Here is a 457,509-nt window from a genome sequence, read left to right as displayed (position 1 = left end):
TTCATTGATACCTATTACCGCAGCGGCCTCTATCCGCCGCCGTCCCTGCCATCGGGCGTTGGTTCCGAAGGGGCGGGGGTGGTCGAGGCGGTGGGCAGTGAAGTGAGCCGTTTCAAGGTCGGTGATCGCGTGGCCTATGGCAGTGGCCCGCTGGGCGCGTACAGCGAGGTTCACGTGTTGCCCGAAGCCAATCTGGTGCACCTGCCGGACGCCATCAGCTTCGAACAGGCGGCTGGCGTGATGCTCAAGGGCCTGACCGTGCAGTACCTGCTGCGTCAGACCTATGAACTCAAGGGTGGCGAAACCATTCTGTTCCACGCCGCGGCCGGTGGCGTCGGTTCGCTGGCGTGCCAATGGGCCAAGGCCCTGGGTGTGAAGCTGATCGGCACGGTGAGCTCGGCGGAGAAAGCCGCACTGGCGAAAGCCAATGGCGCCTGGGCAACCATCGACTACAGCCATGAAAACGTCGCACAACGCGTGCTGGAGTTGACTGACGGCCAAAAGGTCCCGGTAGTTTACGACGGCGTCGGCAAAGACACCTGGCTGACCTCCCTGGACAGCGTTGCGCCGCGTGGTCTGGTGGTGAGCTTCGGTAATGCATCCGGGGCGGTAGACGGGGTCAACCTGGGAATTCTGGCGGGGAAGGGTTCGCTGTACGTGACACGGCCGACCCTGGCGACCTATGCCAACAACGCCGAGAACCTGCAGCGGATGGCCGACGAACTGTTCGAGATGATTATCAGCGGCAAGCTGCACGTGGACATCAGCCAGCGTTATCCACTGGCTGATGCGGCAAAGGCGCAGACCGAGTTGTCCGCGCGGCGTACTACTGGTTCGGTGGTGTTGTTGCCTTAACCTGTGGCGAGGGGCTCGCCCCCGTTCGGGTGCGCAGCACCCGCCCTCAACTGGGGCCTGCTCCGTAGTCCAACGGGGGCAAGCCCCCTCGCCACATCAATCCGGGCGCACAACCTGCCCTGTCGCCAGATCGCGGATCACGCTGGGATTCTTGCGCCCGCCCAGATTGCCGCCGAGTACCAGATCAACCTGGCCACGGAAATACTGCTCCACGCGAATCCGCGTGCGTGCTGCCGGACGGCCCTGTGGGTTGGCCGACGTTGACACCAGCGGCCCAACCAGCGCACACAACTCCCGCACTTGCGGGTGATCACTGACTCGCAACGCCACCGTTTCGTGCACCCCGGTAATCCATTCCGGCAGCATATTCTGATGCGGCACCAGCCAGGTATTGGGACCGGGCCAGGTACTGGCCATGCGGTCCATCCACAATTCGGGGAAATCCTCGAACAGGAAGTCGAACTGGCGGATGTTGTCGGCAACCAGAATCAGCCCTTTATCCACAGACCGGCCCTTGATCAGCAGCAGACGATCCACTGCTTCTTCGTCCCACGGGTCGCAACCCAGCCCCCAGACTGCTTCGGTTGGGTAGGCAATCACCGCTCCGGCACGAATTGCTTGCGCGGCTTGTTGCACACGCCAACTGTTGACCATGAAAAACTCTCCAGAATAAGGCTCTGTGCAGTTTACCGATCTTGTTTATAAAACCTAGCTCACCCGTGCAAACCAGCGTCCACTTTCACACACCGCACGGCCGTCCATTTCCAGCTCAGTCAATGCCACCAGCACTTTGGGCAGGGTCCAGCCGCTCGCTCCGGCCAACGCTTCACTGGTGTGCGGTGCGGCAAGCAGCAACTGCAAAAGTGGATGAGTGGTCGCTACCACGCTCGATTCCGTGGGGAAGGGCAGTTGTTGCCAGCCGCGCAAGGCTTCAAGGATATGTTCGATGGTTTCCACCAGGGCTGCGCCATCGCGGATCAATTGATGACAACCGCGCGCTCCGGGATGATGGATCGATCCGGGAATCGCGAATACCTCGCGGCCTTGCTCCGCCGCCAGCCTCGCGGTGATCAACGATCCGCTGGCAACACTGGCCTCGACCACCAGCACGCCGAGGGACATGCCGCTGATGATCCGGTTGCGTCGGGGAAAGTTTGCGGCGCTGGGAGCTGCATCCAGCGGAAACTCCGAAACTACCGCGCTGCCGGACGCGATCATGGCGTCCGCCAACCTTCGATTGCGCTGTGGATAAAACTTTTCAAGACCGGTACCAAGTACCCCGACCGTTTGCCCGCCAACATCCAGAGCGGCCTGGTGGGCGGCAGCATCAATGCCCAGGGCCAGACCGCTGGTAATGACAAAACCGGCACCGGCCAGACTGCGGGAAAACGCAGCAGCGGTGTCCATGCCGGGTCGAGAGGCCCGACGGCTGCCGACCATCGCCAGTTGCGGTTTTTCCAGAATTTCCGGATTGCCCGCAACGAACAATAACGGCGGTGCATCGCTGATTTGAGCGAGCAACGCCGGGTAATCAGGTTGGTCCCACATCAGTAAATGCTGGTTCGGACGCTCCAGCCAGGCCAATGCGTAGTTGGCACCGTCACGTACTTCAGCTGTGCGTCTGGCCTGCGCACAGGCCAGTGGCAACCCCAGCGCTCGCCAGGCACTGGCCGGTGCGCTGATGGCTTTGGACGCAGAGCCGAAGGCCTCGAGCAATTTCCTGAAACGTGCCGGACCTAGCTCCGGCAAACGATGCAAGCGCAAACGAGCTTCAAGTTCCGCAGGCGAAACGGGTATGGCAGCAGACGGCGGCATGGATCATCCTTGATCGTTATGAGGGCTCAGTCAGAGCGGAACAAGCTGTGGATAACTCTGTTGGTAACTTGTGAAGCCCGCTAAGGATTTCGCACCTTGTCCATCACTGCCAGCGACCGTGATGCGTTCAGTACCAGCCCGTAGCTGAGCTTGTCGTAGGTGCGAAAAACCATCAGCAGTCCCGCACGTTCATCAGGAATTTTCAGGGGTTGGCCGCTGATCCGGTCGCGTACGGTTTCACCGGTTTTCATTACCGCCAACACATTCCCGGCAACCAGACCGTCACGTTGCCCCTTGTTCAGCGTGACCACGTCCAGCGCACCAACCTGCGTAACACCCCGCGGCACGTCGATGATCAGGCCATTGACCTCGGTACCGGGCGCGCTGGGTATGAACGTCGAGTTGATCGAGCGCTCTTCGCTGCGAAACAAACGGTCGCCCAGGCGCACTTCCTGTGTCGTGCGTTGCAACAGCAGCGTGGCGACTTCGCCTTCAGTGGCCACCACTTCGCCGCCGCCAATGTCATCGGCGTTGATCCCCAAAAATTCCTTGCTCTGCGGATCGGTGTAGACCTTGCCCTGGCGAAAGACGTCATATCGATGATTGGCCGGATCGAATTGGCCCCGGGCGAAAACCCGGTCACCGGTGCCGGCCAGCACACGCTCGGCATCGCCGGCAACGATATAAGGTGCCTTGTCGAAATCCTCGGCCTTGTCGACGATATGGTTGTTCAGTAAAAAACTGTTGATCGATTTCAGCGCAATACCGGGAATGGCCTCGGTCATCGGGCTGCTGCGCACCTGTGGCGACAGCTTGATGGTGCCTTGGGGCGCAGGAGAACTTCCCCCGATTTGCACCTGCCCGAACGCCAAACCGGCCGGGACCAGAAGCAGCAGGGCGAGTAGTGATTTCCTCATGCGGTGAATCCCTTTATTATGTGCGTTCGCGTGAAACGCCAGAGCCCTCGGTGGCTCGCTCCCGGCTTGCTAATGGAAAGAAGGGAGCTACGTTTTACATAGGTAGCCTGCATCTTCGGACCGCCAGGCCATCGACCCGACCTACTTCACACGTGCATCAATCAAGCTTATGGCCATTTTAGACATCCTCGAATTCCCCGACTCGCGCCTGCGCACTATCGCCAAACCTGTGGCCGTAGTGGACGACGAAGTGCGTCAGTTGGTCGACGATATGTTTGAAACAATGTATGAAGCGCCAGGCATCGGCCTCGCCGCTACCCAGGTCAACGTGCACAAACGTATCGTCGTGATGGACCTCTCCGAAGACCGCACCGAACCGCGAGTGTTCATCAACCCCGAGTTCGAACCCCTGACTGACGAAATGGAGCAATACCAGGAAGGCTGCCTTTCGGTACCGGGCTTCTATGAAAACGTCGATCGCCCGCAAAGGGTCAAGGTCAAGGCTCTGGACCGTGACGGCAAGCCTTACGAGCTGATCGCCGATGGCCTGCTCGCAGTGTGCATCCAGCATGAATGCGACCACCTCAACGGCAAATTGTTCGTCGATTACCTGTCAACGCTCAAACGCGACCGCATCAAGAAGAAGCTGGAAAAACAGCATCGCCAAAACGCTTGATGCCCTCCTTCAAAGGCTTGCTGCGGCAAGCCTTTTTCTTTTCAAGATGCTTTGCAATCGAGAGTTTCCATGACTGAGCCACTGCGCATCGTCTTTGCCGGCACCCCGGAATTCGCCGCCGAACACCTCAAGGCCCTGCTCGCCAGCCCTTACGAGATCGTCGCGGTCTACACCCAACCGGATCGTCCGGCCGGTCGTGGGCAAAAAATGATGCCGAGCCCGGTCAAGCAACTGGCGCTGGAAAACAACATCCCCGTGCTGCAACCGCCAACGTTGCGCAACGAAGAGGCGCAGGCCGAACTGGCCGCCTTGAAGCCGGATTTGATGGTAGTGGTCGCCTACGGCCTGATCCTGCCGCAAGTGGTGCTGGATATTCCGCGTCTGGGTTGCATCAACAGCCATGCTTCGTTGCTGCCACGCTGGCGCGGTGCCGCGCCGATCCAGCGCGCCGTGCAAGCGGGTGACGCCGAAAGTGGCGTGACCGTGATGCGCATGGAAGCCGGTCTCGACACCGGGCCGATGCTGCTCAAAGTCACCACGCCGATCGGCGCCGACGACACTGGCGGCAGCTTGCACGATCGGTTGGCCGAAATGGGCCCACCGGCCGTGGTTCAGGCAATTGCCGGACTCGCCGCCGGTACCCTGGAAGGCGAAGTGCAGGACGATAGCCTGGCCACCTACGCGCACAAACTGAACAAAGACGAAGCGCGCATCGACTGGACCCGTCCGGCAGTTGAACTTGAGCGCCTGGTTCGCGCCTTCAATCCATGGCCGATCACCCACAGCACGCTGAACGGCGAAGCGCTGAAAGTGCTGGCGGCGAATCTCGCTGAAGGCAAAGGCGCGCCGGGTGAAGTCCTCGGCGCCAGCAAGGAGGGCCTAATTGTCGCTTGCGGCGAGCACGCCCTGTGCCTGACCCGCCTGCAATTGCCGGGCGGCAAGGCGCTGAATTTCAGCGACCTGTTCAACAGCCGTCGTGAGAAATTCGCCATCGGCACTGTCCTCGGTCAAGCGGCGGAGGCTCAATGAACCCGCGTCTGGCCGCCGCCAAGGCACTCGCCGCCGTCCTGAGCGGTAAAGCCTCGCTCAACAGTTCGCTGCCGACGCAACTGGACAAGGTCGAAGACCGTGATCGCGGCTTCACCCAGGACCTGGCGTTCGGAACCGCACGCTGGCAGCCGCGCTTGTCGGCGCTGGCGGCCAAACTGCTGCAGAAGCCATTCAAGGCCGCTGACGCCGATGTCGAAGCGTTGTTGCTGGTCGGCCTCTATCAATTGCTCTACACCCGCGTGCCGGCCCATGCCGCCATTGGCGAAACGGTCGGCTGTGCCGACAAGCTGAAAAAGCCTTGGGCCAAGGCCTTGCTCAACGCCGTACTGCGCCGCGCCCAACGGGAAAGCGAGACGCTGCTCGCCGAGCTGGAACACGACCCGGTGGTGCGCACTGCTCATCCGCGCTGGCTGCAAAAATCCCTCAAGGCGTTCTGGCCTCAGCAGTGGGAAGCCATTTGCGCGGCAAACAACGCGCACCCGCCAATGATTCTGCGGGTCAACCGAAGACATCACACCCGCGATGCTTATCTTGGGTTGCTCAGTGCAGCGGGCATTGCCGCGACAGCGTGCGTTTACAGTCGAGACGGCATCATCCTCGAAGCAGCTACCGACGTGCGTAGCCTCCCGGGTTTCGCCGAAGGCTGGATCAGCGTGCAGGACGAAGCCGCGCAACTGGCCGCCGATCTGCTGGATCTGGCGCCGGGTCAACGGGTGCTGGACGCCTGCTGCGCGCCGGGCGGCAAAACCTGCCACATCCTTGAAGCACAACCGGCGCTGGCCGGTGTGGTGGCGGTCGACCTGGAAGCCAAGCGCCTGGTGCGGGTGCGGGAAAACCTCGAACGCCTCAAACTCAGCGCTGAACTGATCGCTGCCGACGGTCGCGACACTCAGGCCTGGTGGGACGGCAAGCCGTTCCAGCGCATACTGCTGGACGCTCCGTGTTCCGCTACCGGGGTGATTCGTCGTCATCCGGACATCAAGCTGACCCGTCAACCTGACGACATCGCTGCGCTGGCTGTGCTGCAGGGCGAACTGCTCGACGCCATGTGGATAACTCTGGAAGTGGGCGGCATTCTGCTTTACGCCACCTGCTCCACGCTGCCGACCGAGAACACCGAAGTCATCGAAGCCTTTCTCGACCGCACACCAGGCGCCCGTGAGCTGGACCTCGCGACAGCGGCCGGAATCAAGCAGCCCCATGGACGTCAGTTGCTGGCTCAGGAAGGCGGGCATGACGGGTTCTACTACGCCAAGCTGATCAAGATCGCCGCCGCGCGCGGTTAAATGGATTCAATGGAGTGACTGGATGAAAATCATCATCCTTGGAGCGGGACAGGTCGGCGGTTCGCTGGCGGAACACCTTGCAAGCGAAGCCAATGACATCACCGTGGTCGACACCGACGGCGAACGCCTGCGCGACCTCGGTGACCGCCTGGACATCCGCACGGTGCAGGGTCGCGGTTCGTTTCCGACCGTGTTGCGCCAGGCCGGGGCCGACGACGCCGACATGCTGGTGGCCGTGACCAACAGTGATGAAACCAATATGGTCGCCTGCCAGGTCGCCCACACCTTGTTCCACACGCCAACCAAGATCGCCCGGGTTCGCGAAGCCGCGTACCTGACCCGCGAAGAGCAGCTGTTCCAGAACGAAGCGATTCCGGTGGACGTGCTGATCAGCCCGGAGCAAGTGGTCACCAACTACATCAAGCGCCTGATCCAGCATCCCGGCGCCTTGCAGGTGATCGACTTTGCCGAAGGCAAGGCGCAACTGGTGGCAGTGCGGGCCTACTACGGCGGTCCGCTGGTGGGCCAGCAACTGCGACAGTTGCGTGAGCACATGCCGAATGTCGAAACCCGCGTCGCTGCGATTTTCCGTCGCGACCGGCCGATCCTGCCCCAGGGCGATACGGTGATCGAAGCGGACGATGAAGTGTTTTTCATTGCCGCCAAAGCCAACATTCGCGCGGTGATGAGCGAAATGCGCCGTCTCGACGAAACCTACAAGCGCATCGTCATTGCCGGTGGTGGGCAGATCGGCGAACGCTTGGCCGAGGCGATCGAAAGTCGTTACCAGGTGAAGATCATCGAGATGAACCCGGCCCGCTGCCGCCATCTCTCCGATACCCTGGACAGCACCGTGGTGTTGCAGGGCAGTGCCTCCGACCGCGATCTGTTGATGGAGGAAAACATCGCCGATGCAGACCTCTTCCTGGCCCTGACCAACGATGACGAAGCCAACATCATGTCATCGCTGCTGGCCAAGCGCCTGGGCGCGAAGAAGGTGATGACCATCATCAACAACCCGGCCTACGTGGATCTGATTCAGGGCGGCGACATCGACATCGCCATCAGCCCGCAGCTGGCGACCATCGGCACCTTGCTGGCCCACGTGCGTCGTGGCGATATCGTCAGCGTGCACTCACTGCGCCGGGGCGCGGCGGAAGCCATCGAGGCTATTGCCCATGGTGATGCGAAATCGAGCAAGGTGATCGGCAAGGCCATCGAGAACATCGGCCTGCCACCAGGGACCACCATTGGCGCGATCATCCGCGACGAAGAAGTGCTCATCGCCCACGACGACACAGTGATCGAGGCGGGGGACCATGTGATTCTGTTCCTTGTGGATAAAAAGCATATTCGCGATGTGGAGAAGCTGTTCCACGTAGGGCTGAGCTTCTTCTGATCCGAGTTTTTTGCTGCCAGCAAGGGCCTCTTCGCGAGCAAGCCCGCTCCCACATTTGATCTTTGGTGAACAAAAAACCAATGTGGGAGCGGGCTTGCTCGCGAAGGCGGCCTCACTAATCCGGATGAACGCCTGACACCCCTAAGATAAGGAATCCCCCATGCTCGAATCCCTGGAAAAAATGCTCGCCAAGGGTGTGGATAACTCGCTGCTGCGCTTCGGCCTGGGCAAGGGTTATCTGGATCTGGGGGAGAACGCCAAGGCGGTGGAGCATTTCCAGCGCTGCGTCGAATTCGATCCAAAATATTCGGCGGCCTGGAAATTACTGGGCAAGGCCCATCTGGCCCTGACCGACTTTGCAGCCGCACGGCAGGCTTGGGAGCAAGGCATCGAGGCCGCCATCGCCCATGGCGACAAGCAAGCCGAGAAGGAAATGACGGTGTTTCTGAAAAAGCTCGACCGTCAGGCGCACTGATCAGAGGTAGCGTAAGCCAATGCCTTCGGCATCCACCCGCACCACTTCCATACGCACCCGCGGCGCGCCTGTGGGCAAGTCCTGGACCTGCCCGTAGACCACCGCACCCCGGGGCAAGGCGGCCAGGGCCGGATGCTTGACGTAGACCCCAGTGGCCGACAGGTTGCGCGTCTGGCCCAGACAGTCGCCGACGCTGTCATGGCTGATCTTGATGCGGAATGACTTGCGGTGTTCGGACATCTTCTGCGCCCTTTAGAACAGGTTGAGGATACGTGTAGGAGCGAGCATGCTCGCGATGCATGCAAGGGCGCCGCGTTCAACCTGGCAGCCCACATCATCGTTAACGTCCAACTCGAGCAAGCTCGCTCCTACAAGTTATCCACAGAACGTGCCAAAGCTTTAGTACCAGCGCGCTTCGCCGGGCGGACGCTTTTTGAAACGCTTCATGCTCCACATGTACTGGCTCGGGTAGGCACCGACATAACGCTCGATCACTTTAGACATGGCCGCACATGACTCCGCCGTATCGGTGCTGTACATGGCCTCTGGTGCGGCTTCAAGAATCACTTTGTAGCCCGAACCGTCCGGCAGGCGCAGAGCGTGCAGGAACACGCCAACGGCTTTGCCGCCGGCCAGCATGTTCGGCACGAACTTGCTGGTCAGTGCCTGAGTGGCGAAGAACGGTACGAAGATCCCGGCGGATTCGGACGGTTCCGGGTCAGCTGGAATGCCCACTGCACCACCTTTACGCACTTCCTTGATGACGCTGAGGATGCCTTCCTTGGTGGACGCCGCGACCTTGTTGCCCAACTGTACCCGCTGCTTTTGCAGCAATTCATCCACCGCCTTCAATTTTGGCGGACGGTAGAAAATGATCGGTTTGCATTGGCTGCAATAGAAGTGATTGAGCACCTCCCAATTGCCCAGGTGGCTGGTGATGCCAACCACGCCTTTACCGGAGGCGAGGGCGTCTTTCAAGATGTCGAGGCCTTCGACCTCGCGCACCAGATCGATGGAGCGCTGGGCCGGCCAGATCCAGGCACAGGCACTTTCGGTCAGGGACTTGCCGATGTCTTTCAGGCTTTGCCCGACCAGGCGCTCACGCTCGGCAGGGTCCATGTCCGGAAAGCATTTGGACAGATTGATCCGCACCACGTCGCGGGAGCGGTTCGGGGTTTTCCACATGACCCAGCCAATCGCCGAGCCCGCGGCCTGCACGGCCCACCACGGAAGCAGGGCAAACAGCCGCAGAGCGCCTACCAGCAAGGCGCCTTTAAACTTATCCACAGGTCACTCCTGATCTTGTGCTGTGTGCGAGGCGGTCATTCTACCCGGCGTTCACCAGCAGCGAGTAGCGGTCGCAATCCTGAGTGTGGTCCATGACCATGCCCGAGGCCTGCATAAAGGCGTAGCAAATGGTCGGCCCGACGAAGGTAAAACCGGCCTTTTTCAGACCTTTGCTCATCTCCACCGCTTTTGGCGTAATGGCCGGCACTTCGCTGCGATCCTTGAAATGATTGATCACAGGCGTGCCGCCGACGAATGACCAGAGAAACGCCACCGGATCTTCCAGCGCCAGCCAGGCCTGGGCATTGCGCCGGGCCGCGTTGAGCTTGAGGCGGTTACGAATAATCCCCGGATCAAGCATCAATTCGTCGATTTCGGCATCGCTCATCTGTGCCACGCGCTGGACATCAAAGCCAAACATCACCTGGCGATAATGCTCGCGTTTGCGCAGCACAGTGATCCAGGAAAGCCCGGCCTGGAACCCTTCGAGCAAAAGCAACTCGAACAAACCCTGCGCATCGCGTAGCGGCGTGCCCCACTCCTTATCGTGATAAGCCATGTACAGCGGATCTTCGGAACACCAAAAGCAGCGTGGCATAAGGCTCCAGGGGGCGTGCGCAGCAATGAATCGGGTATACTCCCGCTCTTTAAATCGCAGCCCAAGAAACAGGTGAATTTCGTGAGCCAGCCTACGCCAGCCGTGCGTACCTTCCAAGACTTGATCCTCGCCCTCCAGCAATACTGGGCCGAGCAAGGTTGTGTGGTACTTCAGCCCTACGATATGGAAGTAGGCGCCGGCACTTTCCACACCGCTACATTCCTGCGCGCCATTGGCCCGGAAACCTGGAACGCCGCCTACGTGCAGCCAAGCCGTCGTCCGACTGACGGCCGCTACGGTGAAAACCCGAACCGTCTGCAGCACTACTACCAGTTCCAGGTAGTCCTGAAGCCGAACCCGGACAACTTCCAGGAACTGTACCTGGGCTCGCTCAAGCACGTCGGCCTGGACCCATTGGTGCATGACATCCGTTTCGTCGAAGACAACTGGGAATCGCCGACCCTCGGCGCCTGGGGTCTGGGCTGGGAAGTCTGGCTCAACGGCATGGAAGTGACCCAATTCACTTACTTCCAGCAAGCGGGCGGCATCGAATGCTACCCGGTGACCGGCGAGATCACCTACGGTCTCGAGCGCCTGGCCATGTACCTGCAAGGCGTGGACTCGGTCTACGACCTGGTCTGGGCTGACGGTCCGATGGGCAAAGTGACCTACGGCGACGTGTTCCACCAGAACGAAGTGGAACAGTCGACCTACAACTTCGAGCACGCCAACGTCGAGAAGCTGTTCGAACTGTTCGATTTCTACGAAAGCGAAGCCAAGCGCCTGATCGAACTCGACCAGCCGCTGCCGTTGCCGAGCTACGAAATGGTGTTGAAGGCTTCCCATACCTTCAACCTGCTGGATGCGCGCCGGGCGATTTCCGTGACCGCGCGTCAGCAATACATCCTGCGTGTACGCACTCTGGCGCGTTCCGTTGCGCAAGCCTACCTGCTGGCTCGCGCCAAGCTGGGCTTCCCGATGGCGACCCCGGACCTGCGTGACGAAGTACTGGCCAAGCTGGAGGCTGCACAATGAGTGCTCTGGATTTTCTGGTTGAACTGGGCACTGAAGAACTGCCACCCAAGGCCCTGAACACCCTGGCCGAGGCGTTCCTTGCCGGTATCGACAAGGGCCTGCAAGCTGCCGGCCTGAACTACGAGACCAAAACCGTTTATGCCGCCCCGCGCCGTCTGGCGGTGCTGATCACCTCGCTGGCCACCCAGCAGCCTGATCGCAGCATCAACCTCGATGGCCCGCCACGTCAGGCCGCTTTCGATGCCGAAGGCAACCCGACTCAAGCGGCACTGGGCTTTGCCAAGAAGTGTGGCGTCGACCTGAGCGAAATCGATCAGAGCGGCCCGAAACTGCGCTACAGCCAGAGCATCGCCGGCAAGCCGACCACGAGCCTGCTGCCGACCATCGTCGAAGATTCCCTGAACGACTTGCCCATCCCCAAGCGCATGCGCTGGGGGGCTCGCAAGGAAGAATTCGTTCGCCCGACCCAATGGCTGGTGATGCTGTTTGGTGACCAGGTCATCGACTGCACCATCCTCGCCCAGAAGTCTGGTCGCGATTCCCGTGGTCACCGCTTCCATCACCCGGAAAACGTGCGCATCGGCTCGCCGTCCAGCTACCTGGCCGACCTGCGCGCCGCTTATGTATTGGCCGATGCCAACGAGCGTCGCGACATCATCAGCAAGCGCACCGAAGAACTGGCGACCCGCCAGGAAGGCACCGCAATCGTGCCGCCTGACCTGCTCGACGAAGTGACTGCACTGGTCGAATGGCCTGTGCCGCTGGTGTGCTCGTTCGAAGAACGCTTCCTCGACGTGCCGCAAGAAGCACTGATCACCACCATGCAGGACAACCAGAAGTACTTCTGCCTGCTGGATGCCGAAGGCAAGTTGCTGCCACGTTTCATTACCGTGGCCAACATCGAAAGCAAAGACCCGCAGCAGATCATCGCTGGTAACGAGAAAGTGGTTCGCCCACGCCTGACGGACGCCGAGTTCTTCTTCAAGCAAGACAAGAAGCAGAAACTCGAAGACTTCAACCTGCGCCTGCAAAACGTAGTGTTCCAGGAAAAACTCGGCAGCGTCTACGACAAGGCCGAGCGCGTTTCCAAACTCGCTGCGTTCATCGCGCAACGCATTGGCGGCAACGCTGCTTGGGCTTCCCGTGCCGGCCTGCTGTCCAAGTGCGACCTGTCGACCGAGATGGTCGGTGAGTTCCCGGAGATGCAAGGTGTCGCCGGTTACTACTACGCCCTCAACGACGGCGAGCCGCAAGAAGTCGCCCTGGCGCTGAACGAGCAGTACATGCCGCGCGGCGCCGGTGCTGAGCTGCCAACCACCCTGACCGGTGCGGCCGTGGCCATCGCGGACAAGCTCGACACCCTGGTCGGCATCTTCGGTATCGGCATGCTGCCAACCGGCAGCAAAGACCCGTATGCCCTGCGCCGCGCCGCACTGGGCGTGCTGCGCATCCTGATCGAGAAGCAACTGGATCTGGACCTGAACGACGCCGTGGCCTTCGCCGTGGAGGCATTCGGTACCAAGGTCAAGGCTGCCGGCCTCAATGACCTGGTGCTGGAGTTCATCTTCGACCGTCTGCGTGCCCGTTACGAAGACGAAGGTGTCGACGTTGCAACCTACCTGTCGGTACGTGCCCTGAAGCCGGGTTCCGCCCTGGACTTCGACCAGCGCGTACAGGCTGTGCAGGCGTTCCGCCAACTGCCGGAAGCGGCGGCCCTGGCTGCGGTGAACAAGCGCGTATCGAACTTGCTGAGCAAGGTTGAAGGTTCGGTGCCGACCGTGGTGGAAGCCAAATACTTCGACAACGCCAACGAGTTCTCCCTGTATTCGGCGATCCAGCAGGCTGACCAGGCTGTCCAGCCAATGGCTGCTGCTCGTCAATACAGCGAATCGCTGGCACGCCTGGCGGCGTTGCGCGAGCCGGTGGATGGGTTCTTCGAAGCTGTGATGGTCAACGCTGAAGATGCCAATGTCCGCGCCAACCGTTATGCGTTGCTGGCGCGCCTGCGTGGTCTGTTCCTCGGCGTCGCCGACATTTCGCTGCTGGGCTAAGGGGCTGCTGTTGAAACTGCTGATTCTCGATCGCGACGGGGTGATCAATTACGACTCCGACGCTTATATAAAGTCGGTGGAGGAGTGGATACCGCTCCCCGGTTCGATCGAAGCGATCGCGCAGTTGAGCAAAGCCGGCTGGACGGTAGCGGTCGCTACCAACCAGTCGGGCATCGCTCGCGGCTACTACGACCTCGCCACCCTGGACGCCATGCATGAGCGCTTGCGCTCAATGGTGGCGGAGCAGGGCGGTGAAGTCGGGCTTATCGTCTACTGCCCGCACGGGCCGGACGAAGGCTGCGAATGCCGCAAGCCAAAACCCGGGATGTTGAAAACCATCGCCGAACATTACAACGTGTCGCTGACCAATCTTTGGTTCGTTGGCGACAGCCTTGGTGACCTGGAAGCCGCCAAAGCCGTCGATTCTCAGCCAGTTTTGGTAAAGACCGGGAAAGGCGAAAAGACTCAGGGCAAGACCCTGCCGGTGGGCACCTTGATTTTTGACGATCTGGCGGCGATTGCCGCAGAACTTATCCACAATTAGAGCGTTTTCGAGATTCCTGACCAGGATTGATCGGGAGTGCGCTTTATATAGACGGGCATAGCCCGCACGGTAAACGTCACCATGTTGATATTGCAGGCCATCAGAACCTTCCTCTTTTACCTGCTGCTGGGCACCAGCTCTTTGCTTTGGTGCAGCCTGAGCTTTTTTATCGCGCCATTTCTGCCGTTCAAGGCGCGCTATCGTTTCATCAACGTCTACTGGTGCCGATGCGCCTTGTGGCTGAGCAAAGTGTTTCTGGGCATCAGCTATGAAGTGAAAGGTGCCGAAAACGTACCTGAGCGGCCCTGCGTGATTCAATCGAACCACCAGAGCACCTGGGAAACGTTCTTTCTCTCTGCCTATTTCGAACCGCTGAGCCAGGTGCTGAAACGCGAACTGTTGTTCGTGCCGTTTTTCGGCTGGGCCATGGCCATGTTGCGACCGATCGCCATCGACCGCGATAACCCGAAAGCCGCACTCAAGCACGTCGCCAAGAAAGGCGATGAGTTGCTTAAGGACAACGTCTGGGTGCTGATCTTCCCCGAAGGCACCCGCGTTCCCTACGGCACCGTCGGCAAATTCTCCCGCGGCGGCACGGCACTGGCCGTGAATGCCGAGCTGCCGGTACTGCCGATTGCGCACAACGCTGGCAAGTTCTGGCCAAAAACAGGCTGGAAGAAGAAGCAGGGTGTCATCACCGTGATCATTGGCGCACCGATGTATGCCGAAGGCAGCGGCCCACGTGCCATTGCTGAATTGAACGACCGCGTCCAGGCCTGGAACGAGCAAATGCAGCGGGATATGGGGTCTCTGCCTCCCGCTCCACAAGCCCCGACAGCCAATGATCAGATGGCTGTCTGAGATTCTGTGGATAACCTGTGTACGGTTTCACCAAAAAATGTTGTTATCTAACTATAAGATAATGATTTATATACATATTTTATAAAACGATAAAAAACCGAAAAACGTGCATAAGTTTTTTTCGGGCGCAAAAGACCGGCTGATATAGCCGGTTTTTTTATGCCCGTTTCACCGCCTGTAGACACAAAAAAAGGCCAACGTATAACGTTGGCCTTTTTTCGTGCAGCGGGTTAACCGGGATCAGAAGTCCAGGTTGGAAACCGCCAGGGCGTTGCTTTCAATGAAGTCACGGCGAGGTTCGACCGCATCACCCATCAGGGTGTTGAAGATCTGGTCTGCGCCAATGGCGTCTTCGATGGTCACTTTCAGCATCCGGCGCGAGCTCGGATCCATCGTGGTTTCCCACAGTTGATCCGGGTTCATTTCACCCAGCCCTTTGTATCGCTGAATGGTGTGACGCTTGGTGCTTTCCGCCATCAGCCATTCGAGGGCTTCCTTGAACTCGGTCACGGCTTTCTTGCGCTCACCACGCTGGATGTACGCGCCATCGTCAAGCAGGGTGCTCAGTTGAGCGCCCAGGGAGACCACGGTCTTGTAGTCGTTGCTGCCGAAGAAGTCGCGGTTGAACGTAACGTAGTTCGACAGGCCGTGGGAGATCAGTTCGACCTCTGGCAGCCAGACGGCACGTTCACGGTCTTCACGCAGGCTGGCCTTGTAAACCAGGCCCGACTTCTCGACGGTGCGCAGGCGCACTTCGTACTGGGCCAGCCAATCCTGCATTGCTGCGTGATCGGACAACTGCTCCAGGCTCACGGCCGGCAGGTAGATGAAGTGCTCGGTCAGTTCCTGTGGATACAGGCGCGACAGACGCTTGAGGGTCTTCATCACCAGGCGGAAGTCATTCACCAGGCGCTCGAGGGCTTCGCCGGAAATACCTGGTGCTTCCTCGTTCAAGTGCAGGCTCGCATCTTCCAGGGCCGACTGCGTCATGTACTCTTCCATGGCGTCGTCGTCTTTGATGTATTGCTCTTGCTTGCCTTTCTTCACTTTGTACAGCGGTGGCTGAGCGATGTAGATGTAGCCACGCTCGATCAGTTCCGGCAACTGACGGAAGAAGAACGTCAGCAGCAGGGTACGGATGTGCGAACCGTCGACGTCAGCATCGGTCATGATGATGATGTTGTGATAACGCAACTTGTCGATGTTGTACTCTTCGCGGCCGATGCCACAGCCCAGGGCGGTGATCAAGGTGCCCACTTCCTGGGAAGAGATCATCTTGTCGAAACGCGCCTTCTCGACGTTCAGGATTTTACCCTTAAGGGGCAGAATCGCCTGGGTCTTGCGGTTGCGTCCCTGCTTGGCGGAGCCGCCAGCAGAGTCACCTTCCACGAGGTACAGTTCGGACAGGGCAGGGTCCTTTTCCTGGCAGTCAGCCAGTTTGCCCGGCAGGCCGGCGATGTCCAGCGCGCCTTTACGGCGGGTCATCTCACGGGCCTTGCGTGCCGCTTCACGGGCACGGGCCGCGTCGATCATCTTGCCGACGACCAACTTGGCTTCGTTCGGGTTCTCCAGCAGGAAGTCGGAGAAGTACTTGCCCATTTCCTGTTCAACAGCGGTCTTCACTTCGGAAGACACCAGCTTGTCTTTGGTCTGGGAGCTGAACTTCGGATCCGGTACTTTTACCGAGATGATCGCTGTCAGGCCTTCACGCGCGTCGTCACCGGTGGTGGCGACTTTGTGCTTCTTCGCCAGGCCTTCAGCTTCGATGTAGGTGTTGAGGTTACGCGTCAGTGCAGAACGGAAACCCACTAGGTGAGTACCGCCATCGCGCTGCGGAATGTTGTTGGTGAAGCACAACAGGTTCTCGTTGAAGCTGTCGTTCCACTGCAGGGCGATTTCCACGCCGATGCCGTCTTCACGCTGGATGTTGAAATGGAACACCTGGTTGACCGGGGTCTTGTTGGTGTTCAGGTATTCAACGAACGCACGCAGGCCGCCTTCGTATTTGAACAGTTCTTCCTTGCCGCTGCGCTCATCCTTGAGGACGATGCCGACACCGGAGTTCAGGAAGGACAGTTCACGAATCCGCTTGGCCAGGATGTCCCAGCTGAAGTGGATGTTCTTGAAGGTTTCGCTGGAAGCCTTGAAGTGGATCTGAGTACCGGTGGTTTCACTGTCGCCAACGATCTTCATCGGTTCTTGTGGAACACCGTGAACGTAAGTCTGTTCCCAGATCTTGCCGCTACGGCGAACCGTCAGTACCAGCTCTTCGGACAGCGCGTTCACTACCGACACGCCTACACCGTGCAGGCCGCCGGATACTTTGTAGGAGTTGTCATCGAATTTACCGCCGGCGTGCAGCACGGTCATGATGACCTCGGCTGCCGAAACGCCTTCTTCTTTGTGCACGTCTACCGGGATGCCACGGCCGTTGTCTTTAACGGTGATGGATTCATCCGGGTGAATGATGATGCTGATGTCGTCACAGTGGCCGGCGAGCGCTTCGTCGATCGAGTTATCGACCACTTCGAACACCATGTGGTGCAGACCGCTGCCATCGTCGGTGTCGCCAATATACATACCGGGACGTTTGCGTACGGCATCCAGGCCTTTCAGCACTTTAATGCTCGTTGAGTCGTACGTATTTTCTTCGCTCAATGCCTTCACTCCCGATGGTCGTGGGTCTGGGTGATACGGCCCTGTTCCACGTGGAACAGTGCGACTGGCGTTTCCGTCTGCCAGCCTTCCCTCAATAATTCGTGATCTACACAGGTGATAAACACCTGGCAGCGTAAGTCTTCCAGCAAGCGGCAAAGCGCGCGACGGTGGTGCTCGTCCAGTTCGGACGGCAAGTCATCCACCAGATAAATACACTGTCCGCGTCGGGCCTGGCTAACCAGATGCCCCTGGGCAATTCGCAACGCACAGACCACCAACTTCTGCTGGCCGCGGGACAAGATGTCCGCCGCATTGTGCGCACCTAACCGGAGACGCAAATCAGCACGTTGTGGACCGGCCTGGGTATGACCCATCTGCTGGTCCCGCTGCAGGGAACCGGCGAGCACTGCACTCAGTTCGCGGTCTTTGTCCCACCCGCGGTAATAACTGAGCGTCAAGCCTTCCAGCTCAACCAGTTCGCTCAGGGTTTGTTCAAAGACTGGTTTCAAGGCTTTGATATAAGCGCGGCGGTATTCATCGATTTCAGCGCTGGCCTGGCACAGTTCCCTGTCCCAAACCGCTTGCGAAACGGCGTCAAGTGTACCATGCCGCAGCCAAGAGTTTCTCTGACGCAGGGCCTTCTGCAAGCGCTGCCAGGTTGACATGAAGCGTGGTTCCACGTGGAACACACCCCAGTCCAGAAACTGCCGGCGAATCTTCGGTGCACCTTCCAGCAGCCGGAAGCTGTCCGGGTTGATCAGTTGCAGGGGTAGTATCTCGGCCAGTTGCGCCGCACTGCGGGCATTCTGTCCGTCGATACGGATCTGAAATTCGCCCTGACGATCGCGGGAAATACCCAGAGCGTTGTGGCCACCCTCGGCCAGTTCAACCTGGCCAAACACCGTACACGCCAATTGATCGTACTGGATCACCGGCAACAAGCGGGTGCTGCGAAACGAACGGGCAAGCCCCAGCAGGTGAATGGCTTCCAGAACACTGGTTTTGCCGCTGCCGTTGGCGCCGTAAAGGATGTTGATGCGAGGGGAAGGGGAGAAGGTCACCGGGTGCAGATTGCGCACCGCGGTGACCGAGACGCGACTTAAGGACATCTAGCTTCTGCTGAGCATGATTACAGCCGCATCGGCATGACAACGTAAGCCGAGTCGTCGTTGTCAGACTCTTGCACCAGCGCACTGCTGTTGGAGTCGGACAGGATCAGGCGAACCTGCTCAGTGGTCATCACCCCCAGTACGTCGAGCAGATAACTCACGTTGAAACCGATTTCCAGCGAGCCACCGTTGTATTCAACGCCAACTTCTTCTTCCGCTTCTTCCTGCTCCGGGTTATTGGCCTGAATCTTCAGTTGACCCGTTGCCAGTTGCAGCCGGATGCCGCGGTACTTCTCGTTGGACAGAATCGCGGTACGGCTAAAGGCTTCGCGCAATGCCTGACGGTCGCCGAGTACCAGTTTGTCGCCACCTTTTGGCAGTACACGCTCGTAGTCCGGGAATTTACCGTCGACCAGTTTCGAGGTGAAGGTGAACTCACCGGTGGTTGCGCGGATGTGATGCTGACCCAGCACGATGCTGACGTTACCGTCCGGCTCAGTGAGCAGGCGCGCCAGTTCAAGAATGCCTTTGCGCGGTACGATGACCTGGTGACGATCCGGCTGACCGATATCGGCCTGCATCGAACACATCGCCAGGCGGTGACCGTCGGTGGCCACGGCGCGGATCACGCCAGCGGAGACTTCCAGCAACATACCGTTGAGGTAGTAGCGAACGTCTTGCTGGGCCATGGCGAAACTGGTGCGCTCGATCAGGCGACGCAGTTTGCTCTGCTCGAGGCTGCAGGTCAGAGAACCCGGGCCTTCTTCCACAGTCGGGAAATCGTTGGCAGGCAGTGTCGACAGGGTGAAGCGGCTACGGCCGGCTTTGACCACAAGCTTCTGCTCATCCACCTTGATGTCGATCAGGGCATCGTTCGGCAGGCTTTTGCAGATATCCATCAGCTTGCGCGCAGGCACAGTGATAGAACCCGGATCAGCCGGCTCTTCAAGTTGAACACGACCAACCAGCTCGACTTCCAGGTCGGTACCGGTCAGCGACAGTTGCTGGCCTTCGACAACCAGCAGCACGTTGGAAAGCACCGGCAAGGTCTGTCGGCGTTCAACGACACCTGCGACCAGTTGCAGGGGTTTCAACAAGGCTTCGCGTTGAATGGTGAAATGCATGGTCTAGTCCCTTGCCTTAATAAGCTGCGCTGGTGTTCATCAAGTGGTCAGCGTCCGCAGCAGGTTCTTGTAGTCCTCGCGGATGTCCGCGTCGGATTCCTTAAGTTCATTGATCTTGCGGCATGCGTGCAAAACGGTCGTGTGGTCGCGACCACCAAACACATCGCCGATTTCCGGCAGGCTGTGGTTGGTCAACTCCTTGGACAAAGCCATGGCGACCTGACGTGGTCGGGCAACCGACCGCGAACGACGTTTGGACAGCAAGTCGGAAATCTTGATCTTGTAGTACTCGGCGACGGTGCGCTGAATGTTATCCACAGAGACCAGTTTATCCTGTAATGCCAACAGGTCCTTCAGGGATTCGCGAATCAACTCGATGGTGATATCGCGGCCCATGAAGTGCGAGTGAGCGATGACGCGTTTGAGCGCGCCTTCCAGCTCACGGACGTTGGAGCGAATGCGCTGGGCAATGAAGAACGCCGCATCGTGAGGCAGGTCGACTTTGGCCTGGTCGGCCTTCTTCATCAAGATCGCCACACGGGTTTCCAGCTCCGGCGGCTCGACGGCAACCGTCAGGCCCCAGCCGAAGCGGGATTTCAAGCGTTCTTCAAGGCCTTCAATTTCTTTCGGGTAGCGGTCACTGGTGAGAATGACCTGCTGACCACCTTCAAGCAGGGCGTTGAAGGTGTGGAAAAACTCTTCCTGGGAACGCTCTTTGCGGGCGAAGAACTGAATGTCATCGATGAGCAAAGCATCTACCGAACGGTAGAAACGCTTGAACTCATTGATCGCGTTCAGTTGCAGGGCCTTGACCATGTCCGCCACGAAGCGCTCGGAATGCAGGTACACAACCTTGGCATTCGGGTTCTTCTTTAGAAGGTGGTTACCCACAGCATGCATCAAGTGGGTTTTACCCAGACCAACGCCGCCATATAGGAAGAGCGGGTTGTAACCGTGCTTGGGATTGTCTGCTACCTGCCAGGCGGCAGCGCGCGCCAGCTGGTTGGATTTACCTTCCACGAAATTCTCGAAGGTAAAGGTGCGGTTCAGGTAGCTGGTGTGCTTGAGCGCACCTTCAACCTGCACGGTACGTTGTTCGGAACGGACCGGGGCCTGTTGCGAACTGGCGCCGGCCATCGGATCGAAGCTGTCACGGGAAGGTTCTTCCTCGGTGACTTCGGCAACTTTCTGCGCGGCACGTTTGGTCGTTGCTGCCGGAGCTGGCGCTGTCGGGCTGGCAGGAGCCTGAGCAGCCTGGGCCTGTGAGGCCGCAGCGGCCAACGGCGCATTTGGCGCTGCACGCGGAGCCGAGCTACGTTTGCTGCCTATTAATAAGGAAAGCGCCGGCGCCAAGCCATTGCCATGCTCATCGAGCAGCTCGAGCACACGCCCCAGGTACTTTTCGTTGACCCAGTCCAGAACGAAACGATTGGGTGCATAGACACGCAACTCGTCGCCTTCGGCTTCGACCTGTAGTGGACGGATCCAAGTGTTGAATTGTTGGGCAGGCAGCTCTTCGCGCAAAAGCTCCACGCACTGCTGCCAAAGTTCCACTGACACGGATATCCCCTAAGTTGAAAGCCGGTGAGGCAAAAACAAGCAGCCATTGTAGCGACCAGACGCCGACTTATCCACACGTAGGTGGGTCATCAACCAAGAACAAGCAAGGTTGCATACCCTAAAAAGTCGACCAGCGGTCTGTGTATAAGCTCTGTGGATAACCACGCCTAAGGTCGTTGCACAACTGGGGGCGAAACTCGGTGGATAACCGGGCTGTGGATAACCATGCATTCCACACACAGGTTATCCGACACTGCAGCACAGGCTGAACACTGTTTTCCACTGTAGTTGTCATTCTCTGTACATCACGTGATACAAGGGCTCAATAGAGTTATCCACAGAGGATGGCGTGCCTAGCTTTTATAAGCTTTACAGAAAAGCTTTAAATACTTTCCTTTCTTATTTTTATATTTGGCCAAGGTCTTCGTACCAGAAAACCGCTGGAGATCTATTTATAAGGAAACGCTGGTTGGAAATTGACCTAGAGGCTTGCTTTCTCTAGAATCCCCGGTCTCTTAAAACGGGGGCCATTCCGGCCCGTTGTGGACGAACCAGGTAACACGACAATGAAACGTACTTTCCAACCAAGCACTATCAAACGCGCTCGTACCCACGGTTTCCGTGCTCGCATGGCTACCAAGAACGGTCGTGCCGTCCTGTCGCGTCGTCGCGCCAAAGGTCGTGCGCGTCTGGCAGTTTGATAATCCGGCACTGGAGGTGAGTCAGGACTTCAGTCGGGAAAAGCGTCTGCTTACCCCCCGGCATTTCAAGGCAGTCTTTGACTCCCCTACCGGCAAGGTTCCGGGGAAAAATCTCCTGCTCCTTGCGCGCAACAACGATCTTGATCACCCCCGTCTCGGGCTGGTTATCGGGAAAAAGAGCGTAAAGCTCTCCGTCGAGCGCAATCGCCTCAAACGTCTGATGCGCGAATCGTTTCGCCTGCACCAGGATTCACTGGTCGGCTGGGACATTGTTATCGTCGCGCGCAAAGGTTTGGGGGACGTAGAAAACCCCGAATTGATTCAGCATTTCGGCAAGCTCTGGAAGCGTCTGGCTCGCAGCACGCCAGTACCAGCAGTCAAAACCGAAACTGTAGGGGTAGACAGTCCAGATGCGTAAACTGGCACTCGTTCCGATCCAGTTTTACCGCTATGCCATTAGTCCCCTGATGGCCAGTCACTGTCGTTTCTACCCCAGTTGTTCCTGCTACGCGTTAGAAGCCATCGAAAATCATGGCCTTCTTCGCGGTGGCTGGCTGACCTTTCGTCGTTTAGGTCGCTGTCATCCGTGGAATCCCGGTGGTTATGACCCGGTTCCACCTATCCCTACCTCCCGCTCTTCTTCGATGGCCGAGTAATCATGGATATCAAACGCACGATCCTGATCGTCGCCCTGGCAATCGTGTCCTACGTTATGGTTCTTAAATGGAACCAGGACTATGGCCAGGCTGCCCTGCCGACTCAGAATGTTGCTTCCAGTACGACCGCACCGGGCCTCCCGGATACGGCAACTGGCAATAAAGCGTCCGTCAGTGACGACATTCCACACGCCGCTAACGATACCAGTGCACCTGCCGAAACTCCGGTAGCGGTAAGCACCGACCTCATCCAGATCAAAACGGATGTGCTCGATCTGGCTATCGATCCACAAGGTGGTGATGTCGCCCAGCTGAAATTGCCGCTGTATCCACGTCGCCAGGACCATCCGGAAATTCCGTTCCAGTTGTTCGATAACGGCAACGAACGCACTTATCTGGCTCAAAGTGGCCTGATCGGCAGCAACGGTCCGGACGCAAGTCCTGCCGGTCGTCCGGTTTACTCCTCGGAAAAGAAGGTTTATCAACTGGCTGACGGTCAGGACCAATTGGTCGTAGACCTGAAGTTCAGCAAGGACGGCGTCAACTACATCAAGCGTTTCACCTTGAAACGCGGCCTGTACGACGTAACCGTTTCCTTCCTGATCGACAACCAGAGCGCTCAGCCATGGTCCGGCGCGATGTTCGCGCAACTGAAGCGTGACGCCAGCTCCGATCCATCTTCCAGCACCGCCACCGGTACCGCGACTTACCTGGGCGCTGCCCTGTGGACAAGTTCCGAGCCGTACAAGAAAGTGTCCATGAAGGACATGGACAAGGCACCGCTGAAAGAAACCGTTACCGGTGGTTGGGTTGCCTGGTTGCAGCACTACTTCGTAACTGCGTGGATTCCGGCCAAGGGCGAAAACAACGTCGTCCAGACCCGTAAAGACAGCAAAGGCAACTACATCATTGGTTACACCGGCCCGTCAGTGACTGTCGCGCCAGGTGCCAAGGCTGAAACCAGCGCAGTTCTTTATGCCGGTCCGAAAAGCCAGGCTGTGCTCAAAGAGTTGTCCCCAGGTCTGGAACTGACTGTCGACTACGGCATTCTGTGGTTCATCGCTCAACCGATCTTCTGGTTGTTGCAACATATCCACGCCCTTGTGGGTAACTGGGGTTGGTCGATCATCTTCCTGACCATGCTGATCAAAGGGATCTTCTTCCCATTGTCGGCTGCCAGTTACAAATCCATGGCGCGCATGCGTGCAGTGGCGCCAAAACTGGCTGCACTGAAAGAGCAACATGGCGATGACCGGCAGAAAATGTCGCAGGCCATGATGGAGCTGTACAAGAAAGAGAAGATCAATCCGCTGGGTGGTTGCTTGCCAATCCTCGTGCAGATGCCGGTTTTCCTCTCGCTGTACTGGGTTCTGCTGGAAAGCGTTGAAATGCGCCAGGCGCCATTCATGCTGTGGATTACTGACCTGTCGATCAAGGATCCGTTCTTCATCCTGCCTATCATCATGGGTGCAACCATGTTCATCCAGCAGCAGCTGAACCCGACTCCACCGGATCCGATGCAGGCCAAGGTGATGAAGCTGATGCCAATCATCTTCACCTTCTTCTTCCTGTGGTTCCCGGCTGGTCTGGTGCTGTACTGGGTAGTGAACAACTGCCTGTCGATCGCCCAACAGTGGTACATCACACGTAAGATCGAAGCGGCTACCAAAGCAGCTGCCTGATTTACACTGTGGATAACCACTCAAGACGCCCCCTAGTGGGGCGTTTTGCTATCTGTCACTTTTGTCTGGATACCGGTTTATGAGCGCTCCGCGTGAAACCATCGCCGCCGTTGCCACAGCCCAAGGGCGCGGCGGGGTAGGCATCGTGCGTATTTCCGGGCCGTTGGCCAGCGTTGCGGCCAAGGCTTTCAGTGGTCGAGAACTCAAGCCGCGATTCGCCCACTACGGTGAATTTCTCGGTAACAACGACGAGGTACTGGATCAGGGTATCGCGCTGTATTTCCCCGGACCGAACTCGTTCACCGGCGAAGACGTACTGGAACTGCAAGGCCACGGAGGTCCGATTATTCTGGATATGCTGCTCAAGCGTTGCCTGGAACTGGGTTGCCGTCTCGCCCGTCCAGGAGAATTCAGCGAGCGCGCATTCCTCAACGATAAGCTCGACCTGGCCCAGGCCGAAGCCATTGCCGACTTGATCGAAGCCAGTTCTGCACAGGCCGCTCGAAATGCCCTGCGGTCCCTGCAGGGGGCATTCTCGATACGTGTGCATAACCTGACCGAGCAATTGATCGGCCTGCGTATTTATGTCGAGGCAGCCATCGATTTCCCCGAAGAGGAAATCGACTTTCTGGCCGATGGGCATGTGTTGAGCATGCTCGACAAAGTACGCGACGAGTTATCCACCGTTTTGCGCGAAGCCGGGCAGGGCGCCTTGTTGCGTGATGGCATGACCGTGGTTATCGCCGGCCGTCCGAATGCCGGCAAATCCAGTCTGCTCAATGCACTGGCAGGGCGCGAAGCGGCAATCGTGACGGAAATTGCCGGCACGACCCGGGACGTTCTTCGCGAACATATCCACATTGATGGTATGCCGCTGCACGTAGTCGATACTGCGGGACTGCGAGACACCGATGATCATGTGGAAAAGATCGGTGTCGAGCGCGCCTTGAAAGCCATTGGCGAGGCTGATCGTGTGTTGTTGGTCGTTGATGCCACTGCCCCCGAAGCCCTCGATCCATTCGCCCTGTGGCCGGAATTCCTCGAAACCCGCCCGGATCCCGCGAAAGTAACGTTGATCCGCAACAAAGCTGACCTGACGGGTGAAGCCATTGCCCTGGAAGTCAGCGAGGATGGCCACGTAACCATTAGTCTGAGTGCAAAGTCCGGGGGTGTCGGCCTGGAATTGCTGCGTGATCATCTCAAGGCCTGCATGGGTTATGAACAGACGTCGGAAAGCAGCTTCAGTGCCCGTCGTCGCCACCTTGAGGCGCTTCGTCATGCCAGCGCAGCCCTTGAGCATGGCCGGGCACAATTGACCCTGGCCGGTGCCGGGGAGTTGTTGGCCGAAGATTTGCGCCAGGCGCAGCACTCCCTCGGAGAAATCACCGGGGCATTCAGCTCGGATGATCTGTTGGGAAGAATTTTTTCCAGCTTCTGCATCGGCAAGTAACAGCCTCGCTCCCTCAGACAGGCCGTTCGTGCCTGTCTGCATCTTCTTTTTTCTGAACCTGACGCCAGTGCTGAGCGGATTTTTTCCGCTTGAGCGGCGTTTTCACGTGTGGATTTTGTTCCTGCAGTCGCTTTTCTGTGGATTAAGCCCTGTGAATAACCGCGGCTAAGGCCAGTTGATAACAGGGCCTGAAAACTGAACATAACTGCCTCTGTGGATAACCACCCCTTTCATCCACAGGCTTACACCGGTTATCCAAGGGCCTCATTGGCACATGATCACAGGGTTTTGAATCTCTGTACACAACGTAAATAAAGGCCTACAGGATTCTATCCACAGAAATGTAGGTGCATAGAAATAAACATAAAAACAAAGATTTAATAAATTTCTTTCTTTTTAATTTCTATAACTCCGACTTTTCCACAGCTGGTTAAATTTTGTGCAAAGGGTTCTTTAGGAACGGCGAAGTCCCTATACTTGTCGACCAGGTTCAAAAACCTGAGCTCAAACTATTCCTGAATTACCTACTTAAGCAGGCACGAGGTGCGTGGTGGATTTCCCTTCCCGTTTTGAAGTGATCGTCATCGGCGGCGGTCATGCCGGTACCGAGGCAGCACTGGCCTCAGCACGTATGGGGGTGAAAACCCTGTTGCTGACGCATAACGTGGAAACCCTCGGTGCCATGAGTTGCAATCCGGCCATTGGTGGTATCGGCAAAAGCCATCTGGTCAAGGAAATCGATGCCCTCGGCGGCGCGATGGCCATGGCTACCGATAAGGGTGGTATCCAGTTTCGCGTATTGAACAGCCGCAAAGGCCCGGCCGTGCGCGCTACCCGCGCCCAGGCAGACCGGGTGCTGTACAAGGCAGCTGTGCGCGAAACTCTGGAAAACCAGCCGAACCTGTGGATATTTCAACAGGCTGCTGACGATCTGATTGTCGAGCAGGAGCAAGTGCGTGGTGTCGTTACCCAAATGGGTCTGCGTTTCTTCGCCGATTCCGTGGTGTTGACCACCGGTACGTTCCTCGGTGGACTTATCCACATCGGCTTGCAGAATTTTTCCGGCGGTCGCGCCGGTGATCCACCATCGATCGCATTGGCTCACCGCCTGCGTGAGCTGCCATTGCGTGTGGGTCGTTTGAAAACAGGTACGCCGCCGCGTATTGACGGCCGGTCTGTGGATTTCTCTGTTATGACCGAACAACCGGGTGATACGCCGATCCCGGTGATGTCGTTCATGGGCAACAAGGAACAGCATCCACAGCAAGTCAGTTGCTGGATTACCCACACGAATGCCCGCACCCACGAAATCATTGCTGCGAACCTCGACCGTTCGCCGATGTATTCCGCTGCCGGTGAGATCGAAGGTATCGGTCCGCGTTATTGCCCGTCGATCGAGGACAAGATCCATCGCTTTGCCGACAAGGAAAGCCATCAGGTGTTCATCGAACCGGAAGGTTTGACCACCCATGAGCTGTATCCGAACGGGATATCCACAAGCTTGCCGTTCGATGTGCAATTGCAGATCGTGCAATCGATCCGCGGCATGGAAAACGCGCACATCGTGCGTCCGGGTTATGCCATCGAGTACGACTACTTCGACCCGCGCGACCTGAAGTACAGCCTGGAAACCAAAGTCATTGGCGGCTTGTTCTTCGCCGGGCAAATCAACGGCACCACCGGTTACGAAGAAGCCGGCGCCCAGGGTTTGCTGGCCGGAACCAACGCAGCACTGCGCGCACAGGGCAAAGAAGCCTGGTGCCCGCGTCGCGACGAAGCCTACATCGGCGTGTTGGTCGACGACCTGATTACCCTCGGTACCCAAGAGCCGTATCGGATGTTCACGTCCCGTGCCGAATATCGCCTGATCCTGCGCGAAGACAACGCCGACCTGCGCTTGACCGAAAAAGGTCGCGAATTAGGTCTGGTGGATGACGCGCGCTGGGCGGCTTTCTGCAAAAAACGCGAAAGCATCGAACTGGAAGAGCAGCGACTGAAAAGCACCTGGGTTCGCCCCGGCACTGAACAGGGGGATGCGATTGCCGAAAAATTCGGCACGCCGCTGACCCACGAATACAACTTGTTGAATCTCTTGAGCCGTCCGGAAATCGACTACGCTGGTCTGATCTCCGTGACGGGCGGCGGCGCAGAAGATCCACAGGTTGCCGAGCAGGTCGAAATCAAGACCAAGTACGCCGGCTACATCGATCGCCAACAGGATGAAATCGCTCGTCTGCGGGCCAGCGAAGATACAAAACTGCCTGTGGATATCGATTACACGAACATTTCCGGTCTTTCCAAAGAGATCCAGAGCAAGCTCGGCGCGACACGTCCTGAGACCTTGGGCCAGGCATCGCGTATCCCGGGCGTCACCCCGGCAGCCATTTCGCTGTTGATGATTCATCTGAAAAAACGCGGCGCGGGCCGTCAGTTGGAGCAAAGCGCTTGAGTTCGTTGGTCACTTCGCAACACGCAGAAGAGTTATCCACAGGCGCTCGCCAGCTGGGCGTATCCCTGACTGAAACCCAGCACGCACAGCTGCTGGGTTATCTGGCCCTGTTGATCAAATGGAACAAGGCTTACAACCTCACCGCGGTGCGCGATCCGGACGAAATGGTTTCCCGCCATTTGCTCGATAGCCTGAGCGTCATGTCGTTCATCGAAAACGGTCGCTGGCTTGATGTCGGCAGCGGTGGCGGCATGCCGGGAATACCTCTGGCCATTCTGTTTCCGGACTCCCAGGTGACTTGCCTGGACAGCAACGGCAAGAAAACCCGCTTCCTGACCCAGGTCAAACTCGAACTCAAACTGGATAACCTGCAAGTTATCCACAGTCGCGTCGAAGCCTTCCAGCCTGCTCAAGCCTTCAACGGGATCATTTCCCGGGCATTCAGCAGCATGGAGAACTTCAGCAACTGGACTCGCCACCTTGGCGATACCGAAACACGTTGGCTGGCAATGAAGGGCGTTCATCCCGCCGATGAGCTGGTAGCATTGCCGGCAGACTTCCACCTCGATAGCGAACACGCCCTGGCCGTACCCGGTTGCCAAGGCCAACGCCATCTGCTGATACTGCGCCGCAGGGCATGATTGGGAACACAAGCAAGAATGGCTAAGGTATTCGCGATAGCGAACCAGAAAGGTGGTGTGGGCAAGACCACCACCTGCATCAACCTCGCAGCATCCCTGGTCGCTACCAAGCGCCGGGTGTTGTTGATCGACCTCGATCCACAAGGCAACGCCACCATGGGTAGCGGTGTGGATAAACATGGCCTGGAAAACTCGGTCTACGACCTGTTGATCGGCGAATGTGATCTGGCCCAGGCCATGCACTTCTCCGAACACGGCGGTTACCAGTTGTTGCCAGCCAACCGCGACCTGACCGCGGCCGAAGTGGTTCTGCTGGAAATGCAGATGAAGGAAAGCCGCCTGCGCAGTGCGTTGGCGCCGATCCGGGAAAACTACGATTACATTCTGATCGACTGCCCGCCGTCGCTGTCGATGCTCACGCTGAACGCACTGGTCGCCGCCGACGGGGTGATTATCCCCATGCAGTGCGAATACTTTGCGCTCGAAGGCTTGAGCGACCTTGTGGATAACATCAAGCGTATCGCCGAGCTGCTCAATCCAAACCTCAAGGTCGAAGGCCTGCTGCGCACGATGTACGACCCGCGCCTGAGCCTGATGAACGATGTTTCCGCGCAGCTCAAGGAACACTTCGGCGATCAGCTCTACGACACCGTCATTCCGCGCAACATCCGTCTGGCCGAAGCGCCAAGCTACGGCATGCCGGCGCTGGCATACGACAAAGCGTCCCGCGGCGCCGTTGCCTACCTGGCCTTGGCGGGCGAGATGGTTCGTCGTCAACGCAAAAACTCACGCATCGCCGCAGCTCAGGCAACTTAAGGAATCCCCATGGCCGTCAAGAAACGAGGTCTCGGACGTGGACTGGATGCACTGCTGAGTGGTCCGACTGTCAGCGCGCTGGAAGAACAAGCGATACAAGCCGATCAGCGCGAGTTGCAACACCTGCCGCTGGATCTGCTGCAGCGCGGCAAGTACCAGCCACGCCGCGACATGGACGCTCAGGCGCTCGAAGAGCTCGCTCAGTCGATCAAGGCCCAGGGCGTGATGCAGCCGATCGTGGTTCGCCCGATCGGTGGCGGTCGCTTCGAAATCATTGCCGGTGAGCGCCGCTGGCGCGCCAGTCAGCAGGCGGGTCAGGAAACGATCCCCGCAATGGTTCGCGATGTGCCGGATGAAACCGCCATCGCCATTGCGCTGATCGAGAACATCCAGCGCGAAGACCTCAATCCGATCGAAGAAGCGGTAGCCTTGCAGCGTTTGCAGCAGGAATTCCAGCTGACCCAGCAGCAAGTCGCCGAAGCTGTGGGCAAGTCGCGGGTGACCGTGGCGAATTTGTTGCGCCTGATTTCGTTACCGGAAGTCATCAAGACCATGTTGTCCCACGGTGACCTGGAAATGGGTCATGCCCGTGCTTTGCTCGGTTTGCCGGAAAATCAGCAGGTGGAAGGGGCGCGACACGTTGTCGCACGTGGGCTGACCGTACGCCAGACTGAAGCACTGGTTCGCCAGTGGTTGAGTGGTAAACCGGAGCCTGTGGAACCTGCAAAAGCGGACCCGGATATCGCCCGCCTGGAACAGCGCCTGGCCGAGCGCCTAGGCTCTGCGGTGCAGATCCGCCACGGAAAGAAGGGAAAGGGACAGCTGGTGATTGGCTACAACTCCCTGGATGAGCTTCAGGGTGTGCTCGCACACATCCGCTGAAACAATTCCCCATGTAGCGTGCAGTCGGAAATCACTACCTGACAGTTGAATAGGGGCTGAACCGCCCCTATACTCTGCGCGCATTTTGTCGGCACAAATTATGCCAAGTTATTGAATTTCGGCAGCCGGCCATGGGAGAGAAAAAGTGATGGAGACCCGCACGCCAAACCGCTTGCCGTTCCATCGCCTGGCAGTTTTCCCGGTGTTGATGGCTCAATTTGTCGTTCTGCTCATTGCCGCTTTGGCGCTCTGGCAACGGTATGGAGTTGTTGCCGGGTACTCGGGACTCTGCGGAGGCCTGATCGCCTTGCTACCCAATGTTTATTTTGCCCACAGGGCGTTCCGGTTTTCCGGTGCCCGGGCAGCTCAAGCCATCGTCCGGTCTTTTTATGCCGGCGAGGCGGGCAAACTGATTTTGACGGCGGTGCTTTTTGCATTGACGTTTGCAGGTGTGAAGCCACTGGCGCCGCTAGCTGTATTCGGCGTCTTCGTGCTGACCCAACTGGTCAGCTGGTTCGCTCCCCTGCTGATGAGAACAAGACTTTCGAGACCTTAGGGCGTTTGAGGCAACCATGGCAGAGACAACCGCTTCGGGCTATATCCAGCACCACTTGCAGAACCTGACCTTCGGTCAGCTACCCAACGGCGGCTGGGGCTTTGCTCACACCGCAGCAGAAGCCAAAGAAATGGGCTTCTGGGCTTTCCACGTCGATACCCTCGGCTGGTCGGTCGCTCTGGGTCTGATCTTCGTACTTCTTTTCCGCATGGCGGCAAAGAAAGCGACTTCGGGTCAGCCGGGTGCTTTGCAGAACTTCGTTGAAGTATTGGTCGAATTCGTCGATGGCAGCGTGAAAGACAGCTTCCATGGCCGTAGCCCGGTGATTGCACCGCTGGCACTGACCATCTTCGTCTGGGTGTTCCTGATGAACGCCGTCGACCTGGTACCGGTCGACTGGATTCCTCAACTGGCCATCCTGATTTCCGGCGACCACCACATCCCGTTCCGCGCCGTGTCGACTACCGACCCGAACGCGACCCTGGGCATGGCGATCTCGGTTTTCGCACTGATCATTTTCTACAGCATCAAGGTCAAGGGCATCGGCGGCTTCATCGGCGAACTGACCCTGCACCCGTTCGGCAGCAAGAACATTTTCGTTCAAGCCCTGCTGATCCCGGTGAACTTCCTGCTGGAATTCGTGACACTGATCGCCAAGCCGATCTCCCTGGCTCTGCGTCTGTTCGGCAACATGTACGCCGGCGAGCTGGTCTTCATTCTGATTGCTGTGATGTTCGGCAGCGGTCTGCTCTGGCTTAGTGGCCTGGGCGTAGTTCTGCAGTGGGCGTGGGCTGTGTTCCACATCCTGATCATCACCCTGCAGGCGTTCATCTTCATGATGCTGACCATCGTCTACCTGTCGATGGCACACGAAGAAAACCATTAAGACCAGTTTCGACTAGTCTGATGTCCCTCCCCGTCAAAAGGGAGGGGGCTCCTCACGGGGCATCTGAAACGATTTGTTTTACCGCTTTAATCTAAAAAACCTAAACCATACGACGTAAAAGTCGGGAGGAAAGATGGAAACTGTAGTTGGTCTAACCGCTATCGCTGTTGCACTGTTGATCGGCCTGGGCGCACTGGGTACCGCAATTGGTTTCGGCCTGCTGGGCGGCAAGTTCCTGGAAGGCGCAGCGCGTCAGCCAGAAATGGTTCCAATGCTGCAAGTTAAAATGTTCATCGTTGCCGGTCTGCTCGACGCCGTAACCATGATCGGTGTTGGTATCGCTCTGTTCTTCACCTTTGCGAACCCGTTCGTTGGTCAGATCGCTGGCTGATTACTCGGATCTTCCGGGTAATTTGGTGTGATGGACAACGTAACTGCGAGGTGTTGGCGTGAACATTAATGCGACCCTGATTGGCCAGTCCGTTGCGTTCCTGATTTTTGTACTGTTCTGCATGAAGTTCGTATGGCCTCCGGTCATCGCGGCTCTGCACGAACGTCAAAAGAAGATCGCTGATGGTCTGGACGCTGCCAGCCGAGCAGCTCGCGACCTGGAGTTGGCCCAAGAGAAAGCGGGTCAGCAACTGCGCGAAGCGAAAGCTCAGGCAGCTGAAATCATCGAGCAAGCCAAGAAACGCGGTAATCAGATTGTTGAAGAGGCTGTTGAAAAAGCCCGTATCGACGCTGACCGTGTGAAGGTTCAGGCTCAGGCCGAGATCGAACAGGAACTGAACAGCGTCAAAGACGCGCTGCGCGCCCAAGTGGGTAGCCTGGCCGTTGGCGGTGCTGCGAAGATCCTGGGTGCCACAATCGATCAAAACGCGCACGCAGAGCTGGTTAACCAACTGGCTGCTGAAATCTAAGCGAGGGCGATCATGGCAGAACTGACCACGTTGGCCCGACCTTACGCTAAGGCGGCCTTCGAGCACGCTCAGGCCCACCAGCAACTGGCCAATTGGTCAGCCATGCTCGGCCTGGCAGCAGCGGTGTCGCAAGACGACACCATGCAGCGCGTGCTCAAGGCCCCGCGACTGACGAGCGCAGAAAAGGCCGCCACGTTCATTGACGTGTGCGGCGACAAGTTTGATGCCAAGGCACAGAACTTCATCAACGTCGTTGCCGAAAACGAACGTCTCCTGCTGTTGCCGGAGATCGCCGCTCTGTTTGACCTGTACAAGGCCGAACAAGAGAAATCGGTAGACGTAGAAGTGACCAGTGCTTTTGCATTGAACCAAGAACAGCAAGACAAACTCGCCAAGGTTCTCAGTGCACGACTCAACCGGGAAGTGCGCCTGCAAGTCGAGGAAGACAAATCCCTTATTGGGGGCGTTGTCATCCGCGCCGGCGACCTGGTTATCGATGGCTCGATTCGCGGCAAAATCGCGAAACTTGCCGAAGCATTGAAATCTTGAGTTTGAAGGGGCAGCAGAGCAATGCAGCAACTCAATCCTTCCGAAATAAGTGAAATTATCAAGGGCCGCATCGACAAGCTCGATGTGACCTCCCAAGCCCGTAACGAAGGCACTGTCGTCAGCGTATCTGACGGTATCGTGCGGATTCACGGTCTGGCCGACGTAATGTACGGCGAGATGATCGAGTTTCCGGGCGGCGTCTTCGGTATGGCCCTCAACCTGGAGCAAGACTCCGTAGGTGCCGTTGTATTGGGCGCATACCAGTCTCTGGCTGAAGGCATGAGCGCCAAGTGCACTGGCCGCATCCTGGAAGTTCCGGTTGGTAAGGAACTGCTGGGTCGCGTTGTCGACGCACTGGGTAACCCAGTTGATGGCAAAGGTCCACTGGGCAACACCGAGACCGACGCGGTCGAGAAAGTTGCTCCAGGCGTGATCTGGCGTAAGTCGGTAGACCAGCCTGTACAGACTGGCTACAAGGCTGTCGATGCCATGATCCCTGTCGGCCGTGGCCAGCGTGAGCTGATCATCGGTGACCGTCAGATCGGTAAAACCGCTCTGGCGATCGACGCGATCATCAACCAGAAGAACAGCGGCATTTTCTGCGTATACGTAGCGATCGGTCAGAAACAATCGACCATCGCCAACGTGGTTCGCAAGCTGGAAGAAAACGGCGCCCTGGCCAACACGATCATCGTGGCTGCCAGTGCTTCGGAATCTCCTGCGCTGCAATTCCTGGCACCGTACTCCGGTTGCACCATGGGCGAATTCTTCCGCGACCGCGGTGAAGACGCGCTGATCGTTTATGACGATCTGTCCAAGCAAGCAGTGGCTTACCGCCAGATTTCCCTGCTGCTGCGCCGTCCACCAGGCCGTGAAGCTTACCCAGGCGACGTGTTCTATCTCCACTCCCGTCTGCTGGAACGCGCATCCCGCGTTTCGGAAGAGTACGTAGAGAAGTTCACCAACGGCGCAGTGACCGGCAAAACCGGCTCCCTGACCGCATTGCCGATCATCGAAACCCAGGCTGGCGACGTTTCCGCGTTCGTTCCGACCAACGTGATTTCCATCACCGACGGTCAGATCTTCCTGGAATCGGCCATGTTCAACTCGGGCATCCGTCCTGCAGTGAACGCCGGTGTTTCGGTATCCCGTGTGGGTGGTGCCGCTCAGACCAAGATCATCAAGAAGCTCTCCGGTGGTATCCGTACCGCTCTGGCTCAGTACCGTGAACTGGCGGCATTCGCCCAGTTCGCTTCTGACCTGGACGAAGCGACCCGTAAGCAACTTGAGCATGGTCAGCGCGTTACCGAGCTGATGAAGCAGAAGCAATACGCACCAATGTCGATCGCTGACATGGCGCTGTCGCTGTATGCCGCTGAGCGTGGGTTCCTGACTGACGTTGAAATCGCCAAGATCGGCAGCTTCGAGCAAGCGCTGATTGCTTTCTTCAACCGCGATCACGCCGATTTGATGGCGAAGATCAACGTGAAAGGTGACTTCAATGACGAAATCGACGCTGGCATGAAAGCCGGTATCGAGAAGTTCAAGGCCACCCAAACCTGGTAAGCCGCAGCGGGAGCCGCAAGGCTCCCGCTTGCTAACCTGATAGGTGTTACATGGCAGGCGCAAAAGAGATTCGCAGTAAGATTGCGAGCATCAAAAGCACGCAAAAGATTACCAGCGCCATGGAAAAAGTGGCGGTCAGCAAAATGCGCAAGGCACAAATGCGCATGGCTGCTAGCCGTCCTTATGCGGAGCGCATCCGCCAGGTTATTGGGCATCTGGCCAACGCCAACCCGGAATACCGCCACCCGTTCATGATCGACCGCGAAATCAAGCGTGTTGGTTATGTCGTAGTGAGCAGTGACCGTGGTCTGTGCGGTGGCTTGAACACCAACCTGTTCAAGGCCCTGGTCAAGGACATGGCGGTAAACCGCGAAAACGGCGTCGAGATTGATCTGTGTGTCGTTGGTAGCAAGGGTGCGGCCTTTTTCCGCAACTTCGGCGGTAACGTCGTTGCAGCTATCAGCCACCTGGGTGAAGAGCCGTCGATCAATGATCTGATCGGCAGCGTCAAGGTGATGCTGGATGCCTATCTGGACGGCCGTATTGACCGCCTGTCCGTGGTGTCCAACAAGTTCATCAACACCATGACGCAACAGCCTACCGTGGAGCAATTGATTCCACTGGTGGCAACCCCGGATCAAGACCTCAAGCACCACTGGGACTATCTCTACGAACCGGATGCCAAAGAGCTGCTTGACGGCTTGATGGTCCGCTACGTTGAGTCGCAGGTCTACCAGGCGGTGGTCGAGAACAACGCGGCTGAACAAGCTGCGCGGATGATCGCGATGAAGAACGCTACCGACAACGCCGGTGATTTGATCAGCGATTTGCAGCTGGTCTACAACAAGGCGCGTCAGGCTGCGATCACCCAAGAGATCTCGGAAATCGTCGGCGGCGCTGCCGCGGTTTAACGGTTCAAATATTCAGAGGATCCAGCTATGAGTAGCGGACGTATCGTTCAAATCATCGGCGCCGTTATCGACGTGGAATTTCCACGCGACAGCGTACCGAGCATCTACAACGCGCTGACTGTACAGAGCGCGGCCGGGACCACCCTGGAAGTTCAGCAGCAGCTGGGCGACGGCGTGGTTCGTACCATTGCGATGGGTTCCACCGAAGGCTTGAAGCGCGGTCTGGACGTTATCGACTCTGGCGCAGCCATCTCCGTACCGGTCGGTAAAGCGACTCTGGGCCGGATCATGGACGTTCTGGGCAACCCGATCGACGAAGCCGGTCCAATCGACACCGAAGAGCGTTGGGGCATTCACCGTCCAGCACCTTCGTTCGCTGAACAGGCAGGCGGCAACGACCTGCTGGAAACCGGCATCAAGGTTATCGACCTGGTTTGCCCGTTCGCCAAAGGCGGTAAAGTCGGTCTGTTCGGTGGTGCCGGTGTAGGCAAAACCGTAAACATGATGGAACTGATCCGTAACATCGCCATCGAGCACAGCGGTTATTCCGTGTTCGCCGGTGTGGGTGAGCGTACTCGTGAGGGTAACGACTTCTACCACGAGATGAAGGATTCCAACGTTCTGGACAAAGTGGCACTGGTTTACGGTCAGATGAACGAGCCGCCGGGTAACCGTCTGCGCGTAGCACTGACCGGCCTGACCATGGCCGAGAAGTTCCGTGACGAAGGTAACGACGTTCTGCTGTTCGTCGACAACATCTATCGTTACACCCTGGCCGGTACTGAAGTATCCGCACTGCTGGGCCGTATGCCTTCGGCAGTAGGTTACCAGCCGACCCTGGCTGAAGAGATGGGCGTTCTGCAAGAACGTATCACTTCGACCAAGGAAGGTTCGATCACTTCGATCCAAGCGGTATACGTACCTGCGGATGACTTGACCGACCCGTCGCCAGCGACCACCTTCGCCCACTTGGACGCCACCGTCGTTCTGTCCCGTGACATCGCTTCCCTGGGTATCTACCCAGCGGTCGATCCACTTGACTCGACTTCGCGCCAGCTGGACCCGAACGTAATCGGCCAGGACCACTACGACACCGCTCGCGGCGTTCAGTACGTTCTGCAGCGTTACAAAGAACTGAAGGACATCATTGCGATCCTGGGTATGGACGAGCTGTCGGAAGCCGACAAGCAGTTGGTAAACCGTGCTCGTAAGATCCAGCGCTTCTTGTCGCAGCCGTTCTTCGTGGCTGAAGTCTTCACCGGTGCATCGGGTAAATACGTTTCCCTGAAAGACACCATTGCTGGCTTCAAAGGCATCCTCAACGGTGACTACGACCACCTGCCAGAACAAGCGTTCTACATGGTTGGCGGCATCGAAGAAGCGATCGAGAAAGCCAAGAAACTGTAATCCCGGCGCCCGGCAACGGGCGCTAATTTAGGTTGAGGCAATCAGATGGCTATGACAGTCCATTGCGATATCGTCAGCGCGGAAGGAGAAATCTTTTCCGGTCTGGTCGAGATGGTGATTGCGCACGGTGCACTGGGTGATCTTGGTATCGCTCTGGGTCACGCGCCGCTGATCACTAATCTGAAGCCAGGGCCGATCCGCCTGGTCAAGCAGGGCGGGGAAGAGGAGGTGTATTACATCTCCGGTGGTTTCCTCGAGGTTCAGCCGAACATGGTCAAGGTTCTTGCCGACACCGTGCAACGTGCTGCCGACCTGGATGAAGCCTCCGCTCAGGAAGCCGTTAAGGCTGCCGAGAAGGCCTTGCATGAACGTGGCGCGGAATTCGATTACGGTTCTGCTGCCGCACGTCTGGCCGAGGCGACAGCTCAGCTGCGCACCGTCCAGCAGATCCGCAAGAAGTTCGGCCATTAAGGCAGCGCTTGTTGTGTGATTGATTAAAAAGGGTAGCCTCGGCTACCCTTTTTTCTTTTCCGTTTTTTAAACCCGGTCGCAGCCGCTGACCACCCAGGATTGGTAGCCAGTCATGTCTCTTGAAATCGTTATCCTCGCTGCTGGCCAAGGCACGCGTATGCGCTCGGCGTTGCCGAAAGTCCTGCATCCGATTGCCGGCAACTCGATGCTTGGCCATGTTATCCACAGCGCCCGTCAACTTGATCCACAACGCATTCATGTGGTGATTGGCCATGGCGCCGATGCCGTGCGTGAACGCCTGGCGGCAGATGACCTGAATTTCGTCCTGCAGGACAAACAACTGGGTACTGGCCACGCGGTTGCCCAGGCAGTGCCGTTCATCAAGTCCGATACGGTGCTGGTCCTGTACGGCGACGTGCCGTTGATTGAAGTCGAAACCCTGCAACGTCTGCTCAAGCAGGTCGGTCCGCAGCAATTGGGTCTACTGACTGTCGAACTGGATGACCCGACCGGGTACGGTCGCATCGTTCGTGATGGCGCCGGCAAGGTAACCGCCATCGTCGAGCAGAAAGACGCCGATGAAGCCCAACGCCAGATCACCGAAGGCAATACCGGCATCCTGGCATTGCCTTTCGCTCGTCTCGGCGACTGGATGAGCCGACTGTCCAATAACAATGCTCAAGGCGAGTACTACCTCACCGACGTGATCGCCATGGCGGTCAGTGATGGTCTGGTCGTTGCCACTGAGCAACCTCACGACGCCATGGAAGTGCAGGGCGCCAACGACCGCAAGCAGCTTTCCGAACTGGAGCGGCACTACCAACTGCGTGCCGGTCGCCGCTTGATGGCCCAGGGTGTGACGCTGCGCGACCCGGCACGTTTCGACGTTCGCGGCGAAGTGACCGTAGGCCGCGATGTGCTGATCGATATCAACGTGATCCTCGAAGGCAAAGTCGTCATCGAAGACGATGTGGTGATTGGTCCGAACTGCGTGATCAAGGACAGTACCCTGCGCAAAGGCGTACAGATCAAGGCCAACAGCCATATCGAAGGCGCGATTATGGGCGAAGGTAGCGATGCCGGTCCTTTTGCACGCTTGCGTCCAGGCTCCGTGCTGGAAGCGCGTGCCCATGTGGGTAACTTCGTTGAATTGAAGAATGCTCATCTGGGTGAAGGCGCCAAGGCTGGTCACCTGACTTACTTGGGCGACGCCGAGGTCGGCGCGCGGACCAACATCGGCGCCGGTACCATCACCTGCAATTACGACGGTGCCAACAAGTGGAAAACCGTGCTGGGCGAAGACGTGTTCATCGGTTCCAATAACTCGTTGGTGGCACCTGTGGATATCCTCGACGGTGCAACCACGGCGGCGGGTTCGACCATCACTTCGACTGTGGATAAATCCCAGTTGGCCATCGGGCGTGGCCGTCAGAAGAACATCGATGGCTGGAAGCGTCCGGTTAAGATCAAGAAAGTCTGAGTTATCCACAGAATCTGTAGGAACTGGCTTGCCGGCGATTTCGGTGCATCAGATACACCGTGTCGCCAGAATCGCCAGCAAGCCGGCTCCTACAGTTATCCACAGCGCCTTTTTATCGGCTCACGCTTGACGAAGTTTCGCCGATAGGTTTTGATTGCTTCCGTTATCTTTCGAATCGAAACTTAATCGAACATGTCGAAGCGCAACACGCCACAACGCCGTCACAACATTCTCGCCTTGCTCAATGAGCAGGGCGAAGTCAGTGTGGATGCGCTGGCCAAGCGTTTCGAAACCTCGGAAGTTACGATTCGCAAGGATCTGGCGGCACTCGAAAGCCACGGTTTGCTGCTACGTCGTTACGGCGGCGCTGTCACCATGCCTCAAGAGCTGGTGGCCGAAGTCGGTCAGCCGGTTTCCAGGTACAAACAAGCCATTGCCCGCGCCGCCGTTACACGGATTCGCGAGCATGCCCGGATCATTATCGACAGTGGCAGCACGACAGCGGCGATGATTCCGCAACTCGGCCAGCAGCCGGGTCTGGTGGTGATGACCAACTCCCTGCATGTCGCCAATGCCTTGAGCGAACTCGAGCATGAACCGGTGCTATTGATGACCGGCGGCACATGGGACCCGCATTCCGAGTCCTTTCAGGGGCAGGTAGCTGAGCAGGTCCTGCGTTCCTACGACTTCGATCAGTTGTTCATCGGAGCCGATGGCATCGATCTGGTTCGCGGTACGACCACCTTCAATGAATTGTTGGGCTTGAGCCGGGTCATGGCCGAAGTCGCCCGCGAAGTCGTTGTAATGGTGGAGGCCGACAAAATCGGCCGCAAGATTCCTAACCTGGAGCTGCCCTGGAGCAGTGTCCATACCCTTATTACCGATGATCGCCTGCCGCTGGAGGCACGGGATCAGATTCAGGCCCGCGGTATCACTTTGATTTGCGCGGCAGTCAGTCAGGAGAAATAGCATGTGCGGAATTGTCGGTGCAGTTGCGGAACGTAATATCACTGCCATCCTGGTCGAAGGCTTGAAGCGTCTGGAATACCGTGGGTATGACAGCGCGGGCGTGGCGGTCTACACCAATGACGAAAAACTCGAACGCCTGCGTCGTCCGGGCAAGGTCAGCGAACTGGAACAGGCACTGGCCGAAGAGCCGCTGGTTGGCCGCCTGGGTATCGCCCACACCCGCTGGGCTACCCACGGCGCGCCGTGCGAGCGCAACGCGCACCCGCATTTCTCCGGTGATCTGGCGGTGGTGCACAACGGCATCATCGAAAACCACGAAGCCCTGCGTGAGCAGCTCAAGGCTTTGGGCTATGTGTTCACCTCTGACACCGACACCGAAGTCATCGCTCACCTGCTGAACCACAAACTCAAGGACCTGCACGACCTGACCGTTGCCCTCAAGGCAACAGTGAAGGAGCTGCACGGTGCTTACGGTCTGTCCGTTATCAGCGCCAAGCAACCAGACCGCCTCGTCGCTGCCCGTAGCGGCAGCCCACTGGTAATCGGCCTGGGCCTGGGTGAAAACTTCCTGGCATCCGACCAGTTGGCCCTGCGTCAGGTTACCGACCGCTTCATGTACCTGGAAGAAGGCGACATCGCCGAAATCCGTCGTGACAGCGTGCAGATCTGGGATGTGAACGGCCAAGCGGTCGAGCGCCAGACGGTGCAATACAGCGACGGTGCCGAAGCCGCCGACAAAGGCGAATTCCGCCACTACATGCTCAAGGAAATCCACGAGCAACCGGCCGTGGTGCAACGCACCCTGGAAGGTCGTTTGAGCCAGAACCAGGTTTTGGTGCAGGCGTTCGGTCCGCAGGCTGCCGAGCTGTTCGCGAAAGTGCGCAACGTACAGATCGTGGCGTGCGGTACCAGCTATCACGCCGGCATGGTCGCCCGTTACTGGCTCGAAGAGCTGGCCGGCATTCCTTGCCAGGTCGAAGTCGCCAGTGAGTTCCGCTACCGCAAAGTCGTGGTCCAGCCTGATACGCTGTTCGTCACCATCTCTCAGTCGGGCGAAACCGCCGACACCCTGGCCGCCCTGCGCAATGCCAAGGAACTGGGTTTCCTCGCCAGCCTGGCGATCTGCAACGTCGGCATCAGCTCGCTGGTGCGCGAGTCCGACCTGACCCTGTTGACCCAGGCTGGTCGTGAAATTGGCGTGGCCTCGACCAAGGCCTTTACTACCCAGTTGGTCGGCTTGCTGCTGCTGACGCTGTCCCTGGGCCAGGTTCGTGGCACTTTGGGCAAAGACGTCGAGGCTACTCTGGTCGAAGAGCTGCGTCGCTTGCCGACTCGCCTGGGCGAAGCGCTGGCCATGGACAGCACTGTGGAAAAAATCGCCGAGCTGTTCGCCGAGAAAAACCACACCCTGTTCCTCGGTCGTGGCGCGCAGTTCCCGGTGGCGATGGAAGGGGCACTCAAGCTCAAGGAAATCTCCTACATCCACGCCGAAGCGTACCCGGCGGGTGAGCTGAAACACGGCCCGCTGGCGCTTGTGGATAACGACATGCCGGTGGTTACCGTAGCGCCGAACAACGAGTTGCTGGAGAAACTGAAGTCCAACCTTCAGGAAGTCCGCGCCCGCGGTGGTGAGCTGATCGTCTTCGCTGACGAACAGGCTGGCATGACCAACGGCGAAGGCACGCATGTTATCCACATGCCGCACATCCACGACATCCTGTCGCCGATCCTCTACACCATCCCGTTGCAGCTGCTTTCGTATTATGTCGCTGTGCTGAAGGGCACCGACGTAGACCAGCCGCGCAACCTGGCGAAGTCGGTCACTGTGGAATAAGTTATCCACAGGTGGTTGAGCTGCATGGTCCTTGAAAGTTATTCAAGACCGTTAGCTCAACGCAACATGACGGGGCGACAACATCGCCTCGTCATGCTTTTCCCATATCATTCCTGTACAGCCATCCCCTCCGCGACCCGTTCAACCATCATCTGGCTCGAACGGCCTGCAGCTGAGCATCAATTGGTGACCAGCAGTTCCGGGCCGAGGTAGTTGTTGATCTGGTCGATATCGTCGTCACCCAGGCTGCCCACCGAAGACGCCAGGCGCAGGCGCGACATCAAATAACGCAACTTGGCATCGAACAGATCGTGGCGCGCAACGAAGAGCAGCTCTTCGGCATTGAGCACGTCCGAGTTGGTGCTGGTGCCGCCTTCCTTGAAGCCCTTGCGTGTCGAAAGCAGTGAGCGCTCGTTGGACGCTACGGCCTTCTCCAATGCGCGAATACGTTTGGCTCCGCTCTGTATGCCTTGATACTCACGGGTGGTTCCGGTGATGACTTCCTGTCGTGCGGCGTCGAGTTCGTTCAGGGCCTTATCGCTATTGGCGCTGGCCTGACGTGTCAACGCGCTGACGCCGCCCCCGGCGAACAGTGGGACATTGACCTCCAGCCCGATTGAGCCGTAGTGGTTGCGTTGATTCAATTCGGAGAGTGATTGACTCTCACCGGCGGTGTAGCCGGCGATGAAATCCAGTGTTGGCCAGTGGCCGGCCCTGGCACGATTCACTTCTTCTTCGGCGAGGTCGCGGCTGTAACGGCGCGCATGGATCAGCGGGCTATCGACCTGGGCTTTGACCAACCAGTCTTGCAGGTTGCTCGGTATCAGCGGTGGTGTCTCGAAGTCCGGGCGCAAGGTGGTCAGCGATTCCGGGGTTTCACCGATATATTCCTCAAGTTTGCGGCGGGCGTTGACCAGGTTGTCTTGTGCTTCGATCAGCTCGGCTTCGGCGAGGTCGCGGCGAGCGGCGGACTCGTCAATGTCGGTTACGGTGCCGGCCCCCAGCTCCATGCGCCGTTTCGCCGAGGCGAGTTGCTCATCGAAAGCACTCAATTTGGACTTGGCCAGGACGATGGTTTCGCTGGCCAGGAGCACGTCGAAATAGCTTTCGGCCAGGCGCACTGCGGAATCCTGGCTCTTGGCATCGAATACCGCGCTGCTGTAGTCGGCACGTTGCTGACCCTGACGGTACTCGGCCATCTTCTGCTTGTTGAACAGTGGCTGGCGCAGGCGCAGGTTGGCGCCCTTGGAGTCGTAGTCGAGATCTCTCTCGATGCCGCTCTGGCGTTGGGAGCCATTGACCTTGTTGTCGTAGGCCGAGGCATTGATCTGCGGTAGCAGGCCGGCCTTGCCAATGGCGCGGTTTTCCTGGCCGGCTTCTTTTTCATGCACGGCGGCCTGGTAGATCGGGCCTTGGTACTGCAACAGATCCCAGGCTTGTTTGAGGTCCATGGCGCTGGCCGGCAGGGCCAGCCCTAGCAGGCAGTAGAGCAGGCAATGACGGTCCATTTCATTGTTCCTTGAATGAGCTGTCCACACGTTCGAGCATTGGTTTAAGAAGATAGCTCATCATGTTGCGTTCGCCGGTCTTGATGGTGACGCTGGCGGGCATGCCGGGGCGAATGTGGTTGCTGCCAAGCAGGCTCATCCCTTCGGGCGTTACTTCCACCTGGGCCAGATAGAACGGTTGCTTGCTTTCCTCGTCCATCAGACGGTCGGCGGAGATGGTCTTCACGCGGCCGGGGATGTTTGGCGTCTTGGCATGGTTGAAGGCCGGGAAGGAAATGTCCACGGGCAGGCCGGGGAACATTTTGTCGATGGCCTGCACGGGAATCATCGCGTCGACCTGCAAAGGTTCGTTGACCGGAACGATTTCCATGATCTTGAAGCCGGGCTGAATGACCCCGCCGACGGTGGCAATGCTCAGGCCTTGGACCATGCCATCGATTGGCGACCGAATAACGGTGTGGGTCACTTCATAATCCAGTGCGCGCAAGCGATCCGCCAGGGTGGTGTTTTCCTTGGCGGTCTCGGTCAGTTGCGATTCGACCTCCTTCAGGTAATCGTGCTGGCGCTGCAAGATGCGCAGTTTGATTTCAGTGGTCTGGCTACGCACGCGGGCGATGTTGTTGAGGTTCTCGGCCTGGCCGGCGGAGAGGTCGGCGTTACTGCGTTCCAGCTCAAGCAGACGGTTTCGCGGCACGTAGCCTTCGGCTGACAGCACGCGGGTGCCTTGCAGTTCCTGGTTGAGGAAACTGATCTGCGAGGAGCGGGCACTATAGACCTGCTGCAAGCCCTTGAGCTGTATCGCCGACGCTGCCAGGGTTTCCTCCAGGATGCTGATTTCGCCAGCGAGCCCGGCGCGCCGGGTGTCCAGCAGACGCTGCTGCAGGTCCATGGCGGCCACAAGGCGGTAGTCATCCTTGTAGCGCTTGAGCAACTCGGGATCGAAGTTCACTACGGCGCGGCCGTCACGTTCCGCTTCCAGGCGGTTTTCCACCGTCTTGCTGACGATGTACTGGGCGCTGAGCGCACCCTGTTCGGAAACGGCACGCAACGAGTCGAGGCGCACCACCTCCTGGCCTTTTTTCACTATATCGCCTTCGCGAACGAGTATGGCTTCCACGGTGCCGCCGCTCAGATGCTGCACGGCTTTGCGATTGCTGGTGACTTTGACCGTGCCTGTCGCTACCACGCCGGCATCCAGCGGCGCGAGCCAGGACCACAGGAGGAAGCCGCCAAAGCCAGCGATCACCAGCCATATGCCCCACCGCGCAGGTTTACCGACGTCCAGATCGACGACGCTGCGGGGATCGGCTGGAATCATTTCGGTGTGTTGGCTCAGTTGCATGATCGGTCACTCCCGTGCTTTGACGGAGGTCAGCGGGGTCGATGCGCCTGCCGGCATGACACTGGCCTTGCGCAGCGCTGCGAATACTTCATCGCGAGTACCGAGCATCTGCACACCACCGTCGCGCAGCATCAGTACCTTATCGACGGCGCAGAGTACGTTGGGACGGTGGGAAATCAGAATGACGGTGGCGCCACGGCCCTTGAGTTCGGCCAGTGCATCGACCAAGGCCTTTTCGCCGACGTCGTCGAGGTTGGCGTTTGGCTCATCCAGCACGATCAGGTTGGGTTCGCCATACAAGGCGCGAGCCAAGGCAATGCGTTGCTTCTGGCCACCGGAAAGCGGGCTGCCATCGGTGCCAAGACGGGTGTCATAACCCTGCGGGAAACGCAGGATCATCTCGTGCACTCCAGTGATCTTGGCGGCGCGAATAACAGCTTCGCTGTCCACCTCGCCAAAGCGCGCAATATTGTCGGCAATGTTGCCTTCGAATAGCTCCACATCCTGTGGCAGGTAGCCGAGCCAAGGTCCAAGTTCACCCTTGTTCCAGGTGAATATATCCGCGCCGTCCAGGCGCACTTTGCCGGCCTGTGCCGGCCAGACGCCAACCAGCAGGCGGGCGAGGGTGGATTTTCCCGAAGCGGACGGACCGATGATGCCAAGGCTTTCGCCGGGGACAAGGCTGAAGCCCACGCCGCGTAGAATCGTGTTGTTGGTACCTGGGGCTCCGGCATACACATTCTCCACCGCCAGCATCCCCTGTGGCCGCTGCAGCGACATGCTCGGTGGCCGGCGCGGAAAGTCGTGGAGCATCTCGTTGAGCCGGCCCCAGGCCGAACGGCAGCCGAGCAGTTGCTTCCACGAGGCGATGACCTGTTCCACCGGGCCCAGTGCGCGCCCGGTGAGGATCGAGCAGGCAATCATCATCCCGGGGGTGATCTTGCCTTCGATCGCCAGCAGCGCGCCGGCGCCGAGGATAAGCGACTGCAAGGTGATGCGTACGAAGCGTCCAGTGCTGCTGATCAAGGCCGCGCGGTCGGAGGCCAGGGTCTGCATTTCCAGAATGCGCAAATGGCTTTGGAACCAGCGCTTGCTGATCGATGGCAGCATGCCCATGGCCTCAATGACCTCGGCATTGCGCAGATTGTTGTTGGCATATTGGGCAGAGGACATGGCGGCCTGATTGGCTTCGGCCAAGGGCTTTTGCGTCGCCTTTTCAGTCAGATAAGCCAGGCCCATCAGAATCAGCGAGCCGATCAGCGTGAGCAATCCAAGTATTGGGTGGATCAGGTAGGCGACCAGCAGGTAGATCGGCGTCCACGGTGCATCGAAGAAAGCGAACAGGGAATTGCCGGTGACGAACTGACGAACCTGGGAGAGATCTTGCAGGGCCTGAGCCGGATTACCCCCGGCGCGGCTCAAATTGCGCTCGAACGCAGCATTGAAAATGCGTCGGTTGAGGTCCATATCGAGGCAGTTGCCAACCCTGATCAGCACGCGGGTGCGGATCATTTCCAGGGTGGACATCAGCAAGAACAGACCTACCACCAGCACGGTCAACATCGTCAGCGTCGTGACGTTGCGACTGACCAAGGCTCGATCATAGACCTGCAGCATATAAATGGCTGGCGTCAACATCATGACGTTTATCACGCCGCTGAACCCTGCCAACAAGTAAAAACTGCGGCGCATGCGAAAGAGAGCGTCGGACAGTTCGGAACGGATGCTCGACTGCTTGGGCATTTTGATCCTCCCACTTCGAAAAGCGGTTGCCCTGGTGGCGCAACAGCTAATAGCAAATGTAGTCCCTGGAACCGCTTTTGGACACGCAGGCTGGTCGCTCTATGGATGGCGAGTCTTTCCGAAATCTCTGCGTTGCTCCCTTATGGAGCAGCGTAGGTGGCTGCGTAACACTCTGAAATAACATTTCGCTCTATAGCTGCGCTCAACTGCCTATATGTCCTTTAAAAACAGGTAGTTGTAATTGCAAATCACCAGTCGTCTGTTTTCATGACGTAATATTGACAAAGGATTGCTATGGAACTTTAGTCTTAGTTATCGGGAGGGCTGCCTGTCTGAAGCCTGCCAGCGATTTGGCAGCGCAAGACGCGGTGATTTTCCTGAGAGGAGCAGAGCTATGTCGATCATTGCGTGCTTTATCAGAGGGAATGGGCTGTCCAGGACATTCGCCTTCACTTCCAGATTCCATGGCCCGCCCCGGGCCCGAATTCGCTCCGCCTGATCGCCCGGCGAGCCATTCATATCGCGAATTTCAGGCGGATATCCCGGGTCTCGGGTAGCGCCAGCTCTCGCTAAAAAACAAAACCAACAAACTGCACAAGCCAGCACTTGACTTGGCGCGGGAGGACTTTCTCGTCCCGTGCTTTTCCCAGACAGATCGAGGGCAATCCAAAATGGCCAATTTCAACAAGTCGGACCTGGAGTTCATCCTCAAGCAAATCTTTATCGCAGAAGCGCATGCCGACGGCGCCGCTCTCACTGATTTGCTTCCTAACAGTCAGGTGCCATTCGGTTTGCGCACCGTCGATGGCAGCTTCAACAACCTGGTAGCCGGGCAAAGCGAGTTCGGCGCCGCGGACAATTCCTTCGTGCGGCTGCTTGATCCTGCCTATCAAGCGGCGTATGCCGGGACAGGAAGTGTGACCGACGCGCAGCCACGGATCATCAGTAACCTCGTCGTCGACCAGACCGCCAACAACCCGGCGGCCTATGCTGCGGCTTTCGACCCGGGACTGGACGGTGTGCTCAACTTCGGCGTGGTGGGTGCGGGTAATGACGACGTACTCAAAGATGGCGTACAGATAGTCGCCAGCCCCGGTCTGGATGGGGTCTTCGGCACGGCCGATGACAAGGACGTGTTCTTCATGCCCAACGAGTCAGCAGACGCCGGCCTGACCGCCGGCTTCAACTCGTGGATGACCTTCTTCGGCCAGTTCTTCGACCACGGTCTCGACCTGGTGACCAAGAGCAGTAACGACTTCGTATTTATTCCGCTGCAGCCAGACGATCCGTTGTTCAATCCGAACAGCCCGACCAACTTCATGGTGCTGTCACGTGCCGTGCGTACTGCCGGCGCGGACGGTTTAGTCGGCACTGCCGATGATGGCCAGACCAACACCACGTCGCCCTTCGTAGACCAGAGCCAAACCTACAGCTCGCACCCGTCGCACCAGGTGTTCCTGCGCGAGTACGTCCTCAACGCGGCAGGTGACCCTATTGCAACCGGGCGTTTGATTACCAATCGTGATCTGGGTGGCGATGGCATATTTGGCACTGCCGATGATGGCGCTGGTGATGGTATGGCGACCTGGGCAGTGGTCAAGGCTCAGGCGCGTGACATTCTGGGCATCAACCTGACCGACGCCGATGTACACAACGTGCCAATGCTGGCAACCGATGCGTATGGCAACTTCATCCGCGGGCCGAACGGCATGCCGCAGGTGGTGATGAAGGGGGCTGACGGTATTGCAGGCACAGATGATGACTTCCTTGTCGAAGGCAACCGGGCTGCTCCCATCAGTCTGACCAACGCCGTGAGCACCGGGCATGCGTTCCTCGACGACATCGCCCACAATGCCGAACCAGTCGTCATCGGCGGGGTTCTGCAGGCCGATGGTGACGCCCTGACAGGCAATGGGCAGTTAACTGGCCCTAGCGGCAACAACCTGACCTATGACAACGAGCTGCTCGACGCTCACTACATTGCCGGTGACGGACGGGTCAACGAGAACATCGGCCTGACCACCGTGCACCATGTGTTCCACTCTGAGCACAACCGGCTGGTCCAGCAATCCAAGGACACCATCCTCGCTTCCGGCGATCTGGCCTTCCTCAATGAGTGGCTGGTCGACGACGTGGCCGTCATTCCGACTACACCTGCCGGTATCGCGGCGTTGGTGTGGGACGGCGAACGCCTGTTCCAGGCCGCCAAGTTCGGCACCGAGATGCAGTACCAGCACCTGGTGTTCGAGGAGTTCGGGCGGACCGTTCAACCACAGATCGACGAATTCCTTGCACCCAACGGCTATGACACCTCGATCAACCCTGCAATCCTGGCCGAGTTCGCCCACGTGGTGTACCGCTTCGGTCACTCGATGTTGACCGAGACCGTCGATCGCTTCGATCCGGCGTTCAATCCGCTCCTCACTAATCCGGCCAACCCGGACTCGCAAATGGGTCTTATCGCGGCCTTCCTCAACCCGCTGGCGTTCGCCGGCAGCGGCGTGACTGCGGACCAGGCGGCAGGGGCAATCATTCGCGGTGTGACCCGCCAGCTCGGCAACGAAATTGATGAGTTTGTCACCGAAGCGTTGCGTAACAACCTGCTCGGTCTGCCGCTCGATTTACCGGCGCTGAACCTGGCACGTGGTCGCGATACCGGCATCCCCACTTTGAATGAGGCGCGCCGGGAATTCTACGCATCGACCGGCGACAGCCAACTCAAGCCGTACATCAGCTGGGCTGACCTGGCAGACAGCCTCAAACACCCCGAGTCGCTGGTCAACTTCATCGCTGCTTATGGCACGCATGACTCGATTACCGGGGCAGACACACTGGCAGAAAAACGCGCTGCAGCCTTCGCGCTGGTATTCGGTGGTACCGGTTCGCCGGCTGACCGCCTGGACTTCCTTAACAGCACCGGTGCCTGGGCCAACGTAGCGCAATCGGGCGTGACGATCACGGGTCTGGACGACATCGACTTCTGGGTAGGTGGCCTTGCGGAGGAAAAGATGCCGTTCGGCGGCATGCTCGGCTCGACCTTCAACTTCGTGTTTGAAACCCAGATGGAGGCATTGCAGAACGGCGATCGCTTCTATTACCTGTCACGTACCGCTGGTCTGAACTTCGGCACTGAGCTTGAGAACAACTCTTTTGCCAAACTGATGATGCTCAACAGCGATATCACCCACCTGTCGAACACCGTGTTCCTGACGCCGACGTTCACCCTCGAAGTGAATCAGGCCAATCAGTTCACCGGTCTTGGCGTCGGCGGTAGAGCCGATCCAACGGGCGGCATCATGATCAACGGCGTGGAAGTCGTGCCGCTGGTCATTCGCGACAACCCCGAAACCGCGGGGCCAGACACCAATTACCTGCAGTACACCGGTGAAGACCATGTCGTCCTGGGCGGTACCGCCGGCAATGACGTCATCATTTCCGGTGAAGGCGATGACACCCTTTACGGCGACGCCGGCAATGACCGCCTGGAAGGCGGAGCAGGGAACGATGCGGTCCTGGGTGGCGCGGGCGATGACATCATTACCGACTCGTTCGGCGATAACCGTCTGGAGGGCAATGACGGTAACGACGTGATCGTGGCCGGCAGCATGCTTGGTCTAGGCAACCTGATCCTGGGTGGCAATGGCCAGGATTTCATCATTACCACCGAAGACATCACGACGACCTTCGGCGGCCAGGGTGACGACTTCATCCTCGGTGCCAAGACCAACCTGCCACCTACCGGCAACGAAGGTGATGACTGGATCGAGAAGGGCACCCAGGACGGTGCGCCTGGCGACAACGCTGCGCCATTGCTCACTGACGATACGATCGGCAACGACATCTTTGTCGGCGGTGGGGGCTTCGACGAAATGATCGGCGAGGGTGGCGATGACATCTTTGTCGGCAGCGATGCCCAGGACAAGATGGACGGCATGTCCGGTTTCGACTGGGTGACCTACAAAAATGACAAATTCGGCATCACGGCTGACCTGAGCCTGGCCGCGCTGGCGCAGCCACACGGTAATGCGCCAAACCAGAACACCGGAGTGTTCAACCCGGTCGGCGCTTCGCCGGCCTCGATTCTCGACCGTTTTGCCGAGGTCGAAGGTTTGTCCGGTTCGAGCTTTGGCGATGTGCTCAGGGGCGATGACGTTGATGCGGACACTATCATCAACCACGGCGGTGCCACGGGCAGTGCGTTGACCAACGTGGCGTTGATCCGCGGACTGGCTCAGTTTCTCGCCGATGCAGGATTGCCGACCACTGGCTTTGCTACGGGCAACATTATCCTCGGCGGCAATGGCAGCGACCTGATCGAGGGTCGTGGTGGCGATGACCTGATCGATGGCGACAAATGGATCAACGTCAGGATTGCCGTTTATGCCCCTGGCGACGTCAACCATACCGGTCCAGAGGTTGCCAGCTTCGACAGCATGGTCGATATGATCCCGTTCATGCTGAACGGCACCTATAACCCTGGTCAGCTCAAGGCCGTGCGGGAGATCCTGCCCGGCACCTCGACGGGCGGGGAGGCCTTCGACACCGCCATTTTCTCCGGGGTCGAGGACGAGTACACGGTTAATCGTGACACCCGCGGCACGCTCGATGTGACAGACGATGTCTGGACGGTGACCGATTCCGTAGCGGGTCGCGACGGCACCGATACGCTGCTGCATATCGAACGCCTGCAGTTTGCCGATAACCAGCAAGTGCTGGTGCCGGGGCTCAATGCCGAACCGGTTGGCAGGCCGGCCATCACCGATGGAAACGGCGGGCCGATCAGGGTGGGCGACACGCTGACCGTCAACGTGGCCGCATTGCGCGATGCCGACAACATCGCGGCGGGTAATCCGCTGGGCACGCTAAATAACTCATCGGTGTCCTACTATTGGCAGTTCGAGGCAACTCCAGGCACCGGCGTATTCGAGGACATCATCCTGTTACCAGCCGGCGACCTGGCGTTCCAGAGCGCCGACGGCACTTCGTTCAAGGTCTCTCCTGACCTCGCCGGGCTGTCGTTGCGGGTCAAGGCGATCTACCAGGATGGTCATGGCACGACTGAAATCGTGTTCTCGCAACCGACTGGCATAGTGGCTGACGGCGCACCGGTTGTGCCGACAGTGCAGACACCGGTCGTCGATGCCACCGAGGGTGGCGCGGGCCTGCACATGGTCCGCTCCGACCTCAACTTCATCCTTGACCAGATCAGGATTGCCGAGGCTGATGCAGCTGGCCAGAGCATCCTCTCGCTGATCCCGAATATCCGCGCACCGTTGGGCCTGCGTGCGGTCGATGGGTCTAACAACAACCTGCTGAACCTCAACGGCACCAACAACACCGGTTTCGGTGCTGCCGATCACACCTTCCCGCGCTTGACCGATCCGGTCTTCAATACAGCGCAAGGGGTTCCTGCCGGATTCTTCGGCCCCGGCTCGCCAGCCATCCCGGGATCGTCGTATCAGCAGACCAGCGGCTCTGTGTTTGACTCGCAGCCGCGCGCCATCAGTAACCTGCTCGTCGACCAGACGTCGAACAACCCGGCGGCTTATGCCGCCGCTCACAACGCGGGTGCGGACGGTGTGCTCAACTTCGGCGCGGTGGGTAACGACGACGTGCTCAAGGATGGCGTACAAGTTGTCGCCAGCCCCGGCCTGGATGGTCGGTTCGGCACTGCCGACGACCGCGACGTGTACCTGTTCGAGAACACCGCGGCGGATGCGGGGTTATCCGCGCCGTTCAACGGCTGGATGACCTTCTTCGGGCAGTTCTTCGATCATGGTCTGGACCTGGTCAGCAAAGGCGGTTCGGGGACCATATTCATCCCGCTGCAACCGGATGATCCGTTGTTCGTGCCAGGCGGCAACGCCAATTTCATGGTGCTGACCCGCGCGACCAACCAGCCAGGGCCGGATGGCATTCTCGGCAATGCCGATGACATCCATGAGCATACCAACACCACCACGCCGTTCGTGGACCAAAACCAGACCTATAGCTCGCACCCGTCGCACCAGGTGTTCCTGCGCGGTTATGTACTTACCGCCAACGGCCCCGTAGCGACCGGCAATCTGATCACTAACCGTGACCTGGGGGCGGATGGCATTTTTGGTACGGGAGACGACAGCGAAATCGGTGGCATGGCGACCTGGAAAGTGGTCAAGGCTCAGGCCCGTGACATTCTTGGCATCAATCTCACCGATGCCGACATCGACAGCGGTCCGCTGCTGGCGACTGACGCCTATGGCAACTTCATCAAGGGGCCAAACGGCTTCCCGCAGGTTGTCATTCGGCTCAATAACGGGGCGGACGGTCTTCCCGGCACCGCCGACGACGTCACTACCCTTGTCGAAGGCGACCCGGCCAATCCGGTAAACCTCACGAATGCGGTGCGCACCAGCCATGCGTTCCTCAACGACATCGCCCACAACGCCGTGCCGGTAGTCGTCGGCGGGGTTCTGCAGGCCGATAGTGATGCTCTGGTAGGCAATGGGCAGCCAGTTGGCCCTGGCGGCAACAACCTGACCTATGACAACGAACTGCTCGACGCTCACTACATCGCTGGCGACGGCAGGGTCAACGAGAACATCGGCCTGACCGCGGTGCATGCGATCTTCCACTCCGAGCACAATCGACTGGTCGCACAGACCAAGGACACTGTGCTCGATTCGGGTGACGTGGCCTTCCTCAATGAGTGGCTGCTCAATCCGGTGACCGCGTTGCCAGTTAGCCAGGCTGAGATCAATGCGCTGGTGTGGAATGGCGAGCGCTTGTTTCAGGCTGCCAAGTTCGGTACGGAGATGCAGTATCAGCACCTGGTGTTCGAGGAATTTGCGCGGACTATCCAGCCCAACGTCGACCTGTTCTTCGCACCGACCCAGGTCTATGACGTCGACCTGGATCCTTCGATCGTCGCCGAGTTCGCCCACGTGGTGTATCGCTTCGGCCACTCAATGCTGACCGAGACCGTCGATCGTTTTGACGCCAATTACAATGTGGTTGGCGATCCGAACAGCGCGAATCCTGATCAGCAACTGGGCTTGATCGCGGCGTTCCTCAATCCGCTGGCGTATGCCGCCAGTGGCCTGACGCCAGAGGATGCGACCAGTGCAATCATCCGTGGGGTGACTCGCCAGGCCGGTAACGAAATCGACGAGTTCGTCACCGAGGCGGTGCGTAACAACCTGCTTGGCCTGCCGCTCGACCTGGCGGCGATCAACATCGCCCGCGGCCGCGACGTCGGGATACCGTCGCTCAATGCTTTCCGCCGCGACGTTTACAGCCAAACCGGCGATACCCAACTCAAGCCCTACAACAGCTGGGTCGACTTGGTGCAGCACCTCAAACATCCGGAGTCGTTGATCAACTTCATCGCGGCCTATGGCACGCATAGCACGATCGCGCTGGCGACCACGCTGGAAGACAAGCGCGATGCAGCCTTGGCCCTGGTACTCGGTGGTGCTGGTTCACCAGCTGACCGCCTGGCCTTCCTCAACAGCACCGGGATCTATGCCAACGTGACGCTGCCCGGCAGGGATGGGGTGGTTGGCACTGCCGACGACCTGAGAAATGTCACCACCACGGGCGTCGATGCCATCGACCTCTGGATCGGCGGCCTGGCCGAACAGAAAACCCCGTTCGGTGGCATGCTCGGCTCGACGTTCAACTTCGTGTTCGAGAACCAGATGGAGAAACTGCAGGACGCGGATCGCTTCTACTATCTGGAGCGTACCTCTGGCCTGTCGATGAATGCGGAACTTGAAAGCAACTCGTTCGCCAAGCTGATCATGGCCAACTCCTCGGCCACGCACTTGCCGGGCCTGGTGTTCTCGGACCCCGGGTACTATCTGGAAGTGGACCGGACCAAGCAATTCAACGATGACCTGGGCACCGCCGATCCGCTAGGCCCGAACAATGCGCAGGTGGTGTTTCGCGACAACCCGCTGACTGCGGGGGCGGATACCAACTACATCCGGTACACCGGTGACCAGCACATCGTGTTGGGTGGCACCAACAACGCAGACATCCTCATCGCCAGTGAAGGCGATGACACGGTCTGGGGTGATGGGGGCAATGATCGCATCGAAGGCGGTGACGGCAACGACCAACTGCGCGGTGGTGCCGGCGACGACATCATCACCGACAAAGGCGGTGACGATAACGTCCAGGGTGGCGACGGCAACGACGTGCTGCATGGTGGTAACGGCGTCAACCTGATCATTGGCGGCTTCGGCAATGACTTCATCGTGACCGGTGAGGACGCCTCCGAGGCTATTGGTGGTCAGGGCAACGACTTCATCCTGGGCAGCAAAGCCAACGAACAGGACATGGGTAACGAAGGCAATGACTGGATCGAGAAGGGCACTTCGGACGGTGCACCTGGCGACAACTTCGATCCGCTCGGCAACGACCCGATCATCGGTCACGATGTATTCGTCGGCGGCAACGAGAACGATAAGTTCAACGGCGAAGGCGGCGACGACATCATGGTCGGCAGTCTCGGCTTTGGTGACCGCTATATCGGCGGTTCGGGCTATGACTGGGCGACCTTCAAGGGGCTCGCCCAAGGCGTGACTGTCGATTTCAGCGATCGCTTTTTCGATGTACCGCCGGTACCGGGTTCGGGGGCTTCGGCGCTGGTGCGTTTCGACATCATGGAAGGTCTGTCGGGCTCGGCGCACGGTGACTTCCTGCGCGGGGATAGCGTAGATGCCGCTGCGTTGGCTACCGCAGGCGCAACCGGCAGTGTGCTGACCAACATCAGCCTGATCAACGGTCTGGCGGATCTGCTCCCAGTCGGAGCGACGTCCTTCGACGGCGGCAACATCATCCTCGGTGGTAGCGGCAGCGACCTTATCGAAGGTCGCGGCGGTGACGACATCATTGATGGTGACAAGTGGCTGAACGTACGCATCAGCGTGCGGACCAACGCTGATGGCACTGGCGCGGAAATCGCCACGTTCAACAGCATGGAGCCGTTGGTGCCGCTTATGCTGAACGGTACCTACAACCCCGGCCAGTTGGTCATCGTGCGGGAGATTCTGACCGGCACTGACAACTTCGATACTGCGGTGTATTCCGGTAATGCCTCGGAGTACAGCGTCACTGTCGAAGGCAACGCCGTCATCGTCACCGATCTGGTGGCGGGGCGTGATGGCGTCGATCGACTGACGAGCATCGAGCGTGTGCAATTCGCTGACCAGTCACAGGTCACCGGATCTGGCGGCGGCGTGAACAACGACCTGTCGGGTCGTCTGGCGATTCTTGATGCCGCCACCGGTTTGCGTGATGACACGTTTGTCACCGGTCAGTTGCTGCGCGTCAGCAATCGGTCGATACACGATTTCGACAACGCAGGCGGGGCCAATCCAACCGGCGCAGTTACCGGTGCGATGGCTTACTACTGGCAGGTCGAAACCGTTGCCGGTTCGGGTGTCTATGAAGACATCACCGTTGTCGCCGCAGGCGAGGCATCGCGGGCGCTCGGCACCACCTTCCGGGTGACCGACGATGTCGCGGGTCAGAACATCCGCGTGCGGGCGGTGTATCAGGATGGCGCAGGTACGCTGGAGATCGTCGACTCGTCGGCGAACAACGCACCGACCGCAGGGCCGACCGTCACCGGGCTTCTGATACAGAACCAGGTATTGACCGCTGATACATCGACCATCGTCGACATCGATGGCCTGAGCAATCCGCAGTTCACCTACCAATGGCAGGCGACCAACGGGGTAAACTTCGTCAACATCGCTGGTGCCACAGCCAGCACGTTCACCCTTACACAGGCTCAGGTTGGCGACCAGGTACGGGTGGTGGTCAGTTACGTGGATGACTTCGGCGTGGCCGAAAGCATTGCGTCTGACCCTTCGGACCCGGTGGCCAATGTCAACGATGCACCGACAGGTGCGTTGCTGGTCAGCGATACGACACCGACTCAAGGCCAAGTGCTGACCGCGCTGACGGCCGGGATTGCCGATCCGGACGGGCTGGGCACGTTCAGCTACCAATGGCAGCAAGGTAGCGGCACGACTTTCACCAATATCGCCGGCGCGACTGCTGCGACCTTCACCCCTGGTGCGGCGCAGATCAATCAGCAATTGCGGGTGATCGCGCGCTATACCGATGGCTTCGGCACACTGGAGTCGGTCACCTCTGCGGCGACGGCGGTGGTATTGCTCTTGGGTGCGGTGCAACAGGGCGATGCTGTGGCCAACATCCTCGTTGGCACCGCAGGTAGCGATGTGCTGCTTGGCCTGGGCGGGAACGATACGCTTATTGGCCTGGGCGGAGTCGACCAGTTGTTTGGCGGCATCGGTGACGACAATCTCAGCGGCGGGGACGGCAACGACTTCATCAACGGTGAGGCCGGCAACGATTTCCTCAATGGCGGTGCGGGTAATGACCAGATGCTGGGGGGAGTCGGCAACGATACCTTCCGCGTCGACTCAGCCGGGGACGTGTTGATCGAGTTGGCGGGTGAGGGTGAGGATTCCGTACAGACCTCGCTGGCCAGCTTCACACTGGGCGCCAATATCGAGCATCTGCTCTCCCTCGGACTCGGCAACTTCGTGGGCAACGGCAACGCGTTGAATAACGTCATGACCGGTGGGCTGGGCAATGACACCCTCAACGGCGGTGACGGCAACGACACCCTGATGGGTGGACTCGGTAACGACGTCCTCACTGGCGGCGCGGGTAATGACGCGATGGTCGGTGGCTTGGGCAACGATACCTTCCGCGTCGATTCAGCCGGTGACCTGGTGGTCGAGGTGGCGGGTGAAGGCTCGGATTCGGTGCAGACAACGCTGGCCAGCTACACACTGGCTGCCAATGTCGAGAACCTGCTCTTCACCGGCGTCGGCAACTTCGTCGGCAACGGCAACGTGTTGAACAACGTCATGACCGGTGGGGTGGGTAACGACACCCTCAACGGCGGCGACGGCAACGACACATTGCTCGGTGGTGGCGGCAACGATGCCCTCTTTGGCGGTGCGGGTAATGACCGGATGGTCGGTGGACTTGGCAACGATACCTTCCGCGTCGATACGCTCGGGGACCTGGTGGTAGAGGTGACGGGTGAGGGTGCGGATTCTGTACAGACGTCTACGGCCATTTACACTCTGGGCGCAAATGTCGAGCATCTGCTCTCCCTCGGACTCGGCAACTTCGTCGGCAACGGCAATGCGTTGAATAACACCATGACCGGTGGGGTGGGTAATGACACTCTCAACGGCGGTGGCGGCAACGACACATTGCTGGGTGGCATCGGCAACGACGTCATCGACGGTGGTACGGGTGCTGACCGGCTCGAAGGTGGAGTCGGTAGCGATACCTACATTGTCGATTCAGCTGCAGACGCATTGATCGAACTGGCGGGTAACGGTGAGGATTCCGTGCAGACCTTGCTGAACAGTTACACATTGGGCGCTAATGCCGAGCATCTGCTTTTCACCGGAGTCGGTAACTTCGTCGGCAGTGGCAACGCAGCGAACAACGTCATCACTGGCGGGGTGGGCAGTGACACTCTCAATGGCAATGGCGGTAACGACACATTGTTGGGTGGTCTCGGCAACGACATCATCGATGGCGGTATTGGCAACGATAGCGTTGCGGGCGGTGCCGGTAACGACACGATGGTTGCCAGCAGTGGCGACGATATCTTCGTGTTCGCAGCGGGCTTCGGCAACGATCGGATCACCGGTTTCGATGCCAATCCACTGGGAGGCCAGGACCTGCTCAATTTCGTCGGGTTCAACATCACGGCTGCGACCTTTAACACCAGCGTCACCATCACCGATCTCGGTGCGGATACATTGCTCGGCTTCGGAGGAGCCAATTCCATCCGCTTGGTAGGTGTGGACGACGCAAACTCCATCAATGCCACAGACTTCATCCTGGCCTCTTGAGGGTTTGAACAACACTGTTACACAAACGTGGACAACAAAAGGGAGGGCAATGGATGCCCTCCCTTTTGTTTTGGTGGTGTACACGGGGCGGGACCCCAGCTTGCTGGCGATGGTCGTCAACGATAATGCGTGTGAGCGGGTTAAGCGCGTTGTACTTGAGTCCATCGTCAGCAGGTTGGCTCCCACACATTTTTGCGCTTATCGCGGTTGCGCCACACGACGTGGAATTTGCAGGAACCGGTAATCACCCTGCTTGTGCCTTTTTTCTTAGTGGCACTAAAGGGAGTGACCTTCTTCAGGAGATGGCTTGAGGGCTTGGCGACGTTCCCGTCGCGTGTCGAGCAGATAGACCATGGCGCAGGCATACAACGTCACCAGGATGAACAGGCCCATGCGGATGGCGAAGGCGGTGTAGACATCCTTGCCTGCTGCGCTGTCCTGTACCGATTGGCCGAGCAGAATGATCAGCGTCGCCAGGCTGTTGATCCAGAACCCCGGCTTTTGCAGGGTCGGGCTAAGGCCGTAGAGTCTTCTGGCTACCAGCAGGCCGAACAGCAGCATCCACAGGAAAAACATCCACAGGTTGACGAACAGGCTCAGCGCGCACCAGAAAAGAATCGCCATCAGGCCGCCGAGCAAGGTCGACCCGAGCAACTCCTGGCCGGCGCTACGGGCGCTGGTTGCGCAAGTTTGCTGGCCCAGGCCCACGGCTTTCATGACGATCGGCAGGTAGCTGGCCGGGTCGATCATTGCCAGCAGAAAGGCCGGCAGCACCACCAGTGTGGCCCTCAGGGCCAGCCAGCCGGTTTCGATATTCGATAAGGACGGCGGGGGTTTGGCCGCGGGGGCACTGGCAGGCTCGGGAAACAACCAGTGGCTGATGGTCAATGAGGTGACTGCCAGGAACAGCCCCTTGACCAGGGCCACTATGACCTCCAGCGCCAGGCTGAATTCAGCGGTCCCGGACGAACTGATCAAGGTCAGGCCTACCACCAGGAAAGTGGCCACAAGCGAGTTGCCGCCGCGCAGCCCATAACTGAAGGCCAGGAACAGACACAGTCCGACCATCATCACGCCACTGAACGCGTAGTGGCGCAGCAGCGGAATCAACAGCAACCCGGTGCCGGTGGTCAACATCACGATCAAGGCCAGACCCAGGCTGGCCTTGAACGGCAGCGGTCGGTTCATCGCTGCCAGCATCATCAGCGCCAGCATCGGCGAGAGAAACGGGATGGGCAAGGCCAGGCCAAAACTCGCCGCCAGGCACAGCGCTGTGCCGAAGCTCAGGCGCAGGGCCCGCTGTACGCGGGCCGAGCGCTCAATAGACATAGGACAGCCAGCTCATCAGACGCAGGAAAATGCGCCCGAGCAAATTCAGCGGGTTGGTTTCGTTGGGGAACGCCATGACCTCGGCCTGGCCGCCGGAACGGATGCCCTCGGGGCCGGTCAACTCACCGGGCTCGAATTCGATGATGACCGGAAAGCGCTGGGCCGGACGTAGCCAGTCGCGGCTGTTCTCAACCGTCGGCAAGCCGCCAGGCTGGGTTTTCTGGCCGATATCGACGCCATAGCCGACGCTGCGCACATGGCCCTTGAAAATGCGTCCGGGCAGGGAGTCTAGAACGATAGACACCGGTGTACCGGGGCCGACCTGGCCAAGGTTATTTTCGGTCATGTCGGCGCTGACCCAGACATCGTGGATGGCGATCAAGGTCATCACCGGCGCGCCGGCAGCGACGAACTGACCGACATCGGTGCGCAGGTCGGTAATCAGGCCGGCCGAACGGGCACGGATCTGCGTATTGCTCAGGTCCAGTTCGGCTTTTTGCAGGTTACTGGCGGCGCTCAGCAACTGGGCGTTTTCCTCTTCGCCACCGCCCTGTGTCTCCTTCGCGCGTTGCACTTCAGCCTTGGCGGCGGCGACCTGGCTGGTGGATTCGGCCAACGTGGCGCGGGATATTTCCAGACGCCGCAGAGAGATGGTGCCCGGGTCTTCGCGGTAGAGGCGTTCGAGCCGAGAGATGTCCTGGCGAGCCTTGACTTCATTGGCCTGGGCCGCTCGCAGGGACGCTTGCTTGGAATCGATACCGGCGGTGTTAGCGCCCACCTGGCGACGGGTTGTTTCAAGATCGGAGCGGGCGCGATCCACGGCAATCTGGTACTGCTGCGGGTTGACTTCAAACAGCAATTCGCCAGCTTTGACGTCCTGGTTATTGTGTACGTGTACCTTGATCACCCGGCCAGCCACTTCAGCCGCCACCGGCACTATGAAGGCCTGCACTCTGGCTTGCTGCGTGTAGGGCGTGTAGCGGTCAGCGAACAAGTACCAGACCAGGCTCAGGATGATCAGCAACAATACCCAGCGGGTCGCTTTTTTGGCCGGGTCGGCCGCGGGTGTCGAGGCATTTTCGTCGACTGCTTGCGGGCTGTCAGTCATTGGGTACCTTCCTTCGGTTCGTCGAGCAGATCGCCCCAATCGGTACGTTGCTGCATTTGTTGGCGGGTTGCCTTATCGATCATTGGTTGGTCGCTGTACCAGCCACCGCCCAGAGCCTTGTACAGGGCGATCAGGTTATTCACGGCGTTGCCGCGGTTGATCAGGTAGGAGTCCTGCTGGGCAAACAGGGCACGCTGGGCATCAAGTACGCGCTGGAAATCCGAATAGCCTTCGAGGTATTGGGCATTGGCCAAGGTTACCGAGCGGTCGGCGGCCACTGAGGCATCGCTGAGGATACGGTCGCGTTCCAACGACTTGATCAGGCCGGTCGCGGCATCGTCGGCCTCGCGTGCGGCCTGGCGCACGCTGTCCTGGTAGATGACGATCAATTGCTGCAGGCGTGCGTCCTGTACGCGCACATTGTTGGTGATCCGGCCGTGATCGAAGATATCCCAGCGTAGGCTCGGGCCGCCCACCAGATCGAGGGTATTGGACGCCCCGCTGAGGGAGGTGGTAGACCAGACAATGCTGCCCAAGAGGCTGATAGAGGGGTAAAGGTCGGCCTCGGCCACCCCGATCAGCGCCGACTGCGCTGCCACTTGCAGCTCGGCGGCGCGAACATCCGGGCGCCGTACCAGCAGATTGGCCGGCACGTCCTGCAAGACCGCAGTATTGAGCAGTGGCACCAGCCCCGAGTTGCGATCCAGTTCGGCAAGTGCGCCGGGTGGTCGGCCGATCAGGGTGGACAGGGCATTGCGAAAGCTTGCTACCTGGTTTTCGAAGTCGGGGATGGTGCTCAAGGTGCTCAGGTACTGGGTCTTGGCCTGCTGCAGGTCAAGTTCGGCTTCGGCCCCGCTGTTGAACAAGCGCTCGGTGATCTCGAAGCTGCGCTTTTGCAGCTTGGCGTTACTGCGCGCGATTTCCAGGCGTGCTTCGGCGGTGCGCAAGGCGTAATAGGTTTGCGCCAATTGCGCATGCAACAGCACCAGGACGTTTTCATAGTTGGCCTGGGCGGCAAACCAGGAGGCGTCGGCCGACTCGATGGCGCGGCTGAAGCGGCCCCAGAAATCCAGTTCCCAACCAATATCGAAACCGGCGCTGTGTTGCCAGAAATGCGAGTCTTGCGGGCTGGCGCCGCCGGATTGGTTACGGTCCACGTACAGGCTGTCGGTACTGGCCTGTTGAAATTGCGGGTAGCGCCCACTCAGGGCGATACCCAATTGTGCGCGCGATTCCATCACCCGCAGGCCAGCGACCTGCAGGTCAGCGTTGTGGACGTCGGCTTCGGCGATCAATTTATCCAGCACCGGGTCGCCAAACACATGCCACCACTGGCGGCTATCCGGCTGCGGACGCTTTTGGCCGGCGAGCGCCAGGGACGGGGTGTCCCAGTGCTCGACCCAGGGCTGGGCCGGCGACTGGAAATCCGGACCCAGTCGCACGCAACCACTTAGCAATAGGGTGCCACACAGCAACAGCCGGCTGATGCGAACAGGGCAAGGCATCAAACGCTCACTCCTCAGACAGGATGTTGATCGTTCAGTACCTCGAGTTGCGCGGGCTCGGTCACTACATCGACCTCGACTTCGGCAGGCGGCTGGTCATCGACCCATTGCCAGAACAATTGATAGCCCACAGCCAGCGCTACCGGACCGATGAACAATCCGATGAAACCGCCGCTGACCATGCCGCCCAAGGCGCCAATCAGAATCACTGGCATGGGTACGTCGACGCCGCGGCCCAGCATCAAGGGCTTGAGAACGTTATCGGCCATCCCGGTGATAAGGCTGTAGATGCAAAACACCACAGAGGCCAGGGTGGTACCTTCGGTGGCGAATACATAGGCGATTACCGGAATGGTCAGAACCACTACCGGCAATTGCATGATCCCCATCAACAGCGCAACCATGGCCAGCAGGCCGGCACCGGGAACGCCCATGAGCACGAAGCCCACCCCGACCAGCATCATCTGGATAAAAGCGATACCGACCACGCCTTGGGCAACCGCACGAATGGTGGCTGTGCACAGTTCGGTAATGCGCGGGCCACGCTCCGGCCCGGAAAGGCGGCTGGTGATGGCCATGGCGCTTCTTTCGCCATTTTGACCGTAGGCCATCAACACGCCGGCAATGATCAGGGCGCCGATAAACAACAGGAATCCCACACCAACGTCGGCCATTTTACCCAACAAGGTCAGGCCGACGGACTTGATGTAGGGCATCAACTTCACCAGCACACTGCTCATATCGGTTGCGGCCTGCATCCAGTAGGTGTAGAGCGGCTTGCCAATGAGCGGCAGGGAAGCGATTTTTTCATTGGGCAGAGGGATTTCCAGCGAATCGGACTTCAGAACAGTCAGAGCGCCTTCGATCGACTCACTGATCGAGGTTCCCAGCAGGTAGATCGGCACCATCAGCAAAGCCAGAGCGACCACCACTATAAGGGTGGCGGCCCGACCGTCTTTGCCGCCAAGTTTGCCCTTGACCTTGGTATGCAGCGGATACAGGGTGATTGCCAGAATCACCGCCCATATCATCAGGTTGAGGAAGGGGTTGAAGATCTGAAAGCAGAACAGCACCAACACTGTGATCAGCCCGGCGCGAATCAGTACATCAAGTAATCCACCGGATAGTGCTCTAGCAGAAATGTTTGTGCGCAACATTGTCTAACTCCTTGCGGTGTCATCAGGCTTAGCCAGCTAGTTAAAGTTTCAAGTCAAATCAACCGAGCATCTGAGCAAGTTTTATGGATATCCGTCTAGCCACTAGTGGCTAGCAAGGCCTGATTTCCATGTAAGGAACTTGAAAAGTCGCACTTACAGAAAGTTCAACAGGTCGTAGACTGGTTTGTAGTATAGGAGCAGTCTCGTTTTCTGCCTGATTAAGCAGAAGGAAATCTAAAGCCTGTGATGGCTTCCTGCTTTTTTTAAGAAAGGATCTGTCAGGAAAGGGACTGACTTTTTGTAATAATCAGCCTTCGGTTTTCGAATATCGTTGTTTGTGACAGGCTTGATTGTCGCTCCGGTTGTTTTTGATTCTGAAAAAAGGACACGCCATGGACCGCTTTCAGGAAATGCAGGTCTTCGCCGCCGTTGCCCAGGAACAGGGCTTTTCCGCGGCGGCGCGACGCTTGGGTCTATCGGCGGCCAGCGTTACCCGGGCGGTAGCAGCTCTGGAAAAGCGCATTGGAACGTTGCTGCTCACACGCACGACGCGCAGCGTGCATTTAAGCGAAGCCGGTCAGCGTTATCTGGAAGACTGCCGCAGAATTCTCGCCGAGGTGCAGGAAGCCGAAGACTCTGCGGCGGGCAGCCACATCCATCCACGTGGGCAGCTGACCATCACCGCGCCGGTCCTGTTTGGGGAGCTGTTCGTCACGCCGTTGATGGTGAGTTATCTGACACAGTTCCCCGAGGTCCATATCAACGCTTTGCTGGTAGATCGGATAGTCAACGTCGTCGAGGAAGGTGTCGATGTGGCTATACGTATCGGTGCACTGCCCGATAGCAACCAGCATGCGATACGGGTGGGGGAGGTGCGGCGAGTGGTCTGCGCGTCGCCAGGTTTTCTGGCGAGCCATGGTCGACCGGAACATCCACAAGCGTTGGCTCAGGCGCCGATCATTGCGACTACTGCTTCAGGTCAACTGCGGAGTTGGCCATTTATCGATGAGGGCGAATCCCTGAGTGTGCGCACGGAGCCGCGCCTTGTGGTGACTGCCAATCAGGCAGCCATTGCCGCAGCTTGCCTTGGGTTGGGGTTCACTCGTGTCTTGTCTTATCAGGTTGCCAGCAAGGTTGCTGCCGGCGAGCTGGAAATTCTCCTGGCCGATTTCGAACTGCCGCCCATGCCCATCCATGTGCTCTATCAAGGTGGACGCCAAGCCCCGGCGCGAGTGCGCAGTTTCGTCGATTTTGCTGTGAAAGCCCTCAGGGCACACCCGGCATTGAGGGCGATATAATTTCGCTAGGTGAAATAAATGATTGCACTTACTGGTTATTCTTTTGTTTTGGTTGCAGGTAGAACATACGACCCAGGACGCTGAACTCGCCTTGAGCAGCGCACCACCCAAGGAGTCGACCATGCAAGCGATCAAACTCTATAACTTCCCACGCTCCGGTCATGCCCATCGCGTCGAACTGATGCTGTCGCTGCTGAAATTACCCACCGAGTTGATCCTCGTTGACCTGGCCAAGGGTGAGCATAAACAGCCGCCGTTCCTGGCGCTCAACGCGTTTGGTCAGGTGCCGGTGATTGACGATCAGGGCGTGGTGCTGGCCGACTCCAACGCGATCCTGGTTTATCTGGCGCAAAAATATGGCGAGGGTCGTTGGCTACCGAGCGATCCAGTGGGCGCTGCCAACGTACAGCGCTGGCTGTCGGCAGCAGCTGGCCCGATTGCATTCGGCCCGGCGCGAGCGCGTTTGATCACTGTGTTCGGTGCCCCGTACAACGCTGAAGAAGTGATTGCTTACGCCCACACCGTACTTAAAGTGTTCGAACACGAACTGGCCGATTCGGCCTATCTGGCCGGCACCACACCGACTATTGCCGATGTCGCTGCCTACAGCTACATCGCCCACGCCCCCGAAGGCAATGTGTCCCTGGATGATTACCCCAGCATTCGTACTTGGTTGGCTCGCATTGAAGCCTTGCCCGGTTTTGTCGGCATGCCGCGCACTGTCGCCGGTCTGCAGAAAACTGCCTGATGCTGGTGGCCCGACCTGTGCGGGCCACCCTCATACTGCGCCGATGGCGCGGGGGAGCAACCCCAATGGACCGTTCACCTTGGCATGCCGGTGAGAAACAGCTGCAGGCGCACGTGGGTGTGGCCGAACGAATGGAAGCCTTCGGTCGTAAGGTGATTCGCAGCGAGATGCCGGATCAGCATCGTAAATTCTATGAGCAACTGCCCTTCATGTTGTACGGGGCGGTAGATGCGCAAGGGCATCCCTGGGCCAGCATTCTTGAAGGGCCACCTGGTTTCGCCTGTTCGCCCGAGCCTGGCCTGTTGCAATTCAACAGCGTGCCGGGGGCCGACGACCCTGCGCTACTGACCGATGGTGCGGCGATTGGCCTGCTGGGCATCGAGCTACACACCCGGCGGCGCAACCGCATCAATGGGCACATCAAGGCCATGACCGCGGCTGGCTTCGGCGTGACAGTCGATCAGTCCTTTGGCAATTGTCCGCAATACATTCAGTTGCGGCAGTTTCATTCTGTGCCGCTGGCTGACCCCTCTACGCGTATCGCGCAACATTTCACCGGGTTGGATGACGCGGCCAAAAGCATGATCGCCGAGGCAGACACCTTCTTTGTCGCCAGCTATGTGGATGTCGATGGCGAGCGTTCGGTCGACGTTTCCCATCGCGGCGGCCAGGCCGGTTTCGTACTGGTAGAAGGCAATCGTCTGACCATCCCGGACTTCGCCGGCAACCTGCATTTCAATACCTTGGGCAATCTGTTGCTCAATCCCAAGGCGGGCCTTTTGTTCATCGATTTCGACTCGGGCGATCTGCTACACCTCAGCGGCCGCACCGAAATCATCCTGGAAGGATCACAGGTCGAGGCGTTTCAAGGAGCTGAGCGACTGTGGATGTTCCACGTGGAACAGGTTGTGCGTCGTCCTGCGGCGCTGGCTTTACGCTGGCGCTTTGACGGCGTGTCACCCACTAGCCTGCTCACCGGCACCTGGGCGCAAACCAAAGCAAGATTGCAGGCCAAGGCGTTGGGCGATCAGTGGCGGCCGTTGCGCGTGGTGCGGATCGAAGCGGAAAGCCACAACATCCGTTCGATTTATCTTGAACCTGCAGATGACGCCGGGTTGCCGCTGTTTCAGGCGGGGCAACATCTGCCGTTGCGGTTCAATATCGCAGGCGAGGTGCATATCCGCACCTACAGTCTGTCGAGCGCGCCGTCGGATGATTTTTTCCGCATCAGCGTCAAGCGTGACGGGCGGGTATCCACGCATCTGCATGAACAGATTCGCGTCGGTGACGTATTGCAAGCGCGGGCCCCGCAGGGGCATTTCACTGTGGCGCCTCATGAACATCGACCACTGGTGCTGTTGGCCGCCGGGGTCGGCATCACGCCGCTGCTGTCGATGCTCCGTGAGGTTGTTTATCAAGGTCTGCGCACACGGCGTATCCGTCCTACCTGGTTTTTCCAGAGTTCGCGGACCTTGGCGGATCAACCCTTTCGTCCCGAGCTGGACCGATTGCTTGATGGAATCGGTGACTCCGTGCGAGTGCTGCGTTTGCTCAGTCAACCGGAGTCCGACGCCCGTGAGGGTGAAGATTTCGACCTGACAGGGCGTATCGATACTGACCTGATCAACAACATGCTCGAAGTGGAGGATTACGACCAAGTGGATTTTGTCCTCTGTGGCCCGGGAAGTTTTACCCAGGGGCTGTACGACAGTCTGCGTGATCTGGACATCCGCGACTCAAGGATCCATGCCGAGACCTTTGGCCCCTCCACGCTACGCCGCAAACCGGATCCGGACGCTGTGCTTATCGAGCAAATTCCGGCCGCCACCGTTTCGGTGCCCGTGGTGTTCCAGCGCTCGGCCAAAGAGGCGCGTTGGCAACCGGGTGGCGGCAGCTTGCTGGAGTTGGCGGAAAGCCGTGGCCTGCACCCGGAGTTCAGTTGTCGCGGTGGCTCGTGCGGCACCTGCAAGACGCGGCTGATCAACGGAACGGTGAATTATCCACAACCGCCTGCTGAGGTCCCCGAGCTTGGAGATGTGCTGATTTGCTGTGCTGTGCCGGCCGAGGGTTCGCAGCCGCTGGTGTTGGACCTATAAGCCGGACAATCACAACTTCATCAGGAGCGAGCAGGCTCGCTCCGACAAAAGCAGTCAGGCGTAAGACAGGGATTTTTCTTCCAGCAGTTCTTCGTACAGCTTCGTCCACTTGCGGCCCATTTCGTCGGCGGTGAACAACTGTCGATAACGGGCTTGTGCCTTGATGCCCATTTCGGCTGCGCGCGTCGGGTTTTCCCACAGCGTGCGCATCGCTTCACGGAAAGCCTGTGGATGACTCGGCGGCACCACCAGCCCGGTTTCGTTGTGGATGTTGATGAAGCTGGTGCCCGTGCCTATTTCACTGGAGATCATCGGTTTGCCATACATCGCGCCTTCAAGCAGCGAGATACCGAACGCTTCGGAGCGCAGGTGCGATGGGAAAACAATGGCATAGCTCAGTTGCAGCAATGCCACCTTGTCCTCGTCACCCAAGCGCCCCAGGAAGTGAATATTGCGCAGCCCCAACGCCGCAGCCTGAGCGTGCAGTTCGGTTTCCAGTGGCCCGGCGCCGACGATCACTACCGGGTAATCCACATCTTTCAAGGCGTCGAGCAGGATGTGCAGGCCCTTGTAATAGCGCATCACACCAACGAACAGAAAAAACTTATCCCCAAGCTTTTGCCGCCAATGCGCCATACGGTCACTGGTGGGCTGTGGATAACCGGCTTTGTTCAGGCCATAGGGGATGACTCGGGTCTTGTCGTGAAACTGCTGCAATACATCACTGGTGTGCAGGTAGTTGGGGGACGCGACGACAATTCGGTCAGCGCTGGCGAGAAAGCGGTTCATCAGTGGCCGATAGAGCTTGAGCAGGTGTTTCTGGCGGATGATGTCTGAGTGATAGGTCACTACGCTCGGTTTGTTCAAGCCATTGAAAAAATGCACCAGGTCCATGAATGGCCACGGGAAGTGGTAATTGACCACGTGCGCTTCGGCGGCCAATTCGCGAAACTTCTTGAAGACGCTGTAGGAAAAGCCTGTAGAAGCGAACTGAATGTCGAGTTTGGCCCTATGGACTTCGTGTTGACCAAGCTGCACCACGGCCGGTGTCGGATCGGCACTGAGGGTCAGGACCTGGCCATCAACGCCGTGCTGGGCACCGCTTTCACATAACTGGAAGATCACTTGTTCGATGCCGCCGACCGAGTCAGGCAGGTACGTCTTGAAAAAATGAAGTACTCGCATTCAACCTCCCATAGCCTGGCGGTAGGCGCGGGCGGTGACCTGCGCGCAACGCTCCCAGGAAAACATCCTTGCTTGTTGTAATCCGGCGTCCGAGCATGCCTGCCAGTGCGCCTGATCGTCGATCAGACGGCGCATTGCATCACGCAAACCGTCTGGATCGTCAGGTTCGATATAGTTGCCGGCAGCTCCCGCGACTTCGGGCATTGCCGAACGCCGGGCCAGAACCACTGGCGTACCGCAGGCCATGGCCTCCAGCACGGGTAGGCCGAAGCCTTCGTAGAGCGACGGAAAAATCAGTGCCCGAGCGCCTGCCAACAACTGCGCGACGTGCTCGTCGGGCAGATAACCCAGCAGGCATACATGGCCGCTGGCCAATGCCTGGTGCAGCTCTTCGCTGAATTGCTCACGCTGCCAGCCAGCCATGCCGACGATCAACAGCGGGTAACGCTGGCGTATGGCGTGCGGCAACCTTGCGTGGGCACGCAGGGCCAGTGTCAGGTTCTTGCGCGGCTCGAGGGTGCCGACGCAAAGGAAGTACTCTCCCGCATCGACGCCATGGGCCTTGAGCACTGCATCGATGGATTCGGGCGCACGAGGATGGAAGCGCGATGCCACGCCCAATGGCGCCACGACGAAGCGTTCAGCCGGCAAGCCGAAATGGAGCTGGGCCTCGTCGGCAATGAACTGCGAGTCGACCAGGATCAGCTTCGCCCGCTGCACACCATCGGCCAATCGCCGTTCGATTTCTCGCAAGCGCGCCGGCGGCTGTGTTTCGGGGTAGTGCAAGTGGGTCAGGTCATGCAAGGTGATGACGGTCGGGCCGTCGAACGACAGCGGCCACAAGCTCGGTTCGTGGTAGAGGTCAATCGGCTGCGTGTGACCTTTATCAAAGCGTTTTTGCTCCAGCCAGCGCCGCGCCTGATAAGCCCCTGGAATCTGCCGCAGCAGCGGGGTCAGTCGGGAATAGCCTGGCATGGCCGCTTTCGGCAGCGCAGAGCTCCAGCCCCAGCCATAGAACAGTGACAGCTCAACATCCGGTTCACGGGCGAGCGCGTCCACCAGTTCGGCGACGTAATGGCCGATACCGGTGCGCGGGGCCTGGAGGATCCGGGCGTTAAGGGCAATTCGCATGTTGACTCTCAGGGACCGGCTGCGGGCTGTTCAGGTTGCGCTCGATCCGTTGTACGAATTGCGCACTCGCCTCGCGCCAGCTCAACCAACGCCATTGCTCGAGGGCAAGCGGTGCCGGAAATTTACCGGACCCTTCCATGTCCATTACCAGTTTGGTCAGGCTCTGCGGATCCGCCAGATCGAAGTACGCCATGTAGTCGCCACCGATTTCCCGGAACACTGGAATATCGCTGCCCATCGCTGGCAGGCCGCGCTGCATGGCCTCCACCAGCGGTAGGCCGAAGCCTTCGACATGGGACGGGAACACCAGCGATGTGGCGTGGGAATAGGCGTGCTCCAGGCTCTTGTCCGAAAGCGTGTTGAACATGAACAAGCGTCGGTTCAGCTCGGGATGTTGACGGATTCGTTCGATCAACGCATCACACTTCCAGCCAATCTTCCCGGCAATGCACAACCTGGCTTTGGACCCGGCTGCCCAGGCACGCTCGAAGGCATCGAGCAGGTAGCCGTGGTTTTTCCGTGGTTCGATGGTGCTGACCATCAGGAACACTGGCTCCGGCGTCTTGAACATTTGCAAGAGGCCCCGATCGACTTCGGAGCGGGCATCGCTCAAGTCCAGTTCGGAACCGAGATGGAAATAGTCGAACCAGCGTTGCTGGACTCGCTGCGTTCCTATCCGGCGCAGCATTTCCTCGCGCACCTGATCGCGGATGGTGGTGGAGATTGCCACATAACCGTCGGCGGTACGGGCGATCCAGTCGAACCAGTCGTTGAATACCTTGACCAGCCCGGCGTCGCAAAACTGCGGATGGGTCAGCGGAATCAGGTCGTAGATGACCGAAACGATGCCGACCCCGTCACGCTTGAGTTGCTCGGCCAAGGGGAAAAAATTGGCGTGCCACGACGAGTCGAGCAGCACCAATTGATCACCGGCCCGATGCTGCAACGGCACGCATCGTTCGGGAATTGGCTTGCCCTTGAGGACTTTGTTGAGCAGGCGCATCGGCAGGCTGAAGCAGGCGAATGCGCCAAGGCGGCAGCCGACATACAGCACCCGCCGGGCGAAATGCGACTGGCTGAAGGGGCGGCGCCGTTCCAGCGCGCGGTGGCGCAGCCAGAATGTGTTGGCCCATTGTTCCAGCTTCACTCGCAGGCTCATCAGATCGACTTTCGGTGTCTTCAACGGGGCCAGGCTGTTCACCTGATAGAGGCCGCCATTGATCATCACCACCGGAATGCATTCGCGTTTTGCACTGGCCGCCGGCAGTTGTTGAATAACGTTGCGGACCACGCGTTGAATGCCCGAGTTAGCCTCCGGATGCTCGAAGACGTAAGTGCACTCCACCAATAATCGGGTCATTGCGACACCTCCGTTTGCACAACGCTTTCACTGGAGCGGGTGATCGTTGTCTGCGCCTGCAGCCACGAGCAGCCGACGAAGTCTTCCTGGCGATTGTTGATCACATGGAAGACCAGGCCGTAATCGCGCCATTCGAAGTTGCGATCCAGGTGCGAATCCAGGCGCGACAGGCTCAAGGCGACCGAATAGTTGCCCTTGCCCAGGCGCATGTCGAAGGCAAAGCGGAAGGTGACGCGCTCACCGGCACTCAGGTCGGTGACGGGTTTGTCCAGGCGATGGGTGTTGATGCCATAAATCGCCTGGCCCAGCCGATCCTTGATCATGAAGCCCAGAATCAGTCGTTCGATGTCCTCCCGAACCTCGGTCTGTACTTCCAGCACCATCGGCTGGCCAACCTCTGCCACTTCGACAGAGCGCCCCTGTGCGTCGAGCAGGCGCACGCTGAGAATCCCGGCCTCACCGGTGCCGGAAATGGTCTGTACCTGGCCGTTGGCGAGCATCTCCTGGCGCACGGTCTGGCCTTCGCGCTGGGCGAGCATGGCGTTGTAGTAATCCATGACCTCTTCGGGTTTGCCATGCATGGCCATGCGCCCGTTTTCCAGGAGAATGGCCGTGTCGCAGATCGACTGGATCGCCGAGCGGTCATGGGAGACGATCAGCAGGGTCGTACCGGCCTTGCGGAAATTGCGGATGCGGTCGAAACTTTTGTGCTGAAAGTAGGCGTCGCCCACCGACAGCGCTTCGTCGACTATCAGGATATCCGGGCGCCGCGCGGTGGCGACACTGAACGCCAGGCGCATCTGCATGCCGCTGGAATAGGTGCGCACCGGTTGGTCGATGGCGTCGCCGATTTCGGCGAAGCTTTCGATTTCCGGCATCAACGCTTCGATCTCTTCAATCTGCATGCCCAGCAACTGGCCGGCCATGAACACGTTCTGGCGCCCGGTAAAGTCCGGGTGAAAGCCCATGCCCAACTCCAGCAATGCAGCCACCCGACCTTCCAGTTGAATCTGGCCACAGGTCGGTTGGGTGGTGCCGGTGATCATCTTCAGCAAGGTGCTTTTGCCCGCACCATTGACGCCGACGATACCGACGGCTTCACCGGGTTTGATCTCGAAATCGACGCCTTGCAGGATCCAGTGAAGGTGATGATGGGTACCGGTAAACGGCACCATCCATTCGACCAGCCGGCTCCAGCGATTCGGGTACTGTTTGTAAGCCTTGCCCAGGCCACTGACGCGTATATGTCCCATCAGAGCTCGTCCACCATTTCACCGACACGCTGACGGAAAAGCCGCAGCGCCATTACGCAGAACAACAGCCCGATCACCATCAACGGGATCAGTGAGTTCCAGTCCGGCCATTGGTTATAGAGAAAGACGTTCTGGTAGCTGTTCATCAGGGCCGTCATCGGGTTGAGCCTGATCAGCTCCTGGATGCCCGACGGCAGGATTGAGACGGGATAGACGATTGGCGTCAGCCAGAACCAGAACTGCAGGCAGATGCCAAAAAGCTGGCCGACATCCCGAAAGAACACGTTGAGAACGCCGAGGATCATCCCCAGGCCGGCGGCGAACATCACTTGCAGGATCAGCAGTGGTATCAGCGCCAGCAATGCCATGCCGGGCAACCGTCCGCTGATCAACAGAAAGCCGAAAAACAGCCCCATGATGATTGCGAAGTTGATGCCGGCATTGAGCAGGGCGATCACCGGCAAGCAGATGCGCGGGAAGCTGATTTTCTTCAGCAGGTTGGCATTCTCCAGAAACATGCTCTGGCTGCGTGTGGTGATTTCCGCGAACAGGCCCCAGGTCAGCAGCCCGGCGCACAGGTAAACGCTGTACGCCAGGCCGTCCTCCACGCCCGGCAAGCGGGCGCGCATGATCTGGGAGAAAATCACCGTGTACACGACGATCATCGACAGTGGGTTGAGTACGGTCCACAGGGCACCGAACAGCGAATTGCGATAGCGCGCTTGAAACTCTCGCTTGACGCTGCCGAGGATGAATCCGCGGTAACTCCACAGCGAGCGGTACAGATTAAGCAGCATTCAAACCGTCCTGCCATATTGGTCTTCGAAGCGGACGATATCGTCCTCTCCCAGGTATTCGCCGCTCTGCACTTCGATGATCACCAGATCAATCACGCCCGGATTTTCCAGGCGATGCTTGTGACCGGCGGCAATGAAGGTCGACTCGTTTTTCGCCACCAGATGGGTACCGGTGCCGTTGTTGGTGACCTTGGCCATGCCTTCGACAACCACCCAGTGTTCATTGCGGTGGTGGTGCATTTGCAACGACAACTTGGCGCCAGGCTTGACCACGATGCGCTTGATCTTGAAGCGCGGGCCTTCCTCGAGCACGGTGTAAGTGCCCCATGGCCGGCTGACGGTGCGGTGCAGCCGATAGGCTTCGTGTTGTTTGTCCTTGAGTTGCTTGGCTACCCGGCGCACGTCCTGGGCGCGCTCGGCGTGGGCCACCAGCACCGCGTCGGCGGTGTCGATGATGATCAGGTTATCCACACCCACCGTGGCCACCAACCGGTCCTCGCTCTGGACGAAGTTGTTGTGGCTGTCGATAAAAGTCGCATCGCCGCTGCTGCGGTTGTTCTGCGCATCGGCCGGCACCAGTGCCGCAACTGCATTCCAGGAGCCGATATCGCTCCAGTCGAAACCGGCGGGCACCACGACCACTTTGTCCGAGCGCTCCATCAAGGCGTAGTCGATGGATATGTCGGTGATTTCAGCGAACAGTGCTGGCGACAACTCCTGTTGCAGGCAGCCGCTGGTCTCTACGGGAACGCTTGCTGCCATGCAGGCTTGCGTCTGCGCCAGCAGGTCGGGAGCGTGGATCTGCAGCTCGGCCAGCAGGGCCGTCACCGAGAAGCAGAACATCCCGGAATTCCACAGGAAGTTACCGCTTTCCAGGTAGTGGGTCGCGGTTTGCAGGTCGGGCTTTTCGACGAAGCGCTGCACTCTGGCCGCACCTTTGCCGTCCAGAGCTGCACCGGCCTCGATGTAGCCGAAGCCGGTTTCCGGGGCGGTCGGCACCACGCCGAACGTCACCAGGAATCCATCCCGGGCCAATGCCACGGCGTGCTCGACCGCTTTCTTCAATGCGGCTTCATCGAGGATCAAATGGTCGGCCGGCATGACCACCATGATCGCTTCATCGCCGTGCAGCGCTTGCAGTGACAGCGCTGCGGCTGCGATGGCCGGGGCGGTGTTGCGGCCGGTCGGCTCGAGCAGAAAATGCCCGCGATGCCGGGCCAGGTGTGCGCCCTGGTAGTGATCCTTGCTCTGGAAGTAATAGTCGCGGTTCGTGACCGTGACGATTTCGCCACGACCATCGAGCAAACCGGCTGCACGCCGATAAGTCTTGCCCAGCAGCGACTCGCCGTCGGGCAACATCATGAATGGCTTTGGGTGGCCTTCACGGGACACAGGCCACAAACGCGTACCGGCACCGCCGGAGAGAATCACGGGAATCAGCATGGCCTACTCCTTGGCGACGCGCTTCATGTCCGCATCCATCATCATGCGGATCAAGGTATCCAGGTCGGTTTTTGGTTTCCAGCCGAGTACGCGCTGGGCTTTGGCAGGATTGCCGAGCAGCACTTCGACCTCGGCCGGGCGGAAGAACGCCGGGTCGATCTTGACGAAATCGCGGTAGTTCAGGCCGACGTGGTCGAAGGCGATGCGGCACATTTCGCGCACGGTGGTGGTCACGCCGGTGGCGACGACGAAGTCATCTGCCTTGTCCTGTTGCAACATCAGCCACATGGCTTCGACATAGTCGCCGGCAAAACCCCAGTCACGTTTGGCGTCGATGTTGCCCAGACGCAACTCCTGCTGTTTGCCCTGCTTGATGCGCGCGGCGGCGTCGGTGACTTTGCGGGTCACGAACTCGATGCCGCGCAGCGGTGATTCGTGGTTGAACAGGATGCCGCTGCTGGCGTGCAGGTTGAAACTCTCGCGGTAGTTCACGGTGATCCAGTGGCCATAAAGCTTGGCCACGCCGTACGGGCTGCGCGGGTAGAACGGGGTGTTCTCGTCCTGCTGCTCGGCCTGGATCAGGCCAAACATTTCACTGGTGGACGCTTGATAGAAACGCGTGTGCGGGCTGAACTGGCGAATCGCTTCAAGCAGGTGGGTGACCCCCAGGCCGTCGACGATGCCGGTGGTTACCGGTTGATCCCAGGAGGCAGCGACGAAGCTTTGCGCTGCCAGGTTATAAACTTCGTCCGGGGCTGACTTGATCACCGCGCGCTGCACTGAGCAGGCATCGGCCATGTCGCCGTCCAGGTAAACGATGTCGCCCTCGACCCCCATCTCGCGCAGGCGCCAGCGCGAATCACTGCTGCGCCGCGCAACCAGGCCGTGAACTTTATAACCCTTGTCGAGCAGCAGTTTGGCCAGATAGGCGCCGTCCTGCCCGGTGATCCCTGTGATCAGTGCACTTTTTGTCATTCTTCATTCACTCGCTTCTCCCAGTCGGACAGGATCGCCCGCAGGGATTGTTGTGTTGTGATTCCAGGCGCCCATCCTGTGGCCTGGGCAAGCTTGGTATGGCTACCGCAAACGCGACGCTGATCCGCGCGGCGAAGGCGCGCAGGATCCTGAACCAATTGCACGTCGACCTGGGCGAGGTCCCCCATCTGTTCGATCAGACTGCGGATGCTTTGCTCGCGCCCCGAGCAAATGTTGTAGACCTGCCCCGGCGCGCCCTTTTCCAGCAGCGCCAGGTAGGCCGATACCACGTCACCCACATCGAGGAAGTCCCGCGTGACGTCGATATCACCGACTTCCAGTTGCGGGGCTTGCAGGCCTTGTTTGATTCGGCAGATCTGCCGCGCGGCACTGGCAATGACGAAGCTGTCTTTCTGCCCGGCGCCGATGTGGTTGAAAGGGCGTGCGACCAGCACTGACCAGCCTTCGCTCAACCCCCATTGCAGGCTGAGGAATTCCGCCGACAGTTTGCTCACGGCGTACGGGTTGCGCGGGCAGGGTGGCTGGAGTTCGGTAATCGGTAATTCGGGTTCGCCGACCTGGCCGTAAACGTCGCCAGAGCTGACATACAAAAAGGTACCGTTGAAGCCGCGAGCCTTGAGGGCCTGAAGCAGATTCAGAGTGCCGAGCAAATTGATATTGAAGGTGTTTGCCGGATCGCGGAACGCTTCGGGGACGAAAGTCTGCCCGGCCAGGTGAATGACCGCGTCGGGTAACTCCGGCCACAGGCCGTCGAGGCTTTGCGGCTGACTCAGGTCGTAGCGCTCAGGCACAGGCAGAAGCTCCCAACCCGAGGCATCAACCCTCAGACGGGATTGGATGTGCTGACCTACGAATCCGCTCAGACCCGTAACGAACAGACGTTTTTTCAAACAGCAGCCCCTTGGTCATTTATTTCGTCCATTTCCCGCAGGCTATGGGGATATGTCTGACAGACCGGTTGGATTCCTGGGTCGAAAGACAGGCGAAATGGTTTGTTGTAATTATTTAGGCGTCAATTTGTGCCAACTTCGCGGCAATTTCAACAAGTCCTTCCGTGACTGATCAGTTCTCGTCAGCGTTAGCTGATTTATTCTGGCGGGGCGGTTCCCGGATCCTCGATGGATGTGTTTAGAATGCCCCTCGTCACGATTACTCAGGGTTCGGCCGATTGTTTTTGAACCTTGCGAAACTGGCCACTAAAACAAGAACGTAGACGAGCAAGAAGACGCTGGACGAGGGCCGGAGAATTTCGACTCGATCTTGCGCTTTGCTGTCATAGAGTGGGGCTGCCGGGACGGCGGTTTCATCGTGGGATGCCATGAATTTCATTCTTTACTCAGACGTCAATGACAGCTCCATCAGCCAGAGCCTCGGTCGTCCTGAATACAGTTATTTCTTCGTCTTGAAGGCTTATCGCCCTGTGCTCGAAAGCCTGGGGCGGGTGCATGTGGTGTCGTCGGTCGCAGAAGTCGACCCGCTGTATCGGCAACTGCAACAGGCCGGTGAGCAATGCCTTTTTCTTTCGTTCTCGCCGCCGCACAAAACCCCGACCGACCTGCAATGCCCGATGGTATGTGTGGTTGCCTGGGAATTTGACTCGATCCCGGCCGAGCACTGGGACAACGATACGCGGCATGACTGGAGCCAGACCCTGGCGCGCCATGGTCGGGTGATTACCTTGTCCAGCCACACGGCTCAAGCCATCCACCGAACCATGGGTGAAGACTTCCCGGTATTGGTGTTACCCACGCCGTTGTGGGAACGCTTCGCCGATGTGCGTCAAGTGTACCCGAGTAATCCGGTGAACCAGGGCACCACGTTGCAGATCAAAGGCTGCATCATCGACAGCCATGCCCTGGGGTTGTCAGCCGATGGTTTGATCGCGCCGCTACTCGACGAGCCGGAACTGCAAAGCGGTGCCGAGAGTGTTGAAGAACCGCAACCTGAGCCAACGCCTGAACCCGAACCGCAAGTCTTGGCGCCGCCACCGCTGACCCTGCGGCGGCGTGCCGTCATCAGCAAACATTACTTGTGGCTGTGGTATCGCGAAGCTGTGCGCGACCTGGTGCCGGATCCCGTTCATGCGCTCCTGGTCCGGTTTCGCTCGCTTGCACGACTGGCTGAACCCGCGCCATTACCGCAGCCTGAAGCGTTGCCAGTGGTGACAACCGGCAACGAAGCGCCGGAGCCGGTCGAGCACCCGCAAGCCATCCTTCCCGATACCAGTCAACGCGTCGAAATCAACGTCAGCGGCGTGGTGTACGTGAGCGTGTTCAACCCCGACGATGGCCGCAAGAACTGGCACCATCTGATCACCGCGTTCTGCTGGGCCCTGCGCGACGCGCAAGACGCCACGCTGGTGCTGAAGATGACCCAGAACGACTTGTCGACCTATTACGTCGAGCTGATCACCTTGCTCTCGCAACTTTCGCCATTCGCCTGTCGTGTCGTGATCATGCACGGCTACCTGCAGGACGAGGAGTTCGCCAGGCTTTATGGCGCGGCGAGTTTCTACGTCAACGCGTCGCGCTGCGAAGGCCTGTGTCTGCCGTTGATGGAGTTCATGTCTTGCGCCCGGCCGGTGATTGCGCCGAACCACACGGCGATGCGTGACTATATTGATGAGCGGGTCGCATTCATCGTCAAGTCCAGCCATGAGCCGACGATCTGGCCGGAAGACGCGCGCATTCTCTATCGTACCCTGCGCCATCGGCCGGACTGGGGCTCGCTCAAAGCCGCCTATGAGGACAGTTACGCCATGGCCAAAAACCATCCCGAGGCCTACCAGGCGATGGCCGCGGCCGCCAATGAACGCATGCGCGAATACTGCAGTTTTGCTCCGGTTCAGCAGCGTCTGGCGCAATTCCTCGGGCAGGTGCCGGGCAGCGAAACCAAGCCGTTGGCCGCAGAGGCCGGGATTGCATCATGCTGATCATCATTCATTCGGAAACCAACAAGAGCAACGTCCAGCAGAACCTGGGAAAGCCCGAGTACAGCTACTACTTTGTCCTCAAGGAGTTCCGCCCGGTGCTGGAGCGACTGGGTCAGGTCATCGAAGTCAGCAACCCTGAGGAACTGGTCGATCGCCTGTATTTCGATTGCTTGAGCCGTGGCGAAGACTGCGTCTTTCTGTCGTTCTCGCCGCCCCATCGCACGCCGGTTCACTACGCGTGCCCGACCATCCCGGTGTTCGCCTGGGAGTTCAGCACCATCCCCACTGAAAGCTGGCAGGGCGAACCCCGCCATGACTGGCGCATGGTGCTGGGTGCATCCGGGCGCGCGATAACCCATTCGACCTTCACGGTAAATGCCGTGCGCGATGTGATGGGCGCCGATTATCCGATCTGCGCCATCGCGGCGCCGGTGTGGGATCGCTTTGCCGCACGGGGCGAGCACCTGATCAAGCGTCCGGTGGTGGAGCCGGTGCGGCTTAACCTGCGTGGCCTGTTGATCGACAGCCGCACTACGGATTTGCGCCCCTATGGTCCGCCAGCGTTGCGCGAAGGAACCCCGATCTCCTTTGCCGGGCCGCCGCAGGATTGTCAGTTGCAGCTTGAGGGCGTGGTCTACACCTCGGTGTTCAATCCTTACGACGGGCGCAAGAACTGGCAGGACATGATCAGCGCGTTCTGCACGGTTTTCCGCGACACCCCCGATGCGACTCTGGTGCTAAAACTCACTCACCATGACATCGCCAACGCGTTGAACGACATGCTGCATCACGTCTACAAAAATCAGTCGTACCAGTGCCGGATCGTGCTGATCCACGGCTATCTGGCAGACGTTGATTACGAGAGGCTGGTCCAGGCCACCAGTTACGTGGTTAACAGCTCTTACGGCGAAGGGCAGTGCATGCCGCTGATGGAGTTCATGTCTTGCGGCAAGCCGGCGATCGCGCCCCTCAATACAGCGATGGCCGATTACGTCGATAACGATAATGCTTTCATCGTCGACTCCACTGATGAGCTGACGTCCTGGCCCCACGATCCCCGGGCGGCCTATCGCACGCTGCGTTACGTGACGGATTGGGATTCCTTGTGTGCGGCCTATCGCGCCAGCTATGACGTGGCGAAAACCGATGTCGAACGCTACGCCAGCATGTCGGCTCATGCGGTCAGCAGTCTGGAGCGTTTCTGCAGCCAGGCCGGCGCCGAAGCGCGACTGCGGACATTTTTCGAACAGCGATTGCAACAGCTCCGGGCACCCTCCGTGGAAGCCTCTGACGCATGATCCGCCGTCTGCTTGCACGATTTCGCCCGGCACCACTGCCTGCGCCTGCGCCAGCTCCGCTCGATTGTCTGTCGCCGCGGGATGTTGGCTTGCATGACGCTGTCCTTGACGGTTGGTTTCTCAATGACAGCGGCGAACTGCTCAAGGGCTTTGCAATAACTGCTGATGACACCTTGCTTGATGTTGGTTGTGGCGAGGGTGTGGCGTCTTTGTTTGCGGTGCGCCAGGGTGCATCGGTGATTTTCACCGACAGTGAAGAGGACAAGGTGCGCGACCTCGCCCGGCAAATTGAAGCGCTAAGCAGCAAGCCGAATCTGGGCCTGGTCAGCAACAGCCTGCCATTGCCACTGGCCGATGGTTGCGCGAGCAAGGTGGTGTGCATGGAAGTATTGGAGCACATCGACCAGCCCGAGCCATTCATGGCCGAACTGGTGCGAATGGGCCGCCCCGGCGCGCAGTATCTGCTCAGTGTGCCGGCACCCGTCGGTGAGCACTTGCAGCAAGGCATCGCCCCGGCCAGTTATTACCAGGCGCCCAACCATGTCCAGATTTTCACCCCGGAGCGTTTTGCCGCCCTGGTGGAGGACGCGGGTCTGGTGATCGAGCATCGTCAGGCCAGTGGATTCTTCTGGGTGATGGGCATGATCTTTTTCTGGGCCAGTGAGCGCGCCGCCGGGCGTGATCCGGGCGGCGCAGTACGCGACCGGATTCAGGCACCGTACCCACCGCTGATGGAAAGCTGGGCGCGAACCTGGCAAGACCTGCTGGCTCGTCCAGACGGACTGGCCATCAAGCAGACGCTCGACCGCTTCATGCCCAAGAGCCAGGTGATCATTGCCCGCAAGCCACTGAATGCGGAGGGCCGTCATGAACGCTAAACGGATCATGGACATTGAAGTACTGCGCGCTATCGCGGTGCTGGGTGTCCTGTTCCATCATTTGCAGGGATCGCTGTTCACCGACTCCGTGCCAGCGCTGGAAAAAATCCATGCATGGGCGCAGCCATGGTGGGGCGTCGACCTGTTTTTTGCGATCTCCGGATTCGTCATCGCTCGCAGCCTGATACCCGCGCTGCAAGGTTGCAGCACGCGCCAGGAGTACTGGGAACAGACGCGTAATTTCTGGTTGCGACGAGCGTTTCGCCTGTTGCCATCGGCCTGGTTGTGGCTGGCGTTGATGCTGCTGGCGTGTGTGTTCCTCAACCGCTCGGGGGCGTTCGGTTCACTGTACGCCAACCTGCAAGCCACCCTGGCGGGGGTGTTTCAGTACGCCAATTTCCGCTTCGCCGACAGCTTCTTTCATTACGAATACGGCAGCAGTTTTGTGTACTGGAGCCTGTCGCTGGAAGAGCAGTTTTATCTGCTGTTTCCGCTGTTGATTCTGCTGTGCCGCAAACATCTGGTGTGGGCCTTGTTGGCATTGGTCGCCGTGCAGCTGTTCACCCTGCGGACACCCTTGCTGATGGTCGTTCGTACCGATGCACTGGCCCTCGGTGTGCTGCTGGCGATGTGGAGCGCTCAGCCGGGCTACCGGCGCTGGGAGCCGACCTTTTTGCGTCATCCATGGGCGGGCGTGTCGACGTTCATTGTTGTCGGCATGCTGTTGAGCTACATGGCCACCGATCGTTTCACCTTTGTCAGTTACCGCATCGGCGCGATCGCCGTGCTCAGCGCGCTGCTGGTATGGATAGCTTCCTACGACCGCGATTACCTGTTGCCAGCCGGCCAATTGCAACGGTTGATGGCCTGGATTGGCAGCCGCTCCTACGGTATCTACCTGATTCACATTCCGGCCTATCAACTGGTGCGTGAGCTGATCTTTCGCTTGCAGGGCGCTGGCATGCCGAGCCCTGCCGGGCATCCGGTCCTCACGTTGTTGATCGCTTTCGGCCTGATCGTAGTGCTCAGTGAACTGAATTACCGCTTTATCGAAATGCCTATGCGCAACCGTGGTACCGCTCTGGTCAAGCGCCTCGGTACGTCACGAACCGCCGTCCCATCCTCTGGAGCCACCTCATGTTGAGCCTTTTGAAGAAACTCACGGCGGCGACGCCTGCACCGGCCCCGACGCAGCCTGTCGCGCCGGTTGCCGACAAGGTCGATCCGTACATGCTTGGTCTGCACGATGCGATGCTCAGTGGCTGGTTCAACCAGGAGACCGGCGAGTTATTCAAAGGCTTCCCGGTGACGGCTGATGACACGCTGCTGGATGTCGGCTGCGGAGATGGCGGCAATGTGCACTTTTGCGCTATGCGCGGAGCCGGCATCATCATTGCCGACATCGATGGCGCCAAGGTCGAAGCGACTCGCCAGCGCCTGAGCGACACGCCGGCGCGGGGCGTCGAGTGCCACGTCACGGACTGCAATCCGCTACCGATTGCCGATGCCACCGCCACCCGGGTGGTGTCTACTGAAGTCATCGAGCATGTCGACGACCCGGCGCAGTTCCTCGCCGAGCTGGTGCGGGTGGGCAAGCCCGGGGCACTGTATTTGCTCAGCGTTCCGCACCCGAGTTCTGAAGATCTGCAAAAAGATATCGCCGCGCCGCAATATTTCCAGAAGCCCAACCACATTCGCATCATCAGCGAAGAGCAATTCAAGGCGATGGTCAGCGACGCTGGCCTGGAAGTCATCAGCCATAGCCAGTACGGGTTCTATTGGTCAATGTGGATGCTGTTGTTCTGGGAAGCCAAGGTCGATTTCAGCAACGCCGACCATCCGTTGCTCAACCATTGGGCCGACACCTGGCAGGCGGTTTTGTCCTCGCCCCGGGGTGCCCAGATCAAACAGGCGCTGGACGCGGTCGTGGCAAAAAGTCAGGTGATCATTGCCCGCAAGCCAATGGATGCGTAGGGTAACGAGCAGAGCGACAAAGGGCCTTGAGAGGCCCTTTTTGCATTTCAGGAACAAGGTTATTCATGGCATTTTTTACCCGCTTGAGCGTTCTGCTGGCAGCGCTGTTTCTCAACGGTTGCGAGCGTCAGGACGCGCCGCCGCTCGATCAACAACTGTATGTCTGGCAACGGCAATGGACGCCAGCCCATGACGCCGCGCTGCGCGACAGCCACGACGATTTTTCGACCTTGCGTGTGCTGGCCTTGCAGGCGTTTTCCCAGGCTGGCTGGAGCCGGGCACGAATCGATCCGACGCTGCTCAAGCGAGATGGCCGACCACTGATTGCAGTGATTCGTTTGGACGGGCAGCTCAAGAAGTTGGATCGGGACGAGGTCACGGCGCAGATCCAGCAGGTACTTAGCGATTGGCAAGGGCAGGGTCTGGTGCTCTCCGGGGTGGAAATCGACCACGATGCGGGCAGCGCCCGGCTACCGGTTTACCGCGAATTTCTAGCGCATTTGCGCGCCGCATTGCCGGCCTCCTTGCCACTGAGCATCACCGCTTTGCCGGCCTGGCTCGACAGCCCTGAATTGCCGGCGTTGCTGGCGACGGTCGACAGTAGCGTATTACAGGTGCATGCAGTGAGCGATCCGCGGCGCGGATTGTTCGACGCGGATCAAGCGCGCCAATGGGCCTGGGCCTGGAGCCGCATCACCAGGAAGCCGTTTTATCTGGCCCTGCCGGCTTATGGCGTGGCGTTGTTGCCGGGAGACGCTGGCGCACCCGTCGTGGAAAGCGAGGTGCCTATCGAAAGGGTTGGCAAACGCCGTGAGTTGTTGGCCGACCCGCTGCAACTGAGCGAACTTGGCGCCCGGTTGCGCGCTGATCCTCCTGCTCATCTGGCCGGGTTGATCTGGTTTCGCCTGCCACTGGTCACTGACCGCAGGGCCTGGAGCCTGACGACTTTGGCGGCTGTCGCACGGGGTGAAACCCTCGACAGTCGTCTGGGCTTGAAGCTTTCGGCGCAGGACGGGCTCTACGACATCAGCATCAACAATGAGGGCAACCTCGACAGCGCCTGGCCCGAACGCCTGACGCTGGCGGTGCAGGGTTGCGAAGGTGCCGACGCATTGGCCGGTTATACATTGCAACAGCAACCGCAGATGCTTACCTTCACGCGCCTGCGCTACGGTCGAATTGCGGCCGGCGGGCAGCGCGCCATCGGTTGGGCTCGCTGCGCACACATTGATCAAGGAGGTTCGAATGTTCACCCGTAATTGGCCGCGTCATTTGCTGTGCCTGAGCCTCAGCCTGCCGCTGGGGTCGGCTCTGGCCTGCGGTCCGGACTTCCCCATGCGTCTGCTGGACAACCGTGGGCAGTCGCTTGCAGAGCTGCCGGAAGGCAACTTCGCTTTCGAGATCAGTCGCCTCGGCCAGGCCATCGCGGGGCTGAAAAACGTCATGGCCGCCACCCACAATCCGGATTACAGCTACGGCGATACGCCTGATTATGCCGATCAGCGCAGTGCAACCGAACAGGCTGGCTTGACGCCTGAGCAGCAAGCGCTGGTGCAACAACTGCGCAGCCTGACGGATGCCAATCAAGTTGTAGAGCAAGGTTCGAACCTGCCGGCCGAGTACAGGTTCTATCTGGCCGGTGCCGTGGCGTTCAACGCCGGTAACCATGAGCTGGCTGCCGACTACTTTCAGAAAGTACTGGCGCTGCCGATGGATCAACGCCCGCTGCGCAGCACCTGGGCGGCGTACTCGTTAGGGCGGGCGCTGTTCGCCCTGAGTTCAGAGGCGGGTGCCGACCCCGACCTGTTGACTCAAGCTCGAAAGGCCTTCGAGCAAACTCGACATCTAAGCATCGATGGCTTCAGTGATCCGCTGGAACTGGGTGTCGCCAGCCTTGGTGAGGAAGCCCGGGTGGTGCGCACAGCTGGCGACTGGAACCGGGCAATCGAGCTCTATGCCGCGCAAAATCTCCACGGATCGGCAGTGGGCTACAGTTCGCTGAAACTGTTGATGGCTGATCTGGCAGCGATGCCAGAGGACCAACTCGCCGAACTGCTCAAGGGTAAACCGGTGCAGCAGTTGGTGACTGCGTCGCTGATCAGTCGACTCGGCTGGTCATTTGGTGATGAATCGGAAAACCAGAAGAAACTGGTCAAGACGTTGCAGAACACCACTCGCGGCAGCCTTGAAAACGCCGATCGACTGGCGGCGATGAATTATCAGCAGGGCGATTACGCCAGTGCCAAGGCTTTCCTCGAACATGCCGGGGATGGCGGGCTGGCGTGGTGGCTGCGGGCAAAACTGGCCGTGCGTGAAGGCGATAAAAGCGCTGCGGCCGCAGCATATGCCAAGGCGGCCCTGGCCTTCCCACAGAGTGAGGCGTGGGGCGAGCGACGCACTCCGGACTTCGATTACGAAGCGCTTGCGCCCAAATGTCGGGTCGAGGGTGAAAGCGCAATTCTCGCCCTGCAACGGGGAGACTACCTGCAAGCCTTCGATCAACTCTATCGCAGCCAGGGCGTCTACTGGTTCGACGCGGCCACCGTCGCTGAACGGGTGTTGACCCTCGAAGAGCTCAAGCAATACGTCGACACTCAGGTGCCGGCACCACCGGTGCTCAGCCAGCAGGATCGCGACAATTACGTGCCCTTGCCGGTGGCTGCGAGCCTGCGAAATCTGCTTGGGCGGCGATTGTTGCGTGAAGGGCATTACGAGCAGGCGCCGGCGTATTTCGATAACCCCGGTTTGCAGAACAAGGCCAGGCTGTATGGCCAGCAGCGTCAGACTGCCGATTCGGCGTGGTGGCCGACCCGGCGCGCTGCAGCGCTGTTCAATGCTGCGTGGACGGCGCGGGAGTGGGGGATGGACATTCTCGGCTATGAAATGGCGCCGGACTACGCCACGTTGGGTGGTAATTTCAGCCTGGGAAGCACTGAGCTCAAGGTCGGCCCGCTAGTGACTGAAGACGAGGTGAAGCGCCAGCAGGCCAGTGCCGCTCAGCCTGAGGAACGTTATCACTATCGCTTTGTGGCCACGGCGCTGGCCAGTCGATCCGCGGACAATCTGCCGCATACCAGCCAGGCGTTTGCCGCCGTGCTGTGCGAGGCGTCGGGCTGGAACAGCAGCCTTGCGGACCAAAGAGCGCTATACCAGCGTTACGTCAAGGAAGGGCCATACGTGGAATGGGCGGCCAACTTCGGTCATCAGTGCCCGTATCCCGACTTCGAGAACGCCGACAAGCGCTACGTGACCCAAGTGACCGACGCCGCGCGTTCGGCGTTGCGGCCCTACAAGACGCCGCTGCTGCTCGGTGGCGTCGGGCTCATTGCCGCGGTGTTGTTGATCAGTCATCGGCGCCGCAAGGCTCGGTAGGGCTTAAGCCTGTTGCACGAAGGTCAGCCGCACCGCGAACCCGATCAACAGGCTGCCGAACAGCCACTGCTGCAGGCGCTGGGCTGAGGGGCTGCGTTGCAGCCAGCGGCCAAGCGCCGCGCCGACCAGGGCGTAGGCGCTGTCGAACATGAGGCCGACAGCGACCAGCACCAAGCCCAGCTTGGCAAATTGACCGAGCACCGACCCGGCTTGCGGATCGATGAACTGCGGCAGCAGCACCGAGCAGAACAGCAACGCCTTGGGATTGAGCAGGTTGGTCAGCAGGCCGCGCTGGATTGCTGTTCTCCAGCGTGGTTTTTCACCGCTCGGGTCAGCACCGCCGAGGCTCGGCAACATCGTGGTTCGCAGGCACTGAATGCCGATCCACAACAGGTACGCAGCACCTGCCAGGCGCACAACGTCGAACGTCCAGGGCGCCGTCTTGAACAACGCCGCAAGTCCCCATGCCGCCAGCGCCACGTGACAGGCCCGGGCGACAGCCAGGCCTACCGCCGTGGCCAGCGCGGCACCTTTGCCCTGGCGGGCCCCCGTCTGCAACAGCAAGATCATGTCCGGCCCGGGCAGCAGGTAAATCACTGCCAGTGCCGGGAAAAACAGCCAGAGCCCTGTCATGTAGCACCCCATTCGTTGTCGATTCGGTACGGCCAGTCTAGGGCTGAAGGGCAGGGCAGGTGGTTGCGTAGTCAGCTTCTAAAGAGCACTGGATTGGCATAACCTGCCATTAAAGAAAGGTTCAACCATCAGGATCTGCCAAACCATGAAACTGGATGCCTACGACCGCAAGATTCTCGCCGCGCTACAACGGGACGGTCGCCTGAGCAATGTGCAACTGGCTGACGAGATCGGCCTGTCGGCCTCACCCTGTTTGCGCCGGGTGCGGATGCTCGAAGAGGCTGGGGTAATTCGCGGTTACCAGGCCAACCTGGATCGGGATGAAGTCGGGTTGGGTTTGACCGTGTTTGTCGGGGTCAAGGTCGAGCGTCATAACGATGAACAGGCCGAGGCCTTTCGCCTGGCAGTGACGGCATTGCCCGAGGTGATATCGGCGTTCCTGGTGTCAGGGGAGTCGGATTTTCTGCTGCAAGTGGTGGTGCCGGACCTGCGCGCCTATGACCATTTTCTTACTGGCCGGTTGCTGACGCTGCCCGGCGTGAGCGATATCCGCAGCAACTTTGCGATTCATACGGTGAAGACCCCGGGGGCTTTGCCGTTGGAGCATTTGCCTGCTTGAAAAAAAAAGATCACAGCTTGCAGCAGCTCTCACCGATCTAAGTAGGCGCTGCCGCAGCTGCGAGCTTTCGACCTTGCTACATCTGCGTCGCCATCCCCTCCACATTCATCGCCGCCTGGCGCAGCGCCTCGGAGCGCGTCGGGTGTGGATGGCAAGTCAGGGCAATGTCTTCGGCCGAAGCGCTGAACTCCATGGCCACGCAATATTCGCCAATCAACTCACTGACACTTGGGCCGACCAGGTGCACGCCGAGGATTTCGTCGGTGCGTTCATCGGCGATGACCTTGGCGAAGCCCTCGGTCTCGTGGTTGATCTTGGCCCGGCTGTTGGCGGTGAAGGGAAATTTACCGACCTTGTACGCCCGACCTTCGGCTTTGAGCTGTTCTTCGGTCTTGCCGACACTGGCCAGCTCCGGTTTGGTGTAGATCACACTGGGGATCAGATCGTAATTGACCTCCCCGGCCTTGCCGACGATCTGCTCGACGCAGGCCATGGCCTCGTCTTCGGCTTTGTGCGCGAGCATGGGGCCTGAGGTCACATCGCCAATAACCCAGACGCCTGCCGCCTCGGTGCGGTGGCCCTTGTTGGCGAGCATGCCGCGCTTGTCCGTGGCGAGGCCGACATTTTCCAGCCCCAGGCCCTGTGTATACGGTCGCCGTCCGATGGCCACCAGCACGTAATCGGCCTCAATCAATTCGGCAGTACCGCCCGCGGCGGGTTCGACGCTGAGCTGGACACTGTTGGCGGATGCAGTGGCGCTGGTCACTTTTGAGCTCAATTTGAAACTGATGCCTTGCTTGCCCAGTGAGCGCTGCAGAGTCTTGCCGGCTTCGACGTCGACCCCGGGACAGATTCGGTCGAGGAACTCGACGACCGTCACCTGCGCACCCAGACGTCGCCACACGGAGCCCAGCTCCAGCCCGATCACGCCAGCTCCGATTACCACCAGATGTTTAGGTACCTCGGCCAGCGACAGGGCGCCGGTGGAATCGAGGATGCGCTGGTTATCGATGTCCACGCCGGGCAGGGGAGTGGGCTCGGACCCGGTAGCGATGATGATGTCCTTGGCGCTCAGTTCAGATTTGCCACCCGCATTGTCTGTCACCGTGACTTTGCCCGGACCGTCTATGTGGCCCCAGCCCTTGATCCAGTCGACCTTGTTCTTGCGAAAAAGAAACTCGATGCCCTTGGTCAGCCCGCTAACACTCTCATCTTTCTGCTTCATCATCTGGGCCAGATTCAGGCTGGGTTTGACCTCGATCCCGAGGTTGGCGAACTCCGCTCCCATGGCCGCATCGTAAAGTTCGGAGGCGTGCAGCAATGCCTTGGAAGGCATGCAGCCGACGTTAAGGCAGGTTCCACCTAGTGTCGCTCGTCCTTCGACGCAAGCCGCTTTCAAACCCAGCTGACCGGCACGAATTGCCGCGTTGTAGCCGCCTGGACCACCGCCGAGTATTACGACGTCATAAATGCTCATGGATCTGCTCCTTGGATTTGAAAGGGGATCGAATGGTTAAAAGTAGTCGGTGTATAAACCAAGGACGCAATTTGTTTGTCCTCGCGCGTGCCGCTCAGGCATTTGGTTCCACGTGGAACAAAATGATTTAAGCGGCGTTGATTTCTCGGCCAGGGATGAAAAACGACAGCCTTTAGAGCGTTCATGTTTTCGAACTGTGCGGCTGATTCGTAGTCACTGAATTGAGGGCACATCTTTTGTGCATTCGCGACGATGAGTCGAGGTGGCGCGAATCATTGGAATTGGCTATTCAATCGGTAGCCGGCTATTTTTCAAAAAGATGGTCTACCCTCTGATCAGAAGTCTGAAACAAGGGGAATTTTCATGCTCGCGCAACTTCCACCGGCCTTACAGAATCTGCAGTTACCGCTTCGCCTGCGACTCTGGGACGGCCACGAATTCAATCTGGGGCCGACGCCCAGCGTCACGATTGTGGTCAAGGACCCGCAAATGGTCACCCAGTTCACCCATCCCAGCCTGGATGCGCTCGGGGCGGCATTCGTCGAAGGCAAGCTGGAACTCGAAGGCTCCATCAGCGATGTGATTCGCGTCTGCGATGAATGGAGTCAGGCCTTGTTGAACGAGGAAGACGACAATCAGCCGGTGCGCACCGTCCATGACAAGGACACCGACGCCAAGGCGATCTCCTATCACTACGACCTTTCCAATGCCTTTTATCAGCTGTTTCTCGACAGCGACATGGCCTACTCCTGCGCATATTTCGAAACCGGCAGCGAAACCCTTGAGCAAGCCCAGCAGGTCAAGTTTCGGCATTTGTGCCGCAAATTGCGCCTGCAACCTGGCGAATATTTGCTGGATGTTGGCTGCGGCTGGGGCGGACTGGCGCGATACGCGGCGCGAGAGTTTGGCGCGAAAGTGTTCGGTATCACGCTGAGCAAGGAGCAACTGGCGCTGGCCCGTGAACGGGTCAAAGCCGAGGGCCTGGAGGACCTGGTCGAACTGCAATTGCTCGACTATCGCGACCTTCCCCAGGACGGGCGTTTCGACAAAGTGGTCAGTGTCGGCATGTTCGAACACGTCGGTCACGCCAATCTCGCCGAGTACTGCAAAACCCTGTTCGGCGCGGTGAAAGAGGGCGGTCTGGTGATGAATCACGGTATCACGGCCAAATCCATCGATGGACGGCCGGTGGGACGCGGTGCCGGTGAGTTCATCGGGAAGTTCGTATTTCCTAACGGCGAGTTGCCGCACCTGTCGATGATTTCCGCCGAGATCAGCGAGGCTGGGCTGGAAATCGTCGATGTCGAGAGCCTGCGCCTGCACTATGCGCGTACGCTGGATCACTGGAGCGAACGTCTGGAGGACAACCTCGACGCCGCCTCCAGACTGGTGCCGGAACAGGTGCTGCGGATCTGGCGCCTGTACCTGGCAGGGTGCGCCTACGGTTTCGCAAGGGGCTGGATGAACCTGCACCAGATTCTCGCGGTGAAAGCCCACGCCGATGGCAGTCATGAACTGCCATGGACCCGGGATGATATCTACAACCCTTAAAGAATCGGCGCAATAAGTCGGGCGACCCGCATGCCGACTTTTTGCAGGCGGTGGGCCTCCCGGCCTTCATCCTTGGCGATTTCAGTGGCTAGGGCGAAGTCGTCGTTCAGCATCTGTTCCACCTCGGCGGCGAACTTTCTGTCGACGGTCAGCAACATCACTTCGAAATTCAGGCGGAACGAACGGTTGTCCATGTTGGCGCTGCCGATGGCACTGAGCTCGTTGTCGATCAGCAACACTTTCTGATGCATGAACCCGGGTTCGTAGCGGAACATCCGCACACCTGCGCGCGCGGCTTCGAAGGCATAAAGACTGGAAGCGGCGTAGACGATACGGTGGTCAGGCCGGGCCGGCAGGAGGATCCGCACATCGACGCCGCGCATCACTGCCAGGCGCAAGCCGGCGAACACCGCCTCGTCAGGAATGAAGTAGGGCGTGGTGATCCATATCCGTTCGGTGGCAGCGTAGATAGCTTCAAGGAAGAACAATGAACATGTCTCGAAGGAGTCTGCCGGGCCGCTGGCGAGTAATTGGCATAGCACCCCGTCGTCAGGGTAGACCTGTGGAAGGATCAGCGGTGGCAGTTTACGCGCCGCCCAGAACCAGTCCTCTGCAAAGGATTCCTGCATGCAGGCTACTACCGGGCCGCGTACTTTTACGTGGGTATCGCGCCAGGGTGCCAGAGGCGGTTTCTCGCCCATGTATTCATCGCCGACGTTGTGCCCGCCGACAAAACCAAGAACTCCGTCCACCACCACTATCTTGCGATGGTTGCGAAAGTTGACCTGAAAGCGATTGAGCCAGCCGCTGCGAGTGGCGAAGGCCTTGACCTCGACACCACCATCGCGCAATGCCTGTACGTATTTGCGGGGCAGGGAGTGGCTGCCGATGCGGTCGTATAGCAAATAGATCGCCACACCCTCGGCCGCTTTCTTCAGCATCAGGTTATGAAGGCGTTGACCGAGACGGTCGTCGTGGACGATGAAAAACTGAATCAGTACGGCTTCCTTCGCCTGGCTGATGGCCTCGAAAATGGCGTCGTAGGTGGCTTGGCCATTGATCAGCAGGCGCACTTCGTTGTTTGCCAGGCACGGCATATGTCCGAGCTTTGGCATCGCTCGCAAGGAGTCGTAGGCGCTGGAAGCACGAGCACTAAGCGCTTCTTCTACCCAAGGGCGCCAGTTGAGCTCGGAGATGGCTTTGCGCATCTCCTCGTTGGCCTGGCGGCGGGCCTTGATGTAGCCATCGAAGGTGCTGCGGCCGAACACCAGATACGGGATAAGCGTCAGGTAGGGTATGAAAAACAACGACAGGGCCCAGGCGATCGAGCCTTGGGCTGTGCGAACGGTCAGCACCGCGTGTATGGCCGCGATCATGCCAAGCGTATGCACCAGTGCAATGGTGTAACCGAAAATATGTGGTCCAAAATAATCCATGGGGGCAGCCCTGCTCCTGAAGATTCAATGCTTAACAGACCATGTTCCGTGCAGAATGTCGCTAATTAATTGGCCCATGAACCGAAGCCGACGGCTGACGTCTAACAGCCACTACTGATCAGGAGTTACTCAATGAACGTTCGTCTGCTGGGTTTGGCCATGGTGTTGGGGGTGGCACTTCCTGTCGCCGCTCAGGCTCAGATGCTTCAGCCAGGTTTGTGGGAGCTGACCACAAGCAACATGAAGGTCGATGACCAGAACATGCCGGATCTGCAATTGATCCTTGGACAGATCCAGAACCAGATCACTCCTGAACAGCGTGCTCAACTGGAGAAGCAGGGCATCTCCATGGGCGGCAAGGGCATTCGCGCCTGCCTGACCCCGGAGCAGGTCAGGACCGACGACATTCCGTTAACCGACCCGCAATCGGGCTGCAAGCAGGAAATCACCGAACGCACCGGTAATCAGTGGAAGTTCCGCTTCAGCTGTCCACGTGCCCAGGGTTCAGGAGTTGCCACATTCCTCAGTGATCGCGAATTCACTACCAAGGTCAACGGTACCTTCAACGCCACCGGTATTCAGCAGAAGGGTAGCCTAGAATCCCGCGCCGTGTGGCTGGGTGGAGATTGCGGCACAGTCAAGCCCAGGGCTTAAAGAAGTCCGGGATTACCTGGCAAGCTCGTTTCAACAATGGGTCGCAGTCATGCATCCGATGTGGGAGCGCGCTTGCTCGCGATGGCATCTGCACCGGCGGCGAATATACCCGGCTGGTTAAACCACTGGCACAGCGCTTCGATCTCCATCCTGCCAAAATTCGCCCCGTTGCGACTACGCACGCTGACAAACCCACCGGCTTCTTCCCTCTCGCCAATCACCACCAGATACGGCACGGTCTGGCTGTGTTCACGGAGCTTGTAGTGGACTTTCTCGTTGCGTAAGTCTGCACTGGCGCGGATGCCGCTTTGACGTAAGGTCTCGGTCACGGACTGGGCATAAGTCGCCTGTCGGTCGTCCATGCTAACGACCATCACTTGCGGTGGAATACGCCAATCCTGTAGTTCCTGGTGGCTGGACCAGCACGTGCCATAGATCCGTTGCTGCAACGTTCCGCTGATGTGATCCAGGGCGAACGCCTGCAATACCCTGGTAGCAGGCACCTGAGGGCCTGTGGTCAGGTAATCGGTGTCCCCGAGACGGTATAAAGACAGAGCCTTGGAGGTCCTTGCCATTTCCTGACGCCGGATTGAATGGTTGGTTGCCGCCAGCGCCTGCATGCGAGCTTCGATCAGCGGCAGATCGACCGGCAGCAACGGCTGCTCGACTACGAATTCGTAGTAAAACCCATCTCCCAATTCCGACCCCGCACGCAGTTGTGCCGTGGGGTGGAGCTGCTTGAGCGCCATGGCCAGCATCAGCGCACAGGAGCGGCGCAGGATCTCCAGGCCAGCTGGCTCCTTGGGCGTGACGATACTGACACGAGCATTCGCCTGGATCATGTGTTCGCAGTCAACCAACATCCCATCCACCCGACCTGCTACCGCTGCGCTGGCCAGACCCGAGCCAATGCTCGCAGCCAACTCGTGTACGGTCAGGGGCTGGTCGTATTCACGCAATGAACCGTCGGGCAAGGTGATCTGGATCATGTTGATATTGTTCTCGGCTATTTCGATCACATGCGCTAGCGTCTTAACCATAGAGGCAGTACCGGCCGCTGTCATTTAGACGATTGTCTTGCGCGGTCATCAACAGTGGCCTTCATGCTCAGAACTCGTTCTGCAAGGCTTTGTAGCCACGTACCAGATCGACGTTCGTACGAGCTACATCCTCGGAAAACTCCGAAGCACAGACACTCACCATTGGAAAACGGCTGAGGTCGGTTTCGGGGCCGATACGGGTGGTAGAGGCCACGTAAAAGGCATCCGGCAAGTTGCGGCCGTCGACCACCGAGTTGTGCCGTACCACGCAGCGGTTACCGACTACACAGTTGAACAGCACTCTGTTGAAACCGATGAAAACTCGATCGCCCACGGTGCACGGGCCATGAACAATCGAGCGGTGGGCGATGGAGGTGAACTCGCCAATCGTCACTGCCACTGCGTTGCATGGGTGTGGATGCAATCAATCATTTTACCTCCCAGTTGAAGGCGCTCTCGGCGATGGCGTCATGGGCATGAAGGCTTTCGGCGTGGACGACACGGATGTGGAAGGCGGTGATGCCCGGGGAGCGTTTCAGGGACAGGTTCAGGCGTCGGGCGGCGTCTTCGCAGAACATCAGGTTCTGACCGTTGGCCAAGGCAAATGCTTGTTCGTCGGCGCGCTTCACTGCTGTTTGTACAGCGGTGCCCAGTGCTTTTTCTGCGTTGTCGATGATCGCAATCAGCGGCAGATCATCCAGAAAGTCATCCAGCCGCAGTCGCAGCTTCGCTGTGCTTCGTTGGCTGTGGGGCGTGGCGACAATGCCGTTGGTAGAGCCGAGCCAAACCAGAACATCGGCGTGGTCCAGCGTGCGGTTAGCAAAATCATCGACAAATTTCTGCTGGATCAATTGACGCGATAGCGCTGCGGAACATGGGCAAGTTGAGGAATAAGGCACATCGATTTTTAGTTCCACGTGGAACATCGGGTATTTCAAATGCGCTTCGATGCTAACCGGATAGCTTTTCCAGCCGCTCAATGGACTGATCAATGCCGGTCTTTTCAGCAGCACTTGCATGTGAATTTTTAAGTGAGCTGCGTTGGATAGGCCTTCGTGGCTTTCAAGAAAGTTCTGCAGAACGCGCCGCAATGAAGCTGGAGACAGGCTTTCGTGCTCGAGCCCTTCCAAGGCCAGGTACAGCCGAGACATATGAATGCCGCGCGCGTTTCCATCATCCAGGCTGACACCGGCATCGACGCTCGCGTTCAGGCGCTGGCCATCGAACAACACGGGTAGAGCAATACCGCACATGCCCACGCACTCCAGCGGTATGGTTTCGTGTGAGGTTTGCGTGGCGATATCTGGCATAAGCAACGCGTTCATCGGCAGGTCCATCAGAGCAATTGATTGAAATGTTATAGTATATCAATTAGCGTGACGATGCTTTTTTCTCCTGTGAGGAACGTCCTGATGCCCAACCGCCTTCCCGTGACCGTCCTTTCCGGCTTTCTGGGTGCCGGAAAAAGTACACTTCTCAATTACATACTACGTAATCGCGACAATCTTCGAGTCGCCGTAATCGTTAACGATATGAGCGAAATCAACATCGATGGCAGTGAAGTCCAGCGTGATGTCAGCCTGAATCGCGCAGAAGAGAAGCTGGTGGAGATGAGTAATGGCTGTATTTGCTGTACGTTGCGCGAAGACCTGCTCGAGGAAGTGAGCAAACTCGCCAGGGACGGTCGTTTCGACTACCTGTTGATCGAATCTACCGGCATTTCCGAACCTTTACCCGTGGCGGAAACCTTTACCTTTCGCAATGAGGGCGGGCAGAGCCTGGCCGACATCGCCCGTCTAGACACCATGGTCACAGTGGTCGACGGCGTGAACTTCCTGCTCGACTATCAGGCCGCCGAAAGCCTCGCTTCCCGAGGTGAAACCCTCGGTGAAGGCGACGAACGTTCGATCACTGATCTGTTGATCGAGCAGGTCGAGTTTGCCGATGTGATTCTGATCAGCAAGATCGATTTGATCAGCCGTTCCGAGCGCCAGGAGCTGATCGCCATACTGGAGCGGCTCAATGCCCAGGCGGAAATCATTCCGATGGTCATGGGTGAAGTTCCGCTGGGGAAAATCCTCGACACTGGTTATTTCGACTTCGACAAAGCCGCTCAGGCACCAGGCTGGCTGCGCGAACTGCACGGCGAACACGTCCCGGAAACCGAGGAGTACGGTATCGCCTCCAGCGCTTACCGAGCGCGCAGGCCGTTCCATCCGCAGCGCTTCTTCAGTTTTATCGATCGCCCGTGGGTGAACGGGAAGCTGTTGCGCTCCAAGGGCTTTTTCTGGCTGGCGAGCAAGCATATGGATGCCGGGAGTTGGTCCCAGGCCGGCGGTTTGATGCGCCACGGTTTTGCCGGGCGCTGGTGGCGTTTCGTACCGAAGGACCAGTGGCCGCAAGACTGGGAGGGTAAAGCCGCCATCATGGAAAACTGGACTGAGGCCAGCGGTGATTGCCGCCAGGAGCTAGTGTTTATCGGTCAAAACATCGACTTCGCGCAACTCAGTACCGAGCTCGACGAATGCCTGCTGACGGACGATGAAATGGCCCTCGGGGTCGAGGGATGGCGCTTGTTCCCGGATCCGTTCGGCCCCTGGTATGAAGAAGCTGCCTGACGCCTGCAGTGATTATCGGGCATATTGGCGATCAGCCAGATAACCCTCAGAAATCACCAGACATGCTGCAGAACATTCCCACCCACGTCATTGCCGGTCCGTTGGGCGCCGGCAAGACCAGTCTGATCAAACATCTGATGGCTCAACGTCCTGACGGCGAGCGCTGGGCGGTGTTGATCAATGAGTTCGGCCAGATTGGCCTCGACGCTGCGCTACTTGCCCAGGACGACGACGGTATCGCCTTGGGTGAAGTGTCTGGCGGCTGCTTGTGTTGCGTAAACGGCGCGCCATTTCAGATCGGCCTGGGGCGATTGTTGCGCAAGGCGAAACCGGATCGACTGTTCATCGAACCTTCGGGGTTGGGGCATCCTGCGCAGTTGCTCAGGCAATTGAGCGAGGCGCCGTGGCAAGGGGTGTTGGCCGTACAACCTTGCGTGCTGGTGCTGGATGCTCAGGCACTCGCGTCCGGCAGGCCGTTGCCGCATGCGCAGCAGGAGGCACTGCACACGGCAGGGCTCCTGGTGCTGAACAAGTCTGAAAATCTTGATGATGGCAGTCGCCGGCGGATCGCCGCACAGCTGCCATTGCGACCCTTGTATTGGGCGCAGCAAGCAGCATTGCCTTTAGTTGAGTTGCCGGGACTTGCCGCTCAGGCGGTAACCGGTGTGGATAACTTCATCGCACCCAAAGGATTGGCGCAGATGCCGGCCGTCTGGATCGATCCCGAACTACCGATTTGCCTGAGTCAGGAGCAGGAAAACAGTTGGAGCATCGGTTGGCGCTGGCATCCGAGCCAGGTTTTCGACACTGCGCTCACCGATCAGTGGCTGGCAGGTTTTGCCTGGAGGCGGGCGAAGCTGGTTATCCGCAGTGCAGAGAAGTGGGTGTCGGCGAACGCGCTGGATAACTCGGCGCTGGACTGGCAGCCCAGTGAATGGCGGCAAGACTCTCGCATCGAGTTGATTTTCAGCGAACCGCAGAATATCGAAGAGCTGCAGCGTGGACTGGCGGGTTGCCGCTAAAAATTGAATTGAAGGCTCAAGGCTTCCACTTGGAATGTTCCTGACGCCACTGGCTCAACTCGATCACTTCGGCACGAGGTTTCACTACATCGACCACCGTCTCTGGCTCGTCGAATGGTACCGGGTAGGGCGCCAGTTCAATCTGTGCGCTGTGAGCGCCAAACTGGGTGATGGTGCCGTTGTGGCGGGTTTCGCCGGTGACGGTGAACTCGAAGTTATACACACGGGCCAGGCGTCGGCGACCATTGGCGTCTTTGATAAAACCGATTTTTTTCAGGGCCACGTTGCCATCCAGCAACTCGACCCCGAGTTTGCTGCAATGCTGCTTGACCCGCTCCAGCGCCCGCTCGCGCAAGCCGTGGTTGTGCCACAGCCATGCGCCAGCGGTGGCGAACAGCATCAGCACGAAGATATTTCCAAGGGTCAGCATCAACTGGGTGCTCCAACAAGATAGTGTCAGCTTAACTGCGTCGCCGGTCTGTCGTACAGGCTGTGTTTAGTCGCATACTGCGCGGCTTGAATTTCAATCGTTTTACGGATATCCACCGCATGAAACGTACACCCCATTTGCTCGCTATCCAGTCCCACGTGGTGTTTGGTCACGCTGGCAACAGTGCCGCAGTTTTCCCGATGCAGCGGGTCGGGGTAAATGTCTGGCCGCTCAATACCGTGCAGTTCTCCAACCACACCCAGTACGGCCAGTGGGCCGGTGAGGTGCTGGCACCGCATCAGATTCCTGATCTGGTCGACGGCATTGCGGCGATTGGCGAGCTGGGTAACTGCGATGCAGTGCTCTCCGGTTATCTGGGCAGCGCAGCCCAGGGCCGAGCGATTCTGACGGGTGTGGCGAAGATCAAGTCGATGAACCCTAAGGCACTGTATCTGTGCGATCCGGTGATGGGACACCCGGAGAAGGGTTGCAGCGTACCGGCTGAAGTCAGCGACTTCCTGCTGGAGGAGGCCGCCGCCGTGGCGGATTTCATGTGCCCCAATCAACTGGAGCTCGACAGCTTCTCGGGCCGTAAGCCGCAGTCACTGCTCGATTGCCTGGCAATGGCCCGGGCGCTGCTGGCGCGTGGCCCGAAGGCGGTGCTGGTCAAGCATCTGGACTATCCCGGCAAATCGACAGAAGTCTTTGAGATGCTGCTGGTGACGGCAGAAGGCAACTGGCACTTGCAGCGACCGCTGCTGGCGTTCCCGCGTCAGCCGGTGGGTGTCGGCGACCTGACTTCCGGTCTGTTCCTGGCGCGCGTGCTAATTGGCGACAGCCTCGTCGCAGCGTTTGAATTCGCCGCCTCGGCGGTGCACGAAGTCCTGCTGGAAACCCAGGCCTGCGCCAGTTATGAACTGGAGCTGGTGCGGGCTCAGGACCGGATTGCCCATCCGCGAGTGCGGTTTGAGGCGACAGCGATCAGTCTCTGATTCGGGTATGGCGAAACGATCGCCGCCTGCGGCAGCTGCAGGTTTTGTGTACACCCGTAAATTAACGGGTGTACCGGACTCCTGTAGGAACTGCCGCAGTCTGCGATCTTTTGCTCCTCTACCCAGGCAATTGGATTCGATCCAAAGCCCGGTTCACCGCCAACTCCCCCAGCATGATGACTTGCGCGATTCCCAACAGGGTATTACGACTCGCCCCCACCGTCCGGTCCGCCAGATCCATTGTCATGATATTGGCCGAAGCCAACGATTCACACGCATGGGCCAGGAGGCTTTCGGTACCGAGTTCAGGATTAACGAAAAACATCGTGCACAGTTTCCGGGGAGTGGCTCGGATATCGGCTGTTGAGGGGATGCGCTCGAATGTTGTTGCGGGATTGTCGTCGGGCGGATTCGGTGTTGGTTTGATCATAAGTGCTTCCTTAAGTAGTAGGACCGCACCATCTCGCGACTAAACGAAGGGGTGGCGGCTGTGCGCAAGTTAGTCGACCGGCAAGGAAAGCAAAAACCGGCGCGCCCGAAGACGCCAAGCGCACAGCCACCATCAAATGCAGGCGTGTACCTGACTGAGGTTGCTCATGCGACCGCTTTAACCTTGCCCGGGCGACTAAACCCGATCACTGGCAATCAGTGACGCGAATCAAGTTACCGAGGGCCCCTAGGGCGCACAAGCCGGCGGATTCTGGCGTAACCGTAGGCAACGGCGCAAGGTGATGTAGCTTTCGCGAAGTAACCTCGAAGACGTTTAAACAAGTATCGGTTCGCTCGCAAAAACGCTGCAAATAAAAGCCCAAAAAACCTCGCCACAACCAATCGGCAATTCCGTACAAGACCTGACAGACCTGGCGCGCCGCCATCCCAGACCGATCCTACGTTCCTTCGGGACATTTCCTATTTCTACGTTTTCGAGCTTCCAGAAGACTGTCGGACCGTTATCGCTCTGAATTAACCGAGCATGAATCTGATGCCCCGGGACGTGTGCATCTCTCTGGTTGACCCCTTTTGCAAAACAAGGAGCGACATGCAACATGGCCAGTGTTCTTCATCGACTTTTTGGGCTCCACAAGTACGACACCACTTCGCGATCTGATGCAGCGCAGGTCTCTGACTTACCCGAGCCTGATCGCCATTCTTCCCCCACATCCCCTTTGGCAGAGCCTGCCCCCAGCACACTGCGCCCCGTGGAAAACTGGTGCCATCCGTTCAAGGACATGCGCGATCCGCTCATGCAACTGACCCACTTGGCCAAAGCGGTGGCCGGATATTACCCACTTGGAAACGCCGGCATGTGGCACGGCGGTGTGCACTTCGACAAAGGCACCGCCGGAACCCTGCAGCAATCCAGCGTGTTTTGCCTGGCTGACGGGGAGGTGGTGGCTTACCGCATCGATACGCATTCGCCCAGAACCGCCTACTTCGACAAAGATAAAACAGTCGAAAAACCCTTTTCGCGCAACTTCGTGTTGGTTCGCCATCACCTCCAACCGCCGAAGATTCAAGGCAGTCAGGACATTCCACCGAGCCTGACTTTCTATAGCCTCTACATGCATCTGCAGGATTGGGCGAAGTACCAGCAGGATGCCAACCTCGCTCGCCCGCCATTCTGGCCCGAGCGTGCGACCTTTCGCGTCAAACAGACGGCAAACGACGCGCGCCCCGAGCAGCCCGAGCAGCGTGGATTGAACGTGTACAACAAGCGGAACGGCAAGGTCATCGACTTTCTGCCGCGAGGAGCCGAAGTGGCTATCAGTGGCACCGGCGAGTTCCGCAGGTTGGAGAGCAGCCTGGGACCGGCGAAGTTGCTCAAACCGGACGGTTCGATCGAAGGATATGTCGCCGCCCGGTTGCTCATATACCCGGACCGCAAGGAAACTCGCGTGACGAAGGCAGTGAACGTCCGGGCTGAACCGGTGATTGCAGGTTCAGATAACATCCTTTTCGTGTTGCCGGTTGACTCGCAAGTCACGGTCAGTGGGGCTGGCGAGTTTCGCAAGCTCGAACGCATTGATCAGTATGTGCATTTTGACTCACTGGAAGGCGCCATTGAGCCAGTAGAGACCGATCAGATAGTGGTGCTTGATCAGCCTGTTGCAATCAAGGCGGGTGACTTGATCGGCCACCTCGGTCTGTATCAGGACGGCGGCGTAAGTCAGCCGGATGAGAAACTTCACCTGGAAACCTTCAGTGGTGATGACGTCGAGGACTTCATCGATGCCTGTCGGGAGTGGGCCAAACGCCTGCCGGAGAAAGACAAAACCTGGCTGAAACTCCCCATGGGCACGCCCGTCGTGCCCCTTGAAGGAAATAACACGGCTGCGCTATTGCAGGCGTCGAGTAAATCCAGCCCGCGCAGTGCTGCCGATTTGCTGGTCCCCAAAAAATTGCTGGATGGACTGCCGGCAAATCAAAAAAACCACGTGCCCGCGACTTCGACGCGCAAAGCGCGTACCTGGTATTACCTGAAACATTTGCTTCACGACACCGACAACAATCCTCTTGATGGCTGGGTGTGCGATGAGCCGGACGTCACGTGTTGGGTCAGCCCATGGGCTTGGGAGGGCTACGACGTCATCGTCGACTACAGCAGACCCAAACACATGCTGGCTTCTTTTCTCAGCACCATCGGCCGCTTAAGCGAGGAGGAACGCGAGCGCTATCGTGCCATTGCCGAAAAAGACGACAAGGGCCCGATGAAAACGCGGTTGTACGAAATCATCGGTCGCAAACCCGACGGCACGCTAACGACTGATGAACTGAAAGCGGCCCTCGAGCGCCCGGCTGATGCGCAGTTGATTTCGCAGATGATCCTTTACAAGGAAAGCGAGTGGTTTCAGCAGCCGAAGATATGGGACGCACTGGATGAGCTGCTTGGCCATAGCGGCTCGACGCCGCACTTGAACTGGATAGCGGAGAAACAGCGGATTGCGCAGATGGGGTGGTGGAGGGAGGTAGCGGAAAAGGTGGGATTGCCTTCGTGGGGGAGTGCTTATCACTTTCATCCGATTGGATTAGCAGCCAGTTTTAATACTGAATGCCCTAAAGAGTGTGTAGTGGAAACTTATGAGTTGGAGGGGACGGCAGGACTTCTTGTAGTTTCAAAAGAGTCTTTTCAGTTTATTTTGGACAAGGAAGGATATAGCAAATATCCATATGTGCCGGCTGGTGCCAGCGGAGTAACTATTGGCTATGGATATGATTTGGGGCAGCAGTCGGCATTCCAAGTTCGTCAAGATCTTTCTCAAATCTATGCTCGGTCAGATATTGAAATTTTAATAGGTGCTATCGGGAGACAAGGGGACCAAGCTAGAAGTATCTTGAGTACCGTAAGCCACATCTCAATTAGCGAGGCGAATTCTATAGCTCTCGCCATAAGAATGAAAAAGCGCTACGCGCAGTTAGTGATTGATGCTTATCCGGGAGTGATGGAACTGCATCCACACTGCCAAGGAGCATTGCTGTCTCTCGTAGTGAATAGAGGGATCTCATTTACTCGACCAACTACTGACTCTCGATTAGAAATGAAACAAATTTACGACGACTTGTTGAGTCGAACTCCCGAGAAAATCCCATCTAGACTGCGTTCAATGAAAAGACTTTGGGAGGGGAAAGCCGGGCTTGGAGGGCTAATAATTCGGCGAGAAGAAGAGGCTCGACTTTTTGAGAGAGGTTTAATATGCGATTGCCGGCACTAACGTTTTGCGCTATTAGTTATTTATGGGTTTCGCCAGCTTTTGCTGATGGAAATTGCAATAAAAATAGCTTTGTTACTAAAGATATCTTGCAGTGCGCGGATATTGCGTACAAGAAAATTGATAAAAAACTTAACGAGCAGTATTCGGCGATGGTTGCAAATTCAGAGTTTTCTCATGAGAATTTGCTTCTGGATAGTGAGCGGGCTTGGATTCAATACAAAGCAGTTCATTGCGAAAATGTTTACGTGTCTGTATCGCCAGGTGAAGAGGCGGAAATTGAAAAAGTGGCGTGCCTCACTTCTTTGACAGCATCAAGAGTGATGGAGTTATTATATTTAGACACGGGCGTTAACGCTGATGGCTTTTATAACGCACTTTCTGTTATGGCGGGAGCTTCTTCTGTGACAAGGGAAGAAATATTTTCGCATATAGAAAATTTGACAAGTTCACCTGAGGAGGCTAGGTACTACAGGAAAAACTGTGAGCTAGTAGGCACTATTCATGCAGAAGAGGAAAGAATCTGTCAGATTCGAATGAAATTTCAAGCGATAGCTCGCTAAGGCTTTGGAGTGAAAAATATAACAATTATTTTTCTGATTGCGTGCGCCCTAACTCAAACAGAATCTTGGGCGAGAGATCCATACGTGGATATAAATGAAACAATGTGCGTGGAGGGGGGAGGATATTTATATTAGTTGTGCCTTTGATGTCAAACGGAGTCGGCATGGTTATATAGGGAAGGTTGCGTCTATTTGTGCAAAGGGGAATGCATCTCCAGATGCTGGATATGTGTAATATCGCTTTGGGAAACCGTCCTATGGCTCCGGTCAGGCAAAAATAGAAATGCAGTTTCCCGAAAGGAGAGTTCCACCAAAAGAAATTTTCACCATCTATAACTCGGTAAATTCTGAAACTATTGGGAGTGCGCTTCGGTTTGTAAGTGGCAAGTATCTCTATTCATTTGAACGTTCGTCAATGTTAGGTTATGAAGTTGTTGTCAGAAAGCAAGATGTGAAGGTATTCAATAAGAGTTGCACCCTTCCTGGTGTAAGCTACCTTGTTGATGGCGCATATGAAGGCTTTCGGACGATAGATCTTGGTGAAGAAAATATATCCGAAGAAAACAGATGAATTGACGCGATGTTGTTTCTATGGGCGTAACAAGAGTCATGACTTTCTCTTTCTGGGGTGTGTTCTTCGGCGGTGCGAGCGCAAATGCATCTGAAAATAATTTGTGTGAGTCCGATGAGTTTGTAGCCGCGTCATGCAGCTTGGGCGAGATAAGGAATAGACTTGTATCTTTTTTGTGATAGCGCAGATGCACGAACAATATTTTATCGATTCGGCACCAAGGCACGAATTGAGTTGATAAAAGGTTTTTCAAGTGGAGATCCGGTTTTTCGTTGGACATACGCTGCGACATATACAACATATTTTTGGCGTAGAGTCTCAGAGTAAGCGTGTGTGTTTGGTGTTCCGCACGAAACGCTACGGGTGAAAGCTTTTCTGGAAGTGACAGGCTTGAACGCGGACGTGATGAATCGCACATGTACTGGAAATTCTTATGGAAGAAAAACAGTTGTTAGCGAAGCGCTAGAAGAGGTAGGTGATGCTGTGGTTAGAGATTCTGGTTATTTTTTTTCACTGAGTGATAGGTGGAAGTTTCATGTTCGATGCAAATAACGGGGGTCGACGCAAGTCTTGGTTTTAACCTGTTCGATCTATTGTTTGTTGAAGATTAATAATTTCTGTTGGGGGTGTAGATGGATTTAAGAAGGTTGTGTTTTGAAGTCGGGGTAACTTAATAATGCCAATCAGACTGGATAAAATGCCACCGCTCGCCCCGAGCCCCCAGCGACCTCGATTTTTACTTTGGCTTGGTATGTTGCTGTTCTGTTGTTTGCTGGGAACCGGTGGGGCGTTGTTGTTCGGTGGCGAATCGTTACCTCAGAAACCTTCGGATTTCTGGACCTTTGCCTTGGGCATTCCGTTTTTGGCTTGGTGCGTGCTCGGATTCGGACGTTTGCTGTTGTACGTAGGTGAACAAGGCGTCGCCGATGGTTGGGATAGCGCTCGCGAAAAAGACTTGAACCGGAAGGTGCAGCAGGGGCGTCGTTCGCAGCAGGTATTGGGCGTGAGCTTGCAGACTGCTCTTGGAGACCCTGCGGGTGATTCGGAACTACAACTGGAGGCACTAATGAATGGGGAGCAAGCGCTGAAGTCGCAGGCGTCGAGGGTGGATGGAAAGATACTTCGCCATAGTTGTTTGTCTTGCGATGCAGATGAAAATCCGGAATCCATCTTGCTGAGTATTTGGACGCAGATGCTCGCCGACCTGGCGCTGACCCTGGCGCAATTGCCTGCCGATCAACCCTTGGCCCTGTTGCTGGATGTCGATACCGGTTTGCCGGAGAAACAGTGGCGCCGTGTTTGGCGACAGGCATGGCGAGAATCCGGCATTCGCCAGCAAACGACTCCAGTTGATGGCCGCGGTCTGACGGCACTGGACCAGTGGCTTGACCAGCGTATCGATGATCGGGCGATGCTGATGGTTGTGGCCGTGCAGTTTGCGCCGCAGCAGCCTGAAGGCACGGCAGAAGTTGCCGTCGGGTTGTTGTTTGGCAACTGTCTGACGCAAGCCACGTTACCGCCGATAGCCTACCTTCACCGACCGGAGCAGGAGCGCAAGCCCACCTCCGGTGATTTGCTTTACGCTACGCGCCAGGCGCTTGATTGGCTGCCGCCTGAATCGAGATCAGTCCAGCAGGTTTGGCGAGCGGGTATTGATGCTCGCGGGGCGGGCGCCATTGCCAGCGTGATGGTTAAAGTCGGCATGCCAGTGAATGGATCGGGTGTGTACGACATTGATGCAATGCTGGGTCATCCAGGCTGTGCTTCACCCTGGTTGGCCATCGCTGCCGGGACGCAGGCGATTCGGCGTGGTGCCGGGACGCAATTTGTCTTCAGTGGTGGCGCGGCTGCGGCTGGTCTGTGGGGCACGGCGTTGATTCCCGTGTCGCCAGTTTTGAAGCAGGTGTCTTGAGGGTAGGTCTGGCGGGTGGGGTTTATTGGCACCAGATGAGTATCTCGCCGGAAACTGTGCGCAGGAACTGAAAGTCAAAGATCGCAGCCTGCGGCAGCTCAGGGAGCTGCAGCAGGCTGCGAACTTTACTTTAAGCGTCGCCCTTGATCTCCTGATAGCGTTTTTCCAGCTCCTGACGAATCTGCCGGCGCTGTTGGGCCTGGATGAAACGACGCTTGTCTTCGCTGTTCTGCGGTTGCAGCTGTGGTACCAAGGCTGGTTTGCGCAGGTCATCGACCGCGACCATGGTGAAGAAGCAGCTGTTGGTATGGCGCACCGAGCGCTCCCGGATGTTCTCGGTCACCACCTTGATACCCACTTCCATGGACGTGTTGCCGGTGTAGTTGACCGACGCGAGGAAGGTCACCAGTTCGCCGACATGGATCGGCTCGCGAAAAATCACCTGGTCCACCGACAGGGTCACCACGTAGCGGCCGGCATATCGGCTGGCGCAGGCGTAGGCCACTTCGTCGAGGTACTTGAGCAGGGTACCGCCGTGCACATTGCCAGAGAAGTTGGCCATGTCGGGGGTCATCAATACCGTCATCGACAGCTGGGCGTTTCCGGGTTCCATAACGTTCTCACGGATCAGGGCAAGGTTTGAGGGACGCACCTCTGCGGGTGCCTCGGCGGTTTTTTCAAACCATCAGTTATCGGGACGCCGGGTGTCTGGTCGCCGTCACGCCGGATCGATCTGTTTCCATATATTGCACCGCCTTTTTGCCACAAGTCGCGGTGTTACGCTGCTAAAAGCCTTTTTTCCAATGGCTATTCTTGCGCGCAGTAATGTCATCAAGGAGCCTCACGCCATGCATGCCATCAGTTTCATTCAGGATCTGGCAGTGATCATGTTGATCGCAGGTGTGGTGACCGTGGTGTTTCACCGACTCAAGCAGCCGGTGGTGCTGGGTTATATCGTCGCCGGCTTCATCATCGGCCCGCACACCCCGCCGTTCGGCCTGATCCACGACGAAGAAACGATCAAGACCCTGGCGGAACTAGGGGTGATTTTCCTGATGTTCTGCCTGGGGCTGGAGTTCAGCTTGCGCAAGCTGTTCAAGGTGGGTGCCACGGCATTCATCGCGGCGTTCCTGGAAATCGTGCTGATGATCTGGATCGGCTACGAGATCGGCCGCTGGTTTGACTGGAACACCATGGATTCACTGTTTCTCGGCGCGATCCTGGCAATCTCCTCGACCACCATCATCGTCAAGGCACTCAACGATCTCAAACTGAAAAACGAGCGTTTTGCGCAGCTGATATTCGGCGTGCTGATTGTTGAAGACATACTCGGCATCGGCATCATCGCCTTGCTTTCAAGCATCGCGGTCAGTGGTACGGTCAGTTCCGGCGAGGTGTTCTCGACCGTCGGCAAACTCTCGTTGTTCATGATTGTAGCCCTGGTCATTGGCATCCTGCTGGTGCCGCGCCTGTTAGCCTATGTGGCCAAATTCGAAAGCAATGAAATGTTGCTGATCACGGTACTGGGACTGTGTTTCGGTTTTTGCCTGCTGGTGGTCAAGCTCGAGTACAGCATGGTGCTTGGCGCGTTCCTGATCGGGGCGATCATGGCCGAGTCCCGGCAGTTGCTGAAAATAGAGCGCTTGATCGAGCCGGTTCGCGACCTGTTCAGCGCCATTTTTTTCGTTGCCATCGGTTTGATGCTCGACCCACAGATCCTGTTGCAGTACGCCTGGCCAATCGCGGTGATCACCGTAGCTGTGGTCCTTGGCAAGATGCTGTCCTGTGGTCTCGGTGCGTTTATCGCCGGCAATGATGGCCGCACGTCGCTGCGCGTCGGTATGGGCTTGTCGCAGATTGGCGAGTTTTCTTTCATCATCGCTGCGCTGGGCATGACCCTGCAGGTCACCAGCAGCTTTCTGTATCCGGTGGCCGTGGCGGTTTCGGTCATTACAACGTTGCTGACGCCCTATCTGATCCGCGCGGCCGATCCATTGTCGATCAAGTTGGCGGGGATCGTGCCTGAACGCCTGGGGCGAGTGCTGGGGATGTATGGCGAATGGCTGCGCAGCATCCAGCCCCAAGGCGAGGGAGCGCTGCTGGCGTCGATGATCCGGCGGATCTTGCTGCAGGTAGGGGTCAATCTGGCGTTGGTGATCGCGATCTTTTTCTCTGGTGCGTACTTCGCCGAACGCATGTCGGCTTATCTGCAAGACTGGATCGCAGATCCAAGCTGGCAGAAAGCGTTGATCTGGGGAGGCGCGCTGTTGTTGTCGCTGCCATTCCTTATCGCTGCGTATCGCAAGCTCAAGGCGCTGTCGATGCTGTTGGCGGAAATGGGCGTGAAACCCGAGATGGCGGGGCGACATACCCAGCGGGTGCGTCGGGTAATTGCCGAGGTGATCCCGATCCTGTCGCTGTTGGTGATTTTCCTGCTGCTGGCAGCCTTGTCGGCCAGTATTTTGCCGACCAACAAGTTGCTGGTGCTCATTGCCATAGTCGCGGCCACCGTCGCGGCGGTGCTATGGCGCTGGTTCATCCGCGTGCACACGCGGATGCAGGTGGCGCTGCTGGACACCCTCGACAACCACAAGGAGTCGTCCGGGCATTGACCACCTGGAGTGTGGTCAGACTCAGCTCTCGAGCCAGACGTCCCGCGCCCAGTGCCACACCGATTCCCAGGTTTCCTCGGTAATCAGCTCTTCTTCGGCGGACCAGAGCACGACGGTGCCGTCTTCTTCAACGCAGTAGTAGTCGTCGCCGTCCTGGCAAATCGGGATCAGGCTGCGATCGACGCCTGCGTCCCAGGCGTTGGCGGCCACATCCGGCAGATAGGTGTGGGATTGCGGGTCGGTAACAGTCACTGGCTCCAGGCTGCCGTAGACCACGTCGCTAACGGTCAGCAGAAACTCTCTGAAGACGAATGGAATGTCGATGAACAGTTGTTCTTCGATTTCGACCAGCAGATCTTCGTCGGGCAACTCCAAGGGGACCGGTACCGGCTCGTTGGCTTCACGCAGTTGTTCGATGATTTCTTCCACGTCCGGGATCCTCTTGCTTGTATGGCGCGGTTTATATGGGGCGGTTTATACAGTAGCTCGCTATAGATGCAACCGCGAAATAGAAAACCCCGGCAAGCCGGGGTTTTTATTTACAGCGGATGAGGCGCGGAAGGTTATCAGCCGTTCTGGCGGATACCCGCGACCAGCCAAGGCTGGTTTTCGCCCTGTGCACGCTCCATGTTCCAGCTTTCGCTGAACACTTCGCCCTGGTCGAAACGCGAGGTTTTCGACACGCCGTTGAAGGTCAGGGTGGCGATGGTCTTGTCGGCGCGGTCATCCACACCGTCCAGCTGCACATTGAGGTTATCAATGTAGGTGGACTGGAAGCCGTCGCCCAGGTCAGCACGCTCGCGCTTGAGGAACTCAAGCATTTGCGGGGTCACGAACTCGGCGATCTTGTCCATTTCGTTGGCGTCCCAGTGTTGTTGCAGGGACTGGAAGTGGCTGCGCGCGGCTTCGATGAAGCTGCGTTCATTGAACCAGGCTGGAGCATTGATGACTGGACGAGCAGCAACAGGTGCTGCCGAACCGCCGAAGATCGAACCACCAGCAGGCTTCTGTTCGAAGACTTCACGCTGCATTGGCGCGTGACCGGCCGGGGCGTAATGCGCCTGCTGCTTGCGACGACGGGCAGCGATGAAGCGGAAGACCAGGAAGGCGATGACCGCCATGATCAGGATGTCGAAGATCTGCATGCCCTGGAAGCCGTCGCCCATGAACATGGAGGCCAGCAGGCCACCGGCGGCGATACCGGCCAGGGGGCCGAGCCAGCGCGAAGCGCCACCGGCCTTGGCGGCGGCGCCAGCGGCACCGGCAGCACCAGCGGTCGCCGCAGCGCCGCCCATGCCTGGAGAAGAAGGAGCCATCTGGCTGGTCTGGTGCGTCGGCGCAGCGCCGGCGCTCTTGCCACCACCGAAGCGCTTGGCGGCATTGACGTCGAGACTCATCGTCAGGCCGATGCACAACGCCATGGCGATGCTAAGAAAACGTTTCATATAGGGAATTCCCATTTGTGGAAGGCACGCGCGCCATGTTGCACAGCTGAAGTGTTACTGGCTAGCGGCAGAGTGTTTCGGGCTTTTGCCTGACAGGTAATATTCAGCTTGTGTCAGTGCAATAGGACCTGTTGCCTTTGGACTGTCAGATGAGTGGACGAGTTCTGTAGGAAGTCTCGTGTGGCGAGGGGGCTTGCCCCCGTCGGGGTCGCGAAGCGGCGCCAAAATAGTAGTCTGGGTCTACTGCGTAGCCCAACGGGGGCAAGCCCCCTCGCCACAGGCGAGCCCCCCCGGCACAACAAAACCCTTCACCACACAAGCTCTACTCCCACAGGAAAGAGCCTTTAAATGGCCTCCAGCTTCGCGTAGCCCAGCATCAGCCACTTGCTGCCTTCGCTGAAATTCACCTGCACCCGGGCCTGAGCACCGGCCCCCTCGAAGTTGAGGATCACGCCGTCGCCAAATATCGAATGACGTACGGTCTGGCCCAGACTGAAGCCGGTTTCCGGAATCTCGCTGCCACTGAACAGGTTGCTGCCGCTCATCGATTGATTGCCACCGAACGGACGGCTGACGCTATTGGACAGCCGCACTTCCTGAATCAGGCCTTTCGGAACTTCGCGTACGAAACGCGACACCTTGTTGTAGGTCTCGCTGCCGTAAAGGCGTCGGGTTTCAGCGTAGGTCATCACCAGGTTCTGCATGGCACGGGTGATGCCGACATAGGCAAGGCGACGTTCTTCCTCAAGACGGCCAGGCTCTTCCAGGCTCATTTTGTGCGGAAACAGGCCTTCTTCCATGCCCACCAGGAACACGTAAGGGAATTCCAGGCCCTTGGCGCTGTGCAGGGTCATCAACTGAACGCTGTCTTCGTGTTCGTCGGCCTGGGTGTCACCGGCCTCCAGCGACGCGTGGCCGAGGAAGGCCGCCAGCGGCGTCAGGTCCTCGTCTTCTTCGCTGTTTTCGAAGTTGCGGGCGGCGCTGACCAGTTCCTCAAGGTTTTCTACCCGGGCCTGGCCTTTCTCGCCTTTTTCCGCTTCGTGGTAGGCGATCAGCCCCGACTGCTCGATAACTGTCTGGGTCATCAGGTGCAGCGGCATTTCCATGCACTTGGCGGCGAGATTTTCGACCAGTTCGATAAACGCACCGAGAGCACCGGCAGCGCGGCCGGTCAGGCCTTTGTTGGCGACCAGTTGGCGCATCGCTTCCCACATCGACACATCGCTGTGGCGCGCATGATCACGAATCGCTTCGACGGTTTTCTCACCGATACCACGGGCGGGAACGTTGATCACCCGCTCCAGCGCGGCATCGTTGCCGCGACCTTCGAGCAAACGCAGGTAAGCCATGGCGTTCTTGATTTCTGCACGCTCGAAGAAGCGTTGCCCGCCATAAATGCGGTACGGAATGCGCTCGCGCAGCAAGGCTTCTTCCAGAACGCGCGATTGGGCGTTGGAGCGGTACAGAATTGCAATATCGCTGCGAGACAGGCCGGTTTTCAGCGCACTTTCGATGGTTTCCACAACATAGCGAGCTTCGTCGTGCTCGTTGAAAGCGGCATACAGGTTGATCGCTTCGCCGTCACCGCCATCGGTCCACAGTTCTTTACCCAAGCGTCCGGTGTTGTTGGCGATCAGGGCGTTGGCGGCTTTCAGGATGCCGGCAGTGGAGCGGTAGTTCTGCTCCAGGCGAATGGTCTCGGCGTCCGGGAAATCTTCGGAGTACTGGTAGATGTTTTCGATTTTCGCGCCACGCCAGCCGTAGATCGACTGGTCGTCGTCACCGACCACCATCAGGCTGTCGCCACCTTTGGCCAGCAGGCGCAACCAGGCGTACTGCACGGCGTTGGTGTCCTGGAACTCATCCACCAGAATGTGCCGGAAGCGCTTCTGATAATGCGCCAGCAGGCCCGGGTGGTCGCGCCACAGATCGAGGGCACGCAGCAGCAGTTCGGAGAAGTCGATGACGCCCGCGCGCAGGCAGGCGGCCTCATAGGCTTCATAAATGCCGCGCATGGTCGCCAGGAACAGGTCGCCGCTGGCTTGAATGTGTTGCGGGCGCAGACCTTCGTCCTTTTGCCCGTTGATGAACCACTGGGCCTGGCGGGCTGGCCAGCGTTGTTCATCGAGGCCAAGCTCGCGGATCACCCGCTTGACCAGCCGTTGCTGGTCGTCACTGTCGAGAATCTGGAAAGTCTGGCTCAGGCCGGCTTCCTGCCAGTGCGCCCGCAGCAAGCGGTGCGCCAGGCCGTGGAAGGTGCCGACCCACATACCGGCCGGGTTGATACCCATCAACTGCTCGATGCGATGACGCATCTCGGCAGCGGCCTTGTTGGTGAAGGTCACCGACAGGACGGAGTGGGGCGAGGCGTTTTCGACCTGGATCAACCAGGCGATACGGTGCACCAGCACTCGGGTTTTACCGGAGCCAGCACCGGCCAGGACCAACTGACGACCCACGGGGGCCGCTACGGCCTGCCGTTGGGCATCGTTGAGGGAGTTCAGCAAAAGGGAGAGATCATCGCGCATCGGGGCATTCTAGGGGGCTGCGTCACACCGGGCAAACACCGCTTTGCTTTAATCGATGAATGTCAGGTGAATGACGACCGGTCGGTCATCGCCTGCAGGCGTTGCCGGGCGTGCTCGTGCTGTTTTCAGGCCGGCATCGGCGACCAAAAGTTTTGGCGAATACTTGATCAGTAGCAGTTTGGTCCACGGGCTTGCTTGTGTATGCTCCGTCGACGTTTCGGGCTCATGCTCATTAATATAAGAACAAGAACATCGCCTATGACCCTCAGCTCTGACCTGTCGGGCCCTACTGTGGAGCCCCGGGTTATCCGCAAACTGTACGCCATGGAAATGGCGGTCGAGCGCACGCGCCTGCTGTATCAAGGTTCTTTGCTACCCACGTTGTTCATGCTGATCAATGGCCTGGTGTGTGCCGGATTGCTCTGGAGTCCACAGCGCCACTTCCTGGTGGGTGTCTGGCTGATCTGGTTGTTATCACTGGTGGCATTGCGAGTGATTCAGGTCGCCGCCTTTGATTCGGCGATTCCTGATCGTCAGGCCCATCCGGTCTGGGGTCGCATGTTTTTGCTGGGCTCGGGGCTTACCGGGCTGACTTTGGCCGGCGCGGGTATTGCCCTGGCGCCCGCTGACAATTTCATTCAGCAAGCCTGGGTGTTCGGTCTGATCGGTGCCGCTGCACTTTCGGCCAGTGTTGCCTACGCGGTCAGCCTGCCGGCCTTCCTGTCTTTTACCTTGCCCTGCCTGCTGCCCGCCATTGCCTATATGTTTTGGTTGGCGGACGAACAACAGCAGGGTTGGGGGTGGTTCGGCCTGATCCTGCTGGGCGCGTTGAGTGTGGTTGCCTGGCAGGTCAATCGCTTGATCGATCGCGGCCTGTTGCGGCGCTTTCAGAATCAGGCGCTGATCGAGCATCTGCAGCAGGCCCAAAGCAGCAGTGAGCAACTCAACAACAAACTCGCCAGTGAGATTGACCAGCGCCGTCGCGCCGAAGACGAACTGCGGCAGATTCAGATCGAACTGGAAAGCCGCGTTGCCCAGCGCAGCCTGGAACTGGATGCCGCCAACCAGGCCCTTAGCAAGAGCGAGGCGCGTCTGGCGCTGGCGCTCAAAGCCAGCGAACTGGGGCTGTGGGACTGGAACCTGCAGACCGATGAAGTGCATCACAGCCACATCCAGGAATTATTTGGCCTGGAACCTGAGTATGTGACAGCGATGCTGCGCCATCTCAAGCCCCGCCTGCACCCCGAAGATCTACCGGTGCTACGCCGGGCTATGATCGATCATTTGAAAGGGCGCACCGAGGACTACCAGGTCGAATACCGCGTGCGTCATCGCGATGGCCGCTGGGTGTGGATCGAGGACCGCGGCCGGGCCGTCGAACGCAGCAAGAATGGCCGGGTGACCCGCATGGTCGGCACCCGTCGTGACATCAGCGTCGGCAAGGCGCTGGAAGAGCAGCAGCAACTGGCGGCGACGGTATTCGAGGCGGCCAGCGAAGGCATAGTCATTTTCGACCCGGATTACGCATTGATAGCAGTCAACCAGGCTTTCTGTCGCGTGACCGGCTATGACATCGGGGAACTGCTCGGGCGTAATGTGGCCGAGTTGCCTTGCAGCCGGGATGCCCGCCGGCACTACGCAGCGATTCATCAAACGTTGGAGCAACATGGCAGCTGGCAAGGCGAACTGGTGGAAACCCGCAAGAATGGCGAGATGTATCCGCAATGGTTGCACCTGAGTGCTGTGCGTGATTCCCGGGGAAATGTCAGCCACGTTGTCGGCTTCTTCGCCGATCTGTCGGCGCGACGCGAATCCGAAGAGCGCATGCGCTATCTGACCCATTACGACGAACTGACCGGCCTGGCCAATCGCTCCCTGTTTCGCGAACGCCTGAACGAAGCACACCAGCGCGTGCGCCAGGGTGGTTATCGCAGCCTGGCGCTGCTGCACATCAATCTGGATCGTTTCAAACTGCTCAACGACAGCCTCGGCCACGATATCGCCGACCGGTTATTGCAGAAAATGGCCCGGCGGTTGGTGAACGCGCTGCCGGAGGCGGACACCATCGCTCGTCTTTCCGGCGACGAGTTTGCGGTGTTGTTCAACGCCTACGGCAACCTGTCCAGTCTGGCGCGGGTGGCGACCCGATTGGCAGCCAAGTTGCGCGTGCCGGTGACGGTCGACGGGCATGAGCTGGTGATCAGCGTGTCGATGGGCATCAGTCTGTTGCCGGACAACGCCCGGGAAATTTCCGCATTGGTCAGTCAGTCGAACATGGCCATGCAGCACGCCAAACACTTGGGCGGCAATAATTTCCAGTTTTATACCGACAGCCTGCAAGCCAGCACGCTGGAGCGGTTAAAGCTGGAAAACCACCTGCGCAAAGCCGTCGAAGAAAAGCAGCTCAAGGTGTTCTACCAACCGAAGTTATGTCTGGCCACCGGTCGGCTGAATGCTGCCGAAGCCTTGGTGCGCTGGGATCACCCGACCATGGGGCAGGTGCCACCGGGGGACTTTATCGGCCTGGCCGAGGAAACCGGGTTGATCGGCCCGATCGGTGAGTTCGTGCTGCGCCAGGCCTGCTGGCAAGCCTGTGAATGGCAACGCCAGGGCCTGGAGCCGATTCGGGTGTCGGTCAATCTGTCAGTCCATCAATTGCGTCAGGGCAAGCTGGTCAGCCTGGTGCGTCAGGTTCTGGAGGAAACCGGGTTGGCGCCGCACCTGCTGGAGCTGGAGTTGACCGAAAGCCAGTTGCTGGACAGCGTCGAGCATATCATCGCGACCTTCCAGCAATTGCGTGATCTTGGAGTGCAGCTGGCGATTGACGATTTCGGCACTGGTTACTCATCCTTGAGTTACCTCAAGCGTATTCCAGTGGACTACGTGAAGATCGATCAGGCGTTTATCCGCGGGCTGGGGGAGGGCACGGAGGATGCGGCCATCACCCGGGCGATCATTGCCATGGCCCATGGTCTGTCGTTGAAGGTCGTGGCTGAAGGGGTGGAGCGGCAGGAGCAGCTTGAATTCCTGCGCGGTGAACGCTGTGACGAAGTGCAGGGCTACCTGATCAGCCGGCCGATCGAGGCGCAAGGTTTGGCGCAGCTGCTTAAGGATCAACACCAGGTGAATGAGGGCGCAGGTCGAAACTGATCTTGCGCCAGACGCGGTGACAGCCGAGCGGGAGCCACAGCACCACGCCTGATCTGAATGGGCTGGCCTTGAACTCATGCGCGGATAATGCGTTTTTAGCGCTACATGAGACGCACGCACCTGTAATCGAGGGATCTGGTTACGCATTGAGCAGGCAAAAAGCCGATTCATGTAGTATAACTACAAGCATGCTACATCCCCGGCGCCTGCCCACCACAAAGAGTCCAGCCCTTTGAATCTGCTGCAACACATCGCCCAGTCTCGACACCTGTTACGCAAGTCGGAGCTCAAGGTCGCCGACCATGTGCTGCTCGATCCTGCGGCCGTGATGCACAGCTCCATGGCCGACCTGGCCCACAGCGTGGGTATCAGTGAGCCGACCATCGTGCGTTTCTGCCGTGCCATTGGTTGTTCCGGGTTCCAGGACTTGAAGCTGAAACTGGCCCAGAGCCTGGCAGCGGGTGCGAGCTTCGGGCAGTTCGCAATCCATGAAGACGATTCGGTCGCTGACTACAGCCTGAAAATCTTCGACACTACTTTGCATACGCTGATGGAGGTTCGCGAGAAGCTCGATCCGGTGGAATTGCAGAGGGCTGTGACGCTGATGTCCCAGGCCCAGCGTGTCGAGTTCTACGGTTTCGGCGCCTCGGGTGCCGTCGCGGCGGACGCCCAGCACAAGTTTTTCCGTCTGCTGCTGACTGCGGCGGCGTATTCCGACCCGCACATGCAGGCGATGTCGGCGGTGACGTTGAAGCCGAGCGATGTGGCAATCTGCATTTCCCAGTCCGGACGTTCCAAGGACCTGTTGATCACGGCCAACCTGGTGCGTGAGAGCGGCGCCTCATTGATCACCCTGTGCCCAAGCCAGACACCATTGGCCGAACTGTCGACGGTTAACCTGGCAATCGATGTGCATGAAGACACTGAAATTTATACACCGCTGACTTCGCGTATCGCCCACCTGGTGGTGATCGACGTGTTGGCAATGGGCGTGGCCATGGCCCGTGGGCCGAGCCTGGTCAATCACCTCAAGAGCGTCAAGCGCAGCCTGCGCAGCTTGCGGTTGTCGCCCAAGTCGGTGAAGGCGCTGGACGACTGACCTGTGGCGAGGGGGCGATGCGGCGTTCCGACAAGCCCCCTCGCCACAGGGCGCCCAACAATTGTTCATCGCTTTGTAACCATCGAGCCGCCAAACCGTCATCCCCCGCGCCTATCTTGAAACTCCCGTACTCGTCTTGGGAGACTCGAAATGGCCCTGCCTTACGAAGAACGCAACAGCGCAGTCAAAACCCGCCGCCAGCAAGAAGATCAGCGCCGCATGGAGTTTCGCCGCGCTATCGAAGATCGCTGCGAACGCCGGCAGCTTCTGGCCGAAATCGGTGAATTTCCCGAAGGTCTGGAGCTCAATTTCTGGCAGGCAACCCCCGTGACTTCCCGTCGAAACGCTCAACCAGCGCGCTGATCTGAATACGTTCGCTACGGATGAACGCAAGGAATGCGTGAGCCACCGGTGACAGGCGTTTCGCCTTGGCCTGCACCAGGCACCAGCTGCGATACAACGGCAGCTCTTCAATCGGTAGTTCGATCAGCCCACCAGTTGCCAACTCAAGGTTCAGGGCGTGACGCGTCAACAGCGCAACGCCCAGACCCGCCAGTACACACTCGCGTTGAGCTTCGGCAGACGAGACTTCCTGGGTCTGATTGAAGTGCACGCGCTTTTCTTTGAAATACTCTTCGCAGGCCATGCGCGTCCCGGAGCCGTGTTCGCGTAACAGCAGCGTGTAAGGCTCCAGATCCTGCAGGCGCAAGGGCCCCGCATGGCACAACGGGTGATCCGGTGGCGCAACGGCGACAATCGGATTATTCAGAAACGGCAGGAATTCCAGCCCCATGTCCTGCGGCACCATGGACATGATCACCAGGTCATCGCGGTTGTCCGATAGGCGCCGGATCACCTGCCCGCGATTGACCACCGTCAGTTGCAGGTTAACTTCCGGATGCTGGCGTTTGAACGCGGCAAACAGGTGTGGCACGAAGTACTTGGCGCTCGATTCCACGGCCAGTTTCAACTGCCCCTGCAGCGAGCCCTGCATGTCCGATAGCTGCATATCGAGGTTTTCCAGGCGCCCGAAAATGTCACGACTGGCCCGCTGTAACGCTTCAGCCGCTTCGGTCATGTAGAGTTTTTTGCCCACGTAATCGAACAAAGGTTGCCCAACCAACTCCTCAAGTTGACGAATCTGCAGGCTGACAGCGGGTTGTGTGAGTGACATTTCGTCGGCTGCCCGACTGTAGGAACGCAAATCGCAGACTTCGTTGAAAATCTGAAGTTGCCGTAAAGTCATACGCATCAATGACTTACGCATTATTCGATCACTCCCGACACTGGCTGATGGGTCAACTATAAGTCTTTACTTATGCATGACCCAATTTTTATTCATTTTTGTTAATCCCTTGTGAGCGCTAGTGTGGCGCTGCGACTAAATTGAAACATTTGGTCACGCGTCGACCTGGGTCTAGCAGGTCGTGGGTACCACCGGCTCAAGGGAAACTCCAAGTGATAACAAAGATCCTGATCGCCAACCGTGGTGAGATTGCCGTACGAATCGTACGTGCCTGTGCCGAAATGGGCATTCGCTCGGTCGCGATCTATTCCGACGCCGACCGTCACGCCCTGCACGTTAAACGTGCGGATGAGGCCCACAGCATTGGTGCCGAGCCTTTGGCAGGCTACCTGAACCCGCGCAAGCTGGTGAACCTGGCTGTGGAAACCGGTTGCGACGCACTGCACCCCGGCTATGGCTTCCTTTCGGAAAACGCCGAACTGGCGGAGATCTGCGCCGAACGCGGGATCAAGTTCATTGGGCCGTCGGCCGAGGTCATTCGCCGCATGGGCGACAAGACTGAAGCCCGTCGCAGCATGATCAAGGCCGGTGTGCCGGTAACCCCAGGCACCGAAGGCAATGTCTCCGGCATTGAAGAAGCCCTGACCGAAGGCGATCGCATCGGTTACCCGGTGATGCTCAAGGCCACCTCCGGTGGTGGCGGTCGCGGCATTCGTCGCTGCAACAGTCGCGAAGAGCTGGAACAGGCTTTCCCTCGAGTGATTTCCGAGGCCACCAAGGCCTTCGGTTCGGCGGAAGTGTTCCTGGAAAAGTGCATCGTCAATCCCAAGCATATCGAAGCACAGATTCTCGGCGACAGCTTTGGCAACGTGGTGCACCTGTTCGAGCGTGACTGCTCGATCCAGCGCCGTAACCAGAAGCTGATCGAAATCGCCCCGAGCCCGCAGCTGACCCCGGAACAGCGCGCCTACATCGGCGACCTGTCGGTGCGTGCGGCCAAGGCCGTGGGCTACGAGAACGCCGGCACCGTGGAGTTCCTGCTCGCCGAAGGCGAAGTGTACTTCATGGAAATGAACACCCGGGTGCAGGTGGAACACACCATCACCGAAGAAATCACCGGTATCGACATTGTCCGTGAGCAGATTCGCATCGCCTCCGGCCTGCCGCTTTCGGTGAAGCAGGAAGACATCCACCACCGTGGTTTTGCCCTGCAGTTCCGGATCAACGCCGAAGACCCGAAAAACAACTTCCTGCCGAGCTTCGGCAAGATCACGCGCTACTACGCCCCCGGCGGCCCTGGCGTGCGTACCGATACAGCGATCTACACCGGCTACACCATTCCGCCGTTCTACGATTCCATGTGCCTGAAGCTGGTGGTGTGGGCGTTGACCTGGGAAGAGGCGATGGACCGTGGCTTGCGTGCCCTGGACGACATGCGTCTGCAAGGGGTCAAGACCACCGCCGCGTACTACCAGGAAATTCTGCGTAACCCGGAATTCCGTAGTGGCCAGTTCAACACCAGCTTCGTAGAAAGCCACCCTGAACTGACCAACTACTCGATCAAGCGCAAACCCGAAGAGCTGGCCCTGGCCATCGCCGCCGCCATCGCCGCCCACGCAGGCCTGTGAGGAATATAACAATGAGCAAAAAAATCCACGTAACCGACACTATCCTGCGCGACGCCCACCAATCGCTGCTCGCCACCCGCATGCGCACCGAAGACATGCTGCCTATCTGCGACAAGCTCGACAAAGTCGGCTACTGGTCGCTGGAATGCTGGGGCGGCGCGACGTTCGACGCCTGCGTACGTTTCCTGAAAGAAGATCCGTGGGAGCGTCTGCGCCAACTGCGCGCAGCGCTGCCTAACACCCGTCTGCAAATGCTCCTGCGCGGCCAGAACCTGCTGGGCTATCGCCATTACAGCGACGACGTGGTCAAGGCCTTCGTCGCCAAGGCTGCGGTCAACGGCATCGACGTGTTCCGCATCTTCGATGCGATGAACGACGTGCGTAACCTGCGCGTAGCCATCGAAGCGGTGAAAGCCGCCGGCAAGCACGCCCAGGGCACCATTGCCTACACCACCAGCCCGGTGCACACCATCGACGCGTTCGTGGCCCAAGCCAAGCAAATGGAAGCCATGGGTTGCGACTCGGTGGCAATCAAGGACATGGCAGGCCTGCTGACCCCGTACGCCACCGGCGAACTGGTTCGGGCGTTGAAAGCCGAACAGTCGCTGCCAGTGTTCATTCACTCCCATGACACCGCCGGTCTGGCGACCATGTGCCAGCTCAAGGCCATCGAAAACGGCGCCGATCACATCGACACCGCGATCTCCAGCTTCGCCTCGGGCACCAGCCACCCTGGCACCGAGTCGATGGTTGCTGCGCTCAAGGGCACCGAGTTCGACACCGGCCTGAACCTGGAGCTGCTGCAAGAGATCGGCCTGTACTTCTACGCCGTGCGCAAGAAGTACCACCAGTTCGAAAGCGAGTTCACCGCAGTCGATACCCGCGTTCAAGTCAACCAGGTACCGGGTGGGATGATTTCCAACCTGGCCAACCAGTTGAAAGAGCAGGGTGCTCTCAATCGCATGAGCGAAGTGCTGGCAGAAATTCCACGGGTTCGTGAAGACCTCGGCTTCCCGCCGCTGGTAACCCCGACCTCGCAGATCGTCGGCACCCAGGCGTTCTTCAACGTGCTGGCTGGTGAGCGCTACAAGACCATCACCAACGAAGTGAAGCTTTACCTGCAGGGCGGCTACGGCAAGGCCCCGGCCCCGGTGAACGAGCAACTGCGCCGCCAGGCCATCGGCAGCGAAGAAGTGATCGACGTGCGTCCTGCTGACCTGCTCAAGCCGGAAATGGCCAAGCTGCGCGCCGACATCGGTGCCCTGGCCAAGTCTGAAGAAGACGTGTTGACCTACGCCATGTTCCCGGACATCGGTCGCAAGTTCCTCGAAGAGCGTGCTGCCGGCACCCTGACCCCTGAAGTGTTGCTGCCGATTCCGGAAGCAGGCGGCGTGGCCTCGGCCGGCGGCGAAGGCGTACCGACCGAGTTCGTCATCGACGTCCACGGCGAAACTTACCGCGTCGACATCACTGGTGTAGGCGTCAAGGCTGAAGGCAAGCGTCACTTCTACCTGTCCATCGATGGCATGCCGGAAGAAGTGGTGTTCGAGCCACTCAACGAGTTCGTCGGCGGTGGCAGCAGCAAGCGCAAGCAAGCCACTGCACCGGGCCACGTCAGCACCACCATGCCGGGCAACATCGTCGACGTGCTGGTCAAGGAAGGCGACACCGTGAAAGCCGGCCAGGCCGTGCTGATCACCGAAGCGATGAAGATGGAAACCGAAGTTCAATCGGCCATCGCCGGCAAAGTCACCGCCATCCACGTGGCCAAGGGCGACCGGGTCAACCCGGGCGAGATCCTGATCGAGATCGAAGGCTGATTTAACAGCCTCGATACAAACGCTTTATACCTCGGGGGAGCATGTGCTCCCCTTTTTTTGTCCGCAATTTGAGAGGCCTTAGCCCCGGCACTCCACTAACCCTTTTACCTGCCCCGACGCCGTCTGGTTCTCATCACTCAACCAGCGCTCGAACCCCGCGCCGATTGCCGGCCATTCCGAATCCAGAATCGAGTACCACGCCGTGTCGCGATTCTTGCCCTTGACCACCATGTGCTGGCGGAACACGCCTTCAAAACTGAAGCCCAGGCGCTCGGCCGCGTATTTGGAGCGGGCGTTGTCGTTGTTGCATTTCCATTCCAGGCGACGGTAACCCAAGGCAAAGGATTCTTTAGCCAGCAGGTAAACCGCCTCGGTACTCTTCGGCGAGCGCTGCATTGGCGCGCCAAAGGTGACGTGGCCGATTTCGATACGGCCCTGGGCCGGAACGATCGACATCAGGCTGAGAATGCCTTGGACTTCGCCCGTCGCTTTGTCGATCACGCTGAAGAAGTACGGATCACTGTTAGCGGCATGATTGTTCAGCCAATCGTTGAACGCACTGCGCTCGGGGAATGGGCCGTACGGCAAGTAATCCCATAGCTTCGGGTCGGCGCCAGGGCCTTGCAGGGCGTTGAACAAGCCGTCGCCGTGGCGCGCCGGGTCGAGTTTTTCCAGGCGGATGAAACGGCCTTCGATTAGCTGAGTCGCGGGGGCCGGGGCGCCTTTCCAGTCGGCGGGTGAAGTCGTCATGCTGTTCTCCTTGAACCTTAAATGGCTTTGCGAAACTGGATGAAACCGGGGCGCTCGGCGATGCGTTCATAGAGCTGGATCGCGGTAGCGTTGGTTTCGTGGGTCAGCCAATGCACCTTACAGCAACCGTCTGCCTTGGCCGTGGAGTAGACGAACTCAATCAGTTGCCGGCCGACGCCGGTGCCCCGTGTTTCAGGTGTCACCAGCAGGTCCTGCAGGTAGCAGGAGTTCTCGATGCTCCAGTTCGAACGATGGTAGATGAAATGCACCATGCCCACGGCTTTGCCGTCTGCCCAGGCGAGGGCTGCGTGGGTCGGTTCGTTAGGGGCGAGCATGCGCTGCCAGGTGCTTTGGGTGACGGCTTGCGGCAGATCGGTGTTGTAGAAGCGCAGGTACGCCTGCCACAACGGCAGCCAGGCGGCGTAATCGTCGGCGCTGACCTGGCGGATTTCGATCTGAGTCATGTTCATTCCTTGGGCATCAGGTGGGCTACTGCCTGGTCGCGGGCATCAGGGCTGGCACTGAGCCCTTCGCGCACGCCGGCGATGTCTGCACTATTGCGGTTCTGACCGAGTTTGCGTTTGCCTTCCAGGCGCTGGATCGGCAGGGCAAAACCGACTATGGCCTTGAGCATGCCATCGATGTAATCGGCGGGGGCGTCGGCGACTTTCCATGGGCGGGCCTGACCGGCCTCATGACGATCAGTCAGGCTGCTGACCAGATGGAGCAGGCGCTGGGCGTCGGTAAACACTTCGGCAGTGCCATATGCGTGTACAGCGACGTAGTTCCAGGTCGGCACTACTTTGCCGTGCTCGGCCTTGCTCGGATAGAACCCGGGGCTCACGTAAGCGTCCGCTCCGGCAAATATCACCAGCGCCTCGGCACCGTTCTGCAACTCCTTCCATTGCGGGTTAGCTTTGGCGAAGTGACCGTAGAGGGTGCCGTTCGGGCCTTGTTCGGTGTTCAGCAGTAACGGCAAGTGGCTGGCCTGAAGGCCTTGTTCACCATGGGTGACCAGCATGGCAAGGCGGGTGCAGTGGATCTGCTGCTGCAGTTCCTGTAAGTCGTCGATGGCAAAAGCTCTGGGTAAGTACATGGAAAGTTTTCCTTGGAGAATGTCTGCATCCTAGGCAGGCTATTGGTCTGTTGTAAGAGCCATTAATGACCAATTTCATAGGTCCATTACCATGTCGGACGTGCCGCTTTCGCTATCCTTCAACCCTGCGGGCATTGAACTTGATCGCCGTCAGGGACTGAGCCGCCAGCTTTATCAGGCGCTGCGCCTTCGCGTCCTCGACGGTCGATTGGCCAGCGGTACGCGTCTTCCCGCCAGTCGTGACCTGGCAGCGGCGTTAGCGATTTCGCGCAATAGCGTAGTGCGGGCCTACGACCAGCTGTATGCCGAAGGCTTCATTGAGGGGCGAGTCGGTGACGGTACTTATGTGGCGCAGTTGCCTCAGGCGGCACTGTCGGCAAAAAAATTATCCACAAAAGTATCCACAGGGTTTTCAACAGACTTACCCACAGCCTTATCCACAAATTGGCCCGATTTACCTGTGGATCCATCCAGCAAAGTTATCCACAGTGATGCGTTGACTCGCGTCGAAAAGAACCATTTGGCCATGCCCCCAAGTGGTCCGCCCCGTGCATTTCGAGTCGGTGTTCCGGCTTTTGATCTATTCCCTTTTGAGGTCTGGGCCAAGCTGAACGCGGCTTTCTGGCGCAAACCGGATTTGCAGCAACTGTGTTACGGCGATCCGGCCGGCGATGCGCGGCTGCGTGGAATGATTGCCGCCTACTTGCGCAGTTCCCGTGGCATGCAATGCACCGCTGAGCAAATTGTGATCACCAGTGGCGCGCAGCAGGGGATTAGCCTTTGTGCACAGTTGTTGGTGGAGCCGGGCGCTGGGGTGGCGATTGAAAATCCCGGGTATCGGGCAGCCGCTCATGCCTTCGCCGTTGCCGGAGCGCGTTTGCATGGGGTGGCGGTGGACGGCGAGGGTATCGACTGTGGTGAGCTGGCGAGGCTCGGTGATTGCCGGCTGGCGTATGTTACGCCGTCACACCAGTACCCCACAGGCGTGGTCATGAGCCTCGCTCGGCGCCTGGAGCTGCTGGCCTGGGCCGAGCGTAGCCAGGGCTGGATAGTCGAGGATGATTACGATGGCGAGTACCGCTACAGCGGTGCGCCTCTGGCACCTCTGGCGGCGTTGGACCGGCAAGGACGGGTACTTTACGTGGGCACTTTCGGCAAGGTGGCGTTTCCGGCATTACGCCTGGGATATCTGGTGTTGCCTATGGGGCTGGTGGACGCGTTTTCCCGGCGCCGTGCCGTGGACGTACGTCACTCCGAGGTCAGCACCCAGGCGGTGATGGCCGAGTTCATGGCGGCCGGGCATTTCCAGCGGCACGTGCGGCGCATGCGCCGCGCGGCCCTGAGCCGACGCAACACCTTGCTGGCCGGTTGGCCGAAGGATATTCCCGGTGTGGGCAGCCTGCCGACTGTCGCGGCAGGGCTGCATATGACGGTGCCTGTCGAGTCCCGGGCCCGCGAGCAGGAGCTGATCGAGAAAGCTGCGAGTGTCGATGTCGAGATCAATGCCCTCAGCAGTTATTGGCTGCCGGATTCACAAACCCCGATGGACCTGCGAGCAGGACTGGTCCTGGGGTTTGCGGCAGTGCCTGAAGCCGCGATCAGCGAAGCGCTTGGTCGTCTTCAAAACGTGTGGCGCTGACGATCAATCGCCAGGATTTTTTTATTGCCTGTGGGAGCGAGCTTGCTCGCGCCACAGGTTTTGTGTTCTGTCAGCTCAACTCGCCGCAAAGGTCGAGCTCAACGAGGCGGCGGACTTCTTGCGTTTCAAGCCCTGCACCCAGCAGCGCATGCAGCTTGCCGAACGCGGCCTCACGGGTCATCCCGCCGCCGGACAATACGCCAACGCCACGCAAACGGCTGCCAGCCTCGTACACGTCCAGCTTGACGCCGCCTTCATGGCACTGCGTTACCGCGACCACGACCACGCCGTTGTCCCGCGCACGGCCGAGGCTGGCGAGGAACTCAGGGTTGTCACTGGGTCCGGTGCCACTGCCATAGCACTCGAGAACCAGGCCTTGAATGCCGCTGTTGATCAAGCCATTCACAACCTCGGAATCGACACCGGGAAACAGTGGCAGCACGGCAACATTCGCCAACTGCCGTGGCTGGTTGTAACTCAGTGCGGCGGGAGTCGAAATCGCCTTCTCGCCACCACCCTGACGCGCCAGACGCTTGAACGGATGCCGGCCAAAACTGCGTACTTTCGCGCAGCGCGTCGGATCCAGCAGCTCCCCGTGGAAGTACAGGTGTACGCCCGGCGCCAGGCCCTGGCCCAAGGCAACCAGCGCGCCGCTGAGGTTTTCCCAGGCATCACTGTCAGTTGCGCCGGCCGGAAGCATTGAGCCGGTGAAGCACACGCGGGCCTGCATGCCCAACAACTGAAAACTCATGGCCGCGGCGCTATAGGCCAGGGTGTCGGTGCCATGCAGGATCAGTACGCTGTCGCAACCTTGCACATCGACGGCGTCGACTACGGCTTCGCGCAGTTGCTGCCAGTAGGTCGGGGTCATGTTGGCGCTGTCGATCAGTGGCGACATCTCGCGAAAGCGCCACTGTGGCACCACCAATTGCGGTTGGCTGTGCAGGTAGTCTCGCATCCGCGCTTCGAAACCGGACGCCGGGGCCAGCCCGTGGGCGCTGGCCTGCATGCCGATGGTGCCACCGGTGTAGAGCACCATGACGTGCTGAGCGGCAGGGTAGGTCGACGAATTCATGGAGGTTCTCCGAGAACAATGACGTCCTGTGGGAGCGAGCAGGCTCGCTCCCACAAGGGATTGCGCACTTTAACCGATCAGCGTTGCGCTGCGGTCACGCCTTGTTGCTCGGCCTGAGCTTGAGCAGCGGCAGGCGGATTGGCCGGCCATGCCTGGCGATCGAGATCCAGATCGGGGAATTTGCTCGAATCGAACACCGGCGTCTTGATCCCGGCAGCGCGCTGGTCATCGTAGTCACGCAGGATGCGCATACCGACCTTGAACAGCAGGAACAGGGCGATCAGGTTGACGAACGCGAGCATGGTCATGGTGATGTCGGCAAAGGCGAACACGGTACCGAGGTTTTCGATGGCACCCCAGAAGATCAGCATCAGTACCAGCGCACGGTAACCCATCAATGCCTTGCGGTTTTCACCGATCATAAAGCGCAGGTTGCTCTCGCCCAGGTAGTAGTTGTAGAGGATCGAGGTGAACACGAACAATGCCAGCGCCACGGAAATGAACATCCGGCCCCAGTCACCGACCACGGCGGCCAGGGAGTTCTGGGTCAGCGCGATGCCGTCACCTTCGAAGCCTGGGGTGTAGAAGCCCGACAGCAGGATCAGCAGCGCGGTGCAGGTGCAGATCACGAAGGTGTCGAGGAACACGCTGAACGCCTGCACCACACCTTGGGCTACCGGATGCTCGACCGACGCGACGGCGGCCACGTTTGGCGCACTGCCGAGACCGGCTTCGTTGGCGAACACGCCGCGCTTCACGCCCATGACGATTGCAGTGCCGATCAGGCCGCCGAAGGCTTGGTCCAGACCGAACGCGCTTTTGACAATGGTCATCAGCATGCCCGGCACCTGGTCGAATTGCAGCACGATCACGTAGATGGTCACGCCGATATACGCCAGGGTTTTCACCGGCACCAGCAGGTCGGCGACCTTGGCGATGCGTTTGATCCCGCCGATGAACACCAGGCCCAGCAGTGCAGCCAGACCGATGCCGGTCCAGGTGGTGTCGAAGCCGAATGCATTGTTCAGCGAATGGGTCACGGCATGGGCTTGCAAGCCGTTGAAGGCGAAGCCGAAGGTCACCAGCAGGAGGAACGCCATGACCATGCCCAGCCAGCGTTTTTGCAGGCCGTGCTGGATGTAATAGGACGGGCCGCCACGGAACTGGCCTTCGGAATCACAGCGCTTGTAGAGCTGGCCGAGGGAGCATTCGAAGAAGCTGCTGGACATGCCGACCAGCGCGGTTACCCACATCCAGAACACTGCACCGGGGCCGCCGAGGGTTACGGCGATGCCGACACCGGCGATGTTGCCTGCGCCAACCCGGCCGGCGAGGCTGAGCATCAAGGCCTGGAACGAACTGAGTTGCCCGGCGCTGCTTTTGAGGCTGTCGCCGAAAACCGTGAACATGTGGAAGAAGTGACGCAGTTGAACGAAACGCGAGCGGATCGTGAAGTAGCTACCGAGCCCGACAATGAGCACGATCAGTACTTTCCCTGAGAGGAAGTCGTTGATGACTTCGAGCATGGAGTATTCCTCGCTGTTTTTTGTGTAGGCAATGTTGGCCGGACAGACACATCGAGTTACTTCCGCTTGCGCTCGGCGCAAACGGCGGGTCGATGTTCGTCCCGGCTTCATATCGCGGGTTTGTTATTAGTTCGGGTTTCGCATGTGACTGGTCTCGCTACCGCCGACCGCTCACGCGAAGAGGGGCGGCACTATACCGATGAGCGTACCGTTCGTCTGCCCTATTGTGGTGCGTCAGGTTTTGCTTGCAGAAAAAAATCAAAAAAAAGGGCCTGCAGAGCGATCTCCAGGCCCTCAAAAGGTGAGAGGTGTCTAGTCCCTCGACCTGGTGAGCGGTGCTACAAGTAACGTGTCAGGTTATGCCTTCAGGGGCACCAGACGCGGAGCAATCATGTTTTCCGGGCGCAGGATGTCGGCGAGCATGGCTTCGTCGAGCAGACCTTCTTCGCGCACCAGTTCCAGCACGCCACGGCCGCTTTCAAGGGCGATACCGGCGATACGGGTGGCATTTTTGTAGCCGATGTATGGGTTCAGTGCGGTGACCAGGCCGATCGAGTGCTCGACCAGTTCGCGGCAGCGGGCTTCGTTGGCGGTGATGCCGACGATGCAGTGCTCGCGCAGCATGTCCATGGCGCGTTGCAGCAGGCGGATCGAGTCGAAGATCTTGAAAGCGATCAGCGGCTCCATCACGTTCAGTTGCAGCTGGCCGCCTTCGGCCGCCATGGTCAGCGCCAGGTCGTTACCGATGACCTGGAATGCAACCTGGTTCACAGCTTCCGGGATAACCGGGTTGACCTTGCCGGGCATGATCGAGCTGCCTGGCTGACGCGCTGGCAGGTTGATTTCGTTGATGCCGGTGCGTGGGCCGCTGGACAGCAGGCGCAAGTCGTTGCAGATCTTCGACAGCTTGACCGCGGTGCGCTTGAGCATCCCGGAGAACAGCACGAAGGCGCCCATGTCGGAGGTGGCTTCGATCAGGTCGGCCGCTGGCACCAGCGGTTGACCGCTGATCAGCGCCAGACGCTGTACCGCCAGCGCCTGATAACGCGGGTCGGCGTTGATGCCGGTACCGATCGCGGTGCCGCCCAGGTTCACTTCAGTCAGCAGTTCCGGGGCCAGCGTCTTCAGACGGGCCAGGTCTTCGCCCATGGTGGTGGCGAAGGCACGGAATTCCTGACCGAGGGTCATCGGCACGGCATCTTGCAGTTGGGTACGGCCCATTTTCAGGACGTGATCGAATTCTTTACCCTTGGCCGCGAACGCCTGAATCAGGCTGTCGAGGCTGGCGAGCAGGGTGTCGTGACCCAACAGCAGACCCAGGCGGATGGCCGTCGGGTAGGCGTCGTTGGTCGACTGCGCCATGTTCACGTCATCGTTCGGGTGCAGGTACTGGTACTCGCCTTTCTGGTGACCCATGGTCTCCAGTGCGATGTTGGCGATCACTTCGTTGGCATTCATGTTGGTCGAAGTGCCAGCGCCGCCTTGAATCATGTCCACCACGAATTCTTCGTGGAAGTCGCCGCGGATCAGACGTGCACAGGCTTCGCTGATGGCGGCGTGCTTGGCTTCGCTCAGGTGACCCAGCTCACGGTTGGCGTCAGCGGCGGCCTGTTTAACCATGGCCAGACCGACAACCAGTTTCGGGTAGTGCGAGATCGGAACGCCCGAGAGGCGGAAGTTATTCACCGCTCGCAGGGTCTGGATACCGTAATACGCTTGCGCAGGTACTTCGAGTGCGCCAAGCAGGTCATTTTCTGTGCGGAATGATGCAGCGGAGGACATGATAGAAATCATCTCAATATGGACCCGGTCTGTGCCGGAACGCTGTGAATGCTAGGCTTGTGCAGAATTTTGGGCCAATGCTGTTAAACACTAGCCTATGCACATTCGGCATAATGTCCGTGTGACGCCGTGTTGACGGCGAACGTGTGACCTAAATTGGTGCGTACCCGGGAGGGCGTGATGAATCTGGAAAGCAAATGGCTGGAGGACTTTAGTGCCCTGGCCGCCACCCGCAGCTTCTCCCAGGCAGCCGAGCGGCGCTTCGTGACCCAGCCGGCGTTCAGTCGGCGAATTCGCAGCCTTGAAGCCGCACTGGGGCTGACGCTGGTCAACCGCTCGCGCACGCCGGTGGAGCTGACCGCGGCGGGTCAATTGTTTCTGGTTACCGCGCGCACCGTGGTCGAACAGTTGGGTGAAGTGCTGCGCCATCTCCATCATCTGGAGGGTGGGCAGGGCGAGGTGATGCAGGTCGCCGCCGCACACTCATTGGCGCTGGGTTTTTTCCCGCGCTGGATCGCCCAGTTGCGCAACGAAGGCTTGAACATCGCCACACGCCTGGTGGCGACTAACGTCGGTGACGCCGTGCATGCATTGCGCGAAGGCGGCTGTGATCTGATGCTGGCGTTCTACGACCCGGACGCGGCGCTGCAGATGGACCCGGAAATCTTCCCGTCGCTGCACCTTGGCCATACCGAGATGTTGCCAGTCTGCGCGGCGGACGCGCAGGGCCAGCCGCTGTTCGATCTGGAAGGCGAGGGCAGCGTGCCACTCCTGGCCTATAGCGCCGGGGCTTTTCTTGGTCGTTCGGTGAACATGCTGTTGCGTCAACGGGCGTTGCGTTTCACTACTGTCTACGAAACCGCCATGGCTGACAGCCTGAAAAGCATGGCCCTGGAAGGGTTGGGTATCGCCTGGGTGCCGCAATTGAGTGTGCGCGCCGAACTGGCGCGCGGTGAGTTGGTGGTCTGTGGCGGGCCGCAATGGCATGTGCCGCTGGAGATTCGCCTGTATCGCTGTGCGCTGGTGCGCAAGGCCAATGTCCGGTTGTTGTGGCGCAAGCTTGAAGGCGGTGCGGCAAGCGCCAGCGTTTAGGCCGGTATCGGCAGAAGCGTTTACTTTGCTCCTGTCGTTAATGGGAGCGATGACGTCAATCTTTCTTGGACAGGTAGTTCTTGATGTTTTGTCGGTTGGCGGGGCTGAAGGCGTAGGCATTGGATCTGATAATGTCTCGCTCTGGGATCATATAGGTTTCGGCCCACCAGCCGTTGTACTGAACTTGCGAGTCCTCATGTTTGGCTCCCAGTAAGTGACCAATTTCATGGCCTACCGTCGAATAGGAGGCCAGTGATGCGATGGCAAATGTTCCGGCGTTGGTTGGGGGCCAAACAAGTGCGACTCCTGCTTCTCTAGCATTCAACATATCATTTGTAACCAAAATGACTTTGGTCAAAAGATCTGTATCAAAACCCTCTTTTCTCATTTCAACCAGATATTCATGACCCAGAGCTTCCCAGCGCCGCAGGGTCTTCGTTGTATCTTCGCCTTTGTAATCGAAGTTGCTGTAAGGCTTGCCGCCGCTGAAAACGACGTGGACTTTTCGCTCGGTGAAGCTTTCCAGCTCGCTTACGAGAGGTTGGAAGTAGTCGGCATAAATCGTTTTGCTCGTTGATTTCGGAACGTCATCATGAACGATGGCGAAAATGGTAATGGCGTTTTTTGTCTGCGGTATCGAAGTCATCCCTGAGTCCTTTCTGAATTACTTCTTGAGTAAGGCTAAAATAAATAGCTATTGGAATATCGGGGCTGAAAAACATTAATGGTCCTCAGCGATAGTCAAACTAACCAAGACGTATTGGTTTCGCGACTCCAGGTATATTTCCTGCTGTTGCATGACGTCGAAGCCCTATGCAGATTCAACTTTCAAAGAATTGATTGGTGTAGAGAATCGCGCATTCGAGTAATTGAATTGCCCTCTAGGGTTGGGCTATTTCGGCTGACCTGCGAGTCAATAAATTCACCGGCTTGCGGCAAATGACAGATGGTCGCACTGGGGGCTGTTTATCTGCTTCATTGAGGTATACTGCGCGGCCTTCGGCCGGTTACGACCGGCCATTTTTCGTACAATCAAGCCACGCATTCTGCGTGGCTTGTTGTTTTTGACGCGCCTGCGGGCGCCCAGAGAGAAGAGGCACGACGATGAGTGCACTGGTTGGCGTGATCATGGGCTCCAAGTCCGATTGGTCCACCCTTAGCCACACCGCCGATATGCTGGAAAAGCTCGGCATCCCTTACGAGGTGAAAGTGGTTTCTGCCCACCGCACCCCGGACCTGCTGTTCCAGTACGCCGAAGAGGCCGAAGCGCGAGGCATTGAGGTGATCATCGCTGGTGCCGGTGGCGCAGCCCACTTGCCTGGCATGTGTGCGGCCAAGACCCACTTGCCGGTACTGGGCGTACCGGTACAGTCGGCGATGCTCTCGGGCGTCGACTCGCTGCTCTCTATCGTACAGATGCCGGCGGGCATTCCGGTTGCCACCCTGGCCATCGGCAAGGCCGGTGCAATCAACGCAGCACTGTTGTCGGCGAGCATCCTGGGCGCCAAGCACCCGCAGTTCCATGAGGTGCTGAAAACCTTCCGTGCTGAGCAGACAGACAGCGTCCTGGACAATCCAGACCCACGCATCGCCTGAGGTTGTTGACGATGAAGATCGGTGTAATCGGTGGCGGCCAGTTGGGTCGCATGTTGGCGCTGGCGGGTACTCCGCTGGGTATGAAATTCGCTTTCCTGGACCCGGCGCCGGATGCTTGCGCAGCCGCGTTGGGCGAGCACCTGCGAGCCGATTACGGCGATCAGGACCATCTGCGCCAACTGGCCGATGAAGTCGATCTGGTAACGTTCGAGTTCGAAAGCGTTCCGGCAGAAACCGTGGCGTTCCTCTCGCAGTTCGTCCCGGTCTACCCGAGTGCCGAAGCCCTGCGCATCGCCCGGGATCGCTGGTTCGAGAAGAGCATGTTCAAGGACCTGGGGATTCCAACCCCGGCGTTTGCCGACATCCAGTCCCAGGCCGATCTGGACGCCGCGGTGGCATCCATTGGTCTGCCGGCTGTGCTGAAGACCCGGACCCTGGGTTACGACGGCAAGGGCCAGAAGGTTCTGCGCACCCCTGAAGACGTGATCGGCACCTTCGCCGAACTGGGCAGCGTGGCCTGTCTGCTGGAAGGCTTTGTACCCTTCACCGGCGAAGTTTCGCTGATCGCCGTACGTGCCCGCGACGGCGAAACCCGCTTCTATCCGCTGGTGCACAACACCCACGACAGCGGCATCCTCAAGCTGTCCGTGGCCAGCACCGACCACCCGCTGCAAGCCCTGGCCGAGGACTACTCCAGTCGCGTGCTCAAGCAGCTGGATTATGTCGGCGTGATGGCGTTCGAGTTCTTTGAAGTCGACGGTGGCCTCAAGGCCAACGAAATCGCCCCGCGAGTGCACAACTCCGGGCACTGGACCACCGAAGGCGCCGAGTGCAGCCAGTTCGAAAACCACCTGCGGGCGGTTGCCGGTCTGCCACTGGGTTCGACAGCAAAAGTCGGTGAAAGCGCGATGCTCAACTTCATCGGTAAAGTGCCGGACACGGAAAAAGTCCTGGCGATTGCCGACTGCCATTTGCATCACTACGACAAGGCCTTCAAGGCCGGTCGCAAGGTGGGTCACGCCAACCTGCGTTGTGCGGACCGAGAGACACTGGCAGCCCAGATCCTCAAGGTGGAAGCACTGATCGCCGAATAGTTTTTATGTGCAGCGGTGGAACCTTCCGGGTACACCGTTCTCTCATGGCAGGTTACGAAAGCCTGACTAGGCTTTTGAGTAGCGACTTCATTAAGAGGGGAATGCCATGGGAATTATCGGAACCATCTTTATCGGCTTGATTGTTGGCCTGCTCGCACGGTTCCTGAAACCAGGCGATGACAGCATGGGCTGGATCATGACCATTTTGCTCGGTATCGGCGGTTCGCTGGCGGCTACTTACGGCGGCCAGGCACTGGGTATTTATTCGGCTGGCCAGGGCGCAGGCTTCATCGGTGCGCTGGTGGGCGCCGTGGTGCTGCTGGTGGTCTACGGACTCATCAAAAAGAACTGATCCAGGCGACAAAGCCCTCTCCGGCAAGGCAGCCAGGAGGGCTAGAATGCTCGGCGTTTTCTGTTCTTCCACTTTCCGAGCCCCTTCATGCGCCGTCTTCTGATTACTCTTCTGTTTCTGGGTACGGGCCTTGCCCACGCCGGCGACCTGCCGGAAACCGATTGGCTCGAACTGATGCCCAAGTCGGACCAGAAAGCCCTCGAGGCCATGCCCGAAATCGACCACGACTCCCCCGAGGCCAATGGCACCTTTACCGAAAAAGGTGGCATGAAACAGAGCAAGGGTTTACCGGCGGTGATGTACTCGAGCAAAACCGTGCCGTCGATGAACGACAAGAACATTCGTATCGGCGGTTATCCCGTGCCGCTGGAGTCCGATGCCAAGGGCAACAGCACGCTGTTTTTCCTCGTGCCGTACCCCGGTGCCTGCATTCACGTGCCGCCTCCGCCGCCCAATCAACTGGTACTGGTGCGCTACCCCAAAGGCCTGAAGCTGAACGATATCTACACGCCGCTATGGGTGACCGGAACGTTGAAGATCGAGAAGGTCAGCAATGACCTGGCTGATGCGGCGTATGCGCTGGACGCGGCGAAAGTGCGGGTTGTGAAAGAGTCGGATTTATAAGAGATCCACGTGTGGGAGCGGGCTTGCTCGCGAAAGCAGGTTATCAGTCAACTGGATGTTGAATGTGATGGCCCTTTCGCGAGCAAGCCCGCTCCCACATTGATTTTTAGAGTTGCCTAGAGCGATTTGCTGCCGATACTGACGCCCAATGTATGACTGGCGCCCGGGGCCAGGTTCACCACGTCGCCCATCACATTCGCCGTTTCGATGCACAGCATGCGCTGCCAGCCATCGTCGGCCATGTCACTGAAAGCGGCGGCGCGATCGATCCATGGGTTCCAGATCACCGCTGTGCGCGAACCGCTGCTGGTGAGTTCGATGCGTCGCTCCCAGGCCGGGTCGACGATGCTGAGTTTTTCTGGAGCGTCGAGGTAGATCCGGTCAGTTTCACCACTGAAATGCAGGTCGCCGGTCTGCGTCACGGTTTTCCAGTCATCCAGGGTTTCGATGTAACTCAAGCCATCCACCCCTTCGACATGCACTTGGCGAACATCGCTGACCGCGAAATAACTGTGCAGCGCCTGGCTGATGCTGACGGTTTCAGCGCTCTGGTTGTGGCTGGTCAGGCTGATGTGCAATTGCTCATCGAGACGAATAGCCAGCTTCAGGTCCACTTGATGTGGCCAACCCGGAAGCCCGCCTTCGGGGTAGGGCAGGAGGAACTCGATCTTCAGGCTGTCGCCTTCGGCTTCTATGCCGCCCAGTTCCCAGTCCATGGCCCGAACCAGCCCATGAGCCGTCGGCGCTTGATCACTGATACGCATGGCCTGGACGCTCTGCGGGTTGCGAGCAAAGTTGCCGAACCACGGCCAGCACACCGGTACACCGGCGCGGATGTTCTGGCCGGTCTTGAACACGGCTTCGTCGTTAAGCCAGATCAGTGGCGGTTGGCCGACCAGTTGATAACTGAGGATGTGCGCGCCTTGCTGGGCCACCAGTAATTCGGCCTGACCATGGCGGATTCGCCAGCAGTTCAGTTCATCCAGTTTTACGGCTTCAACGTTGGGCGTACTCATGGGACAGCTCTCAATCAGGAACAAGGACGGCTATGGACCGCAAAATGCTAGTCGGGTTTTACGCTGTCCGGGTTAACGAGCCCTGGGCGGAACCGAACGGGTACGACCACTGCCATCAATGGCAACGAACACAAAAACCGCTTCCGTCACTTTACGCCATTCGCTGGACAGCGGATCGTCGCTCCAGACTTCGACCATCATCTTGATCGAGCTGCGGCCGATTTCCAGTGCCTGGGTATAGAAGGAGAGCTGAGCACCTACCGCCACCGGAACCAGGAACGCCATGCGATCGATCGCCACGGTGGCCACGCGTCCGCCGGCGACCTTGCTGGCCATTGCGGTGCCTGCCAGATCCATTTGCGCTACCAGCCAGCCGCCGAAAATATCGCCGAAGCCGTTGGTTTCGCGAGGAAGCGCGGTGATTTGCAGGGCCAGGTCGCCTTGCGGGATTGGATCTTCTTGTTCGAGCTCTATCATTCCGGGGGTGCCTCTGACCCGTGACTCTTCGTTGGTACTGCTGGTGGTAGCCGTCTTCGGGAAAAACGATTCAGCACCGAACATACTACGTTCGTCACGTTTTTCGTAAGGCAACTAAAGGGAAACTCTGCGAAATCGCCTACAACCCGGCAGGCGCTTTCGCACAGCAACCCTTTCAATCTGTTGCAAGAACACGAGTATATCGGTCGGTAGACTCCGAGACGACCGTCCGGTTCTCATTTTGACTGTCAAAAACGCGCCTCTATGTGCTTTTTCGAACAATTTGCTATGGTGCCGGACCTGCCCAAGCCTCAGCCAGCGTTGTTGAGGTAGCAGATTCGACTATAAGAGAAGCCCTTGCCATGACCACAGCGCCCTCGAGCATCGCGCAGCCAGACCAACCCGCCCGTCCATTGACCCGCAGTGACTACAAGACTCTGTCGTTGTCCGCCCTGGGTGGTGCGCTGGAGTTTTACGATTTCATCATCTTCGTATTCTTCGCCACGGTAGTGGGCAAGCTGTTCTTCCCGGCCGACATGCCCGAATGGCTGCGCCTGATGCAGACCTTCGGCATATTCGCCGCCGGCTACCTGGCGCGGCCGCTGGGCGGGATCGTGATGGCACACTTCGGCGACCTGCTGGGCCGCAAGAAGATGTTTACCCTGAGCATTTTCATGATGGCTGTGCCGACCCTGATCATGGGCCTGCTGCCGACCTATGCGCAGATCGGTATGTGGGCGCCAATCCTGTTGCTGTTGATGCGAGTGATTCAGGGCGCGGCGATTGGTGGTGAAGTGCCGGGCGCCTGGGTCTTCGTTTCCGAGCACGTCCCGCAACGGCACATCGGTTATGCCTGCGGCACCCTCACCAGCGGTCTGACGGCGGGCATCCTCCTCGGTTCACTGGTCGCCACGGCAATCAACAGCATTTATACCCCTGTGGAAGTGGCGGATTACGCCTGGCGTATTCCGTTCCTGCTCGGGGGGGTGTTTGGGCTGTTCTCGGTGTACCTGCGCCGCTGGCTGCACGAAACACCGGTGTTCGCCGAGTTGCAACAACGCAAGGCGCTGGCTGAAGAAGTGCCGCTGCGCGCGGTGCTGCGTGACCATCGTGGTGCCATCGCGATTTCGATGCTGCTGACCTGGCTGCTGTCCGCCGCTATTGTGGTGCTCATCCTGATGACGCCAACCGTGTTGCAGACGGTCTACCACTTCTCGCCGACCACGGCTTTGCAATCCAACAGTGTAGCGATCGTGTTCCTGAGTATCGGCTGCGTCGTTGCGGGTGCGCTGGCGGATCGCTTCGGCGCCGGGCGGGTCTTTGTCTTTGGCTGCGCGGCGTTGCTGGCCAGTTCCTGGACCTTCTACCACAGCCTGGCCGATCACCCCGACTGGCTTTTCCCTATGTACGCCGTGACCGGTCTGCTGGTCGGCACCATCGGTGCGGTACCCTATGTGATGGTCAAGGCCTTTCCACCGGTCGTGCGCTTCAGCGGTCTGTCGTTCTCCTACAACGTGGCTTACGCCATCTTCGGTGGCCTGACACCGATGATTGTCAGCCTGTTGCTCAAGGAAAGTGCGATGGGGCCTGCTTATTATGTGGCGGTGCTGTGTGGGGTCGGGATCGTGGTGGGTGCCTGGTTGTGGAAGAAGGGGCGTTGATCCCGATTATGTATTGACTTCACTTTCGCCTTCGCGAGCAAGCCCGCTCCCACCTGCGACCGCAATTCTCCTGAGGAACTCGGTTAAATGTGGGAGCGGGCTTGCTCGCGAAGAACGATGACGCGGTATGCCTGCAAAACCCAAATACTGGCCTTTCATCCAATTGTCATATTTCAGCCATAGAGTGTTCACACGGCCTGCTGATACTTGGCCCCGACTTAACACACCCTATCTGCTAGGAGTAAGGCATGAAACTGAAGCGTTTGATGGCGGCAATGACTTTTGTCGCTGCTGGCGTTGCGACTGCCAACGCGGTTGCCGCTGTTGACCCTGCTATCCCGAGCTACACCAAGACCACTGGTGTGTCGGGCAACCTGTCCAGCGTTGGTTCCGATACCTTGGCCAACCTCATGACCCTCTGGGCTGAGAACTACAAAAAAGAATACCCGAACGTAAACATCCAGATTCAGGCCGCCGGTTCTTCGACCGCGCCACCTGCGCTGACTGAAGGCACCGCTAACCTGGGCCCGATGAGCCGCAAGATGAAGGACAACGAGCTGCAAGCCTTCGAAACCAAATATGGCTACAAGCCAACCGCTATCCCGGTTGCCGTGGATGCTCTGGCAGTATTCGTACACAAGGACAACCCGATCAAGGGTCTGACCATGGAGCAAGTCGACGCGATCTTCTCGTCCACTCGCCTGTGCGGTGCTAAAACCGACGTGAAAACCTGGGGCGACCTGGGTGTGACCGGCGACCTGGCGAACAAGCCGGTTCAGTTGTTCGGTCGTAACTCGGTATCGGGCACCTACGGCTACTTCAAAGAAGAAGCCTTGTGCAAAGGCGACTTCAAGCCAAACGTCAACGAACAACCTGGTTCGGCTTCGGTCGTGCAGTCGATCAGTTCCTCGCTGAACGGCGTTGGTTACTCGGGTATCGGCTACAAGACCGCAAGCGTGAAAACGGTAGCTCTGGCCAAGAAAGGCAGCACCGATTTCGTCGAAGACACCGAAGAAAACGCCCTGAACGGCAAGTACCCGCTGTCGCGTTTCCTCTACGTGTACGTCAACAAAGCCCCGAACAAGCCTCTGGCCCCGCTGGAGGCCGAGTTCGTGAAGCTGGTTCTGTCTAAACAGGGTCAGGAAGTGGTAGTGAAAGACGGTTACATCCCGCTGCCAGCCAAGGTTGCTGCAAAAGCACTGGCTGACCTGGGTCTGCAGGAAGGCGGCGCTGAAGTCGCAAAAAAGTAACAAATTGAGTCCGGATTTACTCCGGGCTCTGTAGGAGCCGGCTTGCTGGCGATGGTCATCCAGCCACAGAAAATGCGTCGGATGTACCATTTTTCGCCAGCAAGCCGGCTCCTACACCCCCCAAATTCTCTATCCACTGCCAGTCCCTGCTGGCAGCGGATTTGTTGCGTCACTGCATTGTCATCTTTCTGTCATACAGGATCGCTAGGGTGTGCGCATGAATGATCTGGCCAATTCCAACATGACTACAAATCCCCCCAAGCGAATTGATTTCAATACGCCTGAGCTGCAACGCAAGCGCCGCATCCGCGCGCTCAAAGATCGCCTGACCCGCTGGTACGTCCTCGTTGGCGGCCTCGCCGTGCTCGGCGCGATCACCCTGATTTTCTTCTTCCTTGCCTACGTCGTCGCGCCCCTGTTCCAGGGTGCCGAGCTGACCGCCAAGGACGCCATCACGCCTGCCTGGATGCAAGACGCCGGCAAGCCGCTGATGATCTCCCTGGAAGAGCAGAACCAGGTGGCCATGCGGGTTTCGGACAAGGGCCAGGCACTGTTCTTCGATATCGACAGTGGCGCCGAACTCAAGCGCGTCGATCTGCCTGTCCCGGCCGGCGCCACCGTGACCTCCCTGGGTGAAGATCAGCCAGGTCACCCGCTGGTGGCAGTGGGCCTTTCCAACGGTCAGGCACTGGTGTTCCGTCACACCTATAAAGTCAGCTATCCGGATGGAAAGAAGACCATTTCGCCGGCGATCGAGTACCCGTACGGCGAAGCGCCGATCGCGCTTAATGAATCCGGCGGTGCCCTGGAGCACGTAAGCCTCAATGCCAACGACTCGACCCTGATGCTGGTCGGCGCCACCGGTTCGCAACTCAATGTTTTGTCGCTGACCAGCGAAGAAAACATGATGACCGGCGAGATCACCAACGAGCAGAAGCGTATCGATCTGCCGCAAATGACCGAGCCGGTGAAGAACATCTTCGTCGACCCGCGTCAGCAGTGGCTGTATGTGATCAACGGGCGTGCCCAGGCCGACGTGTTCAGCCTGCGTGACAAAAGCCTCAACGGTCGCTACAAACTGCTTGAAGATGGCGAAGCGCAAATCACCGCCAGTACGCAACTGGTGGGTGGTATCTCGCTGATCCTCGGCGACTCCAAGGGTGGCCTGGCCCAGTGGTTCATGGCCCGCGACCCGGATGGCGAACAGCGCCTCAAGCAAATCCGTACCTTCCAGATGGGCACCACGCCGATCGTTGAAATCACCGCCGAAGAGCGCCGCAAGGGCTTCCTTGCCCTCGACGCCTCCGGCAAGCTCGGCGTGTTCCACAGCACCGCCCACCGCACCCTGCTGGTGGATCAGGTAACCGAAACCCAAGGCGTTTTCGGTCTGTCGCCACGGGCCAACCGCGTGATCGTCGAAGCCGGCGGCAAGCTGCAGCCGCTGCTGCTCGACAACCCGCACCCGGAAGTGTCGTGGAGCGCGTTGTGGAGCAAGGTCTGGTACGAGAACTACGACGAGCCTAAATATGTCTGGCAATCGACTGCGGCCAACACCGATTTCGAACCGAAACTGAGCCTCTCGCCACTGACCTTCGGCACCCTGAAAGCGGCTTTCTACGCCATGTTGCTGGCCGCGCCGCTGGCCGTTGCCGCTGCGATCTACACCGCGTACTTCATGGCCCCGGGCATGCGCCGCAAGGTCAAGCCGGTCATCGAGCTGATGGAAGCGATGCCGACGGTGATCCTCGGCTTCTTCGCCGGTCTGTTCCTCGCGCCATACGTGGAAGGGCATTTGCCGGGTATCTTCAGCCTGTTGATGTTGCTGCCGATCGGCATTCTGGTCGCCGGTTTCACCTTCAGCCGTCTGCCTGAGTCGATCCGCCTGAGAGTTCCGGATGGCTGGGAAAGTGCGCTGCTGATTCCGGTGATCCTGTTCGTGGGCTGGCTCTCGCTGTACATGAGCCCGTTCATGGAAAACTGGTTCTTTGGCGGCGACATGCGCATGTGGATCTCCCACGATCTGGGCATCACCTACGACCAGCGCAACGCTCTGGTAGTCGGCCTGGCCATGGGTTTCGCGGTCATCCCGAACATCTACTCCATCGCTGAAGACGCCGTGTTCAGCGTGCCTCGCGGCCTGACCCTGGGCTCTCTGGCCCTGGGTGCGACGCCGTGGCAGACCATGACCCGCGTGGTGATTCTCACCGCCAGCCCGGGCATCTTCTCGGCACTGATGATCGGCATGGGCCGTGCGGTCGGTGAAACCATGATCGTATTGATGGCCACCGGTAACACCCCGGTCATGGAAATGAACCTGTTCGAAGGCCTGCGCACCCTGGCTGCCAACGTTGCGGTGGAAATGCCCGAGTCGGAAGTCGGCGGCAGCCACTACCGCGTACTGTTCCTCTCGGCGCTGGTGCTGCTGCTATTCACCTTCGTCATGAACACCCTCGCAGAACTGATTCGTCAGCGTCTGCGCAAGAAATACTCGTCGCTTTAAGCAAAGGTAGAAGTCTGTGAAACAGAACTCCCTGAAAGGATGGTTCAAGAGCGGCGCCCCGGGCGTCTGGATCAGCGGTGGCGCGGTGTCCATCGCGGTCATCATGACCATTGGCCTGCTGGCAGTGATTGCCGTGCGCGGCCTGGGTCACTTCTGGCCGGCGGATCTGATCCACGCCAGCTACAACGTGCCGGGCCAGGCCAATCACCTGGTCGTTGGCGAGGTGGTGCAGAAAGAAGAAGTACCGCGCGCGCGTCTGAAAAGCGCTGGCCTGCCGGTGCCTGACGAAGGCCCGGAGTTCATGACCCGCGAGCTGATCAAGGTCGGCAACCGTGACCTCAACGGCAACGACTTCAGCTGGATCGTCGGCGAGTGGCTGACTAACCAGACGACCCCGCCGGAGCTGATGGCGATCGAGCGTCGCGAGTGGGGCAATTTCTACGGCTACCTGGTCAACGTCAAACAGGACGGGAAGGTCATCGCCGAGGGCGAAGCGGCATGGCCTGAGCTGCAAGCGCGGATCAACCGTGTGAACGGCCTCGCAGCGCAACTGAAGTCGCTGGAAAAAACCGACATCGGTGCAATCAACGCCGGGCTGGAGCGCATCCGTCTGCACGGTCGCAAGCTGGAACTGGAAGGCAAGCTCGACCCGGCTGCACAAGCAGATATGGAATCCGAGCGCGCCGAACTGAATGCGCGTTATCAGGACATCGAAGCACGTCTGGCCGATCTGCATGCGCAGTTCAACCGCGATGCCTTGACGGCTCGCGATGCCAACGGCAAAGAGATCGAAATCGGTCTGGGCAAAGTGGTTCACGCCTACCAGCCGAACGCGATGAGTACGTTCACCAAGGTCGGTTTCTACTTCAGCAAGATCTGGGAATTCCTGTCGGACGACCCGCGTGAAGCGAACACCGAAGGCGGGATCTTCCCGGCGATTTTCGGCACCGTGATGATGACCTTGATCATGGCGATGATCGTCACCCCGTTCGGCGTGCTGGCGGCGGTGTACCTGCGTGAATACGCCAAGCAGAACACCCTGACCCGGATCATCCGGATTGCGGTGAACAACCTGGCTGGCGTTCCAGCGATCGTTTACGGCGTGTTCGGTCTGGGCTTCTTTGTTTACGTGTTGGGTGGTTCGGTCGACCGCTTGTTCTTCCCGGAAGCGCTGCCGGCGCCGACCTTCGGTACGCCGGGTCTGCTCTGGGCTTCGCTGACCCTGGCGCTGCTGGCGGTGCCGGTGGTGATCGTGGCCACTGAAGAAGGCCTGGCGCGAATCCCGCGCACCGTGCGCGAAGGCTCGTTGGCCCTCGGCGCGACCAAGGCTGAAACCTTGTGGAAGATCGTTATCCCGATGGCCAGCCCGGCAATGATGACCGGCATGATCCTCGCCGTGGCCCGTGCCGCCGGTGAAGTGGCGCCGCTGATGCTGGTGGGTGTGGTGAAACTGGCGCCGTCGCTGCCGGTGGATGGCAACTACCCGTACTTGCACCTGGATCAGAAAATCATGCACTTGGGCTTCCACATCTATGACGTCGGCTTCCAGAGCCCGAACGTCGAAGCGGCACGACCGCTGGTGTATGCCACGGCGTTGCTGCTGGTGCTGGTGATCGCGACATTGAACCTGTCGGCGGTGTACATCCGTAACCACCTGCGCGAGAAGTACAAGGCGCTGGATAGCTGACAACCCTGTAGGAGCCGGCTTGCTGGCGATGCTGGCAACTCGGTCTGCCAGTTTCACCGCGGTGATGCCATCGCCAGCAAGTCGGCTCCTACAGACAGAATTGCGTAACCGCAGGCAAGGCCTGCGGCTCACTGAACCGAATTTGTTAGCACAGGGAGCCTCCCATGCAGCACGAAACACATACCCACGGCATCAACATGTCGGCCCTGGGTCGCGACAAGCAGAGCCTGAGCCTCGAGCAGGAAACCGTAGCCATCGAAGTACCGGGCCTGAGCCTGTTCTACGGCGACAAACAGGCGCTGTTCGACGTCAGCATGAACATCCCGAAACAGCGCGTGACCGCCTTCATCGGCCCTTCCGGCTGCGGCAAGTCCACGCTGCTGCGGACCTTCAACCGCATGAACGACCTGGTTGACGGCTGTCGCGTAGAGGGTGCGATCAACCTGTACGGCAACAACATCTACCGCAAGGGCGAAGATGTGGCCGAACTGCGTCGCCGTGTCGGCATGGTGTTCCAGAAGCCCAACCCGTTCCCGAAAACCATCTACGAGAACGTGGTCTACGGTCTGCGCATCCAGGGCATCAACAAAAAGCGTGTGCTCGACGAAGCCGTTGAATGGGCGTTGAAAGGTGCGGCATTGTGGGACGAAGTCAAAGACCGTCTGCATGAGTCGGCACTGGGCCTGTCCGGTGGTCAGCAGCAACGTCTGGTGATCGCCCGCACCATCGCCGTGGAGCCGGAAGTGCTGTTGCTCGATGAACCGTGCTCGGCACTCGACCCGATTTCCACGTTGAAAGTCGAAGAGCTGATCTACGAACTGAAATCCAAGTTCACCATCGTCATCGTGACCCACAACATGCAACAGGCGGCACGGGTTTCCGACTACACCGCGTTCATGTACATGGGCAAACTGGTGGAGTTCGGCGACACCGATACCCTGTTCACCAATCCGGCGAAGAAGCAGACCGAAGACTACATCACCGGTCGTTACGGCTAGGAAAGCTGTGGTTGCTCATTGAACTGACGCTGCGGTCCACCGCACCTTACCGGACGCTCCAAGGACGCCAACATGATTAGTAAAGAAGGCCTTACCCACCACATTTCCGCGCAGTTCAACGCCGAACTGGAGGAAGTGCGCAGCCACCTCCTGGCCATGGGCGGGCTGGTCGAGAAGCAGGTCAACGACGCGGTCACCGCGCTGATCGAGGCCGATTCCGGCCTGGCCCAGCAGGTTCGCGAGATCGACGACCAGATCAACCAGATGGAACGCAACATCGACGAAGAATGCCTGCGCATTCTGGCCCGTCGTCAGCCGGCCGCGTCCGATTTGCGTCTGATCATCAGCATTTCCAAATCGGTGATCGACCTGGAGCGCATCGGTGACGAAGCGACCAAGATCGCCCGTCGCGCCATCCAGTTGTGCGAAGAAGGTGAAGCGCCGCGCGGTTACGTCGAGGTGCGCCATATCGGCGACCAGGTGCGCAACATGGTCCGCGACGCACTGGACGCTTTTGCCCGCTTCGACGCCGATCTGGCGTTGTCGGTGGCGCAGTACGACAAGATCATCGACCGCGAGTACAAGACCGCCCTGCGTGAGCTGGCCACCTACATGATGGAAGACCCGCGCTCTATCTCGCGCGTCTTGAGCATTATCTGGGTGCTGCGTTCGCTTGAGCGCATCGGCGACCACGCGCGCAACATTTCGGAACTGGTGATTTACCTGGTGCGCGGCACCGACGTGCGTCACCTGGGTCTCAAACGCATGAAAGAAGAAGTTGAAGGAACCGGCGGGGAAACCGCTAATGTTCCGGGCAAATCTGACGATAAGTAAGATTGCCCAATGAACACGCCCGGCCTGTTGGCCGGGCGTTTTTGTTTGCGGCCCACGAATTCCAAAGGCAGCACCCGCGAACGAAAAGTCCGGCGTGACTGAGCGTTATTGGCAATATGCCATCAGCAAGACGGTAGGCTTGCCGGGACTTTTTTAAGGGGTGATGGATGAGTAAGGTCAGTGTGTTGGTCGTGGACGACGCTTCGTTCATTCGTGACCTGGTGAAGAAGTGCCTGCGTAACCATTTCCCGGGCATGCGCATCGAAGACGCGATCAATGGCAGAAAGGCCCAGGCCATGCTGGTAAAGGAAGCCTTCGATCTGGTTCTGTGCGACTGGGAAATGCCGGAAATGTCCGGTCTGGAACTCCTGACCTGGTGCCGCGAGCAGGAGGGTCTCAAGGCCATGCCCTTCGTGATGGTGACCAGCCGTGGAGACAAGGAAAACGTTGTCCAGGCGATTCAGGCCGGCGTTTCCGGCTACGTCAGCAAGCCATTCACCAACGAGCAACTGGTCAACAAGGTCAAGCAGGCGTTGCATAAGGTGGGCAAGCTCGACGCCTTGGTCAGCAGTGTGCCGAGTAAAGTGAATTCGCCGTACGGCAATGACTCTCTGAACGCGTTGACCGGCGGCAAGCCTGCCGTGAGCGCAGCAACTTCCAGCCCTGCTGCCAATCCCTCCCGAGGCCTGCTGAACAGCCCGCCGCTCAAAGTCCCTGCGGCCTCGTCATCGGCTGCAATCGCCAGTGGCCGCGGCCAGGGCCAATTGCGCCTGCCGAACGGCACCCAGCAATGCGTGATCAAGGCCTTGAGCCTCAAGGAAGCGCTGTTGGTGGTGAAACGTACCGAAGCTCTGCCGCAGATTCTTGATAGCGCCGTGCTCGACCTGGAGCAGGGGGATAACGCCGAAGTTGCCCGCCTCAACGGCTACCTGCACGCGGTCGTGGCCCACGAACAAAAGCCCGACAGCGAGTGGTTGCAACTGACTTTCCGTTTTGTCGACCAGGATACGCAGAAGCTCGATTACATCTCGCGGTTGATCGCCCGTGGTACGGCGCAGAAGCATTTTATTCCGGGTGCGTAACCTTCGCCGCCTGCCGGTACGCCATCGCGAGCAAGCTCGCGATGGCGTCAGTCAATTCGGCACAAATCTTCCAGACTGCCCATTGTGATGAATCTGGCGACTACGGTAGTTCGTTCGTCGGAACTATCATTTCTTACAGGTTATGTTCTCGTGTTTTTTCTCCTAGGTTAGCCAGGTCGGTCGTATTTATGACCGCTCTGCACCAAAAAGGAGATTTACGATGGTCGCGAATATTAACTTGAATGAAAGGACCCGAATCGCCGATGCATTTCGCCGAAACCAGGATTCTTTACGGCCGGCTTCGATTGATGAAGCCGTCAACGGAAAAATCTCATTTGCGAGTCTGGAGAAGGGGCTAACCATTCGTTTTCCCTTTGTTACGGGGATGCGGGAGGGTGGCCGGTATCATGTGCTTCTTGAATCAGTGGATGGTGATGGTCAATTTGGTATGGGAGGAACCATCCAGGCGGAAAACCAGGATACCACTGTGATAGTGCCGGCTAACCAGGCGCTGGCCTTTCGAGGGCAGCGAGCAAGCTTGTACTATTTCTATTTGGAGTACCCGCCTGAAGAGTCGACGTCACCGATCACAGCGCTGTCAATGGAAGGGCCGATATACCCTCCAGTAGTGGATGAGGCTGTTAATGGGCTTATCCCCGTATCCGTGCAATCGCGAGGCGTAACGCTCAGAATCAGGGCTGCGTCGTCAATGACGCCGGGCGCTCTCGTTTCAATCTATTGGAGCGGCTCCAACGGGCAGGCTTGTTTCGTAAAACACCTCAATGTCGAGGCGGAGGACGTGGGTGAGGACATTGTAATACCTGTCGAGCCTGGCTATCTGGAGCCGCTCAAGTACGGAAGAATTAATGTTATCTACACCGTGCAATCACCCTCAGGTACATGGACATCACCCCACCTTGCGCTCAGCGTAGCAGGCTATTTGGCGTTACCGGAGGCAGTCTATGCACAGGAAAACGGCTATTGTGTAGCAGACTTGCTTCTTCCGACCGATGAGGGCGGAAAAATTCCGATGAGGCTCAAGACCCAAGGGATGGCTGTGGGAGATGTGGCGAGCTTTATTTTCATCGGTGGGCGCCTTGGCAGTGAGTTCGTGTTCCGTCGTCCAGTAACAGGGCAGGATATCAACGCAGGCCAGTTATTATTTGCTGTGCCGACTTCGTTTGAATCATTGGGATTTGGCGTGACGGTCTTTAGTTTGGTTGAACGTGTGACGGGGGGGGCCATTGGTTCGCCCATACTCCACCTTAGGGTGAACCAGGCAATCCCTGAACGTCAGTAAACATCTTTGTGCGGTGGCCCGACTTTGTGATGGGTGGCCTTGATGCAGTAAACAAAAAGGGCAGCGGTCTGCGGCTTATGAGCTGACTTGATGGGAATGTCGCAGGCTGTCTCTCCTGTATTGCGTTACTTTGCGATCATATGAACGCCTTAACCTATCAGTTTTGAAACATCTGCCGACTACGCAGGTCAATTGCGACTGCTAGGCTTGGTCCCAAGCCTTACTCGACAGAATTCCGCCCATGCTCGCGCGTCTGCTGCTTCTATGTGGTCTGCTCATGGCCGCCGCCCCGGCTTTGGCCTTGACGATCTACAAGTCCACCGACGCCAATGGCGTGGTCTCCTATAGCGACCGCCCCACGAAAGGCTCCAAGGTGTTTACGTTGCGCGATCGTATGGACGAACGCCTGGAGCGCCAGGTGTATTACGTGGTGATGAAGAAGGACGGCGTTGACACTGTGTACGTGCGCAATGACCTGTATGCGCCGGTCGAAATCGAACTGGGATTTTCCGGGTTGAAGAACGTCAGCGGCGCGCCGGGCCGGCCGATTCGACGAGTGATACCGCTGCGCACCAGTGTTCGTCTGGCACAGCTCACCGCGACCAAGGCCGGAAGGCCAATCGCATACACCCCCAGGTTGAGATTTTCCCTGGGTGACCCCTCTGGGATCGCCACAGGCTATCGATACCCCTTGCCCTGGCGTGGCGGACCGTTTCGCATAAGTCAGGGCGCTAACGGCCAATACAGCCACTATGGACCGAAGAATCGTTACGCAATGGACATCGCCATGCCAGAAGGCACGCCGATCATTGCCGCGCGCGCCGGGGTCGTGGTGAAGGTCGAGAACAGCCAGACCGGGCGCGGCAGCAATCCATCGGGCAATTTCGTGCGGGTGCTGCACAGTGACGGGACGATGGGCGTGTACCTGCACCTGAAGAAAGGTTCGGTCAGTGTCCGTGAAGGTCAACGAGTCGAGGTGGGCAGCGCGCTGGCGTTATCGGGCAATACCGGCAACAGCAGCGGGCCGCACTTGCACTTCGTGGTTCAGCGCAACACCGGGATGGGGCTGGTGTCGATTCCGTACCAGTTCAAGCAGCCGGTGGGAGCATTGCCCAACTTTGCGCTGGGCAAGCAATAACGGCGATAGCGATCAAACATGGCGAGGGGTGCCTGCCTGTGGCGAGGGGTCTTGCCTGTGGTGAGGGGTCTTGCCTGTGGCGAGGGGGCTTGCCTGTGGTGAGGGGGCTTGCCTGTGGCGAGGGGGCTTGCCCCCGTCGGACGGCGAAGCCGTCCCAAAGCCTTTGATCAAGGTGCATCAATCAGAGCAAAGCCCAAGACTTCAGGGCCGCTTCGCAGCCCAGCGGGGGCAAGCCCCCTCGCCACAGGAAGCCCCCTCCACAGAAACCCCAAGCCACAGAGGTCCCATGCCACCGAAGGCCCTGGGAGCGTGCCTCAATCGAGCATCAACACCTTGGCCAGAACGATCTTCGGTCCTTTCATCTTCTTGATGATGATCCGCAGACCTTCGACTTCCAGCACTTCTTCCTCTTCCGGCACCCGTTTGAGGCTTTCATAGACCAGCCCGGCGAGGGTTTCGGCTTCGACGTGATCAAGGTCGATCCCCAGCAGGCGTTCAACCTTGAACAGCGGCGTATCGCCTCGCACCAGCAGTTTGCCCGGCTGATACGCGAGGATCCCGCGCTCGGCCTTGCGGTGTTCGTCCTGGATGTCGCCTACCAGCACTTCCAGCACGTCTTCCATGGTCAGGTAGCCAATGATGTTGCCATCAGCCTCTTCGACCACAGCGAAGTGCGAGCCGCCCTTGCGGAACTGCTCCAGCAACTGCGACAGCGGCATGTGCCGCGAGACACGCTCCAGCGGGCGGGTCAGTTCGGCGAGGTTAAACGACTCTGGAATGTGGTCCAGCGCCGCCAGTTCCAGCAGCAGATCCTTGATGTGCAGCAGGCCGACGAACTCCTGGCGCTCGCTGTCGTACACCGGATAGCGGCTGAACTTGTGGCGACGGAACATCGCCAGGATCTGCTTGAGCGGTGCGTTGAACTCCAGGGTCACCAGGTCTTCGCGGGAGTTGGCCCAGTCGACCACTTCCAGTTCGCCCATTTCCACCGCTGAGGCCAGTACGCGCATGCCTTGGTCGCTCGGGTCCTGGCCACGGCTGGAGTGCAGGATCAGCTTCAGCTCTTCGCGACTGTAGTGGTGCTCGTGATGCGGGCCGGGTTCGCCTTGGCCGGCGATACGCAGGATGGTGTTGGCGCTGGCGTTGAGCAGGTAAATGGCCGGGTACATGGCCCAGTAGAACAGGTACAGCGGCACCGCCGTCCATAGCGACAGCAGTTCGGGTTTGCGGATTGCCCAGGATTTCGGGGCCAGTTCACCGACCACGATGTGCAGGTACGAAATGATGAAGAACGCAGTGAAGAACGACACGCCCTTGACGATTTCGGCCGATTCCACGCCGATCGCGCTAAGCAACGGTTCGAGAATATGCGCGAATGCCGGCTCACCGACCCAGCCAAGGCCCAGGGAGGCAAGGGTGATACCCAGTTGGCAGGCCGACAGGTATGCATCGAGCTGACTGTGTACGGTGCGCAGGATGTGCCCGCGCCAGCCGTTCTTGTCAGCGATGGCTTCGACCCGGGTCGAGCGCAATTTGACCATGGCAAATTCCGCCGCAACGAAAAATCCGTTGAGCAAAACCAGGATCAGAGCAAAAAGAATCATGCCGAAGTCGGCGAATATTGTTGCGAGGGACAAGCCAGGGGAAGGGTCCATGATGGAGTTTTGCGGGTTCCGTGTGTTCGAAAGGGAAGAATAAGCCGCGCCTGAAAGGCAGGCACAAGTCAGCCAATGTAGCGGCTGACTGACCTGTTGCCTAGTGGCGCGTGCTGGCCGGTATCAGTCTGCGGTATCGACAACCCGGGATTTACTGACCTGGGCCGGGGCAAAATGGCAGGTAAACGTACTGCCGTGGCCCGGAACGCTGCTGATTTCCATCCGCGCCCGATGACGTAGCAACACGTGTTTCACGATCGCCAGGCCAAGGCCGGTGCCGCCGGTGTTGGAGTTGCGGCTGGAGTCGACGCGGTAGAAGCGTTCGGTCAGGCGCGGCAGGTGCTTGCTGTCGATGCCGATCCCGGAATCCTGCACGCTAAGGTGCGCACCCTGGTCGTCGCCCCACCAGCGAATGCGGATGTTGCCTTCGGCCGGGGTGTATTTCACCGCGTTGAACACCAGGTTGGAGAACGCGCTGCGCAGTTCCGCTTCGCTGCCTTTGAGCAGAATCGTTGGATCCGCCTCCAGGGTGATTCGCTGGTTTTTCTGCCCGGACAGTTGCTGGGCGTCGCTCTTGATCGATTGCAGCAATCCGTCGATGGGTACTGGCTGGTTGTCCGACGGGTAATCGGTAGCTTCAAGCTTGGCCAACAGCAACAAGTCGTTGAGCAGCGCCTGCATGCGTCCACCTTGCTGCTGCATTTGTTGCAGGGCGCGGCTCCAGCGCGGGTTCACTTCCTCGACGTTGTCGAGCAGGGTTTCGAGGTAGCCGCAGATCACCGTGAGCGGTGTACGCAACTCATGGGAAACGTTGGCAATGAAGTCTTTGCGCATTTGCTCCAACTGATGGATGCGCGTCACGTCGCGTACCAGCATCAAGTGTTCGTTGTTGCCGTAACGGGTGATATACAACTGAATGCGTACCCGATCGTTGGTCGGCGAAGGGATTTCGAGGGGCTCGGCGTAGTTGTCCTGCTCGAAGTATTCCTTGAAACGCGGATGGCGCACCAGGTTGGTCACCGGCTGGCCGCTGTCCTGCGGGGTCTTGAGGCCCAGCAGGGTTTCAGCGGCGCGGTTCCACCATTCCAGGTTGCCGTCGGTGTCGAGCATGATCACCGCGTCTTTCAGCGCGGCGGTGGATTCCTGGACCCGGTCGATCACCGCTTGCAGGCGCCCGCGCACCCGTTGGTCGCGGCGTTGCAGGTGGTAGATGCTGTCGAACACCTCGCCCCACAGGCCGTAACCATCGGGGGGGGCTTCATCGGGTTTGTGCAGGCGCAACCACTCATGCAGGCGCAGCAGCTGCTTGAGGGTCCAGGCCAGGTAAAGGCCCAGGCCTGCAGCAAGGCTCCAGCCGAAATAGCCGGTAATCAGACCGATCACCAGGCAGGCGGTAACCAGTAACAGCATGTGGCGAATCAGGGTGCCATGCCAGTTTTGATTCACGGAAAATATGCGTCCTTGTCAGCGAGTCTGGCGGTCAATTCAGGCCTTGGTCGAGAACCGATAGCCGGTACCGCGCACGGTTTGTACCAGATTTTCGTATGCATCACCGAGGGCTTTGCGCAGGCGCCGAATGTGTACGTCGACGGTGCGTTCTTCGACATACACGTTGCCGCCCCAGACCTGATCCAGCAACTGGCCACGGGTGTAGGCGCGTTCCTGGTGAGTCATGAAGAATTGCAGCAGACGATATTCGGTAGGGCCCATCTCGGCAGGACTGCCATCGATGGTCACTCGGTGGCTGATCGGGTCGAGTAGCAGGCCGCCGACTTCGATTGGCGCCTCGCCATCGCTCGGGCCGGCACGGCGCAACACGGCTTTGAGGCGTGCTACCAGCTCGCGCGGGGAAAAAGGTTTGGTGATGTAGTCGTCGGCGCCGACTTCCAGGCCCTGGATCTTGTTGTCCTCTTCACCTTTGGCCGTGAGCATGATGATCGGAATGTCACCGGTCAGTTCATCACGCTTGAGGCGGCGGGCCAACTCGATACCTGAGGTGCCGGGCAGCATCCAGTCGAGCAGGATGAGGTCGGGTTTGCGGTCGACGATGATGGCGTGGGCCTGCTGGGAGTTCTCCGCCTCCAGGCATTCATAGCCGGCCATTTCCAACGCAACGGCGATCATTTCGCGAATGGGCGCCTCGTCGTCGACGATCAGAATGCTCCTGCCAACCATGCCTTACCCCTCTTGTCATTTAACTGTCTTGCGCCGCATTAGATAACGGAATTATTGCAGTCGTGTGACAGTATTTTAGTCGCCGGGTGATTGTCATGATCCTGAACTAAGCTTTAAGTCCGAATCCTGACAACCACCAAAGGAAGGTTTCCATGTATCAGCACTCGCAATCCTTCAAGGGCCTGCTGCTGGCAGCTGCCCTGATTCTGCCATCGATGGCGTTCGCCGCCGAACCGGCCATGATGAAAGATGGCGTGATGACCGACCACAAAGGCATGACGCTGTATACGTTCGACAAAGACACCGGCGGCAAGTCGGTGTGCACCGGGCAATGCGCGGAAAACTGGCCGCCGCTGATGGCCAAGGCCGACGACAAGGCTGAAGGCAAGTGGAGCATCATCAAGCGTGACGATGGCTCGATGCAGTGGGCTTACGACGGCAAGCCGCTGTACTACTTCGTCAAGGACAAGGCCCCGGGGCAAAAGGAAGGCGACAAGATGAAAGACGTTTGGCACGTCATCACCAATTCCGGGCCGAAGATGTAAGGATCCTGCAGGAGCGAGCTTGCTCGCGATGAACTTGAAGGCGGCGTGCGCGTCAACGTTTTCTCGCGAACAAGCTCACATCCCTCCTGTACGGTGTGGTCAACCTGTCGGAGCGAGTCTGGCCTGAACTCAGCGCAACGCATAATCCAGCACAATTCCCACGAATATGGCCAACCCGGCCCAGTGGTTGTGCAAGAACGCCTTGAAGCAGCGCATCCGGTCCTTGCCGCGGGTGTACCAGAACTCCCAGGCGAAGCAACCTGCGGCCACCAGCAGCCCGAAGTGGAACCATATCCCCAGCTCGAATTTCGAGCCTGCCAGCAACAGGCAACCCAGTGCCAGCCCCTGCAGGGTCAGAATGATTACCCGGTCTGCCTCGCCAAAGAGGATGGCCGTGGATTTCACGCCGATCTTCAGGTCATCGTCGCGATCGGTCATTGCGTAATAGGTGTCGTAACCCACTGTCCACATCAGGTTGGCGATCCACAGCAGCCAGGCGACAGCCGGTAGCTCACCGGTTTCGGCGGTAAACGCCATCGGCATCCCCCAGGAAAACGCCGCTCCCAGCACCACTTGCGGGTAATAGGTGTAGCGCTTCATGAACGGGTAGCTGAACGCCAGCGCCAGCCCGCCCAGCGACAGCCAGATGGTCGCGGCGTTGGTACACAGCACCAGCAGGAAACTCACCCCCATCAGCAAGGCAAAGAACACCAGGGCTTCTCTGGAACTGATCTTGCCGCTCACCAGCGGGCGTTGCTCGGTACGCTTCACGTGGCCGTCGACCTTGCGATCGGCCCAGTCGTTGATCACGCAGCCGCCAGCGCGGGTCAGCACCACGCCGAGCACGAAAATCACCACGTTGGCCAGGGACGGCGAGCCTTTGCCGGCAATCCACAGCGCCCACAGCGTCGGCCACAGCAGCAGGTATATGCCGATCGGCTTGTCCATGCGCGTCAGCTGGATGAAGTCCCAGGCTCGCGGATTCAGGCGGTTCAGGGACTTGAGCAGGCTCTGGTACATCAAGGTTTCTCCGGATGGGCGCGAGCGGCATTCCACAAGGTCGGCAGGAATACTTCGGCTACCAGGACGCTCAAGGCCCCGCGGTCGAAGCGCGAGCGACGGCCCCACAGCCCGCCGGCCTGTATCTCGGTCGGCAGCCAGGCTTGAGGGTAATGGCAAACCTCGATGTCCCGACGCTGGAATGCGTGGTCGCAAAACAGCAACTCGCCCAGGGAGCGGCTGCCCAATTCGTCCATATGCAAGCCATCGCCCTGCAGTGCACTGCGCGCAGCGACACTTCGGGCAAACACCCAGGCTTCGCCGTGGCCGCGCAAATACACTTCGCGTACCCAGCCTTCGCTGCCTTCGGCCAGATCCAGTGCCACGCATTCGTCAGCGCGCAGTAACTGCCAGCCTTCGAACGTGGGTGTGACGCTGAAAGCATCATTGGAGAGCTGAATGAGGCGGCGGGTCAGCGAGCCTTCATCGAACAGCCAGTCGAGGGCAGCCGGGTCGGGGAGGGGCGTCAGCTCGCTTCGGGGAAGCCAGAGCGGGGCCGTGCAGGAGGGTTTTGAGTGCGGCACAGTGCGTCATTATTGGCAGCAAATGAGGCGGCGAGCTTAACATGTCGGTCGACGACTTTGATTGAAATGGCCCGCCGTTGCGCCGAACAGTGCTTGCAACTGGCGGGCCCGATCAGTACAAAACGCCCTGAGCCGGATGGCAGCGTTTCACCATCGACCGTCTGAGCCTGCAAATGCCTGACCCCTGAGGAAGTATCTGAATGAAAAAGTGGCAATGTATCGTCTGTGGCCTGATCTATAACGAAGCCGACGGCTGGCCCGATGACGGCATTGCGCCGGGCACCCGTTGGGAAGATGTCCCGGCAGACTGGCTGTGCCCGGACTGCGGTGTGGGCAAAATGGATTTCGAAATGATCGAAATCAACTAATAAAAAACCAGAGGAGTAAGGAATGAACGCACCTGTCGTAATCGTAGGCACCGGCCTGGCTGGCTACAACCTGGCCCGCGAGTTTCGCAAGCTCGATAGCGAAACCCCGCTGCTGCTGATTACTGCCGACGACGGCCGTTCCTACTCCAAGCCGATGCTCTCCACCGGCTTCGGCAAGAACAAGGATGCCGACGGCCTGAGCATGGCCGAACCGGGCGCGATGGCCGAGCAATTGAAGGCCGAAGTGCGTACCCACACGCGCATCAGCGGCATCGACCCGGGTCACAAGCGTCTATGGATCGGTGAAGAAGCGGTGACCTACCGCGACCTGATCCTGGCCTGGGGCGCCGAAACCGTACGGGTTCCGATTGAAGGCGACGCAGCGGACTGCGTGTTTGCGATCAACGATCTGGAAGACTACGCGCGCTTTCGCGCGGCTGCGGCCGGCAAGCGTCGGGTGTTACTGCTTGGAGCCGGCCTGATCGGCTGCGAGTTCGCCAACGACCTGACCCTGGGCGGCTACGAGGTGCAACTGGTTGCGCCATGTGAACAGGTTATGCCGACCCTGCTGCATCCGGCGGCCGCTGCTGCCGTGCAGGCAGGCCTGGAAAGCCTGGGTGCACGCTTTCATCTGGGGCCGGTGCTCAATCGCCTGCAACGAGTGGCAGAAGGCCTGGAAGCGCATCTGTCCGATGGTCAGGTGATCGCGTGTGATGTCGTGGTCTCGGCCATTGGCCTGCGTCCGCGCATCGATCTCGCCGCAGCGGCTGGATTGCAGGTTAATCGTGGCGTGGTGGTCGACCGTCACCTGAAAACCTCCCATGCCAACATCTACGCCCTGGGTGATTGCGCCGAGGTCGATGGCCTCAATCTTCTGTACGTCATGCCCCTGATGAGCTGTGCCAGGGCGCTGGCGCAAACCCTGGCCGGCAACTCGACCGTCGTAAGCTATGGGCCAATGCCGATCACCGTCAAAACGCCGGTCTGCCCATTGGTGGTTTCGCCGCCACCGCGGGGTGCCGAAGGCGTCTGGACAGTCGAAGGGCAGGGCGCCGACATCAAGGTTCTATGCCGCGACGCGACGGGCAACCTGCTCGGTTATGCCCTGACGGGCGCGGCCGTAATGGAAAAACTGGCCCTGAACAAAGAGCTTCCGGCACTGCTGGCGTAAATACCGGTCGTTCTGTCGGATTCACCCCCCTTTTGCCCCTACATTGGCCGCGCCAACACTGGCGCGGCTCCTCGCTGCGTGCCATCCTCACTCCCGTCTGCCGCAGAGTAGAGCACCTGCGGCGCTTTGGGCGCTGCTTCGCAGAGAGCAGCACGGACATAACAACAAAAAACCGTCAAAGGGGCTTCACTCATATGCGTAAACCAGAACTCGCTGCAGCCATCGCTGAAAAAGCAGACCTCACCAAAGAACAAGCCAACCGCGTTCTCAACGCCGTTCTCGAAGAAATCACCGGCGCCCTGCATCGCAAGGACAGCGTGACGCTGGTGGGCTTCGGCACCTTCCTGCAACGCCATCGCGGCGCCCGCACCGGCAAAAACCCGCAAACCGGTGAGCCCGTCAAAATCAAGGCCAGCAATACCGTGGCTTTCAAGCCAGGTAAATCGTTGAAGGACAGCGTTAATCCGTAATCCGTTTTCAACTCTCGCGTAGCGGGGGGAGTGGAATAAAAAATGGGCAGGCCAACCGAGGTTGGGTGCCCATTTTTTGTGGGTGGGGCCAACCAGCGCAGCCTTACATTTTACAAGGCACCGCAGGCCGTTCACTCCGCTGTCCGGCGCTTCGGATTATTCAAAATGGATCTTGCAAACTGTAAGTTATGACAGTTTAAAGTGGTCAATTGATGCTTTAAAAAGGGAGTCCCATTACCCAATAGAAAGGTGACAAATATGGCCTCGAACACCGTAACAGCAAAGACTTTCACCCCTCTGACAATCCCGGCGCCGATCAAGACGCTCTTTTCCGATATCAGATTTGCGCACGTGGTTGCCGAGTATATTTCAGCGGCCACGGGCATGCCGGTGACTATTGAAGACGTTGTGACGCAGGACATGCTTGATAAAGTGACGGTGATGAGAGTGCTGAGCGCGGATCCGAGAAAGTTCACCAGCCTGCAAGGCATCGGGCATCTGCGCAACTTGCAGGAGTTGATGATAGAGCGCCAACCTGTCACTTGCCTGCCTGAAGACTTCGGGACATTGAAAAAGTTGACGCTGGGGTACTTCATCAATTGCTCAATCAAGTCAATTCCATGCTGGATCGGAAATCTCACTAGCCTGACCATTCTGGACCTGAGTTCTCAAATTCCGCTGGGCGTTATGAGAGGCGCTGTTCCGGAGTCGATCGGCAACCTGACACAACTGGAACGCTTCGACATCAGCAATAACAGTAACCTGTGCGGAAAACTGCCGGATTCCTTGGTCAGGCTGACCTCCCTCAAATCACTGTCGATTCAGAGCAACGGGTTTGAAGACCTGAGTGTCTTGAATGCCCTGCATTCTGTTAACTTCTTCAACTTCATCAATCAAGCCTTGGGAATTTTTGACTTGGGCCGCGTTCGGCAAAACAGTTCACTGCCGATCAGGCTTCCGGAAATATTTGTGCAGGCCCAGACGCCGGGTGACAAATTGTATGTACCAAGCGGTGTCGAAATCCTGGGCAGTCCAGGTGCGTATCTGGATCAAAACCGGCTCTATGTGCATTTGCCGACTGACAACACTGGTACGTTCGAGGTGATGCTGGCTATTCATGGGCGGCTAACCAATGTGAGTTATCGCTGGACAGTGACTGCATAACGGCCAGCCTGTCTTATGGCTATCAGGTGAAGTTACCTGACATAAGCCGTGCGTAGGAACGCGACAGCGTTTTCCGCGCCCGGCTCATAAAATTGGAATTGGAATTGGCAGGCGGATGTTGAGCTGCGTTTAATATTTGTAAGAAAACGTCCACCCATGATGAAAAGCCTCAGAAAATCGACGAATCATCCGACGCTTTTTTAGGGTTGGCCTTCGGAAGTGTGAGGGTTAGCGTGATAGCTCCACACTTTCATGACGGAATCACTATGGTCAGTATCACCGACATACCTTCTGAATCAGAAGCCGACAGCATTTCCCCGTATGTCTGCGCTACTTCGAGAAAACTGCACGATGCCGCTGACCGTGCGCTGAACTATTACCTCACTCCCGTTCCCGTTAAGGCGCAGATCATACCCGGCTCGATTTTTACGATTGCGCCTGACATCAATAACGAAACGTTGTTGGCGCACGCGTCTGAGTCGCTGGAATCGGCGAGGGTGATGGCGGGTGATTTTGTCGGGGTTCTGGAGGGCTCACACCGCAAAACAATGCTGGCGCTTCAACAAATCATCATGCTGGGTCAGTTGGCAGTGAATCGGGTTCTGGACAATACCGGTGTTTCTGAAAATGCGTGAGCGAGTAGGAAAGCACAGCCTCGCGACACCTCTCATGTAACAACCTTCGTTAATGACTTGGTAGTCATCAGCGTCAAAAACGACAACATCTCCTGCTAAATAATGCAGATAGTGGTGTTCTTTGTTTTTGCCGTTACACTGCTCCCGCCGTTCATTTTTCTTTCGAGGCTGTGCGCATGAAGTTTCGTTTTCTGCTGTGGATGCTGGGTTTGTTGATGGGCAAGGCCAGCCGGACCAATCCGGCCTTTCAGCAGCAGTTGGGTGACAAGGACCTGGTGTTTCAGTTGCAGACCCTGGACGGGAAAGTAGCGCGGCATTTCCGCGTGAAGGACCAGCGCATTACCAGCCAATCGGGTGTGCATGCCGAGCCTGCGTTTGCAATTGCCTTTAAAGATGCCGCCTATGGCTTTGCCACGATGCAGGCGAAGAACAAGCAGTTGGCCTTCATGACCGGGATTCAGGACAAGTCGATTCAGATCAAGGGCAACCCGGCACTGGTGATCTGGTTCCAGGGGTTGACCAAGTATTTGAAGCCGAAGAAGGCAAAGGCGAGGGTTTGAGGTTTCTGAGATAGACCGGGGTTGAATCTATCGTGGGCGAATCTTTTTCCTACTGGAGTGGGGCTCGCCCGCGGCGCTTTTAGGGAAACTTCGAACAAGTCTTCAATATGCTGAAATACAGCCTCAGCACCTGTATTGAAAGGCTTTTTAATAACTGTAATTTCTGACAGTTACGTTAGCTTGAGTGGTGTGTTTCACTTCGACTGTTGGTTTTCAACTCAGTCGATTACAGGGAACATAATCATGACTCAAACTACGCGTGCACCAGGCACTATCGATCCTGGTTTTGGTCAACGAGGATTTGCCTTCTTTCCGCTTCCAGGTAGCGAAGGACTCAATAGGACCGTTACCATTCTTCCGGATAAGAGGGTGCTTGTAACCTTGGTATATCCGCCATTCGACGATGTAGCTTTAGGTTTGGCTGTATTTAAGGAAGATGGGAGCCTTGATCCTGTATTCGGTAGTGGGGGAATAAAAGATATATCTTTTTCTCAGCCGCTCACTTTTTACCCGAATGCCGTGCTTTTGCTAACAAGCGGGGGCTGGTTGATTGCAGGTACTGCGTCAACCGAAAAAGGACTGTCTCTGGCTGTTGCCAAATTCCAGGCAGATGGCTCGCTAGATCCGACATACGGTGCAGCTTCAACACCGGGCTTAACGCTTATCGACGTTGATGATCTTGTTAAGGGGGCAACTTTACTGTCATCTGATCAAGCGCCAACTGACATCATGGATAACGATGGTGGCAATGGTGCGATTTCTGCCACACAGCAGGATGGAAAAATTGTCATAGGCAGCGTGGTCAGTGTTGAGGGAACACCGTTTCCGCGAGGTATCGTGATTCAGTTGGACTCCACGGGAAACCTGGACATCACATTTAATTGTAAAGGATATTTACTGGTCAATTTGCCGGACGGCCTTGATTGGACCAATGTGATGGCCGTGCGTTTCCAGGATGATTACCTGGTAGTTTGTGGTAACTATCGCAAAGATTTGAAGTTGGGAGGTTATTTTAATCGCTATGACCGGCTAGGAAATCTGGATAGAAGTTTTGGCGAAAGAAACAACGGTACCGTTTTGATTTCACTCGATGACAGGCTGGTGCGTCTAAGTTCTTTCACAGTAAAGTCCGATAATAGTTTGATTGGGGCTGGCTATGTAATGGATAACCAGATCGGAGGCTTGGTTGTCCATCTAACTCCAAAAGGAAGCTATAATTTGCTGTTCAACGGCGGAACGCCGTTGGTCTCCAAATTCCTGGACTCAGGCGTGTTGTGGCGGACAAGTATGGTGCAATCGGATAGCAACCTGATTATTGCCGGTCAGGGCGGCGAGGATTTGGGCGAATTGAGATCATCTATTACAGCGCGCCTGCTTCCAAATGGAGATGTTGATCTTAAGTACGCTGACAAGGGTTGGGTTGAGTACCCAAGTCCAGATGTTGGAGGAAACCATACTTTTCGAGATGCAGCGTTGAAGTCGGATGATTATATGTATGTTAGTGAAACACAGATGGAAGGCGGGGGTACAACGAGAGGATCTGTGTTTCGTTATTTAGTATGAACCAGTGAAGGCAGTTGAGTGAGTGCAATTCTGTTGTCGGCTTGAGGCGTTTTGTGCCGCTCAACGTTAGACAAGTAAGTGTTCGTGATGAAGGTGTCTTTAATCACGAACACTTACTATGGGTTTCAAGCAGCCCCGTAATGAACTATCAATCGATGGTTTTTCAAGTCTGGCTGAATTGCGACGCCAGCTCCCGTAACAGCACTTCAGCCTCGAGCACTTTGCTGACTACATCATTGGCTTTATCGCGGGTCAAACCGACTCGTTCCAGTAACGCCTCAGGAATGTCTTCATCCGGGCCGGAACCAATGCCCCGGCTGCGCAGCAGGCGCACGGACAGGCACACCAGGTTCGGGTACTCGGCGTGTTCACCGTCGTAGTGCGGGTCGTGCTGGAAGCGCAGGGCGGTGGCCAGTTCTTCGGGCATGTCCCAGTAGCGCATCAGCCACGAGCCGATCTGTTCACGGCTGATGCCCAGCAGGTGTTGTTCCACGAAGCTGTGGCACAGATGCGGGTTGACCTCCAGGTGGCGGCAGATCAGCGAAAAATGCGGCGGGAACACATGAGCCAGCAGCAGGTAGCCGAAGTTATGCAGCAGGCCGGCAAGGTAGGTCAGGCCGGCTTCCGGGCGCTGGGCGCGTGGCATGGCACGGGTCAGGCCTTCGATGACGGCGGCGGTGTAGATCGATTGCTGCCAGTACGGCGTGCTGTGTTGCGGGTGGTCCTTGGGCAGGCTCAGGGTTTTGCCCAAGGCCAGGCCCAGCGCCAGGTTGATCACCAGATCGAAGCCCAGCACGCGCACGATGGCGTCTTCTACCGAGCGAATCTTGCCGGGTGAGGCGTAGTAGGGCGATGCCGCCCAGCTCACAACCTGTGCCGCCAGCGCAGGGTCGGTCTCGACCACGCCGGTAATGTCGTCGATGGTGGCGTTTGGGTCTACGCGCAGCTTGATGATCTTTTGCGCGGTTTCGGCAAGTGGCGGAATTTCGATGGTGGCTTCCAGGCGCTGCTGGATGCGTCGTGCAGTGAACGCTTGAACAGCCTGGGTGATCTCCTCGCGGTCATCGTCGGGTCGGTCAAGGTTCGGGCGGATGCTGCTCAGGGTTTCGCCGAAGTTGGCGGCGCTTGCCTTGGTCAGCATGGTCTTGAAGTCTTCGCTGGCGATTTCCAGCAGGACGCCCGGCTCGCCAGAGTTGATCAGCAACTTCGGCTCGCGCAGCAGGCATTCTTCGTACAGGCACGGTGAAGTGGTCAGTGCCGGCAGACCGGGCAGCAGGCTCAGGTTGTGCTTGCCGAGCATTTTTGCCAAGCGTTCGCCCGGCACGGCCGTAAGGCGGCGACCGGTGAGTTCGGTGAGGCGATTGAGGTCCAGCAACTGGCTCTGGGGGAACAACACCATCAATGCGCCGACGGCGTCATCAAGCAGGACGGCCTGGATCTTGCGCGCAGGGTTAAGGCCGTGATGGTCCAGCACTTCTTCGTAAGTAATGCCCAATTTGCCAAGCATCAGCCGAATAACCGACGGAGCGTGCGGGGTGTCGGGTGCGAAGGCAACTTCGGTCATGTTCCGTATCCGTACCAAATCAATTGCGCAAGTATAACCAGCTTGCTTGGGGCGATGCGTCACAAACTGCGACGGGGATCACACTTGACCGTATTGCTGGCCATGGCGCAACCAGCGGTCTAGTAACGGGCTGACGTGGGTTGGCCAGCGTTCGAGCAAGGCTTGGGCGGCATCACGCACGGCGGGCAGCAGGTCGGCGTCACGCATCAGGTCGGCGACCTTGAATTGCAGCAGGCCGGTTTGACGGGTGCCGAGCATTTCGCCAGGGCCACGCAGTTCCAGATCCTTTTCCGCTATGACAAAGCCGTCGTTGGTTTCACGCATGATGCCCAGGCGCTGGCGGCCGATCTGCGACAGCGGTGGATGGTAGAGCAGCACGCAATGGCTGGCTGCGCTGCCCCGGCCTACCCGGCCGCGCAATTGGTGAAGTTGTGCGAGACCCAGGCGTTCAGGGTTCTCGATGATCATCAGGCTGGCGTTGGGTACGTCGACACCGACTTCGATCACGGTGGTCGCGACCAGCAGTTGCAGATTACCGGCCTTGAACTCGGCCATCACCGCAGCTTTTTCCGCAGGCTTCATGCGCCCGTGGATCAACCCGACCTTCAGTTCGCCAAGGGCAGCGGTGAGGTCTTCGTAAGTGCTTTGCGCAGCCTGGCAGGTCAGTTCTTCGGACTCTTCGATCAGCGTGCACACCCAGTAGGCCTGTCGCCCTTCGGCGCAAGCACCACGTACCCGCTCGATGACTTCGACGCGGCGGGTGTCGGTGATCAGTACGGTGTTCACCGGGGTTCGCCCGGGTGGCAATTCGTCGAGGATCGAGGTGTCGAGATCGGCGTAGGCGCTCATCGCCAGCGTCCGTGGGATCGGCGTGGCGGTCATGATCAACTGATGCGGGCACATGCGTCCGCCGACGCCTTTCTGCCGCAGGGCCAGGCGTTGCTGCACGCCGAAGCGATGCTGTTCGTCGATGATCACCAATGCCAGATTCTTGAACTGCACTTCGTCCTGGAACAGCGCGTGGGTGCCGACCACCATCGGTGTGCCGCTGGCGATCTGCTCCAGTGCGGCGACACGATTCTTGCCCTTGAGCTTGCCGGCCAGCCACGCGACTTCGATGCCCAGCGGTTCGAGCCAGCGCTTGAAGGTGATGAAGTGCTGCTCGGCGAGAATCTCGGTAGGCGCCATCAGCGCGACCTGATAGCCAGCCTCCAGAGCCTGGAGCGCGGCGAGGGCAGCGACCACGGTTTTACCGGCGCCGACGTCACCCTGGATCAGCCGCAGCATTGGCTCGTGCTGGCTGAGGTCATAGGCGATTTCGTTGCCGACCCGTTGCTGCGCGCCCGTCGGACTGAAGCCGAGGTTGGCCAGGTATTTGGGTGGCAGCTTCGTGGCTTTGGGCATGGCCGGCGCACGCAGGGAGCGCATGCTTTCGCGCAAGCGTTGTTGCGACAGTTGATGGGTCAGCAGTTCTTCGAACGCCAGGCGGTGCTGGGCCCAGTGATGACCCAGGGCCAGTTCATCGACGTCGGCATCGGCGGGCGGGTTGTGCAAATAGCGGATCGCATCGGCCAGCGGTGCCAGTTGATAGTCCCGGGCCAGCTCGGTCGGCAGCCAGTCGGGCAGGCTGCTGGGGCCAAGCAGGGTCAGGGTCTGCATGCACAACTGACGCAGGCGCTGCTGGGTCAGGCCTTCGGTGAGCGGGTAGACCGGGGTCAGGGTTTCATCCACCGGCGGTGGTTCGTCGCCGGTGATGGCGCGGTATTCCGGGTGGTAGATCTCCAGTCCCGAGGCGCCGGGCCGCGCTTCGCCATAACAGCGAATCCGCGTGCCGCGCTTGAGGCCTTCTTTCTGCGCGTTGCTGAAATGGTAGAAGCGCAGACTCAATCCGCCGGTGCCATCTTGCAGCCGGACAACCAGGCTGCGACGACGACCCATGACCACGTCGGCACCGCTGACGGTGCCTTCGATGACCGCATCCTGACCGGGCCTCAGCGCGCCGATGGGCACCACGCGGGTGCGATCCTGATAGCGCAGCGGCAAGTGAAACAGCACGTCCTGGAGGTTTTCCAGGCCGACCTTGGCCAGCTTTTCGGCCATGGCTTCGCCGACACCCTTGAGTGCCGTCACCGACACTTGCGACAACTCGCTCATGGCCGTGACTTAACCCGCAGCGACCTGTGCCGCTGGCTTGGCCACGGAACACAGGCGAATGGAGTCGGCGAGGATTTCGATGGCCTTGGGCCGGGGAAAGCTCGCGCGCCAGGCGATGGCCACGGTGCGGTAGGGCACCGGTGCGGAAAGCGGGCGCACTTCGATCACGCCAGGGGCGTAGTGATGGCTGTCGACCGCCGACAACGGCAGGATCGAGATGCCCAGGCCGGAGGCGACCATGTGGCGGATGGTTTCCAGGGAGCTGGATTCGACTGTGGTGTGCCTGGCGCCGTCGTTGCCCTTGGTCAGGGTCGGGCAGGCTTCGAGCACCTGATCGCGGAAGCAGTGACCTTCGCCTAGCAACAGCAGGCTCTTGTCGTTGAGCAGGCTGGCGTCAATGGACTCTTTCTGCGTCCACGGGTGCTGGGCTGGCATCAGCACGTAGAACGGCTCGTCGTAGAGCTGCAGCGTCAGCACGTCGGCTTCGTTGAACGGCAGGGCGATGATGATCGCGTCGAGTTCGCCGTTGCGCAGTTTGTCGCGCAGCACGTGGGTGAAGTTTTCTTCGATGTACAACGGCATCTGCGGGGCGACCCGGTGCAGTTGCGGAATCAGGTGCGGGAACAGGTACGGGCCGACGGTGTAGATCGCGCCGACTTTCAGTGGCGCAGTCAGCTGGTTCTTACCGGCCTGGGCCAGTTCGCGGATGCCCTGGGCCTGTTCCAGGACTTTTTGCGCCTGGGCAACAATGCCTTCGCCGACCGGGGTCAGGCGCACGGCGCTCTTGCTGCGCTCGAAAATCAGCACACCGAGTTCGTCTTCAAGCTTTTTCACGCCCACCGACAGGGTCGGCTGGCTGACGTGGCAACGCTCGGCCGCGTGGCCGAAGTGCTGCTCTTGGGCGAGGGTAACGATGTAGCGTAATTCTGTGAGGGTCATAGCAAGCGTCCGTGTGGTTGCGGGCCAAGCATACCGGCTGCAATCGATAGACGCACGTTATCAGACTGGGTGTGTGTAAGAGCAAGCTCGCTCGCGAAGAACCTGAGACCGCCGTGGGGTGTCAGGCTCGCCGCGTTATCGTTGGCGACCATCGCGAGCAGGCTCGCTCCTACAGTGGTTCGGCGGTACTTTACCTCCGGTGTTTTTCCAGCGAATAAACAAAAGGTGCAACGATTTCGATGGAACCGTTGTTCAGCATGTCGGCCGGTGGCTTGGGCAGCGGCTGGGCGCGGCGGATCATTTCCAGGGTGGCCCGGTCCAGATCGGCAGTGCCAGAGGCGCTTACCAGTTCAAACGACAACACATTACCTTCAGCATCCACGACGAAACGCAGACGGTTCGTGCCTTCCTTGCTCCGTGACCGGGCACTTGCAGGGTACTTTTTGTACTTCTGCAGGTGTGCCAGCAGCGTGCCTTGCCAACTGGCCTTGGCCGCCAGTTGAGCAGGCGAAGGACCTGGTGCCGGCTGCGCGGATTTCTGCGTCGGTGCCTGAGTCTGCTGCGTTTCGGCAGGTTTCTCTTCGGCCGGTTTTTCCTTCGGTGGGTCAGGTTTTTTTTCTACCGGCTTGGGCGGTTGCGGCTTTGGCTTGGGTTTGACCGGCTTGGGCACGGCAATTTCAGCTTTCGGCGCTTCGGCAAGCTTCGGAATCGGCAGTTCTTCAACCGGAGCCGGGGGCTGTGGCGGTGTGACGACCTTCGGCGGAGCAGGCGGTGGTGGGGCAGGAACCGGCGCCAATTCGACCATCATTGCCTGTGGGGGCAACTCGATGGGCGGGCGGGCAGACCAGTTCAGCGCCAGCGCGATGGCCAGCGCGTGAACGCCCAGCACCACGGCCAGGCTACCGCTGTAACGCGTCAGCTTATGGCGCGTCGTGATCATTTCTTGGCTGCCGTCTCAAGTCCAACCAGGCCGACCTTCAGGTAGCCGGCGGAACGCAGGTTGTCCATCACGCTCATCAGGTCGCCGTAATCCACGCCTTTGTCGGCCTGGAAAAAGATCGTCGTGTCTTTTTTGCCTTGAGTCCTGGCGTCGAGGGTGGCGCCGAGGGCTTCAGCCTTCACTTCCTCTTCGCCGAGGAACAGGCGCTGGTCAGCCTTGACGCTGAGGAACACCGGTTTCTCCGGACGCGGCGCCGGTTTGGCGGTGGACGCGGGCAGATCGACCTTGATGTCCACAGTAGCCAGCGGAGCCGCCACCATGAAGATGATCAACAGCACCAGCATCACGTCGATGAACGGCGTGACGTTGATTTCATGGTTCTCGGCCAGATCGTCGTCTGCCCCTTCTTTCAAATGCAGGCCCATGGCCGATTACCCCACTTTCACCATGTGTGGTTGCGAGCTGCGCTCAGGCTGGTGGTCGAGGTCGCGGCTGACCAGCAGCAGGACCTGCGCCGACGCGTCGGAGACCTGGGCTTTGTAACCGGCAATGGAGCGAGCGAAGACGTTGTAGATCACCACGGCAGGAATCGCTGCAACCAGACCCAGCGCGGTGGCCAGCAGGGCTTCGGCGATTCCGGGAGCCACGACGGCGAGGTTGGTGGTCTGGGTCTTGGCGATGCCGATGAAGCTGTTCATGATGCCCCATACGGTACCGAACAGGCCGACGAATGGCGCGGTGGAACCGATAGTGGCCAGTACGCCGGTGCCGCTGCTCATGTTGCGACCGCAGGCTGCAACCAGGCGCTCGAGGCGAAAGCTGACACGCTCCTTGATACCTTCTTTCTCGCGGCTGTTGGCCGACAGGCGCATCTCTTCGAGGGCGTCGTGCACCAGCAGGTTGGCCAGAGTGCCTTCCTTGGTCGCCGTGGTGCTGGCTTCCTTGAGGGAGGCAGCCTTTTTCAGGTGAGCGATTTCAACGCGCAGACGACGCTTGGCGCCAATCAACTCGAAGCCTTTGGCGATCCAGATGGTCCAGGTAATGACGGAGGCGATGGCCAGTCCGATCATCACGATTTTCACGATGATGTCGGCGTTCTGGTACATGCCCCACGGCGACAGATCATGGGCCATGCCCAGGGTGTTGTCGGCTTCGAGGACTTCAGGAACGTCTTCGCCAAGGGTGTCGACAGCCGGTGCCGGGTTAGTGGCGGCCGGTGCCGCGACCGGGGCAGCTTGATCTGCCGGTGCAGGTGTTGCGGCGGCTGTCGGAGTGGCGGGTGCCTGGGCATCAGCGAACGCGGCAGCGGGTGCCAGTATCATGCTGAGGAGCAGGGCGGCCACGGCGCTCCAGGCGCGAGGTCGTTTGGTAGGCGAAGCGGGGAGTTGATTGCGTGTCATGCTGGCCGGACCTGAGAGTAAAAAAGGGTGATGTTCTTCCAGGCCTCGAAGGGCCGAGAACAAAAGTGGTCGGCATTATTGCAATTAATTCTTGTTAACAGAAGCAATAGCATCTCTTTTTTTCCCGCATTGCTAGCCGCTCGTCTATTGTCGGCGCTAGTCTGTTGCTTTCCGATGGGAGTATTTCAATGTCTGTCCCCTCTGTTTTGATCGCCGGTTGCGGTGACGTAGGCAGCCGTCTGGCTACGCAATTGCTGGCTGCGGGGTGGGAGGTTCATGGCCTGCGGCGCGATGTTTCACGCCTGCCCAAGGGTGTTGTCGGTGTGGCTGGCGACCTGTTCAAAGAAGACTGTCCGCCGACCTGGCCGGTGGGTGCGGTGGACTACCTGGTGTATTGCGCCGCCGCAACCGATCACGATGAAGACGGTTACCGTGCCGCTTATGTAGAAGGTTTGCAGCATGTGTTGGGCTGGCTGAATGACTATGGGCAGGTGCCCAATCGTCTTCTGTTCGTCTCCAGCAGCAGTGTTTACGGCCAGCAGGATGGCGAGTGGGTCGACGAGGCGTCGACGGCCGTGGCGGCGGGCTACTCAGGGCGTGTGATGCTCGAAGCCGAGCAGGTTGCGCTCAATAGCGGCATACCTGCCAGCATTGTGCGTTTGACCGGTATCTACGGCCCGGGCCGTGAGTGGTTGCTGACACAGGTACGCCGGGGTTATCGCGTAGTGGTCGAGCCGCCGCTGTACGCCAACCGTATTCATGCCGATGACGCCGCAGGGTTGATGGCGTACCTGCTTGAGGCGGATCGGCGTGGTGTGGCGTTGGAAGATGTCTACATTGGCGTCGATGACGCCCCGGCAGCCCTGGCAGACGTAGTGGGTTGGTTGCGCGAGTATCTGGGCGTGACCGAGTGGGCGGAGGATGCCAGCGTGCGACGCACCGGGAGCAAGCGTTGCAGCAATGCTCGGGCAAAAGCCTTGGGCTGGGCCCCGAAGTATCCAAGTTTCCGCGAGGGTTACGCGGCGATTCTGGAGGGGCGCTGCTGACTCCCAGTCACCACAAACCAAATGTGGGAGCGGGCTTGCTCGCGAAAGCGGTGTGACAGTCGAGAAAAATGTCGTCTGACACACCGCTTTCGCGAGCAAGCCCGCTCCCACACGGGTTATGCGCTGTTTATTGTTGTTCCAGCAACCACTTGCGGTCACCCGGCGTGAACTGCGGCATTTCGTCTGCCTGCGCGGTGTTCACTGTCTGGAAAATTTCCAGCTCTTTGCCTTTGCGCGCAAAAATCCAGGCATTGCCTTGCCCGTTGAGTTGCAGCCACATGTTGTCGTTACCGCCGCTCATCGATGCGCAGTCGCCCGCCAGGCACAGGGCATAGCGATCGGCTCCCGGCAGGCCGGACACCTGGCCGTCGGGCTGGAACTGTACAGTGCTGCCTTCGCCCGGGCCGCTGATGACTTTCCAGCTACCGCCCATGTAGGTCGAATACAGCGCACGCTCGAAAGTTGCGCCAATCGGAGCGCCCTCCGGCACCGGAATCGATGAGCGATCGAAGAGCTGGGCAGATTCGTTTTCGGTAGCGGCCTGGCTCAATTGTTTGCCATCACGCTTCAGTTCACTGCCGGAACTGCCATAAAAATCGACTTTCCAGGCACCGGACTCCTCGCCCAGCAGCTTGCCGTCGACGTTTTCAAAACCATTGGTGTAGCGGGCCTGACCGGCCTTTGTATTGATGTCCCATTCCAGGTTCGGACCATAGGCCTGGAGCGCTTCACGCAGGGGGCCGCCTTTGGAGGCGGCGTCGATCGCCACCTGATTGATCCAGGTGCCGCTGATATCTCGGTCGGCAGGGTCGCTGGCACATCCGCCCAGGAACAGGGCAAGCAGCGAGAGAACAAGCGCATTGCGCATGGTGGAATCCTTTCAGGCTTTCTTTACTGCTGAGCAGTCGGCGCAGCCTGAAGCTGCGCCAGACGCATTACTCGATGACCAGGATGGCATCCATTTCAACCTGCGAACCCTTTGGCAGGGCTGCTACGCCGATGGCGGCGCGGGCAGGGTAAGGCTGGTCGAAGTATTTGCCCATGATCTCGTTGACCTTGGCGAAGTGGCTCAGGTCGGTGAGGAAGATGTTCAGTTTGACGATGTCCTTGAACGAACCGCCGGCGGCTTCAGCCACGGCCTTGAGGTTCTCGAACACCTGGACGGTCTGGGCTTCGAAGCCTTCAACCAGTTCCATGGTTTTTGGGTCCAGAGGAATTTGACCCGACATGTAGACGGTATTGCCAGCCTTGATCGCCTGGGAGTAGGTGCCGATGGCGGCCGGGGCCTTGTCGCTGGTGATAACAGTCTTGGTCATGAATGACTCCTTGTAAGGGTGGGTTTCATGCACGCATGCGGGTGATGCGAATCACCCCGGTCAACGCGCGCAGTTTTTTGATCACGCGGGCCAGGTGCACACGGTCGTGTACGCTGACTACCAGTTGGACCACGCTGATGCGACCATCGCGTTCGTCCATGCTGATTTTCTCGATATTGCCGTCGGCCGCGTTGACGCTGCTGGCCAGCAGGGCGATCAGGCCGCGCTGATGTTCCAGCTCGACACGCAGTTCGACGTTGAATTCTCCGGTGACATCCTTGGCCCATGAGAGCTGGATGCATTTTTCCGGGTTGTGGCGGATTTCGGTGATGTTGCGGCAGTTGTCCAGGTGCACGACCATGCCTTTGCCCGCGGACAGGTGGCCGACAATCGGGTCCCCCGGGATTGGCGTGCAGCACTTGGCGTAGCTGAGTACCAGGCCTTCGGTGCCGCGAATCGCCAGCGGGCCTTCGGGACTTGGCAGCTGTTCGCCTTCGCCGAGCAGGCGGCGGGCGACAACATAAGCCATGCGATTGCCCAGGCCGATATCTTCGAGCAGGTCTTCGGCCAGTTCGAGGCGATATTCGGCAAGCATCGCCTTGATGCGTTCGGCGGGGATTTTTTCCAGCGAGCTGTCGAAACCGTTGAGGACTTTGTTCAGCAGACGCTCGCCGAGGCTGATGGATTCCGAGCGGCGCTGCAGTTTCAGCGCATGGCGGATGTGGGTTCGCGCCTTGCCGGTAACCACGAAGTTCAGCCACGCCGGGTTCGGCCGCGCGCCAGGGGCACTGACAATCTCGACCGTGGAGCCGCTTTGCAGCGGTTCGGACAGCGGTGCGAGACGACGATTGATCCGGCAGGCAATGCAACTGTTGCCGACATCGGTGTGCACCGCGTAAGCGAAGTCGACCGCCGTGGAGCCTTTGGGCAGCTCCATGATCCGGCCCTTGGGCGTAAACACGTAGACCTCGTCCGGGAACAGGTCGATCTTCACGCTTTCGATGAACTCCAGGGAGTTGCCGGCGCGTTGCTGCATTTCCAGCACGCCCTTGACCCACTGGCGAGCACGGGCGTGAGTGCCTTTTGGCTGCTCGTCGCCGCTGGACTTGTACAGCCAATGGGCAGCGATGCCGTTGTTGGCCATCTCTTCCATTTCACGGGTGCGGATCTGGATCTCGATCGGAACACCGTGCATGCCGAACAGCGTGGTGTGCAGCGACTGATAGCCGTTGGCCTTGGGGATCGCGATGTAATCCTTGAAGCGCCCCGGCAGCGGTTTGTACAAATTATGTACAGCACCCAGCACGCGATAGCAGGTATCGACCTTGTCGACGATGATCCGGAACGCATAGACGTCCATGATCTCGTTGAAGGCCCGACGTTTGCCGCGCATTTTCTTGTAGATGCCGTAGAGGTGTTTCTGCCGACCGCTGACCTCGCCCTGAATGCCGTCGACGGCCAGGCAGTGGCTGAGGGACTCTTCGATCTTGTTGACGATTTCCTTGCGGTTGCCCCGGGCACGTTTGACGGCCTGGTTTATCCGCGCGGAACGCATCGGGTGCATGGCCTTGAAGCCGAGGTCTTCGAATTCTATGCGGATGGCGTGCATGCCCAGCCGATTGGCGATGGGCGCATAGATTTCCAGGGTTTCCTTGGCGATCCGCCGGCGCTTTTCACCGGACAGGACTTCCAGTGTGCGCATGTTGTGCAGGCGGTCGGCAAGCTTGACCAGAATCACGCGAATGTCGCGTGCCATGGCCATGGCCATTTTCTGGAAGTTTTCGGCCTGGGCTTCGGCTTTGGTCTCGAAGTTCATCTGGGTCAGTTTGCTGACCCCGTCGACCAGTTCGGCCACGGTTTCACCGAACTGCGCTTGCAGCGCTTCCTTGGCAATACCGGTGTCTTCGATCACGTCATGCAGCATGGCAGCCATCAGGCTCTGATGGTCCATATGCATTTCGGCAAGAATATTCGCAACCGCAAGTGGGTGCGTGACGTACGCCTCACCGCTACGGCGGCGTTGGCCGTCGTGTGCTTGTTCGGCGTAGAAATACGCTCGGCGGACCAGGTTGACCTGGTCGTTGCCGAGGTAGGTCGATAAGCGATCGGCGAGGGCGTCTATGCTCGGCATGATGTCTCCTGCCGCAAGCTGTGATCCCGTGCCGTGCTACGTCGACCAGGCATAGGCTTAGACGGCCTCGTTGGACTCGTCCTCGAATGCAGCAAAAAGCGGTTCATCTTCAACGATTTCGGCTTCGGCGATAGCTGCGTAGTCGATCAGGCCTTCAGCGATTTCACGCAGGGCAACAACGGTAGGCTTGTCGTTTTCCCATGCTACTTTCGGCTCTTTGCCGCCGGTGGCCAATTGACGGGCACGCTTGGTAGAGAGCATGACCAGCTCAAAGCGGTTATCCACGTGTTCTAGGCAGTCTTCAACGGTTACGCGGGCCATGGTCTTCCTCGTAGCAAATGCAATATGCGCGCTGCCCGGATGGGCGAGCGGACTGAACAGTTTAAAAAATCACCAGCGATTAGGGAAGCGCTGATTTTTTGACCAAGCCCTTCAACGCGCTGCAAGTGCCAATGTAAAGCCCTTGCAGCTGTTTTGGGAAGTGCTCTTTAACCGAGCAACTCAGCCAGTAATTTGCCAAAACGTTGCTGCTGGCGCTTCTGTTGGAGCTGATTGGCGCGGAAAATTGCCTGCAGGTCGCGCAAAGCGTGGGCGAAATCATCGTTGATGATCAGGTAGTCATAGTCGACGTAGTGGCTCATTTCGCTGACTGCTTCGCGCATCCGGCCGTCGATGATCTCGTCGCTGTCCTGGCCTCGGTTGGTCAGGCGCTGGTGCAAGGCCTCAAGTGACGGCGGCAGAATGAAGACCGAGCGGGCTTGCGGCATCAGCTTGCGCACTTGTTCGGCGCCCTGCCAGTCGATTTCCAGGATCAGGTCGTGGCCTTCGTCCAGGGTCTGCTGCAGGTGGCTTTGCGAGGTGCCGTAGAGGTTGCCGAAAACTTCGGCGCGCTCGAGGAAGTCCCCGTGTTCGATCATCTTCACGAACTCGCTGCGTTCGACGAAGTGGTAGTTCACGCCGTTCACTTCACCTGGGCGCATGGCGCGGGTGGTGTGGGAGACAGAGACGCGAATCTCCGGATCGGCGTCGGTCAGGGCTTTGACCAGGCTGCTTTTGCCCGCGCCCGAAGGGGCGGAAATGATGTACAGGGTGCCGGTGCTGTGGGTCATGTCAGGGTAGCCTTACTCAATATTCTGCACTTGTTCGCGCATCTGCTCGATCAACACCTTGAGGTTGACCGCAGCCTGGGTGCTGCGCGGGTCGAAGGCTTTGGAGCCCAGTGTGTTGGCTTCGCGGTTGAGCTCCTGCATCAGGAAGTCCAGGCGCCGTCCGGCGGCACCGCCGGACTTGAGCACCCGGCGAACTTCGATGATGTGGGTGCTCAGGCGATCCAGTTCTTCGGCGACGTCGCTTTTTTGCGCGAGCATGACCATTTCCTGCTCCAGGCGCTGCGGATCCATCTCCGCCTTCATGTCGGCGAAGCGGTCGAGGACTTTCTGGCGCTGGGTGGCGAGCATCTGCGGGACCAGTTCGCGCAAGGTCACCACGTCGTCTTCTATGGAGGTCAAACGCTCGTTGATCAGCCGTGCCAGCTCGGCACCTTCACGCTCTCGGCCGGCCTTGAGCTCCTTGAGGCCCTGGTTGAACAGCGCGAGGGCTTCGGCATTCAGGGCTTGTGGATCGCTGGCGTCACCTACCAGCACGCCGGGCCAGCCCAGCACTTCCAGCGGGTTGAGGGCGGCGGGATTCTTGATCAGGCTGGCGATGGTCTCGGCGGCGGCGACCAGTTGTGCGGCACGCTCGCGGTCCACTTGCAGGGACTTGCCGGTGCTTTCCTCGGTAAACCGCAGCGTGCATTCCAGCTTGCCCCGGGATAGGCCCTGGCGCAGGGCCTCGCGGACTGCGCCTTCGAGGTCGCGAAAAGTTTCCGGCAGGCGCAGGTGGGGTTCCAGGTAGCGGCTGTTGACCGAGCGCAGTTCCCAGCTCAGGGTGCCTTGGGCGCCGGCTTTTTCGACGCGGGCGAAGGCGGTCATGCTGTGCACCATGGGGTACCTCGCAGTGCAGATGGGCGCAGAACCGAGGTTCCGGGGATCCGCTATCAATGAATTAAAGCCGACAGGCAGCAAAGGCGCAGGATTGTAACGCAGTGGCGCGGATGCGCCCAAACACACGGTGTGACAAACGTCTGCAAGCCTTCGATACCACGCCATGCAGAGCCTTCGGTCGTCGGCGGATTTTTTTAGAAGTGCCCAGGTGCGGCCAGCGGCTCTATAATGCCCGCAGTTTTCCGTCCCCAGTACAGGTACTCCCTATGATACGTCCAAGTGGTCGCGCTGCCGATCAGCTCCGCTCGATCCGCATCACCCGCAACTACACCAAACACGCCGAGGGATCTGTACTGGTCGAGTTCGGTGATACCAAGGTCATCTGCACCGTCAGCGTCGAGCCGGGCGTGCCGCGTTTCCTCAAGGGCCAGGGTCAGGGCTGGCTGACTGCCGAATACGGCATGCTGCCGCGCGCCACCGGCGAGCGTAACCAGCGTGAAGCCAGCCGTGGCAAGCAGGGTGGTCGCACCCTCGAAATCCAGCGTTTGATCGGCCGTTCCCTGCGCGCTGCGCTGGACATGTCCAAGCTGGGCGACGTCACCCTGTACGTCGATTGCGATGTGATTCAGGCAGATGGCGGCACCCGTACCGCGTCGATCACCGGCGCCATGGTGGCGCTGGTCGATGCCCTGAAAGTGATCAAGAAGCGTGGCGGCCTGAAAGGCGGCGACCCGATCAAGCAAATGATCGCTGCAGTTTCGGTAGGCATGTACAAGGGCGAGCCGGTGCTCGACCTCGATTACCTGGAAGATTCGGCGGCCGAAACCGACCTGAACGTGGTCATGACCAGCGCTGGCGGTTTCATCGAAGTGCAGGGCACTGCCGAAGGCGCGCCGTTCCAGCCTGAAGAGCTGAACGCCATGCTGGAACTGGCGAAGAAAGGCATGAACGAAATCTTCGAACTGCAAAAGGCTGCACTGGCCGATTGAACAGGCCGCTCCCAGCAAGGAGGACGCGATGAGTGATGAGCAAGAGCTACTTCCCACCCCGAGTAAAGACGTTCGGCAGTGGGCGATGTTTTGTCACCTGTCTGCCTTGCTCGGGATCTGGATCCCGTTCGGGACGCTGATCGGTCCTCTGATTCTCTGGCAGATGAAGCGCGAGATGGACCCGTTCGTCGACGCACAGGGCAAGGAGGCGCTGAACTTTCAGATTACCGTCGCCATTGCCTCTGCCATTTGCTTCCTGCTCATGGTGGTGATTATCGGGTTCTTCCTGTTTGGTCTGGTTGCGATTGGTGCGCTGGTGCTGACCATCATCGCAGGCGTGAAAGCCAATGAGGGGCTCCCTTACCGGTACCCGTTTACCTGGCGATTGATCAAGTAAAAGCCCGGTTGCTCTATACAAGTAGAACTGGCGCCAACAATAAGCAAATGCCCCGGAATTCCGGGGCATTTTCGTTTATTAAATAAGTGTTTCTAGCTGTGTTGAATCTTTGCTAATTGTATCAAACGCCGTGTACCAAGATTCGTTGAATCCCCAATGCCGAGTTGTTTACACTTTTAGTCACAACTGTAAAGTGTCAATAGTGCCCATGTGCTTGGCAATAAGGCGAGCTGATTGATAAAGTTGCCACCGCGAAATATTTCAAGAAATATTTTGATATATTCAGACCAGTGAAGGTTCTTGAATCTAACATCAGCCAGTGTTGAGGAGATCAACCTGTTCAAGAGGCGTGTCCAGGTAAAAAGTTCGCCCCTGAATACTTATCCAAGAATGATGCAAATGATTCAGCTCGATTTTTATGGAACGTTAGTCGCCGCCTCTTTAGTGCTGTTACTGGGTCGCGGACTTGTCACTCGTGTAGGATTTTTACGCGCCTACAATATCCCCGAACCTGTAGCAGGTGGCCTGGTGGTCGCCCTGGCTCTCCTGGCTTTACGCAGCTTTGATATTCAAGTGCGGTTCGACACCTCGTTGCAGACGCCCTTGATGTTGGCGTTCTTCGCCACCATTGGCTTGAGCGCGGACTTCGCCAGCTTGAAAAAGGGCGGGCGTGTCGTGGGGATTTTTATTCTCGCGGTCACCGGGCTGTTGCTGGTCCAGAATGCCATGGGCATCGGTCTCGCAAGTCTGCTGGGGCTTGACCCTCTGATGGGCTTGCTGACGGGTTCGGTCACTTTGGCTGGCGGTCACGGCACAGGCGCTGCCTGGAGCGCGACATTCAGTGAAAAGTACGGCCTGGCTTCGGCTTCCGAGCTTGCGATGGCTTCTGCGACTTTTGGTTTGGTGCTGGGTGGTCTGATTGGTGGGCCGGTCGCTCGCCTGCTGATCAAGCGAGTGCAAGTCCCCGGTTGCGCTGAGCAAGCCAAGCTGCGCGTGCCAAAGGGTTTTGAGCAACCAAACAAAGAACGTTCGATCACACCCTTTTCGTTTATCGAGACACTCGCCCTGATTGCCGTCAGCTTGCTGGCAGGTAATCTTCTTAATGGCTGGCTGCTGGGCAGTGCATTTGAGTTGCCGACGTTCGTTTGTGTGTTGTTCGTGGGTGTTGTATTACGCAATGGACTTTCAGCACTGGGCTTGTATCAGGTGTTTGAGCGGGAAGTCTCGGTGCTGGGCAATGTCAGTTTGTCATTGTTCCTGGCCATTGCCTTGATGTCTCTTAAGCTATGGGATCTGGCTTCACTGGCTTTGCCGATCTTCATCATTCTGGCTGTTCAAACTATCGTCATGGCGTTGTTTGCGATATTCGTGACGTTCAGAATAATGGGTAGCAACTACGATGCGGCCGTACTGGCGGCAGGGCACTGCGGTTTCGGACTGGGTGCCACGCCAACAGCCATTGCAAACATGCAAGCCGTCACGCAGCGCTTCGGGCCATCGCAGATTGCGTTTCTGGTAGTGCCCATGGTGGGAGCATTTTTCATCGACATCATCAATGTCATCGTGATCAAGTTGTTTCTTGCGCTGCCATTTTTTGTCGCTGTCTAAGTTCAGCCTGGTTGAGCCATAAAAAATGCCCGTATCTTGCGATACGGGCATTTTTATTGATCCGACGCCTCAGATAGTCAGCGTCCAGTCGTAGTCCACGATCAGCGGCGCGTGCTGCGAGAACCGCGGCTGACGTGGCAGGCGTGCACTGCGTACAAAGCGGCGCAGGCCAGGGGTCAGCAGCTGATAGTCGAAACGCCAGCCGAGGTTGAGCATTTCGGCCTGTTCGTTGTCCGGCCACCAGCTGTACTGGTCGCCTTCACGACTGACTTCGCGCAGGGCGTCGACATAACCCATGTTGCCGACAATCTCGTCCATCCAGGCACGTTCAGGTGCCAGGAAACCCGGGGATTGCTGGCTGTCGCGCCAGTTCTTGATATCCAGCTTCTGTTGCGCCACGTATAGCGAGCCACAATAAATGTACTCGCGACGTTTGCGTCGCTGTTTATCCAGATAACGGGCGAAATCGTCCATTAGCTTGAACTTCTGGTTCAAGTCTTCATCGCCGTTCTGCCCCGAAGGGAGCAGCAAGGTCGCGATGCTGACCTTGTCGAAATCGGCTTGCAGGTAGCGCCCGTAGCGGTCGGCCGTCTCGAAACCGAGACCGCTGATGACAGCCTTCGGTTGCAGCCGCGAATACAAAGCCACGCCACCTTGGGCAGGGACTTCGGCATCGCAGGCATAAAGGAAGTATCCATCCAGTTGGAAGGCTGGATCGTCCAGTTCAAAGGCAGAGGCGCGGGTGTCCTGCAGGCAGATGACGTCAGCATTCTGTGCCTGCAGCCAACTGAGCAAACCTCGCTCGACTGCCGCCTGAATACCATTGACGTTCACACTGATGATCCGCATAAATGGCCCCAAAAATCGCGTGCGTGTATGATACACGGCGTCAAGCTAATTAGCTAAATCCGTGGTATTTGGGGTTTTTCATGCAAGCGTATCAGCGCGATTTCATTCGTTTTGCCATCGATCGCGGGGTTTTGCGCTTCGGTGAGTTCACCCTGAAGTCCGGGCGCACCAGTCCTTACTTCTTCAATGCCGGTCTGTTCAACTCAGGTTCGGCCCTGGCCCAGCTGGGTCGTTTCTATGCTGCAGCCATTGCCGAGAGCGGGATTGCCTTCGACGTGCTGTTCGGCCCGGCGTACAAAGGCATTCCTTTGGCGGCGACTACTGCTGTGGCCCTGGCCGAGCATCACAACCGTGACCTGCCATGGTGCTTCAACCGCAAGGAAGCCAAGGCCCACGGCGAGGGCGGCAGCCTGGTCGGCGCTCCGTTGAGCGGCGAAGTGCTGATCATCGATGACGTCATCACGGCGGGCACCGCGATCCGTGAAGTGATGCAGATCATCGCTTCCCAGGACGGCGCCAAAGCGGCTGGCGTGTTGATCGCCCTGAACCGCCAGGAGCGCGGTAACGGCGAGTTGTCGGCGATCCAGGAAGTGGAGCGTGACTTCGGTATTCCGGTGATCAGCATTGTTTCGCTGAACCAGGTGCTGGAGTTCCTCGCCGACGATCCGCAGCTCAAGCAGCATCTGCCGGCCGTAGAAGCCTATCGGGCCCAGTTCGGCGTCTGATACACCGACCCTGTGGGAGCGAGCATGCTCGCGATGGACGTCAGGGCGCCACTTTCCGTCAGGTGCCCCGCGTTATCGTTGAAGTTTTTCGCGAGCATGCTCGCTCCTACAGGGATCTGCGGCAAAAAAAGACCCCGCTCAGTCAGGCTGAGCGGGGTCTTTTTGTATGGGCTACTGCTTAGTGACGCTTGCGATTGCTGATCAGGGTGCCTACACCGGTATCGGTGAAGATCTCCAGCAGGATCGCATTCGGCACGCGACCGTCGATGATCAATGAGCTGCCCACGCCGCCCTGGACCGCTTCCAGTGCGCAACGGATCTTCGGCAGCATGCCGCCATAGATTGTGCCGTCGGCGATCAACTCGTCGACCTGCTGGGTGGTCAGGCCGGTGAGAACGGTGCCCGACTTGTCCATCAGGCCGGCGATATTGGTCAGCAGCATCAGTTTCTCGGCTTTCAGCGCCTCGGCGACTTTACCGGCGACCAGGTCGGCATTGATGTTGTACGACTCACCATTGGGGCCCACGCCGATTGGCGCGATCACCGGGATGAAATCACCTTTGACCAGCAGGTTCAGCAGGTCGGTGTTGATCCCGACCACTTCGCCGACATGACCGATGTCGATGATTTCAGGGGTAGTCATTTCCGGCGTCTGACGGGTGACGGTGAGCTTTTTCGCGCGAATCAGCTCGGCGTCTTTACCGGTCAGGCCGATGGCGCTGCCGCCGTGACGGTTGATCAGGTTGACGATTTCCTTGTTGACCTGGCCGCCGAGGACCATTTCTACCACGTCCATGGTCGCGGCGTCGGTGACGCGCATGCCGTCGACAAAGTGGCTCTCGATCGACAGACGCTTGAGCAGGTCACCGATTTGCGGGCCGCCACCGTGAACCACTACCGGGTTGATGCCCACGGCTTTCATCAAAACGATGTCGCGTGCGAAGCCGGTTTTCAGCTCCTCGCTTTCCATCGCGTTGCCGCCGTATTTGATCACCAGGGTCTTGCCGACATAGCGTCGGATGTAAGGCAGCGCTTCGGACAGGACCTTGGCGGTATTGGCGGCGGCTTCGCGTTCGAGGGTCATTCAGGGCTCCGGGTGAATCAGAACGGTAGTTGGAGATCGGGCGCAACACGCTTCAACTGGACGTGGAACACATCCTTGATGCGCTGCAGTTCTGCCTCGTCATCGGCCTCGAAGCGCAACACCAGCACCGGAGTGGTGTTGGACGCGCGCACCAGGCCCCAGCCTTTGGCGTAGTCAACTCGCACGCCGTCAATGGTAGTCAGGTCGGCACCTGGGCCCCACTGTGCGTCGTGCAATGCATCAATGATGCTGAATTTGCTCTCTTCGGTCACATGGATATTGATTTCCGGCGTAGAAATATCGTTCGGGAAGGTCGCGAACAGCTCTTCCGCCGTGGATTTTTCCTTGCTGAGGATCTCCAGCAAGCGCGCGGCGCTGTAAATACCGTCGTCGAAACCGAACCAGCGCTCCTTGAAGAAGATGTGCCCGCTCATTTCGCCGGCCAACAGGGCGCCGGATTGTTTCATTTTCTTTTTGATCAACGAATGACCAGTCTTCCACATTAACGACCGGCCGCCGTATTCCTTGATCAGCGGGATCAGGCGACGGGTGCATTTGACGTCGAAGATGATCTCCGCGCCCGGGTTGCGCGCCACTACGTCGCGGGCAAACAGCATCAGCAGGCGGTCCGGGTAGACGATACTGCCGGTGTTGGTCACCACGCCGACACGGTCGCCGTCACCGTCGAAGGCCAGGCCGATATCGGCGTTGGTTTCCTTGACCTTGGCGATCAGGTCTACGAGGTTTTCTGGCTTGCCCGGGTCCGGGTGATGGTTGGGGAAGTTGCCGTCGACTTCACAGAACAGCGGGATGACTTCGCAGTTCAGGGCTTCGATCAGTTGCGGGGCGATCACGCCGGCAGCGCCGTTGCCACAGTCCACGACCACTTTCAGGCGTCGGGCCAGTTTGATGTCCTGGACGATTTCAGTGGTGTAGCGGTCGAGGATTTCGACCTGAGTGATGCTGCCTTGGCCGCTGCTCAGGTTGTTGGTCTTGAGGCGATCGTGCAGGGCCTGGATCTGTTCGTTGGCCAGGGTGTCGCCGGCTATGACGATCTTGAAGCCGTTGTAGTTCGACGGGTTGTGGCTGCCGGTGAGCATCACACCGGATTTGCCGGCCAGTACGTTGGCGGCGTAGTACAGCGCCGGAGTCGGGACCAGGCCGACATCGCTAACGTGGCAGCCGCTGTCGGCGATGCCCCTGATCAATTGCTCGACCAACTCCGGGCCGGACAGGCGCCCGTCACGGCCAACGCAGACGTTCGGCTCGCCTTGGGCCAGGCTTTGGGAGCCGACGGCGCGACCGATCCAGTATGCGGTTTCGGCATTCAGGAATTCCGGTACGGTGCCGCGAATGTCGTAGGCGCGGAAGATGCTGTCGGGGAACTTGGGGGCGATTTTGGCCGGGGTGTTCATCTGTGGAATGCTCCATCTCGAAGTTGGCTGGACCTGCCTGCGGGTCACTCAGCAGGCTCAAACTGAAGGGTATGACGGCGTTTTTCACAGAGAGTTCGTGGTGCGAAAAGGCCATGCCAGCGACGCGAGCGGCTTTTTGGCCGGCCAATGCCTTGATTCCAGACGGTCTCGGATCTTGTGTAGGAGCCGCCGAAGGCTGCGATCTTTTGATCTTGAAAAATCAAAATAAAAAGATCGCAGCCTTCGGCAACTCCTACATGGGTATCCGGTTATTTGGTGCCAGTGTGGCCGAATCCGCCAGTTCCGCGCTCGGTCTCGACAAACTCGTCGACCATCTCGAAATGCGCCTGCACTACCGGCACCAGCACCAATTGCGCCAGACGCTCGCCGACGGTCATGGTGAAGTCGGTCTGGCCGCGGTTCCAGCAGGAAACCATCAATGGGCCTTGGTAATCGGAATCGATCAGGCCGACCAGATTGCCCAGCACGATGCCATGCTTATGGCCCATTCCCGAACGCGGCAGGATCAGTGCGGCGAGATTCGGGTCGCCGATGTAGACCGACAGGCCGGTCGGAATCAACACGGTTTCACCCGGCCTGATCACGATGTCTTGTTCCAGCATGGCGCGCAGGTCGAGGCCGGCGGAGCCTGGCGTGGCGTACTGCGGCAGCGGGAATTCGGTACCGATGCGGGGGTCGAGGATCTTGGCTTGCAAAGCGTGCATGTAAATTAAACCTGGTTCAGACGTTCGGCGATAAAAGTGACCAGCTGGCGAGCAATCTTGCTCTTGCTGGTCTGGGCGAAAGCGGTGGTATGAAGCTCGCGGTCGATCACGCTGCAGGCGTTTTCTTCGCTGTTGAAGCCAATGGTCGGGTTGGCGACGTCGTTGGCGACAATCAAATCGAGATTCTTGTCTTTAAGCTTGCGGGCAGCGTAATCGAGCAGGTGTTCGGTTTCGGCGGCAAAACCGACACTGAACGGGCGGTCGGGACGGGTCGCGATGGTGGCCAGGATGTCCGGGTTGCGCACCATTTGCAGAACGAAGCCGTCGCCGCTTGTAGGATCTTTCTTAAGTTTTTGCGGGGCAACGACCTCTGGTCGGTAGTCCGCAACCGCCGCAGAGGCGATGAACACATCGCACGGGATCGCGGATTCGCAGGCGGCGAGCATGTCGCGGGCGCTGACGACATCGATTCGCGTAACGCGGTCCGGGGTCGGCAGATGCACGGGACCACTGATCAGGGTGACGCGGGCGCCAGCTTCCACCGCCGCTTCGGCCAGGGCAAAGCCCATTTTTCCGGAGCTGTGGTTGGTGATGTAACGCACCGGATCGATGTTTTCCTGAGTCGGGCCAGCGGTGATCACCACGTGGCGGCCGGTCAACGCCTGGCGCTGGAAGCAGTCTGCCGCGCATTGGGCCAGATCGTTGGCTTCCATCATGCGACCCATGCCAACGTCGCCGCAGGCCTGGCTGCCGGAGGCCGGGCCGAAAGTCTTCAGGCCACGGCTTTCAAGGAGTTGCAGGTTGGCTTGGGTGGCCGGGTCACGCCACATGGCCTGGTTCATTGCCGGGGCAACGGCGACCACGGCGTCGGTGGCCAGCACCAGGGTGGTCAGCAAATCGTCGGCAATGCCTTGGGCCAAGCGGGCGATCAGGTCTGCGGTGGCCGGAGCGATCAGCACCAGATCCGCCCATTTGGCCAGCTCGATGTGCCCCATGGCCGCTTCTGCCGCCGGATCCAGCAGATCCAGGTGAACCGGGTGGCCGGACAAAGCCTGCATGGTCAGCGGGGTGATGAACTCGGCACCGCCACGGGTCATGACCACGCGCACTTCGGCGCCCTGGTCGATCAGGCGGCGAACCAGGTCGGCGCTTTTGTAGGCAGCAATGCCGCCGCCGACGCCCAGAACAATGCGTTTCCGATACAGCCGCTGCATAGGCCTGCCTTTCAATTCGTTGGTGACATACGTGGCGAAACCCCCTCCCCAGGTGAATTCGCCCGCAAAAAAGATGGGCTACGATATCACAGCGACCGCGACGGAACAGCGGCGCCCACAGACAGGGAGGTGCTATGAGTATTCGCGATTGGCCGGCGGCGGAACGGCCGCGGGAGAGGTTGCTTGAACAAGGCTCGGGAAGCCTTTCGGACGCCGAGTTACTGGCGATATTTTTACGCACGGGCGTAGTCGGTAAAAGCGCCGTCGATCTGGCTCGACACTTGTTGAGTCAGTTCGGCAGCCTGCGCTTGCTGCTTGAAGCGGACCAGGAAACATTTAGCAAGCAGCTGGGGTTAGGGCCGGCGAAATTTGCCCAACTGCAGGCCGCTCAAGAAATAAGCAGGCGCCATCTGGCTGAGCGTGCGCGCGAAAAAACGGCGCTGGAGAGCCCGCAGGCGGTTCGTGAATACCTGAAGTCGATGCTGCGCCACGAGCCCCATGAGGTATTTGGTTGCCTGTTTCTCGACTCCAGGCATCAAGTGCTGACCTTTGAGAAAATGTTCCACGGCTCGATCGACAACACCAGCGTGCATCCGCGGGAAGTGGTCAAGCGCGCGCTGGCCCACAACGCCGCAGCGCTGATTCTGTGCCACAACCACCCGTCGGGTAACCCCGACCCAAGCCAGGCCGACCGAGAGCTGACCAAGCGCCTGCAAAAGGCATTGGAGTTGATCGACGTGCGGGTGCTTGATCACTTCATCATCGGCGATGGCGATCCGCTGTCGATGGCGGAGTATGGGTGGATGTAGGAGAGGGCAGACGCCCTGCTGTAGGAGCGAGCATGCTCGCGAAAAACGATCAGAGAACACGGGCTTTCAGGCGTCCCGCGTCATATTGACGTTCTTCGCGAGCATGCTCGCTCCTACAGGGGGGCGTGCAGGAGCGGATTATTTGATGCTGACCTTCGAGTAGTCCTGCCTGCCGAACGGGCTCACCGCATAGCCCTCGATATCCTTGCGCGTCAGGGCAAATGCCGTCGGGTGAGCCAATGGCAGCCACAACGCCTGCTGCTGGATCTGCGCCTGGGCCTGTTCATAGAGCTTGGTGCGCACCCCTTGTTCGCCGGTGGTCTTGCCGGCGCTGATGAGCTTGTCCAGGTCCTGGTTGCAGTAGCGGGCGAAGTTGGTGCCGGACTTGACCGCGGCGCAGGAAAATTGCGGCGTGAGGAAGTTGTCCGGATCGCCGTTGTCGCCGGCCCAACCCATGAACAGCAGGTCATGTTCACCGGCCTTGGCGCGGCGGATCAGCTCGCCCCATTCGATCACGCGAATTTCGGCCTGTATGCCGATTTGCGCGAGATCGGACTGCAGCAACTGGGCGCCGAGGCTGGGGTTGGGGTTGAGCAAACTGCCGGACGGGCGGGTCCAGATGGTGGTCTGGAAACCCTCTTTGAACCCGGCCTTGGCCATCAATGCCTTGGCCTTTGCAATGTCATGTGGATAACCCGGAAGGTTTTTCGCATAGCTCCAGGTGTTGGGCGGATACGGACCGTTGGCCGCTTCGGCGGTGTCTTCGAACACGGCTTTGATGTAGTTGGCCTTATCGAAAGCGAGGTTGATGGCCTGGCGTACTTCGGGTTTGTCCAGCGGCGGATGCTGGCTATTGATGCCGACGAATGCGGTCATGAACGCGTCAGTCTTTTCGACTTTCAGCGTCGGCTCCTGCTGTGCGGCCTGGACATCCAGAGGCTTGGGCGACAGGGCGATCTGGCACTCATTGCGACGCAGTTTCTGCAGACGCACGTTCGCGTCCGGCGTGATGGCGAAGATCAGTGGATCGACCGAAGGCTTGCCGCCAAAGTAGTCGGCATTGGCCTTGTAGCGAACCGAGGCGTCCTTCTGGAATCGCGTGAAAATGAACGGGCCGGTACCGACGGGCTGGCTGTTGAGCTTCTCGGGCGCACCGGCCTTCATCAGTTTGTCGGCGTACTCGGCCGAGTAAATCGAAGCGAAGCCCATGCTCAGGGTCGCCAGGAAGGTCGAATCCGGGTGGTCGAGGGTGAAGCGCACAGTCAGCGGGTCGAGGGCGTCGATTTTTTTGATCAGTGCGGGCAACTGCATTGATTGGGCGTGGGGGAATCCGCTTTGAGCGACTTTGTGCCACGGATGAGACGGGTCGAGCATGCGGTCGAAGCTGAATATCACGTCCTCAGCCGTCAGTTCACGGCTCGGAGTGAAGTATTCGGTGCGGTGGAATTTCACCTGCGGGTGCAGCTTGAAGACGTAGACCAGGCCGTCGGGGCTGACTTCCCAGCTCTCAGCCAGGCTGGCTATCACTTTGCCGCTGGCGGTGTCGAAGTCCACAAGGCGGTTCATCAGCACATCGGCCGAGGCGTTGGTGGTGGTCAGCGAGTTGTACTGCACGACGTCGAACCCTTCCGGGCTTGCCTCGGTGCAGACACTCAGGGCCGCCGCCATGGCCTGCGGACTCAGCAGGAAAGGGGCAAACAACAACGGTAGGGCAGCGAGGCGCATGGTCGGATTCCTTTACAGATCGAAGGCCCATCTGCAAGTGCAGTCTGGAAAAGGCTTACCCTAGTGGGCTCTTTTGAAAATGACTATCCCCGTATTCATTTTCAGGGGACTATGGACGGTCGGTTTTGCTGAGCCACTGCTGGGCAAAAAGCGTACTTGGCAGGGTAGCCGATTTTTCTTCGACGAGCGGTCACCACCGACGATAGCCTTTGTCCAAAGCGCTCGTAGCGCAAAAAATGGCTTTTTTATGGGTTGTGCGCACACCGAATGTTGTTGCTCTCAAGTCTTTCTGGTATAAAGCAGCGCTCTTTTCTAGGGGCCCGGTTCCTTCGTTTGTAGGTGTAGCCGGTAAGACCCTTAAAGAAACGCGGCGCCTGGCGCCAAATGACTGAGAGATTAAGCGGCCAACCCATGCCGGGTTGGGCATGTGGTTTAGAGGGCTGAGGCATGTCTAGAGTCTGTCAAGTTACCGGTAAGGGTCCGGTGACTGGGAATAACATTTCCCACGCAAACAACAAAACCCGTCGTCGTTTCCTGCCGAACCTGCAGCATCACCGCTTCTGGGTTGAAGAAGAGAAACGTTTCGTGCGTCTGCGCGTATCTGCCAAAGGCATGCGTATCATCGACAAGCGTGGCATCACTGTCGTGCTGGCCGAAATCCGCAAAGCCGGCAAGATCTAAGGGAGCTAATCATGCGTGAATTGATTCGTTTGATTTCGAGCGCCGGTACTGGTCACTTCTACACTACCGACAAGAACAAGCGTACTACTCCGGACAAAATCGAGATCAAGAAATTTGATCCGGTTGTTCGCAAGCACGTGATCTACAAAGAAGGCAAAATCAAGTAATTGATTTTTCCCTCTTACGAAAAAGGCCCGTATCGCGAGATACGGGCCTTTTTTGTTGGGCTGAAAAAAGTGGATCGGTAGATGCAAAAAAAACGCCCGAAGCAGCGCTTCGGGCGTTTCGTATTACCAGGTGCTTCTGGTCGCTTCAGCCCCGCGACAGGGCTGCAATGAAATCAATTTCCCATGGTGACATGGGTGATGATTTCGTTTTCAACCAGCAGGTTGATGCGTGCAGGGTTGTAGTCCTTGGTCATGATGAACCCGATGCCTGTCGGGCGTACTGCCAGGCCGGTCTTGTTGGCGAGTTCTGCACGCAGCTCTTCGGAGTAATGTTTGCCGATGTACTGCTGGGCGGTGATCAGATGTTGGTTCAAATCCAGAGTCATGAATTGCTTCCTTGCTTAAAGTTGATTTGAGCGAATTTGCTCTCGCCATCCGTCATGGGTGGCGTGGAAAAAGTCTGGATTAATCCCCGGTATTTTTCATCCTCCGCACTGTGACGCGATGTTTTTCCAGCGCCTCGAGCAACAAAAAGCCCGCCATGAGGGCGGGCTTTGGGGTGGTTCAATCGGCCGGCTTCAAGCCTTCTGCTCAAATGCCACATAGATCTTGCGGCAAGGCTCAAGTACCTCCCAGGTACCTTTGAACCCGGCCGGGATCACGAAACGATCGCCCGCGCGCACGGTTTTGCTATTGCCATCGCTGTCGCGCAGCACTGACACGCCTTGAACGATTTCGCAGTATTCATGTTCGGTAAAATTCACCAGCCACTGGCCGACTGCGCCTTCCCACACGCCCGCATTCAACTGCCCGCACGGACTGTTGTAGTGGTTGTACACCGCTTGCTCCGGGTCGCCCTTGAGGACTTTGGCCGGGTCTGGCCGGTAGCGTTCGGGTTGAGTGTTGGCCTGGCTGAAGTCGACGACGTCCTGGATGCTCATTGTTGTAATCCCCAGAGATTGCGTTGGAAAAGCCCAAGTCTATGTTTATTAAAATGAACATCGCAAGGCCGTTTGCCGGTGTTATGTCAAATATATTGAAACTTCACCTGTCGCTGGTTTAGGGTGGCGGGATGCCTTGGGCCGAAAAACAGGCTGGCCGGGCAGAATTCCTGACAGCGCCCGCGAAGAACGCGGGTGTCGTATTCAATAAGAGGAGGACACTCGCATGACCACCCTGACCCGTGCCGACTGGGAACAACGTGCCCGCGACCTGAAAATCGAAGGCCGCGCCTACATCAATGGCGAATACACCGATGCTGTCTCCTCCGAGACTTTCGAGTGCATCAGCCCGGTCGATGGCCGTCTGCTGGGCAAGATTGCCAGCTGTGACGCCGCCGACGCCCAGCGCGCCGTGGAAAACGCCCGCGCCACCTTCAACTCCGGTGTCTGGTCGCGCCTGGCGCCGACCAAGCGCAAAGCCACCATGATCCGTTTCGCCGGCCTGCTGAAGCAGCATGCCGAAGAATTGGCACTGCTTGAAACCCTGGACATGGGCAAACCAATCAGCGACTCCCTGTACATCGACGTTCCCGGCGCGGCACAAGCCCTGAGCTGGAGCGGCGAAGCCATCGACAAGATCTACGACGAAGTGGCCGCGACCCCGCACAATCAGTTGGGTCTGGTGACCCGTGAGCCGGTCGGTGTCGTGGGCGCCATCGTGCCGTGGAACTTTCCGCTGATGATGGCCTGCTGGAAACTCGGCCCGGCGCTGTCCACCGGCAACTCGGTGATCCTCAAACCGTCGGAAAAATCTCCGCTGACCGCCATCCGCATCGCGGCGCTGGCTGTAGAAGCCGGCATTCCGAAAGGCGTGCTGAACGTACTGCCGGGTTACGGCCACACTGTCGGCAAAGCCCTGGCCTTGCATAACGACGTCGACACCCTGGTGTTCACCGGTTCGACCAAGATCGCCAAGCAATTGCTGATCTACTCTGGCGAATCGAACATGAAGCGCGTCTGGCTCGAAGCCGGCGGCAAGAGCCCGAATATCGTGTTCGCCGATGCGCCGAACTTGCAGGAAGCCGCCGAAGCCGCTGCCGGCGCTATCGCCTTCAACCAGGGCGAAGTCTGCACCGCCGGTTCGCGTCTGCTGGTGGAGCGTTCGATCAAGGACAAATTCCTGCCGCTGGTGATCGAGGCACTGAAAACCTGGAAGCCGGGCAACCCGCTGGACCCGTCAACCAATGTCGGTGCGCTGGTGGATACGCAGCAGATGAACACCGTGCTGTCCTATATCGAGTCGGGTCATGCCGATGGCGCCAAACTGGTGGCCGGCGGCAAGCGCACCCTTGAGGAAACCGGCGGCACTTACGTCGAACCGACAATTTTCGACGGCGTGAGCAACGCGATGAAAATTGCCCAGGAAGAAATCTTCGGGCCGGTGCTGTCGGTCATTGCGTTCGACACCGCCGAAGAGGCTGTCGCGATTGCCAACGACACGCCTTATGGTCTGGCCGCTGCAGTGTGGACCAAGGACATTTCCAAGGCTCACCTCACCGCCCGGGCACTGCGTGCCGGTAGCGTGTGGGTCAACCAATACGATGGCGGCGACATGACCGCGCCGTTCGGCGGCTTCAAACAGTCTGGTAACGGTCGCGACAAGTCGCTGCACGCATTCGACAAGTACACCGAGCTGAAGGCGACCTGGATCAAGTTGTAAGTCAGTAGGGGAGGCCTGATTTGGATCAGGTCTCTCAAACGACAAAGATCCCCTGTGGGAGCGGGCTTGCTCGCGAAGGCGCCGTAACAGTCAACATAGACGTTGAATGTGCTGGCCACTTCGCGAGCAAGCCCGCTCCCACATTGTTTTGTGGTGGTTGAAAAAATAACAATCCACAGGAGCGTGGAACATGCGTTGGGCGACTTATTTCGCCGTGTTGGCGTCTGTCTTGAGTGTCGGCCTGGCCTTGGGCGTCAGCATGCCGTTGGTTTCTTTTCGCCTGGAAAGCTGGGGTTACGGCTCGTTTGCAATTGGCGTGATGGCAGCGATGCCGGCGATCGGCGTATTGCTGGGGGCGAAGATTTCCAGCCATCTGGCGGCACGCCTTGGCACGGCCAACCTGATGCGCCTATGCCTGTGGGCCGGGGCAGTTTCCATAGGTCTGCTGGCGCTATTACCGAGTTACCCCGTCTGGTTGCTGCTACGGCTGATGATCGGGGTGATCCTGACCCTGGTGTTCATCCTCGGTGAAAGCTGGATCAATCAACTGGTGGTCGAGCAATGGCGGGGGCGCCTGGTGGCGTTGTATGGCAGCAGCTACGCGCTGAGCCAACTGGCCGGGCCGGTGCTGCTTGGCTTCCTGGGCACGGAGCACGATTACGGCTTTTGGGTGGGTGTCGGTCTGTTGCTGGCCGCGCCGTTCCTGTTGCTCGGGCGAAGCGGTGCGCCTTCCAGCGAAGCCAGCAGCGTGACTTTCGGTGACTTGCTGAGTTTCTGTCGTGGCCTCCCGGCGATTGCCTGGGCGGTCTCGCTGTTTGCCGCATTCGAAGCCATGATCCTGACGCTGTTGCCGGTCTACTGCCTGCGTCAGGGCTTTACCACGGAAATTGCGCTGGCGATGGTCAGCACCGTGGTGGTGGGTGATGCCCTGCTGCAGTTGCCCATTGGCGCTTTGGCCGATCGCCTGTCGCGGCGTGCGCTGTTTACCGGTTGCGCGTTGATATTGCTGGTGTCGAGTCTGGCGATCCCGATGTTGATCGACACGTTGCTGATCTGGCCGCTGTGGGTTCTGTTCGGCGCCAGTGCCGGTGGGTTGTTCACCTTGTCACTGATTCTGATCGGCGAGCGCTACCGCGACGATGCGCTGGTGCGAGCCAATGCGCACGTGGCACAGCTGTGGGGGATTGGCTGTCTGGTCGGGCCGCTGCTGGCCGGTGCTGGCAGTCAGTGGGTCAGCGGGCACGCGTTGCCGTTGCTGATGGCAGCGGGGGCCTTGGGTGTGCTGATTGTGGTGTTGCGGCAAGGGGCGTTTGGTACGGCGCAAGCTGCATAGATCTTTTGGGGTTTCTACAACATCCGCTCCAGGCCAACGGTGGTGCTGAGCCATGCATTGACCCGTCGCCACCAGCTCGCTGGCTCCTTGGTCAGCGTGTGCATTTTGCCGTCGTCTTCGGTGGTCCAGACGACTTGGTCTTTTTCCAGTTTCACCTCATAACTCAAGGCGGGTGCCATGCCCTGGAGCGCCAGCTCACGGACTCGGGCCGCGAGTTCCGGGCTGTCTACCAACACGCCGACTTCGGTGTTCCACAACACCGAGCGTGGATCGAAATTGAAAGAGCCGATGAAGGATTTTTGCTGGTCGAAAATGATCGCCTTGCTGTGCAGGCTGGAATCGGAGCCGCTATAGGCGGCGCTGGAGAACAGGCGCGGTCCACTACCACCGGGGCTGTCTTCACCGGGTTGGCGGCGCAATTCGAACAGCCGCACGCCGTGTTCCAGCAGCGCCTTGCGATAGGGTGCGTATCCACCGTGTACCGCCGGTACATCCGTGGCCTGCAGTGAATTGGTCAGCAAACTCACCGAGACCCCGGCGTCGGCGCGTCCGGTCAGGTAAACAAGTCCGGGTTCGCCGGGCACAAAGTAAGCCGAAACCATGATCAGCTCTTTGCTGACGCTATCGAGTTCGGGCGCCAGTTGCGTGGTCAGCAGCAAGTGCGGATCGGGTTCGCCCTTGGCCAGCACCTTGCTGGGCGCATCCCAGAGCGCCTGGCTCCAGGCCCAGATTAGCTCCTGACGCCAAGTATCGAGGCGCGGGTGAGTGGTATAGGTCATCAGGCGCTGGTAAAGCGCGTGATTCTGTCTGCGGTTTTCTTCCAGCGATTTTTCCAGGCCGGCACGGGTCTCCTTCAAGTCCTGGGCGGTCGGTTTGCTCGACAGGAATTCGTCGATCGGCTTGCTCAACGCGCTGTTCCAGTACTGGTCGAAACCGTGTCCGAGCTCGTCGGCGACAGGGCCAACGCCGAGGATGTCGATGTCGGTGAAGTTCATATTGGGTTCGGCGTCGAAATACTCGTCCCCCAGATTGCGCCCGCCGACTATGGCCATGCTGTTGTCCGCCAGCCACAACTTGTTATGCATGCGCCGATGTTGCTGCGACAGGTTCAGCAGCCGCCCCACGGTCCGCGTCACTCCGGTACTGCGCCCTAGATTCAACGGGTTGAACACGCGGATATGGATTTTCGGGTGAGCGGCGAGGGTGCCGATGAACTGGTCCAGGCCATCGCTGGCGGTATCGTCGAGCAGCACCCGAACACGTACACCACGGTCGGCGGCCTTGAGCAGCTCTTCGATCAGCATTCGTGTGCTGATACCGTCGTGCACGATGTAGTACTGCAAGTCGAGACTGCTTTGCGCGTTGCGGATCAGTTCGGCCCGGGCGGTGAAGGCTTCGGTGCTGTCGGACAGCAGGCGGAAGCCGGATTGCCCCTTATATGGCGCGGCCTGCGCCTGGACCGAACGACCAAACGCCGAATCCGAGGCTGGCAGCGCCTGGCTGGACTCTCGCCGAATGTCGAAGCTGGCGCATCCACTCAGGAACGAAGCGATTAGCAGGAGAACAAGCAGGGGCTGACTGACTCTCACGTTAGGTCGTTCCAGTTGGCGAGGAGTAATGACATATGGATGCTGGATTCCGGATAAAAGTCAGTCACTGAATGGGTCGTTTTCCGCCAGCAATTTGATCGCCATTGCGCCGACCTTGCGCACCGCTTCTTCGATCTGCGGTGTTGGTTTGGCAGCGTAGTTCATGCGCAGGCAATTGCGGTATTTGCCCGAGGCGGAAAAAATGCTGCCGACGGCGATCTGTACGCCTTGATCATCCAGGGCACGATTGAGTTTCAGGGTATCAAAGCCTTCCGGCAGTTCGACCCATAGCATGAAGCTGCCTTGCGGACGACTGGCGCGGGTTCCGGCGGGGAAGTAACGGGTCACCCAGTCAATCATCATGTCGCGATTGCGCTGGTATTGGGTGCGCATCCGGCGTAAATGCGGCTCGAAGTGGCCGCCCTTGAGAAATTCGGCGATGGCGATCTGCGGTTGCGGAGCGGTTGAGCCGGTGCTGATGTATTTCATGTGCAGCACCCGTTCCAGATAACGGCCGGGCGCAACCCAGCCGATACGCAAGCCGGGGGCCAGGGTCTTGGAAAACGAGCTGCACAACAGCACGCGCCCGTCTTCGTCGAAGGATTTGATCGTGCGCGGGCGAGGATAGGTGTAGGCCAGCTCGCCATACACATCGTCCTCGATGATCGCCACGTCAAATCGCTGTGCGAGTGTCAACAACGCGCGTTTACGCGACTCAGGCATGATGTAGCCCAAGGGGTTGTTGCAGTTGGGAGTCAGCTGTATGACTTTGATCGGCCACTGCTCCAGGGCCAGTTCGAGCGCGTCGAGGCTGATTCCGGTCAGCGGATCGGTGGGAATTTCCAGGGCTTTCATGCCCAGGCCCTTGAGGGTCTGCATGGCCCCGTGAAAGCTCGGCGAGTCCACCGCCACAATGTCACCGGGCTCGCAAATCGCCCGGATGCTGGTGGAGAGCGCTTCGTGGCAACCGGTGGTGACTACCAGTTCGCCGCAGCCCAGCTGGCAGCCGGAGTCGAGCATCAGGCGGGCGATTTGCTCGCGCAGTTCGAGGTTGCCATGAATGTTGTCGTAATACAGGCCAGGCATGTCCTGGCGCCGGCTGATCCGGGCCAGATCGCGTAGCAGTGGTTTCATGGTCGCGCTGGTGATGTCCGGCATGCCGCGCCCCAGTTGCACCACATCCTTGCGTGGAACTGCGCGAATAAGCTCCAACACCTGATCCCATTGGGAGATGTCTACCGGACGTTGCGCCGGGCGGCCTACCGCCGGCAGGTCCGGCAGTTCGCGGCTGGCTGGAACGAAATACCCGGATTTTGGCCTTGGCGTGGCCAGCCCGCTGTCTTCCAGCACTCGATAAGCCTGCTGCACCGTGCTCAGGCTGACCCCGTGCTCGACGCTCAGCGCCCGCACTGAGGGCAACCGGTCACCGGGGCGATAGAAGCCCTGTTCAATACGCGTGCCGAGCAATTCGGCGAGATTGACGTAAAGGGTCATGGCGCAGCCTCGTGGGTGGTGATCCGATAAACCAGTACAGATACGGCAAAAATCGAGGATTCAGACGCAACAACAGCAAATCTGTATGGAGTTAATACGGATAGATTGAATCTGTAATGCTTTTGGCCGCCCGCGCATCATGGAATCTCTGGCTACCCAAGTAAACAGGAGCGACCAAAATGAACGGCTTGAGCGATGTGCGGCTGACGTTACACAGTCAGGAACTGGTGACAGGACAGAGGAACGGCATGCGCGAGACAATGCGCAACGCGCCGTCCTGTCTGAATCGCTGGGACCTGTTCTGGCATCGTCTGCACACGCGCCAGGCGTTGCTGGCGCTGACGCCGGATCAGTTGAAGGACATCGGCCTGACCCGTGAGCAGGCGCTGGAGGAGGGGCTGAAACCCTTCTGGCGGAGCTGAAACAGGCAGTGTTCTTCAGGGCCTCTTCGCGGGCAAGCCCACTCCCACAATGGATCTGTGATCGACGCATATCCCCTGTGGGAGCGGGCTTGCTCGCGAAGGCGCCAGACGTGTCGCCGCCATTCTTTCAGACCAACTCTTTAAGCCGATGCCAAAGCATCCCCAACGCCAACAACGGCGAACGCAAATGCTTTCCACCTGGGAAGGTAATGTGCGGCACCTTTGCAAACAGATCGAACCCACCGCTGTGTTGGCCACTGATGGCTTCGGCCAGCAGCTTGCCCGCCAGATGCGTGGCATTCACACCATGCCCGGAATAGGCTTGGGCGTAGTAGACATTCGGCTGGTCCTTGAGACGTCCAATCTGCGGCAGACGGTTGGCGCCGATGCCAATCATGCCGCCCCATTGATAGTCGATCTTCACTGCGTCCAACTGCGGGAAGACCTCCAGCATTTTCGGGCGCATGTAAGCGGCAATGTCTTTCGGGTCGCGCCCCGAATAATGGCAGGCTCCACCGAACAGCAGGCGTCGGTCCGCCGAGAGCCGGTAGTAATCCAGCGCCACCCGTTGGTCACAGACCGCCATGTTCTGCGGTAGCAGTTCCTGGGCCTGTTCTTCGCTCAGTGGCTCGGTGGCGATGATGTAGCTGCCAGCGGGCAAGACTTTGCCGCTGAGTTCGGGATTAAGTCCGCTCAAGTAGGCATTGCAACCCAGCACGAGAGTCTTGGCGCGCACCACACCTTGGGCGGTATGAACCTTGACCTGCGGGCCGTAATCGATGCGAGTGACAGCTGAGTGCTCGAACAGCCTGACTCCCAACTGCTGCGCCGCAGCGGCTTCGCCCAAAGCCAGGTTCAGTGGATGCAAGTGCCCGGAACCCATGTCGATCAGTCCGCCGACGTAACGCCCGGAGCCGACTACGGTGTGCATTTCGTTGGCTTGCAGCAGGCGGGTTTCATAGCGATAGCCGAGGCTGCGCAGCTCTTCGGCATCCTCGGCGAAACCTTCAAGGTCGCGGGGCTTGTTGGCCAGGTCGCAGTAGCCCCAGGTCAGGTCGCAGGGGATCCGGAAGTGTTCGACCCGCTGGCGGACGATACCCACGGCTTCCAGGCACATGAGTTTCATCTGGCGTACACCGTCCACGCCGATCACATTGGTGAATTGCTCAAGGCCGTGGCCGACGCCGCGAATCAGCTGCCCGCCATTGCGACCGCTGGCGCCCCAACCGATCTTGTGGGCTTCGAGCAGCACCACACTGAGCCCGCGCCCGGCGAGCTCGATCGCCGTGTTCAACCCGGAAAATCCGCCGCCAACCACGCACACATCGGCCACCACTTCGCCCTGAAGCACCGGGTGCTCAGGCTGCGCAAGGCTGCTGGCGGCGTAATACGAGGCGGTGTGCTGGTGGTGTGCAGCAGGCTGTTGAGCACGGGCATTCATGTGCGTATTCCCGATTCATGTGTTTAGAAAATTTGACGGAGCATAAGCCGGACTTTCCCGAGCGGGCAACACTGGTCGGTTGCTGCTGTCTGGATCCGGGCTTTTGCGTCAGAATCGCGCTCCAATCCGCTATTGGCCACCGCTTCAATGGACTGCAACAGTCAGAGAATCCGTACGCTGCGCCAGCAGATTCCCTCTTTCGAGTGCGTGCCTGGTTGCCACGACTGCTGTGGACCGGTGACCACCTCGCCGGAAGAAATGTCGCGCCTGCCGCGCAAGACCCGCGCCGAGCAGGATGCTGCGATGGACGAGCTCAATTGTGTGCATCTGGGGCCGAACGGTTGCACGGTGTATGACGAGCGGCCGCTGATCTGCCGGCTGTTCGGTACCACCAGGACATTGCCATGCCCAAATGGGCGGGGGCCGGTGGAATTGATACATCCGCGGGTGGAACAGCAGGTGTTCGAGTACATGGCCAGCACCCGGCAGGTGCTGGTCTAGGTAGACCGAGTCGCTACCTTCGCGAGCAAGCCCGCTCCCACATTTGACCGGGTTGTCCCAGATGAACGCGATCAAATGTGGGAGCGGGCTTGCTCGCGAAGGCTGCCGAACAGACGCCGCAAGCTTCAATCCGGAATCGGCAAGCTCAGGCTCTCTTTCACTTCTTCCATCACGATATAGCTCTTGGACTCCCGCACATGGGGCAGCTTGAGCAGGATGTCGCCGAGCAGCTTGCGGTACGAAGCCATCTCGGAAATCCGCGCCTTCACGAGATAGTCGAAATCCCCTGACACCAGATGACATTCCAGTACATGGGGCAATTTCAGCACCGCGCGTCGGAACTCTTCGAAGGTATCACCGGATTTGTAGTCCAGGCTGATCTCCACGAACACCAGGAGACTACCCTTCAAGTGCTGCGGGTTGAGCCGGGCGTTGTAGCCCATGATGATCCCTTCGCGCTCCAGGCGCCGGACCCGCTCGGTACAGGGCGTGGTCGAGAGCCCGACCTTTTCCCCCAGCTCGGTAAAGGAGATGCGCCCGTCCGCCTGCAGGATTCGCAAGATGTTGCGGTCGATCTTGTCCAGCTCCCGTTTGGTCTGAGTGTTGGTCCGCATAGGGGATGCGCCTCCGTGAAAAGGGTTTTTGCCGAGAATTGTCGCCAAATATAGGCGTTTATATAGTGAAATGCACTGGCAGATCTTTTTTACACTGCGCACATCTGTAGCTCTGATCAACAAACGTCAGCGGTTCGCCGCGATGAGGGATATGAAAATGCGCGTCATGGTCTTGGGTAGCGGCGTCATCGGTACCACCAGTGCTTATTATCTGGCCCGTGCCGGATTTGAAGTGGTGGTCGTGGACCGGCAGCCGGCTGCTGCCATGGAGACCAGTTTCGCCAACGCCGGGCAAGTCTCGCCGGGTTATGCCTCGCCGTGGGCTGCGCCGGGTGTGCCGCTCAAAGCCATCAAGTGGCTGTTGCAGCGCCATGCGCCACTGGCGATCAAGGCCACTGCCGACATCGATCAATACCTGTGGATGGCCCAGATGCTGCGTAACTGCACGGCCAGCCGCTATGCAGTGAACAAGGAGCGCATGGTCCGCCTGTCCGAGTACAGCCGTGACTGCCTCGACGAACTGCGCGCTGAAACCGGCATTGCCTATGAAGGCCGCAGCCTCGGTACTACCCAATTGTTCCGTACCCAGGCCCAGCTTGACGGCGCAGCGAAAGACATCGCCGTGTTGAAGGAGTCCGGCGTACCGTTCGAGCTGCTCGACCGCGAGGGCATTGCCCGCGTCGAACCAGCCCTGGCCCAGGTGACCGATATTCTCGCCGGTGCCCTGCGCCTGCCGAACGACCAGACCGGCGACTGTCAGATGTTCACCACTCGCCTGGCTGAAATGGCCACGAAACTTGGTGTGCAGTTCCGTTTCGGCCAGGACATCCAGCGCCTCGACTTCGCCGGTGACCGTATCAATGGCGTGTGGATCGACGGCAAGCTGGAAACCGCTGACCGCTATGTGCTGGCTCTGGGCAGCTACTCGCCGCAACTGCTCAAGCCGCTGGGCATCAAGGCACCGGTGTATCCGCTCAAGGGCTACTCCCTGACCGTGCCGATCACCAATGCGGCGATGGCTCCGACCTCGACCATTCTCGACGAGACCTACAAGGTCGCGATCACCCGTTTTGACAACCGCATCCGCGTTGGTGGCATGGCGGAAATTGCCGGTTTTGACCTGTCGCTGAACCCGCGTCGACGCGAAACCCTGGAGATGATCGTCAACGATCTTTATCCTCAGGGCGGCGATCTGGCCCAGGCCAGCTTCTGGACCGGCTTGCGTCCGACCACCCCGGACGGCACGCCGATTGTCGGCGCTACCCCATTCAAGAACCTGTTCCTGAACACCGGTCACGGCACGCTCGGCTGGACCATGGCGTGTGGCTCCGGCCGCTTGCTGGCTGACCTGATGGCGAAGAAAAAGCCGCAGATCAGCGCCGAAGGCCTCGATATTTCCCGTTATGGCAGCAAAATCCAGGAGTCTGCAAAGCATGTCAGTCCAGCGCCAGCTCACCAATGAGCGCATGAGTCAGATCGTCACCCATAACGGCACGGTGTACCTGGCCGGGCAGGTCGGCGACGACATGAACGCCGGGATTGAACAACAGACCCGTGAAACCCTGGCCAATATCGAGCGTTTGCTCGACCTGGCCGGGACCGACAAGAATCAACTGCTGTCGGTAACTATTTACCTGAAAGACATCGACGCGCATTTCGAAGGCATGAACGCGGTGTGGGACAAGTGGCTGCCAAAAGGCGTCGCGCCGGCCCGTGCCACCGTTGAATCGAAACTGTGCGAGCCGGAAATTCTGGTTGAGCTGTCGGTTGTAGCGGCTCTGCCATAAGCCTGTCACAAAGATCCCTCTTCCGGTGCTGCTGGCGGTTTACGCCGACAGCCAGCGCCGGTTTTTTTTACAAAACCCGACCAGAAGTCTGCCGCCATGCGTCCTGCCCGTGCCCTGATCGATCTTCAAGCCCTGCGTCACAACTACCAGATCGCCCGTGAACTGACGGGGGCTCGCGCCCTCGCTGTGATCAAGGCCGATGCCTATGGCCATGGCGCGGTGCGTTGCGCCCAGGCGCTGGAAGCCGAGGCGGACGGGTTTGCCGTGGCGTGCATCGAAGAGGCTCTGGAGTTGCGGGCGGCGGGCATTCACGCGCCGGTGTTGTTGCTGGAAGGTTTTTTCGAAGCCTCAGAGTTGTCGCTGATCATCGAGCATGATTTCTGGTGCGTGGTGCATTCATTGTGGCAACTCGAAGCCATCGAGAAAGCCGTATTGAGCAAGCCGATTACCGTATGGCTCAAGCTTGATTCGGGTATGCACCGGGTGGGCTTGCATCCGGCGGATTACCAGGCGGCCTATCAACGCCTGTTGGCCAGCGGCAAGGTCGCGAAGATCGTGCTGATGAGCCACTTCGCCCGTGCCGATGAGTTGCACGAACAAACCAGCGCCGAGCAGGTGGCTGTGTTCGAGGCGGCGCGTCAGGGCTTGTCCGCCGAGGTCAGCCTGCGCAACTCCCCGGCGGTACTCGGTTGGCCACAGATTCCGAGCGATTGGGTACGTCCGGGCATCATGCTCTACGGCGCCACGCCGTTCGAAGAAGCCAATGAAGTCGCCTCGCGCCTGCAGCCGGTGATGACCCTCGAATCGAAAGTGATCTGCGTGCGTGAACTGCCGGCCGGCGAACCGATTGGTTACGGCGCCAGGTTTATTACGTCCAAACCGATGCGCGTGGGCGTAGTAGCCATGGGGTACGCCGACGGCTATCCGCGCCAGGCACCGACCGGTACTCCGGTGCTGGTCGCCGGGCAGCGCAGCCAATTGATCGGCCGGGTATCGATGGACATGCTGTGCATCGACCTGACCGATGTGCCGCAAGCCGGCCTGGGTTCGACCGTCGAATTGTGGGGTAAAAACATCCTGGCCAGCGAAGTGGCCATGGCTGCCGGGACGATTCCTTATCAGATCTTCTGCAACCTGCGCCGGGTGCCAATGCTCTATTCCGGGGCTTAGTGCCAGGAACGCCAGACCGGAAGTCGCCTCACCGGACAGGATTCGGGCCAAAGTGTTGTAAATACTGAACGCTGTCGCCATGATAACGCTCATTATTCCAACAAACCTGATTCCTGGAGGCGCAAGCTTGGACGTCGGTGAACGACTGCAATCCATCCGTAGGCTCAAGGGCCTTTCCCAGCGTGAACTCGCCAAACGGGCGGGGGTCACCAACAGCACCATTTCGATGATCGAGAAGAACAGCGTCAGCCCCTCGATCAGTTCGCTGAGGAAAGTACTGGGCGGGATTCCCATGTCCATGGTCGAGTTCTTTTCCGAAGAAATCCTGCAGGAAAAACCGACTCAGATCGTCTACAAGGCCAACGAGCTGATCGATATCTCCGATGGTGCGGTGACCATGAAGCTGGTCGGTCGGGCGCATCCCAGCCGGGCTATCGCGTTTCTCAATGAAATCTATCCGCCAGGCGCCGACACCGGGGACGAGATGCTCACCCATGAGGGCGAGGAAACCGGCATTCTGGTCGAAGGAAAACTGGAGCTGGTGGTCGGGCTGGAAACTTTTGTGCTCGAAGCTGGCGATAGCTACTACTTTGAAAGTACCAAGCCTCACCGTTTCCGTAATCCGTTCGATGTGCCTGCGCGACTAATCAGCGCAGCCACGCCGGCGAATTTCTAAGGGGAAGAGGCGTCCTGCCAGTATCGCAGAGGCGTCCGGGGTGTTTTTTCGCCAGCGCCTAAGACCCCTTCGACTTTGGGGTTGTTTCAGTGACGCGGGCTTACCGCTATACTTGCGCCCGCCTGCGAACCGTGGCCGTAGGCGTGACTAGCCACCATTGAGGGTGAACGCGTGAATCTAATTATGAAAATGCTGGCTGCACCAGCAACCGTATTGGCCCTATGGGCTGTCAGCGCTCAAGCTGCGACCAACGACGATATCGCCAAACGCCTTGAACCGGTCGGTCAAGTCTGTGTTCAGGGTCAAGAGTGCAAGGGCATGGAAGTCGCTGCCTCTACCGGTGGTGGCGGAGGTGCAAAAACGCCTAAAGATGTCATTGCAAAGCATTGCAATGCTTGCCACGGCACCGGCCTGCTGGGCGCACCGAAAATCGGTGACAAGGCTGCCTGGAAAGAGCGTGCTGATCACCAGGGCGGCCTTGACGGCATCCTGGCCAAAGCCATCACCGGCATTAACGCAATGCCGCCAAAAGGCACCTGCGCTGACTGCTCTGATGATGAGCTGAAGGGCGCTATCAAAGAGATGTCCGGCCTGTAATTCGCCGAACCTTTCGCCAAAAAAACCGCTTTCGAGCGGTTTTTTTGTGCGTGTCGTTCAGGGTTGGATAGTGTGGGGTGATAGAGAGTCGTCCCCTCACCCCAGCCCTCTCCCAAAGGGAGAGGGGGCCGACCGAGGTGTCTTGCGTAATACATCGACCTGAAACATCGGGTTGATTATGGATTCAGAGCGGTACTTGCGATTCTTTGGCAGCCCCCCCCAGGCCTGGTCCCAGCCCTCCCGAAACGTCCGGCCGCCCGTGGTGGCTTGTGTAATACATCGACCTGAAACATCGGGTTGATTATGGATTCAGAGCGGTACTTGCGATTCTTTGGCAGCCCCCCCCAGGCCTGGTCCCAGCCCTCCCGAAACGTCCGGCCGCCCGTGGTGGCTTGTGTAATACATCGACCTGAAACATCGGGTTGATTATGGACTCAGAGCGGTACTTGCGATTCTTTGGCAGCCCCCCCAGGCCTGGTACAAGCCCTCCCGAAACGTCCGGCCGCCCGTGGTGTCTTGTGTAATACATCGACCTGAAAAGATCGGGTCGATTATGGATTCGGTACGGTACTTTCAGGTCGATGTGGCTCTTGAACAACCCTCAGTCGGTCCCCTCTCCCTTGGGAGAGGGTTAGGGTGAGGGGCTGTTCTTTGCAGCAAACTCCCGGCAAGCTCGGTCGTACCCTATTCACGGAACGGTTGGGAGGCTTCAGATGGTGCAGTTGTGTTCGATCGAACAGGCAGTGGATGACGTTTTGGCACGCTTGCCGGCGCATATTCACATGGGTCTGCCGCTAGGGCTGGGCAAACCCAACCACTTCGTCAACGCGCTGTACCGGCGTATTGCGCAGTTGCCCGAGCGGCGGCTGACGGTCTACACCGCGCTGTGCCTGGGCCGGCCTGCCTTGGGCGATGGCTTACAGAAGCGCTTCCTGGAACCCTTCGTAGAAGAGGTTTTCGGCGATTATCCGGAACTGGATTTTCTCGCCGATCTGCAGCAGGACAAGTTGCCGCACAACGTTCACATCCAGCAGTTTTTCATGCAGCCCGGCAGCCTGCTCAATAGCGCAACGGCGCAGCAGGATTACGTCAGCAGCAACTACAGCCATGCCGCCCGGGATATCAACGCCGCCGGCTTGAATCTGGTGGCGCAACTGGTGGCCAGCCACGACGAGCATCCTGATCGCTTGAGCCTGAGCTGCAACCCGGACATCACCCTCGACCTGTTGCCGATGATCGCCAGGCGCCGCGCTGGCGGCGAAACCATTCTGATGGTGGGCCAGGTACACAACGATTTGCCCTACATGCCTGGCGATGCGCAAGTCGGTATCGACACCTTCGACCTGCTGATCGACGAGAAGGACAACAGCACACTTTTCTCCACGCCGAACATGCCGGTGGGTTTCCAGGACCATTTCATCGGCCTGCACGCCAGTGCACTGGTGCGTGACGGCGGCACGCTGCAGATCGGCATCGGCTCCATGGGCGATGCCCTGACGGCAGCGCTGTTGGCGAGACAGGCCGACAACGGTGGTTACAAGGCTTTGCTGGAGGATGTAGACCTCGGCCTGTGGGCGCAGCTCATTGCCCGTGAAGGCGGTGTCGATCCCTTTGTCAGGGGCTTGTACGGTTGCAGCGAAATGTTCGTCAACGGCCTGCTGGTGCTGGCTGAGGCCGGTATCGTGAGGCGCAAGGTTTACCCGGACGTCGCGACCCAGCAGCGGGCGAATGCCGGTACGCTGGACGAAGCTGCGCAGGCTGATGGTATTTCAGTGCATGGCGGTTTTTTCCTCGGTCCGCGCGCCTTCTATGAGCGCTTGCGCGAGATGCCGCAGAGCAAGCGCCTGGAATTCAACATGACCCGCATCAGCTACATCAACGAGCTTCACGGCCAGGAAGAACTCAAGCGCTTGCAACGTCTCGATGCGCGGTTCATCAACACCGCGTTCACCGTGACCCTCCTCGGTGCTGGCGTAGCGGATCAGCTGGAGGACGGGCGTGTACTCAGTGGTGTTGGCGGACAGTACAACTTCGTGGTTCAGGGCCATGCGCTGGAAGGTGCACGGTCAGTGTTGCTGCTGCGTAGCTGGCGCGAATCAGGCGGGGAGGTCAGTTCGAACATCGTCTGGGAGTACGGTCACTGCACGATCCCCCGGCACTTGCGCGACATCGTGGTCACCGAGTACGGCATTGCCGATCTGCGTGGCAAGACCGATGCGGCGGTGATCGAAGCGTTGCTCAATATCAGCGATTCGCGGTTTCAGCCCGGGTTGATCGAGCAGGCGCAGAAGGTCGGCAAGTTGCCGAAGGATTTCCTTCTTGATCCACGGTTCACCGAGAACAACCCACAGCGTTTGCAGGCGATTCAGGCGCGGCATCCGCATCTGTTTGCGGAATATCCATTGGGGTGCGATTTCACCGGGGTAGAGCGGGATTTGTTGCGGGCGCTGAACTGGTTGAAGAGCAAGTTCAAACTGAGCGAAGTGCTGGAGCTGGGCAAGGCAGCGCTGGATGCGCCGCAGGCATCGTTGTATCCAGAACATTTGGCGCGGATGCAACTGAGCAGTACGGAGGGGTTGAAGGAAGATTTGTATCAGCGGTTGCTGCTGGCCGGCCTGAAAGCAACCGAGCAATAACAGACAACCCAAAACAACTGTGGGAGCGGGCTTGCTCGCGAATGCGGTGTATCTGTCAATAAACCTCTCGACTGACACACCGCATTCGCGAGCAAGCCCGCTCCCACAGGAGGTAGACGGTGTGACTTAGTCGATAAAGGTCACGACACCACCGGCCAGCGATTGCACACGCGCCAATGACTCAACGCGATAACCCTGCGAATCCAGCTCGGCACGGCCGCCCTGGAACGATTTTTCGATCACGATCCCCAGGCCTGCCACTGTTGCACCGGCTTGCTTGATGATCGAAATCAGCGCCTGGGACGCCTTGCCGTTGGCCAAAAAGTCATCAATGATCAGCACGCGGTCGCTGCTGGTCAGGTGACGCGGGGAGATGGCCACAGTGCTTTCAGTCTTCTTGGTGAACGAGTAAACGGTCGCCGACAGCAGATTTTCGGTCAGGGTCAGGGACTGTTGCTTGCGCGCGAAGATCACCGGTACGCCAAGGTTCAGGCCGGTCATGATCGCTGGTGCGATACCCGAGGCCTCGATGGTGACGATTTTGGTGATACCCGAATCCTTGAACAGCGTGGCGAATTCGTCGCCGATCAGCTTCATCAGGGCCGGGTCGATCTGGTGGTTCAAAAAGGCGTCGACCTTCAGGACCTGGTCGGAAAGCACGATGCCCTCTTCGCGAATTTTCTTGTGCAGTGCTTCCATGAAGCTTGTCCTCATTTGGCGTGTTTTACGCCGAAGGTCTAATTAAAAGTGGTCAATTCTAACGCTTTAACATCGCGCGTATATCCGCCAATGCGCTATTGCCACGTACGGCTTTGACTTCGGTCGGGGTGTCGTCGTTGCCTTCCCAGGCCAGATCGTCCGGTGGCAGCTCATCAAGGAAGCGGCTGGGTGCGCAATCAATGATCTCGCCGTACTGCTTGCGCTTGGCGGCAAAGGTGAAGGCCAGGGTCTGGCGCGCGCGGGTAATGCCCACGTAGGCCAGGCGGCGTTCCTCTTCGATGGTGTCGGCTTCGATGCTGGAGCGGTGCGGGAGGATTTCCTCTTCCATGCCCATGATGAACACGTAGGGGAATTCCAGGCCCTTGGAGGCGTGCAAGGTCATCATTTGCACGCCTTCGGCGCCGTCTTCCTCTTCCTGCTGACGCTCCAGCATGTCGCGCAATACAAGCTTGCCGATGGCGTCTTCGACGGTCATTTCGCCGTCTTCGTCTTTCTCCAGAGTGTTCTTCAACGCCTCGATCAGGAACCAGACGTTACCCATGCGGTAATCGGCAGCCTTGTCACTGGAGCTGTTGGTGCGCAGCCAGTTCTCATAGTCGATGTCCATGACCATGCTGCGCAGCGCCGAGATCGGGTCTTCGCCGGCGCACTGCTCGCGGACCTTGTCCATGAAGCGCTTGAAGCGTGACAGGCGATCGGTGAAGCGGCTGTCCAGATGCTCGCCCAGGCCGATTTCGTCGGTGGCGGCGTACATCGAGATTTTGCGCTCGGTGGCGTAGTTGCCCAGTTTTTCCAGCGTCGTCGAACCGATCTCGCGGCGCGGCACGTTGATCACCCGCAGGAAAGCGTTGTCATCGTCAGGGTTCACGATCAGGCGGAAGTAGGCCATCAGGTCTTTCACTTCCTGGCGACCGAAGAAGCTGTTGCCGCCGGACAGGCGATACGGCACCTGATGATGCTGCAGCTTCAGTTCGATCAACTTGGCCTGGTAGTTGCCGCGATAAAGGATCGCGAAATCGCTGTAAGGGCGGTCGGTACGCAAATGCAGGCTGAGGATTTCCACGGCCACGCGCTCGGCTTCGGCATCTTCGTTGCGGCAGCGGATCACGCGGATCTCGTCACCGTGGCCCATTTCACTCCACAGCTGCTTTTCGAATTCGTGGGGGTTGTTCGAGATCAGCACGTTGGCGCAGCGCAGGATGCGGCTGGTGGAGCGGTAGTTCTGCTCCAGCATCACCACTTTCAGGGACGGGTAGTCGTCCTTGAGCAGCATCAGGTTTTCCGGACGGGCACCGCGCCAGGCGTAGATCGACTGGTCGTCGTCACCCACCACGGTGAATTGGTTGCGTTTGCCGATGAGCATTTTCACCAGCAAATACTGGCTGGCGTTGGTGTCCTGGTATTCGTCCACCAGCAGATAGCGCACCTTGTTTTGCCACTTCTCCAGAATGTCGGCGTGCTCTTCGAACAGCTTTACCGGCAGCAGGATCAGGTCGTCGAAGTCCACCGCGTTGAACGCCTTGAGCGTGCGCTGGTAGTGGGTGTAGACGATGGCGGCGGTCTGTTCCTTGGGGTTGCGCGCGTTTTCCAGGGCCTGGGGCGGCAGGATCAGGTCGTTTTTCCAGGCGCCGATCATGTTCTTGATCTCGTCGACGCCGTCGTCGCCCGAGTATTCCTTTTGCATGATGTCGGTCATCAGGGCCTTGACGTCGGTCTCGTCGAAGATCGAGAAACCGGGTTTGTAGCCCAGCCGCACGTGTTCCTTGCGGATGATGTTCAGGCCCAGATTGTGGAAGGTGCACACCGTCAGCCCGCGTCCTTCGCCTGCGCGCAACAAGGTGCCGACCCGTTCCTTCATCTCGCGGGCGGCCTTGTTGGTGAAGGTCATGGCGACGATGTACTGGGCGCGAATGCCGCAGTTCTGGATCAGGTGCGCAATCTTGCGCGTGATCACGCTGGTCTTGCCGGAGCCTGCACCGGCGAGCACCAATAGAGGGCCGCCGACGTAGTTCACGGCTTCTTGCTGCCGGGGATTGAGTCGGGACATAGCTAAATTCAGGAGTCAGTCACGAAATGGGCCGGCATTTTAACAGGCTCAGCGAATTGTGCTGCTCTGTCCGACTTGTGACGTAGAACGCGATCTATATTTGCCGGTTTTGATACTTTCACGCAGGATGCGCAACGAAATCACGGCGAGTGTCTCGTGACTCAAAATAAAAAGACCTGACTTTTGATAACTGATGCCATTGGTCATTGGTTATGGGCGCGGCATAATGCCTGCCGCCTACATCATTGCAGAGTCTAGGGAGCTAGCTTGTCTACGCCTGTCGAACCCTTGCGTTTGCTGTTACTGGCCGAAGAGCCAGCGTGGGCAGCGTTGTTGCGCGAGTGTCTGGCTCCGATGGGGAGCTCGGCGGTGCTCATCAGCGCGCCGAGCTGGGAATCGGTCAGCAGTCTGTTCGATGACAACCGCAACGCGGTGTTATTGACCATCCCGCAACTTCAACCGGCACCAGGCCGTTGCAGTCTGCCAGTGGTATTGCTGCTCGATCACGAGCCGCCGAACCCGCCTGATGGTGTAAGTGACTGGCTGGTACGCGACCATCTGGATCCTGGCATGTTGCGCCGTTGCCTGCGCCATGTGCGTGAGCGGGGCGTGCTGGAAACCACCCTGCAACGCCTGGCCGAACAAGACCCGTTGACCGGTATCGCCAACCGTCAGGGATTCCAGACTTTGCTCACGGCGCGACTGGCGGAAAGCGACGGTCGTGGCCTGGCCCTCGGTCACCTTGACCTCGACAATTTCCGTCACGCCAATGATGCCCTCGGCCACCAGGCCGGTGATCGGCTGATCCTGCAAGTGGTCGCGCGCCTCAAGAGTCAACTGGAGGCTGGCGATCAGCTGGCTCGGTTGGGCAGTGACGAATTCGCCCTGCTGATCGACACTCGCCGTGCTCCCCAGCGCGCTGAATGGATGGCCGAACGCATCAGCGAAGCATTGGCCGAGCCGTATTGGGTCGACGGCGAAAGCCTGTTGATCGGCTCCAGCCTGGGCATTGCCTATGCCCGGGCCCAGGCTGGCGCGGACCCGTTGATGTGGCATGCGCACATTGCCATGCAACAGGCCAAGAGCACTCAGGGCTGCACCTTTCATATTTTCAACGAACGCATCAACCGCAATGCCCGCAGCATCGCAGACCTCGAAACCGAACTGCGCCGGGCGTTGCGCCGCGACGAGCTGGAATTGCATTACCAGCCACGGTTGAACCTCGAGGACGGGCAGATCGTCGGCCTTGAAGCCCTGGTGCGCTGGCGCCATGCCGAGCGGGGCTTGCTGCCACCGAGCGAATTCGTGCCGCTGGCCGAGCAGAGCGGCTTGATCGTACCGCTGGGTTACTGGGTTATTTCCCGTGCCCTGCGCGATATGCAGGCCTTGCGCGAGCGCGGTTTGCCGGCTTTGCACATGGCGATCAATCTGTCGTTCCGGCAATTTCAGGACAGCCAGTTGCTATCGACCCTCAGCCGCCTTATTGCCGAGCGCGGTGTGGAGGCGCAGTGGCTGGAGTTCGAACTGACCGAAACCGCGGTCATGCGCCGCAGCGATCTGGTCAAGCAGACGATGGACGCCCTCGGGCGCCTGGGTGTGCGCTTCTCCCTCGACGACTTTGGTACCGGATTCTCGTCATTCGTGCACCTCAACAGCCTGCCGATCACTTTGCTGAAGATCGACAAGAGCTTTGTCGGCGGCATGGAGCAGCGAGAAGAGAACCGCAAACTGGTGCACGCGATGATCAATCTGGCGCACAACCTCAACCTCGAGGTGGTCGCCGAAGGTGTAGAGACGCCGGAGCAGCTGGAATTGTTACGCGGCTTTGACTGTGATCAGGTGCAGGGTTATCTGATCAGCAAGCCGTTGCCGTTGGCGGAATTGGTGGAGTATCTGACATTCGGCAGCAATCAGCAGCCGGCTTTGGAGTTCGTGATTTAGTCGCCATCAAATGTGGGGATGAGCTTTGTGGCGAGGGGGCTTGCCCCCGTTGCGCTGCACAGCGGCCCCAATTTTACGACTGCTGCGCAGCCGAGCTCGCCACAGTATTTGCTCCCACAAGGGCATCTTATTCGCTTCGAATGGCCTCGAAGTGCGGATGTACCGACTCCCGGCGAATCATCCGCTTCATCTTCCACTCAAACGCCAGCGTCAGGCTCACCGCCGCGAACGCAAGACCCAGCGCCAATCCCCACCAGACGCCTGTCGGCCCCCAATGCAGGTGGAACGCCATCCACCACGCCGCCGGCGCGCCGATCAGCCAGTAGCAACCCAGTCCGACCAGGAAAGTGGTCCGGGCGTCCTTGAGGCCGCGGATGCAGCCCATGGCGATGGTTTGCGTACCGTCGAACAGTTCGAACCATGCAGCCACTGCCAGCAGGCTCACAGCGAGGTTGATGACGTCGCGGAACGCCGGATCGTTCTGATCGAGAAACAGACCTACCAACTGGTTCGGCAGCAGCCAGAAAACCATGGCGAAACACAACATCGCCGCCGCACCAAAGGCGAGACCGACCCGGCCGGCCAAGCGTGCGTCGAGCAATTGCCCGGCGCCGTAATGCTGGCCGATGCGCATGGTGATCGCGTAGGAAAGCCCCGCCGGTACCATGAACGCCACCGAAACGATTTGCAGGGCTATCTGGTGCGCGCCCAATTGCGTACTGCCCATGGTGCCCATGCACAGCGCGGCGAAGGCAAACAAGCCGACCTCCACGGCATAGGTACCCCCAATCGGCAGCCCCAGGCGCCACAGTTCTTTCAGATACTGGCGGTTGAGTCGCGACAGGCCTTGACGCAGCGGGTAGGCGTCGTAAGCCGGGTGCCGGCCAATGTGCAATGCCAGCGCCACGGCCATCAGGTTGGCGACAATTGCCGTGACCAGGCCAATGCCCATCAGCCCCAGTTTCGGCAAGCCGAACATCCCGGTGATCAACGCATAGTTGAGCAGGAAGTTGGCCACCGTACCGGCCAGGCTGATGACCATCACCGGCGTTGCCCGGCCGATGGCGCTGGTGAACCCGCGCAGGGCCATGAAGCTCAGGTAGCCGGGCAGGGCGAATGGCAGAAAAATCAGAAACTGGCCGGCCGACTGGACGTTGCTTTCGGTCTGGCCGAACAACAGCAGCACCGGTTTCAGGTTCCATAACAGCACGCCCGCTACGAGCGCCATCAGCCAGGCCAGCCACAAGCCGGCCTGGGTCAGCCGTGCGGCGCCGGCGGTATCACCCGCACCCTGACGGATGGACACAAGCGTGCCGACCGCAGCGATGACGCCGATACAGAAAAACGCCACGAACGAGTAACTCGCTGCACCCAGGCTGCCGCCCGCGAGCGCTTCCGGGCTCAGGCGCGCCATCATCAACGTATCGGTGAGGACCATCAGCATGTGCGCCAACTGCGAGGCAATCAACGGCCCCGCCAGCCGCAGGATGGCCCGGAGTTCTATACGTGCCGGATGCTGCATGGTCATCACGCCCGATTCTCGAAGTGAACAGGAAAACGTCGATTCTCGGCGCTCTGCGGGGTTTGCACAAAGGGATAAAAAGGATGGATGGCATGAGTCAAACTCATGCTGGTAAAGTTTCTGCCAGTCCGCCGAACCCCGCTGCAGGAGCTTTCCCGATGTCCCGTCGTCTTCCTCCCTTGTATGCCCTGCGCGCATTCGAAGCCGCGGCTCGGCACAGTTCGTTTACCCGTGCGGGCGAAGAACTGTCGATTACCCAAAGTGCGGTCAGTCGGCATATTCGTACGCTCGAGGAGCATTTTGCCTGTCGGCTGTTTCATCGCAGCGGACGCAACTTGCAACTAACCGAATCGGCGCGGCTGATCCTGCCGGGCATTCGCGAAGGCTTCACCGCCCTGGAGCGGGCCTGCAATAGCTTGCGCGCCGAAGACGACATCCTGCGCATGAAAGCTCCGTCGACCCTGACTATGCGCTGGTTGTTGGCGCGGCTCAGTCGGTTTCGGCACTTGCGACCGGGGAACGAGGTGCAATTGACCAGCGCCTGGATGGACATTGATACCGTGGACTTCAACCACGAACCCTTCGACTGTGCCGTCATCCTCAGCAATGGGCATTTTCCACCGGATTGGGAGGCGACTTTCCTGTTCCCCGAAGAGCTGATCCCGGTGGGTGCGCCGAATCTTCTGAAGGACCAACCATGGGGCGTCGCGCGCCTGGCCAGTACCGAGTTGCTGCACCCGACGCCGGACCGCCGTGACTGGCGCAACTGGCTAGAGCGCATGGGCCTGACCGATCAGGTCTCGCTCAAGGGAGGGCAGGTGTTCGACACGCTGGAGTTGGGCATGATTGCAGCCGCCCGTGGCTACGGGGTGTCCATGGGCGATTTGCTGATGGTGGCAGAGGATGTCGCGCAGGGACGTCTGAGTTTGCCGTGGCCGACAGCCGTCGCCAGCGGTGAGAATTATTACCTGGTCTGGCCGAAAACCCGTCCCGGAGGTGAACGTTTGCGCCGGCTCAGCGATTTCCTCTTGGGAGAGGTACGGGCGATGGAGTTACCGGCGGTCGAGCACCTGAGCTGAATCATCGTTGGCAAGCCACGCTCCCACAGGTTAAGTGTCGTTCCGCCCTTTTTGTGAATGACACAAACCCTGTGGGAGCGTGGCTTGCCCGCGATGGGCTCACCTCAATTGCGGAGCAGTCGCCAAGCTAATTGCACTTGGTATTGCTGGAGACTTCCTTGCTCGCCTGTTTCAATTGGTTAGCCAGTTCAGCCGCATTGGTGCTGTTGTAAACCCGGCCACCGGTGTTTTCAGCGATGCAGCGTGAAGGGCCGCCAGCACCGATTTTCACTACGTTGACCCGCAGGCGCGGTTGTTCCCTGGCGATTCGACGGGATACTGCGCAAACGTCCTGCCCGCAACCGTCTTCTCCGTCGACAAACATCACGATAACCGCATCGTTATTGCGCCCGTCGACGGTACTCGCCGCGTGAGCCAGGCTGTCGGCCAGAGGTGTGCCGTCGTCGGGAGCCAGACCTCGAATCCCGTTGATCAGCCGCGGGCGGTCGCCGAACCTGAACACACCCCGGTCCGGTGTTCTTTCACAGCCGGCGAAGGTGATCAGGCGTGTATCGATTTTCGGGTCCAGCCCGTTGATCATGCCGGCCAGCGAGTCCTTGGCGACGTCCATGCGGCTGGGTTTGGCGGTGAGCCGCATGGTGCGGTCCGGATCCAGGAGCTTGTTGAGGTCATTACCACCGAAGTACCAGTCCTCGTCGGCTTTCACTGACTTGATGTTCAAGTTCATCGAACCTGAGGTGTCGAGCACCACCACGAATTGCGGGACCTCTGCGGGCGGCGCATTTTTACGGCAGGCGAAGTTGTCCAGCGTCGGGGCCGGTGGCGGTGGCGGTGGAGGTGGAGGTGGCGGGGCAGCCACTACCGGTTTTGGTGGTGGAACCGGCTTGGGTTCCGGTGCCGGTTTGGGTGGCGGTACCGGCTTGGGTTCCGGTACCGGTTCTGGCGCGGGTTCAGGTACCGGAGCAGGTTTCGGTTCAGGTTCCACGACAGGCTCGGGGACCGGCTCAACCGCTTTCTCAACTGGTTTCTCAGCCGGCGTCACCACCGGCGCCGCAGGCGCGACCGGCGGAACCACGACAACCGGCTCACGGTGCAGGAACCACCAGAGCCAGAGCGCCAGAAGCAACAACAGCAGCGCGAGCAAGGCCGCTGCGATCCACCAGCCACGACGCGATGGCGGCACGATCGGCGCCACCGGAATCACCGGCGGCACGATCGGTTTGGGCGGGCGCAGGTTCCAGCGCACCACCAAAGGCTCACCGTTGAGGCTGTAGAGTTTGTCCAGCTCAGGCGCGCCGAGCAGGCTGCGCAGGTCATCCGCTTCCGTCGGTTGACCGCGTTTTTGCAGTTCGTCCGCCAGCTGTCCAAGGGACGTCTGGCGCACTTCATAGGTTTCCAGCAAACGTCGTTGCGCGTCCTCGTTGAGGTCGGCATAGGGCGTGGGTTGGCCACCCAGCTCGGTCCACCATTCCAGTACGTTACCGCTGCCCATCCGCGGGATAGCAAACAGACTGGCGACGGTCGGCGGAAAGTGTTTCTGGATAAGGGCGACTTTAGCTTGCAGCGCACTCATCCCCTCCGATGTGGCTTGCGCATCCCTGATGACCCGCTGCATGACGACGATTCCTGAAAAAGTGCAGGCATCCGTCGGGATGCCCTGCGGGGTAAAAAGTTACTCTTCGTAGCCGAGGCTGAATTGCAGCTGATTGACCTTCTTCTGCAGCGTCTTGAGCTCTTGCTGCTTGGCCGCCAGAGTTGCTGGCGTTGATTGGGTCATTGGCGCTGCTTGCGAAGCCTTGAGCTGCTTCTCGAGGTCGGCAATCTGCTTCTGCACGTGGGCTTCATTGCCACGCCGGGCCTTGAGCGAGGCCAGCAGTTGCGTCAGCGACTGATTCAGCGCGTTCTGGGATTTCTGCTGGCTGGCCAGATCGGTCTTGGTGCTGAGTTGCTGGGCCTGAATGTTCTGGTACACCTGATGGAACATTGCGTTTTGCTGGCGGGACTCGCTCAGGGCCAGTTCCTTCTGTTTGACCTGTTCGCTGTAACCGCCGGAGTAGTCGCAGTTCATCTTGGTCAGCATGCTGCTGTCGCGATTGGTCGCATCGCACTCGCCTGGCGTGGTCGCGCAACCGCTCAGGACCAGGACGGCAGTGATGATCACCAGTTGTTGTAGCGTCATGTCTTTAACCCAGAGTGATTGCGGAGCGTTGGCTGTACAGAGCGTCGACTTCCTTCTGGAGGGTGACGACTTTCTGGTTCATTTTCTGAATGTTCATGTCCACCTGCCTGATCTCGGCGCTGGTGGCTTGTGAGCGCTCGGCGTCTGCCACTTTGCTGTACTCGGTGACTTTGGTACGCATGTTGGCCAGGTCTTTACGCAGGCGCGCGATGTCCGAATCGATCCCGGCGATTTGCGCCTGAGCCTTGGAATGGTCGACTTTCTTTCTGGCGATGTCCTTTTTGATCTGGGCGATTTGCGCCTGGTCGTCATTGATCACTTGCTGAGCGGTCGCGGTACGGGCGATCACCTTTTGCGTGTCTTGTTCGACGTCGCGGTTCATCTTCGCCAAACGAGTGGTGGTGTCGGCGTATTCGGCACGACGTTGATCCAGGTAATAGTTCGCGCCCATGGCCACGCCGCACGCGGTAATACCGGCGGCGACGACGCACACGGTTTTGTTGTTGCTGTTGGACAGTGCGCAAGCGAGGATGGCGACACCGGCGCCGACGGCGCAGGCCTGGTATCCGGACTTGCTGAAGAATTCTGCGTCATTACCCTGGGTCAGGCGCGGATCGGCACCGTCGCCTTCGCCGAGCATGGAGCTGCCGGTGTTGGCACAACCGGTCATTAACAGGCTGCCGGCGACCACGAAAGCGATCTGTAGCTTGAAGCGAGTCCAAAGGCTGCGCGACATGGTGAAAACTCCTGGGTAACGGTGTTGACGCATTGTTATTGAGTGACGGTTTTGCAGCTGTTCAGCCAGGCTTGAGTATCGATTTTCTGCTTTTGCAGGAACGCCTTCTGATTGGCCCAGTGGGTGCGCAAGTAAGGTTTGAGGTCCTGCAGCTGTTTGTTGCGGCTGATGATTTCTTCCATTACCGGGACTTGCGGTTCAAGCAGTGGCTGGCCGTACAAGGTAGCCGATTCCACCAGGCTGCTGGCGTAGTAACGGCTGAGTTTGTGCAGGCGATCCTTTTGCTCGTCGAGCTTGGTTTTGCGCATGTCGCAACTGGCGTCCTTGTCCGTGCCTTCGCAATTGAGCTTGTAGTTCTTTTGCAGGAAGTCCACATATTGACCATCGTCGAGCATCTTGGTGCACAGGAACGCGCCCAGGTTGAGGCTGGCGCGAATCGCCTGGTCGCGGGTTTCTTCCTGCTGTTGGTTGCTGGCGCGTAGCCGGTTCTCCAGGGCCTGGAGCTTTTCCTTGAGCGCTTTGTCTTCGACGCCCGAGGCGAGGCTGTTCAGGGATTGCACGGTGCCTTTGTCGGCGGATTCGGCTTCTTTGCTACCGGTACCGAGTTTCTTCCAGCTGCTTTCGATGCTGGCGACCCGTTCGCGAGAGGTGAGGGTCGGGGAGACCAGCACCAGTCGCAAGCCGGTGGTCTTGTTTTTCACCTGACCTTCGGCGTTGTAATACGGCTCTTCCTGACGCAATGCCGTACGCAGGTCGGCCTGCGCGGTCAGGTAGTTGCCGCCACGAACGACGTAGCCGCCGGCCTGACCGTGCTGGCGGTCGAGTTTATTGAGGCGAAACGGCTCGAACATCATTTCGTCGACGTTACCGAGCATGTCATGCAGGCCCAGCGGATTGGGCTTTTGCAGTCCGCTCAATTGTACTTTGCCGTTGGACGATTGCGCCCCGGCGAACCACTCGTAGGCGTTGATGCCTTCCGGCATCGGGTAGTGCGTGTCGCGGAATTCAGCGGCACTGACTTCAAGCCCGCCGCGCGCGGCGAACTCCCATTCGACTTCAGTCGGCAGGCGCAGGAACCCTTGGGCGCCGTCTTCCTTGGGCACCTTGTCAGCGGCGTTTTTGCGCAGCCACAGGTTGTACTTGTCGGCGGCATCGATGGCTTGCACCCAGCTCACCGCCGTTTGCGCCACGCGCATCTTGGTGGCGGCGGTGGGGCAGGTTGCTTCGGTCAGCGCGGAGTATTGCAACTGACTCATCTCGTACTTGGCCATCAGATAGTAGCGGGATTTGTCGCTTTTGGCCCCGGTAAAACTGCCGGCGATAAAGGTCGGACGGGTCTGTTCGACGTAGCCGTATTCCGCGCCGTCCTGACCGATATTGATCGGATAGTCGTCGAGCGGTCCGGCGACCGGAATGAACACCTTGCGAAACACCATCGAGCCTTCGCAAGGCATCGGCAGCACGACGTCGCCAGCCTCGGGCATGGGGTTGTAATACTTCTCTTCCCAGCCTGCCGCCGAGGCGTCGAGCACGTAGCCGAGGGTCAGGGGTAACAGCAAGCCAAAACGTTTATAGCTCACGCAGACTCTCCGCAGGTTGGATGTTGATCGCTCGCAGGGCGCCAATCATGGCCACCAATGCAGCGACCAAAAAGGTCAGGAGCAGGGCGGCCAGGCCATGCCAAACAGTGATGTGGCAAACGAAGGTACCAGTGGCGCGACTGCTGCCGAGCAAGTAGTCGAACAACTGACTGCCCACGGCATAAAACCCCAGTCCGCCAACGTAGCCGGCAAAGCTCAGCACCAGCGCTTGCAGGACCACGAAACCGCCGACGGCGCTGCGCTTGAAACCCAGCAGGCGCAGGACCGCCAGGCTTTTGCGTTTACGGTCGATGTTGGCCAGGAACGCACCGACCATCGACGCCACGCAACCGATCAGCGCTGCCATGGCGATCACGCCGAAAATCAGCCCCAGCACATGGTTGATGGCTTTGACGTTATCGATGTCAGCCAGCCGGCTGGACGTTTCGATGTGTTGTTCGTTGAGCCAGTGTTCCAGCGGTGCGACCTGATCGATGTCGCGCGCATAGACGCGGGCGCGGGCATACAGTGGTTGTAGATTACCCTGAGGCTTGCCGGTGGTCACACCGAACCCGATGACCTGATAACCGTCGCGAAAACGTTCCAGATCCAGCAGCAGCGGCGGGGCGACAAACCCGGCCGCGCGACCGAAGCGGGCAGCGTCGAGCACGGCCAGTACCGTCAGCGTCATCTCGCCGCGTTCATTGACCCCATCCAGGCGACGCAAGGCGCGCAGCTGCACGCTGTCGCCGGCCTTGGCCTGCAAGCGTTGTGCTGCACTGGCGCTGAGGATCACTTGATTGCCGACGGGGTTAAGTGACGCCAGGTTCAGTAGTGGGTCGCCCGGCTCGGTGGCGATGATTTCCGCACCTTCGACAAACCGCTGCATGCCGATCAGCAAGTCAGCCTGGGTATTGAGCGAGCGGGTCTGGCCAAGGGCAAAACCGGTCTCGGGTCGCTGGCGCAAACGCTCGATCCAGGCCGTGTCGTAGTTGCCGTTGCTGAGCATCTTCACTTCAAGGTTGCGCGGGTCGCGCAGCAGTTCGTCCTGCAACTGGCTGACCACCCCGTGTTTGAGCCCGAACAGCAGCAACAAAGGCGCAATCACCGCCACCAGGGAGGCGGCGATGCACAGCGAGACCTTGCGGTCGTGCCAGAGGTCTTGCAGCGCCAGTGAGCCCAGCAGGTGCAAGCGATCAGTCCATCGGTTCAAACAGAGTCTCTCCCTGGCGGCTGATAGCGCCGAGTCGCGGCAAGCCGAAAGCCTTCAGCAAGGCCCAGTCATGGGACACAACGAGTGCGCTCAAACCCATGCTCGACACCAGGCTAAGGAGCAACTCGAACAAACGCCGGGCGCTGTGAGGGTCGAGCGCGGCGGTCGGCTCGTCGGCCAACAGCAGCAGTGGTTCATGGGCAATCGCGCGAACGCAGGCCACGCGCTGGCGTTCGCCGATCGACAAGGCCTGAGGTTGTTTATCCAGCAACCCTTGCAGGCGCAACACGTCAACGGCGTGGTCGATGTGTTCGCTCTTCGCCGACATCCCGAGCAAACGTCGCGGCAGGCTGATGTTGTCGCGCACACTCAGGAACGGCAGCAAGCCGCCGCTCTGCAAAATGAAGCCCAAGTGCCGTGAACGTACCGCTGCGAGCGCCGGTTGGTCGTCAGTCGCCAGCAGGTGCGCGATATCCTGAGCGGGCGTCGGGCCCAGCCGAAAGCGCTCGAGTTCCACCGGCGCGAGCAACAGGCCGATGGCTTCGAGCAATGTGCTTTTGCCGCTGCCGCTCTCGCCGGTGATGGCGAGGATTTCTCCGGCACCGACCTGCAAATGCGGCAGGCGTACGTGATGGGCCAGCGCGCCTTCACCACGGCGCACCAGCAGGTTCTTGATATCGAGCATCAGCGTCTCGTTAAGGCATCATTTCGAGTGGCACGGGGTACACGTTGTCCCGCGCATCGCTGTCCTTGGCTAAAGCCACCCAACGGTCGACATCGGCGTTGTAACGCTGGTAATGCCGCAGTTTGGTGTTCAGCGTGCGGATGAATTTCTCTTGCGCCAGACCGTCCCAGCTCTTCCAGGTCTCTTCATCCAGGTTCAGCACTTCACTCTGATAGGGCAGGTCTTCGAGGTATTCCCCGAGCACGCCCATGTCCGCCAGTTTGGCGTTGCTGTTCTGTTTGAGCTGATTGGGATCGGCGCCCATGGTCGCCGCCACTGTGCGCAGGCGATCGAACATTTCCGTGGGTGAAATCAGGCCTTCGTTGGCGGCATCGAGGATTTTTTTCATCACGTCGCTCAAATCGCTGAGCTGCGACTTGGTCAGCAGCACCCGCACATCGGTGGTCGGGATGTTCTGCTTGATCAGGTCGCGGTCTGTGATCCAAGCCTTGAACACTGGCGGGGCTTTGCTGTTGGTCTTCTCGCCGAGATAGGCGAGCTGCATGGCGTGGCCGATCAGCGCCGCGTCTTCGAGCATTTTCTTCTCGGCCGGGTCCTGCTTGGCGTTCGCCGCGCTGCCGATGGCGTCTTCGCCCATGTAGGCGGCTTTCACTTGTGTCGTGATCGCCCCGGCCAGAGCGTCAACCTTGCGCCCAAATTCCTGCACATCGCCCGCATTCACCGGGTAGTACAGCGAGGTATTGGTGCCCGGGTAAGTCGACAGGTTCCTGTATTGCGCTTCAGCCTTGGCGTGGTCCTTGGCTCCGGCCGGGGTTTTCAGGTGCAGGGTGTAAATCGCCACACCCGGGTTGGAAGCTTCAATACGCACCTGCGCGGCGCTCAAGCCGGTCTTCGACAGTTTGTCGTCGCCTTCGATGGCGCCAGCGTCGGTGATCAGCACCACGTAGCGCGCGCCGAATTGGCTCCAGTCGACCTTGTCGATGCTTTCCATGACGCCGGCAAACGAGTCTTCATCGAAGCTGCTGCTCGACACGGTAGCCTGTTTGAGGTCGGCGATCTTGGCGAAAAAGTCGGCGCTGTCTTTCACCTTGGTAGGGTCGGCGTACATCTTGGTGGTGTATTCCAGCCCCGGCACCGCCTGGGTGTTGGAGCGGAAAGCTACCATGCCGAACTTGACCTGCTTGCCGAGATTCTGCGCTTCGATCTTCTGGTAAACCTTGCGGATCGCCTCGCGGGTGCGGTCGATGTAGGGATCCATCGAAATCGTCGAGTCGATGACAAATACCACGGCCGCACTGAATTCCTTCAACTGGTTGGCCTTTTTGTCTTCGGCTTCCTTGCCACCGGCCGCGCTGGTTGCAGCACCGCCCTTGGCGTTCTTGTCATCCAGCTTGCTGACGGAGGCGACGTTGAGCAGGCGCGTGCGGAAACCGCTTTCGGTCATGACTTCTTCGCCACTGAGCACCGGCAGCAGGTAGAACTGCTTTTGCAGGTCGACGAAGTATTCCGGTTCTTCAGCCAGTACGCCTGGTGCCTGTTGGCCCTTTTTCAACGCGGCCCGCAACGGCGCGACTTTGCTGACCGGGTCCGGTGCATCAAGAATGCCTTCGACGGTGGCGCGGTCCTTGAAGAACAGCAGCCGGTCGCGGTTGGCCGGGTTGGTGAAGGCCAGCGTCAGTTGCATCTTCCAGTCGGTGGTACAGCTGGCGGGCAGCCAGCCAATGGTTTTGCCGTAGCTGTCAGGGCCGACTTTCAGCCACTCGGCGTTGTTCGCCTGGGCGCGCTCGTACACATAAAAGCGGCTGAAGACTGGTTGTGGGTCGCCTGCCGCCCCGCCCGCCGTCGGGCTGATTTTGCAGCCCGGAGTGGTCAGCACGCGTTGGAACAGGGTCTTTTTACCGGCCTGGATCAGCGGTTTGTCTTCGGCCTGGGACAGCGGGCTGATGCACAGCGCGAGCAAGGCGGCACCGCTCAACAGGAATCGACTCAGGGGTGAACGCATCACTTCTGCAACTCCTCGAAGCGCTGCTTGGCTTCGGCGTTGTTCGGGTCCTGGGTGAGGATGGTTTCATACCAGTAGGCGGCGGTGGCGTTGTCCGCAGCCGGGAAGCACTCGCTGGCCTTCAGGTATTTTGGGTCGTATTCGCGGGCATAGGCGTTGGCGATCAACGTGTCACCGGCCTGGGCACGGTTGGCGTACAGGCGCTGGGCGACGCCGCAGTGCTTGCCAGCCTTGGCCTGGTTGATGATCTCCAGCAACTTGGCGCTGTCGGGTGCTGCCTTGATGCAGGTTTGGACGAAGGTCAGTTCGGGAAGGCTGTTCATGCTGTCGAGGGTGCACGCCTGGGCATCGGCGCCGGCGGGTGCGGCGGCAGTGGCTGCAACAGCAGGGGCCGGGGTGCGTTTGTAGAACCAGAATCCGGCGCCGGCCGCCAGCAGCAGCACCACAATCAACAGGCCGATCAGGCCTTTGTTGCTTTTCTTCGCCGGTGGGGGAGGCGGTGTGTAGTCGGTCTCGGTGAGCACCGACTCCAACTCCACGTCAGGCTCGGCGGTGGACAAGACCAGTTCAGGCATGTCCGGGATTTCCGGGATGTCCTGCGCCGGTACGCTCGGCGCTGTCAGTTCAGCCCCGCCATAGGTCGAGCGCGTCTGGCCGCCGGCCATGGACGGCAGCACACCAACGCCTGGGCGAACCACGCCTTTGTCGGCATGACCATGGTTCTGTTCACGCAGTTCGATCTGGAATTGCGCGTTGGCGCCGCCTTCCAGCAGCGGGTCGACCACATTCGGGCCGATCTGCGTTTCCAGGGCTTCGCCGTTGGCCGTGAGGTTGAAACGCGAGACCTTGAACCAGAATGGATTGTTGCTCCAGGCCTTATGGTCCTGGAGGTAAAAACCGTCCTGGTTACGCTGAAGGGAAAATTCCAGCTGTTCCTCGCCACCCTGCCATTTCTTCACAGTAAGGCGGGCCTGGCCAGGCAGATTGGGCTCTAACGCGAGCAGGTCGACACGAATGGGCATTGCTTATCTCGCTGCGAAGGCTGTGAGCACTTGGCCCAGCCGTTCGTTCTGTTCAGGGGTGATTTCACGTCCGGCACCATGGCCGGCATTGTCCTGCGTGATGTAGGCCAGGCCCGAGAGCCAGTCGCCCAGATACCGCTGTGCCTGATTCGCCGGTTGCGCCGGCAGCACGGGGACTTGTCCCGGGCCAATGTCGGTGTAGAACGAAAACAACGGCGCCTTGGCTCCGGCGCGGCTGTTTGGACGCTCGCTCACCGGCTTCTGGAGGTAGCCGAACCAGGACACGAAATCGCGCAGCACACGTTGCACTTCCAGTACCTGGCGCTCAACCAGTTGATCGCGTCGCGCGCCACTTTGTGCGCGCTTGAGGACGGCGCGGCTCAGTTGCCCCGGCAAGTCCTGGCGATAGCCGGCAGTGATCAACTCATCGACCACCGCCTCCAGCAAGGCTTTTTCCAGCCCCAGTAGGTTGAGCAGGCTTTGCCGGGTGGTCAGTTCACGCAGGTGTGCGATCCAGGCCTTGAAGGCCGCTTTGGCAAAACGGTGCTCGTTGCTTTGCAACTCGGGTGCCGGGGCACCGGTTTTGCTGCTGACCGGTGCTTCGTGGCTGAGGTCGTCACTGAAATCGAAATCGAAACCGGCGTCGTTGCCATACAGGCTCTGGCTCGGTGTCGGGGCGATCGGCTCGTCTTTCGCGGCCGGCCCGTCATCGGTTTCGTACACGCCGCTGAGGTACAGGTCGCGCACCTCTTCGCTCGGTATGTCGAGTTGATCGATCAACTCACCGAGCACCGCCGGACGACGACCCAGGCCTGTCAGAATCATTTGCGCCTTGGCTTTCTTGGCGGCTGCGGCGCTGTCGTCGTCAGCGTGGTACCAGGTGCTCAGGCCGTGAGTGGTCAGGCCTTCGAGGCATTCGCTCAATTGCTCGCGGATGCGCTGCAATTTGAATTCGATATTGGCCACGCCTTTGAAACTGCCGCTGAAGTGGCTAATGCCACCGTCATCGTTGCGCAGCATTTCTGCCCAGGCGTTGGCCGGGTTCTTGATGTGTTTGCACACCAGGGCGTTGCTGGCAAAGCTGGAACCCAGTGCGTCGACACGTTCCTGATAGATGGCGTTGAGGCCGGTTTCCGCACCGGACGCGTCTTGCCCGATGAACGCCGCGTCCATACGCGGTTTACGCACCAGGTAGGTATTCTGGAACGGTGTGCCGGCCCAGTCGTTCATCCAGCTCAGGCTGCCGAAGCGCTCCAGCATGGTCAGCTTGACCATGCCGTTCCAGCTCTCGTCGTACTGATCGGGTGTCAGGCTCAGGGAGTTGGTAATGCGCAGGTCGAGCATGGTCAACGCCCAGATCAGGCCGGTGTCGCGCTTGCTGCGCGCGGCCGAGTCGGCGCCCTGGGTCTTTTCGATCCAGCGGGTCAGCACCGGGCCCACGTCGTTGACGTCGCTTTGCTTGGTCGTGCCTGTGCAAACCACCAGTGCGTTCATTTCCTGGTTGTCGGTGTAGCGTTCGAACAGATAGGCGACCTTGCCGCGCAGGATCAGTTGGGAAACCGAGTTGTCCTTGGCGGTGGACTGCGGGTCGCTGGAATCGGCGATCTCATGCAGTTTCTGGCGTCCGCGATAACCGGGGAAGTCCAGCAAGTCGACCTGATTGACGATGTCATCCACCGGCGCTTCGATCAGGGGGAAGGTCATTTCGGCGGTCAGTGCCGCCAGCTGCGCGACGGGAATCGCCTGACTGTTTTGCAGTCGTTCGCCTACCAGCGGTCGAACATCGATCGGCAAGTCCAGCGGGCTGCCGAAACGTTCGAGGATGTCGACGTTCATGATGCTATCGCGCTGGCTGTAGGTGTCGTTGTCGAAGCTCACCAATGCCTTTAGCGGTGCGAACACCGTCTCGGGCAGGCCCAGCTTGTGCAGCGCGCCGGCCAGTTGCTGGTACACGCCGGTCAACTCGCGTTGCTCACCCCAGAGGATCGAAAACAGCTCGGCCCGTTCCTGGAAATTCAGGCGTGGCGCCAGTTGCAACGCTTTGGGCCAGTACAGGTGCTCCAGCTTTTTCACCGAGTTGCGGAAGTTGTCGCGCAGGTAATCCCACAGCGACACCAGATCGTCGGCGTTGACGCCCGTTTGCAGCGGCCCGGTTTCGCGGCCTTCGAACGGTTTGAGTGCGCGCTGGATGCGCTCTTCGTCGATCTCGTAGGAAATCCGTTCAAGGTCGAAATCCTTGAACCATGCGTTGGCGAGAATCTTCGCCAGCTCGATTTCCTTGAACAGCGTGAGTTCTACCGGGAAGTCCTTGTCCTGACTTTCCCTCGCCCTACGGCTGAATCGCGTCACCAGGCCGGTGGCTTCCTTGCCACCACCCACCGGGTTGATGTGTTTGATGAAGTCCAGACGATGGTCGCCGAACTCGGTTTCCAGTTTGCCGTTCTGACCGGCGGCGAGGGCCGATATCAGGTAAGACTTGCCGGCCTGGGACAAGCCGAAAAAGCCAATGGTCATCGGCGTGCAGGCCACGCGACCGAGGCTTTGAGCCAGGTTGCGGGCGCGGTGCAGGCGGATGTTCAGGTTGTCGGCTTCGCTGTCCAGGCGCGGCGCATTCCCGCGCGTCTGGCCAATCCAGTCCAGCGCCTGACCGGCGCCTTCATAAACAGCGGCCCAACTGGCAGAGAGCTGAGTTTGATCGGGGGTCAGGTCGTTCATTTGCGTTTCACACTTCCACTGTCGAGCCAGTACTTGGTCTCGCTCAGGCCGGCGTCGAGCATGGTATTGAGTTCCAGCTCGAGGTCGCTGCGCGGGTTGAAGTTGACGTTGTTGCTGTTGGATTCGATGTCGCGAACCGAGAGGCGGTCGCTGACCAGATCCTGCTTGCGCGTGTACTTGTCCGCCGGTTTGACTTCGAACCGCACCTTGAGCAGCGGCGCGCTGCCGTTTTCACCGATGGCGCGGGAAAACTTCTCCCGACCGGCCTTGGTGAACCGCAAGGTGTACAGCGGCGAGGCGGCCCAGCGGTCGGTGGCCAGCTGGCGGAAACCGAGGCGCAGATCGCCGCGCATTTCCAGCTGTGGCGTGTCGGCGGCGTCGCCAACGCCAATTTCCGGCAGCTTGATTTTGTAGTCTTCGGACTGGATGTCGCGGTACAGCACGTCCGCATCCTTGATCACGTTGTTCAGGTCGATGACGCCGATGTGCTTGACCGTCGAATACGGCTTGAGTGCCGAAGCACGGAAGTAGAAGTTCGGCACGCTGTGGTTGGCGCACAACAGGCAGAGCATGGCGCCGACCGAGGCGGTGCTTTTCGGGTCGTCGATCCGGCCGTTCTTGTGAAATGGATACCAGCCGCCGGTGCGGTAGTTTTGCAGCGCCAGAATGCGCCCCGGTGGCAGTGGCAACACCTTGCGAATGAACGCCTGGATGCCGGGCAGGCGCGAAGGGCGGCCGGTCAGCAGCAAGACATCGCAGGGGTACTGCGCGGCCACCTCACACAGCGCACCAAGGATCTTGGTGATGTTGATCTGGTCGTTGAGGAAGGCGGCGTGGAGTTTTTGCAGGTCGAAGCTGATCGGTGCGGCATACAGGTCAAAACCACTCTGACCGCCGACATCGCGGCGCACAGCGGCATTGACGTAGTCGAGCACGCTCTTGCTGATCGCGTTGTCACCGAGCAATTGGCGGTAGCTTTGCGGGGTGACTTCTTGCGGCACCTGCGGATCGTAATGCTCGTACGCCTTGAGCAGCGCCAGACCCAGCGGGGCGAACACCTGGAGATTCAATTGTTGGCGCAGGATCATGTCCTGGGCACTGACCGATTCGTCGCCGCACAGCCGTGACATCAGCGAATCCGGGGCTTTTACGCCTGCGTTCTGCAAGGCCTTTTCGAAACTCGGCAGGACGAAGTCCTGAATCACATCCAGCAGGATGTCGTCGCCGGCCACTTTGAAGCCATCGCGAAAGCGCTGCTCGGGCACGATGTGCACGTTGCTGCCGCTGCCGGTATTACCCGCGCGGTCGAGGCGATAGTCGGTGATCACAAGGTCCGTGGTGCCGCCGCCAATGTCGATGGTCGCGAGGGTGATGCGTTGGCGGTCGGTCTTGTCTGGTCGGGCGATGGTGTCAAAAAACTCTTCCGGGTGACCGGCGAAATTCTCGTTGACCTCGGTGTACAGGTACACCAACTGGCCGCAGGAGGCTTCGTCCCATTCCACGCGAATGCTCGGGATCGGCGTGCGCGGGCTGACGGCCTGATCCTGGTGTGGATCTTCCTCACCGGCATGCCAGCCGAGGCTTTTCCACACCAGGCCGATGGCTTGCAGCATGCGTTCGTTGAGGATGCTGCGCTCGGCCTGTGGCATGCCCGGCGGCACGGTCAAGGTGATGCTGTTGAGCTGGCGCGGCACGCGGGTGTGCCCCTGGCGCGAGCGCTGGGCCGGGCTGTTGATTTGCGACAGCGCCTGGGCCAACACTTCGGCGAGCATGAAGGTCATCAGCGAGCTGCGCGAATAACGCGGCATGAACACCGGCAGACGATCGTCCTCTTCGAGGCTGTAAAGCGCCTCGCCGGTTTCGTTGATCAGGTGCGAGAACGGCGCGGCGGTGGCGTACGGCTCGCTGTCGGTCTTGATGTACGAGCAGTTGAAACGCCAGCCGTGGCCATAGGCGTTTTCGTCCCACAGATAGCGTTTCGGGCTGGACAGGCCGGTGGAGCCTTCGGTACCGCGACGACGGCTGGCCAGACGGCTGGCCTCATTGCCGACACGGGCAATCGTTGCCCATTGGAACGCGTCGTGACGGCCGCTCTTGACCGAGCAGTGGTCCTTGCCGAAGTACGCCTGGGCGAACTCCACGCGGCTTTCGAAGGGCAGATTGTAGGTGTGTTCGGGGGTGATCAGGTCGCGCAGTTCCAGCACGTAGTTCTGCTTCAGCCCGGAGCCGGCCTGACCGTGGTTTTCGATCAGGATGCCGCAGGTGCGCGAGTTGCCGACGTCCAGCACCAGGTCCACCGGAATCGGTTTGACCAGGCCATTGCTGTCGTTGGCGACCACCTTCAGTTCGGGGATTTCAACTTTCGCCCGGGCCGTCGACTGCTGGGCGGCTGACGGCGTGCTCAACAGGCTGAGCAAGTTAAGGTAGTGCGCCAGGTGATAGCTGGCGCGGATATCGGTGTCCAACTCCGCGCGCGAACGGTGGGCATTGCCCTCGTTGAACACTTCCAGCAGCCACTCGTTGACCCACGGCTGTGCCAGGAACCAGCGGGTTTCGCTGGCTTTTGTCGCCAGTTTGAAAGACACACCGGAGCTGATGTCTTCTTCATTTGGCGCCAGGTAAGCGGTGCCGTCACGCTTGGGCATCACACGGCTGTCGAAGGCCATCGTCAGGCGGTGGGTGTTACCGTCTATGTCGGGTGTCGCCAGTTTCACCAGACGCATGCGCGACCAGTTGGTCGGACCTTCATCGAAGCGATGGGGCGGCATGAAGCGGAAAAACGGGGTCGGTAGCCAGATACCGTCGAGCAATTCGAGGCTGCTTTTCATGTCGAGGCTGAACGCAGGTTTGGCTTTTTCGACCTTTTCCGGTTCGGGCTCGTAGAAAAAGAAGTCTTTCTCTTCGTTGTATGCCAAGCGGCAGATCAGCCCGCTGATCATCGGTGCGAACTCGCCCGCCGGCTCCTTGCGGGGATCCAGGCGCAGGGCGAAATCCATGAACTGGATGCCGGTGTCGCTGACCAGCGTGACGGTGTCTTCGAATTGAGTGACTTCAGGCAACATGTCGGGTTATTCCGTTTTTTCGGCCGCTTGCCGCATGGACATGGGGAATTGTTCTTTTCCGTAACCGCCAGTGCAGTCCGCGACCGTGGTGGCCCCTGGGCGGCAGTTGACCTTGGGCATGTCGTAAGTGCTGCCATCGCCGCAAACGGCCTGGCCCTGGCTGTCGATGGCCAGGCTGCCACCCTTCATGGTAGCGCTTACCGGTCCGCTGCATTTGGAACCGTCGGCCTGGTGTACGGTGACTTGGCCCTTACCGTCCTTGAGCTGGTATTCCAGACGCAGCGGTTTGCCGGTCCGGCGGTCTTGTATCCCGGCGCCTGCGTTGTACTGACCGTCGAGGAACTTGGCGGCACCGTCGGCGGCGTCTGGCGGGATGCTCAGGGGAGGGCCGGCTTTTGGGGCCGCAGGTTTTTCGGCCTCGGGTGATGTGATATCCGGCGGCGCGGTTTTGTTTTCGGGTGGTGTGGTTGGCGATTCGGCGGCAGGGTCCGCTGCCGGGTCTTTGGCCGGGTCTTGGGTCACGCCGGTGGGTGCTGCGTCAGCCTCGCTACCTTCGACCGCCGGCGCTTCCACGCCATGAGTTCCGGTCACAGCGGTGCCAGTTCCTGTGGTGGAGCCCACGACAGTGCCGTTCACCGGAACGCCATTCAACGTCGTGACATTGCCAGGCAGTTTCGGATCTTCCAGTTGTTTTTCCACCGGCACGATGCCCTCAGGCAGCAGGTCTACTGCCACCGACGGAATCGGCACGCAACCGCGCAGGCCGAGCAACAACCACAAAAGCAGCAGCAGGAGCGGCAGCAGCAACAGCCACCACCAGCGGCGCCACCATGGACGAGCAACCACCGGCACGACGGGCGCCACAACAGGCGCTTCGACCGCGGGTGGCGGCGTGAACGCGGGCGGAATCTGATAGAGGCAGTGCAATGGATCGCCAATGCCGGTGCCGGCATGCTCGAAACCCCAAAAGGTCAGCACGGGTTTGCCTTGCACCAGGTAGACGAAGTTTTCGTCGGGGAAATGAATGACGCGCTTGAGCAGCTTGCCGAACACGGCTTTGTCGCCTTGCTGCGGTTCGCCGGAATCAGTGACCAGGAAACGCTGGCTCAATTCCTCGAGCGCAGTTTTCAGCGATTCAAGCTGGCGACGGGCAGGGGCGCGTTCTTCTTCGGTCGCGCTGCTCCAGGGAATCACATCGCCTTCGAGGGCGCTGTACCAATCGATCTGGTTGCCGAGTTCATCGCTTTGAGGGATGGCCAGATGATCGACCAAATCGGGGTTCTTGCGGCGAATGGCTTCGCGCAATTGCAGGGCTGCCCGGTAGACCGGTTGACCTGTTTCGCCGAGGGCAGTGAATGACCCGCTCTTACCGCTGCGTAATAGTGCCCCGCGCATTCAAACTCCATACGATCCGTTGCGCAAAAATGACAGACAAATGTGTCTGTACTTGCTCCTGCATTTAGCGTGCGACATTGATGTCATTATGATATCGCAAACAGTCTGCCGGAGGTTCAATCCGTATGAGACTAACGTAAGCGTGCGGAGGTTGCATAAGGTCAAATTTAATTGGCTTGGGAAGGCTCGAGCGGAGGGCGTCAGCATCGTCGACAACGTTAACGGCACGATGAAACTCTGGGTGGTGCCGACTCGCGGCATGAACGTCTTGCAGGACCGGATCGGCAATATGCGCATGGGCTGGGATTCGCCGGTCACAAAGCACTTACAAATTTGAGCTACTGGCTTGTTGGCCGGTATTGCAGCGCTTCGGCCAAGTGCTCGCGTCTGATCTCATCGACTTGTTCAAGGTCCGCAAGGGTGCGCGCTACTTTGAGCAGTCGATGGGCCGCTCGCAGTGACAAGGTCAGTCGTTCACACGCCGTCTCCAGCCAGGTTTCGTCTGTTGTGGATAACTTGCAGTGTCTGCGCAGGCCCGGCAAGTCGAGAAAGGCATTGGCACAGCCTTGGCGCTTTTGTTGCCGTTCCCGTGCATCGGCAACCGACTCGGCGGCGGTGGCAGTGTCGTCGCCGGGTTTTAACGCAGGATTCAATGCCGTGGCTTCGCGAGCAACCGTCAGGTGCAGATCAATACGATCCAGCAGTGGCCCCGACAGTTTGTTGCGATAGCGCTGAACCATGTCCGGCGTACAGGAACAACGGCCACTCGGTTCGCCAAGATATCCACAGGGGCAGGGATTCATCGCGGCGACCAGTTGAAAGCGCGCCGGGAAGCGTACGCGGTCCTTGGCGCGGGAAATCACGATGTGGCCGGACTCCAGTGGCTCTCTCAACACCTCCAATACCTTGCGATCAAACTCCGGGAGTTCATCGAGGAACAGCACGCCATGATGGGCCAGGGTGATTTCGCCGGGTTGTGGTTTCGAGCCACCGCCCACCAGTGCCGGTCCTGAGGCGGAATGGTGTGGTTGTCGAAAGGGGCGCTGTGGCCAATGGCTGAGCGGCACACAACTGGTGACCGATTGAATCGCCGCGACTTCCAGTGCCTCGCTTTCGGCCAAGGGCGGCAACAGGCCCGGCAAACGACTCGCCAGCAGCGTCTTGCCCGTGCCGGGCGGCCCGCTGAACAACAGGTTATGCGCCCCCGCCGCAGCAATCAGCAAGGCCCGTTTGGCGGCTTGCTGACCTTGTACTTCATTCAAATCGGGGTAGGGCTTGCTGGCGTGCATCAACCCATCGGAGACGAAGGGCTCAACAGGCGTATGCCCGTTGAAGTGCGCCACGGCCTGCAGCAAGTGATCCACAGCGATCACCTTTAACCCGGACGCGAGGCAGGCTTCCTCGGCATTCGCCCGTGGCACCATCAGCACCCGCCCGGCCTTGCGCGCTGCCAGCGCAGCCGGCAATACGCCCTTCACGGCACGTACCGCGCCCGAAAGCGCCAACTCCCCCAGGCACTCCACATCATCCAGAGTTAGCGCCGGCACCTGCACGCTGGCTGACAGAATCCCCAAGGCTATCGCCAGATCGAAGCGCCCGCCATCCTTGGGCAAATCGGCAGGAGCCAGATTTAGCGTGATGCGTCGCGCCGGAAATTGCAGTCCTGAGTTGATGATCGCACTGCGCACCCGGTCCTTGCTTTCCTTCACCGCCGCCTCTGGCAGACCGACCATGGTCAGTGACGGCAAACCATTGGCCAGGTGGACTTCAACGGTGACAGCGGGCGCATCCACGCCAATCTGGGCGCGGCTGTGGACGATGGAGAGGGACATGGTCGTTCCTTGAGCATGACGGGGGAGGCCGCTTCCTGCGGGTTTTTGAAGGGTAGTCAGGAGATGAGGGTTTCGCGTGGGGGCAGTGGAAATGAATTTTCGCTGGATGTTGCAGGAGGCTTTAAAAGCCCTTAAATGGGGCGTTTACAAGGAGGATTTACACTGAAAGTGTTGACTATAGGCTGGCATTAACGGATCCTCGTTTCTGAGGTCTGCAACTGCGCATTCGTCGGGACTGGGCACCAGCAAAGGCCCCCCCCCGCATTTTTGGCAGCTGAGAATGCTGGTTTCTCTGAAGTAGTGACGACGGGCTAGCCTGTCGGATTCTGAACCCAAGGTCGCAAGGCTGGGAGCTAAAGAATCGCTGCGACTACTCCTCAAAAATACTGAAAAGGTGCCCAATGGGCGCCTTTTTTTTATTTCTGATTTGGTATTGCTCGCGGTATCTGCCCGACTAATGTGCCATGGGCACGCTTTTGCGGATAGCAAGTCAATTGCTGGCATCCGAAAAGCAAAAAACCGCCAAAAGGCGGTTCTTTGTAAATCGTTTTCTTCTGCAGTATATGCCCTAGGGCCGTCGCGAGGTTCCGGTACTGCTCCAGCATTCCTCGCCAGTAGAAAAAAGGTTAGCGCTTGCTAATCATTATGTCAATCAGATTGACAGCAGTAGCTCGCATTCAGGCGGTGATTGTTTCATTCCAACCCTCGGTCACCATGGCCTCGTAGAGCTCTCTCAAATCTTTTATCGCTGCATCGAGCTGGCCTTCACCCATCCCCTTCCCCCAGTCTTGCGCAACCTCCTTGTACAAAAGCAACTCGCCTCTCTCAGCCTCGAGGGCTGCAATACGAGCGTTCGCTGTCTGGAGTTCGGCAGCTGCTGCTGTCAGCTCTTGCAGCTGCTCGCGGGTCTCGTTCAGCTTGTTCTTGGTCTGCTGGTAGTCGGTGACGCCTATACTGTGAAGAAGTGAGGTCTTCAGTAGGGTTTTCTCTGCTTCCGTTAGGCGCAATGCGTAGTGAGTGTTGCGGCCTCGACGAGACTGTCCACGATGCTGATAAATCGTGGACGGAGGTAGGATCCTGTTGGGGGATATGGACTCCACCATCTTGCTGATCGCCCAACTGTCCTTTCCGCTCGATCCCCACAGCGTGAGCGGGTCGAGTGTCTGGCGTGAAAGCTGAAAACAGGTTTTGTCAGAGTCATCAGGTTCGTCAGAGGTCACAGGAACAACCTGGCAAATCCCTCGACTAGCGCGAACCACAATGGCCAGTCTGCGCTTGTGCATTTCACCTTTCTGCAAGGTATCGCAATAGCGCTTATTGGTCTTTATAGCGCCATCCTCCCGGCCAATGCTCTGAATGAACCCGTAGTCAACTTCGACTATCGTCCCAAACTGCACCACTCTGTTCAGCTTGTAGCCTGTTTTACTCAGCGTCTGCTGAAGGTATTCCTCTGGCACCGTGGTGTAGATCTTGCTGAGCGTCACCGAGAATTCAGCAGGTACGGCGCCAGGGGCGGAGAGCAGTGCCATGCCTTCCACAAACCAACGGTAATTCGCGACACCAGTGAATTTTTTGATGCAGAAGATTTTGTGAGTTCCCTCGCCAGGCATCAGCGCCTCAGAAATGGACTCATGCGTTTCTTTGCCCAAAGGGGACACGGTTACCGTCCCCGTCACGAGGTCTTTGACCTGCTCGAAGTACCTAATGACGATTGTGTCCATGCGTTTCCCTGGTGCGTGCGGTTGGTTCAAGGGGTGCCAATATGCCATAGCTGCTGCGGCCTGCGGAGCTATACGGCAGCCGGCTTGGGTTGTGCCAGAACCCGAGGCTTAAGTACATGGCGCTCGCCAGTCCCGTCGATCCCCGCGTAACACACGGTGAATCCCCTTTACACGCTCAGCCCGGATCGAGCGGGTTTGAACGATGAATATTCAAAACGACGGCAATACTCGTGAAGCTCGCTTCCACCAAGGGGTAACCGGGCGTTGGTCCTGCTTGCGCTCCCTCATCATCTGCGGCACATCCTGCAACCGAATCCACGGCTGGTTATTCCAGTGCAGCAAGCTCAATGACATTTCCGGCCAGTTGAGCAGGCTAAGTTGCGGGCGTTCAGGTGTGGCGGGGTGTTGGGCGTCTCGCAGGGCGGGGACGACTTCGTGGGTTAGCCATTCGCGCAGCGCTCGGTACTCGGGGCAGTAGTGATAGACGAGCAGGGCATAGACGCCGGATTCGCTGATCAGCAGGGTGTTTTCGATGCGGCCGTAGATTAGGGTTTGGGTGGTTTGGTATTGGTCGAGATCGAGTTTTCGGAGTTGGCGGTCGTTGAGGTAAATGCGTAGTAATCGGCCCAGGTCGCGTGCGCTGAACCAGGGTTGGTTTTGCAGGAGTAGGGCGTGGAGTTGGAGTTTGTGGCGGGTGAAGACGTGGGGGGTTAAATAGTTGTCGTCCATAGAGCAGTACCCAAATTCGCTTGATAGATAACTGTCGTTTTATCGTCGCCAAACAATAAGGGTGGCAGCTGCGTGCGGGTTGGCGAACCGGCCAAGCGAATACCGGCAGACCCTAAGGTCTCCCACACACAGCCGCCATAATTCGAATCGAGAAAGAAATCCAGATATCGAACGAGGTTGCCGTGAATTGCTTGGTTCCAGGTCGCCAAACCAGGTGCTGAACATCCAGCATTGGGTGAGCTTAGGAACCAGAGCTTCGCGGCACAATCGGACGGCGGATGAGAACTTTGTAGGACGTTGCCTGGATTGTCGCGGGCTTAAGATCAAGAGATCGCAGCCTGCGGCAGCTCCAACAGGTGAAGCGCAAGGTCGTGCCGACCTTCAATCGCGGGCAAGCCAGCTCCCACAGGGATCGCGGTGTTTACTCGGTGGGTGGAGTGAGCTTCGCTTCCATCTCCGCCACTTTCGTTTCGAGTGCCTCCAGCCGTGCCCTGGTCCGCGCCAATACAACCATCTGGCTATCAAATTCTTCCCGGCTGACCAGATCCAGTTTGCTGAAGGCGCTCTGCAGCAACATTTTGAACTGGCTTTCGATTTCACTTTTCGGCAGCGGGGTGTCACCGCTGAAGAGGCGGGAGGCGGTGCCGCTCAGGGCGTCGAGGAAGTCTTTGGGCGCGAGCATGGGGAAATGTCCTGATAGCAATGGCGGGCAGTGTATCACGCAGCATCTATAGTCATTTGCGCGGGCAAGGGATGCACGCTTTTCGCGCATATGGACGGACGGTGTCGCACCGTTGTTGTGCGTATCGCGTCGCGTGTTGTGGCGAAGAAGCAGTCATCTGCGGGTAAAGGCTTGAAAACAGTAGTTTTTGTGGAGATGGCAAGCTTTCTGCTTAGACCCTGATGACCCATGCACTGATGCAGTCACTGTGACGAACGCAGTGCGCCAAGCGAAGCGGGGGAGTGTTTCGTGAGGGGCGTCGGACGGGCAGGTCAGGGCCGACGATGCGTTACAAAGCCAGGCACTGCGCTTAGACTTGAGACGGGTTTGTTTTCCTGGGGCAAGTCCACCAAATTCGGGAGAGAGTTTTCATGAAGCTAGTCACTGCCATCATCAAGCCGTTCAAGCTGGACGACGTACGCGAGTCGCTGTCCGAGATCGGCGTGCAGGGCATTACCGTCACTGAGGTCAAAGGCTTCGGTCGGCAGAAGGGTCACACCGAGCTGTATCGCGGCGCGGAGTACGTGGTCGATTTCCTGCCAAAGGTGAAGATCGACGTCGCCATCGACGACAAGGATCTGGACCGGGTCATCGAGGCCATCACCAAGGCCGCCAACACCGGCAAGATCGGTGACGGCAAGATCTTCGTGGTCAATCTGGAACAGGCGATTCGCATCCGTACCGGCGAAACCGATACCGACGCGATCTAAGCCGCTACAAACCCAACGCCCCAGGAGAAAACAATATGACTCTGCGTAAATTCGCAGGGCTAGGAGCCCTGTTGTCCATCGTAATGCCCAGCCTTGCTTTGGCGGCAGACGAAGTGGCGGCCCCAGTCCTCAACTCCGGCGACACCGCCTGGATGCTGACCTCGACAGCCCTCGTGCTGTTCATGACCATTCCTGGCCTCGCGCTGTTCTACGGCGGCATGGTTCGTTCCAAAAACATTCTTTCCGTGATGATGCAGTGCTTCGCCATTACCGGTCTGATCAGCGTCCTGTGGGTCATTTATGGCTACAGCATCGCGTTCGACACCACGGGCATGGAACAGGGCGTCGTCAACTTCAACTCGTTCTTCGGTGGCATGGGCAAGGCCTTCCTGGCCGGTGTTACGCCTTCGAGCCTGACCGGCCCTGCGGCGCTGTTCCCTGAAGCGGTGTTCATCACCTTCCAGATGACCTTCGCCATCATCACCCCGGCACTGATCGTCGGTGCCTTCGCCGAGCGGATGAAGTTCTCCGCGATGCTGATCTTCATGGGTGTGTGGTTCACCCTGGTGTATGCACCGATCGCGCACATGGTCTGGTCCGGCAACGGCGGTCTGATGTGGGACTGGGGCGTGCTGGACTTCGCCGGCGGGACCGTGGTGCACATCAATGCCGGTGTGGCCGGTCTGGTCGCCTGCCTGGTACTGGGCAAGCGTAAAGGCTTCCCGACCACCCCGATGGCTCCGCACAACCTCGGTTACACCCTGATGGGCGCGGCCATGCTGTGGGTCGGCTGGTTCGGTTTCAACGCCGGCTCCGCCGCTGCGGCCAACGGCACCGCCGGTATGGCGATGCTGGTGACCCAGATCGCAACCGCTGCTGCGGCACTGGGCTGGATGTTCGCCGAGTGGGTCACCCACGGCAAACCAAGCGCGCTGGGCATTGCTTCGGGTGTGGTCGCCGGTCTGGTAGCCATCACTCCGGCTGCTGGCACCGTTGGCCCGATGGGCGCACTGGTGATCGGTCTGGCGGCTGGCGTGGTGTGCTTCTTCTGCGCTACCACGATGAAACGCAAACTCGGCTATGACGACTCCCTGGATGCGTTTGGCGTCCACGGTATCGGCGGCATTCTCGGCGCAATCCTGACCGGTGTGTTCGCTGCACCGTCCCTGGGTGGCTTCGGCACCGTGACCGACATCGCTGCACAAGTCTGGATTCAGTGCAAAGGCGTGGGCTTCACGGTGATCTACACCGCAGTCGCTACCTACATCATTCTCAAGGTGCTGGACGCGGTCATGGGCCTGCGCATCAACGAAGAAGAAGAGGCGGTCGGCATCGATCTGGCGCTTCATAACGAGCGCGGCTACAACTTGTAAGCAAGCGTATGAAAACTTGCCCGGCTTGCCGGGCATTTTTTTGTCTGGAATTAGTCATTCAACTAGCGGCTGAAGGGTTTTTACCTGCAAGTTGTATGTCGTCGATGTCCGGTGTTTTTGTGCGGTCGAAGGCTTACATGATTGAAGGAATATTAGGGCCTTTGTTTTTTCCCAGAGCACGCTAGAATGCGCCCCGAACGTGCGGAGAACTGTATGTGGCAACAGACTCTGATTACCCTGCGGGCGAGGCCCCGGGGCTTTCATCTGGTAACGGACGAGTTACTCGCCGGCCTGCCTGAACTCAAGGCGTGTCGGGTCGGTCTGTTGCACTTGTGGCTGCAGCATACCTCGGCGTCGTTGACCATCAACGAGAACGCCGATCCGGCGGTACGTCGCGACTTCGAACGATTTTTCAATCGTCTGATCCCACAAGGAACAGACGGCTATGAGCATAACGACGAAGGCCTGGACGACCTCCCGGCGCACTTCAAGTCCAGCGTGCTTGGCTGTCAGCTCAGTTTGCCGATTTCGGCAGGCAGGCTGGCGTTGGGTACCTGGCAAGGCGTTTATCTGGGCGAGCACCGTGATCATGGCGGTGCTCGTAAAGTCCTCGCCACCGTGCACGGTGAAGTGGCATAACCGCTGGTCAGCAGCGGTTGTTGAATTTTTTCCGGCAGCCTTCGACAGAGGGCAAAGCTGGGCTATAACTAATCTGCTTTTCGCAAGTCATGAGGTAGAACATGAGCGACGATGATCTGGAAAACGACGACCTCGAAGTAGGCGACGACGAAACCGAAGAAGGTCTGGAAGCAGCGGCGGAAGACGTCGCTGAAGACGACGGCGGTGATGCGCCCGTTCCGACCGCCAAAGGCAAAGCCAAGGCAGCGGTATCGGTCGATGAGCTGCCGAGTGTCGAAGCCAAGAACAAGGAACGAGACGCCCTGGCCAAGGCCATGGAAGAGTTCCTGGCTCGCGGCGGCAAGGTGCAGGAAGTGGAGGCCAATGTGGTCGCCGATCCTCCCAAGAAGCCTGACAACAAGTACGGCAGCCGGCCTATCTGAGGCTGTCTTGCTTACTGAAAAGGCCCGCCGTCGCTGCGGGCTTTTTCATGCCTGAAAATCGAGGATACGCCGACAATCTCCTTGTGGGAGCGAGCCTGCTCGCGATAACGGTGGGTCAGGCAGGATCAATTTTGAATGTGACGGCCTCATCGCGAGCAGGCTCGCTCCCATAGGGGATGTGTGTGATTTCAGGCCGGGTGTCTGGGGTTCCACCGCGCCAACAACGCCGGCAACTCGGTCAGGCTGCGGATTTCTGCATCCGGCAGATGCTCGGCTTCCCAGGCCTTGCCCGCCGGGTTGAACCAGATCGCCCGCAGCCCTGCTTGCTGGGCACCGGCAATGTCGTCGCCCGGATGGTCGCCAATATGTACTGCCGTCTCGGCAGTGGCGTCTCCACGCTGCAACGCCTCATGGAACAATCGCGCATCCGGTTTGCCGATGCCGATGTCTTCGGCGCACAGCGCAAACCTGAAATAATCCGCCAGCCCCAGGCGCCGGATATCAGCGTTGCCGTTGGTGACCACGCCCAAGGTGTAATGGTTGGCCAGTACTTGCAGCGTCGGCTGCACCTCCGGGAAAATTTCCAGTTGGTGGCGGGCGTGCAAAAACACTTCGAAACTCTGGTCGGCCAGGTCGGACGCTACTGCGTGAGCGTAACCGGCTTCTTCCAGCGCCTGGAACAACACCCGTCGACGCAGGGCGCTGATGCGATGCTTGAGGTTCGGCTCGATGCTCAGGATGCGTTCGCGAATGGCCCACAGATGTTCCACCGGCACCGCCCCCAGGGCAGGAGCATGTTCGCTCAGCCATTCACGCAAAACGGCTTCGGCGCTGACGATCACTGGAGCGGTGTGCCACAGGGTGTCGTCGAGGTCGAAGGTGATCAACTGAATGCTCATGAATCATCGCCTTTCATGCGTTTGGCCCGTGGGTGGGCGCTGTCATAGACCGTTGCCAGGTGCTGGAAATCCAGGTGGGTATAGATTTGCGTGGTCTTGATGTCCGAGTGACCGAGCAATTCCTGTACGGCCCGCAGGTCCTGGGAAGACTCCAGCATGTGGCTGGCGAAAGAGTGTCGCAACATGTGTGGGTGCAGGTTCTGCCCTAGCTCGCGTTCGCCGGCTGCCTTGACCCGACGCTGGATCGTCCGTGGGCCCAGGCGCTGGCCTTGCTGGCTGACAAACACCGCATCGTCCGCCGGGTTGGCCAGGGCTCGTAATGGCAGCCACTGTTCCAGCGCCTCACGAGCTTTTTTCCCCACGGGTAGCAACCGGGTCTTGCTGCCTTTGCCGAGCACCTGGACCATCCCGTCGGCCAGATCGAGCTGGTCGAGATTCAGCCCGGTCAGCTCCGAAAGTCGCAGCCCGGAAGAGTAGAACAGTTCCAGGATCGCCTGATCACGACGGGCCAGAAAGTCATCTTCCACTGCACCCTCAAGCAGTTGCAAGGCGCGGTCGGTGTCGAGGGTCTTCGGCAGGCGGCGCTCGCCTTTAGGTGGCGCGAGACCATTGGCCGGGTCGTGATCGCACAGGCCTTCGCGGTTGAGGTAGTGATAAAGCCCGCGGACCGCCGACAGCAAACGCGCCAGACTGCGGGACGACTGGCCCTGGGCATGCAGGCGGGCGATCAGGCTGCGCAGGCGCTGGATATCCAGCGCCGCCCAGCTGTCGATGTTCTGCTTGACGCACCAGCCGAGCACTTTATCGAGGTCGCGGCGGTAAGCCGACAAAGTGTGCGGCGACACCTGCCGCTCACTGCGCAGGTGTTCGCAGTAAGCGTCCAGTTGCCGTTCCATGGTCAGCGTACCGAGCGCAGGTTGCTGTTGACCCGTGGCAGCACGCGGCCCATGACTTCGGCGATGTAGCTCAGGAACAAGGTGCCTACTGAGCTTTTGTATTGCTGTGGATCTCGGCTGGCGATGGCCAGGATACCGTGGATGCCCTGATGGCTGATGGCGACGACGGCGGTGGAGCCGATCTGCTTGCGCTGATCCTCACCGAACAGGAAGTCCAGTTCATGCTCGCGCAGACTGCCGCTGACGCTTTTGTCTTCCGAGAGCAAACCGCCTATGGCCACCTGCGCTTCGGCGTGGGTGACCCAGCGGCCGACTGGCATGGCGTTGTCGCCCAGCAGGATGAGGCTGACGAAGGGCACCTGGAAATCCTGGCGCAGACTGTCTTCGACGCAGATCACTACGTCTTCGAGGCTGGTGGCGTCCATCAGCGCAAGGATCAGGCGGCGGGTCTTTTCGAACAGCCGGTCATTGTCGCGGGCCACATCCATCAAATGCGAGAGGCGATGACGCAACTCGATGTTGCGGTCGCGCAGGATGGTCATCTGCCGTTCCACCAGCGAAATGGTGTCACCGCGCTGATGGGGAATACGCAAGGCCGGGAGCAGTTCTTCGTGCTCGATGAAAAAGTCCGGATGAGCCTCCAGGTACGCGGCAACAGCCGCCGCCTCCAGGCTTTCGGGCGCAGATTCGTCGGCTTTTCGTGCGGGTACCTGAGGCTTGTCGGTCATGGATTTCGCTCGCTCAAAGACGCACTTGTCCTTCGTATACGCGGACTGCCGGGCCGGTCATCTTCACCGGTTGGCCTGGGCCTGCCCACTCAATGGACAGGCGCCCGCCAGGCAGGTCGATCAATAGCGGCGAATCCATCCACCCCTGGCTGATCGCGGCCACTGCTGCGGCACAGGCGCCGGTACCGCAGGCCTGGGTTTCCCCGGCCCCGCGCTCCCAGACGCGCAACTGCGCGCGGCTGCGGTCAATCACCTGGAGAAAACCGACATTGACCCGCGCCGGGAAGCGCGGGTGATGCTCGATTTTCGGACCCAGATCATGCACCGGTGCATTGTTGATGTCGCTGACGCGCAGTACGGCATGGGGGTTGCCCATCGATACGGCGGCCAGATCGACCGGGTTGCCATCGACGTCGACCTGGTAACTCAAGGCCTGATCCGCAGCCTGGAATGGAATCTCGGCCGGTACCAGGCGCGGGGCGCCCATGTTGACGCTGATCTGCCCGTCGTTGCGCACATCCAGCTCGATGATGCCGCTTTTGGTTTCGACGCGGATCTGCCGTTTTGCGGTCAGGCGCTTGTCGAGGACGAAGCGGGCGAAGCAGCGCGCACCGTTGCCGCACTGTTCCACTTCCGAGCCGTCGGAATTGAAGATCCGATAACGGAAATCCACGTCCGGATTGCTCGGCGCCTCGACGATCAGCAACTGGTCGAAGCCGATGCCGGTATGCCGGTCGCCCCATTGCTTGGCGTGCTTGGGCAGGATATGCGCGTGCTGGCTGACCAGGTCAAGGACCATGAAGTCGTTGCCCAGGCCGTGCATCTTGGTAAAACGCAGCAGCATGGTTTTACTCCGGCAGCAGGCTTTCGCCAGCAAACAACTCGGCTACCGTTTCACGGCGACGCACTTCAAATGCCTGATCACCGTCCACCAACACTTCGGCGGCGCGGCCACGAGTGTTGTAGTTGGAACTCATGACAAACCCATAGGCGCCGGCCGAATGCACAGCCAGCAGGTCGCCTTCTTCCAGGGCCAGCTGACGATCCTTGGCCAGGAAATCGCCGGTCTCGCAGATCGGGCCGACGACGTCGTAGGCGCGGGCAGCAGTGTCACGCGGGCGTACGGCGGTGACGTCCATCCAGGCTTGATACAGTGCCGGGCGGATCAGGTCGTTCATGGCCGCGTCGACGATGGCGAAGTCCTTGTGCTCGGTGTGCTTTAGGTACTCGACCTGGGTCAGCAGCACGCCGGCGTTTGCCACGATGAAGCGGCCCGGCTCGAATACCAGTGCCAGGTCACGACCGTCGAGGCGCTCGCGCACGGCCTTGATGTAGTCGGCAGCCAGTGGCGGTTCTTCGTCGCGATAACGTACGCCCAGGCCACCACCGAGGTCGATGTGGCGCAGGTAGATACCGCAGTCGCCGAGGCGGTCGACCAGGCCCAGCAGGCGGTCGAGGGCATCGATGAACGGTGGCAGGGTGGTCAGTTGCGAGCCGATATGGCAATCGACGCCAACCACTTCCAGGTTCGGCAGCTGCGCGGCACGCACGTACACGTCTTCGGCGTCAGCGATGGCGATGCCGAACTTGTTCTCTTTGAGGCCGGTGGAGATGTACGGGTGAGTGCCGGCATCGACGTCCGGGTTGACGCGCAGCGATATCGGCGCGCGAACGCCCAGCTCGGCGGCGACCACTTGCAGGCGTTCCAGCTCGTCGGTGGATTCGACGTTGAAGCAGTGCACGCCGACTTGCAGTGCGCGACGCATGTCGTCACGGGTCTTGCCGACGCCGGAGAAGACGATCTTGTCGGCGCTGCCGCCGGCAGCCAGAACACGTTCGAGCTCGCCACGGGAAACGATGTCGAAACCGGCGCCAAGGCGCGCCAGGACATTCAGTACGCCCAGGTTGGAGTTGGCTTTGACGGCAAAGCAAACCAGGCTCGACATGCCGGCCAGCGCATCGGCGTAGGCCAGGTACTGGGCTTCGATGTGCGCGCGCGAGTAAACGTAGGTCGGTGTGCCAAAGCGCTCGGCGATGGCAGACAGGGCAACACCTTCGGCGAACAGTTCACCGTCACGGTAGTTAAAAGCGTCCATGAGGTTCCCTTATTATTGGTAGACGTCGTGCTTGTGTGCTTTGGACGGCTGCTTTTGCGAGGACTGAGCCTGCTCGGCAGGGTCCTGGTCTTCATCGGGCAGGTACAGCGGGCCTTTTTGACCGCAGGCCGACACAAGGCAGGCAACCGCGAGGAGCGCAGCAAGGGAAGAGATCAGGCGCTTCATGGCGAAATCCTTGAAAATGCGTTAATTGCGCCGGAGTATACCGGCCACCCGTCAGCTTGCCTATGCAACGGACCGCCCGTCCGGCGGGGTCCGGCTGATGTCGGCAGGCCAGTTGCGATCCCCTGTGGGAGCGGGCTTGCTCGCGAAGGCGTAGTGTCAGTCGACATTGATGCTGCCTGATACGCCGCATTCGCGAGCAAGCCCGCTCCCACAGGGATCAGTGTTGGATGTAATGGTATGGCGCTTATTCGTTATTCTTTGCAATCGACGGGGCTCGGTCGTATCTTGCGGCGCTTGAGCCTGATCAGACACTTTTTGAGGTTGCCGTAATGAGTTTGTCCGAAGCGCGTTTCCATGACCTGGTCGATGCCACACAGCAGACGCTGGAGGACATCTTTGATGACAGTGGCCTGGATATCGACCTGGAGAGTTCGGCGGGTGTACTGACCGTAAAGTTTGAAAACGGCAGCCAACTGATCTTCAGTCGTCAGGAGCCGCTGCGTCAGCTGTGGCTGGCGGCAGTGTCCGGTGGCTTCCACTTTGATTACGACGAAGAAAGCGAGCGCTGGATGTGTGACAAGAGCGAAGAGCAGTTGGGCGAAATGCTCGAGCGCATCGTCAAGCAACAGGCCGACGTCGAACTCGACTTCGAAGGCCTGTAATTTCGTGACTGAAACAACCCCCGTCCGTGCACCCAAACCGCTTTACAGCAATGTCAGCCCGGCGGTGCCTTCACCATGCAGCGGTGTGTGCCGCCTGGACGAGCAGAAAGTCTGCCTGGGCTGTTTTCGCCATGTCGAAGATATTCGCGAGTGGCGCTCGGCCGATGATCAGCGCCGGCGGGTGATTTGTGAGCAGGCAGCCCATCGTAAAGCCTTTTGTGGCGAGGGGGCTTGTCGGAACGCCGCATCGCCCCGTTCGGCTGTGAAGCAGTCGTAAAGATTCTGGGGTCGCTACGCAACCCAGTGGGGGCAAGCCACCTCGCCACGAAAGACCTGGCGACCGCTGGATCGCCCAGCTTGTATATTTATTGAGCTGTGATAGTGTCCGGATACGCCTCAACCCATCGAGGCTTGTGAAAACCCCGTCTTCTTCTGGCGGGGTTTTGCTTTTTTCGTGCAGAAGAAAGGAGTCTGCCCTGATCATGACCGCACCTTCCATCACTCTTACCCGTCTGGACGTGCAACGTCTGGAGCGCCTGATCGAAAGCCTGGATGACACGCTGCCGGGCGTTATCGCGCTGCAAACCGAACTGGATCGCGCCGATACTCTGGTTGGTCACGATGAAGTGCCCGCCGATGTCGTGACCATGAACTCCCGTGTGCACTGTCGCGAAGAAGGCAGTGGCAAGGACTATCACCTGACGCTGGTGTACCCGAAGGACGCGAACGCCGATGAAGGCAAGATCTCGATCCTGGCGCCAGTGGGCAGCGCGTTGCTGGGCCTGAAGGTGGGTCAGCATATCGACTGGCCGGCTCCAGGCGGCAAGACCCTGAAACTGACCCTGCTTGAAGTGGAATCGCAGCCGGCCAATGGCGGCGCATTCCCGGAATGATCCCTCAGACCTGATCGAGCGCCTCGTTCAGTGCGCGCTCCAGGTCGGCTTTATAGCGCAGATACAAATGAGTGGATCCCGACCCGTCACGGAGCAGGCCTGAGAGGTCCAGGTCGGTGATATAGCAGCGGTAGCGTTCGGTTTCCCGGCGCTGCCCGATGATTTCCCGGGCGACCGCGCTGAACAGTTGGTTGCCATGCTCCAACTCCGAAAATTCCCGTTGATTGCAGTACAACGTCACCCGCACCTGGCCAGGTGCGGCTTTGCCGATGATCGCCTGGACATCGTAAAACGCTTTGTTGGCAGGGGTTTGCGGTGCTGGTCGGGGTTCGATCCGGCGCGCCCTGCCTTGGCCAGACGGCAATAATTGGCAATACAACGTATCCAGATTCAGGGGTTGGGCGGCGGCCATCGGCAACAAGGCATCGCGCCGGTATTGGATCGATTGCAGGAACCGCTGCAACGGCACCAGCAGGCTTTGCTCATCGTGCCAGGGCAGGCGTTGCTGCCACAGGGCATTGAACTCATCGAGCACGTAAAGATCGACCAGGTCTTCATTGACCCGATAGAACACTTGAACGCAGTCTGGCTGGCCCATCGGCAGCAACAGTGCGAGGTCATGATCTTCCAGCGCCATGGCATCCAGGTGTAGCGGGCTGTAGCGGGTCAACTCCTTACCCAGATAGTCGATCAGCGCTGACAGCGTGGCGAGGGCGACGTGATTGACCTGACCGGGTATCAGTTCCAGCACATGGTAGTGCTGCTGGACCTGTATCAGGTAGCGGTAGTTGAGTCGGCTCAGTAGAAGGTTCTGTGCGGTATCGAGGGTTTCTTCCACCCGTTGCGCGATGAATGGCGCGCGGTTATGACAGAAGCACCGCACTCGCAGCCTCGGCTGTTGCGCACCGACCGGCAGATTGTTGAGGTAGTCGCGTATGCAGTCGAGCAAGGCGTTGGGGCCATCATGGTGGTTGACCAGCACTTCGTTCCAGCTGTTGATCGTGACCTGATCCAGGGTCAGGACCAGATTCTCGCGCACGCCTGCGTAGCTCAGGGAGTCGGTGCGCTCGGTGGTCATCAGGATGTTCAGATCACGATGGTGCTTGAGCGGGTCGACGCCGACGTTCACCAGAATCAGTACCTCGCTTGGCACGCTGGCGCGTAGCAAAGGCTCTTCGGCGACAGTGGCAAGGGGCAGGGCAATGCTCTGTTGCAGGCTGCCGAGCAGGTTGAACAGTTCAAACTCACTCAAATCGCTGCTGCCGGGGTGCAAGGCCAGGCGGGTACTGCTGTCGATCACGCCGTTGCGATGGCACCAGGTGAGCAGTTCCAGCAAATGGCGGCTGCGTTTGATCGGCGCGAAATGTTCCCACTCCAGTGCCGTCAGGCTGCCGTTGTACAAACCCCACTGGCCTTGCCCGGGCTCTTTGCGGTTTGGCGCATACACCAGGGTCAAGGTGTCTTCGGCCAGGTCCGGAGCAATACCGGGATTGATGAATTCGACCTTGCCTGTCTTGCGCTCGAAGGCTGCGTACAAGCGCCGGCCCAGCACACTGAGGTCGCGCTTGTTGATGCGGCTGGCGGTCTGTTCATGGCGGGCGAACCGGGTGAGGAAGCGGTAGCTGTAATTGAGTTCGTTGACCAGGGCCGTGCGCTCGGAGCTGACCTGGCGAACCTTCCACTGGCTGCGGCTATCGAGCAGTGCCAGCTGACGTTGATCCCAGTGCCATTCCCGGGCCAGGCGCTCGAGCAATGCGCGTTGCCAGCTCTGGGCTCGACTGGTGCCGGTCAGTTTGCGGTTGACCTTCAGGTACAGCGCGCGGCGCACCAGTTCCAGGCGTTCCGGTTCGTTACGGGCGATGAGGTATTCCTCGATGCGCCGGTATACCACGATGTAGGGGTCCAACTCGTCGAGGTCGAGCTGATTGGCGAACACCGCTTGTTTGAAGCGCAGGCTCAGGCAGTGGACCCTGGGGTGTTCGCTGGCGTAAACCTCGGTCAGCAGTAACTTCAGCACTGATTTGTAGGGTGACTCGATGCCCTTGAACAGTTGCCAAAGCCCGGCGCCGATAAACTCCCCTGGCGGGATCAAGGCCAGATTGCCCAGGTCAAGGGTTTCATCGGCACGGATGAAGCGCTTGGAAAGCAGCGTGTGCGTGTAACGGTCGTAGCTCGATTCTTCGTAGACCGGTACCAGCCACCAGATCGGTGTGCGTCCGGCCAGCCATATGGCGGTTCGATAAAATTCGTCCAGCAACAGATAGTGCTGGGTGGTTCCGCAATCCTCCGAGCTCAGTTGGGTATCGCGTTCGCCGCGCACGAATCGGGTCGGGTCAATCAGGAAGAAGTGCGCCTCGGCTCCCTGGCTGGCCGCCCAGGTTTCGAGCAACTGGCATTTCTTGCGCAGTTCGTTGAGTTCGCTTTCGCTCAGATCCGGAGCGTGGCAGACCCATACATCCATATCGCTCTGGTCGGCCTGTGCCAGGGTGCCGAGGCTGCCCATCAGGAACAGGCCGTGAATCGGTCGCGGCGGATTGCTGCCATGGCGTGGCTTGTAGGAAAAGGACCGGGTCAGGCGCTGGGCTTCGGCGAGGACATTGGCATCGGGCTCGAATTTCGACAGCCCGGCCGGCGTACTGCCTGAAACGTAGCCTGGCAACAACGGATGATTGACGTGAAAAAACAGCGGCAGCAGGGTCAAAACCCCTTGCTGGCGTGTCGACAGCCCTTCCATGGCCCGTGCCAGACGACCTTCGTTGAGCTTCAGAAAGCGTGCTCGCAGCTGGCCGAGTACCTTGCGGTCGATTCCCTCGTCCAGATCGGGGCGGATTTCATGGTTGCTCGTCATGTCAGCTCAAACCGGCTCGCAGGGCTCGGAGGAAGGAATCTCGGGATGAGTCGCAGTGTAGCGCCTCGGCTCCGGGATTTTTAAGCTGATTTTGTGATTTTGACGTCAGATTTCCATCGCTTGCCGATGGCAAGTCAAAGAGCAAGCCCGCGGAAATCCTCTGATGTGGTTTTCCGTGGGCTATACGGCGAAATTCAGGCGGTTTCCTGGACGCTCAGTATGGTCAGGAGCGTTTGCACATTCTGCGCGGCGTCACGACCCAGACTGGTCAGGTAGCCGCCATCAGGTTGATCGATCAATTCTTTTTCGAACAGGCGTTGGGCAGCGGCAATAGCTTTTGGAGCAGCGGTCTGATGAATTTTCAAACCTTCCTGGGAACTGTCCAGGTTGAAGAGTGCGAGGATTTCCAGTTCGGCAACCAACTCAGGGGTAAGCGACATAAGGACTCCAGACTTTCTAGGAATTGGACGACAGCGCCACTAAGGTGAGCTCACTTGCGCGGCATGTCCAGTGCTTGCGACAGGGATTTTTTGTCTTGGGATGCATTCCCCGGCCGGCTGCGAGGCAGCGGCGTTTACCCAGTGTAGTCAGGGGCTGAAAGGTGGCAGGCATGATTGGCAACAAATTGTGTGAGGCTCGCTTCGCTGTGGCGAGGGGGCCTGCAGGAACGCCGAATCGCCCTGTTTTTGCTGGGCAGCAGTCGCGAAATTGTTGGAGGGTCGCTTGGCGACCCAACGGGGGGCGAGCCCCCTCGCCACAGGAATCGGTGTCGATGCCTACTGCTTTTCCGGGGGCAACTCTGGCAGCGCACGCAGCGCCGCCTCGTACCATTCGGTGTTGAACGCGCGGTCTTCTTCGAGGATCGCGTCGATTTCCACCGCTAATACGTGGGCCATCAAATTAAGGATTTCTTCGCGCTCGTAGCCCACCAGCGTCAGCTTGTTGAAGGTGGCTTTGGCCGCCGGAGGGTTGTCGCTTTCGATCTGGTTTTCGATGGCCTGGATCAGGGTGCTTTCGGCGAACTCTTCTTCGTCGTTGTCGATATCGGTTGGCTCGCTCATGGCAGGCTCCTCAGGGAAAGGCGGCCAGTTTACCCGCATTCAGGTGCGTGATGCTGCTGGCAAGAAACGCACAGGCGTTCTATAAACAGGCACCGCCAACCCCCGCACGGCCTGGAGGCTTTGTGATGATCAAGCTTTATGGATTCTCCGTCAGTAACTACTACAACATGGTCAAACTGGCGCTGCTGGAAAAAGGCCTGCCATTTGAAGAAGTGCCTTTTTACGCAGGCACCAGCCCCGAGGCACTGGCTATCAGCCCGCGTGGAAAGGTCCCGGTGTTGAAGGTAGAGCAGGGTTTCATCAATGAGACCAGCGTGATTCTCGAGTACATCGAACAGAGCCAGAAGGGCACACCGCTGTTGCCGACAGATCCATTCGAACGTGCGCAGGTGTTGGCGTTGGCCAAGGAAATCGAGCTGTACCTCGAACTGCCGGGCCGTGCCTGCTACGGCGAGGCGTTTTTTGGTACGCCAGTGCCAGAGGCGATCAAGGAAAAGACCAAGGCCGAACTGCTACAGGGAATCGCGGCCCTGGGCCGCCACGGAAAATTCAGTCCTTACGTGGCCGGCGACAGCCTGAGCGTGGCGGATCTGTACTTCCTTTACAGCGTGCCGCTGGCCTGTGCAGTTGCCAAAAAGCTGTTTGGAATTGATCTGTTGGAAGAACTGCCGGCAGCCAAGGCGCTGCTGGAGAAGCTGGAGCAGAACCCGAATGTGCAGAAAATCGCAGCGGACAAGGAAGCGGCGATGCCAGCATTTATGGCGATGATCGCGTCCAGGAAGTGAAATTTATAGTGTGCTGAAGTCAGTCGTCGCAGGCTGGCCTGCCCCCACAGTGGAAAGTGTTGAATACACCTGACCCTGTGGGAGCGGGCTTGCCCGCGAAGCTTTTAGCGGCTGGCGAGCAACGCCTGGCCGCGAACCACGGCAGCCTTCACCTGCGCCGGTGCAGTGCCGCCGATATGGTTGCGGGCATTCACCGAGCCTTCCAGGGTCAGTACGGCGAACACGTCCTGATCGATCTGGTCGCTGAACTTGCGCAGTTCTTCCAGGCTCATCTCCGCCAGGTCCTTGCCGCTGTCCACACCGTACTTCACGGCATGGCCGACGATTTCGTGGCAGTCACGGAAAGGCAGGCCACGACGTACCAGGTAGTCGGCCAGGTCGGTGGCGGTGGAGAAACCGCGCAGGGCCGCTTCGCGCATGATGGCGTGCTTGGGCTTGATCGCCGGAACCATGTCGGCAAAGGCCCGCAGCGAGTCGCGCAGGGTATCGGCGGCGTCGAACAGCGGTTCCTTGTCTTCCTGGTTATCCTTGTTATAGGCCAGTGGCTGGCCTTTCATCAGGGTCAGCAGGCCCATCAGTGCGCCGAACACCCGGCCGGTCTTACCGCGCACCAGCTCTGGCACGTCCGGGTTTTTCTTTTGCGGCATGATCGAGCTGCCGGTGCAGAAACGGTCCGGCAGATCGATGAACTGGAATTGCGCGCTGGTCCATAGCACCAGTTCTTCGGAGAAGCGCGACAGGTGCATCATGGCGATGCTGGCGGCCGAGCAGAACTCGATGGCGAAGTCGCGATCGGAAACGTTGTCCAGCGAGTTGCCGCCCACCGCGTCGAAACCCAGCAGTTGAGCGGTGTATTCACGGTCGATAGGGTAAGTAGTGCCGGCAAGAGCGGCGCTGCCCAAAGGCATGCGATTGGTGCGTTTGCGGCAGTCGACCAGGCGTTCGTAGTCGCGGCTGAGCATTTCGAACCAGGCCAGCATGTGGTGGCCGAAGGTCACCGGCTGTGCAGTCTGCAAGTGGGTGAAGCCGGGCATGATACTGGCGGCTTCGCGCTCGGCCTGTTCCAGCAGGCCTTTTTGCAGGCGGGTGATCTCGGCCAGGATCAGGTCGATCTCGTCACGCAGCCACAGGCGGATGTCGGTCGCGACCTGGTCGTTACGGCTGCGACCGGTGTGCAGCTTTTTACCGGTGACGCCGATGCGGTCGGTCAGGCGCGCTTCGATGTTCATGTGTACATCTTCGAGGTCGATGCGCCAGTCGAACTGCCCGGCCTCGATTTCGCCCTGGATGGTCTTCAGGCCATCGATAATGCTGTCGCGCTCGGCATCGGTCAGCACGCCGACCTTGGCCAGCATGGTGGCGTGGGCGATCGAGCCCATGATGTCGTGGCGATACAGGCGCTGGTCGAAAGTGACGGAGGCGGTGAAGCGGGCGACGAAGGCGTCGACGGGTTCACTGAAGCGGCCGCCCCAGGACTGATTGGTCTTGTCAGTGCTCATGAATTCGCTCGTATCGGCTTGAAGTAAGAAGGCGTGGAACGCTGGCGCGGATAATAGCAGGGTTGTCATTGCTGGCGTTGACGCTGGTCGACCGGTTTTTTTTCGCAATGCGAGCCCGCTCGGGCCAGGTCCTGTGCAATTTTGCAACACGATATTTACCAATTGAGCAATAACGTCCCGCCAACCGTCTACAGTTGGAAAGTAGGATCGGCGCACTCCTTTGTGCGGCTGCAGGCTATAAGAAGAGGGGGGGTGTTCAGATTGCGTATCAACAAACCCTTTGGCGATGTATCGCCAGTGCGGGCATGGACCGCCAATCGCCCGGCGGATGAAAATTTAGCCGCCGGATTCGCGGCACTTTTTGACGCTCGCGCTAGTCTTAGCGTGGATCGCGGTGACAGACGTCACTTCACCTGTCTACGCTATCCTTGTGCGAGACTCACGCAGGAATCCAGCGCAATATGAATGTCCTGATCGTTGATGACGAAACCCTGGCCCGCGAGCGCCTGAGCCGAATGGTTGGCGAACTCGAGGGATACAGTGTCCTGGAGCCCAGCGCCACGAATGGCGAAGAGGCCTTGGCACTGATTGACAGCCATAGACCGGATATCGTGTTGCTCGATATTCGCATGCCGGGTCTCGATGGCCTGCAAGTGGCCGCGCGTTTATGCGAACGCGAAACACCGCCCGCCGTAGTATTTTGCGCCGGGCCCGATGAATTTGCCGTGGAAGCCTTACAGGCCAGCGCCGTAGGCTATCTGGTGAAACCTGTGAGAACTGAACAGTTACATGACGCATTAAAGAGAGCCGAACGCCCCAACCGCGCTCAGCTCGCCGCACTGACCCGCCCTGCTGCCGACAGCGGCAGCGGCCCGCGCAGCCATATCAGCGCCCGGACCCGTAAGGGTATCGAGCTGATTCCGCTGGATCAGGTGGTCTATTTCATTGCCGACCACAAATACGTGACCTTGCGCCACGAAGGCGGCGAAGTGCTGCTCGATGAGCCGCTCAAGGCTCTTGAAGACGAGTTCGGCGACCGTTTTGTGCGCATCCATCGCAACGCCTTGGTCGCCCGTGAGCGCATCGAACGATTGCAGCGCACACCCCTGGGGCATTTCCAGCTGTTTCTCAAAGGCCTCAATGGTGATGCCCTGATCGTCAGCCGGCGCCATGTAGCTGGCGTGCGAAAAATGATGCAACAGCTTTAATTCGCCATTTACAGGCGGATTGCACACCCGATTGCCGGACATCCGGGGCCAGGGAGGCCGGGCAGTATCTGATACAAGTCAAAGTGGATTTGGCTGAGCTGTTATTATCCGCCGTATCTATTCAGTACGGATTGATCCATGTCCACTCGCGAAATCCGCATCGCCACCCGCAAAAGCGCGCTTGCCCTGTGGCAGGCCGAATACGTCAAAGCCCGTCTTGAAGCCGCCCACCCGGGTCTGCTCGTGACCCTGGTGCCCATGGTCAGCCGTGGCGACAAGCTGCTCGACTCGCCGCTGTCGAAAATCGGTGGCAAGGGACTGTTCGTCAAGGAACTGGAAACCGCGCTGTTGGAAAACGAAGCCGACATCGCCGTGCATTCCATGAAAGACGTACCGATGGACTTCCCCGAAGGTCTGGGACTGTTCTGCATTTGCGAGCGTGAAGACCCGCGCGATGCTTTCGTTTCCAACACCTACGCGAGCCTCGATGACTTGCCCGAGGGCAGCATCGTCGGCACCTCCAGTCTGCGCCGTCAGGCCCAGTTACTGACCCGGCGTCCGGATCTGGAAGTCCGCTTCCTGCGCGGCAACGTCAATACCCGCCTGGCGAAACTCGATGCCGGTGAATACGACGCCATCATCCTTGCGTCAGCGGGGCTGATTCGCCTGGGCTTTGAAGACCGCATCACCTCGGCCATCAGTGTCGACGACAGCCTGCCGGCCGGCGGGCAGGGTGCGGTGGGCATCGAATGTCGCACTGCCGACAGCGAGATCCATGCCTTGCTGGCACCGCTGCATCACCAGGATACGGCCACCCGCGTGACTGCCGAGCGCGCCCTCAATAAACATTTGAATGGCGGTTGCCAGGTGCCGATTGCCTGTTACGCCGTGCTTGAGGGCGATCAGGTCTGGTTGCGTGGACTGGTAGGCGATCCGAGCGGTGGTCTGCTGCTCAGTGCGCAAGCCCGTGCACCGCGTAGCGATGCCGAGGCGCTGGGCGTGCAAGTTGCTGAAGATCTTCTGAGCCAGGGTGCCGACGATATACTCAAGGCGGTCTATGGCGAGGCAGGCCACGAGTGACCGGTTGGCGCCTGTTGCTGACGCGTCCGGCGGATGAGTCGGCAGCGCTGAGCCGTTTTTTGGCGCAAAGCGATATTTTCAGTAGCTGCCTGCCGCTTCTGGACATCGTGCCGATTGCGGCTACTGACACAATGCGCCAGGTGGTACAGACGCTGGATCGTTACTGTGCCGTGATCGTCGTCAGCAAGCCGGCCGCCCGGATCGGTCTTGAACTGCTCAACCAATATTGGCCACAACCACCGCGCATCAAGTGGTTCAGCGTCGGTGCGGCCACCGCGCAGATACTCCAAGAGCGCGGCCTGGACGTCAGCTTTCCCGCCGAGGGTGATGACAGCGAAGCCTTGCTCGAACTTTGCGTATTGCGCCAGGCTATCGCGCAGCCCGATGCGCGCGTGCTGATCCTGCGCGGGGAGGGTGGGCGCGAGTTGCTGGCTGAGCGTTTGCGTGCGCTTGGTGCTAGTGTCGAGTATCTGGAGTTATACCGCCGCGACCTGCCGCAATACCCGCCAGCCGCTCTGCCCCGGCAGATCGAAGCGGAACGCCTGAACGGGCTGGTGGTCAGCAGTGGACAAGGTTTTGAGCATCTGCATCGACTGGCTGGCACTGCGTGGCCGCAGTTGGCGCGGTTGCCGGTGTTTGTACCAAGCCCCAGGGTCGCCGAGATGGCCCGTGCCGCCGGGGCTGAAACTGTTGTGGATTGTCGTGGCGCCAATGCCGCGGCCTTGCTGACGGCGTTACGGGAGCACCCCGTGCCCGTTTTCTAACGCAAAGGATGGATACGTGAGCGAAACTGCCTTGCCTAAAGATGACGTCCGGCCAGTGCTTGATGCACCGGTTGATGAAACTCCGCCACCTGCTGCGGTACAGCGCCAGGGCAACGGGCTGGCAATAGTCGCGCTGTTGATTGGTGCTGTCGGTGTCGCGGTGGGCGGCTGGGGTGTCTGGCAGGTACGGCACCTGCAGGCGACCACTCAGCAGCAACTGAGTCGGGTGCAAGCTTTGAGCGACGAGGCGCAAAGCCTCAAGCTCAGCGAGCAGCGCCTGAGTGCACGCCTTGAGCAATTGCCCGGCGTCGATGAACTGGAAGAGCGCCGCCGTCTGGTGACGCAGCTGCAGGGTGATCAGCAGCGATTGAATCAACGACTGGAAACCGTCCTTGGCGCCAGCCGCAAGGACTGGCGCCTGGCCGAGGCCGAGCACTTGCTGAGACTGGCCAGCCTGCGCCTGTCTGCATTGCAGGACATCAGCAGCGCCCAGGCGTTGGTGCAGGGCGCCGATGAAATTCTGCGCGAGCAAAATGATCCCGGCTCCTTCGCTGCCCGCGAGCAAGTGGCCAAAACCCTGGTGGCCTTGCGCAGCACCGATCAGCCGGATCGCACCGGGTTGTTCCTGCGTCTGGGCGCGCTGCGTGACCAGGTGATCAGCCTCACTGAGCTGGCACCCGAGTACAAGGATCGTGGCGATTCCCTGCTGGGCCTGACTGCCGATGGCGACGGTGCCAGTCGTTGGGCGCAGTGGTGGGATCAGATCTCACGCTATATCCGTATCGATTTCAATGCCGACAAAAATGTTCGCCCCCTGCTGGCCGGTCAAAGCCTGAGCCAGGTGCGCCTGGCCCTGAGCCTGGCGCTGGAGCAGGCGCAATGGGCTGCGCTCAACGGTCAGGCAGCGGTTTACACCCAGGCGCTGGATGAAGCGCGGGACGTACTCCAGGGCAACTTCAACCCGGACAACCCGCAAAGCAAAGTGATGCTTGAGCAGGTTGTTGAATTGAGCAAGCAGCCCGTCTCCGTGATCACACCAGACCTGACCGGCACGCTGAGCGCGGTGCAGGGCTATCTGGAGCGGCGCAACGTCAACGCCGAGGACTCGATCAAGCCAATGGCCAAACCTGCCGCTAATCCTGCGCAGGAGGCGACGCCATGAAACGTCTTTATGTGATCGTGTTTCTCGTTATCGCCGCTACAGCTGCACTCGGGTTGGCGATTGCCGAACATTCCGGTTATGTGCTGGTGGCCTACAAGTCTTTCCGCTATGAGTCGAGCCTGTGGGCAACTTTGGCGCTGGTGGCGGTGTTGTGGCTGGTGGTCTGGAGCATCAAGGCATTGATCGAACTGGTGATGACCTCCAGTGGCGTGGTCAATCCGTGGTCGCGGCGTAATCGAAGTCGCCGGGTGCAAGTGGCGATCGAGCACGGTCAGCTGGATTTGGCCGAGGGGCGCTGGGCCAGCGCGCAACGCCATTTGTCTCGGGCCGCCGAAGCCGAGCGCCAGCCACTGCTTTACTATCTTGGTGCTGCCCGTGCCGCCAACGAACAAGGGCACTATGAGGAAAGTGACAACTTGCTGGAGCGCGCACTCGAGCGTCAACCCCAGGCCGAGTTGGCCATTGCCCTGACTCATGCCCAGTTACAGACGGACCGTGGTGATACGGAAGGCGCGCTGACGACCCTGCAAGCCATGCACGAACGTCATCCCCGTAATGCGCAAGCCCTGCGCCAGTTGCAACGATTGCATCAGCAGCGGGGGGACTGGTCGGCAGTGATCCGTCTGCTGCCGGAGCTGCGCAAGGACAAAGTCTTGCCAGCGTCCGAACTCGCCGATCTGGAACGTCGAGCCTGGGGCGCGAATCTGTCGTTGGCGGCGCAGCGCGAAGAAGATGGAACGGTCGGTTTGCAGTCGCTCGAGCGCGCTTGGCAGCAACTGACTTCGGCCCAGCGTCAGGAACCACAGCTGGTGCTCGCTTATGCTGAGCAGTTGCGTCAACTGGGGGCTCAGGTCGAGGCCGAGGAGGTTCTGCGCACGGCGCTCAAGCGTCAATACAGCAGCCATCTGGCGCGTCTTTACGGTTTGACTCGCGGCGCTGATCCAGCCCGCCAGTTGCAGACTGCCGAAGGCTGGCTGAAGGATCACCCGGCTGATCCGAGCCTTCTGTTGACCCTGGGGCGGCTTTGTCTGCAAAGCAGTTTGTGGGGCAAGGCCCGGGACTATCTGGAGAGCAGCCTGCGTGTGCAGCGTAATCCGGAAGCCTGTGCCGAGCTGGCGCGGCTGCTTGCGCAAATGGGTGATACCGAGCGCAGCAACCAGCTGTTTCAGGAGGGCCTGGGCTTGCTGGATGAACGCTTGCTCGCGGCTCCCTTGCCGGTGCCCGCACGCGCTTGAAGTACGCATTGTTGTAGCAACTGGCGAGACCGGCGCCAGCTGCTGCAAAATTGATGAACGCGTAGGATTTGGACCTTCCCGGGCCTTATCAGAAAAGTCCTACGACAGAACTCCATTAATCCCCTCGCTGTGTCGAGAAATCCGTACACCCCTGCTGAAGTGTCCCTGACAACCTGCCTTGAAAGGCCGGAGCGCTTTCCTCTACCGTAACTACCGGTCTCAACTGTTACTGGAAAAGCCATGTCTTTGGCCTGCTCACGCTCCTTGTTCTTCATGGCTTTCATTGCGGGTGCCCTGGCGCTGGGTGTTTCCTATTATCTTGAGTACGTGGTCGGTCTGCGGCCCTGTGGCTTGTGTGTGCTGCAGCGGATTTGCCTGGCATTCTTTACGGGTGTCTGCCTGATGGCTTCGGTCCACGGGCCGTCCCGCGTCGGGAGTTTTCTGTACTGGCTGCTCGGACTGTTCTCCAGCCTCGCCGGGACGGTCACGGCAGGGCGGCAAGTATTGCTGCAAAGTGATCCGGCAGCTCACCTGTCGACCTGCTTGCCTGGTCAGGCCGATGCTTTCGCTTCCTCATCGTGGCTGACTGCGGTACGACAAATGTTTGAGGGCACGGTCGATTGTGTGGAAATTTCCTGGACCTTGTTCGATCTGAGCATCGCGGAGTGGAGTTTATTGTTCTTCGTCCCGATGATGATTCTGAGTGTCTATCAGTTGGTGCGCCTCGTCTGGATCAGCTATCAGCGACCGCTCGGCGGCGAGTCGTCGCACCGATCGTTGCGAAGTGATTAAACACTTGTATGAACTTTGTCGCCTGCGTACCTTGAAGCCAGTGTCGCGCGGGCATAATCTGGCCCGCACGTGTCATTGGAATTATGTTGCTCGATGACGCTCTGCCTGACCGCCCACCGATGTGACAAGAGGCGAACGGGCACAGAGCAGCTGACCCACAAGGGAAGAGAGATCACCATGCTCGAAAGTTGTCAGAATGCTCAGGAACGCTGGGGTGGAGTGCACCTGCTTATCGACCGCTGGTTGCAGGAGCGCAAGGAGCTGATCGATGCATACGACAAGCTCGGAGCCGATCCGCAGGCACTGTCCACGAATCGAAAGCACTTGCAGGAGTTCTGCGGCGTGCTGGTCGATTACGTGTCGGCGGGGCATTTCGAGATCTACGAACAGCTGACAGGGGAGGCCAAGGCCTTCAATGACAAGCGTGGTCTGGAGCTCGCCGAGACTCTCTACCCGCGCATCGATGTCATCACCGAAAAGCTGCTCGCATTCAACGACCTTTGCGATGAAGGCAAATGCGTCGTCGAAAAATTCAAGGAACTGGGCGGGCTGTTGCACGAACGCTTCGAACTGGAAGACTGTCTGATCGAAGTGCTGCACACCGCTCACAAGGAAGTCGATTCGGTTCAGGCCTGAATTGTTTCCCGCAAGCCCCGGGAACGGCGTGCCACGGCACGCCGTTTTCATATCTGCAGTCAGCTGGTTGCGCCGTGCAATTCGACTTCGAATATCAGCGGAGTGAAGGGTGCAATGACGTCGCCGGCACCGTCGGCGCCGTAGGCTTGAGCCGATGGAATGACCAGTCGCCATTTCGCCCCTGTCGGCATGTTTTGCAGTGCGCTTCGCCATCCTGCAATCACACTGTCGAGACTGAACCATTGGGGTTGATTGTTCTGGTCGAAAACCGTGCCGTCAGGCAAGCGACCAATGTACAGAACTTGTACCTTGCCATTGGGGCCTGCCTTGGGACCATTGCCTGGCGACAGCTCGGTCAACAGCACACCATCTGCCAACTCACGCACGCCTGGCCTGGCTTTTTCTTCGGCAAGAAAACGGTGCTCTTTTTCCAGCGCCGCTTCGCTCTGCGGTTCAGCTGACGGCATGGATACCCGGGCTTCATGCTCCGTCAGGATCTGTTCGATCTGCTCGTCTTTCAGGGCCAGTGGCTTGCCCTGATAGGCTTGTTGCAGGCCTTCGATCAGAGCCTGAAGTTGCAGGTCCGGTGCCTCCAGGCGCAAGCGCTCACCGAGGCTGGCGCCCAGGCTGTAAGCGAGATCGTGAGCTTCTTTTTCCGGGGTGTTTTCGACTGCCTGGGCTACCGAAAAAAACACGCACAGCGATAAAAACAGGTAGCGCGACATGGGCAATCTCCGATCTGAAATGCGAGCGATTATGCCAGTGTGAAGGAGCGCTACGGTGAACTGCTTTTGCGTTGGCGAAGAAGTTTTCCGGTCCGTTGCAACACAACGCTTTCGATAGTGTCAACATGCCCTAGCGGCGGTTGCAGCAGAGGTCTAGTATGAGCCGCACTCACTTCAGCCAGGAGGTAAACCATGTCGGCCACCAAGAAGCCAGTAAACACTCCGTTGCACTTGCTCCAACAACTCTCGAGCAGCTTGCTCGAGCATCTGGAAACCGCTTGTTCCGAAGCCTTGGCTGATGCTGAAAAATTGCTCGCCAAGCTGGAAAAGCAGCGTGGAAAAGCGCAAGAAAAACTGCATAAGTCCCGCACCAAATTGCAGGACGCTGCGGCAGCCGGCAAAGCCAAGGCACAAGCCAAAGCCAAGGGGGCGGTGACCGATCTCGAGGAGTTGCTTGATGCTCTCAAAGATCGTCAGTCGGAAACTCGTGGCTACATCCTGCAACTCAAACGCGATGCTCAAGAAAGCCTGAAACTGGCCCAGGGCGTCGGTCGTGTACAAGAGGCTGTCGGCAAGGTGTTGTCCCTGCGTGCGGCCAAACCTGCTGCGGCACCTGCGAAGAAAGCCGCTGCCAAGCCCGCTGCTGCGAAAGCACCGGCCAAGCCTGCTGCTGCGAAAGCACCGGCCAAGCCTGCTGCTGCAAAACCTGCCGCTGCCAAGCCGGTAGCTAAAACTGCCGCAGCCAAACCGGCTGCCAAACCGGCTGCGAGAAAACCGGCTGCTGCCAGCGCTACAAAACCTGCGGCTAAAACCACGGCTGCCAAACCAGCCGCCGCACGACCTGCCGCAGCAAGAGCCACTGCTGCCAAGCCACCCGTGGCTAAAACCGCCGCCGCTAAACCGGCTGCAAAACCAGCTGCAAAACCGGCCGCTAAACCAGCTGCCCGCACCGCTGCGGCGAAACCTGCTGCCAAGCCGGCTGCCAAACCCGCCGCTAAACCAGCTGCAGCGAAACCAGCTGTTGCCGCCAAGCCTGCCGCTGCCAAGCCAGCCGCCAAACCGGCTGCTGCAAAACCCGCAGCGAAACCCGCAGCGAAACCTGCAGTGAAGAAACCGGTTGCCGCCAAGCCAGCCAGCGCGCCAGTTGCCAAGCCAGCCAACCCGGCTCCGGCAGCAACGTCTGCTCTGGCAGCAGCCACCTCGACAGCCACGCCAGCGCCAACGCCGGCCGCCGCATCGATCGCAGCAACGACCCCAACCAGCGCTTCCTAAGTGCCGGTTACCGCGACTCGCAGCTGATGCAGCGCGTCGCGGTGCAGGTGGGCGGCCTCGGCCGCCGCACCTTCCAGCCAGGCCGATAGATCGGCCCCGGCATTTTGCGGCCAACTCTGCGCCGCTCTCTCCAGCCGCAACAACAGATGCCGTTCGGCTTCCAGCTCCAACGCCTTCACTTGTTCACGCAGGCTTTGCAAATCGGCGTCTTGCGTGGCCGCGGCCTTCCACTGTGTGCGCAAGGCGCGTAACGGGCGCACGACATCGGTGTCCCACGAGACAGCTACACTGCGCAGTTGCTGCAAGCGCTGCTCTTCGCAGGCCACGCCTCGTTGTCCCAACCACGCACTACACAGCAGCAGGCACACATTGGCCCCCGCCGATTGCAATTGCAGGCATGCCTGCTCAACACCCGGATGGGCATAAGTGGTCAGGGAAAAGCTCCACAGGTCAGAGGACATAGTGCTACTCGCGCCAGTTGCGAGCGAAGCTGGTAGACTCCGCCGCCATTATGATTCGACTTCAGAACCTGACTTTACAGCGTGGCCCGCAACGTCTGCTAGAAGACGCCGAGCTGACCCTGCACGCCGGCCAGAAAGCCGGCCTTATCGGTGCCAACGGCGCCGGCAAATCGAGCCTGTTCGCCTTGCTCAGGGGCGAACTGCACCCTGACTCGGGTGATTGCTTCCTGCCGGCCGACTGGCGTATCGCCCACATGCGCCAGGAGGTAGACACTCTCGAGCGCCTGGCGGTCGACTACGTGCTCGATGGCGACCTGCGCCTGCGCCAGGTGCAACGCGACCTGGCAGCAGCCGAAGCGGCCCATGACGGTGCCGCACAGGCCCGCTACCACTCCGAGCTCGATAGCGCCGACGGTTACACCGCCGACGCAAGGGCTCGCAAGCTGCTGGCCGGCCTGGGCTTCACCAACGAGCAGATGGATCGTCAGGTCGGAGATTTCTCCGGTGGCTGGCGGATGCGCCTGAACCTGGCGCAGGCCTTGATGTGTCCTTCGGACCTGCTGCTGCTCGACGAACCGACCAACCACCTGGACCTCGACGCCATCATCTGGCTCGAAGAGTGGCTCAAGAGCTATCCCGGCACTCTGATGCTGATTTCCCACGACCGGGATTTCCTCGATGCCGTGGTCGATCACGTGGCCCACGTCGATCAGCGCAAGATCACCCTCTATCGCGGTGGCTACAGCGCCTTTGAACGCGCCCGCGCCGAACGTCTGGCCCAGCAACAGCAGGCCTACGAGAAGCAACAGGTGCAACGTGCGCACATGGAAAGCTACATCGCCCGTTTCAAGGCCCAGGCAACCAAGGCCCGTCAGGCCCAGAGCCGGATCAAGGCCCTGGAGCGGATGGAGGAGCTGACCGCGGCCCACGTCGATTCGCCGTTCGACTTCGTTTTCCGCGAGTCGCAGAAGATTTCCAGCCCGCTGATCGACCTGTCCGATGCGCGCTTGGGCTACGGCGACAAAACCGTGCTGGAGAAGGTCAAGCTGCAACTGACCCCCGGCGCGCGAATTGGCCTGCTCGGCCCTAACGGCGCCGGTAAGTCGACCCTGATCAAGAACCTCGCCGGAGAGCTTGAACCGCTGGCCGGCCGCTTGACCCGTGGCGAGAACACCGTCGTGGGCTACTTTGCCCAGCACCAGCTCGACTCGCTGGACGCCAAGGCCAGCCCGTTGCTGCACCTGCAGCGCCTGGCACCGACTGAGCGCGAACAGACCCTGCGCGACTTCCTGGGTGGCTTCGACTTCCGCGGCGCGCGCATCGATGAACCGGTTCTGAACTTTTCCGGTGGCGAGAAGGCCCGTCTGGCGTTGGCACTGATCGCCTGGGACCGGCCGAACCTGCTGCTGCTCGACGAACCGACCAACCACCTGGACCTGGAGATGCGCCTGGCCCTGACCATGGCCTTGCAGGAATTCAGTGGTGCGGTGCTGGTGGTTTCCCACGATCGTCACTTGCTCAAAAGCACCACCGATAACTTCTTCCTGGTGGCCGACGGCAAGGTCGAAGAGTTCGATGGCGACCTCGAAGACTACACCCGTTGGCTGGTGGATTATCGTCAGCGCAATGCGCCGGTCAGCACCACGCCGGTCAATCCGGACAAGACCGACAAGAAGGCCCAGCGTCAGGCTGCGGCTGCCTTGCGCCAGCAACTGGCTCCGCACAAGCGTGAAGCGGAAAAGCTCGAAGCCGAACTGGGCAAGCTGCACGAGAAGCTCGCGAAGATCGACACCAGCCTTGGCGACAGTGATATCTACGAGCCTGCGCGCAAGAACGAATTGCGCGATCTGCTGGCCGAACAGGCCAAACTGAAAGTGCGTGAAGCAGAGCTGGAAGAGGCCTGGATGGAAGCCTTGGAACTGCTGGAGAGCATGCAGGCGGAGCTGGAGGCGTTGTCCTGATGGATGCCTTCAGATTGCCTCTGCCGCAGGTTTGGGTCGAGCCGATCTGGCTCGGCGTGCAGATCCTGATGATCCTGCTGGCCGGCTACCTCGCCCAGCGGTTCGTTGCCAAGGGCCTGACTCGACTGGGCGAGCGCTATCCGTTTCCGCCGCAGTTGCTGATGCCGCTGCGTGGCGGCCTGCGCTGGCTGATCATGGGCAGCGCGTTGATCTTCGTGCTGGAACGCCTCGGGGTGTCGGCGACGGTGCTCTGGACTGCCTTGTCCGGTTTCGTGGCGGTGGCCGCGGTAGCGTTTTTCGCCATGTGGAGCGTGCTCTCCAACCTGCTCTGCGCGATCCTGATCTTCACCGTTGGCCCGTTTCGCCTCGGAGATGTGGTCGAACTGGTGGACACCACCGACAAACCCGGCGTGAAGGGGCGAGTGGTGGCGATCAATCTGCTTTACACCACGCTGATAGAAGCTGAAGAGCTTGGCACTGGCAGTGCCATGGTCCAGGTGCCCAATAGCCTGTTCTTCCAGCGCTCGGTACGGCGCTGGCGCGGCAGTGACGTGTTCCCTGCGAGCGGTTTCGAGAAGTAGCCGCATATTCGACCAATTCCTACAAAAAAGTCGTAGTCAACTTTCCAAAGCCGCATTAGCTTAGACGTCTGTGACGTGTAAGAGCCGAGGTGTGCGATGGAGCTTGAAACGTGGCTGGCGTTTTTTGCCGCCTGTTGGTTGATCAGTTTTACTCCCGGTGCCGGTGCTATCGCATCGATGTCCAGCGGTCTTCAATACGGCTTCTGGCGCGGGTACTGGAATGCGCTGGGCCTGCAACTGGGTCTGGCGTTGCAGATCGCGATTGTCGGTGCCGGCGTGGGCGCGATCCTCGCTGCTTCGGCTACGGCCTTCTATGCGATCAAGTGGTTTGGTGTTGCGTACCTGGTTTACCTCGGGGTCAAGCAATGGCGCGCGCTGCCAAGTGACATGAGCGATGATTCGGCCGTGCGCCCAATGGGCAAGCCGCTGGTCCTGGTGTTCCGGGGCTTCCTGGTGAACATGAGCAACCCCAAGGCTCTGGTGTTCATGCTGGCGGTGTTGCCGCAGTTCATCGACCCGCATGCGCCGCTGCTGGCTCAGTACCTGATCATCGGCGCGACCATGGTGACCGTGGACCTGATCGTCATGGCCGGTTACACCGGGCTTGCATCCAGAGTGCTGCGTCTGCTGCGCACACCCCAGCAGCAGAAACGCATGAACCGGACCTTTGCCGGTCTGTTCATCGGTGCGGCGGCTTTCATGGCCACGCTGCGCAAAGCCACGGTGTAAAACTGTCAGGTATAAATAAGGCGACCCTTGTGGTCGCCTTTTTCGATGCCGGCATCAGCGCGCGGTCGCGACCGTCGAAACAAGAAAGACCGACAAAGCTTGAGTGAAAGCCGTTGGAAGTGAACAATATGTTACTTCGTATTTCCAATTGAGATTCATTCATGATTGCCCCATCCCGTTTCCTGGCCTGGTTGCTGCTGCCGCTGTTCGCGTCGTGCAGCTTTCAACTGCTGGCCGACACCGTCGATGGCGCGCCGCAGGCGTTGCATTTGCTCGATTACATCAGCGCGGATTACCCGGACACTGTGCAAGCTGGCAGCATCACCAACCAGACCGGGTACCGCGCGCAGCAAGAGTCGATCAAAACCCTGGAAGACCTGGTCGCAGGCATGCCGGACAAACCGGAAAAAGCCGCGCTGGAGCAGGGGGTGGCCGGCTTGCTGAGTGCAGTCAGTGCCCGTCAGGACGGCACCGATGTGGCTCGCCAGGCTCGGCAACTGGGTGCGAAACTGGCGGTCGCCTATGAAATCAGCCAGGCGCCTATCATTACCCCGGACCCAACCCGCGGCGCGCCGCTTTACGCTCAGCATTGCTCGGTTTGCCATGGCGCCGCAGGTGCCGGCGACGGCCCGGCGGGAGTCGGCCTGACGCCCCCACCCTCCAATCTGCGTGATACCTCACGTCTGGATCGTCTGAGCCTTTACGCCATCTACAGCGCCGTTGGCCTGGGGGTCGAAGGTACTGACATGCCGGCCTTCGCCGATCAACTGGATGAGCGTCAGCGTTGGGACCTGGCCACCTACATCGCCAGCTTCAGCGTCGACCTGGCCAACGCCAGCAGCGACAAAACCTACAACATCGCCGACCTTGCCCGTCAGACTCCGGCAGAAGTGCAGGGCGCCGAAGGTCCGCAGGCGGCGGCGACGTTCCGTGCACAGCGTTCGCAACCGCCGCAGGTCAAGCGTGGCCCGGGGCAGTTGCTCGATTACACCGCTGCGACCCTGGACAAGAGCATTGCGGCGTACCGCGCCGGTGACCACGATCAAGCCTATGACCTGTCGGTGGCGGCATACCTCGAAGGTTTCGAACTGGTTGAAAGCTCGCTGGATAACGTCGATGCCACCGTGCGCAAAGACACCGAAAAATCGCTTATGGCGTACCGCCAGTCATTGCAGGACGGCCTGCCGGTTTCCGAGGTCGAGCAGCGTCTGGAGGTGGCCAAGGCCAAGTTGAAAGTGTCTGCCGGGTTGCTGGGCAGCGACGGTTTGAGCTGGTCCCTGAGCTACATTTCCGGCCTGCTGATTCTGCTGCGCGAAGGCCTGGAAGCGATTCTCGTGCTGGCAGCCATCCTTGCCTTCCTGCGCAACACCGGGCAGCAGTCGGCAGTGCGCAGCGTCAACTGCGGTTGGGGCCTGGCATTGCTGGCCGGCCTGGGGACCTGGGCGCTGGCAGCGTATGTGATCGATGTCAGCGGTTCGCAACGCGAGTTGCTTGAAGGTGCGACAGCCTTGTTTGCCGCCGTCATGGTGCTCTGGCTCGGCGTGTGGATGCACGACCGTCGTCACGCGGCAGCCTGGCAGGATTACATCAAGAGCAGTCTGGTGGGCGGCGGTGGACGTTTCGGTTTTGCGACCCTGGCCTTCTTCTCGGTGTATCGCGAGCTGTTCGAGGTGATTCTGTTCTACGAAACCCTGTGGCTGCAGGCAGGTCCGGCGGGGCACAACGCGGTACTGGCCGGTGGTGCGACGGCGCTGGTGCTGCTGGTTGTGCTGGCCTGGGTGATTTTGCGTGGTTCGGCGAAGCTGCCGTTGTCGTTGTTCTTCAGCATCAACGCCGGCCTGCTGTGCGCGTTGTCGGTGGTGTTCGCCGGGCACGGCGTGAAGGCATTGCAGGAAGCGGGGATCTTTGGAACGCGGCCGGTGCCGTTCTTTGAGTTCGACTGGCTGGGGATCCACGCGGATGCGTATTCGTTGAGTGCCCAGGCCGTGGCGATCATTGCGATCATCGTGCTGTATGGTCGTAGTTGGGTAGCTGAGAAGCGGCGGGTGCAGGTTTCTTAAACAGCATTCGCTGCGCTCACATTCGCGGGCAAGCCACGCTCCCACAGGTTTAGCGTTAACCTGTAGGGGCGTGGCTTGCCCGTGGTGCTTTCAGATGAGGAAAAAACACATGCGTGTCTGGATCGATGCCGACGCCTGCCCCCGGGCAGCCAAGGACCTGGTGGTGAAGTTCGCCCTCAAGCGTCAGTTCGAAGTGGTGCTGGTGGCCGGGCAGCCGCAGATCAAGCCGAGCCTGGCGCTGGTCAAATTGATCGTGGTGCCCAGTGGTCCGGATGCGGCCGATGATTACCTGGTGGAGCACGCGGTTCCCGGTGAGCTGGTGATCTGCAGCGATGTGCCGCTGGCCGACCGTCTGGTCAAGAAAGGCGTGGCCGCGCTGGATCCGCGGGGCAAGGAATTCGATGCGCAGAACATGGGAGACCGGCTCGCGGTGCGCAACCTGTTCACCGATTTGCGCGAACAGGGGCAAATGAGCGGGGGGCCGGCGCCGTTTGGCGAGCGGGAAAAACAGGCGTTTGCCAATGCGCTGGACCGAATTCTTACCCGGCTATCACGCAAGCCTTGAGAACTGCATTGAACCCCTGTGGGAGCTGGCTTTCCAGCGATAGCGATCTAACGTCCAGCATCTATGTTGAATCGGCGGGCGCCATCGCTGGCAAGCCAGCTCCTACAGTGTATGTGTGTCAGGCATCATTTTCGTGGGTCAGTTCTAGCACGCGGTCGACCAGTTTGTTGATCCCGGTTGCGGCCTCGCTGATGCTTTGCGCCAGCATGTACGCCGGAGTGCTGACCAGCTTGCGTGCCTTGTCTTCGACAATGTCACTGACCGCGCAGTCGGTGTGAGTCGCGCCCATTTTGTTCATTGCGGCGGCCGTGTCAGTGTCGTTGCCGATGGTGCAGGTCACGCCGGGGCCGTAGATTTTTGCCGCCAGGGCCGGCGAGATGCACATCAGCCCGACCGGTTTGCCGGCCTCGGCAAAGGCTTCGGTCAAAGCCAGGACATCGGGTTGTACGCTACAGGCGGCGCCTTCGCTGGCGAAGTTGGAAAGATTCTTGGCCGAACCGAAACCTCCGGGCACGATCAGGGCGTCGAAGTCTTCGACGTTCGCGTCACGGATATCCTTGACGTTGCCCCGGGCAATGCGCGCCGATTCCACCAGCACGTTGCGCGACTCGGGCATCTGCTCGCCGGTCAGGTGATTGATCACATGCATCTGTGCGATGTCCGGTGCAAAACACTGCACCTGAGCACCGCGTTGGTCCAGACGCAGCAAGGTGATGACGCTCTCGTGGAGCTCGGCGCCGTCGTACACGCCACAACCGGAAAGGATCACTGCAACTTTTTTGCTCATGGGCTTTTCTCCAGATTCATGGCGCTAAATGTCCACTAATTTGTCACTCGTTGCCATAGGGTAAATTCGCGGCTACACATACGATCAGCCCTCTGGAATCCGATCGGGACGCATCATGGACTTCATTCTGTATGCGGTGCCGTTTTTCTTCGTGCTGATCGCCATCGAATTGCTGGCTGACCGTTGGCGCGGAGTGCGCAACTATCGGCTCGCGGACTCGATCAACAGCATCAGTGCCGGCGTGCTGTCGACCACCACTGGCCTGCTGACCAAGGGTGTGGGACTGCTGACCTACGGGTTTGCGCTCAAGCACCTGGCACTGTTCGAGCTGTCGGTCGACAGTGTCTGGGTCTGGCTGTTCGCCTTCGTGTTTTACGACTTCTGTTATTACTGGCTGCACCGCATGGGGCATGAGCGCAACATCCTCTGGGCCGCCCATTCGGTGCACCACCAGAGCGAGGACTACAACCTCTCCACGGCGTTGCGCCAGACCAGCAGCGGTTTTCTGCTGAGCTGGATTTTCTATCTGCCGATGGCGGTGTTCGGTGTGCCTTTGCTGGTGTTCGTCAGTGTCGCGGCGCTGAACCTGCTGTACCAGTTCTGGGTGCACACCCGGCACATTCCCAAGCTCGGCTGGTTCGAGTGGTTTTTCGTCACACCTTCCAATCATCGGGCCCACCATGCACAGAACGCTCTCTACATGGATCGCAACTACGGCGGTGTGTTCATTATTTGGGACCGTCTGTTTGGGTCATTCCAGGAAGAAGACGACAACGAGCCGGTTGTTTTTGGCGTGACCACGCCACTGGCGAGCTGGAACCCGCTGTGGGCGAACGTACAGTTCTACGTGCAGTTAGGGGCGGACGCACGACGTGCCGAGCGCTTGTGGGACAAGCTGCGAATCTGGTTCATGCGCACCGGCTGGCGGCCGGCGGACGTCGCTGCCAAATACCCGATGAGCAAGCCGGACCTGAGTCAGTTCCGCAAATTCGAGGTGGCGCTGGACCCCAGGCAGCAGCTTTATGTCTTGCTGCAGTTCTGCGTCTATATCGCTCTTGGCAGCTATGTTATGAGTCTGCAGGCGCACTTGCCGACGGCCGCCCTGGTGCTGGGCTGGGGAGCTGTGGCATGGGGATTGTTCGTGCTGGGTGTGGCGCTGGAAAATCGCCCCTGGGCGTTGAAGCTGGAACTGCTGCGGCTGGCGTCGAACGTGCCGCTGATGTGGCTGGCGCCGCTGGTCGGGCTGTGGCCGGCCAGCGTGGTGGGCTGGGTCGGCCTGCTCAGTTACAGCCTGGTGAGCGGTATCGGTCTCTACTGCTGCAGAAACCGCATCACTCGGTGGGCGTCGTAGGGCCGTCGACTTTGGTTTGTTTGGCCTTGAGGGCTTGTTCGTCGGCGTAGATCTTTCTGGCCAGACGGGCATTTTTGAAGCGACGACGCAGCCACAGCACCAGACCCAGTACCAGTAGCGCGCCGAGCACCCACAACTCGTACTTCTTGACGCTGCCCAGCATACCCTCGAGCACCGCGCCGAAGTGATAGGCGGCAGCGGCCAGCGCCGACGCCCAGATCGCCGCACCAATGCCGTTGAGCAGCAGATAGCGTCCCGGTGGATAGCCGGACAAGCCGATTGCTACCGGCATGACCGTGCGCAAGCCATAAACGAAGCGGAAACTCAGCACCCAGATGTCCGGGTGCCGGCGGATGTGCTCCAGCGCCCGGTCGCCCATCATTTGCCAGCGGGGTTTGCGTGCCAGCAATTTGCGCCCGTGCTTGCGTCCCAGGAAGTACCACAGCTGATCGCCGGCATAGCTGCCGAAGAAGGCCACGACCACCACCAGGTTGATGTCCATGTATCCACGGAACGCGAGGAAGCCCGCGAGTACCAGGATGGTTTCGCCTTCGAAGAACGTGCCGAGAAACAAGGCAAAATAGCCGAAGTCCTGCAGGAATTGTTGGAGCATTGTCTGGGTGCTGGCGAAATGAACGCGCAGCCTAACCCTTCGGACACATTCATGAAAGTGTCCAAATGTGTCTCGACGTGAACATTTCCTACAACGACAATGGAATGCGACTACCTGTCACATGGGTGCACATAACTGTAATACGTTAGTCATAATGGTCGCTTATAACTGTCACGCTCGCCCGTAAGCGCGGGCTCAGGAGTCTGCCGTGAGCTTTACCCCCGCCAACCGCTTGTTCCCTGCAACCCGCCTGCGCCGCAATCGTCGTGATGATTTTTCGCGTCGTCTGGTCCGTGAAAACGTTCTGACTGTCGATGACCTGATCCTTCCGGTGTTTGTGCTGGACGGTGAAAATCGTCGCGAAGCCGTGGCCTCGATGCCGGGCGTCGAACGTCTGACCATCGATCTGCTGCTCGAAGAAGCCGCGAAGTGGGTCGAGCTGGGGATTCCTGCGCTGGCGCTGTTCCCGGTCACGCCGACAGAGCTCAAGTCGCTGGACGCCGCAGAGGCCTGGAACCCTGAAGGTATTGCCCAGCGCGCCACCCGTGCCCTGCGTGCCCGCTTCCCCGAGCTGGGAGTGATCACCGACGTCGCCCTGGACCCATTTACCACCCACGGTCAGGACGGCATCCTCGACGAAGAAGGCTACGTGCAGAACGACATCACCGTCGACGCGCTGGTCAGGCAAGCCCTGTCCCATGCTGAGGCAGGCGCGCAGGTAGTGGCGCCGTCGGACATGATGGACGGCCGCATCCAGGCTATCCGCGAGGCGCTTGAAGTGGCCGGTCATGTAAACGTGCGCATCATGGCCTACTCGGCGAAGTACGCCAGTGCCTATTATGGGCCGTTCCGTGACGCCGTCGGCTCTGCGCTGAACCTGGGCAAGGCCAACAAGGCCTCCTATCAGATGGACCCGGCCAACAGCAACGAAGCCCTGCACGAAGTGGCGGCGGACTTGTCAGAAGGCGCGGACATGGTCATGGTCAAGCCAGGCATGCCGTATCTGGACATCCTCTGCCGGGTCAAAGAAGAATTCAAAGTGCCGACTTTTGTTTACCAGGTCAGCGGCGAGTACGCCATGCACATGGCGGCGATCCAGAATGGCTGGTTGAGCGAAGGGGTTATCCTCGAATCCCTGACCGCTTTTAAACGTGCAGGCGCTGATGGCATCCTGACGTACTTTGCCGTTCGCGCAGCTCAATTGTTACGAGAGCAGAAATAGCCCTCCCAGGAACATTCAATGAATACCGAAGGACTCACTGAAGTTGCCGTAAAAGACGCTCAACCCGTGGTCGAGCAAATTGCCGAAACCCCGCCGGAACTGGAGCCTGCTCCACCCGCGGTAGTGGTCGAGGCCGCCCCGGCGGCGCCGGCTATTGCCATTCCCGGCCTGGATGACAGCAGCTTGTACATCCATCGCGAGCTGTCGCAACTGCAGTTCAATATCCGCGTGCTGGAACAGGCGCTGGATGAGTCCTACCCGTTGCTGGAACGGCTCAAGTTTCTGCTGATCTTCTCCAGCAACCTCGACGAGTTCTTCGAGATTCGCGTCGCCGGCCTGAAGAAACAGATCACCTTCGCCCGGGAACAGGCGGGCGCTGATGGCCTGCAACCGCACCAAGCCCTGGCCCGCATCAGCGAACTGGTGCACGGTCACGTTGACCGCCAGTACGCGATCCTCAACGACATTCTGTTGCCGGAACTGGAAAAGCATCAGGTCCGCTTCATTCGTCGCCGCCATTGGAACGCCAAGCTCAAGACCTGGGTCCGTCGTTACTTCCGCGACGAGATCGCGCCGATCATCACCCCGATCGGTCTCGACCCGACGCACCCGTTCCCGTTGCTGGTGAACAAGAGTCTCAACTTCATCGTCGAGCTCGAAGGCATCGACGCCTTCGGTCGCGACTCCGGTCTGGCGATCATTCCAGCGCCGCGCTTGCTGCCGCGGATCATCAAGGTGCCGGAAGAAGTCGGCGGCGCCGGCGATAACTACGTGTTCCTGTCGTCGATGATCCATGCCCATGCCGATGACCTGTTCCAGGGCATGAAGGTCAAGGGCTGCTACCAGTTCCGTCTGACCCGTAACGCCGACCTGGCGCTGGATTCGGAAGACGTAGAGGACTTGGCCCGCGCCCTGCGTGGTGAGCTTTTCTCCCGTCGATACGGCGACGCGGTGCGTCTTGAAGTTGCCGATACGTGCCCGAAACACCTGTCCGACTACCTGCTCAAGCAGTTCAACCTGAGCGAGACCGAGCTGTATCAGGTCAACGGTCCGGTGAACCTGACGCGCTTGTTCAGCATCACCGGTCTGGACAGCCAGCGTGAGCTGCAATACCTGCCGTTCACCCCGCAGATCCCGAAACTGCTGCAAAACAGCGAGAACATTTTCAGCGTGATCAGCAAGCAGGACATCCTGCTGCTGCACCCGTTCGAGTCGTTCACCCCGGTGGTCGACCTGCTGCGCCAGGCGGCCAAGGATCCGCACGTTCTGGCCGTGCGCCAGACGCTGTACCGCTCTGGCGCCAACTCGGAAATCGTCGATGCCCTGGTGGATGCGGCGCGTAACGGCAAGGAAGTCACGGCGGTGATCGAACTGCGCGCGCGGTTCGACGAAGAGTCCAACCTGCAGCTGGCCAGCCGTCTGCAAGCGGCCGGTGCGGTGGTGATCTATGGCGTGGTCGGCTTCAAGACCCACGCCAAGATGATGCTGATCCTGCGGCGCGAGGCCGGCGAAATCGTGCGTTATGCGCACCTGGGCACCGGTAACTACCATGCTGGCAATGCTCGCCTGTATACCGACTACAGCCTGTTGACCTCCGACGACGCGCTGTGCGAAGACGTCGGAAAACTTTTCAGTCAATTGATCGGCATGGGTAAAACCCTGCGCATGAAGAAGCTCCTGCATGCGCCGTTCACCCTGAAGAAGGGCATGCTCGACATGATTGCCCGGGAAACCCAGTTCGCCGTCGATGGCAAGCCGGCGCACATCATTGCCAAGTTCAACTCGCTGACCGATCCGAAGATCATCCGCGCCTTGTACAAGGCCAGTCAGTCAGGTGTGCGCATCGATCTTGTGGTACGCGGCATGTGCTGCCTGCGGCCGGGCATTGCCGGGGTTTCGCACAACATCCACGTGCGCTCGATCATCGGTCGCTTCCTGGAGCACACGCGGGTCTTCTACTTCCTCAACGGTGGCGATGAACAGATGTTCCTGTCCAGTGCCGACTGGATGGAGCGCAACCTCGACAAGCGTGTCGAGACTTGCTTCCCGGTGGAAGGCAAGAAGCTGATCATGCGGGTCAAGAAAGAGTTGGAGCTGTATCTCACCGATAACACCCACAGCTGGAGCCTGCAGTCGGACGGCCGGTACATCCGCAACACACCGACTGGCAATCAGAATCCACGCAGCGCCCAGGCGACGTTGCTGGAGCGGTTGGGCAGCCCGATTCTGACGGTGCGGTAACGGCAGTCGGCGGGTGAAAAAAGGGCGATCCATGTGGATCGCCCTTTTTTTGTTTCAGCGCCGCTCTCTGTAGGAGCGAGCCTGTTCGCGATGATCGTCAACGATGACGCTGGCAACCTGACGCCCCGCGGTGCTCTCAGGTTCATCGCGAGCCTGCTCGCTCCTACGGGGGGCGAATCAGCGAGCGGTCAGGACGATGTCGACCCGAGTCAGCCATTGCGCTTCGATTTCGAAGTCGGCCTGGGTCAACTGGTTTTCGTTCAGCCAATTTTCCGGAAACACGACTTCCAGTTGGTTACCCTTGGCCTTCAGAGCCACTTGGGGCATTTGCTGGGTCCCACGTATGTGGTGGAACAGGATCGCAAAGCGCAGCAACACGCACAGACGGATCAGCTTGATGCCGTCATGGCCGAAGTCGGCAAACTTGTCCTTGGGAATGTTGCGTCGATGGCCGCGCACCAGTAGCGCGAGCATCAGTTGGTCTTCCCGGGAGAAACCGGCCAGATCGGAGTGTTCGATCAGGTAGGCACCATGCTTATGGTACTGATAGTGAGCGATGTCCAGGCCCACCTCATGGACCTTGGCCGCCCAGCCGAGCAGCTCGCGCCAGACGCCGTCTTCCAGATCCCAGTCCTCGGCCACCTGGTCGAAGGCATGCAGGGCCTTGCGCTCGACCCGTGCTGCCTGTTCCAGATCAACGTGGTAGCGCTCCATCAGCGAAGTGAGGGTACGCTCGCGCACGTCTTCGTGATGGTGGCGACCGAGCAGGTCATAGAGCACGCCTTCGCGCAGGGCGCCTTCGCAGTGGTCCATGCGTTGCAGCTCGAGGGAGTCGAAAATCGCTTCGAGAATGGCCAGGCCTGCGGGGAAAATCGTCCGGCGATCCGGCTTGATGCCTTCGAAGTCGATCTTTTCGACATCGCCAAGCTTCATCAGCTTGCGCTTGAGCCAGGCCAGGCCTTCGGCATTGACCTCGCCGGACCCCTGGCCGCCGGCCTTCAGGGCCAGGCCGATGGCGCGAATGGTACCCGAGGAACCGATGGCTTCATCCCAGGTCAGGCGGTGCAGCGCGTGCTCGATGCTCATGATCTCCAGTCGCGCCGCGGTGTACGCCTGGGCGTAACGGGCCGGGGTGATCTTGCCGTCCTTGAAGTAACGCTGGGTGAAGCTCACGCAGCCCATTTGCAGGCTTTCGCGCAGCAGCGGTTCGAAGCGCTGGCCGATGATGAACTCGGTACTGCCGCCGCCGATGTCGGCCACCAGGCGCTTGCCCGGAGTGTCCGCAAGGGTGTGGGACACGCCAAGGTAGATCAGGCGCGCTTCTTCACGACCGGAGATGACTTCCACCGGGTGGCCGAGAATTTCTTCGGCGCGGCGGATGAATTCGCTGCGGTTGCGGGCTTCGCGAAGGGCATTGGTGCCAACGATCCGCACGGAACCAGTGGGCATACCGTTGATCAGTTGGGCGAAGCGCTTGAGGCAGTCGAGCCCGCGCTGCATGGATTCTTCGTTGAGGTGACGTTCTTCGTCGATACCGGCAGCCAGCTGCACCTTCTCCCCGAGACGCTCGAGAATACGGATTTCACCATTCTGGGCCTTGGCCACGACCATGTGAAAGCTGTTGGAGCCCAAGTCGATTGCGGCGATCAGGGACAGATTCTTGGCTTTGGATTGCGGCATGGTCAGGGGGTCTCGGTCGATTACCTCGCCATCGTGCCACGATCAAAGGCTGGCGCCAACGCGAAGTGTTCAAAGCTTTGATTCAGCACACCCCCTCCCTGCAAAATCCCGGCATGCAGGGACATGAGCTATACCAAAACTCATGGAACACCATAGCAAGAGTCAATCATCTGCACCTTCCTGAACACGGGAAGGGCAGCTATGATGGGCCACGTTTTTTTGCTTACAACCTGGAGAATTCCATGAGCAGCGATCTTATCAAACACGTTAGCGATGCCAGCTTCGAGGCTGACGTACTCAAGGCCGAGGGCGCTGTACTGGTCGACTACTGGGCTGAATGGTGCGGCCCTTGCAAAATGATCGCTCCGGTTCTGGACGAAATTGCCGAGACTTACAAAGGCAAGCTGACCGTCGCCAAGCTGAACATCGACGAAAACCAGGAAACCCCTGCCAAGCATGGCGTTCGTGGTATTCCTACGTTGATGCTGTTCAAGAACGGCAACGTTGAAGCGACCAAGGTTGGTGCTCTTTCGAAGTCGCAACTGGCTGCTTTCCTCGACGCCAACATCTAAGCGTCAACAAGGCGTCAGTCAAAGGCCCCGCAAATAGCGGGGCTTTTTCGTTATTGAGGGCTAGACGCTCCTAAACTCAGGTGGTACATTCGGCCCCGCACTGGTTTCTCCATTGCCCCCTGCTAGCCGTCGCCGACGCACTCCTTTTCGAATAAGTACGCGATCCTGTCGCCTTCTCCGCGGCGCGGCCTCATTAAGCCAAAAGCTTAATTTCCCCCCTCCATAAATGATTACGTCATTCCTATATGAATCTGACTGAACTCAAGCAAAAGCCGATTACCGAACTGCTCGAATTGGCCGAACAGATGGGCATAGAAAATATGGCCCGTTCGCGCAAGCAGGACGTGATTTTCTCCCTGCTCAAAAAGCACGCGAAAAGCGGTGAGGAAATCTCCGGTGATGGCGTGCTGGAGATTCTCCAGGACGGCTTCGGCTTCCTGCGCTCCGCTGACGCTTCCTACCTGGCCGGCCCGGACGATATCTACGTCTCGCCAAGCCAGATCCGCCGTTTCAACTTGCGCACCGGTGACACCATCGTTGGCAAGATCCGCCCTCCGAAGGAAGGCGAGCGGTATTTCGCCCTGCTCAAGGTCGACACGATCAACTTCGATCGTCCGGAAAATGCGAAAAACAAGATTCTCTTCGAGAACCTGACCCCGCTGTTCCCGACCGTGCGCATGAAGATGGAAGCCGGTAACGGTTCCACCGAAGACTTGACCGGTCGAGTCATCGACCTGTGCGCCCCGATCGGTAAAGGCCAGCGCGGTCTGATCGTTGCACCGCCGAAAGCCGGTAAAACGATCATGCTGCAGAACATCGCGGCCAACATTGCGCGTAACAACCCTGAAGTTCACCTGATCGTGCTGCTGATCGACGAACGTCCGGAAGAAGTAACCGAAATGCAGCGCACCGTGCGCGGCGAAGTGGTTGCCTCGACGTTCGACGAGCCGCCAACCCGCCACGTGCAGGTTGCCGAAATGGTGATCGAGAAGGCCAAGCGCCTGGTCGAACACAAAAAAGACGTGGTGATCCTGCTCGACTCCATCACCCGTCTGGCCCGTGCCTACAACACCGTGATCCCGAGCTCCGGCAAGGTGCTGACCGGTGGTGTCGATGCCCACGCCCTGGAGAAACCGAAACGTTTCTTCGGCGCCGCGCGGAACATCGAAGAAGGCGGCTCGCTGACCATCATCGCCACCGCGCTGGTTGAAACCGGCTCGAAGATGGACGAAGTGATCTACGAGGAATTCAAAGGCACCGGCAACATGGAGCTGCCTCTGGATCGCCGCATTGCTGAAAAGCGCGTGTTCCCGGCCATCAACATCAACCGTTCCGGCACCCGCCGCGAAGAGTTGCTGACCGCCGACGACGAGTTGCAGCGCATGTGGATCCTGCGCAAGCTGCTGCATCCGATGGACGAAATCGCTGCCATCGAGTTCCTGGTCGACAAGTTGAAAACGACCAAGACCAACGATGAGTTCTTCCTGTCGATGAAGCGCAAGTAACATCGCGGGTTGAATCCGAAAATGGCGTCCTTTTGGGGCGCCATTTTTTTTGTCTGTTTTTTGTCCGGGCCATGGGAGGTTCCGGATCTGGTAAGGTCTGTGACCTGGTAAAACATCAAGCAGCGCAGGTGACCGTCTCTGAGTCGGGCGTGCGGCTGTACAAAAAACAACCTACGTATTGGCATTAAAGATTTATGAGCACACTTGCTTATCGAAGGGATATCGACGGCTTGCGGGCAGTCGCGGTAATTGCCGTGGTGCTGTTCCATTTTGGCGTCCCGGGTTTTACCGGTGGTTTTGTCGGCGTAGACGTATTCTTCGTAATCTCCGGCTACCTCATCACTTCGATCATCTGGAACCAGCGCCAGGCCGGGCGTTTCAGCTTTGTCGATTTCTGGGCGCGGCGCGCGCGACGGATCCTGCCTGCACTGTTTGCCATGATCATCGCGGTGCTGGCGCTGGGCTGGTTCCTGCTCGCCCCCAAGGATTACGAAGAGCTGGGGCGCTCGGTGCGCTATCAGGTAATGTTCGTATCGAACATCCTGTTCATGCGTCAGGATGGTTATTTCGACGTTGCCTCTGACCTCAAGCCGCTGCTGCACACCTGGTCGCTGGCAGTGGAAGAGCAGTTCTACATCATCTTTCCATTATTGCTGACGCTGCTGTCCAGTCGCTTGAAACACTGGCGCATGGCGCTGTTCGGTGTGCTGCTGGTTTCTTTCGGCCTGAGTGTGTGGGCGGTCAATCACCATCCGGAGAAAGCGTTCTTTCTGCTGCCGATGCGCGCCTGGGAGTTGCTGGCCGGTGCGATGCTGGCTGTCGCGCCAAAACATGGTTGGCGGCTTAAGCCGATGGCGGCGCAGGCGCTTAGCCTGCTCGGCATGGCACTGATCCTGTTGGCAGTGTTCGGCTACGACAAGACCACGCCGTTCCCGGGTGCTGCCGCGCTGCTGCCGACCCTCGGTGTCATCGCGCTGATTCTGGCCAACGGTCATCGCCAGACCTGGGTGGGACAATTTTTGAGCACTCGGGTGATGGTCGGCTTCGGCCTGATCTCCTACTCCTGGTATCTGTGGCACTGGCCGGTGTTCGTGTTCTCCAGCTACGCCAGTGTCGATCAGCCGAGTGCGATCGACAGCGCCGGATTGATTTTGTTGACGCTGGTGCTCGGTTATCTGTCCTGGAAGCTCATCGAGACCCCGTTTCGCGAACGTCGCCTGCTCGCCGGGCGCCGGCAAATTCTGCTTGCCGGAGCTTTTGGCGTGGTGGTGCTGGGGCTGGCCGGGCAAACCCTGCGCTGGACCGATGGCTTGCCGTGGCGCTTGTCCGATCAGGCCCTGCAGTATGCCAAGGGCCGCGAATGGCGGCCGGAGCTGATGGCGTGCCTGGCGGACGACAAAACGCCTGATGACAAACTCTTTTGTCACTACGGCGCGGAAAATACTCAGACCCGGGCGCTGGTCTGGGGTGACAGTCATGCCACGGCGCTGATCCCGGTGTTCGATGACGGTGCCACCGCCCATGACGTCAGTGTGATCCTTGCCAGCTCTCCCGGCTGCGTGCCAGTGGAGGGATTGGAGCACGATGCACGTTGCGCGCGGTTCAACCAGCGCATCGAGCAGGCCCTGAAGTCGCAGACCGTTAGTGATGTAGTGCTTGTCGCGCGCTGGAGCCTGTACCTCTATGGCGACGTCAGAGGTGATCTGGGCCACGCGCTGAAAAAGTCCGACGGTCATTACGACCGTGCTGTTGCCGAACAGCGTCTGGCCGAAGGTTTGCGGGCGCGGGTGATGCAATTGCGCGCCGGCGGTCACCGCGTCTGGTTGGTGAAAGAGGCGCCGTTGCAGGCTTTCAGCCCGCCTTATCGACTCACGCGCCTGGCAATGCTCGATCGCCCGGTGGATGACGTCGGGCTGGCGGTTGGCGAACACCAAAAGCGTCAGGCGTTCATCAGTCAGTTGTTCGCACAACTGGCGCAAGACCCGGCGGTACGGGTGGTCGATCCGGCGCCACGACTGTGTGGTGAAAGCGGGCTGTGCCGCGCCGAACTCGGCGGTTATTCGCTGTACACCGACGATAATCACCTCTCGGAAGTCGGTGCGCGGTTGGTGGCGCCGATCCTCGAGCCGCTGTTTGTCGATCTGCAAGCCACGCAAAAGCTGAAAAAAGGCCCGGTGAATGCAGCCAAGTGAAGCGTGACGGGCTGCCAGCGGGCGGCATAGCAGGTAGGATGTACGCCTATTTTGAGGGTGCCATCGTCAATGAAATTCAAGGATCTTCGGGATTTCGTGCAGCAGCTTGAGCAGCGCGGAGAGTTGAAACGCATCCAGATTCCCGTTTCGCCGGTGCTGGAGATGACCGAGGTCTGTGACCGCACGCTGCGGGCCAAGGGCCCGGCGCTGCTGTTCGAGAAACCGACCGGTTACGACATCCCGGTGCTCGGCAACCTGTTCGGCACCCCCGAGCGGGTGGCCATGGGCATGGGCGCCGAATCTGTCAGCGAGCTTCGCGAAATCGGTAAGCTGCTGGCATTCCTCAAGGAGCCGGAGCCGCCCAAAGGCCTGAAGGATGCCTGGTCGAAGCTACCGATTTTCCGCAAGATCATTTCGATGGCGCCGAAAGTCGTCAAGGACGCGGTGTGCCAGGAAGTCGTGATCGAAGGCGACGACGTCGATCTGGCCATGCTGCCGGTGCAGACCTGCTGGCCTGGCGATGTCGGCCCGCTGATCACCTGGGGCCTGACCGTCACCAAAGGCCCGAACAAGGACCGGCAGAACCTCGGCATCTATCGTCAGCAAGTGATTGGCCGTAACAAGGTCATCATGCGCTGGCTGAGCCATCGTGGTGGCGCGCTGGATTTCCGTGAGTGGTGCGAAAAGCATCCAGGCCAGCCGTTCCCGGTGTCCGTGGCATTGGGCGCGGATCCTGCGACTATTCTAGGCGCGGTCACCCCGGTTCCCGACAGCCTTTCCGAGTACGCCTTCGCCGGTCTGCTGCGTGGCAACCGTACCGAGCTGGTGAAGTGCCGTGGCAACGACCTGCAAGTGCCGGCCACTGCCGAAATTATCCTTGAGGGCGTGATCCATCCGGGCGAAATGGCTGATGAAGGTCCATACGGCGACCACACCGGCTATTACAACGAAGTCGACAGCTTCCCGGTGTTCACGGTCGAACGTATCACCCACCGGATCAAGCCGATCTACCACAGCACCTACACCGGCCGTCCGCCAGATGAGCCGGCGATTCTCGGGGTGGCGCTGAACGAAGTGTTCGTGCCGATCCTGCAGAAGCAGTTTCCGGAAATCACCGATTTCTACCTGCCGCCCGAGGGCTGCTCGTACCGCATGGCCATCGTGACCATGAAGAAGTCGTATCCCGGCCACGCCAAGCGGGTAATGCTGGGTGTCTGGTCGTTTTTGCGACAGTTCATGTACACCAAGTTCGTTATCGTCACCGACGACGATATCAATGCCCGGGACTGGAACGATGTGATCTGGGCCATCACCACGCGCATGGACCCCAAGCGCGACACGGTGATGATCGACAATACGCCGATCGATTACCTCGACTTCGCCTCGCCGGTTTCCGGCCTGGGTTCGAAGATGGGGCTCGATGCCACGCATAAATGGCCGGGCGAAACCACTCGCGAGTGGGGTCGGGTGATCGTCAAGGACGACGCCGTGACCCAACGGATCGATGCCATCTGGAATCAGTTAGGAATAGATTGATGCGTGTAACCTTGCAGCCCTCCGGAGCGGTGCTAGAGATTCTGCCCGGCGAGCGGATTCTCGATGGTGCGCGGCGCCTGGGCTATGAATGCCCGCAAAGCTGCCGCAACGGCAATTGCCACGTGTGCGCTGCGTTGCTGGTGGAAGGCCGTGTCGAACAAGCCGGCAATGTGCGTGACCATGGCGAGTTCTACACTTGCATAGCAGAGCCGCTGGAAGACTGCATCGTGCTGTGGGATGGCGTGCTCGCGCTGGGAGAACTGCCGGTGCGCACCCTGTCGTGTCAGGTCATTGAGTGCAAGGACGTGGGGGGCGATACCTGGCGCGTGCGTTTGCGGACGCCTGCTGGCAAACCGCCGCGCTATCACGCCGGTCAGTATCTGATGATCCAGCGCGAGAGCGGCGAGAAGTCGGCATTTTCCCTGGCCTCTGCACCACACGCCGGGCGCGACCTGGAAATCCATGTGCTGGCGCGCGAAACCAGTGCGTTGAACCTGATCGACCAGCTCAGGCGCAACACCACGGTGCGGGTCGAGTTGCCGTTCGGCGATACCCATCTGGCAGAACTGCCGGACGGTCCGCTGGTGCTGATCGCCGCAGGTACCGGCATGGGCCAGATCCATAGCCTGATCGAACACTGCCGGGCCTCCGGTTTCAAGCATCCGGTGCATCTGTATTGGGGGGTGCGTCGTCCCGAAGATTTTTATCAGATCGAACACTGGAATGAATGGCTGAAGCTACCCAACCTGTTCCTGCATAAAGTCGTCAGCGATCAATGCGGCTGGGAAGGGCGTTGCGGCATGTTGCATGAAGCGGTCTGCGAAGACTTCCCTGATCTCAAGCCCCTGCATGTGTACGCCAGCGGGTCACCGGCCATGGTCTACGGCACACTGGATGCGCTGGTCGAAGCGGGGATGGACGCCCACCAGATGCGCGCCGACGTATTTGCGTATGCGCCGCGGTCTTGATCCGCGCTCCTGAGACGCGCTCTTGATGCTGCCACTCCACCCTGTAGGAGCGAGCATGCTCGCGATGGACTCAAGAACACCGCGGGGAACCAGCCGCCCCGCATAATCGTTGACGACCATCGCGAGCATGCTCGCTCCTACAGGGTTATAACTCCCTATATAGCTTATCGGTATTTATAAAATCATATAAATACCGGTAGGTTATATATCTTGCAGGCAATTAGAAAAATTTGTGCCATGGCACTCAAATTGCCTTAAAACATATGTGCCTTATTGTTACAGCGGTGCGTTCTATTAAGTAATTCTTCACCCGCGGGGAGCTGAACGCTATTCGCCATGAGCGCCATTGAATCTGCTTTTCTGAATATGGCTTATCCTCCGCGGCTCGATCTGGGGCCGCAGCTGACTCACGAACAATTGCTCGGTTCGATGCATTCGACCATGGCGCGCCACAAGGGCGGTCCGGTCTGGCTGTTCGCTTACGGATCCCTGATCTGGCGCCCTGAATGCACGGCGGTGGAGCGGGTTCGCGGACGGGTGCATGGTTATCATCGCGGCCTGTACCTGTGGTCCCACGAACATCGCGGCACCCCGGAAATGCCCGGCCTGGTGTTTGGCCTGGATCGTGGCGGTTCTTGCAGCGGTTTCGCCTATCGCCTGCCCGAAGAGCAGCTCGAAGCCTCGCTCTACGCGTTGTGGCAGCGCGAGATGCCGTTCCCGTCCTATCGTCCGCACTGGCTCAACTGCCGGCTTGAAGACGGAAGTCAGGTTCAGGCCCTGGGCTTTGTGCTGGAGCGGCACCTGCCCAGCTATGCCGGCAACCTGCCGGACCATGTGCTCAGCCACGTGTTCGAAAACGCTTGCGGACGTTACGGCACCACTCGCGATTATGTCGAGCAGACCGCCCACGCCCTGCGCAGCCACGCCATGCCAGACCGGAATCTGGAGGCGCGGCTCAAGCGTTGTAAATCAAAGGCTGATCAGGCGAGTGCTCGCCACCTTGATACTGGCTCTGGACTGTCTGCGACCCTACCGTCCAGGTAACGGGTTGTAGGAAGTGTTACCCATTTCGTTAAGACGACCCCTAGCCAAGGGATGTAGGTCAGTTCTTTGGGAAATATCCTGCGTTTTTACAGGAAGTTGTGGTCTTCAGCTCGATGCCATCGCTCTTTAACCTTTTGTATTGCCGCCAGGCCTGGTGTGCAGTGACTAAAGGAGAGGAGAAATGCGGTGGCTTGTGGGCGTGTTTTTATGGGTGATGGCGCTGGATGTCCGGGCCGGGGAGGTGTTTCTGATCCCCGAGTACAATCCCAAGCCGTTATACCCTGTGGAGCTTCATCGGGCTGGCATAACGGGCAAGCTGCAAGTCAGCCTGACCGTGCATGCCGATGGCTCTGTCAGTAAGGTTGCTGTTATGGAAGACGCTCATCCAGACCTCAGCGAAGCATCCGTGACAGCGGTTAGCCAATGGCGATTCAAGCCCTGGGAAATCACCAGCGACCATCCCGCAGAAATCGCCGTAATCGCGCCAATAGATTTCCGTTTGGATAGCCAGCTGCCGTTTCACGCCAACAAGCAGCTGGCGAAGTTGAAGTGCGCAAGTATCGCCCGTGCAGCATCGGGCACTCCAGTTGCCACCTGGGTGGACCTGCCAGTGTTCGATTGGACCCGCAGTTACCTGACCTACTCGCTATCACCAGCGCAGTTGCCAGACGAAGAGCGTCTGGAGCTGATCAACACGCTCAACGCGAGCGTCCCTTCGATTGTCAGGCGCTGCAAGTCCTATCCGGCGAGCCGCTATGTGCGGTTTCTTCCGGAGGAGATCCGGGTGTTGCTTTAACTTGAATCGACTCACGTCGCCCTAGGTGCAAGGGCGGCGCGGGTAGAGTGGGGCAACATCATTGTCGAGTGCTCTGTGTGAGCATGGGGCATTGATTTTGTTTCGTGATTAACCCGGGTTGTTTTGGAACATGACGTAGAGAGGGGCTGAGCCTGAGTTGGGAGGGAAGACAACTACGTAGTCGTCGAATTTTACGTCAGAGGGATTGGCGAATGTCTGAATCGCTGGAATGCTGCGTGAAATGATGGTGCTGCGATATCTCTTCGAGGTATCGAGCGGACGGCGTTCAGAAATCCAGATCAAGGTGATTGCCGCATCGTCTTCGCTAGTGAATTTGTAAGTGCCTGTATGAGATGCGCTCACAGCTCTTCTGACCTTGACACTTGACTCGATAAGCTTGCCATCCGTTGTTGCAAGATGGACGGCCGACATCATATCGCCAAGCTCAAAGGCTTTTCCAGATCCAAGTCTGAATGGAAGGCTTACTTCACCCTTAGCCTCAGCGACGCTTTGCCAGTCCACGGGTTCATTGAATCCTAATTCGGAAAGCGGAACACTCAATGCGTAGCGCTCGGAATAGCCCAGCTTCATATGGAAACTGAGAATGTCCACATACTTGCCTATGACGTGACTTCCCTGAGTAGTGGCCAGCCGGCTGAAGCGCGCAACCGCGTTGAGCGTTGCCTCTTGTAAAGCCTGCAAGATGCTCTCGAAGGAGGCCATTGCTCCTGCGGCGACCGTCATAACAACTGGCCCTTCAGCAGCGCGGGAGAAGGGTACGTAATAGACGCCAGGGGTATCGACGAACGCTTTACTGTTTTCGGTCTCCGGGGGAATCTCACCCGGTTGTTGCTCCTTGAAGCCGGGCAGCTTCTTGTAAGCGCGAAACCCCTTTAGTGTTGCCAATACGTTTTCAGGTGATGACTCTTCGTCAAAGTCGTCCATGTAGAAAAGCAGGTCCGCTCCCATCGGATGTTGACAGATGGTATCGAAGTGCGAAACAAGTTTGTCGTGTTCATGTTCCGAAACATCCACGGACCATATTTTTTTATGAAATTCAGGAATTCATGTTCAGTGTAGTCTTGGATTGCTTGTTTAAGTTCCATTTATTTGACTTCCATATTGATACTTCGACGTCGTAGATCACTGCCTTGCCCACGCTGGAATGGGCAAGGTTATTTTGTTAGTCGTGATCTTTGTCGATTAGGGTAAAGACCAGCGTTTTTACCTGCATGGTGGCGGTGTACTGAAAAACGACCTTCACATTTGGGTGTTTTTCAGGATCGAGGCGGTACGCTTCCCAACCCCCTGTTTGGCCCATGGGTTGTGGCATTTTAATTGGTCCTTTGGCTTCAAATGGCATGCCAAGGATCGTGTGCACATCGGATTGATTCATTCCTGCTGAATACGGTTCTGGCAGTTCACCTTTGTATTCAGTAGTTGATGGCGTGGATTTCAATAGTGTAACGAATAGTGCTTCGAAACGCTTTGTCTTCCCCAGAAAACTCAAGCTTATACCTGTCTCCGGCTCTAGGTAGAGTAGATCCCTTCCGGGATACAACTCTATCAACGGCTGGTTTTGAATTATCTCGCGAGCGATTAATGCATCATGGCGTTGGCCAAGGTTTTCTATCCAGATTTCAATTTTTGAATTGCTCATTAATACCACCCTTGTTCCATATGGAGCTCATGCAATTGCGCGCGGGCCGACTCGATGTCGATCTCGCTAAATTCGTGTTCGAGCAGTCCCTGCTTGATCGCGTCAACATTTTTATCTACAGCGATGCGAAGATTGGCTGCGTCTTCCGCTTGCTTGGAACTACTATTTCGCCCCCCATATGTTTCGCTAAATTTTTGATGGATATGGGAAGGAATTGCAATACTTGGTGCCCTGTGGAGATAGTCTCTCAATTCGCGGGGGTCTGTGTCCGGGAATGAGCTCAAAATGTATCTCTCAAGGGCTTTCCTGGAAGAAATATGGTCTATATCCAATCCATCTTTGATGCTACGCCTACTCAAATCATCATAGGTACCCACCTCCAGCGGTCTTACCGGTATCTCGATGTACAGGACGTACTGCGGCGGCAACCCAGGATCCGTCGGCAACCAGAGAATACCGGTGGCGGCTTCAGCTACGTCAATAGCGGGAAATGTTTCATTCTGTGGGGGCAGGGGTGTGGCCGTTCCTCCGGGATACGCTGGAATGCGTGCAGGCGCCCCCGGCAGAGACGTCGGGCCGAGGAGCTCGGTGCCAGGGGGGGTGAGTGGCGTCCAGTTTGGTGGATTTGAAACCGTGCCTGCTGCGTTTGCACTGAACACCTGTCGTGCTGCATCAAACGCTTTGGTTACCGGGCTCCCAGGAAGCGACCAGGTCGAATCAAAAGAAGCGACGTCGGTTGTACCAGGCAGCCCTTTTGGGGTAACTATCCCCATTTCATCGAAGTTATATGTGTCTCTAGCCGCTGTTGGTAGTTCGAGATAGCGCAGATCAAATTTTCTGGAATCGGCCACCCAATCGCTCTTTTTGGCGATCGGGGCATACCCTTTTTCCATTCTGTTAGCATTGAGGTCGTAGAGCGTTCGGCTCAGGTCGGTATCTTTCGCCGTCGTTTTCCAGAAATTTTTTTTAAATTCGTCAGCAGATGAGAATTGCAGCCCTCGTAACTGGTCTGCCAATTGCGCTGGAATGGCGGCTGCAGTGCTTTGTTGAGTCAATCCGCGCAGATCATCTGTCGTCGGCTGACCACTACCGCTCGCCACTTCGGGATGGCCCCATGGTGTATTGAAGGCAACGTAGAGGGGGGGCAGCCCCAAATGTTGGGGAAACACTATCAGGCGGTCATTGAAGCGCGTGTCTGCTCCAGTCGGAATGGTCTCCACAGGTGGCTGACCAGAAGCCATGACCAGTCCTGAATAGCCCGCGGGTGGTGCGCTGACTGGTGTTTCTTGTGCAGTTCCAGTGAGCCGCAAAGTGATCGGGGAAAAACCTTCGCCGATGATCTGAATACTGTTTGTCAGCGGGTCGAGTAGGCCGGCAACGACCTTGACCGCATTGGGCACAATGTTTCCATCGGTTTTCGCAACGAGAACTTTCGTTTCCGCTGCTTGGGTTTCGACGCGGATTCGATAATCGAGATCCACTGTACCGCTTTCATCGGCGACTTTGCGCAAGTCCAGGTGAGCCGGCAATTCCATCATTTCTGCTGGAACGCTCAGGGCTTTGATCGCAAGATCCCGCTGAGCCGCGGTCAACTGAGCGTCGCCCAGTACAGGGGAGTAAGTCATTGCAGTAATGAAGGTGCCCGCTATTTGCCCTGTTCTGAGCCTCGCAATCCTGAGCAACTCTGCCATGGCATCGCCGAGGGCAACGTCCAGCGCCGCTTCGAGAAACGTTGGGCTCAAAAGAGCCGAGGTAGTCATTAATAGAGGTCGTGATGCCGCAAGCGCTGCGGGGGCACTTACGGTATTGGTTGTTCTTATAGCTTGCAGGCGTCGCTGTTCGTTGTGCTTTCGAAACGCTTTTACGTCGGCTTTTTGAGCCTTTATTAACTCTCTTTGTTTTCGGTTTTCTCGCTCCCACTGTTCCTGGCGCGCACGCCATTCGTCTACGAATTGGCTGTTCTTAACAGAAAGTGCATACGATTGGTCGGACAATCTGCGGATTACTTCAGTGAGCGTCTGTGCTGCTTGTGCGGCGTCGTATGAGGAAGCCCAGGACTGGTGAGCATTTGCTGTGCTACCAAGTTCTTGAAGTCTATTCAGGTAATCCTGGGTCGTTTTGTTCAGCGCTGAGTCACCAAAGAATTCATTGGCTCTGGCAGTTTGTGCTTGAAGTTCGTTTTTTTTCACGGTCAACAAGTGATCAACACTTGCTTTGTCTTTAAGTATGGCAAAACTGCCGGGTGCCTCGCGATCAACCCTGACTAAGGGATGTATATTGTTTAACTCGGCTTGAATCACTTGGTCCAGAACGGTGCGACGAGATAAGTGTTCAGCATCAAGTGCGTTGCGAAAGGATTCATATTGAAGGGTTTGTGTTGCAATTGTTTGTTGGTGAACGGCGACGGCAGCTTCACGCCGCTGCTGCTCCAAGGCCCTAATTCGCTTTGCTCGTCTGCGGCGCCCGGCACTTCCACTACCCAAAAAACCTCCGCCTCCGCCTATGGTGAAGAAGCCATTACTTTGGGTGGTGTGTGCAATGTTTCCATGAACTATGTTTACTGATCCGTTATCCATACAGTCACTCCTTGTCTGTATGGGACAGAGTGATCTCTAGGGTGTCGTCTACTGTGTTACATATTTATCGTTTTTAAGGAAGTAAACTTAATTATGTTACAGGTTTTATTTGCGCAACAAGCTGCTGGTCAGTAGATCGTCAGCCTCAGTTTTAGCGAAGGTGTCTGAGCCGCACCAGTTCGGCTCAGACTTCCTGAGTTATCTTATTTGCACCACAACCTTGCCAACCGCCTTGCGCTGGCCAAGATCGTTAATGGCCTGCGCCGCATTGCTCAGCGGGTAAACCTGCGACACCAGCGGTTTCAATTTACCTTCAGCGAACCATCCAAACAGTTGCTGGAAATTCGCTGCATTGTCCTGCGGCTGGCGTTGGGCAAACGAGCCCCAGAATACGCCGAGCACCGCGGCGCCTTTGAGCAGGGCCAGGTTCACCGGCAATTCGGGGATGCGTCCGCTGGCGAAGCCGACCACCAGCAGGCGGCCGTTCCAGGCGATGGCGCGGATGGCCTGGTCGAACAGGTCGCCGCCGACCGGGTCGTAGATCACATCGGCGCCCTGGCCATCGGTCAGGCGTTTGATTTCGTCCTTGAGGCTGGTTTCGCTGTAGTTGATCAGTTCGTCGGCACCTGCAGCCTTGGCCACAGCGAGTTTTTCAGCACTACTGGCGGCGGCGATCACCCGGGCGCCCATGGCTTTGCCGATTTCCACGGCCGCCAGGCCGACTCCGCCGGAAGCGCCGAGCACCAGCAGGGTTTCGCCCGGTTGCAGGTTGCCACGCTGTTTAAGGGCGTGCATCGAGGTGCCATAGGTCATGCTGAACGCGGCGGCGGTGTTGAAGTCCATGGACGGCGGGATCGGCAGCACGTTGTAACCTGGTACTGCGACCTGCTCGGAAAAGCTGCCCCAGCCGGTCAGGGCCATGACCCGGTCGCCGACTTTCAGATGGCTGACTTTTTCGCCCACGGCGCAGACTACCCCGGCCGCTTCGCCGCCCGGGGAAAACGGGAAGGGCGGTTTGAACTGGTACTTACCCTCGATGATCAGCGTGTCGGGGAAATTCACCCCGGCGGCGTGCACGTCCAGCAGGATTTCGTTCTTCTTTGCGACAGGACTGTCGACGTCTTCCAGCACCAGCGATTCGGCAGGGCCGAAGGCTTTGCACAGCACGGCTTTCATCAGGGCTATTCCTTTTGGAGTGATGGCCGATAAGTGTAGGTGTGTGAGTCAACGGGTCAACGAGCATGCCCGCCCCTGATAGTCAGCCATAAGCTTGTGCTGGCGTGGCGGGTCGTTATGCTAGGCCGCAAACCGGATAAGGAGCGAATTGTGAAAGCGTGGATCATGTTGTTGGCTGCCCTGTCATTGCCTGTGGCAGCGTTGGCCGAAGAAGCCAAAGAGGGTGAGGCTGTGAAGGTCAATTACATCACCCTGAGCCCACCGTTCGTGGGTAACTACGGGCTGGACGGCACGCCGAAGCTCAAGGTCTACAAGGCCGATGTGGCGTTGCGGGTGACCGGCGACGAAGCCACTAAAGCAGTGAAGGCCAACGAACCCTTGATCCGTAACCAACTGGTGGCGCTGTTTGCCCAGCAGACCAGCGAGACCATGAACAACGTCGAAGCCAAGGAGAAGCTGCGTCAGGAAGCCTTGAAGCAGACTCAGCAGGTGATGAGCGATGAAACCGGCAAGCCGGTGGTTGAAGATTTGTTGTTCAACAACCTGATCATCCAATAAGTCTTTTGCTGTCCAATCGGGCCTCTTCGCGAGCAAGCCCGCTCCCACAGTGTTTTGTGTCGGGCACAACCGAGTTTTCGGCGCAGAAACCTGTGGGAGCGGGCTTGCTCGCGAAGAGGCCGGTACAGACAGGCGAAAGTCCTACGGTTTGAGCGCAATCACCGCAGCCCATTGTTCCGCAGTCACCGGCATCACCGACAGCCGCGTGCCTTTCTGCACCAGCGGCATCTCAGCCAGTGCCGTCTGTTGTTTCAGATAGTCGAGTTTCAGCACCCGGGGGAAAGTCTCCACATGCGCAACATCTATCGCGCTCCAGGCGTTCTTCTCAGGTGTGGCCTTCGGGTCGTAGTAATGGCTCTGCGGCTCCAGCGCCGTTGGGTCCGGATACGCGGCTTCAATAATCTTGCCGATCCCGGCAATGCCCGGTTCCGGGCAGCTGGAGTGGTAAAAGAAAAACTCATCCCCTACCGCCATGGCCCGCAGGAAATTGCGCGCCTGGTAATTGCGCACACCGTCCCAGCGCGCCTTCCCGAGCGTCTCCAGACCTTTGATCGAGAGTTCGTCAGGCTCGGATTTCATCAGCCAATAGGCCATGTCTTTTGCTCCTTGCGGGGTGATTGGGCAGGTTGTCCGGCAATTTTATGACAAACCGACGGTCGGTTGACGCCAGCATTTGCGTGCTGGATCACGTTGTCGCAAAATGCCGGCCTTTAAAGCTTGACGCTGCTGCACGGCCTACAAACGGAAACCGCTGCTGTCATCGTGTTGATATGCCTTTGGGGGGCAATCGATGAAACGCAAACCGGATTTACTATGGATTTTGGTCATTTTGTTTGGCCTGGGTGTCGTGACCACCGGCTATGCCCAAAGTCTGTGGGCCAACAAGACCGACGCACCGGTCGAGCTTGCACAGCTGCAACAACAGTCGACAGCTTTCAAGCGCTGATCCTGTTGCCACGGCGCCACTGATCGAAGTGGTGCCTAGCCTGCGTAATACCATGCCTTGTCTGTCACCGTTCCTTGCAGCGGCACATCCCAGCTAGCCTGAGCCAATCGCTCCACTTTCTGGCATTCATGGGCCAGCCCCAACAATGTCGGCTTGTGCCAATCACTGCGACGCGCCAGATAGGCCAGGCTTCGATCGTAGAACCCGCCGCCCATCCCCAGGCGTCCGCCGACATCGTCAAACCCTACAAGCGGCAGCAATACCAGATCCAGCGCCCAGACCTTGCGCTGCCGGCCAATGTTGGCCCGCGGTTCGAGAATGCGGAAGCGGTTGGGCTTGAGCTTTTCCCCCGGTCGGACGCGCTGGAACACCATTTTGGTGCGCGGCCAGGCACTCAGTACCGGTAGATAGGTCGCCTTGCCCCTGCGCTGCGCGGCACGCAACAGCAGCTGCGGATCGATCTCACCATCGGTGGGCAGGTAAAGCGAGATGTGTCTTGCGCGGCGGAACAATGGCTGCTGGGCCAGTTGTTTGTACAGCCCGCGGGCGGCCTGGCGCTGCTGATTGGGCGTCAGTGCGCGGCGGGCCTTGCGCAGCATGCGTCGAAGTTGCGGGCGGGGCAGCAGCGCAGGTTCGGTCATGGATTCAGGCTTCGACAGGACGAATACATAAAGCGTATCCGTAGAAAAGCCGATGCCGGTATTTAAACCGGCATCGGACTGGAATCAGGCTCCCCGGATGAACCGCTGCTGACTTAGCCCTTGAACCCGAAAGTTCAAGGTGGAAGATGCAGTAGGCTTTAAGGCTTTCCGTCTAGCGGACATGCACACCAGCCCAACGTGCAGCCTCCAGGGTAGTGCGAATCGGCTCAGGGACGTGGTCAACTGGCAAGCACCCCAGGGAGTGATGCGAGTATACCTCAAGCGGCAACGTGAATCAGCCTTTGGTGACGTCCGGATCGGTAGCGAGCACCAGATCGACGCGATCGAGCAGGTCGCGAACCTGCTCGCGGGTCGAGCCGCTGGCCTGGATGTCCGGGCGTTCTTCCTTGTGCAGCAGGTCATGGGTGATGTTCAGCGCGGCCATCACGGCGATGCGGTCGGCGCCGATGACTTTGCCGCTGCTGCGGATTTCACGCATCTTGCCGTCCAGGTAACGGGCGGCGCTGACCAGGTTGCTGCGTTCTTCCTGGGGGCAGATGATCGAATACTCTTTGTCGAGGATCTGCACGGTGACGCTATTGCTTGAACTCATGAGTCTTGCTCCAGGGCCTTGAGGCGCGAAATCATCGATTCGACCTTACGCCGGGCGATTTCGTTTTTTTCAATGAGGTGCGCGCGTTCCTCGCGCCAGGTCTTTTCCTGAGCTAGTAAGAGTGCGTTTTGACTCTTAAGTTGCTCGACTCGGGTAATCAGCAGTTCGAGTCTGGCCATCAGCGCTTGCAGGTCGGTGTCTTCCATTGTCTTCACTGTCTGATGGGGTTGGACTGTGTAGAAGCGAGCCTGCTCGCGATGAGCCCGAGAGCGCCGCAGGGTATCAGCTACCCAGCGTTATCGTTGGCGACCATCGCGAGCATGCTCGCTCCTACAGGGGTAGTCGATGTAGGATACAAGGCCTTCATTCTAGACATAGCGCCGTCTGGCGCCTAGCTGCCCATGACCATTCAGAATTCCCCGTACCAAGCCTTCGCCACTCTACTCAACAGCAGCGGTCACCCCGTCTCGCCCGCCGAATTGCACGGCCTGTTGCTCGGCCGTAGCTGTGCCGGTGCCGGTTTCGAAGCCGATGGCTGGCTGGTCGATGCCGCCGAGCTGCTCGAAAACGAGCCTCAGGACAACGTCCGCAACGCCCTGATCGGCCTGCAACAGATGGTCAAGGGTGAGCTCACCGGTGACGACGTGACCGTGGTTCTACTGCTGCCGACCGACGATGCCCCGCTCACCGAGCGTGCCGCTGCACTGGGCCTGTGGTGCCAGGGTTTCCTCAGCGGTTTCGGCCTCAATTGCCGTGACAGCAGCACCCTGAGCACCGAGGCTAACGAAGTGTTGCAGGATCTGGCCGCTATTTCCCAGGTGCAAGACGCCCTGGAAGAGTCGGATGACGGCGAAAGCGATTACATGGAAGTCATGGAATACGTGCGCATCGCACCGCTGTTGCTGTTTTCCGAAACCAGAAAAGACGCGGCGGCTGCCGCCAAACCATCGCTGCACTGATCAATGCCAGGGAACGCCATCTGCCCATGATTCATATCCCGAAAACGGAATACAGTCGTCGCCGCAAGGCCTTGATGGCGCAGATGGAACCCAACAGCATCGCCATCCTGCCCGCCGCGGCGGTGGCGATTCGTAACCGCGACGTCGAGCACGTCTACCGTCAGGACAGTGACTTCCAGTACCTCAGTGGTTTCCCCGAGCCTCAGGCCGTCCTGGTGTTGATGCCGGGGCGAGTGCATGGCGAGTACATCCTGTTCTGCCGCGAACGCAACGCCGAGCGCGAATTATGGGATGGGCTGCGGGCGGGGCAGGAAGGTGCGATTCGCGACTTTGGCGCCGATGATGCCTTCCCCATCACGGATATCGACGACATCCTGCCGGGCCTGATCGAGGGGCGCGACCGGGTGTATTCGGCAATGGGCAGCAACCCGGAATTCGACCGGCACTTGATGGACTGGATCAACGTGATCCGTTCCAAGGCCAGCCTCGGTGCGCAGCCGCCGAACGAATTCGTTGCCCTGGATCACCTGTTGCACGACATGCGCCTGTATAAGTCGGCAGCAGAAGTGAAGGTGATGCGCGAAGCCGCCAGGATCTCCGCCCGGGCACACGTGCGCGCGATGCAGGCCTGTCGCGCCGGTTTGCACGAATTCAGCCTGGAAGCCGAACTCGACTACGAATTCCGCAAGGGCGGGGCGAAGATGCCCGCCTACGGTTCGATCGTCGCGGCGGGGCGCAACAGTTGCATCCTGCATTACCAGCAGAATGACGCAGCGCTCAAGGATGGCGATCTGGTCCTGATCGATGCCGGTTGTGAAATCGATTGCTATGCCAGCGACATCACCCGCACCTTTCCGGTCAGCGGCAAATATTCAGCGGAGCAGAAGGCGATCTACGAACTGGTGCTGGCTTCCCAGGAAGCGGCATTCGCCGAAATTGCCCCGAACAAACACTGGAACCAGGCGCATGAGGCGACGGTGCGGGTCATTACTTCTGGCCTGGTCAAACTGGGGCTGCTCCAGGGCGATGTCGACGAGTTGATCGCCAGCGAAGCCTACAAGGCGTTTTACATGCACCGCGCCGGCCACTGGCTGGGCATGGACGTGCATGATGTCGGCGAATACAAGGTCGGCGGCGAGTGGCGCGTGCTGGAGGTCGGCATGGCGCTGACCGTGGAACCGGGGATCTATATTGCCCCGGACAACCTGCACGTGGCGAAGAAATGGCGCGGCATTGGCGTGCGTATCGAGGACGATGTAGTGGTCACCAGAACCGGCTGTGAAATATTGACGGGCGGCGTTCCGAAAACGGTCGCCGAGATCGAAGCCTTGATGGCTGCTGCGCGGACGCAAGCGGCATGAGTCGAGTCAACCTGGCAATCATCGGTGGCGGCCTGGTCGGTGCCAGCCTGGCGTTGGCCCTGCAGGCCGGGGCTCGTGCCCGGGGCTGGAAGATCGTGCTGATCGAGCCGTTCGCCCCCGGCGATACCTACCAGCCGAGCTACGACGCCCGGTCTTCGGCATTGTCCTTCGGTTCCCGGCAGATTTATCAACGGCTGGGCGTATGGCAGGAGATCTCCCGCCGCGCCGAGCCGATCAAGCAGATACACGTTTCCGACCGAGGACGCTTCTCCACCGCGCGGCTGTCTGCGATGGAAGAGGGCGTTCCGGCGCTGGGCTACGTGGTGGAAAACGCCTGGCTCGGCCAATGCCTGTGGCAAGGCCTGGACAAGGACGTGATCAGTTGGCGTTGTCCGGCCGAAGTCACGCGCATGGAGCCACTGACCGATGGTTATCGCCTGACCCTCAACGATGAAACCACCCTGGAATGCGATCTCGCCGTGCTCGCCGATGGCGGCCGTTCCGGGTTGCGTGAGCAGTTGGGGATCGGCATCAGGAAGCGCCCGTATAACCAGAGTGCGTTGATCGCCAACATCACACCGAGCGAAGCGCACAACGGCATGGCGTTCGAGCGATTCACCGACGAAGGCCCGATGGCGCTGCTGCCACTGCCGGACAATCGCTGTGCGCTGGTCTGGACCCGCCTGGGTATGGACGCGCAACGCCTGGCGGCTCTCGACGAGCGTAGCTTCCTCAGCGAATTGCAGGGTGTGTTCGGCTATCGCCTCGGCACCCTGAAGCAGGTGGGTGCGCGGCATTTGTATCCGCTGACCCTGGTGGAAGCGGAAGAACAGGTGCGACCGCACCTGGCCGTGCTCGGCAACGCGGCCCACAGCCTGCATCCGATTGCCGGCCAGGGGTTCAACCTGTCCCTTCGCGATGCCCAGGCCCTGGCTGACGCCTTGCTCGCCAGTGACAAGTCACTGGGCGATTTCGCCACGTTGCAGGCTTATCGCGAGCGCCAGCGCCTCGATCAGAGCCTCACCGTGGGCTTCTCCGACCAGGTCACCCGCCTGTTCGGCAGTCAGCAGCCGCTGGTGTCCCTGGGGCGCAACATCGGTTTGCTCGGTCTTGATCTGCTGCCGCCGGCGAAACGCTGGTTCGCCCGTCAGGCCATGGGTCTGGGTACACGTCCGGATGCGTAGCTGGTTGATCCGCCGATTCGGCAAGGCGCGGTTGCTGCGCAGGTTCATGGCGCTTTACCCGCCGTACCTCGGCGCGGGTGTGCGGGTGCAGCACATCAGCGATGATTTTCGTGACGTCAGGGTGTCGATGGGCCTGGGCTGGTATAACCGCAACTACGTCGGCACCCAGTTCGGTGGCAGCCTGTATTCGATGGTCGACCCGTTCTTCATGTTGATGCTGATGGAAAATCTCGGGCGCCAGTACATCGTCTGGGACAAGGCGGCCGACATCGACTTCATCGCGCCGGGCAAAGGCCCGGTGTTCGCCCGTTTCACCATCGACGATACCTTGCTCGATGAGATCCGCCGCCAGACCGCCAATGGCGAAAAATACCTGCCGCAATTGCAGGTCGACATTCACGACGGCGCCGGCCACCTGGTGGCGCGGGTCGGAAAAACCCTATATGTGCGGCTCAAGCCGCAAGAGAGACAGGCTTAAAGCATGGAAATGCGCGCAGATCTGCTGATTGTCGGGGCCGGAATGGTCGGCAGCGCCCTGGCGCTGGCGTTACAGGACAGCGGGCTGGAAGTCCTGCTGCTGGACGGCAGCCCCCTGAGCGTCAAACCTTTCGACGGGCAGGCACCGTTCGAACCGCGCGTCAGTGCCCTGTCGGCCGCCAGCCAGAGGATTCTCGAACGCCTGGGTGTGTGGGACGGCATCGCCAGACGGCGCAGCAGCCCCTACACCGACATGCATGTCTGGGACGGTAGCGGCACCGGGCAGATTCATTTTGCAGCGGCCAGCGTACACGCCGATGTGCTGGGGCATATCGTCGAAAACCGCGTGGTTCAAGACGCCTTGCTCGACCGCCTGCACGACTGTGATCTGGGCATGTTGGCCAATGCACGCGTGGAACAGATGCGCCGCTCCGGCGACGACTGGCTGCTGACCCTGGCCGATGGCCGCACCCTGCGCGCACCGCTGGTGATCGCGGCAGACGGTGCCAACTCGGCGGTCCGGCGTCTGGCGGGTGTCGCCACTCGTGAATGGGATTATCTGCATCATGCCATCGTCACCAGCGTGCGCTGCTCCAAGCCGCACCAAATGACCGCCTGGCAACGGTTTACCGATGACGGACCTCTGGCGTTCCTGCCGCTGGAGCGGGACGGGCAGCAAGACTGGTGCTCGATCGTCTGGTCGACGACGCCAGCCGAAGCAGAGCGCCTGATGGCTCTCGACGACGAACGCTTCTGCAAGAACCTGGAACGCGCCTTCGAAGGCCGGCTCGGTGAAGTGCTCAGCGCTGACCCGCGCCTGTGCGTACCGCTGCGTCAGCGCCATGCCAAGCGCTATGTCGCTGAAGGTCTGGCTTTGATCGGCGACGCGGCCCACACCATTCACCCCTTGGCCGGGCAGGGTGTGAACCTCGGTTTCCTTGATGCTGCAGTGCTGGCCGAGGTGCTGCTGCAAGCCAATGCCCGCGGCGAACGCCTGGCGGACGTGAAGGTCCTCAGCCGTTACGAACGCCGGCGCATGCCGCATAACCTGGCATTGATGGCGGCGATGGAAGGCTTCGAGCGCTTGTTCCAGGCCGATCCGCTGCCGGTGCGCTGGTTGCGCAATACCGGTTTGAAGATGGTCGAGCAGATGCCCGAGGCGAAAGCGCTGTTCGTGCGAGAAGCGCTCGGGCTGACCGGGGATTTGCCCACACTCGCCAAACCCTGACGTGTGGCGAGGTGGCTTGCCCCCGTTCGAGCGCGTAGCGGTCGCAGACAGGTTGCCCAGTATTTCTGAGTGAATGCAGGCCTGCTTCGCAGCCCAACGGGGGCAGGCCCCCTCGGCACAGGTGGAAAACTTAGGTTGTGCAACATCTGGTAACTCCTCCACGAACAGTTCGATTGAGAAGCTAAATGTGAGTCCTTATCATTTGGCCTCATTTTTCAATCGAGAGACCGCTCCCATGTTGGCACCGAAGCGTCTACTGACCGCAATCGCCCTGACCCTGATCGGCAGCACCGCCGCCCAGGCCGCTGACGAGGTGGTGGTTTACTCCTCGCGTATCGACGAGCTGATCAAGCCGGTCTTCGATGCCTACACCGCAAAAACCGGTGTGAAAGTGAAGTTCATCACCGACAAGGAAGCGCCGCTGATGCAGCGGATCAAGGCCGAGGGCGAGAACGCCACTGCCGACCTGCTGCTCACCGTCGACGCCGGCAACCTCTGGCAGGCTGAACAAATGGGCATCCTGCAGCCGTTCACCTCCAAAGTGATCGACAGCAACATTCCCCTGCAATACCGCGCGTCCTCTCACGCCTGGACCGGCCTGAGCCTGCGGGCGCGGACCATCGCTTACTCCACCGAACGGGTAAAACCCGGTGAACTGACCACCTACGAAGCCCTGGCCGACAAGAACTGGGAAGGCCGCCTGTGCCTGCGTACGGCGAAGAAGGTCTATAACCAGTCCCTGACCGCCACCATGATCGAAGTGCACGGTGCTGCCAAAACCGAGGAAATCCTCAAGGGTTGGGTCAACAACCTGTCCACCGATGTCTTCTCCGACGACGTCGCGGTGCTCGAGGCGATCAACGCCGGTCAGTGCGACGTCGGCATCGTCAACACCTACTATTACGGGCGCCTGCACAAGCAGAAGCCGGAACTGCCGGTGAAGCTGTTCTGGCCGAACCAGGCTGACCGTGGTGTGCACGTCAACCTGTCGGGCATTGGCCTGACCAAACATGCGCCGCATCCGGAAGCCGCCAAGGCTCTGGTGGAGTGGATGACCACACCTGAGGCACAGAAAATCTTCGCTGATGTGAACCAGGAGTTCCCGGCCAACCCGGCTGTGGCACCTTCGGAAGAAGTGGCGGCATGGGGCAAGTTTGTGGCGGATACCTTGCCTGTTGAGGTCGCTGGTAAACGTCAGGCTGAAGCGATTCGCATGATGGATCGGGCGGGCTGGAACTGAGTCGTTTGGTATTGGGCGTCATGCTTTAACATCGCTGCCTCGCCCCGGCCATTCGGATGGCCTCTGGGGGAGCCGATTTGCGTAGTTTTCGAATCCTGAGTTCGACTCGGAATATCAGGTCGCAAAAATTCAAATAGACTACGCGGTCAGTCCCCTCTCCCTCCGGGAGAGGGCTAGGGTGAGGGGCGGAACCAAAGCCATCCACATCGTCCAAAAACTACCCAAATCTTCAGAGACCCAAACGTGGCCCACCCCGCCCAACGCCGCTGGTACCCCATCGTCTTCGCCATCGCTGCGCTGGTCTTGCTTCCCCTGAGCGTCCTGCTTCTGTCCTGGCAAAGCATCGACCAGCAAATATGGTCCCACCTCTGGGACACGCAGATGCCACGCTTACTGGGCAACACTCTGACCCTGGTGTTCGGCGTTGGCGTGGGAGTCACTCTGCTGGGCGTCAGCCTCGCCTGGCTGACCAGCCTCTGTGAGTTCCCCGGCCGGCGCTGGCTGGATTGGGCATTGATGCTGCCCTTCGCGATTCCGGCCTACGTGTTGGCGTTTGTCTTCGTCGGCCTGCTGGATTTCGCCGGACCTGTGCAGACGTTGTTGCGCGAGTGGTTTGGCAGCGGGTTGCGACTGCCCCGGGTGCGCTCCACCGGCGGGGTGATTGTGGTGCTGGTGCTGGTGTTCTACCCCTATGTTTACCTGTTGGCGCGCACCGCGTTCCTCGCCCAGGGCAAAGGCCTGATGGAAGCGGCGCGGGTACTTGGGCAGTCACCCTGGCAGGCGTTCTGGCGGGTGGCGTTGCCCATGGCACGACCGGCCATCGGCGCGGGTGTGGCCTTGGCGCTGATGGAGACGCTGGCGGATTTCGGCGCGGTTTCGGTGTTCAATTTCGACACCTTCACCACCGCGATCTACAAGACCTGGTACGGATTTTTCAGCCTGTCCACAGCGGCGCAACTGGCCAGCCTTTTGCTGCTGGTGGTGATGCTCGTGCTGTACGGCGAACGTCGCGCTCGCGGGGCCAACCGGGCGAGCAACGAGCGACCGCGCGTCAAGGCGTTGTACCACCTGCGGGGACTCAAGGCGCTGGCAGCCATGGGTTGGTGCGGTCTGGTATTCGCCTGTGCCTTCGTCATCCCGATGCTGCAACTGATCGCGTGGTTCTGGCAGCGCGGGCGCTTCGATCTCGATGAGCGCTACGCCGGGCTGATCGTTCATACCCTGTACCTGGGCGGCATGGCAGCGCTGATCACCGTCTGCGTCGCCCTGATGCTGGCATTTGCCCGACGATTGGCGCCCACGCCCGCGGTCCGTTCCGGCGTCAGCCTGGCCAACCTGGGCTATGCCTTGCCCGGTTCGGTGCTGGCGGTTTCGATCATGCTGGCGTTCAGCTATCTGGACCGGGAGCTGGTCATCCCGCTCTCCGGATGGCTCGGGGGCGCTGGCAAGCCGCTTTTGCTGGGCAGTCTGTCGGCGCTGCTGCTGGCCTATCTGGTGCGTTTCATCGCTGTGGCCTACGGGCCACTGGAAAACAGTCTGGCGCGTATACGGCCATCTTTGCCCGAAGCGGCACGTAGCCTTGGCGTCAGTGGGCCGCGACTGTTTTTCAAGGTGTATCTGCCGCTGTTGCTGCCCGGCACGTTGAGTGCTGCTTTGCTGGTGTTCGTCGACGTGCTCAAGGAAATGCCCGCGACCCTGCTGATGCGCCCGTTTGGTTGGGACACACTGGCGGTGCGGATCTTTGAAATGACCAGCGAAGGCGAGTGGGCGAGGGCGTCGTTACCGGCATTGACCCTGGTTTTGGTCGGGCTGTTACCGGTCATCGGATTGATCCGGCGTTCGGCACATCGAAACACCTAGGTGCCAGTCCTACACCTTGCAGCTACAATGCGCGGCATTCGGTGCGGTCTGTCCTACAGACCAGGTAGCTGAAATCGGCTAAAGGCTTTGTAATTCAAGGCCTGCACTCCGTTCAGCACCTGTCCGCACCTTCGCCACGCCCGGAAGGAGAAACCCATGGGACAGCGTACGCCTCTGTATGACCTTCACCTCGCTCTTGGCGCGAAGATGGTCGATTTTGGCGGTTGGGACATGCCTTTGCATTATGGATCGCAGGTCGAGGAACACCATCAGGTGCGCCGCGATTGCGGTGTCTTCGATGTTTCCCACATGACCGTGATCGATGTCAGCGGCTCCCAGGCCAAAGCCTGGCTCCAGCATTTGCTGGCCAATGATGTCGAACGCCTGCACAGCCCCGGCCGTGCGCAATACAGCACCATGCTCAACGAGCACGGCGGTATCGTCGACGACATGATTGTCTATCGACTCGATGACGGCTATCGCCTGGTGGTCAACGCCTCCACCCGCGATCAGGACATGGCCTGGATGAGCGCTCATCTGGACGGCTTCGACGTGCAGCTCAGTGAGCGTTCGGAGATGGCGATGCTGGCCATTCAGGGCCCTCACGCCCGTCACAAGATTGCCGAACTGGTGAACCAGTCCCGCAGCAACCTGATCCAGCTCCTCAAACCCTTCGAAGGTCAGCCCGACGGTGACTGGTTCATCGCGCGCACCGGCTATACCGGCGAAGACGGGCTGGAGATCATTCTGCCCGCCGATCAGGCCCCCGGCTTCTTCAACGATCTGGTCGGTGCCGGGATTTCCCCGATTGGCCTCGGTGCCCGGGACACCTTGCGCGTCGAAGCGGGCATGAACCTGTACGGTCAGGATATCCAGCAGGACATTTCACCGCTGGCCTCGAACATGGCATGGAGCATCGCCTGGGAACCGGCCAACCGCCAGTTCATCGGCCGTGCGGCCCTGGAAGCTGAGAAGGCGGCGGGTATACAGCACAAACTGGTCGGTCTGGTCCTTGAGGAGCGTGGAGTTTTGCGCGCTCATCAGGTGGTCCGCATCGCCGATGTTGGCGAAGGGGAGATCACCAGTGGTAGTTTCTCTCCTACGCTTAGCAAGTCGATTGCACTGGCGCGCGTGCCGATGGCAACTGCCGACCGCGCTGAAGTGGAAATCCGTGGCAAGTGGTACCCGGTCCGGGTGGTCAAACCGACCTTCGTACGCCACGGTAAAACCTTGATCTAACCTTTTCCGGCGGGCAACGACCGCTGATAATTTTCCTGAGGACACACAACATGAGCGATATCCCTGCCGACCTGCGTTTTGCCGAAAGTCACGAATGGGCACGTCTGGAAGCCGATGGCACCGTCACCGTGGGCATCAGCGATCACGCGCAGGAAGCGCTGGGCGATGTAGTGTTCGTCGAACTGACGGAAGTGGGTAACGTGTTTGCCGCTGGAGATCAGTCCGGCGTCGTTGAGTCGGTCAAGGCTGCTTCCGACATTTACTCCCCGGTTGCCGGTGAAGTGATCGCGGTCAACGACGCGCTGAGCGCTGAGCCTGAGTTGCTCAACTCCGACCCGTACGGCGCGTGGATCTTCAAGATCAAACCAAGCAATGCCGCTGACCTGGAAAAGCTGCTCGATGCTGCCGGCTACAAGGCTGCCATCGGCGAGTAAGTGTTCAGCGTCATCCCAAAGCCCCGACTTGTCGGGGCTTTTTTTGTTGTGCGGATTCCCTTTGTAGGAGCGAGCATGCTCGCGATGGTCGTTAACGATAACGCGGGGGGCCTGACACCCCGCGGCGCTCTCAAGTCCATCGCGAGCATGCTCGCTCCTACAGGGTTCACTGTTGGTAGTGGCTGCTATGCTGTTTTGACCGTGTTGCATCGACGTTGAGCGCCAGTCAAAAGAGAGCCCGTCATGTCCCAGTTGCCGTCCCTGAGCCAGTTACGCGACCCCAATGCCTTTCTTCGCCGCCACCTCGGGCCCGATGCCGCCGAGCAACAGGCGATGCTCGACAGTCTCGGTCTGGGCAGCCGGGTCGAACTGATCGAACAAACGGTACCGCCCGGCATTCGCCTGAATCGTGCGCTGGACTTGCCTCCGGCACTCGATGAAGTAGCGGCGCTGGCAAAGCTGCGCGGCTATGCCGAGCAGAATCAGGTGTGGACCAGCCTGATTGGCATGGGCTATCACGGCACGCTGACGCCGGCCGTCATTCTGCGCAATGTGCTGGAAAATCCTGGTTGGTACACCGCGTACACCCCGTATCAACCGGAGATCGCCCAAGGGCGCCTCGAAGCACTGTTGAATTTTCAGCAGTTGACCATCGACTTGACCGGGCTGGAACTGGCCAACGCCTCGCTGCTGGACGAAGCCACGGCCGCTGCGGAAGCCATGGCCCTGGCCAAGCGGGTCGCCAAGTCCAGAAGCAACCTGTTCTTCGTCGACGAAAACTGCCATCCGCAGACCATTTCCGTGGTGCAGACCCGCGCCGACGGGTTCGGCTTCGAGCTGATCGTCGACGCTGTGGATAACTTGAAGCAGCACCAGGTGTTCGGCGCGCTGCTGCAATACCCCGATACCCATGGCGAAATCCATGACCTGCGGCCGTTGATCGATCACCTGCATGCCCAGCAAGCGCTGGCCTGCGTGGCCACGGACTTGCTCAGCCTGCTGTTGCTGACCCCCCCGGGCGAGTTGGGCGCCGATGTGGTGTTCGGTTCATCCCAGCGTTTCGGCGTGCCCATGGGCTACGGCGGGCCCCACGCAGCATTTTTTGCCAGCCGCGATGAATACAAGCGGGCGATCCCCGGGCGGATCATCGGCGTGTCGAAGGATGCCCGGGGCAACACCGCCCTGCGCATGGCCCTGCAAACCCGCGAGCAACATATTCGTCGGGAAAAGGCCAACTCGAACATTTGTACCGCCCAAGTGCTGCTGGCCAATATCGCCAGTTTTTATGCGGTCTACCACGGTCCGGAAGGACTCAAGCGGATTGCCCAGCGTGTTCATCGGCTGACCTGCATCCTCGCCGCCGGCCTGGAACGCAAGGGTGTCAGTCGCCTTAATAAACACTTTTTCGACACCCTGACGCTGGAGGTCGGCGGCACCCAGACCGCGATCATCGACAGTGCCCGGGCTGCGCAGATCAACCTGCGCATTCTGGGGCGCGGGCAATTGGGCTTGAGCCTGGACGAAACCTGCGATGAGTCCACTGTGGCGAAACTCTTCGATGTGTTTCTCGGAGCCGACCATGGACTGAAGGTCGAGGAACTGGATGCGCAAACCTTGACCGGAGGTATTCCCGAAGGGCTGACACGTACTTCACCCTATCTGCGCCATCCAGTGTTCAGCGCCCATCACAGCGAAACCGAAATGCTGCGCTACCTCAAACAGCTGGAAAACAAGGACCTGGCGCTTAATCAATCGATGATCCCGCTCGGCTCCTGCACCATGAAGCTCAACGCTACGAGCGAGATGATCCCCATTACCTGGCCGCAGTTCGCCAATCTGCATCCGTTCGTACCCAAGGAGCAGGCTGCGGGTTATGCACTGATGATCGAAGAGCTGGAGCGCTGGCTCTGCGCGATTACCGGTTTCGACGCGATTTGCATGCAGCCCAACTCCGGGGCTCAGGGCGAATACGCCGGGTTGCTGGCGATCCGCAAATATCACGAGAGCCGCGACCAGGGTGGGCGGGATGTCTGCCTGATTCCTTCGTCCGCCCACGGCACCAACCCGGCATCGGCGCAAATGGCCGGGATGCGGGTGGTGATCGTCGAGTGTGACGAGGCGGGCAATGTCGACCTGGACGACCTGAAAGAAAAAGCCGCGGCCGCTTCAGACAAGCTTGCCTGCCTGATGGCAACGTATCCTTCGACTCACGGCGTGTATGAGGAAGGCATCAGCGAAATCTGCCAAGTGATCCACCAGCATGGCGGCCAGGTCTACATGGATGGTGCCAACCTCAATGCCCAGGTCGGGTTGGCGCGCCCGGCGGACATCGGCGCCGACGTTTCGCACATGAATCTGCACAAAACTTTCTGTATCCCCCATGGCGGCGGTGGGCCGGGCATGGGGCCGATCGGGGTGCGGGCGCATCTGGCACCGTTCGTGGCCAATCATCCTGTCGTGCCGATCGATGGGCCGCAGCCGCAGAACGGTGCCGTCAGCGCCGCGCCCTGGGGCAGCGCAAGCATTCTACCGATCAGCTGGATGTACATCGCCATGATGGGGCCACAACTGGCGGACGCCAGCGAAGTGGCGATCCTTGCTGCCAACTACCTGGCCCGGCATTTGTCGGGCGCGTTTCCAGTGCTTTACACCGGGCGTAACGAGCGGGTGGCTCACGAATGCATCCTCGACCTGCGTCCACTCAAGGCGCTGACCGGCGTCAGCGAAGAAGACGTCGCCAAGCGGCTGATGGATTACGGCTTCCATGCGCCGACCATGTCGTTTCCCGTGCCGGGGACCTTGATGGTCGAGCCGACCGAAAGTGAATCCAAGGCCGAGCTGGACCGCTTCATCGGCGCGATGCTGAGCATCCGCGCAGAAATCAACGAGGTGCAAAACGGCAACTGGCCTGCCGAAGACAACCCGCTCAAAGGCGCGCCACATACTTTGGCCGATATCACCGGGATCTGGGAGCGGCCGTACAGCATCGAGCAGGCGGTCACGCCGGACGCCCACACCAAGGCTCACAAGTACTGGCCGGTGGTGAACCGGGTGGACAACGTGTACGGCGACCGCAATCTGTTTTGTGCGTGTGTGCCGGTGGATGAATATCGCTGATATCCGGCAGCACACAGCCAGCGTGGGAGGCTGTGTGGAGAGGGGAGGCTTTTTGCTAAGAGGGGGGTGCTTTTTGTGGCGAGGGGGCTTGTGTGGCGAGGGGGCTTGCCCCCGTTGGACTGCGAAGCAGGCCCTGTTTTTTTTGGGGCCGCTGCGCGACCCAACGGGGGCAAGCCCCCTCGCCACACAAGCCCCCTTGCCACACAGCCCGTCGCCACAAAGGCTCGCACCCTTAGTGTGTGTCTCGGGCAATCTATTGGGACGCTACGGCATTCTTCGCAAGGATCGCATTCGCCAGCTCCATGTCCGTGGCCTGCAGCCCCGGATTGTCGGCGCGGACTTTCTGCATCGCCGCTTCCAGGTACGGGCCACGGATGCCGCCGTCGCTGGCGACGAAACTGCCGGCATCGTCCTGGGCTGCGACGATCAGCTTGTGATCCTTGAAGGTCAGGTAGGTCGAGCCGGTCGTTGCACCGGATGAGATGACGTTCTGCCAAAAGCTATCGGCCATCGCCGAGCCGACAGGCAAGGACAGCAGCGCAATGGTAGCGATAGCAAGTTTGAAACGCATAAAGGTGACTCCAGTGATTAACTGCGGCGTTGGATTGCCAATGCGCAATCCAGTTCCGTTGCCGCCTACTCAGCCACCTCGACCAGCAGGATCGCCCCTTGCTGGCCGACCACCCGCACGCGGCTGCCAGTAGCAGCATCCGGTCCGCGGGCCATCCACACACCGTCGGCAACCTTGATTTTGCCGCGACCGTCGACAATCGCTTCGTGCACCACAAAGGTTTTGCCGATCAGTTCCTGACCACGCAGGTTGAGGTTGGGCTGATCGCTGACGCGCACCGCCGTGCGCTGGCGCCGCCACCAGTACAAGGCGGTGGCAATCGAGAGCAGGCCGAACAGCAGAAACTGCAGTTCCCAGGACAGGTCCGGCACGATAAAGGTCAACACCCCCACGGCTGCGGCGGACATGCCGATCCACAGCAGGTAGCCACCAGCACCGAATACTTCAAGAATCAACAGCACCGTGCCCAGCGCCAGCCAGTCCCAGTACGACAAATGCTGCAGAAATGACCACATGACGAGCCTCAGGCTTTCTTGTTGTCGAAGGTGGCCTTGACGATTTCGCCGATGCCGCCGATTGCACCAATCATCGAACTGGCCTCCAGTGGCATCAGGATCACCTTGCTGTTGTTGGCCGAGGACAGCTTGCCCAAGGCATCGATGTACTTCTGCGCCACGAAGTAATTGACCGCCTGGACGTTGCCGCTGGCGATGGCTTCTGACACCACTTTGGTTGCCTGGGCTTCTGCCTCTGCTTGTCGCTCCCGGGCTTCGGACTCGAGGAACGCGGCCTGGCGACTACCCTCGGCTTCGAGGATCTGTGCCTGCTTCTTGCCTTCGGCGGTCAGGATCGCAGCGGCACGCAGGCCTTCGGCTTCAAGGATCTGCGCACGTTTGATACGTTCGGCCTTCATTTGTCCCGACATTGCCGCCATCAGGTCCGCAGGCGGGCTGATGTCCTTGATTTCGATCCGGGTGATCTTGATGCCCCACGGCGCGGTCGCCTCGTCGACGGTGCGCAGCAGCTTTTCGTTGATGCCGTCTCGCTGGCTGAGCATGGCGTCGAGCTCCATGGAGCCGAGCACCGTACGGATATTGGTCTGCAGCAGGTTGCGAATGGCGTGTTCGAGGTTGTTGACCTCGTAGGCGGCCTGGGCGGTGTTGACCACCTGGAAGAAGCACACCGCGTCGATTTGTACCGTGGCGTTATCGGCGGTGATGACTTCCTGTGGCGGAATATCCAGCACACTTTCCATCACATTCATCTTGCGCCCGATGCGGTCCATGACCGGAATGATGATGTTGAGTCCCGGTTTGAGCGTATTGGTGTAGCGCCCGAAACGCTCGACGGTCCATTCAAAGCCCTGGGGCACGACTTTGAAACCCATGAACAGAATGGCGACCACCAGGCCGACAAAAAGTAAAAGAACACTACCGATCTGCATAACGATTCCTTGTTGATGTATGAATCCGTGGAGTTGCAATTGCTCGAGTGTATCGGCGCCGGTCACGGATAAGAACCGTCCCTGCGCAGAATTCAGTTCTGCTCGCTTTGCGGTGTCACTCGCAGCACCTCCTCTACGGTGGTCAAACCAGCCGCAACCTTTTGCGCCCCCGACAAGCGCAAGCTGCGCATGCCCTCCTTGAAGGCCTGGCGCCGCACCGACAGCAAATCGGTGTCGGGATTGATCAGTGCTTTGATGCTATCGCTGAACTGCATGATTTCGTAGACACCGGCGCGACCGCGATAACCGGTATCGCGGCATTCAACGCAGCCGATGGCGCGGTGGGCACTGCCCGGCAGTGGAGCCTGCCAGGGACGGGTCAGGGTCTGCCAGTCCTCTTCACCCAACGCCAGGGGGGCCTTGCAGTGCGGGCACAGCGTTCGTACCAGGCGCTGGGCCATGACGCCGAGTACCGTGGCCTTGATCAGATAATGCGGTACGCCGAGCTCCAGCAGGCGGCTGATGGCGCTTGGCGCGTCGTTGGTGTGCAGGGTCGACAGCACCAGGTGCCCGGTCAGCGCCGCCTGAATGGCCATTTCCGCGGTTTCGAGATCACGGATCTCGCCGATCATGATGATGTCCGGGTCTTGCCGCATCAGCGCGCGTACGCCGGCGGCGAAAGTCAGGTCGATGTTGTGCTGGACCTGCATCTGGTTGAACGCCGACTCGACCATTTCGATCGGGTCTTCGATGGTGCAGAGGTTGACCTCTGGCGTCGCCAGTTTTTTCAGCGTGGTGTAGAGGGTAGTCGTCTTGCCCGAGCCGGTAGGCCCGGTAACCAGAATAATCCCGTGGGGCTGCCGGGTCATGTCCTGCCAGCGACGCAGGTCATCAGCAGAAAAACCCAACTGGTCGAAATCCTTGAGCAGCACTTCAGGATCGAAGATCCGCATGACCATTTTTTCGCCGAAGGCCGTAGGCAGCGTCGACAGGCGCAACTCGACTTCGCCGCCGTGGGGCGTCCTGGTCTTTACGCGGCCATCCTGGGGTTTGCGTTTTTCCGCGACGTTCATGCGCCCAAGGCTTTTCAGGCGGCTGACAATGGCCACTGTCACCTGCGGCGGGAACTGGTAGACATTGTGCAGCACGCCGTCGATGCGAAAGCGTACCGTGCCCTGTTCACGTCGGGGCTCGATGTGGATATCGCTGGCGCGTTGCTGGAAGGCGTACTGGAACAGCCAGTCGACGATGTTGACGATGTGCGCGTCGTTGGCATCCGGCTCCTGGTCGCTGGCGCCGAGGTTGAGCAACTGTTCGAAATTGCCCAGGCTGTTCAACTGCTGATCGGTATTGTTCGCCCCGGTGACCGATTTGGCCAGGCGAAAGAACTCCACACTGAAGCGCTGGATGTCTACCGGGTTGGCCACCACGCGCTTGATCGGCAACTTGAGCACGTGGGTCAGGTCGGCCTCCCATTCGCTGACATAGGGTTGGGCGCTGGCTACCGTTACCGCGTCACGGTCGATGGAGACCGCGAGGATCTTGTGGCGCTGGGCGAAGGCGTAGGACATCAACGGGGTGACGGCCGCGACATTGATTTTCAGCGGGTCGATGCGCAAATACGGCTGGCCGGCTTGCCGGGATAACCACTGGGTCAGGCTTTCGAGGTCCAGGTATTTGTCGGGTCGACTGAGATCGGCCAGATGTTGATTGGCGATGAATTCCAGCGGATGCATCTGGCCATTGGCGGCATGGCGGCGCCGGGCGTTGAGCGCGTGTTCGGCTGAATCCTGGCTGATAAAACCCTGGGCGACCAGCTCGCGCAGTACGTCATTGAGATCCAGCCAGCGGTCCTGAGAGACGAGTTGAACGGACATGCGGGCTCCTTTTGAACAACAGTTCGCCAAGGATAGCCGTGGCCCGGCAGACCGTTGGGCCACTACCCGATGAAGCCGTTTCGGGGTTTTTCAGCCCGCAGCCTGAGCCATTTCAACCCATGTGCAATCAGCCTCTTGCAGATCGACCGAGCAGACGCTGATCAGGTTACGAAGTTTTTCCGCAATGACTTGGGCCCGGTGCCAGCTCAAACCGTCGACGACGATCCCGATGTTCAGCAAATCGCCCTGACGCTGCACATTCACTTGTTGCGGTGTGAGCAACTGCAAGGCGAACAGGTTAAGGGCGCGACACAGCAGGTCCGGCTCGGCTTCGGCCAGCAATTGATAGTGGGCCCGGCAATGGGCATTGCCGGCATTCCAGACATCGGCGCGGGTGTGTGGGGTGTTCACGGCTTCGAGATGCGGCATGTTCAGGGCTCCAGATTCCATGGAGAAATTTTTACATCCGCCGCCGGGTATTTCTTCTCTATGATGGTCTAAAAGGCGCATTTCAAGAATTGTTGAATTCGCTTGTTAGTCAATTCAGGGTTTTTTTATGCAGAGCGAGCTGGACAGCTACGACCGCAAGATCCTCGCGTTGCTGCAGGAAGACGCATCACTTTCCAGCGCACAGATCGCCGAGCAGGTGGGGCTCTCGCAGTCGCCGTGCTGGCGGCGGATTCAGCGGATGAAAGAGGAGGGCATAATCCGTGGCCAGGTAACCTTGCTCGACCGCAAGAAAATCGGCCTGAACACGCAGATTTTCGCGCAAGTCAAACTCAACGCCCACGGGCGTTCGAACTTCACCGAGTTTACCGAGGCGATTCGAGGTTTTCCCGAAGTGCTGGAATGTTACGTGCTGATGGGGGCAGTGGATTTCATGCTGCGCATCGTTGCGGCTGACATCGAGGCGTACGAGCGGTTCTTTTTCGAGAAGCTGTCGCTGGTACCGGGGATTCAGGAGGTGAATTCGATCGTGGCGTTATCGGAGATCAAGTCGACCACCAGTTTACCGGTCTGAGATTCTGCGGCAATTGTGTGGGCCCCATCGCCAGCGGGCTGGCTCCCACATTGGTTTTGTGTACGCCACAAATCCCCTGTGGGAGCCAGCCTGCTGGCGATGGCGGTATTACAGGCGCAGCAGCATTTTCCAGGCGCGATTTTGATAAACAGCAATCGCCTGCTGCTTGCGTGCATCCAGCGATTCATCGGTGATCGGCTCGTTAGCCAGTTGCGCCAACTGTTTCAGCTCGCCAAACAAGCGGTCCATCTCCGGGATTTCCAGCACGGTGCGCGCATGGTGCAGCCAAACCTGAATGCGTTCGATGCGCGGCAGTTGCTCGGCGAGGTCTTCCGGTTGTTGCTGATAACGCTGCAATTGCAGCGAGTTGGCTTCTTCGCCCAGCAGGCGCGGCAGCCAGCTGCCCAGTTGCGCAGCGCCTTGGCGATTGCCACGGGTGTTGCGCTCGGCGGTCCAGGTGCGGGCCAGCAGCCAGCGCGAAGTGGTCAGGGAGAACAGGCCCCAGCGCGGGTCTTGCAGCTCTTCGAGGAACTGCTCCGGCGCGGCTTTGCGCACGTCTTCGTCGTCGACACCGGCTTGTACCAGCGGGCGCCAGTCTTCGAGCAGGGCATCGAGCGCGACACGCAGGTCGTGGGTCGACTGACGTGGAGCGGCTTGCCCGAGGCTGCTGATCAGGGCGCGCATTTCCGCGAGGCTTTCGACCCAATCCTGCAACAAACGCCAGTGACCGTTGAAACGATACTGTTCGGCCAGGCGCTGGCTGCTGCCCAGCAAGTGCCAGCTCAGCGCGGCGAAGGCGTCGTCCAGCGGAGTTTCGGCAGTGATCTGCGGCGCCGGGAGGCTCAGGGAATAGCTGTGGGCGTCGTACAAACGATAACCGCGCTCCGCCTTGCTGATGTCGCACGGCATCAAGGCCAGGGTCTCGGCCAGTTCGGCGGCCAGTTCCAGCAGGGCCGCCGGTTCGCCTTCGCGCAGTTCCAGCTCGAGCTCGCAGATTTCTTCCTTCTGCTTGCCGACGACTACATGCCCCAGGTCCAGCGCGGCTTCGATCACCACTTTGGCCTTGCCACGACCCCAGGCGATTTCGGCGCGCTCGCGGACGAAATCAGTGGTGAAGATCGGCTTGAGGGTTTTTTTGTCCAGGTCGGCCAACGCTTCGGGCCAGCATTCGCCGTCGAGTTTCTTAACGTCGAGCTTGGCTTTGGGCAGGTTCCAGTCGTACTCGTTACGCTCGGACAGACCGGCGATGCTCTGGCCACGGGTCTTGAGCGTCTGAATCACTTCTTCGCCATCGCGGCGCAGGCGCAGGGCAACCTTGGCGCGGGCCAGGTCGCGTTCAGGCGTGTCGAAGTATTGATTCATCAACTCACGGCGTTCCCAGCCACTTTTGTTGCGTTTTTTCAGGAGTGGGTGCTCGCGCAAGGCGGCGAGGGTTTCGCGGCTGACGCGGAGTTTGATTTCGGTTTCTTTCTGCATGGCCGGAAAATCCAGGATCGGGAGCGCAGCCGGGGGAATGTGTGGCTGCCAAGGTCGTGCAGTGTACAGCACTGGCAAAACCTGCGCGCCGCAACGGTTTATTCCTGCCATCGGATGGTTCTATGATGGACCTCAATTCGGGAGCCGGGAGTCAGCGATGCCATTGCCATCCATGAAAGATCAGTTCGCTGCGCTGATCGCTGCACCGTCAGTCAGTTGTACCCAGCCCGGGCTCGATCAATCCAACCGCCCGGTTATCGATCTGTTGGCGACATGGTTGGGTGAGCTGGGTTTTGCCTGCGACATCCAGCAGGTCAATCCCGGCAAATTCAACCTGCTCGCCACTTTCGGCAGCGGTCCTGGGGGCCTGGTGCTGGCCGGGCATAGCGACACCGTGCCGTTCGATGGCGCGCTATGGCAGACCGATCCGTTGAAACTGACCGAAGTCGACGGCCGTTGGGTGGGCTTGGGCAGTTGCGACATGAAGGGTTTTTTTGCCTTGGCTATCGAAGCGGTCATACCGTTGCTCGACCAACCGTTCAAGCAGCCGTTGCTGATTCTCGTCACCTGCGACGAGGAAAGCTCAATGTCTGGCGCCCGGGCGCTGGCAGCCGCGGGTCGTCCCCTGGGGCGCGCGGCGGTGATCGGCGAGCCGACCGGGCTCAAGCCGATTCGCATGCACAAAGGCATCATGATGGAGCGCATCGACATTCTCGGGCAGAGCGGTCACTCCTCCGATCCGCGTCTGGGCCACAGCGCTCTGGAAGCCATGCACGATGCCATCGGTGAACTGCGTGGTCTGCGCCTGTTGTGGCAGCGCGAATTTCGCAATCCGCAGTTCAGTGTGCCGACCCCGACAATGAACTTCGGTTGCATCCATGGCGGCGACAACCCCAACCGCATCTGCGGCCAATGTTCGCTGGAGTTCGATTTGCGGCCGTTGCCGGGCATGGACCCGCAAGCCCTGCGCGCCGAGATCTTGCACAAGCTCAACCCGATTGCCGAGCGCCATCAGGTGAAGATCGATTACGCACCCTTATTCCCTGAAGTTCCGCCCTTCGAGCAGGCCGAGGATGCGCAACTGGTGCGAATTGCTGAAAAGCTCACTGGCCATGCTGCCGAAGCAGTAGCGTTCGGCACCGAAGCACCTTATCTTCAGCGCCTTGGCTGCGAAACGCTGGTGCTTGGTCCGGGTGATATCGCTTGCGCCCACCAGCCGGGGGAATACCTGGAAATGTCACGTTTGCAGCCTACGGTGCATCTATTACGTCAGTTGATTGAACATTACTGCCTGACAGCGACCCCACATAAGCTGTAGGAGCCGGCAAGCCGGCTCCAGCAGGTATAAATTGCCAATGTTGCTACCCGTATTCATGAGGAGACCGCGCGTGTCGCCAAGCCTGTTCCGACGATAACCATCAGCCCGCTGTGCGTTTTCCGCTTCGCCCATTTTTTGGCTGCTATTTGTTACAGGCCCAGGTTCATGCCCGAATACGTTAATTGGCTTCGTCACGCTTCGCCTTACATCAACGCCCACCGCGATTGCACCTTTATCGTCATGCTGCCCGGCGACGGTGTCGAGCATCCGAATTTCGGCAATATCGTCCACGACCTGGTGCTGCTGCACAGCCTGGGCGTGCGGCTGGTACTGGTTCACGGCTCGCGTCCGCAAATTGAAGCGCGCCTGGCTGCTCGCGGCCTGACCCCGCACTACCACCACGGCATGCGCATCACCGATGCCGCGACCCTGGAATGCGTAATCGATGCCGTCGGCCAGTTGCGCATTGCCATCGAAGCGCGGCTGTCCATGGACATGGCTTCATCGCCAATGCAGGGCTCGCGCCTGCGGGTGACCAGCGGCAACCTGGTCACGGCCCGACCGATCGGCGTGCTTGAAGGCGTCGATTATCACCACACCGGCGAAGTGCGCCGGGTCGACCGCAAGGGTATCAACCGCCTGCTCGACGAACGCTCCATCGTGTTGCTGTCGCCCTTGGGTTATTCGCCGACCGGCGAGATCTTCAACCTCGCCTGTGAAGACGTCGCGACCCGCGCGGCTATCGAATTGGGCGCGGACAAGCTGCTGCTGTTCGGCTCCGAGCCGGGCCTGATCGATGAGAACGGGCGTCTGGTTCGCGAGTTGCGTCCGCAGCAAGTGCCGGCGCATCTGCAGCGTCTGGGCAGCAACTATCAGGCGGAACTGCTGGATGCGGCGGCCGAGGCTTGCCGCGGTGGTGTGGCTCGCAGCCATATTGTCAGCTACGCCGAAGACGGCGCGCTGCTGACCGAACTGTTCACCCGCGACGGTGGCGGTACGCTGGTGGCCCAGGAGCAATTCGAGGTGGTGCGCGAAGCGGCCATCGAGGACGTCGGCGGTTTGCTGGATCTGATCAGCCCGCTGGAAGAGCAGGGCATCCTGGTGCGTCGTTCCCGTGAAGTACTGGAGCGCGAAATCGAGCAGTTCAGCGTGGTTGAGCGAGAGGGCATGATCATCGCCTGTGCGGCGTTGTATCAGATTGCCGATTCGGATGCCGGGGAGCTGGCGTGCCTGGCGGTGAACCCGGAGTATCGCCATGGCGGTCGTGGTGATGAGTTGCTGGAGCGCATCGAGACCCGTGCCCGGGCTCAGGGTTTGAAAACCCTGTTCGTCCTCACCACCCGTACTGCGCACTGGTTCCGCGAACGTGGTTTCGTGCCGAGCAGCGTCGAGCGCCTGCCGTCGGCGAGGGCATCGCTGTACAACTACCAGCGTAATTCGAAGATCTTCGAAAAAGCCCTGTAACCGAGTTGGCCCACCTGATCGTTCCCGCGCGTGGGAACGATCACTACTCAGTCACAAACTTCGCACTGACATAGGGCGAATAGTCCGCCAGCACCGTTTCAACCTTCCCTTGTTCCTTCAGGAACTTCGCCGTCTACCAATCGCCTTGGCCATGCCGCCGTCCAGCAGCGCAGTGCTTTGCTGTGCCTTGGCATCCGGAAACGCTGGGGTCGATGCCGGTTTGATAACCAGCCGTGAGACTCCCCGTTTGGACGCCGAAGAAACCGCCGGCGATACACAAACTGTAACAATTGATCCGGATAGTGCGCGTCTGATTGTCATGGGGCCGCCTTTCGGTAAAAGAATTGTTTCCGAATTGCGTGAGCGCTAAACGAACTAAAAAACCACCAATAAATACCATTTAGTAATTAGCTTGCGAGCGGTTCTAGCTCTAGGCCGCAGCGGTTGCGGCGAAGAGCTGAATGCCTAAATGGTCTTAGAAAAGAGCCAGCTAAATCTTTTCAGGTTTATGACACACGCAAGACCTTGCAGTGACCCAAAAGCCGGGCATTAGACGATGGTCGTAGACACACATGGTTACGATTGACTTGTGAGTCACGGTCTGGCGCTAATCGCTCATCTTAGGATTTTCGGGCGTCGACTCGAAACCAGGAACACAACAATTAGAATCCAGAGGAGCTTTACAATGAACAAGTCCACCTTGGCTCTTGCCGTAGCCGTAGGGGTTTTGGCGCAGCAGGCAGGCGCCGCAGGTTTCATCGAAGACAGCAAGGCTTCCGTCAGTTCCCGCACGATGTATTTCAACAACGATAACCGCGAAGGCGGTGCGGATCAGAAAGAGTCTGCCGAAGGCCTGAAGTTTGATTATCTGTCGGGCTTCACTCAGGGTTCTGTTGGTTTTGGTATCGACGCCCAGGCGCTGGTGGGGATCCATCTGGACGGTGGCAAGGGCCATCATCCGGACGCCAACACGTTTTTCCCAAGCGATACCGATGGTTCGGCCGTAGACGAGTGGAGTCGTGCGGCCGCTAACGTCAAGGCTCGCTTCTCGAAAACCGAAGCTCACCTGGGTGGCGCTCTACAGCCAAGCCTGCCGATTCTGGTAGCGAACGACAGTCGCCTGCTGCCACAGACCTTTGACGGTGGCACCATCACGTCGAAGGAAATCGACAACGTAACCTTCAACGCAGGTCAGCTGGAACATGCAGCCGGTCGTGCCTCGTCCAACTCCACCGGCCTGGCCGTCAATGGTGGTACCCAGGACAGCAACCAGTTCCGCTACGCCGGTGCCGACTGGAAGGTCACCAAAGACCTGACCCTGCAGTACTACCATTCGAATCTGAAGGACTACTACAAGCAGGACTTCCTTGGTCTGGTCCATGTGTTCACGATCGATGCCAAACAATCCTTCAAGACGGATATCCGCTATTTCGACAGCGGCTCTGACGGCAAGAACGGCGATCCAGGCTACCGCTTCAACAACAACGGCGGTTACGCCAAGAACCTGGGTGAGGTCGACAACAAGACCTGGAGCGCCATGTTCACCTACACCCTGGGCGGCAACGCGTTCCTGTTGGGCCACCAGCGTGTAAGCGATGACGGTGGTTTCGTCTTCCTGAACCAGGGCAGCGTAGTCGATGGTAGAGGTCGCCCGGAAGGCAACGGTGGCGCCAGCTTCTACTCGTTCACCGACGCCATGGTTAACAGCTTTATCCGTGCCGGTGAAAACACCACGTTCGGTCAGTACTCCTACGACTTTGCGGCACTGGGTGTACCGGGCCTTAAAACCGCGATTGCTTATCTGCACGGTGACAACATCAAGGCAACGAACGGCCGTGGCCCTGATTCGTCCGAGTGGGAACGCGATATGCGCATCGACTACACCATTCAGCAGGGTGCCCTCAAAGGTTTGGGCGTAACGCTGCGTAATGCTGTTTACCGTGGCAGTGAAGTCACCAACAGCCCCGATATAGATCAGACTCGTTTGATCTTCAACTACACCTACAGCTTCCTGTAATCACTGCGTAAAAGAGCCTCGCCTGCTGGCGGGGTTTTTTTACGCGGTTTTTCTTATATTTCCAAAAAGAATATCATTGTTATTTTTTATTCTTTTTAGCTTTTTTATCTTTCGGCCTAAAGTAACGCCGTCCCGGAGTCACGGATGAGTCCTGGATTGTGTCTACTTTACATCTCCCAACACATTGATCGGTTCAGGCATTGGCCAGACGGCCGATACTCGAACTTGCCCTGAATGGGCATATTCCTAACTGGTATGAAGGATTGTTCAATCAATTCTTTTTGGAATTATGAAGCTGTATCCTGCCGCGGCCAAAAGACCGGTTTAGACGGTTGCCGCGAAATATGCGTTTGAGGATCCCGGGCGACAGATCCAGGACCAGAAACACAGAATTAGAAATCAGAGGAGCGAAACATGAACAAATCCACCTTGGCCATGGCTGTGGCTGTGGCCGTTGGGGTTGTGGCCCAACAGGCAGGCGCCGCGGGTTTTATCGAAGACAGCAAGGCAACATTGGGGTTGCGCAACTTCTACATCAACACCGATTACCGTGACGGTACCGGTCCGAACAAAAACGAAGAGTGGGGCCAGGGCTTCGACCTGCGTTTCATCTCCGGCTACACCCAAGGTACCGTCGGCTTCGGTGTCGATGCGATCGGCCTGTTGGGCGTCAAGCTGGATTCGGGTGGCGGCACCAACGGCGCCAGCGGTAACTCGTACGGCGGCACCGTGTTCCCGAGCAAGTCCAACGGCGAAGCGGTTGATGACTTCTCCAGCCTGGGCCTGACTGCCAAAGCCAAGATTTCCCAGACTGAGCTGAAACTGGGCACCCTGCAGCCAAAACTGCCGGTTATCGTGACCAACGACGGTCGACTGCTGCCGCAAACCTGGCAGGGTGGTCAGCTCACCTCCAACGACGTGTTCAAGGATCTGACGCTGATCGGTGGCCAGATCGAGCAGGTCAAAGGGCGTAACTCGAGCAACAACCAACAGTTATCCATTTCCGGCGCCAACGGCCGTAGCGCAGCGGCTCGCGACAGCAACAAATTCATCTATGGCGGCGGTGACTACAAAATCACCAAAGACCTGACCGCCCAGTACTACTATGGCAATCTGGAAGACTTCTACAAGCAGCACTTCCTCGGTCTGGTGCACAACTGGGCTATCGGTCCGGGCATCCTGAAGTCTGACTTGCGCTACTTCAACAGCTCCGACGACGGTGCCAACGGCAGCAACCCGTTGTACTACACCACGGGTAACTACAAAGGCGCAGCCAACGGCAAAGGCAAGGTCGACAACAACCTGTACAGCGGCCTGTTCCTGTACACGGTTGCCGGTCACACCTTCGGTGGTGGTTACCAGGTCAGCAACGGTAGCAGCGACTTCCCGTGGTTGAACCAGGGTGACGGTTCGTCGAACTACACCATCACCGACATGCAAATCCAGAAGTTCGGCCGTGCCGGCGAACGTACCTGGCAAGCACGCTACTCCTACGACTTTGCCAAAGTCGGGGTGCCAGGCCTGACGGCGGGTCTGATTTACCTGCACGGTGACGACATCGATACGGTCAACGCTCGCGGTGGTGAGGCGGCCAGCGGAGCTTCCGAGTGGGAACGCGACCTGAGCGTTGCTTACGTCGTACAGGAAGGCCCGTTGAAGAACCTTGGCGTGGCCTGGAAAAATGCCACCTGGCGCACCGACCTGCCGAACACACGCTCCCAGGACGAAAACCGCGTGATCCTCAGTTACTCGCTCCCGCTGCTGTAATAGCGTTCGGTAACAGCGATAAAAAAGCCCCGCCCGGCATCACGCCGGGCGGGGCTTTTGCGTCTCCAAAGCGGGTTCACCCCCGTAAATCCGCCTTGAAATTCCCTTCTTTACAGCAACTCAAGGCCTTCTCGAACCTTGGGGGCGATGTTCGTCGTGATGCGTGCGTGCGTCCAGTGAACAGATTTTTAATATTCTAATATGATCTAAGTAAATCGATATCTATTCTTTTTAATAGATAAAAAACACAGGCACAGTTGAGTTCATCAAGCACTCACAAGGAGCCGCACCATGAGCCTCAGACTTGGCGATATCGCCCCCGACTTCGAACAGAATTCCAGCGCCGGTATCATCCGCTTCCATCAATGGCTGGGCGATAGCTGGGGCGTGCTGTTTTCCCATCCGGCGGACTTCACGCCAGTGTGCACCACCGAACTCGGCTTCACGGCCAGGCTCAAGGATGAATTTGCCCAGCGTGGAGTCAAGGCCATCGCCTTGTCCGTGGACCCGGTGGAATCCCATCACAGATGGATCGAGGACATTAACGAGACCCAGAACACCCAGGTCAACTTCCCGATCCTCGATGACGCGGACCGCAAGGTCTCGGATCTCTACGACCTGATCCATCCCAACGCCAATGACACCCTGACAGTGCGCTCGCTGTTTGTGATCGATCCGAACAAGAAGGTTCGGCTGACCATCACCTACCCGGCGAGCACTGGTCGTAATTTCAACGAAATCCTGCGGGTGATCGACTCGCTGCAACTCACCGACAACTACAAGGTGGCCACCCCGGCCAACTGGCAAGACGGTGACGAAGTGGTGATCGTGCCATCGCTCAAGGATGAGGATGAAATCAAACAGCGGTTTCCCAAGGGCTATCGGGCGGTGAAGCCATACTTGCGTCTGACGCCGCAGCCGAATCGCTAACTCCTGCTGTAGGAGCCGGCTTGCTGCGATCTTTACAGAGGCGCATCGTCCTGCAGGAGCTGGCGCAGGCTGCGATTTATTCAAGAAGGTAGGCGACTTTCAGGCCGTTTCGACGGCCTTTTTTTTTGCCTGGAGAAAATCGGCCCTTATATCTCTTAAAGGAATAACCAAATGAATAAATATGATTTATGGATATATAAATCAACTGTTAATGTCACTCCATCGAAGCGAGATCGCAAACCGCGAATCGCCAGCACCATTCAAGGAATCGTCTGAATGTTGGTCGTCTCACTTGGTGGCAGTCCCAGTCAACGCTCCCGTTCCGGGGTGCTGCTGGATCGCTCCCGGCGTTGGTTACAAGAGCAGGGCGTGGAAGTGGTGAGTTATCAGGTACGGGACTTCCCCGCTGAAGATTTACTGCACGCACGCTTCGACAGCCCCAAGGTGATCGACCTGCTGCAACAGATTGAAAATGCCGATGGCCTGCTGATCGCCACGCCTGTGTACAAGGCTTCGTTCTCCGGTGCATTGAAGACCGTGCTGGATTTACTGCCTGAACGGGCCTTGAGCCACAAGGTGGTGTTGCCGATGGCGACCGGGGGCAGCATCGCTCACATGCTCGCGGTGGATTACGCGCTCAAACCGGTGCTCTCGGCGCTGAAAGCGCAGGAAATGCTCCACGGTATTTTCGCGGTGGACAGTCAGATCGCTTACGGCGAAGGCAGTGCCCTGGCGCAGTTGGCCCCGGAGCTTGAGCAACGCCTGCAAGAGTCGCTGGAACTGTTTTTAGGCGCCATGGCACGACGGCCCAAGCCGCTCGATCCGAACCTGTTGAATGAACGTTTATTGAGTGCTCGCTGGAGCATTTAAGCCTTACCAAAACCATTGATGTACTGGCCTTACTCGCCCGCTAACGGGCAAGCAGGTGCAGCCAAAACCCAACTGCAAAAAGGAGAGCGCTATGCGCACTGTCATTTTGCGTCGTGGTCTGGTCGCTCTGTTTGCTGCGGCTGTAACCTTCGGCGCCATTACACAAGCTCAGGCCGAGACTCTGCGAATCGGCTATCAAAAGTACGGCACCCTGGTGCTGCTCAAAGCCAAGGGCACTCTGGAAAAACGCCTCGCCGCCCAAGGCGTGGATGTGCAATGGACTGAATTCCCCGGCGGCCCGCAACTGCTCGAAGGCCTGAACGTCGGCTCCATCGACTTCGGCGTCACTGGCGAGACTCCTCCGGTATTCGCTCAAGCCGCCGGTGCCGATCTGCTCTATGTTGCCTATGAGCCACCTGCGCCGAACAGCGAAGCGATCCTCGTACCGAAAGACTCACCGATCAAATCGGTCGCGGACCTCAAGGGCAAGAAAGTTGCCTTGAACAAAGGCTCCAACGTTCACTACCTGCTGGTGCGCGCACTGGAAGACGCCGGCCTCAAATACACCGACATTCAAACCGTATTCCTGCCGCCAGCCGATGCCCGCGCCGCCTTCGAGCGTGGCAGTGTCGATGCGTGGGTGATCTGGGATCCGTATCAGGCGGCCGCCGAGAAACAGCTGCAAGCGCACACCCTGCGCGACGGCAAAGGCATCGTCGACAACCACCAGTTCTATCTGGCGACCAAACCCTACGCGCAGAAAAATCCCGAGGTGATCAAGACCCTCGTCGAAGAAGTGCGCGCCGTCGGCGAATGGTCCAAAGCCAATCCTGAAGACGTGACTCAACAGGTTTCGCCGCTGCTCGGCCTGCCGTCCGACATCACCCTGACCTCGGTTAAACGCCAGGGCTACGGTGCGCTGTTCCTGACTCCGGAAGTGGTCGCTGCCCAGCAGAAAATCGCCGACACCTTCTTCCAGCTCAAGCTGATTCCCAAGCCTTTGAGCATCAAGGATGTGATCTGGACGCCACCTGCAGCCGTTGCCCAAAACTCTGCAACCAAAGCCCAGTAAACCGATTTCCCAAGGAGACCACTCCAATGAGCCTCAATATCTTCTGGTTCCTGCCTACCCACGGCGACGGCCATTACCTTGGCACCGCTGAAGGCGCACGCGCCGTCGACCACGGCTACCTGCAACAAGTCGCGCAAGCGGCGGATCGTCTGGGTTTTGGCGGCGTGCTGATTCCCACCGGACGTTCTTGCGAAGACTCGTGGCTGGTGGCGGCGTCGCTGATTCCGGTAACCCAGCGTTTGAAATTTCTTGTCGCCCTGCGCCCCGGGATCATTTCCCCGACGGTGGCCGCGCGTCAGGCGGCGACCCTGGATCGTCTGTCCGGTGGCCGTGCGCTGTTCAACCTGGTCACGGGCGGTGATCCGGAAGAGCTGGCGGGTGATGGACTGTTTCTCAGCCATGAAGAGCGTTATCAGGCTTCGGTAGAATTCACCCGCATCTGGCGCCGTGTGCTCGAAGGCGAAACCGTCGACTACGATGGCCAGCACATCAGCGTCAAAGGTGCGAAATTGCTTTACCCGCCGATCCAGCAGCCGCGTCCGCCGTTGTACTTTGGCGGGTCGTCGGAAGCCGCGCAGGACCTGGCCGCCGAGCAGGTGGAAATGGTCCTGACCTGGGGCGAGCCGCCGGCCGCCGTGGCGGAAAAAATCGAACAGGTCCGCGCCAAGGCCGCCAAGCTTGGCCGTACCGTGCGCTTCGGCATTCGCCTGCATGTCATTGTGCGTGAAACCAACGATGAAGCCTGGAAAGCGGCGGATCGCCTGATCTCACACCTGGACGACGAAACCATCTCGCGTGCCCAGGCTTCGCTGGCGCGGTTCGACTCGGTCGGCCAACAACGCATGGCTGCGCTGCACGGTGGCAACCGCGACAATCTGGAAGTCAGCCCCAATTTGTGGGCCGGTGTCGGCCTGGTGCGTGGTGGTGCTGGCACGGCACTGGTGGGCGATGGACCGACCGTGGCCGCACGGGTGAAGGAATACGCGGACCTGGGCATCGACACCTTTATCTTCTCCGGTTATCCACACCTGGAAGAGTCGTACCGAGTGGCTGAACTGCTGTTCCCGCACCTCGATATCGAACGCCCTGAATTGCCGAAAAGTGCTGGCTACGTCAGCCCGTTTGGCGAGATGGTCGCCAACGATATTCTTCCTAAAGCTGCGTCCCAGAGCTGAGGCGCGCCATGAAGAAAATCATCCACAGCCTTGCGCCCTGGGCGTTGCCGGTGTTGTTGCTGGCGGTGTGGCAGTTGTCGGTGTCGGCTGGCTGGTTGTCGACACGGATTCTGCCGGCGCCAATCGCGGTGATTGAGGCCGGGGTCAGTCTGGTGCGCAGCGGCGAGATCTGGACGCACCTGGCGATCAGTGGCTGGCGCGCGGCGCTGGGTTTCACCATCGGTGGCAGCATCGGTCTGGTATTGGGCTTCATCACCGGTCTGTCGAAGTGGGGCGAAAGCCTGCTCGACAGCTCGGTGCAGATGATCCGCAACGTACCGCACCTGGCGCTGATTCCGCTGGTGATCCTGTGGTTCGGCATCGACGAGTCGGCGAAGATTTTCCTGGTGGCATTGGGCACGTTGTTCCCGATCTATCTCAACACTTACCACGGCATCCGCAACGTCGATCCGGCGCTGGTAGAGATGGCGCGCAGTTATGGCTTGTCCGGTTTCAGCCTGTTCTGGCAGGTGATTCTACCGGGCGCGTTGCCTTCGATTCTGGTCGGCGTGCGCTTTGCCCTGGGCTTTATGTGGCTGACGCTGATCGTTGCTGAAACCATCTCGGCCAGTTCCGGCATCGGCTATCTGGCGATGAACGCCCGGGAGTTTTTGCAGACCGACGTGGTGGTGCTGGCGATTCTGCTCTACGCGGTGCTCGGCAAACTCGCCGACCTCGCGGCCCGAGGGCTTGAGCGCGTATGGCTGCGCTGGCATCCGGCGTATCAAGTAGCCAAAGGAGGTGCGGCATGACGGCTCAACAACCTCCACGCTTGCTGCGCGGGATTCCGCTGGCAGTGCGCAACCTGCAAAAGACTTTCGGCGCGCGGCAGGTGCTGCGCGATATTGACCTGCATATTCCGGCGGGGCAATTCGTCGCCGTGGTCGGTCGCAGCGGCTGCGGCAAAAGTACCTTGCTGCGCTTGCTTGCCGGTCTCGACCAGCCCACGGGCGGTGATTTGCTCGCCGGTGCCGCGCCACTCAGCGATGCCCGGGAAGACACTCGACTGATGTTCCAGGAGGCCCGTCTGCTGCCGTGGAAAAAAATCATCGACAACGTCGGGCTGGGCCTCAAGGGCAACTGGCGGCCACAAGCGCTGGCGGCACTGGACGCGGTAGGCCTGGCCGATCGCGCCAATGAGTGGCCGGCAGCGTTGTCCGGCGGGCAGAAGCAACGCGTGGCCCTGGCCCGTGCGCTGATCCATCAGCCGCGCCTGTTATTGCTCGACGAGCCTTTGGGTGCCCTGGATGCATTGACCCGAATCGAAATGCAGCAACTGATCGAACGGCTGTGGCAGCAACACGGCTTCACCGTATTGCTGGTGACCCATGACGTCAGCGAAGCGGTGGCGATTGCCGATCGGGTGATCCTGATCGAAGACGGCGAAGTCGGCCTGGACCTGCACGTGGAACTGCCGCGCCCTCGGGTTCGAGGCTCTCATCGGCTGGCGGCGCTGGAAACCGAAGTGCTCAATCGCGTGCTGGCGCTCCCGGGCCAGCCGCCGGAACCGGAACCTGTTTCACCCTTGCCCACGCAGTTGCGCTGGGCTCAATAACTCAAGTTTTCCCCAACGACAGGAATCAACACCATGACTATCAAAGCCATCAACGTTCGCAACCAGTTCAAAGGCTCCATCAAGGAAATCGTCCTCGGTGATGTGCTGTCGGAAATCGACGTGCAGACCGCGTCCGGCATCGTCACTTCGGTGATCACTACACGTTCGGTGAAAGAGCTGGAACTGGCGGTCGGCAGCGAAGTGATCGCGTTTGTTAAATCCACCGAGGTCTCGATCGCCAAGTTGTGAGCCACATGCGTAAACAACAACCCCGAAGGGTTTGAGCCCTTCGGGGTTTTTCCATGTGTGCTTGTCTTGGGATAAGTGGTGCGGCCATCGCGGGCAAGCCCGCTCCCACAAGGATCTCCAGCGTACACAGATTTTGTTTTCGACCAATAAACCTGTGGGGGCGGGCTTGCCCGCGATGAGGCCGGTCAGGCTACTGGAAATCTCGCTTGGGAAGATAGAGCGGCAAATACAACCCCAGGTACGCATCAAACACCCGCATCCCTTCCTCGGCCATGCGCGGCGTAATCTGCCCGTGCTGCTGCACCGAGCGCGCATAAACCCGATCACCCAGCTCCATGGCCAGGGCAAACACGTCGACATCACCCGGCAGCTTCGGCAACTCGAAGTGCTGGTCGAAGAGCTTGTGCATCAGGACGCCCAGTTCGATGTCGTGCTGGCGGTCGGCCTGGGTGACTTCGGTCAGGCCATGCTGGGCAAGGATGAGCTGGCGGGCGGCGGCGTCCTCTTCGTAGATGTCCAGCATGCGTTGCTCGACCAGCCGCGACAGGTCATGCCAACCACTCAATGCATCATGGTCGATAGGTGCTTGCAGGCAGGCGCGGAAGGCGGCGTGGACGTCGGCCGTCAGGGCTTCGAGCAGGGCGGGGACGCTGGCGAAGAAATGGTAGACGGAGGAGGGCGGGATCTGCGCGCGTTCGGCAACACTATAGATCGACAAACTGGCCACGCCCTCGGCGGCCAGCAGCGTGCGGGCGGCATCGAGGATCGAGTCGATCCGCGCCTGGCTGCGTGCGCGGGGTTTGCGGGCGGTGGCTACGCGTGTCATTGGAGTCTCCTGCGGGGCAGCGGGCATTGTACGCAGAGCGCAGGATTGATCCATACCTGTGGCGAGGGGGCTTGCCCCCGTTGGAGGGCGAAGCACTCCCGAGTCCGACACTTGCCGCGTTTCTGATGCAACGAAATCGCATGTTTCAGGTCTGCTTCGCGGCCCAACGGGGGCAAGCCCCCTCGCCACAAAGTTTGATGTCAGCCGATCCCTGTGGGAGCCAGCCTGCTGGCGATCCGCCGAAGGCGGCCATAAAAAAACGCCGCGGGCTGTGAGGCTCGCGGCGTTGTTTTTTACTGCAACCGCTTACACTGTATGCAGGTACCAGTTGTACTCGAGGTCGGAGATGGAGTGTTCGAACTCCTCCAGCTCACTCTCTTTACAGGCGACAAAGATATCGATGTATTTCGGATCGATGTACTTGGCCATGACTTCGCTGTCGTCCAGCTCACGCAGGGCATCGCGCAAGTTGTTCGGCAGGCTCTGCTCGTTCTGCTCGTAGCTGTTGCCTTCCACCGGTGCACCCGGCTCGATCTTGTTGACCAGACCGTGGTGAACGCCAGCCAGGACCGAAGCCATCAGCAGGTACGGGTTGGCATCGGCACCAGCCACTCGGTGTTCGATGCGCACGGCATCCGAGGAGCCGGTTGGTACGCGGATCGCCACAGTGCGGTTATCCAGGCCCCAGCACGGGGAGTTCGGCACGTAGAACTGGGCGCCGAAACGACGGTACGAGTTGACGTTCGGGCAGAGGAAAGCCATCTGCGCTGGTAGGGTCTCGAGCACACCGCCGATCGCGTGACGCAGTGCGGCGTTCTGCTCGGGATCCTCACTGGCAAAAATATTCTTGCCGTCTTTGTCGAGAATCGAAATGTGTACGTGCAGACCATTACCTGCCTGGCCCGGGTACGGCTTGGCCATGAAGGTGGTGTCCATTTCATGGTCGTATGCGATGTTCTTGATCAGGCGCTTGAGCAGGACCGCGTAGTCACAGGCCTTTATAGGGTCGGCCACGTGGTGCAGGTTCACTTCGAACTGCGCCGGGGCACTTTCCTTTACGATGGCGTCGGCCGGGATGCCTTGCTCTTTGGCACCTTCCAGAATGTCCTGGAGGCAATCGACGTATTCATCGAGGTCGTCGATCAGGTAGACCTGAGTCGAATGCGGGCGTTTGCCGGAGATCGGCGAGCGCGGTGGTTGTGGCCGGCCGTTCACGTTCTCCTGGTCGATCAGGTAGAACTCCAGTTCGAACGCGGCGCAGATAGTCAGGCCCAGCTCATCGAACTTGGTCACGACTTGTCGCAAAACTTCCCGCGGGTCGGCGAAGAAAGGATCGCCTTCGAGTTCGTGCATGGTCATCAACAGTTGCGCGGTCGGGCGCTTCTGCCATGGCTCGTTGCACAGGGTGTCGGGGATTGGATAGCAGATTCGATCGGCGTCGCCGATGTCCAGGCCCAGGCCGGTGCTTTCCACCGTAGAGCCGTTGATATCCAGGGCAAATAGAGAGGCCGGCAGGTTGATGCCTTTCTCGTAAACCTTGTGGAGGCTGGTGCGTTCAATGCGCTTGCCGCGCACCACACCATTCATATCCGCAATCAGAAGGTCAACGTACAGAACCTCAGGATGTTCCTTAAGGAACGCGTTCGCTTCGTTAAGCTGAACGGCACGCGGGGGTACCGACATGATGCAACACCTTTGTTGTTAAAAATATCAATCATTGATCTTTTCTGGTTTCAGTCAACCCGAACGGCCTGCCGAAGTCAAGCGAGGCCTCTTTTGCCCTAAAAAAGCGCTCGTATGGCTTTATTGGGGCACTTTGGGGCGTTTTTATAACCTTGGACGCGATGGCGGCCGCAGGCTTGAGCGGGCCGTGTTGTATTTTTTACGGGGGTGTTGTGTAAAAAAATGAACAAGGCTAAGCTCGAATCAAACCCATAACAGCAATAATACCGGGGTGCTTCATGTCTCGCCTGCCGTTAATCGGCGTCACCGACTGCTCAAGCAAGCTCGGTCAGCATGCTTGTCACATCAGCGGCGACAACGATACCAACGCTGTGGCTGAAGCGGCGGTGTTGATTATCCCGTCGCTGGCGTTTCGACAATTCCCGTCCGATATTCTGGACGGCCGAAATGGCACCCCCATTACCGTTACTCCATTCAATATAGAACCGATTCACCATAGCGGCTTGGCCATCGTGCAAAGGCGCCGCTTGCGATTGTGCACGCCTGATTTCTGTAGCCCCGCCGGGCAACACGATAGCCTGCTGCAGACACGCCTTTCAACGCGACGCCGATGCGTCAAACAACGCCTGACTTTCAAGGGTCAGACAACTCAAGCCTAGAGGCATTTATGAGTAACAACCTCGACCAGCTCACCGATTGGTTGAAAGACCACAAGATCACAGAAGTCGAATGCATGATTGGCGACCTGACCGGGATCACCCGGGGCAAGATCTCGCCGACCAACAAGTTCATCGCCGAAAAAGGCATGCGCCTGCCGGAAAGCGTTCTGTTGCAAACCGTAACCGGCGACTATGTCGAAGACGACATCTATTACGAGCTGCTTGACCCGGCCGACATCGACATGATCTGCCGGCCCGACCAGAACGCGGTATTTCTCGTGCCGTGGGCCATCGAACCCACCGCGCAGGTGATCCACGACACCTACGACAAGCAAGGCAACCCGATCGAGTTGTCGCCGCGCAACGTGCTCAAAAAGGTACTGAAACTCTATACCGACAAAGGCTGGCAGCCCATCGTGGCGCCGGAAATGGAGTTCTACCTGACCAAACGCAGTGATGACCCGGATTACCCGCTGCAGCCACCCATCGGCCGCTCCGGTCGCCCGGAAACCGGTCGTCAGTCGTTCTCCATCGAAGCGGCGAACGAATTCGATCCACTGTTCGAAGACGTTTACGACTGGTGCGAGCTGCAGGAACTGGATCTGGACACGCTGATTCACGAAGACGGCACGGCGCAGATGGAAATCAACTTCCGTCACGGTAATGCCTTGTCCCTGGCTGACCAGATTCTGGTGTTCAAGCGCACCATGCGCGAGGCCGCACTCAAGCACGACGTGGCCGCGACGTTCATGGCCAAGCCGATGACCGGTGAGCCTGGCAGTGCCATGCACTTGCACCAGAGCATCATCGACATCGAGACCGGCAAGAACATCTTCTCCAATGAAGACGGGACCATGAGCCAGTTGTTCCTGCACCACATCGGTGGCCTGCAGAAACTGATTCCCGAGCTGTTGCCGTTGTTTGCACCCAACGTCAACTCGTTCCGCCGCTTCCTGCCGGACACCTCGGCACCGGTGAACGTGGAATGGGGCGAAGAAAACCGCACCGTGGGCCTGCGGGTTCCGGATGCCGGGCCGCAGAACCGTCGGGTGGAAAACCGCCTGCCGGGTGCCGATGCCAACCCGTACCTGGCGATTGCCGCGAGCCTGTTGTGCGGTTACATCGGCATGGTCGAGGGCTTGAACCCGAGCGCGCCGGTGGTGGGTCGTGGCTATGAGCGCCGCAATCTGCGCCTGCCGCTGACGATTGAAGATGCGCTGGAGCGCATGGAAAACAGCGCGACGATCGAGAAATACCTGGGTAAAAATTTCATCACTGGCTACGTCGCGGTCAAGCGGGCCGAGCATGAAAACTTCAAGCGCGTGATCAGCTCGTGGGAACGGGAATTCCTGCTGTTTGCCGTCTGACACGCCGGGCGCCGCTGTTGTCGGGTGGCGCTTTCACTGATTTTTTTTAGGAGATTCACATGACCAGCAACAACCCGCAAACCCGTGAATGGCAAACCCTGAGCAACGATCACCACCTGGCCCCGTTCAGTGACTTCAAGCAGCTGAAAGAGAAAGGCCCGCGGATCATCACCAACGCCAAGGGTGTTTACCTCTGGGACAGCGAGGGTAATCAGATCCTCGACGGCATGGCCGGCCTGTGGTGCGTTGCGATCGGTTACGGTCGCGATGAACTGGCCGATGCCGCCAGCAAGCAGATGCGCGAACTGCCTTACTACAACCTGTTCTTCCAGACCGCTCACCCACCGGTGCTGGAACTGGCCAAGGCCATCGCCGACATCGCACCTGAAGGCATGAACCATGTGTTCTTCACCGGTTCCGGCTCCGAAGGCAACGACACCATGCTGCGCATGGTTCGCCACTACTGGGCGATCAAGGGCCAACCGAACAAGAAAGTCATCATCAGCCGCAAGAACGGTTATCACGGTTCCACCGTGGCCGGCGCGAGCCTGGGTGGCATGACCTACATGCACGAACAGGGCGACTTGCCGATTCCGGGCATCGTCCACATTGCCCAGCCGTACTGGTTCGCCGAAGGCGGCGACATGACCCCTGAAGAGTTCGGCATCTGGGCAGCCAACCAGTTGGAAGAGAAGATTCTGGAAGTCGGCGTCGACAACGTCGGTGCCTTTATTGCCGAGCCGATCCAGGGCGCCGGTGGCGTGATCATTCCGCCAGACACCTACTGGCCGCGGGTCAAGGAAATCCTCGCCAAGTACGACATCCTGTTCGTGGCGGACGAAGTAATCTGTGGTTTCGGGCGCACCGGTGAGTGGTTCGGTACCGATTTCTACGGCCTCAAGCCCGACATGATGACCATTGCCAAAGGCCTGACGTCCGGCTACATCCCAATGGGTGGCCTGATCGTGCGTGATGAAGTCGTGGAAGTGCTCAATGAGGGCGGCGACTTCAACCACGGCTTCACCTACTCCGGGCACCCGGTGGCCGCTGCGGTGGCCCTGGAAAACATTCGTATCCTGCGCGAAGAGAAAATCATCGAGCGTGTCCATGCAGAAACGGCACCGTATTTGCAGAAACGCCTGCGGGAACTGAACGATCATCCTCTGGTGGGTGAAGTTCGTGGGGTTGGCCTGTTGGGCGCCATCGAACTGGTGCAGGACAAAGCCACGCGCAAGCGCTACGAAGGCAAAGGCGTCGGCATGAACTGCCGGCAGTTCTGCTTCGACAACGGCCTGATCATGCGCGCGGTCGGCGACACCATGATCATCGCTCCGCCGCTGGTGATTACACCGGCGGAGATCGATGAGCTGGTGGCCAAGGCCCGCAAGTGCCTTGACCTGACCCTGAGTGCATTGCAGGCCTAAGTGCTAGGCTTTGAGCGGGAATCCCGGGTGCTTCTACGGAAACAGGAATTTTCGCTCAGAGCTGTCATAAAACATTGCAGTTCCTTGAAAGACCGATGTGGATCTTGCCAGACTAGCCGCAGTTCCAGTTGCCCTGGTTCGGCTGCTGAACAAGTGGTTCAAAAAAAGAAAAATTTGGAGCATCACGCATGAAGGCACTAGGTAAAAAGCTCGCAGGCAAGACACTCCTCGCCATGTCCCTGATGGGCGTGATGGCAGGTGCGGCTCAGGCCGACGACAAGGTTCTGCACGTGTACAACTGGTCCGATTACATTGCCCCGGACACCGTCAAGAAGTTTGAAGACGAGTCGGGCATCAAGGTCGTCTACGACGTTTTCGACAGTAACGAAACCCTGGAAGCCAAGTTGCTGGCAGGCAAGTCCGGTTACGACATCGTTGTACCGTCGAACAACTTCCTGGCCAAGCAGATCAAGGCCGGTGTCTACCAGAAGCTGGACAAGTCCAAGCTGCCCAACTGGAAAAACCTGAACACCGACCTGCTCAAGGCGGTATCGGTCAGTGACCCGGGCAACGAACATGCCTTCCCGTACATGTGGGGCTCGATCGGTATCGGTTTCAACGCCGAGAAGGTCAAGGCTGCACTGGGTGCCGATGCGCCAACCAATTCCTGGGACCTGCTCTTCAAACCTGAGAACGCAGCGAAGTTGAAATCGTGCGGTATCAGTTTCCTGGATTCGCCAACCGAGATGATTCCGGTGGCATTGCATTACCTGGGCTATCCAACCGACAGCCAGGACAAAAAACAACTGGCCGAAGCCGAAGCACTGTTCCTGAAGATTCGTCCTTCGGTGGGCTACTTCCACTCGTCCAAGTACATCTCCGACCTGGCGAACGGCAACATCTGCGTAGCCGTAGGTTATTCGGGTGACATCTACCAGGCCAAGTCCCGTGCGGCTGAAGCTGGTGACAAGGTAAAAGTCAGCTACAACATTCCGAAAGAAGGTGCAGGCAGCTTCTACGACATGGTCGCCATCCCTAAAGATGCCGAAAACGTGGAAGGCGCCTACAAGTTCATGACCTTCTTGCAGAAGCCGGAAATCATGGCTGAAATCACCAACGCCGTGCGTTTCCCGAACGGTAACGCGGCCGCCACCCCATTGGTCGAAAAAGAAATCACCGAAGATCCAGGCATCTACCCGCCGGCGGACGTGCTGGCCAAGCTGTACGCGATTGCCGATTTGCCGGCCGCGACCCAGCGGATCCTGACCCGCAGCTGGACCAAGATCAAATCCGGTAAATAAAAAAACACCTGTAGGAGCGAGCCCGCTCGCGATGAACCAGAGAGCACTGCGGGGTGCCAGGCACCCAGCGTCATCGTTGAAGACCATCGCGAGCATGCTCGCTCCTACAGGTGTCTGTGCATAAAAGTTTTGCTGGAACGGTTTTTCGAGGTTAAGTTGCGCGCCGGTTTTGTTGCCAGGCAACCACGGTTGTCATGTAACGCGGGGCAACTTGGGCCCAACTAATTTTAGAGGACCTCCACTTGCCTATTTTTTCTTTGTTGCGCAACACCATGCTGGCCGTCGCCGGCCTGTCCATCGCTGTCGGTGCCCAGGCTGCCGGTACTGTGCATATTTATAACTGGTCGGATTACATCGGTGAGAGCACCCTGGCCGACTTCCAGAAAGAGACCGGGATCAAACCGGTCTATGACGTGTTCGATTCCAACGAAACCCTGGAAGGCAAGCTGCTGGCCGGGCGTACCGGCTACGACGTGGTCGTGCCGTCGAACCACTTCCTCGGCAAGCAGATCAAGGCGGGGGCGTTCCAGAAGCTCGACAAGTCGCAGCTGCCGAACTATTCGAACCTCGACCCGGTGTTGCTCAAGCGCCTGGAGCAGAACGACCCGGGCAACCTGTACGCCGTGCCATACCTGTGGGGCACCAACGGCATCGGTTACAACGTCGACAAGGTCAAGGCTGTGCTGGGCGTCGATACCATTGATTCGTGGGGCGTGCTGTTCGAGCCGGAGAACATCAAGAAGCTGCAAAGCTGTGGCGTCGCGTTCCTCGATTCCGCCGATGAAATGATGCCGACAGTGCTCAATTACATGGGCCTGAACGCCAACAGCACCAACGCAGAAGACTACAAAAAGGCCGAGGCCAAGTTGCTCGCGGTGCGGCCTTACGTGACCTACTTCCACTCTTCCAAATACATCGCGGATCTGGCCAACGGCGACATCTGCGTAGCCATCGGTTTCTCTGGCGATATCTTCCAGGCGAAAAACCGCGCCGAAGAGGCCAAGAAGGGCGTGAACATCGCCTACTCGATTCCGAAAGAGGGCGGTGCGCTCTGGTTCGACATGCTGGCGATTCCGAAGGACTCGGCCAACGCCAAAGAGGCCCATGCCTTCATCAACTATTTGCTCAAGCCTGACGTTATCGCCCAGGTCAGTGATTACGTCGGCTACGCCAACCCGAACCCGGGGTCGGACAAACTGATGGAACAGTCCATTCGCACCGACGAAGCGGTTTATCCACCGCAAGAGGTGCTCGACAAGACCTACGTGTCGGTCGAATTACCACCAAACATTCAACGTTTGATGACCCGCAGCTGGACCAAGGTCAAGTCGGGTAAATAGCGACAAGGCTCAAACTATCCAAGGTTGGCTCACCTTGAGCGAACTGCACTCTTTTTTTCTGGGAGTTTCGTAAATGGCAGTTGCCTCCGGCGCCTATAAGAAAGCCCTCGAGGGCGACCAGACACCTAAACAGGTCCTGGTCAAAATCGACCGGGTAACGAAGAAGTTCGACGAGACGATTGCGGTGGACGATGTGTCCCTGGAAATCAAGAAAGGCGAGATTTTCGCCCTGCTCGGCGGTTCTGGATCGGGCAAATCCACCTTGCTGCGCATGCTGGCAGGGTTCGAACGGCCCACGGAGGGTCGCATTTTCCTCGACGGCGTAGACATCACCGACATGCCGCCGTACGAGCGGCCGATCAACATGATGTTCCAGTCCTACGCTTTGTTCCCGCACATGACCGTGGCGCAGAACATCGCCTTCGGCCTCAAGCAGGACAAGATCCCGGCGGCGGAAGTCGACGCTCGCGTGGCCGAAATGCTCAAGCTGGTGCAGATGAGCCAGTACGCCAAGCGCAAGCCGCACCAGTTGTCCGGTGGTCAACGCCAGCGTGTGGCACTGGCCCGTTCGCTGGCCAAGCGGCCGAAGCTGTTGCTGCTTGACGAACCGATGGGCGCACTGGACAAAAAACTGCGCTCGCAAATGCAGCTTGAGCTGGTCGAGATCATCGAGCGCGTCGGCGTAACCTGCGTCATGGTGACCCACGACCAGGAAGAAGCCATGACCATGGCCGAGCGCATCGCGATCATGCACCTGGGCTGGATCGCCCAGATCGGCAGCCCGATCGACATCTACGAAACCCCGACCAGTCGACTGGTCTGCGAATTCATCGGCAACGTCAACATCTTCGAAGGCGAAGTGGTGGACGACGCCGAGGGCCACGCCCTGATTACCTGCAAGGACGTGGACCGCAACATCTACGTCGGCCACGGCATCAGCACTTCGGTGCAGGACAAGTCGGTCACTTACGCGATCCGTCCGGAAAAACTGCTGGTTACCGCCGATATGCCGACCTGCGAGTACAACTGGTCCAGCGGCAAGGTGCATGACATTGCCTACCTGGGCGGCCACTCGGTGTTCTACGTCGAGCTGCCAAACGGCAAGATCGTCCAGTCTTTCGTGGCCAACGCCGAACGTCGTGGCGCGCGTCCGACCTGGGGCGATCAGGTTTACGTGTGGTGGGAAGACGACAGCGGCGTGGTACTTCGCTCATGAACATGCGCAAGTTCAAACGGCGCCTCAATCGAATAATTCCCGGTGGCCGCCAGTTGGTCATCGGGGTGCCCTTCATCTGGCTGTTCCTGTTCTTCATGTTGCCGTTCTTCATTGTCCTGAAGATCAGCTTCGCCGAAGCCGACGTAGCCATTCCGCCCTACACCGAAATCTACAGCTACGCCGAACAGAAACTGCAGTTGCTGCTGAACCTGGGCAACTATGCGATGCTGGGCGACGACGAGTTGTACATCGCCGCCTACCTCGGCTCGTTGAAGATGGCGCTGATCAGCACCATCCTCTGCCTGCTGATCGGCTACCCGATGGCCTACGGTATCGCCACCGCCCGCAAGGAAATGCAAACGGTGCTGGTGCTGCTGATCATGATGCCGACCTGGACCGCGATCCTGATCCGCGTGTATGCGTGGATGGGCATCCTCAGCAATAACGGTCTGCTTAACGGTTTCCTGATGAGCATGGGCTGGATCAACGAGCCACTGCAGATCCTCAACACCAACCTGGCGGTCTACATCGGGGTTGTGTACTCGTACCTGCCGTTCATGATCCTGCCGCTCTACGCCAACCTGGTGAAACACGACAACAGCCTGCTGGAAGCCGCCTCCGACCTGGGTTCGAGCACCTTCAACAGCTTCTGGAAGATCACCGTGCCGCTGTCGAAGAACGGCATCATTGCCGGCTGCATGCTGGTGTTCATCCCGGTCGTGGGTGAGTTCGTGATCCCGGAACTGCTCGGCGGTCCGGAAACCCTGATGATCGGTAAAGTGCTCTGGCAAGAGTTCTTCAACAACCGCGACTGGCCGGTGGCGTCTGCCCTGGCGGTGGTGATGCTGGCGATCCTGATTGTGCCGATCATTCTGTTCAACCGTAGTCAGGCCAAGGAAATGGAGGGCAAAGAATGAAGCGCTTCAGTTTCTCCAGCCTGATGCTGGTAGTCGGTTTGCTGTTCATCTACGCACCGATGCTGATCCTGGTGATCTACTCGTTCAACGCCTCGAAACTGGTGACGGTATGGGGCGGCTGGTCGATCAAGTGGTACGTCGGCCTGCTCGACAACACCCAACTGATGGGCTCGGTGCTGCGCTCGCTGGAAATCGCCTGCTACACGGCGATTGCTGCGGTGGCACTGGGTACATTGGCTGCGTTCGTCCTGACCCGCATCACCCACTTCAAGGGCCGCACGCTGTTCGGCGGCCTGGTCACCGCGCCGCTGGTGATGCCCGAAGTGATCACCGGTCTGTCGCTGTTGCTGCTGTTCGTGGCCATGGCACAGATGATCGGCTGGCCGCAGGAGCGGGGCATCGTCACCATCTGGATCGCGCACACGACTTTCTGTGCGGCGTATGTGGCGGTGGTGGTGTCGGCGCGCCTGCGTGAACTGGACCTGTCCATCGAAGAGGCGGCCATGGACCTCGGCGCGCGGCCGTGGAAGGTATTCTTCCTGATCACCATCCCGATGATCGCGCCGTCGCTGGCGGCCGGTGGCATGATGTCCTTCGCCCTGTCGCTGGACGACCTGGTGCTGGCCAGCTTCGTGTCGGGCCCGGGTTCCACGACCCTGCCGATGGAAGTGTTCTCGGCAGTGCGCCTGGGCGTGAAGCCTGAGATCAACGCCGTGGCCAGCCTGATTCTGTTGGCGGTTTCGCTGGTGACCTTCCTCGTCTGGTTCTTCAGCCGTCGCGCCGAAGAGAACCGCAAGCGGGCGATCCAGCTGGCGATCGAAGAAGCGGCAGCCGACTCCTGGAAACAACCGGACGTGCGTCGCGCTCAGGCTCCGCAAGCGGCATGAGCCTGAAATCGGGTTGACCGCTATCCTGTGGCCAACCCAGATACTTTGTAGGAGCCGGCTTGCTGGCGATGGTGGTTCAGCAGCATTGATGTCGACTGACACACCATCGCCAGCAAGCCGGCGCCTACAGGTTTCTATGCCATCCAGTGGGTTGTCCGGACGGCCTTAACGAAGCTCATCGGCCAGAACCCCGACTCCTGATCCCTAAGCGAATCTCTGGTGTGATTGCTGCCTGCGCTACACAGCAGACCCCTGTGGGAGCGGGCTTGCCCGCGATGGCGTCAGCCCGGCCAGCAAAGACCTACTGCGCAGCCCGCGCCGGCACCAGCCTCAACGTACTGCGTGTATTGGCCGTGACCTCTTCATCACTCAGATGCGCCTGGAAATACATCCCGTCGACATAGGCTTCGGCCTGATCGTCATAGTGGCTGTCGAACAGCACACCACTCTGACCAACCGGGTTGATGGTCAGGCTGTGGGCCGGGTCGGCGAAGTCGATCAGGCGCCGGGTCGAGGGGCCGTAGGTGACGGGCCACGGAGCCGGGCCGATCTTCGCCGAAAGGTTGTTCGGCACTTCATGACTGCCAGGGGCGGCGAATGGACCGACATTGAAGAACCGGTCCAGCGGTTTTTGCTGCCCCAGGGGATGGCCGTGGGTCAGTGTGTGGGCGTTGCCCCATTGCCATTGGGCAAAGTCCGCACCCAGAGTGGTCTTGAGGTGGGCGATGCTCGCCTGCCACGCAGCCTTCACGGTGTCGGCGCGGGTTTCCTTGCCGGGAGTGTCGCGGTTGTCCCACCATGGCGAATCTGCAGTGGCGGCCAGGCGCGGCAGCGCGGCGTCAATCACCCGGGTCGAGAGCAGGGTTTCGAAGAAGTCGTTGCCCAGTTCATCGTGCATTGCGGCGTCAGCCAGGTTGAACAGGAGCTGATTGAACAGCGTGGCGCTGGTCGAATCGAGCGGGTAGTCGCCTTGCCACAGGGCCAGTTGTTCCACCAGTTTGAGTTCAGCGGGATCGCTGACCACTTCACGCAATACCGGCAGCAGCGGCGCCAATAGGCGAGGGCCGTAGGCGGTGGTGGTACCCAGTTGCAGCTTCTGACTGTTTTCCAGGTCCCACTTGACGGCGTTGTCGCCCAGTTGGCGATCGAGCTGCTGGCCACGATCGGCAAGGTTGTAATAGCCGGGAATCTCCATGCCTGTTGGTGATAGCGGCTGGAAGTTGGCCGAGACAATGTAGCCCCGTGCCGGGTTTTCTTCCTGCGGGTTGGCGCTGAACGGGTAGAAGCCGTCCTTGTCCGCCTCGGCCGTGCTGCCGTCCAGGATGAACTCCGGGCGCACGCCGGCGGGACGCTTGGGTAATTGCGCAGCTGCCCACCAGGCGATGTCGCCTTTGGCGTTTGCCCACACCACATTCAGGCCTGGTGCATGGATCTTGGCGGCGGCGCTGCGGGCTTTGCTCAGGGTCTCGGCGCGGTTGAGCTGATAGAAGCCTTCAAGAATCGGGTTCTGGCTTTCCAGGAAGCCCCACCACATGGCGATCGGCGTGTTGCCGACGCTGGCACCCAGGGCGTCGTTCACGATCGGGCCGTGCGGCGACTGGCGCAGTACCAGCGTCACCGGCGCCTGGCCCTTGACCGCGATCTGCTGCTCGCTGGTGGTCATGTCCACCCATTCGCCGCGATACCAGACCTGGTTGGAGTTGTCCGGGTTGACCTTCTCGGCGATCAGGTCGAGGTCATCGTTCTGGAACATGGTGATGCTCCAGCCGAAGTCGCGGTTCATGCCCAGCGAAGCGAACGGCATCAGGGCCTGATAGTGGCCGTAAAGGTCGAAGCCCGGCGCCGAGAGCTGCGCTTCGTACCACACCGACGGCGCGGAAAAGCGGATATGCGGATCACCGGCCAGCAGCGGCTTGCCGCTTTGGGTGCGGCCGCCTGCGACGACCCAGGCGTTGCTGCCCTCGAACTGTGGCAGGCCATTGTCGGCCAGTGCCTGCTCGCTCAGTCGGGCGAGGGCATTGAGGTCTTTCCAGTCGGCATTGGCCAGTGGCGGCACGCTGGCGTTGTGATGGTTCGCCAGCACGCCCTTGGACTGCCAGCCGAGATCGAACACATCCAGATAGTTCGCCCCCAACTGATCGCGAACATAGGTCAGCAATGGCTCGGTGCGAAACGCCGCGGCAAAGCTGTAGGCCATGTAGCCGGCGATGCTGATGGTGTCCTGGGTAGTGAATGGGCGCTTGGGAATGCCCAGCACATCGAATTCGACGGGGCGGGCGTGGCTGTCCTGATACTGGTTGATGCCGTCCAGGTAGGCCTGCATGGCGATAAAGGCCGGGGTCGATTTGTCCAGGTTCGCCAGGTAGGTTTCGGCGCGCTCGCGAATGCGCAGGCTGCGCATCAATTTGTCGGTATCGAGCAGTTTCGGCCCGAGCACTTCGGCCAGCTCGCCGCGGGCAAGGCGACGCAGGACTTCCATCTGGAACAAGCGGTCCTGGGCATGCACGTAGCCGAGGGCGCGGTACAGGTCGGTTTCGTTCTCGGCGCGAATATGCGGGACGCCGCGTTCGTCGTAGCGAACGGTGACCGGGCCTTGCAGGTGTTGCAACTGCATCGTGCCCTGGCGTGACGGCTGCTTGCTGTAGAGGTACCCGCCGGCACCGGCGGCGAGGACAACGATCAGAAGAACAAGCGCGATCAGGCTACGTTTCATGAAAACTCCTTGTTGTTATTGTGTTCCCTGGTGCCATTGTTTATCACGGCCCGACTCTTTGGCGCATCGCCCATAGGAGGGATTCGTTTTGCCGTGCTTGTCCCTATTTCGCCGGATCGACCGGCCACGGGCAGTAACAGCCCACAGCCAGCGTATGCGTGGCACTCACCGCACGGCCTTCATCCAGCGCTTGCAGGATCGGTTCGATGAAGCTGTTGCTCGAGTTGCAGGTCAGGCCTTCGCTGTAGGGGCCGAAGTACGCCAGTTTGCCGCTGCGATCCCAGATCGCCACGGCCGGGCTGGCGGGAATCTGTTCGGAGCCGGGCAGGACGGTGATGGATTTGAGGTCGCTCAAGGTGTTGGGTAACTGGCCATGGCTGCCGGGCTTTTGTACCGCATAGAACTCCACGCCATGGGGCTCATAGCGCTCGACCAGTTCGCTCAGGTGTTGTTGGTTGCCGACGTTGCACGGGCAGGCCGGGTCCCAGAAATGCACCAGGCGGATGGCGCCGGGGCCGGCGAGGTTTTCCGGAAGGCGCAACGGGTCGCCGGAAAACACTGCGGTATGCTCGCTGAAGGCACGCAGGTAACGCCCTTGAAACCAGTCGTAAGCCGCCCACAGCACCCCGGCGCACACCAGGGCGAGCAGGCTGGCAAACAAAGTGGTGCGGTAGGGCGAGCGCATGGGTATCAATCCTCGAAGGCCGCCCAGCTTGCCATGCTTGCCGCTACAGATGAATATCGCAGGTCTATAAAGTCCGTTTCATGCTCTGGAATTGTTCATGTCTGCCACTTTTGACCCTGATGATTTGCGTGCCAGCCTGCGGCCACTGGCGGCCATGCAGCCGTTATCGGCGCAGGCGCAGGCCTATCAGCGGTTCTACGGGCTGGATTTCGCGAAGCGTCAGGTTCGCAGTGGCCTGGGGCGCTTCGAGGTCGATGGTTATGAACTGGTCAGCCAGTTCTGGTGGCCGGAACGGGCGAAGGCGACGCTGTTTGTCTTCCACGGTTTCTACGACCACACCGGGCTTTACCGGCATGTGATCGAGTGGGCGCTGGACCAGGACTTTGCGGTAATTGCCTGCGACCTGCCGGGGCATGGGCTATCCAGCGGCGAGCGCGCCAGCATCAAGGATTTCGCCGAGTATCAGGACACGCTGCAAGGGCTGTTTCGCGAGGCGCAGTCCCTTGATCTGCCGCAGCCATGGCACCTGTGCGGGCAAAGCACGGGCGGGGCGATTGTGGTCGATCACGTGCTCAATGCCGGTGCGAGCAGCCCGGCCCAGGGCCAGGTGATTCTGTTGTCACCGCTGGTGCGGCCACGGGCCTGGGGTTGGTCGCAGCTGAGTTATTACCTGCTCAAGCCTTTCGTCAAAGCCATTGCCCGGCGCTTCAGCGAGAACTCCAACGACCCGGCTTTTTTGCCATTCCTGCAGGCCGATCCATTGCAGCCGCTGCGTTTGCCGACGGCCTGGGTGGGCGCGCTGTCGCGCTGGATCAAACGCATTGAAGCCGCGCCCCTGAGCACTCGGCGCCCGCTGATTGTGCAGGGGCAGGCGGACATGACGGTGGACTGGCAGCACAATCTGCAAGTGCTGCGCGGCAAATTCGATCGGCCGCAGGTGTTGATGTTGCCAGAGGGGCGGCATCATCTGGCGAATGAGACGCTGGTGATGCGCCAGGAGTATTTCGGGTTCTTGAGCAAGCGGATCAAGGGCCGCAATTCTTAGCGACAGCCAGGGCCTCTTCGCGAGCAAGCCCGCTCCTGCATTGGATTTGTGATCGACGCAGATCCCCTGTGGGAGCGGGCTTGCTCGCGAAAGCTATTTACAAGGCGCCGAAGATCATTGGGTGAGATTCGACGAACTCTGCCCCACCGCCAACCCCGCCCGAATCGCCGCCAGGGCCGCCTGGTAATACGCCTGGCCTTCAGCCGACTCGGCAAAGGTGGCGAATTCTTCCAGTTCGTTGTCCGACAGGTCGCGATACACATACAGCAGCGTGTTGTTCAGATCGCTGCCAATCTGGTCCATCAGGCGCTGGCGCTGTCCATTCAACATGCTTTGGGCCTGACCGGTGCCAAGCAAACCGGGGATCATCGAACTCAAGCTGTCCGCAGCCACGCCGGCAATCGCCAGGCTGACTTCCGCGCCGGCCTCGCGAGCAGGCAGGGCCTGGGCCAGGTGACCGATAATCAGCATACGGCTGTCGCTGGCCTGCATCTTCGGCAAACCCTTGGCATTTTTTGCCAGTTGGTCGCGACGGGTCGCCAGCAACTCGGCGGCGACGACCTTCTTGCCCAGGGGCGACTGAAAGAAGGTCAGCGCCGGTTTCGGGTTGGCGAGGTTCTTGCGCAACTGCGCTTCGGCACGCTGGTCCACCGCATTGGCAGCAAAGCGTTGATTGCTGTTGGTAAGCAGCGCCTGAAATACCGCCGGTGGCAGGCTGCTCTGGTAGCGTTGCTGAGCGGCTGAAAGGGCGTCGGTGAAATGCGCGCGTTGTTCCGGCCAGCCGGCGACCTTGTACAACTGGTCATGGCCGTCTGCCCAGGCGGGCAAAACGCAGAGCATCAACAGTGATAAAAGCAAACGGCGCATAGGGACTCCTGTCAGCAGGCGACTATTCTCCGTGTGGCATCCCTACTTGTCGAGAATTCGTATCAACCCGCTGCGTGGCTCTGTCGGATTTCCGGGCACAGGAATACTATGCGCGCCATGCAAATATCCTCTGATCACCCGCTGCTGTTACGAATCGTCGACGACCTGGCCGAGCACGGCTGGTCGCAGCAGAATATTTTCCTGCCCCTGGATCTGACCCGGGCACTGGCGGCCGAGTGCCGTAAACGTGCCGCCGAGGGTGAACTGTCCCCGGCCGCCGTGGGCCGCGGGCCGACGTCGGAGATCCGCGAAGGGATCCGTGGTGATCATATCCAGTGGATCGATCCCGGTCAGGCCGAAGCCTGCGACAGCTACCTGAGCCTGATGGACAGCCTGCGCGAGGCGATCAATCGTGGCTTGTTTCTGGGGCTGGAGGATTTCGAAAGCCATTTTGCGATGTATCCGCCCGGCGCCTTCTACCTCAAGCATGTCGACCGCTTCCGCGATGACGACCGGCGTATGGTCTCGGCGGTGGTTTACCTCAATGACGCCTGGTTGCCTGAGCACGGCGGTCAGTTGCGCATGTACCTGGACAATGACCGAGCCTACGACGTGCAGCCTATAGGTGGTTGTCTGGTGGTGTTTCTGTCGGGTGAGGTGCCCCACGAAGTCCTGCCCGCGACCCGTGATCGCCTGTCGTTGACCGGCTGGTTCCGTCGCCGTGGCAACGAGCCGTTCTGAGATGGAAAAGATTTTGGTCAGTCGCTGCCTGTTGGGCCACCGCGTGCGTTATGACGGCGGGGCGAGCGGGCCGTTCGATCTGCTGCAACTGTGGCTCGACGAAGGCCGGGTAGTGCCGTTGTGCCCGGAAGTGGCCGGTGGGCTGCCAACGCCACGGGCGGCGGCGGAAATTCCCGGGGGGCAGGGCGCGCAAGTGCTCGACGGCCGGGCGCTGGTGATCACCACTGAGGGCGAGGATGTCAGTGCGCAGTTTCTGTCCGGAGCACATCAAGCGCTGGAACTGGTGCAACAGCACGGCATCCGCATCGCCGTACTCAAGGCCAACAGCCCGTCCTGTGGCAATCTGCTGACCTATGACGGCACGTTCAGCGGGGTCAAGGTCAGCGGCGAAGGGGTGACGGCGGCGTTGCTCAAGCGCCATGGCGTGCAGGTGTTCAGCGAGCTGGAACTGGCCGAGGCTGCCCGGGCACTGGCTTTCCTGGGCTGACCTGGCTACTCAAGGATCTTTGCGGCCAGCGCCTCAACCTGTTCCTGTCGCTCGGCCTGATTGAGCTTCGCGTGCGGATTGAGCGATGACCACTGTGGGTGCGCCCGGGCCTTTTTCAGGGCTTCGGGCAGCTTGCCTTCGCGCCAGGTCTTGTCCTGAGGCGTGGCCACTTGGATGCTGTCCAGCGCCGCGTGTCCTCGGACATTCAACGCCTGCAGCAGTTGTCGCTGGCGCAGCGCCAACAGGCGCAGCACGTTGTCATCGACCGTGAGTTCGCGCTGGCCCTTGATCTTGCCCATCAAGCGGCTGCCGTAGCTTCGCGCGGTTTGCAGGGCGCCGCCGGCGATAGCCCCGGCCAGTGCAGCGGCGCCGAGGGTCAGGCCGCCGACCAGCAGGTCGACTCCGGCTCCCGCAGCCGCCCCTGCAGCGATGCCGCCACCGACCCGCACGCCCAGTAGCTTGAGGGTTTCCGGGTTGAACAGGTCATCGCCCCAACGGCCATCGAGCAGCGGCAAGTCGCTGGCTGCGGCGTCCTGCGGGCGGAAGGCGTAGAGCTTGAGCAAGGCCTCGACGCAGCGCTGTTCCCGTTGGCGCACGGCTTTGCGCAGTTCGCCGATGGCTTGCTGCTCCTGCTCGACGTCGCTGACCACGCTGCGCCGGCAGGCGGCACAATCGATCAGCAATTCGGCAATCAACCGCGCCGCGCTTTGCTGACGAGCCAGGCGTTGAGCCTGTTGATCGGCGATCAGGCGTTCCAGTTGCGGCCGGGCGCTTTCCAGCAGCAGGGCGAGGCTTTCATACAATCGGCGCTCACCATCCTCCGGCGGGGCGACGCTGTCGAAGCGCACCAGGGCATGCAAGCCTAGTCGTGCCAGGGCTTCACGCCACGCAGGCTCGCGGTGGTTGGCGCTGCTGACGAAATTCAGCACCGGCAGCAGCGGTTTGCCACAGCCGGCCAGCACCTCCAGCTCATCGCGGTACTTGGCCAGCACTGGTTCCCGGGCGTCGATCACATAGAGACCGGCGTCAGAGGCCAGCAGTTGCCGCAGCACCTTGGCCTCCTGTTCGAAGCGTTGCCGGGCTTCGCTGCCATCGAGGAAGCGCGCCAGCCGCGCCGGACCGTCGAGGCGTTCGCCGGGACGTTCCAGGCGTTCGAGGTAATCGAGCAGGGCGATGGCATCTTCCAGGCCGGGGGTGTCATAAAGGTCGAGCAGCGGCTCGCCATCCACCGACAGGCGCGCGCCTTCGACATGCAGTGTGGTGCTGGGGCGGTGAGAGACTTCACCGAAGCCGACGTCCCGGGTCAGGGTACGCAGCAACGAGGTTTTGCCGACATTGGTGTGGCCGACCACCGCGAGCTTCAGGGGCTGTTTCCAGGCATTAGTCATGACCGGTCTCCAGCCAGTTCATAGGGGCACTGTCGGCGAACGGCAATTGCAGTTGTTGCAGCGCCACGTGCCAGTCGCCCAGACGCTCGGCGTCCAGTGCTTCGCCAGGGGGTGCCTGCAGCAACCAGACCCGGGTAGCGCTGGCGTTGCGCGCCAACTCGGCGATCAGTGCCAGGCTGCCGCGATCCGGCGAGCGCCGCGGATCGCAAGCGATGGCCAGGCGGGCAGGGGGAAAGCGGCTTAATTGTTCAAGGAGTCGGTTGCGCGATTCGCGGCTGTCGAGGATGCCGGCATTGCTGACGTTTTTCGGCAGTTGCGGCGGCCATGGGCGTTGATCGTCCAGCTCGATGGCGACGAGCAGCGCACCATCGCTTTGCTGGTCACTGACACCGCTCTCCACGCGGTGCAGTTGAGCCGGTGCCGCATCGCTGACACCCAGACGCTCACTGGTGGGCATCAGCCGTTCACGCAATTGGGCGTAACCGGGCAGGTTCAAGTCCAGATGCAAGGCGGCCTGCCCGGCTCTCCAGCGCCACAGGCAAAACCCGGCGAGCACAAGACGCGGCACAACGCCGTAGACCAGCAGCACGCCGACCAGCCATGCGGCCCAGGCCTGGCGGGCGCTTTCGATATTCAGGGCAGCGTCGCCACTGGCGCGGATCATCTCTACGGTGGGCACACTGAAACCGAGCAGGGCCGGCAGCGCGCCGAGGGCCTGGGTCACGGCAATAAAGGTATCAGCACCGAGGATGGTCGATTCCCAGACAAAGCCGTAACGCCGGGTCGCCATCAGAGTCAGCAGGATCACCAAGGCGCTGAGCATCGCCAGTAACCACAGACTGTTGACCAGCACGCCGATCGCCCAGCGATTGAGTTTCTGTCGTTGCAGCAACAGCAGCAACGCCGGAGCCAATTGGGCGGCTTTGGCATCGCGAGCGAATTTTTCGCTGAGCCACAGCCACAAGCGTCCCAGCGTTGCACCGTGCTCGCCGGCAAACACCAGGCCGAGCGCCCAGCTCAGCAGCAGAATCAGGTTCAGCCCGAGCAGGCTGCCCAAGGCCCAGAACACGTTCACCGGAGTCTGCCCGTCGCCCAGTGCGGCAAACGCCAGGCCGGCGCCGCTGATCACGGCCAGCGCCGCCAAGACCAACAATGCCAGCCGCGCACCTTGCAGCCAGTGTTTCAGGGCGTCGGCCAGACCATCGCGCTCGGCCAGCCATAGGGCCCGGCGCAAAATGCGCGACGGCAAATCGCCGCCGGCGCTACGGGCCAGTCGGTTGGCTTCAAGGTCCTCCAGGGGGCCGGCGAGCTCTTCGCGCAGGCGAATGGTTTCTGTCAGCCAGAGGTTATTCAGTTCAGTCACGCGGCATTCCGTCGCTTAATCGAGCTGTGAGCATAACCGCTGTGGCGCTTATCGGCGAAAGCAAGGCTCTGGTATCCTCGCCGACATGACTAAATCACTCCCCCTCAGCCTGATCGCAGCCCTCGGTGAAAACCGCGTGATCGGCGTCGACAACAGCATGCCCTGGCACTTGCCGGGGGACTTCAGATACTTCAAGGCCACCACCCTGGGCAAGCCGATCATCATGGGTCGCAAGACCTGGGATTCCCTCGGTCGGCCGCTACCGGGCCGGTTGAACATCGTGGTCAGCCGCCAGGCGGATCTGGTGCTGGAAGGCGCAGAGGTTTATCCGTCGCTGGAAGCGGCAGTGATTCGCGCAGAAGAATGGGCGAAGGAACAGGGCGTCGATGAGCTGATGCTGATTGGCGGCGCGCAGTTGTATGCGCAAGGGTTGGCTCAGGCCGATCGCCTGTATTTGACCCGCGTGGCGCTGAGTCCGGAAGGGGATGCGTGGTTTCCGGAGTTTGATTTGGGCCAGTGGAAACTGGTGTCGAATGTGCCGAACCCGGCTGAGGGCGACAAGCCGGCATATAACTTCGAAGTCTGGGAAAAAGCTTAAGAGCTTCGCGAGCAAGCCCGCTCCCACAGGGGATGTGTGTCGTTCACAGATCCAAGGTGGGAGCGGGCTTGCTCGCGAAGGGGCCTACTCAGTGGCTGCAAAGCTTAAGCGTGAGCCAACTCCGAATGCTCATCCGCATCCAGTAGTTCTTTGTCCGTCTGCTGCATCACCTGGCTGGTAATCGCCCCGGCCGTGATCGAACCACTCACGTTCAACGCCGTACGCCCCATATCAATCAACGGCTCGACCGAAATCAGCAACGCCACCAGTGACACCGGCAAACCCATCGCCGGCAGCACGATCAATGCGGCAAACGTCGCGCCACCACCGACACCGGCCACGCCAGCCGAGCTCAAGGTCACAATCGCCACCAGCGTCGCGATCCACAGCGGGTCCAGCGGGTTGATGCCCACGGCTGGCGCCACCATCACTGCCAACATGGCCGGGTACAGGCCGGCGCAGCCATTCTGGCCGATGGTCGCGCCGAATGAGGCAGAAAAACTGGCGACGGACTGTGGAATGCCCAGGCGACTGGTCTGCGCTTCGATGCTCAACGGGATCGTTGCCGCGCTCGACCGGCTGGTGAAAGCAAACGTCAGCACCGGCCAGATCTTGCGGAAGAAACGCAGCGGGTTGATCCCGGCGGCTGACACCAACAGCCCGTGCACGACAAACATCAGGCCCAGGCCAATGTAGGACACCACCACGAAACTGCCGAGCTTGATGATGTCTTGCAGGTTGGAACCGGCGACCACTTTGGTCATCAGTGCCAGCACGCCATACGGGGTCAGCTTCATCACCAGGCGCACCAGACGCATCACCCAGGCTTGCAGGGTGTCGATGGCATTGATCACTTTCTGACCTTTTTCCACGTCATCCTTGAGCAATTGCAGGGCCGCGACGCCGAGGAACGCGGCGAAGATCACCACGCTGATGATCGACGTCGGCTTGGCCCGCGCCAGGTCGGCGAATGGATTCTGCGGAATGAACGACAGCAGTAACTGCGGCACATTCAGGTCAGCGACCTTGCCCGCATAGTCGCTCTGAATGGTTTGCAGGCGAGCCATTTCCTGGGTGCCGGCTACCAGGCCCTCGGCGGTCAGGCCGAACAAATTGGTCAGGCCGATACCGATCAGCGCCGCGATGGCGGTGGTAAACAGCAGGGTGCCGATGGTCAGGAAACTGATCTTGCCCAGGGACGAGGCGTTATGCAGGCGGGCCACGGCGCTGAGGATCGAGGCGAAGACCAGCGGGATCACGATCATTTGCAGCAACTGCACATAACCGTTGCCGACCAGATCGAACCAGCCGATCGAGGCTTTGAGTACCGGATTGCCGGCACCGTAGACAGTGTGCAGGGCCACACCGAATACCACGCCCAGCACGAGGGCGAGCAAGACTTTTTTCGCCAGGCTGAATGTAGTGTGGCGGGTTTGCGCCAGGCCAACGAGCAGGGCCAGGAACACCAGCAGATTGAGGATCAGCGGCAGATTCATGAAAACTCCGAGTGAGACTTGTGCTGGCTGCCTTGGGGGGCAGCTGCGAACCGGCAAGCCTAACAGCTTGAAAACTAAAGATTTAATATCAAAAGCGTAGGGTGTCCGTCGTTTTTGGAATAAGCGGATGTCGCTGTCGGGACAGCAACTGGCGCGATAGGGACGCAGGCGGTCGCTGACAGACGGGAGCTGTCACACTTATTTGTTAGCGTCGATGTCTTTAAATCAGGGAGATTTTCCAATGAAGTTCGCACCGAAGTTTTTGGCCTTGGCGCTTTGCATCGGCCTCGGCGGCCAGGCATTCGCGACCGATCTGAAACACTGGCCTGCCGATCAGGCCAAGGCGCTGGACGCAATGATTGCCGCCAACGCCAACAAAGGTAACTACGCGGTGTTCGACATGGACAACACCAGTTACCGCTACGACCTTGAAGAGTCGTTGCTGCCGTTCATGGAGAACAAGGGCCTGATCACCCGCGACAAGCTCGACCCCTCCCTGAAACTGATTCCGTTCAAGGACACCGCCGACCACAAGGAAAGCCTGTTCAGCTACTACTACCGCCTCTGCGAACTCGACGACATGGTTTGCTATCCATGGGTCGCCCAGGTGTTTTCCGGCTTCACCCTGCAGGAGCTCAAGGGCTACGTCGATGAAATGATGGCGTCCGGCAAACCGGTACCGGCCACTTATTACGAAGGCGACGTGGTCAAGAAACTCGACGTCAACCCGCCGAAAATCTTCACCGGCCAGCAAGAGCTGTACAACAAGCTGATGGAGAACGGCATCGAGGTCTACGTAATGACCGCCGCTTCCGAAGAATTGGTGCGCATGGTCGCGTCCGATCCGAAGTACGGCTACAACGTCAAACCGCAGAACGTGATTGGTGTGACGTTGCTGCTCAAGGACCCCAAGACCGGCGAACTGACCACCGCACGCAAGCAAATCACCGCCGGCAAATATGACGAGAAGGCCAACCTGGGCCTTGAACTGACCCCGTACCTGTGGACCCCGGCGACCTGGATGGCCGGCAAGCATGCAGCGATCCTGACCTACATCGATGAGTGGAAAAAACCGGTCCTGGTCGGCGGAGACACCCCAACCAGCGACGGCTACATGCTGTTCCACGATGTGGACGTAGCCAAGGGTGGCATCCACCTGTGGGTCAACCGCAAAGACAAATACATGACCCAGATTAACGGCATGATGGCCAAGCACGCCGCGGCACAGGCCAAAGAAGGGCTGCCGGTGACGGCGGACAAGAACTGGGTGATCGTCAAGCCGGAAGAGATTCAGTAAGACCGCGGCGCTGCCTTCGCGAGCAAGCCCGCTCCCACACTGTATCTGTGAACGACGCAGATCCAGTGTGGGAGCGGGCTTGCTCGCGAAGAGGCCCGTCCGGGCAATGAAAGCCTCTGTTTGATCGGCTTCTTCCTACAGTCACAACCTGCACGTTCTTGCGTAACGGACTACGACTACTTCAGAATCCGCCGACTTGTGCGCCTGTTTGGCGGGTTCTATCTTCTCCGCGTCGCTGCCCATCAGTGATCGGGTTTGGTAGCCCGGATTTTCCAGGCGCATGACTACACCGTCAGCAGGTTTTTCGACTCTGCTTTTATGGTGGTCATGCGTAGGGCGCTCTCGAGCGCGCCGGCTCCCTGGACCGGTCTACCAACCTGCGTATGGCTGCCACCTTTCGTTTGGTAGCGAAGGTGATAGCTCCCTGTTTCCAGGAGAATCATCAATGCTCAAAATTACCCCCGATCCCCCAAATACCGACAACCTGTCCGCCCACATCAACACCACCCCGCGCAAACCCAGCCGAACATTCATCATCGCCCCCGGCCTCGACACCGAAACCCTCCTGGCCCACGCCTGCGAATCCCTCGCCTCGGCCAATGTCATGGCCAGCGATTTCGCCGCACTGCTCGAAGGCACGCAACGCAGCACGATGCTGGGCATTGCCCAGGTCATCATGCTGGGCGAACTGGCGGTAAATCAGGCGCTGGATAACCTCGACCCGCAGGGTTAGCGCAAGCATCGCCCGGACGAATGCTTTCCTGTAGGAGCGAGCATGCTCGCGAAGGACGTCAACGATAACGCTGGAAGCCTGATTCGACGGGGCACCCTCAGGTTTTTCGCGAGCATGCTCGCTCCTACAGGGGGATTGGCGTAAACAAATGTGCCCCGCACTCGCCGGGGCACTTTTATTGCGGCGAATCCTGGCGTATCGCGAGCGCACCGACTTCCACACTCCATTTCAGAATCAACCTACATCAATCAAAGAATGATCTGATTTTTCCTCCGTATCGCCTCTTCTAGCGTGTGTCCTTTCGATCCGACAAGGGCACATTTCGCATGAAGCGCTACAACATCACAGTCGGGGCTAAAACCACCGTCGGCGGCACGGTCCTCAGCGGGTGGCATCGCGGCGACATCAATGGCCAGGCCATGGCCCGTGAAGGCGATGAAGTCAAATGCCCGGAATGCGACAGCACCGGGACAATTATCTGTGTCGGCCCACGCCTGTCGGAAGATTGGGAAGGACGCAAGCCCGCGCTGGATGGCGACCTGTGCAAGTGCAAGTGCGATCCATCGCCCAAGCTGATTGCCAACCAGACCATCAGATGCCAACAGATTGAAGCCGGCACCGTTGCGCCGCCTGCCCGAGTCGCCGCGCAATCCGTCAAGCCGGTCGAAGTACCTCAACCAACCGTTGAACCGCGCACATCCGGCTACGCACCGCCGCCGAGCCCTCCTGTAACGAGCTACAGCGAGCAGCCGGGGCAGGTCTGCCAGAATCTTTGGCGCAGCTACCAGCAAAGAGCCGAAGCCATCGTGGCGCCGGGCGGCGTCCTGATCTCCGACCCAAAGGCGCGTAATCGTGCGATCAATGCGGCATACGCCCGATTGTGGCTGGAGGATCAGCGCTTCCAATGGGCGGGTCTCGCGGCGTTCGCTTCCAAGCAGGTGGGTTGCGGGTTGTTGCATGCGGCGGATTCGATCGAAAAGATAGAGGCAGAAAAGGAGGCAAAACAACGGCGGGTGGAGGCGCATAGGAGAAAGCCCGCTGGCTTGTTCGGTTGGTTCAGCAAGAGCGAAAGGCAGACCACAGCACGCGAGCTTGAGCAGGCTGAACGAGATTACGAGCAGGCCCGCAACAACAATCCGACGTGGTGGCTCGACGTGCGAAGCCCGAACCAGCCGTTGTCGCTCGTGCAGGAGCAACTCAAGTACGTGCACGACATGCTGGCGCTGGGCAATACCACGCTGTTTCTGGATGTGTTTCCGCTACATGCTTTTTATAAAGAACGTGGGTTGTGGGCGTTCAAGACATGTCTGGAGTCACGTCATAAAATTTATGGGCATGATCAATATCCGGTCCTGTGGCCGATTGAGCAGGAAAGATTGGAATTTGGCTATGACCACAAGGAAATCCTGCAAGCTTTCGAAGCCGTCGAGGCCGGCAACATTGCCGAAAGTGTTGTGCATCTGGCTTGGCACGAACAGAAGAACATCCTGCAGCCATCGATGTACAGCGATGTGCAATTGGTACGCTTGCTACGTGGCAACCATCTCTCCTACGTCACGAACTTCCCCTCCGGTGCTGCGGCAGCGGTCGAGCTGACACTGGCCAGTCAGTGCCACCCCAGCGAAGATGGTCGCACCGTTGACTTCAGCAGCGATTACTCTGCCAATCTGGCTGATATCCATCAACGCATGACCTTTGTGCTCAAGGCGGCGACGCAATTCGATGAGCTCCTACGGCGCTCTGATCGCCCACTGATCGAACAGGGGATTCTCGATATAGCCGCAGGCCGGGGCGTGCGATGAATCCGCTGCGACGCATGAAGTGGCGACGGAAGGTTTTAGCCATTGCAGTCGCGGCTCTGCTGATAATGGCGGTGATGCGAGCGCTATCGGATAAGCCGGAAATTGCGCTGGTGATCGACGAACCATGGGAAGCCATGCGCCTGCGCTCCAGCGCGGCCATCGATCCGGATTTTCCTGGGTACTCCTGGTTCAGTACTCCCAAGTCCGACGCACGCCTACATTTTATCGACGACCAACTCGGATTTTTGACCCCGCTGGCTCGTTTTTTTACGGTTAGTTTCGATCGTAATGGGTTAGTCAGAAGTCTGCGAATGTCCCCGCAAATCGAGCCGCTGTTACTCGACGTTCCACAGAGGAGCGCTATCTCATAAAACTACAAGTTGCCAGACCATGGGTAAATCCTTGACTCGCTCATCGAAGGTCTGAGGGCGGCGGGAGCCCATATCAGTCCGAGAATTTATGCGGCTCGAGCTTTTTTAATGGAGTGGATATACATGGTGCTACGCATATTTTGGCCAGTTATGTATCTAATCGGAGGTGTCTTACCTGCTTTTGGATTGGCCCTGCTAAGCTCGGTCTTTATGATGTTTGGTGAAGCCTTCGGTATTTTGATCGGCCTATTCGCATGGTCTGGGACTGTAGGGCTTGCTCTTGCGGCACTGAATAGACCTAGTGTTACAGGATATTACAGTAGGCGCTTTATATCGTTAATGTTAATAATGGGGCTGGTAGCTATCACCCCTCCGTTAGTAGGCTCACTAACCCATCCCAGCAATAAAATTTGGTTTAGCGTGGCAATGATTAGTCCAACATTACTGGCGCTTTTCTATCTGGGAGAGATGTTGCGGACATCTAGTTCTTGCGAATAACGAATTTGGCTTGTGACTCGGTTCTGAATATGCCTTCGGAATACGCTGGCAAGTAAGATGTACTCAATAGGCGCTGCAAAAAATACCCCGCACTTGGCGGGGCATCTTTACTTAACGCGTTAAACGTTACAGCCCATCAAGCATCGCCTTATTACGCACAGCACCCTTGTCAGCACTGGTCGCCAGTAAAGCGTAGGCTTTCAACGCTGTGGTCACTTTGCGCGGACGCACTTCCACCGGTTTCCAGCCTTTTTTATCCTGCTCGACCCGGCGCACAGCCAGTTCTTCATCGCTGACCAACAGGTTGATCGAGCGGTTCGGGATGTCGATCAGTACTTTGTCGCCGTCCTGCACCAGGCCGATTGCGCCGCCAGCAGCCGCTTCAGGCGAAGCGTGGCCGATGGACAGGCCCGAGGTGCCGCCGGAGAAACGGCCGTCGGTGAGCAGGGCGCAGGCTTTGCCCAGGCCTTTGGATTTCAGGTACGAAGTCGGGTAGAGCATTTCCTGCATGCCCGGGCCGCCTTTCGGGCCTTCGTAGCGGATGATGACGATGTCGCCTTCCTTCACTTCGTCAGCGAGGATGCCGCGTACGGCGCTGTCCTGGCTTTCGAAAATTTTCGCGTTGCCTTCGAACACGTGGATCGACTCGTCGACGCCGGCAGTTTTCACCACGCAACCGTCCAGGGCGATGTTGCCGTAAAGCACGGCCAGGCCGCCTTCTTGCGAGTAGGCGTGCTCGACGCTGCGGATGCAGCCGTTTTCACGGTCGTCGTCCAGGGTGTCCCAACGGGTCGACTGGCTGAATGCGGTTTGCGTCGGGATGCCAGCAGGACCGGCCTTGAAGAAGTGATGCACAGCTTCGTCGTTGGTCTGGGTGATGTCCCACTTTGCGATCGCTTCTTCCATGCTGCGGCTGTGCACGGTCGGCAGCTGGGTGTGCAGCAGGCCGCCACGGGCCAGCGAGCCGAGGATGCTGAAGATCCCGCCGGCGCGGTGCACGTCTTCCATGTGGTACTTCTGGATGTTCGGCGCGACCTTGCACAGTTGCGGCACGTGACGGGACAGGCGGTCGATGTCGCGCAGGTCGAAATCGATCTCGGCTTCCTGGGCGGCGGCCAGCAGGTGCAGGATGGTGTTGGTGGAACCGCCCATGGCGATGTCCAGGGTCATGGCGTTTTCGAACGCCTGGAAGTTGGCGATGTTGCGCGGCAACACCGACTCGTCGTTCTCGCCGTAGTAACGCTTGCACAGCTCGACGATGGTGCGACCGGCCTGGAGGAACAGCTGCTCGCGGTCGCTGTGGGTGGCCAGGGTCGAACCGTTGCCCGGCAAGGCCAGGCCCAGGGCTTCTACCAGGCAGTTCATCGAGTTGGCGGTGAACATGCCGGAGCACGAACCGCAGGTCGGGCAGGCGCTGCGCTCGTACTCGGCGACTTTCTCGTCAGAAGCGCTGGAGTCGGCGGCGATCACCATGGCGTCGACCAGGTCGAGGCCGTGGGAGGCGAGTTTGGTCTTGCCGGCTTCCATCGGGCCGCCGGAAACGAAGATCACCGGGATGTTCAGGCGCAGGGACGCCATCAGCATGCCAGGGGTGATCTTGTCGCAGTTGGAAATGCAAACGATGGCGTCGGCGCAGTGGGCGTTGACCATGTACTCGACGGAGTCGGCGATGATCTCGCGGCTCGGCAGCGAATAGAGCATGCCGTCGTGGCCCATGGCGATGCCGTCATCGACAGCGATGGTGTTGAATTCCTTTGCCACACCGCCAGCGCGTTCGATTTCGCGGGCGACCAGTTGGCCCAGGTCCTTGAGGTGGACATGGCCAGGCACGAACTGGGTGAAGGAGTTGGCAATGGCGATGATCGGCTTTTTGAAGTCGTCATCTTTCATCCCCGTGGCGCGCCACAATGCGCGGGCGCCGGCCATGTTGCGGCCGTGGGTGGATGTTTTCGAGCGGTAATCAGGCATGAAGCACTCCGGGCGGCTAATCAGGTATCAAAAGGGAAGTGAGCTTCTATTGACGTCTGGAACACCCAGAAATGGCCGTGTGTCCGGAAGTTGCCGATAACTTTGCGGGATCGCCGCGCGCTTCAGCTTGAGCTCATAAACCCGCCGGGGATGACTGGCGATGAATGTGGCGATTCTACACGGCTGGCGGCGGGAGGGAATGGCTGCGAGCATTCACGAGACGTGTGGGCAAACGCAACCCTGTAGGAGCGAGCATGCTCGCGATGGACTCAAGGCCGCCGTGGGTTGTCAGGTTTCCCGCGTTATCGTTGACGACCATCGCGAGCATGCTCGCTCCTACAGGAGACGGGGTGCGGTGATGTCAGAGCCAGGTGGCGTCCCACAGTGGGTAATCGCCGATATGGTCGACAAGCCCTGCGCGTAACGGGTTGGCGATGATGTACCGAGCAGCAGCCTTCAGGTCTTCCTCCCGGCGCAGCGCCCGGTCGAAATAACCTTTCTGCCACAGCCTCTCTGGCTGGCCTCGCTTGAGGTTGATGGCGCGGGCACTTCGGGCTTTGGTGGCTTGCATCAGTTTCGGCAAATCGCCGTTGTGCAACTCGAGCAGCCAGTGAAAGTGATCCGGCATGACGACCCAGGCAATAGAAGTGGCCTTTCCCGAGTCATGAGCCTTTCTGAATTCATGCACGAGCAGGCGCCCCATGCGCCAGTCCTTGAAGACCGGGGTTCGCTCGTGGGTAACAGCAGTAAGCAGATAGATCCGGCCCTGCTCTGAGTGCCGGCCGGAGCGCAAACGGTGGCCGTGTGGCGTGCTGGACATTCCGTTGTCCTCTTCTGTGGTTGGAAGAGAAAACGTTAGACGCCCCAAGTGAGACTGTCGTAATGACAGAGAGTCAAAATGTGTCGCCAGTCGCTTTATCTGTAGGAGCGAGCATGCTCGCGATGAACCTGAGAACACCGCTGGGTGTCAGGTTTCCCGCGTTATCGTTAACGTCCATCGCGAGCGTGCTCGCTCCTACAGGTGTTGGTCTGACGATTGATTAATGCATTGAGAGCAAGCGCCGCCGAGCTGAGCAGCAGGAAAGACAGTGCCAAGGTGACTTGCAGATCTGTTCCACTCAGGTTGATCAATGCGCTGGTCAGACCACCGCAGATGAAAACCAGTGTGTTTCCGGCCGATGCCGACGTGCCGGCGTTTTCCGGGAATACCTCCATGGCTTTGGAAGTTGCGATCGGGCGGGCGATGATGGTGCCGGCAGTGCAGATGATCATCGGCGCGAGCACAGTCAGGATCGAAAGCTCCAGCAAGCTTGAGAGTACCAGCATCTCCAGTCCCCCACAGAAGATCAGACCGAGACCCACGATGATTTGCGTGTTGGGGGCAATCCGGCCGGCGAGAAACCGGGCGAGAACCCCTCCGAGGATGTAAGCCGCTCCGTAAAAGAGCAGGGTCAGCGAAAACTCATAGGTCGATAGCTGCAACTGCTCCATGAAAATCAGCGGCGAGACCACGATGAAGGAAAAGTGGCAGGTGAATGCAATCGCCGCGATCAGCCAATAGCCGATGAAACCTATATCGCCGCATACCAGACGGTATGAGCTGAGGATGCTCTGACGCGAGGTTTTGATTGCGCGCGGGTTATCCAGAAAAAAGCAAACCTTCACAAATACGGCGGCGGCCACGGCGATGAACAGCAAAAAGCTGCCGGGCCAATCCAGAATCTGTTGCAGCACGCTACCGACCAGTGGCGAGATGGAAATGAAAACCCCGCTGGCAGTGATCATCAGAATCCGCAGTCGGTCCCGCTCCTTGCCCTCGAACAGATCCTGGATCAGTGCCTGCGAAAGCACGAAGCAACCGCAGCCGATGGCCTGCACCATCCGAAATACCAGGAACCAGGTGTATTCCGTCGACAGGACACAGCCCAGCGCGCCGATGATCGAAACCATCATGCCCGTCAGCAGCAGGTTTTTACGTCCAAATGAGTCCGAAAGTGGGCCGATCACCAGTTGGGAAAGCGAGATACCGACAGCGAAAAAACTGATGGATAACGCAATGTCGGCAGGAGAGGTCCGGAAGTGTTCCGCCAGTGCGGGGAAGGAGGGCAGCAAAACATCAAGGGGGAAAACGCTTAGCAACGTCATGGCCATCAGCAGCAGGATGGCTGAAACCTTTTGCGTGGATTTATTGCTGTACTCCATCAGTCAGTCTGCTCATTCCGTGAGAGGTGGCCGAGGATTGATTTGTTGAGAGGGGGAAGTCAATGCGGGGAGGGTAGGATCATTCCCTATTCATTGTGGGACTGATCTTTTGGTGGCGAACAAACTCGCGAAGTCATCAATCCAGCCGACATCCATGTTGGCTGGCGTTTTTGCGACCAGGTCGGATCGCTGCACCGCCGCACCCACAGGAAATTTGCATTCCAATGTGGGAGCGGCGTGCGCCTTAGCTGTTAGGCAGCAACCGGCAAGTAATGCTCTTGATGTAACGGGTTTCAGCAATCGCCGGATGCACCGGATGATCCGGGCCCTGGCCGCCGCGTTCGAGCATCTGGATGTTGCGGTCCAGGTGGCGGGCGCTGGTCAGCAGGATGTTTTGCAGGTCGTCTTCGGGCAGGTGCATCGAGCAGGATGCGCTGACCAGGATGCCGTCCTTGCTGAGCAGGCGCATGGCTTGCTCGTTCAGGCGGCGGTAGGCGCCTTCGCCGTTTTTCATGTCTTTCTTGCGTTTGATGAAGGCTGGCGGGTCGGCGACGATCACGTCGAAACGTTCTTCGCTGGCTTTCAGCTCTTTGAGGGCTTCGAAGACGTCGCCTTCGATGCAGGTCATTTTTTCGGCGAAGCCGTTCAGGGCGGCGTTGCGCTCCACGCCATCAAGGGCGAAGGAGGAGGCGTCGACGCAGAACACTTCGCTGGCGCCGAACGCGGCAGCCTGCACGCCCCAGCCGCCGATGTAGCTGTACAGGTCCAGAACGCGTTTGCCCTTGGCATACGGAGCCAGACGGGCGCGGTTCATGCGGTGGTCGTAGAACCAGCCGGTTTTCTGGCCCTGGATGACCGGGGCTTCAAATTTCACGCCGTTCTCTTCCAGCGCGACCCACTCCGGCACCAGGCCGAACACGGTTTCGACGTAGCGATTGAGGCCTTCGGCGTCGCGAGCGGCGGAATCGTTCTTGAACAGGATGCCGCTTGGCTTGAGCACTTGGGTCAGTGCTGCGATCACGTCGTCTTTATGGGCTTCCATGGTCGCCGAAGCGATCTGCACCACGAGGATGTCGCCGAAACGGTCGACCACCAGACCCGGCAGCAGGTCGGAGTCACCGTACACCAGGCGATAGAAAGGCTTGTCGAACAGGCGGTCGCGCAGGGACAAGGCGACGTTCAGGCGGTGCACCAGCAGCGACTTGTCCAGCGGCAGCTTTATGTCACGCGACAGCAGGCGCGCGCAGATCAGGTTGTTCGGGCTCATGGCAACGATGCCCAGCGACTTGCCGCCGGCAGATTCGAGAATCGCCTGATCGCCGGCCTTGAAGCCGTGCAACGGGGTGGCGGCCACGTCGATTTCGTTGCTGTAGACCCACAAGTGGCCGTTGCGCAGGCGACGGTCGGCGTTGGCTTTGAGGCGCAGGCTAGGCAGGGACATGACGTCGCTCCGGAAAAAAGAGCGGGAGTATAGCGTGTTGAGGGTGGCGGCGGGTCTGGTGCGCGATGAACGCGGGAGTTTCGGACTTGCGGGGAGGCCGAAAAGATCGCAGCCCCCGGTAATCGGCGTTTACAAGCCCGCAAACTGGGCTTCAATGAAAGTTCAGCCGAAATGCCCTCTGGTGTGTCGGATCCAACTTCATAAAGGTTAGAATCGCCTCCTGACCCAGAGTGTGCACTTATGTCCCAAGAGCTGACTTCCGAACAGATCCAACAAGCCCTGCAGGGCATCAGCGTGCCCGCCCAGCCGCAAATCATGGTGGATTTGCAGATGGAGCAGTACATGCCCGATCCGGATCTGGAAGTCATCGCCAAGCTCATTTCCCAGGACCCGGGCCTTTCCGGTTCCTTGCTGAAGATCGTCAACTCGCCGTATTACGGCCTGAGCAACAAGATTGCTTCGATCCAGCGCGCCGTGAATCTGCTGGGCAGCCGGTCGATCATCAACCTGATCAACGCGCAGTCGATCAAGGGAGAGATGAACGACGAGACCATCGTTACCCTGAACCGTTTCTGGGACACCGCCCAGGATGTGGCGATGACCTGCCTCACACTGGCCAAGCGCATCGGCATTCAGAACGGCGACGAAGCCTACGCATTGGGCTTGTTCCACGACTGCGGCGTGCCGCTGATGCTGCAGCGCTTCCCCAACTACATGGGTGTTCTGGAGCAGGCCTATGGCAACGCCAGTGCCGAATGCCGGGTGGTGGATACCGAGAACCGTGAATTCAACACCAACCATGCGGTGGTCGGTTACTACACGGCCAAGTCCTGGCGCCTGCCGGAGCATGTGAGCACGGCGATCGCCAATCACCATAACGCCCTGGCGATTTTCAGCGATGAGTCGTCACGCAACAGCTCGTTGAAGAACCTGCTGGCGATCCTGAAGATGGCCGAGCACATCTGTGCGTCCTATCGGGTCCTGGGTAATCAGACCGAGGATCACGAGTGGAACAGCATCGCGCCTTTGGTGCTCGATTACGTTGGCCTCTCGGACTACGACTTCGAGACCCTGAAGCAGACGATTCGCGACCTCGGTACTCATCGCTGAGATTTTCCAACTCGAGAGCCTGATCGAGAGCGCCATGCCTGAACTGCCAGAAGTCGAAACCACCCGTCGCGGTATAGCGCCGCATCTGGAGGGCCAACGTGTCACCCGGGTGATCGTGCGCGACCGGCGTCTGCGCTGGCCCATTCCCGAGGACCTCGATGTGCGCTTGTCGGGCCAGCGCATCGTGCTGGTGGAACGGCGCGCCAAATACCTGTTGATCAACGCCGAAGTCGGCACCTTGATCAGTCACTTGGGCATGTCGGGCAATTTGCGCCTGGTGGAGGCCGGGTTGCCGGCACTCAAGCATGAGCATGTGGACATCGAGCTGGAGTCGGGCCTGGCCCTGCGCTACACCGACCCACGGCGGTTTGGCGCGATGCTCTGGAGCCTCGACCCGCTCAACCACGAGTTGCTGATTCGCCTGGGGCCGGAGCCGTTGACCGATCTGTTCGACGGCGAGCGGTTGTTCCAGCAGTCCCGTGGGCGCTCAATGGCGGTCAAGCCGTTCATCATGGACAACGCGGTGGTGGTGGGGGTCGGCAATATTTACGCGACCGAAGCGCTGTTCGCCGCGGGCATTGACCCGCGTCGCGAAGCCGGGAGCATCTCCCGGGCGCGTTACCTGAAGCTGGCGATCGAGATCAAACGCATCCTGGCCGCCGCCATCGAGCGCGGCGGTACTACCTTGCGCGATTTCATCGGCGGGGATGGCCAGCCGGGTTATTTCCAACAGGAATTGTTTGTGTACGGCCGAGGCGGCGAACACTGCAAGGTTTGCGGCACGGGGCTGCGCGAAGTGAAGCTTGGGCAGCGTGCGAGCGTTTTTTGTCCGCGTTGTCAGAGCTGATACGCGCGGTAAACCTTTAAGAATTTGGCGCCCTGACAGGCGCCAGATGACTCAAGCCTTGCCGGTAATCTTCCGATACTTCTCCATCAACTGTTCTTCAGTCTCCGGATGGGCTTCGTCCAGCGGAATGCAATCCACCGGGCAGACCTGCTGGCACTGCGGTTCGTCGTAGTGGCCGACGCACTGGGTGCACAGGTTCGGGTCGATCACGTAGATCTCTTCGCCTTGGGAAATGGCGGCGTTCGGGCACTCGGGTTCGCAGACGTCGCAGTTGATGCAATCGTCGGTGATGATCAGGGACATGCTAACTCCAGCCGGGGCGGCAGGCCCGGGCGCAATAAATCAATGCGCGTAATTGTGCCGTATTGGTGGGCGCTATGCACGCGCACGCGACGTTCTGTAGGCGCCGGCTTGCTGGCGATGGCGGTGTATCAGGTGCACCGCGTTGTATTCATCGCCAGCAAGCGGGCTCCTACAGTCGTGTATTACTTCTTGAATCGAAGTGTAAGAGCATCCGCCACCGCAGGGTGTACGAACTTGGTGATGTCGCCGCCCAGGGCTGCGATTTCACGGACCAGCGTCGAGGAGATGAACGAGTAGCGTTCGGATGGGGTAAGAAACAGGCTTTCCACATCCGGCGCCAGCTGACGGTTCATGTTGGCCAGCTGGAACTCGTATTCGAAGTCCGACACCGCGCGCAAACCACGCAGGAACACGTTGGCATTCTGCTCCTTGGCGAAATGCGCCAGCAGCGTCGAGAAGCCGACCACTTCAACGTTGGGCAGATGCTGGGTGACCTCGCGCGCCAGTTCCACTCGTTGTTCCAGAGGAAACAGCGGGTTTTTCTTCGGGCTGGCGGCGACGGCAATGATCACGTGGTCGAACAGGCGCGAGGCGCGTTCGACCAGATCGCCATGGCCCTTGGTAATAGGGTCGAAGGTACCTGGGTACAACACTCGGTTCATCGCGTCGTCCTGGCGGGAATCCGTTGGGGAGTCGGATGGTATCGCAGCCTTCCCGGTCGGCCAAGTCGCCTGTGGGATAAGAAAGCACTATAGACGACAGGGATAATCATATTTTTCACGGATTTTTCAAGCGCTCGGCCAGGGCGGTCGCCAGTTGCGCCGTCAGTCCATAGACCGAAAGCTGCGGGTTGGCGCCAATGCTGGTCGGGAATAATGAACCGTCGTGGATCGACAGATTGCCCAGTTGATGATGGCGGCCGAGGCTGTCGGTCACGGCATGGACCGGGTCTTCACCCATGGCGCAACCGCCCATCACATGGGCGCTGCCCAAGCGGGTTCGATACAGCTCCAGGCTCAGGCCATCGATCAGCGTGCGCGCTTCGGCCAGGGTTTTCACGTAGCGGGCGTCGGCGTGCATTGGCATTACCGCCTTGGCGCCACCGGCGAACTGGATCTCGGCCATGCTGTGGAACGCCCGGCGCAATCCATCCCAGGCATAGGGCGAGAGCTGATAGTCGAGCACCGGGGTGTCATCGCTGCGCAATTCGACGCTGCCACCGGGGCTGTCCGGGTGAAAACCGTCCCGGAGCAGCGCCAGCATGGCGTGGGTGTGCGGCAGGTTCGCCATGTGCTGCGAATTTTCCTCGCCGAAGCCTCCGAGCAAGGTCGTGGCCAGCGCCGGGTGCAGTGGCGGGACTTCGAGTTTGTAGGACATCTTGCCGGTGGTGCCGTCCAGCCACTGGAAGTGGTCGGAGTAGATCGACTGCGGCGCGCCATAGAAAGGGTTGATCACCTCGTCGAACAGCGCGGCGGACATGTTCACCGGATGCAGGAACGTGCGTTTGCCCAGGCGCTTATGCGGATCAGGTGCGCCGGAGCGCAGCAGCAGCGCAGGGCTGTTGATGCCGCCGCCGGCCAGCACGTAATGCCGCGCCTTGACCGTAATGGTGCGCCCGGTTGGCGCGACACAACGTTCATCCATCGCCGAGCATTGCAGGCCGGTGACCTTGTCGCCGCTGAGAGAGAGTTTTTCCGCGCGGGCCAGGTAAAGCAGTTCGCCGCCTTTTTCCAGGGTCGCCGGAATGGTGGTGACCATCATCGACTGTTTGGCATTGGTCGGGCAGCCCATGCCGCAGTAACCGAGGTTCCAGCAACCGCGCACGTTGCGCGGGATCACATGCCAGCTGTAACCCAGGCTCTCGCAACCTTTGCGGATCACGTCGTTGTTGGGGTTGGGCGGCACCATCCACGGGGCGACGCCCAGGCGCTGCTCCATTTTCTCGAACCACGGGGCCATGTCCGCCGGGCTGTGGCCCTTGACGTTATGCTCCCTTGCCCAGTGTTCCAGGGTTGCCTCTGGAGTACGGAAGCTGGAGGTCCAGTTGATCAGCGTGGTGCCGCCCACCGCACGGCCTTGCAGGATGGTGATCGCGCCGTCTTTGCTCATGCGGCCGATGCCTTCCTGATAGAGGCTGGCGTAGGCCTGGTCTTCGAGCAGCTTGAAGTCGCTGCTGGTCTTGAGCGGGCCTTCCTCGATCAGCAGCACCTTGTAGCCGGCCGCGCTGAGAATCTCCGCAGTGGTACCGCCGCCGGCCCCGCTGCCGATGATCGCCACATCCGCTTCGAGGGTCAGGTCCCGGGTCAGTTGCGAGCCATTGTAGGTTTTCCAGCCTCGGGCCATGCCTGCGCGGAACGGATCGGGTACGGGCATCTTCTGGTTCTCTTTTTATTATGGTTCAAGTGCTGTGGTGATACGACCGACGTCTTCGCGAAGGGGGCGACCCGGTTTCAAACTGTGGGAGGCCCGGGATACCCGCAATGCGCCCATGACTCCTTGCACCCATACCAGGCCATCATCACCAGTTGCAGCAATGAGCTGTGGCCCATGCGCAGCAGGCTCAACGAGCTGTTTTCCCAGCGATCCAGAAACTGGCGGATATCGTTGGCACTGGCGTTTTCCCAACTGCCCCAGATCCCGGTCAGCGGACCGCGGGTCACGGCCATGCCCAGCACGTCGAAGAGCTGCCGGGTCAACTTGAGCATTTCCGGTGACAGGTGATCGAGGTTGTAATCCAGGCTTTTCAGGGTGCCTTCGACGGCGTCGGGCATGCGTTCGCTGCTTACGGCGCCGGTGAGCATTACCGGAACCAAGGCGCGCAGGAAAGCTAAATCGCCGGTGCGCAGGGAGGCAAAACCGTTGGCCGGGACGCTGGACGAGCAGCCGCTGAGGCTGGCGCCCAGTCCGGCAGTGGCGAGAAAGGCGCTGGCGCCGAGGCTGAATTTGAGCAGGCCGCGCCGTGACAGCGCGGGTGTATCGGACAGGCTGGGGCTCATTATTGTTATTACCCGACGGTGGTGATCTTTAGCGAATGAACAGCTTCTGGATCAGTTTCTGAATGGACTTGCCGTACGGTGGATAAATCAGCTTCGACGCATTGAAGCGCTGCTTGATCAGTACACCCTTGGCCTTGCTGAACGTCAGGAACCCTTCGTGACCGTGGTAATGGCCCATGCCGGAGGCTCCGATGCCGCCGAACGGCATGTCGTCCTGGGCGACGTGCAGCAGGGTGTCGTTCAGGCATACGCCGCCGGAATGGGTTTCGTGCAGCACGCGATCCTGCTCGCGCTTGTCGTAGCCGAAGTAATAGAGCGCCAGCGGGCGAGGGCGCTGGTTGATGTAGGCAAATGCCTGATCCAGATCCTTGTACGGCACGATCGGCAGCAGCGGGCCGAAGATTTCGTCCTGCATGACCGTCATGTCATCAGTGACGTTGAGCAATACGCTATGGCTCATGCGTCGGCCCTGGCCTTGTTCGAACAGCGGGATCAGCAATGCGCCCTTGCTGGTGGCGTCGCTGACATAGCCATTGAGGCGGGTCAGTTGTCGGTCATTGATGATCGCGGTGTAGTCCGGGTTGTCAGTCAGTGTCGGATAAAACCCGCGAACGGCCGAGCGATAGGCTTCAACGAATGCACCCACACGATCTTCCGGCACCAGCACGTAGTCCGGGGCTACGCAGGTCTGTCCGGCATTCAGGGTTTTGCCGAAGGCGATGCGCTCTGCGGCGTCCTTGAGTGGCACATCGCGGGAGACGATGGCCGGGGATTTGCCCCCGAGTTCCAGGGTCACCGGTGTCAGGTTCTCGGCGGCGGCGCGCATCACGTGTTTGCCGATGCTGGTGGCACCGGTGAATAGCAGGTGATCGAAGGGCAGTCGCGAGAACGCCACACCCATATCCGCCTCGCCAAGGACTACGCAGACCAGGTCTTCCGGAAAGATCCGCGCCAGCAGTTGCTTCATCAGCAGGCCAGTGGCGGGCGTCGATTCGCTGAGCTTGAGCATCACCCGGTTGCCTGCCGACAGGGCACCGACCAACGGCCCGACGGCCAGGTACAGCGGGTAGTTCCATGGCACGATCACCCCGACTACGCCGAGGGGTTGATAAACCACTTTCGCCGACGCCGGCTGGAAGGCAGCACCGACCTTGCGCCGTGAAGCGCGCATCCAGCCCTTGAGGTTCCGGCTGGCGTAATGGATGCCGTGCAGGCTGGGCATCAGTTCGGCGAGCAGGGTTTCATCGGCGCTGCGATGGCTGAAGTCCTGGCTGATCGCGTCGATCAGGGCCTGGCGTTCATCGTTCAATAAATCCTTCAACGCCTTGAGCCATTGCTGGCGCTGCGCGGCGGGTGGCATCGGATTGGCGGCGTAGGCGGCGCGCTGAGCATCGAACAGTGCCTGCAGCTCTACCAGCGGCTGCTGCAGGTTTTGCAGGTAGGAGATATCAGCGGTCATCGTCGGCTCCGGATTTATTGTAATGAGGCCTTTTTAGAGTCTATGCTCTAGAATGTCAAATGGCATCCTGGTTCAGCTTTCTTTTATCCATTCGCCGTTAGGTCGTAAGATGCCCGTCAACGCACTCTGAATTAAAGCTCAAGCCATGGCCCCACGGATCAAAACCAGCGAGCGCATCGTGCAGAACAGCCTGGAGCTGTTCAATCAGCAGGGCGAGCGCAGCATCAGCACCAACCACATTGCTGCCCACATGGAAATTTCCCCGGGCAACCTGTACTACCACTTCCCTAACAAGCAGGCGATCATCGCCGTACTGTTCAGTGAGTACGAAAGCCTCGTGGACAGTTTCCTGCGCCCGCCCCAGGGCCGTGCCGCCACGGTGGAAGACAAACGTTTCTATCTCAAGGAATTGCTGTCGGCGATGTGGCGCTACCGATTCCTGCATCGCGACCTCGAACACTTGCTCGACAGTGACCAGGACCTGGCGGATCGCTACCGGCGTTTCTCCCAGCGCTGTCTGATCCAGGGCGCGGCCATCTACGAAGGGTTTGTCGCCGCCGGCATTCTCAAGATGGATCGTGTGCAGATCGAATCCCTGACGCTCAATGCCTGGATCATCCTCACCTCCTGGGTGCGATTTCTGTGCACGACCCGGGAAAACTCCAGTCATTTGAGTGAGCAGGCGATCAAGCGCGGGGTCTATCAGGTGCTGGTGCTGGAAGCCGGGTTTGTCACGGATCAGTCGCGCGCTGACGTCAACGCATTGTTCGAAGAGTTTTACGTGCCGCTGGCCCAGGCCCTTGAAGAATTGTGAGTGAGCTGGGGTGAATTGACCGGTTTGAGCTGGAAAGTGCAGTAGGATCGAGATTCCACAGACACCACAGGAGCAAGTCATGCCCATTGCGCAACTGATCAGCCCGCAGGCACTGGACCTGAAAAAGGACCAGCCGGGGTTGGTGATTCTGGATTGTCGTTTTGCCCTTGAAGATCCGGATTATGGCCAGCGCAGCTATGCCGAAGGACACATCGCCGGGGCGAGTTTTGCCGATCTTGAGCGCGATCTCAGTGGTGCAGTGGTCAAGGGCGTGACCGGGCGTCATCCGTTGCCTGAGCCGGCGCAGTTGATCGAACGCCTGCAAACCTTTGGTATCGACGCCGACAGTGAAGTGGTCTTGTACGATGACGGTCCGGGTGCCTATGCGGCGCGGGCCTGGTGGTTATTGGCATGGCTGGGCAAGCGTGATGGCGTGTTCATCCTCGATGGCGGGCTCAAGGCTTGGCATGCGGCGGGTTTGCCGCTGAGCCTGGATGCGCCGTCGCACACTCGCGGCAGCTTTACCGGTAGCCCCGATGCTTCGTTGCTGCTCAGCGCAGAGCAACTGCAAAAACGCCTCGCCAAGCCACAACTGACCTTGCTCGATGCCCGCGCCTTGCCGCGCTTCAAGGGCGAAGTGGAACCGATCGACCCGATTGCCGGACACATACCCGGTGCGCAGTGTGCGGCGTTTTCCGACAACCTGGGCACCGACGGGCGTTTCCTGGCAGCCGACCAACTCAAGCACCGCTTCGCCGCGAAACTGGGCGATCGCTCGCCGACCGAACTGGTGGCGTACTGCGGGTCGGGCGTGACGGCTTGTCATAACCTGTTTGCGTTGTGCCTGGCAGGTTATCCGCTGGCCTCGTTGTATGCCGGGTCGTGGAGTGAGTGGATCAATGAACCGTCTCGCGGCATCGCCACTGGCGAGTAGTCGCCACAATCCCCTGTAGGAGCGTAATGCTGTTCACTTGAGTTGGGTCACACACTTGTGGCGAGGGGGCTTGCCCCCGTTGGGCTGCGGACTGACACTCCATCGCGAGCAGGGGGACGGGTGTCTGCGGGATTTCATCAGGCATTTGCCCTGACGGCGGCCAGCCACTGTGGGATGCGCCGCTCCAGGTAGTAACCGGGTTGCCTGATCGAACCGTCGACGAATCCGACATGCCCGCCCTTGGCCTGCAGTTCGAGGTGCGTGCAGGCGGCCAGTTCATCGGCCTGCGGCAGGCTGTGGGGGAAGACGAAGGGGTCGTCTGCGGCCTGAATGATCAAAGTTGGTGTGCGAATTTCCCCCAGGAAGTAGCGGCTAGACGCGCGGCGATAATAATCCTCGGCATCGATGAAGCCATGCAGCGGTGCGGTGACGCGGCCATCGAAATCCCAGAAGGTGCGCATGTTCTCCAGCGAGCCGAGGGCCGCCAGCGCTGCCAGGCCATCCTCGCGTCCGTCGTGCTGGAACTGTCGCTGCTTGTTCTTGATGTAAGCGACCATCTCGCGCATGAAGTGCGCCTGGTAGACCCTGGAGAAACCCTGGCCGATGCGGTCGGCGCACTGGTCCAGGCGAAAAGGTACTGACACCGCGACAGCACCCGTCACGCCACTGTCACTGCCGGTCTCGCCCAGGTGTTTGAGCAGGACGTTGCCGCCGAGCGAATAGCCGACCGCGTACAACGGCGCTAGGGGGCGTTTGGCTTTCAGGTGCCTGATGGTTTCCCCCAGGTCGTCACTGGCGCCGGAGTGGTAGCTGCGCGGCAACAGGTTGGGTTCGCCAGAGCAGCCGCGCCAGTTCAGCGCAACACTGGCCCAGCCCTGATCGCCCAGCGCTTTTTGCAGCCCCGCCACATAAGGTGAATTCGATGAGCCGGTGAGGCCGTGCAGCACCAGCACCAGGGGGGCGTCGGCGCTATGCGGGCCATGCCAGTCGAGGTCGAGGAAGTCGCCATCCTCAAGCCATAAACGTTCACGCTCGCGTTCGATGTGCGTGGTTTTGCGCCACAGCGGACCCCACAGGGTTTGCAAGTGCGGGTTGCCGAGGCCGAGGGCAGGTCTGAAGGCGTGAGGCTGGGTCATTGCGGAGCGCTGTGGCAATTTAATTCTCGACGAGTAATCGTGACGTGGCGAGTCAGGGCTTTGCCGTGTTTGGGTAAAGCTAAATTGCCACAAACACGTCTGATGCGCGACGCAGCGAGCAGGGTGCGCATAAGTCTGCCCACCCCAACTGATCGAATTAATGTACCGGTGCTTGCATGGGCAAGATATGGGCAACGGTCATGCGTTCAGGAATGAAATAAGTGCTGGCTGCGCATTGGATGTCCGCAAGTGTGACATCCATCAGTTCCTGGTGTTTCTGGTCAAGCTCAGTGAGCGGCAGTTGATTCACTTCCTGATGGCTGAAGATATAAGCCAAGCGGTTGTTCTGGTCCTGAGGGGATTTCCATCGGTCGAGTATCTGTTGACGCGCAGCATCCAGCTCCCCTGTAGACAGAACTTCGGTTTTCAGCGATTCGAGCCATTTATTCAGCTCAACTTCGAGTCCTTCCAGGGATTGATCGCATGTCATGGCTGTGAGGGAAACCCTTATGAGGCTTGCGTATCGTAGTGGGGTGTAAAAGCATTTGCCGCCGCATACAGCCAGACGCGTAGTAATGTTCTGATCGATTATGGCCGCGAGGACCTCCAGTGTCGGTACTGTTTTGCGGTATTGGGTATCGATAGTTCCTGGCAGGTTGAAACCTACCAATAACCTGGGCAGTTTTGTGTCCTTGTGCAGCACGACGTGGCGCCTGCCTGGTTCATGAAGTTCTTGTCGGTCAGGAGTTCGTTCAGTCGATCTGGAGGGCACTGCGCCGAAGCGTTGCTCAGCAAGGCGCACAACCTCTTCTGCGTTTACATTGCCGACAATGATCAAAGTGGCGTTGTCCGGCGAGTAGAAACGCTGATACCACTGTTGCAACTGGATGAGGTCGATCTGTGCAGCACTGACTGGTGTAGGGTATTGAGGATTTCCATAGCCACTGACAGGGTATGTAAGTGCCTTAAATTCAGCGGGAGTATCATAGTCCGATGTAAAAAAACGGTTTTTGTCCCGTAAATTTTTAGCGCGTTCAACCGCTTGGTTTAACGACTCTTCGGTCAGTACGGGGCTATTCATGACTTTGCCGTAGCGTTCGAAGGCCTGGTCCAACCGGTCGGGGCTGATGGCTTGGATATATGAGATGAAATCATCGAAAAGCCATGCTCGGCTGCCATTTTCAGTTTCGACTTTAGGCGATTTTCCGAAATTATCTTTTAGTAGCGTGTCAATTAGCGCCGCAGTAATGCCGGCATTTTCAACGGATTCGTTGCGGTAGCTGACTTTGTAGTTGAGTTGGCAGACGACATCGGTTGTCAGAGGGTTCTCCCTGACAATTATTTTCATACCGTTGTCGAGGGTGCGTGATATTAGTGTTGCCTGAGTATTCATGCGTTGAGAATCCTTTTCAGTGCTTGCGAGTCATTTCGCCTGAACAAGGTACCCGTACAGCTTTGGCAGCGGCCACTGGTCAACTATTTCTCATTACAACAGCAGTAGATCCGGCCGGACGGGCGGGGCTGCGGCCGGATCCGGAATATGCCCTCGCAACGCGCTGCCATAGCGAGCTGGGGTGAGCATAAGTATGCCCCCCCAACTGATCGAATTAATGTGCCGGTTCTTGCATGGGCAAGATATGGGCAACGGTCATGCGTTGAGGAGTGAAATAAGTACTGGCCGCGCTTTGGATGTCCGCAAGTGCAACATTCAGCAGTTCCTGGCGTTTCTGGTCGAGGTCGGTGAGCGGCAGTTGATTGACCTCCTGCACGCTGAGTTGATAAGCCAGCAAGTCGTTCTGACCCTGTTGGGCGGCCAGCTCTGAGAGGGCAGATTCACGTGCAGCATCCAGCTCCCCTTTGGACAGCGTGCCGTCTTTGATCGATTGGAGCCATTGATTCAGCGCCACTTCCAGTTCTTTCAAGGATTGATCGCAGGTCATGGCTGTAACAAAAATTTTGAAAACACTCGCGTATCGTACTGGGGTGTAGACGCAATTGCCGGAGCATGCGACCAAGCGATTGGTAATGTTTTGGTCCAGTAAAGCAGCGAGGACTTCCAGTGCCGGGGTTGTTTTGCGGTTTTCGGGATCGATAATTCCTGGCAAGTTGAAGGCCACCAACAGTCTGGGCAGTTTTGTGTCCATTTGCAGCTCGATGTAGCGCTGGCCAGGCTCATGAAGTTCTTGTCGATCGGAGGTCCGCTCAGTCGATCTGGCGGGAACTGCGTTGAAATAATTCGTAGCCAGACGTGCAACTTCTTCTGCGTTCACATTGCCGACAATGACCAAGATGGCGTTTTCTGGCGAGTAGAATTGCTGATGCCACTGTTGCACTTGTTGGAGGTCGATCTGTGCAGCACTGATTGGTGTAGGGTATGGAGGATTACCATAACCACTGACAGGGAATACAAGTGCGCTAAATGGGGTGGGATTGCAACGGTCAGAAACGTGATAACGATTTTCTTTCTGCGACTTTTGATCGGCTTCAATTATTCGGATCAACGTCTCTTTGGTAAATACGGGGGAGATCATGACTCTGCAATAACGCTCAAAGGCCTGATCCAGTTGGTCGGGGCGGATGTATTGAGTCGCCGAGCTGAAATCATCGAAAAAAAATCCTTTTTTACGGATACCGTCTTCAGGGAAACCGATGGTGGAGTCTTTTAGTAAAGTGCGGAACATCACCGTATTGATGCCGGCATTGTCAGTGGACTCGTCGCGGGAACTGACTTTGTAGTTAAGTTGGCAGGAAACGTCGGTTGCCAGCGGGTTCTCCCGGACAATGATCTTCATACCGTTGTCCAGGGTGCGCTCTATTAGTGTTGCTCGAGTATTCATGCGTTGAGATTCCTTTTCAGTGCTTGCGAGTCATTTCGCCTGAACAAGGTACCCATACACCTTCAGCTGCGGCCACTGGTCAACTATTTCACATTACAACAGCAGTAGACTCCGGCCGGGCGGGTCTCCGGCCGGATCCGGATTATGCGCCCTCTAAGCAATTGCGCTGCCACAACGAGTAGTACACGCGCCCGGATTTCTGCTCGCGATGCAGGCGCCAGTTGCCCGGCAGGCCCAGAGTCGACGGTGCGGATTCGCTTTCGGTGTACACCCACGCTTCCTCGGCCAGCCACTGGCGCTCTTCGAGCAGGGCGCAAACGGCGGGCAACAGGTTCTGGTTGAACGGTGGGTCGAGGAACACCAGGTCGTAAGCCGTTGCTGTCTGGGTTTCCAGGTAGCGCAGGGCATCGGCGGTCTGCACCTGGCCGTTGGTGCAGCGCAGGGTGCCCAGGTGCTCCTTCAGGCTGGATACCGCGATATTACTGGCGTCCAGCGCCTGGCCCATGGCTGCGCCACGGGACAGTGCTTCGAGGAACAGCGCGCCGCTGCCGGTAAACGGGTCAAGGACCTTGGCCCCCGGTACATAAGGCGCGAGCCAGTTGAACAGGGTTTCACGCACCCGGTCCGGCGTCGGGCGCAGGCCCGGAGCGTCGGGAAAACTCAGTTTGCGGCTGCGCCATTCGCCGCCGATGATGCGCAGTTGATTCACGCCGTTATGGACGTTTTTGGCGGGTTTTTTTGGACTGGCCATTAATGCTCCGGAACCCCGAGCGGCTGCTCGGAAGGTTTATCAGTAGGGGCCGGTAACGGCTTTTGCGGCACGGTCGGGCCAGCGCTGACGATGACCATTTTATCCGTGCTCAGGTGTTTGTTCAGTGCGGCTTTGACTTGCTCGACGGTCAGGCTCTGGGACTGCTGCATGAAGTCTTCGAGATGGCTCAACGGCAGATTGTAGAAACCGATGGCGCCGAGCTGGCCGACGATATCGGCGTTGCTGGCTGTGGACAGCGGGAAGCTGCCGGCCAGTTCGCGCTTGGCGTCGTCGAGCTCTTTTTCGGTCGGGCCGGTTTTAAGGTAGTCGGCGAGTACATCCTGCACCAGTTTCAGGGTGCCCTCGCTCATTTCGGCGCGGGTTTGCAGGTTGATCATGAACGGGCCGCGCGCCTGCATCGGAGTGAAACCCGAGTACACGCCATAGGTGAGGCCACGTTTTTCACGTACTTCGCTCATCAGGCGGGTGCCGAAGCCGCCGCCACCGAGGATCTGGTTGCCCATGGACAACGCTGCGTAGTCCGGGTCGTCCCGGTCGATGCCCAGTTGCGAGAGCATCAGGGTGGTCTGCTTGGACGGGAACTCGATGTGGCCAATGCTGGCCTTGGGTTCGCTCGGTTGTGCAATCTTCGGCAGGGCCGCGCCTTTGGGCAGGGCGGTGGAAACCTGGGCTGCAATCGCTTCGGCTTCTGCGCGGGACAGGTCGCCGACCAGCGCGATCACCACGTTGCCCGCGGCATAGGCTTTGGCGTGGAATGCCTGCATCTGAGCCACGGTGATCGCCGGTACGGTTTTCGCCGTGCCATCGCTGGCGTGGGCGTACGGGTGGTCGCCGTACAGGCGGTTCATCAGTTCCAGGCTGGCCAGTTTTCCGGGGTTCTGCTTCTGGTACTCGAAACCGGCGAGCATCTGGTTCTTGATCCGCGCAAACGAATCGGCGGGGAAGGTCGGCTTGCCGACGACTTCGGCAAACAGCTTCAGGGCCGGTTCGCGTTTGTCCGTGGCGCTGAGGCTGCGCAGGGACGCGACGGCCATGTCCTTGAAAGCGCCGTTGCCGAAGTCGGCACCCAGGCCTTCGAAGCCCTGTGCGATGGCACCAACGTCCTTGCCGGCCACGCCTTCGTTGAGCATGGCGTTGGTCAGCAGCGCCAGACCCGGTGCGTCACCGTCCTGGCTGCTGCCGGCGGCGAAGATCAGGCGCATGTCGAACATCGGCAGCTCACGGGCTTCGACAAACAGCACCTTGGCACCTTCGGCGGTGTTCCAGGTTTGCACGTCCAGCTGGCGATGCTCCGGCGCCTTGCCGTTGAGTTCGGCCAAAGATTGCAGTTTCTGGCTGGCCTTGGCCTTGTCGAGCGCCTCGCTGGCGTTGGTGTCGCCGGAACGCAACAAGTAGAACGCGGCGGAGCCGATCAGGGCGACGGCGATCAGGCCGATCAGGGTCAGACGGGTTTTTTTATGCTCACTCATGAGTCGTCTCCAGTGGCAGTACATGGGCGACGCTGAGACGTTCGCGGGTGAAATACAGCTTGGCGGCTTTCTGGATATCTTCCGGAGTTACGCTTTCCAGATCGGCCAGTTCGGTGTCCATCAATTGCCACGACAGGCCGACAGTTTCCAGTTGGCCGATGGCAGTGGCCTGGCTGGTGATCGAGTCACGCTCGTAGACCAGGCCAGCGATGACCTGGGCACGCACGCGTTCCAGCTCTTCAGCGGATGGCGCCGTGGTTTTCAGCTGTTCGAGCAGTTTCCACAAACCGGCTTCCGCCTGGGCGACGGTTTTGTGTTTCTGGGTGTTTGGCGTTGCCGACAGGGTAAACAGGCTGTCGCCACGGGTGTAGGCGTCGTAACTCGACGAACCGCCGGACACCAGCTCCTCGCCGCGTTCAAGCTGGGTCGGAATGCGTCCGCTGTAGCCGCCGTCGAGCAGGGCCGAGATCAGGCGCAGGGCATTGACCAGGCGCTTGTCTTCGGCGGTGGCAATGCTGGGCACGTTGAAGGCCAGCACCAGGCTGGGCAGTTGGGTCTGCACATGCAGGGTGATCTGGCGCTCCCCCGGCTCGGCCAGTTCCAGCGGTTTTTTCGCTGCCGGCACATCGCGCTTGGCGATAGGGCCGAAATAACGCTGGGCCAGGGTTTTGACTTCGTCCGCAGTGACGTCGCCGACGACTACCAGCGTGGCGTTGTTCGGCACGTACCAGGTCTGGTACCAGTGGCGCAGCTCTTCGACTTTCATCCGTTCCAGGTCAGCCATCCAGCCGATTGTCGGGGTGTGATAGCCGCTGGCCGGGTAGGCCATGGCCTTGAAGCGTTCGTAGGCCTTGGACATCGGCTTGTCGTCGGTGCGCAGGCGCCGTTCTTCCTTGATGACCTCGATCTCGCGGCTGAACTCGTCGGCGGGCAGGCGCAGGCTGGCCATGCGGTCGGCTTCCAGTTCGAAAGCGACGCCCAGGCGATCCTTGGCCAGCACCTGGTAGTAGGCGGTGAAGTCATCGCTGGTGAACGCGTTCTCTTCGGCGCCCAGGTCGCGCAGGATCAGCGAAGCCTCACCCGGGCCTACCTTGTCGCTGCCCTTGAACATCATGTGTTCCAGGGCGTGGGACAGGCCTGTGTTACCAGGCGTTTCGTAGCTGGAGCCGACCTTGTACCAGACCTGGGAAACCACCACCGGTGCGCGATGGTCTTCGCGCACGACAACTTTCAGCCCGTTGTCCAAGGTGAATTCGTGGGTGGGTTGCGGGTCGGCAGCCAGGGCCGAAAGGGGCAGGCAAACTGTGCTGAGCAGCAGGCCTGCGGCGCGGCGGGCTAGAGCATTCATTCGTTTTTAAACCTTTGGGGCTGCCCGCTTGGTCTTAGCGTCAGCGGGCGAGAGGGTGCTAGGATACTGATCCGTTTTACTGGCGGCCACGCCTATCAGGCCTCGAAGCTTGATCAGGTTGTATGGGTTTGCGGCGGAAGGCTATGGTTTATCAGCTAAACTCTGCTTTTTCGCCGATTTTGCCGCTTCAGTCCTTCGTGAATCGTTTTTTGTAAGGTGCCATTTGCACCTCGACAAAATGTTGAGCGTGAACAAGCTGGATCAATCGCAGTCTGTTCTGCATCGAATTTTTATTTGCCGAGGCGCCATTGGCGCGTCGCTACCGTGAGATAGCCGTCCTCCATGTTTGGTTCCAACGACGACAAGAAGACCCCAGCTGCGGCTGGCGAGAAAAAAAGCCTGTTCGGATGGCTGCGCAAAAAGCCGCAGGAACCCGTCGTCGAACAGCCACAGCCCATTTCCGAGCCCGCGCCGGCACCCGTAATAGAAGAAGCGCCTGCACCGGTTGTCCTGCCACTTGCCGAACCTGTGTTGCAGCCGACGCTCGAAGCCCGGCCTGAACCGGTCGCTGAAGTCGCCGCTCCATCGCCGCAAGCGCCAGCGGCCGAGCCCTGGCTGACATTGCCGGTGGCGGAAGAGCAGGTGGCGCTGGTTGTAAATGATCAGGCGCCGCACGTGACGCCACCCATTCCAGCCCCGGCAGCATTCATACCAGCGCCGGTTCAGGAACCTGTCGTTGAGGCGGTTGTTGAGGCAGTTGTTGAGCCTGTCGTTGAGCCGGTTGTTGAGCAGGTCGTTGCACCTGCCACCGTGGCTGAGCCTGCGCCTGCATCTAAATCTACATCTGCACCCGCACCGGTAGTGGTCGAGGCTGTAGCCAATTCATACGCAGAGCCAGAGCCAGAGCCGGTTGCTCCAGTTGCATCCGCTCCAGCCTTTGTACCGGTGCCTGCTCCAGCGTCTGCGCCGGTCACCGCTCCGGTCGAAGTGGTCACTGACGCGACTGCTGAGACGCCCGTCGAACCTGTTCGTAGCGAAGAAACCAAGGCCGGCTTCTTTGCCCGCCTCAAGCAGGGTCTGTCCAAGACCAGCGCCAGCATCGGCGAAGGCATGGCCAGCTTGTTTCTGGGCCGCAAGGCCATTGATGACGAACTGCTCGAGGACCTCGAAACCCGTCTGTTGACCGCTGACGTTGGCGTCGAAGCGACATCGGTGATCATTCAGCGTCTGACCCAGAAGGTCGCACGCAAGGAACTGGCCGATGCCGATGCCCTGTACAAATCCCTGCAAGCCGAGCTGGCCGCCATGCTCAAGCCGGTCGAGCAGCCGCTGAAAATCACTTCGCAGAACAAGCCGTTCGTGATCCTGGTGGTCGGCGTCAACGGGGCCGGCAAAACCACCACCATCGGCAAACTGGCGAAGAAGCTGCAGCTCGAAGGCAAGAAAGTCATGCTCGCCGCGGGCGACACTTTCCGCGCGGCGGCGGTCGAGCAGTTGCAGGTCTGGGGCGAGCGCAACAAGATTCCGGTGATCGCCCAGCACACGGGGGCCGATTCGGCCTCGGTGATCTTCGACGCCGTACAGGCGGCCAAGGCCCGTGGCATCGATGTGCTGATCGCTGACACTGCCGGTCGCCTGCACACCAAAGACAACCTGATGGAAGAGCTGAAGAAGGTTCGCCGGGTCATCGGCAAGCTCGACGCCGACGCGCCGCACGAAGTGCTGCTGGTCCTCGATGCGGGCACCGGCCAGAACGCGATCAACCAGGCCAAACAATTCAACCAGACCGTCGCACTCACTGGCCTGGCGCTGACCAAGCTCGACGGCACGGCCAAGGGTGGGGTGATTTTCGCCCTGGCCAAGCAGTTCGGCTTGCCGATTCGCTATATCGGCGTCGGTGAAGGCATCGACGATTTGCGTACCTTTGAAGCAGAACCCTTTGTCCAGGCACTGTTTGCCGAGCGGGAGCGTTCATGATTCGTTTCGAACAGGTCGGTAAACGCTACCCGAACGGTCACGTGGGCTTGCATGAGCTGAGCTTTCGAGTCCGTCGGGGCGAATTTTTGTTTGTTACCGGCCATTCCGGCGCCGGTAAAAGCACCTTGTTGCGGCTGTTGCTGGCCATGGAACGCCCGACCAGCGGCAAACTGCTGCTCGCCGGGCAAGACCTGAGCACCATCAGCAACGCGCAGATTCCTTTCCTGCGCCGGCAGATCGGCGTGGTGTTCCAGAATCACCAGTTGCTGTTCGATCGCACCGTTTTCAACAACGTTGCGCTGCCGTTGCAGATTCTCGGCCTGTCCAAGGCCGAGATCGTCAAACGCGTGGACTCGGCGCTGGAGCGCGTGGCGCTGTCGGACAAAACTGATTTGTACCCCGGCGACCTGTCCACCGGTCAGCAGCAGCGCGTCGGCATCGCCCGCGCCATCGTCCATCGTCCGGCCTTGCTGCTGGCGGACGAGCCAACGGGTAACCTCGACCCGCGTCTGGCGGCGGAAATCATGGGTGTATTCGAAGACATCAACCGCCTAGGCACCAGCGTGCTGATCGCCAGCCACGACCTGGCCCTGATTGCCCGCATGCGCCACCGCATGCTGACGCTGCAGCGCGGTCGATTGATCGGCGACGGGGAGGCTGCCGTATGAGTGCTACACGTAGCCCCAAGGTTTCCGAGCGAGTGGCCCCGAAAGCCGCCGATCCGCAGCCGCAGAAGAAAAAACACGACGATGACGACGGGCCGGACTTTTCCACATTGTTTCGTGCGTGGGTCGAAAGCCATCGTGCCAGCTTGCTGGACAGCCTGCGCCGCCTGGGCAAGCAGCCGATCGGCAGTTTCTTTACCTGCCTGGTGATGGCGGTGGCCCTGAGTTTACCCATGGGGCTGTCACTTTTGCTAAGTAACGTCGAGCGCCTGGGCGGGTCCTGGCAGCGGGCGGCGCAGATTTCCCTGTATCTGGAAATTAACGCGAGCTCCGCTGAGGGCGAATCGCTGCGTGAACAGATCAAGGGCATGCCTGGCGTGGCCGACGCGGAATACGTCGGCCGGGAACAGGCGCTGGAAGAGTTCCAGCAGCAGTCCGGTCTGGGCGAGGCGCTCAAGGAGCTACCGGAAAACCCGCTGCCGGGGGTGGTGCTGGTGACGCCGAAAGAGGTCGACAAGCCCGCGCTTGAAGCATTACGACAACAACTTTCCGAGCTGCCGAAGGTACAACAGGCGCAACTTGATTTAGTCTGGGTCGAGCGTCTGGCAGCCATCCTCAAGCTGGGTGACCGTTTTGTCTTCGGTCTGACCGTGCTTCTGGTTTCTGCATTACTTTTGGTGATAGGCAATACCATTCGTCTTCATATTGAAAACCGCCGCACAGAGATAGAAGTGATTAAACTGGTCGGCGGCACTGACAGCTATGTGCGCAGGCCCTTTCTGTACATGGGCGCGCTGTATGGCTTCGGTGCGGGGATTCTCTCCTGGGGCGTGCTGGCATTTGGCCTTGACTGGCTGAACGACGCGGTGGTTGGGCTGGCCGGTTTGTACGGCAGTGATTTCGCGCTGGCCGGAGTACCAGTTGCCGATGGTCTGTCTCTCTTGCTTGGCGCGGTGCTGTTGGGGTATATCGGTGCATGGATTGCAGTCGCACGCCACCTGAGGGAGCTTGCGCCTAAGTAGTATCATTTTGCTCGTATTGACCTTTCAGCGTTTTTGGGAACTTGTCTTTCGGTTTCCGGTCAATTTTCGCAGTGCTGAACTGCACGAGTTTGTAAGTGGGAGGTTTTTTCGTATGACCAATTCTTTGCAACCTGCATATGCTCTGGTCCCGGGTGCGAACCTGGAGGCCTATGTGCACACGGTGAACAGCATTCCATTGCTGACGCCGGAGCAGGAGCGTGAACTGGCCGAGAGTCTCTATTATGAGCAGGATTTGGGGGCGGCTCGGCAGATGGTGCTCGCCCACCTGCGTTTTGTCGTACATATCGCCCGTAGCTATTCCGGCTATGGTCTGGCTCAGGCGGACCTGATCCAGGAAGGTAACGTCGGCCTGATGAAGGCCGTGAAGCGCTTCAACCCGGAAATGGGCGTGCGCCTGGTGTCCTTTGCCGTGCACTGGATCAAGGCGGAAATCCACGAATTCATCCTGCGCAACTGGCGTATCGTGAAGGTCGCGACCACCAAGGCCCAGCGTAAGCTGTTCTTCAACTTGCGCAGCCAGAAGAAGCGTCTCGCCTGGTTGAACAACGAGGAAGTCCATCGTGTGGCCGAAAGCCTCGGTGTAGAGCCTCGCGAAGTGCGCGAGATGGAAAGTCGCCTGACCGGCCATGACATGGCCTTCGATCCGGCTGCCGAAGCGGATGACGACAGTGCTTTCCAGTCGCCGGCCAACTATCTGGAAGACCACCGGTACGACCCGGCCCGTCAACTGGAAGACGCCGACTGGAGCGACAACTCCAATCACAACCTGCACGAAGCGCTGGAAGTGCTGGACGACCGCAGTCGTGACATCCTCTACCAGCGCTGGCTGGCAGAAGAAAAAGCCACGCTGCACGACCTGGCACAGAAGTACAACGTGTCGGCCGAGCGTATTCGTCAGCTTGAGAAGAGCGCGATGAACAAGCTCAAGTTGTCGATCGCCGCATAAGCTGCGTACTGGCAATAAAAAACGCCCCGGTCATTTATCGGGGCGTTTTTTTTGTACTCATTCACAGATTCACCTTGGTCCCTGTGGGAGCGGGCTTGCCCGCGAAGGCGTCGTGTCAACCGCTACACCCGTCGCTGACACACCGCAAGTTGTGTCCGAAAATCGTGATCGGCTATTGGGACCAGGGCGCACGGCGCGAAGCGTTCAAGCCCGCCAGATAACTATCGCCACCCAACTGACTCATCTGCTGCCGAATCCATCCGGCCCGACGTGCGACGTAGTTGGTCGGGTGACTCGCGCTCCAAACGCGTGGGTTTGGCAGTACGGCGGCCAACAGACTCGATTGCTGGCGGCTGAGATTTTTTGCGCTGATGGCGAAGTGATGCCTGGCTGCAGCCTCTGCCCCAAACACCCCGTCATCCCATTCGACGCTATTGAGGTATACCTCCAGAATCCGTTCCTTGGGCCACAACACCTCGATCAACGCGGTAAACCAGGCTTCCAGACCTTTGCGCAGCCAGCTGCGGCCTGACCACAGGAACAGGTTCTTCGAGACTTGCTGGCTCAGGGTGCTGGCACCACGGATCGTGCCGCCGAGCTCGTTGTGGGCGAGGGCTTTCTGGATGGCGCCGAAGTCAAAGCCCCAGTGCTCGGGGAATTTCTGATCTTCACCGGCAATCACAGCCAGCTTCAGGTCGTCGGAGATTTCATCCCACGGCTTCCAGGTGCGTTGCAGGTCAATGGGTTCGCCATCGAACCAGGATTCGATCTTGCGCTCAACCATCAGTGCGGTTCCCGGTGGCGGAACGAAGCGAAAAATCAGCACCAGCAAAACGCTGCCGCCCATGAACCACAGCACGGCCTTGGTGAAACGACGGAAATAAATACGCAGCATAGAGATGGCTTGGCCGAACCCGTTGAGCGGGCCATTATACAGACCCTGTTGCTCGACACTGACTGGAGTTCTTCATGCTGCGTGGCTTTTTGATGTTGGCCGCTTTTTTCGGGTTCACCGGTGTCGGCCTGGGTGCCTTTGCCGCTCACGGCCTGAAAAACCGTCTGAGTGCCGAGTATCTGGCGATTTTCCATACCGGCGTGACCTATCAGCTGGTGCACACCCTGGCGCTGCTGGGCGTGGCGCTGCTGGCCACGCAGATCCCGGGGCGCCTGGTTACGTGGGCCGGCGCATCGTTTGCCATCGGCATCCTGCTGTTCTCCGGTAGCCTCTATGTGTTGACGCTGACCGGAGTGAGCAAGTTCGGCATCATCACGCCCTTTGGCGGCCTGGCGTTTCTGATAGGCTGGCTATCTCTGGGTCTGGCTGCCTACCGATTGTCCTGATCTGCAGGAGCCGGCTTGCAGGCGATGAAGGCGATGCGGTGAAACAGCCAGGCCGAGTAGCCTGCATCGCCAGCAAGCCGGCTCCTACAATGCGTCCGTCCATTTCAAGACGAATGGCTTGGGTCAGCCTGACTGATCGGGCTAGAATGCCAGCCCCTAAAAATGATGGCGGCATCCGGCATGCGCATTCAGTTGAACGGCGAATCCCTTGAACTGCCCGACGGTGAAACCGTTGCGGCCCTGCTGACCCGTCTGGATCTGACCGGACGCCGGGTGGCGGTCGAACTCAATCTGGATATCGTCCCGCGCAGCCAGCATGCCGAGACCACGCTCAACGACGGCGACAATGTCGAAGTCGTGCACGCCATCGGCGGCGGCTAGCCGAATGGCCCGCATGGGCCGAGAATTCTGCAAGACCCTCACCCTTAAAGAGGATTCCCCATGAGCATCGTTCGTAGCGACAAGCCTTTTGTTCTGGCCGGTCGTACTTACCAGTCGCGTTTGCTGGTTGGTACCGGCAAGTACCGTGACATGGAAGAAACCCGCCTGGCCATCGAAGCCTCGGGTGCCGAGATCGTCACCTTCGCCGTGCGCCGCACCAACCTTGGTCAGATCGAGGGCGAGCCGAACCTGCTCGAAGTGCTGTCGCCGGATCGCTACACCTTCCTGCCGAACACCGCCGGTTGCTACGACGCGATCGAAGCCGTGCGCACCTGCCGCCTGGCCCGTGAGCTGCTCGATGGTCACAATCTTGTGAAGCTGGAAGTGCTGGCCGACCAGAAAACCCTGTTCCCCAACGTGATCGAAACCCTCAAGGCCGCCGAAACCCTGGTCAAGGAAGGCTTTGACGTGATGGTTTACACCAGTGATGACCCGATCATCGCCCGGCAACTGGCGGAAATCGGCTGTATCGCCGTGATGCCGCTGGCCGGTCTGATCGGTTCCGGCCTGGGAATCTGCAACCCGTACAACCTGCAGATCATCCTCGAAGAAGCGAAAATTCCGGTGCTGGTGGATGCCGGTGTCGGTACCGCATCCGACGCCACCATCTCCATGGAGTTGGGCTGCGACGCGGTGCTGATGAATTCGGCCATCGCCCACGCGGGACAGCCGATCATGATGGCTGAAGCCATGAAACACGCCATCGTTGCGGGCCGCCTGGCCTACCTCGCCGGCCGCATGCCGAAAAAACTCTATGCCAGCGCCTCTTCGCCGCTGGATGGTCTGATCAAGTAAGAGCCATTGATGACTGAATCGAACGACACGCCTATCCAGCCGGAAGAAGGCGACGAGCGCCAACACCGCCGCATCAAGAGTTTCGTGATGCGCGCCGGGCGCATGACCGAAGGCCAGCAAAAAGGTCTGGAGCAGGGCACGCCGCTGTTCGTGCTGCCGCTGGCTGACGCCCCGGTGGATTTCGACCAGGTGTTCGGTCGCGCAGCAAAGCGCTCGCTGGAAATCGGTTTCGGCATGGGCCATTCGCTGCTGGAAATGGCAGCGGCCTCGCCGGAGCAGGATTTCATTGGCGTCGAGGTTCACCGTCCGGGTGTCGGCGCGCTGCTCAACGGCGTGCTCACCCAGGGTTTGACCAACCTGCGGGTCTACGATTGCGATGCGATCGAAGTGCTCAACCGCTGTGTGGCCGACAACAGCCTTGATCGCCTGATGCTGTTTTTCCCGGACCCATGGCACAAGAGCCGTCACCACAAGCGTCGTATCGTTCAGGCTTCGTTCGCCGAACTGGTGCGCAGCAAGCTGAAGGTCGGCGGTATTCTGCACATGGCCACCGACTGGGAACCGTATGCCGAGTACATGCTGGAAGTGATGAATGTCGCGCCGGGTTATCGCAACCTGGCCGAAGACGGCAAGTGCGTACCGCGCCCGGCCGAGCGCCCGATCACCAAGTTCGAACGCCGCGGCGAACGGCTTGGGCATGGGGTTTGGGATTTGAAGTTCGAGAAACAGTCCTAAGCGTCACACAAAATCAAATGTGGGAGCGGGCTTGCTCGCGAAGGCGGTGTGTCAGTTGACATAAATGTGTCTGACACACCACCTTCGCGAGCAAGCCCGCTCCCACAGTTGTTTTGTATGTGCCGCAGGATCAGCGGCGGTCAGCTACTACGCCTATCAACACCAACACCACCAACAACACCGGCGCCAGGCTGTAGTTGTTGAACTGGCTCAAGCCCTTGACGATCCACGGCGTAGCATAGATCAGCGCCGCACCGCTGCCGATCATGCACAGCAGGGACATCAGCGGGACGCGCAAGGCGCCGGCGATGCTGCCCAGGCGTTGCTCGACCCAGCCTTTGAAGTCCGCGCCAAACAGCACCAGCAGGCAGCCCACCAGGGCCAGGGCGATTTCCGAGAGGTTGCTGCGGCTCCAGCGCGATACCGTGGCGAGCAGGTCGAGTACCAAGTCCATTCGATTTCCTTATGTCAGAAAATTCTGCAGCAAGTCATTGAGAAAGAGTTGTCCGCGCTCGGTGGCCACCAGACGTGACGGTTCGACCTGCAACAAGCCGCTTTGTTCGGCGTCAAGGCGGCCTTCAGCAAGGCTTTGCAGGCTCATGCCGGTACGTTCCGGGTACAGCCGCGATTCTACGCCTTCAGTCAGACGCAGCGCGTTCATCAGGAACTCGAACGGCATTTCTTCGTTGCCCAGCGCTTTCTCGCCAGCCTGGAAGCTTTTCGCCGGATTCAGGTAATCCTTCGGCAGTCGGGTCTTCCAGGTGCGAATGATGCGCCCGTCCGGATGGCTGAGCTTGCCATGGGCACCCGCGCCAATGCCGATGAAGTCGCCAAAACTCCAGTAATTGAGGTTGTGGCGCGCCGGACGACCGGGCAGGGCATAGGCCGACACTTCGTATTGCGCGTAACCGTGTTCGGCCAGCAGCGCTTGCCCGGCTTCCTGGATGTCCCACAGCGTGTCGTCTTCCGGCAGCGTCGGCGGCTGGTTCCAGAACACGGTGTTTGGTTCCAGGGTCAGCTGATACCACGACAGGTGCGTCGGTTTCAGGGCGATGGCTTGACGCAGATCGCCCAAGGCATCGTCCAGGGATTGATCGGGCAAGCCATGCATCAGGTCCAGATTGAAGTTATCGAACCCTGCCTGACGCGCCATGCCAGCGGCGCGGATGGCTTCGTCACCATTGTGGATCCGTCCCAGCGCCTCGAGTTTCGCTTGCTGAAAGCTCTGGATGCCAATCGACAGGCGATTGATACCCAGTGCCCGGTAGGCGACGAACTTTTCCTGCTCGAACGTGCCGGGGTTGGCTTCCAGGGTGATTTCGATGTCGTGGGCAAACGGTATGCGCTGCTCCACGCCTTTAAGCAGTCGCCCCAATGCCGCAGCACTGAACAGGCTCGGAGTACCGCCGCCGAAGAAGATCGAGCTCAGTTCGCGGCCGTAAACGGCATGCAGGTCCTGATCGAGGTCGGCCAGCAGGGCGTCCACATACTCCTCTTCCGGCAGCACCTTGCTTGCGGTGTGGGAGTTGAAGTCGCAATACGGGCATTTGCGCACACACCACGGAATGTGGATGTACAGCGCCAGGGGCGGTAGCACTGGCAGCGCCGCCCGAGGCGATTGCGCGGCGCCGCCGAAGATCAGCGACGACGCGGATGATTCGCCGGTCATTTCAGGCCCAGACGCTGGCGCAGCAGATCCATTGCGCGGGCGCGGTGGCTGATCTGGTTCTTGTCGGCCGGGCTCAGTTCGGCGCTGGAGCAATCGCGCTCCGGCACCCAGAACAGCGGGTCGTAGCCAAAACCGTGCTCGCCGCTGGCCTGGGTCAGGATGCGGCCGTGCCACAAGCCTTCGCAAAGGATCGGCAGGGGGTCATCGGCGTGACGCACCAGCGCCAGCACGCAGACGAACTGTGCGCCGCGCTCGGCTTCAGGCACGTCTTTTAGGACATCAAGCAGTTTGGCGTTGTTCGCCACATCGCCCTGCCCATCGGCATAACGCGCCGAGTAGATGCCCGGCGCACCGCCAAGGAAATCAACGGCCAGCCCGGAATCGTCGGCCAGCGCCGGCAAGCCCGAGATGCGCGCGGCATTGCGGGCCTTGAGAATGGCGTTCTCGACGAACGACAGACCGGTTTCTTCCGGTTCCACGCTGCTGAACTCGCCGATCGAGCGCAGTTGCACCGAGTCGCCGAGCATGGCCTGGAGTTCCTTGAGTTTGCCGGCGTTATGGCTGGCCAATACGAGTTGCGTGAAGTTGATCATTCGCCGGGGAAGAGCTCTTGGTTGAAATTGATGGTGTTGATTTTGTCACCGTTCTGCACCTTGATCTCGAAGGTGCGGACTTCCTGTTGGTCCACCGGGAATTGCGCGATGTAGTAGATCGCGCCTTGTTCGGTGATCTGCTTGAACTTCAGTGGCACGGTCTGGCTGGTCAGGTCTTTGACCGAGCCGCTGACTTGCGCCATCACCGGCTTGCCTTCCTTGATCAGCGAGACGTTGATCACGCCCTGGTTCTTGCTGCGCACCAACTCCGCCGCTTTGGCGATGTCCGGCGTCAGGTAGGTGGAATTGAAGGTGTTGTAGTGCACCGTCACGTCGCCGAAGGTTTCCTGGCGCTCGCCCTTGATGACGTCAGCGGCCATGGCGGTAGCGCTCAGGCAGGCAGTGAGTAAAAACAGTGCTAGACGACCCATGATCTTCTCCTCGAAATAGGGTGATTCAGACCGCTACCTTGTGGTCTGCAAGCCCCGGGCTGCTGACCCGGTAGATACCGATCTCACCTAACAGATTAGGCCAAAGCTTGCTGGCCCACCCGTGTCGATGCTGTTGATCCACTGCCAGCCGATCAATGACCTTGGCTTCACGTTCGCGACACAAGGCTTCAAAGTCCGCGAAGGTGCAAAAGTGGATGTTTGGCGTGTTGTACCAGGTGTACGGCAGGAACTCGGAAACCGGCATCCGGCCCTTGCTTGCCAGGTACCAGCGGCAGCGCCAGTGACCGAAGTTGGGGAAGGTGATGATGCACTGCCGGCCCACGCGCAGCATTTCATCGAGGATCTTGTCCGGGTAGTGCACCGCTTGCAGTGCCTGGGTCATGACCACGATATCGAAACTGTTGCTGGCGAAGTTGCCCAGGCCCTTGTCCAGGTCCTGTTCGATGACGTTAATGCCCTTGGCCACGCACTCGGCGATGTTGTCCGCGTCGTTTTCCAGGCCGTAACCGGTGACCTGCTTATTGTCGCGCAGCCAGGTCAACAATTCGCCATCGCCACAGCCGAGGTCGAGCACGCGACTGCCGGCGGGGATCCATTCCTGGATGATTTCCAGATCAGCTCTCATGGCTTTCTCACAACGTAATGCGGTTCATGTAATTGCCGAAGGCCTGCAAGTAGCGCGGAATCGGAATCAGGAAGGCGTCGTGGCCTTGCGGTGCGTCGATCTCCAGGTAGCAGACGTCTTTGCGCGCAGCCATCAGCGCGTCCACCAGTTCCCGGGAACGGGCAGGGGAGAATCGCCAGTCGGTGGTGAACGACATCACGCAGAACTTGGCCTTGGCGTTTTCGAAGGTTTTTGCCAGGTTATCGTCGAAGTTCGCCGCCGGATCGAAATAGTCCAGCGCCTTGGTCATCAACAGATAGGTGTTGGCGTCGAAACGTCCGGAGAACTCTTCACCTTGATAGCGCAAATAGCTTTCGACCTGGAACTCGACGCTGTGGAAGTCGTAGTTGAGCTTCTCACTCTTGAGGCCGCGGCCGAATTTCTCGCCCATGGAGTCGTCGGACAGGTAGGTGATGTGCCCGACCATTCGCGCCAGCATCAGCCCGCGCTTGGGGATCACGCTGTGTTCCTGGAAGGAGCCGCCGTGGAACTCGGGGTCGGTAAGGATTGCCTGGCGCGCCACTTCGTTAAAGGCGATGTTCTGCGCCGACAGCTTGGGCGCCGAGGCAATGGCCAGGCAGTGGCGTACCCGGTCCGGGTAGGTGATGGTCCATTGCAAGGCCTGCATGCCGCCGAGGCTGCCACCGATGACCGCAGCCCATTGGCCGATGCCGAGCAAGTCGGCCAGGCGTGCCTGGCTGTGCACCCAGTCTTCCACGGTCAGCACCGGGAAATCGGCACCGAATGGCTTGCCGGTCTCGGGGTTGACACTGCTCGGGCCAGTGGAGCCGTTGCAGCCGCCGAGGTTGTTCAGGCTGACCACGAAGAATTTGCTGGTGTCGATCGGCTTGCCGGGTCCGATGCAGCTGTCCCACCAACCCGGTTTGCGGTCTTCGGGGCTATGGTAGCCAGCAGCATGGTGGTGACCGGACAAGGCGTGACAGATCAGTACGGCGTTGCTCGCCGTGGCGTTCAGCGTGCCGTAGGTTTCATAGATCAGGTCATAGGCCGGGAGCGATCGACCACAGGCCAATGCCAGGGCTTCGCTGAAGTGCGCCACTTGCGGCGTCACCAGACCAACAGAATCGGGGGAAAAGGCAGCTGGCATCGACCCTGCTCTCGTTGAAATGAGGCGTAAGTCTAAAGACCGGTGGGGTTAGCGGCAAGCAATGGCGGGGGTGTTTGGTAAATGGGTGTATGGCTTGCAAGCGCTGCCCTCACCCTAGCCCTCTCCCGGAGGGAGAGGGGACTGACCGAGTTGTTCAAACGAGTTGCATCGACCTGAAATATCGAGTCGAACTCAAGTTTTGAAAACGCCTCATTCCAGCCCTCTCTCCGCATAGGCGAGGGGGCTGACCGACTTGAAATGAGTTGCAAAGACCTGAGATACCCGGTCGAACTCAATGTCCGAAAACACCACAAATCGGCCCCCTCTCCCTCGGGAGAGGGCTGGGGTGAGGGGCGGCGGCGACGCGCATTCAAGTTGTGCGCGCATCCAGCCCCGGCAAATCGGGCAACTTCTTCGGCGAACAGATCCGTACCCGTTTCTGCCGGTTCAACTCGCCACTGATCAAGCTGACCTGACTCTTGGAAATCCCGAACGCCTTGGCCAGAAACGCCATCAGGTACGCATTGGCCTTGCCCTCGACCGGCGGAGCGGTCAGGCGGATTTTCAGGCGATCGCCGTGCAGCCCGCAGAAATCATCGCTGCGGGCGGCCGGTTGCAGGTGACACTCCAGAATCAGGTCGTCACCGTCCCAGCGAAAGTAGCTCATCAGATCAAGCCGAGCATCCCTTGGGGCATGTAGGCAAAAAACGCCAGGCGTGGGATCAGCCAGCTTTGCAGCAGCTGGATCACGATGAACGCGAAGATCGGCGAAATGTCGAGACCACCCAGGTTCGGGATGATCCGGCGGAACGGCGCAAGCACCGGCTCAGTAATCTGCGCCACCAGCTCTGCGCCGGGATTGTGGCTCCCCGGGGCTACCCAGGACAGAATTACGCTGATGATCATCGCGTAGAACAGAATGTTCAAAAACAGTGAGAAGAGCGCGATCAGTGCCCACGGCACCAACAGCACCAGGTCGACCATGATGCCTTTGAGCGCCAGGATGACGGCAATCAGCAGCATCTGCAGGATCAGCGCCAGCACCAGCGACGACATGTCCAGACCGAACATGCTGGGGATGACTCGACGCAGTGGTTTGAGCAGCGGTTGAGTGGCCTTGACGATGAACTGGCAGAGCGGGTTGTAAAAATTGGCCCTCACCAGTTGCAGGATGAAGCGCATCAGCACGATCAGCAGGTACAGGCTGCCAAGGGTTTTAATGATGAAAATGGCAGCGTCATTGAGTCCGAGCATCTTTGATTCCTTTGTAAGAGCTGATTAGCGACCGAGTTGCTCAGCCATCTCGGCCGAGCGGTGCGCAGCGGCACCCAGTGCTTTTTCTACCAGGGCTTCAAAGCCATTGGCCTGGAACGATTTGATTGCGGCTTCCGTGGTCCCCGCAGGCGAGGTAACGCGGCGCCGCAGCTCTGCGGCGTCGACGTCGCTGGAAACTGCCATGTGAGCGGCACCCAGGGCAGTTTGCAGGGTCAGTTGTGCGGCGATGTCCGCTGGCAGGCCGAGTTTCACGCCGGCGGCGGTCATGGCCTCGATCAGCAGGAAGAAGTACGCCGGCCCCGAACCGGAAACGGCAGTGACGGCGTCCAGTTGCTGTTCCTGGTCCAGCCACAGGGCGATACCGACCGCCGAAAGCAGCTCTTGTGCTTGCTGGCGTTGTTCAGCAGTGACCTGGGCCGTGGCAAACAAGCCGCTCACGCCCTGACGCAGCAGCGCCGGGGTGTTGGGCATGCAGCGCACGATCGGCTGGTTGCCGAGCCAGTTGTTCATGCTGGCGCAGGTGATGCCGGCAGCGATCGACACCACTAACTGTTCGGGAGCAAGGCTTGGCCGAATGGCTTCGCACACGGCTTTCATGGCCTGGGGTTTGACCGCCATGACGATCACGTCTGCGCCTTCAATGGCTTGGGCGTTGTCGGCAAATACTTCAATGCCGTGTTCCGCTTTTACCCGGGTACGGGTTTCTTCATATGGATCGCTGGCGCGGATCTGCGCCGCTTCCAGACCCTTGGCCCGCAGGCCGCCGATCAGGCTGGCGGCCATGTTGCCGGCACCGATAAAGGCAATGCGTGTCTTGCTCATGTCAGGTCCTTATAAAAGAAAGAGTGCGTCATTTCATGGCTGACCATAATCGCGGGCACCAAACAGGGCTGTACCGATGCGAACCCAGGTGGCGCCTTGGGCAATGGCCGACTCAAGGTCGTGGCTCATGCCCATGGAAAGTGTGTCGAGTGGCAGATCGAGGCTGGCTTGCAGGTTTTGTACCGCAGCGAACGCGGCATCCTGGGCCGCGCGATCTTCCGTGGGCTCGGGAATCGCCATTAATCCGCGTAACTTCAGGCGCGGCAGGGCGCTGATGGCATTGGCCAGGGCCGGCAGGTCGGCCGGGTTGCAACCGGACTTGCTGGCTTCACCACTGACGTTGACCTGGATGCAGATATTCAGGGGTGGCAAGTCGGCAGGGCGTTGTTCGGACAGGCGTTGTGCGATTTTCAGGCGGTCCACGGAATGCACCCAGGCGAAATGCTCGGCGATAGCGCGAGTCTTGTTCGACTGAATGGGGCCGATAAAGTGCCAGATCAAGGGCAGGTCAGCCAGTTCGAGCTGCTTGCCAAGGGCTTCCTGCAGATAGTTTTCGCCAAAGTCTCGCAGACCGGCCGCATAGGCTTCGCGCAGCGCGACCGCAGGTTTGGTCTTGCTCACGGCCAGCAACTGGACGCTGTTTTCGTCGCGCCGGGCGGCAAGTGTTGCGGCATGTATGCGCGAACTAACCTGAAGAATGTTGTCTGCTATGTTGGACATCAAGAAGCGCCAGCGGTCTGAAGGTTCGCGGCATTCTACTGGAATTGAGGAGCGCTATGGATATCACTGAACTGCTGGCGTTCAGCGCAGAACAAGGCGCATCTGACCTGCACCTTTCTGCGGGTCTGCCGCCGATGATTCGGGTCGACGGTGATGTTCGGCGTATCCATTTGCCCGCCTTGGACCACGAACAGGTCCAGGCGCTGATCCATGGCGTCATGAGCGAGAGTCAGCGGGTGGACTTCGAGAAGCGCCTGGAAATCGATTTTTCCTTTGAGGTGCCCGGTGTCGCGCGCTTTCGGGTCAATGCGTTCAACCACAATCGTGGCGCGGGCGCGGTGTTTCGCACCATCCCCTCGAAAGTGCGGAGCATGGACGAACTGGGCATGGGGGAAGTGTTCCGCAAAATGACCGATGCTCCGCGCGGCCTGGTGCTGGTGACCGGCCCGACGGGGTCCGGCAAGTCCACCACGTTGGCGGCGATGATCGATTACCTCAACAGCCATCGTCATCACCACATCCTCACCATTGAAGATCCGATTGAATTCGTTCATGAACCGCGCAAATGCCTGATCAATCAGCGTGAAGTCCACCGCGATACCCGCAGTTTCGCCACAGCCCTGCGCTCGGCGTTGCGCGAAGACCCGGACGTGATCCTGGTGGGGGAATTGCGTGACCTGGAAACCATTCGCCTGGCGTTGACCGCCGCCGAAACCGGGCATCTGGTATTCGGCACGCTGCACACCACTTCGGCGGCCAAGACCATCGACCGGGTGGTGGATGTATTTGCGGGGGACGAGAAGTCGATGGTGCGCTCGATGCTCTCTGAATCGTTGCTGGCGGTGGTGTCCCAGACACTCGTCAAGAAAGTCGGGGGCGGGCGCATTGCGGCCCGGGAGATCATGCTGGGGACATCGGCGATCCGTAACCTCATCCGGGAGGACAAAGTGGCGCAGATGTACTCAGCGATTCAGGCGGGAGGCTCGCTGGGGATGCAGACGCTGGATATGAGCTTGAAGGATTTGGTGACCAGGGGGCTGGTCAGTCGTGAGCATGCGCGGGAGAAGGCGCGCTCGCCGGATAACTTCTGAGGGGGAGTTGCAGGGCTTTTCAAAGACGCCTTCGCGAGCAAGCCCGCTCCCACATGGACTATACCAATCCTTGTGGGAGCGGGCTTGCTCGCGAATGGGCCGGCATGCTCAAAGCGATTCCAAGGGTTACCCCGGACAGTCAGATCAACGCTGAACAACCCGCATCTGGTTCTGTTCTTTCGGCAGAACCCGCTTGGCAACCACGTAGTGTTTTTCCCAGTACGGTTTCTTCAGGGTGTCGATGGATACCGACTTGCCACGGCGTGGTGCGTGGATAAAGCGGTCGTTGCCCAGGTAGATGGCAACATGATTGACCCGGCGGCTCTTGATGTTGAAGAAAATCAGGTCGCCCGGCTTCAAGTCTTCACGATCTACCTTCTCCCCATGACCGCTGGCCATGGCATTGGAGGTGCGAGGAAGATCAAAGCTGGCGTCGTCGAACGCATATTTGACCAGACCGCTGCAATCGAAGCCTTTACTTGGACTGCTGCCGCCCCAACGATACGGAGTACCGAGGACGTTCACAGCGCGGCTCAGCACGTTACTGCTTTCCTTGCTCGCCATTGGCGGGACAAGGCTGCTCTTGCTGCTGCTCAGCTGAGGCGCTTGCTTGACCGGTTTTGTGCTTTTGTTCGAAGGAGCAGAAGCATGGGATTTTGGGGTGTAACCATTAACGTTTGGAAGACGTTGCTCACGATTGGTGGCGTGGGCGGCCAGTGGCATCAAAAGGCAAATGGTTAGCCATGTCTTGAAAAATGGACGCATTAGGCAGGGCTCGAATAGGTGAACGCGCAACTTTATAACAGCTTTTTTGTCCCTTCCGAGGCCGTTGGTCGATTCAACCTGGGGGTCAACAGCGGCAAAGAAGCGGCAAATTGACGCAATTGTCGGACAGAAGTCGCGTGTTACAAGGGTTTGACAGTGGTGAAAGCGGTAATTGCCATACGTCGGCAACCCGTAAAAAAGTCACAAAGAAATAAACAATATTTATCTATCGTCTGCCTCGAGGTCATCAATGAACCCCTATCAACAGTCTGTCGCGCAGCAAGATACCCACAGCAAAGTCATTGGCTATCTGCTGTGGATTTTGGGTTTTACCGGCGCTCACCGTTTTTATTACGGCAAGCCGGTGACCGGGACGATCTGGTTCTTCACCTTCGGTTTGCTGGGTATCGGCTGGCTGATCGACCTGTTTCTGATCCCGGCCATGGACCGTGAGGCAGACCTGCGGTTTACCGCCGGGCCGATCGAATACAACGTGGCGTGGATTCTGCTGACGTTTCTCGGGGTGTTCGGGGTGCATCGTATGTATCAGGGCAAGTGGATCAGCGGCTTGCTGTACCTGCTGACGGGCGGCTTGTTCTTTATCGGGATCCTGTATGACTTCTGGACGCTGAATGATCAAGTGTCGCTGCGCAACGCGCAGAATAGACGCGCCTTCCAGTAAGTCATCGCTAGCAGACTAGCTCCCACAGGGGATTTGTGTCGTTCACAGATCCTGTGTGGGAGCCAGCCCTGCTGGCGATTGAGGCGACGCGGTCTTACGCCTGGTGGCTGATCCGGCCATCCACCAGGGTGTAGCGCACTACGCCCGGCAGGCTGTGACCAATGAACGGGCAGTTTTCGCCCTTGGACAGCCAGGTTTCACCGGCAACGGTCGAAGCCGCAGGGTCGAACAACACGATGTCTGCAGCGCCCCCCACCGCCAATTTGCCCGCCGGCAGGCGCAAGGCCTCGGCAGGACCGGCACTCAAGCGTGCCAGCAGTGTCGGCAAGTCCAGCAAGCCGTCCTCCACCAGGGTCATCGCCAGCGGCAGCAGCAACTCGACACTGCTGATGCCCGGCTCGGTAGCACCGAAGGGGGCCAGCTTGGCGTCGCGCTCGTGGGGCTGGTGATGGCTGGAGATGGCCGAGATCACCCCGGACTTCACGGCGGCACGCAGTCCGTCGCGGTCGGCACGGGTGCGAAGCGGCGGTTGCACGTGATAGAGGCTGCTGAAGTCGATCAGGGCTTCATCGGTCAGGATCAGCTGATACAACGCCACATCGGCAGTCACTGGCAACCCACGGGCCTGGGCCTGGGCAATCAGGGCTACGCCGCGAGCGCTGGTGAGTTGGCTGAAGTGTGCGCGCACACCGCTTTGCTCGACCAGCAGCAGGTCCCGGGCAAGAGCCACGGTCTCGGCGGTTTCCGGAATGCCCGGCAAGCCGAGGAAGCTTGCGGTCGGGCCTTCATGGGCCAGGCCACCTTCGGCCAGGTCATGGTCCTGAGAGTTGAAAATCACCGTCAGGTCGAAAGTCGCCGCGTATTCCAGTGCCCGACACAGGGTGCGGGTGTTGCGGAAGCTCTCCAGGCCGTTGCCGAAGGCCACGCAGCCGGCATCGCGCAGTGCCACGAGCTCTGCAAGCTGTTCGCCGTCCAGGCCTTTGCTCAGGGCGCCGATCGGGAAGACTTTGGTGTTGCCGGCCTCGCGCGCGCGGTCGAGGATCAGTTCGGCCACGGCCGAGGTGTCCAGTACCGGTTTGGTTTTTGGCGGGCAGCACAGGCTGGTGACACCGCCGGCTGCCGCAGCGCGGGTTTCGCTGATGATCGAACCTTTGCGGCTGTAGCCCGGCTCGCGCAGGGCGACATTGAGGTCGACCAGGCCAGGGGCGGCGACCAGGCCGTTGGCGTCGAGCGTGTCGATGGCGACAAAACCGGCCGGCGCCGCGCCAATGGCGACGATCTTGCAGGCTTCGATGTGGATATCGGTGACTTGATCCAGGCCGCTGGCCGGGTCGATTACGCGTGCGCCGAGAATGCTGAGCTTCACTGGGCGTTCTCCTGTTCGAATTGGCGCTGCGCAGTCTGTCCGCTCATGGCCATGGACAAAACGGCCATACGAATGGCAATACCGTAGGTGACCTGGTTGAGGATCACCGAATGCGGGCCGTCGGCTACCGCCGACTCAATCTCCACTCCACGGTTGATCGGCCCCGGGTGCATGACGATGCAATCCGGCTTGGCGCCGGCCAGGCGTGCGGTGGTCAGGCCGAACAGGCGGTAGAACTCGCCTTCGCTCGGCAGCAGGCCGCCGGCCATGCGTTCGCGTTGCAGGCGCAACATGATCACCACGTCGACGTCTTTCAGGCCTTCGGCCATGTCGGTATAGACCTTCACGCCGTATTGCTCGATGCCGATCGGCAGCAGGGTTTTCGGCGCGATCACGCGGATGTCCGGGCAACCGAGGGTTTTCAGCGCGAGCATGTTCGAGCGTGCGACCCGCGAGTGCAGGATGTCACCGACGATGGCTACCGAGAGGTTTTCGAAACCGCCCTTGTGTCGACGGATGGTGAGCATGTCGAGCATGCCCTGGGTCGGGTGGGCGTGACGACCGTCGCCACCGTTGATGATCGCCACTTGCGGGCACACATGTTCGGCGATGAAGTGCGCGGCACCGGAGTCACCGTGACGCACGACAAACATGTCGGCGGCCATGGCTTCCAGGTTGCGCAGGGTGTCGAGCAGGGTTTCGCCCTTGCTGGCCGACGAAGTCGACACGTTCAGGGTGATCACGTCCGCCGACAGCCGCTGGGCCGCCAGTTCAAAGGTGGTGCGGGTGCGGGTGGAGTTCTCGAAGAACACGTTGCACACGGTCTTGCCGCGCAACAACGGGACTTTCTTGACCGCCCGGGCGCCGACTTCGAGGAACGAGTCGGCGGTATCGAGGATTTCCGTCAGCAGCTCGCGGCGCAAACCGTCGAGCGAGAGGAAGTGGCGCAGTTGGCCCTGATCATTGAGCTGCAGCGGGCGCTTGGTTTCTAGAGGCGTCATCGCAAGGGGGACTCTCAATAGGGCGAATTAAAGGGCGAGGTCTTGCAGCTCGAGCGCAAGCTCGGGGCCGGACAGCTTCACCCGCTCGTGGGCGGCCAGACTCAGGGTAGCTCCGACCACGTTCGGGCGAATCGGCAGCTCGGCGGCGTCCAGGTCCAGCAGGCACACCAGTGTGATGCTGGCCGGGCGTCCGTAATCGAAGAGTTCGTTCATGGCGGCGCGGATGGTACGGCCGCTCATCAGCACGTCATCGATCAGCACCAGATGCTGGCCTTCGATTTCGAACGGCAGGGCCGAAGGGCGCACCTGAGGGTGCAGGCCGTTCTGGCTGAAGTCGTCGCGATAAAAAGAAACGTCGAGGGTGCCGAGGGGCGAATGGCTGCCCAGTTCCTTGAGCAAGGCTTGAGCGACCCAGACGCCGCCGCTACGGATACCGATGAAGCGCGGTTCGCTGATGCCGCGCAGTTCCAGGTGTGCCTTGAGATCGGTGGCCATCTGGCTGATCAGTTCGGCGGGATTGGGCAGGCTCATGGTTGCTCCTTCTTGGGCCCGAGCCGGGTTGTTACTTGGGGGCTCGGGTTGTCACTATAGAGAGGCGTCAAGACGGCTCTTCAGGATTCGAACAGCTCGCTGTTTTCGTCGAGCCAGCCTTGCAGCAGCAGGGCGGCGGCAATGGCATCGACCGGGTTGTCGCGGTAACTGCCTTTCTGCCCACCCCGGGCCAGGCGTTCGCCCTTGGCCTCGTAGGTGGTCAGGCGTTCATCATGGGTATAAAAGGGCAGGTTGAAGCGACCGTTCAAGCGCCGGGCGAATTTTTCCGCACGGGCACACATGTCGCTGGGCGTGCCGTCCATGTTCAATGGCAGACCTACCACCACCGCGTCGGGTTTCCACTCCTTGATGAGGGTCTCGATCTGGTTCCAGTCGGGAATGCCGTTCTGCGCCTTCAAGGTGCACAGTTCACGGGCCTGCCCGGTAATCACCTGGCCGACCGCAACGCCGATCTGTTTGGTGCCGTAGTCGAATCCCAGAATCAGCCGCAGGGCCATCAGGCGTGCCCCGCCTGGCTGGTCAGCAGGCTGAGATTGACGCCCAGGTGCCTGGCGGCCGCTTCCAGGCGCAGTTCGCTGCTGGTGTTGAACAGGATGTCGGCTTCGAACGGGCAGTTCAGCCAGGCGTTCTGGGCCAGTTCGGCTTCCAGTTGCCCGGCTTCCCAGCCGGCGTAGCCGAGGGCGATCAGGCTTTTCGCTGGTCCGACGCCATCGGCAATGGCAAACAGCACGTCCTGGGAGGTCGACAGGGACAACTCGTCTTGCAGATCAACGGTCGCCTGATAGCTCTGCCCCTTGGGGTGCAGGACGAAACCACGGTCGGTCTGCACCGGGCCGCCGATGAAGATCGGCACATGCTGGCAGAGCGCGGGCGGTTCGATATCCGGGCGCAATTGCTCAAGAATGTCGGCCAGACTCAGATCTTGCGGGCGGTTGACCACCAGCCCCATGGCACCATTGGCCGTGTGCTCGACGATATAGGTCAAGGTGTGCGCAAAGTTCGGGTCGGCCATGTGCGGCATGGCGATCAGGAATTGATGCTTGAGGTAGCTGGGGCTGACGTTTTTCATGTGCGCTAGTGTGGCGTTGGAGGGGCGAACTGACAAGCTGCGGATGCGCAGGAAATGCCCCGATTCAGTTATCAATCGATCACAAATGTGGGAGCGGGCTTGTGTGGCGAGGGGGCTTGCCCCCGTCGGGCCGCGAAGCGGCCCCAAAACAGTAATCTGGGACTACTGCGCAGTCCAGCGGGGCGATGCGGCGTTCCGACAAGCCCCCTCGCCACACAAGCCCGCTCCCACAGGGGATTTGTGGGGTGTCAGTTGCTTGAAAGCCGGTCGCCGCGGGCAAACTTCCAGGTGCGGATGATTTCCAGGCGGTCGATGTCCGACAGATCTCCGGTAAACGGCGCAAAAGGCGCAGCAAGCCTGACGATGCGTTGCGCCGCCTGGTCCAGCAGCGGTTGCCCGGAAGACTCCAGTACCAGCACTTCGTACAGCGAGCCGTCGCGGTTGATCGACACCATCAGGCGCAAATTACCGTAGATCTGCTTGCGCCGTGCTTCGTCGGGGTAGTTGAGGTTGCCGATGCGCTCGACTTTCTTGCGCCATTCGTCTTTGTACCAGGCACCCTTGTCGCGCATGGTCGAGGCGGCGCTCAGGCGATGGATGCGCGGGCGTTTGGCGTACAGCTGCTGTTCGTTGGCCAATTCCGCTTCCAGACTGGCGATGTCGCTGGACAACTGTTCGCTGTCGAACGTCGGTGCCTGGACCTGGGGTTTGGCCTGGACTTTGGGTTCTTCGGTTTTCGCGGGGGCTTTTTTCGGCTTTGGCGCGACCGTGGTCACCGCTGCCTTCGGCGGGGCGTCCTGGACTTCAGGCTTGGCGGCCGGCGGTGGCGTGACCTTCTGCACCTTGTTGTCCTGGAACGGCGCTATCTCAGTGGTCTTGGGAATCGCCTTTTTATCCAGGGTGCCGCTGCCTTGCTGATTCTCCTGGGCGAGAAAGTCAGCTTTTTCCGGCTTCTTTTCGCTTTTGAAGGTGGCGAGGGTGATTTCCAGGGTTTTGCTGATCTGTTTGGGCTCGACCACTGCAAACCCGACGCCCAAAAGCAAGGCCAGGTGGATCAGTGCCGCGAGAAACAGGGTAAAACCGAGGCGATCGGCCGGGCGCACGCCATGATGGGCGAGTTCTGCGGGCAGATCGGACGGGAGGGTCATGACAAAAAAACCAACATCGCGCTTTTACAAGCCCGGCATGATAGCGCAATGTTGGTTTTTAGCTTCAAGCTTGCGACTTGGAGCTTGCAGCTTGCAGCTTCTTCTCAATGGCATCCATGAGCATGCCGCCAATGTCTGTGCCGAACGCATTATCAATTTCGCGTATGCAGGTCGGGCTGGTGACGTTGATTTCGGTCAGATGCTCGCCGATGACGTCCAGACCGACGAACAACAGGCCTTTTTCACGCAGGGTCGGGCCCACTTGGGCGGCAATCCAGCGATCCTTGTCGGTCAACGGGCGGGCTTCGCCACGGCCACCGGCGGCCAGGTTGCCTCGGGTTTCGCCAGCGGCCGGAATCCGCGCCAGGCAGTAATCCACCGGTTCGCCGTCGATCATCAGGATGCGCTTGTCACCATCGACGATGGCCGGCAGGTAGCCCTGGATCATGATCTGCTGCTGACCGTGCAGGGTCAGGGTTTCAAGGATCACCGAGAGGTTCGGGTGGCCGGCGGTGTGGCGAAAGATCGAAGAGCCGCCCATGCCGTCCAGCGGCTTGAGAATCACATCGCCATGATGGTCGGCGAATTCGCGCAGCACATCCGGGCGACGGCTGACGATGGTCGGCGGTGTGCACTGCGGGAACAGCGTGGCGAACAGCTTTTCATTGCAATCGCGCAGGCTTTGCGGCTTGTTGACCACCAGTACGCCGGCGGCCTCGGCCTGTTCCAGCAAATAGGTGGAATAGACGAATTCCATGTCGAACGGCGGATCCTTGCGCATCAGGATCACGTCCAGATCGCTCAGCAGCGCGTCGTTTTCAGCGCCCAGTTCGAACCATTTTTCCGGATTGGCGAAAACCTGCAGCGGCCGCATCCGCGCCCGGGCCTGGCCTTCGGCCTGGTACAAGTCGCGCTGTTCCATATAGAACAGTTCCCAGCCGCGCTTCTGCGCGGCCAGCAGCATGGCCAGCGAGCTATCCTTTTTATAGGAGATGCTGGCGATAGGGTCCATGACAATCCCGACGCGAACGCTCATTGGGTTTTCCTCGAAAATTTGGGGGCAGATACCGAATTCCTGTAGGGGCGAGCATGCTCGCGATGAACCCAGGTACACCGCGGGGCACCAGGTTTTGCGCGTTAGCGTTGACGTCCATCGCGAGCGTGCTCGCTCCTACAGGAAAAACAGCGCAGGGCCGTATAAAAGTGGCGTCAGATTGGCGCTGAGTCTGTTCCCGGTCAAGGAAAAACCACTGCGCCGGTCGCCTGATAGATTGGATTTGGAGACTGTGCTAAAAAGACTGCCATGTCGTGCTGGCCCTTGAGTATCAAGGGTTTCGAGCCACCGATTACCCAAAAGCGGACAAATTGATTCGTAAAGGCGACGGAAGAGCGGATATGGAACAGCACCCCAACGCCTTGAAGGTCATGGTGATCGACGATTCGAAGACGATTCGCCGCACCGCCGAAACGTTGTTGAAGAACGTCGGTTGCGAGGTCATCACGGCCATCGACGGCTTCGATGCCCTGGCCAAGATCGCCGACAATCATCCCGGCATCATCTTCGTCGATATCATGATGCCGCGCCTTGATGGCTATCAGACCTGCGCGCTGATCAAGAACAACAGTGCATTCAAGTCCACGCCAGTGATCATGCTGTCGTCCAAGGACGGGCTGTTCGACAAGGCCAAGGGGCGCATCGTCGGCTCCGATCAGTTTTTGACCAAGCCTTTCAGCAAGGAAGAGTTGCTTGATGCGATCCAGGCCCATGTTCCTGGCTTCGCCGCCGTTTTGCCGCAGTAGGACGCTCACAGTGACGTTCGGCCATCGGGCCTGGCGTCTATAAGAATGGGGAAGAAAATGGCACGTATTCTGATCGTTGATGATTCGCCGACTGAAATGTACAAATTGACCGGCATGCTGGAAAAGCACGGTCATGAAGTCCTGAAAGCCGAAAACGGTGCCGACGGCGTGGCCCTGGCCCGCCAGGAAAAGCCCGATGCGGTCCTGATGGACATCGTCATGCCAGGCCTCAACGGCTTCCAGGCGACTCGTCAGTTGACCAAAGACCCGGATACCGGGCACATCCCGGTGATCATCATCACCACCAAGGATCAGGAAACCGACAAGGTCTGGGGCACGCGCCAGGGGGCCAGGGACTACCTGACCAAACCGGTCGATGAAGAGACCCTGATCAAAACCCTGAACAACGTGCTGGCCGGTTGATCGACTGCCCATGAGCGAGTCGCTGACGGCTTTCGAACTGTTGCTGCAAATCGACCGGCGCTGTCGTCTGCTGGCGGCGGACCTGCCGTCCCAGCCGACTCGCCGGGACAGCTGGAGCGGCATTGGATTTCGCCTGGGTGAACACTGGTACGTGGCGCCCATGGGCGAAGTCGGTGAAGTGTTGCACGAGCCACGCTTCACGCAGCTGCCGGGAGTGAAACCATGGGTCAAAGGTGTGGCCAACTTGCGCGGGCGGCTGCTGCCGATCATGGATCTGTCCGGTTTCTTGGGCTATGAGCTGTCAGCGGTGCGTCGGCAGCGGCGGGTGTTGGTGGTTGAGCATGAAGACGTATTTGCCGGCTTGATAGTCGATGAAGTTTTCGGCCTGCAGCACTTTGCCCGGGACACTCTGGAGCCAGTGCCGGCCCACGAGTTGCGGGGAGCGATGGCGGCGTTTATCCAGGGGCGGTTTGCCCGTGAGAAGTGCTGGCGGGTGTTCAGCCCGTTTGCGTTGGTGCGGTCCCAGGGGTTCATGAATGTCGCGGTGTGACAGCAGCAACACAGATCCAATGTGGGAGCGGGCTTGCTCGCGAAAGCGGTGCGTCAGTCAGCTTCACTGTTGAAGGAGTGAGCGAATTCGCGAGCAAGCCCGCTCCCACAGGGGCCCTCGGTAAGTCTTGGAAGGTGTTGGTTAACAGGCGAGGACCGATGATAAAAGCAAAAGAAGGCATGCCAATGGAAGGGTCGCGCAGTCGGTCGCAGATCATCGCGCTGTTTATCGCGCTGATCGTCTTCATCATGCTGCTGTTCGCCAACTTCGCCTACCTCAACACCCAGGCCACCTACGACAAACAGTACATTGGCCACGCCGGTGAACTGCGCGTGTTGTCCCAACGCATCGCCAAGAATGCCACTGAAGCCGCCGCCGGCAAGGCTGCCGCGTTCAAGTTGCTTAGTGATGCGCGCAATGACTTTGCCCGGCGCTGGGGTTACCTGAAGAAAGGCGATCCGGTCACCGGCTTGCCACCGGCACCCAGCAGCATGCGTCCGCAGATGCGCGCTGTGCAGCAGGATTGGGAGCGTCTGCTGAAAAACACCGACGCGATTCTGTCCAGCGAGCAGACTGTGCTGTCGCTGCATCAGGTCGCCGCGACGTTGGCCGAAACCGTGCCGCAGTTGCAGATCGAGTACGAGAAGGTTGTCGAAACCCTCCTGCAGCGCGGCGCCCCGGCCGCTCAGGTCGCGATGGCTCAGCGTCAGTCATTGCTGGCCGAGCGGATTCTCGGTGCGGTGAACACGGTGTTGGCCGGTGACGAAAACTCCCAGCAGGCCGCGGACGCCTTCGGGCGTGACGCGACACAATTCGGCAAGGTGCTCAACGGCATGTTGCAGGGTGACACGGCGCTCAAGGTCAGCCAGGTCGAAGACCGCGATGCCCGCGCCCGTCTTGCGGAAATATCCGAACTGTTCGAGTTCGTCTCGGGCTCGGTGGATGAAATCCTCGAAACCTCGCCGGAGCTGTTCAAGGTCCGTGAGTCGGCGAGCAATATTTTCAGTTTGTCGCAAACCCTGCTCGACGAAGCCTCGCACCTGGCCAGCGGCTTCGAAAACCTCGCCGGCGGGCGCAGCACCGATACCATTGGCGGTTATGTGCTGGGGCTGCTGGCATTGGCCTCGATCATTCTCATCGGCCTGGTGATGGTGCGCGAAACCAATCGCCAGTTGCGCGAAACCGCCGAGAAAAACGAGCGTAACCAGAACGCGATCATGCGTCTGCTCGACGAAATCGAAGACCTCGCCGATGGCGACCTGACAGTGACTGCATCGGTAACCGAAGACTTCACCGGGACCATCGCCGACTCGATCAATTATTCCGTGGACCAACTGCGCGACCTGGTGGCGACCATCAACCTCACCGCCGGCCAGGTCGCTGCCGCCGTGCAGGAAACCCAGGCCACGGCGATGCACCTGGCTCAGGCTTCGGAGCATCAGGCCCAGCAAATTTGCGAAGCCTCCGCGGCGATCAACGACATGGCCGAGTCCATCGACCAGGTGTCTGCCAACGCCGCAGAATCCTCGGCCGTGGCCGAGCGCTCGGTGGAAATCGCCAACAAGGGCAACGAGGTGGTGCACAACACCATCCACGGCATGGACAATATTCGCGAGCAGATTCAGGACACCGCCAAGCGCATCAAACGCTTGGGTGAGTCTTCCCAGGAAATCGGCGACATTGTCAGCCTGATCGATGACATTGCCGATCAGACCAACATCCTCGCCCTCAACGCGGCGATCCAGGCTTCCATGGCCGGTGATGCCGGACGCGGTTTTGCCGTGGTCGCCGATGAAGTCCAGCGCCTGGCCGAGCGCTCTTCCGCGGCCACGCGGCAGATCGAAACCCTGGTGCGGGCGATCCAGACCGACACCAATGAAGCGGTTATCTCCATGGAGCAGACCACCACAGAGGTGGTACGCGGTGCGCGTCTGGCGCACGATGCCGGGGTGGCCCTGGAAGAAATCGAAGGCGTCTCCAAGACCCTGGCGGCCTTGATCCAGAGTATTTCCAATGCCGCGCAGCAGCAGACGTCGTCGGCCGGTCAGATTTCCCTGACGATGAACGTGATCCAGCAGATCACCACGCAGACCTCGTCAGGCTCCACCGCCACGGCCGAGAGCATCGGCAACCTGGCAAAAATGGCCAGCCAGTTGCGCCGTTCGGTTTCCGGTTTCACCTTGCCGGCGGCCAAGGCGCAGGTTGTGGACAAAGCTGAACCGCCCATTGGTGTATGAATGGTAACTGGAGTGGTTATGGCTGATCGGCACGACTATGTGGCCCTGGAGTGGGTCAAGGGCGAGATTGCCGAAACGTTGAGGGTCGCTCACCAGGCGATCGAAACCCTGCTTGATGATCCGCAGGCTCTGCACGCGCTGGACAACTGCCTGGCGTGCATCCATCAGGTCCATGGCAGTTTGCAGATGGTCGAGTTCTACGGCGCGGCGCTGCTCGCCGAAGAGATGGAACAATTGACCATCGCCCTGCAGCACAATCGCGTCAGCCATCGCGACGAGGCGTTGCACCTGTTGATGCAAGCGCTCGGACAACTGCCGATCTATCTGGATCGGGTGCAGGGCGCGCGCCGCGATTTGCCACTGGTGGTGCTGCCGCTGATCAACGATCTGCGCAGCGCCCGTGGTGAAAACCTGTTGTCGGAAACCAGCCTGTTCAGCCCGCAACTGCCCGAACTGCCGCCCCTGGATGAAGAGGCGCTGGCGTTGCTCGAGCCAGTTGAGCTCCCCAGCGTTCTGCGCAAGTTGCGGCAAATGCTGCAGATGGCCCTGGTGGGTTTTCTGCGTGAACAGGACAGCGAGACCAATCTCGATTATCTGGCCAAGGTCTTCGCCCGTCTCGAAGGGTTGTCTGCCAATGCGCCGCTGAGCCCGTTATGGCAAGTCGCTTCGGCGCTGGTCGAAGGCATGCAGGGCGGCGCGATTGCCAACAGTCCAGCGTTGCGCAGCCTGTTCAAGGACGCCGACAAAGAACTCAAGCGCCTGCTCGAAGAGGGCATGCCCGGCATCAATCAGCCGGCGCCGCCGCAATTGCTGAAAAGTTTATTGTTTTACATTGCCAAGGCCGATCATCCCACCGGGCAGATGCTGACCATGAAAGATCGCTACTCCCTGGACGACGCGCTGCCTGACAGTGCGATGGTCGACGAAGAACGCGCACGACTGGCCGGGCCAGACCGCGATGCGATGCGCTCGGTGCTCGCGGCGCTGTGCGAAGAACTGGTGCGGGTCAAGGAACGCCTGGACCTGTTCGTGCGCAGCGACCGGCAGCACACGTCCGACCTCGACAGCCTGTTGGCGCCCCTGCGGCAAATCGCCGATACCCTGGCAGTACTGGGCTTCGGCCAGCCGCGCAAGGTCATCATCGATCAATTGGCGGTGGTCCTGAGCCTGGCCCAGGGACAGCGCGAGCCCAACGACGCGATCCTCATGGATGTCGCCGGGGCCTTGCTGTACGTCGAAGCGACCCTGGCCGGCATGGTCGGCACGGTGGAGCCGGAAAGCCAGGAGGACAGTCGCTTGCCGACCACCGACCTGACGCAGATCCACCAGATCGTGATCAAGGAAGCGCGCATCTGCCTGCAGCAGGCCAAGGACATGATCGTCGACTACATCGACGCCGATTGGGACCGTCAGCATTTGCAGGCATTGCCGGCTTTGCTGACCCAGGTGCGCGGCGCGCTGGCGATGATTGCGCTGGGCCGTGCGGCGAGCCTGATCGAAACCTGTAACCACTTTATCCGCGAGCACCTGCTACTCGAACCGGATCAGCCGGGCTGGGAGGAACTGGACAACCTGGCCGACGTGATCACCAGCATCGAGTATTACCTGGAACGCCTCAGCGATGACCCCGAAGCACCGGGCGAAGCGTTGCTCGACGTCGCAGAGAAAAGCCTGGCGGCCCTCGGTTTTTACCCCAGCGAACATTATGTGCCGGTGCTCGATGATGTTCTGAGCCCCAGTGAAGCGCAGGTCATGCAAATGATGCAGGAACTGGCCGATCCGCACGTCGTCCAGTCCCTGGCCGATGTGCTGGCCAGTCCGGTATCGGCCCTCAATCCGCCGGCCCGGAGCACTCCGGGCAGCCTGTTGCCGCCGCCCGCTGGCGAAACGCCTGTGGATGACGAGCTGCGAGAAGTGTTCCTCGAGGAAACCGACGAAGTCCTGGATATCCTTCGTGAGTACTTGCCACGCTGGTCGATCAACCCCGCGGACCGGTCGGCCCTGAGTGAGCTGCGTCGGGCGTTCCATACCCTCAAGGGCAGTGGCCGGATGGTCCGCGCCCTGGTTCTTGGCGAACTGGCCTGGGCTGTGGAAAACCTGCTCAACCGCGTACTGGAAAACAGCGTGGAACCGGGTGTCACTGTGCAAAAACTGGTCGGCGAAGTGCTGCATCTGCTGCCGGAAGTGGTGGCTGAATATGCCGCCAATACCCAGCGCCAGCGCAACGATGTTGACCAGTTGGCCGCCCGTGCCCATGCCTTGGCCAAGGGCGATGAGTCGGTGTCCGACGAGGACACGCAGGACGTCACGGCGCTCGATCCACTGTTGCTGGAGATCTTTCGCAAAGAGGCCGAAACCCATCTCGCCAGTCTCAACCGCTTCCTCGATCAGGCCGCCGAACACGTCCCTTTGCAGGCCACTGACGAGTTGCAGCGCGCCTTGCACACCCTCAAGGGTAGTGCTTCGATGGCCGGCGTTCTGCCGATAGCCGAGCTGGCGGCGCCGCTGGATCGGTTGGCCCGGGAGTACAAGGCACACCTGATTGCCCTTGATCTGGACGAAGTCGAACTGCTGCTGGAAGCCGAAGGCTTGTTTCGCCTTGGATTGCGTCAACTCAAGGTTGATCCCCTGGCCGAGATTCCCGGGGCCCAACGCTTGATCGAGCGCGCCAGGGCGTTGCTGGCCGAACGCTTGGAGGCGTTACTGAGCACGCCGAGTAGCGCAACCCGGGTCAAGCGCGATTCGCAGTTGATCAACAACTTCCTCGCCCAAGGCATGGACATCCTGCTGGACGCCGAAAGCCTGTTGCAGCGTTGGCAACAGCACCCTGGCGAGCGTCAGGAGCTCAGCGCACTGCTGGACGAACTGACCACCCTCGGCGAAGGCGCACACCTGGCCGATTTGCATCCTGTGGATGAGCTTTGCGAAGCCTTGCTTGATCTCTACGGCGCTGTGGAAGAAAGCAGCCTGGCGGTCAGCGAGCGGTTTTTCCATGAGGCGCAGAGTGCTCACGAAGCGCTGATCAATATGCTCGACGAGTTGGCCGCCGGCCAGGAAGTCAGTCCGCAACCGCATCGGATCACGGCGCTGCGCGGATTGCTCGACGAGAGCCTCGACCCGTCGGCCATGGGCCTGATTCGCAGCGACGGCAGCCGTACCCTGAGCATTCGCGAGCTGAGCAGTGCCACCGCCGAACTGGAGCTGAGCACGAAGGCGGCGGGGCTGGATGACGAGATCGTCGCAATCTTCCTTGAAGAGGCGCTGGACATACTCGAAAGCGCCGGCCAGGCCCTGCAGCGCTGGCTACGCGATCCGGACAATGCGGCACCGCTGTCGTCCCTGCAACGTGACTTGCACACGCTCAAGGGCGGCGCGCGGATGGCCGAGATCGTTCAGGTGGGTGATCTGGCTCATGAGCTGGAAAGCCTTTATGAAGGCCTGATGGATCGCCGATATTTGCACAGCGATGCATTGGCGCAGCTGTTGCAGCGTAGCCACGACCGTCTGGCGCAATACCTTGAACACTTGCAGGCCCGCCAGCCACTGGACAATTGCGCTGAGTTGATCGAGGCCATTCGCGCCTACCGTCAGGGCCATACGGGCAATGCCGATGTGAGCGAGCCGGCAGCCACTAACAACTCGGCTGCCCACGACCCCGAGCTGTTGGAGATCTTCCTCGAGGAAGGTTACGACATCATCGAAAGCTCCGGCGCGGCACTGTTGCGCTGGCAGGCTCAACCTTCGAGTCGCCAGGAAGTGGAAACCCTGCTGCGCGATCTGCACACCCTCAAGGGTGGTGCGCGCATGGTGGAAATCGCCGCGATCGGCGACCTGGCCCATGAGCTGGAGTTCCTCTACGAGGGCTTGTCCACTGGCATGCTGCAACCCGCGTCGCCGTTGTTCGCCTTGTTGCAGCGCAGCCAGGATCGCCTGGCGCAAATGCTGGATGCGGCCCGCGCCGGTGAGTCGATGCCGCCGACGGATCGCTTGCTCGACGCAATCAGGAATTTCACCCACTCGAGCCCGGCGGATGTCCAGGTACCGGCTGCAACCCTTGCGGTGTCGAAGGCCGAGCCATTGCTGGCGCAACCTGAGGCCGGCGTGGACATGGTCAAGGTTTCAGCGGAGCTGCTTGACGATCTGGTCAACCTCGCCGGGGAAACGTCGATCTTCCGTGGTCGCATCGAGCAACAGGTCAGCGACGCGCAGATCGCTCTGCACGAAATGGAAACCACCATCGAGCGGATGCGTGACCAATTGCGCCGCCTCGATACCGAAACCCAGGGGCGAATGCTCAGCCGCCAGCAGGTCGACGCCGAGCGTCTCGGCTATGAGGAATTCGACCCGCTGGAAATGGACCGTCATTCGCAATTGCAGCAACTGTCCCGGGCGTTGTTCGAATCCGCCTCCGACTTGCTCGACCTCAAGGAAACCCTCGACCGACGCAACCATGACGCGCAAAACCTGTTGCAACAGCAGGGGCGCATCAACACCGAGTTGCAGGAAGGTCTGATGCGTACGCGCATGGTGCCGTTCGAGCGGATGTTGCCGCGTTTGCAACGCATCGTCCGGCAAGTGGCCAGTGAACTGGGCAAGGACGTGGACTTCATCGTCGACAACGCCGAAGGCGAGATGGATCGCAGCGTCCTCGAACGCATGGCTGCGCCGCTGGAACATATGCTGCGCAACGCCGTCGACCATGGCCTGGAGTCCGCCGAGACGCGGCTGGCGGCGGGCAAGCCGGCCAAGGGCAGGATCACCCTCGATCTGCTGCGCGAGGGCGGCGACATCATTTTCGATCTTCGCGACGACGGCGCCGGTGTGCCGCTCGAAGCGGTGCGGCGCAAGGCGATCAAGCGTGGCTTGCTCGAACCGGACAGCAGCATCAGCGACCACGAGGTGCTGCAATTCATTCTCCAGCCCGGTTTTTCCACCGCCGAGAAAATTACCCAGATTTCCGGGCGTGGGGTCGGCATGGACGTGGTGCACGAAGAGGTACGGCAGCTGGGTGGCACCATGAGCATCGACTCTGTGCCTGGCCAAGGTGTGCATTTCCGCATTCGGCTGCCGTTTACCGTGTCGGTCAACCGGGCGCTGATGGTGCAGTGCGCTGAGGATCAATACGCGATTCCACTCAACACCATTGATGGCATCGTTCGCGTCTTGCCCAATGAGCTGGAAGGGCATTACCGGCTCGATCCACCGACGTACGAGTATGCGGGGCAGTGCTATGAACTGTGCTATCTGGGCGAGCTGCTGAAAACCGGTGTGCGACCGAAACTGTTGGGTCAGGTCTTGCCGTTACCGGTGCTGCTGGTGCAGTGCAACGAGCGGCACATCGCCGTGCAGGTGGATGCCATGGCGGGCACCCGCGAGATCGTGGTCAAGAGCCTGGGGCCGCAGTTTGCGGCCGTGCAAGGAGTGTCCGGAGCGACGATTCTCGGAGACGGCCGAGTGGTGCTGATTCTGGATCTGCTGGCGCCGATCCGCGCCCTGCAAGCCCGGGTGCGGCAACGACCGGTTGGGCATGAAGTCGAGGCCGAGCCGCAGCGGCCGTTGCTGGTCATGGTGGTCGACGATTCGGTCACCGTGCGCAAGGTCACCAGCCGTTTGCTCGAACGCCATGGCATGAGCGTGCTGACCGCCAAGGACGGCGTCGACGCCATGCTGCTGCTCGAAGAACACACGCCCGACCTGATGCTGCTGGATATAGAGATGCCGCGCATGGACGGCTTCGAAGTGGCGACTCAGGTGCGCAATGATGAACGCCTGCAACACCTGCCGATCATCATGATCACTTCGCGTACCGGGCAGAAACATCGCGACCGCGCCATGGCCATCGGCGTCAACGACTACCTTGGCAAGCCATACCAGGAATCGGTGTTGCTCGAAAGCATCGCCTTGTGGAGCAGATCCAATGCTTGAACACCGCACCAGCAACCTCACCGGCCTGCTGTTGCCGTTGGCCGACCGCAATCTGATCCTGCCCAACGTTGCGGTTGCGGAGCTGATCGACTACCAGCAGGGGACCTTCGACCTCGATACTCCGCCGTGGTACCTGGGCCTGGTGACCTGGCGCGACCGGCAGATTCCGTTGCTGAGTTTCGAATCGGCTTGCGGACAGAAAACTGTCATCGGCGAACGCGCGCGGATCGTCATTCTCAATGCATTGGGAGGGCGCCCGGACCTGAAATTCATCGCATTGCTGGTGCAGGGGATTCCACGGTCTTACAAGCTCGACAGTCAGTTGAGTTATGTGGACGTGCCGTTATGTTCGCTGGAACAGGCGGCGGTGCAGGTGGGGGAACATGTGGCGAAGGTGCCGGATTTGTTGGCGCTGGAAGGGTTGCTGGTGAATGCCGGGTTGATCGACTGATCGACTGATCGAGGCTCTGCGGTGTTTCCATCGGCCCCTTCGCGAGCAAGCCCGCTCCCACCCTGAAATGCGATCTCCCGTGGAAGCGGGTCCCTGCCCACCAATCTAAAAGTGACACCACTGTAACGAACGAATGCGCCAGCCCCTGTACTGGATCGCGTTGTATGGAAACATTGCGCTTTTACGCTTGAAGCCTGAGCCTTGCGCACTGCAGTAACGAATGTCGAGGTAAGCAACACATGTATCACGGGGAAAGATTGAACGCCTGGACGCATCTGGTCGGGGCGGTGGCAGCGACGTTCGGAGCGGTGTGGATGCTGGTGATCGCCACCATGGATGGCAGCCCATGGAAGATCGTCAGTGTGGCGATCTACGGTTTTACCTTGATGGTGCTCTACAGCGCTTCGACCGTGTACCACAGCGTGCGCGGACGCAAGAAAGAGATCATGCAGAAGGTCGATCATTTTTCGATCTACCTGTTGATCGCCGGTAGCTACACGCCGTTCTGCCTGGTGACCTTGCGTGGACCGTGGGGCTGGACCTTGTTCGGGATTGTCTGGGGGCTGGCGCTGATTGGCATCTTGCAGGAGATCAAGCCGAGATCGGAAGCGCGGGTGCTGTCGATCGTGATTTATGCGGTGATGGGCTGGATCGTGCTGGTGGCGGTCAAGCCGTTGCTGGCGGCGCTGGGTACCGCCGGCTTTGCCTGGCTGGCGACTGGCGGTGTGCTCTATACCGTGGGGATTATCTTTTTCGCCCTCGATAATCGACTGCGCCATGCCCACGGGATCTGGCACCTGTTCGTGATCGCCGGGAGCTTGCTGCACTTTGTGGCGATATTCTTTTACGTCCTTTAGACCGAGCCGCGGCCACCGCCGGCAAGCCGGCTCCTATAGGAACCGCGCTGCTTTTGTAGGGCTGCGGTACGGCATCCGACTTGTTGGCGATGGCTGCTTAGAAGTCACCCCAAAGCTGCTGGGCCACCGCTAACGCCACCACCGGCGCGGTCTCTGTGCGCAATACTCGAGGGCCGAGGCGGGCGGCGTGAAAACCATTGGCCTTGGCCTGCTCGACTTCGGCGTCCGACAACCCGCCCTCAGGGCCGATCAGGAAGGCCAGGGTCGCAGGCTTGGCATGGCTGACCAATGGCTCGGCCACCGGATGCAGCACAAGCTTCAGTTCAGCGTCTGACTGTTTCAACCAATCGGTCAACAGCAACGGTGGATGAATCACCGGCACCTTGGAGCGGCCACATTGCTCGCACGCGCTGATCGCCACCTGACGCCAGTGCAGCAGGCGTTTGTCGGCGCGTTCGTCCTTGAGCCGGACTTCACAGCGTTCGGTGAAAATCGGGGTGATTTCGCTGACGCCCAGTTCAGTGGCTTTTTGAATCGCCCAGTCCATGCGTTCGCCACGGGACAGGCCCTGGCCAAGGTGGATCTGCAACGGCGACTCGACCTGGCCGGCGAAGCTTTCATCGATCTGTACCACGACGCGTTTTTTGCCGACGTCGATGAGCCTGGCGCGAAATTCATGGCCAGAACCGTCGAACAGTTGCAGCGCATCGCCCTCGGCCATGCGCAACACGCGACTGATGTAGTGGGCCTGGGCTTCGGGTAACTCGTGCTCGCCGATGCTCAGGGGGGCGTCGATAAAGAAGCGGGACAGTCTCATTAAGGTTCTCAAAAAAATTGTTCGAAGGCGCTCTTGTGGCGAGGGGGCTTGCCCCCGTTCGGCTGCGAAGCAGTCGTAAATCCGGCTGATGCAACTTAACTGGAGAAACCGGACTACCGGGTCTGGGGTCGCTTCGCGACCCAACGGGGGCGAGCCCCCTCGCCACAGGGGATCTGTGCTTGATTAACCCGGGTCACGGAACCCCGGATGGAAATCCTTCGGCACCGCCACGCTGACGCTGTCGCGGGTCGCGATGTCGATCCCTTCACTGGCCACTTCGGCGAGGAAGTCGATCTGTTCCGGCGTGATGACATACGGTGGCAGAAAATACACCACACTGCCCAGTGGCCGCAGTAAAGCCCCGCGCTCCAATGCATGCTGGAACACCTTCAGGCCACGGCGCTCCTGCCATGGATAAGCCTCTTTGCTCGCCTTGTCCTTGACCATCTCGATGGCCAGTACCATGCCGGTCTGGCGCACTTCGGCAACATTGGGGTGATCGACCAGGTGCGCGGTGGACGACGCCATGCGCTGGGCCAGGGCCTTGTTGGTCTCGATGACGTTGTCTTGTTCGAAGATGTCCAGCGTCGCCAGGGCCGCCGCACAGGCCAGCGGGTTGCCGGTGTAGCTGTGGGAGTGCAGGAAGGCACGCAGGGTTGGATAGTCGTCATAGAAGGCGCCGTAGACGTCCTCGGTCGTCAGGCAGGCCGCGAGCGGCAGGTAACCACCAGTCAGGGCCTTGGACAGACAGAGGAAGTCCGGGCGGATACCGGCCTGCTCGCAGGCGAACATCGTCCCGGTACGGCCAAAGCCGACGGCAATTTCGTCATGGATCAGGTGCACGCCGTAGCGGTCGCAGGCTTCGCGCAGCAGTTTGAGGTACACCGGGTGATACATGCGCATGCCGCCGGCGCCCTGGATCAGCGGTTCGACGATCACTGCGGCCACGCTGTCATGGTTCTCGGCCAGGGTCTGCTCCATGGCGGCGAACATGTTGCGCGAGTGCTCTTCCCAGCCCATGCCCTCGGGGCGCAGGTAGCAATCCGGGCTCGGCACTTTGATGGTGTCGAGCAGCAGGGCCTTGTAGGTTTCGGTGAACAGCGGCACATCACCCACCGACATCGCCGCCATGGTTTCGCCGTGGTAGCTGTTGGTCAGGGTGACAAAGCGCTTCTTGTTCGGCTGGCCGCGGTTGAGCCAGTAGTGAAAGCTCATTTTGAGCGCGACTTCGATGCAGGACGAACCGTTATCGGCGTAGAAACACCGGGTCAGGCCTTGCGGGGTCATCTTCACCAGTCGTTCGGACAATTCGATCACCGGTTGATGGCTGAAGCCGGCGAGGATCACGTGCTCCAGTTGATCTACCTGATCCTTGATGCGCTGATTGATCCGCGGGTTGGCGTGGCCGAACACGTTGACCCACCAGGAGCTGACCGCGTCCAGATAGCGCTTGCCTTCGAAGTCTTCCAGCCAGACACCTTCACCGCGCTTGATCGGGATCAGCGGCAGTTGTTCGTGATCTTTCATCTGGGTGCAGGGATGCCACAAAACAGCCAGGTCGCGCTGCATCCACTGATTATTCAGGCCCATTTTAAGTCTCCTGGAGGCGGTCCGTGTCACACGCGGACAAACAATCGCGCAAGCCTATGCAATGCATCGCCCGGGAACAACCCATTGTGGCGATTGAGCTACTTTCCATGGGGCGATAGACGTCGCTGGCGGCCTTTTGATGGCTGACGTATTCTTCGCCATTCTTTGGGTCGCCTGACCCACAAAAATAGCCTTTCTGTGTATTTCCGGAGTTCGCTGAATGTCTGTCGGTTGGCTGCGCGCCTGTGCGCTGGTGATGTTGGGGCTGTTCAGCGTGTCTGCGCTGGCCAAGGATAAAACCGCAATCGTGATCGGTGGCGGCCTGTCCGGCCTGACTGCCGCTTATGAACTGCAGAACAAAGGCTGGCAGGTTACCCTGCTGGAAGCCCGATCGAGCCTGGGCGGTCGTTCCGGCATGGCCACCAGCGAGTGGATCGGCAACGACAAGACCCAGCCGGTGCTGAACCAGTATGTCTCGACTTTCAAGCTGAGCACCACGCCAGCTCCTGAGTTCGTCCGGACCCCGAGCTACCTGATCGACGGCGAGTATTTCTCCGCTGCCGACCTGGCCACCAAGCAGCCGGCCACCGCCGAGGCGCTCAAGCGCTTCGAAAAGACCCGGGATGATCTCGCGCGTTCGATTGACGATCCGCAGAATCCGATCGCTAGCAGCACCCTGCAGGCGCTGGATCAGATCAACGTGTCCAACTGGCTCGACAAGCAGAACCTGCCGGCCACCGCGCGGCAGTTGATCAACCAGGACATCCGCACCCACTACGACGAACCTTCACGCCTGTCGATGCTGTATTACGCGCAGCAGAGCCGGGTCTATCGCGGAGTCTCCGACCGTGACCTGCGCGCGTCGCGCCTGGTCGGCGGCAGCCCGGTGCTGGCTCAGGCTTTCGTCAAACAGCTGAAAAGCATCAAGACCGATTCCCCGGTCTCGGCAATCATTCAGGACAAGGACGGCGTGACCGTCAAAGTCGGTAGCGTCGGTTATCAGGCTGACTATGTGGTGCTGGCCGTGCCGCTGCGTGCTCTGAACAAGATCCAGATGACCCCAGCGCTGGACGCCCAGCACCTGGCCGCGATCAAAGGCACCAACTACGGTTGGCGCGACCAGATCATGCTGAAGTTCAAGACGCCAGTGTGGGAGACGAAGGCGCGCATGACCGGCGAGATCTACAGCAACACCGGCTTGGGCATGTTGTGGATCGAGCCGGCCTTGAAGGGCGGCGCCAACGTGGTGATCAACCTGTCTGGCGACAACGCGCGGGTGATGCAGGCCTTTGGCGACAAGCAAATGGCCGATCAGGTGCTGATCCGTCTGCACGCGTTCTATCCACAGGCGCGCGGTTCGTTCACCGGTTATGAAATCCGTCGCTACAGCACCGACCCGTCAACCGGTGGTGCCTACCTGGCCTTCGGTCCGGGCCAGATCAGTAAATTCTGGCGCCTGTGGGAACGTCCGATTCAGCGTGTAGCCTTTGCCGGCGAACACACTGATACCCTTTATCCGGGTACCCTGGAGGGCGCGTTGCGTACCGGCAAGCGTGCAGCCAGCCAGGTTGAAGACCTGGCGGCGGGCAAATCGTTTGAACCGGCGAAGGCTGCAACCGCCGCGGCGGCAGGTGCTGTGGCGGCGAAGAAGGGCAACTTCTTCAGCAACCTGTTTGGCGGCTCGGCTGACGAGAAGAAGCCAGAGCCAGTGAAAGCCCCGGAGCCGGCGGTTGCTCCAGCACCGACACCTGCTCCAGCACCGGCTGCTGCGCCGGCCCCGGTCGAACCGCCGAAGCCTGCGGCACCGGTAAAAGCCGAGCCTGCGAAAAAGGCACCGGCCAAGGCCCCAGCCAAACCGGCAGCCAAGACCGAAACCAAAAAAGCCCCGGCCAAGGCGCCGGTGAAGAAAGCCGAGACGGCGAAAAAGCCAGCGGTTAAACCGGCGACGGAGACTGTGACTAAAGCTCAGTAAACGTTCAGGCGTAAAAAACGCGGCTCAAGGGCCGCGTTTTTTTTGCTTTCAAGTATGGGACATCCCGATTTTGACTGTGGTCCTACATGCTGCTGCGAGGCATCAGATATGTCTCACAAAGGTTTCGGAACGAAATGATAGGCTGAGCCTGATCGTTAGATTTATGTTCTTCACGTAACTGGAGAACATATTAAAACAGTAAAACTCGTTGTAATAGTCATGTTGATAGCACTTTCTGGCTGTGCAAACGGCAGGTGGTTTCCCAAAGGTTTGAGTCCGGAGCTGGCCCATAAATGCCAGATAAATCCGTACGACCCTGATTGCATTGACCCACCTCCGCTGTTCCAGGGCCCGAGATAATCAAGGTATTTATCTTGATTGGAGAGGGCATGACGATAATTTCACTTCCTGATCGGGAGATGCTCTCCTGGCGCCCCGCTGGCTCCTGCCAGATCCTGCTCTGTGGTGCCTTGCCACGCTGCCCGTGTCCCAAAGCCGAATAAACCTTTTGACTCAGGTGTTCTTTGGTTCTGTATTCACTTTTTTTGACAATTTTGCCTTTTAATCTTTCCTTAACGCACCCATTCCAGACTCTTGATCGTATTTCTCGATATTTCAAAGCGAAATTTTCGGCTTTAATTCGATAGATAAGTCGATAGTCTTGAGCCAGCACTTACAGGGATCCAGGCAAATGCAGCTACGTAACTCTACCTCCCGCTACGGCTGGGTCAGCATCTTCCTGCACTGGGGTGTGGCGCTGGCGGTCTTCGGTCTTTTTGCCCTGGGCCTGTGGATGATCGATCTCGATTACTACAGCACCTGGCGCAAAGATGCACCGGAATTGCACAAGAGCATCGGCCTGGTGCTGTTGGGTGTCATGGCGCTGCGAGTGCTGTGGCGCTGGATCAGTCCGCCGCCGCCGGCGTTGCAAAGCTATAGCCGCCTGACGCGCATGGGTGCCACGTTTGGTCATCTGTTCCTGTATTTCGCGCTGTTCGCTGTAATGATTGCCGGTTACCTGATTTCCACCGCAGAAGGTGTCGGGATATCGGTGTTTGGCCTGTTTGAAGTGCCTGCTCTGGTGTCCGGGCTGCCGGACCAGGCAGATACCGCCGGGGTGATTCATTTGTACCTGGCATGGGCACTGGTCATTTTTTCCGGTCTCCATGCGTTGGCAGCACTGAAGCACCATTTTCTCGATCGTGATGCGACCCTGACGCGAATGCTGGGGCGCAAAGCCTGATGTTCAACCTCGACTCCAAAGGAAATGAAAGCATGTTGAAAAAGACTCTGGCCGCTCTGGCAATCGGCTCCGCCCTGTTGTCCGCCAATGCGATGGCTGCTGACTACGTCGTCGACAAAGAAGGCCAGCATGCCTTCGTTGACTTCAAGATCAGCCACCTGGGCTACAGCTACATCACCGGTACTTTCAAGGACATCGACGGCAAGTTCAGCTTCGACGCTGCCAAGCCTGAAGACAGCAAGATCGAGTTCAACGTGAACACCGCCAGCGTGTTCACCAACAACGCCGAACGTGACAAGCACATCTCCAGCAAAGACTTCCTGAATGGGAGCAAAGCCACGTTTGTTTCCACCAGCGTCAAATCCACTGGCAAGAACGCCGCTGGCAAGGACACTGCGGACGTGGCAGGCGACCTGACTATCCTCGGTGTAACCAAGCCAATCGTGGTCAAGGCTACTTTCCTGGGTGAAGGCAAGGATCCATGGGGCGGCTACCGTGCTGGCTTCGAGGGTACCTTCAGCCTCAAGCGTTCCGACTTCGGCAAGCAGAAAGATCTCGGTCCATCGTCCGATGCAGTTGAAATGTACGTAACCTTTGAAGGTGTCAAAGCGAAATAACTTTCGCGCCTGACAAAAAACGCCCGCTGCTCTATCGAGCGCGGGCGTTTTTTATTGCTGTACATAATCCCCTGTAGGAGCGAGCCTGCTCGCGATGAGCCTGAGAACGCCGCGGGGTGTCAGGTTCCCAGCGTTATCGTTGACGACCATCGCGAGCAGGCTCGCTCCTGCAGGATTTGTATCGCTCATAAAAAATGCCCCGGACCTTTCGGCACGGGGCATTTTTATTGCAGCGACAAATCAGCGATTGCGGGTCAGCAATGCCGGTTTTTCACCGCGAGGACGGCTTGGCAGTTGATCCAGTTGCTCAGGTGTCGGGAAGCGATCAGCCTTCGACTCCTTGTGCATGATCTTCGGCGCTGGACCGCGCGGGTTCTGCACGGCTGGCTCGGAACGCGGCTGGTCGTCACGGGCCGGGCGGCGATTGCGCGAATCTTCGCGACGGGCCTGGCCATCACGTGGCGCACCATTGCGTGGGCCGCTGCGCTTGGCTGGCGGTGTGCCGGTGCTGGCGCCATCGCTGTTGCGTGGACCGCTTTGGCGACCTTGTGGCTTGCCGCCACGTGGTGCGCCCGAACCGGCTGCTGTGCCTTGTGCCGGAGCACCCGGACGGCGGCCACGACCCTGTGCCGGTTTTTGTTGCGGGACGTAGTCGACGCGGTTACCGAAGTTATCGATATCGTCGTCCAGAAACTCGTCCGGAGCACGATCGGCAGCGGCACGTGGCGGCTGGCTTGGCTGACGCTGTTCGCGGGCCGGGGTGCCTTCACGTGGTTTTTGTTCGCGGGCCGGGCGCTCGCCGCGACCGGAGGCGGCAGGTTTTTCCTTGCCCTTGTCTTTGCCTTTGTCCTTGCGACCACCACCGCCGCCACCGCCGTTCGGGCCGTCGCCGCGCGGGCCACGTGGATTGCGGGGGTTACGCATGTCCGGACGCTCGCGTGCTTCCGGTTTCTCGGCTTCCACGGCGCTGGCATCGAAGCCCATCAGGTCGCCGTCGGCGATCTTCTGCTTGGTCATGCGTTCGATGCTTTTCAGCAGTTTCTCTTCGTCTGGCGCTACCAGAGAGATGGCCTCGCCCGAACGGCCGGCACGACCGGTACGACCAATGCGGTGTACGTAGTCTTCGTCAACGTTAGGCAGTTCGAAGTTGACCACGTGTGGCAACTGGTCGATGTCCAGGCCGCGCGCGGCGATGTCGGTGGCAACCAGGATGCGCACGGTACCGGCCTTGAAGTCGGCCAGGGCTTTGGTGCGCGCGTTCTGGCTCTTGTTGCCGTGGATCGCAACGGCGCTCAGGCCGTGTTTGTCCAGGTACTCGGCCAGGCGGTTGGCGCCGTGTTTGGTGCGGGTGAAGACCAGTACCTGTTCCCAGGCGCCAGCGGTAATCAGGTGCGCCAGCAGGGAACGCTTGTGGCTGGCCGGCAGGCGGAATACGCGCTGCTCGATACGCTCGACCGTGGTGTTCGGCGGCGTGACTTCGATGCGTTCCGGGTTGTGCAGCAGCTTGCCGGCGAGGTCGGTGATGTCCTTGGAGAAGGTCGCCGAAAACAGCAGGTTCTGCCGTTTGGCCGGCAGACGGGCCAGAACCTTTTTCACGTCATGGACGAAGCCCATGTCGAGCATGCGGTCGGCTTCGTCCAGCACGAGGATTTCCACGTGGGACAGATCGACGCTGCCTTGGCCGGCCAGGTCGAGCAGACGGCCAGGGCAGGCCACCAGCACGTCAACACCACGGGACATGGCCTGAACCTGCGGGTTCATGCCGACGCCACCGAAGATGCAGGCGCTGACGAACTTCAGGTCACGGGCATAGACCTTGAAGCTTTCATGCACCTGGGCCGCGAGTTCGCGAGTCGGGGTCAGGACCAGTACGCGCGGTTGGCGCGGGCCGTGACGCTGGGATTTGTCCGGGTGACCGTTTGGGAACAACCGCTCCAGGATCGGAAGGGCGAAGCCGCCGGTTTTACCAGTACCTGTCTGTGCCGCAACCATAAGGTCGCGACCTTGCAACACGGCGGGAATGGCCCGCTGTTGCACCGGAGTAGGCTCGGTATAGCCCGCTGCCTCGATGGCGCGGACTAAAGCCTCGGAGAGACCGAGGGAAGCAAAGGACATGAGTAATCCTGTTCTAGTTAGGGCTTGGCCCAATGGGAGTCTTGCCTGGCGCGAATCGCGTTTAAGGAGACGCAATCCCGTCCGGTCCTGCTGGGCCTCGAAGGCTCATCTGCAAGCGCTCGCGCGGGCTGGAAGCTGCGCAGTAGCGGGTTTGAGATGCCTTGAACGAGTCCGAGCGTCCGGGCGTGAGCCTGGCGGGAAGGACGGAGTATAACAGAGCAATCACTGCGCGCTGCTTTCCTGCTGCTCAACGGTTTTTTCCGTAGCTGCCGTAACCTTTTCGCTCGGCACGCTGGCCGCCGGTTCTGCGCCGTAGCGCGAACTCAATTCAGCGTAGCCCGGCTCGAGCTTGAAACGTTTGAGTTCGGCGCCGAAACGCTGCACCAGCAAATCCATGCCGGCGTTACGCCGCACGGCGAGGAACTGGCTCTGCTGACTGATCACGACCGGGTTTTCGGTGATTTTGTCGCGGATTTTCAACTCATCGAGCATATGCTGGCCTACCCGGCGGTCAGTAATCAGCAGGTCGATCCGCCCGCGCAGCAGTTTGCCGAAGTTGGCTTCATGACTCGGTGCCGGTTCACGGGTGAACAGCGTGGAGTCGCTGAAATCCTTGCTGTACAGGTAGCCGGGTGATGTGCCGATGGTCAGGCCGCGCAGTTCGTCCAGAGTGCGAAACGGGTAGGGGCGGTCATTGGCGTAGAACATTACGAACCGCACTTCAGAGAGTGGTTCTGCGGGGTACAGCAAGGTCGCGTCGCGCTCCTTGCTGTGGAAAATGTCCAGTGCACCATCTGCCAGGCCCGACTCAAGCATCGACAGGCAACGCTTCCACGGCAGAAATTGCCATTGCACTTCAATGCCCAGGCGCTTGAAGACAATAGCCGTGGTTTCGTAGTCCAGCCCCATTGCTTTGCCGTCTTGCTCGTAGACGTAGGGTGCCCACGGTTCCGTGACAATGCGCAGCTTCTCGCCCCGGGCGGCAAAGCTCAGGCAAGTGAAGACAAGCACGGCGAGTAACTGCGTAATCAAAGGCATGGGCTGAGATTACGACGAGAAGCCCCAAAGAGCCAGAAACAGCAGCCTGAAGCTCTATCTCCGAGGGTTGTGTCACATTAACGGGGGCGTTTAAAGCAAAAGATCGCAGCCTGCGGTAGCTCCTACAGGGAATACACATTTCTCTGTAGGAGCTACCGAAGGCTGCGATCTTTTGATCTTGCTTTAACGACTTTTAGCGCGGCAGCTTCAGGTTATTCCACACTGCCAGGCTCGCTTCAGCCTGATTGAGCGTGTAGAAGTGCAGCCCCGGAGCGCCGCCCTCGAGCAGGCGTTCGCACATCTGGGTGATGACCTGCTCGCCGAAGTTCTGAATGCTCTGGGCATCATCGCCGTAGGCTTCCAGTTGCTTGCGGATCCAGCGCGGAATTTCCGCACCACAGGCATCGGAGAAGCGCGCCAGCTTGCTGTAGTTGGTGATCGGCATGATGCCCGGCACGATCGGAATGTTCACACCCAACGCCCGAACGCGCTCGACGAAGTAGAAGTAGCTGTCGGCGTTGAAGAAGTACTGGGTGATCGCACTGTCGGCGCCGGCGTTGGCCTTGCGCACGAAATTGGCGAGATCGTCTTCGAAGTTGCGCGCTTGCGGATGCATTTCCGGGTACGCCGCGACTTCGATGTGGAAATGGTCGCCGGTCTCTTCACGAATGAATTCAACCAGGTCATTGGCGTGGCGCATTTCGCCGCTGGCCATGCCCATGCCCGAAGGCAGGTCACCGCGCAGCGCTACGATGCGCTTGATGCCGGCGGACTGGTACTGGCTCAGCAGGCCGCGCAAGTCGTCCTTGCTATCGCCCACGCACGACAGATGCGGGGCGGCCGGGACTTTTACTTCGCTTTCGAGCTGCAGCACGGTGTTGAGCGTGCGATCGCGAGTCGAACCACCCGCGCCGTAGGTGCAGGAGAAGAAATCGGGGTTATACGTGGCCAGCTGACGAGCAGTGGCGATCAGCTTTTCATGCCCAGCGTCGGTCTTCGTAGGGAAGAACTCGAAGCTGTAGCGACGATCTTGGGACATGGTCATATCCTTGGAAACACGTAAGCCTGGGGGGCTTGCACATCCTGTGTGGGGGCGAGCTTGCTCGCGAATGCGTCAGCACATCCAACATCAATGTCGCCTGATACATCGCTTTCGCGAGCAAGCCCGCTCCCACAGGGAGAGCAGGCAGCAGAACCGATCAGTAGCGGTAAGCGTGCGGCTTGAACGGGCCTTCGACGGTCACGCCGATGTAGTCGGCCTGGGTCTTGGTCAGTTGAGTCACGACGCCGCCGAAACCGCGGACCATTTCCAGGGCCACTTCTTCGTCGAGTTTCTTCGGCAGCACTTCAACCGTCAGGCGCTCGGCTTTCTGGGCTGGCGACAGGTCGGCGTACTTCTGGCCGAACAGGAAGATCTGTGCCAGAACCTGGTTGGCGAACGAACCGTCCATGATGCGGCTTGGGTGACCGGTAGCGTTACCCAGGTTAACCAGACGGCCTTCGGCCAGCAGGATCAGGTAGTCGTCGTTCTGGGCATCGAATGCGCCAGCGCCGGTACGGTGGATCTTGTGAACCTGTGGCTTCACTTCTTCCCATGCCCAGTTCTTGCGCATGAAAGCGGTGTCGATTTCGTTGTCGAAGTGGCCGATGTTGCAGACAACAGCGCGCTTCTTCAGGGCTTTGAGCATGTTCGCGTCGCAAACATTGACGTTACCCGTGGTGGTCACAATCAGGTCGATCTTGCCCAGCAGCGCTTTGTCGATGCTCGCTTCAGTACCGTTGTTGATACCGTCGATGAACGGCGAAACCAGCTCGAAGCCGTCCATGCAGGCTTGCATGGCGCAGATCGGGTCGACTTCGGAGACTTTGACGATCATGCCTTCCTGACGCAGGGACTGGGCCGAGCCCTTGCCCACGTCACCGTAACCGATGACCAGCGCTTGCTTGCCGGACAGCAGGTGGTCGGTGCCGCGCTTGATCGCATCGTTCAGGCTGTGACGGCAGCCGTACTTGTTGTCGTTCTTGCTCTTGGTAACCGAGTCGTTGACGTTGATGGCCGGGATTTTCAGCTCGCCCTTGGCCAGCATGTCCAGCAGGCGGTGAACGCCGGTGGTGGTTTCTTCGGTTACGCCGTGCACGCGATCCAGAACGGCCGGGTACTTCTTGTGCAGCAGCTCGGTCAGGTCGCCGCCGTCGTCGAGGATCATGTTGGCATCCCATGGCGCGCCATCTTTGAGGATGGTTTGCTCCAGGCACCACTCGTACTCTTGCTCAGTCTCGCCTTTCCAGGCGAAAACCGGGATGCCGGCAGCGGCGATGGAAGCGGCGGCCTGGTCCTGAGTCGAGAAAATGTTGCAGGACGACCAGCGAACTTCGGCACCCAGGGCAACCAGGGTTTCGATCAGCACGGCGGTCTGAATGGTCATGTGAATGCAGCCGAGGATCTTTGCGCCCTTGAGCGGTTGCTCTTCGGAGTACTTGCGGCGCAGACCCATCAGGGCTGGCATTTCGGATTCGGCGATGATGGTTTCGCGACGGCCCCATGCAGCCAGGGACATGTCGGCAACTTTGTAATCGTTAAAATCTGCAGGCGTGATAACAGCGCTCATGAAGAGCCTCCATTCGTAATGTATGCGAATGGGCGCCGTTGTGCGTTTAGTGTCTGACCGATAACGGTCAAGCAACGCCCCATCCGAGCCTGACAGGTCGAACCTGCTGCAGCGCCCCTCGGACAGGTGGCGGGAAAACGGTAGCAAGTACAGGTTACCGTTTTGAAACGGGGGCGATTATAGCGGGCTATGCTGATCTTCCAAAGCGTTTCTGTTGGTCAATGTCCGAACGGTAATCGAGACCATAGTCGAAGCCAAATAGAGCTCTGGGTCGGGCTCTGCCATGATGGTCACCATCATTCGGCAAGACGTTCAGGAGTGAATATGAATTTCCACACCCGCAAATGGGTTAAACCCGAAGATCTCAACCCGAACGGAACGCTGTTCGGTGGCAGCCTGTTGCGCTGGATCGACGAGGAGGCGGCGATCTACGCCATCGTTCAGTTGGGCAACCAGCGTGTGGTGACCAAGTACATTTCCGAAATCAATTTCGTCAGCGCCTCTCGCCAGGGCGACATTATCGAGTTGGGCATCACTGCCACCGAGTTCGGTCGCACCTCGATCACCCTGACGTGCGAAGTGCGCAACAAGATCACTCGCAAAAGCATCCTCACGGTCGAGAAGATGGTCTTCGTCAACCTCGGTGAAGACGGCTTGCCGGCACCGCACGGGCGGACCGAGATCAAGTACGTCAAGGACCAGTTCCAGGATGATGACGCCAATCAGTGACAGTGGTGGCGCTCTCTTTGCGAGCAAGCCCGCTCCCACATGGTGGCGCGATACCTGCGGGAGCGGGCTTGCTCGCGAAAGCGGTGGTGTTTTCGCCGAAGATTTTTCTGGGTACTGAACAGCCGTGAACCCCGCGTGTCGTAGCTAAATAGCCCGCCACCGGTTGCGCACCCCATGAATTCGGCACAAGACGGCAAGACCCCGAACCTTTCGGCCAAGGAAGAGCACGAAGTCGAAAAGAACCAGCCACCCCGCGCGGCGGTGTTGCATGAAATCATCCGCGCCCAGGGCGATCAGGAACTGGAGCGCAGCATCGCCGCGCTGTGGTGGTCGGCGCTGGCGGCGGGGTTGACCATGGGCCTGTCGTTGATGGCCATGGGGCTGCTCAATTCGCGTCTGCCGGACGACGAGGGGTTCAAGGTGATTGCGAGTTTCGGTTATTGCGCCGGATTTCTCGCGGTGATCCTGGGCCGCCAGCAATTGTTCACCGAAAACACCCTGACAGCAGTACTCCCGGTGATGACCAAGCCCACGCAGGGTAATTTCGGCCGTCTGCTGCGGCTGTGGACGGTGGTGCTGGTCGGCAACCTCTGTGGCACCTTGCTGGTGGCCTATGTGATGCTGGAACTGCCGATTTTCGACAGCAAGACCGACGTGGCCTTCCTCGACATCGGCCGCAAGGTCATGGAAAACGACGTCAGCCAAATGTTCGCCAAGGGCATCATTTCCGGATGGATGATCGCCACCATGGTCTGGATGATCCCGTCCATGGAGAGCGCCAAGATGTGGATCATCATCCTCATCACCTACCTCATGGCGCTGGGGGATTTCACTCACATCGTGGTCGGCTCGCTGGAAGTTTCGTATCTGGTATTTGCTGGCGAGTTGCCGTGGAGTGATTTCTGGCTGGTGTTCGCCGGGCCGACGCTGGCAGGGAACATCATCGGTGGCAGTTTTATCTTTGCGTTGATCAGCCATGCGCAGATTCGCAGCGAGAGCGGGCCGCCAAAAAGCGCAGCGGCTCAGGCTGGTGAACCCGATTCACAGAAGATCAAAAAATGATCAGCTTGGCACGCTCACCACAGCGGCATCGCGCCGTTGCAGGTAGATAAAATACAGCGCGGTGAGCACCGTCAAACCGCTGACCAGCGCACCCGTCCAGGGCAGGTCGGCCAGGTCTGCACCACTGGCCACCACCAGGCCGCCAATCCAGGCACCGGCGGCATTTCCGAGATTGAAAGCGCTCTGGTTCAGGGTCGAACCCAGGTTCGGTGCTTCATGGGCCTGATCGATGATCAGCAGTTGCAGGATTGGGCACAGCGCGAAAGCGAAAGTCCCCCACAGCACCAGCGTGATCGCGGCCGGAATGACTGAGCGACTGGTCTGGCTGAATGCGCCCAGTACCACCAGTACCGCCAGCGCCATGCCCACCAGCGAAGGCAACAGGCGGCTGTCCGCCAATCGGCCGCCGAGCATGCTGCCGGCGGTCAGGCCGACACCGAACAACAGCAGCATGATCGTCACGCCGTGGGGGCTGACGCCGGTGATGTCCTGCAGGATAGGTGCAATGTAAGTGAACACGCTGAACAGGCTGGTGGAGGCGAGCACGCTCATGCCCAGCGCCAGTAGCACATTGAGCTTGCCCAATACTTTGAATTCGCTGGCAAGATTGGCCTTGTCCATGGGGATGTCCCTGGGCAGCCAGACCCACTGCGCGATGGCCGCCAACACACCAATTACCGAGACCGCCCAGAACGTCGAGCGCCAGCCGGCGTATTGGCCGAGCGCCGTGCCCAATGGCACACCCAGCACGTTGGCCAGGGTCAGGCCGGTAAACATCAGTGCAATCGCCTGGGCCCGCTTGTTCGGTGCCACCAGGCCGGCCGCAACCACCGAGCCAATGCCGAAGAATGCCCCGTGACACAGCGCGGTAATCACTCGCGCGGCCATCAACGTGGCGTAGTTTGGCGCCAAAGCGCAGAGCACGTTGCCGAGGATGAACATCAGCGTCATACCCAGCAGCGTGGCCTTGCGCGGCATGTTGGCGGTACCCACTGCGAGGATCGGTGCACCGAACACCACGCCCAGGGCATAGCCGGTAATCAGCAGGCCGGCATCAGGAATGCTCACGCTGAGGTCGCGGGCGACGTCGGGCAGCAGGCCCATGATGACGAACTCGGTGGTGCCGATGCCGAAGGCGGCAACAGCGAGGGCAAGCAAAGCGAGTGGCATGCGCAAGGTCTCTGTCAGTAGTCTTGACGCTGTGATCAGGCATACGCAGGCCGATGACCGTTCTCCACGAGAGCGGGCAGGGCAGGATTTTTATTGGAATTAGTCGTTGTGCAACTGAGTGCGGCGCGGTCGGATGCAGTATAAACAGCTGCTGAAATATGGCGAATCAATTCTCCGCCTGGCATGAATAAGGAGTGTGCCGTGTTTGCAACGGCCTTGGTGTTGGTGGCGGCGCTGTTGCATGCAGCGTGGAATACCCTGATCAAATTCAGTGCGGAGCGACTGTTGGTGGTGGCCTGCATGGACAGCGTGGCGCTGCTCTTCGTTGCCTTGATGCTGCCATTCGTGGCATTGCCGCCGCCGCAAATATGGCCGTGGATTCTGGCGTCGGCGGCGTTCGAGTTGCTCTATCGATACTTGTTGATCCAGGCCTACCGGGTCGGCGACCTCGGGCTGGTCTATCCGTTGATGCGCGGCCTTTCGCCACTGGTGGTGCTGGCGCTGACATTGATCTTTGCCGGGGAAGTGCTGTCTCACCAGCAGATCTTCGGAATCCTGTTGATCCCGTTCGGCATGCTCTGCCTGCTCTGGCAGGGGGGTGGCGGTGCGCGTCTGCCCTGGTCGATGCTGCCGGTGGTGGCACTGATCGGGCTGTGCATCGGTTGCTACACCTACATCGACGGGCAGGCATTGCGGCGCTGGTCTCATCCGCTGGATTACCTGGTCTGGGTTACCTTGCTCAGCGCCTGGCCGTTTCCGTTATTGGCGCTGGTGCGCAAGCGGCCAGCGTTCAGCTTGTTTTGGCGAGAGCAGTGGCGGCTGGGCCTGGCCGTCGGGTTTTGCGTGTTGTTCAGCTACGCTCTGGTGCTTTGGGCGATGCAACTGGGCTCGGTTGCCGAAGCGGCGGCGCTGCGCGAGATCAGTGTGATTCTGGTGGTTCTGTTTGGTATGCGTTACCTGAAAGAGCCATTTGGCAGGCCCAGGCTGCTGGCCTGTGGGCTGGTATTGATCGGCATATTGGTGATGAAGTTTTGATCGCCCTTTGATGAACTCGATTTTCCATAACTTGAAGAAAGGACGGCGTTATGACGGTTGCTCTGTGGTGCATTTTGATCGCAATTTTCCTGCCGTATATCTGCACGGGCGTCGCCAAGGCCAGTGGCGGTTACAGGCTGAGAGATAACCATGATCCCCGGGATTTTCTGGATTCGCTGGAGGGTTTGGGGCGGCGCGCGCATGCAGCGCAACTGAACAGTTTTGAAGTGACCCCGGCGTTCGCGGCGGCGGTGATCGTCGCGCACCTGGCTGGCAATGCCGAACTGGTGACGATCAATGTGTTGTCGGTGTTGTTTATCACCAGTCGGTTGCTTTACATCATTTGCTACCTGGCGGACTGGGCGATTTTGCGATCGTTGGTGTGGTTTGTGGGGATGGGACTGATTGTGAGTCTGTTTGTGGTGTCGGCTTAGGGCCAAGGTCAAAAGATCGCAGCCTCGTTTCACTCGACAGCTCCTACAGGGTTCGGGCGCATCCGCGATGAGTCGGCGGATGCGCAAATGCAGGAGCTGGCGAAGACTGCGATCTGTTGCTTTAAGGTTTGTCGGCCACTTGAGGAACTTGCGGCAACGTCGCCCCCTTGGGCCACAACATCCAGATTTGTCCCTGCTGCTTCATGTCCCCGGCCAGCTGTCCGGCTGCTTCGCCGGTGCCCCAGAACAGGTCCGCGCGTACTTCACCGGCAATCGCGCCACCGGTGTCTTGCGCCGCTACCGGACGTACCAGTGCCGTGCCGTCTGGTTTGGTGGTGGATAACCACAACAGGCTGCCCAACGGAATCACCTTGCGATCCACCGCCGCGCTATAGCCTGCGGTCAGCGGCACGTTCAGTGAGCCGCGCGGGCCTTCGTTGCTGTCCGGGTTGCGGGTGAAGAACACATAGCTTGGGTTGCTGGCGAGCAGTTGCGGGATACGCGACGGATTGGCTTTGGCCCAGGTGCTGATCGCGCCCATGGTCACCTCTTCTTTTTTCAGCTCGCCTTGTTCCACCAGCCAGCGGCCGATCGGTCGATAGGGGTGGCCGTTCTGGTCGGCATAGGCAATGCGCAATTGGCGACCGTCGTCGAGCTGGATACGGCCCGAACCCTGGATCTGCAGGAACTGCAGGTTCATCGGGTCGGTCAGCCAGGCCACGACCGGCGCCTTGACCCCTTTGCTTTCAATAGTCGCCGAGTCGTCGTAGGGCTTGAGTACGCGTCCCTCGAGTCGACCGCGCAGGCGTTTGCCTTTGAGCTCGGGATAAATGCTGTCCAGGGCGACGATGATCATGTCTTCGGGCACGCCATACACCGGCACATTCGCCACGCTGGTCTGAGTCAGGCTGCCGGGATAGACCGGTTCGTAGTAACCGGTGATCAGGCCGTTGGGGTTGTCATTGGCGGCGCGCAGGCCGTAGACGTCGAGGTTCTGTTTGAGAAAACCGCGAATGTCGCTGGCGGTCTGCGGCACATTGGCGGCCGCTGCGCAGGTGCCACCCCAGACCGGATCGGCCTTGAGTCGGGTGCAGGCGCTGCGCCACGAGCCGAAACCGGCAACCAGATCAGTGTCGGACACCGCCGGCAACGCCTCCCACGTGGCACTGGAGTAAGTGGCCAGGGCGTGGGTCTTGGGTTGTTTGTTCTCACCACCGGTGCAACCTGCGAGCAGGGCCACCACCGGCAGGGTCCAGGCCAGGCTGTGACGCCATGCCTTGAAACAGCTGTTCATGGAGTGATTCCTTTGTCGGTTGCCCGAGCGCTTCATGTGCTCACGCAACCCGTATTAATAATAGGGCTATTGGTCTTTGCCGATCAGGCGAGGATACTGGCCGCCGTTTCCCGTAACCTGAAGCCACCATGACTCTTAAAAGACTTTCTGTTGTATTGCTGGCCTGCCTGACACTGTCCGCTTGCGGCGGTGTCGACCCCAACTCTCCACTCGGTCAGCGCAAGGCTATTTTCAAGCAGATGCTCAAGACGGGCGAAGACCTGGGTGGCATGTTGCGTGGCCGTATTCCATTCGACGGCCCGAAGTTCGCCGAAGGCGCTGTGAAGCTCGATGCGTTGTCCCGTGAACCGTGGAAACATTTCCCCCAGGTGCGTGAAGAAGATCACACCAGCGCCACAAGCGATGTCTGGGAGCAGCAGGCGCGTTTTCAGGGCATGGCTCGCGACCTTGAGACGGCCACGGGAGAGCTGGTAGTAGTCAGCCAGGTTCAACCCTACAAGGCCAGCAACCTCGGGCCGGCGGTGCAGAAAGTCGAAGATGCCTGCAGTGCGTGTCATAAGGCTTTTCGCGATCATTGATTGGTGTTGCTCATGCTGACGCTTTCGCGGGCAAGCCCGCTCCCACAGGGAGTGTTCTCAACTGCGGGAGCGGGCTTGCCCGCGAAGGCTGCTTTGGCCGCACCAAAGATTGCTGGTCCTTACGGCCTTACTTATCCAGCTCGTCGAGTGCTTCCTGCAATTCCTTGCGCGATTCGGCGAGTTTGTCTTTGCGCTTGTTGATCTTGTCGGGGTCGCCTTGTTTCATGGCCTTGTCGAGATCGGCCTGACGCTTGCTGACTTCATGCTTGGCGTCGAGCACCTTGTTTTCCCGTTCTTTCTTCAGTGAGGCGTCAGTGCAGTTCGCGGTGACTTCGCTCAGGGCCGTTTCCAGGCCGGCCTGCTGGTCGGCGTTGCCGCGAGACTTGGCCAGTTCGATCTGGTTAATGATGCCTTGCTTCTTGGCGGCGCAACCTGTCAGCCCCGGCGCTTCTTCGTCCGCCATCAACGGGGCGGCCATCACGCTGCAAAGGGTTAACAGGGCAAGCGGTGAAAGAAATTTCATAAAAGCTCCAGTCAAGAAAGCAACAGGTCGATACGGCGCTGGCTGTTTGAGCCTATTGGTCCGTTCGGGTTCCCGGGCGGGCACTGGCTAAAAACCGTTAATCCCCGCGTCATGTAATGTTTCACTCAAGGCCAGTATCTGCGGGGCGCGGAAAAATGCGCTCAGTTGCGCCGCGCGCCCCGGCCCGATACCGGCTTCGGTCTGCCATTGTTCGGTGTCTCTTTGCGCCAGTTCCTGCCATGAGTCAGGGAGCTGCGCCTGGCCTGTCGGCGGCAGCCCCAGTGCTTTGAGCCAATTGGCGAAAGGGCGCTGGCGGGCAATGTTGAAACTGTCGGCGATGCGGGCAGCATTGCGTTCGCCGAAACCGTCAATGTTAGCAAGCTCTTGGGCATCAAGGGTCAACCAATCCAGCAGGTTGCCCAGGCGACCTGTTGCAAGAAGTTTTTCCCAGGTGCCTGGGCCGACATGGGGCAGGGCCAGGCCTTGCTTGCCGCTGAGCCAGGTCAGGCGCGCAAGAAACTGGCTTTCGCATTGCACTGTGGGCTGCCAGCAACTGAGCGCATGAAAGTCCGCGGCCTTGGGCACATTCAATTCCTGGCGTGCGGTGCTGCGCAGTACCACGTCGTCGAGCCTTGGAATCGTCAGGCCCGCGAGACTGATGGACACCTGGTCGCCGGGGCGAATGTCCAGCTCCTGCCAGCGCCGCAGAGAGCTGACGCTGACGCGCTTGATTTGCCGGTCATCAAGCCAGAACGGTGTCACCTCCAGCACCGGTGTAATCCTGCCTGTGCGTCCAATCTGGAAGTTTACCTTGCGCACCTCAGCCAGGGCCTGGGCGATAGGATACTTCCAGGCAACAATCCAGTAAGGAGGCTTGGCTTGCCAGCGTTCGGCGACTGGGCGCTGGTTCTGGCGCAGGACGATACCGTCGCTGGCAAAGGGCAGGGGTGAGCGATACCAGTGATCCCGCCAGCCTTCAACGTCCGCCAGTGTCTTGATCGGGTGACTGTAAGGCGCTGTGCTCGGGAAGCCCAACTCGTCCAGCGCGGCCACGCGTTCGCGCAGGTCGCTCGGCCCCTGCGGCCAGTCCCAGACAAACAGGCCGATGCCCGACGCCTGTTGCGCACTCATTGTTTTGCGTGCCATCAAGCCGGCCACTGTGCCGCGAGCATTGAGGCTGCCGGCTTCGGCCTGGACATGGCCGGTCGCGTGCCAATAAAGCTCGCCTTGCACTACCAGGTCCCGGGCCTGCCTCAATTGCCGGGGGATACCGGGGATCTGGCGCGCCGATGCAGTCCAGTCCCGCCCCTTGGTACCGTCTCCCCGGCTGATCGCCTGAGTCAATACGCCGCTGCGGTAGACCAGGGTCACGGCGACGCCGTCGACTTTGGGCTGAATCCAGACCTCGTGGCGATCTTTCAGCCAGTCTTCCACGGCCTGGGCATCACTGAGCTTTTCCAGGCCGGTGTGAGGAATAGGGTGAGTGACAGGGCCACCGGCAGTGCGCAACGGGTCCGCCGGTTTAGTCAGGCCGAAGCATGTACGCCATTGGGTAAGTCGCGCGTGGGACTGATCGTAAAGCTCATCGGCGACCAGCGAGTGGCCTTGGCGATGGTAGCTGTCGTCCCAGAGGTCGATCCGGGTTTGCAGGGTGGTGATTTCGTTCGAGGCGCGTTCGGGTGGCCAGTCGGGGCATTGGGCGGCGCGGGCGGTCAGGCAGGAGAGGGCAAGCAGGCAGGTAATAAACAGGCGTGGGTCGAGGAGCATCGCGAGCGTCCTTGCTCAGTGGGTTGCCTGAAGGTTAGGAAAGATTCCGAAGGCTGCTCGAGCAGTATTTTTCCGTGTGTTTCGATGTCCGCAAAGTCTGGCGGTTACCCACGAAAAAGCCCCGCATGGCGAACCGTGCGGGGCTTTGGGTACTGCGGGGAAGGTCTTACAGGCCGGCAGCGGAACGCAGGTCGTCGGCGCGGTCGGTTTTTTCCCAGGTGAACGTGGTGAACGTGTCGTCGCCCACGGTCTTGGTCGCCGGGGTACGACCGAAGTGGCCGTACGCAGCGGTTTCCTGATACATCGGGTGCAGCAGGTCGAGCATGGTGGTGATCGCGTATGGACGCAGGTCGAACACTTCGCGGACCAGTTTGACGATCTTGTCGTCGCTGATCTTGCCGGTGCCGAAGGTGTTCAACGAGATCGAAGTCGGCTGGGCAACACCGATCGCGTAGGAAACCTGGATCTCGCAGCGCTCGGCCAGGCCGGCGGCAACGATGTTCTTGGCCACGTAACGACCGGCGTAGGCGGCCGAACGGTCAACCTTGGATGGATCCTTGCCGGAGAACGCGCCGCCACCGTGACGGGCCATGCCGCCGTAGCTGTCGACGATGATCTTGCGACCGGTCAGGCCGCAGTCGCCCACCGGGCCGCCGATGATGAACTGGCCGGTCGGGTTGATGTGGAACTGGGTGTCCTTGGACAGCAGTTCGGCAGGCAGTACGTGCTTGACGATCAGCTCCATCACGCCTTCGCGCAGGTCGTTGTACGACACTTCCGGATTGTGCTGGGTCGACAGGACCACGGCGTCGATACCGACAACCTTGCCGCCTTCGTAACGGCAAGTCACTTGCGACTTGGCGTCCGGGCGCAGCCAAGGCAGCAGGCCGGATTTACGGGCTTCAGCCTGGCGCTGCACCAACTGGTGCGAGAAAGTGATCGGTGCTGGCATCAGCACGTCGGTTTCATTGCTGGCGTAGCCGAACATCAGGCCCTGGTCGCCGGCGCCCTGATCTTCAGGCTTGGCACGGTCAACGCCCTGGTTGATGTCAGGGGACTGCTTGCCGATGATGTTCATCACGCCGCAGGTCGCGCCGTCGAAACCGACGTCGGAGCTGGTGTAGCCGATGTCGGTGATGACATCACGAACGATCTGCTCCAGGTCAACCCAGGCCGAAGTGGTCACTTCGCCGGCGATGATCGCCACGCCCGTTTTCACCAGAGTCTCGCACGCCACGCGGGCGAACTTGTCTTCTGCAATGATGGCGTCCAGCACCGCATCAGAAATCTGGTCGGCGATTTTGTCCGGATGCCCTTCAGACACGGACTCGGAGGTGAAAAGGGAGTATTCGCTCATCTCGATGTTTTCCTGAATTTACCGATGGTGAGTGTCGCCAGCCGGTCGCTGAAAGTGGCGTACCTGGATCTGGAAACCATTACGTAAGCCTACATAGAGGCTTTCCCCGGGAACGAGTCCCGCAGCGGTGGCCCAACGGGCCAAATCGTCCTGTTCAAACCCTAGCCAGAGATCACCGCAGGCCTCCTTGGCCCAACTCTGGTTATGGCTACATAACTCTGTCACTAACAGGCTACCGCCTGGTTGCAGCAAATTGGCCATGTGCTTGAGCGCATCGGCCGGCGCGGCAAAATGGTGCAGCACCATGTTCAGTACAACGCAATCGGCTTGCAGGCTGACGCCGTTCAATGCATCGGCCAGTTGCAGGTTAACGTTAGTCAGCGTCTCGCGTTCGCAGACCTGACGTGCCAGTTCCAGCATCGCCGGGCTGTTGTCCAGCGCCGTGACCTGGGTGAAGCGGCGCGCCAGTTCGGGCAGGAATGCACCGTCGCCGGGGCCGACTTCAATGGCCGTGGCGCCTGGGCCGAAACTCAGCTTGTCGAGCAGGGCCAGCACGCTTTCGCGGTACTGTGGCAGGCCGGCGATCAGGTCTTGCTGGGCGCGAAATTTCTCCGCAACCCGTGAGAAAAAGTCCTGGCTGGCCGCCGCGCGCTGTCCGTGAACCTGGGCGATACGCGACTGTACATCGGCCGGCAGCGTCAGGTTATCCACTTCATCGAGCAAGGCAGCGTGCAGCTTGCCGCCCAGCAGCTCGGTGTGGGGCAGGGCGCGACGGTAGAAAATCGCATTGCCTTCACGGCGGGTCGCCACCAGGTCGGCCTGGGCCAGAACCTTGAGGTGATGACTCATGCCCGACTGGCCGATGCCGAATATCTGCGCCAGTTCCAGCACCCCGAACGAGTCGTTGGCCAGCGCGCGCAATACATTCAACCGCAGGGGATCACCGCCGGCCTTGCACAAGGCCGCCAGCTCATCGCAATCGTCATGTTGAATGGAGGGCACGCGTAAATTCATAAGGCCGGCAGTCTAGTCATGGGCCGAAAGCACCGCAAGGGCAATATCAAAAAGTTTTGATATTGCACGATAGATGGCACTTCTCACGGGCCGCTTCACTCTACAAACGGATAGCGGAAAGGTTTCATCAGAAGAATCCGCCGTTATCCGTTGGAAAAACGCCTTCAGATGACTATCTGTCATTGCCCCGAGGCGTCCCGGTGAGGGAAAATGCTCGCCTTTTTTCCGTTTCGTTTTAATCAATCCCCAGGAGAACAGCGATGCCAAGCCGTCGTGAGCGTGCCAACGCCATTCGTGCCCTCAGCATGGATGCCGTGCAAAAAGCCAACAGCGGCCATCCCGGTGCCCCTATGGGTATGGCGGATATCGCCGAAGTACTTTGGCGTGACTACCTCAAGCACAACCCGAGCAATCCATCGTTCGCCGACCGTGACCGCTTCGTGCTGTCCAACGGTCACGGCTCGATGTTGATCTACTCGTTGCTGCACCTGACCGGCTACGACCTGTCGATCGAAGACCTGAAGCAGTTCCGCCAGCTGCACAGCCGCACTCCGGGTCACCCGGAACTCGGTTACACCCCGGGCGTTGAAACCACCACCGGTCCGCTGGGCCAAGGCCTGGCCAACGCCGTGGGTTTTGCCCTGGCGGAAAAAGTCCTGGCGGCGCAGTTCAACCGTCCTGGCCACAACATCGTCGATCACCACACCTACGTATTCCTGGGTGATGGCTGCATGATGGAAGGCATTTCCCACGAAGTCGCCTCCCTGGCTGGCACGCTGGGCCTGGGCAAGCTGATTGCCTTCTACGATGACAACGGCATCTCCATCGACGGCGAAGTCGAAGGCTGGTTCACCGATGACACGCCCAAGCGCTTTGAGTCCTACAACTGGCAAGTGATCCGCAATGTCGATGGTCATGACCCGGAAGAGATCAAGACGGCAATCGAGACTGCACGCAAAAGCGAGCAGCCGACCCTGATCTGCTGCAAGACCACCATCGGTTTCGGTTCGCCGAACAAGCAAGGCAAGGAAGACTGCCACGGCGCCCCACTGGGTGACGCGGAAATTGCCCTGACCCGTGCGGCGCTGAAGTGGAACCACGGTCCGTTCGAAATCCCGGCCGACATCTACGCCGAGTGGGACGCCAAGGAAGCCGGTCGCGCTGCCGAAGCCGAGTGGGACCAGCGTTTCGCTGCCTACTCCGCCGCATTCCCGACCGAAGCCAACGAACTGGTGCGTCGCCTGAGTGGCGAACTGCCGGCTGATTTCTCCGAGAAGGCTGACGCCTACATCGCCGAAGTCGCTGCCAAGGGCGAAACCATCGCCAGCCGTAAAGCCAGCCAGAACGCCCTGAACGCATTTGGCCCGCTGCTGCCTGAGTTCCTCGGTGGTTCGGCTGACCTGGCCGGTTCCAACCTGACCCTGTGGAAAGGCTGCAAAGGCGTGACCGCTGAAGATGCCAGCGGCAACTACATGTACTACGGCGTGCGCGAGTTCGGCATGACCGCCATCATGAACGGCGTTGCCTTGCACGGCGGCCTGGTGCCTTACGGCGCGACCTTCCTGATGTTCATGGAATACGCGCGCAATGCCGTGCGCATGTCGGCCCTGATGAAGCAGCGCGTGATTCACGTCTACACCCACGACTCCATCGGTCTGGGCGAAGACGGCCCGACTCACCAGCCAATCGAGCAACTGGCCAGCCTGCGTTGCACGCCGAACCTCGACACCTGGCGTCCAGCCGATGCTGTTGAATCGGCCGTGAGCTGGAAATACGCACTGGAGCGCAAGGACGGTCCTTCGGCCCTGATCTTCTCGCGTCAGAACCTGCAGCACCAAACCCGTGATGCCGGCCAGATCGCCGACATCAGCCGTGGTGGTTATGTGCTGAAAGACTGCGCTGGTGAGCCAGAGCTGATCCTGATTGCCACCGGTTCGGAAGTCGGCCTGGCCGTTCAAGCCTTCGACAAACTGACCGAGCAGGGCCGCAAGGTTCGCGTGGTTTCCATGCCGTGCACCAGCGTGTTCGATGCCCAGGACGCCGGTTACAAGCAATCGGTCCTGCCGTTGCAGGTCAGCGCCCGTATCGCCATCGAAGCCGCTCACGCGGATTACTGGTACAAGTACGTGGGCCTGGAAGGCCGCGTGATCGGCATGACCACTTACGGTGAGTCGGCGCCTGCGAGCGCGTTGTTCGAAGAGTTCGGTTTCACCCTGGAAAACATTCTGGGTCAGGCTGAAGAGCTGCTGGAAGACTAAAGCACAGCGCGGTGGCGCAGGCTGCCGCGCTCCCCTGTAGGAGCGAGCATGCTCGCGATGGTTGTTAACGATAACGCTGGGAGCCTGGATGCCCACGTCGACTGGACCACCATCGCGAGCATGCTCGCTCCTACACGGGGGTTGTGTTGTTAGCGAATACTATCGAGAACCCCATGCCTCAACCGCGTCCCTACAAAGTTGCACTCAACGGCTACGGCCGGATTGGTCGTTGCGTCTTGCGTGCGTTGTTCGAGCGAGGCGACAAGGCCGGGTTTGAGATTGTCGCGATCAACGATCTGGCCGACATGGCCAGCATCGAATACCTGACACGCTTCGACTCCACCCACGGGCGTTTTCCCGGCGAGGTGAAAGTCGAAGGCGATTGTCTGCATATTAATGGCGACTGCGTGAAGGTCTTGCGCAGTGCCGCCCCCGAAGGCATCGATTGGGCGTCCCTGGGCGTCGATCTGGTGCTGGAATGCTCCGGCGCTTACAACACCCGTGAAGACGGCCAGCGGTTTCTCGACGCCGGCGCGCCACGAGTATTGTTTTCCCAGCCAATGGCCAGCGAAGCGGATGTCGACGCCACTATCGTCTACGGTGTGAATCAGGATTGCCTGACCGGCGACGAGCGGCTGGTGTCCAACGCGTCCTGCACCACCAACTGCGGTGTGCCGCTGTTGCGCCTGCTCAACCAGGCCATTGGCCTGGACTACGTGTCGATCACCACGATTCACTCGGCGATGAACGATCAGCCGGTCATCGACGCCTATCATCACGAAGACTTGCGCCGCACCCGTTCGGCGTTCCAGTCGGTGATTCCGGTGTCCACCGGTCTGGCGCGCGGCATCGAACGGCTGTTGCCGGAACTTGCAGGGCGAATTCAGGCCAAAGCCGTACGGGTGCCAACGGTTAACGTGTCCTGCCTCGATATCACGATGCAGACCGCCACCGCGACCGACGCCACCGAGGTCAACCGGATTTTGCGCGAGGCCGCCAGCAGCGGCCCGCTCAAAGGTCTTCTGGCTTACACCGAGTTGCCCCATGCCAGCTGTGATTTCAACCATGACCCACATTCGGCCATCGTCGATGCCAGTCAGACCCGTGTTTCCGGCCCTCGGCTGGTGAACATCCTGGCCTGGTTCGACAACGAATGGGGTTTTGCCAACCGAATGCTGGATGTTGCAGAGCACTACCTGCAAACAGCTTCACCCATCGTCTCTACAAAACAGTAACCCAGGAAATGCGACCCATGACCGTGTTGAAGATGTCCGACCTCGATCTGCAAGGTAAGCGCGTATTGATCCGCGAAGACCTCAACGTCCCAGTCAAGGACGGAGTTGTCACCAGCGATGCGCGAATCCTGGCTTCGCTGCCGACCATCAAGCTGGCCCTGGAAAAAGGCGCGGCCGTAATGGTTTGCTCGCACCTTGGCCGTCCGACTGAAGGCGAGTTCTCGGCCGAGAACAGCCTCAAGCCAGTCGCCGATTACCTGAGCCGCGCCCTGGGCCGCGAAGTGCCGCTGGTGGCTGATTACCTGGGCGGCGTCGACGTCAAGGCCGGCGACATCGTGCTGTTCGAAAACGTGCGCTTCAACAAGGGCGAGAAAAAGAACGCTGACGAACTGGCCAAGCAATACGCCGCCCTGTGCGACGTGTTCGTGATGGACGCCTTCGGCACCGCGCACCGCGCCGAGGGCTCGACCCACGGCGTGGCCAAGTTCGCCAAGGTTGCCGCTGCCGGCCCGTTGCTGGCTGCCGAGCTCGACGCACTGGGCAAGGCCCTGGGCGCCCCGGCCCAGCCAATGGCTGCCATCGTGGCCGGTTCCAAGGTTTCGACCAAGCTCGACGTGCTCAACAGCCTGAGCCAGATCTGCAACCAGTTGATCGTCGGCGGCGGTATCGCCAACACCTTCCTGGCGGCTGCCGGTCACCCGGTTGGCAAATCCCTGTACGAGCCGGACCTGCTGGACACGGCCCGCGCCATCGCCGCAAAGGTCAGTGTGCCATTGCCGGTAGACGTGGTAGTTGCCAAGGAATTCGCTGAAAGCGCTGCGGCCACCGTGAAGCTGATCGCCGACGTTGCGGACGACGACATGATCCTCGACATCGGCCCACAGACCGCGGCGAATTTCGCCGAACTGCTGAAGTCGTCGAAGACCATCCTGTGGAACGGCCCGGTGGGTGTATTCGAGTTCGACCAGTTCGGTAACGGCACCAAAGTGCTGGCCCAGGCTATCGCAGACAGCGCGGCGTTCTCCATCGCGGGCGGTGGCGACACCCTGGCTGCCATCGACAAATATGGCGTGGCCGAGCAAATTTCCTACATTTCTACCGGTGGCGGCGCGTTCCTCGAATTCGTCGAAGGCAAGGTGTTGCCAGCCGTTGAAGTCCTGGAAAGCCGGGCCAAGGCCTGAGGGTCGCCCGTTTGACCAGGCAAGGGAGTGTTGAAATGGTCAAGACGTTAGCGCTGATGATCGTTGCGGGTTTGCTGGCCGCTTGCGGGAGTAATCCGAAAGCCACGCCGGAGCCTGCGCCGTCTGCAGCGGAAAAGGGCTGCTACCAGGCTGACTGGCAGGCGGAAACCAATCCGGTGCTCAACAAGCGTTCCGGGCCTGATGGCCTGGACAAATACGAGACCCAGACCCCCGCCAAGGAACATGGATGTCCTTGACGGGTCTGACTCTTTACTCAGGGCTGGCGGCGTGCGCCGTTGGTCGAGGGACACGGATGAAAGGATTTATCGCCATTACGGCGCTGGCACTGTTGGCCGGGTGCACCAGCTTGAACCCGTTCGAGTCGTCCGCACCGGTGGACAACTGGACTACCTGGACCTGCGACAGCCAGGCGAAGGTTGTCTGGCGCTATACCGACGACAGCCGTGAGCAAGTCGACGTCCGCCTCGGCGGAGCCGATCAGGTCTACCGCCTCAAGCAGGAGCCGGGCGCGTCGGGTTCGCTGTACAGCAACGACATGCTGGCGTTTCACATAAAAGGTGAGGAAGGCCTGGTTTACTGGGTCGCCACCAATGATTTGATTGGCCGTGGTTGCAAGGCGCAGTAATCGATACACCACCAATCCCGTGTGTAAACGGGTTTTTATGGTGAGGGGGCTTTTGTGGCGAGGGGGCTTGCCCCCGATGGGCTGCGCAGCAGCCCCCAATTGGTAAGTCAGAAATGTCGCATGGGAGCGCTTCGCACTCCAACGGGGGCTAGCCCCCTCGCCACAAGGCAACACCGAATTCGCAGCGCGGGGCCAACCCCCGATCTGCAATAACTTGAATAGCCGCCGCCGCTACGGCAGGCTGGCACGATTAACGACCCTCAACCGGGAGAGATACACACAATGGCACTTATCAGCATGCGCCAGATGCTGGACCACGCAGCCGAGTTCGGCTACGGCGTTCCAGCCTTCAACGTCAACAACCTTGAGCAGATGCGCGCCATCATGGAAGCCGCTGACAAGACTGACTCCCCGGTGATCGTCCAGGCTTCGGCCGGTGCTCGCAAATACGCCGGTGCCCCATTCCTGCGCCACCTGATCCTGGCGGCAATCGAAGAGTTCCCGCACATCCCGGTGTGCATGCACCAGGACCACGGCACCAGCCCTGACGTCTGCCAGCGTTCCATTCAACTGGGCTTCAGCTCGGTAATGATGGACGGTTCCCTGGGCGAAGACGGCAAGACCCCGACCGACTACGACTACAACGTCCGTGTAACCCAACAAACCGTGGCCATGGCTCACGCCTGCGGCGTATCGGTAGAGGGCGAACTGGGCTGCCTGGGTTCGCTGGAAACCGGCATGGCTGGTGAAGAAGACGGCATCGGCGCCGAAGGCATTCTGGATCACAGCCAGATGCTGACTGACCCGGAAGAAGCCGCTGACTTCGTCAAGCGTACCCAGGTCGACGCCCTGGCCATCGCCATTGGTACCAGCCACGGCGCGTACAAGTTCACCAAGCCGCCTACCGGCGATGTGCTGGCGATCGACCGCATCAAAGAGATCCACAAGCGTATTCCGAACACTCACCTGGTGATGCACGGTTCGTCTTCGGTTCCGCAAGAGTGGCTGGCGATCATCAACCAGTACGGCGGCGACATCAAAGAAACCTACGGCGTACCGGTTGAAGAAATCGTCGAAGGCATCAAGCACGGCGTGCGCAAGGTCAACATCGACACCGACCTGCGCCTGGCATCCACCGGCGCCATGCGTCGCCTGATGGCCACCAACCCGAGCGAATTCGACCCGCGCAAGTTCTTCGGCGCCACCGTGACCGCCATGCGCGACGTGTGCATCGCTCGTTATGAAGCCTTCGGTACCGCAGGCAACGCTTCGAAGATCAAGCCGATCTCCCTGGAAGCAATGTTCCAGCGTTATCTGAAAGGTGAGTTGAACGCCAAGGTCAACTAAGACCTGCAGCGTTTGGATCGAATGAAAAACCCGCCCGGAGGCGTAATGCTGTTCACTTAAGACGGATCTTCAGGCAAGTACAAAATCTGTGGCGAGGGGGCTCGTCGGACCGCCGCACCGCCCCGTTCGGCTGCGAAGCAGTCGTAAAACCATCTCACGCGGTGTACCTGATACACCTCGATGGCTGGTTTTGGGGCCGCTCCGCAGCCGAACGGGGCGGTGCGGCGGTCCGACGAGCCCCCTCGCCACATGTGTGTGCCCCAGCTTAAGTGAACAGCATTACGCCCGGAGGCGGGTTTTTTGTGGGCGCAAGATCTAAAGATTGCAGCCTGTTTACTTATCGTGATCGATATCCAGCTTGCTGAACGTCACTTTCCCGCCTTCACTGGTGTACCCGGTGTTGTCCTGCACATAAACGCCAGCCTTGAAGTACAGTGGTTTGTCCCGCCACGTCGCACTGATATTGGTGTCCCATTGATAGCCCGCAGCGCTGATGCCCAGCGCACCTCCAGGACTGAGGTGGATGAGATACGAGAACTCCCGATCAAGCTTCACACCCGTGGCGATTGTGATCACCCGGCCTTCGGCGTCATAGGGGTGCATGCGCACTTTGGCGACGATATTGCCGGTGGCGGTCGTGGTTTTGTATTGGTATTCGACCTTCACCATGGGTTTCTGGCTTTCATAGGCATGGATCTGGCCTATGACGATTTTTCCCGAGCTTGGCACCTGGTTCACCGCCAGGGTGGCGCGCAATGTGTTGTCGGCGTCCGGGTAGTACCAATTGCGCAGGGTGCCGTTGCTGTAGGTTTCCCGTAGTTCGGTACGCGGATAAATGGCGTTTGCGGTACGGGAGCCGGTCACTGGAGCCCAGAAAAACAACGTACCGGTGTCGGAGTGGAAGTATTGATCCTTGAAGCCGTTCACCAGTTTTGACGTTTCAACGGTGTAGGGCGGGCTGCCGACGGGAACACTGAGGTTCCAGGTTGCGAGGTCGATCATGTCAGTGCTTCCATCTGCTGCTTCCTGTACGAACGTGCCAAACGCTCCGGCACGTGCCTTTGACGGCGGTCTTTATAAGCGTACGAGGTGAGCTTGTTAACTCTGGCCCGGTATTTAATTGGCGCCAGCATGTTGTCGAAATGCCATCCTTCCCGGTTTTATTGGGCCTCAAGGACTGACCGTTAGTCGGCAAAAAGACTTATTGGTAGATGATGGCGCAATGACACCTACTGCTTTAGTAGATCCGCGTCTAGAGTAAGCACTTACAATTTGTCCGGTTTTCACAAGAGCCCGGCCTGACTCCCGCCAAAGAGAAGCAGCATGGAATGCGCGCAACCCACGCCGGGTGAAGGCAGCTCAACCTTACTGATCGTCGATGACTACCCTGAAAACCTGATCAGCCTGCACGCCTTGCTGTCTCGTCAGGACTGGCAGGTCATCACCGCCGCGTCGGGCTTCGAAGCGCTGGGTCTGCTGCTCGAACACGATATCGACCTGGTGCTGCTGGATGTGCAGATGCCGGGCATGGATGGTTTTGAAGTCGCGCGCCTGATGCGCGGCAGCCAGCGAACGCGCCTTACGCCGATCATTTTCCTGACCGCCGCCGAACAGACCCAGGACGCGGTGATCAAAGGCTATGCCAGCGGTGCTGTGGACTATCTTTTCAAACCCTTTGATCCACAGATTCTTAAACCCAAGGTCCAGGCCCTGCTCGAGCATCAGCGCAATCGCCGGCAGTTGCAACACCTGAGCCATGATCTGGAGTCCGCACGCGCCTTCAACGCTTCGATACTGGACAACGCCGCCGAAGGCATTGCGGTAGTGGGTGAGGACGGGCTGATACGGTTTGCCAACCCGGCAATGTCGAGGTTGCTCAATGCCACGGTGCAGGAGCTGCAAGGCAAGGATTTTCTGGATTCCCTGCAAAAACCGCATATTCCGGTATGGGCCGATTCCGACTTCTTTGCCGCTTACCGACGCGGCGAGACCCTGCGTCTGCACGATGCGCTGTTGCGCACGGCGCTGGGTCAGCAGGTGCCGGTGACGCTTTCCTGTGCACCATTGCCTTCGGAGCAACATGCGATGGTCGTGACCGTGCTGGACATGTCCGTGGTGCGTCACCTGCATCAGCAGCTGGAGTTTCAGGCCGTGACCGACCCGCTGACCGGGCTGCTCAACCGCCGGGGGTTTTACCAGACGGTGGAAAACCTGCTGCTGCGCGGCGAGCGAGCGGACAGCCACTGGGTATTGCTGTTCCTGGATCTCGATGGTTTCAAGCGAGTCAACGACTCTCTTGGGCACGATGCCGGTGATCGGGTCCTGCGCTGGGTGTCCGAGCAGCTCAAGACCTGCCTGCGGCCTTTCGATATCCTGGCGCGGATAGGCGGCGACGAGTTCACAGCGCTGCTGGATCTTGAGTTTCCCGAGCAGGCGGCCAAGATTGCCGAGAAGCTTATTGAGCGAGTATCGATCTGCCAGCAAATCGATGGGCTGGATATTGCGCTGGGCGCCAGTATCGGCATTGCCACGTTTCCCGATTGCGCTACCAATCTCGACGGGCTGTTGCGAGCGTCCGACATCGCCATGTACGAAGCCAAGCGTGCGGGCCGTCAGCAATATCGCTTTTATGACCACGAAATGAACGGGCGGGCGCGTTCGCGGCTGATGCTCGAGGAAAGTGTGCGAACGGCCATCGAGAATCGTGAGTTCAATCTGGTGTATCAACCCCAGGTCGCGATTGCTGGCGGGCGGCTCCGTGGTTTCGAGGCGTTGCTGCACTGGCAGCATCCAAGCGTCGGCGATGTTCCCCCGGGGCTGTTTTTACCCTTGCTGGAAGAGGCACGGTTGATCAGCCGGCTTGGCAGCTGGATTTACCAGCGCAGCGCAGGGCAACGCAAAGCCTGGGAAGCCGTATTTGCCGAGGATCTGGTATTGAGTGTCAGCTTGAGCAGTACGCAATTCGCTATGCCTGGCCTGGCAACAGAACTGCGTCAGGTACTTGAGCGCCATGGCTTGCAGCCACACCATCTGGAAATCGAGGTCACCGAGGAGGCCTTGATGCATAACACCGAGGAAACCCGCAAGCAATTGCGTCTGCTGCGCAATCTGGGGGTGCGGGTGGCTCTCGATGATTTTGGTTGCGGGCCATGCTCCCTCGCGCTTATTCGCGACCTGGAGCTCCACACGCTGAAACTCGACCGCCATATGATCGCGCGGTTGCCTTCATCCGAACGGGATGCGGCACTGGTGCGTAGCGTGATCGACCTGTGCAGCCAGTTGGCCATGGAGGTGGTTGCCGAAGGAGTGGAAAACGTCGTGCAATATCAATGGCTGCAAGCCAATGGTTGCGGCTATGTGCAAGGTTCACTGGTGGCGCGGCCGATGATGGCCGAGGAGGTCGGCGGCTTTGTGCAACCATTCGACTGGAGCGCGTTGTCCGGCTGAATTCGCTACACTGGCGATCTTTTCGTGACTTGTATTTACCGCCCCGATGACCGTTCTGAAATACCTCCAGGCCTATCCCGCTTCCCTGCAGGCTCAGGTGCGCCAACTGATCACCGACGGTCGGCTGGGTGATTACCTGAGCCAGCGTTACCCGGAAAAACACGCAGTGCAGAGTGACAAGGCGCTGTACACCTATGCGCTCGACCTCAAGCAGGAATACTTGCGCAATGCCCCGGCCATCGACAAGGTACTGTTCGACAACCGTCTGGACCTGACTCACCGAGCCCTTGGCCTGCACACCACGATCTCCCGGGTGCAGGGCGGCAAACTCAAGGCCAAGAAGGAAATTCGCATTGCCTCGCTGTTCAAGGATGCGCCTTCGCAGTTCCTGAAAATGATCGTGGTGCACGAGCTGGCACACTTCAAGGAATCGGACCACAACAAGGCGTTCTACAAGCTTTGCGAGCACATGTTGCCGGGGTATCACCAAGTCGAGTTTGATGTTCGGGTGTACCTGACGTGGCGGGATATGCAATAGACGATCTTTCAAGGAGCGTTAGATGGACGTAAGCAAGACCAAAAGCAGTTTCTATCGCCGCTTGTACGTGGCGTACCTGATCGACAGCGGGCTGGCCAGCAGCGTCCCGGCGTTGACCGAAGCCACCGGCATGCCACGGCGCACCGCCCAGGACACCATCGCGGCCTTGGCGGATCTGGATATTGTTTGCGAGTTCGAGCAGGAAGAGGGAGCGCGCAACCATGCGGGGCGCTACCGGATTCGCGAGTGGGGCGCGATCGATCGGGGCTGGATCGAGGGCAATCTGCAGCAGATCAAGGCAGTGCTGGAGTATCCCTGAGCTTCAGTATTGTGCAGCCTGCCGTATAACCCGGATCCCCTGCGGCAATCCGGGTTGAAGCACTTCAGGAACGACGCATCCCGATGTGTGGAATGCCATCCTCGACATATTCCTCACCCGACACGACAAACCCGTATCGCCCGTAATACCCCTGCAAATGTGCCTGTGCCGAGAGATAGACCGGCATGTCGGGCCAGTATTTTTCGATCTGCTTGAGCGCCTGCTCCATCAACTCGTGACCCAGGCCACTGCGACGAGCGTGCGGTGCGGTGAGCACCCGGCCGATCACCACGTCACCACCCTGTGATTGCGGGTCCAGCAGCCGCAGGTAGGCCACCAGTCGGTTGCCGTCCCAGGCCATCACGTGGCAGGTGTCACCTTCCAGATCCTGGCCATCAATGTCCTGATAAACGCATTTCTGTTCGACGACAAATACTTCGGTACGCAACTGCAGAATGGCGTACAGCTGCTCTTTGCCCAGATCGCTGTGGTGTTTGCAGATCCAATCGACTGTCATGTTTTGATTTCCTGAAAACGTACCTCCGATACTAAGCGCACTGGTGGCAGAAGTCTTTATGGCGGATCAATCTGTAACAATGTCCAAAATGCCATCATTGATTGCTCGCGGTTGCGCCGCCTTTGTGTACTCTGCAATGAAGCGCTTTGCAGTGGCTCCGATGAGCTACTTTGAGTACCCGGGATATGCCGGTAAGGGGCCTTGGGGTTCTGGCTGAAAGCACACCGGGCAAACCGCCCGCTAAGGATTTTCCAGCATGCCGCGATTGCATCGAGCTTTGGCCTTGATCGGATTGCTGTTGCAGGTCCAGGGGGTGTCCGCTGACAGGCTGCGTCTGGTCGCCGATGCCTGGCCTCCCTTTACCGATGCCACGTTGATCAATGGCGGCCTGGCCACGGATATTGTCAGTACCGCACTGGCCAGGGCCGGTTATGCCAGTGAGTTTGAACAGGTGCCCTGGGCTAGGGCTCTGCGGGGGGTGGGCGAGGGGCGGTACGACGTGCTGGTCAACGCCTGGTACAACGACGAGCGCACAAAACTTGGCCAGTTTTCCGCGCAGTACCTGCTCAACCGCGTGCGGTTTCTCAAGCGCAAAGATGCCCCCATCGAATTCAATGATCTGCAGCAACTGCACACCTATCCGATTGCGGTGGTGCGCGGTTACGCCTATTCATCGACCTTCGATGAAGACCAGTCGTTGCAAAAAGTCCCGGTGCACAGCTTCGCCATGGCAGTGCGCATGGTCGCGGCGAACAGGGTCAAACTGACCCTTGAAGACGAATATGTCGCCCGTTACTACCTCGCTCGCGAAGTGCCCAAGGTGCGCAATGCCGTGGAGTTCCTGCCCAAGCCGTTGAGCGAAAACAGTCTGCACATTCTGGTTAGCCTGAAGAACCCGGAGCACGAACAGATCGTCGCTGGTTTCGACCGCGCGATTGCGGCGATGAAGGCGGATGGGAGTTATGCCAGGTTGATGAGGCAGCATGGGATGTAGGGAGTTAGCTGCCTGCGGCGGGTTCGGCGTTGTTTGAGCGGGCCTCATCGCGAGCAGGCCCCTCCAGGCCCCGCATGTCTCAAGCTTCGCTGGTGTCCTTGATCAGATGCGCCGCCAGCGTCCGCAACGGTCCCAATTGCCGGCAGATCAACGCCAGTTGTGTCTGCACCAACCGCTGGCCTTCATCGATTTCATCGGGCATCTGCTCAAGGGTATCGGCCAGCGCCTCTTCTTCGTCGCTCTGGATCGCAATCGAGGATTTACTGGCCAGCCCCTGGGCTATTTCGTCGATGCTGGTGGCGAGCTTCACCCCGGCGCCTTCGATCAGGTGCTCGCGAACATCGGCCGGCAACTGCGTTTCCCTGTGTGCCCCCAAGCCTGACAAATAGCTGAGCAGCGTGTGTGACAGCACCAGGAAGCGAAAGCCGACATCCGCCTCCTTACGGAAGTGCCCCGGCTCCATCAGCATGTTCGCCAAGGTGGTCGACAGCGCAGCGTCGGCGTTGTGTGCGTTGCGTCGGGCGAGGCGGTAGGCCAGGTCGTCGCTCTTGCCGGCGGCGTACTGCTGCATGATCTGGCGCAGGTAAATGCTGTTGCAGGTCAGCGTGTTGGCCAGCACCTTGTTCAGGCGACGGCCTTGCCAGTCCGGCAGGAACAGAAACACCGCCAGCCCGGCGATCAGGCTGCCGAGCAAGGTATCGAGCAGTCGTGGCAGGAACAGCCCGTAACCGTCGCCCACCTGGTTGAAGCAGAACAGCACCATCAAGGTAATTGCCGCCGTCGCCAGGGTGTAGCGGGTGGTGCGATTGATAAAGAACACCACCCCGGCGGCGATGGCGAAGCATGACTGGATCAGCGGGTTCGGGAACAGATCGAACAGCGCCCAGGCCAGCGTCAGGCCAAAGGCGGTGCCGATGATCCGCTGGCCGAGTTTGCGTCGTGTCGCGCCGTAGTTCGGTTGGCAGACAAACAGCGTGGTGAGGATGATCCAGTAGCCTTGGGAAGGGTGGATCAAATGCACCATGGCGTAGCCGATGCTCAAGGCCAGGGGCAATCGCAGGGCGTGGCGGAACAGCAGCGAGGTCGGCGTGAGTTGCGTACGCAGGCGGGTCCACACGTCCTTGAGGTTGCGTGGCGAGCGATCGAGCAGGCTACTGTCGGTGGCGTCGGCCAGGGCATCAGGGTTGCTCGCGTCGCTGAGCAGGTGGTCGAGGGTACCCAGGTTCGCCGCCAGTGCCCGCAAGGAGCGGAGCAAGCCGCGCCAGGCTGGGTTGCTCTGCACCCGCAGGTGTTCGAGGGAGGCGTCCAGGTCGCTCAGGGCTTCAGCGAAGCTGGCGTCATAGATGAATGGCTGGCGCATCTGGATCGATTCGGCCAGTGCCCTGCAGGCCTTGCCTTGCTGGCGCAGCAGGCGCTGACAGCGGAACAGCACGTCGCTGTGGAAGAATGCTTCGGCCAGGGCGTTGTAGGGGTAGTGCGATGAGCTGGCGCGCTCGTGGATATCCTGGGCGAGGAAGTACAGCTTGAGGTAGCGACTGACTTTCGATCCCGGCCGGGCGTTGCCAACCCGATGCAGGATGATTTCCTTGGCCGCATTCATCGCCGCCACCACCCGGCCGTTCTGCTGGGCCAGCTCCAGGCGTCGCGCTTCAACGTCCATTTGCCGGATCGGTTCGAATAGCGATGATTTGAGCTTCAGGTAAAACCCCAGCTCCCGGAACAGCCGCGCGAGGCTCTGCTGTACAGGCTGGTTGGAGAACAGCGCCTGCCAAAGCACTGAAAGCAGACCGTACCAGGCTGCACCGGCCACCAGCAGCACCGGTTCGTGCCAGACATCGGTGACCGCACCACCACGCTGGTCCACGCCGATCATGGTGTAGACCGACAGGATCAAGGTCGCTGAAGCAATCGCGCCATAGCGTTCGCCGAGGGCGCCGAGCATGGTCAGGCAGAAGGCGGCCAGGGCGAAGGCGACGATAAAGATTTTCGGGTAGGGGAATAGCAGTTCGACGGACAGCGAAGCGACCAGGAAACACACCAGCGTGACCGCCAGTGCATTGAGACGGCCCTGCCAACTGTCGTCGGTTTCAGCCAGGGCGCTGGCAATGATCCCCAGGAACAACGGGATCAACAGGCCCATTTCATCCTGATACCAACACAGCGCCATGGTGCCGGTCAGGGCGATGAACACCCGCACGCTGTAGCTGAATTTATCCAGCGCCCAAAGGCGACGCAGAGACTGGCTGAACGAAGTCGATGACATGAAGTGCGAAGGCCTTCCGAGGCAATGACGCTAAATTGAGCCACTAATGACGTCGACGCAATGGCGGCGATCACATCAGACAGCAAAATCTGTTCCTTCCTTGTGCGAATACACTCTGCAAATCATCACAGACCCAATGTGGGAGCGGGCTTGCTCGCGAAGGCGGTGTGTCATTCAACATCAATGTTGACTGATCCGACGCTTTCGCGAGCAAGCCCGCTCCCACCGTTGTTTTGTGTACGCCAGTTGGTCAGACGTACTGCGCGGCGGCGTAGCCGGATGCCCAGGCCCACTGGAAGTTGAAACCGCCCAGGTGCCCGGTGACATCGAGCACTTCGCCAATGAAATACAAGCCGGGGCTTTTCAACGATTCCATGGTCTTGGAAGACACCTCGTTGGTGTTGACGCCGCCCAGGGTCACTTCGGCGGTGCGATAGCCTTCGGTGCCGGCCGGGACCACTTTCCAGCTCGCCAGTTTTTCCGCGATGTCCGCCAGTTCCGCATGGGTGTACTGCTTCATCGGTTTGGAGACGAACCAGTTGTCCGCCAGCAGGTTGGCCATTTTCTTGGTGAAAATTTCTCCGAGCAGGGTTTTCAGTTCGCTGTTCGGACGTTCGGCTTGCTGCTGTTGCAGCCAGCTCGGCACGTCGTGGTCCGGCATCAGGTTGATTTCAACGGTGTCGCCGGATTCCCAGAACGAGGAAATCTGCAGGATCGCCGGGCCGCTGAGGCCGCGGTGGGTGAACAGGATGTTCTCGCGAAAGCTCTGGTCGTTGCAGCTCACCAGGCAATCCACCGACGTACCGGACAACTCGGTGCACAGGGCCTTGAGCTGATCGGTAATGGTGAACGGCACCAGGCCGGCGCGGGTCGGCAGCAGTTCGTGGCCGAATTGCCTGGCCACCTGATAGCCGAAACCGGTGGCACCCAGGGTCGGGATCGACAGGCCGCCGGTGGCGATTACCAGGGATTCGCAGGTGATCTGGTCGAGCGTGGTGTCCAGCAGGTAACCGCTTTCGAGTTTCTCGATGGTCTGGATCGAGGTGTCCAGGTGCAGGCTGACGCCGACCTGATCGCACTCGTTGAGCAGCATTTCGAGGATGTCGCTGGATTTGTTATCGCAGAACAGCTGGCCGAGTTTTTTCTCGTGGTAGGGCACGCCGTGCTTGGCCACCATGCCGATGAAGTCCCACTGGGTATAGCGGGCCAGGGCAGATTTGCAGAAATGCGCATTCTGCGAAAGGAAATTGCCCGGTTCTGTGTACATGTTGGTGAAATTGCAGCGTCCACCGCCCGACATCAGGATTTTCTTGCCAGCCTTGTTGGCGTGGTCGAGCAACAACACTTTGCGCCCACGCCCGGCGGCGGTCAGTGCACACATCAACCCTGCGGCGCCAGCGCCAATGATCACGACTTCGGTAGAGCGCAAAACGGTGTCCTCTCGATGAATCACCACAAAACAAACTGTGGGAGCGGGCTTGCTCGCGAAAGGGCCATCACATTCAACATCAATGTCGACTGATAGACCGCTTTCGCGAGCAAGCCCGCTCCCACAGGGGGATCTTCGTTGGGTTGAAGATCGCTTACAAAATACGCACGCGCAACGAGCGGCCCTTGATCTTGCCATCGTTCAAACGCTGCAAGGCCTGCTTGGCGATGCCACGTTCCACGGCCACGTAGGCCTGGAAGTCGAAGATCGCGATCTTGCCGACCTGGGCGCCGGGGATGCCGGCATCACCGGTGAGTGCGCCCAGAATGTCGCCCGGACGAACCTTGTCTTTACGGCCAGCACCGATGCACAGGGTACTCATCTGCGGCAGCAGCGGGCCACCGCCCTGATTGGTGAGGTTGTCTACCTGATCCCAGGTCAACGGCGATTTCTGCAACTGCTCGATGGCCTGCGCACGCTGGGCTTCGGACGGTGCGACCAGGCTGATCGCGAGGCCTTTCTCACCGGCACGGCCGGTACGGCCCACGCGGTGGATGTGGATTTCCGAATCACGGGCCAGCTCGACGTTGATCACCATGTCCAGGGAATCGATATCAAGGCCGCGGGCGGCAACGTCGGTGGCAACCAGTACCGAAGTACTGCGGTTGGCGAACATGGCCAGTACCTGGTCGCGGTCGCGCTGTTCCAGATCGCCGTGCAGGCCGACCGCGGAGATGCCTTTGGCGGTCAGGTGATCGACGGTTTCCTGCACCTGCTGCTTGGTGAAGCAGAATGCTACACAGGACGCCGGGCGGAAGTGGCCAAGGACCTTGGTCACGGCGCTCATGCGCTCTTCCGGGGAGATCTCGTAGAAACGTTGCTCGATCTGAGTGTCGTCGTGGAACGCCTCGGCCTTCACCTGCTGCGGGTTGCGCATGAATTTGGAGGCCAACTGCTTGATACCTACCGGGTAGGTGGCGGAGAACAGCAGGGTCTGGCGGCGCTCCGGGGCCTGCATGATGATTTCTTCGATGGAATCGTAGAAACCCATGTCGAGCATGCGGTCGGCTTCGTCGAGGATCAGGGTGTTCAGGCCGTGAAGCACCAGCGAACCTTTGCGCAGGTGCTGCTGGATGCGCCCCGGGGTGCCGACGATGATATGCGCGCCGTGCTCCAGCGAAGCGATCTGCGGGCCGAGGGACACGCCTCCGCACAGGGTCAGAACCTTGATGTTGTCTTCGGCACGGGCCAGGCGACGGATTTCCTTGGCAACCTGGTCAGCCAGCTCGCGGGTCGGGCAAAGAATCAATGCCTGGCAGCCGAAATAGCGCGGATTGATCGGGTTCAGCAGGCCGATACCGAAGGCGGCAGTCTTGCCGCTGCCGGTCTTGGCCTGGGCAATCAGGTCCATCCCCTTGAGGATCACCGGCAAGCTTTGCGCCTGGATCGGCGTCATCTGGGCATAACCGAGGGAGTCGAGGTTAGCCAGCATGGCGGCGGACAGCGGCAAAGTATTAAATTCGGTGGCGATGGTGGTCACGGGACTGGCCTGCAAAACAAAATGTCGCGCAGTGTACCAGCCCAGTGGCCATTCGCCCTAAGGTTCGATGTGCTGTTCCGGACGTTTGACGCGCCGTCCGTCTTCCTTTGAGAGCTGCGAGAAGATCGTAGCGGCCAGCATGGCCATGATTCCAACGGTTACAAACGTCAGCTGGAATGCACCCAATACGGTCTCGACGCCGTCATTTCCGATTTCCGCCGTAAACCCGCCGAGCAGCGCACCGGCACAGGCCACCCCCAGGCTCAGGGACAATTGCGCGACCACCGACAACAGGCTGTTGCCGCTGCTGGCGCTGGCGTCGTCGAGGTCAATCAGGGTCACGGTGTTCATCGCGGTGAACTGCAAGGAGTTGATCGCGCCGAGAACCGCCAGCAGGCACAACAGCAGCCAGTAAGGCGTCTGTTCGCTGACCAGGCCCATGCCCGCCAGCATGATCCCCAGGGCGAGGGTGTTGCCGGTGAGCACGATGCGATAGCCCAGACGCTCGATCAGCGGCCGCGCCACCCACTTGGCGACCATCGCCGCTGCAGCCAGCGGCAGCATGCTCATCCCGGCCTGGGACGGCGAATAGCCCAATGCGACTTGCAGCAACAACGGCACCAGAAAGGGGAGCGCGCCGCTGCCGAGGCGGGCGAACAGGTTGCCGAGGATGCCGACGGCGAAAGTCCGGGTCTTGAACAGCGACGGTGCAAACAGCGGGTTCTCGATATGTCCGGCGCGCAACCAGTAGGCCGCGAGGCACGCCATGCCGGCGAACAGCAGCAGCATCACTCGCAAGTGCGGCAGGTGCAGTTCGCCCAGGCCTTCCATGGCGACGGTGATCAGAATCATGGCCGCGCCGAACAGCACGAAGCCCAAGCTATCGAAACGGGTACGCTCGGAACCGCGCAGGTCGGGGATGAATTTCCACACGGCGTAGCAACCGACCAGCCCCACCGGCAGGTTGATCAGGAAAATCCAGTGCCAGGTCAGGTATTGCACCATCCAGCCACCCATGGTCGGGCCGATCAACGGTCCGAGCAGGCCGGGAATGGTGATGAAGCCCATGATCCGCACCAGTTCCGAGCGCGGGTAGGCACGTAGCACCACCAGCCGCCCGACCGGCAGCATCAGCGCACCGCCCAGGCCCTGAATCACCCGGGCGCCGTTCAACTGGGGCAGGCTGGTGGACAATGCGCAGAGCAGCGAGCCGAGGCTGAACAGCAGAATCGCGCTGAAGAAGATTTTCTTGGTGCCGAAGCGGTCGGCGATCCAGCCTGAGGCGGGAATCAGCAGGGCGACGGTGAGCATGTAGGCGATGATCACGCCCTGCATGCGCAGCGGGTCTTCCGCCAGGTCTGCGGCCATCGCCGGCAAGGCGGTATTGAGGATCGTCCCGTCGAGGGACTGCATGAAGAAGGCAATGGCCACGACCCACGGTATCCAGCGGGCGGTGACGGCGTCGAGAGGCGGGCGGTTGGGCATGGGACCTCTGTTGGATTGGAATGGACCATTGTGGCGAGGGGGCTGCCCCCGTTGGACTGCGAAGCAGTCCCTGCACAGCAAATGCGTTTCATCAGAAAAAACGCATCCTGGATTTACGACGGCTTCGCCGCCGAACGGGGGCAAGCCCCCTCGCCACAGGGTTTTGTGTTTACAAGGTCAGGGTCAACCGGCTGACGAGCGCCCCCGGCAACAGGGACGACGCGGTGTCCCGCTGGCTATAGGTGCTCGCCGACAACAGCATCTCGCGTTCCTGGGTCAACGCTTCCAGTTGCGAACCCAGCAGGCTGTAGGCGCTGTCATCAAACCGCATGGTGCTCACCGGCGCCTGAATCTCGCCATTCTCGACCCAGAACGTCGCAAACCGGGTCATGCCAGTCAGGCGTGCCGCCGGTTGGTCCGAGTAGTTCAGGTACCACAGGTTGCTGATGTACAAACCGGTGCCGAGTTGTTTGAGTACATCTGCCTCAGGCAAATCACCCGCCTGCAAGTTCAACGCACTCGGCGATTCACCGCCACTGGCGCCGTTCGCGGTCAGACCGTATTCGGCGGCACTGCGCGAGCCGACCATTTGCGCCCCGGCCTTGCCTTCGACAATCAAGCGCAGATCGCAGCGCGGGTAACCCTCGGCGGAAAACGCCGGGCTGAGCGAGCCGGTGACTTTTTCATCCAGCGAAACCAGTGGGCTGAACGTCTGATCTCCTGCGTAGAGCTTCTGCAATGGGCTGCTTTTGCTGGCAATCGACTGCGCGGAAAAACCGCCCCAGCACAGCATGCCCATGATCTCCTCCAGCGCGGCGGGGGCGAGGTAAGCGCGGTACTGCCCCGGCGCCAACGTGCGCAACGGCCGCCCCAGAAACTCAAGTTGCTCACGGGCCTGCTGGAAGCGCTTGGCAAAACCCTCACTGCTCCATTCGTGCCCGGCGTAGCTGGCTTTCACTGCCTGGCCGTTTTCATGGAACAGGCTGAAGTCGAAGTTGAAACTGTTGGCCTGATGCCAGCCGAACGCCCCGGCGGAGCTTGCAAAGCCACGGCTGATCGGCCCGGCGGCATAGAAGCCGACCAGATCGAGACCTTCGGCGGCCTGGGTGATTTCAGCAATCACCTGCTCGTTGTCCGGCAGTGGATGCTCCTGCACGTTCCTGCTTTGCCAACCATTGTGGTTGAGCAGCAGGTACGGATCCTTCGGCAGGAGTGGCAAGGTTTCACGCAGCTGTTGCAGACCTTCGGTCAGACGCTGAAGGTCGACTTGCGGATCGTCCGCCAGGGTGATTTGCAGGTCGGCGTGACGGCCCTCGTTGATCAGTTTCAAACCGATGCTCGCCTGCTGCACTTGCCCGGCTTGCCGGACCTTGGCGTGGTTGAAACGCACGAAGGCCGACGACTCGGCGGCGTAGCTGAGGGTGAACTGTTCCGGTTCGCGCAGAGCTGCGCGCAATCCGGCGACCAAGGCCTGGAACGATTCGGCCTGGGCTTTTGACGAGATCGTGAAAGTAGTAATCAGGCATCTCCCCCGAACACATCAACGTTGCTGAACACGCAGGCAGGTGAAGCATGGCCGACGCGGATTACCTGATTCGGCTCGCCCTTGCCGCAGTTCGGCGTCCCGAGGACCTTGAACGTGCTGGCATCGCCGACGGCGCTGAGACTTTTCCAGAACTGCGCGGAAATTGCCCGGTAGTTCGGGTTCTTCACCACACCCTTGAGTTCGCCGTTTTCGATCAACTGGCCCCATTCGCAGCCGAACTGGAATTTGTTGCGCGCATCGTCGATGGACCAGGAGCGGTTGGTACTCATCAGAATGCCGTGCTCGATGTTGCCGATCAGTTGTTCCAGCGGTTGATCGCCGGGCTCGATATTCAGGTTGGCCATGCGGTCGATTGGCGGACGGTTCCAGCCGCAGGCGCGGCTGTTGGCGACGCCATCCATGCCGGCGCGAAATTGCGACAGGGCACCGCCCAGCGGACGCAGCAACAGACCCTCGCGGATCAGGAATTGTTTGCTGGCGGGCGTACCGTCGTCGTCATGGCTGTAGCTGGCCAGTTGTTCGGGAATGTCCGGGTCGAAGGTCACATTGAGCAGTTTCGAGCCGTACTGCAGGTTGCCGAAGTCTTCGGCTTTGACGAAGCTGGTGCCAGCGTAGTTGCGTTCGTCGCCGAGGATGCGGTCCAGCTCCAGCGGGTGGCCGATGGATTCGTGGATCTGCAACATCATCTGGTCGGGCATCAGCAGCAGGTCGCGCGGACCTTGCGGCGTGTTCGGCGCCAACAGCAATTGCAGAGCCTGATCGGCAACTCGTGCGCCGGCCCCGATCAGGCCGCAACGACTGATGACATCGAAGCCACCCTGTTGGCCGAAGTTTTCCCGGCCGAGGGTACGGGTCTGACTGTCATTGCCGTCGTAGGCGGTGACATCGAGGCCGGGGTAGACGAAACGCTGGGCCTGACGCAGTTCGGCACCGGCACTGCTGAGGTATATCTGTTCGACATGAGTGATGCCGATGCTCACCTGCCAGTTCACCAGGCGCTCGTCCTTGGGGACGGCGGCGGATTCGGCACTGAGCAATGCGTAGCAGTCGCTCAGGGTCGGGAAGGGCTGATCGAGGTTCGGCGAAAAGTAGTCGGCACGGTCGCTGGAAACGGATTGCTCGCGCAGATCCAGCAGGGCGTGAGGCTTGAGCCGGCGCGCCTGGTGCTCGGCGCGTTCGAGGGCGGCTTGCAAGCCCTGTTGCGACAGGTCATTGGTGGCGGCATAGGCTTCGACGCCGTTGACCCGCACCGTCAGCATCGCCCCTTCGTCACGGCTCAGGCTTGGCGGTTCGGCGACGTTCTTGCGCACCGACAGGTACTGGCCAGACTCGCGCACATAACGCAGGGAAAAGAATTCAGCGCCCGTGCGCAAGGCAGCGAAGCGCTGCTTGAGCTGGGGGTAGAAATCGAACATTCGGAAACCTCCTTGGTGTGGAGCATCGATGTTGCGAGGGGAGGGTGAAATATTTGCGTGGCGCTAGATTAGGCCTGCGTGGTGGTGGGAGCAAGGATGGAGCGGATTGGGAAGGTTTGACTCGGGTGAGCCAGATAGAGGGGTGTCGCTTTATAAGGCCCCTTCGCGAGCAAGCCCGCTCCCACATTTACCCTCGGGTGTTCACAATATATATGTTCACCGAAGATCCAGTGTGGGAGCGGGCTTGCTCGCGAATAGCCGTGACGCGGTGCAGCGTCTTACGCAGTCTGGCCCACTTCCCGCATCGGCTTGCCCTTCACCGGCGCATCACCACACACGTAGTACGAAGCCTTGCTGCGCGGTAACGGCTGGCGGCCACGGATCTTGTCGGCGATTTTCTCGGCCATCATGATCGTCGGGGCGTTGAGGTTGCCGGTGGTGATGATCGGCATGATCGAGGCATCGACCACGCGCAGGCCTTGCATGCCATGCACGCGACCTTCGCCATCGACCACGGCCATGTCGTCGGTGCCCATCTTGCACGAGCAGGACGGGTGGAACGCGGTTTCGGCGTGTTCGCGGATGAACTTGTCCAGTTGCTCGTCGGTTTGCACTTCGATGCCCGGGCTGATCTCGCGACCGCGGAAGGCATCCAGTGCCGGCTGCTGCATGATTTCACGGGTCAGGCGGATGCCGTCGCGAAATTCCTGCCAGTCCTGTTCGGTAGCCATGTAGTTGAACAGGATGCTCGGGTGCTGGCGTGGGTCCTTGGACTTGGCCTGGATGCGACCGCGGCTTGGCGAGCGCATGGAACCCATGTGCGCCTGGAAGCCGTGCTCTTTCACACCGTTGCTGCCGTTGTAGTTAATCGCCACCGGCAGGAAGTGGTACTGGATGTTCGGCCACTCGAACTCTTCTCGGGTGCGGATGAAACCGCCGGCTTCGAACTGGTTGCTGGCGCCGATGCCGGTGCCGTTGAACAGCCATTCGGCACCAATGGCCGGTTGGTTGTACCAGAGCAGCGACGGGTACAGCGAGACCGGTTGGGTGCACGCGTATTGCAGGTACAGCTCAAGGTGATCCTGCAGGTTTTCACCGACGCCCGGCAGGTCGTGGACCACCGCAATGTCGAGCTTGTTCAGCAGTTGCGCAGGGCCGACGCCGGAGCGTTGCAGGATCTGCGGCGAAGCGATGGCGCCAGAGCACAGCAGCACTTCCTTGCGCGCCTTGGCTTCAACACGCTCTTCAGCATCGCCGACCAGGTAACGAACGCCGACCGCACGCTTGCCTTCGAACAGGATCTTGTCGGTCAGGGCGTGGGTGACGATGGTCAGGGTCGAACGCTTCTTGGCCACGTCCAGGTAGCCACGGGCAGTGGAGGCGCGACGACCTTTCGGGGTCACGGTGCGGTCCATCGGGCCGAAGCCTTCCTGTTGGTAGCCGTTCAAGTCTTCGGTACGCGGGTAACCGGCCTGCACGCCGGCTTCGACCATGGCGTGGAACAGCGGGTTATTGCCGGCTTTTGGCGTGGTCACGCTGACCGGACCGTCGCCACCGTGGTAGTCGTTCGGGCCGATGTCGCGGGTTTCCGCTTTACGGAAATACGGCAGGCAGTCCAGGTACGACCAGTCTTCCAGGCCTGGCAGTTTCGCCCAGCCGTCGTAGTCCATGGCGTTGCCGCGGATGTAGCACATGCCGTTGATCAGCGAGGAACCGCCCAGGCCCTTGCCGCGGCCGCATTCCATGCGACGGCCGTCCATGTGTGGCTCCGGATCGGTTTCGTAGGCCCAGTTGTAGCGACGGCCTTGCAGCGGGAACGCCAGCGCAGCCGGCATTTGCGTACGGAAGTCAAAACGGTAGTCCGGGCCGCCGGCTTCGAGCAGCAGGACGGTGACGCCTTCGTCTTCAGTCAGACGGGTCGCCAGGGTGTTACCGGCCGAGCCGGCACCGATGATGATGTAATCGAATTCTTGGGACATTGAATGCACCCTCTTTGATGTTGGTTCCGATCTCGGTCGCTGGGACACTGCACAACCTGTGGCGAGGGGGCTTGCCCCCGTTCGGCTGCGCAGCAGTCGCAAATTCAGCGACCTCGTTCTATCTGAAAGCATGCGGCGTCTGGATGGGGCTGCTTCGCAGCCCAATGGGGGCAAGCCCCCTCGCCACAATGGCGTTCACTCCAGAGCGCGTGCGAATCAGAACACCGAGACGTAATCGCCCAGCTCGACCTGTACCGATTTGATGCGGGTAAAGTTGTTCAGCGAGCTGATGCCGTTTTCACGACCAACACCCGACTGCTTGTAGCCACCGACCGGCATCTTCGCGTCGGATTCGCCCCAGGCGTTGATCCAGCAGATACCGGCTTCCAGTTGATGAATCACGCGGTGAGCGCGGTTCAGGTCCTTGGTGACGATGCCGGCGGCCAGGCCGAAGTCGGTATCGTTGGCACGGCGGATCACTTCTTCTTCGGTTTCATAAGACAGGATCGCCATGACCGGGCCGAAGATCTCTTCACGAACGATGGTCATGTCGTCGGTGCAGTCGGTGAACACGGTGGGTGCCACGAACGCACCTTTGGCGAATTCACCGTCAGTCAGGCGCTCGCCGCCGCACAGCAGGCGTGCACCTTCTTCCTTGCCCTTGGCGATGTAGCCCAGCACGCTTTCCATGTGGGCGAAGCTGACCAGCGGGCCGAAGTTGGTGTTTTCGTCTTCCGGGTTGCCGATGCGGATGCGTGCAACGCGCTCAGCAATCTTGGCTTCGAAAGCGGCTTTCAGGTGCGCCGGTACGAACACGCGAGTGCCGTTGGTGCAGACCTGACCGGAGCTGTAGAAGTTGGCCATCATCGCGGTGTCGGCGGCGCGATCGAGGTCGGCGTCGTCGCAGATGATCAGCGGCGATTTGCCGCCCAGTTCCATGGTCACGTCCTTGAGCGAGGAGCTCGAAGCGCTGGCCATGACTTTCTTGCCGGTGTCGGTGCCGCCGGTGAACGAGACTTTCTCGATGCGCGGGTGCTCGGTCAGCCAGGTGCCGACTTCGCGGCCGCTGCCGGTCAGAACGTTGAACACGCCATTCGGCACGCCGGCTTCGGTGTAGATCTCGGCCAGCTTCAGGGTGGTCAGGGAAGTGACTTCGCTTGGTTTGAAGATCATTGCGTTACCGGCCGCCAGGGCCGGTGCGGATTTCCACAGCGCGATCTGGATCGGGTAGTTCCACGCGCCGATACCGGCGACAACGCCCAGTGGCTCGCGACGGGTGTAGACGAACGAAGTGGTGCGCAGTGGGATCTGCTCGCCTTCGATGGCCGGCACCAGGCCTGCGTAGTACTCCAGCACGTCTGCACCGGTGACGATGTCGACGTAACGGGTTTCGGAGTAAGCCTTGCCGGTGTCCAGGGTTTCCAGGGCAGCCAGTTCGTCGTTGCGCTCGCGCAGGATTTCCACGGCGCGACGCAGGATGCGCGAACGCTCCATGGCGGTCATGGCGGCCCAGATTTTCTGGCCCTTTTCGGCGCTGACTACGGCGCGCTCGACGTCTTCCTTGGTCGCACGTTGTACTTTTGCGAGGACTTCTCCGTTAGCCGGGTTGATGGCTTCGAAAGTGGCGTCGCTGCTGGCGTCGCTGTACGCGCCGTCGATGTAGAGTTTTTGCAGTTCGAAACGGGCCATATAGTCCTCGCAAGTGCATAAGTGGTTGGCGTTGACCACCGGGCGCGCCATGCAACCGGGCGACGCTGATCAGTGGCGGTTCAGGGGTTGAGCGTTTATGTGTGCTCTAACTCACCCGCTTGGCCAATTGGATATCCATGTATTCGTAAGCAATCTTTTGCGCCTGCCCGGTGTCGAAAGCATCTCCCGACAGCGCGCCGCGCAACCACAATCCGTCGATCAACGCTGCCAGGCCACGGGCCGCGCTGCGCGCATCATCGAGCGCCATCACACGGCGGAACTGGCAGCACAGGTTGGAATACAGGCGGTGATCGTTGATCCGCTGCAACCTGTGCAAAGACGGCTGGTGCATGCTGGTGGCCCAGAAGGCCAGCCAGGTTTTCATTGCCGGGCCATTGACCTGGCTGGCGTCGAAGTTGCCTTCGATAATCACCTGCAGATGCGCCCGCGGGCTGTCATCTGTCAGCGCCTGTCGACGTGCGGTGACGTTCTCGCTCAGGACAGTCATCAGGTACCCCATGGTGGCGGCGATCAGGCCATTCTTGTCCTGAAAGTAGTGACTGATGATGCCATTCGAGACACCGGCCAAACGGGCGATCAGCGCAATGCTGGCGTCCCCCATTCCGACCTGGTCGACCGCCTGCAAAGTAGCTTCGATCAACTGTTGGCGACGGATGGGTTGCATACCGACCTTGGGCATCTTGCACATCTCCTTAGGCCTTCCGGCAGACGCCAAACGTCTATCGGATCGAGGGCCAGTCTATTTTGTTTTGATTGAACGTTCAATCAACAAAGAATAAGATCTGCGACAAATCGTCGCTGCCTACAGATTTTTCCTACGCATCGCGGCGAAAAAAACGACTTCCGAAAATGCTCGAAACCTACGCGCCACGGCGCTCAAGAGGGTTCGAGCTTTTTATGGCTGTCTTTATATCACCCGCTGGTCGGCTGCTCACAAAGCGATTGGTCGGGTAATTCGTTTGTCTTGCGTCTTCTCTCGCACTGCCCGGAGCATCTGTGCCATGAGTTCTGCCTCGCTAATAAAGACCCCACCCGAGAAGGTGACGGTCAACGGTTGGGTGTTCTACACCTCTACCGCGCTGATTCTGTTGTTGACCGCCATTCTGATCATCGCCCCGCAGGAGGCCGGCAAAATGCTCGGCACGGCGCAGGCCTGGTTGTCTCGCAGCTTCGGCTGGTACTACATGGTGGTGATTGCCGCCTACCTGATTTTCGTGGTCGGCCTGGCGTTCTCGTCCTACGGCAAGCTCAAGCTGGGCAGCAAGGACGACACCCCGGACTTCAGCTACGGCGCCTGGGCGGGGATGCTGTTCTCGTCGGGCATCGGCATTTCGTTGCTGTACTTCGGTGCTTCCGAGCCGCTGGACCACTACTTCAACCCGCCGGAAGGCGTGGCCGCCAGCAACCTTGCCGCCCGTCAGGCTGTGCAGTTGACGTTCCTGCACTGGGGCCTGCATGGCTGGGCAATTTATGCCTTGGTCGGCCTGGCGGTGGCGTACTTTGCTTATCGGCATAACCAGCCGCTGGCATTGCGTTCGGCGCTGTATCCGCTGGTGGGCGAGCGTTGGGTCAAAGGCGCGGCCGGTCATGCGGTGGACGGCTTCGGCATGTTCGTGACCCTGTTGGGGCTGGTGACCAACCTGGGGATTGGTTCGCTGCAGGTGTCGTCGGGCCTTGAAAACCTGTTCGGCATGGAACACAGCAACACCAACCTGCTGATCGTGATCATCGTGATGAGCACCGTGGCGACCATCGCTGCCGTGTCCGGGGTGGAAAACGGCATTCGTCGTCTGTCCAACCTCAACATCATCCTGTTTAGTGGCCTGCTGATTTTCGTCCTGCTGTTCGGTCCGACCCTGCACCTGCTCAATGGCTTCGTGCAAAACGTCGGTGACTATCTGAACGGCGTGGTGCTGAAGACTTTCGACCTTTACGTGTATGAAGGCGACAGCGAGAAGTCCGACCGCTGGTTGGGCCTGTGGACCCTGTTCTACTGGGCCTGGTGGATTTCCTGGGCGCCATTCGTAGGCATGTTTATCGCGCGTATTTCCCGTGGTCGTACGGTGCGTGAGCTGGTGGCTGGCGTGTTGCTGATTCCTCTGGGCTTCACCCTGGCATGGCTGTCGATCTTCGGTAACTCGGCCTTGGACCTGGTGATGAACCACGGGGCGGTGGAGCTCGGGAAGACGGCTCTGGAACAGCCGTCCATGGCGATCTACCAGTTGCTTGAGCATTACCCGGCGTCGAAGGTTGTGATCGGCGTGTCGATTTTTGTTGGTTTCGTGTTGTTCCTGACGCCTGCGGATTCCGGCGCGGTGATGATGGCCAACCTGTCCTGCAAGGGCGGCACCGTCGACGAAGACGCCCCACACTGGCTGCGGATCTTCTGGTCGGCGGTGATCACCCTGGTGACTATCGGTCTGTTGTTCGCCGGTAACTTCGAAGCCATGCAGACCATGGTGGTGCTGGCCGGCCTGCCGTTCTCGGTGGTGCTTGTCTGCTTCATGTTTGGCCTGCACAAGGCCATGCGCCAGGACGTACAGATCGAACAGGAGCAAGCGGAACTGGCTGCGCGCGGTCGCCGTGGCTTCAGCGAGCGTCTGACACAGTTGGACCTGCAACCGAGCCAGTCGGTGGTACAGCGTTTCATGGACAAGCAGGTGAGCCCGGCATTGGCCGATGCGACGGCGCAGATGCGTGCTCAAGGGCTGCAAGTGCAGACGTTATTGGGTAAATCCAAGCGCTGCATGGGCGTGCGGGTCGAGATGGAAGAGGGCAACCCTTTTGTCTACGAAGTGAGCCTGGATGGCTATCTGGCGACGCCGACCGAGTCGGCCCAGTCCGATGAGACTCGTCAGCGTTACTACCGCGCCGAGGTGTACCTGCACAACGGTAGCCAGGACTACGACTTGATGGGCTTCACCCAGGATCAGATCACCCGTGACGTGCTCGATCACTTTGAAAGCCATCGGCAGCTCCTTGGCCGGGTTTATAGCTGAAGTTGCAGTGACGCGGCCCGGGGTTAGGGCCGCGTTGTTCCTGCGGCCATCGATTGATCCGCAATCCAGCCCTCACCCCAGCCCTCTCCCAGAGGGAGAGGGAGCCGACCGAGTTGTCATGCGCAATGCGTCGACCTGAAAAATCGAGTCGATTATGGATCCGATGGAGCAAGAGCAGGCGGGTGTAACGCTGAAGAGGGAGCCGACCGCGTTGTCTTGCGCAATGCGTCGACCTGAAAAATCGAGTCGATTATGAATCCGATGGAGGAGGAGCAGGCGGGTGTAACGCTGAAGAGGGAGCCGACCGAGTTGTCTTGCGCAATGCGTCGACCTGAAAAATCGAGTCGATTATGGATCCGATGGAGCAAGAGCGGGCGGGTGTAACGCTGAAGAGGGAGCCGACCGAGTTGTCTTGCGCAATGCGTCGACCTGAAAAATCGAGTCGATTATGGATTCGATGAAGCAGGATCAGGTCGGTGTAGCTCTGAAGCATCCCCCAATCAGTCCCCTCTCCCTCTGGGAGAGGGTTAGGGTGAGGGGCTCTTTCCCTGACCCAATAAAAAAGGATCGCTCATCGCGATCCCTTTTTTCATCCCGCCTTACCCCAGGTTCTTCCCAAGCAAAGCGTGATACAGCTCGCTGTCCCCCAGAATCCCGACCACATGGTTGTTATCGTGCAGCACCAGCTTGTTACCTGTCTGGTAACGAATCTGCAGCGCGTCACGCATGCCGATGTTCGAGTCCACCAAGGTTGGTCGACGACCCAGACCTTCAACCGCCTGACCCGGTATCCAGTTCTGCAAATCCAGCGCAGAACCGTTCTGGCGCGCGCCCTTGATGGTGTTGCCTTCGGCCAGGTCCAGCCACGAATCGCCACCCGGGTCGAGGCACACCGAACCGTTGATGCGTTTGCATTTGTCCAGGGTGCGCATCAGGCTGCGACCGCAAAGCACGTTCAGCGGGTTAGTGTGGGCGACGAAGGTCCGCACGTAGTCGTCCGCAGGGTTGAGGACGATTTCCTCCGGCTTGCTGTACTGGATGATCCGCCCGTCTTTCATGATCGCGATGCGGCTGCCCAGTTTCAGGGCTTCATCGAGGTCGTGACTGACGAACACGATGGTCTTGCTCAGCTTGCGTTGCAGTTCCAGCAGTTCGTCTTGCAGACCCTGGCGGATCAGCGGGTCGAGTGCGGAGAACGGTTCGTCCATCAGCAGGATGTCGGCGTCCATCGCCAGGGCGCGGGCCAGGCCCACCCGTTGCTGCATCCCGCCGGAAAGCTCGTCGGGTTTCTTGTTGCGCCATTGGGTCAGGCCTACCAGCTCAAGCTTGTCGTCCACCAGCTTGCGTCGTTCCTTCTCCGGTCGGCCCTGCATTTCCAGGCCGAAGCTGATGTTTTCGCGCACCGTCAGCCAGGGCATCAGGGCGAACTTCTGGAATACCATCGCAATGCGCTTGGTGCGCATCATTTTCAGTTCAGCGGCGGTGCAGGACGCAATGTTGATCTGCTTGCCTTCGTGCTCGACGAACAGCTTGCCACGGCTGACGGTGTTGAGGCCGTTGATGCAACGCAGCAGGCTGGACTTGCCGGAGCCGGACAGGCCCATCAGCACGCAGATTTCCCCTTTTTCGATATCCAGGCTGGCCTTTTCGACGCCAACGATCTGCCCGGTCTTTTTCAGGATCTCGCCACGGGTCAAACCTTGATCGAGAAGTTTCAGTGCTTCGCGCGGATCTTTGGTGAAGATCACGTCTACGTCTTCAAAGCGAATTATGCTCATGCGTCACCCCCTACTTTGGCGTCGGGTTGTTTGCAGATACGGTCGAGCATGATCGCCAGCAGTACGATCGCCAGGCCCGCTTCGAAGCCCAGGGCGATATCAGCAGTGTTCAGTGCGTTGACCACCGGTTTGCCCAGGCCATCGGCGCCTACCAGTGCCGCGATCACCACCATCGACAGCGACAGCATGATGCACTGGGTGATGCCGGCCGCGATGCTCGGCATGGCGTGGGGCAGTTCAATCCGTGTGAGCAGTTGGCGACGCGAGCAGCCGAAGGCTTTGCCGGCGTCCATCAATTCTTGCGGGACATCGCGGATACCCAGGTAGGTCAGGCGGATGGGCGCGGCAATCGCAAACACCACCGTGGAGATCAGGCCCGGGACCACGCCCAGCCCGAAGAGGGTCAGGGTAGGAATGAGATAAACGAAGGTCGGTACGGTCTGCATCAGATCGAGTACCGGACGCATTATCGTGTAGAACATCGGCTTGTGC

At 59.4% G+C, this 457,509-nt stretch carries 400 protein-coding genes, 1 other RNA gene, 6 pseudogenes and 1 riboswitch (2 of these 408 running past the window's edge); of the genes and pseudogenes, 214 read left to right on the top strand and 193 right to left on the bottom strand.

Annotated features, from left to right (window positions below; translation table 11 throughout):
* Positions 1–855, top strand: the 3' portion of a protein-coding gene (locus AC07OG_RS02290) for an NADPH:quinone reductase (protein WP_060540301.1). It extends 123 nt beyond the left edge of the window; 855 of the gene's 978 nt are visible here — the last part of the coding sequence; the start codon falls outside the window, past its left edge; the stop codon is at positions 853–855.
* Positions 856–951: 96 nt separating this feature from the next.
* On the opposite strand, the gene tsaC is transcribed toward AC07OG_RS02290, so the two are convergent.
* The 3 genes and pseudogenes from tsaC to AC07OG_RS02275 all read right to left on the bottom strand — a co-directional run.
* Entirely contained in the window at positions 952–1,509 is a 558-nt protein-coding gene (gene tsaC / locus AC07OG_RS02285; protein ID WP_060540300.1) for an L-threonylcarbamoyladenylate synthase type 1 TsaC, read from the bottom strand.
* 54 nt (positions 1,510–1,563) lie between these two features.
* Positions 1,564–2,670 (bottom strand): DNA-processing protein DprA, encoded by a 1,107-nt coding sequence (gene dprA, locus AC07OG_RS02280; RefSeq protein ID WP_060540299.1) that lies wholly within the window; start codon positions 2,668–2,670, stop codon positions 1,564–1,566.
* An 80-nt stretch (positions 2,671–2,750) separates the two neighbouring features.
* Positions 2,751–3,497: pseudogene (locus tag AC07OG_RS02275) on the bottom strand (LysM peptidoglycan-binding domain-containing protein); the annotation flags it as partial.
* A 259-nt stretch (positions 3,498–3,756) separates the two neighbouring features.
* On the opposite strand from AC07OG_RS02275, the gene def reads away from it, so the two are divergent.
* From def to AC07OG_RS02250, 5 genes are all read left to right on the top strand, one after another.
* On the top strand, positions 3,757–4,263 hold the full coding sequence (gene def, locus AC07OG_RS02270) for a peptide deformylase (protein ID WP_060540297.1): 507 nt from the start codon (positions 3,757–3,759) through the stop codon (positions 4,261–4,263).
* Between the two features lie 69 nt (positions 4,264–4,332).
* On the top strand, positions 4,333–5,292 hold the full coding sequence (fmt, locus tag AC07OG_RS02265) for a methionyl-tRNA formyltransferase (protein WP_495066114.1): 960 nt from the start codon (positions 4,333–4,335) through the stop codon (positions 5,290–5,292).
* Positions 5,289–6,599: a 16S rRNA (cytosine(967)-C(5))-methyltransferase RsmB gene (rsmB, locus tag AC07OG_RS02260; protein WP_495066113.1), complete on the top strand. Its 1,311-nt coding sequence runs from the start codon at positions 5,289–5,291 to the stop codon at positions 6,597–6,599. The genes fmt and rsmB overlap by 4 nt, the downstream gene beginning before the upstream one ends.
* Positions 6,600–6,621: 22 nt before the next feature.
* Positions 6,622–7,998, top strand: coding sequence for a Trk system potassium transporter TrkA (gene trkA, locus AC07OG_RS02255; RefSeq protein ID WP_495066112.1), 1,377 nt, complete (start codon positions 6,622–6,624; stop codon positions 7,996–7,998).
* 160 nt (positions 7,999–8,158) lie between these two features.
* Entirely contained in the window at positions 8,159–8,473 is a 315-nt protein-coding gene (locus tag AC07OG_RS02250; protein ID WP_495066111.1) for a tetratricopeptide repeat protein, read from the top strand.
* On the opposite strand, the gene AC07OG_RS02245 is transcribed toward AC07OG_RS02250, so the two are convergent.
* The 3 genes from AC07OG_RS02245 to tag all read right to left on the bottom strand — a co-directional run bounded on the left by AC07OG_RS02245 (position 8,474) and on the right by tag (position 10,358).
* Entirely contained in the window at positions 8,474–8,713 is a 240-nt protein-coding gene (locus AC07OG_RS02245; RefSeq protein ID WP_495066110.1) for a PilZ domain-containing protein, read from the bottom strand.
* A gap of 159 nt (positions 8,714–8,872) precedes the next feature.
* On the bottom strand, positions 8,873–9,760 hold the full coding sequence (locus tag AC07OG_RS02240) for a lysophospholipid acyltransferase (protein ID WP_495066109.1): 888 nt from the start codon (positions 9,758–9,760) through the stop codon (positions 8,873–8,875).
* A gap of 40 nt (positions 9,761–9,800) precedes the next feature.
* Positions 9,801–10,358 (bottom strand): DNA-3-methyladenine glycosylase I, encoded by a 558-nt coding sequence (gene tag / locus AC07OG_RS02235; protein WP_060540290.1) that lies wholly within the window; start codon positions 10,356–10,358, stop codon positions 9,801–9,803.
* A gap of 81 nt (positions 10,359–10,439) precedes the next feature.
* Here tag and glyQ point away from each other — a divergent pair, with 81 nt between their 5' ends.
* From glyQ to AC07OG_RS02215, 4 genes are all read left to right on the top strand, one after another.
* The gene (glyQ, locus tag AC07OG_RS02230; protein WP_008155694.1) at positions 10,440–11,393 is read left to right on the top strand and encodes a glycine--tRNA ligase subunit alpha; all 954 of its coding nucleotides are present in this window, start codon (positions 10,440–10,442) and stop codon (positions 11,391–11,393) included.
* Positions 11,390–13,444 (top strand): glycine--tRNA ligase subunit beta, encoded by a 2,055-nt coding sequence (gene glyS / locus AC07OG_RS02225; protein ID WP_495066108.1) that lies wholly within the window; start codon positions 11,390–11,392, stop codon positions 13,442–13,444. Before glyQ ends, glyS begins: the two co-directional genes overlap by 4 nt.
* A 4-nt stretch (positions 13,445–13,448) precedes the next feature.
* A complete protein-coding gene (gmhB, locus tag AC07OG_RS02220; RefSeq protein ID WP_495066160.1) occupies positions 13,449–13,988 on the top strand; it encodes a D-glycero-beta-D-manno-heptose 1,7-bisphosphate 7-phosphatase in 540 nt (179 codons plus the stop codon).
* Positions 13,989–14,069: 81 nt separating this feature from the next.
* Complete coding sequence (locus AC07OG_RS02215) at positions 14,070–14,849, top strand: lysophospholipid acyltransferase family protein (protein ID WP_495066107.1); 780 nt, start codon at positions 14,070–14,072, stop codon at positions 14,847–14,849.
* Positions 14,850–15,089: 240 nt separating this feature from the next.
* Here AC07OG_RS02215 and gyrB read toward each other — a convergent pair whose 3' ends face one another.
* Genes gyrB through dnaA form a run of 4 tightly spaced genes read right to left on the bottom strand, consistent with a single transcriptional unit; the run spans position 15,090 to position 21,300 of the window.
* The gene (gene gyrB, locus AC07OG_RS02210; RefSeq protein WP_060540286.1) at positions 15,090–17,507 is read right to left on the bottom strand and encodes a DNA topoisomerase (ATP-hydrolyzing) subunit B; all 2,418 of its coding nucleotides are present in this window, start codon (positions 17,505–17,507) and stop codon (positions 15,090–15,092) included.
* 5 nt (positions 17,508–17,512) lie between these two features.
* Positions 17,513–18,616, bottom strand: a complete 1,104-nt coding sequence (gene recF, locus AC07OG_RS02205; protein ID WP_495066106.1) for a DNA replication/repair protein RecF — start codon at positions 18,614–18,616, stop codon at positions 17,513–17,515.
* A gap of 20 nt (positions 18,617–18,636) precedes the next feature.
* On the bottom strand, positions 18,637–19,740 hold the full coding sequence (gene dnaN / locus AC07OG_RS02200; RefSeq protein ID WP_060540284.1) for a DNA polymerase III subunit beta: 1,104 nt from the start codon (positions 19,738–19,740) through the stop codon (positions 18,637–18,639).
* A 39-nt stretch (positions 19,741–19,779) separates the two neighbouring features.
* Positions 19,780–21,300, bottom strand: a complete 1,521-nt coding sequence (dnaA, locus tag AC07OG_RS02195; RefSeq protein ID WP_495066105.1) for a chromosomal replication initiator protein DnaA — start codon at positions 21,298–21,300, stop codon at positions 19,780–19,782.
* A 566-nt stretch (positions 21,301–21,866) separates the two neighbouring features.
* Between dnaA and rpmH the strand changes: the two genes are divergently transcribed.
* From rpmH to glmS, 21 genes are all read left to right on the top strand, one after another.
* The gene (gene rpmH, locus AC07OG_RS02190; protein ID WP_003213577.1) at positions 21,867–22,001 is read left to right on the top strand and encodes a 50S ribosomal protein L34; all 135 of its coding nucleotides are present in this window, start codon (positions 21,867–21,869) and stop codon (positions 21,999–22,001) included.
* A 16-nt stretch (positions 22,002–22,017) separates the two neighbouring features.
* Positions 22,018–22,419, top strand: coding sequence for a ribonuclease P protein component (gene rnpA, locus AC07OG_RS02185; RefSeq protein ID WP_027926203.1), 402 nt, complete (start codon positions 22,018–22,020; stop codon positions 22,417–22,419).
* Positions 22,412–22,657 (top strand): membrane protein insertion efficiency factor YidD, encoded by a 246-nt coding sequence (yidD, locus tag AC07OG_RS02180; RefSeq protein WP_010207715.1) that lies wholly within the window; start codon positions 22,412–22,414, stop codon positions 22,655–22,657. The genes rnpA and yidD overlap by 8 nt, the downstream gene beginning before the upstream one ends.
* Positions 22,658–22,659: 2 nt before the next feature.
* Positions 22,660–24,339: a membrane protein insertase YidC gene (gene yidC / locus AC07OG_RS02175; RefSeq protein ID WP_495066104.1), complete on the top strand. Its 1,680-nt coding sequence runs from the start codon at positions 22,660–22,662 to the stop codon at positions 24,337–24,339.
* Between the two features lie 79 nt (positions 24,340–24,418).
* Positions 24,419–25,789, top strand: coding sequence for a tRNA uridine-5-carboxymethylaminomethyl(34) synthesis GTPase MnmE (gene mnmE / locus AC07OG_RS02170; protein ID WP_495066103.1), 1,371 nt, complete (start codon positions 24,419–24,421; stop codon positions 25,787–25,789).
* Positions 25,790–26,339: 550 nt separating this feature from the next.
* Entirely contained in the window at positions 26,340–28,238 is a 1,899-nt protein-coding gene (gene mnmG, locus AC07OG_RS02165; protein WP_218423461.1) for a tRNA uridine-5-carboxymethylaminomethyl(34) synthesis enzyme MnmG, read from the top strand.
* Entirely contained in the window at positions 28,235–28,879 is a 645-nt protein-coding gene (gene rsmG / locus AC07OG_RS02160) for a 16S rRNA (guanine(527)-N(7))-methyltransferase RsmG (RefSeq protein ID WP_060540280.1), read from the top strand. The genes mnmG and rsmG overlap by 4 nt, the downstream gene beginning before the upstream one ends.
* An 18-nt stretch (positions 28,880–28,897) precedes the next feature.
* Positions 28,898–29,695, top strand: coding sequence for a ParA family protein (locus tag AC07OG_RS02155; RefSeq protein ID WP_060540279.1), 798 nt, complete (start codon positions 28,898–28,900; stop codon positions 29,693–29,695).
* Positions 29,696–29,704: 9 nt separating this feature from the next.
* The gene (locus tag AC07OG_RS02150) at positions 29,705–30,577 is read left to right on the top strand and encodes a ParB/RepB/Spo0J family partition protein (RefSeq protein ID WP_060540278.1); all 873 of its coding nucleotides are present in this window, start codon (positions 29,705–29,707) and stop codon (positions 30,575–30,577) included.
* 148 nt (positions 30,578–30,725) lie between these two features.
* Positions 30,726–31,133 (top strand): F0F1 ATP synthase subunit I, encoded by a 408-nt coding sequence (locus tag AC07OG_RS02145; protein ID WP_007985054.1) that lies wholly within the window; start codon positions 30,726–30,728, stop codon positions 31,131–31,133.
* Positions 31,134–31,149: 16 nt separating this feature from the next.
* Positions 31,150–32,019, top strand: a complete 870-nt coding sequence (gene atpB, locus AC07OG_RS02140) for a F0F1 ATP synthase subunit A (protein ID WP_495066102.1) — start codon at positions 31,150–31,152, stop codon at positions 32,017–32,019.
* Positions 32,020–32,152: 133 nt separating this feature from the next.
* Positions 32,153–32,410 carry a F0F1 ATP synthase subunit C gene (gene atpE / locus AC07OG_RS02135; RefSeq protein WP_003097235.1) on the top strand — a complete coding sequence of 86 codons (258 nt, stop codon included), beginning with the start codon at positions 32,153–32,155 and terminating at the stop codon, positions 32,408–32,410.
* 58 nt (positions 32,411–32,468) lie between these two features.
* The gene (locus AC07OG_RS02130; protein WP_060540276.1) at positions 32,469–32,939 is read left to right on the top strand and encodes a F0F1 ATP synthase subunit B; all 471 of its coding nucleotides are present in this window, start codon (positions 32,469–32,471) and stop codon (positions 32,937–32,939) included.
* Positions 32,940–32,951: 12 nt separating this feature from the next.
* On the top strand, positions 32,952–33,488 hold the full coding sequence (locus tag AC07OG_RS02125; RefSeq protein ID WP_060540275.1) for a F0F1 ATP synthase subunit delta: 537 nt from the start codon (positions 32,952–32,954) through the stop codon (positions 33,486–33,488).
* A 21-nt stretch (positions 33,489–33,509) separates the two neighbouring features.
* Positions 33,510–35,054 (top strand): F0F1 ATP synthase subunit alpha, encoded by a 1,545-nt coding sequence (atpA, locus tag AC07OG_RS02120; RefSeq protein ID WP_030132553.1) that lies wholly within the window; start codon positions 33,510–33,512, stop codon positions 35,052–35,054.
* A gap of 50 nt (positions 35,055–35,104) precedes the next feature.
* Entirely contained in the window at positions 35,105–35,965 is an 861-nt protein-coding gene (gene atpG, locus AC07OG_RS02115; protein ID WP_008045673.1) for a F0F1 ATP synthase subunit gamma, read from the top strand.
* A gap of 27 nt (positions 35,966–35,992) precedes the next feature.
* Positions 35,993–37,372 carry a F0F1 ATP synthase subunit beta gene (atpD, locus tag AC07OG_RS02110; protein ID WP_038980433.1) on the top strand — a complete coding sequence of 460 codons (1,380 nt, stop codon included), beginning with the start codon at positions 35,993–35,995 and terminating at the stop codon, positions 37,370–37,372.
* Between the two features lie 45 nt (positions 37,373–37,417).
* Complete coding sequence (locus AC07OG_RS02105; protein WP_028620319.1) at positions 37,418–37,843, top strand: F0F1 ATP synthase subunit epsilon; 426 nt, start codon at positions 37,418–37,420, stop codon at positions 37,841–37,843.
* 112 nt (positions 37,844–37,955) lie between these two features.
* Positions 37,956–39,323, top strand: coding sequence for a bifunctional UDP-N-acetylglucosamine diphosphorylase/glucosamine-1-phosphate N-acetyltransferase GlmU (gene glmU / locus AC07OG_RS02100; protein ID WP_060540273.1), 1,368 nt, complete (start codon positions 37,956–37,958; stop codon positions 39,321–39,323).
* A gap of 192 nt (positions 39,324–39,515) precedes the next feature.
* Positions 39,516–40,292: a DeoR/GlpR family DNA-binding transcription regulator gene (locus AC07OG_RS02095; RefSeq protein WP_495066101.1), complete on the top strand. Its 777-nt coding sequence runs from the start codon at positions 39,516–39,518 to the stop codon at positions 40,290–40,292.
* A gap of 1 nt (position 40,293) precedes the next feature.
* Positions 40,294–42,126, top strand: a complete 1,833-nt coding sequence (gene glmS, locus AC07OG_RS02090; protein WP_218423464.1) for a glutamine--fructose-6-phosphate transaminase (isomerizing) — start codon at positions 40,294–40,296, stop codon at positions 42,124–42,126.
* A 179-nt stretch (positions 42,127–42,305) separates the two neighbouring features.
* Here glmS and AC07OG_RS02085 read toward each other — a convergent pair whose 3' ends face one another.
* The 3 genes from AC07OG_RS02085 to AC07OG_RS02075 are packed head-to-tail and all read right to left on the bottom strand — an operon-like array spanning position 42,306 to position 46,719.
* A complete protein-coding gene (locus tag AC07OG_RS02085; RefSeq protein WP_495066100.1) occupies positions 42,306–43,634 on the bottom strand; it encodes a TolC family outer membrane protein in 1,329 nt (442 codons plus the stop codon).
* 1 nt (position 43,635) lies between these two features.
* Positions 43,636–44,976, bottom strand: a complete 1,341-nt coding sequence (locus tag AC07OG_RS02080; protein WP_495066099.1) for an HlyD family type I secretion periplasmic adaptor subunit — start codon at positions 44,974–44,976, stop codon at positions 43,636–43,638.
* Between the two features lie 6 nt (positions 44,977–44,982).
* On the bottom strand, positions 44,983–46,719 hold the full coding sequence (locus tag AC07OG_RS02075; RefSeq protein ID WP_495066098.1) for a type I secretion system permease/ATPase: 1,737 nt from the start codon (positions 46,717–46,719) through the stop codon (positions 44,983–44,985).
* 671 nt (positions 46,720–47,390) lie between these two features.
* Here AC07OG_RS02075 and AC07OG_RS02070 point away from each other — a divergent pair.
* Positions 47,391–58,619 (top strand): peroxidase family protein, encoded by an 11,229-nt coding sequence (locus AC07OG_RS02070; protein WP_495066097.1) that lies wholly within the window; start codon positions 47,391–47,393, stop codon positions 58,617–58,619.
* A gap of 276 nt (positions 58,620–58,895) precedes the next feature.
* On the opposite strand, the gene AC07OG_RS02065 is transcribed toward AC07OG_RS02070, so the two are convergent.
* From AC07OG_RS02065 to AC07OG_RS02050, 4 genes are read right to left on the bottom strand one after another with little or no spacing between them, the layout of a single operon-like run.
* Positions 58,896–59,948: a DUF2955 domain-containing protein gene (locus tag AC07OG_RS02065; protein WP_495066096.1), complete on the bottom strand. Its 1,053-nt coding sequence runs from the start codon at positions 59,946–59,948 to the stop codon at positions 58,896–58,898.
* Positions 59,938–61,056, bottom strand: coding sequence for an HlyD family secretion protein (locus AC07OG_RS02060; protein WP_060540266.1), 1,119 nt, complete (start codon positions 61,054–61,056; stop codon positions 59,938–59,940). The genes AC07OG_RS02065 and AC07OG_RS02060 overlap by 11 nt, the downstream gene beginning before the upstream one ends.
* Positions 61,053–62,561 (bottom strand): efflux transporter outer membrane subunit, encoded by a 1,509-nt coding sequence (locus tag AC07OG_RS02055; RefSeq protein WP_495066095.1) that lies wholly within the window; start codon positions 62,559–62,561, stop codon positions 61,053–61,055. Before AC07OG_RS02055 ends, AC07OG_RS02060 begins: the two co-directional genes overlap by 4 nt.
* Before the next feature lie 14 nt (positions 62,562–62,575).
* Complete coding sequence (locus AC07OG_RS02050; RefSeq protein ID WP_495066094.1) at positions 62,576–63,718, bottom strand: AI-2E family transporter; 1,143 nt, start codon at positions 63,716–63,718, stop codon at positions 62,576–62,578.
* Positions 63,719–64,110: 392 nt separating this feature from the next.
* Between AC07OG_RS02050 and AC07OG_RS02045 the strand changes: the two genes are divergently transcribed.
* From AC07OG_RS02045 to AC07OG_RS02035, 3 genes are all read left to right on the top strand, one after another.
* Complete coding sequence (locus AC07OG_RS02045; RefSeq protein ID WP_218423470.1) at positions 64,111–65,016, top strand: LysR family transcriptional regulator; 906 nt, start codon at positions 64,111–64,113, stop codon at positions 65,014–65,016.
* A 121-nt stretch (positions 65,017–65,137) separates the two neighbouring features.
* A complete protein-coding gene (locus AC07OG_RS02040; RefSeq protein WP_218423471.1) occupies positions 65,138–65,764 on the top strand; it encodes a glutathione S-transferase family protein in 627 nt (208 codons plus the stop codon).
* Positions 65,765–65,829: 65 nt separating this feature from the next.
* Positions 65,830–67,860: a 2Fe-2S iron-sulfur cluster-binding protein gene (locus tag AC07OG_RS02035; RefSeq protein ID WP_495066093.1), complete on the top strand. Its 2,031-nt coding sequence runs from the start codon at positions 65,830–65,832 to the stop codon at positions 67,858–67,860.
* Positions 67,861–67,914: 54 nt separating this feature from the next.
* On the opposite strand, the gene AC07OG_RS02030 is transcribed toward AC07OG_RS02035, so the two are convergent.
* Genes AC07OG_RS02030 through AC07OG_RS01995 form a run of 8 tightly spaced genes read right to left on the bottom strand, consistent with a single transcriptional unit; the run spans position 67,915 to position 76,915 of the window.
* Positions 67,915–69,045 carry a glycosyltransferase family 4 protein gene (locus tag AC07OG_RS02030; protein ID WP_495066092.1) on the bottom strand — a complete coding sequence of 377 codons (1,131 nt, stop codon included), beginning with the start codon at positions 69,043–69,045 and terminating at the stop codon, positions 67,915–67,917.
* A complete protein-coding gene (locus tag AC07OG_RS02025; RefSeq protein WP_495066091.1) occupies positions 69,046–70,176 on the bottom strand; it encodes a glycosyltransferase family 4 protein in 1,131 nt (376 codons plus the stop codon).
* Entirely contained in the window at positions 70,160–71,536 is a 1,377-nt protein-coding gene (locus tag AC07OG_RS02020) for a glycosyltransferase family 4 protein (protein ID WP_218423475.1), read from the bottom strand. The genes AC07OG_RS02025 and AC07OG_RS02020 overlap by 17 nt, the downstream gene beginning before the upstream one ends.
* Complete coding sequence (locus AC07OG_RS02015) at positions 71,533–72,789, bottom strand: ABC transporter ATP-binding protein (RefSeq protein WP_495066090.1); 1,257 nt, start codon at positions 72,787–72,789, stop codon at positions 71,533–71,535. The genes AC07OG_RS02020 and AC07OG_RS02015 overlap by 4 nt, the downstream gene beginning before the upstream one ends.
* Complete coding sequence (locus tag AC07OG_RS02010; protein ID WP_060540256.1) at positions 72,789–73,586, bottom strand: ABC transporter permease; 798 nt, start codon at positions 73,584–73,586, stop codon at positions 72,789–72,791. Before AC07OG_RS02010 ends, AC07OG_RS02015 begins: the two co-directional genes overlap by 1 nt.
* A complete protein-coding gene (locus tag AC07OG_RS02005; protein WP_495066089.1) occupies positions 73,587–75,029 on the bottom strand; it encodes a mannose-1-phosphate guanylyltransferase/mannose-6-phosphate isomerase in 1,443 nt (480 codons plus the stop codon).
* A 3-nt stretch (positions 75,030–75,032) separates the two neighbouring features.
* Entirely contained in the window at positions 75,033–76,004 is a 972-nt protein-coding gene (gene gmd / locus AC07OG_RS02000; RefSeq protein ID WP_060540254.1) for a GDP-mannose 4,6-dehydratase, read from the bottom strand.
* Positions 76,001–76,915: a GDP-mannose 4,6-dehydratase gene (locus tag AC07OG_RS01995; RefSeq protein ID WP_495066088.1), complete on the bottom strand. Its 915-nt coding sequence runs from the start codon at positions 76,913–76,915 to the stop codon at positions 76,001–76,003. The genes gmd and AC07OG_RS01995 overlap by 4 nt, the downstream gene beginning before the upstream one ends.
* 428 nt (positions 76,916–77,343) lie before the next feature.
* On the opposite strand from AC07OG_RS01995, the gene AC07OG_RS01990 reads away from it, so the two are divergent.
* From AC07OG_RS01990 to AC07OG_RS01960, 7 genes are all read left to right on the top strand, one after another.
* Positions 77,344–78,957 (top strand): glycosyltransferase, encoded by a 1,614-nt coding sequence (locus AC07OG_RS01990; protein WP_495066087.1) that lies wholly within the window; start codon positions 77,344–77,346, stop codon positions 78,955–78,957.
* Entirely contained in the window at positions 78,951–80,255 is a 1,305-nt protein-coding gene (locus AC07OG_RS01985) for a glycosyltransferase (RefSeq protein WP_495066086.1), read from the top strand. The genes AC07OG_RS01990 and AC07OG_RS01985 overlap by 7 nt, the downstream gene beginning before the upstream one ends.
* A complete protein-coding gene (locus AC07OG_RS01980; protein WP_495066085.1) occupies positions 80,252–81,133 on the top strand; it encodes a class I SAM-dependent methyltransferase in 882 nt (293 codons plus the stop codon). The genes AC07OG_RS01985 and AC07OG_RS01980 overlap by 4 nt, the downstream gene beginning before the upstream one ends.
* Complete coding sequence (locus AC07OG_RS01975; RefSeq protein WP_495066084.1) at positions 81,123–82,277, top strand: acyltransferase family protein; 1,155 nt, start codon at positions 81,123–81,125, stop codon at positions 82,275–82,277. Before AC07OG_RS01980 ends, AC07OG_RS01975 begins: the two co-directional genes overlap by 11 nt.
* Positions 82,271–83,107: a class I SAM-dependent methyltransferase gene (locus AC07OG_RS01970; RefSeq protein ID WP_218423483.1), complete on the top strand. Its 837-nt coding sequence runs from the start codon at positions 82,271–82,273 to the stop codon at positions 83,105–83,107. The genes AC07OG_RS01975 and AC07OG_RS01970 overlap by 7 nt, the downstream gene beginning before the upstream one ends.
* Positions 83,108–83,172: 65 nt before the next feature.
* Positions 83,173–84,366, top strand: coding sequence for a DUF3142 domain-containing protein (locus AC07OG_RS01965; protein ID WP_495066083.1), 1,194 nt, complete (start codon positions 83,173–83,175; stop codon positions 84,364–84,366).
* Positions 84,353–86,479, top strand: coding sequence for a hypothetical protein (locus AC07OG_RS01960; protein ID WP_495066082.1), 2,127 nt, complete (start codon positions 84,353–84,355; stop codon positions 86,477–86,479). Before AC07OG_RS01965 ends, AC07OG_RS01960 begins: the two co-directional genes overlap by 14 nt.
* A gap of 3 nt (positions 86,480–86,482) precedes the next feature.
* On the opposite strand, the gene AC07OG_RS01955 is transcribed toward AC07OG_RS01960, so the two are convergent.
* Positions 86,483–87,112, bottom strand: a complete 630-nt coding sequence (locus AC07OG_RS01955; RefSeq protein ID WP_495066081.1) for a LysE family translocator — start codon at positions 87,110–87,112, stop codon at positions 86,483–86,485.
* Between the two features lie 145 nt (positions 87,113–87,257).
* Between AC07OG_RS01955 and AC07OG_RS01950 the strand changes: the two genes are divergently transcribed.
* A complete protein-coding gene (locus tag AC07OG_RS01950; RefSeq protein WP_495066080.1) occupies positions 87,258–87,731 on the top strand; it encodes an Lrp/AsnC family transcriptional regulator in 474 nt (157 codons plus the stop codon).
* Positions 87,732–87,807: 76 nt separating this feature from the next.
* Here AC07OG_RS01950 and lpdA read toward each other — a convergent pair whose 3' ends face one another.
* On the bottom strand, positions 87,808–89,208 hold the full coding sequence (gene lpdA / locus AC07OG_RS01945; protein WP_495066079.1) for a dihydrolipoyl dehydrogenase: 1,401 nt from the start codon (positions 89,206–89,208) through the stop codon (positions 87,808–87,810).
* A gap of 363 nt (positions 89,209–89,571) precedes the next feature.
* Between lpdA and cfaB the strand changes: the two genes are divergently transcribed.
* Complete coding sequence (cfaB, locus tag AC07OG_RS01940) at positions 89,572–90,759, top strand: C17 cyclopropane fatty acid synthase CfaB (protein WP_495066078.1); 1,188 nt, start codon at positions 89,572–89,574, stop codon at positions 90,757–90,759.
* Here cfaB and cls read toward each other — a convergent pair.
* On the bottom strand, positions 90,756–92,195 hold the full coding sequence (gene cls, locus AC07OG_RS01935) for a cardiolipin synthase (protein WP_218423489.1): 1,440 nt from the start codon (positions 92,193–92,195) through the stop codon (positions 90,756–90,758). The two genes, cfaB and cls, sit on opposite strands and share 4 nt — an antisense overlap.
* A 132-nt stretch (positions 92,196–92,327) precedes the next feature.
* On the opposite strand from cls, the gene AC07OG_RS01930 reads away from it, so the two are divergent.
* Positions 92,328–92,849, top strand: coding sequence for a DUF3617 domain-containing protein (locus AC07OG_RS01930; RefSeq protein ID WP_218423490.1), 522 nt, complete (start codon positions 92,328–92,330; stop codon positions 92,847–92,849).
* Positions 92,850–92,896: 47 nt separating this feature from the next.
* Here the strand turns inward: AC07OG_RS01930 and AC07OG_RS01925 are convergent, their stop codons facing one another.
* The 3 genes and pseudogenes from AC07OG_RS01925 to folE2 form a co-directional block, all read right to left on the bottom strand.
* Positions 92,897–93,838 carry a His/Gly/Thr/Pro-type tRNA ligase C-terminal domain-containing protein gene (locus AC07OG_RS01925; RefSeq protein WP_495066159.1) on the bottom strand — a complete coding sequence of 314 codons (942 nt, stop codon included), beginning with the start codon at positions 93,836–93,838 and terminating at the stop codon, positions 92,897–92,899.
* A gap of 118 nt (positions 93,839–93,956) precedes the next feature.
* A pseudogene (locus AC07OG_RS01920) lies at positions 93,957–94,289 on the bottom strand (LbetaH domain-containing protein); the annotation flags it as partial.
* A gap of 28 nt (positions 94,290–94,317) precedes the next feature.
* Positions 94,318–95,214 (bottom strand): GTP cyclohydrolase FolE2, encoded by an 897-nt coding sequence (gene folE2, locus AC07OG_RS01915; protein ID WP_495066077.1) that lies wholly within the window; start codon positions 95,212–95,214, stop codon positions 94,318–94,320.
* 87 nt (positions 95,215–95,301) lie between these two features.
* On the opposite strand from folE2, the gene zigA reads away from it, so the two are divergent.
* Together zigA and AC07OG_RS01905 are read left to right on the top strand one after the other, a co-directional pair.
* A complete protein-coding gene (gene zigA, locus AC07OG_RS01910; protein ID WP_495066076.1) occupies positions 95,302–96,507 on the top strand; it encodes a zinc metallochaperone GTPase ZigA in 1,206 nt (401 codons plus the stop codon).
* A 62-nt stretch (positions 96,508–96,569) separates the two neighbouring features.
* Positions 96,570–97,529 (top strand): CobW family GTP-binding protein, encoded by a 960-nt coding sequence (locus AC07OG_RS01905; protein WP_495066075.1) that lies wholly within the window; start codon positions 96,570–96,572, stop codon positions 97,527–97,529.
* Between the two features lie 16 nt (positions 97,530–97,545).
* Here the strand turns inward: AC07OG_RS01905 and AC07OG_RS01900 are convergent, their stop codons facing one another.
* Entirely contained in the window at positions 97,546–97,959 is a 414-nt protein-coding gene (locus tag AC07OG_RS01900; protein ID WP_060540238.1) for a DUF3301 domain-containing protein, read from the bottom strand.
* Between the two features lie 119 nt (positions 97,960–98,078).
* On the opposite strand from AC07OG_RS01900, the gene pdxY reads away from it, so the two are divergent.
* Entirely contained in the window at positions 98,079–98,951 is an 873-nt protein-coding gene (gene pdxY, locus AC07OG_RS01895; protein WP_495066074.1) for a pyridoxal kinase PdxY, read from the top strand.
* Positions 98,952–99,069: 118 nt separating this feature from the next.
* Here the strand turns inward: pdxY and AC07OG_RS01890 are convergent, their stop codons facing one another.
* Entirely contained in the window at positions 99,070–99,381 is a 312-nt protein-coding gene (locus AC07OG_RS01890) for a DUF6124 family protein (protein WP_495066073.1), read from the bottom strand.
* Between the two features lie 616 nt (positions 99,382–99,997).
* Here AC07OG_RS01890 and AC07OG_RS01885 point away from each other — a divergent pair.
* The 4 genes from AC07OG_RS01885 to AC07OG_RS01870 all read left to right on the top strand — a co-directional run bounded on the left by AC07OG_RS01885 (position 99,998) and on the right by AC07OG_RS01870 (position 105,704).
* Complete coding sequence (locus AC07OG_RS01885) at positions 99,998–102,661, top strand: DUF8812 domain-containing protein (RefSeq protein WP_495066072.1); 2,664 nt, start codon at positions 99,998–100,000, stop codon at positions 102,659–102,661.
* Positions 102,643–103,221: a lysozyme inhibitor LprI family protein gene (locus tag AC07OG_RS01880; protein ID WP_495066071.1), complete on the top strand. Its 579-nt coding sequence runs from the start codon at positions 102,643–102,645 to the stop codon at positions 103,219–103,221. The genes AC07OG_RS01885 and AC07OG_RS01880 overlap by 19 nt, the downstream gene beginning before the upstream one ends.
* A gap of 283 nt (positions 103,222–103,504) precedes the next feature.
* Complete coding sequence (locus tag AC07OG_RS01875; protein ID WP_495066070.1) at positions 103,505–103,792, top strand: hypothetical protein; 288 nt, start codon at positions 103,505–103,507, stop codon at positions 103,790–103,792.
* 676 nt (positions 103,793–104,468) lie between these two features.
* Positions 104,469–105,704, top strand: a complete 1,236-nt coding sequence (locus tag AC07OG_RS01870) for a KPHS_23130 family T6SS system protein (protein WP_495066069.1) — start codon at positions 104,469–104,471, stop codon at positions 105,702–105,704.
* A gap of 130 nt (positions 105,705–105,834) precedes the next feature.
* Here AC07OG_RS01870 and AC07OG_RS01865 read toward each other — a convergent pair whose 3' ends face one another.
* Positions 105,835–106,317 (bottom strand): acyl-CoA thioesterase, encoded by a 483-nt coding sequence (locus AC07OG_RS01865; RefSeq protein ID WP_060540236.1) that lies wholly within the window; start codon positions 106,315–106,317, stop codon positions 105,835–105,837.
* 235 nt (positions 106,318–106,552) lie between these two features.
* On the opposite strand from AC07OG_RS01865, the gene AC07OG_RS01860 reads away from it, so the two are divergent.
* Positions 106,553–108,316 (top strand): cation:proton antiporter, encoded by a 1,764-nt coding sequence (locus AC07OG_RS01860; protein ID WP_060540235.1) that lies wholly within the window; start codon positions 106,553–106,555, stop codon positions 108,314–108,316.
* Between the two features lie 21 nt (positions 108,317–108,337).
* On the opposite strand, the gene AC07OG_RS01855 is transcribed toward AC07OG_RS01860, so the two are convergent.
* The 3 genes from AC07OG_RS01855 to uvrD all read right to left on the bottom strand — a co-directional run bounded on the left by AC07OG_RS01855 (position 108,338) and on the right by uvrD (position 112,289).
* A complete protein-coding gene (locus AC07OG_RS01855) occupies positions 108,338–108,745 on the bottom strand; it encodes an SMI1/KNR4 family protein (protein ID WP_060540234.1) in 408 nt (135 codons plus the stop codon).
* A 137-nt stretch (positions 108,746–108,882) separates the two neighbouring features.
* Positions 108,883–109,761 (bottom strand): Tim44 domain-containing protein, encoded by an 879-nt coding sequence (locus AC07OG_RS01850; protein WP_495066068.1) that lies wholly within the window; start codon positions 109,759–109,761, stop codon positions 108,883–108,885.
* A 344-nt stretch (positions 109,762–110,105) separates the two neighbouring features.
* Positions 110,106–112,289 (bottom strand): DNA helicase II, encoded by a 2,184-nt coding sequence (gene uvrD, locus AC07OG_RS01845; protein WP_495066067.1) that lies wholly within the window; start codon positions 112,287–112,289, stop codon positions 110,106–110,108.
* 258 nt (positions 112,290–112,547) lie between these two features.
* On the opposite strand from uvrD, the gene AC07OG_RS01840 reads away from it, so the two are divergent.
* The 3 genes from AC07OG_RS01840 (at position 112,548) to AC07OG_RS01830 (ending at position 116,901) form a co-directional block, all read left to right on the top strand.
* Complete coding sequence (locus tag AC07OG_RS01840) at positions 112,548–115,439, top strand: EAL domain-containing protein (RefSeq protein WP_495066066.1); 2,892 nt, start codon at positions 112,548–112,550, stop codon at positions 115,437–115,439.
* A gap of 232 nt (positions 115,440–115,671) precedes the next feature.
* Complete coding sequence (gene hexR / locus AC07OG_RS01835; protein WP_025131545.1) at positions 115,672–116,538, top strand: transcriptional regulator HexR; 867 nt, start codon at positions 115,672–115,674, stop codon at positions 116,536–116,538.
* A 150-nt stretch (positions 116,539–116,688) separates the two neighbouring features.
* Positions 116,689–116,901 carry a PA3496 family putative envelope integrity protein gene (locus AC07OG_RS01830; RefSeq protein ID WP_218423510.1) on the top strand — a complete coding sequence of 71 codons (213 nt, stop codon included), beginning with the start codon at positions 116,689–116,691 and terminating at the stop codon, positions 116,899–116,901.
* Here AC07OG_RS01830 and AC07OG_RS01825 read toward each other — a convergent pair.
* Entirely contained in the window at positions 116,843–117,805 is a 963-nt protein-coding gene (locus AC07OG_RS01825) for a LysR family transcriptional regulator (RefSeq protein WP_060540230.1), read from the bottom strand. The genes AC07OG_RS01830 and AC07OG_RS01825 overlap by 59 nt on opposite strands.
* 191 nt (positions 117,806–117,996) lie before the next feature.
* Between AC07OG_RS01825 and AC07OG_RS01820 the strand changes: the two genes are divergently transcribed.
* The gene (locus AC07OG_RS01820; RefSeq protein ID WP_060540229.1) at positions 117,997–119,412 is read left to right on the top strand and encodes an acetyl-CoA carboxylase biotin carboxylase subunit; all 1,416 of its coding nucleotides are present in this window, start codon (positions 117,997–117,999) and stop codon (positions 119,410–119,412) included.
* Between the two features lie 11 nt (positions 119,413–119,423).
* Complete coding sequence (gene oadA, locus AC07OG_RS01815; RefSeq protein WP_495066065.1) at positions 119,424–121,232, top strand: sodium-extruding oxaloacetate decarboxylase subunit alpha; 1,809 nt, start codon at positions 119,424–119,426, stop codon at positions 121,230–121,232.
* 78 nt (positions 121,233–121,310) lie between these two features.
* Here the strand turns inward: oadA and AC07OG_RS01810 are convergent, their stop codons facing one another.
* The 3 genes from AC07OG_RS01810 to AC07OG_RS01800 are packed head-to-tail and all read right to left on the bottom strand — an operon-like array spanning position 121,311 to position 123,078.
* Positions 121,311–121,982, bottom strand: coding sequence for a GNAT family N-acetyltransferase (locus AC07OG_RS01810; protein ID WP_495066064.1), 672 nt, complete (start codon positions 121,980–121,982; stop codon positions 121,311–121,313).
* Between the two features lie 17 nt (positions 121,983–121,999).
* Entirely contained in the window at positions 122,000–122,446 is a 447-nt protein-coding gene (locus tag AC07OG_RS01805) for a GNAT family N-acetyltransferase (RefSeq protein WP_495066063.1), read from the bottom strand.
* 2 nt (positions 122,447–122,448) lie between these two features.
* Entirely contained in the window at positions 122,449–123,078 is a 630-nt protein-coding gene (locus tag AC07OG_RS01800; protein WP_060540225.1) for an FMN-binding negative transcriptional regulator, read from the bottom strand.
* A 91-nt stretch (positions 123,079–123,169) separates the two neighbouring features.
* On the opposite strand from AC07OG_RS01800, the gene pdxR reads away from it, so the two are divergent.
* The gene (gene pdxR / locus AC07OG_RS01795) at positions 123,170–124,717 is read left to right on the top strand and encodes a MocR-like pyridoxine biosynthesis transcription factor PdxR (RefSeq protein ID WP_495066062.1); all 1,548 of its coding nucleotides are present in this window, start codon (positions 123,170–123,172) and stop codon (positions 124,715–124,717) included.
* 70 nt (positions 124,718–124,787) lie between these two features.
* On the opposite strand, the gene AC07OG_RS01790 is transcribed toward pdxR, so the two are convergent.
* The 3 genes from AC07OG_RS01790 to aspA all read right to left on the bottom strand — a co-directional run bounded on the left by AC07OG_RS01790 (position 124,788) and on the right by aspA (position 129,100).
* Positions 124,788–125,792, bottom strand: a complete 1,005-nt coding sequence (locus AC07OG_RS01790) for an asparaginase (protein ID WP_495066061.1) — start codon at positions 125,790–125,792, stop codon at positions 124,788–124,790.
* 77 nt (positions 125,793–125,869) lie between these two features.
* Complete coding sequence (locus tag AC07OG_RS01785; protein ID WP_060540222.1) at positions 125,870–127,318, bottom strand: alanine/glycine:cation symporter family protein; 1,449 nt, start codon at positions 127,316–127,318, stop codon at positions 125,870–125,872.
* Positions 127,319–127,675: 357 nt separating this feature from the next.
* Complete coding sequence (aspA, locus tag AC07OG_RS01780) at positions 127,676–129,100, bottom strand: aspartate ammonia-lyase (RefSeq protein ID WP_060540221.1); 1,425 nt, start codon at positions 129,098–129,100, stop codon at positions 127,676–127,678.
* A 180-nt stretch (positions 129,101–129,280) separates the two neighbouring features.
* Between aspA and AC07OG_RS01775 the strand changes: the two genes are divergently transcribed.
* Positions 129,281–130,192: a LysR substrate-binding domain-containing protein gene (locus AC07OG_RS01775; RefSeq protein WP_060540220.1), complete on the top strand. Its 912-nt coding sequence runs from the start codon at positions 129,281–129,283 to the stop codon at positions 130,190–130,192.
* A gap of 55 nt (positions 130,193–130,247) precedes the next feature.
* On the opposite strand, the gene AC07OG_RS01770 is transcribed toward AC07OG_RS01775, so the two are convergent.
* Positions 130,248–130,838, bottom strand: a complete 591-nt coding sequence (locus AC07OG_RS01770; protein ID WP_495066060.1) for a hypothetical protein — start codon at positions 130,836–130,838, stop codon at positions 130,248–130,250.
* A gap of 458 nt (positions 130,839–131,296) precedes the next feature.
* On the opposite strand from AC07OG_RS01770, the gene purE reads away from it, so the two are divergent.
* From purE to AC07OG_RS01750, 4 genes are all read left to right on the top strand, one after another.
* Positions 131,297–131,788, top strand: a complete 492-nt coding sequence (gene purE / locus AC07OG_RS01765; RefSeq protein ID WP_008030713.1) for a 5-(carboxyamino)imidazole ribonucleotide mutase — start codon at positions 131,297–131,299, stop codon at positions 131,786–131,788.
* 11 nt (positions 131,789–131,799) lie between these two features.
* Entirely contained in the window at positions 131,800–132,882 is a 1,083-nt protein-coding gene (locus AC07OG_RS01760) for a 5-(carboxyamino)imidazole ribonucleotide synthase (protein ID WP_060540218.1), read from the top strand.
* A gap of 106 nt (positions 132,883–132,988) precedes the next feature.
* The gene (locus tag AC07OG_RS01755; RefSeq protein ID WP_060540217.1) at positions 132,989–133,234 is read left to right on the top strand and encodes a GlsB/YeaQ/YmgE family stress response membrane protein; all 246 of its coding nucleotides are present in this window, start codon (positions 132,989–132,991) and stop codon (positions 133,232–133,234) included.
* A gap of 87 nt (positions 133,235–133,321) precedes the next feature.
* On the top strand, positions 133,322–133,858 hold the full coding sequence (locus tag AC07OG_RS01750; RefSeq protein ID WP_495066059.1) for a DUF3299 domain-containing protein: 537 nt from the start codon (positions 133,322–133,324) through the stop codon (positions 133,856–133,858).
* 116 nt (positions 133,859–133,974) lie between these two features.
* On the opposite strand, the gene AC07OG_RS01745 is transcribed toward AC07OG_RS01750, so the two are convergent.
* On the bottom strand, positions 133,975–134,874 hold the full coding sequence (locus AC07OG_RS01745) for a D-hexose-6-phosphate mutarotase (protein WP_495066058.1): 900 nt from the start codon (positions 134,872–134,874) through the stop codon (positions 133,975–133,977).
* 72 nt (positions 134,875–134,946) lie between these two features.
* Positions 134,947–135,351, bottom strand: a complete 405-nt coding sequence (locus AC07OG_RS01740; protein WP_007942704.1) for an acyl-CoA thioesterase — start codon at positions 135,349–135,351, stop codon at positions 134,947–134,949.
* 362 nt (positions 135,352–135,713) lie between these two features.
* On the opposite strand from AC07OG_RS01740, the gene AC07OG_RS01735 reads away from it, so the two are divergent.
* The 9 genes from AC07OG_RS01735 to AC07OG_RS01695 all read left to right on the top strand — a co-directional run bounded on the left by AC07OG_RS01735 (position 135,714) and on the right by AC07OG_RS01695 (position 147,801).
* Positions 135,714–137,012 carry an MFS transporter gene (locus tag AC07OG_RS01735; protein ID WP_060540214.1) on the top strand — a complete coding sequence of 433 codons (1,299 nt, stop codon included), beginning with the start codon at positions 135,714–135,716 and terminating at the stop codon, positions 137,010–137,012.
* 248 nt (positions 137,013–137,260) lie between these two features.
* Positions 137,261–138,262 carry a phosphate ABC transporter substrate-binding protein PstS gene (locus AC07OG_RS01730; protein ID WP_495066057.1) on the top strand — a complete coding sequence of 334 codons (1,002 nt, stop codon included), beginning with the start codon at positions 137,261–137,263 and terminating at the stop codon, positions 138,260–138,262.
* 217 nt (positions 138,263–138,479) lie between these two features.
* Positions 138,480–140,762 carry an ABC transporter permease subunit gene (locus tag AC07OG_RS01725; protein WP_495066056.1) on the top strand — a complete coding sequence of 761 codons (2,283 nt, stop codon included), beginning with the start codon at positions 138,480–138,482 and terminating at the stop codon, positions 140,760–140,762.
* Positions 140,763–140,778: 16 nt separating this feature from the next.
* A complete protein-coding gene (gene pstA, locus AC07OG_RS01720) occupies positions 140,779–142,449 on the top strand; it encodes a phosphate ABC transporter permease PstA (RefSeq protein ID WP_218423527.1) in 1,671 nt (556 codons plus the stop codon).
* Positions 142,450–142,613: 164 nt separating this feature from the next.
* Complete coding sequence (pstB, locus tag AC07OG_RS01715; RefSeq protein ID WP_060540210.1) at positions 142,614–143,447, top strand: phosphate ABC transporter ATP-binding protein PstB; 834 nt, start codon at positions 142,614–142,616, stop codon at positions 143,445–143,447.
* Positions 143,448–143,519: 72 nt separating this feature from the next.
* A complete protein-coding gene (gene phoU, locus AC07OG_RS01710) occupies positions 143,520–144,281 on the top strand; it encodes a phosphate signaling complex protein PhoU (protein ID WP_060540209.1) in 762 nt (253 codons plus the stop codon).
* 167 nt (positions 144,282–144,448) lie between these two features.
* Positions 144,449–145,363 carry a response regulator gene (locus tag AC07OG_RS01705; RefSeq protein ID WP_495066055.1) on the top strand — a complete coding sequence of 305 codons (915 nt, stop codon included), beginning with the start codon at positions 144,449–144,451 and terminating at the stop codon, positions 145,361–145,363.
* A 220-nt stretch (positions 145,364–145,583) separates the two neighbouring features.
* On the top strand, positions 145,584–146,663 hold the full coding sequence (locus AC07OG_RS01700; RefSeq protein ID WP_495066054.1) for a hypothetical protein: 1,080 nt from the start codon (positions 145,584–145,586) through the stop codon (positions 146,661–146,663).
* 241 nt (positions 146,664–146,904) lie between these two features.
* Positions 146,905–147,801 carry a peptidoglycan DD-metalloendopeptidase family protein gene (locus AC07OG_RS01695; protein ID WP_060540207.1) on the top strand — a complete coding sequence of 299 codons (897 nt, stop codon included), beginning with the start codon at positions 146,905–146,907 and terminating at the stop codon, positions 147,799–147,801.
* A gap of 314 nt (positions 147,802–148,115) precedes the next feature.
* Here the strand turns inward: AC07OG_RS01695 and AC07OG_RS01690 are convergent, their stop codons facing one another.
* The 3 genes from AC07OG_RS01690 to phoB all read right to left on the bottom strand — a co-directional run bounded on the left by AC07OG_RS01690 (position 148,116) and on the right by phoB (position 151,631).
* A complete protein-coding gene (locus tag AC07OG_RS01690; RefSeq protein WP_060540206.1) occupies positions 148,116–149,456 on the bottom strand; it encodes a hemolysin family protein in 1,341 nt (446 codons plus the stop codon).
* 123 nt (positions 149,457–149,579) lie between these two features.
* Positions 149,580–150,866 (bottom strand): phosphate regulon sensor histidine kinase PhoR, encoded by a 1,287-nt coding sequence (gene phoR, locus AC07OG_RS01685; protein ID WP_495066158.1) that lies wholly within the window; start codon positions 150,864–150,866, stop codon positions 149,580–149,582.
* 75 nt (positions 150,867–150,941) lie between these two features.
* Positions 150,942–151,631, bottom strand: a complete 690-nt coding sequence (phoB, locus tag AC07OG_RS01680; protein WP_060540204.1) for a phosphate regulon transcriptional regulator PhoB — start codon at positions 151,629–151,631, stop codon at positions 150,942–150,944.
* 152 nt (positions 151,632–151,783) lie between these two features.
* On the opposite strand from phoB, the gene AC07OG_RS01675 reads away from it, so the two are divergent.
* Entirely contained in the window at positions 151,784–152,176 is a 393-nt protein-coding gene (locus tag AC07OG_RS01675) for a COG4315 family predicted lipoprotein (protein WP_060540203.1), read from the top strand.
* Positions 152,177–152,305: 129 nt separating this feature from the next.
* On the opposite strand, the gene ubiA is transcribed toward AC07OG_RS01675, so the two are convergent.
* Both ubiA and AC07OG_RS01665 read right to left on the bottom strand, forming a co-directional pair.
* The gene (gene ubiA, locus AC07OG_RS01670; RefSeq protein ID WP_060540202.1) at positions 152,306–153,196 is read right to left on the bottom strand and encodes a 4-hydroxybenzoate octaprenyltransferase; all 891 of its coding nucleotides are present in this window, start codon (positions 153,194–153,196) and stop codon (positions 152,306–152,308) included.
* Positions 153,196–153,759 (bottom strand): chorismate--pyruvate lyase family protein, encoded by a 564-nt coding sequence (locus AC07OG_RS01665; protein WP_218423530.1) that lies wholly within the window; start codon positions 153,757–153,759, stop codon positions 153,196–153,198. The genes ubiA and AC07OG_RS01665 overlap by 1 nt, the downstream gene beginning before the upstream one ends.
* 200 nt (positions 153,760–153,959) lie before the next feature.
* Between AC07OG_RS01665 and AC07OG_RS01660 the strand changes: the two genes are divergently transcribed.
* From AC07OG_RS01660 to AC07OG_RS01630, 7 genes are all read left to right on the top strand, one after another.
* Positions 153,960–154,127 carry a rubredoxin gene (locus AC07OG_RS01660; RefSeq protein WP_003177199.1) on the top strand — a complete coding sequence of 56 codons (168 nt, stop codon included), beginning with the start codon at positions 153,960–153,962 and terminating at the stop codon, positions 154,125–154,127.
* Positions 154,128–154,149: 22 nt separating this feature from the next.
* Entirely contained in the window at positions 154,150–155,298 is a 1,149-nt protein-coding gene (locus AC07OG_RS01655) for an NAD(P)/FAD-dependent oxidoreductase (protein WP_495066053.1), read from the top strand.
* Between the two features lie 194 nt (positions 155,299–155,492).
* Complete coding sequence (locus AC07OG_RS01650) at positions 155,493–155,768, top strand: HU family DNA-binding protein (RefSeq protein WP_003213368.1); 276 nt, start codon at positions 155,493–155,495, stop codon at positions 155,766–155,768.
* Positions 155,769–156,026: 258 nt separating this feature from the next.
* Entirely contained in the window at positions 156,027–156,932 is a 906-nt protein-coding gene (locus tag AC07OG_RS01645; protein ID WP_495066052.1) for a leucine-rich repeat domain-containing protein, read from the top strand.
* Positions 156,933–157,198: 266 nt separating this feature from the next.
* Positions 157,199–157,567, top strand: coding sequence for a DUF6124 family protein (locus tag AC07OG_RS01640; protein WP_495066051.1), 369 nt, complete (start codon positions 157,199–157,201; stop codon positions 157,565–157,567).
* Between the two features lie 176 nt (positions 157,568–157,743).
* Entirely contained in the window at positions 157,744–158,127 is a 384-nt protein-coding gene (locus tag AC07OG_RS01635; protein WP_218423540.1) for a helicase, read from the top strand.
* A 243-nt stretch (positions 158,128–158,370) separates the two neighbouring features.
* Positions 158,371–159,690, top strand: coding sequence for a hypothetical protein (locus AC07OG_RS01630; RefSeq protein ID WP_495066050.1), 1,320 nt, complete (start codon positions 158,371–158,373; stop codon positions 159,688–159,690).
* 163 nt (positions 159,691–159,853) lie between these two features.
* Here AC07OG_RS01630 and AC07OG_RS01625 read toward each other — a convergent pair whose 3' ends face one another.
* The 6 genes from AC07OG_RS01625 to exbB all read right to left on the bottom strand — a co-directional run bounded on the left by AC07OG_RS01625 (position 159,854) and on the right by exbB (position 166,687).
* Positions 159,854–161,254, bottom strand: coding sequence for an aminoacyl-tRNA deacylase and HDOD domain-containing protein (locus AC07OG_RS01625; protein ID WP_218423544.1), 1,401 nt, complete (start codon positions 161,252–161,254; stop codon positions 159,854–159,856).
* Positions 161,255–161,332: 78 nt separating this feature from the next.
* Entirely contained in the window at positions 161,333–163,408 is a 2,076-nt protein-coding gene (gene recG, locus AC07OG_RS01620) for an ATP-dependent DNA helicase RecG (RefSeq protein WP_218423546.1), read from the bottom strand.
* A gap of 9 nt (positions 163,409–163,417) precedes the next feature.
* Complete coding sequence (locus AC07OG_RS01615) at positions 163,418–164,347, bottom strand: hydrogen peroxide-inducible genes activator (RefSeq protein ID WP_060540193.1); 930 nt, start codon at positions 164,345–164,347, stop codon at positions 163,418–163,420.
* A 190-nt stretch (positions 164,348–164,537) separates the two neighbouring features.
* Positions 164,538–165,287 carry an energy transducer TonB family protein gene (locus AC07OG_RS01610; RefSeq protein WP_218423548.1) on the bottom strand — a complete coding sequence of 250 codons (750 nt, stop codon included), beginning with the start codon at positions 165,285–165,287 and terminating at the stop codon, positions 164,538–164,540.
* On the bottom strand, positions 165,284–165,712 hold the full coding sequence (gene exbD, locus AC07OG_RS01605; protein WP_060540191.1) for a TonB system transport protein ExbD: 429 nt from the start codon (positions 165,710–165,712) through the stop codon (positions 165,284–165,286). The genes AC07OG_RS01610 and exbD overlap by 4 nt, the downstream gene beginning before the upstream one ends.
* Before the next feature lie 6 nt (positions 165,713–165,718).
* On the bottom strand, positions 165,719–166,687 hold the full coding sequence (gene exbB / locus AC07OG_RS01600; RefSeq protein ID WP_495066049.1) for a tonB-system energizer ExbB: 969 nt from the start codon (positions 166,685–166,687) through the stop codon (positions 165,719–165,721).
* Positions 166,688–166,875: 188 nt separating this feature from the next.
* Between exbB and AC07OG_RS01595 the strand changes: the two genes are divergently transcribed.
* A complete protein-coding gene (locus AC07OG_RS01595) occupies positions 166,876–167,733 on the top strand; it encodes an SDR family oxidoreductase (protein WP_218423550.1) in 858 nt (285 codons plus the stop codon).
* A 127-nt stretch (positions 167,734–167,860) separates the two neighbouring features.
* On the opposite strand, the gene AC07OG_RS01590 is transcribed toward AC07OG_RS01595, so the two are convergent.
* The 6 genes from AC07OG_RS01590 to AC07OG_RS01565 all read right to left on the bottom strand — a co-directional run bounded on the left by AC07OG_RS01590 (position 167,861) and on the right by AC07OG_RS01565 (position 173,165).
* Positions 167,861–168,601: a hypothetical protein gene (locus tag AC07OG_RS01590; protein WP_060540188.1), complete on the bottom strand. Its 741-nt coding sequence runs from the start codon at positions 168,599–168,601 to the stop codon at positions 167,861–167,863.
* A 67-nt stretch (positions 168,602–168,668) separates the two neighbouring features.
* A complete protein-coding gene (locus AC07OG_RS01585) occupies positions 168,669–169,049 on the bottom strand; it encodes a RidA family protein (protein ID WP_003229509.1) in 381 nt (126 codons plus the stop codon).
* Positions 169,050–169,074: 25 nt separating this feature from the next.
* On the bottom strand, positions 169,075–171,180 hold the full coding sequence (spoT, locus tag AC07OG_RS01580; protein WP_218423551.1) for a bifunctional GTP diphosphokinase/guanosine-3',5'-bis pyrophosphate 3'-pyrophosphohydrolase: 2,106 nt from the start codon (positions 171,178–171,180) through the stop codon (positions 169,075–169,077).
* Positions 171,181–171,237: 57 nt separating this feature from the next.
* Positions 171,238–171,501: a DNA-directed RNA polymerase subunit omega gene (rpoZ, locus tag AC07OG_RS01575; RefSeq protein WP_007921129.1), complete on the bottom strand. Its 264-nt coding sequence runs from the start codon at positions 171,499–171,501 to the stop codon at positions 171,238–171,240.
* Between the two features lie 167 nt (positions 171,502–171,668).
* Entirely contained in the window at positions 171,669–172,289 is a 621-nt protein-coding gene (gene gmk, locus AC07OG_RS01570; RefSeq protein WP_060540186.1) for a guanylate kinase, read from the bottom strand.
* A 12-nt stretch (positions 172,290–172,301) separates the two neighbouring features.
* On the bottom strand, positions 172,302–173,165 hold the full coding sequence (locus tag AC07OG_RS01565) for a YicC/YloC family endoribonuclease (protein WP_060540185.1): 864 nt from the start codon (positions 173,163–173,165) through the stop codon (positions 172,302–172,304).
* Between the two features lie 266 nt (positions 173,166–173,431).
* Here AC07OG_RS01565 and rph point away from each other — a divergent pair, with 266 nt between their 5' ends.
* The 3 genes from rph to gltS all read left to right on the top strand — a co-directional run bounded on the left by rph (position 173,432) and on the right by gltS (position 176,159).
* The gene (rph, locus tag AC07OG_RS01560; RefSeq protein WP_060540184.1) at positions 173,432–174,154 is read left to right on the top strand and encodes a ribonuclease PH; all 723 of its coding nucleotides are present in this window, start codon (positions 173,432–173,434) and stop codon (positions 174,152–174,154) included.
* Positions 174,155–174,182: 28 nt separating this feature from the next.
* Positions 174,183–174,551 (top strand): DUF4870 domain-containing protein, encoded by a 369-nt coding sequence (locus AC07OG_RS01555; RefSeq protein WP_060540183.1) that lies wholly within the window; start codon positions 174,183–174,185, stop codon positions 174,549–174,551.
* A gap of 399 nt (positions 174,552–174,950) precedes the next feature.
* Positions 174,951–176,159: a sodium/glutamate symporter gene (gltS, locus tag AC07OG_RS01550; protein WP_060540182.1), complete on the top strand. Its 1,209-nt coding sequence runs from the start codon at positions 174,951–174,953 to the stop codon at positions 176,157–176,159.
* A 69-nt stretch (positions 176,160–176,228) separates the two neighbouring features.
* Here gltS and crc read toward each other — a convergent pair whose 3' ends face one another.
* Complete coding sequence (gene crc, locus AC07OG_RS01545) at positions 176,229–177,008, bottom strand: catabolite repression control protein Crc (protein ID WP_003176915.1); 780 nt, start codon at positions 177,006–177,008, stop codon at positions 176,229–176,231.
* Positions 177,009–177,088: 80 nt separating this feature from the next.
* Between crc and pyrE the strand changes: the two genes are divergently transcribed.
* Positions 177,089–177,733 (top strand): orotate phosphoribosyltransferase, encoded by a 645-nt coding sequence (gene pyrE / locus AC07OG_RS01540; RefSeq protein ID WP_495066048.1) that lies wholly within the window; start codon positions 177,089–177,091, stop codon positions 177,731–177,733.
* 178 nt (positions 177,734–177,911) lie between these two features.
* Here the strand turns inward: pyrE and argB are convergent, their stop codons facing one another.
* The 4 genes and pseudogenes from argB to coaBC form a co-directional block, all read right to left on the bottom strand.
* Positions 177,912–178,817 (bottom strand): acetylglutamate kinase, encoded by a 906-nt coding sequence (gene argB, locus AC07OG_RS01535; protein ID WP_060540181.1) that lies wholly within the window; start codon positions 178,815–178,817, stop codon positions 177,912–177,914.
* A gap of 17 nt (positions 178,818–178,834) precedes the next feature.
* Positions 178,835–180,211, bottom strand: a pseudogene (locus tag AC07OG_RS01530) (phosphomannomutase/phosphoglucomutase); the annotation flags it as partial.
* Positions 180,212–180,501: 290 nt separating this feature from the next.
* A complete protein-coding gene (gene dut / locus AC07OG_RS01525; RefSeq protein WP_495066047.1) occupies positions 180,502–180,957 on the bottom strand; it encodes a dUTP diphosphatase in 456 nt (151 codons plus the stop codon).
* Between the two features lie 5 nt (positions 180,958–180,962).
* A complete protein-coding gene (coaBC, locus tag AC07OG_RS01520) occupies positions 180,963–182,171 on the bottom strand; it encodes a bifunctional phosphopantothenoylcysteine decarboxylase/phosphopantothenate--cysteine ligase CoaBC (protein WP_218423553.1) in 1,209 nt (402 codons plus the stop codon).
* A gap of 134 nt (positions 182,172–182,305) precedes the next feature.
* Between coaBC and radC the strand changes: the two genes are divergently transcribed.
* Positions 182,306–182,980: a RadC family protein gene (radC, locus tag AC07OG_RS01515; RefSeq protein ID WP_218423555.1), complete on the top strand. Its 675-nt coding sequence runs from the start codon at positions 182,306–182,308 to the stop codon at positions 182,978–182,980.
* A 138-nt stretch (positions 182,981–183,118) separates the two neighbouring features.
* On the opposite strand, the gene AC07OG_RS01510 is transcribed toward radC, so the two are convergent.
* Positions 183,119–184,705: an ABC transporter substrate-binding protein gene (locus AC07OG_RS01510; RefSeq protein ID WP_060540176.1), complete on the bottom strand. Its 1,587-nt coding sequence runs from the start codon at positions 184,703–184,705 to the stop codon at positions 183,119–183,121.
* Between the two features lie 447 nt (positions 184,706–185,152).
* Between AC07OG_RS01510 and rpmB the strand changes: the two genes are divergently transcribed.
* Both rpmB and rpmG read left to right on the top strand, forming a co-directional pair.
* Positions 185,153–185,386 carry a 50S ribosomal protein L28 gene (gene rpmB, locus AC07OG_RS01505; protein ID WP_007894701.1) on the top strand — a complete coding sequence of 78 codons (234 nt, stop codon included), beginning with the start codon at positions 185,153–185,155 and terminating at the stop codon, positions 185,384–185,386.
* 11 nt (positions 185,387–185,397) lie between these two features.
* Positions 185,398–185,553, top strand: a complete 156-nt coding sequence (rpmG, locus tag AC07OG_RS01500; RefSeq protein ID WP_007894709.1) for a 50S ribosomal protein L33 — start codon at positions 185,398–185,400, stop codon at positions 185,551–185,553.
* Positions 185,554–185,726: 173 nt separating this feature from the next.
* On the opposite strand, the gene AC07OG_RS01495 is transcribed toward rpmG, so the two are convergent.
* Both AC07OG_RS01495 and AC07OG_RS01490 read right to left on the bottom strand, forming a co-directional pair.
* Complete coding sequence (locus tag AC07OG_RS01495; protein ID WP_495066046.1) at positions 185,727–185,939, bottom strand: hypothetical protein; 213 nt, start codon at positions 185,937–185,939, stop codon at positions 185,727–185,729.
* Positions 185,940–186,131: 192 nt separating this feature from the next.
* Positions 186,132–186,494 carry a cupin domain-containing protein gene (locus AC07OG_RS01490; protein ID WP_060542568.1) on the bottom strand — a complete coding sequence of 121 codons (363 nt, stop codon included), beginning with the start codon at positions 186,492–186,494 and terminating at the stop codon, positions 186,132–186,134.
* Between the two features lie 226 nt (positions 186,495–186,720).
* Here AC07OG_RS01490 and AC07OG_RS01485 point away from each other — a divergent pair, with 226 nt between their 5' ends.
* Positions 186,721–188,214, top strand: a complete 1,494-nt coding sequence (locus tag AC07OG_RS01485) for an aldehyde dehydrogenase (RefSeq protein ID WP_495066045.1) — start codon at positions 186,721–186,723, stop codon at positions 188,212–188,214.
* Positions 188,215–188,404: 190 nt separating this feature from the next.
* Entirely contained in the window at positions 188,405–189,547 is a 1,143-nt protein-coding gene (locus AC07OG_RS01480) for an MFS transporter (RefSeq protein ID WP_060542566.1), read from the top strand.
* 14 nt (positions 189,548–189,561) lie between these two features.
* Here the strand turns inward: AC07OG_RS01480 and AC07OG_RS01475 are convergent, their stop codons facing one another.
* Positions 189,562–191,136 carry a phospholipase D-like domain-containing protein gene (locus AC07OG_RS01475; RefSeq protein WP_495066044.1) on the bottom strand — a complete coding sequence of 525 codons (1,575 nt, stop codon included), beginning with the start codon at positions 191,134–191,136 and terminating at the stop codon, positions 189,562–189,564.
* 60 nt (positions 191,137–191,196) lie between these two features.
* A complete protein-coding gene (locus AC07OG_RS01470) occupies positions 191,197–192,630 on the bottom strand; it encodes an aminotransferase-like domain-containing protein (protein WP_495066043.1) in 1,434 nt (477 codons plus the stop codon).
* Between the two features lie 179 nt (positions 192,631–192,809).
* Here AC07OG_RS01470 and AC07OG_RS01465 point away from each other — a divergent pair, with 179 nt between their 5' ends.
* Positions 192,810–193,052 (top strand): DUF1127 domain-containing protein, encoded by a 243-nt coding sequence (locus tag AC07OG_RS01465; protein ID WP_495066042.1) that lies wholly within the window; start codon positions 192,810–192,812, stop codon positions 193,050–193,052.
* A 127-nt stretch (positions 193,053–193,179) separates the two neighbouring features.
* On the opposite strand, the gene AC07OG_RS01460 is transcribed toward AC07OG_RS01465, so the two are convergent.
* A complete protein-coding gene (locus AC07OG_RS01460) occupies positions 193,180–194,493 on the bottom strand; it encodes an NAD(P)/FAD-dependent oxidoreductase (RefSeq protein ID WP_495066041.1) in 1,314 nt (437 codons plus the stop codon).
* Between the two features lie 147 nt (positions 194,494–194,640).
* Here AC07OG_RS01460 and AC07OG_RS01455 point away from each other — a divergent pair, with 147 nt between their 5' ends.
* Positions 194,641–194,994 carry a YkgJ family cysteine cluster protein gene (locus AC07OG_RS01455; protein WP_495066040.1) on the top strand — a complete coding sequence of 118 codons (354 nt, stop codon included), beginning with the start codon at positions 194,641–194,643 and terminating at the stop codon, positions 194,992–194,994.
* A gap of 125 nt (positions 194,995–195,119) precedes the next feature.
* On the opposite strand, the gene AC07OG_RS01450 is transcribed toward AC07OG_RS01455, so the two are convergent.
* The gene (locus tag AC07OG_RS01450) at positions 195,120–195,608 is read right to left on the bottom strand and encodes an Lrp/AsnC ligand binding domain-containing protein (protein ID WP_003177284.1); all 489 of its coding nucleotides are present in this window, start codon (positions 195,606–195,608) and stop codon (positions 195,120–195,122) included.
* 157 nt (positions 195,609–195,765) lie between these two features.
* Here AC07OG_RS01450 and dadA point away from each other — a divergent pair, with 157 nt between their 5' ends.
* From dadA to AC07OG_RS01420, 6 genes are all read left to right on the top strand, one after another.
* Positions 195,766–197,070 (top strand): D-amino acid dehydrogenase, encoded by a 1,305-nt coding sequence (gene dadA / locus AC07OG_RS01445; RefSeq protein ID WP_218423565.1) that lies wholly within the window; start codon positions 195,766–195,768, stop codon positions 197,068–197,070.
* Positions 197,042–197,395, top strand: a complete 354-nt coding sequence (locus tag AC07OG_RS01440) for a RidA family protein (protein ID WP_495066039.1) — start codon at positions 197,042–197,044, stop codon at positions 197,393–197,395. Before dadA ends, AC07OG_RS01440 begins: the two co-directional genes overlap by 29 nt.
* A 96-nt stretch (positions 197,396–197,491) precedes the next feature.
* Entirely contained in the window at positions 197,492–198,565 is a 1,074-nt protein-coding gene (gene alr, locus AC07OG_RS01435) for an alanine racemase (protein WP_060542559.1), read from the top strand.
* Positions 198,566–198,692: 127 nt separating this feature from the next.
* Positions 198,693–199,241, top strand: a complete 549-nt coding sequence (locus AC07OG_RS01430) for a cupin domain-containing protein (RefSeq protein WP_008023455.1) — start codon at positions 198,693–198,695, stop codon at positions 199,239–199,241.
* 183 nt (positions 199,242–199,424) lie between these two features.
* Positions 199,425–199,838 carry a c-type cytochrome gene (locus AC07OG_RS01425; RefSeq protein ID WP_495066157.1) on the top strand — a complete coding sequence of 138 codons (414 nt, stop codon included), beginning with the start codon at positions 199,425–199,427 and terminating at the stop codon, positions 199,836–199,838.
* 713 nt (positions 199,839–200,551) lie between these two features.
* Entirely contained in the window at positions 200,552–202,474 is a 1,923-nt protein-coding gene (locus AC07OG_RS01420; protein WP_495066038.1) for an acetyl-CoA hydrolase/transferase C-terminal domain-containing protein, read from the top strand.
* 126 nt (positions 202,475–202,600) lie between these two features.
* On the opposite strand, the gene AC07OG_RS01415 is transcribed toward AC07OG_RS01420, so the two are convergent.
* Both AC07OG_RS01415 and rep read right to left on the bottom strand, forming a co-directional pair.
* Positions 202,601–203,173, bottom strand: a complete 573-nt coding sequence (locus AC07OG_RS01415) for a xanthine phosphoribosyltransferase (protein ID WP_060542556.1) — start codon at positions 203,171–203,173, stop codon at positions 202,601–202,603.
* A gap of 58 nt (positions 203,174–203,231) precedes the next feature.
* Entirely contained in the window at positions 203,232–205,241 is a 2,010-nt protein-coding gene (gene rep / locus AC07OG_RS01410) for a DNA helicase Rep (RefSeq protein WP_060542555.1), read from the bottom strand.
* 267 nt (positions 205,242–205,508) lie between these two features.
* On the opposite strand from rep, the gene AC07OG_RS01405 reads away from it, so the two are divergent.
* Positions 205,509–207,182 carry a putative bifunctional diguanylate cyclase/phosphodiesterase gene (locus tag AC07OG_RS01405; protein ID WP_060542554.1) on the top strand — a complete coding sequence of 558 codons (1,674 nt, stop codon included), beginning with the start codon at positions 205,509–205,511 and terminating at the stop codon, positions 207,180–207,182.
* 127 nt (positions 207,183–207,309) lie between these two features.
* On the opposite strand, the gene AC07OG_RS01400 is transcribed toward AC07OG_RS01405, so the two are convergent.
* Positions 207,310–208,704, bottom strand: coding sequence for a NorM family multidrug efflux MATE transporter (locus AC07OG_RS01400; RefSeq protein ID WP_060542931.1), 1,395 nt, complete (start codon positions 208,702–208,704; stop codon positions 207,310–207,312).
* 158 nt (positions 208,705–208,862) lie between these two features.
* Between AC07OG_RS01400 and AC07OG_RS01395 the strand changes: the two genes are divergently transcribed.
* Complete coding sequence (locus AC07OG_RS01395) at positions 208,863–209,783, top strand: LysR substrate-binding domain-containing protein (RefSeq protein ID WP_060542553.1); 921 nt, start codon at positions 208,863–208,865, stop codon at positions 209,781–209,783.
* A 127-nt stretch (positions 209,784–209,910) separates the two neighbouring features.
* Here the strand turns inward: AC07OG_RS01395 and AC07OG_RS01390 are convergent, their stop codons facing one another.
* Genes AC07OG_RS01390 through AC07OG_RS01340 form a run of 11 tightly spaced genes read right to left on the bottom strand, consistent with a single transcriptional unit; the run spans position 209,911 to position 226,372 of the window.
* The gene (locus AC07OG_RS01390; RefSeq protein WP_495066037.1) at positions 209,911–211,398 is read right to left on the bottom strand and encodes a vWA domain-containing protein; all 1,488 of its coding nucleotides are present in this window, start codon (positions 211,396–211,398) and stop codon (positions 209,911–209,913) included.
* Between the two features lie 57 nt (positions 211,399–211,455).
* On the bottom strand, positions 211,456–211,962 hold the full coding sequence (locus tag AC07OG_RS01385; RefSeq protein ID WP_060542551.1) for a hypothetical protein: 507 nt from the start codon (positions 211,960–211,962) through the stop codon (positions 211,456–211,458).
* Positions 211,963–211,966: 4 nt separating this feature from the next.
* Entirely contained in the window at positions 211,967–212,698 is a 732-nt protein-coding gene (locus AC07OG_RS01380) for a hypothetical protein (RefSeq protein WP_495066036.1), read from the bottom strand.
* A 35-nt stretch (positions 212,699–212,733) separates the two neighbouring features.
* Positions 212,734–214,278, bottom strand: a complete 1,545-nt coding sequence (locus AC07OG_RS01375) for an SUMF1/EgtB/PvdO family nonheme iron enzyme (protein ID WP_495066035.1) — start codon at positions 214,276–214,278, stop codon at positions 212,734–212,736.
* Entirely contained in the window at positions 214,268–215,491 is a 1,224-nt protein-coding gene (locus tag AC07OG_RS01370) for an ABC transporter permease (protein ID WP_495066034.1), read from the bottom strand. Before AC07OG_RS01370 ends, AC07OG_RS01375 begins: the two co-directional genes overlap by 11 nt.
* Positions 215,475–216,176 (bottom strand): ABC transporter ATP-binding protein, encoded by a 702-nt coding sequence (locus AC07OG_RS01365; protein ID WP_060542547.1) that lies wholly within the window; start codon positions 216,174–216,176, stop codon positions 215,475–215,477. Before AC07OG_RS01365 ends, AC07OG_RS01370 begins: the two co-directional genes overlap by 17 nt.
* Before the next feature lie 10 nt (positions 216,177–216,186).
* Positions 216,187–218,178: a vWA domain-containing protein gene (locus AC07OG_RS01360; protein ID WP_495066156.1), complete on the bottom strand. Its 1,992-nt coding sequence runs from the start codon at positions 218,176–218,178 to the stop codon at positions 216,187–216,189.
* Complete coding sequence (locus tag AC07OG_RS01355) at positions 218,178–219,200, bottom strand: hypothetical protein (RefSeq protein WP_495066033.1); 1,023 nt, start codon at positions 219,198–219,200, stop codon at positions 218,178–218,180. Before AC07OG_RS01355 ends, AC07OG_RS01360 begins: the two co-directional genes overlap by 1 nt.
* Positions 219,201–219,203: 3 nt before the next feature.
* Complete coding sequence (locus tag AC07OG_RS01350; protein ID WP_495066032.1) at positions 219,204–221,915, bottom strand: putative virulence factor; 2,712 nt, start codon at positions 221,913–221,915, stop codon at positions 219,204–219,206.
* Positions 221,912–224,977: a virulence factor SrfB gene (locus AC07OG_RS01345; RefSeq protein WP_495066031.1), complete on the bottom strand. Its 3,066-nt coding sequence runs from the start codon at positions 224,975–224,977 to the stop codon at positions 221,912–221,914. Before AC07OG_RS01345 ends, AC07OG_RS01350 begins: the two co-directional genes overlap by 4 nt.
* 6 nt (positions 224,978–224,983) lie before the next feature.
* The gene (locus tag AC07OG_RS01340) at positions 224,984–226,372 is read right to left on the bottom strand and encodes an SrfA family protein (RefSeq protein ID WP_060542542.1); all 1,389 of its coding nucleotides are present in this window, start codon (positions 226,370–226,372) and stop codon (positions 224,984–224,986) included.
* A gap of 133 nt (positions 226,373–226,505) precedes the next feature.
* On the opposite strand from AC07OG_RS01340, the pseudogene AC07OG_RS01335 reads away from it, so the two are divergent.
* A pseudogene (locus tag AC07OG_RS01335) lies at positions 226,506–226,688 on the top strand (DUF4432 domain-containing protein); the annotation flags it as partial.
* Between the two features lie 22 nt (positions 226,689–226,710).
* Here the strand turns inward: AC07OG_RS01335 and AC07OG_RS01330 are convergent.
* The 4 genes from AC07OG_RS01330 to AC07OG_RS01315 all read right to left on the bottom strand — a co-directional run bounded on the left by AC07OG_RS01330 (position 226,711) and on the right by AC07OG_RS01315 (position 231,336).
* Positions 226,711–228,204, bottom strand: a complete 1,494-nt coding sequence (locus AC07OG_RS01330) for a YifB family Mg chelatase-like AAA ATPase (RefSeq protein WP_495066030.1) — start codon at positions 228,202–228,204, stop codon at positions 226,711–226,713.
* Between the two features lie 677 nt (positions 228,205–228,881).
* Positions 228,882–229,925, bottom strand: a complete 1,044-nt coding sequence (locus tag AC07OG_RS01325; protein ID WP_495066029.1) for a hypothetical protein — start codon at positions 229,923–229,925, stop codon at positions 228,882–228,884.
* 210 nt (positions 229,926–230,135) lie between these two features.
* Positions 230,136–230,654 (bottom strand): BRO-N domain-containing protein, encoded by a 519-nt coding sequence (locus AC07OG_RS01320; RefSeq protein ID WP_495066028.1) that lies wholly within the window; start codon positions 230,652–230,654, stop codon positions 230,136–230,138.
* 421 nt (positions 230,655–231,075) lie between these two features.
* Positions 231,076–231,336 carry an accessory factor UbiK family protein gene (locus AC07OG_RS01315; RefSeq protein ID WP_060542539.1) on the bottom strand — a complete coding sequence of 87 codons (261 nt, stop codon included), beginning with the start codon at positions 231,334–231,336 and terminating at the stop codon, positions 231,076–231,078.
* A gap of 410 nt (positions 231,337–231,746) precedes the next feature.
* On the opposite strand from AC07OG_RS01315, the gene glnK reads away from it, so the two are divergent.
* The 4 genes from glnK to sutA all read left to right on the top strand — a co-directional run bounded on the left by glnK (position 231,747) and on the right by sutA (position 234,519).
* Entirely contained in the window at positions 231,747–232,085 is a 339-nt protein-coding gene (gene glnK, locus AC07OG_RS01310) for a P-II family nitrogen regulator (RefSeq protein ID WP_002555808.1), read from the top strand.
* Positions 232,086–232,120: 35 nt separating this feature from the next.
* On the top strand, positions 232,121–233,458 hold the full coding sequence (locus AC07OG_RS01305; protein WP_060542538.1) for an ammonium transporter: 1,338 nt from the start codon (positions 232,121–232,123) through the stop codon (positions 233,456–233,458).
* A gap of 213 nt (positions 233,459–233,671) precedes the next feature.
* Entirely contained in the window at positions 233,672–234,097 is a 426-nt protein-coding gene (locus tag AC07OG_RS01300) for a secondary thiamine-phosphate synthase enzyme YjbQ (protein ID WP_495066027.1), read from the top strand.
* A gap of 101 nt (positions 234,098–234,198) precedes the next feature.
* Entirely contained in the window at positions 234,199–234,519 is a 321-nt protein-coding gene (sutA, locus tag AC07OG_RS01295) for a dormancy-specific transcriptional regulator SutA (RefSeq protein WP_060542536.1), read from the top strand.
* A gap of 188 nt (positions 234,520–234,707) precedes the next feature.
* Here sutA and AC07OG_RS01290 read toward each other — a convergent pair whose 3' ends face one another.
* From AC07OG_RS01290 to lptM, 6 genes are read right to left on the bottom strand one after another with little or no spacing between them, the layout of a single operon-like run.
* Positions 234,708–235,418, bottom strand: coding sequence for an HAD family hydrolase (locus AC07OG_RS01290; protein ID WP_060542535.1), 711 nt, complete (start codon positions 235,416–235,418; stop codon positions 234,708–234,710).
* Positions 235,415–236,314, bottom strand: coding sequence for a tyrosine recombinase XerC (gene xerC, locus AC07OG_RS01285; protein ID WP_218423585.1), 900 nt, complete (start codon positions 236,312–236,314; stop codon positions 235,415–235,417). Before xerC ends, AC07OG_RS01290 begins: the two co-directional genes overlap by 4 nt.
* Before the next feature lie 2 nt (positions 236,315–236,316).
* Positions 236,317–237,042 (bottom strand): DUF484 family protein, encoded by a 726-nt coding sequence (locus AC07OG_RS01280; RefSeq protein WP_060542533.1) that lies wholly within the window; start codon positions 237,040–237,042, stop codon positions 236,317–236,319.
* A 13-nt stretch (positions 237,043–237,055) separates the two neighbouring features.
* Positions 237,056–237,886: a diaminopimelate epimerase gene (gene dapF / locus AC07OG_RS01275; protein WP_060542532.1), complete on the bottom strand. Its 831-nt coding sequence runs from the start codon at positions 237,884–237,886 to the stop codon at positions 237,056–237,058.
* Between the two features lie 4 nt (positions 237,887–237,890).
* Positions 237,891–239,138, bottom strand: a complete 1,248-nt coding sequence (lysA, locus tag AC07OG_RS01270) for a diaminopimelate decarboxylase (protein WP_495066026.1) — start codon at positions 239,136–239,138, stop codon at positions 237,891–237,893.
* Between the two features lie 12 nt (positions 239,139–239,150).
* Entirely contained in the window at positions 239,151–239,324 is a 174-nt protein-coding gene (gene lptM, locus AC07OG_RS01265) for an LPS translocon maturation chaperone LptM (protein WP_034147687.1), read from the bottom strand.
* Between the two features lie 329 nt (positions 239,325–239,653).
* Here lptM and cyaY point away from each other — a divergent pair, with 329 nt between their 5' ends.
* From cyaY to rnk, 3 genes are all read left to right on the top strand, one after another.
* Entirely contained in the window at positions 239,654–239,986 is a 333-nt protein-coding gene (cyaY, locus tag AC07OG_RS01260) for an iron donor protein CyaY (RefSeq protein WP_060542530.1), read from the top strand.
* Between the two features lie 4 nt (positions 239,987–239,990).
* The gene (locus tag AC07OG_RS01255; protein ID WP_495066025.1) at positions 239,991–240,263 is read left to right on the top strand and encodes a DUF1289 domain-containing protein; all 273 of its coding nucleotides are present in this window, start codon (positions 239,991–239,993) and stop codon (positions 240,261–240,263) included.
* Positions 240,264–240,468: 205 nt separating this feature from the next.
* A complete protein-coding gene (gene rnk / locus AC07OG_RS01250) occupies positions 240,469–240,879 on the top strand; it encodes a nucleoside diphosphate kinase regulator (RefSeq protein WP_060542529.1) in 411 nt (136 codons plus the stop codon).
* Between the two features lie 4 nt (positions 240,880–240,883).
* Here rnk and AC07OG_RS01245 read toward each other — a convergent pair whose 3' ends face one another.
* The 3 genes from AC07OG_RS01245 to AC07OG_RS01235 form a co-directional block, all read right to left on the bottom strand.
* Complete coding sequence (locus AC07OG_RS01245) at positions 240,884–243,727, bottom strand: class I adenylate cyclase (RefSeq protein ID WP_495066024.1); 2,844 nt, start codon at positions 243,725–243,727, stop codon at positions 240,884–240,886.
* A gap of 194 nt (positions 243,728–243,921) precedes the next feature.
* Positions 243,922–244,167: a TIGR02647 family protein gene (locus tag AC07OG_RS01240; RefSeq protein WP_060542527.1), complete on the bottom strand. Its 246-nt coding sequence runs from the start codon at positions 244,165–244,167 to the stop codon at positions 243,922–243,924.
* 336 nt (positions 244,168–244,503) lie between these two features.
* Complete coding sequence (locus AC07OG_RS01235) at positions 244,504–244,788, bottom strand: hypothetical protein (protein WP_046039010.1); 285 nt, start codon at positions 244,786–244,788, stop codon at positions 244,504–244,506.
* Positions 244,789–244,913: 125 nt separating this feature from the next.
* On the opposite strand from AC07OG_RS01235, the gene AC07OG_RS01230 reads away from it, so the two are divergent.
* On the top strand, positions 244,914–245,573 hold the full coding sequence (locus AC07OG_RS01230) for a glutathione S-transferase family protein (protein ID WP_495066023.1): 660 nt from the start codon (positions 244,914–244,916) through the stop codon (positions 245,571–245,573).
* 104 nt (positions 245,574–245,677) lie between these two features.
* Here AC07OG_RS01230 and argH read toward each other — a convergent pair whose 3' ends face one another.
* Complete coding sequence (gene argH, locus AC07OG_RS01225; RefSeq protein WP_060542525.1) at positions 245,678–247,072, bottom strand: argininosuccinate lyase; 1,395 nt, start codon at positions 247,070–247,072, stop codon at positions 245,678–245,680.
* Positions 247,073–247,414: 342 nt separating this feature from the next.
* Here argH and AC07OG_RS01220 point away from each other — a divergent pair.
* From AC07OG_RS01220 to AC07OG_RS01185, 8 genes and pseudogenes are all read left to right on the top strand, one after another.
* A pseudogene (locus AC07OG_RS01220) lies at positions 247,415–247,537 on the top strand (sensor histidine kinase); the annotation flags it as partial.
* Positions 247,534–248,280 (top strand): LytR/AlgR family response regulator transcription factor, encoded by a 747-nt coding sequence (locus AC07OG_RS01215; protein ID WP_060542524.1) that lies wholly within the window; start codon positions 247,534–247,536, stop codon positions 248,278–248,280. The pseudogene AC07OG_RS01220 and the gene AC07OG_RS01215, both read left to right, overlap by 4 nt.
* Before the next feature lie 138 nt (positions 248,281–248,418).
* Entirely contained in the window at positions 248,419–249,360 is a 942-nt protein-coding gene (gene hemC / locus AC07OG_RS01210; RefSeq protein ID WP_495066022.1) for a hydroxymethylbilane synthase, read from the top strand.
* Complete coding sequence (locus AC07OG_RS01205) at positions 249,357–250,124, top strand: uroporphyrinogen-III synthase (protein ID WP_495066021.1); 768 nt, start codon at positions 249,357–249,359, stop codon at positions 250,122–250,124. The genes hemC and AC07OG_RS01205 overlap by 4 nt, the downstream gene beginning before the upstream one ends.
* Before the next feature lie 16 nt (positions 250,125–250,140).
* The gene (locus AC07OG_RS01200) at positions 250,141–251,286 is read left to right on the top strand and encodes a uroporphyrinogen-III C-methyltransferase (protein ID WP_060542521.1); all 1,146 of its coding nucleotides are present in this window, start codon (positions 250,141–250,143) and stop codon (positions 251,284–251,286) included.
* Positions 251,283–252,521, top strand: coding sequence for a heme biosynthesis protein HemY (locus tag AC07OG_RS01195; protein WP_218423593.1), 1,239 nt, complete (start codon positions 251,283–251,285; stop codon positions 252,519–252,521). Before AC07OG_RS01200 ends, AC07OG_RS01195 begins: the two co-directional genes overlap by 4 nt.
* A 240-nt stretch (positions 252,522–252,761) precedes the next feature.
* Positions 252,762–253,313, top strand: a complete 552-nt coding sequence (locus tag AC07OG_RS01190) for a disulfide bond formation protein B (RefSeq protein ID WP_495066020.1) — start codon at positions 252,762–252,764, stop codon at positions 253,311–253,313.
* Positions 253,314–253,490: 177 nt separating this feature from the next.
* On the top strand, positions 253,491–253,949 hold the full coding sequence (locus AC07OG_RS01185) for an Rsd/AlgQ family anti-sigma factor (RefSeq protein ID WP_060542518.1): 459 nt from the start codon (positions 253,491–253,493) through the stop codon (positions 253,947–253,949).
* Between the two features lie 59 nt (positions 253,950–254,008).
* Here AC07OG_RS01185 and AC07OG_RS01180 read toward each other — a convergent pair whose 3' ends face one another.
* Positions 254,009–254,674 (bottom strand): FKBP-type peptidyl-prolyl cis-trans isomerase, encoded by a 666-nt coding sequence (locus AC07OG_RS01180; protein WP_495066019.1) that lies wholly within the window; start codon positions 254,672–254,674, stop codon positions 254,009–254,011.
* Between the two features lie 192 nt (positions 254,675–254,866).
* Here AC07OG_RS01180 and AC07OG_RS01175 point away from each other — a divergent pair, with 192 nt between their 5' ends.
* Positions 254,867–255,946: an AlgP family protein gene (locus AC07OG_RS01175; protein ID WP_495066018.1), complete on the top strand. Its 1,080-nt coding sequence runs from the start codon at positions 254,867–254,869 to the stop codon at positions 255,944–255,946.
* On the opposite strand, the gene AC07OG_RS01170 is transcribed toward AC07OG_RS01175, so the two are convergent.
* On the bottom strand, positions 255,943–256,407 hold the full coding sequence (locus tag AC07OG_RS01170; protein WP_060542515.1) for a TIGR02444 family protein: 465 nt from the start codon (positions 256,405–256,407) through the stop codon (positions 255,943–255,945). The two genes, AC07OG_RS01175 and AC07OG_RS01170, sit on opposite strands and share 4 nt — an antisense overlap.
* 50 nt (positions 256,408–256,457) lie before the next feature.
* Between AC07OG_RS01170 and AC07OG_RS01165 the strand changes: the two genes are divergently transcribed.
* The 5 genes from AC07OG_RS01165 (at position 256,458) to AC07OG_RS01145 (ending at position 262,303) form a co-directional block, all read left to right on the top strand.
* A complete protein-coding gene (locus AC07OG_RS01165; RefSeq protein ID WP_060542514.1) occupies positions 256,458–258,368 on the top strand; it encodes an ATP-binding cassette domain-containing protein in 1,911 nt (636 codons plus the stop codon).
* On the top strand, positions 258,368–258,949 hold the full coding sequence (locus AC07OG_RS01160) for a mechanosensitive ion channel family protein (RefSeq protein ID WP_060542513.1): 582 nt from the start codon (positions 258,368–258,370) through the stop codon (positions 258,947–258,949). The genes AC07OG_RS01165 and AC07OG_RS01160 overlap by 1 nt, the downstream gene beginning before the upstream one ends.
* Positions 258,950–259,045: 96 nt before the next feature.
* Positions 259,046–259,678 (top strand): homoserine/homoserine lactone efflux protein, encoded by a 633-nt coding sequence (rhtB, locus tag AC07OG_RS01155; RefSeq protein WP_060542512.1) that lies wholly within the window; start codon positions 259,046–259,048, stop codon positions 259,676–259,678.
* 161 nt (positions 259,679–259,839) lie between these two features.
* Positions 259,840–261,738, top strand: coding sequence for an FTR1 family protein (locus AC07OG_RS01150; protein ID WP_495066017.1), 1,899 nt, complete (start codon positions 259,840–259,842; stop codon positions 261,736–261,738).
* A 109-nt stretch (positions 261,739–261,847) separates the two neighbouring features.
* Positions 261,848–262,303 (top strand): YaiI/YqxD family protein, encoded by a 456-nt coding sequence (locus AC07OG_RS01145; protein ID WP_060542510.1) that lies wholly within the window; start codon positions 261,848–261,850, stop codon positions 262,301–262,303.
* A 118-nt stretch (positions 262,304–262,421) separates the two neighbouring features.
* On the opposite strand, the gene elbB is transcribed toward AC07OG_RS01145, so the two are convergent.
* On the bottom strand, positions 262,422–263,090 hold the full coding sequence (gene elbB / locus AC07OG_RS01140; RefSeq protein ID WP_060542509.1) for an isoprenoid biosynthesis glyoxalase ElbB: 669 nt from the start codon (positions 263,088–263,090) through the stop codon (positions 262,422–262,424).
* Positions 263,091–263,205: 115 nt separating this feature from the next.
* Between elbB and AC07OG_RS01135 the strand changes: the two genes are divergently transcribed.
* Positions 263,206–264,441, top strand: coding sequence for a sterol desaturase family protein (locus AC07OG_RS01135; protein ID WP_495066016.1), 1,236 nt, complete (start codon positions 263,206–263,208; stop codon positions 264,439–264,441).
* Here AC07OG_RS01135 and AC07OG_RS01130 read toward each other — a convergent pair.
* A complete protein-coding gene (locus AC07OG_RS01130; RefSeq protein WP_060542507.1) occupies positions 264,422–265,054 on the bottom strand; it encodes a DedA family protein in 633 nt (210 codons plus the stop codon). The two genes, AC07OG_RS01135 and AC07OG_RS01130, sit on opposite strands and share 20 nt — an antisense overlap.
* 208 nt (positions 265,055–265,262) lie before the next feature.
* Between AC07OG_RS01130 and hemB the strand changes: the two genes are divergently transcribed.
* The gene (gene hemB, locus AC07OG_RS01125) at positions 265,263–266,276 is read left to right on the top strand and encodes a porphobilinogen synthase (protein ID WP_060542506.1); all 1,014 of its coding nucleotides are present in this window, start codon (positions 265,263–265,265) and stop codon (positions 266,274–266,276) included.
* An 18-nt stretch (positions 266,277–266,294) separates the two neighbouring features.
* Entirely contained in the window at positions 266,295–268,517 is a 2,223-nt protein-coding gene (gene ppk1 / locus AC07OG_RS01120) for a polyphosphate kinase 1 (RefSeq protein WP_060542505.1), read from the top strand.
* Positions 268,518–268,694: 177 nt separating this feature from the next.
* Here the strand turns inward: ppk1 and ppx are convergent, their stop codons facing one another.
* Entirely contained in the window at positions 268,695–270,197 is a 1,503-nt protein-coding gene (gene ppx, locus AC07OG_RS01115) for an exopolyphosphatase (protein ID WP_060542504.1), read from the bottom strand.
* Between the two features lie 242 nt (positions 270,198–270,439).
* Here ppx and trxA point away from each other — a divergent pair, with 242 nt between their 5' ends.
* The 7 genes from trxA (at position 270,440) to AC07OG_RS01080 (ending at position 278,810) form a co-directional block, all read left to right on the top strand.
* Entirely contained in the window at positions 270,440–270,769 is a 330-nt protein-coding gene (gene trxA / locus AC07OG_RS01110; RefSeq protein ID WP_003206727.1) for a thioredoxin TrxA, read from the top strand.
* 245 nt (positions 270,770–271,014) lie between these two features.
* Positions 271,015–272,274 (top strand): transcription termination factor Rho, encoded by a 1,260-nt coding sequence (rho, locus tag AC07OG_RS01105; protein WP_057712815.1) that lies wholly within the window; start codon positions 271,015–271,017, stop codon positions 272,272–272,274.
* A 194-nt stretch (positions 272,275–272,468) separates the two neighbouring features.
* Entirely contained in the window at positions 272,469–274,466 is a 1,998-nt protein-coding gene (locus AC07OG_RS01100) for an acyltransferase family protein (RefSeq protein WP_495066015.1), read from the top strand.
* A 69-nt stretch (positions 274,467–274,535) separates the two neighbouring features.
* Positions 274,536–276,002 carry a 4-hydroxy-3-polyprenylbenzoate decarboxylase gene (gene ubiD / locus AC07OG_RS01095; protein WP_060542502.1) on the top strand — a complete coding sequence of 489 codons (1,467 nt, stop codon included), beginning with the start codon at positions 274,536–274,538 and terminating at the stop codon, positions 276,000–276,002.
* A complete protein-coding gene (locus AC07OG_RS01090; protein WP_218423599.1) occupies positions 276,002–276,970 on the top strand; it encodes a CDP-6-deoxy-delta-3,4-glucoseen reductase in 969 nt (322 codons plus the stop codon). Before ubiD ends, AC07OG_RS01090 begins: the two co-directional genes overlap by 1 nt.
* Before the next feature lie 336 nt (positions 276,971–277,306).
* On the top strand, positions 277,307–278,014 hold the full coding sequence (locus tag AC07OG_RS01085) for a gamma-glutamylcyclotransferase (RefSeq protein ID WP_060542500.1): 708 nt from the start codon (positions 277,307–277,309) through the stop codon (positions 278,012–278,014).
* A 181-nt stretch (positions 278,015–278,195) separates the two neighbouring features.
* Complete coding sequence (locus AC07OG_RS01080) at positions 278,196–278,810, top strand: energy transducer TonB (protein WP_060542499.1); 615 nt, start codon at positions 278,196–278,198, stop codon at positions 278,808–278,810.
* Positions 278,811–278,918: 108 nt separating this feature from the next.
* On the opposite strand, the gene AC07OG_RS01075 is transcribed toward AC07OG_RS01080, so the two are convergent.
* The 4 genes from AC07OG_RS01075 to AC07OG_RS01060 all read right to left on the bottom strand — a co-directional run bounded on the left by AC07OG_RS01075 (position 278,919) and on the right by AC07OG_RS01060 (position 284,222).
* Positions 278,919–279,854 carry an S-type pyocin domain-containing protein gene (locus AC07OG_RS01075; RefSeq protein ID WP_495066155.1) on the bottom strand — a complete coding sequence of 312 codons (936 nt, stop codon included), beginning with the start codon at positions 279,852–279,854 and terminating at the stop codon, positions 278,919–278,921.
* A 139-nt stretch (positions 279,855–279,993) separates the two neighbouring features.
* On the bottom strand, positions 279,994–280,470 hold the full coding sequence (locus AC07OG_RS01070; RefSeq protein ID WP_060542498.1) for a DUF6392 family protein: 477 nt from the start codon (positions 280,468–280,470) through the stop codon (positions 279,994–279,996).
* Positions 280,470–283,046 (bottom strand): pyocin-S2/colicin E7-DNase domain-containing protein, encoded by a 2,577-nt coding sequence (locus tag AC07OG_RS01065; RefSeq protein ID WP_495066014.1) that lies wholly within the window; start codon positions 283,044–283,046, stop codon positions 280,470–280,472. Before AC07OG_RS01065 ends, AC07OG_RS01070 begins: the two co-directional genes overlap by 1 nt.
* Before the next feature lie 198 nt (positions 283,047–283,244).
* Positions 283,245–284,222, bottom strand: coding sequence for an NADPH:quinone oxidoreductase family protein (locus AC07OG_RS01060; protein ID WP_495066013.1), 978 nt, complete (start codon positions 284,220–284,222; stop codon positions 283,245–283,247).
* 150 nt (positions 284,223–284,372) lie between these two features.
* On the opposite strand from AC07OG_RS01060, the gene AC07OG_RS01055 reads away from it, so the two are divergent.
* Positions 284,373–284,780: a flagellar basal body-associated protein FliL gene (locus AC07OG_RS01055; RefSeq protein WP_495066012.1), complete on the top strand. Its 408-nt coding sequence runs from the start codon at positions 284,373–284,375 to the stop codon at positions 284,778–284,780.
* Between the two features lie 141 nt (positions 284,781–284,921).
* Here AC07OG_RS01055 and AC07OG_RS01050 read toward each other — a convergent pair whose 3' ends face one another.
* Positions 284,922–285,374 (bottom strand): EVE domain-containing protein, encoded by a 453-nt coding sequence (locus AC07OG_RS01050; RefSeq protein ID WP_060542493.1) that lies wholly within the window; start codon positions 285,372–285,374, stop codon positions 284,922–284,924.
* A gap of 196 nt (positions 285,375–285,570) precedes the next feature.
* On the opposite strand from AC07OG_RS01050, the gene AC07OG_RS01045 reads away from it, so the two are divergent.
* Entirely contained in the window at positions 285,571–285,726 is a 156-nt protein-coding gene (locus AC07OG_RS01045) for a hypothetical protein (RefSeq protein WP_007982896.1), read from the top strand.
* Between the two features lie 35 nt (positions 285,727–285,761).
* On the opposite strand, the gene AC07OG_RS01040 is transcribed toward AC07OG_RS01045, so the two are convergent.
* The 4 genes from AC07OG_RS01040 to AC07OG_RS01025 form a co-directional block, all read right to left on the bottom strand.
* Positions 285,762–286,367, bottom strand: coding sequence for a 5-formyltetrahydrofolate cyclo-ligase (locus AC07OG_RS01040; protein WP_218423604.1), 606 nt, complete (start codon positions 286,365–286,367; stop codon positions 285,762–285,764).
* A gap of 86 nt (positions 286,368–286,453) precedes the next feature.
* Positions 286,454–286,632, bottom strand: a non-coding RNA gene (ssrS, locus tag AC07OG_RS01035) — 6S RNA.
* 30 nt (positions 286,633–286,662) lie between these two features.
* Entirely contained in the window at positions 286,663–286,980 is a 318-nt protein-coding gene (locus tag AC07OG_RS01030) for a cell division protein ZapA (protein WP_008055229.1), read from the bottom strand.
* Positions 286,977–287,186, bottom strand: a complete 210-nt coding sequence (locus AC07OG_RS01025; RefSeq protein ID WP_007940359.1) for a TIGR02449 family protein — start codon at positions 287,184–287,186, stop codon at positions 286,977–286,979. Before AC07OG_RS01025 ends, AC07OG_RS01030 begins: the two co-directional genes overlap by 4 nt.
* 195 nt (positions 287,187–287,381) lie before the next feature.
* Here AC07OG_RS01025 and AC07OG_RS01020 point away from each other — a divergent pair, with 195 nt between their 5' ends.
* The 10 genes from AC07OG_RS01020 to gcvP all read left to right on the top strand — a co-directional run bounded on the left by AC07OG_RS01020 (position 287,382) and on the right by gcvP (position 300,079).
* Entirely contained in the window at positions 287,382–287,939 is a 558-nt protein-coding gene (locus tag AC07OG_RS01020) for a YecA/YgfB family protein (protein ID WP_060542491.1), read from the top strand.
* A gap of 26 nt (positions 287,940–287,965) precedes the next feature.
* Positions 287,966–289,300 carry a Xaa-Pro aminopeptidase gene (gene pepP / locus AC07OG_RS01015; protein WP_495066011.1) on the top strand — a complete coding sequence of 445 codons (1,335 nt, stop codon included), beginning with the start codon at positions 287,966–287,968 and terminating at the stop codon, positions 289,298–289,300.
* Positions 289,297–290,484: a 2-octaprenyl-6-methoxyphenyl hydroxylase gene (gene ubiH / locus AC07OG_RS01010; protein WP_495066010.1), complete on the top strand. Its 1,188-nt coding sequence runs from the start codon at positions 289,297–289,299 to the stop codon at positions 290,482–290,484. Before pepP ends, ubiH begins: the two co-directional genes overlap by 4 nt.
* Positions 290,477–290,962, top strand: coding sequence for a DUF4442 domain-containing protein (locus AC07OG_RS01005; protein ID WP_060542488.1), 486 nt, complete (start codon positions 290,477–290,479; stop codon positions 290,960–290,962). The genes ubiH and AC07OG_RS01005 overlap by 8 nt, the downstream gene beginning before the upstream one ends.
* A gap of 9 nt (positions 290,963–290,971) precedes the next feature.
* Positions 290,972–292,189: a 2-octaprenyl-3-methyl-6-methoxy-1,4-benzoquinol hydroxylase gene (locus tag AC07OG_RS01000; protein WP_495066154.1), complete on the top strand. Its 1,218-nt coding sequence runs from the start codon at positions 290,972–290,974 to the stop codon at positions 292,187–292,189.
* Positions 292,190–292,424: 235 nt separating this feature from the next.
* Positions 292,425–293,429: an extracellular solute-binding protein gene (locus AC07OG_RS00995; RefSeq protein ID WP_060542486.1), complete on the top strand. Its 1,005-nt coding sequence runs from the start codon at positions 292,425–292,427 to the stop codon at positions 293,427–293,429.
* Between the two features lie 243 nt (positions 293,430–293,672).
* The gene (locus tag AC07OG_RS00990) at positions 293,673–295,289 is read left to right on the top strand and encodes an ABC transporter permease (protein WP_060542485.1); all 1,617 of its coding nucleotides are present in this window, start codon (positions 293,673–293,675) and stop codon (positions 295,287–295,289) included.
* A 156-nt stretch (positions 295,290–295,445) separates the two neighbouring features.
* Positions 295,446–296,528, top strand: a complete 1,083-nt coding sequence (gene gcvT / locus AC07OG_RS00985; protein WP_060542484.1) for a glycine cleavage system aminomethyltransferase GcvT — start codon at positions 295,446–295,448, stop codon at positions 296,526–296,528.
* A gap of 50 nt (positions 296,529–296,578) precedes the next feature.
* A complete protein-coding gene (gene gcvH, locus AC07OG_RS00980) occupies positions 296,579–296,962 on the top strand; it encodes a glycine cleavage system protein GcvH (protein ID WP_060542483.1) in 384 nt (127 codons plus the stop codon).
* 243 nt (positions 296,963–297,205) lie between these two features.
* Positions 297,206–300,079 carry an aminomethyl-transferring glycine dehydrogenase gene (gcvP, locus tag AC07OG_RS00975; protein ID WP_495066009.1) on the top strand — a complete coding sequence of 958 codons (2,874 nt, stop codon included), beginning with the start codon at positions 297,206–297,208 and terminating at the stop codon, positions 300,077–300,079.
* 253 nt (positions 300,080–300,332) lie between these two features.
* Here the strand turns inward: gcvP and AC07OG_RS00970 are convergent, their stop codons facing one another.
* The 5 genes from AC07OG_RS00970 to AC07OG_RS00950 all read right to left on the bottom strand — a co-directional run bounded on the left by AC07OG_RS00970 (position 300,333) and on the right by AC07OG_RS00950 (position 304,400).
* Complete coding sequence (locus tag AC07OG_RS00970; RefSeq protein WP_060542481.1) at positions 300,333–300,650, bottom strand: DUF2388 domain-containing protein; 318 nt, start codon at positions 300,648–300,650, stop codon at positions 300,333–300,335.
* A gap of 65 nt (positions 300,651–300,715) precedes the next feature.
* Positions 300,716–301,165, bottom strand: a complete 450-nt coding sequence (locus tag AC07OG_RS00965; protein WP_218423610.1) for an NfeD family protein — start codon at positions 301,163–301,165, stop codon at positions 300,716–300,718.
* An 8-nt stretch (positions 301,166–301,173) separates the two neighbouring features.
* Complete coding sequence (locus AC07OG_RS00960) at positions 301,174–302,094, bottom strand: SPFH domain-containing protein (RefSeq protein WP_060542479.1); 921 nt, start codon at positions 302,092–302,094, stop codon at positions 301,174–301,176.
* Positions 302,095–302,186: 92 nt separating this feature from the next.
* Positions 302,187–303,971, bottom strand: a complete 1,785-nt coding sequence (gene tfpB, locus AC07OG_RS00955; protein WP_060542478.1) for a type IV pilus assembly ATPase TfpB — start codon at positions 303,969–303,971, stop codon at positions 302,187–302,189.
* 90 nt (positions 303,972–304,061) lie between these two features.
* The gene (locus tag AC07OG_RS00950) at positions 304,062–304,400 is read right to left on the bottom strand and encodes an ACT-like domain-containing protein (RefSeq protein WP_060542477.1); all 339 of its coding nucleotides are present in this window, start codon (positions 304,398–304,400) and stop codon (positions 304,062–304,064) included.
* 127 nt (positions 304,401–304,527) lie between these two features.
* On the opposite strand from AC07OG_RS00950, the gene AC07OG_RS00945 reads away from it, so the two are divergent.
* On the top strand, positions 304,528–304,992 hold the full coding sequence (locus tag AC07OG_RS00945) for an Lrp/AsnC family transcriptional regulator (RefSeq protein WP_060542476.1): 465 nt from the start codon (positions 304,528–304,530) through the stop codon (positions 304,990–304,992).
* 108 nt (positions 304,993–305,100) lie between these two features.
* Here the strand turns inward: AC07OG_RS00945 and AC07OG_RS00940 are convergent, their stop codons facing one another.
* Entirely contained in the window at positions 305,101–306,468 is a 1,368-nt protein-coding gene (locus AC07OG_RS00940; protein WP_218423612.1) for a CYTH domain-containing protein, read from the bottom strand.
* A gap of 157 nt (positions 306,469–306,625) precedes the next feature.
* On the opposite strand from AC07OG_RS00940, the gene argE reads away from it, so the two are divergent.
* Positions 306,626–307,786, top strand: a complete 1,161-nt coding sequence (gene argE / locus AC07OG_RS00935; protein WP_495066008.1) for an acetylornithine deacetylase — start codon at positions 306,626–306,628, stop codon at positions 307,784–307,786.
* A gap of 165 nt (positions 307,787–307,951) precedes the next feature.
* Positions 307,952–309,250, top strand: a complete 1,299-nt coding sequence (gene argA, locus AC07OG_RS00930; RefSeq protein WP_060542473.1) for an amino-acid N-acetyltransferase — start codon at positions 307,952–307,954, stop codon at positions 309,248–309,250.
* Between the two features lie 43 nt (positions 309,251–309,293).
* Here argA and tauA read toward each other — a convergent pair.
* A pseudogene (tauA, locus tag AC07OG_RS00925) lies at positions 309,294–309,454 on the bottom strand (taurine ABC transporter substrate-binding protein); the annotation flags it as partial.
* A gap of 481 nt (positions 309,455–309,935) precedes the next feature.
* On the opposite strand from tauA, the gene AC07OG_RS00920 reads away from it, so the two are divergent.
* The 9 genes from AC07OG_RS00920 to AC07OG_RS00880 all read left to right on the top strand — a co-directional run bounded on the left by AC07OG_RS00920 (position 309,936) and on the right by AC07OG_RS00880 (position 318,924).
* The gene (locus tag AC07OG_RS00920) at positions 309,936–311,267 is read left to right on the top strand and encodes an OprD family porin (RefSeq protein ID WP_218423614.1); all 1,332 of its coding nucleotides are present in this window, start codon (positions 309,936–309,938) and stop codon (positions 311,265–311,267) included.
* A 414-nt stretch (positions 311,268–311,681) separates the two neighbouring features.
* Positions 311,682–313,034, top strand: coding sequence for an OprD family porin (locus tag AC07OG_RS00915; protein ID WP_495066007.1), 1,353 nt, complete (start codon positions 311,682–311,684; stop codon positions 313,032–313,034).
* Positions 313,035–313,325: 291 nt separating this feature from the next.
* Positions 313,326–313,964: a peroxiredoxin gene (locus AC07OG_RS00910; protein ID WP_495066006.1), complete on the top strand. Its 639-nt coding sequence runs from the start codon at positions 313,326–313,328 to the stop codon at positions 313,962–313,964.
* A gap of 276 nt (positions 313,965–314,240) precedes the next feature.
* Positions 314,241–314,834, top strand: coding sequence for an NADPH-dependent FMN reductase (gene ssuE, locus AC07OG_RS00905; RefSeq protein ID WP_495066005.1), 594 nt, complete (start codon positions 314,241–314,243; stop codon positions 314,832–314,834).
* A gap of 91 nt (positions 314,835–314,925) precedes the next feature.
* Positions 314,926–315,906 (top strand): sulfonate ABC transporter substrate-binding protein, encoded by a 981-nt coding sequence (locus AC07OG_RS00900; protein WP_495066004.1) that lies wholly within the window; start codon positions 314,926–314,928, stop codon positions 315,904–315,906.
* A gap of 26 nt (positions 315,907–315,932) precedes the next feature.
* On the top strand, positions 315,933–317,081 hold the full coding sequence (gene ssuD / locus AC07OG_RS00895; RefSeq protein WP_060542467.1) for an FMNH2-dependent alkanesulfonate monooxygenase: 1,149 nt from the start codon (positions 315,933–315,935) through the stop codon (positions 317,079–317,081).
* 8 nt (positions 317,082–317,089) lie between these two features.
* Complete coding sequence (ssuC, locus tag AC07OG_RS00890; RefSeq protein ID WP_060542466.1) at positions 317,090–317,872, top strand: aliphatic sulfonate ABC transporter permease SsuC; 783 nt, start codon at positions 317,090–317,092, stop codon at positions 317,870–317,872.
* On the top strand, positions 317,869–318,675 hold the full coding sequence (ssuB, locus tag AC07OG_RS00885) for an aliphatic sulfonates ABC transporter ATP-binding protein (RefSeq protein ID WP_060542465.1): 807 nt from the start codon (positions 317,869–317,871) through the stop codon (positions 318,673–318,675). The genes ssuC and ssuB overlap by 4 nt, the downstream gene beginning before the upstream one ends.
* Before the next feature lie 33 nt (positions 318,676–318,708).
* Positions 318,709–318,924, top strand: a complete 216-nt coding sequence (locus tag AC07OG_RS00880; protein ID WP_007967989.1) for a TOBE domain-containing protein — start codon at positions 318,709–318,711, stop codon at positions 318,922–318,924.
* A 190-nt stretch (positions 318,925–319,114) separates the two neighbouring features.
* On the opposite strand, the gene AC07OG_RS00875 is transcribed toward AC07OG_RS00880, so the two are convergent.
* Positions 319,115–319,750: a TetR/AcrR family transcriptional regulator gene (locus tag AC07OG_RS00875; RefSeq protein WP_495066003.1), complete on the bottom strand. Its 636-nt coding sequence runs from the start codon at positions 319,748–319,750 to the stop codon at positions 319,115–319,117.
* 306 nt (positions 319,751–320,056) lie between these two features.
* Complete coding sequence (locus AC07OG_RS00870; RefSeq protein WP_218423619.1) at positions 320,057–321,433, bottom strand: glutamine synthetase family protein; 1,377 nt, start codon at positions 321,431–321,433, stop codon at positions 320,057–320,059.
* Between the two features lie 278 nt (positions 321,434–321,711).
* Between AC07OG_RS00870 and AC07OG_RS00865 the strand changes: the two genes are divergently transcribed.
* The 8 genes from AC07OG_RS00865 (at position 321,712) to AC07OG_RS00830 (ending at position 330,544) form a co-directional block, all read left to right on the top strand.
* On the top strand, positions 321,712–322,092 hold the full coding sequence (locus AC07OG_RS00865) for a hypothetical protein (RefSeq protein WP_495066002.1): 381 nt from the start codon (positions 321,712–321,714) through the stop codon (positions 322,090–322,092).
* Positions 322,093–322,100: 8 nt separating this feature from the next.
* Positions 322,101–323,459 (top strand): glutamine synthetase family protein, encoded by a 1,359-nt coding sequence (locus AC07OG_RS00860; protein WP_060542462.1) that lies wholly within the window; start codon positions 322,101–322,103, stop codon positions 323,457–323,459.
* Between the two features lie 59 nt (positions 323,460–323,518).
* Positions 323,519–324,883 carry an aspartate aminotransferase family protein gene (locus tag AC07OG_RS00855; RefSeq protein WP_495066001.1) on the top strand — a complete coding sequence of 455 codons (1,365 nt, stop codon included), beginning with the start codon at positions 323,519–323,521 and terminating at the stop codon, positions 324,881–324,883.
* A 188-nt stretch (positions 324,884–325,071) separates the two neighbouring features.
* The gene (locus tag AC07OG_RS00850; RefSeq protein ID WP_060542460.1) at positions 325,072–326,184 is read left to right on the top strand and encodes a polyamine ABC transporter substrate-binding protein; all 1,113 of its coding nucleotides are present in this window, start codon (positions 325,072–325,074) and stop codon (positions 326,182–326,184) included.
* 242 nt (positions 326,185–326,426) lie between these two features.
* A complete protein-coding gene (locus AC07OG_RS00845) occupies positions 326,427–327,524 on the top strand; it encodes a polyamine ABC transporter substrate-binding protein (RefSeq protein ID WP_495066000.1) in 1,098 nt (365 codons plus the stop codon).
* A gap of 73 nt (positions 327,525–327,597) precedes the next feature.
* Positions 327,598–328,740: an ABC transporter ATP-binding protein gene (locus AC07OG_RS00840; RefSeq protein WP_495065999.1), complete on the top strand. Its 1,143-nt coding sequence runs from the start codon at positions 327,598–327,600 to the stop codon at positions 328,738–328,740.
* Positions 328,741–328,775: 35 nt separating this feature from the next.
* On the top strand, positions 328,776–329,657 hold the full coding sequence (locus tag AC07OG_RS00835) for an ABC transporter permease subunit (RefSeq protein WP_236707815.1): 882 nt from the start codon (positions 328,776–328,778) through the stop codon (positions 329,655–329,657).
* Complete coding sequence (locus tag AC07OG_RS00830; protein WP_060542456.1) at positions 329,654–330,544, top strand: ABC transporter permease subunit; 891 nt, start codon at positions 329,654–329,656, stop codon at positions 330,542–330,544. Before AC07OG_RS00835 ends, AC07OG_RS00830 begins: the two co-directional genes overlap by 4 nt.
* Positions 330,545–330,845: 301 nt before the next feature.
* Here the strand turns inward: AC07OG_RS00830 and AC07OG_RS00825 are convergent, their stop codons facing one another.
* Positions 330,846–333,257 (bottom strand): penicillin acylase family protein, encoded by a 2,412-nt coding sequence (locus tag AC07OG_RS00825; protein ID WP_495065998.1) that lies wholly within the window; start codon positions 333,255–333,257, stop codon positions 330,846–330,848.
* A 103-nt stretch (positions 333,258–333,360) separates the two neighbouring features.
* Complete coding sequence (locus AC07OG_RS00820) at positions 333,361–333,942, bottom strand: DUF6436 domain-containing protein (RefSeq protein ID WP_495065997.1); 582 nt, start codon at positions 333,940–333,942, stop codon at positions 333,361–333,363.
* Positions 333,943–334,039: 97 nt separating this feature from the next.
* On the opposite strand from AC07OG_RS00820, the gene bipL reads away from it, so the two are divergent.
* Complete coding sequence (bipL, locus tag AC07OG_RS00815) at positions 334,040–334,987, top strand: phospholipase BipL (protein ID WP_495065996.1); 948 nt, start codon at positions 334,040–334,042, stop codon at positions 334,985–334,987.
* Positions 334,988–335,101: 114 nt separating this feature from the next.
* Here bipL and AC07OG_RS00810 read toward each other — a convergent pair whose 3' ends face one another.
* Complete coding sequence (locus AC07OG_RS00810; protein ID WP_060542452.1) at positions 335,102–335,854, bottom strand: DUF2059 domain-containing protein; 753 nt, start codon at positions 335,852–335,854, stop codon at positions 335,102–335,104.
* Between the two features lie 108 nt (positions 335,855–335,962).
* On the opposite strand from AC07OG_RS00810, the gene AC07OG_RS00805 reads away from it, so the two are divergent.
* Positions 335,963–336,595 (top strand): 2OG-Fe(II) oxygenase, encoded by a 633-nt coding sequence (locus tag AC07OG_RS00805; protein WP_495065995.1) that lies wholly within the window; start codon positions 335,963–335,965, stop codon positions 336,593–336,595.
* Position 336,596: 1 nt separating this feature from the next.
* Complete coding sequence (locus tag AC07OG_RS00800; RefSeq protein ID WP_495065994.1) at positions 336,597–337,082, top strand: 2-thiouracil desulfurase family protein; 486 nt, start codon at positions 336,597–336,599, stop codon at positions 337,080–337,082.
* Positions 337,083–337,087: 5 nt separating this feature from the next.
* On the opposite strand, the gene AC07OG_RS00795 is transcribed toward AC07OG_RS00800, so the two are convergent.
* Both AC07OG_RS00795 and AC07OG_RS00790 read right to left on the bottom strand, forming a co-directional pair.
* Positions 337,088–338,470, bottom strand: coding sequence for a GTPase/DUF3482 domain-containing protein (locus tag AC07OG_RS00795; protein ID WP_495065993.1), 1,383 nt, complete (start codon positions 338,468–338,470; stop codon positions 337,088–337,090).
* Positions 338,463–339,833 carry a DUF2868 domain-containing protein gene (locus AC07OG_RS00790; RefSeq protein WP_495065992.1) on the bottom strand — a complete coding sequence of 457 codons (1,371 nt, stop codon included), beginning with the start codon at positions 339,831–339,833 and terminating at the stop codon, positions 338,463–338,465. Before AC07OG_RS00790 ends, AC07OG_RS00795 begins: the two co-directional genes overlap by 8 nt.
* A gap of 85 nt (positions 339,834–339,918) precedes the next feature.
* Between AC07OG_RS00790 and AC07OG_RS00785 the strand changes: the two genes are divergently transcribed.
* Entirely contained in the window at positions 339,919–340,431 is a 513-nt protein-coding gene (locus tag AC07OG_RS00785; RefSeq protein WP_060542447.1) for a dihydrofolate reductase, read from the top strand.
* 104 nt (positions 340,432–340,535) lie between these two features.
* Here the strand turns inward: AC07OG_RS00785 and AC07OG_RS00780 are convergent, their stop codons facing one another.
* Positions 340,536–341,927: an L-cystine transporter gene (locus tag AC07OG_RS00780; protein ID WP_218423628.1), complete on the bottom strand. Its 1,392-nt coding sequence runs from the start codon at positions 341,925–341,927 to the stop codon at positions 340,536–340,538.
* 241 nt (positions 341,928–342,168) lie between these two features.
* Here AC07OG_RS00780 and AC07OG_RS00775 point away from each other — a divergent pair, with 241 nt between their 5' ends.
* The 4 genes from AC07OG_RS00775 (at position 342,169) to AC07OG_RS00760 (ending at position 346,130) form a co-directional block, all read left to right on the top strand.
* A complete protein-coding gene (locus AC07OG_RS00775) occupies positions 342,169–343,224 on the top strand; it encodes an HAD family hydrolase (RefSeq protein ID WP_218423629.1) in 1,056 nt (351 codons plus the stop codon).
* Between the two features lie 445 nt (positions 343,225–343,669).
* Positions 343,670–343,957, top strand: a complete 288-nt coding sequence (locus AC07OG_RS00770) for a DUF6124 family protein (protein WP_060542444.1) — start codon at positions 343,670–343,672, stop codon at positions 343,955–343,957.
* 326 nt (positions 343,958–344,283) lie between these two features.
* Entirely contained in the window at positions 344,284–345,759 is a 1,476-nt protein-coding gene (locus AC07OG_RS00765; RefSeq protein WP_082457570.1) for a PAAR domain-containing protein, read from the top strand.
* The gene (locus AC07OG_RS00760) at positions 345,756–346,130 is read left to right on the top strand and encodes a hypothetical protein (protein ID WP_156465519.1); all 375 of its coding nucleotides are present in this window, start codon (positions 345,756–345,758) and stop codon (positions 346,128–346,130) included. The genes AC07OG_RS00765 and AC07OG_RS00760 overlap by 4 nt, the downstream gene beginning before the upstream one ends.
* Positions 346,131–346,754: 624 nt before the next feature.
* Here AC07OG_RS00760 and ilvD read toward each other — a convergent pair.
* The 4 genes from ilvD to AC07OG_RS00740 form a co-directional block, all read right to left on the bottom strand.
* Positions 346,755–348,596 carry a dihydroxy-acid dehydratase gene (gene ilvD / locus AC07OG_RS00755; RefSeq protein WP_060542442.1) on the bottom strand — a complete coding sequence of 614 codons (1,842 nt, stop codon included), beginning with the start codon at positions 348,594–348,596 and terminating at the stop codon, positions 346,755–346,757.
* Between the two features lie 361 nt (positions 348,597–348,957).
* A complete protein-coding gene (locus AC07OG_RS00750; protein WP_495065991.1) occupies positions 348,958–349,416 on the bottom strand; it encodes an REP-associated tyrosine transposase in 459 nt (152 codons plus the stop codon).
* Between the two features lie 167 nt (positions 349,417–349,583).
* Positions 349,584–350,798, bottom strand: coding sequence for an MFS transporter (locus AC07OG_RS00745; protein ID WP_495065990.1), 1,215 nt, complete (start codon positions 350,796–350,798; stop codon positions 349,584–349,586).
* A gap of 244 nt (positions 350,799–351,042) precedes the next feature.
* Complete coding sequence (locus AC07OG_RS00740; RefSeq protein ID WP_060542439.1) at positions 351,043–352,239, bottom strand: class I SAM-dependent rRNA methyltransferase; 1,197 nt, start codon at positions 352,237–352,239, stop codon at positions 351,043–351,045.
* Between the two features lie 294 nt (positions 352,240–352,533).
* Between AC07OG_RS00740 and AC07OG_RS00735 the strand changes: the two genes are divergently transcribed.
* Together AC07OG_RS00735 and mutM are read left to right on the top strand one after the other, a co-directional pair.
* A complete protein-coding gene (locus AC07OG_RS00735) occupies positions 352,534–353,349 on the top strand; it encodes an HDOD domain-containing protein (RefSeq protein ID WP_495066153.1) in 816 nt (271 codons plus the stop codon).
* Positions 353,350–353,383: 34 nt separating this feature from the next.
* A complete protein-coding gene (mutM, locus tag AC07OG_RS00730) occupies positions 353,384–354,196 on the top strand; it encodes a bifunctional DNA-formamidopyrimidine glycosylase/DNA-(apurinic or apyrimidinic site) lyase (protein WP_060542437.1) in 813 nt (270 codons plus the stop codon).
* 51 nt (positions 354,197–354,247) lie between these two features.
* On the opposite strand, the gene AC07OG_RS00725 is transcribed toward mutM, so the two are convergent.
* From AC07OG_RS00725 to AC07OG_RS00705, 5 genes are all read right to left on the bottom strand, one after another.
* Positions 354,248–354,499, bottom strand: coding sequence for a YfhL family 4Fe-4S dicluster ferredoxin (locus AC07OG_RS00725; protein WP_003195146.1), 252 nt, complete (start codon positions 354,497–354,499; stop codon positions 354,248–354,250).
* 182 nt (positions 354,500–354,681) lie between these two features.
* A complete protein-coding gene (gene coaD, locus AC07OG_RS00720; RefSeq protein ID WP_060542436.1) occupies positions 354,682–355,161 on the bottom strand; it encodes a pantetheine-phosphate adenylyltransferase in 480 nt (159 codons plus the stop codon).
* 115 nt (positions 355,162–355,276) lie between these two features.
* The gene (locus tag AC07OG_RS00715) at positions 355,277–356,872 is read right to left on the bottom strand and encodes a GMC family oxidoreductase (RefSeq protein WP_495065989.1); all 1,596 of its coding nucleotides are present in this window, start codon (positions 356,870–356,872) and stop codon (positions 355,277–355,279) included.
* A 77-nt stretch (positions 356,873–356,949) separates the two neighbouring features.
* Positions 356,950–357,495, bottom strand: coding sequence for a twin-arginine translocation pathway signal protein (locus tag AC07OG_RS00710; protein ID WP_495065988.1), 546 nt, complete (start codon positions 357,493–357,495; stop codon positions 356,950–356,952).
* 28 nt (positions 357,496–357,523) lie between these two features.
* Positions 357,524–358,954: a coniferyl aldehyde dehydrogenase gene (locus AC07OG_RS00705; RefSeq protein WP_495065987.1), complete on the bottom strand. Its 1,431-nt coding sequence runs from the start codon at positions 358,952–358,954 to the stop codon at positions 357,524–357,526.
* A gap of 145 nt (positions 358,955–359,099) precedes the next feature.
* On the opposite strand from AC07OG_RS00705, the gene AC07OG_RS00700 reads away from it, so the two are divergent.
* Entirely contained in the window at positions 359,100–359,768 is a 669-nt protein-coding gene (locus AC07OG_RS00700) for a TetR/AcrR family transcriptional regulator (protein ID WP_060542432.1), read from the top strand.
* Positions 359,769–359,847: 79 nt separating this feature from the next.
* Positions 359,848–360,702 carry a sulfurtransferase gene (locus tag AC07OG_RS00695; protein WP_495065986.1) on the top strand — a complete coding sequence of 285 codons (855 nt, stop codon included), beginning with the start codon at positions 359,848–359,850 and terminating at the stop codon, positions 360,700–360,702.
* A gap of 137 nt (positions 360,703–360,839) precedes the next feature.
* Here the strand turns inward: AC07OG_RS00695 and AC07OG_RS00690 are convergent, their stop codons facing one another.
* From AC07OG_RS00690 to AC07OG_RS00665, 6 genes are all read right to left on the bottom strand, one after another.
* On the bottom strand, positions 360,840–361,838 hold the full coding sequence (locus AC07OG_RS00690; protein ID WP_495065985.1) for a hydrolase: 999 nt from the start codon (positions 361,836–361,838) through the stop codon (positions 360,840–360,842).
* Positions 361,839–361,995: 157 nt separating this feature from the next.
* Complete coding sequence (locus AC07OG_RS00685; RefSeq protein ID WP_495065984.1) at positions 361,996–363,231, bottom strand: M16 family metallopeptidase; 1,236 nt, start codon at positions 363,229–363,231, stop codon at positions 361,996–361,998.
* A gap of 214 nt (positions 363,232–363,445) precedes the next feature.
* Positions 363,446–364,675 (bottom strand): M16 family metallopeptidase, encoded by a 1,230-nt coding sequence (locus AC07OG_RS00680; protein ID WP_495065983.1) that lies wholly within the window; start codon positions 364,673–364,675, stop codon positions 363,446–363,448.
* Between the two features lie 142 nt (positions 364,676–364,817).
* Positions 364,818–365,426, bottom strand: a complete 609-nt coding sequence (rsmD, locus tag AC07OG_RS00675; RefSeq protein ID WP_495065982.1) for a 16S rRNA (guanine(966)-N(2))-methyltransferase RsmD — start codon at positions 365,424–365,426, stop codon at positions 364,818–364,820.
* Positions 365,426–366,916 carry a M16 family metallopeptidase gene (locus AC07OG_RS00670; protein WP_495065981.1) on the bottom strand — a complete coding sequence of 497 codons (1,491 nt, stop codon included), beginning with the start codon at positions 366,914–366,916 and terminating at the stop codon, positions 365,426–365,428. Before AC07OG_RS00670 ends, rsmD begins: the two co-directional genes overlap by 1 nt.
* Complete coding sequence (locus tag AC07OG_RS00665; RefSeq protein ID WP_495065980.1) at positions 366,909–368,264, bottom strand: M16 family metallopeptidase; 1,356 nt, start codon at positions 368,262–368,264, stop codon at positions 366,909–366,911. The genes AC07OG_RS00670 and AC07OG_RS00665 overlap by 8 nt, the downstream gene beginning before the upstream one ends.
* A 342-nt stretch (positions 368,265–368,606) precedes the next feature.
* On the opposite strand from AC07OG_RS00665, the gene ftsY reads away from it, so the two are divergent.
* From ftsY to rpoH, 4 genes are all read left to right on the top strand, one after another.
* A complete protein-coding gene (ftsY, locus tag AC07OG_RS00660) occupies positions 368,607–370,241 on the top strand; it encodes a signal recognition particle-docking protein FtsY (RefSeq protein ID WP_495065979.1) in 1,635 nt (544 codons plus the stop codon).
* The gene (gene ftsE, locus AC07OG_RS00655) at positions 370,238–370,909 is read left to right on the top strand and encodes a cell division ATP-binding protein FtsE (RefSeq protein WP_060542425.1); all 672 of its coding nucleotides are present in this window, start codon (positions 370,238–370,240) and stop codon (positions 370,907–370,909) included. The genes ftsY and ftsE overlap by 4 nt, the downstream gene beginning before the upstream one ends.
* Positions 370,906–371,928, top strand: coding sequence for a permease-like cell division protein FtsX (gene ftsX, locus AC07OG_RS00650; RefSeq protein ID WP_060542424.1), 1,023 nt, complete (start codon positions 370,906–370,908; stop codon positions 371,926–371,928). Before ftsE ends, ftsX begins: the two co-directional genes overlap by 4 nt.
* A gap of 112 nt (positions 371,929–372,040) precedes the next feature.
* Positions 372,041–372,895, top strand: coding sequence for an RNA polymerase sigma factor RpoH (gene rpoH, locus AC07OG_RS00645; RefSeq protein WP_007897890.1), 855 nt, complete (start codon positions 372,041–372,043; stop codon positions 372,893–372,895).
* Positions 372,896–373,067: 172 nt separating this feature from the next.
* On the opposite strand, the gene mtgA is transcribed toward rpoH, so the two are convergent.
* A complete protein-coding gene (gene mtgA, locus AC07OG_RS00640) occupies positions 373,068–373,790 on the bottom strand; it encodes a monofunctional biosynthetic peptidoglycan transglycosylase (RefSeq protein WP_060542423.1) in 723 nt (240 codons plus the stop codon).
* 74 nt (positions 373,791–373,864) lie between these two features.
* Between mtgA and AC07OG_RS00635 the strand changes: the two genes are divergently transcribed.
* The 4 genes from AC07OG_RS00635 (at position 373,865) to trmB (ending at position 376,207) form a co-directional block, all read left to right on the top strand.
* Positions 373,865–374,236: a DUF423 domain-containing protein gene (locus AC07OG_RS00635; protein WP_060542422.1), complete on the top strand. Its 372-nt coding sequence runs from the start codon at positions 373,865–373,867 to the stop codon at positions 374,234–374,236.
* Between the two features lie 180 nt (positions 374,237–374,416).
* Positions 374,417–374,617, top strand: a complete 201-nt coding sequence (thiS, locus tag AC07OG_RS00630) for a sulfur carrier protein ThiS (RefSeq protein WP_162237401.1) — start codon at positions 374,417–374,419, stop codon at positions 374,615–374,617.
* A 60-nt stretch (positions 374,618–374,677) separates the two neighbouring features.
* Positions 374,678–375,472, top strand: coding sequence for a thiazole synthase (locus tag AC07OG_RS00625; RefSeq protein WP_060542421.1), 795 nt, complete (start codon positions 374,678–374,680; stop codon positions 375,470–375,472).
* Between the two features lie 9 nt (positions 375,473–375,481).
* Positions 375,482–376,207 carry a tRNA (guanosine(46)-N7)-methyltransferase TrmB gene (gene trmB, locus AC07OG_RS00620; protein WP_060542420.1) on the top strand — a complete coding sequence of 242 codons (726 nt, stop codon included), beginning with the start codon at positions 375,482–375,484 and terminating at the stop codon, positions 376,205–376,207.
* Positions 376,208–376,337: 130 nt separating this feature from the next.
* On the opposite strand, the gene AC07OG_RS00615 is transcribed toward trmB, so the two are convergent.
* The 10 genes from AC07OG_RS00615 to AC07OG_RS00570 all read right to left on the bottom strand — a co-directional run bounded on the left by AC07OG_RS00615 (position 376,338) and on the right by AC07OG_RS00570 (position 383,510).
* The gene (locus tag AC07OG_RS00615) at positions 376,338–376,661 is read right to left on the bottom strand and encodes a DUF3392 domain-containing protein (protein WP_060542419.1); all 324 of its coding nucleotides are present in this window, start codon (positions 376,659–376,661) and stop codon (positions 376,338–376,340) included.
* 9 nt (positions 376,662–376,670) lie between these two features.
* Positions 376,671–377,876 carry a radical SAM family heme chaperone HemW gene (hemW, locus tag AC07OG_RS00610; protein WP_060542418.1) on the bottom strand — a complete coding sequence of 402 codons (1,206 nt, stop codon included), beginning with the start codon at positions 377,874–377,876 and terminating at the stop codon, positions 376,671–376,673.
* Positions 377,873–378,469 carry an RdgB/HAM1 family non-canonical purine NTP pyrophosphatase gene (gene rdgB, locus AC07OG_RS00605; RefSeq protein ID WP_495065978.1) on the bottom strand — a complete coding sequence of 199 codons (597 nt, stop codon included), beginning with the start codon at positions 378,467–378,469 and terminating at the stop codon, positions 377,873–377,875. The genes hemW and rdgB overlap by 4 nt, the downstream gene beginning before the upstream one ends.
* Complete coding sequence (locus tag AC07OG_RS00600; RefSeq protein WP_218423641.1) at positions 378,466–378,900, bottom strand: DUF4426 domain-containing protein; 435 nt, start codon at positions 378,898–378,900, stop codon at positions 378,466–378,468. The genes rdgB and AC07OG_RS00600 overlap by 4 nt, the downstream gene beginning before the upstream one ends.
* 25 nt (positions 378,901–378,925) lie before the next feature.
* Positions 378,926–379,546 (bottom strand): methionine biosynthesis protein MetW, encoded by a 621-nt coding sequence (metW, locus tag AC07OG_RS00595; protein ID WP_060542415.1) that lies wholly within the window; start codon positions 379,544–379,546, stop codon positions 378,926–378,928.
* Between the two features lie 7 nt (positions 379,547–379,553).
* Positions 379,554–380,693, bottom strand: coding sequence for a homoserine O-succinyltransferase MetX (gene metX / locus AC07OG_RS00590; protein ID WP_495065977.1), 1,140 nt, complete (start codon positions 380,691–380,693; stop codon positions 379,554–379,556).
* A 370-nt stretch (positions 380,694–381,063) separates the two neighbouring features.
* Entirely contained in the window at positions 381,064–381,360 is a 297-nt protein-coding gene (locus AC07OG_RS00585; RefSeq protein WP_495065976.1) for a DUF167 domain-containing protein, read from the bottom strand.
* The gene (locus AC07OG_RS00580) at positions 381,360–381,947 is read right to left on the bottom strand and encodes a YggT family protein (protein WP_060542412.1); all 588 of its coding nucleotides are present in this window, start codon (positions 381,945–381,947) and stop codon (positions 381,360–381,362) included. Before AC07OG_RS00580 ends, AC07OG_RS00585 begins: the two co-directional genes overlap by 1 nt.
* A 24-nt stretch (positions 381,948–381,971) precedes the next feature.
* Positions 381,972–382,790, bottom strand: coding sequence for a pyrroline-5-carboxylate reductase (proC, locus tag AC07OG_RS00575; RefSeq protein ID WP_495065975.1), 819 nt, complete (start codon positions 382,788–382,790; stop codon positions 381,972–381,974).
* Positions 382,791–382,823: 33 nt separating this feature from the next.
* Complete coding sequence (locus AC07OG_RS00570) at positions 382,824–383,510, bottom strand: YggS family pyridoxal phosphate-dependent enzyme (RefSeq protein WP_495065974.1); 687 nt, start codon at positions 383,508–383,510, stop codon at positions 382,824–382,826.
* A 56-nt stretch (positions 383,511–383,566) separates the two neighbouring features.
* Between AC07OG_RS00570 and AC07OG_RS00565 the strand changes: the two genes are divergently transcribed.
* Positions 383,567–384,601 carry a type IV pilus twitching motility protein PilT gene (locus AC07OG_RS00565; RefSeq protein ID WP_495065973.1) on the top strand — a complete coding sequence of 345 codons (1,035 nt, stop codon included), beginning with the start codon at positions 383,567–383,569 and terminating at the stop codon, positions 384,599–384,601.
* Positions 384,602–384,745: 144 nt separating this feature from the next.
* On the opposite strand, the gene AC07OG_RS00560 is transcribed toward AC07OG_RS00565, so the two are convergent.
* Complete coding sequence (locus AC07OG_RS00560; protein WP_060542408.1) at positions 384,746–385,366, bottom strand: C40 family peptidase; 621 nt, start codon at positions 385,364–385,366, stop codon at positions 384,746–384,748.
* 250 nt (positions 385,367–385,616) lie between these two features.
* Between AC07OG_RS00560 and AC07OG_RS00555 the strand changes: the two genes are divergently transcribed.
* Positions 385,617–386,048 (top strand): NINE protein, encoded by a 432-nt coding sequence (locus AC07OG_RS00555; RefSeq protein WP_060542407.1) that lies wholly within the window; start codon positions 385,617–385,619, stop codon positions 386,046–386,048.
* Between the two features lie 94 nt (positions 386,049–386,142).
* Here the strand turns inward: AC07OG_RS00555 and AC07OG_RS00550 are convergent, their stop codons facing one another.
* The 7 genes from AC07OG_RS00550 to gshB form a co-directional block, all read right to left on the bottom strand.
* Complete coding sequence (locus AC07OG_RS00550; RefSeq protein WP_218423649.1) at positions 386,143–387,414, bottom strand: dihydroorotase; 1,272 nt, start codon at positions 387,412–387,414, stop codon at positions 386,143–386,145.
* The gene (locus AC07OG_RS00545) at positions 387,411–388,415 is read right to left on the bottom strand and encodes an aspartate carbamoyltransferase catalytic subunit (RefSeq protein ID WP_017341269.1); all 1,005 of its coding nucleotides are present in this window, start codon (positions 388,413–388,415) and stop codon (positions 387,411–387,413) included. The genes AC07OG_RS00550 and AC07OG_RS00545 overlap by 4 nt, the downstream gene beginning before the upstream one ends.
* Before the next feature lie 27 nt (positions 388,416–388,442).
* Entirely contained in the window at positions 388,443–388,946 is a 504-nt protein-coding gene (gene pyrR, locus AC07OG_RS00540; RefSeq protein WP_060542405.1) for a bifunctional pyr operon transcriptional regulator/uracil phosphoribosyltransferase PyrR, read from the bottom strand.
* Positions 388,947–389,026: 80 nt separating this feature from the next.
* On the bottom strand, positions 389,027–389,464 hold the full coding sequence (ruvX, locus tag AC07OG_RS00535) for a Holliday junction resolvase RuvX (protein WP_495065972.1): 438 nt from the start codon (positions 389,462–389,464) through the stop codon (positions 389,027–389,029).
* Positions 389,464–390,036 (bottom strand): YqgE/AlgH family protein, encoded by a 573-nt coding sequence (locus tag AC07OG_RS00530; RefSeq protein ID WP_495065971.1) that lies wholly within the window; start codon positions 390,034–390,036, stop codon positions 389,464–389,466. The genes ruvX and AC07OG_RS00530 overlap by 1 nt, the downstream gene beginning before the upstream one ends.
* Positions 390,037–390,284: 248 nt before the next feature.
* Positions 390,285–391,184 (bottom strand): energy transducer TonB, encoded by a 900-nt coding sequence (locus AC07OG_RS00525; RefSeq protein ID WP_060542402.1) that lies wholly within the window; start codon positions 391,182–391,184, stop codon positions 390,285–390,287.
* A gap of 64 nt (positions 391,185–391,248) precedes the next feature.
* A complete protein-coding gene (gene gshB, locus AC07OG_RS00520) occupies positions 391,249–392,220 on the bottom strand; it encodes a glutathione synthase (RefSeq protein WP_060542401.1) in 972 nt (323 codons plus the stop codon).
* 359 nt (positions 392,221–392,579) lie between these two features.
* On the opposite strand from gshB, the gene pilG reads away from it, so the two are divergent.
* The 7 genes from pilG to trhA all read left to right on the top strand — a co-directional run bounded on the left by pilG (position 392,580) and on the right by trhA (position 403,427).
* Positions 392,580–392,984 carry a twitching motility response regulator PilG gene (gene pilG / locus AC07OG_RS00515; RefSeq protein ID WP_060542400.1) on the top strand — a complete coding sequence of 135 codons (405 nt, stop codon included), beginning with the start codon at positions 392,580–392,582 and terminating at the stop codon, positions 392,982–392,984.
* A gap of 57 nt (positions 392,985–393,041) precedes the next feature.
* Positions 393,042–393,407, top strand: a complete 366-nt coding sequence (pilH, locus tag AC07OG_RS00510) for a twitching motility response regulator PilH (RefSeq protein WP_060542929.1) — start codon at positions 393,042–393,044, stop codon at positions 393,405–393,407.
* A gap of 10 nt (positions 393,408–393,417) precedes the next feature.
* A complete protein-coding gene (locus tag AC07OG_RS00505) occupies positions 393,418–393,957 on the top strand; it encodes a chemotaxis protein CheW (protein ID WP_060542399.1) in 540 nt (179 codons plus the stop codon).
* A gap of 158 nt (positions 393,958–394,115) precedes the next feature.
* The gene (locus AC07OG_RS00500) at positions 394,116–396,194 is read left to right on the top strand and encodes a methyl-accepting chemotaxis protein (RefSeq protein WP_218423651.1); all 2,079 of its coding nucleotides are present in this window, start codon (positions 394,116–394,118) and stop codon (positions 396,192–396,194) included.
* 18 nt (positions 396,195–396,212) lie between these two features.
* Complete coding sequence (locus AC07OG_RS00495; protein WP_495065970.1) at positions 396,213–402,119, top strand: Hpt domain-containing protein; 5,907 nt, start codon at positions 396,213–396,215, stop codon at positions 402,117–402,119.
* Positions 402,112–402,570, top strand: coding sequence for a chemotaxis protein CheW (locus AC07OG_RS00490; RefSeq protein WP_495065969.1), 459 nt, complete (start codon positions 402,112–402,114; stop codon positions 402,568–402,570). The genes AC07OG_RS00495 and AC07OG_RS00490 overlap by 8 nt, the downstream gene beginning before the upstream one ends.
* A gap of 239 nt (positions 402,571–402,809) precedes the next feature.
* Positions 402,810–403,427, top strand: coding sequence for a PAQR family membrane homeostasis protein TrhA (gene trhA / locus AC07OG_RS00485; protein WP_495065968.1), 618 nt, complete (start codon positions 402,810–402,812; stop codon positions 403,425–403,427).
* A gap of 97 nt (positions 403,428–403,524) precedes the next feature.
* Here trhA and AC07OG_RS00480 read toward each other — a convergent pair whose 3' ends face one another.
* Together AC07OG_RS00480 and AC07OG_RS00475 are read right to left on the bottom strand one after the other, a co-directional pair.
* Positions 403,525–404,244, bottom strand: a complete 720-nt coding sequence (locus AC07OG_RS00480; RefSeq protein WP_495065967.1) for a 16S rRNA (uracil(1498)-N(3))-methyltransferase — start codon at positions 404,242–404,244, stop codon at positions 403,525–403,527.
* Between the two features lie 183 nt (positions 404,245–404,427).
* Positions 404,428–405,834, bottom strand: coding sequence for an adenosylmethionine--8-amino-7-oxononanoate transaminase (locus tag AC07OG_RS00475; RefSeq protein WP_060542393.1), 1,407 nt, complete (start codon positions 405,832–405,834; stop codon positions 404,428–404,430).
* Between the two features lie 220 nt (positions 405,835–406,054).
* Between AC07OG_RS00475 and AC07OG_RS00470 the strand changes: the two genes are divergently transcribed.
* Complete coding sequence (locus AC07OG_RS00470; RefSeq protein ID WP_495065966.1) at positions 406,055–407,806, top strand: flavin monoamine oxidase family protein; 1,752 nt, start codon at positions 406,055–406,057, stop codon at positions 407,804–407,806.
* Between the two features lie 217 nt (positions 407,807–408,023).
* Here the strand turns inward: AC07OG_RS00470 and AC07OG_RS00465 are convergent, their stop codons facing one another.
* Positions 408,024–408,479: a hypothetical protein gene (locus AC07OG_RS00465; RefSeq protein WP_495065965.1), complete on the bottom strand. Its 456-nt coding sequence runs from the start codon at positions 408,477–408,479 to the stop codon at positions 408,024–408,026.
* 18 nt (positions 408,480–408,497) lie between these two features.
* On the opposite strand from AC07OG_RS00465, the gene AC07OG_RS00460 reads away from it, so the two are divergent.
* On the top strand, positions 408,498–409,049 hold the full coding sequence (locus AC07OG_RS00460) for a cytochrome b (RefSeq protein ID WP_218423658.1): 552 nt from the start codon (positions 408,498–408,500) through the stop codon (positions 409,047–409,049).
* The gene (locus AC07OG_RS00455) at positions 409,049–409,666 is read left to right on the top strand and encodes a YceI family protein (RefSeq protein ID WP_177336980.1); all 618 of its coding nucleotides are present in this window, start codon (positions 409,049–409,051) and stop codon (positions 409,664–409,666) included. The genes AC07OG_RS00460 and AC07OG_RS00455 overlap by 1 nt, the downstream gene beginning before the upstream one ends.
* A 240-nt stretch (positions 409,667–409,906) precedes the next feature.
* Here the strand turns inward: AC07OG_RS00455 and rhlE2 are convergent, their stop codons facing one another.
* The 4 genes from rhlE2 to ahcY all read right to left on the bottom strand — a co-directional run bounded on the left by rhlE2 (position 409,907) and on the right by ahcY (position 415,428).
* The gene (gene rhlE2, locus AC07OG_RS00450; protein ID WP_060542390.1) at positions 409,907–411,781 is read right to left on the bottom strand and encodes an RNA helicase RhlE2; all 1,875 of its coding nucleotides are present in this window, start codon (positions 411,779–411,781) and stop codon (positions 409,907–409,909) included.
* Positions 411,782–412,003: 222 nt separating this feature from the next.
* Positions 412,004–412,819 (bottom strand): substrate-binding periplasmic protein, encoded by an 816-nt coding sequence (locus AC07OG_RS00445; RefSeq protein ID WP_060542389.1) that lies wholly within the window; start codon positions 412,817–412,819, stop codon positions 412,004–412,006.
* A 193-nt stretch (positions 412,820–413,012) separates the two neighbouring features.
* Positions 413,013–413,858: a methylenetetrahydrofolate reductase [NAD(P)H] gene (metF, locus tag AC07OG_RS00440; protein WP_060542388.1), complete on the bottom strand. Its 846-nt coding sequence runs from the start codon at positions 413,856–413,858 to the stop codon at positions 413,013–413,015.
* Between the two features lie 160 nt (positions 413,859–414,018).
* Positions 414,019–415,428 carry an adenosylhomocysteinase gene (gene ahcY / locus AC07OG_RS00435; RefSeq protein ID WP_060542387.1) on the bottom strand — a complete coding sequence of 470 codons (1,410 nt, stop codon included), beginning with the start codon at positions 415,426–415,428 and terminating at the stop codon, positions 414,019–414,021.
* A gap of 23 nt (positions 415,429–415,451) precedes the next feature.
* Positions 415,452–415,554: riboswitch (S-adenosyl-L-homocysteine riboswitch) on the bottom strand.
* 198 nt (positions 415,555–415,752) lie between these two features.
* Here ahcY and AC07OG_RS00430 point away from each other — a divergent pair.
* Positions 415,753–416,157 (top strand): acyl-CoA thioesterase, encoded by a 405-nt coding sequence (locus AC07OG_RS00430; protein WP_060542386.1) that lies wholly within the window; start codon positions 415,753–415,755, stop codon positions 416,155–416,157.
* A gap of 174 nt (positions 416,158–416,331) precedes the next feature.
* Positions 416,332–417,219 carry a formate/nitrite transporter family protein gene (locus tag AC07OG_RS00425; RefSeq protein WP_495065964.1) on the top strand — a complete coding sequence of 296 codons (888 nt, stop codon included), beginning with the start codon at positions 416,332–416,334 and terminating at the stop codon, positions 417,217–417,219.
* Here the strand turns inward: AC07OG_RS00425 and AC07OG_RS00420 are convergent, their stop codons facing one another.
* A complete protein-coding gene (locus tag AC07OG_RS00420; RefSeq protein WP_495065963.1) occupies positions 417,220–418,389 on the bottom strand; it encodes an MFS transporter in 1,170 nt (389 codons plus the stop codon).
* Between the two features lie 201 nt (positions 418,390–418,590).
* On the opposite strand from AC07OG_RS00420, the gene AC07OG_RS00415 reads away from it, so the two are divergent.
* Together AC07OG_RS00415 and AC07OG_RS00410 are read left to right on the top strand one after the other, a co-directional pair.
* Positions 418,591–419,424 carry an EamA family transporter gene (locus AC07OG_RS00415; RefSeq protein WP_495065962.1) on the top strand — a complete coding sequence of 278 codons (834 nt, stop codon included), beginning with the start codon at positions 418,591–418,593 and terminating at the stop codon, positions 419,422–419,424.
* 50 nt (positions 419,425–419,474) lie between these two features.
* Positions 419,475–419,858 carry an MAPEG family protein gene (locus AC07OG_RS00410; RefSeq protein ID WP_060542382.1) on the top strand — a complete coding sequence of 128 codons (384 nt, stop codon included), beginning with the start codon at positions 419,475–419,477 and terminating at the stop codon, positions 419,856–419,858.
* 121 nt (positions 419,859–419,979) lie between these two features.
* Here AC07OG_RS00410 and mltA read toward each other — a convergent pair whose 3' ends face one another.
* On the bottom strand, positions 419,980–421,152 hold the full coding sequence (gene mltA / locus AC07OG_RS00405) for a murein transglycosylase A (protein WP_060542381.1): 1,173 nt from the start codon (positions 421,150–421,152) through the stop codon (positions 419,980–419,982).
* A gap of 128 nt (positions 421,153–421,280) precedes the next feature.
* Between mltA and AC07OG_RS00400 the strand changes: the two genes are divergently transcribed.
* The gene (locus AC07OG_RS00400; RefSeq protein ID WP_060542380.1) at positions 421,281–421,730 is read left to right on the top strand and encodes a c-type cytochrome; all 450 of its coding nucleotides are present in this window, start codon (positions 421,281–421,283) and stop codon (positions 421,728–421,730) included.
* Between the two features lie 127 nt (positions 421,731–421,857).
* Here AC07OG_RS00400 and AC07OG_RS00395 read toward each other — a convergent pair whose 3' ends face one another.
* The 4 genes from AC07OG_RS00395 to AC07OG_RS00380 form a co-directional block, all read right to left on the bottom strand.
* Complete coding sequence (locus tag AC07OG_RS00395) at positions 421,858–422,253, bottom strand: DUF1090 domain-containing protein (RefSeq protein WP_060542379.1); 396 nt, start codon at positions 422,251–422,253, stop codon at positions 421,858–421,860.
* An 87-nt stretch (positions 422,254–422,340) separates the two neighbouring features.
* Positions 422,341–424,020, bottom strand: coding sequence for an NAD-dependent DNA ligase LigB (gene ligB, locus AC07OG_RS00390; protein WP_495065961.1), 1,680 nt, complete (start codon positions 424,018–424,020; stop codon positions 422,341–422,343).
* Between the two features lie 166 nt (positions 424,021–424,186).
* Positions 424,187–425,377: a methionine adenosyltransferase gene (gene metK / locus AC07OG_RS00385; RefSeq protein ID WP_495065960.1), complete on the bottom strand. Its 1,191-nt coding sequence runs from the start codon at positions 425,375–425,377 to the stop codon at positions 424,187–424,189.
* Between the two features lie 18 nt (positions 425,378–425,395).
* On the bottom strand, positions 425,396–426,391 hold the full coding sequence (locus tag AC07OG_RS00380; RefSeq protein WP_218423661.1) for an ArsR/SmtB family transcription factor: 996 nt from the start codon (positions 426,389–426,391) through the stop codon (positions 425,396–425,398).
* Positions 426,392–426,651: 260 nt separating this feature from the next.
* On the opposite strand from AC07OG_RS00380, the gene tkt reads away from it, so the two are divergent.
* From tkt to fba, 6 genes are all read left to right on the top strand, one after another.
* A complete protein-coding gene (gene tkt / locus AC07OG_RS00375; RefSeq protein ID WP_060542375.1) occupies positions 426,652–428,649 on the top strand; it encodes a transketolase in 1,998 nt (665 codons plus the stop codon).
* A gap of 173 nt (positions 428,650–428,822) precedes the next feature.
* On the top strand, positions 428,823–429,884 hold the full coding sequence (epd, locus tag AC07OG_RS00370; RefSeq protein ID WP_060542374.1) for an erythrose-4-phosphate dehydrogenase: 1,062 nt from the start codon (positions 428,823–428,825) through the stop codon (positions 429,882–429,884).
* A 17-nt stretch (positions 429,885–429,901) separates the two neighbouring features.
* Positions 429,902–431,065, top strand: coding sequence for a phosphoglycerate kinase (locus AC07OG_RS00365; RefSeq protein WP_060542373.1), 1,164 nt, complete (start codon positions 429,902–429,904; stop codon positions 431,063–431,065).
* 35 nt (positions 431,066–431,100) lie between these two features.
* Positions 431,101–431,322, top strand: a complete 222-nt coding sequence (locus AC07OG_RS00360) for a hypothetical protein (protein WP_218423663.1) — start codon at positions 431,101–431,103, stop codon at positions 431,320–431,322.
* 56 nt (positions 431,323–431,378) lie between these two features.
* Positions 431,379–431,711: an MliC family protein gene (locus AC07OG_RS00355; RefSeq protein WP_060542371.1), complete on the top strand. Its 333-nt coding sequence runs from the start codon at positions 431,379–431,381 to the stop codon at positions 431,709–431,711.
* A gap of 282 nt (positions 431,712–431,993) precedes the next feature.
* Entirely contained in the window at positions 431,994–433,058 is a 1,065-nt protein-coding gene (gene fba, locus AC07OG_RS00350; protein ID WP_060542370.1) for a class II fructose-bisphosphate aldolase, read from the top strand.
* Positions 433,059–433,391: 333 nt separating this feature from the next.
* Here the strand turns inward: fba and AC07OG_RS00345 are convergent, their stop codons facing one another.
* Positions 433,392–434,060 (bottom strand): polysaccharide lyase family 7 protein, encoded by a 669-nt coding sequence (locus AC07OG_RS00345; RefSeq protein ID WP_060542369.1) that lies wholly within the window; start codon positions 434,058–434,060, stop codon positions 433,392–433,394.
* Between the two features lie 321 nt (positions 434,061–434,381).
* On the opposite strand from AC07OG_RS00345, the gene AC07OG_RS00340 reads away from it, so the two are divergent.
* Genes AC07OG_RS00340 through AC07OG_RS00330 form a run of 3 tightly spaced genes read left to right on the top strand, consistent with a single transcriptional unit; the run spans position 434,382 to position 437,362 of the window.
* Positions 434,382–436,505: a putative bifunctional diguanylate cyclase/phosphodiesterase gene (locus tag AC07OG_RS00340; RefSeq protein ID WP_495065959.1), complete on the top strand. Its 2,124-nt coding sequence runs from the start codon at positions 434,382–434,384 to the stop codon at positions 436,503–436,505.
* A gap of 46 nt (positions 436,506–436,551) precedes the next feature.
* Positions 436,552–437,043: a M48 metallopeptidase family protein gene (locus AC07OG_RS00335; protein WP_060542367.1), complete on the top strand. Its 492-nt coding sequence runs from the start codon at positions 436,552–436,554 to the stop codon at positions 437,041–437,043.
* Between the two features lie 22 nt (positions 437,044–437,065).
* Positions 437,066–437,362: a winged helix-turn-helix domain-containing protein gene (locus tag AC07OG_RS00330; RefSeq protein ID WP_060542366.1), complete on the top strand. Its 297-nt coding sequence runs from the start codon at positions 437,066–437,068 to the stop codon at positions 437,360–437,362.
* A 64-nt stretch (positions 437,363–437,426) separates the two neighbouring features.
* On the opposite strand, the gene AC07OG_RS00325 is transcribed toward AC07OG_RS00330, so the two are convergent.
* Positions 437,427–437,879: a GNAT family N-acetyltransferase gene (locus AC07OG_RS00325; RefSeq protein ID WP_060542365.1), complete on the bottom strand. Its 453-nt coding sequence runs from the start codon at positions 437,877–437,879 to the stop codon at positions 437,427–437,429.
* Positions 437,880–438,135: 256 nt separating this feature from the next.
* On the opposite strand from AC07OG_RS00325, the gene AC07OG_RS00320 reads away from it, so the two are divergent.
* The gene (locus AC07OG_RS00320; RefSeq protein WP_060542364.1) at positions 438,136–438,873 is read left to right on the top strand and encodes a substrate-binding periplasmic protein; all 738 of its coding nucleotides are present in this window, start codon (positions 438,136–438,138) and stop codon (positions 438,871–438,873) included.
* Between the two features lie 79 nt (positions 438,874–438,952).
* On the opposite strand, the gene yccS is transcribed toward AC07OG_RS00320, so the two are convergent.
* The 9 genes from yccS to betI form a co-directional block, all read right to left on the bottom strand.
* Complete coding sequence (gene yccS / locus AC07OG_RS00315) at positions 438,953–441,136, bottom strand: YccS family putative transporter (protein ID WP_060542363.1); 2,184 nt, start codon at positions 441,134–441,136, stop codon at positions 438,953–438,955.
* 250 nt (positions 441,137–441,386) lie between these two features.
* Positions 441,387–442,565, bottom strand: a complete 1,179-nt coding sequence (locus AC07OG_RS00310) for a BaiN/RdsA family NAD(P)/FAD-dependent oxidoreductase (protein ID WP_495065958.1) — start codon at positions 442,563–442,565, stop codon at positions 441,387–441,389.
* 154 nt (positions 442,566–442,719) lie between these two features.
* A complete protein-coding gene (gene dbpA / locus AC07OG_RS00305; RefSeq protein WP_236707813.1) occupies positions 442,720–444,057 on the bottom strand; it encodes an ATP-dependent RNA helicase DbpA in 1,338 nt (445 codons plus the stop codon).
* Between the two features lie 105 nt (positions 444,058–444,162).
* Entirely contained in the window at positions 444,163–445,590 is a 1,428-nt protein-coding gene (mdtD, locus tag AC07OG_RS00300) for a multidrug transporter subunit MdtD (protein WP_495065957.1), read from the bottom strand.
* 169 nt (positions 445,591–445,759) lie between these two features.
* Positions 445,760–447,094 (bottom strand): TldD/PmbA family protein, encoded by a 1,335-nt coding sequence (locus AC07OG_RS00295; protein WP_495066152.1) that lies wholly within the window; start codon positions 447,092–447,094, stop codon positions 445,760–445,762.
* 14 nt (positions 447,095–447,108) lie between these two features.
* Positions 447,109–448,551, bottom strand: a complete 1,443-nt coding sequence (locus AC07OG_RS00290; RefSeq protein ID WP_495065956.1) for a TldD/PmbA family protein — start codon at positions 448,549–448,551, stop codon at positions 447,109–447,111.
* A gap of 278 nt (positions 448,552–448,829) precedes the next feature.
* On the bottom strand, positions 448,830–450,530 hold the full coding sequence (gene betA, locus AC07OG_RS00285; RefSeq protein WP_060542357.1) for a choline dehydrogenase: 1,701 nt from the start codon (positions 450,528–450,530) through the stop codon (positions 448,830–448,832).
* 216 nt (positions 450,531–450,746) lie between these two features.
* Positions 450,747–452,219, bottom strand: coding sequence for a betaine-aldehyde dehydrogenase (gene betB / locus AC07OG_RS00280; RefSeq protein WP_057712979.1), 1,473 nt, complete (start codon positions 452,217–452,219; stop codon positions 450,747–450,749).
* Positions 452,220–452,325: 106 nt separating this feature from the next.
* Positions 452,326–452,919, bottom strand: a complete 594-nt coding sequence (gene betI, locus AC07OG_RS00275) for a transcriptional regulator BetI (RefSeq protein ID WP_060542355.1) — start codon at positions 452,917–452,919, stop codon at positions 452,326–452,328.
* 379 nt (positions 452,920–453,298) lie between these two features.
* Between betI and AC07OG_RS00270 the strand changes: the two genes are divergently transcribed.
* Complete coding sequence (locus tag AC07OG_RS00270; protein WP_371318046.1) at positions 453,299–455,239, top strand: BCCT family transporter; 1,941 nt, start codon at positions 453,299–453,301, stop codon at positions 455,237–455,239.
* A 599-nt stretch (positions 455,240–455,838) separates the two neighbouring features.
* Here AC07OG_RS00270 and choV read toward each other — a convergent pair.
* Positions 455,839–457,017, bottom strand: a complete 1,179-nt coding sequence (gene choV / locus AC07OG_RS00265; RefSeq protein WP_060542353.1) for a choline ABC transporter ATP-binding protein — start codon at positions 457,015–457,017, stop codon at positions 455,839–455,841.
* Positions 457,014–457,509 carry the 3' portion of a choline ABC transporter permease subunit gene (gene choW / locus AC07OG_RS00260; protein WP_495065955.1) on the bottom strand. The gene runs 350 nt beyond the window's last position, so 496 of the gene's 846 nt are visible here — the last part of the coding sequence; its start codon lies beyond the right edge, outside the window; the stop codon is at positions 457,014–457,016. Before choW ends, choV begins: the two co-directional genes overlap by 4 nt.

The organism is Pseudomonas sp. GW821-FHT09H03, from assembly GCF_059415945.1.
Note: the sequence above shows the minus strand (reverse complement) of the source record. Positions and strands in the feature narration are given on the sequence as shown.

Excerpts from the sequence above, each read along its gene's own strand:
- AC07OG_RS00365 (WP_060542373.1), top strand. The coding sequence starts at position 429,902 with ATGACCGTGTTGAAGATGTCCGACCTCGATCTGCAAGGTAAGCGCGTA.
- AC07OG_RS00460 (WP_218423658.1), top strand. The coding sequence starts at position 408,498 with ATGCAGCTACGTAACTCTACCTCCCGCTACGGCTGGGTCAGCATCTTC.
- mnmE (WP_495066103.1), top strand. The coding sequence starts at position 24,419 with ATGAGCGCTCCGCGTGAAACCATCGCCGCCGTTGCCACAGCCCAAGGG.
- AC07OG_RS00555 (WP_060542407.1), top strand. The coding sequence starts at position 385,617 with ATGAACCCCTATCAACAGTCTGTCGCGCAGCAAGATACCCACAGCAAA.
- ppk1 (WP_060542505.1), top strand. The coding sequence starts at position 266,295 with ATGAATACCGAAGGACTCACTGAAGTTGCCGTAAAAGACGCTCAACCC.
- gshB (WP_060542401.1), bottom strand. The coding sequence starts at position 392,220 with ATGAGCGTTCGCGTCGGGATTGTCATGGACCCTATCGCCAGCATCTCC.
- AC07OG_RS00600 (WP_218423641.1), bottom strand. The coding sequence starts at position 378,900 with ATGGGTCGTCTAGCACTGTTTTTACTCACTGCCTGCCTGAGCGCTACC.
- AC07OG_RS01030 (WP_008055229.1), bottom strand. The coding sequence starts at position 286,980 with ATGAGTTCAAGCAATAGCGTCACCGTGCAGATCCTCGACAAAGAGTAT.
- AC07OG_RS00965 (WP_218423610.1), bottom strand. The coding sequence starts at position 301,165 with ATGTGGTCATTTCTGCAGCATTTGTCGTACTGGGACTGGCTGGCGCTG.
- AC07OG_RS00410 (WP_060542382.1), top strand. The coding sequence starts at position 419,475 with ATGACGGTTGCTCTGTGGTGCATTTTGATCGCAATTTTCCTGCCGTAT.
- AC07OG_RS01305 (WP_060542538.1), top strand. The coding sequence starts at position 232,121 with ATGACTCTGCGTAAATTCGCAGGGCTAGGAGCCCTGTTGTCCATCGTA.
- AC07OG_RS02050 (WP_495066094.1), bottom strand. The coding sequence starts at position 63,718 with ATGTTGCGCACAAACATTTCTGCTAGAGCACTATCCGGTGGATTACTT.
- AC07OG_RS01745 (WP_495066058.1), bottom strand. The coding sequence starts at position 134,874 with ATGAGTACGCCCAACGTTGAAGCCGTAAAACTGGATGAACTGAACTGC.
- ilvD (WP_060542442.1), bottom strand. The coding sequence starts at position 348,596 with ATGCCTGATTACCGCTCGAAAACATCCACCCACGGCCGCAACATGGCC.
- AC07OG_RS01360 (WP_495066156.1), bottom strand. The coding sequence starts at position 218,178 with ATGCGTTCACCCCTGAGTCGATTCCTGTTGAGCGGTGCCGCCTTGCTC.
- ubiD (WP_060542502.1), top strand. The coding sequence starts at position 274,536 with ATGAAATTCAAGGATCTTCGGGATTTCGTGCAGCAGCTTGAGCAGCGC.
- AC07OG_RS01245 (WP_495066024.1), bottom strand. The coding sequence starts at position 243,727 with ATGACGAGCAACCATGAAATCCGCCCCGATCTGGACGAGGGAATCGAC.
- AC07OG_RS01865 (WP_060540236.1), bottom strand. The coding sequence starts at position 106,317 with ATGGAACCCGGAAACGCCCAGCTGTCGATGACGGTATTGATGACCCCC.
- AC07OG_RS00340 (WP_495065959.1), top strand. The coding sequence starts at position 434,382 with ATGGAATGCGCGCAACCCACGCCGGGTGAAGGCAGCTCAACCTTACTG.
- rpmH (WP_003213577.1), top strand. The coding sequence starts at position 21,867 with ATGAAACGTACTTTCCAACCAAGCACTATCAAACGCGCTCGTACCCAC.
- AC07OG_RS01025 (WP_007940359.1), bottom strand. The coding sequence starts at position 287,186 with ATGGAAGACACCGACCTGCAAGCGCTGATGGCCAGACTCGAACTGCTG.
- AC07OG_RS01415 (WP_060542556.1), bottom strand. The coding sequence starts at position 203,173 with ATGGAAGCACTGCACAAGAAAATTCGCGAAGAGGGCATCGTGCTTTCC.
- tfpB (WP_060542478.1), bottom strand. The coding sequence starts at position 303,971 with ATGTCCGTTCAACTCGTCTCTCAGGACCGCTGGCTGGATCTCAATGAC.
- AC07OG_RS01145 (WP_060542510.1), top strand. The coding sequence starts at position 261,848 with ATGCGTGTCTGGATCGATGCCGACGCCTGCCCCCGGGCAGCCAAGGAC.
- AC07OG_RS01160 (WP_060542513.1), top strand. The coding sequence starts at position 258,368 with ATGGATGCCTTCAGATTGCCTCTGCCGCAGGTTTGGGTCGAGCCGATC.
- AC07OG_RS01595 (WP_218423550.1), top strand. The coding sequence starts at position 166,876 with ATGTCTGTCCCCTCTGTTTTGATCGCCGGTTGCGGTGACGTAGGCAGC.
- AC07OG_RS00700 (WP_060542432.1), top strand. The coding sequence starts at position 359,100 with ATGGCCCCACGGATCAAAACCAGCGAGCGCATCGTGCAGAACAGCCTG.
- AC07OG_RS00505 (WP_060542399.1), top strand. The coding sequence starts at position 393,418 with ATGAGCGAGTCGCTGACGGCTTTCGAACTGTTGCTGCAAATCGACCGG.
- uvrD (WP_495066067.1), bottom strand. The coding sequence starts at position 112,289 with ATGCGCGATGATCTCTCCCTTTTGCTGAACTCCCTCAACGATGCCCAA.
- AC07OG_RS02035 (WP_495066093.1), top strand. The coding sequence starts at position 65,830 with ATGGACCGTTCACCTTGGCATGCCGGTGAGAAACAGCTGCAGGCGCAC.
- phoB (WP_060540204.1), bottom strand. The coding sequence starts at position 151,631 with ATGGTTGGCAGGAGCATTCTGATCGTCGACGACGAGGCGCCCATTCGC.
- AC07OG_RS01650 (WP_003213368.1), top strand. The coding sequence starts at position 155,493 with ATGCGTAAACCAGAACTCGCTGCAGCCATCGCTGAAAAAGCAGACCTC.
- AC07OG_RS02005 (WP_495066089.1), bottom strand. The coding sequence starts at position 75,029 with ATGCTGATTCCCGTGATTCTCTCCGGCGGTGCCGGTACGCGTTTGTGG.
- AC07OG_RS01730 (WP_495066057.1), top strand. The coding sequence starts at position 137,261 with ATGAAACTGAAGCGTTTGATGGCGGCAATGACTTTTGTCGCTGCTGGC.
- AC07OG_RS01900 (WP_060540238.1), bottom strand. The coding sequence starts at position 97,959 with ATGCTGACCCTTGGAAATATCTTCGTGCTGATGCTGTTCGCCACCGCT.
- AC07OG_RS00690 (WP_495065985.1), bottom strand. The coding sequence starts at position 361,838 with ATGACCCAGCCTCACGCCTTCAGACCTGCCCTCGGCCTCGGCAACCCG.
- AC07OG_RS01365 (WP_060542547.1), bottom strand. The coding sequence starts at position 216,176 with ATGCTCGATATCAAGAACCTGCTGGTGCGCCGTGGTGAAGGCGCGCTG.
- AC07OG_RS00635 (WP_060542422.1), top strand. The coding sequence starts at position 373,865 with ATGCTGCGTGGCTTTTTGATGTTGGCCGCTTTTTTCGGGTTCACCGGT.
- AC07OG_RS00865 (WP_495066002.1), top strand. The coding sequence starts at position 321,712 with ATGTCTCGCCTGCCGTTAATCGGCGTCACCGACTGCTCAAGCAAGCTC.
- AC07OG_RS00615 (WP_060542419.1), bottom strand. The coding sequence starts at position 376,661 with ATGGACTTGGTACTCGACCTGCTCGCCACGGTATCGCGCTGGAGCCGC.
- AC07OG_RS00430 (WP_060542386.1), top strand. The coding sequence starts at position 415,753 with ATGAATTTCCACACCCGCAAATGGGTTAAACCCGAAGATCTCAACCCG.
- AC07OG_RS02025 (WP_495066091.1), bottom strand. The coding sequence starts at position 70,176 with ATGCGAATTGCCCTTAACGCCCGGATCCTCCAGGCCCCGCGCACCGGT.
- ppx (WP_060542504.1), bottom strand. The coding sequence starts at position 270,197 with ATGCCGCAATCCAAAGCCAAGAATCTGTCCCTGATCGCCGCAATCGAC.
- dnaN (WP_060540284.1), bottom strand. The coding sequence starts at position 19,740 with ATGCATTTCACCATTCAACGCGAAGCCTTGTTGAAACCCCTGCAACTG.
- AC07OG_RS00760 (WP_156465519.1), top strand. The coding sequence starts at position 345,756 with ATGAATCCGCTGCGACGCATGAAGTGGCGACGGAAGGTTTTAGCCATT.
- mltA (WP_060542381.1), bottom strand. The coding sequence starts at position 421,152 with ATGAACAGCTGTTTCAAGGCATGGCGTCACAGCCTGGCCTGGACCCTG.
- AC07OG_RS01385 (WP_060542551.1), bottom strand. The coding sequence starts at position 211,962 with ATGACGCTACAACAACTGGTGATCATCACTGCCGTCCTGGTCCTGAGC.
- AC07OG_RS01990 (WP_495066087.1), top strand. The coding sequence starts at position 77,344 with ATGAATTTCATTCTTTACTCAGACGTCAATGACAGCTCCATCAGCCAG.
- spoT (WP_218423551.1), bottom strand. The coding sequence starts at position 171,180 with ATGCCGAGCATAGACGCCCTCGCCGATCGCTTATCGACCTACCTCGGC.
- AC07OG_RS01770 (WP_495066060.1), bottom strand. The coding sequence starts at position 130,838 with ATGACTTCGATACCGCAGACAAAAAACGCCATTACCATTTTCGCCATC.
- AC07OG_RS00570 (WP_495065974.1), bottom strand. The coding sequence starts at position 383,510 with ATGTCCAACATAGCAGACAACATTCTTCAGGTTAGTTCGCGCATACAT.
- AC07OG_RS01400 (WP_060542931.1), bottom strand. The coding sequence starts at position 208,704 with ATGCAGCATCCGGCACGTATAGAACTCCGGGCCATCCTGCGGCTGGCG.
- AC07OG_RS01170 (WP_060542515.1), bottom strand. The coding sequence starts at position 256,407 with ATGTCCTCTGACCTGTGGAGCTTTTCCCTGACCACTTATGCCCATCCG.
- AC07OG_RS01465 (WP_495066042.1), top strand. The coding sequence starts at position 192,810 with ATGAACGGCTTGAGCGATGTGCGGCTGACGTTACACAGTCAGGAACTG.
- cfaB (WP_495066078.1), top strand. The coding sequence starts at position 89,572 with ATGCTCGCGCAACTTCCACCGGCCTTACAGAATCTGCAGTTACCGCTT.
- AC07OG_RS01175 (WP_495066018.1), top strand. The coding sequence starts at position 254,867 with ATGTCGGCCACCAAGAAGCCAGTAAACACTCCGTTGCACTTGCTCCAA.
- dbpA (WP_236707813.1), bottom strand. The coding sequence starts at position 444,057 with ATGCTGGCTAACCTCGACTCCCTCGGTTATGCCCAGATGACGCCGATC.
- AC07OG_RS01850 (WP_495066068.1), bottom strand. The coding sequence starts at position 109,761 with ATGAAACGTTTTCTTAGCATCGCCATGGCGTTGTGCATCGGCCTGACG.
- AC07OG_RS02215 (WP_495066107.1), top strand. The coding sequence starts at position 14,070 with ATGTTGATATTGCAGGCCATCAGAACCTTCCTCTTTTACCTGCTGCTG.
- rnk (WP_060542529.1), top strand. The coding sequence starts at position 240,469 with ATGACCGCACCTTCCATCACTCTTACCCGTCTGGACGTGCAACGTCTG.
- AC07OG_RS01725 (WP_495066056.1), top strand. The coding sequence starts at position 138,480 with ATGAATGATCTGGCCAATTCCAACATGACTACAAATCCCCCCAAGCGA.
- ssuB (WP_060542465.1), top strand. The coding sequence starts at position 317,869 with ATGACGGCTCAACAACCTCCACGCTTGCTGCGCGGGATTCCGCTGGCA.
- AC07OG_RS01810 (WP_495066064.1), bottom strand. The coding sequence starts at position 121,982 with ATGACGACTTCACCCGCCGACTGGAAAGGCGCCCCGGCCCCCGCGACT.
- mtgA (WP_060542423.1), bottom strand. The coding sequence starts at position 373,790 with ATGCTGCGTATTTATTTCCGTCGTTTCACCAAGGCCGTGCTGTGGTTC.
- pilH (WP_060542929.1), top strand. The coding sequence starts at position 393,042 with ATGGCACGTATTCTGATCGTTGATGATTCGCCGACTGAAATGTACAAA.
- metW (WP_060542415.1), bottom strand. The coding sequence starts at position 379,546 with ATGAGAGCTGATCTGGAAATCATCCAGGAATGGATCCCCGCCGGCAGT.
- AC07OG_RS00680 (WP_495065983.1), bottom strand. The coding sequence starts at position 364,675 with ATGAATACTCGAGCAACACTAATAGAGCGCACCCTGGACAACGGTATG.
- AC07OG_RS00810 (WP_060542452.1), bottom strand. The coding sequence starts at position 335,854 with ATGCGCCGTTTGCTTTTATCACTGTTGATGCTCTGCGTTTTGCCCGCC.
- AC07OG_RS01695 (WP_060540207.1), top strand. The coding sequence starts at position 146,905 with ATGCTCGCGCGTCTGCTGCTTCTATGTGGTCTGCTCATGGCCGCCGCC.
- AC07OG_RS01230 (WP_495066023.1), top strand. The coding sequence starts at position 244,914 with ATGATCAAGCTTTATGGATTCTCCGTCAGTAACTACTACAACATGGTC.
- AC07OG_RS00625 (WP_060542421.1), top strand. The coding sequence starts at position 374,678 with ATGAGCATCGTTCGTAGCGACAAGCCTTTTGTTCTGGCCGGTCGTACT.
- AC07OG_RS01425 (WP_495066157.1), top strand. The coding sequence starts at position 199,425 with ATGAAAATGCTGGCTGCACCAGCAACCGTATTGGCCCTATGGGCTGTC.
- bipL (WP_495065996.1), top strand. The coding sequence starts at position 334,040 with ATGTCTGCCACTTTTGACCCTGATGATTTGCGTGCCAGCCTGCGGCCA.
- AC07OG_RS01800 (WP_060540225.1), bottom strand. The coding sequence starts at position 123,078 with ATGTACTTACCCAGAGCTTTTGCCATCGACGACTTACAGGAACTGCAG.
- zigA (WP_495066076.1), top strand. The coding sequence starts at position 95,302 with ATGCCCAACCGCCTTCCCGTGACCGTCCTTTCCGGCTTTCTGGGTGCC.
- pyrR (WP_060542405.1), bottom strand. The coding sequence starts at position 388,946 with ATGAGCCTGCCCAATCCCGCCGAACTGATCAGCCAGATGGCCACCGAT.
- AC07OG_RS01950 (WP_495066080.1), top strand. The coding sequence starts at position 87,258 with ATGAAACTGGATGCCTACGACCGCAAGATTCTCGCCGCGCTACAACGG.
- AC07OG_RS00940 (WP_218423612.1), bottom strand. The coding sequence starts at position 306,468 with ATGCAGAAAGAAACCGAAATCAAACTCCGCGTCAGCCGCGAAACCCTC.
- yidC (WP_495066104.1), top strand. The coding sequence starts at position 22,660 with ATGGATATCAAACGCACGATCCTGATCGTCGCCCTGGCAATCGTGTCC.
- rdgB (WP_495065978.1), bottom strand. The coding sequence starts at position 378,469 with ATGATCAACTTCACGCAACTCGTATTGGCCAGCCATAACGCCGGCAAA.
- AC07OG_RS01645 (WP_495066052.1), top strand. The coding sequence starts at position 156,027 with ATGGCCTCGAACACCGTAACAGCAAAGACTTTCACCCCTCTGACAATC.
- AC07OG_RS01185 (WP_060542518.1), top strand. The coding sequence starts at position 253,491 with ATGCTCGAAAGTTGTCAGAATGCTCAGGAACGCTGGGGTGGAGTGCAC.
- trmB (WP_060542420.1), top strand. The coding sequence starts at position 375,482 with ATGACTGAATCGAACGACACGCCTATCCAGCCGGAAGAAGGCGACGAG.
- AC07OG_RS00825 (WP_495065998.1), bottom strand. The coding sequence starts at position 333,257 with ATGAAACGTAGCCTGATCGCGCTTGTTCTTCTGATCGTTGTCCTCGCC.
- ftsY (WP_495065979.1), top strand. The coding sequence starts at position 368,607 with ATGTTTGGTTCCAACGACGACAAGAAGACCCCAGCTGCGGCTGGCGAG.
- AC07OG_RS01635 (WP_218423540.1), top strand. The coding sequence starts at position 157,744 with ATGAAGTTTCGTTTTCTGCTGTGGATGCTGGGTTTGTTGATGGGCAAG.
- AC07OG_RS01440 (WP_495066039.1), top strand. The coding sequence starts at position 197,042 with ATGTCAGTCCAGCGCCAGCTCACCAATGAGCGCATGAGTCAGATCGTC.
- oadA (WP_495066065.1), top strand. The coding sequence starts at position 119,424 with ATGAGCAAAAAAATCCACGTAACCGACACTATCCTGCGCGACGCCCAC.
- metX (WP_495065977.1), bottom strand. The coding sequence starts at position 380,693 with ATGCCAGCTGCCTTTTCCCCCGATTCTGTTGGTCTGGTGACGCCGCAA.
- coaD (WP_060542436.1), bottom strand. The coding sequence starts at position 355,161 with ATGAACCGAGTGTTGTACCCAGGTACCTTCGACCCTATTACCAAGGGC.
- AC07OG_RS00530 (WP_495065971.1), bottom strand. The coding sequence starts at position 390,036 with ATGAAAAACGTCAGCCCCAGCTACCTCAAGCATCAATTCCTGATCGCC.
- AC07OG_RS00475 (WP_060542393.1), bottom strand. The coding sequence starts at position 405,834 with ATGGGCCTGAATAATCAGTGGATGCAGCGCGACCTGGCTGTTTTGTGG.
- gcvH (WP_060542483.1), top strand. The coding sequence starts at position 296,579 with ATGAGCGATATCCCTGCCGACCTGCGTTTTGCCGAAAGTCACGAATGG.
- rpmG (WP_007894709.1), top strand. The coding sequence starts at position 185,398 with ATGCGTGAATTGATTCGTTTGATTTCGAGCGCCGGTACTGGTCACTTC.
- tkt (WP_060542375.1), top strand. The coding sequence starts at position 426,652 with ATGCCAAGCCGTCGTGAGCGTGCCAACGCCATTCGTGCCCTCAGCATG.
- AC07OG_RS01625 (WP_218423544.1), bottom strand. The coding sequence starts at position 161,254 with ATGACCGAAGTTGCCTTCGCACCCGACACCCCGCACGCTCCGTCGGTT.
- AC07OG_RS01345 (WP_495066031.1), bottom strand. The coding sequence starts at position 224,977 with ATGTTGCCTGAAGTCACTCAATTCGAAGACACCGTCACGCTGGTCAGC.
- AC07OG_RS01905 (WP_495066075.1), top strand. The coding sequence starts at position 96,570 with ATGCTGCAGAACATTCCCACCCACGTCATTGCCGGTCCGTTGGGCGCC.
- AC07OG_RS00900 (WP_495066004.1), top strand. The coding sequence starts at position 314,926 with ATGCGCACTGTCATTTTGCGTCGTGGTCTGGTCGCTCTGTTTGCTGCG.
- AC07OG_RS01970 (WP_218423483.1), top strand. The coding sequence starts at position 82,271 with ATGTTGAGCCTTTTGAAGAAACTCACGGCGGCGACGCCTGCACCGGCC.
- AC07OG_RS01590 (WP_060540188.1), bottom strand. The coding sequence starts at position 168,601 with ATGCGCAATGCGCTTGTTCTCTCGCTGCTTGCCCTGTTCCTGGGCGGA.
- AC07OG_RS01065 (WP_495066014.1), bottom strand. The coding sequence starts at position 283,046 with ATGGATAACGGATCAGTAAACATAGTTCATGGAAACATTGCACACACC.
- AC07OG_RS01130 (WP_060542507.1), bottom strand. The coding sequence starts at position 265,054 with ATGCTCCAACAATTCCTGCAGGACTTCGGCTATTTTGCCTTGTTTCTC.
- AC07OG_RS00560 (WP_060542408.1), bottom strand. The coding sequence starts at position 385,366 with ATGCGTCCATTTTTCAAGACATGGCTAACCATTTGCCTTTTGATGCCA.
- atpA (WP_030132553.1), top strand. The coding sequence starts at position 33,510 with ATGCAGCAACTCAATCCTTCCGAAATAAGTGAAATTATCAAGGGCCGC.
- cls (WP_218423489.1), bottom strand. The coding sequence starts at position 92,195 with ATGGATTATTTTGGACCACATATTTTCGGTTACACCATTGCACTGGTG.
- aspA (WP_060540221.1), bottom strand. The coding sequence starts at position 129,100 with ATGTCCTCCGCTGCATCATTCCGCACAGAAAATGACCTGCTTGGCGCA.
- folE2 (WP_495066077.1), bottom strand. The coding sequence starts at position 95,214 with ATGAACGCGTTGCTTATGCCAGATATCGCCACGCAAACCTCACACGAA.
- mdtD (WP_495065957.1), bottom strand. The coding sequence starts at position 445,590 with ATGCCCAACCGCCCGCCTCTCGACGCCGTCACCGCCCGCTGGATACCG.
- AC07OG_RS01980 (WP_495066085.1), top strand. The coding sequence starts at position 80,252 with ATGATCCGCCGTCTGCTTGCACGATTTCGCCCGGCACCACTGCCTGCG.
- AC07OG_RS02015 (WP_495066090.1), bottom strand. The coding sequence starts at position 72,789 with ATGGGACATATACGCGTCAGTGGCCTGGGCAAGGCTTACAAACAGTAC.
- trkA (WP_495066112.1), top strand. The coding sequence starts at position 6,622 with ATGAAAATCATCATCCTTGGAGCGGGACAGGTCGGCGGTTCGCTGGCG.
- cyaY (WP_060542530.1), top strand. The coding sequence starts at position 239,654 with ATGAGTTTGTCCGAAGCGCGTTTCCATGACCTGGTCGATGCCACACAG.
- AC07OG_RS01050 (WP_060542493.1), bottom strand. The coding sequence starts at position 285,374 with ATGGCCTATTGGCTGATGAAATCCGAGCCTGACGAACTCTCGATCAAA.
- AC07OG_RS02145 (WP_007985054.1), top strand. The coding sequence starts at position 30,726 with ATGGAGACCCGCACGCCAAACCGCTTGCCGTTCCATCGCCTGGCAGTT.
- pdxR (WP_495066062.1), top strand. The coding sequence starts at position 123,170 with ATGTCGGACGTGCCGCTTTCGCTATCCTTCAACCCTGCGGGCATTGAA.
- pdxY (WP_495066074.1), top strand. The coding sequence starts at position 98,079 with ATGAAACGTACACCCCATTTGCTCGCTATCCAGTCCCACGTGGTGTTT.
- AC07OG_RS02055 (WP_495066095.1), bottom strand. The coding sequence starts at position 62,561 with ATGCCTTGCCCTGTTCGCATCAGCCGGCTGTTGCTGTGTGGCACCCTA.
- AC07OG_RS01040 (WP_218423604.1), bottom strand. The coding sequence starts at position 286,367 with ATGACCGAACCTGCGCTGCTGCCCCGCCCGCAACTTCGACGCATGCTG.
- tsaC (WP_060540300.1), bottom strand. The coding sequence starts at position 1,509 with ATGGTCAACAGTTGGCGTGTGCAACAAGCCGCGCAAGCAATTCGTGCC.
- rsmB (WP_495066113.1), top strand. The coding sequence starts at position 5,289 with ATGAACCCGCGTCTGGCCGCCGCCAAGGCACTCGCCGCCGTCCTGAGC.
- rhlE2 (WP_060542390.1), bottom strand. The coding sequence starts at position 411,781 with ATGTCCTTTGCTTCCCTCGGTCTCTCCGAGGCTTTAGTCCGCGCCATC.
- rho (WP_057712815.1), top strand. The coding sequence starts at position 271,015 with ATGAATCTGACTGAACTCAAGCAAAAGCCGATTACCGAACTGCTCGAA.
- thiS (WP_162237401.1), top strand. The coding sequence starts at position 374,417 with ATGCGCATTCAGTTGAACGGCGAATCCCTTGAACTGCCCGACGGTGAA.
- pstB (WP_060540210.1), top strand. The coding sequence starts at position 142,614 with ATGCAGCACGAAACACATACCCACGGCATCAACATGTCGGCCCTGGGT.
- AC07OG_RS01755 (WP_060540217.1), top strand. The coding sequence starts at position 132,989 with ATGGGAATTATCGGAACCATCTTTATCGGCTTGATTGTTGGCCTGCTC.
- AC07OG_RS00950 (WP_060542477.1), bottom strand. The coding sequence starts at position 304,400 with ATGCCGCATCTCGAAGCCGTGAACACCCCACACACCCGCGCCGATGTC.
- AC07OG_RS00710 (WP_495065988.1), bottom strand. The coding sequence starts at position 357,495 with ATGAGCCCCAGCCTGTCCGATACACCCGCGCTGTCACGGCGCGGCCTG.
- atpE (WP_003097235.1), top strand. The coding sequence starts at position 32,153 with ATGGAAACTGTAGTTGGTCTAACCGCTATCGCTGTTGCACTGTTGATC.
- AC07OG_RS00715 (WP_495065989.1), bottom strand. The coding sequence starts at position 356,872 with ATGCCCGTACCCGATCCGTTCCGCGCAGGCATGGCCCGAGGCTGGAAA.
- AC07OG_RS01280 (WP_060542533.1), bottom strand. The coding sequence starts at position 237,042 with ATGACCGACAAGCCTCAGGTACCCGCACGAAAAGCCGACGAATCTGCG.
- AC07OG_RS01615 (WP_060540193.1), bottom strand. The coding sequence starts at position 164,347 with ATGACCCTCACAGAATTACGCTACATCGTTACCCTCGCCCAAGAGCAG.
- phoU (WP_060540209.1), top strand. The coding sequence starts at position 143,520 with ATGATTAGTAAAGAAGGCCTTACCCACCACATTTCCGCGCAGTTCAAC.
- AC07OG_RS01805 (WP_495066063.1), bottom strand. The coding sequence starts at position 122,446 with ATGACTCAGATCGAAATCCGCCAGGTCAGCGCCGACGATTACGCCGCC.
- yccS (WP_060542363.1), bottom strand. The coding sequence starts at position 441,136 with ATGTCATCGACTTCGTTCAGCCAGTCTCTGCGTCGCCTTTGGGCGCTG.
- betA (WP_060542357.1), bottom strand. The coding sequence starts at position 450,530 with ATGTCCCAAGAATTCGATTACATCATCATCGGTGCCGGCTCGGCCGGT.
- ftsX (WP_060542424.1), top strand. The coding sequence starts at position 370,906 with ATGAGTGCTACACGTAGCCCCAAGGTTTCCGAGCGAGTGGCCCCGAAA.
- AC07OG_RS01420 (WP_495066038.1), top strand. The coding sequence starts at position 200,552 with ATGGTGCAGTTGTGTTCGATCGAACAGGCAGTGGATGACGTTTTGGCA.
- AC07OG_RS01960 (WP_495066082.1), top strand. The coding sequence starts at position 84,353 with ATGTTCACCCGTAATTGGCCGCGTCATTTGCTGTGCCTGAGCCTCAGC.
- AC07OG_RS02075 (WP_495066098.1), bottom strand. The coding sequence starts at position 46,719 with ATGCCCAAGCAGTCGAGCATCCGTTCCGAACTGTCCGACGCTCTCTTT.
- AC07OG_RS01165 (WP_060542514.1), top strand. The coding sequence starts at position 256,458 with ATGATTCGACTTCAGAACCTGACTTTACAGCGTGGCCCGCAACGTCTG.
- coaBC (WP_218423553.1), bottom strand. The coding sequence starts at position 182,171 with ATGCAGCGGCTGTATCGGAAACGCATTGTTCTGGGCGTCGGCGGCGGC.
- AC07OG_RS02250 (WP_495066111.1), top strand. The coding sequence starts at position 8,159 with ATGCTCGAATCCCTGGAAAAAATGCTCGCCAAGGGTGTGGATAACTCG.
- AC07OG_RS01675 (WP_060540203.1), top strand. The coding sequence starts at position 151,784 with ATGTATCAGCACTCGCAATCCTTCAAGGGCCTGCTGCTGGCAGCTGCC.
- ssuE (WP_495066005.1), top strand. The coding sequence starts at position 314,241 with ATGTTGGTCGTCTCACTTGGTGGCAGTCCCAGTCAACGCTCCCGTTCC.
- AC07OG_RS00800 (WP_495065994.1), top strand. The coding sequence starts at position 336,597 with ATGGAAAAGATTTTGGTCAGTCGCTGCCTGTTGGGCCACCGCGTGCGT.
- AC07OG_RS02245 (WP_495066110.1), bottom strand. The coding sequence starts at position 8,713 with ATGTCCGAACACCGCAAGTCATTCCGCATCAAGATCAGCCATGACAGC.
- gltS (WP_060540182.1), top strand. The coding sequence starts at position 174,951 with ATGATTCAGCTCGATTTTTATGGAACGTTAGTCGCCGCCTCTTTAGTG.
- AC07OG_RS01470 (WP_495066043.1), bottom strand. The coding sequence starts at position 192,630 with ATGACCCTTTACGTCAATCTCGCCGAATTGCTCGGCACGCGTATTGAA.
- proC (WP_495065975.1), bottom strand. The coding sequence starts at position 382,790 with ATGAGCAAGACACGCATTGCCTTTATCGGTGCCGGCAACATGGCCGCC.
- AC07OG_RS00770 (WP_060542444.1), top strand. The coding sequence starts at position 343,670 with ATGCTCAAAATTACCCCCGATCCCCCAAATACCGACAACCTGTCCGCC.
- AC07OG_RS01880 (WP_495066071.1), top strand. The coding sequence starts at position 102,643 with ATGCGATTGCCGGCACTAACGTTTTGCGCTATTAGTTATTTATGGGTT.
- rpoZ (WP_007921129.1), bottom strand. The coding sequence starts at position 171,501 with ATGGCCCGCGTAACCGTTGAAGACTGCCTAGAACACGTGGATAACCGC.
- AC07OG_RS00780 (WP_218423628.1), bottom strand. The coding sequence starts at position 341,927 with ATGAATCTGCCGCTGATCCTCAATCTGCTGGTGTTCCTGGCCCTGCTC.
- dadA (WP_218423565.1), top strand. The coding sequence starts at position 195,766 with ATGCGCGTCATGGTCTTGGGTAGCGGCGTCATCGGTACCACCAGTGCT.
- recG (WP_218423546.1), bottom strand. The coding sequence starts at position 163,408 with ATGAGCGAGTTGTCGCAAGTGTCGGTGACGGCACTCAAGGGTGTCGGC.
- AC07OG_RS01320 (WP_495066028.1), bottom strand. The coding sequence starts at position 230,654 with ATGGACGACAACTATTTAACCCCCCACGTCTTCACCCGCCACAAACTC.
- AC07OG_RS00490 (WP_495065969.1), top strand. The coding sequence starts at position 402,112 with ATGCTTGAACACCGCACCAGCAACCTCACCGGCCTGCTGTTGCCGTTG.
- radC (WP_218423555.1), top strand. The coding sequence starts at position 182,306 with ATGAGTATTCGCGATTGGCCGGCGGCGGAACGGCCGCGGGAGAGGTTG.
- AC07OG_RS02060 (WP_060540266.1), bottom strand. The coding sequence starts at position 61,056 with ATGACTGACAGCCCGCAAGCAGTCGACGAAAATGCCTCGACACCCGCG.
- AC07OG_RS01655 (WP_495066053.1), top strand. The coding sequence starts at position 154,150 with ATGAACGCACCTGTCGTAATCGTAGGCACCGGCCTGGCTGGCTACAAC.
- AC07OG_RS00470 (WP_495065966.1), top strand. The coding sequence starts at position 406,055 with ATGTCTGTCGGTTGGCTGCGCGCCTGTGCGCTGGTGATGTTGGGGCTG.
- def (WP_060540297.1), top strand. The coding sequence starts at position 3,757 with ATGGCCATTTTAGACATCCTCGAATTCCCCGACTCGCGCCTGCGCACT.
- recF (WP_495066106.1), bottom strand. The coding sequence starts at position 18,616 with ATGTCCTTAAGTCGCGTCTCGGTCACCGCGGTGCGCAATCTGCACCCG.
- AC07OG_RS01975 (WP_495066084.1), top strand. The coding sequence starts at position 81,123 with ATGAACGCTAAACGGATCATGGACATTGAAGTACTGCGCGCTATCGCG.
- ubiH (WP_495066010.1), top strand. The coding sequence starts at position 289,297 with ATGAGTCGAGTCAACCTGGCAATCATCGGTGGCGGCCTGGTCGGTGCC.
- AC07OG_RS01395 (WP_060542553.1), top strand. The coding sequence starts at position 208,863 with ATGTCCCGTCGTCTTCCTCCCTTGTATGCCCTGCGCGCATTCGAAGCC.
- ftsE (WP_060542425.1), top strand. The coding sequence starts at position 370,238 with ATGATTCGTTTCGAACAGGTCGGTAAACGCTACCCGAACGGTCACGTG.
- exbB (WP_495066049.1), bottom strand. The coding sequence starts at position 166,687 with ATGACACGCAATCAACTCCCCGCTTCGCCTACCAAACGACCTCGCGCC.
- AC07OG_RS00545 (WP_017341269.1), bottom strand. The coding sequence starts at position 388,415 with ATGACGCCTCTAGAAACCAAGCGCCCGCTGCAGCTCAATGATCAGGGC.
- AC07OG_RS02045 (WP_218423470.1), top strand. The coding sequence starts at position 64,111 with ATGGACCGCTTTCAGGAAATGCAGGTCTTCGCCGCCGTTGCCCAGGAA.
- AC07OG_RS02085 (WP_495066100.1), bottom strand. The coding sequence starts at position 43,634 with ATGGACCGTCATTGCCTGCTCTACTGCCTGCTAGGGCTGGCCCTGCCG.
- AC07OG_RS00565 (WP_495065973.1), top strand. The coding sequence starts at position 383,567 with ATGGATATCACTGAACTGCTGGCGTTCAGCGCAGAACAAGGCGCATCT.
- AC07OG_RS00380 (WP_218423661.1), bottom strand. The coding sequence starts at position 426,391 with ATGAATTTACGCGTGCCCTCCATTCAACATGACGATTGCGATGAGCTG.
- AC07OG_RS00855 (WP_495066001.1), top strand. The coding sequence starts at position 323,519 with ATGACCAGCAACAACCCGCAAACCCGTGAATGGCAAACCCTGAGCAAC.
- AC07OG_RS01640 (WP_495066051.1), top strand. The coding sequence starts at position 157,199 with ATGGTCAGTATCACCGACATACCTTCTGAATCAGAAGCCGACAGCATT.
- AC07OG_RS01860 (WP_060540235.1), top strand. The coding sequence starts at position 106,553 with ATGCATGCCATCAGTTTCATTCAGGATCTGGCAGTGATCATGTTGATC.
- AC07OG_RS01760 (WP_060540218.1), top strand. The coding sequence starts at position 131,800 with ATGAAGATCGGTGTAATCGGTGGCGGCCAGTTGGGTCGCATGTTGGCG.
- AC07OG_RS00455 (WP_177336980.1), top strand. The coding sequence starts at position 409,049 with ATGTTCAACCTCGACTCCAAAGGAAATGAAAGCATGTTGAAAAAGACT.
- AC07OG_RS00355 (WP_060542371.1), top strand. The coding sequence starts at position 431,379 with ATGAAAGGATTTATCGCCATTACGGCGCTGGCACTGTTGGCCGGGTGC.
- AC07OG_RS01100 (WP_495066015.1), top strand. The coding sequence starts at position 272,469 with ATGAGCACACTTGCTTATCGAAGGGATATCGACGGCTTGCGGGCAGTC.
- AC07OG_RS01705 (WP_495066055.1), top strand. The coding sequence starts at position 144,449 with ATGAGTAAGGTCAGTGTGTTGGTCGTGGACGACGCTTCGTTCATTCGT.
- epd (WP_060542374.1), top strand. The coding sequence starts at position 428,823 with ATGCCTCAACCGCGTCCCTACAAAGTTGCACTCAACGGCTACGGCCGG.
- AC07OG_RS02105 (WP_028620319.1), top strand. The coding sequence starts at position 37,418 with ATGGCTATGACAGTCCATTGCGATATCGTCAGCGCGGAAGGAGAAATC.
- glnK (WP_002555808.1), top strand. The coding sequence starts at position 231,747 with ATGAAGCTAGTCACTGCCATCATCAAGCCGTTCAAGCTGGACGACGTA.
- AC07OG_RS00445 (WP_060542389.1), bottom strand. The coding sequence starts at position 412,819 with ATGCCTTTGATTACGCAGTTACTCGCCGTGCTTGTCTTCACTTGCCTG.
- AC07OG_RS01870 (WP_495066069.1), top strand. The coding sequence starts at position 104,469 with ATGCCAATCAGACTGGATAAAATGCCACCGCTCGCCCCGAGCCCCCAG.
- AC07OG_RS00875 (WP_495066003.1), bottom strand. The coding sequence starts at position 319,750 with ATGACACGCGTAGCCACCGCCCGCAAACCCCGCGCACGCAGCCAGGCG.
- AC07OG_RS01460 (WP_495066041.1), bottom strand. The coding sequence starts at position 194,493 with ATGAATGCCCGTGCTCAACAGCCTGCTGCACACCACCAGCACACCGCC.
- lpdA (WP_495066079.1), bottom strand. The coding sequence starts at position 89,208 with ATGAGCATTTATGACGTCGTAATACTCGGCGGTGGTCCAGGCGGCTAC.
- AC07OG_RS00665 (WP_495065980.1), bottom strand. The coding sequence starts at position 368,264 with ATGAATGCTCTAGCCCGCCGCGCCGCAGGCCTGCTGCTCAGCACAGTT.
- AC07OG_RS01000 (WP_495066154.1), top strand. The coding sequence starts at position 290,972 with ATGCGCGCAGATCTGCTGATTGTCGGGGCCGGAATGGTCGGCAGCGCC.
- ligB (WP_495065961.1), bottom strand. The coding sequence starts at position 424,020 with ATGCTCCTCGACCCACGCCTGTTTATTACCTGCCTGCTTGCCCTCTCC.
- AC07OG_RS00915 (WP_495066007.1), top strand. The coding sequence starts at position 311,682 with ATGAACAAATCCACCTTGGCCATGGCTGTGGCTGTGGCCGTTGGGGTT.
- AC07OG_RS02080 (WP_495066099.1), bottom strand. The coding sequence starts at position 44,976 with ATGCAACTGAGCCAACACACCGAAATGATTCCAGCCGATCCCCGCAGC.
- AC07OG_RS00360 (WP_218423663.1), top strand. The coding sequence starts at position 431,101 with ATGGTCAAGACGTTAGCGCTGATGATCGTTGCGGGTTTGCTGGCCGCT.
- AC07OG_RS00920 (WP_218423614.1), top strand. The coding sequence starts at position 309,936 with ATGAACAAGTCCACCTTGGCTCTTGCCGTAGCCGTAGGGGTTTTGGCG.
- AC07OG_RS01355 (WP_495066033.1), bottom strand. The coding sequence starts at position 219,200 with ATGCCCATTCGTGTCGACCTGCTCGCGTTAGAGCCCAATCTGCCTGGC.
- AC07OG_RS00830 (WP_060542456.1), top strand. The coding sequence starts at position 329,654 with ATGAAGCGCTTCAGTTTCTCCAGCCTGATGCTGGTAGTCGGTTTGCTG.
- AC07OG_RS01885 (WP_495066072.1), top strand. The coding sequence starts at position 99,998 with ATGGCCAGTGTTCTTCATCGACTTTTTGGGCTCCACAAGTACGACACC.
- AC07OG_RS00330 (WP_060542366.1), top strand. The coding sequence starts at position 437,066 with ATGGACGTAAGCAAGACCAAAAGCAGTTTCTATCGCCGCTTGTACGTG.
- AC07OG_RS00395 (WP_060542379.1), bottom strand. The coding sequence starts at position 422,253 with ATGAAATTTCTTTCACCGCTTGCCCTGTTAACCCTTTGCAGCGTGATG.
- lysA (WP_495066026.1), bottom strand. The coding sequence starts at position 239,138 with ATGGACGCTTTTAACTACCGTGACGGTGAACTGTTCGCCGAAGGTGTT.
- ssuC (WP_060542466.1), top strand. The coding sequence starts at position 317,090 with ATGAAGAAAATCATCCACAGCCTTGCGCCCTGGGCGTTGCCGGTGTTG.
- AC07OG_RS01985 (WP_495066086.1), top strand. The coding sequence starts at position 78,951 with ATGCTGATCATCATTCATTCGGAAACCAACAAGAGCAACGTCCAGCAG.
- AC07OG_RS00335 (WP_060542367.1), top strand. The coding sequence starts at position 436,552 with ATGACCGTTCTGAAATACCTCCAGGCCTATCCCGCTTCCCTGCAGGCT.
- metK (WP_495065960.1), bottom strand. The coding sequence starts at position 425,377 with ATGAGCGAATACTCCCTTTTCACCTCCGAGTCCGTGTCTGAAGGGCAT.
- AC07OG_RS01045 (WP_007982896.1), top strand. The coding sequence starts at position 285,571 with ATGAAACGCAAACCGGATTTACTATGGATTTTGGTCATTTTGTTTGGC.
- AC07OG_RS01775 (WP_060540220.1), top strand. The coding sequence starts at position 129,281 with ATGAATCTGGAAAGCAAATGGCTGGAGGACTTTAGTGCCCTGGCCGCC.
- AC07OG_RS01195 (WP_218423593.1), top strand. The coding sequence starts at position 251,283 with ATGAAACGTCTTTATGTGATCGTGTTTCTCGTTATCGCCGCTACAGCT.
- AC07OG_RS01300 (WP_495066027.1), top strand. The coding sequence starts at position 233,672 with ATGTGGCAACAGACTCTGATTACCCTGCGGGCGAGGCCCCGGGGCTTT.
- AC07OG_RS00500 (WP_218423651.1), top strand. The coding sequence starts at position 394,116 with ATGATAAAAGCAAAAGAAGGCATGCCAATGGAAGGGTCGCGCAGTCGG.
- AC07OG_RS00945 (WP_060542476.1), top strand. The coding sequence starts at position 304,528 with ATGCAGAGCGAGCTGGACAGCTACGACCGCAAGATCCTCGCGTTGCTG.
- AC07OG_RS00795 (WP_495065993.1), bottom strand. The coding sequence starts at position 338,470 with ATGACTAATGCCTGGAAACAGCCCCTGAAGCTCGCGGTGGTCGGCCAC.
- AC07OG_RS01925 (WP_495066159.1), bottom strand. The coding sequence starts at position 93,838 with ATGATCCAGATCACCTTGCCCGACGGTTCATTGCGTGAATACGACCAG.
- AC07OG_RS02125 (WP_060540275.1), top strand. The coding sequence starts at position 32,952 with ATGGCAGAACTGACCACGTTGGCCCGACCTTACGCTAAGGCGGCCTTC.
- gmk (WP_060540186.1), bottom strand. The coding sequence starts at position 172,289 with ATGACCCACAGCACCGGCACCCTGTACATCATTTCCGCCCCTTCGGGC.
- argE (WP_495066008.1), top strand. The coding sequence starts at position 306,626 with ATGCCATTGCCATCCATGAAAGATCAGTTCGCTGCGCTGATCGCTGCA.
- AC07OG_RS01565 (WP_060540185.1), bottom strand. The coding sequence starts at position 173,165 with ATGGTGCACAGCATGACCGCCTTCGCCCGCGTCGAAAAAGCCGGCGCC.
- glmS (WP_218423464.1), top strand. The coding sequence starts at position 40,294 with ATGTGCGGAATTGTCGGTGCAGTTGCGGAACGTAATATCACTGCCATC.
- AC07OG_RS01090 (WP_218423599.1), top strand. The coding sequence starts at position 276,002 with ATGCGTGTAACCTTGCAGCCCTCCGGAGCGGTGCTAGAGATTCTGCCC.
- AC07OG_RS01660 (WP_003177199.1), top strand. The coding sequence starts at position 153,960 with ATGAAAAAGTGGCAATGTATCGTCTGTGGCCTGATCTATAACGAAGCC.
- hemC (WP_495066022.1), top strand. The coding sequence starts at position 248,419 with ATGTCCACTCGCGAAATCCGCATCGCCACCCGCAAAAGCGCGCTTGCC.
- AC07OG_RS01485 (WP_495066045.1), top strand. The coding sequence starts at position 186,721 with ATGACCACCCTGACCCGTGCCGACTGGGAACAACGTGCCCGCGACCTG.
- AC07OG_RS01585 (WP_003229509.1), bottom strand. The coding sequence starts at position 169,049 with ATGACCAAGACTGTTATCACCAGCGACAAGGCCCCGGCCGCCATCGGC.
- AC07OG_RS02070 (WP_495066097.1), top strand. The coding sequence starts at position 47,391 with ATGGCCAATTTCAACAAGTCGGACCTGGAGTTCATCCTCAAGCAAATC.
- AC07OG_RS00820 (WP_495065997.1), bottom strand. The coding sequence starts at position 333,942 with ATGCGCTCGCCCTACCGCACCACTTTGTTTGCCAGCCTGCTCGCCCTG.
- AC07OG_RS01890 (WP_495066073.1), bottom strand. The coding sequence starts at position 99,381 with ATGATCAAACCAACACCGAATCCGCCCGACGACAATCCCGCAACAACA.
- AC07OG_RS01610 (WP_218423548.1), bottom strand. The coding sequence starts at position 165,287 with ATGATCACGACGCGCCATAAGCTGACGCGTTACAGCGGTAGCCTGGCC.
- AC07OG_RS01740 (WP_007942704.1), bottom strand. The coding sequence starts at position 135,351 with ATGATAGAGCTCGAACAAGAAGATCCAATCCCGCAAGGCGACCTGGCC.
- AC07OG_RS01450 (WP_003177284.1), bottom strand. The coding sequence starts at position 195,608 with ATGCGGACCAACACTCAGACCAAACGGGAGCTGGACAAGATCGACCGC.
- AC07OG_RS01325 (WP_495066029.1), bottom strand. The coding sequence starts at position 229,925 with ATGGACACAATCGTCATTAGGTACTTCGAGCAGGTCAAAGACCTCGTG.
- AC07OG_RS00400 (WP_060542380.1), top strand. The coding sequence starts at position 421,281 with ATGACTCTTAAAAGACTTTCTGTTGTATTGCTGGCCTGCCTGACACTG.
- gcvP (WP_495066009.1), top strand. The coding sequence starts at position 297,206 with ATGTCCCAGTTGCCGTCCCTGAGCCAGTTACGCGACCCCAATGCCTTT.
- AC07OG_RS01005 (WP_060542488.1), top strand. The coding sequence starts at position 290,477 with ATGCGTAGCTGGTTGATCCGCCGATTCGGCAAGGCGCGGTTGCTGCGC.
- trhA (WP_495065968.1), top strand. The coding sequence starts at position 402,810 with ATGTATCACGGGGAAAGATTGAACGCCTGGACGCATCTGGTCGGGGCG.
- exbD (WP_060540191.1), bottom strand. The coding sequence starts at position 165,712 with ATGGGCCTGCATTTGAAAGAAGGGGCAGACGACGATCTGGCCGAGAAC.
- betI (WP_060542355.1), bottom strand. The coding sequence starts at position 452,919 with ATGCCCAAGGTCGGTATGCAACCCATCCGTCGCCAACAGTTGATCGAA.
- AC07OG_RS02030 (WP_495066092.1), bottom strand. The coding sequence starts at position 69,045 with ATGCGAGTACTTCATTTTTTCAAGACGTACCTGCCTGACTCGGTCGGC.
- AC07OG_RS02155 (WP_060540279.1), top strand. The coding sequence starts at position 28,898 with ATGGCTAAGGTATTCGCGATAGCGAACCAGAAAGGTGGTGTGGGCAAG.
- AC07OG_RS00325 (WP_060542365.1), bottom strand. The coding sequence starts at position 437,879 with ATGACAGTCGATTGGATCTGCAAACACCACAGCGATCTGGGCAAAGAG.
- rph (WP_060540184.1), top strand. The coding sequence starts at position 173,432 with ATGATACGTCCAAGTGGTCGCGCTGCCGATCAGCTCCGCTCGATCCGC.
- AC07OG_RS01215 (WP_060542524.1), top strand. The coding sequence starts at position 247,534 with ATGAATGTCCTGATCGTTGATGACGAAACCCTGGCCCGCGAGCGCCTG.
- AC07OG_RS01495 (WP_495066046.1), bottom strand. The coding sequence starts at position 185,939 with ATGACTCTGGATTTGAACCAACATCTGATCACCGCCCAGCAGTACATC.
- AC07OG_RS00860 (WP_060542462.1), top strand. The coding sequence starts at position 322,101 with ATGAGTAACAACCTCGACCAGCTCACCGATTGGTTGAAAGACCACAAG.
- AC07OG_RS01785 (WP_060540222.1), bottom strand. The coding sequence starts at position 127,318 with ATGCTCGAAGTCATCAACGACTTCCTCTCAGGGAAAGTACTGATCGTG.
- AC07OG_RS01700 (WP_495066054.1), top strand. The coding sequence starts at position 145,584 with ATGGTCGCGAATATTAACTTGAATGAAAGGACCCGAATCGCCGATGCA.
- AC07OG_RS01350 (WP_495066032.1), bottom strand. The coding sequence starts at position 221,915 with ATGAACGACCTGACCCCCGATCAAACTCAGCTCTCTGCCAGTTGGGCC.
- AC07OG_RS01830 (WP_218423510.1), top strand. The coding sequence starts at position 116,689 with ATGGCCCTGCCTTACGAAGAACGCAACAGCGCAGTCAAAACCCGCCGC.
- AC07OG_RS01070 (WP_060542498.1), bottom strand. The coding sequence starts at position 280,470 with ATGAGCAATTCAAAAATTGAAATCTGGATAGAAAACCTTGGCCAACGC.
- AC07OG_RS00495 (WP_495065970.1), top strand. The coding sequence starts at position 396,213 with ATGGCTGATCGGCACGACTATGTGGCCCTGGAGTGGGTCAAGGGCGAG.
- gcvT (WP_060542484.1), top strand. The coding sequence starts at position 295,446 with ATGGGACAGCGTACGCCTCTGTATGACCTTCACCTCGCTCTTGGCGCG.
- ruvX (WP_495065972.1), bottom strand. The coding sequence starts at position 389,464 with ATGGCCCTGCGGCTGATTCTGGGATTCGACTACGGCACCAAACAGATC.
- atpB (WP_495066102.1), top strand. The coding sequence starts at position 31,150 with ATGGCAGAGACAACCGCTTCGGGCTATATCCAGCACCACTTGCAGAAC.
- AC07OG_RS00775 (WP_218423629.1), top strand. The coding sequence starts at position 342,169 with ATGAAGTTCGCACCGAAGTTTTTGGCCTTGGCGCTTTGCATCGGCCTC.
- hemW (WP_060542418.1), bottom strand. The coding sequence starts at position 377,876 with ATGACCGGCGAATCATCCGCGTCGTCGCTGATCTTCGGCGGCGCCGCG.
- pepP (WP_495066011.1), top strand. The coding sequence starts at position 287,966 with ATGATTCATATCCCGAAAACGGAATACAGTCGTCGCCGCAAGGCCTTG.
- AC07OG_RS02020 (WP_218423475.1), bottom strand. The coding sequence starts at position 71,536 with ATGACCCGATTATTGGTGGAGTGCACTTACGTCTTCGAGCATCCGGAG.
- trxA (WP_003206727.1), top strand. The coding sequence starts at position 270,440 with ATGAGCAGCGATCTTATCAAACACGTTAGCGATGCCAGCTTCGAGGCT.
- crc (WP_003176915.1), bottom strand. The coding sequence starts at position 177,008 with ATGCGGATCATCAGTGTGAACGTCAATGGTATTCAGGCGGCAGTCGAG.
- AC07OG_RS00345 (WP_060542369.1), bottom strand. The coding sequence starts at position 434,060 with ATGATCGACCTCGCAACCTGGAACCTCAGTGTTCCCGTCGGCAGCCCG.
- AC07OG_RS00840 (WP_495065999.1), top strand. The coding sequence starts at position 327,598 with ATGGCAGTTGCCTCCGGCGCCTATAAGAAAGCCCTCGAGGGCGACCAG.
- AC07OG_RS00425 (WP_495065964.1), top strand. The coding sequence starts at position 416,332 with ATGAATTCGGCACAAGACGGCAAGACCCCGAACCTTTCGGCCAAGGAA.
- glyS (WP_495066108.1), top strand. The coding sequence starts at position 11,390 with ATGAGTGCTCTGGATTTTCTGGTTGAACTGGGCACTGAAGAACTGCCA.
- AC07OG_RS00910 (WP_495066006.1), top strand. The coding sequence starts at position 313,326 with ATGAGCCTCAGACTTGGCGATATCGCCCCCGACTTCGAACAGAATTCC.
- elbB (WP_060542509.1), bottom strand. The coding sequence starts at position 263,090 with ATGAGCAAAAAAGTTGCAGTGATCCTTTCCGGTTGTGGCGTGTACGAC.
- AC07OG_RS01330 (WP_495066030.1), bottom strand. The coding sequence starts at position 228,204 with ATGTCCCTCTCCATCGTCCACAGCCGCGCCCAGATTGGCGTGGATGCG.
- fba (WP_060542370.1), top strand. The coding sequence starts at position 431,994 with ATGGCACTTATCAGCATGCGCCAGATGCTGGACCACGCAGCCGAGTTC.
- AC07OG_RS02065 (WP_495066096.1), bottom strand. The coding sequence starts at position 59,948 with ATGTCTATTGAGCGCTCGGCCCGCGTACAGCGGGCCCTGCGCCTGAGC.
- AC07OG_RS01790 (WP_495066061.1), bottom strand. The coding sequence starts at position 125,792 with ATGAATTCGTCGACCTACCCTGCCGCTCAGCACGTCATGGTGCTCTAC.
- AC07OG_RS01085 (WP_060542500.1), top strand. The coding sequence starts at position 277,307 with ATGAGCGCCATTGAATCTGCTTTTCTGAATATGGCTTATCCTCCGCGG.
- AC07OG_RS01180 (WP_495066019.1), bottom strand. The coding sequence starts at position 254,674 with ATGTCGCGCTACCTGTTTTTATCGCTGTGCGTGTTTTTTTCGGTAGCC.
- AC07OG_RS02010 (WP_060540256.1), bottom strand. The coding sequence starts at position 73,586 with ATGCTGCTTAATCTGTACCGCTCGCTGTGGAGTTACCGCGGATTCATC.
- AC07OG_RS01840 (WP_495066066.1), top strand. The coding sequence starts at position 112,548 with ATGACCCTCAGCTCTGACCTGTCGGGCCCTACTGTGGAGCCCCGGGTT.
- AC07OG_RS00480 (WP_495065967.1), bottom strand. The coding sequence starts at position 404,244 with ATGAGACTGTCCCGCTTCTTTATCGACGCCCCCCTGAGCATCGGCGAG.
- metF (WP_060542388.1), bottom strand. The coding sequence starts at position 413,858 with ATGTCCCAAGATCGTCGCTACAGCTTCGAGTTCTTCCCTACGAAGACC.
- sutA (WP_060542536.1), top strand. The coding sequence starts at position 234,199 with ATGAGCGACGATGATCTGGAAAACGACGACCTCGAAGTAGGCGACGAC.
- yidD (WP_010207715.1), top strand. The coding sequence starts at position 22,412 with ATGCGTAAACTGGCACTCGTTCCGATCCAGTTTTACCGCTATGCCATT.
- AC07OG_RS00585 (WP_495065976.1), bottom strand. The coding sequence starts at position 381,360 with ATGAGCTACTTTCGCTGGGACGGTGACGACCTGATTCTGGAGTGTCAC.
- lptM (WP_034147687.1), bottom strand. The coding sequence starts at position 239,324 with ATGAAGCGCCTGATCTCTTCCCTTGCTGCGCTCCTCGCGGTTGCCTGC.
- AC07OG_RS01060 (WP_495066013.1), bottom strand. The coding sequence starts at position 284,222 with ATGAAAGCCGTGCTGTGCAAAGCCTTCGGCCCTGCCGAATCGCTGGTG.
- AC07OG_RS02095 (WP_495066101.1), top strand. The coding sequence starts at position 39,516 with ATGTCGAAGCGCAACACGCCACAACGCCGTCACAACATTCTCGCCTTG.
- ubiA (WP_060540202.1), bottom strand. The coding sequence starts at position 153,196 with ATGTACCAGAGCCTGCTCAAGTCCCTGAACCGCCTGAATCCGCGAGCC.
- argA (WP_060542473.1), top strand. The coding sequence starts at position 307,952 with ATGCCCGAATACGTTAATTGGCTTCGTCACGCTTCGCCTTACATCAAC.
- choV (WP_060542353.1), bottom strand. The coding sequence starts at position 457,017 with ATGAGCATAATTCGCTTTGAAGACGTAGACGTGATCTTCACCAAAGAT.
- atpD (WP_038980433.1), top strand. The coding sequence starts at position 35,993 with ATGAGTAGCGGACGTATCGTTCAAATCATCGGCGCCGTTATCGACGTG.
- argH (WP_060542525.1), bottom strand. The coding sequence starts at position 247,072 with ATGAGCACTGACAAGACCAATCAGTCCTGGGGCGGCCGCTTCAGTGAA.
- AC07OG_RS01490 (WP_060542568.1), bottom strand. The coding sequence starts at position 186,494 with ATGAGCATCCAGGACGTCGTCGACTTCAGCCAGGCCAACACTCAACCC.
- AC07OG_RS00740 (WP_060542439.1), bottom strand. The coding sequence starts at position 352,239 with ATGTCCCTGCCTAGCCTGCGCCTCAAAGCCAACGCCGACCGTCGCCTG.
- glmU (WP_060540273.1), top strand. The coding sequence starts at position 37,956 with ATGTCTCTTGAAATCGTTATCCTCGCTGCTGGCCAAGGCACGCGTATG.
- purE (WP_008030713.1), top strand. The coding sequence starts at position 131,297 with ATGAGTGCACTGGTTGGCGTGATCATGGGCTCCAAGTCCGATTGGTCC.
- AC07OG_RS01340 (WP_060542542.1), bottom strand. The coding sequence starts at position 226,372 with ATGCGCGGGGCACTATTACGCAGCGGTAAGAGCGGGTCATTCACTGCC.
- AC07OG_RS01955 (WP_495066081.1), bottom strand. The coding sequence starts at position 87,112 with ATGACAGGGCTCTGGCTGTTTTTCCCGGCACTGGCAGTGATTTACCTG.
- AC07OG_RS00785 (WP_060542447.1), top strand. The coding sequence starts at position 339,919 with ATGACTAAATCACTCCCCCTCAGCCTGATCGCAGCCCTCGGTGAAAAC.
- gmd (WP_060540254.1), bottom strand. The coding sequence starts at position 76,004 with ATGACAAAAAGTGCACTGATCACAGGGATCACCGGGCAGGACGGCGCC.
- AC07OG_RS00995 (WP_060542486.1), top strand. The coding sequence starts at position 292,425 with ATGTTGGCACCGAAGCGTCTACTGACCGCAATCGCCCTGACCCTGATC.
- xerC (WP_218423585.1), bottom strand. The coding sequence starts at position 236,314 with ATGGAACGGCAACTGGACGCTTACTGCGAACACCTGCGCAGTGAGCGG.
- AC07OG_RS01380 (WP_495066036.1), bottom strand. The coding sequence starts at position 212,698 with ATGTCGCGCAGCCTTTGGACTCGCTTCAAGCTACAGATCGCTTTCGTG.
- AC07OG_RS00750 (WP_495065991.1), bottom strand. The coding sequence starts at position 349,416 with ATGTCCAGCACGCCACACGGCCACCGTTTGCGCTCCGGCCGGCACTCA.
- AC07OG_RS00970 (WP_060542481.1), bottom strand. The coding sequence starts at position 300,650 with ATGCGTTTCAAACTTGCTATCGCTACCATTGCGCTGCTGTCCTTGCCT.
- atpG (WP_008045673.1), top strand. The coding sequence starts at position 35,105 with ATGGCAGGCGCAAAAGAGATTCGCAGTAAGATTGCGAGCATCAAAAGC.
- AC07OG_RS00290 (WP_495065956.1), bottom strand. The coding sequence starts at position 448,551 with ATGTTCGATTTCTACCCCCAGCTCAAGCAGCGCTTCGCTGCCTTGCGC.
- AC07OG_RS00805 (WP_495065995.1), top strand. The coding sequence starts at position 335,963 with ATGCGCGCCATGCAAATATCCTCTGATCACCCGCTGCTGTTACGAATC.
- AC07OG_RS00580 (WP_060542412.1), bottom strand. The coding sequence starts at position 381,947 with ATGCTCGGACTCAATGACGCTGCCATTTTCATCATTAAAACCCTTGGC.
- AC07OG_RS01480 (WP_060542566.1), top strand. The coding sequence starts at position 188,405 with ATGCGTTGGGCGACTTATTTCGCCGTGTTGGCGTCTGTCTTGAGTGTC.
- AC07OG_RS00320 (WP_060542364.1), top strand. The coding sequence starts at position 438,136 with ATGCCGCGATTGCATCGAGCTTTGGCCTTGATCGGATTGCTGTTGCAG.
- AC07OG_RS00870 (WP_218423619.1), bottom strand. The coding sequence starts at position 321,433 with ATGTCGGTACCCCCGCGTGCCGTTCAGCTTAACGAAGCGAACGCGTTC.
- AC07OG_RS01690 (WP_060540206.1), bottom strand. The coding sequence starts at position 149,456 with ATGGACCCTTCCCCTGGCTTGTCCCTCGCAACAATATTCGCCGACTTC.
- AC07OG_RS01135 (WP_495066016.1), top strand. The coding sequence starts at position 263,206 with ATGGACTTCATTCTGTATGCGGTGCCGTTTTTCTTCGTGCTGATCGCC.
- AC07OG_RS00670 (WP_495065981.1), bottom strand. The coding sequence starts at position 366,916 with ATGAGTGAGCATAAAAAAACCCGTCTGACCCTGATCGGCCTGATCGCC.
- AC07OG_RS01390 (WP_495066037.1), bottom strand. The coding sequence starts at position 211,398 with ATGCAGCGGGTCATCAGGGATGCGCAAGCCACATCGGAGGGGATGAGT.
- AC07OG_RS00880 (WP_007967989.1), top strand. The coding sequence starts at position 318,709 with ATGACTATCAAAGCCATCAACGTTCGCAACCAGTTCAAAGGCTCCATC.
- AC07OG_RS01315 (WP_060542539.1), bottom strand. The coding sequence starts at position 231,336 with ATGCTCGCGCCCAAAGACTTCCTCGACGCCCTGAGCGGCACCGCCTCC.
- AC07OG_RS00960 (WP_060542479.1), bottom strand. The coding sequence starts at position 302,094 with ATGCAGATCGGTAGTGTTCTTTTACTTTTTGTCGGCCTGGTGGTCGCC.
- tag (WP_060540290.1), bottom strand. The coding sequence starts at position 10,358 with ATGCCACGCTGCTTTTGGTGTTCCGAAGATCCGCTGTACATGGCTTAT.
- argB (WP_060540181.1), bottom strand. The coding sequence starts at position 178,817 with ATGACCCTCGAACGCGAAGCCGCCGCCAATACCGCCAAGGTCCTGTCC.
- AC07OG_RS00725 (WP_003195146.1), bottom strand. The coding sequence starts at position 354,499 with ATGTCCCTGATCATCACCGACGATTGCATCAACTGCGACGTCTGCGAA.
- fmt (WP_495066114.1), top strand. The coding sequence starts at position 4,333 with ATGACTGAGCCACTGCGCATCGTCTTTGCCGGCACCCCGGAATTCGCC.
- AC07OG_RS01080 (WP_060542499.1), top strand. The coding sequence starts at position 278,196 with ATGCGGTGGCTTGTGGGCGTGTTTTTATGGGTGATGGCGCTGGATGTC.
- rsmD (WP_495065982.1), bottom strand. The coding sequence starts at position 365,426 with ATGGCCAGTCCAAAAAAACCCGCCAAAAACGTCCATAACGGCGTGAAT.
- rpmB (WP_007894701.1), top strand. The coding sequence starts at position 185,153 with ATGTCTAGAGTCTGTCAAGTTACCGGTAAGGGTCCGGTGACTGGGAAT.
- AC07OG_RS02040 (WP_218423471.1), top strand. The coding sequence starts at position 65,138 with ATGCAAGCGATCAAACTCTATAACTTCCCACGCTCCGGTCATGCCCAT.
- AC07OG_RS01930 (WP_218423490.1), top strand. The coding sequence starts at position 92,328 with ATGAACGTTCGTCTGCTGGGTTTGGCCATGGTGTTGGGGGTGGCACTT.
- rhtB (WP_060542512.1), top strand. The coding sequence starts at position 259,046 with ATGGAGCTTGAAACGTGGCTGGCGTTTTTTGCCGCCTGTTGGTTGATC.
- alr (WP_060542559.1), top strand. The coding sequence starts at position 197,492 with ATGCGTCCTGCCCGTGCCCTGATCGATCTTCAAGCCCTGCGTCACAAC.
- AC07OG_RS01455 (WP_495066040.1), top strand. The coding sequence starts at position 194,641 with ATGGACTGCAACAGTCAGAGAATCCGTACGCTGCGCCAGCAGATTCCC.
- AC07OG_RS00525 (WP_060542402.1), bottom strand. The coding sequence starts at position 391,184 with ATGACCCTCCCGTCCGATCTGCCCGCAGAACTCGCCCATCATGGCGTG.
- mutM (WP_060542437.1), top strand. The coding sequence starts at position 353,384 with ATGCCTGAACTGCCAGAAGTCGAAACCACCCGTCGCGGTATAGCGCCG.
- AC07OG_RS01965 (WP_495066083.1), top strand. The coding sequence starts at position 83,173 with ATGGCATTTTTTACCCGCTTGAGCGTTCTGCTGGCAGCGCTGTTTCTC.
- dapF (WP_060542532.1), bottom strand. The coding sequence starts at position 237,886 with ATGCTGCTGCGTTTTACCAAGATGCACGGCCTGGGCAACGACTTCATG.
- AC07OG_RS00695 (WP_495065986.1), top strand. The coding sequence starts at position 359,848 with ATGCCCATTGCGCAACTGATCAGCCCGCAGGCACTGGACCTGAAAAAG.
- AC07OG_RS01555 (WP_060540183.1), top strand. The coding sequence starts at position 174,183 with ATGAGTGATGAGCAAGAGCTACTTCCCACCCCGAGTAAAGACGTTCGG.
- betB (WP_057712979.1), bottom strand. The coding sequence starts at position 452,219 with ATGGCCCGTTTCGAACTGCAAAAACTCTACATCGACGGCGCGTACAGC.
- AC07OG_RS01150 (WP_495066017.1), top strand. The coding sequence starts at position 259,840 with ATGATTGCCCCATCCCGTTTCCTGGCCTGGTTGCTGCTGCCGCTGTTC.
- AC07OG_RS01630 (WP_495066050.1), top strand. The coding sequence starts at position 158,371 with ATGACTCAAACTACGCGTGCACCAGGCACTATCGATCCTGGTTTTGGT.
- phoR (WP_495066158.1), bottom strand. The coding sequence starts at position 150,866 with ATGCTGTTACTGGTTACCGCCTGCCTGGTGATCGGTCTGATTACCGGC.
- AC07OG_RS01240 (WP_060542527.1), bottom strand. The coding sequence starts at position 244,167 with ATGTCGCTTACCCCTGAGTTGGTTGCCGAACTGGAAATCCTCGCACTC.
- AC07OG_RS01875 (WP_495066070.1), top strand. The coding sequence starts at position 103,505 with ATGCAGTTTCCCGAAAGGAGAGTTCCACCAAAAGAAATTTTCACCATC.
- AC07OG_RS00420 (WP_495065963.1), bottom strand. The coding sequence starts at position 418,389 with ATGCCACTCGCTTTGCTTGCCCTCGCTGTTGCCGCCTTCGGCATCGGC.
- AC07OG_RS01750 (WP_495066059.1), top strand. The coding sequence starts at position 133,322 with ATGCGCCGTCTTCTGATTACTCTTCTGTTTCTGGGTACGGGCCTTGCC.
- AC07OG_RS01290 (WP_060542535.1), bottom strand. The coding sequence starts at position 235,418 with ATGAGCATTCAGTTGATCACCTTCGACCTCGACGACACCCTGTGGCAC.
- AC07OG_RS01825 (WP_060540230.1), bottom strand. The coding sequence starts at position 117,805 with ATGCGTAAGTCATTGATGCGTATGACTTTACGGCAACTTCAGATTTTC.
- AC07OG_RS01190 (WP_495066020.1), top strand. The coding sequence starts at position 252,762 with ATGTCTTTGGCCTGCTCACGCTCCTTGTTCTTCATGGCTTTCATTGCG.
- AC07OG_RS00765 (WP_082457570.1), top strand. The coding sequence starts at position 344,284 with ATGAAGCGCTACAACATCACAGTCGGGGCTAAAACCACCGTCGGCGGC.
- AC07OG_RS02150 (WP_060540278.1), top strand. The coding sequence starts at position 29,705 with ATGGCCGTCAAGAAACGAGGTCTCGGACGTGGACTGGATGCACTGCTG.
- dprA (WP_060540299.1), bottom strand. The coding sequence starts at position 2,670 with ATGCCGCCGTCTGCTGCCATACCCGTTTCGCCTGCGGAACTTGAAGCT.
- AC07OG_RS00705 (WP_495065987.1), bottom strand. The coding sequence starts at position 358,954 with ATGACCGCTGATATCTCCTACCTGCAAAACCTGCAGCAGCCGCTGGTA.
- AC07OG_RS01510 (WP_060540176.1), bottom strand. The coding sequence starts at position 184,705 with ATGCGCCTCGCTGCCCTACCGTTGTTGTTTGCCCCTTTCCTGCTGAGT.
- AC07OG_RS01735 (WP_060540214.1), top strand. The coding sequence starts at position 135,714 with ATGACCACAGCGCCCTCGAGCATCGCGCAGCCAGACCAACCCGCCCGT.
- AC07OG_RS01020 (WP_060542491.1), top strand. The coding sequence starts at position 287,382 with ATGACCATTCAGAATTCCCCGTACCAAGCCTTCGCCACTCTACTCAAC.
- ssuD (WP_060542467.1), top strand. The coding sequence starts at position 315,933 with ATGAGCCTCAATATCTTCTGGTTCCTGCCTACCCACGGCGACGGCCAT.
- AC07OG_RS01235 (WP_046039010.1), bottom strand. The coding sequence starts at position 244,788 with ATGAGCGAGCCAACCGATATCGACAACGACGAAGAAGAGTTCGCCGAA.
- rpoH (WP_007897890.1), top strand. The coding sequence starts at position 372,041 with ATGACCAATTCTTTGCAACCTGCATATGCTCTGGTCCCGGGTGCGAAC.
- dut (WP_495066047.1), bottom strand. The coding sequence starts at position 180,957 with ATGCACGCTTTGCAAGCCAAGATCCTCGACCCCCGCATCGGTACCGAA.
- pyrE (WP_495066048.1), top strand. The coding sequence starts at position 177,089 with ATGCAAGCGTATCAGCGCGATTTCATTCGTTTTGCCATCGATCGCGGG.
- AC07OG_RS00745 (WP_495065990.1), bottom strand. The coding sequence starts at position 350,798 with ATGGAGTACAGCAATAAATCCACGCAAAAGGTTTCAGCCATCCTGCTG.
- ahcY (WP_060542387.1), bottom strand. The coding sequence starts at position 415,428 with ATGAGCGCTGTTATCACGCCTGCAGATTTTAACGATTACAAAGTTGCC.
- AC07OG_RS00850 (WP_060542460.1), top strand. The coding sequence starts at position 325,072 with ATGAAGGCACTAGGTAAAAAGCTCGCAGGCAAGACACTCCTCGCCATG.
- rep (WP_060542555.1), bottom strand. The coding sequence starts at position 205,241 with ATGTCCCGACTCAATCCCCGGCAGCAAGAAGCCGTGAACTACGTCGGC.
- pilG (WP_060542400.1), top strand. The coding sequence starts at position 392,580 with ATGGAACAGCACCCCAACGCCTTGAAGGTCATGGTGATCGACGATTCG.
- AC07OG_RS00685 (WP_495065984.1), bottom strand. The coding sequence starts at position 363,231 with ATGAATACTCAGGCAACACTAATATCACGCACCCTCGACAACGGTATG.